Here is a 461,373-nt window from a genome sequence, read left to right on the forward strand (position 1 = left end):
AACCAAGAGTTATTAAGAGCAAACAACCCAGATGTATTTAATAGAACTGCAGGTTCTTCATTTGAAGGAGATTTATTTAGTGTTACAAATGGAGATCTTCCATTACTTACTCAAAACTCTTGGGATTTAGATGAAAAAACAACTTCTGTTTATGGGCAGTTAGATTTTAAATCTAAATTTGCTGGTGTTCCAGTTTCTGGAAATGTTGGGGTAAGAGCTGTAAATTGGCAAGTAGAAGGGCGTGCATTTTCTACAATTACACTAACTGATCCATCTGATACTATAGGTCCAGAAAATTTTGCAGGAGTACCAACAACTTCATCTTCATCTAGATGGGATGTTTTACCTTCTTTAAATTTAAACTTTGCATTGAAAGATAATTTTAATTTACGTTTCTCGGCTGTAAACACAGTTTCTAGACCAGATTACTTAGATTTAAGACCAACAAATACACTTAGTTATATTAATCCAGACTCTCCAGATGCAGGTTCTCAAAACGGAACAGCTACATTGTCTAACACTAACTTAAAACCATTTAGTAGCTGGCAATTTGATGCTACAGGTGAGTGGTATAATAAAGCTGGTGGAGCTTTTGTATTAAGTGGTTTTTATAAATTGATAAACGATTTTATAATAGATGAAACAACGTTTGGTTCTCAATTATCTGACTTTGGTGATGTTAATTTTGATGCTAGCCCATCAGGACTTGATGGTCAGTTATTTGATGCAACAACTCCAGTGAATTTTACAGGAGTACAATTGTATGGGTTTGAGGCAGGTTTTAGACAGCCATTAAGCTTTATTGGAGATGCATTTAGAAACTTTGGAGTACAAGCAAATTATACTTATGTAGATAGTAAATTTGATGAAGAAATAAACGATATTGATAATAGTTTCCCTGGTTCATCTAAACATAACTTAAACTCTGTTTTATATTATGATGGTAGCGTTTTTGGTGTTCGTGTAGCATATAATACCAGAAGTAGTTTTCTTAGAAACATAGGTGGTGGAAGTGATATTCGTTCAAATGTAACATACACAGATGGTTTTGATAGATTAGATATTCGTGCCAACTATGAGGTAACCAAAAAGTTACAATTATCAGCAAGTGTTCAAAATCTTACTGCGAGTGATAGAAGAGATTATATAAACAATGATCCTTCTTTATTTACACAATTAACTAGACAAGGAGCTGTATATACAGTAGGAGCTAGGTATAAATTATAATTTACCAAAAGTCTACTCTAATTAAAATAATTAGAGTAGACTTTTTAAACTTAAAAATCATAAACATCTAAAAAAACCTACAAGATTTTGAAAAGAAAAAAACACATCACAATTATCTGTTTAATGATGCTTACAGTTGTATCATTTTTATCTTGTCAGGATAAAAAAGAAACAGTTGTTAAAGAGAGTAAAAGTGAAAATATGGATGAGATGTGGGGAGCAAAAGATGTCTCTCTACAAGAATTAAAAGAAGGAAAAGCAAAACTTTTTGACGAAGGTAATTTTGGAATGTTTATTCATTGGGGATTATATTCAAAATTAGCAGGTGTTTGGAATAAAAAAACATATTATGGAATTGGCGAATGGATTATGCATCCCAGAGTAGCAGATATTCCACCAAAAGAATACATGAAAATTGCGGACGATTATAATCCAATAAATTTTGATGCAAAAAAAATAGCACAGTTAGCAAAAGATGCTGGTATGAAATATATCATTATAACCAGTAAACATCACGAAGGTTTTGCAATGTTTGACTCAAAAGTAAGCGATTTTAATATTGTAAACACTCCTTTTGGGAGAGATCCTATGAAAGAATTATCAGCAGCCTGCAAAGAACTTGGTTTAGGTTTTGGCTTTTATTATTCTCATAATCAAGATTGGACATCACCTGGAGCAACTGGAGGACCCAAAAAAGATGCTAATGGACAAGAAGCTAGCTTTAAAGATTATTTCTACAACAAATGTAAACCTCAAGTTAAAGAAATATGCACTAATTATGGCGATTTAGACTTTGTTTGGTTTGATACGCCTGGAAATATGAAAAAAGAATATGTTGTTGAATTGGCAACTATGGTTAGAGAATTACAACCAAATGCTATGATGAGTAGTAGAGTAGGGCATGGAATGGGAGATTACTCTAGTAATGGAGATATGGAAGTGCCTAATAAAAACATAAAAGGACTTTGGGAAACCTGCGATACCAATAACGATTCTTGGTCTTATGCATGGTATGATAATAATTTTAAAAGTCCTAAAGAAATATTGAATCGACTTATTTCAACTGTGGCAAGAGGAGGAACTTATTTGTTTAATGTAGGGCCAAATCAAGATGGTGAAATTCCAGAAATTGGAGTTAAATTCTTAAAAGAAGCAGGAGATTGGATTAAAAAATACCCACAAGTTGTATATAATGCAGGGGCTTCACCTTGGCAACATGCTTTACCTTGGGGTGATGTAACTACAAAAGAAAATTCATTATTTCTTTCTGTTTTAGATTGGCCAGAAGATGGAAAATTGTATTTGCCAGGTCTTACTGCAAAAATTATATCTGCTTCCTTATTAAAAGGAAATAAAACTCAGAATCTAACTTTTACAAAAAAGAAAGATTGGACACTTATAGAACTACCATTTCAACCATCAGATTCGCCAGTTTCTGTTATTGAAGTAAAACTAGATACAGCAACAAAAAATATAAAAGTAGATACAACATTAGGTGTATATCCAAATTACGATGCTCTTTTACGTGCTGAATTTGCAGAAGTAGATAATGCAGAAGAAAAAGAAATAAAATGGATGGAGAAATTTGGGGAGTGGAAACACGTAAAACAAGTGAGTAATTGGAATGATAAAAGTAAAGTAACTTGGAGAGTTAATGTACAAGAAGCAGGCTATTACTACTTAGAATTAAATTATAAAGGTGAAAAACGTTTGGTATGGAAAACCGAAACAGATGAAGGTATAATGATTCAAAACCAGCAAGCAGCTACAGAAAAATATAACTTTTACAATATGGGTATCATAGAGTTTAAAACCTCAGGAAAACATACTGTTACAGTTTCTTTAGTTGAAGGTAGTCCTAAAACATCTAGTTTAAAAGCAGTTTTAATTAAGCCTATTAAATAAAATATTTTATATCAGAATAATTAAAATAATATTAAAAGTTATGATAATAAAAAAACACATAAAAAGAATAATATCTTTTGTAGTATTGTCTTTCTTGCTTATTCAAACTGCAGTTTTCAGTCAAAATGTTACGCATACCTATGCTAGTGGTGATACACAATATTCAATAAAAAGTAATTTTTCTATTACTGTAGATAATTCACATCAATTAGACTTAGCATTAGAAGATGCTGCAGACGCAACTTACTTAACACTTTCTCAAAATGGAAGTGGATATAATGTTACTTTAATAAGTCGTGATTCAGAAATGAGTCATCATATTAATATCATAGGAAGTATAAAAGATACAGAAGGAAATATAGTCACAAGTTATAATAATACATTTACAGTACAACAAGAAACACCTTCTAGCGAAGATAGCACAGCTTCATGGATGTCTGGAAAATGGGGAGTACGTTTTACGGTGCAAGGAGGTTCTAAGTTAGATGCTGTTGTAGCTGCAGGTGCCAATTATAATAATGGTGTAAAACAAATAGCAGATACCTTAAAAACTGTTGGTTATGTAATTTCTAATTTAACAAACAATGCTCACGGATATCATTATACATTAAGAAACCATCCTTATATTGATATTGCAAATGAAATACACCCAGATTTTGTTCCTTCTCTAGAAAATGAACAAATTATTATTGACGCCTTACAAGCTTTTAAAGATAGTGGTAAAAAAGTAATTTTATATATAGCTTCTGATGGGCCCTCTGCAAGTGGAGGTACACCTAATAATGCAGAATATAAAGCTGCTTGGCAAGCATATTATAATGAAAATTTTGATGGACAAGAAGGACCAGCTTGGAGAAATCTTTGTCAAGGATTTGTTGAACGATTTAATGATTTAGGTTTAGTAGATGGTTTTTGGGTAGATCATGCTACTTCACTTCCTGGAGGAGTAACAAATTTTGTAAATATGTTAAAAGCTGTAAATCCAAATTTCGCGATTACAGTAAATTATGGAAAAAGATATTTTCAGAATGAAGACCTTTCTTATAGGTATGTTGGTTCTAATGGAATTGGTATGTCTGCAAATCATAAAGTTGTAAACTTATGGCCAACAGGAGGTGCTTATAATGATTTTACAGCAGGTCATCCTACTCCACTTGCTACAGGTGCAGCTCCTAACTCTTGGGGATATGAAGAATTAACTTTAGAAGAAACTAAAGATGTACCATGGGTATCTTTTGATAATAAAATGATGCTAAGACACTTTTGGACTCCAATGCGTCAAAACTGGACAAGTACAAATTCTATCTACCCTGTTTTATTTGATACTGAACAAGCTTATAGGTTTGTAAGATCCTTAACAGATGCTGGAGGAGCCCATAGCTGGGCTAATACAGTTACTTCTGGGGCAATAACTCAAGAAGAATTTGAAATGTTTAAGACTATTGATGAACGTATGCAACAATCTCAAAAACCAGATTATGAAGCATACGTTAGACCTATAGGAGCATATTTCAACGATGAATATAGATTTACAGGGGCATTTAATACAAATTATTGGAGTCACGATTCAAATTGGTCAAGTGGTCAAGTTCCAACTTCTACAAGCGATGTAATTATTCAAGCAGGAGATTCAGTTCTTGTTGCATTAGATGCAAGTGTAAGAGACGTTTTAATTGAAGAAGGAGGGAGTTTAAGCGTTTCTAATCAGATTGATTTTCAAATTTTAGGTAAAGTTAGAGGTACAATTAATTATCTTGAAGCTATAGAAGCTCCATCAGAACCAGGAATTGTTTCTCAATATCTTTTTGAAAATAATTTAAATGATGAAATTAGCGATAATCATGGAACTTCAGTAGGAAATCCAACTTTTAATAATTCAGTAGTTAAAGAAGGAAATTATTCTTTATTATTAGATGGAATTGATGACCAAATAAATTTAGTAGATCATATTAATGATTTTCCAAAAGAAGGTTCAGCACGTACTATTATGGGCTGGTTCAATACAACATCAAGCACAGGAACTCTATTTACTTATGGAACAGAAGCAACAGGTGAACGTTTTCAAATTATTGGAAATCTTAGTGAATTAAGTGTGGCTGTAAATGGGCATAAATGGGGTAACAGCAGTTTGTCTCTTTCTTCAGATTGGCATCATTTTGCTGTGGTTTTGCCAAGTATGCAGGCACCTCAAACAGATGATTTATTATTATATATAGATGGTCAATTAATTACATCAACTACACTTGCAGGGAATCCTAAAGATTTAATTACAGGCGATACTTTTGCAATTATAGGGGTAGGTTTTAATGGTTATTTAGATGATTTTAGAATTTATAACACAGCTTTAGATGTTTCAGAAATCAACAAAATATTTACAGGTCCAGTATTAGTTTCTTCATTATCTTTTGATGATAATACAATACAAGTTTTTGAGAATAATTCCATACAAATGGAAGTGTCAGTTTTACCTAAAAATGCAGATAACCAGAGTGTAACTTGGTCTGTTTTAGATGGTACAGGTTCAGCAACTATAGATGAAAACGGAATATTAACAGGTGTTAATATTGGTACTATAACAGTTACAGCTACTTCTAATGATGGTACTAACATTTCTACTCAAACAGAAGTAATAGTAAGTGAATTGAATCCTGTTACTTCTATATCAGTTCAAGGAATTGGAGGTATTATGGCTGTAGAACTTGGAGCAGAACTACAAATGGAAGCATTTGTATTACCAGAAAATGCATCTATAAAAGAAGTTATTTGGGAGGTAGAACCAGAAGGAGGAGATGGAACTATAGATTCAAATGGTGTGTTTATTGGTAGCAATGATGGAACTGTTTATATCCATGCTAAAGCAGCAGATAATTCAGGGGTTGAAGGTTTGGTATCTATTACTGTTGTTACCAAGCCACTTGTAAAATCTATTAGTGTATTTGGTTCAAATGGAGTGAATGCTGTGCAATTAGGAAATACGCTTCAAATGCAATCTTCAATTTTACCTGCTGATGCAAATGACCCTAGTATTGTATGGTCTGTTGCTGAAGGTACAGGTTCAGCAACTATAAATGCAACAGGTTTATTAACAGGGCAAACTTTAGGAACAGTTACTGTTACAGCAACTGCTACTGATGGATCTGCAGTTTATGGGCAAAAAGAAATTACAGTGCAAGAAGATGCTGTAAATACGGATGTAACTATCTATACAACTGCAGATGCTTATGTTTGGGATAGATGGCCTACAAATAATTATGGTACAGTTAGATTAATAGTTAGAGATGATCCTTCAGATTTGAATCGTGTTTCATTTGTTAAATTTGATATAAGTAGACTTTCATCCATAAATAATGCAAAGTTTAGAATTACTTTAGAGGGTAGTATTCCTTCATCAACAAGAAATTATGAAGCTTTTTTAGTAACGAATGATAGTTGGACAGAAGATGGTATAACCTGGTCTAATGCTCCAAATAGTGAGGTGTCTTTTGGTGTAACAACTAATAATGGACAAATTATAGAGTGGGATGTTACCAATACAGTACTTTCACAAATGTCAGATGATGATGTTTTATCAATTAAAATTGTTTCAACAGATTCAGAAATTACAAATAATATTTATAGTAAAGAAGTCGCATTAACTGATGCTGATAAACCTCAACTAATTTGTACAAATTCATCTTCTTCTACGTTAGTAGCTTCTATTGCAGTATCAGGTGTAAATGGTACTAGTTCTGTTGATGTAGGAGCAACACTTCAAATGGAGGCTCTGGTTTTACCAAATAGTGCCAATGATTCAAGTGTAACTTGGTCTGTTACAGATAATACAGGTTCAGCAACAATAGATTCTTCAGGATTGATAACTGGTGTAACAACTGGTACAGTAACTGTTAAAGCAATAGCTAACGATGGTTCAGGTGTTTTTGGACAAAAAGAAATTACTGTACAAGATGAAGCTATAAATACTCCTGAAACCATTTATACAATTGCAGATGCTTATGTATGGGACAGGTTTCCTACTTTAAATTATGGTGAGGAAAAATTACTTGTTAGATATGATCCTTCAGATTTGAATCGACATTCATTTATGAAATTTGATTTGAACTCACTTTCGAATGTAAATACGGCTAAGTTTAGATTAACATTATTTACAGACCCAGGAACTACTAGAAATTATGAAGCTTTTTTAGTAACTAATGATAATTGGACAGAAAATGGTATTAATTGGAATAATGCACCAGTAAGTGGAACATCTTTAGGTACAGCTACTAACAATGGTCAGATAATAGAATGGGATGTAACTGATGTGGTACTTTCAGAAATTGATGATAATGGTGTCCTATCAATTATGGTTGTTTCTAAAGATGTGAGTATTACTAATACTATATATAGTAAAGAAGCCGCGTTAATTGATGTTGATAAACCTAGAATAATAACCAATGAAATGACATTATCAACAGACAACAACCATGTTGATGTCAATAATATTGTTGTTTATCCTAATCCTACTACAAGTTATGTTTATATAAACGGATTAGATAATACACAAGCTATTGTGTCTGTATATAACAACGTAGGGCAACTATTGCAACAAGAAACGTACAAATCTAGTATAAATTTGAGTGCATTAAAACCAGGGATTTATTATGTAAAAATTTTAAATCAACAAGAACAAAAAATACATAAGATTATTAAAAAATAATTGATTGAAATTGAAAAAATAATAAACTAAACCATGAAAAATAAAATAATAAAAAACAAGTATTTAACCCAGTTTTTGATACTGACTTTATTGCTTCTTCAGACAGCAATTTTTAGTCAAACTGTTATAGAAACCTATGCAGATGGAGACACTCAAAATTCAATAAAAAATGATTTTTCAATATCAGTTGATGCTTCATATCAATTAGATTTATCATTAGAAAATGCAACAGATGCAACTTATCTTACCCTTTCTCAAAACGGTACTGGCTATGATGTAGTATTACAAAGTCGTGATACAGAAGAAAGCCATCATATTAGTATTGTAGGAAGTATAAAAGATATAGGAGGTAATGAAGTTAAAACATATTCTGAAAAGTTTACAGTACAACAAGCAACCCCTTCAAGTTCAGAAAGTACAGCTTCTTGGATGTCTGGAAAATGGGGAGTAAGATTTGCAATACAAGGAGGTTCTAAACTAGATGCAGCAGTTGCAGCAGGAGCAAACTATTACAATGGAATAAAGCAAATAGCTGATACTTTAAAAACTGTGGGTTACGTAATTTCTAATTTAACCAACAATGCACATGGATATCATTTTACTTTAAGAGATCATCCATACATAGACATTGCCAACGAGATTCATCCAGATTTTGTTCCTTCAATAGAAAACGAACAAATTATTTTAGATGTATTAAAGGCTTTTAAAGACAGTGGTAAAAAAGTGATTTTATACATTGCCTCTGATGGTCCTTCTGCTAGTGGAGGTACACCAAACAATGCAGAATACAAAGCTGCTTGGGAAGCTTATTATAACGAAAATTTTGATGGAGCAGAAGCTGCTGCTTGGAAACATTTAGTTAAAGGATATGTAGAAAGATTTAATGATTTAGGTTTGGTAGATGGTTTTTGGGTAGATCATGCAGTTGCACTTCCTGGAGGTCCAACTGGTTTTGTAAATATGCTAATGGAGGTAAATCCTAATTTTGCAATTACAGTAAATTATGGGAAAAAATATTTTGACAAAACAGTAGCTTCAAATGGTATTGATATGCCTACAAATCATAAAGTTGTAAATTTATGGCCTACAGGTGGTGATTACAATGATTTTACAGCAGGTCACCCAACTCCACTTGCTACAGGAGCAGCTCCAAATTCTTGGGCGTATGAAGAATTGACTTTAGAAGAAACAAAAAATGCACCTTGGGTAGCACTGAATGATAAAAAAATACTAAGACATTTTTGGACCCCTGTTCGTCAAAACTGGACAAGTCCAAACTCAGATAACTTTCCTGTTTTGTTTGATGCTGAACAAGCATATCGTTTTGTAAGAACGTTAACAGATGCAGGTGCAGCTCATAGTTTTGCAAATACAATTAGTTTGGGGTCAATTACGCAACAAGAATTTGAAATGTTTAAGATTATAGACGAGCGTATGCAGCAATCTCAAAAACCAGATTACGAGTCATATACTAGACCCATAGGAGCTTATTTTAAAGAAGAATACAGGTTTGATGGTTCCTTTAATACAAATTACTGGGATAATGCTGCAAATTGGTCAAGTGGTCAATTACCTTCGTCAACATCAGATGTAGTCATAAAAGCAGGAGATTCAATTCTGGTAGCTTCAGACTCAAGTGTTAGAGATCTTTTAATAGAAGAAGGTGCTAGTTTAAATGTTTCAAAAGAAATTAATTTTCAAATTTATGGTAATGTAAGAGGTACAATTAACTATATAGAATCTATAGCTCCAGCTCCAGTACCAGGAATTGTTTCTCAATATCTTTTTGAAAATAATTTGAATGATGAAATTGGAGAAAATCATGGAACTCTAGTTGGCGAACCAACTTTTGTCAATTCTGGTGTAAAGGAAGGAGATTATTCATTGTTATTAGATGGAGATAATGATCAAATCGATTTAATAAATCATATTGAAGATTTCCCAAAAGGAGGAGCTGCACGTACAATTACAGGGTGGTTTAACACTACATCTACAACAGGAAGTATCTTTAATTATGGTACAGAAGCAACAGGTGAACGTTTTGAAATTATAGGAAACCTTAATGAGTTTAGCGTTGCTGTAAGTGGTTTTAAATGGGGGGTAGATAATTTATCACTTTCTTTAGATTGGCATCATTTTGCAGTGGTTTTACCAAGTATATCAGATCCACAATCAGATGATTTATTATTGTATCTAGATGGTGAATTAATTACGGCTGCTAGACTTGCAGGAGCTGTAAGAAGCATTAATACTGGAGATAGCTTTGCTGTTATAGGCGCTGCATACAATGGTACTTTAGATGATTTTAGAATTTACAATACAGCTTTAGATGCTTCAGAAATATATACAGTAATTAATGGACCTATATTGGTTAGTTCCTTGTCTTTTGAAGATGATTTAGTGGTTTATGAGAACAATTCAATTCAAATGGTAGTCTCTGTTTTACCAGAAGATGCAGCTGATAAAAGTGTTTCTTGGTCTGTTACAAATGGTACTGGATCTGCAACTATAGATGATAATGGCGTGTTAACAGGAACTGCTATTGGAACTGTAATAGTTACTGCTACTGCTAAAGACGGTTCAGAAGTTACTTCTCAAACAGAAGTTACCGTTAGTGAAATAACACCTGTTACTTCTATTACGGTTCAAGGAATAGGAGGAATTACAACTGTTGAAGTAGGAAAAGAATTGCAAATGGAAGCATTTATTTTACCAGAAAATGCCTCTATAAAAAATGTGGTTTGGTCATTAGATCCAGTAGGAGGCTTAGGTAATATTGATGAAAATGGTGTGTTTGTAGGAGATAATGATGGAGCTGTTACTATATATGCAACAGCAACAGACAATTCAGGAATTTCAGGAGTGGTCTCTATTCAGGTAGTTACGCATCCGCTTGTACAATCCATTGATGTGTATGGCTTAAATGGAGTTAATGCAATTCAACTAGGAACAACCTTACCAATGAAAGTATCAGTGTTACCTGCAGATGCAGATGATGCTAGTATTACTTGGTCTGTGATTGATGGAACAGGTTCTGCATCCATTACAACTGAAGGATATTTAACAGGAAATGCTTTAGGAACAGTTACAGTAAAAGCAACAGCTGTTGATGGCTCTGCAGTTTACGGTCAATTAGAAATGACTGTTCAAGAAGATGCTATAGATACTGATGTAACCATTTATCTAACAGAAGATGCTTATACATGGGATAGATTTGCTACAAAAAATTATGGTGGAGTAAAATTAATTGTTAGAGATGATCCTGCAGATTTAAATCGTCATTCCTATGTAAAATTCGATTTAAGCTTGCTTTCAGATGTAGAAACAGCTAAATTTAGACTTACTTTAGATGAGGTTACAGAAGATACTAGAAATTTTGAAGCTTTCTTGGTTGATGATAATTGGACAGAGAATACTATTACTTGGAATAATGCCCCTACAAGTGGCGTTTCTTTAGGTGAAGTTTCTAATTCTGGTCAAGTAATTGAGTGGGATATTACAAGTACAGTCCTTTCACAAATGCAAGAAAATGAATTGTTGTCAATTAAAGTTATTTCTAAAGATATGGAAATCACTAATGGTATTTATAGTAAAGAAGTAGCAGTTACAGATACTGATAAACCAAGATTAGTAATTACATCTACTGGTGAAACATTATCTATAAATGATGCCATAAATACTACTAACTTGTCAGTATATCCTAACCCAACAACTGGTAAAGTATATATACAAGGTTTAAAGAATGAAAACACTACAATATACATCTATAATAATTTAGGACAATTGTTACAACATGAAAAATACAATTCAAATTTTAACATGAGTTCGTTTAAAGCTGGAATTTATTTTATGAAAATTTTAAGCGATCACGAACAAAAAACAATTCGTATCATTAAAAAATAGCTTTTATAAAACCTGTATTTTATGATGCAGGTTTTATTTAATATTTTTTTACATAAATTTTTGCAGAACACTTTTTAGTTTCAATATTTAAATTGACAGATAAGTGACAAAATTTATGATTATAGAGTACTGAAAAAATATAGATTTGAATCCTTTTATTAAAATATACATTATGAAAATTATTAAATTAATTACACTCTTTTTCATCACAATGCTAGCTTTTCAAAGTTGCAAGAATAAAAAAGAAACCAAAACAGTGGCAGAAACCACGAAAACCACATCAAAAAAACAACCAAATATCATTTTTATTTTTGCGGATGATTGGGGTTATGGCGATTTAGGAATTCATGGAAGTACATTTTGTGAGACACCAAATTTAGATAAAATGGCTGCTGATGGTATCGATTTTCAAAATTTTTCTGTGGTAAATCCAGTATGTTCACCTAGTAGGGTTGGTATGGTTACAGGGCAATTTCCAGCAAGACAATCTGTACATGGTCATTTTGCTTCTGTAGCATCTCATGCCAAAAGAAAAATGCCAGATTGGTTAGATACCAATGCACCAATGTTACCACGTATGTTAAAAAATGCGGGTTATACAACCGCTCATTTTGGTAAATGGCACCTTACAAATACGCATGTAGAAGACGCGCCTACTCCATTAGAATATGGTTATGATGAGTATGGTGCATTTAATATTGCAGGTAGATTACATCAAATGCAAGTAGACTCAACACTACATAAAACAATAGATTTCGCAAAACGCAATAAAGACAAACTGTTTTTTATAAATGCTTGGATTCATGCAACACATACTCCTCATTATCCCAAAGCAAAGTATATGGACAAATATGCACATTTAGATGATCAAAAACAGGTTTATGCAGCTGTAGTTGCTGAGTACGATGCACGAATAGGCGAACTTTTTACAACCTTAAAAGAATTGGGGATAGATGATAATACCTTAGTATTATTTTCTTCGGATAACGGTCCTGAAATAACAGGTACTAAAAAGAGAACAGAAGATAATTCTACAGGACCAGGTATGGGAGAGTATTATTCAGTTGGTGAAGATGGTGGACTTAAAGGACGCAAACGCTCTTTATTTGCTGGTGGTGTACGTATTCCTTTTATTGTACGTTGGCCGGGTCAAGTTCCTGTAGGAAAAGTAGATAAAACAACTCAATTGTCTGCAGTAGATTTATTACCAACCTTTATGGATTTAGCAGGCGCAGAATATCCTGAAGGTTACAAACCAGATGGTGAAAGTATTGTTGCAGCTATAAAAGGGGAAAAATATAATCGTGAAAAACCTATTTATTGGGATTGGCGTTTTTCTAGTAATCGTCCATATTTTTGGCCAAGTGCAGGAATACAAGATCAAAACTGGAAATTGTTGATTAATAAAAAAATGAATCGCACAGAATTATACGATATCAGCAAAGATTGGGCTGAACAAAATGACGTATCTGTAGATCATCCAGAGAAAGTAAAAGCTTTAATGGAAAAATTAGAATTGTTTCAGAATACTTTACCAGAAAATCCACCAGCAAATACCTTTTCTAAAGAAAGAGAAACTCTTAAAAAATAATTTTTATTCCTAAGTCAGAAACCATAATAACCTAATGAGGGGAAATGACATCAAAAAGAAACCCATGAATATTAAGTTTGTATTAATTGTTTTTTTATCAATTGTTTTATTCGGATGTCAATCCAAAAATAATGAGACAAAAGAAAAACCAGAAAACAAAAATAAAAATCCAAACATCATCTATATTTTGGCAGATGATTTAGGCTATGGTGATGTACAATCCTTTAATTCTGAAGGAAAAATTCCTACTCCTAATCTAAACAAAATGGCCGCCAATGGGGTAAAATTCACAAATGCTTATACATCATCAGCAGTTTGTACACCAACAAGATATAGCATCTTAACAGGTCGTTACAATTGGAGAACAGAATTAAAGAGTTTTGTGGTTAGTGGCTACTCAAAATCGCTCATAAAACAAGAAAGAACTACTGTTGCAGAGATGTTAAAAAACCAAGGATATAGCACAGCATTTATTGGAAAATGGCATTTAGGTTGGGATTGGGAAATCACAAAAGAAGATTCAAAATTTAGTAGAGATAAACTAAACGCAAAACCAGAAGTAGATTTTAGTAAACCTATAAAAAATGGACCTAACAGTCATGGTTTTGATTATACATTTGGTTTTTGTGGATCTCTAGATATGGCCCCTTATGTGTATGTTGAAAATAATAAACCAACCATGGAGCCAACTAAAACTACAGTTTCTGTTGATGAAAAAGGAAAATGGAGAAAAGGGCTTACATCAGACGACTTTAATCATACCAATGTATTACAAGATTTAACAGATAAAGCAATTAGTTATATTGATGAAAATGCAAATGGAAAATCACCTTTCTTTTTGTACTTTCCTTTACCAGCACCTCATACACCAATTTTACCAACAACTGAATTTTTAGGAAAAAGTAACACCAATATGTATGGAGATTTTGTGATGCAAGTTGATGATGTTGTGCGTCAAATTAGAGAAACGCTAAAAAAGCAAGGTATTTCAGAAAATACAATGTTAGTTTTTACAAGTGATAATGGCTGTTCACCAAGAGCAAATTTTGATGAATTAGCCAAAGTAAATCACAATCCAAGTTATACATTTAAAGGAACAAAATCTGATATTTATGAAGGAGGACTGCATGTGCCATTTATAGTAGAATGGCCAAATAAAGCTTTAAAAAATTCGAGCTCAAATAAAGTTATTTCTACCACAGATTTTTTTGCTACAAGTGCTGATATCGTAGGTTATAAAACCAAAGATTCTGAAGGGGAGGATAGTTATAGTATGATGCCATTAATTTCAGGTAAAAATGATATTGATATTCGTGATTATACTGTGCTGCATTCAGTGGATGGTTCTTTTGGAATTAGAAAAGGAGATTGGAAATTAATCACTTGTCAAGGTTCTGGAGGATGGAGTTACCCAAATCCAAGAGATGTAAAAAGGGAAAAATTAAACTTACCAGATATGCAATTATATAATTTAAAAGATGATATAGGAGAAACCAAAAATGTAATTACAAGTTTTTCTGAGATAGCTTCAGAATTAAAAGTAGCACTTAAAAAGATTATTTTGGATGGAAGAAGCACACCTGGATCTATTCAAAAAAATGAAGGTATGAAAGGTTGGAAACAAATTGAAGGAATTATAAATTAAGTTTCATTTTAGATATATTTTCACATTGATTATCATTATAGTTTTTATGGGCTGTAATCAATATAAAAAAGTAACTAATTCAAAAAAACACCAAATATCGTTTTATTTGTCGCTGATGATAGGTTATGGAGGTATTTCATCTTTTGGCAACAACGATATTTAAACATCAAACATCGATTTTTTTCCAGAAGATGGAGTTAAATTCACAGATTTTCATACAAATTAAGTCGTTTGTAGCCCAACAAGAGCAGTTGTAATGATAGGAGAATATCAGCAAATAACTGGAGTTTCTATAGTTATTAACGAAAAAAATCATAGAAATGTAGAGTAGGTTAAGTTTAAATGATATAAGAATAGCAGAAGAATTTAAAAAGTATAATCATAATACAGCTTTGTTTGGTAAATGGTATTTAAGGTACTCAAAATATTACAATCCAACATTACAAGGTTTTGATGAGTTTATTGCTTTTGTTAGCGGAAATATAGATTATCACGCACATGTAGATTTAGAAGATAATCTTGATTGGAGGAAAGTAAAAGAGAAAAAAAACAAAAAAGACAGATAACCATTTTTTTTAAAGTAATTTTTATATGAGGTAGATTTTTTAAACTTCAATGTTTAAATTGAATTTTGAGGTGGATTATAGCTTCCTATATTCACTTATAAAAGTAAAGTAAAAGAAAATTACTATAAAATTTTTTATTTAAATTGTTGATTATAAATATGTTGTTTGGTTTTAGTTTCTTTTGTTTGACTTATTTACTTCCCGATACAAAAATTAGAAAAAATATGGCCTAGAATATCTTTATCTACATCATAATCTCCAGTAATTGCACCTAAATGGCGCAAACATTCTCTAATGTCTATAGAAAATAAATCTGTTGAAATTTCTAAATCAATACCTTGTTGTACTGAAGTTATTGCTATTAAAGCATTATTTAACGCTTCAAAATGACGAGAATTTGTAACAATGGTTTCATTATTACTTAAAGCACCAATATTAACCAAAGAAGTTAATTCATTTTTAAGGGTATCAATTCCTGTTTTGTTTTTTGCTGATAACAAAATTAAATTTTCAATTTCTGATTGTAACTTAGTAGCTTCATCCGAAGAAATTAAATCTGATTTATTGGCAATCACTAAAATCCTTTTATTTTCGAAACGCTTTTTTAAAGTTTCAATTTCAGTTTTAAACGCTGTATTTTCTTCTCTAAATTTCTGTGAGTTTACTAAGAAAATAATGAGTTGTGCATTTTCTGCTTTTTCATAAGCTTTTTTAATACCAATACTTTCTACAACATCTTTTGTTTCTCTAATACCTGCTGTATCTATAAATCGAAAAGCAACACCATCAATAATAATTTCATCTTCTATAGCATCTCTAGTTGTACCAGCAATATCAGAAACTATGGCTTTTTCTTCATTTAAAAGTGCATTTAATAAAGTAGATTTTCCAACATTTGGTTCGCCAATTATGGCTACAGGAATTCCATTTTTCATGGCATTACCAAAAGAAAAACTATCAATTAAACGTTTTAAAACCAAGGTTATTTTTGATACTAATTCTTTAAACCTGGTTCTGTCTGCAAACTCTACATCCTCACCAGAAAAATCAAGTTCTAATTCTATTAAAGCTGCAAAATCTAATAACTGACCTCTTAATTCTTTAAGTTCGTTTGTAATTCCACCTCGCATTTGCTGAATTGCCATTTGATGACTGGCAGCTGAATTCGAAGCAATAACATCTGCAACAGCTTCTGCTTGTGATAAATCCATTTTACCATTTAAAAAAGCGCGCATAGTAAATTCACCATTATCAGCCATTCTACAACCATTTTGTAAAAAAAAATGTATAATTTCTTGCTGAATATAGCTAGAACCATGGCAAGAAATTTCAACTACATTTTCGCCAGTATACGAATTTGGATTTTTAAAAACAGAAACTAAAACTTCATCTAAAACAATATTATTATCAACAATATGTCCTAAATGAATGGTATGAGATTTCTGGTTTTTTAATGTTTTTCCTTTTCTAATAGATTTAAAAAAAGCATCAGCAATTGTTATTGCATTTTCTCCAGAAAGTCTAATTACAGCAATTGCTCCAACTCCTGCAGGTGTTGCTAAAGCAATAATAGTATCGTTTTTAATCATACTGCAAAAATACATAAAGATTTTATCAGAAAATAAAAAGCACTATAATTAACGTAGTGTTTTTTCAAAATCATTCAATAATGTATTATACAGATATAGGTTGACCTTTTTTTAGTTTAATTTATCCCGTTCAAAGATTTTTTTTTAGCCGTTTAGAAGCAAAAAAATGAATTGAACTAGTTATATTCTTAAATCTTAAGTTCAGGTAAATTTACATTATTTTTTCGATAGGATTTGTATTTGATGTTAGGATTTAGATGCACTTCTGCAGGTTTTTTGAGATCTAGGCTAAAATGTGTTCTTAAATTATTATAAATATAGACAGCTTGTTGTGTCATTTTTTGAGCTAATTGAGTGTTTTTAATGTTTTGTTTTAATCCATATTCATATTTCAGCGTTCTGTTAATTCGTTCAGAAACAGTGTTTTAATACGGATCGTATTGTTCTGTCATGCTCATTATAATTCCATTTTTTTCAGCGAATTGAGTGTATTTAGGATTACAGTATTGGAAACCTCTGTCGGAATGATGAATAAGCTTTTGATTGGGGTATTTTCTGTTTTTAATAGCCATAGCGAGTGCGTCGGAGCAAAGTGATGTTCTCATATGGTTATCGAGTTTATAGCCCATAATCTGCTTGGAATAGGCATCTGTAACAATGGCTAAATAATTATGGCCGTATTGTGTTTTAATGTAAGTGATATCGCTTACCCAAAGTTGTTCAGGCCGAGTAGGGAGGTGGTCTTTTACTAGGTTCTTATATTTTTTGTACATATGGTTTGAGTTTGTAGTAGTGATGTAATTTTTAGTTTTAGGAATTAAAAGGTTATTTAGTCTTAGGAAGCGATAGAACTTGTCTCTACCAATCTTAATATCAGCGTTTATAAAGTCTTGCTTTAGTTCTTTGTATAGCTTAATTCCACCGGTTTTCGAGCCTACTTTTTTACGGTAGTCCTTGACCATTTTAATTAGTTTTTGATGTTCTATTTGTTGTTTTTGTTGCGCTTTGATTCTTTTGTAGAAGGCTTGTTTAGATATCCCAAAACATCCATAGAGCCATTTTCTTTTATACGCTGTTTTTTCTTTAGCTCTATCTCTTTTGCTAATGTTTTGGGCAATGACTTTTTTGACATATCGACGCCTGTAATGAGTTCCATATCAGCGATAATGTCTTGTTGGAAGTCTTTTTGAAACTCAAGTTCTTCAATCTTTTCTTTGAGTTTTTTAATTTCATCGTTTTTACTCATACCTGTATTTTGTTGTACTAAGGTACTATATTTTCTAATCCAATAAGAAATAGTTGTTCTAGGAACCTCATATTTTTTGGAAGCAAAGTTTCTGGATACTTGACCGTTTAAGATTTGGTCAACGACGAATAATTTGGTTTCTAAGGTTACTTTTTGGTAGGTTTTTTTTCGCCAGTGTTCATTTTGTGTTTTCATAAGTGACTATAATTAAAGGTTTAATTTTTAGTCAACCTATTTCAGGAAAATTCAAAGACATAATGTTTGCTAACGTTGTTGTATATGGTTTGTTGCGTGTTTCAAGCAACTAATTTAGTAAATAATTATGGACAAAGAAATTCCGGAGGAATTTCCCAAGTGAGCTATAACTAGCAATAAAGTTTATACGGCTTAAGTTAGCATTTTAATAAAAAGGTTAAATTAAGGCCTTAAAAATCAGAAAGAATAAAAGAGAGAATTAAGGTTAGTATATACGGTGAAGCTTTGACTTCGACAACACTGATAATCCTCTCTCTTTTCTACTAAAAAACACGTTCAGTTCTGTGAGACCTAGATCTCGCATAACACCGTATATAATTTATTGCTAGTTCTAGCCTACTTACGAAAATCCTCGCGGATTTTCTATTCGGTTTTTATTTGCTAAATTAGTTGCTTAAACCACGCAACAAACCATATACAAACACGTTGGCAACAATAAAAAACCCGAACAAATAATGAAATTTAGAATATTAATTTTAACATTAGGAATTATCACATTTAATTCTTGTCAATTTAATCAATCAGTAAATACAGACTTAATTACTGGCGCTTATTCAAGAGGAGATGGAATTGGAATTGATGACATTAATATTGAAATCAATGGAAAAATTGAGAAGAGAAATGAATATGTATTTGGGGAAAAAGTAAATCTAATTTTTAACAATATTAATGGATTAACAAAGACAGAAAATAAAACTTTCCCTGGATTATCAATGTATATTGTAAAAAACGAAAAAGATACTGTTCTTTCAAATCCAAACTTGTTGAAAAGTTTAGATAATGGAACTGACCTTTCCCCACTTCAATTACAAGCAAACTTTAGAACTGCTTTGCCTTATCAGAATGAAGAAAAATATAAAGTTTTCGTTAATATTTGGGACAAAAAAGGAGATGGAAAGTTCACTTATGAATTACCCTTTACTATAAAAGAAAATGATTTACTTAATATTGAAAACAAAGGAATTGAATATTCACAAATATACTTGTGGAATGAAACACTTAAACAGCCAGTTTTTGACCAAAATGTGAATACTGAAGATTTATTAATATTAATACTTGATGACATAAGTGGTTTGGAATTAAGCAATGAAAAAGTTTTCCCAATTTTCTCAATTGAACTTATAGATAATAAAGAAAATAAGATAATATCAAATCCGAATTTATTAAGTGATTATGAAAACGAAGGAGTAAATCCAGAAGACTTAAAAAGTCAATTAACTGCAAAATTAACTTTTACGAAAGGAGAAATAAATAATCCTTGTAAATTAATTGTGAAATTAAAGGACAAAAATTCAGCGAAAGAAATTAACATAAGAACTGAATTAAAAATAAATTAAAGTTGCCAACACCGTATATAATTTATTGCTAGTTCTAGCCTACTTACGAAAATCCTCTCGGATTTTCTATCTGTGATTTATTTGCTAACTTTAGTGCTTAAAACACGCAACAAATCATATACAAACACGTTGGCAACCATTAAAACTGAAAATGAAAGAAAAAGAATTATCGAAAAGATTATCAAGCTTTGAGGCTGCTTATTTATCAGGTTTTTTTATGACTAATCAATCAATGGTTACAGCAATGTCACTTTTGTTTGAGAAAATTTATTTACCAAATCAACTCGAAATGGTAATAGAATTATCAAAAAAATATAAAATTGAGACAACTATAGAGAAAGAACTCAAAATGAAGTTTCAAAGAGTTGATGGAGATAAATTAATTGTAGAAAATCCACTTGCTGAATTAACACAAGCTCAACAGAAAACTGCTCAAGATTATCTTTTAATTGCACATCAATTCTGTATGAGAAATCACGAACTTTTTCCAACAATTTTTGAAACTGATTTACTTGAGAACAATGAGGTTTACAATGTTGAATTAGTAGAAAAAGGAAAAAATGGTGCTTTGAATAAATATAAAGTAAAAACAAATCCTTTACACGTGACTACGGATGGAATGCACGAATTGGAAAATAGACTTAAAAGAGGAAGTGTTCCATTAATCGGGCTTGGAGAATTTGATTTATCGACAACAAAAATCAATAATATACCCGACAGCAGTGCTGCTGCATTAATTGCAATGAAATCAATTGAAATGGTATTACCAGCTACAAAAGCTGTCAAACCTGAATTAATATTAGAAGCGAGAGAGAAATTATCAGATCATTTGCCACAATTTTGGTCAGTAATGCTAAAATTTTCTAAAGAGGGAAAAGAAATAATAAAAAACTCAAAATCAAGTGAAGAAGCAAATCTTGAATGTAGAAATTTAGTTGACACAAACATTCGTCCAATATTAATTGACTTGAACGAAAAAATATTAAAAGACAAAAGAAATTGGTTTTATAAAATACTTTCACCAGTAGGTAATTCTTTGAAATTTGTAATAGGTAAACCAAACCTAACAAATATGGATTTACTTACTACATCAATGTCTTTAGCTACCAATGTAGGAGTCGATTATTTAAGTCATAAGAGGAAACTAAATGAATTAAAAGACGAAGCTGGTTTAACATATTTATTAAAATTAGGAAAAAACATAAAATAACGGTTGCCAACACCGTATATAATTTATTGCTTGCTTCTTGCCTACTTGCGAAAGTCCTCGCGGACTTTCTTTGTCCGTAATTATTTACTAAATTAGTTGCTTGAAACACGCAACAAACCATATACAACAACGTTGGCAACAATTTAAAAACGAACTAACAAACTAATAAACATATGGCATTACCATCGACATATACTGGCTCATATTCAACCTTGCCAGAGTTTTTCGGAAAAATAAGAGATGCACAAGCACCTGATAGATTTACAAATCAAATTCTAAAAGATTTAGGGTACAAATCGAACAATCACAGACCTTTCATTCCATTAATGAAAGCTTTAGGTTTTTTATCAGCAGATGGTGGTCCAACTCAAAGATATCAAGAATACAGAAATCACGCTTTATCCGAGAGAATAATGGGAGAAGCTATTAAAGAAGCTTATTCTGACCTTTTTCTCATAAAAGCGAAACCGACTTCAAAAGATAGTGAACTAATTACAGGAAAATTTAAAAGCTATCATAATGTGAGTGATACCGTTGCAAAATTAATGTCAAAAACATTCTTTTCCTTATTAAAAATAGCTGATTTAGATTATAACCCGAAACAATTATCAACTGAAAAAGTAAAGGACAAAATAGAACCAATAAAGCGAGAAACTGCTGAAGTCAAAGAAAAAATCATCAAAGAAACTTCTGGTTTAGGACTACATTACAATATTCAAATACATTTGCCAGCAACAAAGGATATAGAAGTATATAATGCAATTTTCAAATCTTTAAAAGAACATTTAATTGAGTAATCAGAAAGACATAAGAGATTTTCTTTTTCGTGGTTTAATGTTTGAATCAGAGGCTTCTAAATTTCAAGGAGCTGGAATTCAAATTGGAGCAGACTCAAGTTACGCAGAGAAACAACTATTAGGAGAAGCTTTAGCACCATTTGGAATCTCAAGACGGAACAATGCTTTAGAAATGGCAAGATTATATGCTGTAATTAATTGCTTTGAAAATGAAATTAGAGATTTTATTCGAGAAACTCTAACCGAAAATGAAGGTGTTGATTGGTGGAATAAGTTACCTAGAAAAACCAAAGAACACGCAGAAAATAGACAAAAGACAGCTTTAACTGACTCTTGGCTTGAAGGAGAGAAAACAGATTTACTTGGTTTTGTAGATTTTGGAATGTTAGCATCTATAATGATTGAGAAATGGACTTGTTTTAGTAATTTAATTCCATCACAACATTGGTTAAAACAAAGAATGGAGGAATTAGAGAAATCTAGAAATTTTATTGCTCATAACAGAATGTTACTACCTAGTGAATTTCAAAGAATATATATGTATGTAGCTGACTGGAATAGAGTAATCGGATTATAAAAACTGTTGCCAACACCGTATATAATTTATTGCTAGTTCTAGCCTACTTACGAAAATCCTCGCGGATTTTCTATTCGGTTTGTATTTGCTAAATTAGGTGCTTAAACACGCAACAAACCATATACAAACACGTTGTGGGTAATTTAAAAAATGAGAACAAACAAGGAACATTTATTTATAATATTAGCAATATCAGTTCTTTTGATATTAATTATTCTGGACTTTTTAGATTCAGATTTTAATTTCCACGATATTCTTGTAGAATTCCACGGCTTATTTTTTGACCTAATCGTATTCGGAATTATTTTAACCGTTTATGAGAATTTTGACAATAAAAGGAGTTTAATTGAATATTACAATTCTTTACTAATTGATTTACGAGAATGGAATGACGATAAAAATGGAGTGAAAATCTTTAAAATTCTTGAAGAATTAAATAAACTTGGAGCAAAAAAAATAAACATTTCAGAATCATATCTAAATTCAAATTTTGACTTTAGCAAATTGCGCAACCTGAAAGGAAGTTCTTTTAAAATGAGTAATCTAATGAACTCAAAATTTATCGGAAATGATTTACGAGATTCAACTTTCGTTTTGACAAGACTTGATAAAAGTTATTTTGAGAATGTGAATTTTGAAAACTCAAGAATAAGTTCTTGTAATATGGGAAATGCCAAATTCTTAAATGTGAATTTTAAAAATGTAGTTTTTACAAGTTCAATATTTGCTAATACAGAATTTATGAACTGTAACTTTTTAAACGCGGATTTAAATAATATAACTGTTCACGAAGAAAATATTTTAGAAATTTTAAAACAAAACGGGAATACAGGAATTGAATGGGAAAGTTACAAAATTGAAAAAAACGAAATGTCTTTTAATGGAATAAAACAGAACACTCTGAAAAGAAAATAAAAAACTACCCACAACACCGTATAAACTTTATTGCTAGTTATAGCTCACTTGGGAAATTCCTTCGGAATTTCGCCGTTGGTGTTTTATTTAGTAAATTCACTGCTTAACCAACGCAACAAAGCTTATACAACAACGTTGGGTGTAAGCTAAAAAATTCGTTATTTAATTTAAGAAAAGTGAATCTAAAATAAGAAATGGAAGATAAATTTAAACAGTCGATTAAAGAAATGACGACTGATGAATTATTAAATATTGTAGGTTCACCTGAAAAATGGCAACCAATTGCTGTTCAATTTGCGAATAACGAATTAATATTTCGGAATATAGAGCCGAAAAAAATTGAAACTGCTAAATACTTATCAAAAAAAAAGGAAAGAATTAAGAAACAAACGAAAGCAAATCAAGGTTATCATCTTTGCGATTTTATTTCTCAACCTTTTTGGACTTTAGTAGAAATTACCTTTTCGTGGGAATTGGAAAAAGATGGGTTTCCGAAAAAAGCGAGACAACAAAAAAAATTCCGAATTGCACTTGGAATTATAATTTTAATCATTTTTATTTTAACGAATTTAGATTAAAAAAGGAATAAGTAAATTAAAATAAGCAACGAGAACTAAAAAATGGATAAAGAATATTATGCTGAAAAAGGACTAGTTGTAGGAATTGCTTCTATAATATTTGGTTTTTATTTTTTTTCTTCAACTCTTTTTACTTTTAAAAGTTCATTAATTGAACAAACTGGAAAAATTGAAAATTTGGAAACTTATTATAGAAAAGTGGAAAGTTCTAGAGGTTCAAAAAGCATAAAGTCTGAATTGGAATTTAAATTAAACTCTACTCAAAGTATTTATATTTTAATGAAAAATATTGGACAAAGTAGACGTAATTACAGATTTGAGAAATTAAAAAAACAACTGGAGAAATCTAAAATTGCTACTGTTTGGATAAAAAGAAATCAAAAAGATGAATATGAACCTACCGTTTTTCAAATAGCGGATAAAAGTGGAGAAATATTGTATGATTTTGAAGAATCTAAGTCTCATTCAAAATTTGGATTTTTAATAAGCTTAAGTTTAGGAATTTTCGGAATAGGATTATATTTGAAACATAAATTCTGGAAAAAGCCTACACACAACACCGTATAAACTTTATTGCTGGTTTTAGCTCACTTGGGAAATTCCTCCGGAATTTCTCCGTTCGTGTTTTATTTACTAAATTCACTGCTTAAACAACGCAACAAAGCTTATACAACAACGTTGTGCATAATAAAATGAAACTCTTGAAAAAAATAATATTTCTGTTTTTAATTAGCTTTTCGTGTTTTAGTCAAAATGCCGAGAAAGGAAAATTAGAATTTAAGTTTTTAGATAAATGCACGAATAAATTTGTAGAGCCTGAATTTGAAATTGACACAATTCCTGGACTAAAAAATAGTATTTCAATAACATATTATACAAAACGTGGAGATTGGATTTCTCAAGGTTTTTATTCAAATATAATTAAGGAAAATTCTATTGACACAATTATAATTCCGAAAATTCTCTTTTCATTTGGAAATGAACTTCATTCAAAACGCTGGAAATATTTAAATTGTGAGGAACCTAGTAATGGAATTGAAACTGACTTTTATGAAAACGGAAAGAAAAGAATTGTTGGAAAATTTAAAAACGGAAAACCAATTGAAATAAAAGAATATCGAGAAAATGGAACGCTTGTAATTCAGAGTTTTTATGAAAATTTAACTTTGAAATATAATCGTACAAATTACTACGACCATAAAGAAAGGTTAGTAGAATATGAAATTTATAAAAACAAAAGTAAAAGAACGTTAATTAAAACTTTTGACAAAAATGGAAACTTAATTAGAGAAGAAGTAGAAAAATATATTATTGAAAAAAACAAGTGGAATTAAAATTACTATGCACAACACCGTATAAAAAAAATTGCTAAATTAGTGCTTAACCAAAGGCAGTTGCATTTTTATCTGCGAGGAATTTCCTTCGGAAATTCCTCGCAGATAAAACCGCAACTTTCCTTATACAACAACGTTAGCTGTAAGCAAAAATGAACATTTTGAACAAACCAAGAATAGCAATATTTGATGAATGGGTTCCTTTCCAAATGGGACAAGAAATCATAGAACCAAACACAGATGACCCTATAGATTGGATTGAATTTATAAATAAGCCTAATTTTGAATCAAATGGACATCCTACAGCCAAAGAATATCGTTTAAAAGATGAAAGGGCTATCAAAGAAATTCACAGATTAATAAAATATAATACTTGCCCAATTTGCAAATCAAAAATGCAAAATGAAGACCCGAAAGACCAACAGACAATTCTTGTTTGTTTGAAATGTGGTTTTTGGGGAGGTCGAGGAAGCAGATTTGACCGAATTTTACATGAATCTATTCCTTCAAGAGGTGTTTTAGGTTTTTACAAACCATTTAAACCATTAAAAGAAATTGATTCTGAATTTTTAATTACACATTTAAAAAGACACCCAAAAGATTTACCCAAAATCGGACCAAAAAGAGCTGAGAAATTTGTACTTGAGTTATTATCAGAAAGCCTAAATTGTGAAGTAAAACCAGTTGGCGGAATAAAAGATGGAGGTGTCGATGGTTATATTATTAAGAATGACGAAATAGAAACTATTATACAAGTCAAATGGAGGCAAGACATGAATAAAGCAGAAAGTGTCGGAGTTGTAAGAGAAGTTGCAGGAACATTACTTGCAAGAGGAGTTCCGTCTGGTATTCTAATCTCAAACAGAAATCATTTTTCAAAAGACGCTAAATTTGATGCTTCTGAGGTATCTAAACGAAAAATTGAAAAGCTTGGTCAAATGAATCTTACTCTTTTAGATTATCACAACATTATTGACATGTTAGACATTTCTAACACAAGATTGACGGATAAGATGACGTTAGAAGATTGGTATAAACCTGATTCTAATCATGTATTCGATGGAGCAGTAAGAATATCTGAAAATTTTGTAAATATGTTTAAGTAAAATCTAAAATGCCTACAGCTAACACCGTATATAATTTATTGCTAGTTCTAGCCTACTTACGAAAATCCTCGCGGATTTTCTATTCGGTTTTTATTTGCCAAATTAGGTGCTTAAACCACGCAACAAACCATATACAAACACGTTGTAAGTAATGCCCAAAAACACCCGAACTGAATGAAAAACATAGTATTGATTTCTTGTGTCAGTAAAAAATTAGACAAAAAATCAACAGCCGAAAATCTTTATATAAGTTCTCTTTTCAAAAAGAATTTAACTTACGCAAAATCATTAAATCCGAGTGAAATTTATATTTTATCTGCTGAACACGGACTTTTAAAATTAACAGACGAAATTGAACCTTATGACAAAACTTTGAACAATATGCGTTCAAATGAAATTAAGGAATGGTCGAAAAAAGTCATTTATGAATTAAAATCTTTGACTGATTTAGAAAAAGATGAATTTACATTTTTAGCGGGAGAAAAATATCGCAAATTTTTAATTCCAGAATTGAGTAATGTAAAAATTCCAATGAAAGGTTTGAAAATCGGAAAACAATTGCAATGGTTAACAAAACAAAATAATTAATGAGCAAAATTTGTAATGAAATACACGAAATTTTTAACGAATTGAAAGAATATTCTTTTCCCTTTAACGAAAAAGAAATCCCGAAAAATGGAATTTATATTTTGTTTGAGAAAGACGAGAAATTTAATGGTTTAAAAAGAATTGTACGAATTGGAACTCATACAGGAGATAATCAACTTCAATCAAGATTAAAACAACATTTTGTAAAAGAAAATAAAGACAGGAGTATTTTTAGAAAAAATATTGGAAGAGCATTATTAAATGCACAAAATGACAATTTTTTAAAGCATTGGGAATTAGATTTGACGACCAGAGCAAATAAGGAAAAATATTCGGAACAAATAGATTTTGAGAAACAGCAAAGTATTGAGAAAAAGGTATCTGAATACATTCACAATAATTTTTCTTTTGTAGTTTTTGAGGTTTTGGAAAAAGAACAAAGGTTAAGAATTGAATCAAGAATAATTTCTACAGTTTCAAACTGTACGAATTGTAAACCGAGTGAAAATTGGTTAGGATTATCTTCGCCAAAACAGAAAATAAAAGATAGCGGATTGTGGTTAGTAAATGAATTATGGAAACAGTCTTTATCGGAAAACGAATTAACTGAATTAAAACGAATAATATAAAGCACTACTTACAACACCGTATATAATTTATTGCTGGCTTTTTGCTTACTTGCGAAAGTCCTCGCGGACTTTCTTTGTCAGTAATTATTTACTAAATTAGTTGCTTGAAACACGCAACAAACCATATACAACAACGTTAGCAAATATTACCAATTGAACTTAACCAAGAAAACTCACCATAATCCTTGTTTCTGGACAGCTTTTTGGAACTTTGAATATCTAACTCAACAGAGGAAAAAACATTCAACTCCAGAAAGACCAAGAGAAGTAGTTGTAAATGTTTTAAATTTATCTATTAACAAAATTTTAGTTGATAAAACGAAAAACATATTTTATAAGAAACACATTGGACTTGCTGATTTAACTCCAAAAGGAGTTATTGAATACACGAAAAAAAATAATCCAGACCAGCTTGAAAATATTGAAAATTATTACGAAAATGATAAATCTGAATTAGTTCTTGATTTTGAAAATCACTTCACTTTGATGGAAGATTCATATAAAAAACACTTACTTGAATTAATTCTTTCACAATCTATTACAATAGAAACTAAAACTTACATAACTTTTTTTATTTTTTTTCAGCTTATTAGAAATCCATTATCGTTAGAAAGTTTTATAAAAAAATTTAAAAAAGAGAAAATGGAAAAATTTGAATTTTTCATTTACCTTACTGAAATTCTTAAAAATCCTGACCGCTTTAGAAGTCAGATAGTTCCAATTTTTGTTCCTAATTGGAAAATTTATATTATTTCAAATAATATTTTTCCACTTTCTGACAATCCAGTTCTTGTAAGAAACAATCATCTAATGGTAGCAATTGCACCGAATATTATGATAGAATTAGATATGACAGAAAAACCAAAAGAAATTAATGAACCTAAAATTACAAGAAAAATATCAAAATCAAAATACAGAGAATTTATAAACCGAACAATTAGAAATTCATCAAAAGAAATAATTTTTGGAAACTTTGAATTATTAAATGAAATAAGAAATTCAAGAAGATATAAAAATCATTTGAAGGAAATAAAAAACATTTGCTAACACCGTGTAAAAAAAATTGCTAGTTTTAGCATACTTACGAAAATCCTCTCGGATTTTCTTGGTTAGTGTTTTATTTAGTAAATTTATTGCTTAAAACACGCAACTTTCATTACACAAACACGTTGTGCGTCATTTAAGAGCAGAACGGAAACAAGAATTAATAAAGAAAATGAAACCTGATTATCTGAAAATAATTATAGATTCTTTCCCTGAAAATCTAAAATCAGATGTTATAATGGTTTTCAATATTATTCCTTTGGAAAGTAAATATAAATTTGATTTAATAAGTTCTGATTCCTATGACGTAAAAGTTAGCGGAGAATTATTAAAAATCCCAACAAGAATTTATTTTGACCAACCAAAACCGCAAAACGAAAATCAACTGACGGAAATACAGAAAGATATTTTAAATTGCTTTTTTACCAGACATCATAATGGATTTATAAGAGAAAAAAGGTTAAATAAAATATCTGAAAAATTAGAAAAATGGAAAACACCATTCCTTGTTCAATTATTAGGAGAATATATTTATGAATTGTTTCCGATTATTGACGAGAAAGTGAATAACGACACATTGGAATTTTATAAAGAATTTAAAAATGAGAACCCAATATATTGGCAACAAACCGAAAGTCGAATAGCAAGTTATTGGAATGAATATTACAGATATAAATTCCCGAAATTAAAAGACTATTTAGGAATTGAAATTATTAACCGAATAAAAAAAACGAACGCACAACACCGTGTATAATTAATTGCTTTATTGAGCCTACTTGCGAATATTCCTGCGGAATATTCACGGGTTCGTTAAAGTTTGCTAAATTAGTTGCTGAACCACGCAACTAACCATACACAATCACGTTGTGTGTAATTAAAAAAACTCTCGAATTGAAAAAAATAACCGGTATTTTATTGATAATTAGTTCTTTGTTTTCTTGCAAGAATTCGAATATAGAATCAATTAAATTTGAGAAAAAGTTATTATCTAAAATTAAGGAAAATGGAAAGAAATTTATTGAATCAAAAGAAAAAAAATATTTAGATTTTAAGGAATTAACTGAATTTGAGTGGGACTTTTTTAAATATGTTTCAGGAAATGAAAGTGTTCCAGTTCTAAAAGACGAAATCAAATGCGACTTAAATTTAGGTTTTGAAACGAGTGATTTAAATATAAATAAATCAAGGTTTTACTTCTTTAAAAACAATAAGTTTATAAAGGAATTAGAGATAAGTCACAATGACAAAGTTCATTTTCATTTCTCAAATTACTGTTCAGAAAAAGAATATTATGAAAATAAATTTATAGCAACAAACAATTCTGAAAAATTTGAAAACTCAGAAACTATATTACACCCATTTTGCGAATCAAGAATATACAAAAGTGAACAATTAATTGAATATTATGATTATAAATTTCTTGTTTCAAGTCTTGTAACAAAAGACAAAGGAAAAACTTACGAATATAATATTGCCGAAGAAAAACTGACTGACTCTATAGGAATTGGCAAAGTTTTTAATAAAAAAATCAATAATGAAAATGGAGCAATAAAAATATCTTTTGACATTATAACAGATAGAACAAACAAACCGAAAAATTTTATATTCGTGAAAGAAAATAAGATATTAATAAATCCAAATTTCTCTGAGAATTGCTATAAAAATTCTGGAGAAAATGAAATTTTTCATTGTGAATATGAATTTTTGGAAAATGAATTTAAATCAACAGAATTTGAAATAAAAACTACACACAACACCGTGTAAAATTAATTGCTGGTTTTAGCCAACTTACGAAAGTCCTCGCGGACTTTCTATCTGTGATTTATTTACTAACTTTAGTGCTTAAATCACGCAACTAATCTTACACAAACACGTTGTGCATAATACCTGAAAAAGAACAAGAATGCAAAGAAAAAACATTGAAATAAAGAGCGATTTTGAATACTATTCAGATTTGACTTATGGTGAAAAATCAGTTAAAGAGAACCCAATATTACTAGAACAAAAAATCACTCATAAAGATTGGTTAACAAATAAATCAAATGTTGAGCATAGAAATATTGGTGAGAAAATTGACTTAACAGTAGAAAGAAAAAAAAGTTTTTACAAGTATGGTATAAAGTTAACTTGTAAAGAATTCACAAAAGAACCATATTTCCGTTTTGACTCTGATGGCCCTGCACATAGAAATAAACTGAAAGAAATTCCACTTTCTGAGCAAAAAATAACAACACCGCATTTTAATTGTTTTAATAAAGAAGGAATAGCAATTGCGTACAAAACGGATGCTCTTAAGAATGAAGGAAATTCAAAAGCAATTGTAGAAAATATAGAATTTGGATTAAGTCATTTTTTTCAGGAAACAAATATTAATCAAGATAAGGGAAATGAAATTCCTGAAATTGAACTAAAAGTTCCAGAACTTTTTGAGGATAAAACAGAAACCGACCCTTTAAATGGAGTCAATTTTATAAATTAGCCTGATGGAAAAATTATTAGATATATTTAACGCTGTAAAATCTGACTTTTGTGAGTTAACAACTTATAAAGTAAGAAATAATAGCATTGAAATAATTACACCATTTTCAACTTTAAACGATAAATTTGTTTCTGTTTTTGTAAAATATTCACAAAATCAATTAATAATTTCAGATGGAGGTTGGATTGACTTAAATTACTATGAAGTCAATATAAATGAAGAATCTGAAGCAATAATTGATAGAGTTACTTCATACTATCTTCAGAGCTATCAAATAAATACTACTTCTGACAATGCTGGTACATTATACTATTTTAAAATTTGTAAATCTTTAGAAGAAATTTCTTCTGCAGTTTTCGATTTATCAAACTTCATTGTTGGAGTTGTTAATGCTTTAGGTATTACTTATAAAGATGAAAAAGAAGAGAAAGAAAAAGAAACTTTTAGACAAGATGCAAACTCATTTTTAGTTTCAAATTTTAACGATAATGTAAGGTTAAGAAAATCTTTAGATGATTTTACAAATATTAAATTTAATGCAATTATAACCAAAGGTTCTGAATTGAATTTAATTACATATGTAACAGGCTCTACACCATATTATTTTGAAAATGCATTAAGTAAAACTATTGTTAATTATGAAATTTCCGAAAAATCAAAATACAATTCTTTTGTAAAAGAAAGAATTTCAATAATTAATGATTTAGCTAATGGTTATCATCCTGAAAAATCAAGAAGTATATTAAACTTATTAGCAGAAAAAACAACTAAGGAACCAATTAAGTGGACTGAAAAAGAACAATTATTAGAATATATTTAAAAAGTACTATGCACAACACTGTATAAACTTTATTGCTGGTTTTGGCTCACTTGGGAAATTCCTTCGGAATTTCGCCGTTCGTGTTTTATTTAGTAAATTCATTGCTTAAACCACGCAACAAAGCTTATACAACAACGTTGTGCTTCATACTGAAAACGAAACGAATATTAAAAACGGGAAAGCCGAAAACCGAGAAAAGTAGGCACTAAACAAAGAGAATTATGAAAAGAATAACCAACCGATTGACTTTACTCGCAACACTTTTTGCATTGACTTTTGGATTCCAAAGTTGTGAACAAAAACAAAAGGAAGAAACTAAAGAAGTAGAAAAAGAAGTAATTGTTGAATCTGAAAAACCTGAATATTTTCTCTTGCGTCCAGAAGTAGAAAAAGCATACGGATATTCACACGCTGTTAAAATTGGAAATAGCATTAAAATTTCTGGAGCAGTTAGTATGGACAATGAAGGAAATCCAACTGCTGTTGGAGATATAGAACAACAGATGAAAAACTGTTATGCTGATTTAGAAAAAATATTAAAACACTTTGGTTGCACATTTGACGATGTTGTAAAAGAAGACATTTTCACAACTGATATGGCTCAAATGCTAGAAAAATCAGCATATCGTGCTGAAATTTATAAAAATGGATTTCCTACTGGTTCTTGGCTTGAAGTAAAAGGATTAGCATTACCTGAATTTATGGTTGAAATCGAACTTGAAGTACATAAATCGGAATAAAAAGTACGAAAGCACAACACCGTATAAAATTAATTGCTGGTTTTAGCCAATTTACGAAAGTCCTCGCGGACTTTCTATCTGTGATTTATTTACTAACTTTAGTGATTAAACCACGCAACTAATCTTATACATCAACGTTACCCAACATTTACCAAAAATGCTACGACAGATTAACATTCAACTCATTGACAAAATAAAAAAGCCGATAGAAGGCAACCGAATTTTGAGTGGAATAATGAATGTTTTAGTAATTATTCTTTTTCCAATAATTTTGATTGTTGGAATTATAATAATGATGTTTGTTGGAATATTTGCTTTTTTTCAAAGACTATTTTTTAAATCAGAAACTGAATTAGAATTAGAAATTGAATCGTCTAATATTGAGCAATGGAATATTTTTACAAACTTTAACGGAATAAGTATTTATCAAAAATATGTTAGTGAAATCAGATTTGGACCAGCATATCTGAATTTGAAGAGCGAACCGAAAATTGAATTTTTAGAGAATAAGCTGTTTGGAGATTGGTTTTTTACTTATTCTAATGGAATTTTACTTCAACAATGGAATACGACTAAAAAACCAAATACAAATCTGATTTTTATCGGAATTGACAATCGTGAAGTACAAGTTTTGGAAAAAAATATTCCTTCTGTAAATTGGAAAATAGTAGAAACGAAAGATAAAACCTTGGAATTGAATTGTGATACTGGAAAAGAGGTTTTGACTTATAAAATAGAAATAAAAAACGTTGGGTAACACCGTATAAAAATAATGCTTAGTTTAGTGCTTAATCAAGAGTCCGTGCACTTTTGTTACGTCTGATTTTCCTTCGGAAAATCCTCGCACACAAAACCGCACTATTCTTATACATAAACGTTGTATGCAATTTAACCAAACAATGAACGAAAGGACTCAAGAAATAATAAATCGCTTCGAAAAATCTTGGAATGACACTCTTGAGAGATATCAAATGTTGATTAATAATGGTGGATTTGACAAATGGATTCCAATACGTGACTTAATAATCAAAATGAAAGAAAATGGAGATTGGAAACATTTTAGAATTGGAACATCTATGTTTACGCTAATTTTTTCTCGTTCTGTAGATTTTGGATTACGGACTGACCAAAAGCACGTGAAAATAGAAACTCTGAATTTTAATGATTATGAAATTACATTTAGAGATGCGGATAAATTATATCGTGAATACAGAATTTCGGACTTGAATGACATTCGACTGACTAAATTACTAAAAACCTTAAAAGGAACATTAATTGACTGAATCAAATGAAGTGGAAATGGTATAAACCAAAGAGTTCAAAACCTAAATATCAATGTCCTTGTTGTGATTATATTAGTTTACCAGAAAGAGGCAATTATTTAATTTGTCCAATTTGCTTTTGGGAAGATGACGGAATTGACATTAATGAACTTGATGTTAATTCTGGACCAAATCATATAACTTTAAGAGAAGGAAGAGAAAACTTTGTGAAATATGGAGCGTGCGATTTAAAGATGGTTAAAAATGTAATCTCTCAAACAGGCCGAAAAAGTTTTGAATTAATAAAACGAAATCTAAAATAAAAACTGCATACAACAACGTATAAACTTTATTGCTATTTATAGCTCACTTGGGAAATTCCTCCGGAATTTCGCCGTTCGTGTTTTATTTAGTAAATTAACTGCTTAAACAACGCAACAAAGCTTATACAACAGCGTTAGCTCTAATTTAAAAACAAACTATGAAGTTCCTTTTAATACTATTAAGTTTTGTGATTTTCATCTCTGATAGTGGTAAAATATCGGAATTAAAAAATAATCCGATTCCAACGAAAGAAAATGTTCGGAATTTTAAAAGTTGGAAACCATTAAAAGTCTTCAAAAAAAACGGAGAAAACCATTTTGAATGGACTGATGAAAGATGGGACAAAAAAACTGATTTCAAATTTGAGATAGAACCAACAAAAGAAAATAGAACTTACTCCTCTCGTCCAACAAGTTCTCTAAAAGTAAAAAACGGTTGGTTAATTGGCTTTAATAAAGGCGAATGGAGTGGAGCATTATTTTGGTTCAGTGATAACGGAAAAGAAAACTATCTCATAAAAGAAAAAAATGTTCATAACATACTTCAACTTGGCGACCGAATTTATATTACTCAAGGTCTTGCGCATTTAGGTGGAGATTTCGGAACAGTAAGCGAAATAGCATTTAATAAGAAAAAATGGCTTGTGGCTAAAACGGAAAAATTAAGTGGATGTCCTTTTCAATCAATTGTTTTTAATGACAAACTTTTGATTTTAACAACTAAAAATATCGTGGTAGCCAATTCTTATTTAGAACTGACTGAAAAAGTAGAGAACGGATTTTGGTCAAGTTTATATCCAAATTCTGTGATTACAGACAAGAATAATGCTTATTTTGGAATGCGTGGCGGAATTTTAAAAGTTAATCTTGAAAATGGAAATAAAGATTGGTTAACGGAATAAAAACTAGAGCTAACACCGTATATAATTTATTGCTAGTTCTAGCCTACTTACGAAAATCCTCGCGGATTTTCTATTCGGTATGTATTTGCTAAATTAGGTGCTTAAAACACGCAACAAACCATATACAACAACGTTGGCAAACATTAATCAGAACCCGATAAAACAATGACAGAAGGAGAATATTTTGAAGATTTCGAAGAAATAAGTTTGACGGAATTAAAAGAAATCGGTTTAACTAATGTGCCAGAAAATATATCTATTCAAATTTTTGAAAATAATTTTCCTCAATGTTATTTAACGAGAGCTGGAAATCAATTAAGCATCAGAATTGAAGAACATATTTATACCAAATATTGGTTTCATAAATATCACGCTTCTGTTTTTGCAAATGCAATGATAAAAGCAATAAAAAGATTAACAATTGAGGGAATACCATTTTCAGACGAAGAAATTGACGAAGAAGACGAAGTACATATTTTCGTAAGGTGGACACTTAATGAAAATTCTGATATTGAATTTGAGAAATTTATCGAGAATATTAATACAGCTTTTGATATAGTTTTTGAGAGAGCTAATTCAATGCTTGAAAATTCGGATAGTATTTTAATACTTGGAAAAGACACAGGAGAAGGACTTGAACTACTCAAGCGAATTCAATCACATCTTGAAAATTTAGGGTTTTACACATATATTATAAAAGAACAACCAGATATTATTGGAGAAAGTGTAATGCAAAAAGTTTTGCGTTTCGGACTTTCTTCTCGTTATGTGATTATTGAAAATAGTGAACCAACAGGACATTTATACGAATTTCCACATATTACAAAATTTGCGGAATTGACATCAATCGTATTGCAAAGAAAAGGAGAAGGAGCAACTTGGATGTTTGAAGACCTCTATCACAAATTAAATAGTATAAAGAAGTTTGAATACACGAATGAAACTTTAGAGGAACAAATAAATCAAGGAATTGATTGGGCTGATAATTATTTAAAAGAATTTGGAAATTATCAAAAGGAAAATCTACCTTGGATGAAAAAAAAATAACGATTTGCCAACACCGTGTATAATTAATTGCTTGGTTTTAGCCAATTTACGAAAGTCCTCGCGGACTTTCTATTTGTGTTTTATTTGCTAACTTTAGTGCTTAAAACACGCAACTAATCATACACAAACACGTTGGCAACAATAAAAAACCCGAACAAATAATGAAATTTAGAATATTAATTTTAACATTAGGAATTATCACATTTAATTCTTGTCAATTTAATCAATCAGTAAATACAGACTTAATTACTGGCGCTTATTCAAGAGGAGATGGAATTGGAATTGATGACATTAATATTGAAATCAATGGAAAAATTGAGAAGAGAAATGAATATGTATTTGGGGAAAAAGTAAATCTAATTTTTAACAATATTAATGGATTAACAAAGACAGAAAATAAAACTTTCCCTGGATTATCAATGTATATTGTAAAAAACGAAAAAGATACTGTTCTTTCAAATCCAAACTTGTTGAAAAGTTTAGATAATGGAACTGACCTTTCCCCACTTCAATTACAAGCAAACTTTAGAACTGCTTTGCCTTATCAGAATGAAGAAAAATATAAAGTTTTCGTTAATATTTGGGACAAAAAAGGAGATGGAAAGTTCACTTATGAATTACCCTTTACTATAAAAGAAAATGATTTACTTAATATTGAAAACAAAGGAATTGAATATTCACAAATATACTTGTGGAATGAAACACTTAAACAGCCAGTTTTTGACCAAAATGTGAATACTGAAGATTTATTAATATTAATACTTGATGACATAAGTGGTTTGGAATTAAGCAATGAAAAAGTTTTCCCAATTTTCTCAATTGAACTTATAGATAATAAAGAAAATAAGATAATATCAAATCCGAATTTATTAAGTGATTATGAAAACGAAGGAGTAAATCCAGAAGACTTAAAAAGTCAATTAACTGCAAAATTAACTTTTACGAAAGGAGAAATAAATAATCCTTGTAAATTAATTGTGAAATTAAAGGACAAAAATTCAGCGAAAGAAATTAACATAAGAACTGAATTAAAAATAAATTAAAGTTGCCAACACCGTATATAATTTATTGCTAGTTCTAGCCTACTTACGAAAATCCTCTCGGATTTTCTATCTGTGATTTATTTGCTAACTTTAGTGCTTAAAACACGCAACAAATCATATACAAACACGTTGCCACCAATTAGAAAAAAAATCGCATATAAATGAATAATCCTGAAATTTTTGAAGGAACTACAGTAAATGAAAGACTCTATTTATCTGGAAAGATGAATCAGTTTGAAAAAGCTATCAAAAAAGATAACAGGAATATTGCGTATAAAATTTTAAGAGAGCTGAAAGTTGACGAACCTTCAATAATTTTAACAGTTGGTTACACAAAAGAAAATATGAAATATCCAAATGCTTGGGATTTTCCGAATGAAAATTCTAACAAACTGAAAAATGAAAATAATGCAACTTTGGAATATTCAAACCTATATGAAATTGGAATGGGAGCACCAATAAGCGGAATTTGCAAACTCAATAGAAATGGAGAAAATACTGTTCTAATTGGAAATAATTGTGGTGGACCTGGACTATGGAATGAATCTGGACTTAGAATAGCAATTCCAATTTGGGAAAATTCGTTTTTTAAAGGAAAAATTCAGAAAATAGGAATATTTGACTTGGAGAAAAATACTTTAACTAAATATAAAAAGAAATTTAGAGTTTTAAATTTAGAGACATTTAAGAAAAATACAATTAAAGGAATTGACAGTCCAATTCATAGATCTAAAAATGTCGAATTTAACATTGAAAATGAAAAAATTGAGAAAATTATCGAAATAAAAATAACTGGTGGCAACACCGTATAAACTTTATTGCTGGTTTTGGCTCACTTGGGAAATTCCTTCGGAATTTCGCCGTTCGTGTTTTATTTATTAAATTCACTGCTTAAACAACGCAACAAAGCTTATACAACAACGTTATGCTACATTAGACCAATGAGACAAACATTATTACTTTTAATTGGAATTTTAGTTTCCACAACAACTTTTTCGCAGAACAAAGCGACTGAATTATACACTTCTGGAAATTCGAATTTCAAATCGGGAAACTTTCAAGAGGCAATTTTAAATTATACCGAATTAATGGAATTGGTGGACGATAAATCTGTCCGAAAAACTTGTTTTATAAATCGTGGACTTTCNTATTTACATCTAGTGCATCTCAAGAAAAGTTAACTGCAGAAGATTTAACAATGTTAACCTTTACTTTTTTACCTGTTGAAGCAAACACAACTGAGTTAGATTTAGAAATTTCTGATGTAAAGTTTACAAAAGTTGCTGAAGAGGGTCAAGTTATCGAAAAAATTGATACCTTTGAAAATGAGTTTATGGCTTATCCTAATCCTTCTAAAGGAAATGTAAACTTATTATTATTCAGTGAAACTGATACAGAAGCTACTGTAACTTTAACAGATATTACTGGTAAAGTGATTTATAGTAGTAAAACTCAGTTAAATGCTGGTAAAAATGAATTAGATTATAACTTTAAAGTTAAAACAGGAGTTATGTTATTACAAGTAACTTCACCAGAAACTGATTACGGAACATCTAAAATTATTTTTAGATAGTTAATTATAAAATAGTCAATAGTTTGAGTAATTTTTAGGGGTATTAATTAACACTATTGATTCCAAGAGAGCTGATTTATCAGCTCTCTTTTTTTGTTTAAAATTCTTGAAATATAAAAATATGCAATGATTTATGTATTTTCGTTATTCATATATTTATCAACTTGAATTTAGATTACCCAATTACATATATAAAAGGAGTTAGTGTACAAAGAGCAACTTTGTTTTACACAGAATTGGGTATAAAAACTTGCAATGATTTACTTAACTTTTTTCCTTTTCGATATATAGATAAAACTGCTTTTTACGCAATAAAAGACTTACAACCTAACTCCTCTGAAGTACAAATTGTAGGTAAAATTACTAATGTAAAATCTGTAGCACAAAAAAGAGGAAGTAGGTTAGTAGCTACTTTTCAAGATACTTCTGGTACTATGGAGTTGGTTTGGTTTAAAGGTCAAAAATGGATAAAAGATTCCTTAAAAATTGGAGTGCCTTATGTGGTTTATGGTAAGCTGAATCATTATAATGGTAATTTTAGCATTCCACATCCAGAAATGGAATTGGTTGAGGAATACAAGAAAAAGTTGCAAACTAAAATGCAACCTGTATATCCATCCACAGAAAAATTAACCAATTCAGGAGTATCAAATAAATTGATACGAAATTATATTCAGAGTTTATTACAACAATTTTACGATGGAATTCAAGAAAGTTTATCCGTTGAAATTATTATCGATTTTAAGTTGATGCAAAAACGTGATGCACTCTTAAATTTACATTTTCCTAAAAATCAAGAGCATTTAGCTAAAGCACAATATCGTTTAAAATTTGAAGAGTTATTTTTTATTCAATTGCAATTAGTCAGAAAAAAACTAGTGAATAAAACTAAAATAAAAGGTTTTATTTTTGAAAATGTGAGTGACTATTTTAATGGTTTTTATAAAAATAATTTACCTTTTAATTTAACAAATGCACAAAAAAGAGTACTTAAAGAAATTCGAAAAGATGTAGCTTCTGGTGCACATATGAATCGTCTTTTACAAGGTGATGTTGGTTCTGGAAAAACTATTGTAGCTTTATTAACGATGTTGTTGGCTTTAGATAACGGATTTCAGGCTACAATTATGGCACCAACAGAAATATTGGCAAATCAACATTTTATGGCAGTTTCTGAACTGTTAGAAGGAATGGATATTAATGTAGATATTTTAACAGGATCTGTAAAAACTAAGAAACGAAGAGAAATTCACGCTAATTTAGAAGATGGATCTTTACATATTTTAATAGGCACACACGCGTTATTAGAAGATAAAGTAAAATTCAAAAATTTAGGAATTGCTATAATAGATGAGCAGCACAGATTTGGAGTAAAACAAAGAGCAAAACTTTGGTCTAAAAACAATCTGCCTCCACACATTTTAGTAATGACAGCAACTCCAATACCAAGAACATTGGCAATGTCTGTATATGGGGATTTAGATATTTCTGTGATAGATGAATTACCACCAGGAAGAAAAGAAGTAAAGACAGTGCATAGATATGATAGCAACAGATTGTCTGTTTTTAAATTTATGAAAGATGAAATTGCAAAAGGTAGGCAAGTTTATATCGTTTATCCTTTAATTCAAGAATCTGAAGCAATGGATTATAAAGATTTGATGGATGGTTATGAAAGTGTTTCTCGCGAATTTCCATTACCAAAATATCAAATAAGTATTGTGCATGGTAAAATGAAACCCGCAGATAAAGAATATGAAATGCAGCGTTTTGTAAATGGTGAAACACAAATTATGGTTGCCACAACTGTAATAGAAGTTGGTGTAAATGTACCTAATGCAAGTGTAATGATTATTGAGAGTTCAGAACGTTTTGGGTTAAGTCAATTGCACCAATTAAGAGGTAGAGTGGGTAGAGGAGCAGACCAAAGTTACTGTATTTTATTATCGAGTTTTAAACTTTCTGCAGAAGCAAAAACACGTTTAAAAACAATGGTAGAAACTTCTGACGGATTTAAAATTGCTGAAGTAGATTTAAAATTACGTGGACCAGGAAATATAATGGGTACACAACAAAGTGGTGTTTTAAATTTAAAAATTGCTGATGTTGTAAAAGATTCTCAGATTTTAGTTTCTGCTAGAAATACTGCTATTGATGTTTTGCAAAAAGATGCTAATCTTTCTCGTAAAGAAAATGAACCTATTTGCAAAGCTTTTGTTAAAATGTCTAAATCTTCTAAAATTTGGAGTAATATCAGTTAAGTTTGCATTTGTGAAAGAATATGGCACCAAAATATCAATTTTATTAGGATTAATTTTAAGCATTAGCTTTTTTGCTTACGGTATTTATGAACCAAAAAAGGATAAAGAAGTCCCTAGAAAGCTTGTTGTAGAAAAAGTAGAAAAGAAAATTGCTGTTCCTGTTTCTTATTATCCGAAGGAAATTACTGAAAAAGTAAACCATAAATTAGATTCTTTATTAAAACGAATTAACAAAAGGCACGATTTTCACGGATCTGTTTTGGTAGCTAAAAACAAGAAAATAGTTTATAAAAATCAAGTTGGGTATACAGATTTTAGAAAAAAAAATCCTTTAAAAGAAGAGTCTGTATTTCAATTAGCATCTGTAAGCAAACAGTTTACTGCTGCTGCAATAATGCTTTTAAAAGAAAGGGGTAAAATTCAATTAGCAGATACTGTTAATACTTTTTTTCCAAGTTTTCCTTATAAAAATATTACCATACAAAACTTACTAAATCATACATCTGGATTACCAAAATATTTTTGGGTTGCAGAACATGAATGGAAAGAAAATAGACCACCAACAAATACAGAGTTGATGCAATTATTACCCACTTCTAAAGCACAGCGTTTTTTTAAACCTGGTAGAAATTTCGATTATTCTAATACAGGTTATTTTGTTTTAGCATCTATAATAGAAAAAGTTTCTGGAGTTCCTTTTAATGAATTTTTAAAAGAGAATATTTTCGATCCTTTAGAAATGAAAAATACTTATGTGTATAGTTATCAGAATGATACTGTAAGAGAAAATCAATTAATTGGCTATCGTTTGTACAGAGGTTGGCGACATTTAAAAATTGGAAATACGATAAATGATGCCATTGTTGGCGATAAAAATGTGTATTCTACTCCAGAAGATTTATTTAAATGGACGTATGCTTTAAATACTAATCAATTACTTTCTAAAGAATCTTTAGAGTTAATGTATACCAAAGGAGAAACTATTTATGGTAAAAAAATACCTTATGGTTTTGGTTTTAGATTGGATAGAAATAACGATAAAAACATTTATCATTATGGAAAATGGAATGGTTTTAGCACTGCACTTACAAATTATTTAGAAGACGATTTAGTAGTTATTGTTTTAGAACATACGAGTTATAATTCTTTAAAATATCTAAACCGAAAAATTAAGGAGATTGTTTCTAAAAACTTAGAAGTTTAATCAGTTTTCAAAAATTTCTTAAAAAAGAAAAATTCACTCATAATATCAAAACTATTTATGGGATTTCTTCTTTTGAATTCGACAAATTAATCAAATTTTTAGCAGCATTAAAAGGTGTGGTTTTTCCTTCTTCTAAATTTTTTATTTCTTTTTCTAAAGCCAATTTTATTGTAGTGTTATTGTAAAAATTATCTTTTAATTGTTGCTCAATAGTAGCCAAAAGCCAATATTTATTTTGATTTTTTCTTTTGATGTTAAAATGGTTATTCTCTTTTGTAAGAGAAATGTAACTGTTTATCATTTCATCAACCTTATCAATTCCTAAATTATTTAAGGCACTTGCAGTAAGTACTTTGGGTTGCCAATCGTTTTCTTTTAAAGGATATAAATGCAAAGCTCTATTGAATTCAACTTTTGCAATTTTTGCATTTTTTTCATTATCACCATCAGCTTTATTGATTACAATTGCATCTGCCATTTCTATAATTCCACGTTTTATACCTTGCAATTCATCACCTGCACCAGATAATTTTAAAAGCAAAAAGAAATCTACCATAGAATGTACCAAAATCTCAGATTGTCCAACACCTACAGTTTCTATCAAAATGGTATCAAAACCAGCAGCTTCGCATAAAATAATTGTTTCTCTTGTTTTTTGGGCAACTCCACCTAAAGAAGAACCAGAAGCAGAAGGTCTTATAAAAGCATTTTTATCAGTAACTAATTGCTCCATTCTAGTTTTATCACCTAAAATTGCACCTTTATTTACAGAACTACTTGGGTCTACAGCTAAAACAGCAACTTTTTTGCCTTTGTTGGTTAAAAACTTTCCATAAGCTTCAATAAATGTACTTTTTCCAACTCCAGGTACACCTGTAATTCCTATTCTAACAGAATTATTTGCGTAAGGCAAACAGTGTTCAAGAATTTTATTTGCTTTTTTTTGATGTTTTACATTTGTGCTTTCTACCAAAGTAATGGCTCTGCTTAAAAAAGGAATATTGCCTTCTAAAATTTTGGAAACAAATTCATTAACAGAGTTTTGCTTTGCTCTATTCAGTTTTATTTTTTCTGCACTTATAGAATTGGTAGTTTCTGGTTGAGAAACTCCTTTTTTTTCTTTTGTAGAAAACAATTTTTTATCCATTGTAAAAGGTATTATGTAAATTTATAAAAAATAAATGCAAAGAGGTTACGATTTTTAGTGAAGTAAATAAACTTTTTCTAACCATTTACTTTCTGTAAATTTTAAACGATTAAAAAATAAATTTAAGTTTTTTGCAACACAGCTAAAAAAGTATCGTCTATAAGGCAAGAAAGTATTAATGAGTTCAACCAAACAACTACATCAACCTATTATTGATCAATGCAAAGACAATAATGCAAAAGCGCAAATGCAATTGTATAATTTGTATTGTAAAGCAATGTTTATCATATCCTACAGATATGTAAATGATAAATGTGTGGCAGAAGACATTATGCAAGAAGCATTTATAAAGGCGTTTAAAAATATAAATAGTTATAGAAATGAAGTGCCTTTTGGGGCTTGGTTAAAAAGAATTGTAATTAATCAAAGTATTGATTATTTAAAGAAAAAGAAATTAGAATTAGTATCTATAAATGATGAAGTTACCACTAAAGTGGATGAGGAAGATTGGAAGGTTGATTGCAGTATTTCTATAGATGATATCGTAAAAAAAATAAATAATTTAAAGGATAAATATAGATTGGTTTTAACCTTGTATTTGTTAGAAGGTTATGATCATCAAGAAATATCGCAAGTTTTAGATATAACAGAAAATACATCTAGAACTCATTTACTAAGAGGTAAAAAGTTATTGAAAGAGCAGTTAAAAAACACGAATTATGCAGCAGGATATTAGAGAAAAACTAAAAGATTTTAAAGGAGATAATATTGAATTGTCAAAAAAACATAGTAATAAATTTGAAGCTTTATTACAGCAAGAATTACATCAAACAAAACCTAAAAACAAAACTTTTTTATGGCTATCAATAGCAGCTTCAATTTTATTGTTGGTTAGTTTGGGTATTCAGTTTTATCCATCAGAAAATATGGAAGAAGTTCCTACAAAAAATAATACTAAAGAGATAACTTTAGGTAATATATCACCAGAATTTAATACTATAGAAACTTATTATATTAATAGTATTAATCTAGAAATTAGTCAACTAGATTTATCCGAAGAAAATAAAGATATCGTAGATGGCTATTTATTAAAGATTGCAGAACTAACAAAAGAATACAAAACATTAACCAAAGAGCTCAATACAAATGGGGTTAATGACGCAACTATAGATGCACTAGTTCGTAATTTGCAATTACGTTTACAGCTTTTACAACGTTTAAAAAAGCAATTAAAACAACTCAAAAATTTAAATACAACACAAAATGAAACACAGTTTATATAAACATATTATCACCTGTATTGCTATTGGTTTTTTAGGAACCACATTTGCACAAAAGTTTGATAAAAAGTTTACAGAAAATTTTAAAACCAATAAAGATGTAGAAGTTGCTATAAATGCATCGAATACAGATATTAATGTAACAATTTGGAACAAAAATGAAGTACAAGTAGAGGCTTTTATAGAAATTGAAGGAATCTCTAAAGAAGAAGCAGAAAAGTATTTTAAAGACTGGAATTTTGAAGCTTTAGGAAATTCTAAAAAAGTAAAAATTACTTCTAAAGGCAATAATACTTTTAACTTTAAAAACGACTTTGTTTTTTTTGATAATATGAATTTCGATTTTGAAATGCCAGAAGTGGATTTTTCAGGAATGAAAACTATAGTTTTACCTGATATGGATTTTGATTTCGACTTTGATTTAGATCTAGATTTTGATAATATTTTTGATGATTTAGATAAAAATATGGGTAAAGATGGTAAATATGAATTCAGATGGAAAGACGATGATTATGACATAGAAATCAACTCGAAAGAAGAATGGGAAGCTTTTAAGAAAACCAAAGAATATGGAAAACTTAAAAAGAAACTTTCTTTAGACAAAGAGAAAATGCGCAAAGAATTAGCTGAATCTAAAGAAAAAATGAGAGTGGAATTAAAGAAGGTAAAAGAGGAATTTCAAAAAGTTGATAAAGAGGAAATTAAAAAGCAATTAGAAAAAGCAAAAAAAGAGCTTAAAAAAATGAAATTTCATTTTAACTCAGAAGATGAAGATTTAATTATTAATGGTAAGAAAATAAACATTAAAAAAAGATTAGAAATTAAAGTTCCAAAAGAGGCTACTTTTAATTTAAATACACGCCATTGTAAAGTAAAATTACCAAATACAGTTGCCTGTGGTAATATAAAATATGGTTCTTTTGATGCAAATAACTTAAATAAAAGCGAATTAACTATAGATTATTCTCCTGTAAATATTAATAATTTAAACGCTTGTACTTTATTTTTAAACAATGTAACTGATGCTAAAATAGCATCAGTTACAAATACAACTATGAATAATAATTCATCTGGTGTACATGTGGTAAAAGTGAACAATAATGTAAGTTTATCAAACAAATTTGGTGAATTGATGATCGATAGTTTTCATCCTAATTTTGGTGAGTTTTTATTAAACCTAAGTCAATCTAATGCTACAATAATTCTAGGTAATGTGCCAAGTAAGTTTAAATATGAAGTAAATAAAGTAAAATTAGATAATAAACAGGTTACCAAACCAATTACCAAGGTTACAAATAATTTAATAAAAGTTACAGGAGATTATAGTAGTATTGTAATCGAATAATTTAATTTTTATTTACCAAACTTCTAACAATTTCCATTTCGTTATTCTTCTTAAAGTGTCTATATTTGAACTCTATAAATAGTCACTTTTTTAATGGAACTCTACAAAGAAAATCAGCTTAAAGTTTACAATTCGTTATCAAAATCTAAAGAAGATTTTAAATCCATAACAGAAGGTTATGTAGGTATGTATGTTTGTGGGCCAACAGTTTATAGCAACGCACATTTAGGTAATGTAAGAACCTTTATGTTTTTTGATGTTGTGTACAGATATTTATTACATTTAGGTTATAAAGTACGTTATGTACGTAATATTACAGACGCAGGTCATTTAGAAAATGATGCAGATGAAGGCGAAGATAAAATTGCCAGAAAAGCACGTTTAGAGCAAATAGAACCTATGGAAGTTGTACAACGTTACACTGTAGATTTTCATGATGTTTTAAAAAAATACAATTTTTTACCACCAAGTATAGAACCAACTGCCACAGGTCATATTGTTGAGCAGATAGAAATGATAAAAGAAATCATAGAAAAAGGGTTCGCTTATGAGATTAATGGCTCTGTTTATTTTGATGTACATGAGTACAATAAAAATGAAAATTACGGAATTCTTTCTGGTAGAAAAGTTGAAGACTTATTGAATAATACAAGAACTTTAGATGGGCAATCTGATAAGAAAAATCCACAAGATTTTGCACTTTGGAAAAAAGCCGATGAAAAGCATATTATGCGTTGGCCTTCTCCTTGGTCTGATGGTTTTCCTGGTTGGCATTTAGAATGTTCTGTAATGAGTACAAAATATTTAGGCGAAAGTTTTGATATTCATGGAGGGGGAATGGATTTAAAATTCCCACATCATGAATGTGAAATTGCACAATCGCAAACATGTTCTGGTGTAAAACCTGTAAACTATTGGATGCATACAAATATGCTTTCTTTAAACGGACAACGAATGTCTAAATCTACAGGAAATTTTATTTTGCCAAATGAAATTTTAACAGGAGAAAACGATATTTTACCAAAAGCATTTTCTGCTTCTGTAGTTCGTTTCTTTAATATGCAAGCCAATTATAGAAGTATTTTAGATTTTTCTGGTGATGCTTTAGAAGCTTCAGAAAAAGGACATTCTAAATTAATGGAAGCCGTTTCTTATTTAGATAAAATAGAAGCTGGTAAATCATCTACTTTCGATGTTCAGCAATGGAAAAATGATTGTTATGCAGCAATGAATGATGATTTTAATACACCTATTTTAATATCAAATTTATTTGAAGGTGTAAAAGTTATCAATCAAATAAAAGAAAAGAAAGCAATTTTAACTGCGGATGATTTAGCAGAATTTAAAACAACAATTAACGCTTTTGTTTTTGATGTTTTAGGTTTAATGAATGAAGCCAGTCAAGACAATTCTGAAAAAGTAAAAGGAGTAGTAGAGTTGTTAATAAAACTAAGAAAAGAAGCCAGAGAAAATAAAGATTGGGCTTTATCAGACCAAATTAGAGACGAGTTAATTGAATTAGGAATTCAATTAAAAGATGGTAAAGAAGGCACAACTTTTTCAATTAATTAAATTAATTATGAATTATAAATATGTCAGTTCGAGTGATTTCGATTTTTCATCGAAATTGTATCGAGAACTAATTTGTAATTCCTCAATTCTTTAATCGTTGAAAAAAATACTTTCATATCCATTTATATTTCTGGTTCGTTTTTATCAAGCAGCAATATCTCCATACACACCAGCAACTTGTAGGTATTCACCAACTTGTTCGCATTATACTATAGAAGCTTTGCAAAAACACGGTTTATTTTATGGAGGTTGGTTATCTTTGAAGCGAATTTTTAGTTGTCATCCTTGGGGAAGAAGTGGATATGATCCTGTACCCGAAAAAAGAGAAAAGTAATTTTACTTGCATCTTTAATTTTAAATATTGAATTATAGTTTATGAATTTTTTAGCAATAGAGTGGGATCCATCATTAGGTATAAACCTAGGTTTTTTTACTGTTAGATGGTATAGTTTAATGTTTGTTGCCGCTTTTTTATTGGGTTTATACTTAATGAAAAAAATATTTGTAAAAGATGAAATTCCGGCTGAAAAACTAGATACACTTTTTATGTATGTTTTTATATCAATGTTAGTTGGTATGCGTTTAGGTGATGTTTTCTTTTATAGTTGGGATTATTATCAAGATCATTTATTAGAAATATTTTTACCAATGAAAAAAATAAATGGAAGCTGGGAGTTTACTGGTTATACTGGTTTTGCTAGTCATGGAGCTGCTATTGGTATTCCTATTGCGTTATATTTTTATTCTAAAAAACATTTACAAAAACCTTGGCTTTTTATTTTAGATAGATTGGCAATAATGGTGGCTTTAGCTGGTTTTTTTATTAGACTTGGTAATTTCTTTAATTCAGAAATTTACGGTAAAGAAACTGGTTCTGATTTTGGAGTAATTTTTAAAGTAGCAGGAGAAACGACTGCAAGACACCCAACTCAATTATATGAAGCATTTAGTTATTTAGCTTTATTTTTTGTGATGTGGTTTATATACTGGAAAACCGATAAAAAACAAAAATTAGGGTATTTATTTGGCTTATTTATGATTGTTTTATGGTCTTTACGTTTTTTTATAGAATTCTTAAAAGAAGCACAAGTAGATGGACGAGAAGATTGGGTTTTCAATTCTTTAAATACAGGTCAGGTGTTAAGTATTCCTCTTGTTTTAATAGGAGTTTGGTTAATGTTTAGAAAAACAAAAACAGTAAAAGAAACAGTGTAATGGATAAATTAAAAGAAAGATGGGGAATAGAAAGTAACTGGGCTATTTTCTTTATTTTTTGTGCTTTTGCAGTAAATGGTTCTTTTGCAGCTTGGGTAGCTAAGCCAGTTACAGGTTTTTTGGGTTTATCACCAGAAACACTAAATCCATGGTTGTATTGGCCACTTAGAATTTTACTTATTTTTCCTATTTATCAATTAACATTGCCATTAGTAGGTTGGTTATTTGGTCAGTTTAAATTCTTTTGGGCTTTCGAAAAAAAGTTTTTAAGTAGATTAGGTTTAGGCTTTTTATTTAAAGAAAATAGTTAAACATCTATTGTCGTTATTTCTTTTTCTTCATTTTCTTCATCACCTTTTTTAATGATGTAAGTGTAAATCCACATTAATGTAAATGTTGGTATAATATCAGAAAAAGGAAATATTTCTTCAAAAAAACTTATAACACCACCAATTTTACCTTTTGTACCTTTATACATTCTTGTCATTACATAACTAGAAATTGGTGCCCAAGCAAAATCTAAAAAAGGAACAGGAATTATACCAACTGCATCTAAAGCTATGCTATAGATTAATTTTTTATATTTTATATTCATATTTAATATCAATTCAAAATTCTTGCCAAAAAATATTTTTTTGAAATAGAATGCTATAAGTTTGCTAAAAGTAATTAATCAAAATGAATTTTAAAGATTTTACTGATAAAATTGATGAGATAAAGTCAACAAAATTAGGTGGTTTAGAAGCTCAATTTATAATGGCACCTAAACTTCGATTAAAATTTGATAAAGAAAAGATAGCTGCAAGTAATCCTAGAAAAGCTGCAGTTTTGGCATTATTTTATCCAAATGATAAAAACCAAACTACTTTACTATTAACACAAAGAGCAAGTTATAAAGGCACACATTCTGCTCAAATCAGTTTTCCAGGAGGTAAAATTGAAAAAAGAGATGTAAATTTAGAAGAGACTGCTTTAAGAGAAACTTGGGAAGAAGTTGGAGTTCGCTCAACATCCGTAGAAATAATAAGAGAATTAACAGATGTTTACATACCACCAAGTAATTTTTTAGCTACTCCATTTATTGGTTATGTAACTGAAAGACCTAGCTTTATCTTAAATCACGAAGTTGCAAATACCATTGAAATTTTACTTACTGATTTATTAGATGATAGGCATTTAACTTCAGTAAATTTATCTACGTCTTACATGAAAAATATTGATGTACCTTGTTTTAAAATTGATAACCATATTATTTGGGGAGCTACAGGTATGATGCTTTCAGAAATTAAAGAACTCCTAAAATAGCTAATTGTTAAATTGTTTTGTAGTTTTGCTATAAACCAAGTAAAAAAAATATAAATGCCTTTATTTAAAAGGAATCCTTTTGGACATTATTTGTTCATAAAAAAGTTCATTATCCGTCTTTTCGGAATTATATCTCATGGGCGCTACAGAAAGTTTAACAATCTTAATATAGAAGGTTCAGAAATTTTAAGAAACTTACCAGATAAAAATGTTTTGTTTATCTCTAATCATCAAACTTATTTTGCTGATGTTGCAGCTATGTTTCATGTTTTTAATGCCTCTTTAAGTGGTAGAGATGATTCTATTAAAAATATTGGTTACATCTGGAATCCTAAATTAAATATCTATTTTGTGGCTGCTGGCGAAACTATGAAAGCTGGTTTATTGCCAAAAATATTTGCTTATGCTGGTTCTGTTTCTATTGATAGAACTTGGAGAAGTGCTGGTAAAAATGTAAACAGACAAGTTAAAAACTCTGATATTTCTAATATTGGTAAAGCTATAGAAGATGGCTGGGTAATTACTTTTCCTCAAGGAACTACAACTCCTTTTAAGCCAATTAGAAGAGGAACAGCTCACATTATTAAAACTTTTAAACCAGTAGTTGTACCAATTGTTATTGATGGTTTTAGACGTTCTTTTGATAAAAAAGGATTAAGTATAAAAAGGAAAAATGTATTACAATCTATGGTGATAAAAGAACCATTAGAAATTGATTACGAAAACGAAGATGTAGCAGAAATTGTTACTAAAATAGAATATGCTATTGAGCAACATCCTTCATTTTTAAAAGTACTTTCGCCTAAAGATGCTGAAGAATATTTAAAACAAGAAGAAAAACTGAATAAACAACGTACTTTTTGGTAAGTGGTTTTAGTATAAATTAAAGTAGGTAAGTGGCTAGATTTATTATCTAAAAACAAGTGTTTTAAGTTATATTACTTTTTCAGCTAAATATTTCTGTATTTTTTACATTCTTATAATTATTATATTTTTTCTTACAGAATGTATTTCTTCATTTTAAAAGCCGAAATTATATTTGGAGTCTATATCAAAAGTTGCAAAGGTTTCTGTAGAAAATCTAAATATATTTTTTTAGGGCAAAGATTTATATTTGATTTTACTATCTGTAATTCATTTTAAATCAAAAATAATTTAATGTTTTTTACTGTTTTCTAAATTGCATAATAGTTATAAATTTGATAAGTAAATAAAGCAATACCTATAAAGATTAAGTACCAATTAACAGCTTTATAAAATGCAGGGAATTGTTTGTTGTTTCTAAAAAAAGTAATTATGCCTACAATTGGTATTAATGCTAAAACTTGTCCTAATTCTACTCCAAGATTAAAACATAATATCTTTGCTAAAAATTGGTCATTTCCAATATCAAAAGACTGTAATCTTGTTGATAAACCAAAACCGTGTATCAAGCCAAAAAGGCCAACCATTAATAGTAAATTGGGTGCTTTGACTTTTAATTGTTTAAATCCGTGTAAATTCTCAAATCCTTTATAAAATACACTTAAAGCGATAACAGCATCTACAATATGTTCGTTTGCAGTAATACCAGCATAAGTTGCTCCAATTAAAGTTATACAATGACCAATTGTAAAAACAGTTATAAACTTTAAAATATCTTTAAAGCTTTTTAAGTAAAATACTACACCAGCTAAAAAAAGTAAATGATCGTAACCAGTTAGCATGTGTGTTGCACCAACTTGTATGTAAGCCCATAAACCTCCATTACGCAATAATTCTTGGTCTGCACTTGTTACATCGTGAGCAAAACTTATAAAGGGTATAAATAATAGGAGTAATAGTAATACTCTTTTTAAATTAAATTTCATTATTTATCCTTGTTTCTAAAGATTAAAAATAGCACTCCAACAGCAAATATACTTCCTAGAATAAATACCCAAGTAGGTATTTCATTATCATGATGATCATCATGTGCATGTTCGTTATTATTATGTGAGTGACCTATTTCAAAAGTAAGAGTAGCCCATTTAGATTTATGTGTTAATTCATCAGAATTAGTAACATTAATCATACTTATAGTACGCATATAATAAATGCCTTCTTCTTGTAAATTTACAGTAACTATCCCTTTATCATTTGTACGTAATTGTTGTCCATTTGTATGTGTATGCTCTTCGTTATTTTCAGGATTGTTATGTGAATGCATTTCTCCATCATGAGCATGTTTATCATTTTCATTATCATGAGAGTGAGCATTAGCACTTTTTATATTATCAGCAAAAACTAATTGATTAGCTACAGGTTTACCATCTAATAATAATAAAACATCTATACTGTCTCCACTATATTTTTTATAAGGATTAGCTTGAGGAACAAATTCAATTGGGTAGCCTAAAACAGTTTTCCAATCATCTGTTTTTACCTTACCAACTTGATAGATTGCTTTTACGTGTTTTTGATAATTTTCTACAGCATTTTGATTAAGTAAATTATTTTTTGTTCTATAATCAAGCATGTCATAAACACCATCACTTTTTAGGTAAGCATTAAATTTATCTGCGGTTAATTCTATATTTCTAGCTTTGGTAGAGACAGCTGCAACATAAGTACCAGAATTACCAGTTTTAAATTTTAATTGAGTAATGGTACTGTCTTTATCTTGCCAATCATTAGTGTTTATGGCTTTTCTTTCTCCTTGTGAAACTACAGAAGCATCAATAATACGATCTCTTGTAATAATATTTTCGCTGGTTTCAAAAGTTCCATTATATAGACTTAAAGTAGCTTCTTGATTTTCTTGTAAAAAATAGGTACCCATTTTTAAATATAAATCATGACTACAAAAAACGATGAAGGCAGATATAAGTAAAAAATATTTAGAAAAATTAATAATACTGTTTTTGATAGTGATTTTTGTATTTAATTTCATTTTATATTTTTAAAGTTTTTTTTGTTATAATCACCTGTTAGTCTTTCGATTATCAATGAACTATTGATTGGTGATATTCAAAATTTTATCACACTAAATATAAAAGTAATCTTTTTAATTGTACACAAATATAAAATTTTATGAAATTATTAAGAAGTTGATGTTTATTGATCATTAAACAGAACTAATATTAAGCCTAATTTCTTGGATTTAATATACTATTACTAACTTTTTCTTATTGTTTTTTAATTTCATCGTTTTTTATTCTTACCCTTAATTTGTTGTGCTAAGGTTATGTGTTTACTTACAAAATAGGAAATAGCTGTTCTAATAATTTAATGTTTTTTAGAAACTTTTTTGTTTAATAACTGACCATTTAATAATTGATAAACAACTAAAATTTTGGTCTCTAAAGTTGCTTTTTGATAACTTATTCTTCGCTATTTTTCATTTTTAGTCAACCTATTTCAGGAAATTAGTTAGATGATATTTGTTGTTTTGAAATATCATTCTTAACATTTAATTTATTTGTAAATTCTAAAGTTCTTATTGGGAATGGAATATTAATGTTTTCTTTATCAAAAGCTTTTTTAATTTGTATAATAGCATTACTCTTGGCTTTTAATTTTTGTAATGCGTTCTGAGAATCTACCCAAAATCTACATAAAAAATTAATTGAACTATCACCAAATTCTGTGTAGTAGAATTCAACATTTTTACCAATTTCTTTTTGATTAAAATTATCTTGAATGGTTTGTTTTGTTAGCTTTTCTACCAATTCTAAATCAGCACCATATTCTATACCACACTCTATAGCAATTCTCATTTTTGTTGTTAAGGAGTAATTCTTAAACGGATTTTCTAAAATGGTTTTATTGGGTATTACAACAGTATTATTATCAGCTTCTCTAATTACAAAATAATTAAGATTTATGTCTATAACTTCACCTGCATAACCATTGGTTTCTACCCAATTACCAATATTTAGATTGTGTCTAAAAGATAATACAACACCAGAAATTGTGTTAGAAAGTGTGCCTTGTAAAGCTAAACCAACTACAATACCAGAAACACCAGCAGCAGAAACAATGGTTTTTAAAGTACCATCAAATTTTAAAACAGTCATTGCAATGTATAAACCTAATAGAAAAATAACGGCAGATGCCACTCTTGATACTAAATTTCTGACAGATTCTTGCTTAATTCTATTTTTTAAGTTTTTAGAAATAAAGCTATTTATTGCTCTCGAAGCAAAATATGCTATTATTACTACAACAATTGCAATTGCAATATTGGGTATGTTTTTTAAAAATATGTCTTTCCAAGTTTCTAATTTCTCTATTATTTTATCCATGATTGTTGTTAAAATTTGTTATTGTAGTTTTTTCTGATGTTTTAGAATTAACTACTTAACAAAGCTGGTATTATATTCTTCTTTAGTATCTTTTGACCAAGCATTTAACATCCAAGTAGATTTTTCTAATTCTCTAATGTATGCTCCAATTAAATCTAAAGTACCTTCATCTTTGGCTTTTTCAGCTCTATCAATTACTTTACCAAACTGTTCTAAGATAATTCTGTGGTCTTCTATGATTTCTTTAACCATTTCATCATCAGATAACAAAGGTGAAGATTCTTTAATTTTAGAAACCTCTATATAATCTGATAATTTACTTATAGGATGGTATTTTAGGGTTACAATTCTTTCTGCAATTTCATCAATTTTAACTCTTGTATCATTATACATTTCTTCGAATTTATTGTGCAAATCAAAAAAGTTTTTTCCAAGAATATTCCAATGAAAATTTCTTAGTTTTTGATAATACACATGAAAATCAGCTAATAATACATTTAATTCTGATACAACTGGTAATACTTTTTGGTTGTCTATGTTAAGGTAATCCATAATGTTAAGGTTTTTTAATTAATAATGACACAAAGATATTTTTAAAGAGAATTATTTCTTTGCTCAAATAAATGAGATATTAACCTATATACATTTGTTTTTTCTTTTTTAGATTTATTTTCTTAATTCAATCCTATTTCATTAAATTAAGTTAGTATTTTTATGTGTTTTTAGTTAAAGTGTTTTCTGATAACACAATAAGTTGTAACAAAACCAGAATTTTAGCGACAAATAGATACAAACCAAACAACAATTATAAAGATGAAAGAAGATAAACAGTTATTAGTATTAACACATTTAAGTCAGTTATTAGATTTTGTAACTGGTATTGGTGGTTTTATTGTACCATTAGTGTTATGGCTAACCAAGAAGGATGAAATTATAAATATGGATGCTCATGGTAAAGCAATTATTAATTTTAGAATATCTATGTTTATTTACATTTTAATATGTATTCCTTTAATTTTATTATTAGGTTTAGGAGTTTTAGGATTAATAGCTATCGGAATTTTCTATTTAATTTTTCCGATAACAAATGCCATAAAAGCAAGTAATGGAGAAGAACCAAATTATCCGTTTTCGATAAATATTATAAAATAGTGAAGAGAAAAAGTAAAATTAAAAATCGCCTTTTGGGCGATTTTTTTTTTAATTAAATTTTAAATATTTTTAATAACATCTTCATATTCATAAAAGAAGAGTTCAAACTTTTCCATAGTTGCTACATAAAACTCATAGCAATCTCGCCAAGTATTTTTGTTGTAGATACTAAATTTTTTATCAAATGGAACATAAATTCTGTGAATGGTTTTACCACTTTCTAAAAGGTAATCATCATCAAAAATTACTTCTGGTAGTTCAGTTTCTAAAAGTGTTTTTAAAGAAAGTAGTTGGTCGTAATATAAAAGATTTACCAATTCATCAGGATTTTCGATATCCAAACAAACCATTGCCTTTTTTCTATCAGCAACAAATTTAAAAGAAAACCCTTTTATTTTAGTATTGTATAAAAGCCATTTTCTTGGAAAAGATTTTCCAAAACTTGTCCAGAATAATTTACGTATTTGTGCAGCTTCTTCTTTAGAGAACATTTAATAGTTTAAAGTTTAAGGTTTCGAGTTCAGTAATTTTGAATTAAGAACTCACAACTCAGAATTGAATTACCCGTGAATTTTGGCTAAGTTTCCTCTTTCTTTCATTAATTCTGCTTCAAATTTTAATAAAGCATTCCATTTTTCATCAACGATTGCTCTATCTTGATATTCTCTTGCAAAATGTAAAAAAGTAGTATAATGATTGGCTTCTGAAATCATTAGATTTTTATAGAATTTCTGTAATTCTTCATCTTCCATATTTTCAGAAAAAACCTTAAAACGCTCACAACTTCTGGCTTCAATTAAAGCTGCCACTAACAAACGTTGAATTAAAGCATTGGTTCTGTCTTTGGTTTTTGGAAAAAATTTCTGTAAACGAACAGCATAATCGTTTTTCTGTTCACGCCCTAAAACCATTCCTCTTTTTACCATTAATAAATGCACCATTTTAAAATGTTGCATTTCTTCTATAGCAATATTGCTCATTTCTTTAACCAATTCTGTTTCTTCAGAATAATTAATGATAATTGATACTGCATTAGAAGCTGCTTTTTGCTCTAAAAAAGCGTGGTCTGTTAATATTTGTTGCAAATTTACTTTTGCAATTTCTGCCCAAGAAGTTTCTGTTTCGAATTGTAAGCCTAACATTGTTTTAATTTGAAAATACAAAAGTAAAGAATATAAACCCTTTTTTGGTAAAAGACTAACTATCTTTGAACCGAATTTAAATTCAATCAATTTTATTTAATTTTTTAGAGATAAATAGTATGGCAAATAACATTAAAAATCAAGAAGATATTTTAGCAAAATTAAATATTTATAAGTTGAATGAAATGCAGGATGAAGCAATTTCTGTAATTGAAAAAACTACAAATACAATTATTCTTTCGCCTACAGGTACAGGTAAAACTTTAGCTTTTCTTTTGCCTACTTTAAAGTTGATAGATCCTGAAAATAAAGATATTCAAGTTTTAGTTTTAGTGCCTTCTAGAGAATTAGCCATTCAAATTGAGCAAGTAATTAGAGAAATGGGTACAGGTTTTAAAGTAAATGCAGTTTATGGAGGTCGTTCTATGGCTAAAGATAAAATAGAAATAAAACATACACCAAGTATTTTAATTGGTACTCCAGGTAGAATTTCTGATCATTTTGCAAATGATCGTTTTTCTAAAGAAAGTATTAAAACTTTAATTTTAGATGAGTTTGATAAATCTTTAGAAGTTGGTTTTGAATATGAAATGAGAGGTATTATCAATCAATTACCAAATATTAATAAGCGAATTTTAACATCAGCAACACAAGATGCTGAAATTCCTGATTTTGTAAAATTGAATAAGCCAACTATTATAAATTACTTAACAGGTAAAAAATCTAAGAAATTAGATATTAAGATTGTTGCATCAGAGGCAAAAAATAAAAATGAAACACTTTTAAACTTACTAAAACATATAGGTAATAAACCCGGAATTATTTTCTGTAACCTTAAAAGCAGCATTGAGCACGTAAGTGAATTTTTAAGTAAAAATAAAATAGCGCATTCATCCTTTTCTGGAGGAATGGAGCAAAGAGATCGTGAGCGTTCTTTAATAAAGTTTAGAAATGGGTCAAGTCAAATTTTATTAGCTACAGATTTAGCTGCAAGAGGTATAGATATTCCAGAAATGAAATATATTATTCATTATGAATTACCACAAAGGATAGAAGAGTTTACACACAGAAATGGACGAACAGCTAGGGTAGATGCAAAAGGAACTGCCTATGTTTTAAAATGGCAAAAAGAAATTTTACCAGATTTTATAAAAGGTGCTACAAATGCTAATATTTCTGATAAGCAAAAATTAAAACCTGTTTTTTGGGAAACTTTGTTTGTTTCTGGAGGTAGAAAAGACAAAATTTCTAAAGGAGATCTTGCTGGTTTATTCTTTAAAAAAGGAAATTTAAACAAAGATCAATTAGGTATTATTGAATTAAAACAAGACTGTGCTTTTGTTGCTGTACCAGTTTCTGAAACAAAAAGATTGGTAGAGGATTTAAATAATGTTCGTTTAAAAAATAAAAAAGTTAGGGTTTTTACAATCTAATATTTACCTAATAATTTTTTGTAAAGCTATACCAAAATAGGCAAGTGCTTTAATTTCTTTAACACTAGCCAAACGTTCATTGCCAAATATTAAGAGACCTTTTTTGGTAGCTGAAATATGGTATTGTTTATTGCTTTCAAAAAACAAAATTAATTCGTCTGTAAAGAATTCTATTATTTGTTTTTCATTTTTTCCTGATAAATAAAAACGTTTGCTAAAATCTGGATGATTGTCTAAATCAATATCTGTATAGCCAACAAAGTGCAAGATATGCTCAAATAAACCTTCTTTATCTAGAGTAAAATCGGGTATATTCTTTTTAGGATGTATGTGCAACATTGTTGTTTTAACAATTTGTTTTGCAATGAGTTCTCCTTCAGAGAAATGAACATCAAAAATGGTGCATGAGTCATTAGAAAGTACATTAGATACTTTCTGTATTTTACGAGTTTTAAAATAACCAAACGTTGGTAATTCTTCCATTTCTATATCAGAAAAAGGATCATATTGCCAATGCATTTCTTTACTAATATTCTCTATAGACCCTTGTCTTTTTGTAAAAACCTTATTTAAATTATTTATTTGCTTTGGCATAATTTTACGCAAAGCAAAAGGATGATTACTTTTAGATTCTGCATCATCTAAACCAATAACCTCAAAATGGCCTCCTTTTCTGGTAAAACTTTCTGTATAATTACTCATGTTTTCCATCACTGAATCATCAACAAAATCGCACAAAGAAAAATCGATGATGGCTTCTTCAGTTTCCGGAATTTGATTTAGCTTGGTTTTTAGTTTTGTGTAATTTAAAAAGCTAGAAAAATTCTTAACGCTTACGTAATAAATATCATCTTCTTTAAACATTAAAACATTAGGTTTAATAATGTTTTTAAAGAATAGTTTTGCATTTTTATTGATAATAATATGCATTATAAGTGTCGCAAAAATACCTACTAAAATACCAGTAATTAAGCTAGTGGAAATTGTTGTTAGTAAGGTTATTAAAAATATAATTAATTGCTCTTTACCAACTTTAAATACTTTAACAATGTTGTCTGGTGATGCTAATTTGTAACCTGTAAAAACTAAAATTGCAGCTAAAGCAGGTAATGGAATTTTACGTAATTGAGTCGCAAATAATAAAATGAATATTATTAAAAAACTTGCATGAAAAAAGTTTGCAGATCTGTTACTACCTTTATTATTAACGTTTACAGAACTTCTTGCAATTACTGTAACCACATTTAAGCCACCCAAAAAACCACTAATTACAGTTGCAATTCCTAAGGCTCTTATGTCTTTATTTACGTTAGATCGTCTTTTTAAAGAATCTAATTTATCAACAGCTTTTATGCTTAATAAACTTTCTATACTTGCAATTAGAGTAATACTAATTACAGCACTTATAAATTCCATTTTATAAATTTTTCCAAAATCTGGGAAAGCAAAGTTTGATAAAATATCGTTAGGTAAACTAATTAGTAAACTTTTTTCAATAGGATAATCAGCCGTAGAAAAATATTCGAAATAAGCATAAAAGCTAATACTTAAAATTACAATCCACATAGGTGCAGGAATCAGTTTTAAATATCGGTTTCTAATTTTGCCGTAAAAAATCATTATTAACAGACTAATAATACCTACTAAACCTGCATAAAAAATACTTGTACTGTCTGTTTTTATAAAGTTGATAATCCCTTCTGGAATTTTTAAAAGTAACTCTATAATACTTCCTTTAGCAGAAATATTACCAAACATTACATGTATTTGTTTGGCAAAAATACCAATACCAATTGCAGCCAACATTCCTTGTATTGCAGATGATGGAAAGAAATCTCCTAAAGATCCCATTCTTAAAAATCCAAGAATTATCATAATAACTCCAGAAACTACAATTGCAGCCAAAGTATATAGAAAACCTTGCTGCATATCTCCTTCACCTAAAGTAGTAATTGCAGCTAAAATTACAACTACTAAACCATTTCCTGGTCCTGTAATAGTAACATTAGAACCACCAATGATGGCAACAACTGTTCCACCAACAATGGCTGCTATAATTCCTGAAATTGGTGGTGCACCAGAAGCCAAGGCCAAACCTAAACCTAATGGAAGTGCAATTAATGAAACAACAAATCCTGAAAATAAATTTTGGGGTATTTCTGATAAAAATGTTTTAAAAGCACTTTGTTTTTTCATCTATTTTACAATTAAAACATCTGTTGGTAATTCAGATAAAATATATTCAATATCATGAGGAAAAATACGATCTATAATTCCTGATTTTCTTGGTCCATTCATTACCAATAAATCTGCTCTTTTTACTTTAGCATAATGCCCAATAGAATAACCTCTTTTGCCAAAAATACTTTGTGTATTAACAGTAAAATTTTGACATTCAATTTCATTTAAAATTTTATTTACACGTCTGTTTTCTCTAGTCTCTAGTCTTTCTTTAGCAATGTTTGCTCTACGTAAAGATCTGTCGTCATTTACTTTAACATGTAATTCTTCTTGCTTAATTTCTTCGACTATTGTTATTTTTTTACAGTTTAAATAATTAGAAATAAGAAAAGAAGTTTTTATAGTTTCCTCTGTTTTTTTATCTTCTAAACCATTTACAACAATGTGTTTACATGCCTGTCTTACAATAGATGGTTTTATTAATAATAGTACAGAACAAGGTGCTTTTCTTGTAATTTTTCTAGCAATAGAACCTACATAATATTTATATATATTTTCTTTTTGTAATGCACCTAAAATAAGTAAATCTATTTGTTCATTTTTACAAGTTTTTAAAATTACATCTACTGGTTCTCCTTGTTGCCAAATTGCTGTAAATTTGGTTTTTAAAAAATCAGCTTCTTGTAAAATAGCTTGAATGTTTTTCTCTTTTTCTTCGGATTTTTCTCCCACATGTACACCAACTAATTCTGCATTAAACATATTAGCTAATCTTACAGCTTCAAATAAATTGGGTTTTAAGTTGGGTGAAAAAGCAATCCCTATTAGGATTTTATCAAATTTTTGCAAAAAGAATATTTTGTTTTGAAGTTATTGGCACAATATAGCAAACTTTAAAAGAATGAAAAAAACTAAAGATTTTATTTTTAAGATAAATAAACATTCTTAAATTTACTAATTAATCTTAGGCACAAAATATGTTAGAGTTAGCAGGAATAATCATTTTAGGAATATTGGCACAATGGGTTGCTTGGAAGTTTAAAATTCCAGCAATTTTACCTTTAATCTTAATAGGTTTATTAGTTGGGCCAATTGCTGCAGAATATTTAAGTGAAGATGGTTCTAAATGGATAGAACCCATTTGGAATGGCGAAAAAGGATTATTTCCTGGAGAGAGTTTGTATTACTTTGTGTCACTAGCAATCAGTATCATTCTTTTTGAAGGTGGTTTAACTCTTAAAAGAAGTGAAATTAAAAATGTAGGGCCAGTTATTACAAAATTAATCACTTTGGGTTCTGCAATTACTTTCTTTGGGGCAGGTGTAGTTGCGCATTATGTTTTTGGTTTAGGTTGGGATCTTTCTTACCTCTTTGCAGGTTTAATTATAGTTACTGGCCCAACAGTTATTACACCAATTTTACGAAATATTCCATTAAAAAAAGATATATCTACTGTTTTAAAGTGGGAAGGAATTTTAATAGATCCTATAGGCGCTTTAGTTGCAGTATTGGTTTTTGAGTTTATAAGTGTTGGTGGAGGTGGAGGTTTTACCAAAACAGCCTTAATTGAATTTGGTAAAATTTTATTATTTGGTACTACTTTCGGATTCACTTTTGCACATGCTTTAGCTTATTTAATCAACAAAAAAATGGTACCTCATTATTTATTAAATGTGGTTTCTTTATCATCAGTTTTAATGGTTTTTGTTTTATCAGAAATATTTGCGCACGAATCAGGACTTTTAGCTGTTGTTGTTATGGGTATGGTTTTAGGTAATGGTAAATTAAAAAACTTAAAAGAATTACTTTATTTTAAAGAATCTTTAAGTGTTTTATTAATTTCAATTTTATTCATTTTATTGTCAGCTAATATCAACATGAAAGATTTGTTGTTGTTATATACCTGGAAAACTGCTTCTTTATTTGCCATTGTAGTTTTTATTATAAGACCGTTAGCGGTTTTTGCAAGTACATATAAATCCAAATTAAAATTAAATGAAAAATTATTTATAAGTTGGGTTGGACCAAGAGGTATTGTTGCAGCAGGTATTGCTTCTTTATTTGGTAGTAAATTATTAAAACAAGGTGTAGAGGGTGCAGAATATATAACTCCTCTTGTATTTATGATTGTTTTAGGTACTGTACTTTTAAATGCAACTACTGCAAGATTATTTGCTAAAATGGTAGGTGTTTTTCTAAAAAGATCTAATGGTATTTTAATTGTAGGCGCTTCTAAACCAGCAAGATTAATAGCAACATTTTTAACTAAAAAAGGTAAAAGAGTTGTACTTATAGATTCTAATAAAAACTTTATAGAAAAAGCAACAGAAAATGATTTAGAGGCTTTTAATGTAAATATTTATGATGATGAATTGACAGATAATATTGAGTTAAATGATGTAGGTTATTTAATTGCTTTAACTGGTAATGATTCTGTAAATAAGTATGCATTAAATAACTTTTCTAAAGCCTTTGGTGAACATGGTTCTTTTAGACTGGCTTCTTCTACAGAAGCGAATAACGCATCAGAAGAAGAAAAATATGGTTTTGTAACACCTAAAGACGATTATATTAATTTAAGTGAAGCATATAGAGAAAATCCAAATATTACTGAGGTTAAGGTAAATGGAGATACAGAATATAATAATATTCTTAAAATTTTAGAAAACGAAGAAAAGGCTGTTCCATTATTTATACAAAACAAAAAAGGAATTTACTTAATAGCTGAATTCGAAAAAGCGAAACATGAAAAGAAAGATTTAGTAATTTCTTATTTAGGTAAAGATATTGGTGATACTTATAAAACTGAAGAAGAAAAATTAAAAGTCTAATTCAAAAGTTTGACGTAATTTTTCTAGTAAAGGATTTTTCTCTTTTAATTTATTAAATTTTTCTTGACTGGTGTAAGCAAATTTCTTTTGAATGGTTTCGTTTACAACAGCATTTATATTAATACCATAATTGTTGAGTTTCTCTCTTAAATAAGCCAATAATTTTGGTCTACCTTTTAAGAATTCATCTTTCATTAAATTACTAGGTACAGCATAAATAACTTCAAAATTTTCAGATAATTTTGGTATGCCAGAAGCAATAATAGAAGCTAAATTATTTTCGCCTTTTTTACGTAATAATACAGGATATTCTTTCCAATGATTTTGTAAAGTTTCTTCTGTAAAAAGGTCTTTTGGATGATTGTCGTAATTCTCTTCAGCTATAGACTTTTTTACTACTTTTTTCTCATGAATACTTTTTAAAGTAAGTGAAGAAGTACGTCTTTTAACCGATTTTAAAATTGGTTTTACTGATTTCGATTTTATTTCTTCGGATGTTTTTGGTGCAGAAACATCTACTTTATTTACAATAGGTTGTACTGCTTTTTTGGGAGCTGGAGAAAGCGCTTGAAAAAATGTAGCAGGAATTATGTAGTTAGCTGGCTTTTTTTTTTCTCCATCAAAAGTGATAGAGGCAATCTGCATTAAAGTTAATTCCACCAGCAATCGCTGATTTTTACTAGTTCTGTAATTTAAATCACAATCATTGGCTTTGTTAATGGCTTGCATTAAAAAAGGAATACTTGCTTTGGTAGATTGCTCTAAATATTTCTTTTTGGCAGCATCACCAACTTCTAATAAATCTAAAGTTATTTTGTCTTTAGCTACTAATAAATCTCTAAAATGACTCGCCAAACCATTTATAAAATGATGCCCTTCAAAACCTTTTCCTAATATAGAATTAAATGCATTTAATACATCAGGTATTTTGTTGTTTAACAACAAATCTGTCATATTAAAATAGGTATCGTAATCTAAAACATTTAAATTTTCGGTTACAGCTTCACGAGTTAATTCTTTACCAGAAAAACTAACAACTCTATCAAAAATAGACAAAGCATCACGCATTGCACCATCAGCTTTTTGAGCAATAATATGCAAAGCATCATCTTCTGCTGTTATATTTTCTTTTTCGCAAATGGTTTTTAGATAATTTTTAGCATCTAAAACACCAATTCTTTTAAAATCGAATATTTGACAACGAGATAAAATAGTCGGAATTATTTTGTGTTTTTCTGTAGTAGCTAAAATAAAAATAGCATGTGCAGGTGGTTCTTCTAAAGTCTTTAAAAAAGCATTAAATGCAGCTTGAGATAACATGTGTACCTCATCAATAATATAAACTTTGTATTTACCAGTTTGTGGTGGTATACGAACCTGGTCTGTTAAGTTTCTAATATCATCAACAGAATTGTTAGAAGCAGCATCTAACTCAAAAATATTAAAAGCAAAATCTTCATCATCAGAAACTTCTACATCTTGCTGATTTATTTTCTTAGCCAAAATACGAGCACAAGAAGTTTTACCAACACCTCTTGGCCCAGTAAATAACAAAGCTTGTGCTAAATGGTTGTTTTTTATAGCATTCTCTAGCGTGTTTGTTATGGCTTGTTGCCCAACAACATCCTCAAAATTTTGTGGTCTGTATTTACGTGCAGAAACTATAAAGTGCTCCATTAAAACTTTTAATTTATCGCACAAAAATAGGGATAACAACTATTTTTAGCAACTGGGTTTCTTAACAAAATGCTAAAGTTGTAAACAAATTGTACGAAGTTTAATTAAAGTACGACATATAAAGTAATTCGAATTTTTTTATCGGATTAAAAGTTCAGAAATTTGTACCAAGAATTATTTATGTTCTTGGTGCAAATTTTAATTGTAATATTTTGATTGTTATAAATAATCTTAACCAATTTCACTTTACATTAAAAAATAAAAAAAAATATTTATGAAGTTATTAAAGTCAGTATCTATAATTACATTTTCATTATTATTAATATCATGTTTTAGTTTTACTAAAAAAGAGGAAGCTGAATTGTCATCAAAAACTTACATACCAAATGAAAATACAAAAATAGCTTATTTCGCAAGCGGATGTTTTTGGTGTGTAGAAGCTATTTTTGAAAGCGTAAAAGGAGTAGAAGAAGCTGTTTCTGGTTATGCAGGAGGAAATACTAAAAACCCTACATATCGATCAATAGGTACAGGTAGAACAGGTCATGCAGAAACTGTTGCTGTATATTATAATCCTAAAAAAGTAAGTTTTGAAACTTTAGTAACTGTTTTTTTTGGCTCTCATAATCCTACTACTAAAAATGGTCAGCATCCAGATTATGGAAGTCAATATAGATCTATTGCATTTTATCAAACAGAAAAAGAGAAAAAGATTATAGAAAATAAAATTGCTGAATTAAATATAGAAGTTTATGATGGTAATATAGTTACAGAAGTTACCAAGCATACTAAGTTTTACAAAGCAGAAGATTATCACCAAGATTTTGAAAAACGAAACCCTAATCAAAGTTATGTAAAAGCGGTTTCAATTCCAAGGCTTAACAAATTCAAGAATAAGTTTCCTGAATTACTTAAAGTAGTAAAACATTAATCATTGTAAATTATTTTTATTTATTCTTAATAAAGTTTGATGAAATTAACTTTGGATAGTATATTTGCACGCAATTAATATACTATTTTAAGTTAATCTAAATAAAAATGAAAAAAGTAATTTTATCACTCGCTTTAGTTTCAACACTATTATTTTCTTGTAATAACAATGAAAATGAAACAACAATGACAGAGGCACCAGCAACTTATACATTCGAAAGAAATGGAGAGTCTACAGTAGATTTTAATGGGCAAACTACTAGAATTCAGATGGGTAATGAGTTTGTTTCAGCATTGACAGTAACAACAGAAACATCAGCTTCTTTAAATGCTAAATTTGCTCATGCAGAAGGAGATAATGACTTTTCTGATGCAGATTTAAATGCATCTTCTAAAAACTTAAGAAGTAAAACAGCTGCTTCTACAGATTTTTATGCTGCAAATACAACAGATGCTACAGCTATTAAAACTCAATTTGATTCTTGGATTTCAGCTCAGGTAAATGATGTTTTTCCTAATTGGAGTGTAAATGCAAGTACAGGTGTAGCTGGTAAAATTCAAGAAGCAGGTGGTGGTTCTGAAAGATTTGTAACTGCACAAGGTTTAGAGTTAAACCAAATGATAAATAAAAGTTTAATTGGTGGTTTAATGGTAGATCAAATTTTAAATAATTATTTGAGTACTGCAGTTTTAGATGAAGGTACAAATAGAGCAGATAATGATAATGATGTAGTTGCTACTGATAAAGTATATACAAACATGGAGCATAAATGGGATGAAGCTTTTGGTTATTTATATGGTAATGAGGTAGATGTAACTGCGCCAGTTTTAAATATAGATTCTTTTTTAAATAAGTATTTAAGTAGAGTAGAAGGAGATGATGATTTTGCAGGTATTGCTTCTGATATTTATGACGCTTTTAAATTAGGTAGAGCTGCAATTGTAGCTAAAGATTATACAACTAGAGATGCACAAGCAGAAATTTTAAAAGAAAAAATCTCTGAAATTGTTGGTATTAGAGCAGTATATTATTTACAACAAGCTAAAGCTACTTTAGGTACAGATAATGCATCTGCATTTCACGATTTATCAGAAGGTTTAGGTTTTGTTTACAGTTTACAATTTACAAGACAACCAAATTCTGATTTACCTTATTTTACTAAAACAGAAGTAGATGCTTTTGTTGCTACTTTATTAGAAGGTAATGGTTTTTGGGATCTTACAGATGCTACTTTAGATGATATTTCTACAACTATTTCAGCTAAATTTAATTTTACATTAGAACAAGCAGCTAATTAATAATATTAAAATTAAAAGTGGTAAAAGGTAAAAGTTTTTTTACATTTTACTACTTTTGTTTCTTTATTTAGAATAAATAGAAATAAAATGTTCAAAAAAATAACAATTCTTGCCTTTTTAATTACAGTCATTTACGCTTGTAGTTCATCAACAGAAAATGAACCAGAGGTAACAGATAATTTTGATAGAGGTGTAATGTTAACACATATTGCTGATAATATTATTATCCCTTCTTTACAAGATTTTGATACTGAAATGAGTAGTTTAAAAGCTGCTGGAAATGTTTTTGTAACAACTCCTAATCAAACAAATTTAGAAGCTTTAAGAACTTCTTGGTTTACTGCTTATAAAGAATACCAAAATATAGAAATGTATAATATTGGTAAAGCAGAAGAGTTGCAATATAAATTTTACATGAACATTTATCCGCTTACTGTTGCAGATGTAGAGACCAATATTGTGAACGGAAGTTACGATTTAGACAATGTTAACTATCAAGATGCACAAGGTTTCCCTGCTTTAGATTATTTGCTATATGGTATTGCAGATACTGATGCAAATATATTAGCTAAATTTACAACAGATGCAAATGCAGAAGGTTATAAGGATTATGTTACCAATGTTTTAAATCAAATGAGTAGTTTAACAACTCAGGTTTTAAATGATTGGACAACCTCTTATAGAGATGAGTTTGTTGCAAGTACAGGAAACACAGCAACAAGTGCGCTAAATAAATTTTTGAATGATTATATTGAGTTCTATGAAAAAAATATAAGAGCTAATAAATTCGGAATTCCTGCAGGTGTTTTCTCATCAACAACTTTACCAGAAAAAGTAGAAGCTTTTTATAGAAAAGATATTTCTAAAGAATTAGCTTTACAAGCTTTAGACGGGTTTCAAAATTTATTTGTTGGTAATTTTAAAGGAACTTCTATTTCTGGTAAATCTAGTTTTCAACAGTATTTACAAGCTTTAGATAGGCAAGATTTAGTAACTAGTATTACAAATCAATTAAGTACTGCAGAAACACAAATACAAAGTTTAAATGCTAATTTCTTTGAGCAAGTAAATACAGATAATACACAAATGACATTGGCTTACGACGAATTACAAAAACTAGTAGTTTTTCTAAAAGTAGACATGGCTTCTGCATTAAATATTAGCATTATTTTTGTTGATAGTGATGGAGATTAACAACAGAATTTAAATATAAAATTTAACTAAAAGTTATTCTTAATTATAAGAATAACTTTTAGTTTTTTTAGAATGATAAAAAAATTTGAACATTACTTACAAAAGCAAACAAATGCAGCTCCTTTAGCTGTTTTTCGTTTGTTTTTTGGTTTAATGATGTTGGCAAGTATCATAAGGTTTTGGGCAAATGGTTGGATAGAAACCCTCTATTTAGAACCAAAATTTCATTTTTCTTATTATGGTTTTAGTTGGATAAAACCTTTAGGAATTTATACTTATTTAGTATTTGTAATTTGTGGCTTATCAGCAATATTTGTAGCAATTGGTTATAAATATAGAATTGCAATTATTACATTTTTTCTGTCTTTTACATACATTGAATTGATGGACAAAACTACCTATTTAAACCACTATTATTTTATAAGTGTTTTAAGTTTCTTAATGATTTTTTTACCAGCAAACGCATATTTTTCTTTAGATTCCTTAAAAAAGAAAGTAATATATAAGAACATTCCAAAATGGACAATAGATAGCATAAAACTAGTTTTAGGTATTGTCTATTTTTATGCTGGTTTAGCCAAATTAAATTCAGATTGGTTGTTTAGGGCAATGCCTTTAAAAATCTGGTTACCTTCTAAATACGATTTACCTTTAATTGGCAATAGTTTTATGCAACAAGAATGGTTTCATTACACAATGAGTTATGGAGGTTTGTTGTATGATTTATTCATTCCATTTTTATTATTATACAAAAGAACAAGAATGTTAGCCTTTGTTTTGGTGGTGTTTTTTCATGTTTTTACAAGAGTTTTATTCCCAATTGGTATGTTTCCGTTTATAATGATAGTTTCTACCTTGATATTTTTTGATGCTAATTTTCATCAAAAGATAATTGATAAAATAAAATATTTTTTGTCAAAACCGTCATTTAAAGCGAAGTCGAAAACCTCTTTAACCATCAAAAAGAACTATACTTTTTCAAAAACTAAAAAACAATTCATTTATCCTATTTTAGGCTTGTTTTTATTGATTCAAATTACATTTCCTTTTCGAAATATTCTATATCCTGGAGAATTATTTTGGACAGAAGAAGGCTATCGTTTTTCTTGGAGAGTTATGTTAATGGAAAAAGCAGGTTATGCCAATTTTAAAATTGTAGATGCTAAAACAAAAGCTTTCTTTTATATTGATAATTCTGATTTTTTATCACTTTACCAAGAAAAACAAATGAGTTTTCAGCCCGATTTTATTTTGGAGTATGCACACTATTTAGGAGATCATTTTACAAGTCAAGGACATAAAAACGTACAAGTTTTTGTAAATAGTTATGTGGCTTTGAATGGTAGAATGAGTACTGTTTTTATCAATCCAAAAGTAGATTTATATCAGCAAAAAGAAAGTTTTAAACATAAAGATTGGATTGTTCCATTTTCATCAAAAGTAAAAATTAAAGGTATTTAATATGATATTTAAAAACTTAATTACAGCACTAATTTTCTTAACTAGTTTTGTTGCTTTTAGTCAGTTTAAAGTTACAGGTACAGTTGTTAATCAAGATAAAGAAATACTGAATGAAGTACAGGTTTATAATGAAAATGGTGGTTTATTAGCGCAAACAAATACCAATGGTAACTTTAGTTTTTCAACAGAAAAAGAAAGTTTGTCATTACTTTTTTATCTTGATAATTATAGTGTGAAAAACGTAACAATAACTTCTAATCAGTATAAAGATTTAGCTGTTGTTTTAGAAGTTTTATCCCAAGAATTATCAGAAATTCAAATTCAAGCCAACAAAAAGAAAGTGTTTGAATTAAAGCGCTTAAAAGATGTTGTTGGTACTTCTATTTATGCAGGTAAAAAAACTGAGGTTATTTTGGTAAATCAATCTACAGCAAACTTGGCAAGTAACAATGCAAGACAAATTTACAATCAAATTGCTGGGTTAAATATTTTTGAAAATGATGATGCAGGTTTACAGTTAAATATTGGTGGTAGAGGTTTAGACCCCAATAGAACAGCGAATTTTAACACACGTCAAAATGGTTATGATATTAGTGCAGATGTTTTGGGGTATCCAGAAAGTTATTACACACCAGCTTCTGAAGGTTTGCAAGAAATTCAAGTAATTAGAGGTGCAGCTTCTTTGCAGTATGGAACACAATTTGGAGGTTTAATTAATTTTGTAATGAAAAAACCAAATCCAAATAAAGAATTAGAAATTATTACCAGAAATACTGTGGGTAGTTTTGGTTTGTACACCAATTTTACGAGTGTAAGTGGTACTAAAAATAAGTTAAGTTACTATGCGTATTTTAATTATAAGAAGGGAGATGGTTTTAGACCAAATTCTAACTTCGATTCTAAAAATGCATTTTTACACTTAGGGTATAAAATAAATACAAAAAGTAATGTTGCTTTAGAAATTTCTTACTTAGATTATTTAGCACAGCAAGCAGGAGGTTTAACAGATAATATGTTTGCAGAAGATCCTTTTCAGAGCAATAGAACACGTAACTTTTTTAAAGTAGATTGGTTATTATATAATTTAAAATATAATTATGATTTTACTGAAAACACTAAATTTAGTTTTAATTTCTTCGGATTAAATGCGTCTAGAAAAGCGGTTGGTTATAGAATTGCAAGAGTTGCAAACCCAGACGATTTTGGTGCAAGAGAATTAATTATTGGTGATTTTAATAACTTCGGATTTGAAACTCGTTTTGTAAATAATTATACCATTTTTAATAAAAAGGCAACATATTTAATAGGAGCCAAGTATTATAAAGCAGACAATAGTTCTTTTCAAGGACCAGGAACAGATGGTAGTGATGCTAATTTTACATCAGCAATAGATCAATTTCCTAATTATCAATATCAATCAGATTTTGAAAACCCTAATGAAAATGTTGCCATTTTTGGTGAAAATATTTTTTATGTAAACGATAAATTTTCGGTAACTCCAGGTTTTCGTTTCGAGTATATAAACACAGGTAGTAATGGAACAAAAAAGCGAACTAATTTTGATGGTGCAGGAAATCCTATTGGTGCCATAGAAGAATCAGATAATATAACAAAAGAGCGTTCTTTTGGTTTATTTGGTATTGGTTTTAGCTATAAAAAAGCAAAATCTTTAGAGTTTTATGCCAATGTTTCTCAGAATTATAGATCTATCACTTTTTCTGATGTAAATATTGTAAACCCTGCAAATGCAGTAGATGCTGATTTAGAAGATGAAAAAGGTTTTACTTCGGATGTTGGTTTTAGAGGCAATTATAAAAACTTAATTTCTTTTGATGCTAATGTGTTTTCATTATTCTATAATAACAGAATTGGTGATGTTTTTACAACAATACCTCCTGTTAATAATGTTGGTTTGTTAAGAACCAATGTTGGTAAAGCTAGAATTTTAGGTATAGAATCTTTAATTGATTTTAACCTGAAAAAAATATTAAAGATGAATAATAATTATAGTTTTAATGTGTTTTTAAATTCGTCTTTTATTAACTCAAAATACACAGAAGCCAAAGAAAACGGAATTGAAGGTAATAAAGTAGAGTTTGTACCAGATGTTAATATTAAAACAGGTATACGTTTTGGTATTGATAATTTCTTAACAAGCTTGCAATACAGTTATTTATCAGAACAATTTAATGATGCCAATAATACTATAATTTCTGATGAAGCTAATGCAGTTAGAGGTTTAATACCTGCATATAGCATTTTAGATTTTTCTGCATCTTATACCTATAAATTCATGAAAATAGAAACAGGTGTAAATAATCTATTAGATAAAACTTATTTTACAAGAAGAGCAACAGGTTATCCTGGTCCAGGTATAATACCTTCATCACCAAGAAATTATTATGTTACTTTAGAGTTTAAATTTTAATCACCATCATTATCTGTGGGTAATACATTAACAGATAATGTACTAGCTGCATCAACAGAAAAATATTTTACCAAATCAAATAAAGAAGTATACAGAGCATCTACATTAGAATTGTCGTTTATTATAGCAGTATATAAGCTAGTGTTAATAGCATTTATATGTGTATAAACATCGTTAAAACTAGCATCAATTGCAGTAGATATTTCTGATGAATCAGCTATTTCATCAACTAAATCAGCAAAATTAACGCTACTATTAGAGTAGGCATTTTCTACTTCTTCAATAGCACTTTTTATCAATTCTAAAGAACTTTCGCTTCTAAATGCTTCTAAAGATTCTACAGATGAATTGGATGAGTTTTCTAGACCTGCAGGTTTACCAACTTTAGTAACTCTAATTACATCTAAAACATTAATTAATTGATTAAATGCTAAACAACGTGCGTTTTGGGTACAAGAAATACTTGTAGAATTTATAAAATCTTCTTTATACTCGGTTTCCCAAAATTCGATTAATAAATTACTTTGCACTAAAACTTCATTAGAAACACCTTCTAAATAATTTATTCTATTAGGGTTTTCTTGCAATAATTTAAATGCTTCATCACTATCTTGATTGTTGTATAAGAGATATTCTAAGGTTCCTAAACCTTTAGAAGCTGTACTTTTTGTATTAAAATAATCAGAATTAAAAGTAACGTTTTCTAAAATGTTATTTTCTATGGTAGTTGTATTTATAGAAAAATTATAAATGAGAATATCGTAAAAAAGTGTTTTTACAGCAACCAGATTATATGCACTTATTTTAGCATAAGATTTTGCAGTAACTAACCATTGCTCTTTTAAATTATTAAAGTTTTCTTCTGTTTTAGAAGATTTAAATTGTGCTGTTAAATTAACTTGTTCTTCTATTTCTGTTTTAAAATTAATTAAAGCTGGATAGATATTAACATTGTAATATTCTTGATGAAAAGTGTCTATTGTAGATGTGTTTTCATCACTTTTATTACAAGCCAAAACAATTATTGTTGTAATTATTAAAAATATAAAATACTTTTTCATTTATAAAGAATTTAAAAAACTAAGTACTTGTTCGCGTTCTTCTGTACTTAAGTTCATATAATTATTTTTTGAAGTTTCTGCTTCACCTCCATGCCACAAAATAGCTTCTTCTACGTTTCTAGCTCTACCATCATGTAAAAGAAATGTATGATCATTCACAAATTCTATCATACCTAAACCCCAAAGAGGTTGGGTTCTCCATTCATTACCAGATGCTAAAAAATCTGCACTATTATCAGAAAGAGCATCACCCATATCATGTAATAAAAAATCAGAATAAGGACGAATTGTTATATTACTCATTTGTGGTAATAAGTCAAAATTACTTGTTGTAAAATTGTTTATATGGCATTTTACACAAGCTAGTTCGTTAAATAATTCTTTACCTTTTTGCACATTATATGTTTTGAAATCTCTTCTAATAGGAACAGATATACTACTCATATAAACCATCATTCTACTCATTTGAGTATCTGTAACTTCTACAATTTCTCCTGGATTTATACCATTTGTTATAGAGGAACAATCTACACCTTTAGGGCAATTTTCTTCAGGGAAAAGTGTAGTTGTTAAACCCATATCACCATTAAAAGCAGCAGATATTTGTTGTTCTAAAGTAGGTTGATTGGCTTTCCAACCAAATTTACCAATTGTGCTTTTGTTTTCTTTTATATTCCAAACATAGTTTGCTTTACCAGAAATTCCATCACCATTAATGTCATTTATATCTTCATTTTCTATAATACTTTGTTCACTTAAAGCATCAATAAAACCTAAACCTATAACTTGCTGACCAATTCTAGGAGATTGATGTGCACCAGCTAAATTTCCATAATTACCATTTACTAAACTGTAAATAGGTTTTCTTAATTCATAAGATGTTCCATCAGGATAATTACCAGTTATAATTTCGTAACTTACATTGATGTCTGCTTCTTTTAATATTCCATTATTAGAATCATTTTGTAATTGATTACCATAATTTGGAAATGCAATAGGTCCTGTTATTGGATTATTGCCAGAACTTAAACGAATTAAAAAGCCTTCAGAACCATCTCCACTTTCTAAAAGAGGTATTCCTCTACCATCTCTTAAATGACATGCACTACAAGCTCTTGCATTAAATATAGGTCCTAAACCGTCTCTAGATGTTGTTGAAGCAGGAGCAGAAACCCAACTTTGATCGAACATAGCATTACCAACTCCAAAAAAAGAAAGTTCTAAGTCAGACAATTCAGGTATCCCTCTACCAAATGCTTTGTCTGCAGTAAAAGCTTCAATAGATAGATGAGAAACCAAGTTTTCTTCATCTAATTCATAATTAATTTCTATATAATCATCTTCAGTAAACTCATTAGTATTACATGAGATCAAAAGAAAAAGCAATAGATAAAAAAGATTTTTATTCATTATATTTTTTTACATAATTAAACTAAAAAACTGAAGTCTCATTATTGAGACTTCAGTAAAAAAGTATTTTAATTAACTTGGTTATTAGTTAATTGTAATATTTACTCCTAAAGCATTTGCTGCATCAGATATTGCTATACCTTGTGCTTTTAAAGCAGAAGATAATTGACCTGCAGGTCCATTAGAACCTAAAGTTTCTTCGCTAATAATTTCATCAAAATTTTTACCTAAACTTAATAAAGTAGCAAGTTTAGTAAGTGTATCTGTGGCTTTTGTTTCTAAATCACTAGAAATTTCTGTGTTTTCTACTTTTACAATATCAATTAAAGAAGTTCCTGAAATTGTAGTACCACTTTCTGAAGTATAGCTACCAACTATAATATTATTTATTCCATTTACATTTGCCCACATGTCTTGATTTGTGTTATCAGAAAAACAAGAATGCTCATTTTCTTGACCTTCATCAATTGCAGGATCAATTCTCTCTAAAGCTACTTCACCATTAGAAATAAAACCAATACCATTTAAAATGTTTACTAATGCTTCATTTTCATCTAAAGCTTCAAAAGTAGTTCTGTAAGACCCACCAACAGCCCAAGTAGTTTTTAAATCATTTAAATCATTAACTAATAAATCTGTAACAATTTTTAAGTATGTTGCTCTTCTATCTGCAAAATCTGCTGTTGAATAATCAGTATATGATCTATCTCCAGAAACAGAATAATTATCTGTTGTGTGGTTAATAGGATCGTAGTTTAAATCTTGTCCCCAAAGTAAAAATTCAATTGCATGCCATCCAGTAGAAATATTGTCATCTTTTCCTTCTTCATTTTTTGAGATAATATTTGCTTCAGTTAGTTCAAACGAAGTATCACCAATTAAACCATTTTGCTCTACACCTCCTGTAGTATTAAATACATAGTCGATATAAGATTCATCTAATGGCCAAGCATTAATTTGTCCTTCTGTACCTAACAAATCTTCATTGTCAATTGGTCCATTTGCTTCTCTATAAGCTTCAGTTTGTCCATAGAAATCTCTAGCATATAACCATGCATCTTGTGCTTCTTCTAAAGTAGTTTCACTAGGATCAGCAATAAAAGCATCTATTTTTGTTTGCATAGAAACAGCAGTATTATAAGTGTCTGCATAGTTTTGAGATACTATATCTGCATAAGTTTCTAAAAATTCTGATACTTCTGCTGTATCTGTATCTTCCACATCATTATTATCATTAGAACAGGATATAAATGATAGAGTTAAGATTGATAAAAAAAGTAAACTTGTAATTTTAAATTTCATATTGTTTTTATTTAGACTTATTTTAAATTATGTGCAAATAAAATAATTTTTTACCAACAAAACAATCTTTATTAAGATTAATTATAAATAAAAATTTATTAAATTTTCAAAATGAATTTAAATTGTTAGTATTCAATTATTAGTTGTAAATTTGTACGCAATTATATCTTAATTGCAAAATGATAGCACACGAAAACAAAATTTTAGGAGAAGGTCTTACTTATGATGACGTTCTTTTAGTTCCAGCTTTTTCTCAAGTTCTTCCAAGAGAAGTTAGTATACAAACAAAATTTACTAGAAACATAACTATTAATGTACCAATAGTTTCTGCAGCTATGGATACTGTTACAGAATCTTCATTAGCTATTGCTATGGCTAGAGAAGGTGGTATAGGTGTTTTACATAAAAATATGACGATTGAGCAGCAAGCTCAAGAAGTTAGAAAAGTAAAAAGAGCAGAAAGTGGTATGATTTTAGATCCTGTTACTTTGCCTTTAACAGCTGTTGTTGCAGATGCAAAAAATAATATGCGAGAGCATAGTATTGGTGGTATACCTGTTGTTGATAAAGATGGAAAATTAGAAGGTATTGTAACCAACAGAGATTTACGTTTTGAGCATAATAATAGTAGACCTATTGTAGAGGTTATGACAAGCGAAAATCTAATAACTGCTGCAGTTGGTACTTCTTTAAAAGATGCAGAAAAAATTCTTCAGAATTATAAAATTGAAAAACTTTTAATTGTTGATGAAGATTATATTTTAAAAGGATTAATTACATTTAGAGATATTACTAAAGTTACTCAAAAACCAATTGCAAACAAAGATACTTATGGTAGATTAAGAGTTGCAGCAGCATTAGGTGTAACACAAGACGCTGTAGATAGAGCAGCAGCTTTGGTAAATGCTGGTGTAGATGCTGTAATTATAGATACTGCTCATGGTCATACAGAAGGAGTTGTAAAAGTATTGAGAAGTTTAAAAGAAAAATTTCCAGAATTAGATGTTGTTGTTGGTAATATTGCTACTCCAGAAGCAGCACAATATTTAGTTGCAGCTGGTGCAGATGCTGTAAAAGTAGGTATTGGACCTGGTTCTATTTGTACAACAAGAGTTGTTGCAGGTGTAGGTTTTCCTCAATTTTCTGCAGTATTAGAAGTTGCAAATGCTATAAAAGGTAGTGGTGTTCCTGTAATTGCTGATGGTGGAATTCGTTATACAGGAGATATACCTAAAGCAATTGCTGCTGGTGCAGATACTGTTATGTTAGGTTCTTTATTGGCGGGTACAAAAGAATCTCCAGGAGAAACAATTATTTACGAAGGTAGAAAGTTTAAATCTTATAGAGGTATGGGGTCTGTAGAAGCTATGAAACAAGGTTCTAAAGACAGATACTTTCAAGATGTAGAAGATGATATTAAAAAATTAGTTCCAGAAGGTATTGTAGGTCGTGTGCCATATAAAGGAGAATTGTTTGAAAGTATTCATCAATTTGTTGGTGGTTTACGTGCAGGTATGGGATATTGTGGAGCAAAAGACGTTGAAACTTTAAAAGAAACTGGTCAGTTTATAAGAATTACAGCAAGTGGAATTAATGAAAGTCATCCTCATGATGTAGCTATTACAAAAGAATCGCCAAATTACAGTAGAAGATAAAATTGTTTTAAAAATTGCTTTGAAAACAGAAATTATGGAAGAACAGAATTTTGTAAATTTTAAAAAAGTTAGAGGTTTAGGTGATATGCTTTCTGATACTTTTAAGTTTTTAAGTGTAGAATGGAAACCTTTTTTTGGTACAATAATTAAAATTTCTATAATTCCTGTTTTAATAGCTATTGGTTTTGCCTTATATTTTGTAATGAGTTTTATGCCATTATATGCAGATTTGTTGCAATTTAATCAATATGAAAACGACATTAATTTGAATTTTTCACAATTATTAGTACCTTTTATAGGTTTTATTTTTGCTTATTTAGTGGCTTATGCATTAGTAACAGTAGCTTCTTTATCTTACATAAAATCTTACGTAGAAAATAAAGGGGTTGTTAATTATAAAGAAATACAAAATCTATCTAAAGAAAATTTTTGGTCTTATGTTGGTTTGTTTTTTCTAGTTGGTATAATAGTTGGTTTTGGGTTATTATTTTGTTTTGTACCTGGTATTTATTTAGGTGTTGTTTTATCCTTATCTATATGTTTACTTATTTTTCAAAACAAAGGTGTTTTCGATGCAATTAATGATTCATTTGGTTTTATTAAAGAACACTGGTGGGAAACTTTTGGAATTTTAATTGTTGTACAAATATTAATTGGTGTTGCAGGTTATATTATTAATCTACCAGCTACTTTGTATATGGGAACAGATATGGCAGCTATGATACAAAATCAAGAAGCTACTGAATTGATTAGTATATTTTCAGATCCAGTATATTTAGGTTTTCTTGGCTTTGCATATTTAGCTAAATTTATACTTTATATATTTTCAGTAGTGGTTACCGTTTTTATTTATTTTGATATTAAAGAACAGAAAAATCCATCTTCTGATATGATTAATGAGATTGGGGTTTTGTAGTTCAGCCTAAATTTTTTCTAATATTTTATTTAAATTAAAATTATAGCCTTCTCTTTCAAGGTAATAATTTCCATTTGGTTTTATAATTACAAATCCATTTGAACGAATTTTTTTAAACAAAGTTTTAGTTAAATAAGAATCATTATCATTAAAGTAATCTAAACCAATGTTAATTTCACTTGGATTAACAGCTATAAAAAGTTGTTGAATATTATCTTTTTTATCGACCTTTTTTAAATACTTCTTGTACCTTTTCTTAAAGTAAATTGAATGTTCATTATTAGGACAATCACAACTTAAATTAATAAAATTTAGTATTATAGTTTTGTCTTCATCAATAGATTTTTTAGTAATATTTTCAATATTATTTTTTATTTTATCAAATTCATTTATACTAAACCTACTAGTTTTAATTTTCTTTAAAGCCATTTTAAAAATGACGCTATCATTAGTTTCATCAAATAAAATATTTGAATCATCTTCTGCTAATTTTTTATAATCTTCAAAGCTAATTTCTTTTAAATCATCATTAAAAAATTTTTCTTTCTTAATTACGAAAGGTTTAAAGGTATAAGTTTTATTTATTTTATAACTTTTAATGATTTCATTTTTATGATTGTAGGTGTTTTTTTCTGTTAAAGTAAAACTATTTTCATCATTAAAAACTCCTTTATAACGAATTGACTTTATGTTATTTTTTTTGATAGGTTCATTTATATATGGAACTATTTTAAATGTAAACACACTATCTTTTATGGTATAAATAGAGTTGGATTTAAATTTGGAATAATAGTTTAAATACGTTTCTAAATAATCGATAGAAGCTTCGTAATTATTTTTATTGGATTCAAATAATCCGTAAAAATCATCACTAACACTTATTTTATTTTGTTCCTTAAAAAGTATAGCTTTAACGCTAAAAATATATCCTTTGCTATCTAAATTTTTATGATAATTAGTATTTATAAAATCTTTTGTAGCTGTTTTGTTTTTAGTAAAATAATAGCCATTCTTTTTAAATGAATATTCTTGTGAAAATAGACTAAATGGGAGTAATAGAAATAGGTTTAAGGTCAATAAAAGTTTCATAGCAGTTTTTATAAATTTAATTTTCACATATAAATATAAAAATTAAAAATTACTTTCTTCAGCCATTTTAACTACACCAACAGTCAATATTAAGTTAGCGAATCTTCTTTGTTCTCCTGTTTGAATAATTAAGGTAGTTAAAGGGTCTCTAATTTTATCATAAAAAGCCCAACGTTCCATTTCATCCCAAGAAACATCACCTAAAAGTTTTTTATAAGAATCGTGTATTTCTGCGTTTGCTTCTGCTGGTTTTTGCATAACAATTGCACCTTGTATTGGACAAACCTCTAAAATGCCTTCTAAAACTGTTATCGCATCTAATAAACCAGGTTTAAAGTTAAGATGAACAGTTGTAGAATTTGGTCCATTCATAGCACCTACAGGCAAATTACCATCTGCAATTACTACTTGAGCAAAGTGTCCTGAACGTGCAAGAACTTCCATTATTGTTGGGTGTATTACTGATGTTTTAAGCATAATTTTTTATTAATTTTTATTTTATTATAGTGTTAATTCTTCTAAATCTTCTCTTTTAAAACAGCAATTTCATCACGTAATTTTGCGGCTACAATAAAGTCTAAATTTTTAGCTGCAGCTTCCATTGCCTTGCGTTTCTCTCTTATGCGTTTTTCTATTTCTTCTTTTGGTAAATATTGTAAATCTTGTTCTGCTGCAACCTGTTTGGCATTGTCATAATGATAACTAGAAATAGCAGATTTAGATAAAGTATTATCAATCTTTTTATTAATTTGAGTAGGGGTTATGTTATTTGCAGTATTGTAAGCAATCTGTTTTTCACGTCTACGTTCAGTTTCATCAATGGTTTTTTGCATACTGTTTGTCATTTTATCTGCATATAGAATAGCTAAACCATTTACGTTTCTTGCAGCTCTACCTACAGTTTGAGTTATAGATCTGTGACTTCTTAAAAAACCTTCTTTATCTGCATCTAAAATGGCAACTAAAGAAACTTCTGGTAAATCTAAACCTTCTCTTAATAGGTTTACACCAATTAAAACATCAAACAAACCTTTACGCAAATCTTGCATAATTTCTACACGTTCTAAGGTATCTACATCAGAATGTATGTATCTACAACGTATATCAACTCTTGTTAAATATTTGGTCAATTCCTCAGCCATTCTTTTGGTTAAAGTAGTTACTAATGTACGTTCATCTTTTTCTACTCTTACCTGAATTTCTTCAATCAAATCATCAATTTGATTAATACTTGGTCTTATTTCAATTATAGGATCTAATAAACCAGTTGGTCTAATTACTTGCTCTACAAAAACTCCTTCTGTTTTTTCTAATTCGTAATCTGCAGGAGTTGCTGAAACAAAAATTGTTTGATTTTGTAAAATCTCGAATTCGTCAAATTTTAAAGGACGATTATCCATTGCAGCTGGCAATCGAAAACCATATTCAACTAAGTTCTCTTTTCTACTTCTATCACCTCCATACATTGCATGAGTTTGTGGCACAGTTACATGGCTTTCATCAATCACCATTAAATAATCATCAGGGAAATAATCTAACAAACAGAAAGGTCTTGTTCCTGGTTCTCTACCATCTAAATATCTTGAATAGTTCTCAATACCAGAACAATAACCTAGCTCACGAATCATTTCTAAATCGAATTCGGTTCTTTCTTTTAAACGTTTGGCTTCTAAATGTTTCCCTATTTCTTTAAAATAATCTACCTGTTTCATCATATCATCTTGAATTTGATGAATGGCATTTTGTAAAACATCTGGAGAGGTTACAAACAAGTTTGCAGGATAAATATTCAGCTCATCAAAGTTTTCTAAAATTGTCTGACTCTCTAAATCAAAAGATTCGATTTCTTCAATTTCATCACCAAAAAAATGAACTCTATACCCATTATCACCATAAGAAGGATAAATAGTTACAACATCACCCTTAACTTTAAATGTTCCGCTTTTTATTTCTATTTCTGTTCTCGAGTATAAACTTTGTACTAATTGATGTAAAAATTTAGTTCTAGAAATTTGCTGATCTCTATGAATTGGAATTACGTTTTTCTTGAATTCTACAGGATTTCCAATACCATATAAACAAGAAACTGAAGCCACAACCAAAACATCTCTTCTACCAGAAAGTAGGGAAGAGGTTGTGCTTAAACGCAATCTTTCTATATCATCATTTATAGATAAATCTTTTTCTATATAAGTTCCAGTAACAGGAATGTATGCTTCTGGTTGATAATAATCGTAATATGAAACAAAATATTCTACAGCATTTTCTGGAAAAAACTGTTTGAACTCTGAGTATAATTGAGCTGCTAAAGTTTTATTATGTGCCAAAACCAATGTTGGTTTTTTCACTTCCTTTACAACATTTGCAACAGAAAAAGTTTTACCTGAGCCAGTTACACCTAATAAAGTTTGATATTTTTCTCCTGCTAAAATACCTGCAGAAAGTTCTTTAATAGCATTAGGCTGATCTCCTGTTGGTGAAAAATCGGATACAAGTTTAAATTCCATCTTGTAAAAATACACAACCTAATCAAAAATTCTATTAATTCGAATGAATTTTACGACTGAAAATAAGTGAAATTTGCATTAAATCTTTCGATTTTACGAAAGATAATTATTTTGGCAATTGTAAATAGTTCTCGATATTTTTTTTCTAAATCTAAATCACTAGAACTGGTATTATTTAATTTTGATTATTTTTATAGTATGGATTTATTTTCTTCGGATAAAATCACTAATATTTTGCCTTTTGATGGCGTTACAAATTATCATGGAATTGTATTAAGCAAGCAACAATCTGATTTTTACTATCAGGAGTTATTCAATAAAATAAATTGGAAAAATGATGAAGCTATAATTTTTGGTAAAAAGATAATCACTAAAAGAAAAGTGGCTTGGTATGGGGCATCAGAATATTCTTATACGTATTCTAAAGTTACAAAAACAGCAAATCTCTGGATTCCAGAATTGTTAGCACTTAAAGAAATTGTAGAGCAAGAATCTAATGAAACCTATAACTCTTGTTTGTTAAATTTATATCATTCAGGTGGTGAAGGCATGGCTTATCATTCAGATGGTGAAAAAATGATGAAAAAAAATGGCGCAATTGCCTCTTTATCTTTGGGGGCTGAACGTAAATTTTCTTTTAAACATAAAGAAAACAAACAAAGAATAGATATTGTTTTAGAAAGAGGTAGTTTGTTAGTAATGAAAGAAGGGACTCAAACCCATTGGTTACACAGATTACCACCTACTAAAAAAGTACATTCGCCCAGAATTAATTTAACGTTTAGAACTATAGAATTGTAGGTTAGTTATCAATCTTTTTAATGAAATCTTCTCTATAATTTAAACCAATTGGTATCCATTTATCATCTATAATAATTCTATTTCTTTGCACAGAATAAATGTGTTTTAAACCAACTATAAAAGATTTATGTACTCTTAAAAAATTTGTTTTCCCTAATCTTTCTTCAAAACTTTTTAGGCTACTTAAGGTTAAAATTGGTTTTTCTTTATTAGTGTAAATTTTTATATAATCTTTTAAAGATTCTATATATTTTATTTCTGATAAGTTAATTTTTATGTTCTCGTATTCTGATTTTACAAAAATAAAATCACATGCTTCTTTTTGTGCTTCTATAGGTGCAGGTTTATTTTTTGATAATAGTAAATTATTGGCTCTTGTAGCAGCTTTTAAAAATCGATGAAAAGGAATTGGCTTTACTAAATAATCAATAGCATTTAGGTTAAAACCCTCTACAGCATAATGAGAATAGGCTGTTGTAAAAATAAACATAGGTTTTGGTTCTAAAGTTTTAATAAAATCTATACCAGAAAAATCTGGCATTTCTATATCAGTAAAAATAAGATCTACTTGTTCTTTTTGTAGTGCAGACATTGCTTCTATACCACTAGAACAAGAAGCCACTAATTCTAAAAAATCGATTTTAGAGATAAAATCTTCTAATAACTCTAATGCCAAAGGCTCATCATCTATAATAATACATTTCATCTATTTTTTTAGTTTAATGGTTAAATTGACTTCAAACGTTTTTTTTTCATTATTTATCTCTAAAGTATGTTGTTTAGGATATAATAAATTTAGCCTATTTTTAATGTTTTCTAAGCCAATTCCAGAATTTTTATCACTAACTTTTGTAATATAGCAAGCATTAAAAACATAAAGGTGCAACTCATCATTTTCAACATTTATTTTAATTCTAATATTGGTATCACCTTTGTAATTTGTACCATATTTAAAAGCATTTTCTATAAATGAAATCAATAAAAGTGGCTCTATTTTGTAATTTAAATCTCCGTGAACATTAACACGAACTCCACTAGAATCTTTTAACCTTAATAGATGTAAAGAAATATAATTTTTAATGTATTCTACTTCTTTTGTTAATGAAATATATTCTTGATTAGTTTCGTAAATCATATATCTCATTAATTCTGAAAGTGTAACAATTGCAATAGTAGTGTCTTCAGATTTTTTATTTGCAAGAGAATAAATACTATTTAAAGTATTGAATAAAAAATGCGGATTTAACTGCGCCTTTAAAAAAGATAATTCAGAATTTACTTTTTGCGATGCAACTAAGGCTCTCTCTTTTTCTGCTTTATACCATTCAGAAACTAATTTTATTGATGTACTTAAACCAAAAAATAAAATAACCATAATTGGTGGTCTAAATTCAAATCTAGGACCATTTTCTTTACGATTAAGAATTCTATCTTCAAAAGTTTCATTTGGTGGTTGAAAATCTTTAGAAATTAAAATTAAAGGCTCTAAAACATACATAAAAAATAAAAAGAAAACTACAAACGTAATTAAGTACAACCCAATTTTTTTATTCAGTAATAATTTTGGTACTAAAAAAGAGTAGTTAACATAAAAAACAGTAATTAATACACCATTTAAAATGTAAAACATTTTAGGTATTGCATTAAACCTATAAAAAAATTGTATGGCAGTTATTAAGATAAAAAACAGCCATAGTAATATATGTATAATTACTGTGGTAAAGGATTTTTGTTTAATAAAGTTCAATTTAATGTGAGTTTAATTTGCAAATTTATGTAAGATTGGTCTTAAAAACTTACAAATGGTTGTTGTTTTTATCATAAAAAAGTGCAGAACAATTAATTTTTATTAATTTTTCTGCACTTTAAATTTATATAATAAGTTGTGTAAGATTAATCATCTTCATTTTCTAATTCGTAAGGTTTAAACTCCCAAACATCATCAAAATAATAACTACCACTTCTTCCCATTAATACGTATGCACTTGATCCAAAAGAAAAAGCAGAAGCATCTTGTCTTGCTGTCCCTTCAAAATCAGGAATTTCATCCCAAGTATCTGTAGAAGGATCGTAAGAATAGGTAGTAGAAGTTACTGCTCCATAAACTCCTGTACTTACATAACCTAAACCATCCAAAGAAAAAGCAACAGCAGAACTTACTAAGATTTCGTAATCATCATCATCATCATCATCGTCATCTAAATCAGTTAATCTTGTCCAGTTTGTACCATCAAACGAATAAAAATCTTCTTCGTAAGTACCATTATGAATACCTAAACCTAAATAAGCAACATCGTTTATGGTAAATACAGAAGCATTTTGGCGCTTTTCTCCACCAAAACCAACAGACTGTTCCCAAGTATCTGTATCAACATCATATTTCCAAAAATCTTTTTGCTCACTACCATCATAACCAGTACCAATGTAACCAGTATTACCAATTGCAAAACCAATAGCACCATATCTTGCTGTACCACCAAAATCTGCTTTTTGTTCCCAAGTATCTGTTGTAGAATCGTAAGCCCAAAAGTCTTTTAATTCATCATTACCATCATAACCAGTTCCTATATATCCTTTAGTACCAATAGAAAAACCTACAGCACCACTTCTTGCAGTTCCAGGAAAAGAGGCTCTTTGTATCCAATAATCTCCTTCAGAATTATACTCCCAAGTATCAGATAAGTAATCATCACCATCATAACCTGTAACTAGGTATCCTTTATCACCAATTGTAAAGCTTACTGCGTTTGCTCTAGAATCACCATCAAAAGTAGAACTTTCTACCCAGTTTCCATATTCATCATCATCCTCATCATCACTACACCCTATAAAAAGTGTAGAGGTAAGAAGAATTGCTAACATAAAAAGAAAACTTCTTTTTTGTGTAAATTTTGTTTTTTTCATTCGTTTTAGTTTATTCATTTCAGTATTTAATGGCAAAATTAGAAGCAAATATTTGTGGGTAACTATGAAATAGACAAACAAGCTTATTTTATAGATGAACATGTAAAACAAGTGTTAATTTTCTTAAAAGCTGTTAATTATAGGGTTAAGAGGTGTTTTTTAGTAGTAAATCTATAAAATAAGGTAGTTTATATATTTTATGATTTTTTGTGATAATACCTCTAATACTTTTGCTCTAAAAAGTAAAATGAGGTATTTAATTATTGGCTTTTTAAGTATTGTATATCTAACATCTTGTACAGCAGATGGTGCAACTTATGAAGTAGGGAGTGATTTTATTGAGAATGATATACAGATTAGAGTTATAGACACTTTTACTGTAAAAACAGGAACCTTTAAACTAGACTCTTTAATAACTTCTGGTACAGGAAGAATTTTATTGGGTAGTATTAAAGATGATGATTTTGGTAATACAACTGCCAAGTCTTATCTAGAGTTAGTAGCTTCTGCTTACTCTATAAGTAATGATGCTATTTACGATTCTATTGGTATGATTTTAAATTACGATACTTATTATTATGGAGATACAACTAAATTACAAACATATAATTTACATAGAATAACAGAAACCTTTGAGCCAGAAGATAGTGATGATTTTTACAATAGCTCTTTTTTAGATTACGATTCTCAATCATTAGGTGAAATTTCTTTTATACCAAAACCAAATAAAGAAACAGATTCTCTTTTTATTAAAATGGATGATGTTTTAGGTGAAGAAATTTTTGATAAAATTGTTGATAATGATATTAATAATTCTGATGATTTTTTGCAATATTTTAAAGGTTTAGCAATTGTGCCAGATGCAAGTTTAGACAGTCATATGCTTGGTTTTGGTTCTTACCCATCAACATCAACAGAAGAAAATTCTAGTATGCGTCTTTATTATACAATTAAAGATGATGATAGTGAAGATAATAACTATTACGTAGATTTTTTAATATCTAGTTCAACGCAACAATTTAATCAAATAGAAACAGATTATTCGACTTCTGTTGTTGGAGATTTTGCAGATGTAGAAGAAATTAGGTCTAGTGAAGATACCAATTATGCAACTTATATTCAATCTGGTACAGGACTATGTACAAGAATAGAAATACCATCAATAAAAAAACTTTTAGAGTTTTCTAATGAAGCTACTACTTTAAGTGCAACACTTACTTTTTCACCTTTAAATGGTAGTTATAGTAGTGAGAACCCTTTGCCAGAATCTTTATTAGTTTATGTAGTAGATCATAAAAATAGATTTGTTAAACAACTTGTAGATATAAATGAAACTTCAGTTTACGCTTATTTAAACGATAATCAAGATGAATTTAGTCAAAACGTTTCTTATTCTGTTGATTTAAGTGGTTATGTAGAAGAAATCTTATTAACCGAAAGCGATTTAAATTATGCACTAATGGTTTTGTATGAAACTTACGATCAAAATGTGAGTAATTTAATAATAGAAGATAATCCTGCAACAGACAATCAGGTAAAATTAACCGTAAAATATTTAAACTATTAAGATGCAAAAAAATATATTATTAATAGTATTTATAGTTGCTACACAATCAATTTTTGGGCAGAATAATGCAAATACACCTTATTCTTTATTTGGTTTAGGTGTAGAAAATAAAACAGCAACAGGTGGTTTAACAGGTTTAGGTAATACAGGTATAGCACAATCTACACCTTATGAAATAAATATTTTTAATCCTGCTAGTTTAGGTAATTTACTATCAAAATCATTTTTGTACGAATTTGGTTTAAATGGTACATACTCAACCTTAGAAACAGATAACATTAGTGAAACCAGCAATAATGGAAATATTTCTCACATTGCTATTGCTTTTCCTGTACGTAAAAATTTAGGATTAAGTATAGGTCTTTTACCATATACTAAAACAGGTTATAATATTGATATTGAAAGCCCAATAGAAGGGACTTTGGATACTTTTACAACAAGAATAACAGGCTCTGGAGGGTTAAATAAATTTTTTATAGCAGCTGGTTTTCAGCCTGTAAAAAATTTATCAATAGGTGTGGATTTCTCATTCTTATTTGGTTCTATAGAACAAGAAAGTCAAGTATTTACAGATTCATTTGTTTCAATTTTAGATCAAAATTATTACAATGGGGTAAAATTGAAAACAGGTTTTCAGTACAAATTACCTAATATAAAAAATATAGAAACAACGATTGGTGGTACATTTGAGTTGCCAACATCTTTATCTGGTAAACAAACAAGAACTTCTTATAAAACAACAAGTGCTGGTACAGAAATAAGTATTGAAGATGAGGTTGAAAATGATTTAGATAATTTTGAGTTACCAAAAAGTTTTGGTTTAGGTTTAACTTCAAAATTTAATAACACCATTACAACTAGTTTAGATTATAGAAAATTAATGTGGAATGATACAAACCAACAGTCTAATAGCGAACGTTATACAGATGAATCTATTTATGCATTTGGAGTAGAGTTTTTGCCAAATAAAAACAAATACAATTATTGGTCTAACGTAAAGTATAGATTTGGTTTAAACTACAATACTGGGTTTTTGAAAATATCGAATCAACAAATAGATAGTTATTTTATTTCTGCTGGTTTAGGTTTACCAATGAAAAAGAATAGTTTAAATAATTTTAATATTTCTTATTCTTATGGTAAAGAAGGTACTTTAAATAACGGTTTAATTCAGGAGAATTTTCATAAAATAACACTTAATTTAAACTTTGTTGGTAGTTGGTTTAGCCAAAAAAGAATAGATTAAATACACAAGAAAACAATCTTTAAAGCCATAAATTATAATCTTATATTTACTTTTGTTGAAAATATTTTTCTTTGGATAATAAAAATCAACAATCAACAAATCTTAATAAATTCATTAGTTCTACAGGGATTTGTTCACGTAGAGAAGCCGAAAAATTAATTGTAGAAGGTAGAGTAACTATTAATGGTAAACCTACACAATTAGGAAATCGTGTTTTAAAAAATGATGTAGTTAAGGTTGATGGTAGACTTTTAAAACCAAAACCAAAAACACTTTACATAGCCTTAAATAAGCCAATAGGTATTGTTTCTACAACAGATTCTAGAGAAAGAGATAATATTGTAAAACACATTAATCATCCAGAAAGATTATTTCCAATAGGACGTTTAGATAAACCTTCTGAAGGATTAATATTTTTAACCAATGATGGTGATATTGTAAATAAAATTTTAAGAGCAGGTAACAACCACGAAAAAGAATATATTGTTTCTGTTGATAAAAGGATTGACGATGATTTTATCAGAAAAATGAGCAATGGAATTCCGATTTTAGGTACAATTACTAAAAAGTGTAAAGTAGAAAAAGTATCAGAAAAGGTTTTTAAAATTATTCTTGTTCAAGGTTTAAACAGACAGATTAGAAGAATGTGCGAGTATTTAGGGTACGAAGTTACCAAACTAAAACGCACAAGAATTATGAGTGTAGAATTGGGTAATCTAAAACAAGGTGATTGGCGAGAACTTACTGAAGATGAGTTAAAAGAGATAAATAGAATGATTGCTTCATCATCTAAAACAGAAGAAGCTTCAGTAGTAAAAGAAAAACCAAAAACAGCAAAACCCAAAAGAAAATCTGCACCAGCTAAAAACGATTTTAATAAAAAAAGTGCTTCTTTTAGAAAATCATCACCTAAAAATAAAAAGAGGAATGTTGGTTCTTCATCAAAAAAGAAAAGAAGATTTTAAAATAGTAGTCAATTAAAGCAAAGACAAAAGGTTTAAGAATCTTTTAATTTTTCAATTCTTAAATAGTATTATCTTTGCGCCCAATGAAATTCGATTTAAAACTTACTGACCCCAAAAGCAAAGCTAGAGCAGGTTCAATTACAACAGATCATGGAGTTATAGAAACTCCTATTTTTATGCCTGTAGGTACTGTGGGTACTGTAAAAGGCGTACATCAAACAGAACTTAAAACAGAGGTAAATCCAGATATTATTTTGGGAAATACCTATCATTTATATTTAAGACCAGGTTTAGAGATTCTAGAAAAAGCTGGTGGTTTACACAAGTTTATGAATTGGGATAGAAATATTCTTACAGATTCTGGTGGTTACCAAGTATATTCTTTATCAGGTAGAAGAAAAATTAACGAACAAGGGGTGAAATTTAAAAGTCATATAGATGGTTCTATGCACTTTTTTACGCCAGAAAATGTTATGGAAACGCAACGTACAATTGGGGCAGATATTATTATGGCTTTTGATGAATGTACACCTTATCCTTGTGATTATAATTATGCAAAACGTTCTATGCACATGACACATAGATGGTTGGATAGATGTATAAACCACTTAGAAAAATTACCATACAAATACGGTTTTGAGCAAACCTTTATGCCAATTGTTCAAGGTAGTACTTACAAAGATTTACGAAGACAATCTGCTGAATATATAGCCAATTCTAACCAAAAAGCAAATGCAATTGGCGGACTTTCTGTAGGTGAACCAGCAGAAGAAATGTATGCTATGACAGAGGTTGTAACCGAAATTTTACCAGAAGATAAACCTCGTTATTTAATGGGTGTTGGTACACCAATAAATATTCTAGAAAATATTGCTTTGGGCATAGATATGTTCGATTGTGTAATGCCAACTAGAAATGCCAGAAATGGAATGTTGTTTACAGCTCATGGTACTATAAACATTAAAAATAAAAAGTGGGAAGATGATTTTTCTCCAATTGATGAAATGGGTATTACAGGTGTAGATACTTATTACACTAAAGCATATTTACGTCATTTATTTGCGGCAAAAGAAATGTTGGGTAAACAAATTGCATCGATTCACAATTTAGGATTTTACGTGTGGTTAACTCGTGAAGCAAGAAAACATATTTTGGCAGGTGATTTTAGAGAGTGGAAAGATATGATGGTTAAACAAATGGATAAAAGATTATAGATAATAGTTTATGGTTGTTAGTTTTTAGTAAAAAGTACAAACTATCAATCACAAACCAATAACAAAAATAATTTTGAAAATAATTGATTGGTACATATTAAAACGATTTTTGGTAACTTTTTTCTTTACCTTATTAATCTTAATTCCTATTGCCATAGCTATAGATATTTCTGAAAAAATTGATAATTTTCTTGAACATGCAGATTTAAGTTTTTATCAAATTGTAGATGAGTATTATAAAAATTTTACCATATACTATACAAATACTTTTATGCCATTGGCATTATTTATAGCCGTTATTTTATTTACTTCTAAACTGTCTAACAATACAGAAGTTATTGCAATTAATAATGCTAAAATTTCATTTACTCGTTTTTTATATCCTTACTTTATTGGTGCAACATTAATTACAATTTTATCATTATTAATGAATCATTTTGTGGTTCCTAACAGTAGTTCTACAAGAAAAAAGTTTGAAAAAGAATACATACAAGGTAATAGGCAAAAACATGAGTTTAAATATATAAACGATTTTAGTCTACAACTTACAGATAGTACTTATATTTTTATCAGAAATTTTAATACCGAAAATAATAGAGGCTATGATTTTTCTTCAGAATTATATGATGGTATAGAACTAAAAACCAAACTAGTTGCAGATAATATAAAATATTCTGAAAAAGACTCTAGTTTTAGATTACAGAACTGGCGATTAAGAAAATTATACTTAGAAAAAGATAGTATTTTTTCTGGTGATAAAATTGATACTGTTTTTAACTTTACACCTAAAGATTTAATATATAAATCTGCATTATCTCAAGAAATGCCATCAGATGAATTGTATAGATTTATAAAAGTTTCAGAAAAAAGAGGTGTAAAAAATCTTAATGCATATTTAGTAGAATTCTATAAAAGAACCAGTTTACCAATAGCCTCTTATATTTTAACAATTATTGCAGTAGCACTTTCTTACAGAAAAAGAAGAGGAGGTACAGGTGTAAATTTAGCTATAGGTTTTGGTATGATGTTTTTCTATGTTTTTCTACTTAAAGTATCAGAAGTTTTAGGAGGAGTTGCAGGTGTTAATCCGCTTTTATATGTTTGGATGCCAAATATCTTTTTTGGCTGTATTGCCCTATATTTATACATAAATGCAAGAAAGTAGGTTAAAAAATTATTTACTCTTACACTTAATTGTTTTTATTTGGGGGTTTACAGCAATTCTTGGAGCCCTAATTACTATTGATGCTATTCCGTTAGTTTTTTTTAGAATGTTATTAGCAGTGTTATTTATTGCACTTTATTTTCTGATAAAAAAGAAATCTTTTAAGGTTGATAAAAAAGGGGTAACTAAATTTCTTTTTACAGGGATTATTATTGCTACACATTGGATTTTTTTCTTTAAAGCCATAAAAGTATCTAATGTTTCTGTTGCACTAGTAACAATGAGTACAGCCGCTTTTTTTACATCATTAATAGAACCCATTTTTTTTAAAAGAAGAATAAAAACCTTAGAAATTGTTTTAGGGCTATTAGTTATTCTTGGGCTTTACATCATTTTTAATTTCGAAAGTCAATATAAATTAGGTATAATTTATGCACTAATAGCTTCTTTCTTAGGATCTTTATTTTCTGTTTTAAATGGTTTGTTTATCAAAAAATATGATGCAAACAGAATATCTTTTTACCAACTTTTATTTGGTACTTTATTCGTAACAATATATTTAATAATTAATAACAGTTTTTCTTTAGCTTTTTTTAATTTACCAGTTTCAGATTGGATTTATCTTTTTATTTTAAGTAGTGTTTGTACAGCCTATGCATTTATAATTTCTGTTCAAGTAATGAAATATTTATCTCCTTATACAGTTATTATAACCAATAATTTAGAGCCTATTTATGCTATTGTTTTAGCCTTATTTATTTTTGGTGATAAAGAAAAAATGAATCCTGAGTTTTATCTAGGAGCCACAATTGTTTTAGGTGTTGTTTTGTTAAACGGAATTATTAAGAATAAATCTGCAATTAAACAGAAAGCAAAATTAAGATTAAAGCCAAAAAAGTAAAATGAATTTGTTATAAAAGTAAATTTTATAGTATGTTTGTTAATCCAAATAACTTAATCAAAGTAATTACAAAATGGAATATTTAGATTTTGAAATGCCAATAAAAGAACTTGAAGATCAACTTCAGAAATGTCAAATTATTGGTGAAGAAAGCGATGTAGATGTTACAGCTACTTGTAAAAAAATAGAAAAAAAATTAGCTACAGCTAAAAAAGATATTTATAAAAATTTAACTCCTTGGCAAAGAGTTCAACTATCTAGACATCCAAGCAGACCTTACACATTAGATTATATCGAAGCAATTTGTGGAGATACTTTTATGGAGCTGCATGGAGATAGAAATGTAAAAGATGATAAAGCCATGATTGGTGGTCTAGGTAAAATAGGCGATCAATCGTTTATGTTTATTGGTCAGCAAAAAGGTTATAATACCAAAACACGCCAGTATAGAAACTTTGGTATGGCTAATCCAGAAGGTTATAGAAAGGCTTTGCGTTTAATGAAAATGGCAGAGAAGTTTGGTATTCCTGTGGTTACATTGTTAGATACTCCTGGTGCTTACCCAGGTTTAGAAGCAGAAGAACGTGGACAAGGTGAGGCTATTGCCAGAAATATTTTAGAAATGACACGTTTAAAAACACCAATTATTACTATTGTTATTGGTGAAGGTGCTTCTGGTGGTGCAGTTGGTATTGGAGTAGGAGATAGAGTTTACATGATGGAAAATACTTGGTATACAGTTATTTCTCCAGAATCTTGTTCTTCTATTTTATGGCGTAGTTGGGAGTATAAAGAACAAGCTGCAGCTGCTTTAAAATTAACAGGTACTGATATGAAAAAGTTAAAGTTAATTGATGGTATAATTAAAGAACCTGTTGGTGGTGCACATGCAGATAGAGCTGGTGCTTTTGCTAAGGTAAAAGAGCAAATAGTTGTTGCTTTTGATGAATTAAAAGATTTATCTGATACTGATTTGGTAATACAAAGAATGGATAAATATGCAGATATGGGTGTATATAAAGAGTAAAGTATTCTAGATTTAATCATAAAAAAAGCGAAATTCTTGTTAGAATTTCGCTTTTTTTATGATTTATTATCTAATCTAAACTCATTTATCGTTCAACTAAAGAAAATTACTTTTCAACTACGATTGTAAATTTTAATCAAAAGAAAAGAAGAACTTTGTTGTAAGAATACTTAGAATTAGTACAAATTAATTCATTAACCCTTAAATCTTTAATTATGTATAAGAGCACTTTACAACAAATCTTTCTTTTCTTAATATCATCTGCATTAATCTATAAAACAGGTAAGTATATGGTTAAATTAAATGATATTACTTCCTTTTTAGATTTTGGTGTAATTGCTGTATTCTTTTTTTCGTTTATCTTATTTATGAATTACTTTGTAAGATTATCAAACAAAATTTTTAGAGGGTTTAGCTTTTAAACTAAATTTCTAGATACCTAAAGAAGTAAATAATGATTTTAAATTCGGATCAGAAGGTCTTGGTGCATTAGCATCAACAATATTACCTTGTGGATCTATTAAGATAAATCTTGGAATACCGTTAATTTGATAATCTTGTTGAAAAGCATAATCTTGTCCTGACCATAATTGAACTCCAGACATATTTCTCTTTTTAACAAAATCGCGCCATTTTTTTTCTGCAGCTTCCCAAGAACCACCACTTCTTCTAGATTCATCAGTAGAAATACTTACAAAAACAATATTTTTATTGTGATATTCTTTTTCTAAAGCTTGTAAGTAAGGAATTTGTTGAATACAAGGTCCACACCAAGTTGCCCAAACATCTATATAAACATATTTACCTTTAAAAGAACTTAAAGATTTAGTACCTCCTTTTATATCTACATAATTTTCGAATTTTGGGGATGGTTTTCCTTTACCCATCAATTGATTTTGAGCGTAAGCATTATCAAAATAAGTAACAATTTGTTGATTTTGTTGCTTCATAGAAGTGTATAAAGTACTATCAATATTATTATAAGATTCTAAAATACTATCAAAATCAGCTTTTATTTTATCTACTTTTTTCCTGTATGCTTTTTGTTCTAATTCTAAAATTAACTGCGGATTTCCCATTTTTTGACTTCTTTCTATCTGAGCCAAAATAAAGTTACTATTAGATGCGCCTTCTCCAGAAAATTTTAGACTTTCTAAAAAAGTATTAGCATTTGTATTTAAAGAAATATTATATCCGTTTTTTAAATAAATAGGAGCTCTGTTATTAGAATTGGTAAGTAAAGTATAAATTTCTCCTTTATTGTCTTTTAGTTTTAATGTATCTTTAAAACTACCATCTTTATTAATTTTTATTTCTTTGATAATTCCTTCTCTGTCTGCTATAGAAATAATAGAGTCTTTACTGTTTTCTAATGTTCCAGATATTGTTAGATACTCTTTTGGTTGTTCTTGGCTACAAGCCACCATCATTAATAAACCAAAAAGTATTGTGCTAATTTTTTTCATTTTATAAATTCAAATTTGATGCAAATATAAAACAATAACGAGCATAAGGTTGTTAAAATAATTGATGTATTTCGTTAATATATTTAAGTTTAATGCTTAAATTTTTATTCAAAAAAAAATCCTGATTAAAATAATCAGGATTTTTAGAATTTAATATTCAATTTTATCTTGTTTTTCGCTCCATTTTTGGAATGGTTCTAAAGCAATTTCTCTACTGACTTGCTCAAATTTGATACTTCTTTTTTCGTAAGGTAATGCTATTTCTTTGTAAATAAATTCATCATCAAAACCAATATTTGCAGCATCTTGTTGATTACTTCCATAATAAACTTTATCTGGTCTTGCCCAATAAATTGCACCTAAACACATAGGGCAAGGCTCGCAAGATGTATAAATAATACAACCATCTAACTGAAAAGAACCTACTTTTTTACAAGCATCTCTAATTGCAGTAACTTCTGCGTGTGCAGTTGGGTCGTTTGTAGAGGTTACTTTATTGTTTCCACGCCCAATAATTTCTCCGTCTTTTACTACTATACATCCAAAAGGGCCACCTTCGTTATTGTTCATTCCTTTTAAAGCTGCTTTTACAGCTTCACTCATAAATTCTTCGTGATTATTCATCTTCATTTTCTATTATTATGATTAATTATTTAAGCCAAAAAAAAGCTGCATTATAATGCAGCTTTTAATATTTGGTAAAATTAATATTTTTATTTTAAACTACCAGTCATAGCAGCAGGATTAACCCACTCATCATATTGCTCTGGAGTTACATAACCCAAACGTACAGCTTCTTCTTTTAAAGTTGTTCCATTTGCGTGAGCTGTGTTTGCAATTTCTGCAGCTTTATAGTATCCTATTTTAGTATTTAATGCTGTAACCAACATTAAAGAATTGTTTACTAATTCTGTAATTCTTGAGTGATTTGGTTCTATACCAGCAGCACAATTTACATCAAAAGAAACACAAGCATCACCAATTAATTGAGCAGATTGTAAAACATTTGCAGCCATCATAGGTTTAAAAACGTTTAATTCATAATGTCCTTGAGTACCACCAACAGTAACAGCAACATCATTACCCATAACTTGTGCACAAACCATTGTCATAGCTTCACACTGTGTTGGGTTTACTTTACCTGGCATAATAGAAGAACCTGGCTCGTTTGCAGGTATAATAATTTCTCCAATTCCAGATCTTGGACCAGAAGCCATTAAACGAATATCGTTTGCAATTTTATTTAAAGAAACAGCAACTTGTTTTAAGGCTCCATGTGTTTCTACTAAAGCATCGTGTGCAGCTAAAGCTTCGAATTTATTTTCTGCAGTTACAAAAGGTAATTCTGTAAATTCTGCAATATATTTTGCTACTAAAACATCATAACCAGTAGGTGTATTTAAACCTGTACCAACAGCTGTACCTCCTAAAGCTAATTGTGATAAATGTTCTAATGTATTTTTTAATGCTTTTAAACCAAAGTTTAATTGCGCTACATAACCAGAAAATTCTTGACCTAATGTAAGAGGAGTAGCATCCATTAAATGAGTTCTACCAATTTTTACAACATCATTAAAAGCTTCTGATTTTGCTTTTAAAGTATCTCTAAGTTGCGTAATTCCAGGAATTGTATTTTCTACAATTTTTTTATAAGCAGCAATGTGCATACCTGTTGGAAAAGTATCATTAGATGATTGCGATTTATTTACATCATCATTTGGTTGAATAGTTTTTTCGCCTTCACCAATAACTTTACCAGCAATTTCATGAGCTCTGTTTGCAATAACTTCGTTCACATTCATGTTAGATTGTGTACCAGAACCTGTTTGCCAAATTACTAACGGAAATTGATCATTGTGTTTACCTTCTAAAATTTCATCACAAACTTTTGCAATTAAATCTCTTTTTTCTGCAGCTAAAACACCTAATTCTGTGTTTGTATATGCAGCCGCTTTTTTAAGATAAGCAAAACCATAAACAACCTCTAAAGGCATTGAGGCAGCAGGACCAATTTTAAAGTTATTTCTAGAACGTTCGGTTTGTGCTCCCCAATATTTATCTGCAGGAACATTTACTTTACCCATTGTGTCTTTTTCTACTCTGTATTTTGTCATTTTTAGTGTAATTTATGATACAACAAATTTACAAAAAACTATTAGCACAGAATGTTGATAAATGTCATTTTTAGATTGTAAAAAAAAAAAAAAAATTGATATGAATTTTTAAAAAATAATCTTATTTTTGAAAAATTAAAATTTCAAAGTATACAGATGTTAGATTTTTCAGAATTTTCAGGATTAGTTTTATTTATGTTCATTTTTACAGCTGGTTTTTGGTTGTTAATCTTTTTATTGACATTTGTAGTACCTTACTGGATTGGAGGAACAATTTGGGAGAATATGAAGTTAAAAAGAGAAGCTAAAAAAGCTGCTGAAGGTAAGTAGTTTTATAATTAAAATATATAATTTGAATGCTCGCAATTTGCGAGCATTTTTTTGTGCTAAATTTAAATTGGAAAAAATATTAGTATCTTTTTTTATCAAGATAGATTTTAATACTCTTATTTATTAAAAAAAACAGAGCTTACTTTTTATTAGTAAACTCTGTTTTAAATTTTATGTTGATGAAAATAGTTTATCCTTCAAATTCTTCACCACCCATTTCTTCTTTATAATTATTTCTTTCGTTTTTCTTTTTCTGATTGAACCTGTAAACGAAACTAATACGTATTTGACGTTCTCTCCATTGAAACTCACTGTATTGTTCAAAAACATCAGGAACTGTTGTTGTACTTTGTCTTCTTCGTCCATTAAAAGCATCACTTATGTTTAAGCTTACAGATGCTTTTTCGTTCCATAAATCTTTACTTGCAGCAATATCCATGGTAAAAATTCCATTGCTTGTAGATTGTGCATCTTGTGTTGCTCCTTTATAATTAGAATTAATCTGTAAATCAGTTTTACCAGGTAAAGTTATTTTTTGATTTAATCTGATAAAAAATGCTGTGTTTTCAAAATCGAAATTTTGAGTAACATTTGTATTTGGGTTTAAATAATCTCCTTCTGTAGAAACATTGTATAAATTAAAATCACTATTAATATTCCAAATTTTGAATGGTCTGTAATTTAAAGTAAACTCAAAACCAATTCTTTCTTCTAAAGATAAGTTTATTGGAAACCTTCTAATAACAGGGTCTCCATTATCTGTAAAATCACCAGTATTTTCTTGAATTGTTTCCCAATTGTCATTACTTATATTATAATAGATAGAAGTACTTAAGGTAAATTTTTCCCACCTTTTTAAATAACCTAAATCAATAGCATCTGTAATTACAGGGTTTAAATCTACGTTACCACTATAAATATTACTCTCACTTGATCTACTTGGAAAAGGATTTAAGCTTCTACCTCTAGGTCTTCTAATTCTTCTATTGTAACCTAAAGTCATATTATCACCATCTTCGAATTCTAAACCAATATTAAAAGTTGGGAAAAGGTTGTCATAACTCTTTTTACTACTGCTGTTATCTGTTTCTTGTTCAATTTCTACGGATGTATTTTCGTAACGTAAACCAGCTAATAAAGAAATTTTATTAAATTTTTGTCCGTATTGAAAATAAGCTGCATTTACAAATTCTTTATAACCAAATGAATTGTTTAAACCAGTATCTGCTACTAATGGGCCATCAGGAAAAACTTGTCTTTCAGCTAAATAAAATTTATTATAAATATCTCTGTAATTACCTCTATAACCAGCTTCGTACTGAATAGTTTCTCCTACAGGATGTACATAATCTGCTTGTAAAAGAAAACGATCTTCATCTTGATCTTCAATTACTTGTTCTAAATCGTTTAATAAGTTAGTTTGAGTATCTATTTCTGTAATATTATTTAAAATATCTTCAGTTTCTGTAGAGTATTGTGTGTTAATAGAAAGTTTTTTTCCATTACCATCAAAATTATTTACATAATCTAAAGTGTACTGAATTCTAGTTTCATCTTCAGCTTCGTTTTCAGTTCTAAAAGTAGCTTCATTTATTCCTCCATTAGCATCATATCTGTTAATTTCATTTGAGTTTACATCATCATCATTACCAGAATTATAAATAATGTTACCAATAATACTTGAGTTTTGACTTAAATAGTATTCAGCACCAAAACTTGTAAAAACAGATCTACCTAATCTATCAAAATTTCTTTGTTCAGCAACTCTTGCATTTGGTGCACTATCTAAAAAGTAATCAGTATCACTTAATGCATTACCAGGTGTTTCATTATATCTGAAACCTGTATTTGTAAATAAGTTCCATTTTTCTGTTCTCCAGTTTGCGTTAAAAGCAGTACCTACTCTTGCAGGGTATCCTAAATCTAACTGTAAAGAACCATTAAACCCTGTTAATTTATTTTTTCTTAAAATAATATTTAAGATTCCTGCTGTACCTTCTGCATCATATCTTGCAGATGGAGATGTAATAACTTCTACTTTTTCTATGGCCTCTGCAGGTATTTGTCTTAAAGCATCTGCACCATTTAAACCAACTAAAGCACTTGGTCTACCATCAATTAAAATAGTAACATTCTCATTACCTCTTAAACTTACAGCACCTTCAACATCAACTTGAACAGAAGGTACATTGCCTAAAACATCACTTGCATTTCCTCCACGAATTGATAAATCTTTACCAATGTTAAATACTTTTTTATCTAAACGAATGTCTACAGTTGTTTTTTCTGCAATAATTACTACTTCATCTAAAGAACTTAAATCTTCAGAAAGTTTAATAGTACCTAAATTTAGGTTTTTGATAATTTCTTGTGCAGGGTAATTTTTAGATTTAAAGGAAATATATTCTATACTAATTACGTAAGTTCCTTTTGGTGTTTTAATATTAAAATTACCATCAAGATCTGTAATTCCTCCAGAAACTTTATTGGTTTTCGTGTTTTTTATAACAATTGTGGCATATTCTAAAGGTTGATTAGAGTTGTTGTCAATAACTTTACCAGAAATAGAAATTTCATTTGAAGTTGAACCTTTTTGTGCGAATAAAATTGCTGATGATAATAAAAAGCTAAATAAAATAATTTTTTTAATCAAGACTTGTTGGTTTTTAGTTTTAGACTGCAAAGTTCTATTTAAGTTTAGTTTATATTAGTTAAAAAAAAGTTAAACAAGTTTTTGAAAAAGTTAAGCTTTATAGAACAGTGGTTATAGCTTCTGTTGGTCTACCAATTACAGCCTTGTTTTTATTGATAACTATTGGGCGTTCAATTAACTTCGGATTTTCTATCATAGCTTTTATAATTGCTACATCTGATAATTCTTTGCCTTTATAATTTTCTTTCCAGATTTTCTCGGCTTTACGAACCAATTGAATAGGAGAGATCCCTAATAAATTGATGATTTCTGTTAACTCAGCTTCACTTGGTACAGTTTCTAAATATTTAATAATCTCGAATTCTTTACCTGAGTTTTCTAATAATTGTAATCCTTCTCTAGATTTTCTACATCTTGGATTGTGGTATATTTTTATCATGTTTTTTTAGTTTTTAAAGTTGAAACTGATCAACTTCGTTTGAATTGAAATTTATTTTCAGTTTTAAATACTGAATACTATTTTTTCTGTCCATTCAACATTAAGAATGCTTTTAAAAAGGAATTGATATTGCCATCCATAACAGCATCTACATTACCAGTTTCGTGAGCAGTTCTTACATCTTTAACCAGTTTGTATGGATGCATTACATAATTTCTAATTTGGCTTCCCCATTCATTTTTCATTTTGTTTGCTTCAATATCATCTCTGGCAGCTTGTTGTTTTTGCAATTCAATTTCATACAATTGCGATTTTAACATCTGCATTGCAGTTGCTCTATTGTCGTGTTGCGAACGTGAATTAGAACAAGAAATCTGAATTCCTGATGGTTTATGCGTCAACTGAACTTTTGTTTCTACTTTATTTACATTCTGACCTCCAGCACCACTAGATCTTGCAGTTGTAATTTCTATATCTGCTGGATTTATATCAATTTCAATAGAATCATCAGCAACAGGATATACATATACAGAAGCAAAAGAAGTATGACGTTTTGCATTAGAATCAAAAGGAGAAATACGCACTAATCTATGCACACCATTCTCACCTTTTAGCCAACCAAAAGCATAATCGCCAGTAACTTCTACAGTAACTGTTTTTATTCCTGCAGCATCTCCTGCTTGGTAATTGAGTGTTTTTAATTTAAAACCTTGTTTTTCAGACCACATTGTGTACATTCTAAATAACATTTCTGCCCAATCACAAGATTCTGTTCCACCTGCACCAGCCGTAATTTGTATTACAGCAGATAAAGAATCTCCTTCTTCAGAAAGCATATTTTTAAATTCAATATCTTCTAAAAAAGTACTTACTTTTTCAAATTGTTCAATTACTTCGCTTTCATCAACTTCATCTTCTTTGTAAAATTCATATAAGACATTTACATCTTCATTTAAAATAATGGCTTTATTGTAATCTTCTACCCATTTCTTTTTAAAACGCAATTCTTTCATAACAACTTCTGCAGCTTTTGGGTCGTTCCAAAAATCAGGATTTGCTGTTTTTTCTTCTTCATTGGCTATTTCTATGAGTTTTTTATCAATCTCTAAATAAGATTTTAATTTCTCAATTCTTGTAGCAATATCTTTAAGTTGGTCTTGTGTAATCATAAATTTTGTTTTGCTACGTAATTTCATCAATAAAAATAATGAGTAAAAAAGTAGCTAATTTTTATACAGTGTAGATTGTATAAATTCGAAAAACAAAAATAAATGAAATTTTAAGATTTTAGGTTTTTATAGCTAATACTTATTTTATAGTTTTATAAAAATTAATTTTACAATGAAAAAATCACTACTTCTATTACTTTTTTTATCACTTTATTTTAACGGATTTTCGCAATTTTTTACAGAGAAATCTGGTAAAAACCTCAAAAAGGGAATTACAAAATACGAGGGCTATTTTACTTTTTATTATGATGAAAATCAGGATAAAATCTTTTTACAAATAGATAAGTTAAATCAAGAATTTCTATATGTACGTTCGCTTTCTGAAGGTTTGGGTTCTAATGATATTGGTTTAGATAGAGGTCAATTAGGAGGTGGAGTAGTCGTTCACTTTAAAAAAGCTGGTAATAAAATTTTAATGGTACAACCAAATTTAGATTTTAGAGCCATTACAGATAATAAAGAAGAAAAAAACTCAGTAAGAGAAGCTTTTGCAAAATCAGTTTTACACGGATTCGTAGTAAAAGAAACCAAAAATGATACGTATCTAGTAGATGCTACCTCCTTTTTTATGAGAGATGCACATGGAGTTGCTGCAAGATTGGCAAGAAGTAAAGAAGGGAATTACAGTTTAGATAAAAGTAGAAGTGCTTTTAATTTAAAAAGAACGAAAGCATTTCCTAAAAATATTGAGTTCGATGTTTTGCTAACATTTAAAGGGTCTCCAAAAGGAAGAAATATTAGAAGTGTTGTGCCAGATGCAAGTGCAGTTACTGTAAATCAGCATCATTCTTTTGTAGAATTGCCAGACAATAAATACAAACCAAGAAAATACGATCCACGTTCAGGTTCTTGGCAAATGAGTTATTTAGATTATTCTACACCAGTAAATGAATCGATTACAAAACGTTTTATTTACAGACATCGTTTAGAAAAAAAGAATCCAGAAGCTGCAATATCAGAAGCTGTAGAACCAATTATTTATTATTTAGATAGAGGTACTCCAGAACCTGTAAGATCTGCTTTATTAGATGGAGGTCGTTGGTGGAATCAAGCTTTTGAAGCTGCAGGTTATAAAGATGCTTTTCAGTTTAAAATGTTGCCAGAAGGCGCAGATATGTTAGATGTACGTTATAATGTTGTACAATGGGTGCACAGATCTACAAGAGGTTGGAGTTATGGTTCTAATATTTCTGATCCTAGAACAGGAGAAATTATTAAAGGACATGTAAGTTTGGGAAGTTTACGAATTCGTCAAGATTATTTAATTGCGCAAGCCTTACAAGCACCTTTTAAAAATAATATCGCTGATGATGATTTTGCAATGCAAATGGCAATTGCTAGAATAAGACAATTATCGGCTCACGAAATTGGGCACACTTTAGGCTTTAGTCACAACTTTGCAGCAAGTACAAATGGAAGAACTTCTGTGATGGATTATCCACACCCTAAATTTACTCTAAAAAACGGTAAAATAGATTTTTCTGATGCTTATGATGCTAAAATTGGTGCTTGGGATAAAGTTACTGTAGCCTATTCTTATCAAGATTTTACAAAAGGAACAAATGAAAGTGAAGCGCTAGATAAAATTTTAGTTGATGCTTATGCAAGTGGTTTAAAATATTTATCAGATTCTGATGCTAGACCTCAAGGAAGTGCAAGTGCAACAGCTCATTTATGGGATAATGGAGGTAATATTTACGACGAATTAAACAATCTTTTAAAGGTTAGAAAAACAGCAATTTCAAAATTTTCTACAGATAATATAAAATCGGGTCAGCCTTATTCTGTTTTAGAAGATGTGTTTGTGCCTTTGTACTTTTTACATCGTTTTCAAACTGAAGCAACTACCAAATTAATTGGAGGTTTAGATTATAGTTATGCTGTTAAAGGTGGTAACCAAACTGTTGTAAAAAGAGTTTCTGGAGATGTAGAAAGAAAAGCTTTAGACGCAATTTTAAAAACGATTTCTGTGGATGAAATTGCAATTCCTAAAGAAAAATTAGATTTATTTCCACCAAGAGCAATAGGTTATTACAGATCTAGAGAATCTTTTAAAAGCAAGTTAGGTGTTGCTTTTGATGCTTTTTCTGCAGTAGAAACTGCTTCTGAAATGACATTGGATTTACTTTTAAATCCGCAAAGAATGTCTCGTTTAATTGCACATAAAAGTTTGGATAAAAATCAATTGGGATTAGATGAATTAATAGATGAATTAATTGATGCATCTATCAAAAACACACATAAAGATACTTATCATCAAGAATTGCAAAACGTAATAAATATTAAAGTTTTAGAGCAATTGTTTTATTTAGGTGCTTATAAAAATCAGTACAATCAAGTAAATGCCATTGTTTTATACAAGTTGGATGAAATAAAGTCAATTATAAAAAGTAAAAATGCTTCAGGAATTCAGAAAATTTATGATGCTGCATTATTAAAAATGATAGACGGTTATCTAAAAAATCCGACTTCGTTTAAAAAAATAGCGGCTCCAAAAATTCCTGATGGTTCGCCTATTGGTAGTGAAGGCTATTAATTCTTAAATAACTTTTATAAGAAGAAATAACAAATATTCACTGAGTTTTAATAATATGCTCAGTGAATTTTTGTTTAGCATAATTTATAGCTTCTTATTCTTAATAAATTATTCGATTTTAAATTGATTTCAAAGAATTTTATCCGAAGAGAAAATAAACTTAATTTTTACTCAACCATAACTGTGCTTGTTCTATAAAATAGGAATTCCTGTTTTGGTAATTTTTGATGCTTAGCAAATGTAGAATCAAAATAAATATTTTTTTAAAAAAATAACGCATAATTACATTTTATTCTATAGTTTAGAACAAGCTAAAAAACGAAAACTATGATACATTTGATTTGGTCTATAATAAACGGAATGATTGTTCTTTACTTTCTTTATCTGATTGTTGGATTTATAGCTAAAGGGAAAAAAATATTTAAACCACAATTTAAATTTGTATCAATCTTTATAATGGTAATCGGAATTGTACAAATAATTTCCGCATCTAATTCAGGAAAAAACTCAAACCGAATATCAATAACAGAAAACTATGAGATAAAAAATAACTCGGAAATTAAACAAGTAAAATTGGAAGATAATTGGACTTTTGATATAAATATTCTAGTAAAATATTCTATTGAACAGAATGAATATATACCAATTGAAAGTAACAGTTATTTGACTGGAATTGTGAGCGGTTATATGTGGGAATTTAAGTCAATAGACACAAGCAATTTGAATATGAATGGAAAAGCGGAATTTATTGCTAATGGAATTTTAAAATGGAATCTTTTTGGAATTACTGTTTATAACGAATCAAAAACATTTAGCGGAATTATAGAATGAAAAAAGCCTGTTTACAACACCGTATAAAATTAATTGCTATTTTTAGTTCACTTGTGAAATTCCTTCGGAATTTCGTCGTTCGTGAATAATCTAGTAAATTTGTTGCTTAAAATACGCAACTAATCTTATATAACAACGTTTAGAACAATGGTTATAGACTTAATTTCAGATACAGTAACTAAGCCAACATCAGAGATGTTAGCTGCAATGATGAATGCAAAAGTAGGCGATGATGTTTTTAAAATGGACCCTACAGTAAATGCATTAGAACAAAAAGCTGCAAAAATGTTTGGTATGGAAGATGCTCTTTTTTTTCCTTCAGGAACAATGGCAAACCAAACAGCTATAAAATTACACACACAACCAGGAGATTTAATTATTGCTGATAAATATGCACATATTTATAATTATGAGAGTGGAGGAGCAGCATTTAATTCTGGGGTTACTTGTAAGTTAATAGATGGTAAAAGAGGTATGTTTACAGCAAACCAAATTGAAGAATTTGCAGCTGTAAAACCACAAATATATTTGCCTTTTACCAAAATGATATGTGTAGAAAATACCACAAATAAAGGTGGTGGAGCTTGTTGGGATTTTTCTGAACTAGAAAAAATAAAGCAAGTGGCACAAAAAAATAACTTAGCTTATCATTTAGATGGAGCAAGATTGTTTAATGCAATGGTTGCAAAAAACGAAACTCCAAAACAGTATGGAGCACTTTTTGATACGATTTCTATTTGTTTGTCAAAAGGTTTAGGAGCACCAATTGGTTCTTTGTTGTTAGGTTCAAAAAAAGACATCGCTTACGCTTTAAGACTTCGAAAATTGTTAGGTGGAGGAATGAGACAAGTTGGTTTTTTAGCTGCAGCAGGTATTTATGCTTTGGATAATAATGTAGAAAGGTTGGCAGAAGATCATAAAAAAGCTAAAGAAATTGCGGCTGTTTTAGAAACCTGTAGTTACATTACTAAAATAGAACCTGTAGAAACTAATATTCTTATTTTTTATGTAGATGATAAAATAGGTGCAGATAATTTTATTGATAAAATGGCAGCAAAAAATATTCTTTTAACACCTATGGGCGAAGGAAAAATTAGAATTGTTACACATTTGGATTATACAGATGATATGCACGAAATTTTATTAAAAGAACTAAAAGCTTTTTAAAAATAGAAACGAACTACTGGCGATATTGGTGATGCAAAAATACTTTTGTTTTCATCATACAAAACATCATAACGAATTCCTAAAGCAAATCTTCCTTGGTTGTAGGCAACACCTAAATGTAAGGCTGGGAAATTTGTATTAACAGAATTACCATTAAAAGTAGATTGGTTTGCAAAATAGTAATCAAAATCTGTAGAAAACTGAAATCCAAAATTGGTTTGATACAAACCAATAATGCTAGTACTGTATACGTTTGTAGTAAAATCATTAATTTCACTGTATAGATAACCAAGTCCTGCACCTAAAGCAAAACCGTTTTCAAAATTATAGATTGCACTTGGCGAAATTCCGATAGTTGTTTGGTTACCAAAATTGGCAGTAAAACCACCTCCAAATTTAACATTGTCCCAAAAATCAGATTTTTGTTGTGCAACTATAGATATTGAGAAACCTAAAAATAATAATAAGAATAACTTTTTCATAATACAATTTAATTTATGGCATCTAATCTAGCTAATTCTTTATAATTTTTGTTCAATTTTCGTAAAAGAATTCCGTAAACTAATTTGTAAAATAACCAAAGAAGTACTAAAATAATAATCAATGCAATAACTTGACTAACAATGGTTATAGTTATAATTTGACTCATATCTATAGCTAAATTATTAGGATTCATTGTTTGCATTAATTTTTCTGAGTCAGAAAATAATACAACATTTAAAACAATACTTACTAAAAAAACAGTTGCTAAGTTGTAAAAAACATAGTATTTAACTGTTTTTCTAATTCGTAGTATATTTTTCATTAATTTTCTGGTACTATCAATTAAAGAAATTCTTTGATGATTGTTGTAGAATAAATATAAAAATATAGTAATAATAATATAATGTAAAACTGTAAATATCTTCAGGAAACCTGTTAAATTTAATTCTTCATATACTTTATAAAAACTATCTGGAACCACAAAACTTAAAGCTCCCCAGAATAAAAATTCTAAAATACCAATAATAAAAATCCATTTTACAATAGATGAGGATTTTGAATGAGCAAGTTTATAGATCTCTTTTGCAGAGTGTTTGTTTTGCTCTTCAGGCTGATTTTCCCAAGCCTTTTTATAATTTTCTAATACATCCATAAACTATGGGTTTAGTATATTTTTTAATTTTTCTTTAGCTCTGTTCATCTTTACTCTTGCATTTACAGAGGTAATTCCTAATGTTTCAGATATTTCTTTATAAGGTTTATCTTCTAAGTATAAAAAAATAAGTGCTTTATCAATATCATTTAATCTATGTATGGCTTTATACAAAGCACCTAGTTGTTTTTCTTCTGTGTCATCATAATCTGTAGCTTTAATTTTATATGCAAAATCGCTAATATCTTGTGTTTTTACTGTTCTGGTTGATTTTCTATACAAAGAAATAGCGGTGTTTAAAGCCACTCTATACATCCAAGTACTAAATTTTGCTTCTCCTCTAAACTTCGGATAGTTTTTCCAAAGTTGAATTGTTATTTCTTGAAACAAGTCATTATGTGCATCTCTATTTGTAGTATATACTCTACAAATTTTATGTGCTATATTTTGGTTTGTTTCAAAGTCCGATAAAAATTTAATCTCTAAATCTTTCTGCACTTGTAGTTAGTTGGTTTATTTATTAGTACCAAAATAGCACAAAATGTTACATTATTTTTCAATAAATTTTAATTTAAAATAAAATTCATAAATTTGTTGAATAAAAAGCAAATTAAATTGAACAATATAAAGCAAGATTTTACAATTAAAGACCTTGAAAATATTTCTGGTATAAAAGCACATACCATAAGAATTTGGGAAAAGCGTTACAGTTTATTAGAGCCAAAAAGAACAAATACCAATATTCGTTTTTATTCTCCAGAAAACTTAACAAAGCTTTTAAACATAGTTTTGTTAAATAACAATAATTTTAAAATTTCTAAGATTGCTGCAATGTCTGATGATGACATAACCACTAAATCTAGAGAATTAGCTTTTAATATTGCTATTAATGATGAAGCTATCAATTCTTTAAAGGTTTCTATGTTTCAGTTTGATAAAATTCTCTTTAATAATACCTACAACAAGCTGTTACATAAAAAAACGTTTAGAGAAATCTTTAAAGATATTTTTATCCCTTTTTTAGATCATATTGGTTTATTGTGGCAAACAGAAACACTTTTGCCAGCACATGAGCACTTTATCTCTAATTTAATTGCTCAAAAAATACAGACAAATACAGAAAAATTACAATACAGTATCAGCAATACCAATAAAACGTATGTTTTATTTCTACCAGAAAATGAAATTCACGAGTTAGGTTTACTCTATTTAAATTACGAGTTAGTTCTTAGAGGGCATCATACTATTTATTTAGGACAAAGTTTACCACTAAATAATTTGAACTATTTTTTAGAAAGTGATCGTGAAATTTGCTTTATTTCATCATTTACTATTCAACCTTATGATGATAAAATAGAAGGGTATTTTGATCAAATAGAGGGAGTTATGGAAAATACTAATAACCAGTTTATTGCTGTAGGTAGAAAGGTAGAAAAAGTAAAACATTTAGAATTAATTGATAATATTAAATTGCATAATTCTATATCAGATTTGTTAAAGGTCTTATAATTTCTGCTTCTTTTGTAATTATTGTTTAATAAATAACTATATTTGTTCAACAGGTATTTTAAATGAGTAAAAGTGTTCACATTATTGGTTCAGGTTTTTCAGCACTTGCTGCATCCTGTTATTTAGCTAAACAAGGTTACAAAGTACAAGTTTTAGAAAAAAACGATACTTTAGGTGGTAGAGCAAGACAATATAAAAAAGACGGTTTTACTTTTGACTTAGGCCCATCTTGGTATTGGATGCCAGATGTATTTGAACGATTTTTTGCAGACTTTGGCAAAAAACCATCAGACTATTATACTTTAGATAAACTAAGTCCTGGTTATGAAGTTTATTTTGGTAAAAACGATTCTATAACAATTTCAGATCGTTTAGAAGAAATATATGATTTATTCGAAAAAGAAGAAAAAGGAAGTAGTAAACATTTAAAAAGTTTTTTAGATTCTGCCAAAGCAAATTATGATACTGCAATAAAAGATTTAGTTTATAAACCAGGAGTTTCGCCTTTAGAGCTAGTAAATACAACTACAATTGCTAGAGTAACTCAATTTTTTTCTACGATTAGAAAACAAGTAAGAAAGAATATCAAAAATAAAAAGTTAATTCAAATTTTAGAATTCCCAGTTTTATTTTTAGGAGCAAAACCAAGTAATACTCCAGCATTTTATAATTTTATGAATTATGCCGATTTTGGTTTAGGAACTTGGCATCCAAGAGGAGGAATGTACAAAGTTATAGAAGGAATGGTAACTTTAGCTAAAAGTTTAGGTGTACATTTTGAAGTAAATGCCAATGTAGAAAAGATTTTGGTTGATGATCAAAAAAAGGTAAAAGGTTTATTAGTTAACGGAAAACAGATTGATACAAACTTGGTGTTAAGTGGCGCAGACTACCATCATACAGAAACATTATTAGATAGTAATTTTAAGCAATACTCAGAATCTTATTGGTCTAAAAAAACATTTGCGCCATCATCATTGCTTTTTTATGTAGGTTTTGATAAGAAAATAGAAAGAGCAAGCCATCATACATTATTTTTTGATTCTGATTTTGACGCTCATGCAGAAGAGATTTACGATAATCCTAAATGGCCAACAAATCCTTTATTTTATGCTAATTTTACTTCTATGACAGATACTACATCTGCTCCAGAAGGCAAAGAAGCTGGCTTTTTCTTAATACCTTTAGCCCCAGGAATAGAAGATACAGAAGAATTAAGAGAAAAATATTTTCATAAAATATTAGATAGATTTGAACAATTAACAAACCAAGAGATTAAAAAATACGTATTATTTAGTAGATCCTTTTGTGTAAAAGATTTCGAGAAAGAATACAATTCATATAAAGGTAATGCTTATGGTATGGCAAATACATTATTACAAACTGCATTTTTAAGACCAAAAATTAAAAGTAGTAAAGTAAAAAATTTGTATTTTACAGGACAGTTAACTGTGCCAGGTCCAGGAGTGCCTCCTGCATTAATATCAGGAAAAATAGCAACAGATTTAATCATTAAAAATCAAAAGTAGAATGAAAGAATTATTTGACAACGTTTCTAACAAGTGCAGCAAAATTGTTACCAAAAGTTATAGTACTTCATTTTCATTAGCGGTAAATATGTTATCACCCAAAATTAGGGTAGATATTTATAATATTTATGGTTTTGTACGTTTTGCTGATGAAATTGTAGATACCTTCCATAATTACAATAAAGAAGAATTAATGACGCATTTTGAGCGTGATTATTATATGGCAAAAAAACAAGGTATTAGTTTAAACCCTATTTTAAATTCTTTTCAGCAAACTGTTAAACGTTATAATATTCCTGATGAAATGGTGCAAGCTTTCTTAAAAAGTATGAAAGCAGATCTGCATAAAACACAATATCAAACCAAAGCTGAATACGATGAGTATATTTATGGTTCTGCAGATGTTGTTGGTTTAATGTGCTTAAAAGTTTTTGTTGATGGTAATGAAGAACAGTATGAACAATTAAAAGATGCAGCAATGCGTTTGGGTTCTGCTTTTCAAAAAGTAAATTTCTTAAGAGATTTAAAAGATGATTATGAAGTTTTAAATCGTTCTTATTTTCCAAATGTAGATTTAGGACAATTAAATGCCATTTCTAAACAAATAATTATTGATGAAATTGAGGCCGATTTTGATTACGCTTTTACCAACGGAATTTTAAAATTACCAGTAGAAGCTAAATTCGGAGTTTATATGGCTTTTAGATATTATAGAAGGTTGCTAAAGAAATTAAAAGCAGTACCTTCAGAAAAAATTATGGATACAAGAATTCGTATTTCAGATCCTATGAAAATAAATTTATTGGCTAGGAGTTATGTAAAATATAAATTGAATATTATTTAAAAATGTTTGTTTTAATCACTTTAGCAGTTTTTTTATTGATGGAAGGCATAACTTGGTGTACACACAAATATGTGATGCATGGTTTTGGATGGTTTCTCCACGAAGATCATCATGAACCTGGTTATCCTCACGTATTCGAAAAAAACGATGCTTTTTTTATTGTATTTGCAATACCAAGTATGGCATTATTTTATTTTGGTACGTACACAACACATACGTATTTATTTTTTATTGGTTTAGGAATTTTGTTTTACGGAATTGCTTATTTTTTGGTACATGATGTTTTAATTCATCAACGATTTAAATGGTTTAAAAAAACCAATAGTCGTTATTTAAAAGGATTAAGAAAAGCACATAAAATTCATCATAAAAATATGGGAAAAGAAGACAGCCAATGTTTTGGAATGTTGTTTGTACCATTTAAATATTTTAAAAAACCTAAAGCTTAGTGTTTTTATACCTGCTTTTAAATCTTGGGTCTTTTAGTATCCCTTTTGCATATTCTTTCGAAAAAAATATGCGATTCATAAAACATTGGAAAGCAGTTTTCTTATCATTAACCATAGTAGCAACCATTTTTCTAATTTGGGATGCTATTTTTACTGCAAATGGAGTTTGGGGTTTTAATCCTGATTATCATATTAATTTATTACTTTTTGGAATGCCAATAGAAGAGTGGCTTTTCTTTTTTTGCATTCCTTATGCAAGTATTTTTATTCATTATTCTTTAGCGTATTTTAAACCAGATTTATTAATATCAGAAAAAATTACAAAAGGAATTACACTTTTCTTCTTAGTAATTTTAATCCCTGTAATTTTTAAGAATACAGATAAAGCCTACACATTTGTAAATTATACATTTTTAGAATTTGTTTTGCTGATGGGTTTTTTCTTCGGATTAAAATATTTACAGAGATTTTATATCGCTTTCTTAATAATTTTAGTTCCTTTTTTTATTGTAAACGGAATTCTAACAGGTACAGGTTTAGAAGAGCCTGTAGTTTGGTATAACAATGCAGAAAATTTAGGTATTCGACTTTTAACCATACCAATAGAAGATATTGGTTATGCTTTTACTATGCTTTTTGGTAATGTTTTTCTGATAGAAAAGTTTAAGAAAAAATCTTAAAATAGAAATCTCTTTCAAGTTGAACTTGTTCAGCAATTTAATCAATAGAATTTTTATAATTCAAACCTACAAATTGAATTATAGTAATGTTTACTCACAAAATTAATGATGAAAATTTCTTAATTGTCAGTACTTTTTAATTAAAGTAAACAAAAAATAGTTAGTTATATTTATGTTAATGGTGTTGTAAAATATTTTATAGACCTTTAATACTAATTCCTAAAATTGTAGATTTAGAAAGAGGTTTATATGATAGTTCAGAAGACCATTATAAGGAGTAACACATTATTTTACGTTAATTTTTAAAGATGAAAATCCGAATGAAGTATATCTTTTTTATAAGGCGAATCAAAAAAAAATGTAAAAAAATAGGTTCAATTATTTTAGATGTTTTAGTTTTGGATAATTGGACAAAATAAAATTAAAATAAAAAGATATGAGTACTTTAAAAAGTAAAAAAGCAATAATTACTGGAGGTAGTAGAGGTTTAGGAAAAGCAACTGCTATTGCCTTTGCAAAAGAAGGTATTGATGTAGCAATTACTGGTAGAACAGAAAGTGTTTTAAAAGAAACTGTGACAGAATTAGAAACTTATGGAGTCAAAGCAACTTACGCAGTTTTTGATGTTGGTAATTATGAAGAAGTAAAAACTAATATTAAAACGGTTATTGATACTTTAGGAGGTGTAGATATTTTGGTAAACAATGCAGGTATTGCAGCAATAGGTTCTTTTATGGATATGGAAGTTGACGTTTGGAGCAAAATTATACAAACCAATGTTATGGGTATGTACTATGTTACCAAAGAAGTTTTACCACATTTAATAGAAAAAAACGAAGGTGATATTATTAATGTTTCATCTACAGCAGGGTTAAATGGTAATGCAAATATTTCTGCTTATAGTGCATCTAAATTTGCAGTAATTGGTTTATCAGAATCTTTAATGAAAGAAGTACGTAAACATAATATTAGAGTAAATACATTAACACCAAGTACAATAGAATCTGATTTAACAATCGATTTAGGAATGTTAGAAAAAGGTTCTGACCATGTTTTACAACCTGATGATTTTGCAGAATTAATTTTAGCAGGTTTAAAATTACCAAGAAGAGCAATGTTAAAAGGTGCTTCTTTATGGTCTACCAATCCTTAAAATTTAGATGATACTACAAACTTTGTAATCAATCATAAAATCTATCTGGCCATGATTTAGTATTCCTTTACCAACTGTAAAAGAATAGTCATGGCCTATTGATGGATAAATATATACTAAAGGTAAATTTTAACCATTTCTCTCCAATATCTGGCTTTGTGAGCTTCTTCTTCCCATTCAAATAATTGATGAGAAATTCCTTTTTCATTTAAAATATTAGACAAAGTATAGTTACTTTCTAAAAACGAATCTTCTTTACCAATAGGTAAAATTATATCCATTTTATTTAATTGTTCAATTAAATTTGAATCATCGAGATTTTTTAAATATTGATTTGGCATATTAAAATACACAAAATCATTATGAAAACCGCTTAATAAATCTCTAAAGTATCCTTTAGATTGTGTTAAATCATAACGTCCACTCATACCCACAACTTTGCAAAATAAATGCGGATGACGCATGGCAACATTAACTGCATGATAAGCGCCTAAACTACAACCAGCAGAAATTATATTAGGATTGTTGTTTATTAAATTGGCAAGAGGTAAAACTTCTTCTAACACATATTTTTCATATTGTATGTGTCTGTAAATTCTGTAACCAGGATGAGAAAAACTATTGTAAAAAGATTCTAAATCTACGCTATCTACACAGAATATTTGTAGATCTCCATTATTAATTTTATCTTCTAAAGATTTAATAACTCTCCAGTTTTCGTAATCATAAAAATGACCCATTCTAGGTGGAAAAAAAAGTACTTTAGCACCAGAATCACCAAAAACAAGTAATTCCATTTCTTTTTCTAGATTTGGACTAAACCACTTATGATATTCTCTTTTCATTAAGAAATTTTTGTAGTAAAGATAGTACCTAATCTATATTTCTTCAAGAATTTTTACAGGAAATATTTCTGAGTTTGCTTTTAAAGCATTTACTATCAATTCGTAACCTAAAGCATTAAAATGTAAACCATCTGCTTCGAAAAAGATACTATCTGGGTTTCCATTTTGGTCTAAGAATTTATCATAAATATCTATAAAGTATAAATTATCATCTTTAGTTGTTAAGTTTTTAATAATTGTGTTTGTATAACGAATACTACTTAACAAATGAAAACGAGCAATACTAGGCTTTATTGAAATAACAGAACATTTAATATTACCATATTTAGTTCTAATTTTAGTTATTAAATTTTCTAAATATAAATAAACTTCTTCTGGGTGTCTACCATCACCTAAATCATTATCACCTGCATAAATCACTATTGAATCTATATCGTCTAAATCTTTAAAAACACGATCAAAATACCAAGTACAAGCAGCTAAAGTAGAACCCCCAAAACCTAAATTTATAGGACTGTAATCTTTAAAAATTGTTGTTAAATCATTCCATAAAGTAAATGTTGAACTACCATAAAAAATCATTTTTGGTTTATACTCTAACTTATCTATCTCATTTCCTAAACGCTCAACATCATCATGGTACCAAAACATTTTATGTAGTATTTTTTAAAAATTAGTTTGCAAATATAAAATTTTAAAATTAAAGTGTATTCTTTTAATGAAATATCAATATAGATTATACTTTTGCGCCTGTTTTAATTCTATTGTAAATAGATATAATGTTAAATTTATTACTCATTTCAAAAATATGTAAGGTTATATTTTTATTACGTCTATTAGTCCTTTAGGAGAAATTTATTATAAAATATTAAATTAATTATTTAATGAAATTTATTAGAAATCTATTATTTATTGCAATAGCATTTACACTAACTACTTGCGATAATTTTTTTGAGTATAGTGTTTATGTTGCCAGTGTTAAATCAGAACAAAAGAATACAACAGCTAAAAATTTAGCATTTCTTAAAGATATTACGATTAGTTCTCAAGACTTTAAGTTTGCCTTTGTTACAGATGTACATTATTCTTATAATAATTTAAGAACTGTTATTGAGGATATTAACAAAAATGACGATATTTTATTTGTTGTTTTTGGAGGTGATATTGCAGATCAGGCTTTGTTAAAAGAGTTTGAGATTTTTTATGATATTATGAAAAACTTAAACAAACCTTATTTTACTGTAATAGGGAATCATGATTACAATTCAAACGGAAGTATTATTTATAATGAGATGTTTGGTGATTTCAATTATTCTTTTGTGTTTAATAATAACAAATTTGTGCTTTTTGATGATATTATTTGGGAAAGTGGTAAAGACCCAGATTTTGATTGGTTAGCAGATAATTTGAGTGATAATTTAAACTATAATCAAGTTTTTTCGTTTGCACATATACCAACTTATGTAAGTAGAGATTTAACCCCAGAAATGATAGAAACTTATCAAAGTTTAATGGAAGACAATAATGTTTCTCTTTCATTACATGGTCACACACACAGTTATTTTTATGAAGAAGGAGATGTAGATTATTTAATTGTACCATCATTAAAAGATCCTGTTTATGCAACAGTTCAAATTAAGGATAAAGATTTTAATGTAGAACTTATAGAATTATAATTAGAATGAAAAATAAAAGTATTTACCTATTAGTATTATTGGTATTGTTGTTTTCAAAATCTTATGGTCAAGAAGTTAATTTAGACAAAGAAAAAGCTTGGTATGTACCAGATTATGCAAAAGTTCAATTTGCAGGAAATATTGGTTTTGTTTCTCTTGGTGTTGGTTATCAGTTGTTTAATGAAGTGTTATATTCTGAGTTATTATATGGCTATGTGCCAGAATCTGCTTCTAAAGCAGACAGAATACATTTATTAACGATTAAAAATACGTTTCCTATTTACAGAAAAGAAATTGGAAAAGATTTAATAATTACACCAATTGCAGGTTTTACAACTTCTTATGAAATTGGTACAAATTCATTTACAACATTGCCAGAAATTTATCCAGAAGGGTATTATGTACCTAATGCTTTTCACTTTACGGTTTTTGGAGGTGCTTTATTGCATAAGGATTTTAAAAATAAAAAGATTTTTAGTGGAGTAGATTTTTATGTGGAAGCAAGTACAGTTGAAACCTATTTATGGTATACAATTACATCTAGTGAAGTTAAAGTAAACGATGTTTTTAGTGCAAGTATTGGTTTCAATTTTTATTTTTAAGATTGATAAAATCCAAAAATAAAAAATCCTAGTTTACATAATGTAGACTAGGATTTTTGTTATTGTTGATATTTTAAGAAGATATTATTTTGGGAATTTTTCTCTAATTTTTTCTAAGGATAAATTATGGATACTACCAACATGTGTATGTTGTTTCCCTAAATCTGGTTGGTAAGTTCCAGCTTGAACCTCACCTCCAATTTTTTGATAAGCTTCTCTAAAAGACATGCCTTCAACCACTAAATTATTAATGCTATCAACCGTAAATAAATATTGATATTTTTCATCATTCAAATCAATATCTTTTACAATTACTTGCTGAATTGAATAATTAAAAATATCTAAAATATCTTTTACATCTTCAAAAGCAGCAATGATGTTTTCTTTTAATAATTGAAAATCTCTGTGATAACCAGTTGGTAGATTATTGGTAATCATTACCATTTCTGTGTGTAAAGCTTGTATTTTATTACATTTTCCACGGATTAATTCAAAAACGTCAGGATTTTTCTTGTGTGGCATAATGCTACTACCAGTAGTTAATTCATCAGGAAACGTAATAAAACCAAAATTCTGACTCATATATAAACAAACGTCCATAGCAAAACGAGCCATTGTATTACATAAACCTCCTAAAGCAGTAGCTATAGAACGTTCGCTTTTTCCACGACTCAATTGTGCAGCCACTACATTGTATTTCATAGTTGCAAATTCTAATTCTTTGGTAGTTAATTCTCTATCAATAGGAAAAGAAGAACCATAACCAGCAGCAGAACCTAAAGGGTTTTGGTCGACAACTTTAGAAACGGCATTTAATACATAAACATCATCAATTAGTAATTCAGCATAAGCAGAAAACCACAATCCAAATGATGATGGCATTGCAACTTGTAAATGCGTGTAACCAGGTAATAAAGAATCTTTGTGTGTATTAGCTAAATTTAATAAAGTATCAAAAAGTGATTTTACTTTATCATTGACAACTGCTAAATTTTCTTTGTAATACAACTGTAAAGCCACTAAAACTTGATCATTTCTAGAACGAGCAGTATGTATTTTTTTACCAACTTCGCCTAATTTGTTGGTCAATTCCCATTCAATTTTAGAATGTACATCTTCAAAAGAAGGTTCAATTACGAATGTTCCGTTTTCTATATCTGATGCTAATTCGTTTAAGCCTTTTTTTAAGTCAGATAATTCATCAGCAGTAATAATTCCAATTGATTCTAGCATTATTGCGTGAGCTAGAGAAGCTTGAACATCATATTTTGCAATGTGAATGTCAATTTCTCTATCATTACCAACTGTAAAGTTTTCTATTTGTTTGTCTATTGAAAATCCTTTATCCCAAAGTTTCATATTTTCTATATTTTGTCATTCCTGTGCATGCAGGAATCTATTTTTATTTCTTACTTTTTTATTTTGAGATTCCTGCCTTCGCAGGAATGACAAACTTTATTAAACAATTACTCTATTCAATAATTCAACATAAATTTGTATTCCTTCTTCAATTTCTGCCAAATATATAAATTCGTTTGCAGAATGAGAACGTGTACTATCTCCAGGTCCTAATTTTAAAGATTGACAACTCAACACAGATTGATCAGAAAGGGTAGGAGAACCATAAGTTTCTCTTCCTATTTCAATTCCTGCTTTAACTAAATCGTGATTTATAGAAATTGACGATGAATTTAATCGTAAACTTCTAGGTGTTATAGTTGTGCAAGGAGATTGCTCTTGTAAAATATCTGCAATTTCTTGATTAGAATAGGCATCATTTACACGAACATCAACAACCAAATCTACGTGAGCAGGTACAACATTGTGCTGTTTACCCGCATTTATTTGAGTAACTGTCATTTTTACATCACCTAAAGCATCAGAAGATTTCTCGAATTTAAAATCTTTAAACCACTGTAAAACTTCAATAGTATTATAAATTGAATTGTTATCATTTGGATGTGCAGCATGACTTGGAGTTCCTTTTACAACTGCATCAAAAACCACCAAACCTTTTTCTGCAACTGCTAAATTCATTAAAGTTGGCTCACCAACAATAGCAACATCTATATGCGGAATTATTGGCAACATACTATTTAATCCATCAGGTCCAGAATTTTCTTCTTCTGCAGAGGCTACAATAACCAAATTGTATTTTAAGTTTTCTTGAGCGTAAAAATTGGTAAAAGTTGCCATTAAAGAAACTAAACATCCACCTGCGTCATTAGAACCTAAACCAAATAATTTACCATTTTCTACAAATGCATTTAAAGGGTCGTTTGTGTAGGCTGTGTTAGGTTTAACAGTATCATGATGTGAGTTTAATAATAAGGTTGGTTTGCTTTCATCAAAATATTTGTTGGTTGCCCAAACGTTATTTTTTGTTCTTTTAAACGGAATTTCAAATTCAGTAAACCAAGCTTCAATTAAAGTTGCAGTTTGGTCTTCTTCCGTTGAAAAAGATTGGGTTTCAATTAAATTTTTTAAAAGTGAAATTGCTTTTTCTGTTAATTTTTCAATAGTCATCATTATAATGTAATTGTTGTAAAATTATCGTTTTCTTTTGTTAGCATTGCTGTATTACCAATATGAACTTTTGTAACTCCGTTGTTTAAAGCATCAAAACAATTATCTAGCTTTGGAATCATTCCATCAGAAATAATTCCGTTTTCTAATAACTCTTTATAAGTTTCAGAATTGATGTTTTTTATTACCGAATTTTTATCAGAAAAATCTTGTAAAACACCATTTAATTCAAAGCAATAATAAATTGATGTATCATAAATATCACTCATTCCAACTCCAATTGTACTTGCAATTGTATCAGCATTTGTGTTTAGTAATTGCCCATTTCCATCGTGCGTAATTGCACAAAAAACAGGTGTAAAATCAGCTTGAATTAATTTATCAATAGAATTTGAAGCTACTTTTTTTACATCGCCCACAAAACCAAAATCAATATCTTTTACGGGTCTTTTATCTGATTTTATACTATTGATGTCTGCGCCAGTTAAACCAATCGCATCCACTTGTAAAGCTTGTAATTTAGCCACAATATTTTTGTTGACTAAACCTCCATAAACCATTGTAATTACTTCTAAAGTTTCAGCATCAGTAATGCGTCTACCATTTATCATTTTAGACTCAATACCTAATTTTGATGCAATGTGAGTTGCACGTTTTCCTCCTCCGTGAACTAAAATTTTATGTCCTTCAAGGTTATAAAATAGTTGTAAGAAAGCATTTAAAGAAGTTTCATCTTCTATGATATTTCCTCCTATTTTTATGATTGATAGTTTTTCCATTTTTCAAGTATCTGTCATTGCGAAGAATGAAGCAATCTCTTTATTAATTGACAGATTGCTTCGTATCTCGCAATGATTTTAGTTATTTTCTAATATTTTTTTCAATACCAATTGTGCTGCATAAGTTCTATTATTTGCTTGCTCAATAACCAAAGAACTATCAGAATCTAAAACAGCATCTTCTACTACAACATTTCTTCTAACAGGTAAACAGTGCATAAATTTAGCATCACCAATTTTATCTTTTGTAATGGTCCAATTTTCATTAACTTCTAAAAGTTGACCATAAGTTTCATAAGAACTCCAGTTTTTAGTGTATACAAAATCAGCATCTTTAAAAGCTTCTTCTTGGTTGTGATAAATAGGTGTATCTCTTGTTATTTCTTTGCTTAAATTATATCCTTCTGGATTTGCAATTACAAACTCAACATCCATTTTTTGCATTGCTTGTGTAAAACTATTAGCAACTGCGTGTGGCAACGTTTTAACATGAGGAGCCCAACTTAAAACAACTTTTGGTTTCTTTTTTGTTGCATTTTCAGAAATTGTAATTGAATCTGTTAAACCTTGTAAAGGATGCCCAGTTGCACTTTCCATACTTATAATTGGTACAGAAGCAAATTCTACAAACGAATTTAAAATTTGCTCAGATTCGTCTTTTTCTTTGTCTGTTAAACTTGGGAAAGCTCTTACAGCAATAATATCACAATATTGAGAAACTACAGCTGCAGCTTCTTTAATATGTTCTGCAGTATTACCATTCATAACTGTTCCATCACCAAATTCAATTCCCCAAGCATCACCAGAAACATTCATTACAATTGGATCCATTCCTAAATTTAACGCTGCTTTTTGAGTACTTAAACGCGTACGTAAACTTGAATTAAAAAATAATAAACCTAAAGTTTTGTTTTTACCTAACTCTTTGTTTGCAAGCGGATTTGCTTTGATTTCTTTAGCTTCATCAATCCAAGAATTGATGTTTTCAATGTCGTTAATGGATGTATAATGTTTCATTCTATTCTATTTTCCTGCAAGGTTTCCTATACCTTGTAGGTATTAATTCTTAATTTTATATACTCATAAAGTTTTTTTAACCTTGTAGTATTACTCTATTTTATTTTTGTAAACGGAACTTTATTTTCAAATGCATTTGTAATAAAGTTATCTTCTAAACCGTTTACAATCCATGTTTCTATATTTGCTTTTTTAGTTAAAGAAGCAGCTTCAATTTTAGATTCCATTCCTCCACTTCCATGAGTTGATTTAGAACTAACAACTTCTTTTCTTAAATCCTCAAAATTATCAACCTCTAAAATGGTTTTAGGAGCATTATTCTTGAAAGATTCTTTTGTGTAAATTCCATTTGTATTTGTGGCAATAATCAACAAATCTACATCTAATAAAGTAGCAGTTAAAGCTGCTAGTTTATCATTATCACCAAATTTAATTTCGTCTGTGGCAACAGTATCATTTTCGTTGATAATTGGTATGTAGTTATTGTTAACCAAAACATTTATGGTATTTACAATATTGGTTTTACTTTCTTGCTTTTCAAAATCTGAATAGGAGAGTAGACACTGAGAACTCAATAAACCATATTCTCTAAAAATTTCTTGATAAATTCTTATTAAATGAGGCTGACCAATTGAAGCCAAAGCCTGTTTTACAAAGACTTCTTCTTGTTTACTCTCTAATTTTACAAACTGTTTAGCCACAGCAATTGCGCCAGAACTTACAATAATAAACTCGCAAGAATCTTTCAGTTTTGCAATCTGATTTGCAATATCTTCAATTTTTCCTCTTGATATATTATTGGTTTCTTTAGTAAGCGTATTAGAACCTATTTTTAGTAATATGCGTTTCTTTTTTTGCATCTTATCTTATTTGTCCATTTCCATGAATATACCATTTGTTGGTTACCAAATGTTGTAAGCCAATTGGTCCACGTTGATGTAATTTGTCTGTACTAATTGCCAATTCTCCCCCTAAACCTAATTGACCACCATCAGTAAAACGAGTAGAAGCATTATGATAAACAGCAGCTGTATCTACGTTTTCCATAAAAAGTTTTGCTTCAGTTTCATTTTTGCTGATTATTGCTGCAGAATGTCCACCTGCATATTTATTAATCATAGCAATTGCAGCTTCATTTGATGTAATTTCTCCAATTACAATTTTGTAATCTAAAAATTCTTCATACCAAACTTCGTTGGATGAAATCTGTTCTAATTGATGATTTTTAGCCACAATTTCATCACCTAAAACCTGAATTTTAGCTTCATTTAATTTTGTAATTAATTTTTTGATGAATGTTTCTTTATCAACAAGATTTTCATCAATTAAAACTTTATCAACAGCATTACAAGCAGAAATTTTTGATTTTCCGTTTAAAATAATATCAATCGCAACCTCTAAATTTGCTTCTTTAGAAACGTACACAAAATTGTTTCCACGACCACTAATAATAACAGGACAAGTGGCGTGTTCTTTTACAAAAGCAATTAATCGTTCTCCACCTCTTGGCACAATTAAATCGACTTTTTGAGTTGGTTTTTCTAAAAATGCTTGTGTTTCTGTTCTATTAAATTGCAAATATTCTACCCAATCTGTTGAAGCATTGTGCTTTTTTAGTGCCTGATGCCAAAGTTCTACAATTTTTAAATTAGAATTTAAAGACTCTTTTCCACCTTTTAAAAGAATTTTATTACCCGATTTAAAAGCGATTCCTGCAGCTTCTACAGTAACATCTGGTCTAGATTCATAGATGATTAAAACTGTACCAAAAGATGCAGTTTTATTATAAACTTGCATTCCATTATCATGCTTAAAACTAAAACGCTCCACACCAACAGGATCTGCTTGAGAAGCCAAATGTTTGGCTGCTTTTATCATTTCATCAACCTTTGTATCATCCGCTTTTAAGCGATCGAACATAGAAATGTCATCACCTTTATAAGCTTCTAAATCTTTTTTATTGATGTTGATAATTGCTTCTCTATTTTCATCCAAAAGAGTTGCCATTGTTCGTAAAACTGCGTTTCTAGCTTCTATAGATAGTAAAGTATTCATCTTTTTATATTCTGAGTTTAGTTGAATTTATTCTTCTTCTAAAGCATCAACTAAAGCTTCAAAAAATTGATTGATATGATCTTTTCTAACGGTTAAAGGAGGTAAAATTCTTAACAATTTTTTATTCATTGCACCACCAGTAAAAATATGATAATCGTAAATTAATTTCTTACGTAAATCTCCTACTTCAAAATCAAATTCTAAACCTAACATTAAACCTTTACCTTTTATTTTTTTTATTTGAGGTATTGTTTTTGCCAACTTTAAAAAATAACAAGAAATTTCATTTACATTATCTATTAGTTTTTGTTCTTCAATAACATTTAGAACAGATAAACCAGCAGCACAAGCCAAATGATTACCACCAAAAGTAGTACCTAACATTCCGAATTTAGCTTCAATACTTGGGTGAATTAAAATTCCGCCAATAGGAAAACCATTTCCCATTCCTTTTGCAATAGAAATAATATCTGGAGTTACTTTATAATGTTGAAAAGCAAAGAATTTACCAGATCTTCCATAACCAGACTGAACTTCATCAGCAATAAGCATGGTATTATTTTCTTTACATAAAAGATCTAATTGTTCGTAAAAATCTGCAGTTGCTTCATCTAAACCACCTACACCTTGAATAAATTCTACAATAACAGCACAAACATCACCTTTTTCTAGTTCAATTTTTACAGCATCAATATCATTTAAATCTAAAATAGTAACTTTTTGCTGTGCGTTAATTGGTGCAATAATATTTTTATTATCTGTGGCAGCAACAGCAGCAGAAGTACGACCATGAAAACCATTTTTAAAAGCAATAACTCTACTTTTTTCTGTTTTAAAAGAAGCTAGTTTTAAAGCATTTTCGTTGGCTTCTGCCCCAGAATTACATAAAAATAATTCGTAATCTTTACAACCAGAAAGTGTTTCTAATCTATCTGCTAATTGTGTTTGTAGCGGATTTTGAATTGCATTAGAGTAAAAACCTAATTGATTAACTTGGTTTGTAATTGCTTCTACATATTTTGGATGTGCATGGCCAATAGAAATTACTGCATGACCACCATATAAATCTAAATATTCTGTGTTGTTTTCATCGTAAACATAAACTCCTTTACCAGAAACTGGGGTTACATTATAAAGAGGGTAAACATTAAATAGTGGCATAGTTTTATTTTTTTATTTGGTTAATCTTTTCGAAAGAAGCGTTAATACCTTTAATTAATGAAGAGCTTAAACCTTGGTGTTCCATTTCGTTTAATCCTTCTATTGTACAACCTCCTGGAGTAGTAACTCTATCTATTTCTGCTTCTGGGTGTTTACCAGATTCTTTTAACAAAGTGGCTGCTCCAAAACAGGTTTGCATTGCCAATTCATGTGCTTCATCTGGTTCAAAACCTAATTGAATTGCACCTTGTGTTGTTGCACGAATTAGACGCATCCAAAAAGCAATACCACTTGCACATATAACAGTTGCAGCTTGTAATTGCTCTTCAGGAATTTCTAAAGAAGTACCCAAACTGTTAAATATAGTTTTAGCTATGGTAACTTTTTCTTTTCCTTTTGTATTAGAAGAAATACAAGTCATAGATTGCCCAACAGAAGCTGCTGTATTTGGCATAGAACGAATAATATTTTTATCATTACCAACTATAGCTTCAATTTTATCAATAGAAAAACCAGTGATAACCGATATTATAACGTGATTTTCTTTAATAAGAGGTTTTAGATTTTTTAAAATACCATCAAAATGTCTTGGTTGTACTGCAAATATTAAAACACCAGCATTTTTAACTGCTTTTTCATTATCTGAAGTTAAAACAACTTCAGTATAAGCATTAAAATCGTTTAAAGATTCTAAATTTCGCTTGGTTAAATACAAGGTTTCTACAGTTTTACTTTTTAATAATCCTTTTCCTATAGATTGCCCTAAACTTCCTGCTCCAATAATTGCTACTTTCATAATTTTTTTGATTAACTACAAATTCTTTTTAGATTTTGTAGGTATTGTTTTATTCTTGAATATCTCTACAAGATTCTTAAAACCTTGCAGTAGAAATTTAAAAGTAATTTGCCTTTAAATTTAAACCTAAACTTTCTTCAAAACCATACATTAAATTCATATTCTGAATGGCTTGTCCAGAAGCACCTTTTAATAAATTATCAATAGTACTTGTAATTAATAATTTATTACCATGTTTTTCTAATTGTACTAAACATTTATTTGTGTTTACAACTTGTTTTAAAAATATACTTTGATCAGCCACAAAAGTAAAAGCTGCGTTTTTGTAATATTCTTTATACATTGCTGTTGCTTCATCTAAAGTACCATTAAATTTTGTGTAAGTAGTTGCAAAAATACCTCTAGAAAAATCACCTCTATTTGGCATAAAGTTTATTTCAGAATTAAAATCGGTTTGTAATTGATTTACTGTCTGATTAATTTCACCTAAATGTTGATGATTAAAAGCTTTGTAATGCGAAAAATTATTATCTCTCCACGTAAAATGTGTTGTTGCAGATAATGATGTGCCAGCACCAGTTGCACCAGTTACAGCATTAATATGAACATCATTTTTTAATAAACCATTTGCAGCTAAAGGTAAAATTGCTAATTGTAAAGCAGTAGCAAAACAACCAGGGTTTGCAATGTATTTTGCTGATATAATATCGGCTTTATTTAATTCTGGCAAACCATACACAAAATCTTTTCCTTCGAAATTCTTATCAGCAAGTAATCTAAAATCGTTACTTAAATCTATAATTTTTGTGTTATCAGAAAAAGTGTTTTTTTGTAAAAAAGCAGTTGAATTTCCATGTCCTAAACACAAAAATAAAACATCAACATCAGCATTAATTTCACTTGTAAAACTAATTTCTGTAGAACCAACTAAATCTTGATGAACTTTATATAATTTGTTACCAGCATTAGAAGTACTGTACACAAAATTGATATTTGTTTCAGGATGATTTAATAACAATCGTATCAATTCTCCTGCTGTGTAACCTGCACCACCAATAATTCCCACTTCTAACATAATTATTTATTTACTTGTTGATAAATTTTGTTTTGATTACCTATAATTTTAATAAAACCTTTAGCATCATCTGCTGTCCAAGCTTTATTTTCTTCACCATAAGTACTAAATGCACTAGACATTAAATCGTGGTCAGAAATAATTCCGTCTAATGAAAAATGATAAGGTTTTAAAGAAACCACAACATTACCAGAAACCATTTTTTGAGAACTCTGTAAAAATGCTTCTGTATCTCTCATTACAGGATCTAAATATTGCCCTTCGTGTAAATGCATTCCGTAAAAACTAGATAAATATTCTTTGTGTTGTAATTGCCATTTAGTTAAGGTGTGTTTTTCTAATAAATGATGTGCTTTTACAGTAATTAAAGCAGCAGCAGCTTCAAAACCAACTCTACCTTTTGTACCTACAATAGTATCACCAACATGAATATCTCTACCAATTGCGAATTTTGAAGCAATAGTATTTAAGTTCTCGATGTTTACTTCTGGTGCATTTTCTTGTCCGTTTAAAGCAACAAACTCACCATTTTTAAAAGTTAACGTTACTTTTTCTTCACCTTCTTTTTCTAATTGAGAAGGATAAGCTTCACTAGGTAATGGTAATTCTGATTTTAAAGTTTCAACTCCACCAACACTTGTTCCCCAAAGACCTTTGTTTACAGAATATTTAGATTTTTCCCAATTCATATCAATTCCTTCAGATTTTAGGTAATCGATTTCTTCTTGTCTTGCTAATTTTTGATCTCTAATTGGAGTAATAATTTTAATTCCTGGAGCTAAGGTTTGAAAAATCATATCAAAACGAACTTGGTCATTTCCTGCACCAGTGCTACCATGAGCAATATATTCTGCATCAATACTTTTTGCGTATTCAATAATTTCTATAGCTTGTATAATTCTTTCTGCACTTACTGAAAGTGGGTAAGTGGCATTTTTTAATACGTTTCCAAAAATTAAATACTTAACTACTTTGTTGTAAAAAGTAGCAACTGCATCAATATTTTTATAAGTTGTAACCCCCATTTTATAAGCGTTACTTTCTATGTTTTTAATTTCTTCGGATGTAAAACCACCTGTATTTACGCTAACAGCATGTACATCATATTCTTTTGATAAACTTACAGCACAATAAGAGGTATCTAAACCACCACTATATGCAATTACTAATTTTTTCATTTTTTTTATTTTTTATCTTTTTTTAGAAATAAATTTTGTTTCATCGTTTTTAATCTCTTATAAACGTTTTCTTTTACTTCAATAGGTTCTTCTTTATTGTTGTTTTTTGGGTCAAATAACATTCCTGTACAAAGGCACATTTTTCTACTAGTTCTGGTTAAGATATCGTAATTCTTACAGGTTTGGCAACCATCCCAAAAAGTTTGATCATCTGTTAATTCAGAAAAAGTAACAGGTTTGTAACCCAAATCGCTATTTAGTTTCATAACAGCTAAACCAGTAGTAATACTAAATACTTTAGCATCTGGAAACTTGGTTCTAGAATGTTTAAAAATTACTTTTTTTATTTCTTTTGCAAGCCCAATATTTCTATAATCTGGGTGTACAATTAAACCAGAATTGGCAACAAATTTACCATGACCCCATTGTTCTATATAACAAAATCCGGCAAACATACCTCCATCTAAAGCAATTACTGCATTACCATTATCCATTTTGGTGGCAATATATTCAGGTTTTCTTTTGGCAATACCTGTACCTCTAACTTGAGCAGCATCCTCTATGGTTTTACAGATAATTTCTGCATATACCTTATGTGATTCATTTGCAATTACAATTTCCATTGCATTGTTTTTAATTTAATAAAATGTTATTTGTTTTGTTTTTTTTGATGTAGAATTGGACACACCTAAATTCTGAAAATATTAATTACCCCAAAGGGCGAAAAGGAAAACTGCGACGCATATTGTTTTGGTTATTTTTTAAAATAACTTGTGTTTTAAAATATGGTTGTTTAGAAAGTTTCACGATAAAAAAAATAAAAAATGGTTAGGTACTTATATAGATTTGTCTTTTACTAATACAAAATCTTAGCGACGAATATTGCGAAAGCGCAAACTGGGAGCTATTGTAGTACATGTTTTATTTTCTCTTGAAGTAATCATTGGTGTAAATGTATGTATTTTTTATTTTTCTGAATAGTATAAGAATACTTTTTAGTAATTTTTATTAAAAATTAACCAATTCTTTATTTTCGTTAAGATTTCAATATCCAATTTCTAAAAATATAATTATTCAATAATCATTATATAAGTAAAAGCTTGTTTTGTGTAAGCTATATTTTAGGTTTAAATCAAATTTTGATATTAAAAAATACAATTCGTCCTAAAAAAAATACAGTTGGGTATGGTTTACTTTTAAAAACTACTGTTCAGTTGCATATTTGTACCATAATTAATCAATAAAAAATAACATTATGAAACTTATAGTATCACTTTTAGTAGCAACAGCTTTCTTTATTTCATCAACAATAACAGCTCAAAATAAAAAAATTACTGCAACAGTTGTAAATGTAACATCAGATTCTGGTAAAGTAAGTTTTGCTTTATATAATAAAGTAACTTTTATGAAAGCACCAATTCAAGCTAAAAATGCAAAAATTGTAGACGGTAAAAGCACAATAACTTTTGATAATTTAGATGCAGGTGAATATGCTATTATTTGTTATCATGATAAAAATGAAAATGATTCAATGGATTTTCATCCAAATGGAATGCCAAAAGAAGATTATGGTGCTTCTAATAATGTGATGAATTTTGGACCACCTAATTACGAGAATGCAAAGTTTGTGGTTACTGATAAAGATGTATCTTTAGATATCAAATTTTAATCAACTTAATTACCCTATTAAACTTAGAAAATGACAAAATCTGACCCAACATTTTTTACAAAGCTTAAAAAAGATATTATTGCTTGCTTAAAGTTAACTGTAATAATGGCTGTAATATTTGTAGTTGCAAATCAGCAATTTACTTTAAAAGGAATGGCGTTAGTATTTTTAATCTCTGCTATGTATTCTTTTACTTTAGGGTTAGGTAATGGGTTAATTAATGAGTTTTTAAACACAAAATGGGATTGGGTTAAAGAAACAAACGAAAGAGTTTGGGCAGGTATAATTACCACTACAATTTACACTGTTATAGCAGTTTTAATTATACATTATGTACAATATATTGTAATTTTTAATAATTCTTTCGAAGATTTTTTTAGTGGTTATTTAATTTGGGTGCATTTATTTGCAATTATTTTTTCTTTAGGAGTTGCAGCGTTTTTTCATGCAAGAGGTTTTATGATCAATTGGAAATCTGCAATGACCCAAGAAACCACAAAACAAGAAATAGTAGCAAAAACAGAAACTGCAAAATTTGAATCATTAAAAAGTCAGTTAGACCCGCATTTTTTGTTTAATAGTTTAAATGTATTAACCAGTTTAATTGGCGAAAACCCAAACCAAGCAGAAAAATTTACGACAAAATTATCTAAGGTATATAGATATGTTTTAGAGCAAAGAAATAAAGATTTAGTACCAATTTTAGAAGAATTGACTTTTGCTAAAACCTATATGCAACTTTTAGGAATGCGTTTTGAAGATGCTGTAGAATTTAATATACCAGATACTGTTAGTAACAAAGATTTAAAAGTTGTGCCACTTTCTTTGCAATTATTATTAGAAAATGCAGTAAAACACAATGTGGTGTCATCCTCTAAACCACTAACTATTAATATTTATGAGGAGAATAATTATTTAATAATAGAAAACAACATCAATCCTAAAGAAGCAATAGGTAAAAGCACAAAAGTGGGGCTGCAAAATATTGCTGATAGATATGGATTAATCACTCAAAGAGGAGTGAAAATAGAAAATAATAACAAAACTTTTAAGGTGAGTTTACCTCTCTTATATAAAATGAACGACATTATGTACACAGACGATTTAGAAAATAACAAATATGTAAAAGCAGTAGAAAGAGTAGAAAAACTGAAAGAATTTTATCAGAATTTAGCATCATACTGTATTGTAATTCCTTTTTTAATATTTATCAATTTAAGATTCTCTCCAGGGTTTCACTGGTTTTGGTTCCCGATTTTCGGGTGGGGAATGGGCTTAGCTTTCCACTTTTTAGAAGTAAATAATTACAATATTTTCTTAGGTAGTAATTGGGAAGATAAAAAGATAAAAGAGTTAATGGATAAAGAAAATAAACATAAAGAATACAGATAATGGAAAGGGAATTTACAGAGGAACAGAAATATATTTTAGCTCGTAAAAGAGTAGAAAAAATTAGCAAGTTTTATAAGCATTTAGCTGTTTATGTTGTAGTAAATACCTTTTTAAGTGTCATTTTTATTACTGGGGATATGAATGATGGAGATTCTTTTACACAAGCTGTTTTTTATAACAACAATTATAAAATATGGTTGTTTTGGGGAATTGGTATTGCTTTTCAAGCATTAAATACATTTGGTGTAAGTTTCTTTTTTAACAAAGATTGGGAAAAAAGAAAGATTAAAAAATACATGGAAGAACAAAATTATAGAAGATAAAAATGGAAACAGAATTTAGCAATCAGCAACGTTATTATAAAGCTCAAAAAAAAGTGAAAGAAATAAAAGGGTTTTACACGCATTTAACCGTTTATTGTACAATTATTCCAGTAATTATTTTTGTTAATTTAAAATTTGTACCGCATTTTCATTGGTTTTGGTTTTCAGTTTTAGGTTGGGGTTTAGGTTTGTTTTTTCATTGGTTAGGCGTTTTTGGTTTTAAGTTATTAGGCTTAGGTAACAACTGGGAAGAAAGAAAAATAAAAGAATTTATGAACGAGAATCAGTAAGATGAACCAACAAGAGCAAGTAAATTATCAGCTAAAATTAATAGCACAGAAAAGAATAAAAGATATTAAAGGGTTTTATACGCACTTTTCTGCCACCTTTTTAGTATTGCCTTTTCTAGTGTTTATCAACCTAAAAACGTTTCCACAATTTGAATGGTATTGGTATGCAATTTTAGCTTGGTGTTTGGGTTTAGTGGTCCATTATATAAGTGTTTTTGCTTTTTCTAAACTAAGTTTTAAAAAGGATTGGGAAGACAAAAAGTTAAAAGAAATTATTGCAAATAGCGTACATAAAAAAGAAATAGAAGAAGATAATACTTATATAAATGAGAAGTATTATTTAAAAGCAAAAAAACAAACAGAAGAAATTAAAGGGTTTTATATGCACTTAATTGTAACTCTTTTTACTTTGCCAATTATAGTTTTTGTAAACTTAAAATTTGTACCTCAATTTCACTTTTTTTGGTTTGCAGTTGGTGGAATGTGTATTGCTATATTTTTGCATTGGTTAGGTGTTTTTGGATTTAATTTTTTAGGATTAGGCAAAAATTGGGAAGAAAGAAAAACAAAAGAAATTATAAAGAATTTTAAATAAAAATGGAAAGAGATTTTACACAAGAACAGAATTATATTAGAGCTAAAAAAAGGGTAAAAGACATTAAAGCATTTTACATTCATTTAGTAGTGTATATAATTGTAAACCTATTTATAAGTGGTGTAATTATCTTCGGATTAATGACAAGTGGTTATTCTTTTATAGAAGCAATTACAAATTTCGGAGTCTATTCTACTTGGCTTTTTTGGGGAATTGGAATGTTTTTTCATTGGATGGGGGTTTTTGGTTTTAAATCTTTAGGTTTTAGTAAAGATTGGGAAGAAAAGAAGATAAAAGAACTGATGGATAAAGACGATAAAAGAAGAAATAAGTTTTAATTATGGATAATTCACAAAAAATAAAACTACAAAAAGCAAAACAGAAAGTAGAAGCTATTAAGAATTTTTACAAACATGTAATAACCTATGTACTAGTCAATTTATTTTTAACGTTTGTTTGGTCTTTTAAATTTAAAATTTTTGGTGATTTAATATTTAGCAATCAATACAATTCAGAAGGATTTAAACACATTCCTTTTTGGTTAGTAGGTGGAATTTTCTTACTTTTTGATGCCTTAAGAACATTCGGTTTTTTTACTTTTTTTGATAAAAACTGGGAAGAAAGAAAAATTAAAGAATTTATGGAATAGTTTACAAGTAAAATTTCTAAAAACCTTAAAATTTTCAACAAAAACCAACAACTTAAAACGAATTATAATTTTATGAACGTATTAATAATTGAAGATGAAAAGCCAGCAGCAAGAAGGCTAAACAGAATGTTATCAGAATTAGATATCGAAGTTCAGCAAATGTTGCATTCTGTAGAAGAATCTTTAAATTGGTTGCAAAACAATAAACATCCAGATTTAATATTTTTAGATATTCAATTATCAGACGGATTATCTTTCGAAATTTTCGAAGAAATTGAAGTAAAATCAGCCATTATTTTTACCACAGCTTATGATGAATATGCACTTAAAGCATTTAAGCTAAATAGCATCGATTATCTTTTAAAACCAATAGATGATGATGAGTTAACATCCGCAGTAAATCAATTTAAAGAACAACAGCCAAAGCAATCAGATGTTCAAGTAAATTTAGATGATATTCGAAAATTATTGATAAATCCTGTAGATCGTAAATTCAAAAAACGATTGTCTATAAAAGTGGGGCAACACATAAAAATTATTCATATAGACGAAATTGAATGTTTTTATAGCGAAAACAAATCTACCTATATTCATACCAAAGAAAACAGAAATTTTTTGTTAGATAATTCTTTAGAAAACTGGCAAGAACAATTAGACCCAGAACATTTTTTTAGAGTTAACAGAACGTTTATTGTGCACATTAATGCTATAAAAGATATTATTGCTTACTCAAATTCTCGTTTAAAATTGGTTTTGCATTCGTATAAAGACTCAGAAATTATTGTAAGTAGAGAGCGTGTTAAAGATTTTAAAAATTGGATTGACTAACGTAATCGGATTTTAAATTTCTTATTTTAATACAACTCACTTAGATAAATTAACAATTCACTATATTTCTTTTTTTATTAAAAGTGATAAATTTCATTTTTGATGAAAATTAGAAATTATGAAGAAAATCTATAAATCATTTTTACAAGCATTTATAATTACAACTTTAATTCATTCAATAGCAATTATAATTTTATTGGTAATTAATACGTTTAATTATAATTTGTTATTAGAGATTATAAGCTTAACAATACCGATATTATTTACCCCTTGTTTTTTATCATTTTATTTTTATGATGTAAATCAAAAATTCACAAAATTATTGTTAAAGGTTTTTTTGTATAATTTTGTTATCATTTTCTTCTTTACTTATTGCTTTTTTAAATTCATTATAATACGTGAGAGCCATAGTGTATTAAGTTATGAAAACTTTACATCTGCATTCATTTCATCTTTAATCTGTATGTTTTTTGCGTTTTTTCATAAAATTAAAGAAACTAAAACTGAATTTCTATCTAGGGAGGTGAAATTTTCTTATTTACAGTTATTTTTAATATCATTTTCTGGAGTCTTATTATATATATTAATTATTGCATTTGAGAAATTTTCATTTAGTGAATCTGTTCAAATCATTTATAATTTTTTACCTGTAGGTTTCATTTTTTCATTAATTAATATTCATTTTTTTAATTACGTTTATCAACAGTTTCATTTTTCAAAAAGAAAGGTTTATGTTGCAATTTATTATATGGTATCAATATCTATATTGGTATTTTGGATTATTATTTCAGTAAATAATTTCAGAATTGTAAAAAGTGGATTCAATATAACTTTTGATGGAGTATTTTTAATTTCAAGTATATTATTGTATGCACCTTTTTTTATTTATGTTTTAATAGTAACTCACTTGTATTTTATTCAACTTTTAAATAAACAAGAGAAAACTTTCTTAACCCAACAATCTCTGGAATCTCAATTAAACTATCAACAATTAAAAAATCAAATCAGTCCGCATTTTTTGTTCAATAATATTAATGTTTTAACCAGTTTAATTGAAGAGAATCCTAAAAAAGCAGTTTTATTTTCTGAGAATTTATCACATATTTATCGTTATTTTTTAGAACAAGAAAAGCAAGATGTAGTTTTGGTAAAAAATGAAATTGAATTCGCTAAGAGTTATCTAGAATTATTAAAAGATAGATTTGAAAGTGGTTTAAATTTTATAATTTCTGTTGATGAAAAAAGCAAAGAAAAATATATTGTGTCTACTATTTTACAGCAAGTTTTAGAGAATGTTGTAAAACATAATGAAATTAGTAGCAATACGATTGTTAGCGTAAAAATTTCATCCGAAGAAAATTATTTAGTGATAAAGAATAATAAGAATTTAAAACAAAATACAACTTCAGAATCTAAAAAAGGAATAGAGAATATTAAACAAAGAATTGCTTTTTTTACGGATAAAAAAGTAATTATAGAAGACACTGCAACCCATTATATCATTAAATTACCAACTTTAGAAACTGTTTAATGAAAGTATTAATTATAGAAGATGAGTTACCATCAGCAAGAAGATTAGAGCGTTTGTTGTACGATTTTGAAATAGAAGTTCTAGATAAATTGACTTCTGTAAAATCAACTATTTTATGGTTTCAGAAAAACCAACAACCCGATTTAATTTTTTTAGATGTTCAACTTTCAGACGGATTATGTTTTGATATTTTTGATCGAGTAAAAATAACATCAAAAATAATTTTTACAACCGCATTTAGTAATTACAGTATTAAAGCATTTGATTATAACAGCATTTCGTATTTGCTAAAACCCATTAATAAAAACAAACTTACTAATGCTATTCATAAAACAAAAGAAGTGTATCAAAAAGAAACTCATTTAAAAGAATTTAAAAAATTAGTTAGCAATTATAAAGCTGTTCATTACAAAGAATCTTTTACGGTAAAAATTGGCAAAAAAATTAAAATATTTAAATCTGATGATATAAGTTGTTTTTACAGTTTTGATAATGCAACTTTTTTAAACTCTAATGAAAATAATTATGTTATAAATCAATCTTTAACACGTTTAGAGCAAGATTTGAATCCAGCACATTTTTTTAGAGTTAATAGAACGTTTATAGTGCACATTAATGCTGTAAAAGATATTATTACTTATTATAATAGTCGTTTAAAATTGATTTTACATGCTTACAAAGACTCAGAAATAATTGTAAGTAGAGAAAGGGTTAAAGATTTTAAAAATTGGATTGATTATTAATTAGTCTATATTATTGACTATTTCAGACATTTTATTAACTTTTATTATCAATTATTATTTTTTTATTAAATTGAATTATTATTAATACAATTAATTGAATAAATTAATTTATATTTGGACAGCCAAACTGGTAAACCAATCTGGCTGTCCAAATATTTTAAGATGCATCCAAGAGTAATTTTTGTTATCGGAGTTTCAGGAGTGGGTAAAAGTACCATTGGTAAACTTTTATCAGAAGAACTAAAAATTTCTTTTTTTGATGGTGATGATTTTCACCCTGAAAGCAACGTTAAAAAAATGTCTAACGAAATTCCTTTACAAGATGAAGATCGATTTAGTTGGCTTCAAAATTTAAATGAATTAGCAAAAACACAAATTGATGATAATAAAGATTGTGTTATTGTTTGTTCTGCATTAAAACAATCTTATAGAAACATATTAGAAAATACAATAGAAGAAAACTCTAAATGGGTTTTTCTTAAAGGTACTTTTAAATTAATTAAAGAAAGGCTAGATAATAGAAAAGGGCATTTTATGGGGTCTAAGCTTTTAGAATCTCAGTTTAATACTTTAGAAGAACCAAAGAATGCACTGCATATAGATGTAAAATCAACACAAAAAGATATTGTGAAAAGCATAAAAGAAAATTTAGAAAACAAGTCAGAATTTGGTCTTTTTGGCTTAGGAGTAATGGGCAAAAGCTTAAGTAGAAATTTAGCGAATAACGGTTTTAAAATGTCATTGTTTAATAGACATGTAGATGGTTTAGAAGTAGATATTGCTATGAATTTTAAAAATCAGTTTTCAGAATTATCAGAAGCACAAGCTTTTGATGATTTAGGTGCTTTTGTAAATTCCTTGCAAAAACCAAGAAAGATCATGTTAATGGTAAATGCTGGTAAAACTACAGATTACGTTATTAACGATTTGTTACCCTATTTATCTAAAGGAGATATTTTAATTGATGGAGGAAACTCGAACTACAAAAAAACTTTAGAACGTTTCGATTATTTAAAATCCAAAGAAATCGAATTTATAGGAACTGGAGTTTCTGGTGGAGAAGAAGGAGCCTTAAAAGGACCTTCTATTATGCCTGGAGGTAGCAAAGATTCTTATGATAAAATAAAAGATTATTTAGAAGCCATAGCTGCCAAAGATAAAAACGGAAACGCTTGTTGTACATATATTGGTAGAGAAGGTAGTGGTCATTTTGTGAAAATGGTGCATAATGGTATTGAATATGTAGAAATGCAATTATTGGCAGAAGCATATATATTATTGAAAAATCTAGGTAAAAATCCTGATGAAATAGCTGCTATTTTAGAATCATGGAAAATTACGACAAACAGTTATTTATTAGAAATTACTGTTGATATTCTAAGAAAAAAAGAAGGTGATGATTGGTTAATTCATAAAATTATGGATAAAGCTGGTAATAAAGGTACTGGAAACTGGACAACTATTGCAACTGCAGAATTGGGTATACCAAGTTCTATGATAACTACATCTTTATTCGCTAGATATGCTTCCTTTTTTAAGGATGAAAGAGTAACAACCAGCAAAAGTTTTGATACTAATAATTTTGATGTGCTAGCTTTAAATGAAGATGATATTCATAAAGCATATCAATTTGCAAGAATGGTAAATCATTACCAAGGTTTTAAGTTAATAAATGAAGCTTCTAAAAAACATTCTTGGAATTTGAATTTAAGCGAACTTGCTAGAATTTGGACAAATGGTTGCATTATTAGATCTGATTTAATGGAAGATTTAGTAGAAGAATTTAAAACTACAGATAACTTATTATTAAGTAAAAAAATAGTTGAAGAATTAAATGTTTTAAAACCTAATATTAAAAAAGTAGTTGCAGAAAGTATTTTAAAAGAACAACCAGTTCCTGCATTAACAGACGCAATTAGTTTTTTAAATAGCTTTTCTAAAGCAGCTTCTACAGCAAATATTATACAAGCACAAAGAGATTATTTTGGAGCCCATACTTATCAAAGAAATGATGATACTTCTGGGAAATTCTATCACACAAACTGGCAAGAATAAGTAAAATTTAAAGATATACATGGAAAATACAAAACAGAAAAAAACTCTTTTTAAAAGAATACTTGCCTTAATTTTAAGTTTTGGACCAGGTATTTTTGCAATCGGTTATACAATTGGTACAGGTAGTGTAACATCTATGATTAAAGCAGGTAGTGCATATGGCATGCAATTGACTTGGGTGCTTTTATTAAGTTGTTTATTTTCTGGAATTCTAATGTTTGTTTATGGTAATTATACATTAATTACTGGAGAAACAGCATTATATAGCTTTAAAAAATATTTAAAAGGAGGTAAATTTCTTGCTATTTTAATTATTATCGGAGTTTCTGTTGGTCAATGGGGTTCACTTATGGGGATATTAACAATTTCTTCTAATATGCTATATGAGATTTTTGCAATAAATTTCGAAAGCCTAAAAGCCTATGAATATGAAACCGTTTTAATTATTTCTATTATCATAGTTAGTGTATTTTATGCAGTTATGTTGGTAGGTAAATATACTTTTTTCGAAAAGATACTGGTCATATTTGTGTCTTTTATGGGGCTATCTTTTATAATTTCTTTATTTTTTGTTTATCCTCATCCATCAGACGTTTTAGAAGGATTAATACCTAATATACCAGATTCTAAAGACCCAATGGTTTCAGGAAAAATGATGGTTGCAGCATTTGTAGGTACTACTATGGCTGCAGCAACTTTTTTATCTAGACCTTTATTTGTTAAAGGAAAAAATTGGAGCCTAAAAGATTTAGGAAAACAACGTAAAGATGCAATTACAGCAGCAATTTTAGTTTTTATAATTAGTGGTGCAATTATGGCAGTTGCTAGTGGAGCTTTATATCATCAAGGTAATCCTGTAAATAATGTCTTAGATATGGCAAAGCCTTTAGAGCCAATTGCAGGAAGTTTTGCAGTTGCTATTTTCTTTTTTGGTACACTGAGTGCTGGTTTGTCATCAATTTTTCCGTGTTTATTAATAGCACCTCTTTTAATAGCAGATTACCAATCAGGAACTTTAGATACTAACTCAAAACAATTTAGAATAATAACAGCAATTGCTTCTTTAGTAGCGTTAATTGGTCCTGCATTTTTTGGAGGTAAACCAATTTTAGTTCAAATTTTATCGCAAGTTTTTAATGTATTTATACTACCAGTAGTTGTTTTAGGTATTATTCTTTTAGTAAATAATAAAAAATTAATGAAAGGGTATAAAACAAGTTTAGGTATTAATATAGGTTTATTTGCGGCTTTATTTTTCTCTTGTATTATATCTTATACAGGAGTAGTAGGTCTTATAACAAAATACTTTTAGAGTATTTTATAAAATAATATAATTAGTAGTATTTAAAAAATATAAAACAATAACAAATGAATAATAAGTTAAAAAATAAAAATGTATTAATTACTGCAGGTGCTCAAGGGATAGGAGAATCAATTACAAAACATTTTATAGATAGTGGGGCTAATGTGTCAATTCATTACTTTTCTAGTGATGCAACAGCTAATGAGTTAAAAGAATATGCAAAATCTAAAGGACAGAAAGCAGTTGTAATAAATGGTGACTTAACCAAAGAAGAAGATGCTAATATTTTAGTTGATAAAACTGTAGAAGCTCTAGGAGGTTTAGATATTTTAATAAATAATGCTGGCTCTTTAGTAGCTAGAAGATTGTTAGGTGAAATGGAAACTAACTTCTGGCATAAAGTAATGGATATCAATTTAACTTCTATGATGTTTGTAACACGAGCTGCAGCACCTCATTTGGCTAAAAATGAATGTAGTAGTATTGTAAATTTAGCATCATTAGCAGGTCGTAAAGGTGGGCATCCAGGTTCTTTAGTATATGCAACAAGTAAAGGTGCAATTTTAACATTTACAAGAGCATTATCTACAGAATTAGGTGCACAAGGTATAAAAGTAAATGCTGTTGCTCCTGGTCTTATTTTAGGTACCTCATTTCATAATACGCATACTACAAAAGAATCTGCAGCAGAAACAATTTCAGGTATTCCAATTCAAAAACCTGGTAATGCAGCAGATGTAGCAAGGGCTGTTTTGTTTTTAGCATCAGAATATGATGGTTTTATTGCAGGTGCAACACTAGACATTAATGGTGGTGTTTATAATATGTAAAAGTTCTAATTTTTAAAAATATTTAAAATGAAAAAAAGTTCAATAAAAATAGTTTTAGCATTTGTAATACTGTCTGTTATTGCAATAAGTTGTAAAAAATCAACTAAAAAAGAAGAAGCTCCAAAACCTGTTTATGCAAGTGATGTAATTCCTTTTTTTAACGATTGGAGTTTAATTTTGGGTGATGGATCTAATGTTGGGCAAGCTATAAACTTCGAAAACAAAGATTACTTTTATACAACAAAAGATGAAAAAGATACTTGGGTAGTTTTTAAATCACCAAATGCAGGTGATACTCATGGTACTTCTAACAATACAAGAACAGAATTAGCACAATCAAAAAAATGGTACCCAATGACGGATGCTAAACTAACTGCTAATTTAAAGGTAATGAGTGTTTCTAAAACAGGAGATGCAACAGTTGCAGCATCATATGCTGTAGTTGTTGGGCAAATTCATAGTGCAGATAAGCATGAGAATGAACCTTTAAAAATTTTTTATAAGAAATTTCCTGGTCATACAAAGGGTTCTGTTTTTTGGCATTATGAAATTAATACTTTAGGAGATGATAATTCTAAAAGATGGGATTATTCTTCTGCTGTTTGGGGTAACGATTTTTCTACAGTGGGCCCAGATGCAAATACATATCCAGAAGAACCAACAGAAGGTATTGAATTAGGTGAAGAGTTTAGTTATTCAGTAGATATAAAAGAAGGAATAATGACATTAGTTTTTACAAGCGAAGGTCATGAAACGAAAACATTTACTAAAAACTTAATAAAAACAGATTACGCTTCAAAAGCAGACATTTCTAAACAAACAAAAGATATGTTTTTCCCTGTAGGTCAAGATGGAGTAGAAAGAGCAAATGCTTATGCAGATGAAGGTTGTTTTTTTAAATTAGGTTGTTATAATCAAACAAATGGAAAATCACCAGAAGTAAATAAGAATTGGTGCTCAGGTGCAGATACTTATGATGGCGATCTTAAAAAACAGTATGAAACTGGTAACTATGCAGAGGTTTGGTTTAATAAAGCTAAAATCTATGTAAGTCCTAATTCAATTTCTAATCAAGAATATTTTACTAAAAATGATTAACTAATATCTTCTTAGAATCTCAATTTTACTTATTTTTATGGAAATTTTAGATAATGAGTCAAAAAGAGGAATTCTTTGAATATATAAATTCAGGATACTCCACTAAAGGAGATTTTATAGAGCTGGGAGCAGCAATGCTTGGTGAAGAAACTGTAACAAATGCAATTGTAAAAGTTCCTTTAAAAACCTTAAATAGACACGGATTAATTGCTGGTGCTACAGGTACAGGTAAAACAAAAACATTACAAGTTTTAGCCGAAAATTTATCAGATAAAGGGATTCCTGTTTTGTTAATGGACATTAAAGGAGATCTTTCTGGTTTGGCAAAAGCAAGTCCTGGTCATGCAAAGATTGATGAACGTCATCAAAAAATAGGTTTTCCTTTCGAGGCTAAAAAATTTCCAATAGAAGTACTAACAATTTCTGAACAAGATGGTACCAGATTACGTGCTACAATGTCAGAATTTGGTCCAATTCTTTTATCAAGAATTTTAGATTTAACAGAAACACAAAGCGGAATTGTTGCCATCATTTTTAAATATTGTGATGATAATAAACTTCCGCTTTTAGATATAAAAGACTTTAAAAAGGTTTTACAATTTGTAACAAACGAAGGTAAAGAAGAAATTAAAGCAGAATATGGGCGAATTTCTACAGCTTCTACAGGTGCAATTCTTCGTAAAATTATAGAAATAGAACAACAAGGAGGAGATCTATTTTTTGGCGAAAAATCTTTTGATGTAGAAGACTTAACTAGAGTAAACGAAGATGGAAAAGGGATTATTTCTGTTTTACGTTTAACAGATATTCAAGATAAACCAAAGCTGTTTTCAACATTTATGTTGCAATTATTGGCAGAGGTTTACGAAACTTTTCCAGAGCAAGGAGATTCTGGTACTCCAGAACTTATCATATTTATAGACGAAGCACATTTGGTTTTTGATGAAGCATCAAAAGCACTTTTAAATCAAATAGAAAGTATTGTAAAACTAATTCGTTCTAAAGGAATTGGTTTGTATTTTGTTACTCAAAATCCTAAAGATGTACCAGAAGATATTTTAGCTCAATTGGGTTTAAAAATTCAACACGCTTTAAGAGCATTTACTGCAAAAGATAGAAAAGCCATTAAATTGGCGGCTGAAAATTACCCAGATTCTGAGTATTATGACACAAAAGAAGTTTTAACGCAATTAGGAATTGGAGAAGCATTTGTATCCGTTTTAAACGAAAAAGGAATTCCAACACCTTTAGCAAGAACTATGTTACGTGCACCAATGAGCAGAATGGATATTTTATCAGATAAAGAACTTAAAAATGTGATAAATAATTCTCGACTTTTCTATAAATACAATGAGAATTTAGACAGAGAAAGTGCTTACGAATTATTAAACACAAAAATAGATAAGATAAATAAAGCAGAAGAAAAAGCTATTAAAGATGAAGCAGACCAAAAGGAGAGAGAAAGAATAGCGAAAGAAAAAGAAAAGCAATCTAGAGTTTCTACTAGAAGAAGAAGCACAAGACAAGACCCTTTAGTAAAAGTATTAACAAGTGCCACATTTATAAGAGCCGTTTTTGGAATTTTAAAAAAAGTAATTAAATAACAAAATTAAAAAACGCACGTTTTATATTTTATAAAAAACAAACCAAATGATAAAAAAGAGTTTCTTACCATTAATTATAGTATCATTATTTATAATAAGTTGTAGTAATAATAATAAGTTTAAAATAGAAAAAGGTAAAGTAGGTTTAGTAGACCAAACCACTACTGTTAAAGACTTAAAAGAAATTTTTAAAAAAGATTCTATTGTTAGAAATTTAAGTGAAGGTGCTTTAGGAGACAACTATTTTCAAGATGATGATGAGTATTTAATTTACGAAAAAGGAGGTAAACATTTACTAACAATTATACCACAAGAGCAGTTAGATTCTACATCAACCATAAAAAGTATCGAAATTCATGATCCGCGTTTTAAAACAAACGAAGGTATTAATCTAAAATCTACTTTTTCAGAAATAAATTCAACAAATATTTTAAGACCAGAATCTACATTACAATCAGTAACTTTATTTTTAGATGAGTTAAATGTAACGATTGCAATAGATAAACAAGAATTAGGTTTAAGAAATTTTAGACCTCAAAAAGTGTCTTTAGAGCAAATACCAGATTTGGCTAAAATGAAATCTTTTGTAGTTTGGTTTAATTAGGGCATATTTTTCACCTTTTTTAAGAAAGGTAAAAAACCGCGCTTTTCATTATATCTTTTTTTCGTACCTCAAAAAAGGATGCCATTTCAATCGCTTATGCAAAACCAATCTTTATGAATAAAAAATATACAATTCAAAAAGTGCCATTTGTTGTACCAACAACAGATGGCAAATTAATTGAAGAGCATTTTGGAAACGCAACAGATAAAAATTCTAATGTTAGTATTGCACACATGATTGCGCCTCCTAATTGGAAAGAACCTTTTCAAACTCCAAAATTTGACGAATATACTTACATCATTAAAGGTAAAAAACAATTTATTATTGATGATGATATTGTTGTTTTAGAAGCTGGTCAATCTATAAAAATAGAAAAAAACACTAGAGTACAATATTCAAATCCTTTTGATTTAGAATGCGAATATTTGGCCATTTGTTTACCTGCTTTTTCTATTGATTTAGTAAATAGGGAAGAGGAATAATTTTCTTTAAATTGTATTTGCATTAATTTTAAAATTGATAGCAATAAAATTTAGTATTAAATACTTATAAATTTGCTGTATGAATGATGAAAATGTAATTCCACCAAAAACCATAAGGCAAGTTTTTGTTTTATTATTAATAATTTTATTTGCTTTTCTAATTTTTAGAGAGCTTATTCCTTATTTATCAGGAGTTTTAGGAGCTATAACCATCTACGTTATTCTTAGAAGATGGATGGTTTATTTAGTTAAAAAAAAATGGAATCCGCATTTCGCCGCAATTTTTTTAATGATTTTTTCGTTTATCTGTATTCTACTACCAGTTGCTGGAATCGTTTTTATGTTAGGTAATAAAGTTGGAGAAGCAGTAGATAATTCAGAAAAAATTGCAAAGGTTGTTCAAACTCAAATGAACACCATTAAAGATAAATATAATTATGATTTAAGCTCAAGAATAAACACAAAAGAAATTTCTACATGGATTTCTGATAACTGGGAAACTTTTGCTGGTGGTACTTTCGACATTTTTATAGCTATTGGTTTAATGTATTTTATTTTGTACTATATGTTAACGAACAGAAAAGAATTACGTGTTTCTTTATATGAATATATACCTATTAGTGAGAAAAACTTAAAAATTATTGGTTCAGAATCTCAAGCTATGGTACGTTCTAATGCTATTGGTATTCCTTTAGTAGCTATTGCACAGGGTATTATTGCTCTTATAGGTTTTTTAATATTCGGAATTAAAGATCCTTTTTTCTGGTTTATAATTGTAACAGTGGGTTCTATGATTCCCTTTATAGGTACTTTAGTTGGTATTTTGCCAGTTTTTATCTTAACAATGTCTACAGGCAATAGTTTTGCAGCTTGGGGAATTTTAGTTTATGGTTTAGTAGTAGTAGGTTCTACAGATAATATTATCAGACTTTTTGTGTTAAAAAAATTAGATAATGTTCACCCACTAATTACACTAATAGGTGTTATTGTTGGTGTACCTTTATTCGGTTTTATTGGCCTTATTTTCGGGCCACTTTTAATAAGTTTATTTTTAGTTGTAGTTAGAATTTACAAAAAAGAATTTGGTGCTTTAATAGAATCTAAGAAAATACTTTAAAACTTCATAGATACTTTAAAATTTAAAACTCTACCAGTCATATAATTAGGGATTCCATATTGTGTTTTAGAATACACATCTCTAACCCAGGTATTGGTAATTGCATTCTGAATATCGAACATATTAAAAAGCTCTAAACCAGCTGTTAGTTCTTTAAATTTAGATAACCAACCAGTAGTATATTGTTTATTGGCATCAGCAAAAACATAAGAAACACCTAAATCTGCACGTCTATAGTCTCTTAAACGACTTTGAAAATCGTAAGGATCTGAGTATGCAGGAGATCCACCAGGAACTCCAGAATTATAAACTAAATTTAAATAAGCTTTTAAATCTGGTAGATTAGGTACATAATCTTGAAACAGAATTCCGAATTTAATTCGCTGATCAGAAGGTCTTGCAATATTACCTTGGTTATTAATATTTTCTTCTGTTTTTAAATAACCCAAACTTACCCAACTTTCACTTCCAGGAACAAACTCGCCATTTAAACGCATATCTAATCCATAAGCATAAGCTGTTGCAGCATTATCTGCTCTATATCTTATTCTTACATTATCTATAGAGTAAGCATTAACATCAGATAAATCTTTGTAATACATTTCAGTAGTTAACTTAAAAGGTCTGTCCCACATTGCAAAACTGTAATCCATACCTGTTACAAAATGTATAGATTTTTGGGCTTTTACATCAACGTTTAAATCACCATTAAAATCTCTTAATTCTCTGTAAGAAGGTGGTTGTGCATATAAACCTCCAGAAATTCTAAATAGCATATCTTTTTCCCAATCAGGTTTTATAGCAAATTGCAATCTTGGACTAATTATTGTTTGATTTTTAGAATCAACACCATTACCAGTAACAGCCCAACTTTGGGCTCTAATTCCTAAATTATAAAACACTTCGTGATCATTCCAGAAAGAACGTTGGTTAAATTGTACAAAACCCGAGAATCTTGTTATAGCAACATTATTGTCTTTTCTGATGGATTGATAAGGAGTAATTTCACCTTCAAAAGCTTCGTAAGGTTGATTGTTTCCTGTATGATGTGGAGGTCTAATAGAAAAGCCTAAAGAATCAATTACTTCCCATTCTCTAATTCTATCTTGTATATCTTCTTTTTGATATTTAACTCCAAAATCCCATTGTTTGTCATTATTTTTTATTGTTCCTCTAACTTGAATATTTGTAATTAAAGCATCTAAATCATTACGTGCGTGATTTAATTGAGAACCAATTCCCTGAGAAAATTCTACTTCTCCAAAATTTTCAGAACCGATATTAGAATCTACTTCACCTAAATTATATTGTGCAGCAATATCAAAATGTTCTTCTTCTTGAGTGTTGTATCTAGAAGCTGTAGTTTTTAAAGTAAAATTATCATTAACTTTATAATCTGCAGACAAAGCACCAAATAGAGTTAAATATTTGTCTTGTTCTTGACCAGAATAAAAAACAACTAATTCTAAAGGATCTGCAACTGTACCAAAACGTGTTCTTCTAGATAAAGGTTGATAATTGTAATCATTTAAAGAAAAATTACCTAGAAAACTTAATTCAAATTTATCAGAAAAATCATAGGTTAAATACGTTTGTACGTCTGTAAATTTGGGTCTAAAATTAGTTTCAATTTGTTTACTATTTACAAATAAACTGTTATCTCTATAACGAACTCCTGTAATTGTACTTAGTTTTTTGTTTAAAAACTGACCTTCGAAAGTAGCACTTCCACCTAATAAACTTGCATCTATTGTAGTTGCAGTTTCTTTTGGTTTTCTGTAAGTAATGTCTAAAACAGAAGACAATTTATCACCATATTTTGCTTGAAAGCCACCAGCAGAAAAATTAATATTCTGCACCATATTTGTGTTGATAAAACTTAAACCTTCTTGTTGGCCAGATCTAATTAAAAAAGGTCTGTAAACTTCAATACCATTAACGTAAACTAGATTTTCATCAAAATTACCACCTCTAACATTGTATTGCGTACTTAATTCATTATTGTTATTTACACCTGCAAACGTCATTAAAGTATTTTCTACACCAGCATTTGGTCCAATCGTGTTTTTAACAGTTTTTATATCTATAGATTCAATGCCTGATGCTTCTTTTCTAATATCTTTTACAACTATTTCGTTTAATTTTTCTGTTTTTAAAATTAGAGTAGGTGAGTATCTAATTATATTTCTATTTTTTGCAGTAATAAATTTTGTGATTGTTCTATAAGAAACGTGACTGTAAATAATTGTTATTTCTTTATCTAAAGGAATTCTAATAGAATAATTACCATTTATATCTGTTGATGTTCCTGTATTATTAAATTTTATTGATACATTTTCTATAGGTTCTTTTTTACTGTTTTTAATAGTACCTTTTAAAATAGTAGTTTTTTGAGCAATTAAAAAACTTGGGATAAAGAGTAGAAATAAGAATGTTTTTTTCACAAAAATTAGTTTATTTGTTTCTTAAAGAACGTTGCAGATAACTCATTCGTATTTCCAACATTGTCTGATACTACAAGTTTAAAGATATGTTTGCTACCTACCAATTTTTTATCACTAAAATTATAGGTTAAAATTCTTTTTTTATGATTGTATTGCATTAAAACCCATTCACCATCAATAGTAGCCCTCCAGTTTTTAATACCAGAACCAATATCGCTAATTTTCACTTTTATTGTCTTAGAGTTACTTATCCATTGTTGGTCTTTAAAATATAGCAATTTAATTTTGGGTTTTATAGAATCTATTGCTAAGGTATAATTGCCTAAAATTTTAGTTGTTGTATAAAACGTACTATCTTTTTTTCTGGTATAATTATATCTTGGATATTTAGGATACTCTAAATTGGCAATATACATTTGCTGTTTTTCTTTTTTAGAATATTTAGAGACGTTAAAAGTAAGCGTAAAACTTTTATTTAGTGGTACAGTTGGGTTATGAATTTTGGCAATGTTTTTATCAACCTTAAAATCTAAGTACAAATCGTTATAAAAAGTGTTTTTAGGAAATGCAATAGTAACATCATCTTTACTAAATTTATGAAAGTTTTTAGCTACAACTTTATAATTCGTAGTGTCAGCTTTAGAACTAAAAATAGCATTACTCTCTTTACCAGAAACAGGAATTTTTATAGAACTTTTATTGCCTGCAAAATCTTTAGCAATAATTTCTATAGTATAATTAAAACCTTTTTGTATGTTTATTTTACCATTATTAATCAACTTTTCATAGGTTGATAATTTATTAGCAGTTTCTTTATGAGTTTTTTGATAACGTCTTTTGTATTTTTTATAATGCTCGTAATCAATATGTAAATTTAAGTATTTGCTTTCTGCAAAAGAAAAAGTTTCTACATCATGATAATAAAAACGTTTGCCATTTACGAACATTTCTAAACTGAAAATTCCGTTTTTATTAGGCACACCATTAAAACGATCAAAAACGCTTACACCAAAACTTATATAACCACTTGCTGTAATTTTATCAGCAATATAATTTCCATTTCCAATACTTTTTATGGGAATTTGAAAACTCTTTTTTTGTTGATTAATTCTAGCGTCTGTACTTAAAGTATATCCTTTTAAAGACTGGAAGGTAGGTGTTTTAGTATCTTGTACTTTTATACCAAACAACAAAGGGTTTATAATTTTTTCTGATGCTGTATCTCTAATTTCGAAATGTAAATGCGGTCCACCAGAACCACCTGTATCACCAGAATAAGCTAAAAGATCCCCTTTTTGTAAAGGAAATTTATCTTCTTTAAAAAAAAGGTTTCCTGTATTATAATCTTCTTTTTTGTATTGTACACTTTTAACGTAAGCTTCTATTTCATCATTAAATTTACTTAAATGCCCATAAACGGTTGTAAATCCATTTGGGTGAGTTACATAAATAGCTTTGCCATAACCAAATTGTTGTACTTTAATTCTAGATACATAACCATCTGCTGCTGCAAAAACTTTTAAACCTTCTTTACCTTGGGTTTTAATATCTAAACCTGCGTGAAAATGGTTGCTTCTTAATTCACCAAAAGAACCAGAAAGAAAAATAGGTATATCTAAAGGATTTCTAAAATAATCTGTTGGATATTTCTTTTGAGAAAATGTAATTAAATTAAACACTAAAAATGAGAATAATGTGAATTGTTTCAAAAGGCAAAATTTTACGTAAAAATAATAAAAAACATTCTTTTGGTAATTTGTTTAGCTTCAATGTATTAGTAAAAAAGTAATAAAATGTTGTAAAATTTAAAACAGAATGTTAACTTTGTAAGAATAGTTTATTCTAATAAGTGAAATGAGTAATACATTAGAAGCAATTGAATTACTAGAAAAAACGTTGAAAAACTTACTTTCTAATTACGAGTTTTTAAAACAAGAAAATGAAATATTGCTTCAAAATAATACACAATTACAACATCAGCTAATAGAATTAAAGCAAGTTTATATTAATCAAACCAAAGAATTCGATTTGCTTAAAATTGCAAAAACTATTGAAGGCAGTAGTACAAATACAAAAGATACAAAACTGAAAATAAATTCATTGATTAGAGAAATTGATAAATGTATAATTCAGTTACAAGAATAAAGTTCTTTTTATTGTGAGTCATAAACTAAAGATTAATATTGTAATTGCTGGTAGAACTTATCCTTTAAGTGTAAATAACATTAAAGAAGAAGAGGGTATGCGTAAAGCTGCTAACGCAATTAATAAGTTAATTTCTATGTATGAGCAAAATTATGCAGTTAGCGATAAACAAGATGTTTTAGCAATGTCTGCATTACAATTTGCATCAAAATTAGAAATGCTATCTTTGCAAAAGACCGATAATAAAGAGGAAGAAATACAAAAGCTAAATGAACTTACCAATTTGGTAAATACTCATTTAGAATAAGTTCTTTAAAATACATTAACAACACACTGCCTACGTTAGTAATTGTTTATTAAACTCAACACTATTCTATTATGAAGGATGAGTCTTAACTACTATAGCATGCCATAGTTGCTGAATTTATTTCAGTACCAAGTTGGATCCTTGAACAGTTAGTTAGTCCTATAAATGTCATTTTGGAGTTTAAAAACCTAATCTAATGTAGGCTTTTTTTATATATAAATTTTAAATTATGGATGGAATGGTACTACCCACTATTATGGGAGTTTTAGTAGGGATAGCAGTAGGCTTTTTAATTTTTAAGGCCTTAGAAAAATCAAGAGGAAAGAAAATTCTTGATGGTACAAGAAAAGAAGCTGCAACAATTTTAAAAGAAGCTAAAATTGATGCAGAATCAGTAAAAAAAGATAAAATTTTACAAGCAAAAGAAAAATTTATTGAGTTAAAATCTGAGCATGAAAAAGTAATCTTAACAAGAGAGAAAAAGATTTCTGATGTAGAAAAGAGAATTAGAGATAGAGAATCTAAAGTAGCATCAGAGGTAGATAAAAATAAGCGTTTAAATCAATCTTTAGAAAGTAAAGAAAAAGATTATAATTTTAAATTAGATTTCTTAGAAAAGAAAGAAGGTGATTTAGAAAAAATGCATAAACGTCATGTAGACATGCTAGAGCAAATTTCTGGTTTATCTGCAGAAGAAGCTAAAAAAGAATTGGTTGCATCGTTAAAAGATGAAGCTAAAACAGAAGCAATGGCTTTTGTACAAACTTCTATAGAAGAAGCAAAATTAACAGCAGAACAAGAAGCAAGAAAAGTTGTTTTAGGTACTATACAAAGAGTAGGTGTAGAGCAAGCTGTAGAAAATTGTGTATCTGTTTTTAACTTAGAGTCTGATGATGTTAAAGGTAGAATTATTGGTAGAGAAGGACGTAATATTAGAGCTTTAGAGTCTGCAACTGGTGTAGAAATTATTGTTGATGATACGCCTGAAGCAATTATTTTATCTTGTTTTGATCCTGTACGTAGAGAAATTGCACGTTTGGCAATGCACAAATTGGTAACAGATGGTAGAATACACCCAGCAAGAATTGAAGAAGTTGTAAAGAAAACAGAAAAGCAAATTAACCAAGAAATTATAGAAGTTGGTAAAAGAACTGTAATAGATTTAGGTATTCACGGTTTGCATCCAGAGCTTATTAAAGCTGTAGGTAGAATGAAATATCGTTCTTCTTATGGGCAGAACTTATTACAACACTCACGTGAAGTATCTAATCTTTGTGGAATTATGGCTTCTGAAATGGGTATTAATGCTAAGTTGGCTAAAAGAGCAGGTTTATTGCATGATATTGGTAAAGTACCAGATGCAGAAAGCGAATTACCTCACGCATTATTAGGTATGCAATGGGCTGAGAAATATGGTGAAAAAGGTGAAGTTTGTAATGCTATTGGTGCTCACCATGATGAAATAGAAATGAAGAGTTTATTGTCGCCAATTGTACAAGTTTGTGATGCAATTTCTGGGGCAAGGCCAGGTGCTAGACGTCAGGTATTAGATTCTTATATACAACGTTTAAAAGACTTAGAAGCAATAGCTTTTGGTTTTAATGGTGTGCAAAAAGCGTATGCTATTCAAGCTGGTCGTGAATTAAGAGTTATGGTAGAAAGCACCAAAGTAAATGATGCTAAAGCCTCTGAATTATCTTTTAGTATTTCGCAAAAAATACAGAATGATATGACTTATCCAGGTCAAGTAAAAGTTACTGTAATTAGAGAAACTAGAGCTGTAAATGTAGCTAAATAATTTTTTTATTTACATTATTAATATAAAACCTTGAGTATATACTCAAGGTTTTTTTGTGTTTTTAGATTAATTATATGTTATAAAAAGAATAGATATTTCTTTTTGGCTAATAATAAATTATGACAATAATAAAGTTTTACAACCAATTCGTTAACTTTTAAAAAACATTGATTTCACTTTTAAATTCTTCTTTTGTAGTTATTACTTATATAACATTGGTGAAATTTCTTTATTGTTGATATATAGGTAAATAAATTATTACAGGAAAAAGATATAATTATTTATGAGGCTGAAATTAGTGGCTAAAATAATAATTTATATGACCGTAATTTTATTGCAGTCTTATTTTTAATTTTATAAAATGATGAAAAAAAATAGAGTTTTAAGTATCTTCTTTTTATTTATAGTTCAGTTTTTAATAGCTCAAAAGATTGAAATTAAACCATATTTACAAGATGCAGAACCAACATCAATCAAAATTATGTGGCAAACAGATTTTGGTGAAGAATCTATTGTTTACTGGGGTTTAACAGAAAATAAATTAAAAAATAAAACTATTGGTACTGCTTTCGATATAAATTTTACTGATAAAAGAGTACATGAAGTTACTATTACTGGTTTAAAAAGATTTACAACTTATTATTATAAAGTTCAAACTGGCAAAGCTGTATCAAAAATTTATCAATTTAAAACTCCACCATTTGCAGGTGAATCTAAAAAAATAAATTTAGTTGCAATGAGTGATATGCAATACGATTCGCAGTATCCAACTAAATTTACAGAGATTGTAGAAGAAGGAGTATTGGCTTATTTTGATAAAAATTATAAAGGCGATATTTCAGACAATTTAGCAATGGTTGTAATTCCTGGAGATTTGGTGGTTACTGGTTCTGTTTTTAGTCAATGGCAAGAACATTTCTTTAAACAATCAGAAAAATTATTTTCTAATGTACCAGTTTATCCAGTGCCAGGAAATCATGAAAGAAATTCAGACTTTTATTTTAAATATTTCAGTTTGCCAAAAAACGGAAGCCCAGAATATGCAGAACATTGGTGGTTTAAAGATTACGCAAATACAAGAATTATTGGTTTAGATTCAAATAATGGTTATAGAGATATTAAAGAACAACTAGAATGGTTAAAAGAATTGCTAGATAAAACTGCCAAAAATGATAAAATTGATTTTGTTTTTGCACAATTGCATCATCCTCATAAATCTGAACTATGGATTCCTGGAGAAGAAGATTTTTCTGGTAAAGTAGTAAAGTTATTAGAAACATTTAGCAAGGTATCTAACAAGCCAAGTTTGCATTTTTTTGGTCATACACATGGTTATTCTAGAGGGCAATCTAAAGAACACAAACATCTTTGGGTAAATGTAGCTTCTGCTGGTGGTGCCATTGACAATTGGGGAGAGTTTGAAGGTAGAGATTATGATGAGTTTACAGTTACTCAAGATGAATATGGTTTTGTTTTAGCAACTATAGATACAGATAAAGAAAACCCTTCTTTTACTTTAAAAAGAATAAGTAGAGGAAATAATGTAAAATTTAGAGATAATGAATTAAGAGATAGCATAACTGTTTTTAAGAAAACAATTCAGCCTAAAACTCCAATTTTGGTAGATTTAGATTTAAAAAATCATCCAATTCATAAAATGTTTATTAAAGCCAATGATTTTAAAAGTGATAAAAAAGATGCTTTTCATGCAGCTTCTAATTGGCAAGTATCAACAACAGCAGATTTTTCTAAAATTATTTACAATTCTTGGAAACAACATGAAAACTGGTATTATAAAGAAAACAGACAAAAAAATGATGATTTAACAGATGAGATTATTGATAGAAAATTAAGTAACGAAACTATATATTATGTAAGAGTTCGTTATAGAGATCAGTTTTTAAATTGGAGTGATTGGTCTGTTGTAAAATATTTTAAAACAGTTAAGTAACTTAATAGTTAAAAGGATGATTTTAAAACATTTTTCAGGTTATAATAGAATCATTTTTTTAGAAAGACCTTTGTTTTAAAGGTCTTTTTTCATTTTCTAGGATGATAAGTTTCTACAACTTCTCTTAAATAACTTCTATCTAAATGCACATAGACTTCTGTAGTTGTAATACTTTCATGACCTAACATTTGCTGAATTGCTCTTAAATCTGCACCGTTTTTAAGTAAATGAGTCGCAAAAGAATGGCGTAAAGTATGTGGACTAATTTTTTTATTTAAATTGATTTCTACAGCTAGGTTTTTTAAAATTGTAAAAATCATTTGTCTGGTTAAGCCATTTCCTCTTCTATTTAAAAACAAAGTATCTTCAAAACCTTTTTTAGGATTTAAATGACTTCTAATATCGTTTATATAAAAAGAAATATATTTTTGTGCATTATAATGTATGGGTATAAAACGTTCTTTATTTCCTTTACCAGTAACTTTTATAAAACCCTCTTCAAAAAATAAATCAGAAATTTTTAAGGTGATAAGTTCGCTTACTCGTAAACCACAACTGTACATTGTTTCTATAATTGTTCTATTTCTTTCTCCTTGAGGATGACTTAAATCTATTGCAGAAATTAGTTGGTTTATTTCATCTTCGGATAAAGTATCTGGTAATTTTCTACCAATTTTAGGAGCTTCAATTAAATCAGTTGGGTTTGTTTTTCTATAATCTTCAAAAATTAAATAATCAAAAAAACTACGTAAACCAGAAATAATTCTTGCCTGACTTCTAGGATTTACTTTTTTAGCAACTTCATAAATAAATTGTTGTACAAGGCTTTGATCTATAGAAATAGGAGAGGAGTCAATTTCATTATCTTTTAAAAATAATGTCAATTTTTCTAAATCTCTAGTATAACTATCAATTGTATTTTGAGATAAACCTCTCTCAATTTTTAAGAATAATTGATAATCTCTAATTGCGTTTTGCCATTTCATTTGCTAAAAATAAAGTTTATATTTACAACTTAAAGTGTTTTTATGAAACTTATAATTATAAACGGACCAAACTTAAACCTTTTAGGAAAACGTGAACCAGAAATTTACGGATCTGAAACTTTCGAAGATTTTTTTAGAGACTTGCAATTAAAGTTTACAAACGTAGAATTGTCTTATTTTCAATCTAATATAGAAGGTGAACTAATTGATAAATTACATGAAGTTGGTTTCGATTACGATGGAATTATTTTAAACGCTGCAGCTTATACACATACCTCTGTTGCAATAGGAGATGCTGTAAAAGCAATAAATGCTCCTGTTATAGAATTACATATTTCTAATACACACGCTCGCGAAGAATTTAGACATAAAAGTTTTATTGCATCTGCTGCAAAAGGTGTTTTGTTTGGTTTTGGTTTAAAAGGCTATGAATTAGCGATACAAAGTTTTATTTAATGCTAATTTTTTTACTATAATTCTAAAATCATTTTAATGTCGGAACGTTCGTAATGTGAGTTTTCTTCTACAGGAATTTCTTTAAAACCCATTTTTTTGTACAAATTAATTGCAGGTACTAAACTTCTATGTGAATATAATGTAATGCTTTTCCAGTTTTGCTTTTTTGCAAAATCTATAGAAAACTCCATTAGTTTTAAACCAATTTTTAAACCTTGAAATTGAGGATTAACTGCCATTTTACTCAATTCATAAAAAGATTTTTGGTTGATGATTGAAACAACACCCACAATTTCATTATTGTATTTTGCAAAAAAGATAAATCCTCCAGGATCTATAACGTATTTTTTAGGATTGCTTAAAACCTTTTCATCATAAGGTTCTACATAAAAATATTTCTTTAGCCATTCTACATTTAAATCATAAAAATGAGTGGCATATTTTTCTTCAAAAGGAATAATTTCTAACTTATAATTCATCTAAAAAACTTTTTATTTTTTATAAAATGATGTTAAAAATAAATATCGAACTAAAAGTAAAACTAATAAAGGAATTACAGCTAATGGAAATAATTGAATTTTTAAAACCCATAAAAATGGAATTAAAAGCAATAAACCTAACAATATTTTAAAGTAAGTATGTATCCATTTAGGCTGATTTTTTTTGAATAATAGAAAAGCAATAATTAAATTAGGAGCAAAGGCCCATAAAAAATTAAAGTTATTAGGTGTTGTAGAATGATCTGTAAAAAACCATAAAAACAGAATTAATACTCCAACAATTCCTGATATAAAAAGTAAGGTGAAATCTAATAATCTAGTTCTTTTATAATTTTTAAAATCTTTGTAAGTAATAAAAAGACCAATAAAAGCAATAATACTAAAAATTACAAATGGATTTAATATGGAAACTTTTTGTTCTATTTCTTCGTAATCTAATAATATAATTTCTTTTTTAACTAGTTTTTTTGGTTGGTTATCAATAAATAAAGAACTGTTTTTAAATATTTTATATACATAATCAGGTAAATACATATATTCTTCTGATGTTGCTTTTTTATCTAATTTACTACCTAAAGCTAAATTAATTCCGAAATTACCCCACGTGTTCCAGTAAATTTCTTTGTTCATCAATTGTCTAAAGGATAGGTTTTTTTCAATTTTATCATCATTAAAAGCAACTCGATCTCCTAAAACAGAAGTTGTAATATCTCTTAATTTAGAAGCACAATTATTATAAAAAGGGTCATAATAATAATTTGCATTTTTAGGTAATGCGTTATTTTCTAAATATTTGAAAAAGGCTTGTTTTTCTTGTTGCGTTAAATTTAAAACTTGTTGTTTTACCCAACGTTTATCTCTTTTATAACTCGCTAAGAAATACTTAAAATCGTATCGAGCCAATTTATACAATAATTTACCTTTTGTAAAGTTTGCATAAAAATTAGGTTGATTAAAATCGAACATTCCATAATTATAAATTAAATCTAGTTGTAAAACAGGATCTTTAATTCGAATAGCAGAATGCCCAAAAGCTTCATATAATTCTGTTCCTGGCCCAGCAGTTATTATACTTACTTCAGAATATACAGAAAGGTTAACTTGCGCATTTATAGGTTTTATCAGCAATAAAAAAAAGAGTAATAGTGAGTGTTTTTTTTTCATCAGTTTTAATTTCTAAAGAAACTATAATCGAAAGTAATAGAGAAAATATTAGAAAATAATGCATTACCAACACTACCAATATTGGTTAAAGCATAATCTACTTGAATGCCTTTATAGTTAAAACCAACTCCAAAATTTGGCTGTACAGAAAGTGATTTACCATCGTTAAACTCTGTAATGTATTGAAAATTACCTACACCTAAACGTAAATAAACCAACTTGTCGTAATCTAATTGAAAACCAACAGCAGGATCTATACTACCCATTTTTGATGAAAAAATATCATTAGATTGTTCAAAACGAATGTTTAAATCTACTTCAGAAAGTAAGTTTAAATAACGACCAACTCTCCATTCTTTGGCAACACCAACTTGTATTTTAGGTTTAGTAACTTCAGTAGTTTCTGGTAATTCTTGATTTTGACCAGGAATTGCATTTTTAATTTTATCAAATTCGTCTTCATTAATAGCCCAACTATTAAAAGTTGTGGTAATATCTCTGGCCATTAAACCAAATTTCCAAGAATTTCTTTCGAATTGCAAACCTGCATCAAATCCAAAACCCCAAGAACTAGCAAATTCACCAATAATTCTACGAACAATTTTAGCATTTACTCCAAATTTTACATCCTTAAAAATTAAATTTCTAGCATAAGCAATATTAAATGCATAATCTGCTGCAGAAAAAAGGCTAATTCTATTAAAATCAATATTACCTTCACTATCAATTAATTGTGTAGTGTTCAAAATATCATCAACACCAAAACGAATTACAGAAATTCCCAAAGCACTTTCGTAATCTATTGGCATTGCAAAAGCTGCGTGATTGTAATTAGCAATGCCTGCAAAATAAGAAGCGTGCATTAATGAACCTTGATAATCTTCTATACCCACCAAACCAGCAGGGTTCCAGTAAGTTGCGTTTACATTATTTGTGGTTGCAACAACAGCTTTACTCATTCCTAGAGCAGCAGCATCAACCCCAATATTTAAAAATTCATTGGAGTAGTTTCTAAATACTTGTGCATTTAAAAACAGTGGAAAAATAATTAAAATAAGTAAAAATTTATATTTCAATAGCTTATAATTTATCAATAACAAATATCTTAAATCCTATTAAATTAACTATTGTTTTTGGTAGATATTGTTTATTAAATATCAATCTGTATATTTTCTTTTATAAAACGATAAATTCTGTGCTCTAACCAATTATTTTCATTGGGTTTAAATGATGTCATAAAACCACAATGACCACCATATTTTGTTTCTTCTAAAAAGAAATAATCAGAATTTTCTGCTTCTTTGTAAGGATAACATTCAGTTGATAAAAAAGTGTCGTCTTTAGCGTTAATTAGTAAAGTTGGCTTTTTAATTTTAGGTAAATAAGGTTTTGAGCTTGCTTTTTGCCAATAATCTTCTGGACTATCAAAACCAAAAACAGGCACAGTATATAAATATTCTAAATCTTTAAATTTTGTTGCTTTAAATAACTTGTCCTTATCTAATTTATAATCTGGAAACTTATGAGATTTTTCTAAAATCTTATTTTTCATGGTTTTAAAAAACACTTCCATATATAACTTGTTTTTTAATTTATCTAGCTCTTTTTCAGAACTTTCAATATCAATAGGAACAGAAACTGCAATTCCCCCTTTAATTTTTGCAGATATTCCATCACTTTTTTCTCCTATATATTTAAGTGTTAAATTACCACCCAAACTAAAACCAATAATTATTATATTTTTGTAATTATAGTTTTCTAAAAGATGATTAATTACAAAATCTACATCTTCCGTTTTTCCACTATGATAAGTACTTAATAGTAAATTATCTTCTCCACTACAACCTCTTAAATTAAAACAAACAGTATCTATTTTATTATTATTTAGGTTATTAGTGTTAGATGCAATATATTTTGATTCAGAACTACCTTCTAAACCATGTATTAACAAAACCAAAGTGTTAGAACCTACAACAGAAAAATCTAAATCTATAAAATCGTTATCCCAAGTAACAACTCTTTTTCTAGTATAAATTGCTTTATCCTTCATAAAAAGTGGTCTGTACATTGTGTTAAAATGACCATTTCTAAAAGGAATTGTAGGTAAAAAGTTAGATGATAATATTGGCATATATTTTCTGTAGTCTTACAAATATCTTAAATAAATAACAATTTAGAAAATAGACTAATTATGATTTCTTATTTTAGCTTTTAATTGAAGCTTTTTTAGATGAAAATTATAGAGTATATACCTAATTTATTAACACTAGGTAATCTTTTTTGTGGTACAGTTGCAGCTATTTATGCTGTAGAAGAAGATTTTGTTAACGCTAGTATATTTGTATTAACTGGAATTTTATTTGATTTTTTTGATGGTTTTGCTGCACGTTTATTAAAAGTAACAGGAGAGTTAGGTAAGCAACTAGATTCTTTGGCAGACATGGTTACAAGTGGTGTTGTACCTGGTATTATTATGTTAAAATTAATTCAGAATAATTTGCTTAAAGACTTTAATACTATTGATAATTCGTTTTTTGATGTTTCTTTAATAGGTTTAATATTAACTTTAGGAGCCTGTTATAGGCTTGGTAAATTTAATATTGATACTAGACAAACAGATTCTTTTATTGGTTTACCAACACCAGCAATGTGTTTATTTGTAATATCATTACCTTTAATTCAAGAATATTCTGATATAGAATTTATTAATAATTTAATTCATAATAATTATTTTTTAATTGCTATAACATGGGTTTTAACTTATTTAATGAATGCAGATATACCTCTATTTTCATTAAAATTTAAAGACTATTCTTTAAAAAATAATTGGGTAACCTATTTATTTTTAACATTTTCTTTAGTGTTAATTTTGTTAATAAATTACTTGTCAATACCTATTATTATTACCTTGTACATTCTTTTATCAATAATAAAAAATTTAACCCCCAAAATTTAATATTATGGAGTCAGCAGAAATTCCTAAAAATGAAGTAGATAGATTACAAGCTTTAGAAGATTATAAAATAATAGATACTTTACCAGAAGACGATTATGATGCACTTTCAAAAATTGCATCTAGTATTTGTAATACTCCAATTGCCTTAATTTCTTTAATTGATGAAAAAAGACAGTGGTTTAAATCTCATCATGGAGTAGATGCAACAGAAACACCAAGAGAATTGGCATTTTGTGCACATAGTATTTTAAACCCAGATGAGTTATTTATTGTTAATGATGCTACAAAAGATGAACGTTTTTATGATAATCCTTTAACTACTGAAGATCCGAATGTAATTTTTTATGCTGGGGCACCATTAAAATCGCCAGAAGGTTATCCTTTAGGAACTTTATGTGTAATTGATAATAAGCCTAACAACTTAAATGATTCTCAAAAAGAAGCTTTACAACTTTTAGCAAAACAAGTAATTAGCCTTTTAGAGTTAAGAAAAAAAAATAATGAACTTAAAAAAGCAAGTAATAAAACAGAAAAGTTAAACGAACGCTTAAATGATTTTGCTTATCGTTTAACACATGATTTAAAATCGCCAATAAATGGAGTTAACTTTTTATTAGATGTTTTAAATGAAGATCATGGAAATTTGTTTAAAAATACTGAAGCTGAATCACATATAAGTTTAATTTCTAATAGAATGGTTTATATGGGTACTTTAATAGATGATATTTTAGAATATACTAAAGTTAACACAGAAAATATTGTTTATGAAGATATTAATATTAAAATGTATTTAGATAGTATCATTAAAAATATAGATTTTGAAAACAAAATATATTTAAATTCTGATGCTTTAGATACTTCTATTAAAAGCTCTAAAATTGGTTTTGTACAAGTTTTTCAGAACTTAATATCAAATTCTAGAAAATATTCTGATGAAGAAAAAGTAGAACTAGAAATTGATTTTAAAGAAACTGCAGAGCATTATCATTTTATTTACAGAGATAATGGGCCAGGTATAGCACAAAAATACTGGAGTAAAGTTTTTGAAATGTTCGAAACTTTAAACAACACCAATAGTCAAAATACGGGTATTGGTTTGGCTACAGTAAAATCTATAATTAAAAGACTAGGAGGAGAAATTTTCTTGCAAAATAGAGAAGATGGTAAAAAAGGAGTGTGTTTCTTTTTTCATTTTTCTAAAAAAGAAGTAATTGAACAATAATATTATTTAAAAATAATGTTTAAATCTATAAGAACATTTATTGGAGCTAAAGATTTTGAATCTTCTAGTAACTTCTATAAAGATTTAGGCTTTTTAGAAATAAAATTATCTACTAATTTATCTGTTTTTAAGGTTGATGAAAAGTTAAGTTTTTATTTACAAAAAGCATATGTAAAAGATTGGGTAGATAATTCAATGCTCTTTTTAGAAGTAGAGGATTTAGAGCTTTATTTAGCTGAAATAAAAAATAAAAATCTTACAAAAAAATATCCAAAGGTTAAACTTTCTGAAATTGTTAAAAATGATTGGGGACAAGAATTTTTTTTACACGATCCTTCTGGTATTCTTTGGCATATAGGATGTTTCAATAAATAGAAAAACAAAATGTAAAAGAATTTCTATTGAAATATTTTCTTCTTTTTTAACTCAAAGTCTTTACCTAAATACACTTTACGAACCATTTCATCTGCAGCTAATTCTTCTGGAGTACCTTCTTTTAAGATACTACCATTATACATTAAATAAGTTTTGTCTGTAATAGCTAAAGTTGCTTGCACATCATGATCTGTAATTAAAATACCAATATTTTTGTTTTTTAATTGTGCAACAATACTTTGTATATCTTCTACAGCAATTGGGTCTACACCTGCAAAAGGTTCATCTAACAAAATAAAATTTGGGTCAGAGGCTAAACAACGTGCAATTTCTGTTCTTCTTCTTTCACCACCAGAAAGTAAATCGCCTCTATTCTTACGAACATGACCAATATTAAATTCTTCGATTAAAGATTCTAACTTAATTTTCTGTTCTTTTTTAGATAAACCTGTAAATTGCAATACAGACATAATGTTATCTTCTACAGACAATTTTCTAAAAACAGAAGCTTCTTGTGCTAAATAACCAATACCTTTTTGTGCACGTTGGTACATGGCATCTTTAGTTATTTCTTCATCATTTAAGTAAATATGGCCTTCATTAGGTTTAACCATACCAACAATCATATAAAACGAAGTTGTTTTACCAGCTCCATTTGGTCCTAAAAGTCCAATAATTTCACCTTGCTGAACTTCTAAAGAAATGCCCTTTACAACTTTTCTACTTCCATAAAGTTTTTGAATATTTTCTGCTTTTAAAATCATTTTATCAAAAATATATAATTGTTTGAACTGTTTAATTATGTAAATGTATTTAACTTAATTTAGAAAGTTCTTAAAACACTCTTAAACCATTATTCAGTTAAACTTTTTTCTTCTTCTAGAGCTTCCCAATATTCTACAGCTCTTCTTAAATGTGGAATAACAATTGTACCACCAATTAAATTGGCAATAGACATGGTTTCCATCATCTCTTCTTTGCTAACACCATTTTTCATGGCAGCTTCTAAATGATATTGTACACAATCATCACATCTTAAAACCATAGATGCTACTAAACCTAATAGTTCTTTTGTTTTAACAGGTAAGTGCCCTTCTTTAAAAGCATTAGTGTCTAAATTAAATATTCTTTTGATAACTTTATTATCTGAAGCTAAGATTTTATCGTTCATTTTTGCACGATAATCATTAAATTCTTTAACTTTTGTTGGCATTCTTTTCTTGTTTTTTAATAACTCTTCTTGATACGCTAATTCCTATTTCATATAATATTAAGATAGGAATTGCAACTATAACTTGGCTTGCAACATCTGGTGGTGTAATAATAGCTGCTAAAATTAATACAACAACCAAAGCATGTTTTCTATATTTTTTTAAGAATTCTGGTGTAATTAATCCAATTTTGGTAAGAAAATAGATGAGTACAGGCAATTCAAATAAAATAGAAACCCCTAATAACATATTTGTAACCAAACCAATATGAGATTCTAGGGTAAAACTATTTTCAATAGCGTCTGTAATTTGGTAATTGTATAAAAAATGAATTGATATAGGTGCAATTACATAAAAGCTAAACAGTACACCTATAAAAAATAAAAAGGATGCTATAAAAATAAAACCTCTAGATTTTTTAATTTCTTGATCTGTTAATCCTGGTGCTACAAAACGCCAAATTTCCCATAATAAATAAGGGAAAGAAATGATTAAACCTAAAATTAATGAAGACCAAATAGAATTCATTAATTGCGATGTTACTTTTATACTTTGTAATTTTTTATCAGCAAAACTAACATTACAAAACGCACTATCTATACCAAATAACTGAAATAAATCACAAAATAACTGATAGGTGATAAAATCAGGCTTTATATGTGCTAGTAAAAAATGATCGTAAACTTGCTGAGCAAATGCAAAAAATGTAATTGCCAAAATAAAAATTGCGGCTACACTTCTTACTAAATGCCATCTTAATTCCTCTAAATGTCCTAAAAAAGACATTTCTTTTTGTTGTTCTGCCATTAAAAAATCCCTTCTTTAATTAAATCATGTAAATGTACTACTCCTGCATAATTATTTGAATCATCTACAGCTAAAATTTGAGTAATACTATTATTTTCTAGTGTATCTAAAGCATCTATAGCCATTGCATCTTTATGAATCGTTTTTGGGTCTTTACTCATAATGTCTTTAGCTACAAAATCATCAATTTTTGTAGTTTTACTTAGCATTCTTCTAATATCACCATCAGTAATAATACCTATAACTTTATTTTCTTCTACAACAGCTGTAACTCCCAAACGCTTTTCAGACATTTCTATAATTACTTTTGCAATCGTATCATTTTTAGTGACTTGAGGTAATTCATTATTACTGATTAAATCAGTAACTCTTAAATATAAGCGTTTGCCTAAAGCACCTCCAGGATGATATTTTGCAAAGTCTTTACTTGTAAATCCTTTTAAATCTAATAAGCAAACAGCAAGAGCATCACCCATTACTAATTGAGCAGTTGTACTTGTTGTTGGCGCTAAATTATTTGGGCAAGCTTCTTTTTCGACAAAAGTATTTAAAGTAAAATCTGCATTTTTACCTAAATATGAATCTACATTACCAGTAATTGCAATAATTTTATTTCCATAATTTTTTATCAACGGAATTAAAACTTTTATTTCTGGTGTATTTCCACTTTTGGAAATACATATTACTACATCATCATCTAAAACATTACCTAAATCTCCATGAATGGCATCTGCAGCATGCATAAAAACAGCAGGAGTACCTGTAGAATTAAATGTAGCAACAATTTTTGTTGCAATATTGGCGCTTTTACCAACGCCAGTTATTATAACTCTGCCTTTAAAATTGTGAATATATTTCACAGCATTTTCAAAACTACTATCTATAAAATTCGCTAAGTTAGCAATAGCTTTACTTTCTGCAATAATTGTGTTTTTTGCATTTGCAATTATGGTGGTATTATCTTTCAAGCTTTATGTTTTTATCAGAATAAAAAAAAGTTATATCTTTAGATATACGAAACAGGCAAATTTACTATAAAAATAAGTTTCAACAAACAATATAGTAATTGGTTTGCATTTTCTAAAATGATAATTTAATATTTATATGGATTTACATAGTCCTCTTAAAAAATTCTTTGGTTTTAATAAATTTAAAGGATTACAAGAAGAAGTAATAAAGAGTATTGTTAACAATCACAATACTTTTGTAATAATGCCAACAGGAGGAGGGAAATCTCTTTGTTATCAACTACCAGCTTTAATGGCAGAAGGTACTGCAATAGTAGTTTCGCCTTTAATTGCCTTAATGAAAAATCAGGTAGATGCTATTAGAGGTATTTCTGAACATAATGGAGTTGCACATGTATTAAACTCGTCATTAAATAAAACTGAAGTAGCACAAGTTAAAGACGATATTGCAAACGGAATTACAAAATTGTTATATGTTGCACCAGAATCTTTAATAAAAGAAGAGTATGTTACTTTTTTAAGAACTCAAAAAATATCTTTTGTAGCCATAGATGAAGCACATTGTATTTCTGAATGGGGTCATGATTTTAGACCAGAATATAGAAATTTAAAACACATTATTAAAGCTATTGATAGTGTGCCAGTAATCTGTTTAACAGCTACAGCAACAGAAAAAGTACAAGAAGATATTTTAAAAACGCTTGGTATTACAGATGCAAATCGTTTTAAGGCTTCTTTTAATAGAGCTAATTTATTTTATGAAGTTAGACCTAAAACTAAAGAAGTAGAAAAAGATATTATAAGATTTGTTAAGCAAAGAGAAGGTAAGTCTGGAATTATTTACTGTTTAAGTAGAAAAAAAGTAGAAGAAGTAGCACAGATTTTACAGGTTAATGGTTTAAAAGCTGTGCCTTATCATGCAGGTTTAGATGCAAAAACTAGAGTTAAACATCAAGATATGTTCTTAATGGAAGATTGTGATGTTGTAGTGGCAACTATTGCTTTTGGTATGGGAATAGACAAACCTGATGTGCGTTTTGTAATTCATCATGATATTCCTAAAAGTTTAGAAAGTTATTATCAAGAAACAGGAAGAGCTGGTAGAGATGATGGAGAAGGATATTGTTTGGCTTTTTACGCATATAAAGACATAGAAAAATTAGAAAAATTTATGTCTAGTAAACCAGTTGCAGAACAAGAAATTGGACATGCATTATTACAAGAAGTTGTTGGTTATGCAGAAACTTCTATGAATAGGCGTAAATATTTATTGCATTATTTTGGTGAGGAATTTGATGAAGTAAATGGAGAAGGTGCAGATATGGATGATAATTCTCGAAATCCGAAGAAAAAGCACGAAGCTAAAGAACATGTTGCTATTGTTTTACAGGTTGTAAAAGATACATTACAAAAATACAAAGCTAAAGAAGTTGTAAATACAATTGTAGGTAAAGAAAATGCTTTACTTACTTCTCATAAAACTCACTTACAGCCATTTTTTGGTATTGGTAAAGAAAAAGCACCTTCTTATTGGATGGCTTTAATTCGTCAAATATTGGTGGTTAATTTTATCAAAAAAGAAATTGAACAATATGGAGTTATTAAATTAACTAAACATGGTGAAAAATATTTAGAGAAACCAACCACTTTTATGATGACAGAAGATCATTCTTATCATGAAGGAAATGATAATTCTATTATTACCAATTCAAAATCTTCTGGAGGTGTTTCTGATGATAAGTTAGTGAAGTTACTTAAAGATTTAAGGAAAAGAGTAGCAGTAAAACAAGGAGTACCACCTTTTGCCGTTTTTCAAGACCCGTCTTTAGATGATATGGCTTTAAAATACCCAATTACTTTAGAAGAATTATCGAAAGTACATGGAGTAGGAGAAGGAAAAGCTAGAAAATTTGGTAAAGATTTTGTGAAATTAATTGCTACTTATGTAGATGAAAATGATGTTTTAAGACCAGATGATTTAATTGTAAAAAGTACTGGTGTTAACTCCGGATTAAAGTTGTTTATTATTCAAAATACCGATAAAAAATTACCTTTAGAAGATATAGCTAAATCTAAGGGTTTAGAAATGAGTGATTTGATAAAGGAAATGGAGAGAATTATTTTTTCTGGTACAAAAATAAACATTAATTATGCTTTAGATGATTTGTTAGATGAAGATCAGCAAGAAGAAATTCATGAATATTTTATGGAAGCAGAAACTGATAAAATTCAAGATGCCTTAGACGAGTTTGATGGTGATTATGATGATGATGAATTACGTTTAATGCGTATTAAGTTTATTAATGAAGTAGGTAATTAAAACTGATATTTCATATCAATTGCATATTTAACCAATTCATTACCAGAAGCTAAATCTAATTTTCGAATCATGTTTTTTCTATGAGTATCTACTGTTGTTTTAGCAATAAATAATATTTCAGAAATTTCTTTGGATGTACTACCATTTGCAATTAAACCAAGTATTTCTTTTTCTCTGTTAGATAATATAACTTTATCAGATTTACCAATGGTTACATTGTCTTCAATATAATTATTCATAAAATTGAAGGCTACATTTGGGTCAAAAAAAGTTTTACCTTCTGCAACTGTAGCTATTGCTTTAGACAACATTTTTATTCCTGAGTTTTTTAAGATATAACCAGTTGCACCAGCATCTAACATTTGTTTTATAGCATCTGGTTGATCGAACATTGTCATTGCTAAAACATTAATATGTGGCATGTTTTTTTTAATTATTCTTGTGGCTTGAATACCGTCCATAATTGGCATTCTAATATCTGTAATTACTAGTTTAGGTTGTTTTAAACCAACTAAATTTACTAATTCTTCACCATTATTTACAGCACCAATAATGTCTATATTCTCATCAAACTCAAAAAAAGATTTTACTCCATCAATTAACATTTGATGATCTTCTGCCATTATTATTGTTATCATAGTTTTATTTTTTTTATTAAAAATACAATTTTTAATACGTTTAAAAATACCTACAAGTAATGATTTTATAAAATAGGAATATCTAAAATAATAGAACTTCCTTTTCCTAAAGTAGAATCTACTTTAAAACTACCATTTAAATGTTCTATTCTAGTCTTTATAGAACTGATCCCCATTCCGTTATTTAAATTCACTTTTTTAATATCAAAACCTTTTCCATCATCCTCTATAATTATATTTAGGTTTTTATCATATAAAGAAATATTGATGGTTGCATTTTTAGCATCAGCATGTTTAATTATATTGGTAACCAATTCTTGTATAATTCTAAAAAGTGTAATTTCTAAAGTGTTTTCTAAACGTTTATCTAGACCAAAATGAATAACCTCAATTTGAATTTTATCTGCTGATGAAATCTTTTCAGCCATCATTTGTATAGCTAATAACAAACCTTGATTTGCTATAACACCTGCATTTTTAGCGTGTGCAATTCTACGTACTTTTAAATATGCTTCATCAATTAAATTTTCTGTTTTATTAAAAAGTTCTTTTTGATCTATTTTCTTTTTTTCTCTGTTAATTTTTAAGTTTTCGAAATGTAATTTTAAAGTAGCTAAAACAGAACCTAAATTGTCGTGTAAATCTTCTGCAATTCGTTTGCGTTCTTTTTCTTGACCATCTACCATAGCATTTATGGTAGTAATTTCTTGCTCTTTTAAAAGTGTAAGGTTTTTTATAGTTTCTAGTTCTTTTTCTTTTTCTGCTAGTTTTCTTTTTCTTTTGGAGTTTTTTAGAGATAAAGCTGCAATAATACTTATTAAAATAAGTGAAGAAAGAGTGGCAATTAAAAAGCTTAAATTTTGTTTTCTTTTAGTATCTAGTTCAAAAATTTGTTTCTCTTTTTCTACTGTTTTATTCTTAATTTCTAATGAAGAAATTAGATTGTTTTGATTTTTAAAATTTAAGGAAATACTATTTTGGAACCCTAATTTCATAGCTTTAAATGCCGAATCTTTTTTGTTTAAACCATAATACATTTCGCTTATATATAAATTATAGACAAATTTATTTCTTAAAGGCGTTATTTTACTTTCAAAATTTTTACTTTGATTTAAATAATTAATTGCTTCTAAGAATTGTTTTTTTTCAGCTAACTTTCTGGCCAATTCTTTTAAATTTTCGTACTTGTATTTATTAAAAAAAATATCCTTTTTATTTTCTAATAATTTAAGTTCGTATTTTAAATTGGTTAAAGATAGTTCTGTATTATTATAAGAGAGTATGAGTGCTTTTAGATGATAATATTCAATATTTATACTGTTGTTTTTATCGAAAAGAATAATTAAACTTTCTAATTTTTTAAAACAGTCAAGACTTATTTCAGTTCTTTTATCAATTTTTGATTTAAGATCTGTTTTTAACAAACCTATTTCATTTAAATAAATTTTGTACTCGTAATATTTAAAAAGGTATACCTTGTTATTTTTACTTAATTTAAATAGTTGGTCTAAATATTTTTCTACATTAACATCGTTATTTATAATACCATTTTTGAATATATTTAAAATTAAAATTAAAAACTCTCTTTCTAAAAAATCGGTATTTAATTTTTTAGCAAGTTCTAATCCTTTATATGCATAATCAAAGGCTTTTAATCTATCATTATTGTAAGAAATTTCATTTTCAGAAAGAATTAATAAATCTAATAATAATTCAAGATTTTCTTCCCTATTTTTTATAACAATATTTTTTAAAATATCATCTGCGTTGTGTTTTTCAAAACCATTACACTTTTTAATTTCGAAATAAATTTTAATTTTATCTTTTAAACCTGTATTTTCTATCTTAAAAATTACTTCAGAAGCTTTATTGATTTTTAACTGCTGAATATCTTCAAAAAAAATAGCTAATAGATCTCTATCATTAATACTATTCCTTGTTTTTTGAGTAGTAAAAGAAATATTTAATAATATAAAAAGGTAAAATAAATTAAAATACAAACTTATATTAATTTATTATTTCCAACAATACATAATTTTGGGTTTGCAGATGTTATTGATACAAAGTTTTTAATTTCTTCTTTTATTTGAGCAATATAAGTATCAGCTTCCATCGTTTCTATTTCATATGGCGTTTTAAATGAGGTTGTAAAATTAGGAAGCTCATATTCAGAAACTAGTAAAGGTGATAATTCTGTCTCTTTTGCACTTATTCTTTGACAAATTAAATATTGTCCCTTTGTTAATTTAGTTTTTATAGAATCTGTTCCTTTTTGGGTAGATGTATATATTTTAATGTGTATACAACCTTCTGTTTTATCAACCTCAACAATATCATTAATTTTAATTTTTACGGGGCCTTTATAATTTACAATTGAAAATTCGATTTCGTATTCATCATTTTCAATGTTTGTAAATGATGCATAAACGCAATAAAAGGTGCCTAGTTCAAATGAAGCTAATACTAATTGTTTTTCTGTTGAATCTAATTCAATTGATGTTCTAAAATCCATTTTTTACGTTTTTATTTGGTTAGTTATTTTCCAAATATCAAATATATTTGTAGCAATTGTATACCTATAATTAGGTATATCTAAGTTAGCTAAATATAATCAAAAAATATTAGGTAAAGATTTAAGAAACAGGAATATCTAAAATAATAGAGCTTCCTTTTCCTAAAGTGGAATCTACTTTAAAATTACCATTTAAATGTTCTACCCTCGTTTTTATAGAACTTATACCCATTCCGTTATTTAAATTCACTTTTTTAATATCAAAACCTTTTCCATCATCTTCAATAATTATGTTCAGATTTTTATCATACAAAGAAATATTTATAGTTGCATTTTTTGCATCAGCATGTTTTATTATATTGGTTATCAACTCTTGAATGATTCTAAAAAGTGTAATTTCTAAAATATTTTCTAAACGTTTGTCTAGACCAAAATGTATAACTTCAATTTGAATTTTATCTGCAGATGAAATTTTTTCAGCCATCATTTGTATAGCTAATAACAAACCTTGGTTTGCAATAACACCTGCGTTTTTAGCGTGTGCAATTCTTCGAACTTTTAAATAAGCTTCATCAATTAAATTTTCTGTTTTATTAAAAAGTTCTTTTTGATCAATTTTCTTTTTTTCTCTATTGATTTTTAAGTTTTCGAAATGCAATTTTAAAGTAGCTAAAACAGAACCTAAATTGTCGTGTAAATCTTCTGCAATACGTTTGCGTTCTTTTTCTTGACCATCTACCATAGCATTTATGGTAGTAATTTCTTGCTCTTTTAAAAGTGTAAGGTTTTTTATAGTTTCTAGTTCTTTTTCTTTTTCTGCTAGTTTTCTTTTTCTTTTGGAGTTTGTAAGAGATAAAGTACCAATTATACTTATTAAAATTAGAGAAAGTAGTGTAGCAACTAAAAAACTAAAATTTTGTTTTCTTTTAGTATCTAATTCTAAAATCTGCTTTTCTTTTTCTACTGTTTTGTATTTAATATTTAAATTAGATATTTCAATATTATTTTTTAAATAAGCTAATTCATCTTTTTGTTTTACAGAAGCACTTAATACTTTAAAAGCATTTTTATAATCTTTCTTTTTTTTATAAATATCAGATTTATATAAGTTTAGAAAGTAAATCATTTTTAAACTATCATTTTTATCTATATTTTTTTCAGCTTTTTTTAAATATTGTAAAGCTTTATCATAGTCTAACCTAGATTTATATATGTGTGATAAATGTATATAGCATCTTAAATTTATATGTTTTTGATAAGGATGTTTTATTAATGCTAAAGATTTTTTTATGTTTTTCTCTGCTCTTGTATCACCTTCTATTCTGTAATAAATACCTAAAGTAGAATAATAATAAACCCAGAAAGGATGTTCTAATTGAAAGTTATTTATAAGTTTACTAAAATCATTTAATAGTACTTCTTCTAAATCGTGTACACGACTAATCTTTCTTAGCTCAAAATATAAAGTATTGATATAATAGTGGAATTTATCTTCGTCATCTTCTAGAATTTTTTCAAAAGATTTTAGAAGTTTTAAATGTTCATTATTTGTTTGTTCAACCTGTTTATTGTAAAATAAGAAAAGACTAATTAATGAAAACTTATATGCTTCTTTATTATTTGTTTGCTTTGATAATTCTAATGCTTTATTAAAATAATTGAAAGCTGCAATTGAGTTTGGTTTTTTATAAAGTTCAAAATATCCTTTTCTTAAATTGAAAATTATTCTATAAAAATTGTTATTCGTTTTATTTTTTTTACTTACTGTTTTTTCTTTTGTATCACTATTATATAATAGGTTGGTTAAAGAAATAGCTTCTAACTTTAAATTATAATCATTAAAACCTTCTGCAATTTTGTTTGCTTTATCGTAATTTAAGGATTTTAAATAGAAAAAATATTTTCTTTGATTATACTTATCTTGAGAAAGAGATTTAAAACAAATAAGAAATAAAAAATAAAGAAAATATTTTTTCATAAAAATTAAAGAACAATTGACGTTGAATAAGGACAAAAATTACCACCAGTCATACTTTTAACTTCATTACGTGAGTCCCAAGTTTTAGCAATATTTTCATTTCTTACCATATCTTCATTCATTATTTGACCTTCTCTAAAGTAAAATTCAGAATCAAAAATCCCACTGCTTAAGGGAGTATCTCTATTGTTAACTGTGCTATCTTCATCTTTACCTATGTGCATAGGTCTTAAATATCTAGAAGTATTTATTTTTGATTTTATATTTAGTCCAATAAAATCATTAGAAATATCAACCTCAAATAATTCATTTATCATTTCATATTTCCCTTGAATTTCGATATCTAATTTTGCGCCTATCTGTATTTTATTATCGAAAATTGGTTCGATGATTGCTCTTGTAATTCCTAAATTAATTACTCCTTTATAATTCATTAAAAATAATTTAATACTTTTTATATTGTATTTATAATTTTTTGAATCTTCATGCTCTGATGTTTCTATTAAAGCATAAATACTAAAGTAAGTGCCATATAATTGACTTGAATATATGGCTTGAGCATTTTCTGAGTCTCCAAAATTTACATAATTAATCAGTTTCATTTTATATTATTTTTAAGTTAGTGATTAAATCAAATATCAAAAATATTTGTAGCAATTTTATACCTATAATTAGGTATATCTAAGTTAGCTAAATATAATCAAAAAATATTAGGTAAAGATTTAAGAAACAGGAATATCTAAAATAATAGAGCTTCCTTTTCCTAAAGTAGAATCTACTTTAAAATTACCATTTAAATGTTCTATTCTAGTTTTTATAGAACTAATACCCATTCCATTATTTAAATTCACTTTTTTAATATCAAAACCTTTTCCATCATCTTCAATAATAATATTTAGGTTTTTATCATATAAAGAAATATTAATGGTTGCATTTTTTGCATCAGCATGTTTAATTATATTGGTAACCAATTCTTGTATAATTCTAAAAAGTGTAATTTCTAAAGTGTTTTCTAAACGTTTGTCTAGACCAAAATGTATAACATCTATCTGAATTTTATCTGCTGATGATATTTTTTCAGCCATCATTTGTATAGCTAATAACAAACCTTGATTTGCGATAACACCAGCATTTTTAGCGTGTGCAATTCTTCGAACTTTTAAATAAGCTTCATCAATTAAATTTTCTGTTTTATTAAAAAGTTCTTTTTGATCAATTTTCTTTTTTTCTCTATTGATTTTTAAGTTTTCGAAATGCAATTTTAAAGTAGCTAAAACAGAACCTAAATTGTCGTGTAAATCTTCTGCAATTCGTTTGCGTTCTTTTTCTTGACCATCTACCATAGCATTTATGGTAGTAATTTCTTGCTCTTTTAAAAGTGTTAGGTTTTTTATTGTTTCTAATTCTTTTTCTTGTTCTGCAAGTTTTCGTTTACGTTGCGAGTTTTTATAAGAAAGAATATATATAAAACTACCAGTAATTATAGTTAATAAGGCAATTATTAAAAGATTAAAATTTTGTTTTCTTTTAGATTCTATTTGTAAATTTTCTTTTTCTAATTGTAGAATTTGCTTTTCGTTTTCTAAAGTATTGTACTTTTCTTTAATATCTGATATAGCAATAGATTGATTTAATAAATTAAGGCTATCCTTTAATTTATTATGAATTTTTAAGTAGTAAAAAGCACTATCTTTTTGTTGATTTTCTTCAAAACCTTTAGAGATATATAAGTAGTATTTTAGTTTGCTTTGGTTTGCATATTGTTTATTTTCTTTTGCTTTTTTAAAAAGATTTACAGCTTTTTCAAAATTCTTTTTATCATATTCAATTCTACCAAAATTAAAATAAATCTGACTTAGAATTTCCTTAAAAAAAAAGCTATTTTCTTTTAATAGCAACAATTTACTTTTATTAAAATAATAGAAAGCACTATCACTATTTTTATTACCAGGTAAAGTATAAGTAGCTCCAATTATTTGATTTGCTTTTATTTTTGCAAACTTATTTTGAGTTTTTTCTGCAAAGCTTAAGCAATTTTTAAAATGTTTGGCTTTTGGGTATGCTGTTTTATTAAAATAGGCTTTAGAAATTTCAAATCCGTTGTTTAAATATTCGTACCAAAAATTGTCCCAATTAGAATTTTTTATTGCTTTAAATTCACTTAAATATTTGTCTACTTTATTATAGTTTAACGAGTTGTTTCTTTTAAAAAAATAATATAATATTCTTCTTAAAGATTCATTTATTTGTAGAGTATCTTTCCGTTGTTTTGCAACATTTAAAACTTCTAAATAATTATTGTAGATTATAGAATCGTTGTTTTTGGTAGAATAATTTAGATAATCTGTATAATTAAGTTTTAGATTTAAATCTTTGGTAGTTTTTAAAAATTTATTGTCTAAAATTTTGTTTTTTAAGCCTTTAAGATAAAAATCTGTAATATAATAATTAGCTAAATAAATTGAATCTTTACTATTAATTTTTGATAAAACATCTGAAGCTTTAAGAAAATTATAATAGTTTAAATTGTTATAGACTTGTTTATAATACAGATTGTCATCCTCTTTTTTTTGAGAGAAAGAGTAACCGTTTATGAATAAGATAAATATTAAAAATAAATATTTTTTAACTAGTTCACCTTGAGTTTGCATTCAATTTCTGGAGTTTCTTTATCAAAATCTGTAGCAAGTTCATTTATAAAATTTATATGAAAATCCAAAACAGTTCCTTTTTTAATTACAATATTACCCGAAAAGAAAGTTTTGTAATCTTTGTTTTTTAAAAAATAATCATCAGAGTTTTTATCTATAGGACTATTTTTTAGCTTACTGTTTTTATCATCTATTTTTACATCAAATTCAAACTTTTTCTCGTCTTTAAAATACCTTATTTTTTCTATAATTAATTTAGGATCTTTTGTAGTAAAGTTAACAAGGTTAAATTCAATGTCTTTTAACGTAAACTGGCTAGAAAACATACCATTTCTATTGGCATCAAACTTAATTAATAATGCATGCGGAATTTCGTTATTTGTTTTGTCTGTAATTGTACCAAGATGAACTACTTGATTTTTTTTAGAATGAATACTAGTGTTAAAATATTCAATAAGTTTTTTAGGATCTTCGTCATTACTATTCTGTTTGCTTACAGTACATGAACAAAACAAAAGCGTTAGAAATAGAATTTTTAATAATTTCATTTTTCAGTAATTTAATTTCGCCTAAATTTAAACATTTAGTTTATCAATCAGCATACCTATAGCTAGGTATTTTAGGCTACTAAATAATATTTAAAAAGCTACAAAGTAATTATAGTCAGAATTATCCCTAAAAGAATGGCAATAAACTTTTGTAAGTTAAATTTATGATTTTCGGTACTTTCAAAAAGAATGATGGTAGAAATATGTAAGAATACACCTATTATTAAAGCTGTTATTTCTGTTTGATATTCTGTAAAAAACGGAATTTTATCACCTAATAAAACTCCTAAAGGACTCATTAATCCAAAGAAGAAAAGAAAAGAAAAAACTATTTTTTTAGAATATTTTGTGTTGATTAAAAATGTAGTTAATACAATTGCTATCGGAATTTTATGCACAACAATTGCCCACAATAAATTGTCTCCTGAATGATGTATAGGTAACCCTTCAGAAAAAGCATGTAAACACAAACTAACAAATAATAATGTTGGGAATTCTTTGCTATCAGAATGAATATGGATATGTCCATGTTCTGCACCTTTAGAAAAAGACTCTAAAACAGATTGTAAAATAATACCAATCAAAATAAAAATACCAACTATTTTTACATCAGTATTGTTTTTATACACCTCAGGTAATAGGTGTAAAATGGTAACTGATAATAAATAGGCACCACTAAAAGCTAATAATAATCTAACAACTAATTTACTTGGCTTTTTAATCAATATTAATGAAGAACCAACAAAAACAGATAAAATTAATAAGATGTAATTCACTTGGCAACTAAAATTAACCTATTAGAAGTTTGGCTATTAAAATCATTTAAATGATAATCACCAAAAATATTTGTAATGGTAAAACCTACTTTTTCAAAATAGGTTTTCATTTTATTTACATCTAAATATTTTACTCTTTCAGTGTAAGAATGTTGGGCATCATCAGCAAAAAAAGAAATGTTCTTTAAAATAAAACCATCTTTAATTTCTCTTGTTATATGAAAAGTAATATCATCTACAACCTTAGTTTCTTTAGGTACTAAAGTAGCTTTTACTAAATCTGCATTTAAAAAATCAAAAACAAAATAACCGTTATTTTTAATTCCGTTTTTAATATTTTGTAAAATTAAAAGATCTTCATTATCATCTTCAAAATAACCAAAACTGGTAAACAAATTAAAAACTGAATCATATTTATTATTAAAAGGTTCACGCATATCATGCACCTTAAAATTTAATGATTCATTTTCAAATTCTTTAGCAATTTTTATACTATTGGCAGCCAAATCACCACCAGTAACTTTATATCCTAAAGAATTTAAATAAACAGAATGTCGTCCTTTACCACAAGGTAAATCAAGAATATGAGTCGATTTTGGCAAAGCTAAAAATTCAGTTATATTTTTCATAAATAACTGTGCATCCTTATCATTTCTATTTTTGTATAAAATAAAATAATAAGGTGTGTTAAACCAATCTGTAAACCAATCTTTTTGTTTCATCTTTTTGTTAAGTCTGCAAAAGTAACTAAATCTTACTAGTCATAAAACGAAATGTTAAAATATAAGTATCAAGTTTTTTAATATTGAGTAAGGAGTTGTCTTTCTTATAATCTTTTTTGATAACTTATAACAGCAAATTAATAACTATAGGTATTCTCTAAACTTCCAACTTCAAACCTTAAACATCCCACTTTAAATATTTAACTTTGCAGTATGAATAGAGATTTTAAAATGACAGCAACAACACTTTTTGGTTTAGAAGGTGTTTTGGCAGATGAACTGAAGAAATTAGGAGCGCAAGATGTTAAAGAAGCAGTAAGAAGTGTTTCTTTTAGAGGTGATAAAGGTTTTATGTACAAAGCAAATATTGCTTTAAGAACTGCTGTAAGAATTTTAAAACCCATAAAAACGTGTAAAGTTTATGATGAAGAAGATTTATACGAAGCTATTCAGAAAATAAAATGGGAAAATTATTTAGATGCAGAAGGCACTTTTGCAATTGGTGCAGTTGTAAACTCAAAGAATTTTACAAGTAATTCGCATTATATTTCTTTAAAATCTAAAGATGCAATTGCAGATTATTTTAGACACAAATATCATAAAAGGCCAAATGTAGATTTAAAATATCCAGATGTCAAAGTACACATTCATATTCAAAAAGATTGGTTAACAGTTTCTTTAGATTCTTCTGGAGATTCTTTGCATAAAAGAGGGTATAGAACTGCAACAAACATTGCACCTATAAACGAAGTTTTAGCTGCAGGTATGATTTTGTTATCAGGTTACACAGGCGATGAAAATTTTATAGATCCAATGTGTGGTTCTGGTACAATTTTAATAGAGGCAGCAATGATTGCCAATAATATTCCTGCCAACATCAACAGAAAACTTTTTGCTTTTGAGCATTGGAAAGATTATGACGAAGATTTATATTTTACTATTCAAGATTCATTGTTAAAGAAAATTCGTTCTTCTCATTTTAAAATAATGGGTTTTGATAAAGCACCATCTGCTGTTCAAAAAGCAAAAGCCAATGTAGAAAATGCAAATTTAGATGAGTTTATTGGCGTACATCATGTAAACTTTTTTAACTCAACAAAAGAGGTTTTTGGTAACACAACTATTTTGTTCAATCCACCTTATGGAGAACGTTTAAACATAGACACACACGAGTTTTATAAAAAAATAGGTGATACTCTAAAGCACAATTATCCAGGTTCTACAGCTTGGTTAATTACTTCAGATACAGATGCTTTAAAATCTGTTGGGTTAAGAACATCTAAACGAATTGCCTTAAAAAATGGAGATTTAGATTGTAAGTTTGTAAAGTACGAATTGTACGAAGGTACTCGTAAGTTTAAGCCAAGAAAAAACAATTCAGAAGAAGAAGAGTAAACCAAAGCAAGTTAACAAACCAAAATTTTAGACATTTAGATTTATCGAGAATTTTTTAGAAGCTATTTCCTGCTTTACGCACTCGCTTTTTTATTCTGAAAAAGAATAAAAAGAGCTCAAACAAATGCTACAATCAGGGCTAGACTTGTTTGCTTATTTTTAGATTTTCGAATTATCAGAGTTTAAAAATTACAAATTCTCTTTTTAATTATTTTTTTAAACTTAAAATAAATTCGGAGAGTTGTTTTGGTTTTTCTAACATCGGAAAATGCCCACAATCTTCAATAAAATTAATTTTATTTACATTTAAATATTTTTGAAGCTTTTGTGCAGATAAAACAGGGCTTAAAACGTCATTATTTCCCCAAATAATGTGAATATTATTATGGTATAATTTTAGAATATTAATCCATTTTTCGCTGTAAAGTTTTCTTTCTTTAATGCTATAATCAATAAAACTTATTACTTTACCACCATTATTTTTATTTTGCAATAGCCATAAAATTTTAAAATCTTCATTAGAAATAGCATCATCTTTACCTAAAGATTCTTTATAATATTTTTTAAAGAACTCATAAGAAATCGTAATTTTTATAAACTTATTTGTTATTTCATTCTCAATAATATCTTGAGCAGTTTTATTCTTTGTAGCTTCAATTGTTAAGCTACCATTCAGTAAAAAGATCTCTTCAATTTTTATTTTTAATGCGTAAGATTCTACAATATTTAATAGTTCACAAAAAATAGAAGTACCAAAACCATGAGATAAAACCGAAAAAGTTGTAATGTTTAGATGTTTAATTAATTCTAAAATATTTTGTGCATGATCTAGAATAGAATTGTAATAATTCTTTGGTTTAGAAGATAAACCAAAGCCAATTAAATCTACAATAACTATTCTGTAATGTTTTTCTAAATCAGAAATTATTTTATAAAACTCAAAAGAACTAGATCCAAAACCATGAAAAATTAGAAGTGTATTTTTTTTAATTTCGGTATCTATAAAAGATAATTGTTCGTTACTTAAAATAATAGATTTGTGTTTCGCTTCCCACTCTTTTAAATTAATCATTTCAAAAATTAATTAATAGTTAATATACAGTGTTTTTAAAGAATTGTAATTTCTTAAATCTATTTCTTTCAATATCATAAGCAACCATCTAAGAGGATTATTTTCAATTACCAAACACTTTTTATTTTCAATAATTTCTACATTTTTGGGTTGTGTAGTTGCTAAATTTAGTAGTAGGTCTTTTATGTTTGCAATATCATCTTTTCTCCAAAATATTTTTATTGGTATTTTTGAGTCTTTTAAAGCTTTAACCCATCTGTGCCAATACAAAAAGTTTTCTTCATTAAAACTACATAAAACTAAAGTTTCTTTTTGGCCTTCTATTTCATTAAACTTCTGCCAAATGCGTTCTATTTTTTCATTTTCTTTTTGTTCAAGTAGTTTATTATTAAAGAAATTTTTAGTAGAATAATTTCTAAGTACTTCTTTGTATTTAGAAATTTTGCTATTATCAATTAATTTGCTAATTGTTTTTAGCTTTACAAAGTAATCTTTGTTACTACTATTAGATATTGTTATTCCTGTTATTTTAAAGGGTAGTAGGTTCACATTACTTCTATATAAAATTTCTTTTGCAACTTTATCACCATAATTAGATGCAATGATTTGAAATTCTTTTAAATTTAATTTTTTCCAAATTTTTATGCAAACATCTGCTTGATCTATAATTGAATAGCAATAAGAATTAGGCAGCTCTGTGAGGCCAAAACCAAAATGATCGTGAATAACAACTCTGTAAAATTCTGATAATTGAAGGATGATTTTATGAAAATCGTAAGAAATTAAAGGATAACCACTAATTATAACTACAGTATTTTTATGATTTCCTAAATCAATAACAAAGACATTGTTATTATTTACTTTATAGTAATTTCCTAGTTTTTTGAAATCTTTTAGAAGCATATTTGGGGGAATAAGTTAATAATAGAACTTTTTTACTCTAAAAATCTAGAGTATTTTGCTAAGTTAAGAGTTTATATTTAAACTCTATGTTAATTTTATTGTAATTCTTCAATCTTGCAAATCAAGTCATTAGGCTGTAATTTGTTTTTAGGTTTTGTAATGTAAACAAGTTTTCCTGTTGTTAAACTTTCAAATTCTATATAAATAGAATTGTTTTCTAATTCACAAATTATTTGCCCTTCTTTGATTAAATCTCCAACATTTACAAACCATTTAGAGATTTTAAAACTTTTATTTTGAATATTTGGAACTAAAACATCCGTAGTTAATTCAGTATTATATTTAATTTCAAAAACCTCATTTTTAACTAATCTTCTTGAATCTTTTTTGTTGGATTTTAACCAATTTAATACCTTTTTTAACGAATTCATTTTAAATTTTTTAGAAGTAAATTAATCAATAATAGAAAATTTTTCAGAAACTTTACTCTCTAAATTATCAAAATCATACAAATTCTGGTCTAACAAATGCGAAGGGAAAACATTTTGCAAGGCATTCATCATAATTGCATTTCTGTTAGGGAATTCAGACTCCCAATCTGTAATCATTTGTTTTACTTTTTTACGTTGTAAATTTTCTTGAGAGCCACATAAATTACAAGGTATTATAGGAAAATTTTGATGATTTGAGTATGTTTCTATATCACTTTCTTTACAAAAAGCTAAAGGTCTTAAAACGATTAAATCACCAGCATCATTTTTAAATTTTGGCGGCATTGTTTCCATTTTACCTGCAAAAAAGAAGTTTAAGAAAAAGGTTTCTAAAATATCATTTCTATGATGACCTAAAGCCAATTTATTACAACCTAAATCTTTTGCTGCCTCATATAAAGTTCCTCTTCGTAAACGAGAACATAAGCTACATGTAGTTTTGCCTTCTGGAGTTTTATCCATCACAATTTTATAAGTATTTTTTTCAATAATTTTGTAATCTACTTGTAAATTGGTTAGATAATTAGGTAATACTTCTTCTGGAAAATTGGGTTGTTTTTGATCTAGATTTACTGCGATTATATCAAAAGAAATAGGTGCAACTTTCTGAAAATATAATAACATATCTAACAAAGTATAACTGTCTTTACCACCAGATAAACACACCATTATTTTATCTCCTTCAGCAATCATTGTAAATTGTTGTATAGCTTGTGCTGTAGCTTTCTGTAATTTTTTTGTTGTCTGTTTTATAGATTCCATATTTGTAAAAATAAGGTTTGGTGTATTAAAAAGTATAATTTTGTTTTTAAAGAACTTCTTTTATAGCTTCTAATAGAATATTGCAACCAGCGTCAAGTTCTTCATCAGAAATTGTTAAAGGAGGTGTAATTCTAATTGCCCTTCCTTCAAACAAAAGAAAGAAAAGAATTAAGCCTTTTTCTAAACATTTAAAAATAATTTTAGAAGCTAATTCCGGAGTTTCTACAATTGCAGCCAACATTAAACCTTTACCTCTAATTTCTTTAATGGCAGAATGTTGTAGTTTTTTTCTGATAATATTTTCTTTTCTTTTACTTTCTGATATTAAATTTTTATCTAAAATTTCAGTTACAGCAGCATGTGCAGCAGCTGCAATTACAGGATGCCCAGCAAAAGTAGAAATATGACCTAATTTTGGATTGTCCTTAAGTAAGGTCATATGCTCATAAGAAGCAATAAAAGCACCAGTTGGCATTCCACCACCTAAACCTTTACCAGTTATTATAATATCTGGAATTACGTTATAATTTTCAAATCCCCAAAACTTTCCAGTTCTTCCAATTCCAGTTTGTATTTCATCTAAAATTAATAATGCTCCAACTTCTTTACAACGTTGTTTAACTTTTAATAAATAATCATTTTTTGGTTCTATAAAACCAGCTCCACCTTGAATGGTTTCTAAAATTACGGCTGCAGTTTTTTCTGATATTTTATTTAATTCTATAGAATTATTAAACTCAATAAATTTAATACCAGGTATTAAGGGTCTAAAAGCAGCATTTTGTTTTTCTACTCCAGAAACACTCATTGAACCTTGAGTATTACCATGATAAGAATTTTTTGCTGCAATAATTTCTGCTCTATTCGTAACTCTTTTTGCTAATTTTAAAGCACCTTCTGTAGCTTCTGTACCTGAGTTTGTAATATAAACTGATTGTAATTCATTAGGTAAAGTAGATGCTAAAAGTTTACATAAACCCACTTGTGGTTTTTGAATAAACTCTCCATAAACCATTACATGTGTGTAAGTATCAACCTGATTTTTAATTGCTTCTGATACTTTTGGATGATTATGACCCAAACTATTTGCAGAAACTCCAGCAACAAAATCTAAATATTTTTTATTAGAAGTATCGTAAATATATGATCCATTTGCGTGAGAAATTTCTATTGCAAGTGGGTGAGGAGAGGTTTGTGCTTGATATTTAAAAAAATCTTCTTTCAATTTATTGCTGTTTTAATGCATTTGGAGATTTTCTTTTTTTCTTATCCTTTTTATCTTTTAAAATAGCTTTCGGTTTTTCTTTCGATTTTTTTTCTAAAGGATCTCTTTTAGGTGTGTTTTTATCTATAATAAAGATATCATTTTTAGTTTTGGGTTGCTCTTCTTCTCGCCAAATAAAACCTTTTAATTTTTTTATGTCTTCTGGTAATTTTGATGGCGGATATGTTTTTCCATCAGATTCTTTAAGATATTTAATAGATACAACTTCACCATCTTCAAACATAAAATCAATATTACTAGAAATTTCTTTTGTAATAGTTTCTAAAACTTGAGTTTCTTCATTTCTATTATAATAAACAGATTCTGCATTCCCTTTTACTAATAAAGTTTTTAGCTTACCTTCTAAAAATTTACCATACATATTTCTACCTTTTATTTGGTTAAAAATATCTTCTGCTAAAGAATCTTTAGAAATAATAAAGGCATTGTTAAACACTTTTAAAGAATCTAATTTTTTAGTTTCTAGGTTAGATTGTAAGTAAATACTATCTCCAGTAATTTGATTTTTTTCAGACCAGATTACTGGGCTTCTATACATTTTTGTATAACCAGTTACTTGATTTGTATGAATAGAATCGCATTTGCCTTGTAAATCAGATTTAAAGATTTTTACATTATGATATGTTCTTACAATTCGCTTTTCTGGTTTACCTGTTATTAATAAAGTATCTCCATGTATAAACATAGAATCTTTTTCTATAATTGAAATGGCTACTGCTCTTCTTATAATGTAAAGTGAATCTTTTTTCTCAAATAATTCAGCATAATGTCCTCTAGAAATAAAATTCTGAACAGTGTCTATTACTTGAATATTATTGGTTGCAGAAGCAAAGCCTCTTTTTTTATCATAATACAAACTATCGCCTTCTACAGTTCTTTCTTTTAAAAAGAGTTTTGCATTTTTTGTAAAATGAGAAATATCTGTTTTAGTATTGTAAAAACCTTTTTCTGAATATAATTTATTTTCGTTTTGAGTATTTGTTATAGTTGATGGTCCATATAAATAAGCTACACCAGAATTGGTATAATAATCTAAATGGTTCGATTCTAAATTATGTTCTGGGTTTACAACTGTTACTCTAGTTGTCGCCGTAAATTTTTTGTTTTCTAAATAGTAATTTCCATTTTTACTTTTTAGTGTATTTGTTTCGTCTTTAATAGTACCATAACTTTGGTAATACAACTTCTGATTTATTCTGTCAAACTGTAAAGTATCCGTAGTTAAAGTCATTGTAGGGTCTGTTAACACTACATTTCCCCAAGAAAGTGCTTGTTTAGAATTAGCATCGTAATCAGCATAATCACTAGTTTGTGTAATGGTATCTCCTTGTTTTATAAATACATTACCTATAGCTTTAAAAAAATTCTGTTTTCTGTAGTATAATGCTTGCTGACAAGTTAAATCTATACCTTCGTGATTCATTTCTACATTACCTATAAGTACTGTAGCTCCAGGATATTTTTCTTCGTCAGCTTCTTGAATTTCAGCCTTGTATTGAATTTTTCTTTTTGGTTTTTCTTTTCCATCAATTTTTTCTTGAGAAATAGAAGCTAAAGAAGAAAAGATAAGGTATAAAAAAAATATTTTTTTCAAATGATTTGTTTTGCCACAAAAATAATGAAAAGAATATAGTTGATTACTAAAGAAAAGTAAAAGTTAAATTTTAATAAGTAAGCCTTTTATGAATTCCAATTTTTCATTTTCTTATGATAATAGTCATCTTTTACAGTGTTTAATAGAAATATATTGCAAATTAATTAAACAATTAAATTAAAAAATGAAAAACGTACATTCATTTCACATACCTGTTATGGGAATAGGTTTTACAATAGATTCACCCTTAAAAGTAGCGCAATATGGTATTGACTCTGTAATTTCTTTGGTTGATGATATTTTAGTAGAAAAAATGCGTAAACTTTATAGCCAAAAGTTTCAGATTCCTTATCAAGAAATATCGGATAAAGTTGATGATTTTAGAGCAAAAAGAATTACATCATATTTAAACTTATTACATGAGCAAACTGAGCAAAAATTTAATCAGTTAAAAAATATAACTTCAGAAAAAAGTTCAGCTTTAAGAACTTACATCAATATGTTACCAGAATATTCTGATGTTAAAAAAGATTTTTTAAAACTTACTGAAGAAGGTGTTGATTTTAACAAATTAAAAGAATGGGCTAACAAAAATTTAAAAAAGGGGAGTATTGATGTAAATATCATGACAAAAGTTGATAAAGAAAACTACCTGAACAAAGAAATGTTACCTGTAGAATATAATGATGCTCATGCTGCTTTGCGTGGTTTTGCTGAAAGTAAATTGGCATCGTCTTTAGTACTTTCTGCAGGCATGAACCCTAAATTGTATTCATATATTAGTAAGTTTAATGATTTTTATCCAGATGAAAAAGGATATATTAAAAAGAAAATTATTCTAAAAGTTAGTGATTTTAGATCTGCATTTATACAAGGTAAATTTTTAGCAAAAAAAGGTTTATGGGTATCAGAATACAGAATAGAATCTGGTTTAAATTGTGGTGGTCATGCTTTTGCCACAGATGGTTTTTTAATTGGACCTGTTTTAAATGAGTTTAAAGAGAATAAAAATACTTTAGTTGAACAAACCAAAACTTTATTGTTAGCTTCTTTAAAAGAAGCTAACAAGGTTTTACCAATAACTAATTTGGATTTAAAAATCACTGCACAAGGAGGTGTAGGTAATGAGGAAGAACATTCTTTTTTATTAGAAGAATATAATTTAGATTCTATTGGTTGGGGAAGTCCTTTTTTATTAGTGCCAGAAGCTACAAGTGTAGACAATAAAACAATAGAAAAACTAGCAAATGCTAAAGAAAAGGATTTGTATTTAAGCAATACTTCTCCTTTAGGAGTGCCTTTTAATACACTTAGAGGTAATACTAAAGATATACAGAAACAAGCTCTTATTGATAAAAACAGACCAGGTACATCTTGCCCAAATAAATTTATTCAATTGAATAAAGAGTTTAAAGATTCTGGATTGTGTGTTGCATCAAGAGAATATCAACATTTAAAATTAAAACAATTAGATAGTTTAGATTTAAATGCTGATGAGAAAAAGAAAGAATTTAATAAAATTGTAGAGAAATCTTGTATATGTGTTGGTTTAGGTACTTCTACTTTAATATTAAATAAATTAGATACTAATAAAACAGGAGATGGGGTTTCTGTATGTCCAGGTCCTAATATGGCTTATTTTAATAAAATAATGAGTTTAGGTGGAATTACAGATCATATTTATGGAAGAAAAAATATGGTTTCTAGAATTGATAGACCTAATGTATTTATCAAAGAATTATCTCTTTATACATCTAATTTACAAGAAAAATTGAATGATTTAAAATTATCTTTTGATAAAAAGCAACTTCGTTATTTAGTTAAGTTTAAAAATAATTTAGACAAAGGAATTCAGTATTATAATGAGGTTCTTTTAGAGCGTAAAGAATCTTTTATCAGTCAGAAAGAAGTTTTATATAATGCACTAAAATTTGAAGAATCTAAATTAATTTTAATTGGTGAAGAAATTAATAAATTAAAATAAATTTATAATTTAACGAAACAAAAAAGCATCTTTAAGAAATTAAAGATGCTTTTTTTATTTTATGATTTGATTAAACTATCTGTTAATAGTTTGTTTTCTATCAGGTCCAACAGAAACAATTTTTACTGGTACACCTGTTTCTTTTTCAATAAAAGAAATATAGTCCATTAAGTTCTGTGGTAATTCATCAGCAGAAGTCATTTTAGTTAAATCATCTTCCCAACCTTTAAATTCAGTATAATTTACAGAAACATTTTCTGGTTCTATATTGTATGGTAAATGCGTAATTTCTTCGCCTTTATAGTTGTAAGAAGTACATACTTTTAAAGTATCGAAACCAGAAAGTACATCTCCTTTCATCATCATTAATTGAGTAACTCCATTTACATCTACTGCATATTTTAAAGCTACTAAATCTAACCAACCACATCTTCTTGGTCTACCAGTTGTTGCACCAAATTCATGACCAACTTTAGCCATTGTTGCTCCATCTTCATCAAACAATTCTGTAGGGAAGGGGCCAGAACCAACTCTTGTAGTGTATGCTTTAAAAATACCAAAAACATCGCCAATTCTATTTGGAGCAACACCTAAACCTGTACAAGCACCTGCTGCAGTTGTGTTAGATGATGTTACAAATGGGTAAGTACCAAAATCGATATCTAATAAAGATCCTTGAGCACCTTCTGCTAAGATTGTTTTTTTGTCTTTTATAGCTTGGTTTAAAAAGGCTTCACTATCAATAAATTCTAAAGTTTTTAATTTATCAATTCCTTTACAAAACTCTGCTTCTAATTCTTCTAAATTATATTCTATTTGAACATCAAAGAATTCTAACATTTTAATGTGCTTTTCTGTTAAAGCATCGTATTTTTCTTTCCAGTTTTCTAATTCTAAATCGCCAACACGCATTCCATTTCTACCAGTTTTGTCCATATAAGTTGGGCCAATTCCTTTTAAAGTAGAACCTATTTTTGCTTTACCTTTAGATGTTTCTGAAGCTGCATCTAATAATCTATGCGTAGGTAAAATTAAATGTGCTTTTCTAGAAATTAATAATTTAGAAGTATAATCTATATTATGTTTGTCTAAATTTTCTAGTTCTTTTTTAAAGATAACAGGGTCTATAACTACTCCATTACCTACAACGTTTAAGGCAGTTTTATGAAAAATACCAGAAGGAATTGTGTGTAAAACGTGTTTATAACCATCAAAAATTAAAGTATGCCCAGCATTTGGACCTCCTTGAAAACGAGCAATGATGTCGTAGTTTGTGGTTAAAACATCTACAATTTTACCTTTTCCTTCATCTCCCCATTGCAATCCTAGTAATAAATCTACAGCCATTATATTTTTGTGTAATTATTTAGTTGTGTAATTTTTAATCTTTTATTTGTGTGTTGAAAACTGTTTATTTCTTTTTTGTTCCGTAAAAATAAAGGGAATGATTATGAATATCAATCTCAAAAATTTCTTCGATCGTTTTTTTGATAATTTGAATTCTTGGGTCACAAAACTCTTTAACATCACCTGTGTCAGTAAAAATTACGTGATCATGGTTCTTATCAAAATAACTTTTTTCATAACGAGCCATAGATTGCCCATCAAATTGGTGTTTACGCACCAAACCACAATCTAACAACAAATCTATTGTGTTATATAATGTTGCTCTACTAACTCTATAGTTTTTATTTTTCATTTTGATATATAAAGATTCTATATCAAAATGCTCTTCAGCATCATATATTTCTTGAAGTATAGCATAGCGTTCAGGAGTTTTTCTGTGCTTATGCTCTTGTAAATAGGTGGTAAAAACTTTTTTAACTACGTCTTGATTTTCAAGAGAATTACTCATTATATTAACTTTTACAAAAAAACAAATTTACAGTTATTTCTTAATTAAAATACACTTTTCTAAGAATGATATTTACATTCTATTAACACGTTCTACTTTTTTAACGCCTTCTACTTTTAAAATGCGCTTAATTAAGTTGTTTAATTGCGAACTATTTTTAACGCTTAATGATATTTTTCCATCAAAAATACCTTCATCTCCAGAGATGTTTATTCTCTGTAAATTAACTCCATTACTATTTGTTATAATTCGAGTTACGCTGTTAACAATACCTGAATGATCTACACCACTCATTTGTAAAACTGCTTTAAAATCTTGTTTAGTAGAGTCTATCCATTTTGCTAGCATAATTCTATATGCATAATTAGATTGTAGAGAAATTGCATTTGGACAGTTTTTTTTATGAACCTTTATACCATCATTAATTGTTAAAAAACCAAAAACTTGATCACCAGGAATTGGGCTGCAACATTTAGACAGGGTGTAATCTAATTTTTCTTCTTCTTTACCAAAAACTAACGCATCGTATTTGTTAGTAACTTCGTCTAAATTCTCTTTTATTTCTTCGTGAGTATTTGGAGCTCTTCTTAATTTTGTTTTAAAGAAATTTAAAATTGTACTATTTCTTTGGTTTACAAATGCTTTTAATTGTGTGTTATCTAAAGCACCATTACCAATTCTATAAAACAAATCGAAACTTGTTCTTAATTTAAAATAAACAACTAATTCATTAATGGTTTTATCGTTAAAAGGTATTTTTAAATGACGTAGTTTTCTGGTTAAAATAGCTTTACCTTCTTCTGCAATTCCTTTTTCTTCATCTTTTAATGCAGCTCTAATTTTTGTTTTTGCTCTGGCAGTTATTACAAAATCTAACCATCTTGCATTAGGTTTGTTTGTAGAACTAGTTATTACTTCTATCTGATCTCCACTTTTTAAAATATGGCTTAATGGTACTAATTTTCCATTTACTTTTGCTCCTCTACATTTTAAACCAATATCTGTATGTATAGAAAATGCAAAATCTAAAGCAGAAGCATCTTTTGGTAGGGATTTTAAATCACCTTTAGGTGTAAAAACATAAATTTCTTTTGCATATAAATTTAGTTTAAAATCTTCTACAAAATCAACTGCATTTAAGTTATGGTTTTCTAAAGTTTCTTTTAATTTATTTAGCCAACTTTCTAAACCACTTTCGTTTTTTAGGTTTTGTTTGTATTTAAAATGTGCAGCATAACCTTTTTCTGCAATTTCGTTCATTCTTTCAGAACGAATTTGAACTTCTACCCATTTTGCGTTAGGACCAATAACTGTTATATGTAATGCTTCGTAACCTGTAGTTTTTGGTTGCGAAATCCAATCTCGTAATCGTGCAGGGTTTGGTCTAAAATTATCAGTAACAATAGAATAGATTTTCCAAGCATCGTGTTTTTCATCCTCAGAAATAGGTTTAAATACAATTCTAATTGCATATTTATCAAAAACTTCATCAAAAGTAACATTTTGCTTGTGCATTTTTCTACGGATAGAAAAAATAGATTTAAATCTACCTTTTATTTCATAGGTAAAATTTTCTTTATCTAATCCATTTTCTAATGTTTCAGCAAAACGATTTAAGTAACCTTGTTGTTCTTCTTTACTTTCTTTTATTTTTGTTATTATACTATTGTAAACTTCTGGTTCAGTATATTTTAAGCCTAAATCTTCTAATTCTTGTTTAATATTATATAAACCTAACCTGTGTGCTAAAGGTGCATAGATGTAAATAGTTTCTGATGCAATTTTTACTTGTTTATGAGCTGGCATTGCGTCCATAGTTTGCATATTATGCAATCTGTCTGCAATTTTTATCAAAATAACTCTAACATCATCATGTAATGTTAAGAGCATTTTTCTAAAATTTTCTGCTTGTATAGAAGCGTCTTGTTCTTTATTTAAACGAGAAATTTTTGTGAGTCCGTTTACAATTCTTGCAATTGTTTCTCCAAACAACTGCTCCATATCATTTAAGGTATAATCTGTATCTTCTACAACGTCATGCAATAAAGCTGCTGCAATAGAAGTTGCACCCAAACCAATTTCCATAGCAACAATTTTTGCTACTGCAATTGGATGGAAAATATAAGGTTCTCCTGTTTTTCTTCGCTGACTAGAATGTGCATCTACAGCAATATCAAAGGCTTTTCTTATGAGTTCCTTATCTTCTTTAGATAACACCTCATAAGTACCTTTTAGCAAATCTTTGTAACGATTTGCTATTTCCTTATTTTCTTCTTCTGGTGTTGCATTATACTCCATAAACTCAATTAAAGGCTTAGTTTAAAACTTAAGTGAAGTTAGCAAATTAATTTTAACAGCCAAAGAATTACTTTTCTAAATTTATAATTCTTTGCAACAAAGTTGGATGTGAATAATGCATAAAAACATAAGCAGGATGAGGCGTTAAATTACTCAAACTATTTTTTGATAATTTTTTAAGAGAAGTAATTAAAGGTAAGCCAGCAAAAGTTTCTTTAGCATAATTATCTGCTTGATATTCGAATTTACGCGACATATAATTCATAAATAAACCTGTAATTTCTGATATTGGAGAATATAAAATTCCGAAAGCAATTAAACCAATATGAAAACTAGGAATTGAAACACCTAATGCTTCTGATAAAACAGATGAATTTATAAAAACAGATAAAATAAATAAAGTGAATCCTGTTAGTAGGATAGAAGTGACTAAATTAAAAATGATATGTTTCTTTTTGTAATGTCCAACTTCGTGTGCTAATACAGCTACAATTTCGTCTGTTTCTAAGTCGTTTATTAAAGTATCGAAAAGTGTAATTCTTTTTTGTGCACCAAAACCAGAAAAATAAGCGTTTGCTTTTGTAGATCTTTTAGAACCATCAATTACAAAAATATTGTTAAGTGTAAAACCAACTTTTTCTGCGTATTTTTCTATGGCTGATTTTAATTCTCCATCTTCTAAAGGCGTTTGTTTGTTAAATAAAGGAACAATCAATTTTGCATAAAACATATTCATAAACAAAGAAAAAACGGCTACTAAAATCCAGGCGTAAATCCAGAAATTTTCTCCTGCAAATTGATAAAACCAAATGATGAGTGCTAAAATTCCTCCTCCAATTATTGAAGACATTAACCAACCTTTGATTTTATCTAACCAAAATGTTTTTTTTGTTGATTTGTTAAATCCGAATTTTTCTTCGATTACAAATGTTTTGTAATACGAAAAAGGTGTTGTTAAAATATCTGAACCTAACATTATAATGCCGAAGAAAATTAAAGCAACCAAAATTGGATGATTAGTATAACTTCTTGCAAAATCATCTACTAATTTAAAACCATCAGCAAAAAAGAATACTAAAGTTAAAATTATTGAAAATGATGATGTTAAGTTAGAGAATTTTTCGTTCTCTTTTTTGTAGGCTTGCGATTTTTTATATTCTTCATCATCATAAACATCAGCTAATTTTTCTGGTATTTTATCATCAAAATGTTTAGCATTTAAGGCATCTAAAATTTTATCAATAATAAAACTGATGATAATTATCGAAATAAGTACATAAAATAGAGTAGTGGGTTGCATTAATCTTTTAAATTTTTATGTGCATGCATTGCTGCACCAATAATACCTGCATTGTTTCTAAATTCTGCAACTTTAATTTTAACATCAGTTTCTAGATATTCTTTAAACTGGTCGTATTTTTTACTAATTCCACCTCCTAAAATTATTAAACTTGGTGAATAAACAATTCTAACATAATTTAGTAATTCATCAAAACGTAAAGCCCATTGTTTTAGCGTTAAATCTTCTTTTTTTCTGATAGAATCTGCAGTGTAAAATTCAATGATTTTTCCATTAGTATGTAGCATTTTACCTAATTCTAAATTAGGAATTAAAGTTCCGTTATAAAACAAACCAGAGCCAATACCTGTACCAATTGTAATTACAATTGTAACACCTTTTTGGTCTTTACCAGCTCCTAAACTCACCTCTGCTAACCCTGCTAAATCAGCATCATTACTTACATAAAAAGGGAGTTTAGTAGCTTTTTTAAAAAGTTTATCTACTTTAACATTTAACCATTTTTCGCTTAAATTACCAGAATGAATACATTGCCCATCTACAATTGTGGTAGGAAAACTACAACCTACACCTTTTTTCCAATTAAAATGTTCTACCATTTCTTTAACAACCTTTGCAACAGCCTCTGGAGTAGCAGGTTTTGGTGTGTCTATTCTATGCCTTTCAGAAATTAATTCTCCTGTTTTAGTATCAACAATTGCTGCTTTTATTCCTGATCCTCCAATATCAAATCCTAATATTTTCATTCTTAATATTTTAAATTTATGATTTATTATCCAGCGAATTTGTGAATATTACTTATTGTTTTATCCTTCTAAAATATATTATTTTTTTAAAATTAAAGTAATATAAAAGCTGAATTGTTAGGTTTTATTTAAATTTTCTTTGTCTTTTAGCTTCAAATATAACAATTGCAGCTGCAACAGAAACATTCATAGAATCGATTTTACCTTGCATTGGTATGTTTATATTTTGAGTCGCTTTTTCTCTCCATATTTCTGATAAACCTGTTGCTTCTGTACCCACAACAATTGCAGATCCTTTTGTGTAATTTTCTTTATGATATTCATTAGAATTCTGCAATGTAGCTGCATAAATATCAATTTTATTATTCTTTAAATAACTTATAATTTCTTCGGATGTTGCTGTTGCAATTTGATTTGTAAACAAACAGCCAACACTAGACCTAATTATATTTGAGTTGTATAAATCGCTTTTTGGATCTGCAATAAAAACAGCATCAATATTAGCTGCATCAGCAGTTCTTAACAAAGCACCAATATTGCCTGGTTTTTCTATACTTTCTGCAACTAGAATTAAAGGATTTTCATTTTTGAATTCAATATTATCCAAAGAAAAACTTTTAGATTTAGTAACAGCAATAATACCTTCTGTAGATTCTCTATAGGCTAATTTTTGATAAACTTCTTTTGATATTTTAATTCGATTAATATTTGAATTAAATAGTGTTAAAATTTCTTTTTCTGATATGAGATCTTCATCAAAAAGAATAGTTTCAAAATTATAATTAGACTCAATTGCCAAGCTAATTTCACGTTTGCCTTCAATAATAAATAAACCTTGTTTTTTACGTTCTCTAGATTTCTCTTGAAGTTTTATAAGGTTTTTAATATAAGAATTATGAATGCTAGTAATTTCTTTCATTGTTGCAAATATACCTTTTAACACGATATTAAAATAAATTATGTTTCTTTTATTATTGTAAAATACCTATATGTAGGTATTGTTCTAAAACAAAATAAATTTAATATTTGATGCATAGGAACCAAGTTAAAGTTTACATAATTTTAAAGGAAGGTTGTTATAAAGAAAAAGAAAATTTTAATTTGTTTTGACAAAAGAGGCTCGAATTTTTCGAGTCTTTTTTATTCTTAATTTATAAGAATTTTATAGAATAGTTTTTCTTTTCTTAATAAAATGTGTGAAATAAGATAAATGTTTGATTATTAAATGTAATATATATTAAAAAAGCCCTGATTTTCATCAGAGCTTTTTATCAAATTTAATAAAACTATTATTCAGTTTTGTATTTATTAGAATAGCGTTTCCAAAGTTTTGTTTGATGTGATTCTAAGCTAATATCTCTACCTTGTATATAAGCTTTTGTTAATTGGTTAGTTCTCATATCTAAAGCATCACCTTCAGAAATAAATAATGTTGCGTCTTTACCAACTTCTAAAGTTCCAGTAGTATCATCTATACCTAAAACTTTAGCTGAGTTAGATGTAATTAATTGCAAAGCAACTTCTTTATCTAAACCATGTGCAGAAAAAGTACCTGCATAAAAAGGAAGGTTTCTAGTATTCATACGTTCCATTTGCCCTTCCATACCAATACTAACCACAACACCTTTATCTGTTAAAGTTTTTGCAATAGTATACGTATAATCGTAAGCATCATCTTCTGAATTCGGATTTCTGTGAGGTCTATTCAATACCACAGGAATATTATTATTAACTAACAAATCTGTAACACTTTCAGAACCTTCACCACGAACTATAACAATATTATTAATTCCAGATGCTTTTGCAATTGTTACTGCATCTGTAATTTCTCTTGCTCCACTAACGTGGATAAACAATTTTTGAGAACCATTAAAAAGCCCTTCCATTGCTTGGTATGGTAAATGCATTTTCTCTTTTTTACTAGCTAAATAAGTTTTAGCATCAGTAAAATAATCTTTAATTTTAGTTGTACTTTCAGCATATTTAGGATTAGGTTTTAATGCAGGATCTTCTCCTAACCACCATCTACCACTTGTAAAACTTCCTGGCCAATTCATATGAATTGCATCATCCACTTTAAGAGCAGCATCTTCCCAATTCCAAGCATCTAATTGCACAATAGAAGAAGTACCAGAAATTGTACCACCTCTTGGTGTAATTTGTGCCATTAAAACTCCATTTGGTCTCATAGACTCAACAACTTTACTTTCGGCATTGTAAGCGATTAAACTTCTAATATGTGGATTAGAAATACCAATTTCTCTTTGATCGTCACTTGCTTTTACAGCATCAATTTCTACTAAACCTAAAGTTGAGTTTGCAGCAATAAACCCGGGGTAAACGTGTTTACCTTCTGCTTTTATTACTGTTCCTTGTCTTGCAATTTTCATCATTGCAGAACCTACAAAAGTAATTTTACCATCATTAAAGATAATTAATGAGTTTTCTATTACTTTACCATTACCTAAATGTGCAGTTGCACCTTCTATAGAAATAGCTGTACTTTGTTTATCTGCAGGTGTTTGTTGTGCGTTTATGTTTCCTAATGCTAAGAAAAACAGTAAACTATATATTATTTTTTTCATCATTTCTAGCTTTTATGTTCTTCTAAAGTATCACAGTGAAAATCTCTATCACCTCTTTTCATTGGGGCCTTAGTTTGTCCACCACTTGTTTTTTCTTTTAACATCATCTTAATTAAAGTACTTTTTTCTTCTTTAATCGCTTCACGTTTTTTAGCATCTATAGCTCTATCAAAAAATACTTTTCCGTCGATAATTGTTTTTTCTACTTTAGCGTAAATAGACATTGGGTGATTGTTCCATAAAACTACATCAGCATCTTTACCTACTTTAATACTACCTACTTTATCATCTATATGTAATAATTTTGCAGGATTTATAGTTACTGTTTTCCAAGCTTCTAATTCAGACATTCCACCATATTTAATAGTTTTGGCAGCTTCTTGATTTAAACGTCTAGACATTTCTCTATCATCTGAATTAATAGCAACAGTAACACCAGCATTGTGCATAATTGCAGCATTGTAAGGTATTGCATCATTAACTTCGTATTTGTAAGCCCACCAATCAGAAAAAGTTGAACCACCAACTCCATGTTCTGCCATTTTATCTGCAACTTTATATCCTTCTAAAATATGTGTGAAAGTGTTTATAGTAAAATCGAATTTATCTGCAACTTTCATTAACATATTAATTTCTGATTGTACATAAGAATGACAAGAAATAAAACGTTCTCCGTTTAAAATTTCGGCTAAAGTTTCCATTTCGTCATCTTTTCTATAAGGTTTACCACTTTTCTTTAAAGCATCATATTCTTTTGCTCTTGTAAAATAATCGATAAACATTTGCTCAACACCCATTCTTGTTTGTGGAAAACGAGTACCATTTCTACTTCTAGATTGTTTTACGTTTTCACCCAAAGCAAATTTTATAAACTTAGGCGAATCATCATAAATCATAGACTCAGCATTTTCTCCCCATTTTAGTTTGATGATTGCAGAGCGACCACCAATAGGATTTGCAGAACCGTGTAAAATTTGAGCAGATGTTGTACCTCCAGAAATATTTCTGTAAATGTTAATGTCTGTAGGATCTACAACATCTTCTATAGTAACTTCTGCTGATGAGTTTTGTGCACCTTCATTAATAGCAGATGCTGCAATATGAGAATGCTCATCTACAATACCAGCTGTTAAATGTTTACCTGTACCATCAATAACAGTTGCTTTATTTGATTTTAGGTTTTTACCAATTTTAGATATTTTACCATCAACTAAAAGAACATCTGTGTTTTCTAGAATTCCATCAGCTTCACTAGTCCAAACAGTAGTGTTTTTAATTAAAAGTATTTCTGATTTTGGTTGTGCGAAATTTCCAAAACCAATATTAGGATAACTCACAGGCATTACTGCAACAGCTTCATCAGTTTTCTTTTTCTTGCCACTTTTTTTCTTATCTTCTTTTACTACTTTTTTACTTGCAGACCAAGAAGTTTCATTACCTTTAGTATCGTAAGCAATACCTTGCATTACGTTAGATGGATTTACAATTTTACCCATCATTCTAGTATAACTATTTTTTTCGGTTAAGGTGATAGCAACCCAATCATCTTTAAAAGAAAATTTAGCTTTTACTTTTTCGTCACCCATTTTAACGGTTCCAGTTTGTTTAGCACCTTTACCAGAAATGGTTAAATCGTAATTTTTATCGTTTACAGAAAGCATATAAGTACCTGTAATATCTTTGATATTCATATCATTAATTACATTTTTAGCACCTTGTACCCAGTTTTCGTACATTGTAGTTTTTGCATCAAAAACATCACCAGAAGTAATAATAAAGTTTGCATAACTTCCTGTTTTTAAGTTTCCAATAGAAGAATTACCAATAATACTTGCAGGAATTGTTGTTAATGCAGCTAAGGCTTTTTCTTTATCAAAACCATATTTAATGGCTTTTTGTAAATTTTTATGAAAAGATTTTACTGATTTTAATTTATGCGTTGTTAAAGCAAAATTCACTCCGTTTTTAGCAAGTACACTTAAATTTGATGGCTCTTGATTCCATTTACGCATATCTTGTAAAGAAATTTGTTCTGCCAAAAGCGGATTAGAAACATCATAAGCAACACTAAAATCTATGGGAATAATAAAATTTGCATTAGTAGCTTTGATGTCTGCAACACGTTCGTACTCATCTCCAGAACCAACAATAGTATATTGTACAGAGAATTCATCACCAACTTTATCTGCTCTTATAGCATCTAAATGGTTATCAGTTTCAAAGATTTGTACAAGTTTTTTATTACTATTAAAAGCTTCTAAAGCCAAATCTTTATTTTTCATATTACCTTTTGCATACCAATCTGCATCATTATAAACTTGGCGTAATAAAGCCATTGCACCCATTCTAGAACTTGGGTACATTTGTTTAGATTTTGCACTTTTTTGAAAAGATAAATACTGTGCAGATTTTGTATCTAAAATTCTGTAAGCATTTGTAGAATTAGGGTTTAAAGCTACAAGTAAACCATTTCCACGAACAATACCATCTTGTAAGTGTGTGTTTACAACTCCAAAACCAGCATCAATAAAACCTTTTGCTTTTTTAGCATCGAATTTAAATCCATTAATAGGGTTTGTTTCTGGTCTAATATGGTCGTTCCAATAATAACCTTCTCTTTCAGAAGCATATTGAGAGCCACCAAATCTACCTCTTTCTCTAGTAGGTTTTGTTATTCCAAAATCAGAATAAACATCAATAAACGAAGGGTAAATTGTTTTACCTTTTAAATCTGTGGTTTGTGTGCCATTAGGAATTTTTACAGATTTACCAACACCAACTACTTTACCATCTTTAATTAATAAAGTACCTTTTTTTATAACTTCTGTTGGAGTTACATAAATGGTTGCATTGGTAAATGCATAGGTTGTGTTTTCAGTTGTTTTTACTCCAGCATCCGTAGGAAAATAATCTTGCGCTTGTATGACCGAAAGCGACAAGAAAAAGAGTAAGGATAATAGTTTTTTCATGTGTTTTTAATAATTTGAATTAACTATAAATTTATTGATAAGCATTTTGTAAAATGTTAAAGGATGTTATTTTTAACAAATTTTTAAGAAAATTGATAAATACGAAGGAGTCTAGGTTTTTGAAATTCAGTATTTTAAACAAAGAAATAATACTATAAAAACTGATTAAAAATAGTAGTTAATAATATATAAATGGAATAGAATTTTAAATTATTAGTATCAATATTAAACTTAGAGTTTATTAGAAACTTCAAAATAAGAGATTAATAAATCTACCACATAATTATAAGATGCTACACCTTTGGTTTGTTTATTTGCTTTTAAATAAGCATTGTAGCCTTTTTTTACAAGAGGCTCAAAAGGATTTTTATAGGCTTGCCAAAATAAATAACTATTGTTAAAATCTTTGGCAATACCTTTATTTACTGTTAACCAAAGCTCTTTTGATAAATTACTGTCTCGTTTTCGAATTTCTGAAATACAATACCCAAAAGCCATTCTATAACTGGCGTATTTAAAATAAATATCATCATTATAATTGGCAGCTAAAAAACCTACAAAATTAGCTTCATTTTCTGCAGCAAAACCAATTTGATGCGCCATTTCATGACAAGTAGTGGTTGGGTAACTGGTTTTAGGTATTTTATCATTTACCTGAGCTTCTCCTGTTAACGGATTTAGATAACCAGAAGTTCCATTATAAGTTTGTAATAAACTCATTGAAGAACTCTTTACCGCTGAAAATTGATATTTTAATTGCTGAAAATCTTTTGCTAAATTATCATAACCAGAAATTGCCATTTTATACATTTCCTTTTGATGGTAAGGATTATCAACTTTTAAAGTATCGCTTTTTGTAATTTTAAACTGATAATAATTAAGTTTCTCAATAATATGTTTGGTAACTTTTGTAAGTTGATCTGTAGTATATTTTTGTTGCTGATAATTTAAGTTTTTTGCCAAAGGTTCTCTGTAATAATTTAATCCCCAGAAAAGATAAAAACAGAAATATATTACTGATAAAACAGCCACAAAGTGAACAGTTTTTGGAATAAAATTTTTGAATTTAGATTTTATCAATATAAAAATAAAACGGACGAAAATAAAGAGGGCAAAAGCTATTAATAAGTCGCCCACAGAAAAAGGAATCCAGCCTAAAAGTATTCTGAAAAATGATGAAATGTATGGATAAATTCCATTGGAATAATACCTTTCAATAATAGCAGGATTATTACTTATAATTTGCATTAAAAGCATTTGAATTGGTAGAAATATTGCTAAGAAAATGTGTCTTTTATTCCATTTCATTTGTGTAAAAATAGGGAATCAAAATAGAAGTTGACTGGTTATTAACAAGATAATAACAATTTTGTTTACAATAATTGTCAACAAATTAAAGTTTAATATTTATGGTTAACATCAACCTAAAAAAGTACATTTGTGATAATGGAAAAAACGAACACGATAGCAGGGAAAAAGATTGACAAGTCCAAAATCATTAGCCTTGAAAAAGGTAAAATTCCACCACAAGCAGTAGAATTAGAAGAAGCTGTTTTAGGTGCAATGATGATTGATAAAAAAGGGATTGATGATGTAATTGATGTGCTAAGTGCAGAAGCTTTTTATGAATCTAAACATCAAGAAATATATGCTGCAATATATGAATTGTTTCAAAATTCTGAACCAATTGATATTTTAACAGTTTCTAATTTATTAAGAAAAAATGGTAAACTTGAATTTGTAGGTGGTGATTTTTATCTGATTAAATTAACCCAAAAAGTTGCCTCTTCTGCACATATTGAGTTCCATGCTAGAATTATTTTACAAAAATTTATTCAGCGAAGATTAATTACAATTTCTAGCGAAATTATTGAAAATGCTTATGACGAAGGTTCAGATGTTTTTGAATTATTGGATGAAGCTGAAGCTAAACTTTTTGAAGTTACTCAAGGTAATTTAAAGAAAAGCTCAGAAGATGCAGGTTCACTTGTAAAACAAGCATTACAGAAAATTCAAGAAATTGGTAATCAAGAAGGTATGTCTGGTTTAGCAACTGGTTTTACTAAATTAGATGCTTTAACTTCTGGTTGGCAACCTTCAGATTTAGTAATTATTGCAGCAAGACCAGGTATGGGAAAAACTGCATTTGTAATTTCTATGGCAAAAAATATGGCTATAGATTTTAATCATGGAGTTGCTGTTTTCTCGTTGGAAATGTCTTCTGTTCAGTTGATAACTCGTATGATTTCTTCAGAGACAGGTTTAACTTCAGAAAAATTAAGAAAAGGTAATTTAGAACCTCATGAATGGGAACAATTAAATGTTAAAGTAAAACGTTTATCTGATGCGCCTATTTTTATAGATGATACTCCATCTCTTTCTGTTTTTGATTTACGTGCAAAAGCAAGACGTTTAGTATCGCAACACAATGTTAGAATTTTAGTGATTGATTATTTACAATTAATGACAGCAGGAGGAAAAGCAGGAGGAAATCGTGAGCAAGAAATTTCGATGATTTCTAGAAACTTAAAAGCCTTGGCAAAAGAATTATCTGTGCCAGTAATTGCATTATCGCAGTTATCTAGGGCAGTAGAAACTCGTGGAGGATCTAAAAGACCACTTTTATCAGATTTACGTGAATCTGGAGCCATTGAACAAGATGCTGATATTGTAAGTTTCATTTTTAGACCAGAATATTATGGAATGACAGAATGGGATGATGATGAACACACACCTTGTGAAGGTCAAGGAGAATTTATTGTAGCAAAACACAGAAATGGTGGTTTAGATAATATACGTTTAAAATTTACTGGTCATTTAGCAAAATTCTCAGATTTAGAAGAAGGGTTTAGTTCAGAATTTCAATCGTCTATGAACAATCCTTTTGATGATGATAACACTATAAACCAAAGAATTGAGCCAAAAGATGCTTTTGGTGATGATGGAGATGATGTGCCTTTCTAGTTGTTAATCTACATTAATAAAAAATTTATTAATTGTAAAAAAATAATAAATTTATTTAAGAAATTTTAATAAAAACTATTTTTTGATTAAAGATGTTTTAGAAATTACTTGGCTTGTATTTTACCCGTAAATACATCCATAATTTCTATTACTTTAGTGGCTTCTTTTACGGTACATGGATTTTCTCCTTCACCTAAAAAATGGTTTACAGTTTTATGAATCATTGGTTCTTGAATGTTTACAGGATTCGAAAAATTGAATTCACTTTCAGAATCATCTGTTTTTAAGTAAACATTTTCGCCATAAAAAGAAAACGTAATAACACCTTTTTCTCCGTAAATTTTACATTCGTCTTTTGTGTTTTTCTCTGATGCGTTAAAATTCCAGATTCCTCTAAAATGAATTCCGTTTTTAAATTCGATAATTCCGTTAACAATTTCATTTACACCATTTTTTTCTGATGATGTTGCAAAACCTTTTGCATTTTTAACATCACCAAAATAATGATACATCAAATCTAATTGATGAGGAGCAATATCATAAAAATAACCACCACCTGAAATTTCGGGTTTTAATCTCCAATCACTACTAGTATTTATAACTTTGTTGCTTTTAGATTGTAGAATTTGGATATCAGCAAATAAAATTTTTCCAATACTATTTGTATCTATCAATTCTTTAACTTTTTTAAAATTAGGCAATTCTCTTCTGTAATGAGCAACAACCACTTTATCATTAGGGTTTAAAATTTTATTTAAAATTAAAGCTTCATTATAATTTATAGTGATGGGTTTTTCTAAATACACCAACATTTTTGCGTCTAAACATTTCTTTATAATTTCTAAATGAGTGGATGGTGGTGTAGCAATATAAACTGCATTAATTTTAGTGTTTGCTAATAAGTCATCTACAGAATTATACCAAAATTCAACTTGATGTCTTTCTGCAAAATCTTTTGATTTTTCTGCATTTCTACGCATAACAGCTACTAAATTAGAGTTGTTAACTTTTTGAAAAGCAGGTCCGCTTTTTAGTTCTGCAACATCTCCACAACCAATAATACCCCAGTTTATTTTATCCATTTATAACAGTAAAAGATTAAAAATTAAGTAGTCATTAACAAAATCTAAGATAAAGACTTTATATGTTTGTAAGATAAAAATATCTATCCATAAAATATAAATTTTATAAGGATATCATTACATTTGGAATATGAAGAAGCTTTTTACTATACTATTTTTCTTAATCATCACAAACCCTATTTGGGCATCTTTTATTTATGTGCCTATGAATCATGATAATCAGAAAAATCATTTAAAAGCTTATGGAATTGTTTATTTTGGTTTAGAAGCAGGTTTAAAGTCGAAATGGTTATTAAATTATGATGGAGGTGCATTTTTGATAGAAAATAATAAAGCCATAGAAAATGAATGTAAAATTAGAGGAGTTTCTTATCAAATTATTTCTGATGCGAAAGCACAATTAATTTTACAAGAAATTTCTTCACCATCATCAAACCAAGAAGCAGTTACTTTAGAAAAAGCACCTAAAATTGCAGTGTACTCACCTTTGGATAAAATGCCTTGGGATGATGCTGTAACAATGGTGTTAACCTATGCAGAAATTCCTTTTGATGTTATTTATGATAAAGATGTTTTGGCAGATAAGTTATTGATTTATGAGTGGCTTCATTTACATCATGAAGATTTTACAGGGCAATATGGTAAATTTTATGGTTCTTTTAGAGTTGCACCTTGGTATGTAAAAGGGAAACAAAATGCAGAAAAATTAGCCAAAGAATTAGGTTACAATAAAGTATCCGAAGAAAAATTAGCAGTTGCAAAAAAAATTAGAGATTATGTAGTTGGTGGTGGTTTTATGTTTGCAATGTGTTCTGCAACAGATAGTTTTGATATTGCCTTGGCTGCAGAAGGTGTAGATATTGCAGAAGCTATGTTTGATGGTGATGCTACAACACCTAATTATCAATCTAAAATAAATTACAATAAAACTTTTGCTTTTACCAATTTCGAATTAGAAAGAAGTCCAACTAAATACGAGTTTTCTTCTATAGATATGACACGTAAACGCAGAATACCAAAAACTTCAGATTATTTTTCTTTGATAGAATTCTCTGCAAAATGGGATCCTGTACCAACAATGTTAACACAAAATCATACAATATTGGTAAAAGGTTTTATGGGGCAAACCACTTCTTTTGATAGAAATACTGTAAAATCGAATGTTTTGGTTTTAGGTGAAAATAAAACAAATAGAGAGGCAAGATACATTCATGGTACAAAAGGAAAAGGAATGTTTACCTTTTATGGAGGTCATGATCCAGAAGATTATACGCATAGAGTAGGAGATCCAAAAACGGAATTAGATTTGCATCCAACATCACCTGGTTATCGTTTAATTTTAAACAATGTATTATTTCCTGCAGCTAAAAAGAAGAAGCAAAAAACTTAAGCCAACTTTTATATGCAACTAGGAAAAAGATTTAAACAGCTTCTTTTTTATTCAACTCTTTAATGTAATAAGAAGGTTTTAAACCTGTTTTTTTATGAAAAGCATTAGAAAAAGACTCTGCATTTTTAAAACCAACTTCATTTGCAATTGCTTTAATCGTATATTTTTTTATGGTTGAATCTCTTTGTAAGATGTCTAGAGTATGATTAATTCTCAACTCATTTAAATAAGCAGAAAAGCTTTTACCTTTATAATGATTAATTATTTTTGATAGATAATTAGAATTAGTTCCTAAACCTTTAGCTAAAGAATTTAAGGTAATCGAAATATTTGTAAACTCTTTTTTGGTTTCAAAAATCTTTAATTGTTTTAAAGTTTTGGTAACAACTTCTTCTGGAACAGCTATTTTTTTAATTTTAATAATTTTATCTGCTGTATTTTCTTTTTTAATGGATAGTTCTTTTTGTAATTGGTAAAAACGTTTTTTTAAGCCTTTTCTTTTTTGATATTGATAAACCATTAAAATTATAGCTAATAAAGCAATACTTGTTAAAATAATTTTAATAATGTTAGAAGTATGAGCTTCTGCTTCAAGTTTTTTAATAGCCGCTTCTTTTTCAGCTATTAATATGGGGTTATCGTATTCTTCTGTAAATGTTTTAGCAAGATTTTTACTTCTAATATGCAGAATGCTATCAACTTTTATTAATTTTTCTATGTATTTTAATTGATTTTTTAAGTCGTTTTTATTCTTATAATAATTTATTAAAAAATTGTAACTGTTTTTTTGAGATGATAGTGTAATATTTGTTTTTTGATATAAAGAATCTATTTTTAGATTGTATAACAAAGTATTTTCTGGCTGATTTAATTTTGAGTAAGATTTAGCTATAAAATTATAAATGGAAGATAAGTTTGGGTAATCTTCATTGTCTATAAATAAAGGTGCGACTTTTTTATAACTGTTAATAGCAGATTTATAATTCTTTTGTTTATAACTTATATGTCCTTGTGTACGATATGAGTATCCAATAATTATAGAATTATTAATTTTTGCCCCAAATTCTTGAACCTTTTTATTGAAGTAAAGAGCAGAGTCATACTGCTTTGTTTTAATGTAAAGTGTAGATAAATTCTCTAGTAAAGAAAAATAGTTATCATCATCAATTTTTTGTTTGTTTTGGTTGTAATAATTGTAAGATTTTAAAAAAAGTTTTTTAGCTGCCGATAATTCTTTATTTTTTATTTTTAAAACTCCAATTCTTTGTTTAATAATAAATTTAAGACTATCGTTTTTATTGGAATATTTTAGAGCTAAAAGATAATTTTTTAAAGATTTATTGTTTTTTCTAGCTACAATATAATACCAACCTTTATTCATATATGCATATGCAGGAAACATTTTTGTAGGTTTCTTTTCTGTTTTTAAGATTAAATCATCTAAATAATTAAAATAAATTGAATCATTTTTAAAAAACTCACCTAAATAGTAGTATCCATCTATACTATTTATAGTGTCTTTTTCCTTTTTCGCTTTGTTTAAATAAATATCTGCATATGTTTTTGCTTTTATAGAATCTACAAATTTATATTCATAATATTTATCAGATAAAAAATTAAAACTAGAGTCTATTAACGTGTTTTTAGTTTGCGCATTTAGACCATTTAACAAAAAATATATAAAAATAAATTGCAGATAAAGATATTTCTTATTCATATAAGATTTATGAACTCCAAAATTAAAGAATAATTTCTTAAATCACTCGATTTTCATAAATATCGTGTGTATATATTAGTGTTTTCTAGAGACGAACTCTACTTTCGTGCTATCATAAAATGTTGACATTTTATGTAAACAATGGGAAAGTTAAGTGAAAAAGAATATTCCTCAACTAGATAATTATAATTATCATTATTTAATTTAGATTTTTATGCAGAGTATCAAATTCTTTTTTAAATATTGTATTATTTTTTAATTAAAAAAAGCCGAAAAGCTATTAAAGTAGGCAAATGTTTAAAACCTATTTGATTTATAAATCAAATAGGTTTTAAATTTAAAAAACGATTCTATTTTATTTAAAAAACAGAGGCTTTACTTAAAATTTGTTTCATTAAAATAACAAGATTTACATTTATAATATCTATTTCATAAATTTTAAATAAATATTAAATTTAATCCTCTACTAATTCAATCACTTTTGTATTTTTGTCGTTAAATTAAAAGAATACAATGCCTACAACACAACAATTACAAGATTTTACACAACAAGTACGTAGAGATATATTAAGAATGGTTCATAAAGTAAGTTCTGGTCATCCAGGAGGTTCTTTGGGCTGTGCAGAGTTTTTTACTTGTTTGTATCAAGAAGTAATGGATTATTCTACAGATTTTACAATGGATGGAAAAAACGAAGATTTGTTTTTTCTTTCTAATGGTCATATTTCTCCAGTTTATTATAGTGTATTGGCACATAGTGGCTTTTTTCCTGTAGAAGAATTAAATACGTTTAGATTAATTGATTCTCGTTTACAAGGGCACCCAACAACGCATGAAGGTTTAGAAGGTATTAGAATTGCTTCTGGTTCTTTAGGACAAGGAATGTCTGTTGCTTTAGGTGCTGCAGAAGCAAAAAAGTTAAATGGAGATGATAAATTAATTTATTCTTTACATGGAGATGGCGAGTTGCAAGAAGGGCAAAACTGGGAAGCAATTATGTATGCATCTGCAAAAAAAGTAGATAATTTAATTGCAACTATCGATTTAAATGGAAAACAAATTGATGGTGCTACAGATGATGTTTTACCTATGGGAAGCATTAAAGCAAAATTCGAAGCTTTTGGCTGGGATGTAATTGAAGTAAAAGATGGTAATGATATTGATGCAATTTTAGCTGGTTTAGCTGAAGCAAAATCATTAACAGGAAAAGGAAAACCAGTTTGTATCTTATTAGAAACAATGATGGGTAATGGAGTAGATTTTATGATGCACACTCATGCTTGGCATGGTAAAGCACCAAGTGATGAGCAATTAGAAAATGCTTTGGCTCAAAATCCTGCAACTTTAGGCGATTATTAAAAAATCGTTTTTTTAAATATTTAAAAAGCTTTTCAAATTATTTGAGAAGCTTTTTTTGTGATTTCATTTAGAAACGAAATGTAATATTAAACTTATATTTACGACTTTCTTAATAAAATATAATAAATGAAAATAGGTATTGTTTGTTATCCAACCTTTGGAGGAAGTGGAGTAGTAGCAACAGAATTAGGAATGGCTTTGGCAGATAAAGGTCATGAAGTTCATTTTATAACTTATAATCAGCCAGTTCGTTTAGATTATTTATCACATAAATTACATTTTCATAGGGTTGTAGTAGAAGAATACCCTTTATTTGAATACCAACCTTATGAGTTGGCATTATCAACTAAAATGGTAGAGGTTGTAAAAAAGTATGATTTAGAAGTGTTGCATGTACATTATGCAATACCTCATGCTTACGCAGCTTATATGGCTAAACAAATGCTTAAAGAAAAAGGTGTTTATGTTAAAGTTGTAACTACTTTACATGGTACAGATATAACTTTGGTGGGTAGTCATCCTATTTATAAAGCTGCAGTTGAGTTTAGCATAAATAATTCTGATGTTGTTACAGCAGTATCAAATAACTTAAAAGAAACTACCAACGAACTTTTTAATATTAATAAAAAAATTCAAGTTGTTTATAATTTTATTGATGTAGAAAAATATAGTAAAGCAGAAGAAGATGAATGTCAAAGAGGAGCTTTAGCAACATCTAATGAAAGAATTTTAACACACATTAGTAATTTTAGACCAGTAAAAAGGGTAGAAGATGTAATTAAGGTTTTTTATGAGGTTCAAAAAGAAATCCCTGCTAAATTATTAATGATTGGTGAAGGGCCAGAAAGAAAAAAAGCGGAACTCTTAACTAAAAAACTTGGCATAAAAAACAAAGTATTCTTTTTAGGGAATAGTACAGAAATCGATAAAATTTTATGTTATTCAGATGTCTTTTTATTACCCTCTGAAACCGAAAGTTTTGGTTTAGCAGCTTTAGAAGCAATGGCTGCAAAAAATGCAGTTATTTCTACTAATACAGGAGGTTTACCAGAAGTAAATTTACATGGAGAGACTGGTTTTTTAAGCAATTTAGGTGATATAGAAGATATGGCTAAAAATGCCATTTCTATATTAAAAGATGATGATGTGTTAGAATGTTTTAAGTTAAACGCAAGAGAATTTACCAAACGTTTTTCTTTGCAAAACATATTACCAGTTTATGAAGACATTTATAAGTCTTGTTATAAAAGTGAAGTTCAATAAAACATAAAAAAAACTCAAAATCTTAGATTTTGAGTTTTTTTTTATTTAAAAAATAAATGGTTTCCTTATTTTCCAAAAAGACCACCAATCATTCCACCAATTCCACTACCAGAACTATTTTTACTGCCACCTAAAAGCATACCAGCAACATCATCTACAACACTTCCATCACCATCAGAATCTAAAATTTGTTCTAAGAAATTTTGTTCGCTTTTAGTATCATTACCACCTAACATTCCTCCTAAAAGACTTGTTAAGCCACCAGAATTAGATAAATCTTTAGATTGTTTTTCTTTACCTAAATAACCCATTACTAATGGTGCTGCAATTTTTAAAATATTACTAACAGAACTTGCATCCAATCCAGATTTTTGACCAATTACTTGTTCTACACCACTTTGTTTAGCACCTAGAATATGACCTAAAATCCCTGCACCATCTTTTTTTACTGTTTCATCAACTCCACCATCAAATAAACCACTAAGGTTATTTAAAATACTACCATCATGTTTATTGTTTAATGCATTCATTAAACCTGCAGCACCTTCTGGAGTAGCTGCATTTCTTTCCATTCCTTTCATCAACAGAGGTAAAGCCATAGTTAAAACACTACTTGTTTTGCTAGAATCGTTACCTGTAGAACCAGCTACACCTGATACTATTTGTTTACCTAAATCGCTATTTAATAAATCTAATATTCCTGACATTTTATGTTTTTAATAATTAATATATAAGTTCACTAAAAATATGACACAATATAACAATAAAGTCACTTTAATTTTAAATATTTTTTTATCTTTCAGCTTATTTTTTAAATTTTAAACAACTTAATGAAGAAACTCGCTTTACATTGGAAAATTTTAATAGGAATGGTACTAGGAATCATTTTTGGTTTTATTATGAATACTGTTGATGGAGGTAAAGATTTTGTAACAGATTGGATTAAACCATTTGGAACAATTTTTATCAATCTTTTAAAATTAATTGCAGTACCACTTATTTTAGCTTCTTTAATTAAAGGAATATCTGACTTAAAAGATATTTCTAAAATTAAAACAATGGGATTTAGAACCATTTCAATTTATATATTTACAACTTTAGTTGCAGTTATTATTGGTTTAGGTATTGTAAATACTGTTAAACCAGGTAATGGAATGCCTGTAGATACCATAGAAAAAATTAAAGCAAAGTATGAAACTTCTAGCGATGTTTCTGATAAGTTAGCAAAAGCTTCTGTTCAAAAAGATTCTGGACCTTTACAAGCTTTAGTAGATATTTTTCCGAGTAATATTTTTAAAGCTTTTACAGAAGCAAGTATGTTGCAAATTATCTTTTTTGCCTTATTTGTAGGGATTAGTTTACTCTTAATACCAGAAGAAAAAGCAAAACCATTAACAAGCTTCTTTGATTCTTTAAATGAAGTGGTAATGAAAATGGTAGACTTAATTATGCTTTTTGCACCATATGCTGTTTTTGCTTTACTAGCAAATGTTATTATTGCTTTCGATGATACAGAAATTTTAGTAAAATTATTAGCTTATGCATTGTGTGTGGTTGGAGGTTTAGCAATAATGATAGGTTTCTATGTTTTATTAGTTTATGTGTATACCAAAAAATCGCCAGCTTGGTTTTTAAAACAAATAAGTCCTGCTCAATTACTTGCCTTTTCTACAAGTTCAAGTGCTGCAACTTTACCAGTAACTATGGAACGTGTAGAAGAACATTTAGGTGTAGATAAAGAAGTTTCTGGCTTTGTTTTACCTGTAGGAGCAACCGTAAATATGGATGGAACTAGTTTGTATCAAGGTATTGCAGCTGTATTTATTATGCAGGTTTTATGGCCAGAAGGTTTAACGTTAACCAATCAATTGGTAATTATAGGAACTTCAGTTTTAGCTTCTATTGGTAGTGCTGCTGTGCCAAGTGCTGGTATTGTAATGTTGGTTATTGTTTTAGAAACGATTGGTTTTCCTGCAGAATTACTACCAATTGGTATTGCATTAATTTTTGCAGTAGATAGACCTTTAGACATGTGTAGAACAACTGTAAATGTTACTGGAGATGCAACTGTAGCAATGATTGTAGCAAAATCTCTAGATAAATTACACGATCCTAAACCTAAAAATTGGGATGATAATTACGAAGCTGTAAAGTAAAATGTCTTTAAAAATAGAAAAACCTGTAGTTTCTTCAGAATGGTTATTTAATCATTTAGAAGATAAAAACTTAATTGTTTTAGATGCAACTTTACCAAAAGTAACTGCTCTAAAAAAAGAGGTTATTCAAGAAAAATATCAAATTAAAAATGCTGTTTTTTTTGATATTAAAAAGGTGTTTTCTGATGTAAATGCTCCTTTTCCGAATACAGTTTTATCAGCTAAAGAATTTGAACATAAAGCTCAAAACTTAGGTATTTATAAAGATAGCTGTATTGTTGTTTATGACGATTTAGGCATTTATTCATCACCAAGAGTTTGGTGGTTGTTTCAATTGATGGGCTTTACAAACATTGCTGTTTTAGATGGTGGTTTTCCAGATTGGGTATCAAAAGAATATGCTATAGAAAAACCAAAAGAAAAGCAGCGAGATAAAGGTGATTTTACAGCCAATTTTAAACCTGAAAAATTAAAATATACCAATGATGTTTTAGAAGCCATCAACAATAAAAATCAATTGATTGCTGATGCAAGATCTAAAGGACGATTTTATGCAACTGCTCCAGAACCAAGAGAAGATGTAAAAGGTGGGCATATACCAAATTCAGTGAGTTTGCCTTTTAATGATATATTAACTGGTGGAAAACTAAAATCTGAAAAGGAATTAAAATTAATTTTTAAAAAAATAAACTCAGAAAATAAAGAGTTAATATTTTCTTGTGGAACAGGAATAACAGCTTCAGTTTTGGCTTTAGGTGCAGAAATTGCAGGTTATAAAAATTGTGCTGTTTATGATGGTTCTTGGACAGAATGGGGTTCTACAAATAATTTACCAATAGAAAAATAATGGAAAAATTAGATTGGACAAAAAAGGAATTTGAAGCTTATGTGCTTTTGTATGCTGCACATTGTAATTTTTTTGAGTCAGAAGAAGAAGAAAAGTATATTTTATCTAGAGTAGATAAAATTACATATCATAAAATTCATACAGAAGTAGTTGTAGATTCTGATGAACAAAACTTAAACAAAATTCAGCAATATTTATCAGAAAATAAATTTAGTCAAAACGAAAAAGACGATTTAATTAGAGATATTAAAAATGTGTTTTTTGCTGATGGTTCAGTAGATGTAATTGAAAAAAAGGTTTTTAGTATTTTAAAGAAAATTATTGAATAATATTTTAATTTTCTTTTTTTTGGTTTCTTAATATACCTCAATGAAATAAAGAGAAAATATTGCATAAAAAAGCCTCATAATTGCATGAGGCTTTTTTAATAAATTTAATAATTCTTATTTTAATCTTTCTAATAAAAGTTCAGCAACTAATTCTGAAGAAGCTGGGTTTTGACCTGTAATCAACAATCCATCTTCAACAGCATAAGAAGTCCAATCTGCTTTTTTAGAGTAAATTCCACCATTTTCTTTTAACATATCTTCTACTAAAAACGGAACTACAGTTGTTAATTGTACAGCTTCTTCTTCTGTATTTGTAAAACCGGTTACTTTTTTACCATCAACTAAATAAGTTCCATCAGTTTTTTTGGTGTTTTTAAAAATTGCAGGAGCATGACAAACAGCAGCAACAGGTTTATTGTTGTTGTAAAAGCTTTCTATTAAGCTAATTGAATTTTTATCTTCAGCTAAATCCCATAAAGGACCATGACCTCCAGGATAAAAAATAGCATCAAAATCTTCTTGATTTATGGTTTCTAATTTTAAGGTTTTAGATAAAATTTCTTTTGTTTCTGCATCATTATTAAATCTTACAGTTGCAGGTGTTTGAAAATCTGCTTCATTACTTTTAGGATCAATAGGAGGCTGACCACCTTTAGGAGATGCAATTGTAATTGCTATACCTTTATCTTTTAATAAATAATAGGGTGCAGCAAATTCTTCTATCCAAAATCCTGTTTTTTCTCCTGTTGTACCTAATTTATGGTGACTTGTTAGTACAAATAATACGTTTTTCATTTTAGTGTTTTTTTCTGTGTTATTATTTAAGTTATTATCTACAGATTTATTTTCTTTTATACTTTTTGCACAAGCAGACAATAAAACTATAGCTGTAATAATTATTGATATTTTTTTCATTTGTGAATGTAGTTTTGTTTTTATGACAACAAAATTATTAACAAACGAAACACTAAAAATTGATGTATGGTAATAAATTAATTTTGCGCTATTTCTTTTCTAATTCTACTTAAACTTTCTGTAGTAATTCCTAAATATGAAGCTATATGAAAGTTTTTTACATTCTGTTCTATATTAGGATAAGTAGTTATAAATGAAAGGTATCTTTCTTTGGCAGATTGAGATAAACTAGCCAAAATTCTTTTTTGAAAACTAGTAAAAGCTCTTTCCATTTTTTTTCTGAAAAAAGTTTCTAATTGAGGAATCTCTTTGTAAAGAATCTCCATATTTTCTTTTGATATTTTATATAGCGTAGCATTTTGGATGGTTTCTATATACATTATTGCTTTTGAAGATGTAAAAAAAGCAGTGTAATCACTAATCCACCAATCATTTATGGCAAATTGCAAAGTATGTTCTTTACCAGAATTATCTATATAATAGGTTCTTAAACATCCATCAAAAACATAATATTGATTAAAAACTGTATCACCAGCTTTTAGAATTGTAGTTCCTTTTTTTAAGGTAAGTTTCTCTAGCTTATTTTCAATACATATTTTTTCATCCTTAGAAAAAGAAACATTTTTATAAATTTGTGATAGTATAGATGTATCAAGGTTCATATAATTAGAGTGTAATTAAAACTAGAAGGTAATATATAAAAATAAAAAAAAGCCTCATAAAAATGAGACTTTTAAATATTGTTTAAAGAATAAATTATTCTTTTACTTCTGGTTCTTTAACACCTAATTTAGCCATAACTAATTTAGTGATATCATACTTTTCATCTACATAAGCAAATTCATTACCTGCTACTGTTAAAATATGAGTATAGCCATTTTCTTTTACGACTACTTTAATTGCGTCGCTTAATTTTTTATACAATGGTCTCATTAACTCGTTTTGTTTTAACTGCATTAATTTTTTACCATTTGCTTGATATTGATTAAGATTTTGCTCTAGTTCAGTTAATTCTTTAATGATTGTTTTTTTCATTAAATCACCCATTTCTTTCTCTTTTTCTTTATAATCAGCAACTTTATCTTGATATTCTTTCATTTTAATTGAAAAAGAAGAATCTAATCTTACTCCATATTCTTGCGTTTTTTTAATAACAATTTTTGCCTCTGGCATTATATTTATAATATAATCGCTATTTATGGTACCAGTTTTAGTTTGCGCAATAGATAATGTACTAATAAAAGCAATAAAAAGAATTGTAATTTTTAATTTCATGATTTTAATTTTGTGAGTAACAAAGATATAAAAGCGAATGATTTATGAAAGTGAGTTGTTCATAAAAAAAGTTAAAAATTTAACTTTCTGAAACAGTGGTGTCTTCTATGGTTTTAATAATAGTGTTGATGTCCGTTTTATAATCAAACCTTAAAGTTTTTTCATCTTTTTTAAACCAAGTTATTTGTCTTTTTGCAAATCGTCTTGTATTTTTTTTGATTTCAGAAATTGCAAATTCTTTGGTAAACTCATCATCAAAATAAGAAAATAATTCTCTGTAACCAACAGTTTGCAAGGCATTTAGGTTTTTATGTTTATGTAATGCTTTTGCTTCTTCTAATAAACCATTTTTAATCATTAGATCTACTCTTTGGTTAATTCTGCTATAAATAATTTCTCTATCTGCAGTTAAACCTACTTTAATACTATTAAAATTTCTAGGTACTTTTGGCTTATTTTTAAAAGTAGAGTAGGGTGTATTTGTACCAATACAAATTTCTAAAGCTCTCATTATTCTATGAGGATTATCGATTGCAATGGTGTTGTAAGTTTCTATGTCTAATTTCTTTAGTTTTTCTTGTAGATACTCAATTCCTTTTTCTTCTAGTTCTTTGGTTAAATCTATTCTGATTTGTTTATCCACTTCAGGAAAATAATCTAACCCTTTTAAAACAGCATCTACATATAAACCACTACCACCAACCATAATCTGTACATGGTTCTCTGAAAATAAATCATTTAACTTGGCTAAAGCATCTCTTTCAAATTGCCCAACATTATAGTCGTCAAAAATACTTCTGTCTTGTATAAAGTGATGATTTGCTGCTGCTAGTTCTTCTGGTTCTGGTACAGCAGTTCCTATGGTCATTTCTTTATAAAACTGTCTAGAATCGCAAGAAATAATATCACTTTTAAAATGATTTGCCAATTGTATACTTAAAGCAGTTTTACCAATTGCTGTAGGTCCAACAATTGTAATTAAGGTGTTTTTGTGTTGTGTCATTCGTTTAAAATACTACCACAATGATAACAAAAAGTGGCATTTTCTTTATGATTATCTTTTAAACAATTTGGGCAAGATTGCGTATTTGTATGATGTTCGTTAGCCGTTTTTGTCATTTCAGAACTTACAATTCCTGTTGGTATTGCAATAATAGAATATCCTAAAATCATAATTACACTTGCAATTAATTGTCCTAAAGCTGTTTGTGGAGCAATATCTCCAAAACCAACAGTAGTTAATGTTACAATAGCCCAATAAATACTTTTCGGAATATTTGTAAAACCATTTTCAGCACCTTCTATCATATACATTACTGTTCCTAAAATGATACAAACGATTAAAACAAAAAATAAAAAAACAGCAATTTTAGCTCTACTCGCTTTTAATGCTAAAAGCAATTTGTTAGATGCACCTATATATCTGGCTAATTTTAAAATTCTAAAAACTCTAAGCAAACGCAAAGCTCTTAAAGCTACTAAACCTTGCGAGCCTACAAAAATAAATGATAGGTAAATTGGTATAGTTGATAAAAAATCTATAATTCCATAAAAACTAAAAACATATTTAAGTGGTTTTTTTATAGAAATAATTCTTAAAATATACTCAATACTAAATAAAATGGTAATAATCCATTCACCAATATATAAAGCATCATGGTATTTTGCATCAAAACTTACAACACTTTCTAGCATTACTAGTAATATACTAGCAATAATGGCAATCAATAAAATAACATCAAATAACTTTCCTTCTGGGGTATCTGCTTCATAAATTATTTCATGAAGGCGAAATTTCCAAGAAGTTTTTTTAGTAGAATTCTTCAAATTTTGTTTAAATTTCTATTACAATACTACAAATATTTAGTGGATTTATAATTTTTTTTACCTCATTTTCTCTTTGTTTATAAGGAATTTGATTTTTTTTTGAAAAAAAACAAACTTTTTTAAAACCGTACTTATAATTACCTCGTAAGTATATGTGAGATTCAATTAAAATAACTTAAAAAACTCACACAATGAAAAAAACAAAAATTTTAGCTGCAACTGTTTTCGCAGCAATTATCGGTTTAATTACAATTGCAGCAGATCATATTGATGCTCCTGCAGTAAGTGGAACATCAGCAGACATTACAGACTTCTATGCTTTTCAAGGAGAAGACACAAACAATTTAGTATTTGTAGCAAACGTACAAGGATTATTAAGTCCGGATGCAACTACTGCAGCTTCTTTTAGTGAAAATGTTATGGTAGAATTTAATATTGATACCAATGATGACAAAATAGAAGATTTGGTTATACAAGCAATACCAAGAGATGGTAAAATGTATTTCTTTGGTCCTTATGCACCAACAACAACAGGACTAAATAGTATGATTAATGAATTGGCTACAAAATCTGAAGTAGCAATTTCATCTTCTTCTGCAATTGTTGCTAATCAAAATGGAATGAAATTTTTTGCTGGACCAAGAGATGATCCTTTCTTTATGGATTTTGCACAATATGGAGAAATTATAGGTGGTAATGCATCTGGTTTTAACAGTCCTGGTTCAGATACTTTTGCGGGTACAAATGTAATGTCTATAGTTGTAGAAGTGCCAAAAAGTGAAATTGGTGGTTCTGGTACAATTAATACTTGGGTAGAGGCAAAATCAAAACAATAATAAACTAACTAACAATTTAAAATATAGAATTATGAAAATTTTTAAAATAAAATATATAGCAATAGCAGTTGCATCACTTCTTATGGTAAGCTGTAATAATGATGATAACATGATAGAAGAAACTTCAATTGATTTTTCTGGAACTTTTGTTCAAGAAGATCAAATGGGTAGACCAGCAGTAAATACAGTTTTTGTTTCTTCTGATAGTAAAGATGCTTTTAATACTACAATACCTTCTCAACAAGGAGCAATGTTTCAGTCAATGTTTCAGGCTAATTTAACAGGTTTAAGCCCTGCTTATGCAAATGATGGTGATGCAAATGCATTAGGTTTAGACGCTGCTACTTTTACAGGTTTATTAGCTACAGACGTTTTAAATGTGTCTTTAGATGGTACTACAACTTTTTATGATGGTACTAACGTTTTAACAGGTAGAGCTTTAGCAGATGATGTGATTACTGTTGAATTATTATTGATTTTTGGTGGAGAAGATTTTTCTGAAAACCCTAGTTTATCTAATGATAATGTAGATGCAAATGATAAAGAATTTTCAGATTCTTTCCCTTATTTAGCTTCACCTTGGTAGATTAATAATCTAAAATTTACCTAAAAGAATTCCCCCAAAATTCGGTAATATTTAAAATCAACCCCTAAAAAAATACTGGCGTATTTTACTACGCCAGTTATTTATAAAACAACTTTAAACTACAAATCATGAAATACATCCAACTTATTTTAGTATTTGTAACTTTTTCTATAACAATCAGTTGCAATAAAGAACAAACCAAACAAATAACAAATCCATACGAATATCAAGCGTATTTAGAATTAAATAAAAACAGTGCTTTAGAAAGTGTAAATAAAGAATTAAATTTTTGGGCAAACAAGTTAGAAAAATCACCTAATCAATATCCATATCATTCAAAAATAGCTAGTGCAAATTCTCAAATTTTTAAATTAACAGGTAATATTACTCAATTAAAAAAAGCCGAAGAAAATTTATTAGTAGCAAACAAAAAAACTAATTTTAATAACGCTGGTTATTTAAGAAGTTTAGCAAGAAATTACATTTCTCAACATCGTTTTCAAGAAGCTTTAGAGTTGTTGTTAAAAGCAGAAAAAAATGGAGAAAACTTAAAGCAGACCCATTTTATGTTGGTTGATGTTTATTTAGAATTGGGTAGTTACAAAGAAGTTACAGCATATTTATCCAAAGTAAAAAACTTTAATAATTTCGATTATTTAATAAGGTTATCTAAATACAATGATCATTTAGGTAATTTAGATAATGCCATTAAATATTTAGAAAGCGCTTTAAAGATTGCAGAGACTACTAAAAATAAAACTTTAATTCAGTGGAATTACACAAATCTTGCAGATTATTATGGTCATGCAGGTAGAATTAAAGATTCTTATAATGCTTATATAAATGCTTTAAAAATTAACCCAAATAATAGTTATGCGAAAAAAGGGATTGCATGGATTGTGTATTCTTATGAGAGAAATCCAGAAGAAGCTTTAAGAATTTTAAATGCTATTCAAAAAGAAAATACTTCTCCAGATTACTTTTTATTAAAGCTAGAAATTGCAGATTTTATGGGTAATGTTGCAGAAAAAGAAGAACAAACAAAAAAATATTTAGAGGCAGTTTCTAACGAAAAATATGGCGCAATGTATGCTAAATACAACGTTATTTTATTTGCAGATAGTAACAATAAAAAGAAAGAAGCCATAGAAATTGCCAAAAAAGAAGTTATGGAAAGACCTACAGCACAATCTTACGATTTATTGGCTTGGTCTTATTATAAAAATGGTGAAACTAAAAAAGCATTACAGATTTCAGAAAAACATGTAATTGGTAAAACTTATGAGCCAGAAGCTTTGTTGCACACTGCTTTTATTTTAAAACATAATGGTAAAATACTAGAAGCTAAAGAGATAAAAAACGAGTTATTAGAAAGTGTTTATGAGTTAGGTCCTTTAACAGAAATTGAGGTAAAAAACATTTAAATTCGCGAAAATTTTATAAAAAAATGAAAAATAGATTCATATTATTCGTGGTTTTTATCTTCAGTTTGCAAACTATTGGACAAACTTTAAAAGGAAAAATAATAAATCCGTTTAATGAGCCTTTAGAAAATGTTTATGTGGTAAACGAAGCATCTAATACACATACACATACCAACGAAAATGGAAATTTTACGTTAGACAAAACACAGATTAATAGTAGCATTCAAGTAAGTATTCTTGGGTACGAAAAAATGACAATTAAAGTGATGCCAGAGCATTTAAAAAATGGAATAACAATCACTTTAAAAACCAAAATTTTTCAATTAGAAGAATTGGTTTTGCGTAAAGAAATAAATGCTTTACAAACTATTGCAAGAGTAGATTTACAGCTAAACCCTGTAAATAATTCGCAAGAAATATTAAGAAAAGTACCAGGTTTATTTATTGGGCAACATGCAGGTGGAGGAAAAGCAGAACAGATTTTTTTAAGAGGTTTTGATATAGATCATGGAACAGATATTACACTTTCTGTAGATGGTATGCCTATAAATATGGTTTCGCATGCACATGGTCAAGGTTATTCTGATTTGCATTTTGTAATTCCAGAAACCATTAAAAATATCGATTTTGGTAAAGGACCTTATTATGCAAATCAAGGTGATTTTAACACAGCTGGTTATGTAAATTTTGCTACAAAAACAGCCATCAACAAAAATATGGTTTCTGTGGGTTATGGAGATTTTAACTCATTAAGAACTGTTGCAATGTTCAATTTATTAGAAAATGTAAAAAATGATGATGCTTATGTAGCTTTAGAATATATTGAGTTTGATGGGCCTTTTGAATCGCCACAAAACTTTAACAGACTAAATTTATTTGCAAAATACAACACGTATTTAAACGGAAAAGATAAGCTGACTTTAACAGCATCTCATTTTACAAGTGCTTGGGATGCTTCTGGGCAAATACCAGAAAGAGAAGTTGCAAATGGTAACATTACACGTTTTGGTACTATTGATGATACTGAAGGTGGTTTTACTTCTAGATCTAATATAAATGTACAGTTGCAAAAAACTTTAAATGATAACTCTATTTTTAAAGCCAATGCATTTTATTCAAATTATAATTTTGAGTTGTATTCTAACTTTACTTTTTTCTTGGAAGATCCTATAAATGGAGATCAGATAAAACAATTTGAGGATAGAAATATTTATGGGATGAATGCTAAAATCATTACCGAAAAAAAATATGGAAATGTAGAGGCAAAATTTACCAAAGGTTTAGGTTTACGTTTTGATGATATTAAAGACAATGAATTATCACATACCAAAAATAGAAGTGAATTATTAAATAGAATTCAGTTTGGAGATGTACAACAAACTAATGCTTATGCCTTTTTTAATTCAGAATTTGAAATTGGTAAATTTAAAATATCACCAGCATTAAGGTTCGATTATTTTAAGTTTTTATACAATGATAATTTAAGTACAACTTACGAAACATTGAGTAAAACTAAGGCAATTGTAAATCCGAAGTTAAATTTTTTATACACTCAAAACGATAATTTACAATGGTTTTTAAAATCAGGAATTGGATTTCATTCTAATGATGCAAGAGTAGTTTTACAGCAAAATGCTGATAAAGTTTTACCAAGAGCTTATGGTGTAGATTTTGGTAATGTATGGAAACCTTCTAAAAATTTGGTTCTAAATACTGCTTTGTGGTATTTATTTTCTGAAGAAGAATTTGTGTACGTAGGTGATGCTGGTATTGTAGAACCATCAGGAAAATCTGAACGTTTTGGAGTAGATTTAGGAATAAGATATCAGTTAACTAATAATATTTATTTTGATACAGATGCAACTTATACAAAAGCAAAAAGCTTAGAAAACATAGTTGGAGAAGATTACATTCCTCTAGCACCGAATTTTACGATGTCTGGAGGAATATCTTTTTCGAATCTTGGTAATTTTTCAGGAGGTTTAAGATATAGATATTTAGGAGATAGAGCTGCAAACGAAGACAATAGTATAATTGCAGAAGGTTATTTTGTGAGCGATTTAAATGTTAATTACAAAGTAAATGATGTAACCTTTGGTGTTGCTATAGAAAACCTTTTTGATGTAGCTTGGAATGAAACACAATTTGCAACAGAAAGTAGGTTACAAAATGAGGCAAATTCTGTAGAAGAAATACATTTTACACCTGGTACACCATTTTTTGCAAAAGCAACAATTACATATCAATTTTAGTATAAATAACTCAAGAATTGAAAAGTTATCAAAATAAAAATAGTGAAATATTATAATAAAGTTAACCTGTTGTTTGGTTAGTTTAGTTGGATGGAAGTGCCTGTTACTTCATTGTAATGGGCATTTTTTTAAATTATAAAAATTTAAATTAAGTTTGGTTAGTTTGATTTTAGATGAAATGCCTATTACAATTTGTAATAGGCATTTTTAATTTATAAATCTATTTTTTATAAAGGCAAACTTTCTTTTATCAATTCCATATTTATTGCAGCACCAGCAATTGTGCCAGAAGATGTTGCTAAAGAAACTGCTCTAAAAGGAGATGTAATATCACCAGCTGCATAAACATCTTCAATATTTGTTTTCTGAAAAAAATCAACTTCAAAATGTCCAGAATCATTAGTTTTACATCCTATTTCTGTTGGTATTTTACAATGCTGATCAAAAGGGACTCTAGAAAATATTGCATCGATTTTAGTTTTAGCACCATCTTTAAAAGAAATTTTTTCTATGTTACCATTTAAATGCATTAATTCTTCAATCTCTTTTTCAACAATTGTAATTTTTAATTTTGATATAATTTCGATTTGTTTTTCTGTTAATTCTGATTTTCCATTGGTAAATAATGTTAAATTCTTAGACCAATTTTGGATAAGTGTACAAAGTTCAAATGCAGTTTTACCATTGGCGATAATTCCTAAATCTTTGTTAGCTACTTCATAACCATGGCAATAAGGGCAGTGTAGAATACTTATTCCCCAGCAATCTGAAAAGCCTTTAATATTTGGCATAATATCTTTAACACCAGTAGAAAAAAGGACTTTTTTTGCCTTAATTTTTTCTTTTAGTTTGGTTTCTATTTCAAATCCGTCAGAAATTTTAGTAGTAGAAATTACCAAATCATTTAAAAATTGTACTGTATCATATTCTAAAACCTGACTTTTTGCTTTTTGAAATATTTCTATCGGTTTTACGCCATCTTGAGTAATAAAATTATGTGAGTAAGGTGTTTGTCTGTTACAAGGTTTTCCACTATCAATAATTAATACATTTCTTAAAGACCTACCTAAAGCCATTGCAGCTGATAAACCAGCATAACTACCCCCAATGATTACAACATCAAATACTTTTCTTTTTTCCATATTTATTTTCAATTTATTTGATTCTAATTTTAAGGAACAAATATATCTAAAAATTATTTAACGCAACTAAGTTGCGTTAAAGATTTGTGATGTATCAGATCATAAAATCTATAGTCAAAATATTAAAAAATATAAACTGAATCTTTTGATATATAGATTTTAAGAAATAATAATTGATTTACTTGTGTTATAAAATCATTTTAAAAATGAAGCTATAATCAACAATAAAAAAAGTGAAAAGGGTTTTAAGACGAAACTGCACCTAATGTGTACAATTGCTCTAAAGTAGGAGAGAGGCTACCACCTGCTGGCTCTAAAGTAATACCAAATGCTTCAGATTCGTTTGCATTAGTAATGGTAAAGATTTTATTATTATCCGCAGTAAAACTGTCTAAAGTACCTAAACTTGTTGGTGTTAATGGACTTAGTTTTAAAGACCAAACTTGGTAAACTTTTCCTTTTGGTGGTTCTGGTAAACCTTTAGCATCTAAATAAATAGAGTTTGTTTTTTTATCCCAGTATACTTTAGCATAAGAAGTAGGCGAAACTGTTTGCCCAGCTAATGGTACAGAAATTATGTCTTTGTCTCTAAATACTTCAATTAATTTTTCTGCAGCAGCTAAATTAGTAGATGCACTATCAATTTGTGCTTCTAATACTTCTTTTTCTGATGCAACTTGTTGTTTTAATTGATTGTTTTTAGAAAGTGTAAAAATTAAAATACTACCAATTAATAGAGATGCAGCCCAACCTGAATATTGTAACCAATTTGTTTTTGGCTTAGTAATAGGTATTACCTTAGGTTGTTCAACTTTTAATTGATTTTTAATACTATCAAATGAATAAGCACTATCCTTTTTAGAAAAAGCAGTTAATTTAACAATCGCATTTTCTATGGATTGTACTTCTGCTAAAACTTCAGGATATTTTTGCATAGCTTTGTATACTTCCTGATTTTCTTTTTCAGAAAGGGAACCTGCAACATAAAGTTCCAAAATTCCAGATGCTATGTAGTCTTTACTATCCATTTTTATTCTCCTAACATTGTACGTAATTCGCCAATGCAAGTTCTATTTCTTGTTTTTATGGTACCAAGAGGCATCTCTAATTCTTCTGATGCTTCTTTTTGTGTAAAACCTTTAAAGTATATCAACTCAATTACAGCTTTACATTTTTCACCTAATTTTGTTACAAATTCTTTTAAACCAATTGTATTTGTAGATTTATCTAAGTTACTACTGGTTTCTAATATATCTACGAAAAAATCTGCATTAAGGTTTTGTTTAGATTGTTTAAATTTTTTAGAACGGGTATAATCTATAGCTGCATTTCTTGCTATGTTTAATAACCAAGTAAAAAAACGGCCTTTTTTAGAAGAATAAGTATCAGCTTTATTCCAGGCTTTTATAAAAACATCTTGAGTAATTTCTTGAGTAACATCATCATTTTTAACAATATTATTTACAACTCCAGAAATACTATCACAATACATATTGTATAGTTTTTCATAGGCCTTTACGTCCTTTTGTTGAAACTGTAAGATTAATTGTTCTTGACTCATATAATTATAAGTAGCTAAAATACTATAAAAATAGAAATAGCCTTAGTATATTAATAAAAATAAAATTATTTTTTTTCTAGAATGATGTAAGAGTTCTCCGCAATTACTATTTGATTAAAAAATTCTTTTAATGCAAAATATTCATTAGAGCTAAAAGAACTTCTACTGATGTTAATGCGAGTATAAATAGTTATAATATTTTCTTTTTTAACTATTTTTAAAACAAACATACCACCTTTATTTGGCAAAGAAATTGCAACTTCTTTAGGTAGTTGAGTAATTTTGTAAGTTTCAGGAATCTTTAAACTCAATGCAAAATTATTTTTACTTGCATAACCAAAATCAACAGGATAATATCTATCTTTTAAAGTAAATGGATTCTCTTTCATTCTTTCAAAAAAGAAAGGGTTTATCCTCGTTTTTCTGCTTAAATCTTCATCCATCATAATACTTACAGTGTAAATTTCTTGTAATGGTTTATCTAATTCGTCTAGAAAACTAGCTTTATAATCATCTACTTCTACATCTGGGTTGTCGTCTTCAAATTCTTCTAAATAATCTTCTTCTGTTAAAGAACTTAATTTTTCTCTTTGTTTTTTTGCTGAATATCCTTGCTTTCTAATTAAAAGATTACCTGAAAATTCACCATCTTCACTCAAAGTTAATTTAGCAGTTACATTTTTATAAGATTTGTATTTAGGTTTTAAGGTTACCCAACTGCTTTCTTTTTTATAATTGATAACTCTTGCTTCTCCATTTAAAGTTCTTACAGGAACCTCACCAAAAGGTAAAAATTGATCAGTTGCATCTAAAAAATATTCTTTTTCATTTATGGTTGCTTTAACAATTACATAATTGTAATCAAAAATTACAGGGTAAAGTTTTGTAGGAATTCCGTTTTCTCTCGTTGATAAAATTACTAAATCTGCTTGAATTTCTGCAGCACTTAAAGCGTTGTATAAAGACATATTAATTTCGCCTGCACTACCAATTTTATTATCAAAAGCTTTTTTTACTTTTTCATCTTCATTATTCCAGTATTTCTCATTCCAAGTATAATGATTTTGTATAAATTTATAAATACCTTTTGCTTTATCTAAATTATTATTCATAGATAAAATTTCTTCTGGAATTCTCTTTTTAAAAAAACTTTTTTTAGAAGTTTGATTGTTTAAAAATATTTTCTTTAATTTTTTGTCAGCCTCTTTCCAAGTGGTTGTGTATTTTTCTATAACTCCTCTTGGGCTAGTGTAAGATTCTAAATCAAATGATAAGCGAGATACGTAGTTTTTTTTGCTTAACATATAATCTTCTTCTTTAAAAGCAGGTATGTTGTTAATACCATAAGAATAAACTCTACAAGCACCAGGACCTAAACCTTCTATATCTACACAATTTTTTTTGATAGAAGAATCGTTTTTATCTAGTTCTAAAAAACCGATAATTCTAATGTTATATTTATAGTTTCCAAGAATTGCAGCATCAAATTCGCTTTTTATTTTTGGAATATCAGATTGAAAATTCCAATCAGAAATACCAAAATAAGGAGAAATAATACTGTAAGAATATTCAATAACAGAACCTTCTTTTATGTTTGGTAAAGTAAAACGATGTGTAGTCCAATTTTCGGTTTCATTTACCTTAAAAATTTTATCTTTAGCTAAATATGTTCTTTTTAAAGAACCAATTTCAGAGCTATTGTATGTAATTGCCTTTATATCTGAAACTTTTTTTTCTTTGTAGAGTTCTAAAGTAATGTTAGCCAAATCAAAAGCAGATTTATCTAATATTTTTATTCTATAATAATAATCTGTTCTTGTTTTGTAATCGTTTTTTGGATCTAAATAAACATTGGCATGTTCATATAAAACTACAGCTGCTGCAGTAGAATCTTTATCATAAACCTTCATTTGTAATTCACCTATGGTTGTTTGTCCCATTTTAGATGATTTTTCTGCTTGAGCATTTACTATTATTGTAGCAAGTAATAATAGAATTAGAGGTAGTTTTTTCATTTTTTTATTGCCTGATAATTTTCTGAACTTTATTTTTATCTAAGTAATTTTTAACAATAGTTTTAGCAATTTCTTTATAATCGATATTTGTAAGTACAGATTTTAAAATATCGACATTATTCTCTTGATAAGCTAAATTTGTATAGCCATAACAACAAATTGTATTATCTTCAATAAGAATAACAGCATTTTCTTCTAGCTCTCTACCTTTTTCAATAATTAAAAAATTATCATTATTAAAGTTATCTTGGGTAAGCTTAAACTTCTTTTTAAAATTAAATTTTGGAGATATAGACTCTAAAGCGATGTAGTATTTTAAACGTGTAAATAATTCGTTACCAGTTTTATTGTAAGAAACAGAAGTGGCCCTTTCTTGAATTTTTACAGCACGTCTCGTAGTTTTTAGAAAAAGTTTATTTATTTCTGATTTTATATTTTTTCCTCTACCAATAAAAATTACTTTTCCATTAGTATCATGAATGAAATAAATACCTAAAACTCTTGGAATTTCTTCTATTAAAGTTTTTAATTTTTCTTTCTCAACTCTTTTATCAAAATATTTAATAGAGTTTTGAATAATTTCTTTCTTAGTATCTTTTTCTAATAATAATTTAAATAATTGAATTGTAGCTAAAGCATCTCCATTTGCTCTGTGTCTGTCAGCAATTGGTATTCCTAAAGACCTAGTTAATTTACCTAAACTATAAGAAGGTTGGTCTTTAATTAATTCTTGACTTAATTCTACTGTACATAAAGTGTTTCTTTGATAGTCGAAACTTAAACGTTGAAATTCAGTTTTTAAAATTCGGTAATCAAAAGCAGAATTATGAGCAACCAAAATACAATCTTTTGTAATTTCTACGATTCTTTTAGCTACTTCAAAAAATTTCGGAGCGTTTTTCAACATTTTACTGTTGATGCCTGTAAGTTTTACTACAAATTGTTGTATTTCTCTTTCTGGGTTTACTAAAGATATAAATTGGTCTACAACTTCGTGACCATCAAATTTATAAATTGCAATTTCAGTTATGCCTTCTTCATTAAATTTACCACCTGTGGTTTCAATATCTAAAATAGCGTACAAATTCTTTTTCTTTAATTTTTTTTAAATTTACTGATTATAATTACGATGACCAAATATTGAGCTACCAACTCTTATCATCGTGCTTCCATTTTCGATTGCTAGTTTATAATCTCCACTCATTCCCATAGAAAGAATTTCTAAACTTGAGTGTTTGGTTTTTAGTTGATTAAATAAGTTTTTGAGTGATAAAAATTCTTCTTTTAATTGATTTTTGTTATCAGTAAAAGTAGCCATACCCATTAAACCAACAATGTTAATATTTTCTAGTGCTTCTGTTTCCTTTGCTGATAAAATTGTTTCGATTTCATTAAATGATAAACCGAATTTACTGTCTTCTTTGGCAATTTTAGCTTGTAATAAACAATTTATTACTCTATCGTGTTTTTTTGCTTCTTTGTTAATTACATTTAGCGTCTTTAATTTATCAACTCCGTGAATTAAATCAACAAAATGAGCCATATACTTTACCTTATTACTTTGTAAGTGGCCAATCATATGCCATTTAATGTCTTTTGGTAAAGCATCATATTTATCAACCATTTCTTGAATTTTATTTTCTCCAAAAATACGCTGACCAGTGTTATAAGCCTCTTGTAAATCTTCTATAGGTTTTGTTTTAGAAACAGCAACTAGAGTTACATTTTCTGGTAAAGTTGCTTTTATATTCTTTAAATTTTCTTTTATCATTTAAAACTTTAAAATTAATCTCGATACAATTTTATATTATCATTTAAATAATGATTTGACACAAAAATTGTATCGAGAATTTTTATAATTATCTTAATAATTCAATGATTTGTTTGGCTAATTCTATACCAATTCTGTCTTGTGCTTCTTTAGTTGCTGCACCAATATGTGGTGTTAAAGAAATTTCTGTGTTCATTAAAAGTTGTACTGCAGGTGTAGGTTCTGTTTCAAAAACATCTAAACCAGCAAATTGTACCTTGCCACTTTCTATAGCTTTTACCAAATCTACTTCGTTTAAAATTCCACCTCTTGCAGCATTTACAATACCAACCCCATCTTTCATTTTATCGAATTCTGTTTCAGTAATTAAGTAATCTTCTTGTGCAGGTACATGTAATGTAATAAAATCGGCTTCTTTTAGTAATTCATTTTTATCAATAGTATCAATCTGAAAACTAATTTTTTGTCCGTTAAAAAAATCTAAGGTAATTGGTGCGCTTTCTACTAATTCATCAGTAGCAATGATATTCATACCTAAACCTAATCCAATTTTTGCTACTTCTTGACCAATTCTACCAAAACCTATAATACCTAAAGTTTTGCCTCTCAATTCAATACCTTGAGCATAAGCCTTTTTTAATTCTTTAAAACGAGTATCGCCTTCTAAAGGCATTTCTCTGTTAGATGAATGTAAGAAACGAACCATACCAAATAAGTGTGAAAAAACTAATTCTGCAACAGAACTAGAAGATGCAGCTGGTGTGTTTATAACATGTAAACCATTGTCTATAGCATATTCTACATCAATATTATCCATACCAACACCACCTCTTCCAATTAATTTTAAAGAAGGGCAAGCTTCTATTAATTCTTGACGAACTTGTGTTGCACTTCTAACTAAAATTGCATCTATATTATTATCGTTTATATAATTTTCTAACTGACTTTGAGCTACTTTTGTTGTTATTACTTCAAAACCTCCTTTTTCTAAAGCGTCTATTCCGCTTTTAGAAATTCCATCATTTGCTAATATTTTCATTTGCCCATCCCAACCTTCCCAAAGGGAAGGAGTTTTATTTATTGTTTTTTATTATTATGTTTTAATCAAGAGCTTCTTTTGTTTTGTAATACTTAAGAAATTCTTTCTAATTCTTGCATTACATCCACCAAAGCTTGTACACTATAAAGAGGTAACGCATTATACATACTTGCTCTGTAACCCCCTACACTTCTATGTCCATTAATTCCGTTAATACCAGCTTCTGCACAAAGTTTATCGAAAGTTTCTTTCTGGCTTTCATCAACTAAATTAAAAGTAGCATTCATTGTACTACGATCTTCTTTTGCTACAATTCCTTTAAACAAAGGGTTTCTATCTATTTCAGAATATAATAAAGCCGCCTTTTTGTTGTTTACTTCTTCTATAAATTTAATTCCACCTAAACCTTTTAACCATTCTAATGTTAGCATAGAAACGTATACAGCAAAAACAGAAGGTGTATTAAACATTGAGTCTTTGTCTATATGAATTTGGTAGTTTAACATAGAAGGAATTTCTCTTTCTACTTTACCTAATATATCTTCTTTAATAATTACTAAAGTTGTACCAGCAGGACCCATATTTTTTTGAGCACCAGCATAAATTAAATCGAACTTTTCAAAATCTAATTGACGAGAAAAAATATCTGAACTCATATCGCAAACCAAAGGAACATTCGTTTCTGGAAACTCGTGTATTTGAGTACCAGCTACAGTATTGTTACTTGTACAGTGAAAATAATCTGCATCTTCTGGAATGTTAAACCCTTTAGGAATGTATGAGAATTTTTTATCTTTAGATGATGCTACTTCTACAACCTCACCAAATAATTTTGCTTCTTTTATAGATTTGTCAGACCATGCACCTGTGTTTAAATAGGCAGCTTTTTTATTTAATAAGTTGTAAGCAACCATTAAAAATTCAGTACTTGCTCCTCCTTGTAAAAACAAAGCTTTGTAACCTTTGTTTTCTAAGCCTAATAATTCTAAAGCTAAAGAACGCGCTTTTTCCATTACAGCAACAAAAGGTTTACTTCTATGAGATATTTCTATTAATGATAAATTATCATCATTAAAATTTAGTATAGCTTCTGATGCTTTTTGTAATACTTCTTGTGGTAAAATACAAGGTCCTGCACTAAAATTATGTTTTTTCATACTCTTATGTTCAATATTATATATTCAATTTTCAAAGTTGAAGATCTTACAACTTTGTATTTATCATTGTTAAATGGTAGCTAAAAAATCTAAAGTATTCACTCTATCTGCATAATCTGTTAACTGCGGATGTTGAGTTTGCCCAAAACCAACTTCATTTTCGATAAAGTTTTTGGCAACAATACACTGAATTTTTTCTCTATCTTGATGTAATTTTATTTTAAGATCGATTTCATTGTCATAATATTCATAAAAAATGGTAGCAATAGGTGAGGCGTAACTCTCATCTTCTTTTATCATTAAAAAACCATTTTCTAACAAATCAAATTCACTCATTAAATAAACAGCTTTGTTGTAGTCGTAATTATTAGCATACTTTGCATTATTGATAATTTCTTTTTTTGCATACATTCCGTTAAAAAATGTTTCAAAATTGTAATCTTTAGGGACAAATAGTTTAGAAACACTTCTGCAACCAAGACCAAAATATTGAAAAACATCATTAGATAAGTTTGTAAAATCCTCAATTGTTTCATCACCTGTAATAACAGCTACAGAATTTCTGCTTTTTCTGATGATATTAGGCTTGTTTTTAAAATAAAATTCAAAATAACGAGCAGTATTGTTGCTACCTGTTGCAATTACAGCATCGAAATTGGATAATTTTTCTTCTGTAAATGTAATTTTACCTTTTAAAGTTTCATCTACATATTCTAAATACTTAGCTAAGAATGGTAATAAATGTTTGTCATTAGAAGATTGTTTTACTAACACAGAATGCCCAGAAATTAACACAGATAAAAAATCGTGAAAACCAACTAAGGGAATATTTCCTGCCATTATTATGGCTACTTTTTTAGGTTGAATTTTATCTAAATTTGTGCTTTTAGAAAAATCAATTAAATTGTTTTTTGTTAAGCTTTTAGACCAACTATTTAAACTGAATAAAATATTATCTTTAGTAAACCAAGAGTTTTTTTCTTGTGCTAATTTAATTTGATGTAAAAATCCATCAAAAAAGATTTCATTATATTCAATATTATCTTGTTTTTCTATTTTATCAACAGAAAATTGACTTAAAAAGTGGCCTAATTTTGCAAATGCAGTAATTCTATTTTGAATACTATTCATTTATTTTGGTTGTCTATAATTTTGGCTTTATTTTTGCAAAAGCAAAGGTACAAAAACAGAAAAGAAAATTATGGCAATTATAATAACAGATGAATGCATAAATTGTGGGGCTTGCGAACCAGAATGTCCTAATACAGCAATTTACGAAGGTGCAGACGATTGGAAATATTCTGATGGTACAGATTTAAGTGGTGATGTTGTTTTGCCAGGAGGAAAAGCAGCAAATGCAGACGAGGATCAAGAACCAGTTTCAGATGAAATTTACTACATTGTTCCAGATAAATGCACAGAGTGTAAAGGTTTTCATGATGAGCCACAATGTGCAGCAGTATGTCCTGTAGATTGTTGTGTGCCAGATGAAGATGTTGTAGAAACTGAAGAGTTTTTATTAGAAAAACAAGCTTTTATGCACAATGACTAAATAAAAATTTATTTTTATAATAAAAAAACCTCGATGAAATTCGAGGTTTTTTTTTTGATTAATCGTTTTATTATGAATTACTTGAAATAATATATTAAAATTAGCACACACTTTATATTTTCTAAAAATAGAGTATTCATTATAAATTAATGTAAAATCGGTTGAATGATTTTTTATGATATTTTAAGTTGTTTTATAATAGTAAATATAAAATTAAAAGCCTGAACATAAAATATTCAGGCTTTTTTTGGGGAGACTATTTAAATGCTTATAAGCGAAAGTTAATTCTTGTAAAATAATATGCTCCATCAGATCCCATTTGAACAGAATCTGCTAAACCACCTTGATCTGTCCAACCATCAAACTGAGAAGTAGGGTAGATGTTAAAAAGGTTATTTGCACCTAATGTAATGTTCACTTTATCAGAAATTTTGTATCCTAAACTTAAATCTGTTGTAATTAAAGACTCATAAGTATCTGTTGCAACTGCATACAAAGCATCTGCTTCTGCTTGTGTAGTTGGTGGAGCATCTACCCATTGAAAATCTTGTAATTGAACTTCGCTAAATTTAGTTAAAGTAACATTTGCATTGAATTTGTTTTTAGAATATCCTAAGTTTAAACCAAACTTATAATCTGGTGCAGCAGCTTCTAAATACGCTTGAGAAAATCCGCTAAAAAAAGTATAAGGATTTAAATCTCCATTATGAATTTCTTTAATTTCTAAATCGTTTAAATTACCAATTAAACCAATATTTATATTGTGGTCGTTACCAAACGTAGTTTTGTAATTTAAGACAATATCAACTCCACTAGTTTTAGTATCTACTCCATTTGCAAAAAATTGTGCAGCATCTACATTTAAAGGGCCTAATATAGTTTGATCTGTAAAGTTATCTGTTAAAATAATTCTATCATCAACAGCAATAGAGTAAGCATCTATTGTTGCTGTAAAACCGTTTTTCTTATAGGTAAAACCAATACTAGTATTAATTGCTTTTTCTTCTTGTAAGTCTCCAATACCAAATGCCCTTGTAACTGTACTATTATTTGCTGATAATAAAGAAGGAACAGAAGTACCTGCTACAATATTTGTGAATTTTAAGTTGTAATAAATTTGAGCTAAAGATGGTGCTCTAAAACCACTAGAAACAGAACCTCTAAAAGAAAGGTTGTCATTTACTTTGTATCTTGTTGCAAGTTTGTAGTTAAATGTGCTACCAAAATCACTATAATTCTCATAACGTAAAGCAGCACTTAATAAAAAAGCTTCACTTAGGTTTATTTCTGTATCAAAATACACACCTAAATTTGTTCTACTTCTGTCTACTTCATTATCTGGACTATAACCAGGAAAACCTTGTGAACCACCAGATAAAACATCGCCATTAGAATCTGTAGCTACAGTTTGTATAGCTGGGTTTGTTAAAAGGACCCCATTATCATCATATAAACCATAAGAAGATTCTTCACCTGCAAAAATTTGAAAGTTTTCTGTTCTGTATTCTAAACCAAATGCAAAGTTTATACCATCAGCATAATCTTCAAAATATTTACTAAAATCTACTCCTGTTGTATTTTGAGATAAACTGTGTCCACCAGCATCAAAATCTGTAGGAGAAGCATCACCTAAAGATGCATTATTAGAATCTTTAATAAAATAATGAAACTTATTCATACCAAAAGTATTATTAAAATCAACTTCCCAACCATTATCTAAAGTATGTTTTAAACCTCCAGAGATTGAATTATCTACAATGATTGATGTAATTCTAGGTGTAAATCCATCAGGATAAATACTTGGTACAGATCTATTATCACCATCATCAAAACTACTTCTAGAAAAAGCATAAGCGTCTGTATCTCTATAATTTCTACCACCAAACACATAAACTTCAGTTTTATCAGAAACAGGAATAATAGAGTTAACCATAAAATTAAAACCATCTAAACCTGCACTACCATAACCTTGACGCCAAGAAAAACCAGGTCTTAAAGTTTTATTTTTAGTTAAAAACTCTGTTGTAAAGTTTACAAAACCACCTAAATCATTAATTTTTGCACCATAGTTTAAATCAATTTTAACGGTTTCACCATCAAAACTTTTGTCTTTACCATCTAATCTGTTTTTTCCTTCTATATTATAAAGTTCTGGTTCCCAGCCATCTTGTGTGTCAAATATTTCTTGTGCATAATCACCACCTACAGCAGTACTGTAAGCTCCATATGTAATACCTGCAGAAATACCATCAGTATTATCATTTAAAACAATATTAATAACCCCAGCAATGGCATCAGAACCATATTGTGCAGAAGCACCATCTCTTAAAACTTCTATTCTTTTAATTGAAGCTGCAGGTATTGCATTTAAATCTGTACCAGAATTACCACGACCTCTTGTACCAAAAATATTAACTAAAGAAGATTGATGTCTTCTTTTACCATTAATTAAAACTAAAGTTTGATCTGGACCTAAACCTCTTAATGAAGCTGGTACAATATGGTCTGCACCATCAGAACCAGATTGTTTTGTAGCATTAAAAGAAGGAGCAGCAAATTGTAAAATATCATTTACTTCTACTTTACCATTTTTTGTTGCTAATTCTTGAACGTCAATAATGTCTACAGGTACAGGAGTATCTACTGCAGTTCTTTTAGAATTTCTAGAGCCAACAACTACAACTTCATCTAAAGCATTGTCTTCACTCATAACAATAGATAAAAAAGTATTGCTATTCACCTTGATGTTTTTAGTTTCAAACCCCATAGATGATACTACAAATGTTGCAGGTAAACTTTTTACTGTAATAGAGAATTCTCCATTATCATCTGTAACAACACCATTAGACGTGCCTTTTTCTATAATATTTATAAAAGGTAAACTAGCACCAGAAATGTCTGTAACCTTTCCTTTAATATTCTGTGCTAAGAATGATAAAGGAATCATAAATAAGAAAATAGTAAATAATTTTAATGTTTGATTTTGTTTCATAAAAATTAACTTTAATTAGAAAATGAATTGTTTTAAACTAAATTTTAAATAAAACTTAGCCTTTCTTATTTTTAATAAGACTTGTAGATTAAAATTATACTCTTTAAAATTTAATTTTTTTTACAAAAAAGTGAAAATCGATGAATTTTATGTAATAGATTGTTTGGTAACTGCATTGTAAATTGCTTTTTGTTTGAATTTTATTACATATAATGTAATTTACAGAGCTTCGTTTTTATCAAATTCATTTATCAGTTTTTTTTCTAATACTCATTGTTTTATGAAAGTTCGTTTATATTTGCACTCGCAAAATTATTATTAAATGAAAGCTGGAATTGTAGGATTACCAAACGTAGGAAAATCAACTTTATTTAACTGTTTATCTAATGCAAAAGCGCAAAGTGCAAACTTTCCTTTTTGTACAATTGAACCAAATTTAGGTGTTGTGAATGTACCTGATACACGTTTAGAAAAGTTAGAAGAATTGGTAAATCCAGAAAGAGTATTGCCTGCAACTGTAGAAATAGTTGATATTGCTGGTTTGGTAAAAGGAGCTAGTAAAGGAGAAGGTTTAGGAAATCAGTTTTTAGCAAATATTAGAGAAACTGACGCTATCTTACACGTTTTGCGTTGTTTTGATAATGATAATATTATTCATGTTGATAATTCTGTAGATCCTGTAAGAGATAAAGAAACGATTGATATCGAATTGCAATTAAAAGATTTAGAAACGGTTCAAAAACGTTTAGAAAGGGTTAAAAGAACTGCAAAAACAGGAAATAAAGAAGCACAAGCTGAATTAGTTGTTCTCTTAAAAATTGAAGAAACTTTATTACAAGGTGTTTCTGTAAGAGCTTTAGATTTTAACGAAAAAGAGATTGAGTTTGTACAATCTTTGCAGTTTATTACAGCAAAACCTGTTTTATACGTTTGTAATGTTGATGAAAATTCAGCAGTTTCTGGTAATGATTATGTAGATAAAGTAAAAGAAGTTGTAAAAGATGAAAATGCCGAGGTTATTGTTTTAGCAGTGGGTACAGAAGCAGATATTACAGAATTAGAAGATTATGAAGAGCGCCAAATGTTTTTAGAAGATATTGGTTTAGAAGAAGCTGGTGTTTCTAGATTAGTACGTTCTGCTTATAAATTATTAAACTTACAAACTTATTTTACAGCAGGTGTAAAAGAAGTAAGAGCATGGACAATTCCTATAGGTTCTACTGCACCACAAGCTGCAGGAGTAATACATACAGATTTTGAAAAAGGTTTTATTAGAGCAGAAACTATTGCTTACGAAGATTATGTAACTTTTGGTAGCGAAGCTAAAGTAAAAGAAGCTGGTAAAATGAGAGTAGAAGGTAAGGAGTATATTGTTAAAGATGGAGATGTAATGCACTTTAGATTTAATGTGTAGGCTACTTTAACTGAAACTAATTTTTTTAAACTTTTAAATATTTCCATTCAACTATTAATAAATACCATTCGTATAATAAAAAATAATGCCTTTTAGATTAATATTATTTTTGAGTAACCTTAAAAATAAATATTATGTTTTCTCAAATCTTAAATTTAGTTTCTTTAAAAGAATTTACTTCTTTATTTATAGATTATACACTTTTAACTGTTGCTTTTTTTGCATTTTTTGTATTAATGAATAACATAATTAAAGCGATAAAAATTAACGAAAGTCAAAGAGCTTTAGTAAAAGTAAAAATATAGTTAACTTCATTTTTAATAGTTTTTTTTCTATCTTGATTAAATAACTTGTAGTTTACCAAAAACTAGAGTTAACGAGATTTTAGATGTCTCTTGACATTTTAATAGTAGTTTATTGAGTAAACTTTTGTTGAGTTTATGTGCAGAACCAGAGTTTCTATAAAGTTTAACTTTTCAACAAACCTATAAATATTCCCATTCGTCTATAAAAGATTACCATTGGTATAATAAATAATATTGCCTTTTAGATAAATATTACTTTTGAGTAACCTTAAAAATAAACATTATGTTTTCTCAAATCTTAAACTTAGTTTCTTTAAAAGCATTTACTTCTTTATTTATAGATTATGCACTTTTAACTGTTGCTTGTTTTGCGTTTTTTGTCTTAATGAATAATATAATTAAAGCATTAAAAATAAATGAAAGCCAAAGAGCTTTAGCAAAAGTGAAAATATAATTACCTTAAAAAAGATTAATTTTACAAAACAAAAATTATAAAATTAATAACTTGTCTTAAACTTTTGTTCTACAGAAGTTGTTGAGGCTCATAAAATTTTTATGAACTTCCAGAATAACATCTAATTCTAATTGATTTACAATTATTAATAGTTTTATACAGATTTAAATTGAAAATCGGGTATAAAAAGATATTTCTCGAATAAACTACCAATACTTTTTTAACAAATTATTTGATCATAAAGATTTAAAATTAAGAGTAATAAGGTTTTAAAATTAATCATAACCTTGTCTTTATAGAATTTGTTAATTACCTTTAATTCTTTGCCATAATTCAGATACTAATTTTTTAGCATCACTCTTATTTTTTGGTACTTCTTTAAAAAATGGAGTTCCATTTTCATCAACAATAATCTCATATTTAAAAACAAAATTGTTTGCATTTGGTTTTATACTTAATGTGCCAAATCTTAAATCGTTAAAATATAAAACGCCATTTTTCTTGTTGATGGTATACCAACCTTTAGAAATAGCTATCATTCGTTTTACTTTTTTATGATGAATTAAATCTCCTAATAAATGATGATTTTTAGGATAGCTAGAAAAATGAATTGGGTTTTTATCAAAAAATGATGAATTACCAATTAAAAAAGCATTTTTGGTATCAATATTTGCAGTCCATAAAATAGTGTTTAATGGAGTTGGTTTTGTTTTTATATCAGAATAGGTTATGTTTTGTAATGCAAGTTCTTTGGTAAACTTTTGATAAGATATTCCTTTTAAAATCAATGTAATTATCAAATAAGAACTGCTAATAATTAATCCTGAATTATTATATAACCTTCTTTTTTTAGATGATCTTTTTTGACACATAACTAAAATCAAAAAAACTAAAAACGGAAGTGTGTATAAAGGATCTACAACAAAAACATTTTTAAAAGCCAATCGAATATCAAAAGGCCAAAAAAGTTGTGTTCCCCAAGTGGTTTGTGCATCTAAAATGGGATGCGTTATAAAAGCCCAAAAGAATAGCCAAGACCAATTTTTAAAGGATTTATATTTTTCGTACTTGTTAACTATAAGAGAAAAAATAGGAGCAAAGAGTATAGAAAATAGGATAGAGTGTGTAAAACCTCTGTGCATTTCTAAGGCAGTTACTTTATCAGTAAAAAAAGAAGAAAGCACATCTAAATCAGGAATTGTACCAGCAATAGCACCATATAGCATAGCCTTATTACCAATTTTTCTTCCTAAAACGGCTTCTCCAACTGCTGCACCTAATACAATTTGCGTTAACGAATCCAATTTATTTTAATTTTATTAATTAATAACTTTTCTTAAACTTTTTTTCTACAGAAAAATTAATCAAATTCATAAAGTTTTCGTGTACACCTAAAGTAACATCTAATTGCAACTGATTTATCAGAATTAATATTTGTTCAGATTTAAATTGTAAATCGGGTATAGAAATATATTTTTCGAATAAACTACCAATACTTTTATAATACAATTGTTCAAAACCATTTAAGTTTTCTGGTTTCTGGTCTACATATTCATAAGATTGAATATTAAAAGCCTCTAAAACATCACCTACATAATTGTTATGTAGTATTTGTTTGGGGTTTACAATATTCATTTCTTTTATACTTGGTGTTAAAAACGCGTATAAAATTGCTTTGGCAGCAAAATCAACAGGTATTATATTTAATCCACTTTTTTTATCAACCCAAATCCTAAAATTATCTTTTGCTTTTTTTGCATATTTATCTAAAAATATGGCCCAAGAATAAAAAACATCATATTTAGGAGTTTCGAAAAAAGGTTTATCAATTAAACGTCCACAAATTATACTTGGTCTTAAAATCTGAGCATCAATATTTTTTAGATTACAGGTTTCTCTTACAAAACGTTCGCTTTCATATTTTGATTTTTCATAAGGATTTCTAAAATTAGTAACCTTATAATCTGCAATAGTATCATTTACTTTATCATCTTGAATTCCGAAAGAATATGCTGTGCTGATGTATAAAAATCGATTTACAAAATTAGGAATTACCTCTAAAAGGTGTTTAGTAACTAAATAGTTTTGAGTATGTACAGTCTCTTTAGAATCGTTGGTGTTTAACAAATTTGTAGAGCCTGCACAATGTATAACTGTGGTAAAATTATATTGATGTAAAGTTTCTTTTTTTAGGGTTGATAAATCACTAGAAATAACTGTAATTCTCTCTAAACATTCTTCTAAAGAAAATTGATTTAAAAAATCAGGACGAGATTCATCTTGTAAAATATCTAGCAAACGTTGTGTTGCAGTTTTGTTTGTATCTCTAATAACAACAAAAAGATGGTTTACTTTTTTTTCTACAATTGCTTTGTGCAACCATTCAAAAATAATATGACTACCAACAATTCCTGTTCCTCCAGTTAATAAACAATTCATATACATCTTTACATTGAAATAATAGCGGACGAATTTACTTTATAAAAAAACAAAAACCCCAGAAAGTCTGAGGTTTTATTTAATTTAAGTATAATTTTATTTTTTTATAAAATCTTTTGGTATGGAAAAAGAATCTCTAAAACCGTTCACAAATTTTATATTAGTAATTTTAGCACTACCAATTTTCTTTGTTAATCCTTTCTCTAATCCCCATTCTAAAAACTCCCAATTTGTAGCAAAAGGGATACCATCTATTTGTTTGTAGTCTAAATATTTTATAGCATGAGGATCTGCTTCTGCTTCTGCTTTAGTTTTACCAGCAGTAACAATATAAGCAACATGATCTAACATATTATTGTCTTTATTAGCATAAATTATATACCAATCATCAGGTGCATCACCTGTATTAGCCTCAAAAGATAATTTTGCAGTATTAAAGGTATTATTTGCTTCAGGAGTTTTAAAATTATCATCCCATTTTGTTCCATTATCACTTAATTTATAAGGATATAAGAAAAAATAACTCCAAGTATAGGCATGAAAACGAACTCCTGGGTTGTCTTTTAAACTAGGAGACACAAATATATCTTGTTTATCCACATAAATAAAATCTCCGTTTTTGTAAGCAATTTTAGCTAAATCAGAAGTAGTTGAAATAGTAATATTTGCATCAAAAATTTCATTACCACCAAATTCTATTAAAGCATCAAATTGTATTGCTTCTTGTTTTAAGAAATCTTTTTTGTTGTGTGCAATTTCAATTTTTTCAGCAAATGTTTTCTCTGTTTTAATTATTTCAGTTTTTTCTGATGTTTCAGTTGTTGCTGAGTTTTTTTTACAGCTAATTATAAATAATAAACTAGCGAATACTGTAATGATTATTTTTTTCATTTTTTTATTTGTTTAGTTGAATGATACAATCTTTGTGTAATCGATTTATAATTATGTTCCTTACAAAATAGTTGTTAATTTTTATAAAAAGGTAATTTTACAATAGTTGCTGGTATTGCTTTTTTACGAACTTTAATATTTATCTCTGTTCCAGATTTAGCAAATTGAGTAGGTACATACCCTAAACCAATTCCTTTACTTAAGCTAGGGCTCATTGTACCAGAAGTCACATTACCAATAACTTTTCCTTCACCATCTACAATATCATAACCTTGTCTTGGAATTCCTCTATCATTTAACTCAAAAGCAACCAAACGTTTTGTAGGTTTTTGTTCTTTTTGTTTGGCTAAGAAATCTGCATTTACAAAATCTTTGGTAAACTTTGTAATCCAGCTTAAACCAGCTTCAATTGGAGATGTTGTATCATCAATATCATTTCCATACAAACAATACCCCATTTCTAAACGTAAAGTATCTCTAGCAGCTAAGCCAATTGGTTTTATGTCAAAATCTGCACCCGCTTCAAAAACTTTTTTCCAGATCTGTTCAACTTCATTGTTTTTACAGTAAATTTCAAATCCACCAGAACCTGTATAACCAGTTGCAGAAATAATAACGTGCTCAATTCCAGCAAAATCACCAACTTTAAATTTATAAAAAGGAATTGCTGCTAAATCTAAAGAAGATAAAGATTGCATAGCTTCAACTGCTTTTGGACCTTGAATGGCTAATAATGAATATTCTTCTGATAAATCTCTTAATTCTGCACCAAACTCTTCATTATATTTACTAATCCAGTTCCAATCTTTTTCAATATTAGAAGCATTTACAACTAATAAATAGGTGTTTTCTTTAATTCTGTAACAAATTAAATCGTCTACAATTCCGTTTTCTGTGTTTGGGAAACAGCTATATTGTGCATCTCCAATAGTTAATTTAGAAGCATCATTAGAAGTAACTTTCTGAATTAGTGCCAAAGCATTATCACCATAAACTAGAAATTCACCCATATGACTAACATCAAAAACACCAACTCCATTTCTAACTGTAAGATGTTCTGCTGTAACACCTTCGTAAGAAACTGGCATGTTATAACCAGCAAAAGGTACCATTTTTGCGCCTAAATTTTCGTGAACTTTATGTAATGCAATATTTTTCATTTATAGATTTCTTTATTAAAAGGCTAAATTATTGAAAAATTCAGAATAAACAATTACTAATAATTTGTTAATATTTTCTATCAAAAATAAATAGTATTACTTTTGAAATTATAATTAATAAACCTGTTTAAATGAAGATATATAAATTCTTTTACCTTTTATTATTTGCGTTATTTTTTAATAATATTTCATTAATTGCACAAAATGATAAGTTTACAAAACAGGATACACTTAGAGGATCTATAACTCCAGAACGTGTTTGGTGGAATTTAAAATACTATCATTTAGACATTCAAGTTTTTCCTAAAACAAAATTTATTAAAGGTAAAAATACCGTAAAATATACGGTTTTAAAGCCTTATAATACTTTACAAATTGATTTACAAGCACCTTTAAAAATCACAAAAGTTGTACAAAACAATAAACAGTTAAAAGTAGTTTCAGAAGGTAATGCGCATCATATTCATTTACTTGAAGAACAAAAAAAAGGTAGCGTTAATTCTATTGATATTTATTATGAAGGTAAACCACAAGAAGCAAAAAATGCACCTTGGGATGGTGGTTTTTCATGGAAAAAAGATAAAAACGGAAATGATTTTATAGCAACATCTTGTCAAGGTTTAGGTGCAAGTGTTTGGTGGCCTAACAAAGACCATATGTATGATGAGGTTGAAAATATGGATATAAGTGTACGAGTTCCATCAAACTTAATGAATATTTCTAATGGAGAGTTAGTAGAAACTGAAATTCATAAAGACAATACAACCACTTATCATTGGTCTGTTAAAAATCCTATTAATAATTATGGAGTTAATTTAAATATAGGCGATTATGTACATTTTAGTGAAGAATTTAAAGGTGAAGGTGGTCAATTAAATATGAATTATTATGTGCTTTCTTATAATTTAGACAAAGCCAAAAAGCAGTTTAAACAAGCACCAAAAATGATGAAAGCTTTTGAGCATTGGTTTGGTAAATATCCTTTTTATGAAGATGGTTTTAAATTGGTAGAAGTACCTTATTTAGGTATGGAGCACCAAAGTTCTGTAACTTATGGTAATAAATTTAAAAACGGTTATTTAGGTAGAGATTTATCAGGTACAGGTTGGGGTTTAAAGTTCGATTTTATTATAATTCACGAATCTGGTCATGAGTGGTTTGCCAACAATATTACCTATAAAGATGCTGCAGATATGTGGATTCATGAAAGTTTTACAGCTTATTCAGAAAGTTTATATTTAAACTATTATTTTGGTAAAAAAGCGGCTTCAGAATATGTAATAGGTACTAGAAAAAGTATTAAAAACGATAAACCAATAATTGGTGTTTATGGTGTAAATAATACAGGATCTGGAGATATGTATTATAAAGGTGCTAACATGTTGCATACAATTCGCTATTTAATAGATAATGATAAAAAATGGCGAACAATTTTACGAGGTATTAATAAAAAGTTTTGGCATAAAACAGTAACAACACAACAGATAGAAAATTACTTATCTAATAAAACTAAAATAGATTTGTCTAAAGTTTTCGATCAATATTTAAGAGATATTCGCATTCCAGAATTTACTTATAGTATTAAAAATAATGAGTTAAAATACAAATGGACCAATGTTGTATCTGGTTTTAATATGCCTGTTAAAATCTATATTAACGGAGTTGCTAAAGATTTAAAACCAACTACAGACTGGAAAATTAAAAAAGTAAAAACGTCTAACATTCAATTAAAAATTGATGAAAATTATTTTGTAGTTGCCAAACAAACAGAATAATTTTAAGTCTTTAAAAATTATAAGAAAACAATGAGTAAAGAGCAACCAAACAATCCATTACATGGTATAAAATTAGCCACAATTTTAGAAGAATTATATTTAGAATATGGTTGGGAAGAATTGGGTTATACCTTGAATATCAACGCTTTTAAGAATAATCCAACTTATAAATCATCCTTAAAATTTTTAAGAACTACACCTTGGGCTAGAGAAAAAGTAGAAAATTTTTACTTAAAAAATATGATTGATTAATTTTTTTAGAAGCTATTTCCAGCTTTACACTATATCTTTTTATGCTGAATTTATTTCAGCATCTGTTTATTTATAAACACTATTTTTATTTTCTCTAGCAAATACTGAATCTAGTTAAGCATAAAAAGGATGTCGTTTCAATCTGGGCTAGACTTGTTTGCAAACGAACTTGCTTAAAAAAAGCACTATTTATTTTCTTCTTTAAGTAATTTTTGAACCTGTTTAATAGTTAGTGTACTTCCATCATGAGACCAACCAGGAGCTGCAAAAGCGTACATAAATTTATGATACCAATTTTTAGACTTTTTCATATCTAACCAAATGTCTTTGTATTCGTGTGTTAAAATCACTAACGGATTGTAAGAATTAGGTGGTTTTGTAACTCCATATTTTATATCAATAGATTCATCTAGTTCTTTCCAAGTACCAAACATTTTATCAAAAACATTTAAAAATCCACCATGATTTTTATCCATATATTCAATGTTTTGTGCATGATGCACTTGATGCATGGTATGTGTATTCATAAATTTTTCTATAAAACCTAACTTCGGAATAAAAACACTATGCAATTGAAATTGCCATAAAGCTTCAATACCTAAACAAACCACTACCATTTCTGGTGGAAAACCAATGGCAGGAATCCACATATAAAAAAAAGGTTTGTAAAAAATAGTAAACCAACCATTTCTAACAGCAGTTCCTAAATTAAAATTATCAGAAGAATGATGTACAATGTGTGCAGCCCATAAAAAACGAACATTATGGTTTTGTCTATGAAACCAGTAATAACTAAAATCGTCTAAAAGCTGACAAATTACCCAAATATACCAGGCATAACCAAAAGAAGCATACCCCATAATATTGGTTCTAACACCATCTACTAAAGGATTAAAAAGTTCGTAAACAAAATTAAAAAGAACAATGGCAGCAATGGTTTTAGTAAGTGGAGCTATAATTGTAGAACCAATACCCATAGTTAAACTTGCTGCTAGATCTTTCCATTTATAAAGGTCTTTGTTTTTCTTTTTCTTGTGATGTTTACTGTAAGTAAGTTCTACTAAAATTAGAGCTAAAAAACAAGGAACACCATATATTAAAGGGTTTGTGAAATCCATAAAAGGGTATACTTTTTTTTATAAATATAAGTCAATTATAAGATTGTAACCTATGTTTTTTTTAATTTTTTAGAAGTTAATTTAGGCTCTTAATATTCAATTTTTTGAACCTAATTATTTTAAATGAATTGTTTAATTTGGGCGAGATTTAGTTGTTCACTATTTTGTTGTTTTTTGTTAATTGGGAGTTTTAAAACATATTAATTATCTGTTTTTTCCTCTTCTAAATACATAATAATTGGGTATCGTTCCTTATATGAGAGTTTATAGAATTTTATATTTCTCTTAATCTCTTTATTGGTAAAGGGTAAATAGGTACTTAAATGTAGAAAGGTTTTGTTCTCTTTTATATCATTTGAAACTTGACATATATAAACAAGGCCATTTATTTCATTATGAGCAGAAAAGTTAAAGCTTAAACTGTCTTTATAGTAATTGATTCTTGATATTGGAGGAATATTTTTACTTATTAAAAATTTATAAATAGAATCATTAACTAAATCATATTTTTTAAGAGGAAATTTAATTGTCCAAGTTTTGGTGCGACTTTTTTTAAAACGATCAAAGCCAATATATATACTTGTATCTTTTTTAGATTTTGTTAAACGATTAATTTGTCCTTCAACTGGTTTATATCCCAGTTTTTGAATTTTTTTATATTTTAAATTTAATTCTTGTATATCAAATAAGAATTGATTTTTTGTCGATTTGCAAGAGTTGAGAAGTAAAAATAAAACTATTAAATTCAGTATTCTTTTTAATAAAATCATAGTTCTAAAATTTAATTCGATATAATCTCCAAAACCAGTTCTTTAGTTAAAGGTCTACCATTAGCCATTTTTTTGATGTTTTCAAATGTAAAAACAAAATCACAGCCTGTTTTGTATTCAGAACAACCATAAGCGGTTTTACCTTTTAAAATAGTCCCTTTTTTGCATTTTGGACAAATTATTTTGTCTGAAGATTTCTTGACTGCGTTCGAAGGGACAGTTTTGACTTTAGGTTCTAATTTTAAGTTGAAATCATCATCAAAACGAATTAAACCTTCAATAGAACCTGTATCATTTTTAAAACCTTTTAAATTGGTTGTACAACCTTTATCCAATAATCTAATAATTTGATTTTCAGAAACTTTTTTATCGTAAATTTTAAAAGGTATTTTAAAATTACAATTATTTTTATATTCAGAACAACCATAAGCAGAAGAGCCTTTTAAAAGTTGTCCTGTTTTACATTTTGGGCAAGTTTTACCAGCAACCTGTTTTTTAGTTTTTGTTTTGGGTTTCGTTGAGTTCTCTACTGTACTCGAAATGACATTATTGGAAGAAATTCGTTTTTTCGAAGTATTAGAACGTACTTCATAAACCAATTGATCTACCATTTTTTTCATATTATTTATGAAAGTTCCTGCATTGAATTCTCCACGTTCAATTTCTTTTAAACGTTTTTCCCATCTACCAGTTAATTCAGCAGATTTTAGCAGTTCGTTATCAATAATATTGATTAAATCAATACCTGTTTGCGTTGGTAAAACCAGTTTTTTCTTACGCTCTATATATTTTCTTCTAAATAAAGTTTCAATAATACTTGCTCTAGTTGATGGTCTTCCAATTCCGTTTTCTTTCATCAACTCTCGCATTTCATCATCATCTACTTGTTTACCTGCAGTTTCCATAGCTCTTAGTAAACTGGCTTCTGTATAGTTTCTTGGTGGTTTTGTTTCTTTTTCTAAAAACGAAGGCTCATGAGTTCCTTTTTCTCCTTTAACAAAAGAGGGTAGAGTTGCTGCTGCATTTATCTCTTTTTTAATTGAAGATTCTTTCTTCTCAAAAACAATACGCCAACCTTTATTGATGATTTCTTTTCCTGTAGTTTTAAAAGGGACTTCTGCAGCTTTACCAATTACGGAAGTGTTAGAAACATCAGAATCTGGATAAAAAACTGCAATAAATCTGCGAGTAATAATATCGTAAACTTGTTGTTGATTGTATTGTAAATTCCCTTGAATTCCTGTAGGAATAATTGCGTGGTGATCTGTGACTTTTTTATCATCGAAAACACGCTTTGTTTTCTTTATTTTTTTGCCTAATAGTGGTTGTGTTAATTCACTAAAATTTGTCAATTTCGATAAAATTCCGTGAATTTTAGGATATAAATCATTAGGTAAAAAAGTGGTGTCTACTCTTGGGTAAGTAACTACTTTCATTTCGTATAATTTCTGAACAATTTTTAAAGTTTCATCCGCAGAAAATCCGAATTTATTGTTGCAATATACCTGTAACCCTGTTAAATCAAAAAGTTTAGGAGCGTATTCTTTACCTTTCTTTTTGGTAACAGAAACAATTTCAAAATCAGATTGTGCAACTTTATCAGCTAAAACTTGTCCATCTTCCTTTTTTAAAAAACGACCATCTTCGTAATTAAAAAGTGTATTTCTGTACGTAGTTTGTAATTCCCAATAAGGTTGTGGCTTGAAATTCTGTATTTCAAAATAACGATTCACTAACATTGCTAGAGTAGGAGTTTGCACTCTACCAACAGACAAAACTTGTTTGTAACCACCAAATTTTACAGTGTACAAGCGTGTTGCATTTAAACCTAAAAGCCAATCTCCAATAGCTCTAGAATAACCTGCATAATATAAATTATCGTACTTTTCTGAGGATTCTAAATTGTTGAATCCGTCTTTAATAGCTTCTTCAGTTAACGATGAAATCCATAAACGTTGTACTTTTCCTTTGTAATTACATTGATTTATTACCCATCTTTGAATGAGTTCTCCTTCAGTTCCTGCATCCCCACAATTTATAATTACATCTGCTTTTTCGAATAAAGATTTTACAATATTAAATTGTTTTTTAATTCCAGAATCGCCTGTAACTTTGGTATCAAAATGTTCAGGTAACATTGGTAGGTTATTTAAATCCCAACTTTTCCAATGAGGTTTGTAATCTTTAGGCTCTAAAAGTGTGCATAAATGGCCAAAAGTATAAGTTACTGCATAACCATTTCCTTCGTAAAAACCATCACGTTTTGTGTTGGCTCCTAGAATGTTAGCTATTTCTCTTGCTACACTTGGTTTCTCTGCAATACAGACTTTCATTAATTATTTTTAGGTTTTCGAAAGTAATAAATTATTTGAGAAGTTTTATAAAACCTTTTTTTACTTATTAGCTTTTTTTTAAGTTTTTAAAGATTAAAATGAAATAGAGAAAAGAATAGTATCAAGAGAAAGTGTGTTTATCTTTGCAGAAATTTATAATATGTCAAAAACGTTTTCTGATTTAGGAATTCATCAACAAATACAAAAAAGTTTAACTGATTTAAAAATAGCTGTACCTACAGATATTCAAGAAAAAGTAATTCCTGTAATTTTAAATAAAAAAGATGATGTTGTTGCTTTAGCAAAAACAGGAACAGGTAAAACAGCCGCTTTTGGTTTACCTTTATTACAATTGATTGATACAGAAAACACTAATATTCAGGCAGTAATTTTAGCACCAACTAGAGAATTAGGGCAACAAATTCATAACAATTTAGAATCTTTTGCATCTTACATTCCAGAAATATCAATTGCAGTTGTTTGTGGAGGAATACCTATAAAACCTCAAATTGAAAGATTAAAAGAACCAACACATATTGTAGTTGCAACTCCAGGAAGATTGGCAGATTTGGTGAAACGTGAAGCCATCAACATCAAAAATATTTCTTATTTTATTTTAGATGAAGCTGATGAAATGGTTAGTGCTTTAAAAGAAGGATTAGATAGTATTATAAAAGAAATTCCTAAAAAAAGAAGAACTTTATTATTTACAGCAACAATGTCTGGTGCAATTAGGCAACTGGTTAACAACTATATGGCTAAAGATGTTATTCAGATTGAAGCTAATATGAAAACTGTTGGTCATCAAGGAATTGAACATAAATACGTAGTTGTAGAACCAATTGAAAAATTAGAAGTTTTATTACATTTTTTAAACTCTAAAGAAGGAAAAAGAGGAATTATTTTTTGTAAAACAAAAGCCGCTGTTAACAAATTAGCCAAAAACTTAGCAATTAATAAATTTTCATCTGGTGCTATTCATGGAAGTTTAACCCAAGGAATTCGTGACAGAATTATGGGGCAATTTCGTGAAGGACATATAAATATTTTAATAGCTACAGATTTAGCAGCAAGAGGAATTGATGTAAAAGAAGTTGAATATGTTGTAAATTATCATTTGCCAGATACTTATGATGCTTATGTGCATAGAAGTGGACGAACTGCAAGAGCAGGAGCTAAGGGGCTTTCTTTAAGTGTTATACAAAAAGAAGAGTTAGAAGAAATTCCAGAATTTGAAGAAGATTTAGGTATTAAATTTCAAGAATACAAAAAAGCAGATGCACAAAGTATTGAAGAAAACAATGGTTTGTTGTGGGCAAAAAAGATCTTTAAAACAAAACCTAATAAAACAGTTTCAGAAGATTTTAAACGAAAAGTTAGGACTGTTTTTCATCACCTAACAAAAGAAGAATTAGTAGAAAAAGTCTTGGCAGATTATTTAGCTAGAACTACAACTAAAGTTTCTAAAGAGGAAAATTCAAAAAAGAAAAAGAGAAAATAATATTTTTGATTTTAAAATGAGCGAGCATAAAGAAAATCCTGAAATTACATCTTGTATTAAAACAATACAAAGTTTGTTAGATGATACAAATCAGTTATTTGAAATTCCTGAAGAACAAAGAATAGCACTTTTTAAAGTTGCAGGCGAATTGTCTAGACCAAACCGTGATGAATTTCAACGAAGAAGAAAAGATGCCAAAAAAGCTGCAAAACGTAAGCAAATAGAAAGTGATAAACATGCAAGAAAATCTACAGGAATTCGTTCTGCTAGAGAAGCTACATTATTTGTTGCGCCAAAATTATTAGCTGCAGCAGCAATTTCAGAAGATACTCCAGAATTAGAATCGCCAAGAAACTGTTATGTATGTAAAGCTGTTTTTACCAAATTACATCATTTTTATGATACAATGTGTACTGAATGTGGAGATTTGAATTATGCAAAACGTTTTCAAACTACAGATTTAAAAGGGCAAGTTGCTGTTATTACAGGTTCTCGTTTAAAAATAGGTTATCATATTACTTTAATGTCTTTAAGATCTGGTGCAACTGTTATTGCAACAACTCGTTTTCCTGCAGATTCTGCAATTCGTTTTGCAAAAGAAGAAGATTATAGCGATTGGAGTCATCGTTTGCACATTCATGGTTTAGATTTAAGACATATACCAAGTGTAGAAATTTTCTGTAATTATATAGAACAGAAATATGATAGATTAGATATTCTTATCAATAATGCAGCACAAACTGTAAGAAGACCATCAGGATTTTATTTTCATTTGATGGAAAATGAGAAAAAACCGATTACAGAACTTCCAAAATTGGCGCAAAAATTATTAGAAAATCATCAAGAGTGTTTGCAAGAAATATCAGATTTAAGTATTTCATCAACAAAAACAAATAAAAATAACGTTTTACCTGTAACTTGGCATGGACCAGAACCTGGAATTGGTTTAAGAAACTCTGCTGAATTATCTCAAATTCCTTATAGTTTTGATAACTCTTTACAAACATCAGAAGTTTTTCCTGAAGGAAAATTAGATGCAGATTTACAACAAGTAGATTTAAGAAAAACCAATAGTTGGCGATTAAAATTAGGTGAAATTGAAACTACAGAAATGGTAGAAGTTCAATTGGTAAATGCTGTTGCACCTTTTGTATTGTGCAATCGTTTATCTAATTTAATGATGAAAGAAAATACGGGTAAAAAACACATTATTAATGTTTCTGCAATGGAAGGGAAGTTTCATCGATTTAAAAAAGTAGACAGACATCCACATACAAATATGGCAAAAGCGGCTTTAAATATGTTAACACATACATCTTCTGCAACTTTTGCCAAAAAAGGTATTTATATGAATGCTGTAGATACTGGTTGGGTTACAGATGAAGATCCTGCAGAATTGTCTAAAAAGAAACAAGAAGTACACGATTTTCAGCCACCTTTAGATATTGTAGATGGTGCAGCAAGAGTTATGGATCCTTTAATTGATGGTATAAATACTGGTAAACATTGGTCTGGAAAATTCTTGAAAGACTATTTTCCTATTGATTGGTAATTTTTTTTGAAGCTATTTCCTGCTTTCCATTTTATCTTTTTGCTAAAAAAAGCAAAAAGGATGTCATTACAATCAGGGCTAAACTTGTTAGCAAAGTTTATTGCACTAAAGCTAATTGAATTCTTTTTCTAGCAACATTAACTTTTAAAATTTTTACAATAATTTGTTGTTGTAAATTAACAATTGCATTGAATTTTTTTTGTTTTTAGACTTAAGAAAATGTGTTTTATTTCAATTTTGAAAGCTTTTGTTTAACATCATCCCAAGAAACTTTTTTCTTTTTATTTAATTTGTTAACCTCTTGTTGAATTTCATTTTTTTGAAAATCACTTAAGTCATCCCAAGAATCTGTTTTTTCTTTTTTAGTCATAATTTAAAGATATTAAATTTTTATTTTACCAAAGCTAATTGAATACGTTTTCTAACTACATCAACTTCTAAAACTTTTACAGTAATTTGTTGTTGTAAAGCTACTATTGTATTTACATCTTTTACAAAAGTATCTGATAAATTAGAAACGTGTATTAAGCCACTTTCTTTGATACCAACATCAACAAAACAACCAAAATTAGTGATGTTATTTACAATTCCTGGTAAGATTTGACCAATTTTTAAATCAGAAATGGTTTTAATAGTTGCATCAAAAGAAAATACTTTTGCTGTTGCTCTTGGGTCTAAACCTGGTTTTTCTAACTCACTGATAATATCTTTTAAAGTAGGTAAACCAATGTTTTTAGTGATGTATTTTTTTAAATCAATTTGTTTTAAAATTTCTTTATTACCAATAATTTCAGACACATTTCGTTTTGCATCTTTGGCAATTTTATCAACTAAATTATAACTTTCTGGATGTACAGCTGAATCATCTAAAGGATTTTTTCCATTTTTAATTCTTAAAAAACCAGCAGCTTGCTCAAAAGCTTTTCCTCCTAAACGTGGTACTTTTTTAATTTCATTTCTAGATTTAAAAGAACCATTTTCGTTTCTGTATTTTACAATATTTTCTGCCAATTTTGGCCCAATTCCAGAAACATAACTTAATAGAGATTCACTTGCAGTATTTATGTTTACGCCAACTGTATTTACACAACTTTCTACAGTTGAATCTAAAGATTTTTTCAATTTTGTTTGATCTACATCATGCTGATATTGGCCAACTCCAATCGATTTTGCATCAATTTTAACCAATTCAGCTAAAGGATCTTGCAAACGTCTACCAATTGAAACTGAACCACGTACAGTAACATCGTAATTTGGGAATTCGTCTCTAGCAATTTTAGAAGCAGAATAAATTGAAGCACCAGCTTCACTAACTACAAAAACATCTACAGGATTTTTAAACTGAATCTTTTTAACCAACTGTTCAGTTTCTCTAGAAGCGGTTCCATTACCAATAGCAATGGCTTCAATTTTATGAGCATCTACTAAAAAGCTAATTTTCTTAATGGCTTCAATCTTTTGATTTTGAGGTTCGTGAGGAAAAATTGTTTCATTGTGTTCTAAATCACCTTGTGCATTTAAACACACAACTTTACAACCAGATCTAAAACCAGGATCTATTGCCAACACTCTTTTTTCACCTAAAGGAGCTCCTAAAAGTAACTGTTTTAAGTTTTTAGCAAATACTAAAATGGCGTTTTCATCTGCTTTTTCTTTTGCATTTGATAAAGCTTCATTGGATAAAGAAGGAAACAACAAACGTTTAAAAGCGTCTTTTATAGCCAATTCAATTTGTGCTGCACATTCATTTTGAGTTCGAATAATTCTATTTTCAATTCTTTGTAATAATCGTTCTGAATCAATTTCTATTTTAATTCTGATAAAACCTTCGTTTTCAGCTCTTAAAATTGCCAATAATCTATGAGAAGGAATTCGATTTAAAGATTCACTCCAATCAAAATAATCTTTAAATTTTTGTGCTTTCTCATCTTCTTTTTTAGCTTTAATTACTTTAGATGAAATAGTAGCAAAACGTTCTAATTCTCTTCTGATGTTGTTTCTGATATCTGTTCTTTCGTTAATCCATTCTGCAATTATAAAACGTGCGCCTTCTAAGGCTTCTTCTAAAGTATCAACATCATTTTTAATATATTTTGAAGCTGTATATTCTAAATCATTTACACGTTGACTCATTATCATTTTAGCTAAAGGTTCTAAACCTTGTAAACGTGCATTTTCTGCTTTGGTTTTTCGCTTTTTCTTAAAAGGTAAGTACAAATCTTCTAGCTCAATTAAATCTCTAGAATTATTTACTTTTTGGGTAAGTTCTTGTGTTAAAACATTTTGCTCATCTAAGGCTTTTAAAATCGCTTTTTTACGTTTTTCTAAAGCTTCAAAACTTTCTTTAAATTTTACAATTTCTCCAATTTGAACTTCATCTAAATTACCAGTCATTTCCTTTCTATATCTTGATATAAAAGGAATTGTAGCATCTTCATTTAAAAGAGAAATTGTGTTTTCTACAGATTTAGAAGTTAGTTGCGTTTGCTGAATTATATATTGGAGTAATTGCATTATTTATTTAAAACTTATCGTAAAAAAAATCCTCATAAAAATTAATTTATGAGGTTGTAAATATAGTTTTAAAATTGAATTATTAAGAAATTACTTTCTCAAAAGCTAATCTTTTTGCGTTGTAACTGGTGTAAATAATTCCACAATATTTGTAGCCCAATTTTTTGATTAAAGACTGCATTCCCAAATTATCTTCATGAGTATCAATCTTTAAACTTTTTATTTTTTTGTCTTTTAATTGTTTATGAAATTCATCAAAAAGAAAAGTTGCCAAACCTAATTTTCTGTATTCTTTTTTAATGGCCATTCTATGAATTACGCCATAAACTTCATCTTCAGAAATTAGCCAATTTCCATCAATAACTTCTTTGTAAGTTGGTTCTTTTCTTAAAGTAAACATAGAAGTTGCTATAATTTGATTTTCATCATTTACAACCACATAACTTTCTCCTTTTAAAATATCATTCTCAACTTGAACTGCATTTGGGTATCCATTTTGCCATTGATCAATATTTAGAGATGCTAAAAGTTCTTTTGCATCATTAATTATTGTTGCAATTTGTGGAACATCCTCAAGTTTAGAAAGTCTAATTTTCATCAATAAAAAAGTTTTTAAGATTTAAATCTAACAATTATATCATTTTAAAATCCAACAATAATTCTCCGTTAACAGAACATTGTAAATGATCTCCTTTAAAAATTTCTCCTTTACCAAGAGCTGGAGTTCCAGTAAATATTAAATCACCAGGTTGTAAAGTCATATATTCAGAAATAAATACAATAATATCAGCAAAATCATTAATCATATATGCTGTATTACTTTTTTGTTTTTCTTCTCCGTTAATTTTTAGGTCGAAATTAATATCACCCAAATCATAATTAGCAACTGGTTTAAAACTAGAAATTGGTGCAGCACCATCAAAACCTTTTGCAAATTCCCAAGGATGTTTTGTTTCTCTGGCATTTTTAAGAATGTCAGTTGCAGTGTAATCTATACCTACAGCAATTTCAGAAATGTAAGAATTAGCTTCTTCTTTGCTGATGTTTTTACCTTCTTTACCAATTTTTACAACTAATTCTACTTCGTATATTAATTCATTGGTAATTTTACTTGGGTATTCAACATCGCAGTTTACTGCTAAACTAGATTCTGGTTTTGAAAAAATGAATTTCTTACCTTTCTTTTTTTCTTCAATATCCTTTAAATCAGTTACGTAATTACTACCTATTCCTAAAATTTTCATTTGTGTTTTTTGTTTTCTATTGTTTAGTAAAAATAAAAAAATATCCACTAAAAAAAAGAATTCTCTAGTGGATTTATATAAAAATATTATCTAATTTTAAGCAGTAACCTCTGCTTTAGTTGTCTTTTTTTTTGATGAAAATTCAACAACTTCTTGGTTGTTTAAAATATCTTCTATGGTTTGCCTTTTTCTAATTAAATAATCTTTGCCATTAACAACCATAACTTCTGCTGGTAAATAACGAGAATTGTAATTAGATGCCATAGAAAAACAGTAAGCCCCTGCATTATGGAAACATAAAATATCTTCTTCAGATATTTCTGCAATTCTTCTGTTAGATGCAAATGTATCTGTTTCACAAATATAACCTACAACAGAGTAGTATCTGTCTCTTCCTTCAGGATTAGAAATGTTTGTTATGTGATGGTAAGAATCATACATCATTGGTCTTACTAAGTGATTAAAACCAGAATCTACATGTGCAAAAACAGTAGAAGTAGTTTGTTTTACCACATTTACTTTTGCTAAAAAAGAACCTGCTTCAGAAACTAAGAATTTACCAGGCTCAAACATTAAAGTAATGTCTTTACCATATTCTGTACAAAATTCGTTGAATCTTTCTGATAATTGAACACCTAATTGCTCAATATCTGTAGAAATATCACCTTCTTTATAAGGGACTTTAAATCCGCTTCCAAAATCGATAAAATCAATGTTTTCAAATTGACGAGCAACATCAAACAAAATATCAGAGGCACGTAAAAAAGTGTCAATATCTAAAATATCAGAACCAGTGTGCATGTGAATTCCGTTAATATTCATTCCTGTGTTTTCTACAACACGTTTAATATGAGGTACTTGGTGAATTGAAATTCCGAATTTAGAATCGATATGACCTACAGAAATTTTAGAATTTCCACCAGCCATAATGTGTGGATTGATACGCACACAAACAGGTATTTCTGGATGTTTTTGGCCAAATTGTTCTAAAATAGAAAGATTATCAATATTAATTTGAACACCTAATTTTGCAACTTCCTCAATTTCTTTTAAAGAAACGCCATTTGGTGTAAAAATAATATCATGAGGCTCAATACCAGTTGTTAAACACAATTGCACCTCTTGATAAGAAACAGTGTCTAAACCAGATCCTAAATTTTTAAAGAATTTTAAAATATTTATATTTGAAAGTGCTTTAACAGCATAATTCAATTTCAAATTTTTAACACTACTAAAAGCGTTTGTTAATCTATTGTATTGCGATTCTATTTTATCTGTATCGTAAACATATAAAGGACTTCCGTATTTATTTGCTAACGCTAAAAGTTGTGTGTTTTCCACTTTATTTTAATTTGATTTACGCATCAAAAGTAATTAAAATGTTGAGTATTTAATGATTTGTTTAAAAATATAACATATTGTTTTTTTTTGTGATTATTAGTAGTTTTTGGTAGTTTGATTTTTCCTATTATTGAAGAGTAATAAGCTAAAAGGTAGAAGCTAAAAAAACGTTGAAATCCTGTTAATAACTAATTGATTTTGCTATTTTATTTAAATGATGATAATGCTATATTGTCAAATACATCAAACCTAATCATAGTAACGATTTTATGAGTCAAGAAACAAAATATACAGAAGATAATATCAGGTCTTTAGACTGGAAAGAACACATTAGAATGCGTCCAGGAATGTATATTGGTAAATTAGGTGATGGTTCTTCTGCAGACGATGGAATTTACATTCTAGTTAAAGAAGTTCTTGATAATTCTATTGATGAATATGTGATGGGTGCAGGGAAAACCATCGAAATTTCTATACAAGGTAGCAAAGTTACAGTGCGTGATTATGGACGTGGAATTCCTTTAGGAAAGGTGGTTGATGTAGTTTCTAAAATGAATACTGGAGGTAAATATGATTCTAAAGCCTTTAAAAAATCTGTAGGTTTAAATGGTGTAGGTACAAAAGCAGTCAATGCATTATCATCCTTTTTTAGAGTAGAATCTTCACGTGAAGGAAAATCAGCATCCGCAGAATTTAGCCAAGGAAATTTAGAAAACGAAGAATTTTTAGAAGAAAGTTCTCGTAGAAAAGGTACCAAAGTTTCTTTTATTCCTGATGAAAGTATTTTTAAAAACTACAAGTTCAGAAATGAATATGTAGCAAAAATGCTTAAAAACTATGTGTATTTAAATCCTGGTTTAACCATTATTTTTAACGGAGAAAAGTTCTTTTCTAAAAATGGATTAAAAGATTTATTAGAGGATAATAACAATACAGAAGACATGTTGTATCCTATTATCCATTTAAAAGGTGATGATATTGAAGTTGCTATTACGCATAGTAAAACTCAGTATTCAGAAGAATATTATTCTTTTGTAAATGGCCAACATACAACACAAGGAGGTACACATCAATCTGCTTTTAGAGAAGCGATTGTTAAAACCATTCGTGATTTTTTTGGTAAGAATTTTGAAGCTTCTGATGTTCGTAAATCAGTAATTGCAGCAATTGCAATTAAGGTTATGGAACCTGTTTTTGAGAGTCAGACAAAAACAAAATTGGGGTCTACAGAAATGGGAGGTGAGTTGCCAACTGTAAGAACGTATATAAACGATTTTGTAAAAACCAAATTAGATAACTTTTTACACAGAAATACAGAAATTGCAGACAAACTTCAAAGGAAAATTTTACAAGCCGAAAAAGAACGAAAAGAACTTTCTGGAATTCGAAAATTAGCAAGAGATAGAGCAAAAAAAGCGAGTTTACATAACAAGAAATTACGTGATTGTAGAATCCATTTAGGTGATATTAAAAAGGAAAATTATTTAGAAACTACTTTGTTTATTACAGAGGGAGACTCTGCTTCTGGTTCTATTACAAAATCTAGAAATGTAAATACACAAGCCGTTTTTAGTTTAAAAGGGAAACCTTTAAATTCTTACGGACTGAGTAAAAAAATAGTGTATGAAAATGAAGAGTTTAACCTTTTACAAGCGGCTTTAAATATAGAAGATGGTTTAGAAGATTTAAGATATAATAATATTGTAATTGCAACTGATGCTGATGTTGATGGTATGCACATTCGCTTGTTATTAATCACATTTTTCTTACAGTTTTTTCCAGAGTTGATTAAAGAAGGGCATTTGTATATTTTAGAAACACCTTTATTTAGAGTTAGAAACAAGAAACAAACGTTTTATTGTTATTCTGATGAAGAAAAAAGAGATGCAATTGCAAAATTAAGAGGAAAACCAGAAATAACTCGATTTAAAGGTTTGGGTGAGATTTCGCCAAATGAATTTGTTCATTTTATTGGTGATGATATTCGTTTAGATCCTGTAATGTTAGATAAAGAAATGTCTATTGAACAAATGCTACAGTTTTATATGGGTAAAAATACACCTGATAGACAGAAGTTTATCATCCAAAATTTAAAGGTTGAATTGGATTACATAGAAGAAGAAATATGAAAAATATAAAATTAGTATTTACTATTTTTTCAATCATTTTTGTGATTATTTTAATTTATTGGTTGACGCAAATTAACTATCAAGATTTTTCATATAATGAAAATTCATCAGCATATTTAGGAGTTTTATCATCATCTATGATGGCTTTTGCTTTAAAGATGATAAAAGGAGGAATTAAAGAAAAGAAAGAGTAGATTTCAGATGAGTGAAGAAATAAACGATAACGAACACGAAGAAGAATTAACCAACGAAGGCGAACAATTAGATTCACCTCAAGAAGAAACCATTACCAAAGTTACAGGAATGTACAAAGAATGGTTTTTAGATTATGCTTCTTATGTAATTTTAGAAAGAGCAGTACCATCTTTAGAAGATGGGTTAAAACCTGTGCAACGTAGAATTATGCATTCTATGAAAGATTTAGATGATGGGCGTTACAATAAAGTAGCCAATATTGTTGGGCATACAATGCAATATCATCCTCATGGAGATGCTTCTATTGCTGATGCTATGGTTCAAATTGGTCAGAAAGAATTACTGATTGATATGCAAGGAAACTGGGGTAACATCTTAACAGGAGATAGAGCTGCAGCATCTAGATATATTGAGGCACGTTTGTCTAAATTTGCTTTAGAAGTCGTTTTTAATCCGAAGACAACAGAATGGAAATTGTCTTACGATGGTCGTAGAAAAGAACCTATAGATTTACCAGTAAAATTCCCATTATTGCTAGCTCAAGGAGCAGAAGGAATTGCAGTAGGTTTATCAACCAAAATATTACCACACAATTTTAATGAATTAATTGATGCTTCTATAAAATACTTAAAAGGTAGAAGTTTTAAAATTGTACCCGATTTTTTAACAGGTGGAATTGCCGATTTTTCGAATTATAACGATGGAAAAAGAGGAGGGAAAGTACGTGTTCGTGCCAAAATTTCTCAATTAGATAAAAAAACGTTGGTGATTAATGAAATTCCGTTTTCTACAACAACATCTTCTTTAATTGATAGTATTTTAAAAGCGAATGATAAAGGTAAAATCAAGATAAAAAAGATTGAAGATAATACTGCAGCAGAAGTAGAAATTTTGGTGCATTTACCTCCAAACGTATCACCAGATAAATCTATTGATGCTTTATATGCGTTTACAAATTGCGAAACATCAATATCTCCTTTAGCGTGTACAATAGAAGATAACAAACCTGTTTTTGTAGGAGTTTCTGAAATGCTAAAACACTCAACAGATTTAACAGTAGATTTATTAAAAAGAGAATTAGAAATTCAGTTAAATGAACTAGAAGAACAATGGCATTTTTCATCTTTAGAAAGAATATTTATTGAAAACAGAATTTATAGAGATATTGAAGAAGAAGAAACTTGGGAAGGTGTAATTGAAGCTATTGATAAAGGTTTACAACCACATATTACTCATTTAAAAAGAGCAGTAACAGAAGAAGATATTGTTCGTTTAACAGAAATTAGAATTAAGAAAATATCAAAATTTGATATTGACAAGGCCAAACAACATATAGAAAGTTTAGAAGATAAAATTGCAGTTGTTAAAGATCATTTAGCAAACCTAATTGAGTTTGCCATTGATTATTTTAAACGTTTAAAAGAAACCTATGGAAAAGGAAAAGAGCGTAAAACAGAAATCAGAATTTTTGATGATATAGTTGCATCAAAAGTAGCCATGAAAAACGCTAAATTGTACGTAAACAGAGAAGAAGGTTTTATTGGTACTTCTTTAAAAAGAGACGAATTTGTAGCTGATTGTTCTGATATTGATGATATTATCGTTTTTAGAAGAGATGGTAAAATGATGGTTACCAAAATTGATTCTAAAACCTTTGTAGGTAAAGATATTATACACATTGCTGTCTTTAAAAAGAAAGATAAACGAACTGTGTACAATTTTATGTATAAAGATGGTGCAAGAGGGCCAAGTTATATGAAACGTTTTGCAGTTACTGCTGTAACTCGTGATAAAGAATACGATTTAACCAATGGTAGTAAAGGATCTAAAGTTTTATATTTTACAGCAAATCCTAATGGAGAAGCAGAAGTGGTTACTATAAATTTAAGAGCTGTTGGTAGCATTAAAAAACTAAAATGGGATATTGATTTTGCTGATTTATCAGTAAAAGGAAGAAGTGTTCGTGGTAATACAATTACTAAATTTGCTATTAAAAGTATCGATTTTAAATCAGCAGGAGTATCAACTTTAAAACCTCGTAAAATTTGGTTTGATGAAACTGTACAACGTTTAAATGTTGATGAAAGAGGAGATTTGTTGGGTGAATTTAGAGCAGAAGATAAATTGCTAATTGTATCACAAAGTGGAAAAGCCAAAGCTGTTAAACCTGACTTAGCAATGCATTTTGAAGATGATATGATCGTTTTAGAAAAATGGAAACCTAATAAACCAATATCTGCAATTTATTTTGATGGAGAAAAAGCAAAATATTACGTAAAGCGCTTTTTGATAGAAACTCCTGAAAAAGAAGAACTTTTTATCTCTGAACACCCTAAATCTAAATTAGAAATTGTTGCTACAGATTATAGACCAATTGCAGAAGTACAATATTCTAAAAGAAGTTTAGAAAATGAAGAAGTTAATTTCGAAGAATTTATTGCTGTAAAAGGCATTAAAGCATTAGGAAATCAATTAACAACTGAGCGAATTAAAAATGTGAATTTGTTAGAATCGTTACCTTTTGTAGAACCAAATGAAGAAATTATTGAGGATGTTAATGATGAAGGTGAAGAAATTGTAGAAAATAAATTACCAATTGATGTGCCTGTTGTAGAAAAACCTGCAACTTTAGATACTGATGATAAAGAAGAAAAAAGGAAAGCGCTTTTAAAGAAAGCAATTCAAAAGAAAAAAGATAATTCTGATGATGAAAATCAACAGAGTTTGTTTTAAAAAAAATAAACTATGAAAAAAATTGGTTTAATAGGAGGTATAACTCCAGAATCTACTATTTTATATTACAGAATTTTAAATGAATTAAATTCGAAAGCTTTAGGTAAACCACATTCTGCAGATGTTATAATCAATTCTTTTGATTTTGGTGAAATTGCAAACCTTCAGAAAAACAATAGGTGGGATTTGTTAGATGAAAAAATGGCTGATACTGGTAAAAACCTAGAAAAAGCAGGTGCAACTTGTATTTTAATTTGTGCAAATACAATGCATTTATGTATAGAGGCAGTTCAAAAATCTGTTAATATTCCAGTTATTCATATTGCAGAAGCAACATCAAAAAAAATTATAGAAAAAAAGTTAAAAAAAGTGATTTTGTTAGGTACAAAATACACAATGGAAAAAGATTTTTTTATTGATATTTTAACTTCATTTGGTATAGAAGCTATTATACCTGGTTTAGAAGATAGAAATTTAATTCATGGTGTTATTTATAATGAATTAGCTGATGGTGTAATAAAACAAACGTCTAAAGATAATTATCTAAAAATTATAAATAAATTACTAGAAAATGGAGCAGATGGTGTTATTTTAGGTTGCACAGAAATTCCGTTATTAATAAAGCAAGAAGATGTTTCTGTACCTGTTTTTGATACCACAAAAATTCATGCTACAGCTGCATTTAATTTTTCTAATAAATTAAAACAACAGCAACAAGAGCAACAACAGCAATAGTTTTATTATATTTGATTGGTTTTTTATCCATAGATTTTTTAGAAAATTAGTCGAAATTGTTAAGGAAATTTAAAATATTTATTTATTTATGCTTTATATCTGGTTTGGGTTTTGCTCAAACTGATATTTTATACTTTAAAGATTCTGATAATAGTTTAAATTCTAAAACCATTGTAGAAAAAGAATTTAAACCTATTGAAAAACTAATTTTAGAACCACATTCAGATGCATCTTTTTGGTTTAAAATTCCTAAGTCAGATGTAAAAGAAACCTATATTTTTAAAGTTAAGACCAATAGAGTTAAATTTTCTAAGGCATTTCAAAATTTCAAAGAAATAAAACCTTTAGAAAAAGAAAGGTTTTTAGCTTTTGAGTTTTTAAGAACAAATGATTTATATATTAAAGTTAATTCAGATTTTGTTTCTTATTTTCCTTTTGAATTAAATAAAGAATTGGATTCAGATTTTAGAGAAAAACTGATCATTAATTTAAATGGATTTTTTTATGGATTCATTTTTTTAATTATAATTTACTCGCTATTTTATTACTCTTTCTTTAAAGATAAAACATTTTTTTATTATGGTTTTTTTTTAATGAGCATTACTTTAATGTTTCTTTTATTAGATGGGACACTCGTTTTATTTGGTTTAAATTCTAGTCAAATAAATATTTTAATTCTATTAAATTATATTTTAATTTCATTTTATTCTTCAAAATTTGTTAATTATTTTCTAAATTTAAAAGAAGTATATCCTAAACTAAAATATTATACTTATTCTTTAGGTTGTCTAGTAATTTTATCTGTTCTGATTTTCTATTTTTATAATAACCATAATATATTTATTGTATTAAATGTATTGGTTTTTTTATTGTTATTAACCTACTGGCTTACTGCACTTGTATTGATTAATAAAAATAATTTTACAAAGTTATTTGTTTTCGGTTTTGCTATTTTATTGTTTTCTGGTTTAGATTCTTTTGTTTTTCGAAATTTAGGTATTTCTATATTTTATACAGATGGTTTCAATATAAAACTTGGTGGTCTTATTCAAATTATAATATTTGGATTTGCTATTTTGTCTAGAGAAAAATTATTAAGGAAGAAAAATAATTATATGAAAAAAGAGATTAGAAATTTCTCTAAAATATTAAAAGATAAAAAAGCAAAAGGCAATAAACATTTAAATAAAGAAAAATTAGCATCTTTAAGTATAAGAGAAAGAGAAATATTCGATTTAATATTACAAGGTAAATCGAACAAAGAAATTGCTACAATAGCGAATGTTTCTATTAATACTGTAAAATTTCATATTAAAAACATCTATGATAAATTACATATAAAAAATAGAAAAGAAGCTTTAAATTTATCTGTAAAATAGAATTTTAAATACTACAAAACGACTACTACCCTTATACTACCCCTTTACTACCCTTTATTATATATGTAAATTGTGAATATTGTCTTAATTTAGCTATAGTTATAAATTAGGTCATTATTCCCCGACTTTTATAAATAGAAAAACTCCAGAATTTATCTGGAGTTTTTTTTATTTATATTATTTCATTTTCTCAAAAAATGTCATTTTGTACTTTAGTAATAAATCAGGATTAGTGATTTTTATGACATCTTTTAAAACTAAATCTGGTCTTGTTGGTGCTAACTCATAATATATAACTCCCCCTGTTTTTCCTTTTTTAGTTGATGGTGTAAAAATATTTCCCTTTTTAAAAGCATTAAATTTTGAGTATAATTCATTACTGTTTAATAATTGGTCTTTTGATGAAAAGTAGCCTGGAGCAATCCAAAAATCTGCACCTGCACCTTTATCAAAAACACTCTCAAAACTTAAAGACAAACTTCCTTTTCCTTTTGTGTTTTGCCATAAATAATTACAATTGGCATCTTTTAAATATTGAGCAACAAAACTATCACCAGCTGGTAAATTCCAAATATCTTTGCTCATTATAGCACCCGATAAAATTGTAGGTTTTTTAGTCGATTTTAAAGCGATTTGTTTTGCAGCATTATAATTGGCTTCTATCACTTTAAAAATACTATCAGCCTGTTGTTCTTTATCAAACAAAACACCAAAAAACTTAATCCATTCAGCTCTTCCTAAAGGAGTTTCTTCTAACCAATCTCCATTATAAATAACATTTATTCCGGCTTTTTTTATGGTTGTTAAAGATTTATCAGCAGAAAAAACACTATAACCAACCACTAATTCAGGCTTTAAATCCAATAAAATCTCTGTATTTAACGAACTTTCTTTACCAATTTCTTTTATTTTTCCAGCATCAATTAAGTTTCTTGTTTTTTCTGATGAAACATATTTAGAATATGGAAAACCAACAATAGCGGTTTCTTCGTTTAACAATTCAACCATTGGTATATGTGTTGTAGATGTCACAACAATTTTTTCAATAGGAGTAAAGAGTGTATTTGCAATCTCCTCTTTTTTGGATTTTTTATTCTGAATGGTATATTCAAAAATTTCCTCAGAATTTTGATAAGCAGATTTTATAATTAACTTTTTAACTCCATTTTTATCAACAATATCAAAACCCTTTGCATATTTGATGTTACTTTCTATTTGATTATTTTCATCAACCTTAACAACTTCTTTTTTGCAAGAGCTAAAAACGAATAACCAAATACTAAAAATTAAAATTTTCTTCATTAAGAATATATTTGATTTTCCTGTTCTTGAACTCTTATAAATGTAGTTCTTTTTGTTAATTCCTTTAATCTGCTAGCTCCAACATAGGTACAAGTAGATCTTATTCCGCCTAAAATATCAATAACTGTGTTTTCAACATCACCTTTAAAAGGTACTTCTACTGTTTTACCTTCAGAAGCTCTATAATTAGCAACGCCTCCAGAATGTTTATTCATGGCAGTTTCTGAGCTCATTCCGTAAAAAGCTCTAAATTTTTCACCATTTTTTTCAATTAATTCTCCACCACTTTCTGTGTGCCCAGCAAACATACCTCCCAACATTACAAAATCTGCACTACCACCAAAAGCTTTGGCAATATCACCAGGAATTTTACAACCTCCATCAGAAATAATTTGTCCTCCCATTCCATGAGCAGCATCTGCACATTCTATAATAGCAGATAATTGTGGATAACCAACTCCGGTTTTTACACGAGTTGTGCAAACAGAACCAGGCCCAATACCAACTTTTACAATATCTGCACCAGATAAAAGTAATTCTTCTACCATTTCTCCTGTAACAACGTTACCAGCAATAATTATTTTATTCGGATGATTTTTACGCATTTTTTGAACAAAATTGACAAAATGTTCAGAATATCCGTTTGCAACATCAATACAGATAAAGTTTATTTGAGGAAATTCATTTAAAATAGTTTTTACTTTTTCAGAATCGTCTTTTCCAGTTCCTGTACTTACAGCGATATTTTTTAAAACTTCTTCGGATGAATTTGTGGCAAAATCACGCCATTCGTCTAAAGAATAATGTTTGTGTACAGCTGTAAATAATTTGTGTTTTGCCAATTCTTTTGCCATTTCAAAAGTACCAACAGTATCCATATTTGCAGCCATTATTGGTATGCCTTTCCAAACGATATTACTATGTAAAAACTTAAATTCTCTTTCTAAAGTAACCTGAGATCTCGATTTTAATGTAGATCGTTTAGGGCGAATCATAACATCTTTAAATCCCAATTTTAAATCATTTTCAATTCTCATAAATCTAAATATTATTAAAGTTTAAAGATATTAAATTTCAAAACGATTTTATTAGATTCTTGATAAGAATACTTATACATTTGCAAAAGATTCTGGTTTTGATGTAAGAATAGTCTTACATTAAATTAAAAGGGAATCTGGTTTAAAGCCAGAACTGTACCCGCAACTGTAAGTTTATGCTGAACTTGTTTCAGTACTTTTTTTAAAGGATGTTGTTAATTCTTATGCCACTGACATTTTAAGTTGGGAAGGTCTAATAACATTAAAACGAGTCAGGAGACCTGCCTTAATCATAATTTTAATTTAATCTTCGGGATAAAGATTTGATAAAAATATGAAGTTAAAACAGGTATTGTTTATTGTTTTGTGGTTTTTTGTTGCTTGTAATTTACACGCTCAAAAAGATTCAGTTGCTGTAAAATTAGATGCTTTTTCACTATCAATTTTAAAAGTGAAAGATTTTTCTAAGGGATATAGTCGTATTTTAATTTCTGATAGTTTAGTGACTAAAAACATTAAATCGTTAACAGATGTTTTACGATTTAACTCATTTATTTATTTTAAAGAGAATGGGTTGGGCATGGTTTCTTCACCATCTTTTAGAGGCACAAACGCTTCGCAAACAGCTGTTATTTGGAACGGAATTAACATTAATTCTCAATTAAATGGCCAAGCAGATTTTAATATAGTTTCTGCAAATTCTTACAATAATATAAGTGTAAGAAGTGGAGGTGGAAGTGTTTTGTATGGAAGTGGTGCAATTGGAGGTACAGTTCATTTAAACAATACTATTTCTTTTAAAAATATAACTAAAAATAATCTTCTTTTAAAATATGGGAGTTTTAATACGCAACATTTAAGCTTCGATTTTGTAAAATCTGATAAAAAAAATCACTTAAATATTGGTTTGGGGTATAATGCTTCTGATAACGATTTCAAATATTTAAATTCTAATTTAAAGAATGACAATGGTGCTTTTAACAATTACAATTTTGATGTTAATTATGGATATAAAATTGATGCTAAAAATCAACTAAAGTTTTACGGTTCTTCTTTCTTTTCTAAAAGAGATTTGTCTAGAACTTTAAATGCTCCTTCCAACGATTCTTATAAAGATATAAGTTTAAAAAACTTGTTAGAATGGAATCGTTTTTTATCAGCAAAAGAGAATATTACAACTAGAGTTGCATATCTTTTTGATGAGTTTAAATATTATGATAACAAAGAAAATTCAGATAACTTTTCTATTGGAAGTACCAAAAGAAAAATTACACAAGTAGATTATAATAATTCTCTTACTAGAAAAGTAAAAATTAATGGAATTCTTGGTTTTGAATCTACGAAAGCAGAAGGTACAAGCTTTTTAACGCATCAAAGAAATATTTTTTCGGCAGTTTTTTCTTTAAATCATCAAATTACAAATAGTTTAAGTTATGGTGTGCAGTTTAGAAAAGAATTTCAAAAAGATTTTGAAGCTCCATTTTTATATTCTTTAGGAATTGAACAGAAAATCAGTAAAAATTATACTTTATCTTTTAATACTTCTAAAAATTTTAGAACACCAACTTTTAATGATTTGTATTGGAATCCTGGAGGAAATCCTGATTTAAAATCAGAAAATTCTTATCAATTTGAAATTGGAAATGCCATTAAATTTAAGAAATTTCAATTTCAGTTAAACGGATTTTATATCAAATCTAAAGATTTAATTCAATGGACACCAAATGATTCAGGTATTTGGAGTCCTATAAATATAAATCAAACAAAAAATATTGGTTTAGAGTTTTCTACAAACTATAAAAGATCTTTCAAAAATCATTCTTTTTCAATAAATGCTAATTATTCTTATACAATTGCAAAAGATTTAGATACAAATAATCAGTTAATTTATGTTCCAAAAAATAGAGCAAATTTTTTAGCAAATTATAATTACAAAAACTTTAAGATCTATTATCAAACTTTAATAAACGATAAAGTGACTTTTTTGATTGATACAATTCCTGCTTATTCAGTTTCTAATGTTGGGGTAAATTATCAATTATTAAAAATAAAAAATAAACCAAATATTGGTTTTAAAATCAATAATATTTACAATTCTTATTATCAAAATACTTTAAGCAGGCCAATGCCTGGAGTCAATTTTCAATTAACAACAAATTTAAATTTTTAAAATGATGAATATCAAAAAAGCAATTTTATTAACAGTATTATTAGGTGTATTATTTTCTTCCTGTAATAATAATAATGATGATGGTGAAGATTTACCTAAAGGAGATTATGAAAATGGAATTTTAATTGCCAACGAAGGCGCTTTTTCTGGAGGAACAGGAACAGTTAGTTTTATTTCTGATGACTATTTAACAGAAGAATCTGGTATTTACAGTGCTGTAAATGGAGAAAATATTGGAACAATTTTACAATCTATAGGTTTTAATGGAGATGATGCTTATTTAGTAGCAAATGTTGGTAATAAAATTTCTATAGCAGATAGATATACTATGGAAAAAATTACAGAGATTTCTCAAGGTTTAAGTAACCCAAGATACATTGCTTTTGCAAATGGCAAAGGATATGTTACAAATTGGGGAGAAGGAGGTGATGCTACAGACGATTATATTGCTGTTGTAGATTTAGCTTCTAACACCATTTCTACAACAATTTCTGTGGCAGAAGGTCCTGAACAAGTTATTGCAGATGGTAATACTATTTACGTTTCTCATAAAGGTGGTTGGGGTTCTGGTAATACAATTTCTGTAATTGATACAACTTCAGATACAGTAACATCTACAATTACTGTTGGTAATGTGCCAGATGAAATGATTATTGATAATAGTGGAAATCTAGTAGTTTCTTGCGAAGGAAGTGCTTGGAGTACTCCAGAACTTTTGGGGAGTTTGGTTACTATAAACACAAGTACAAATACTGTTAGTTCTACTATAGATTTTGCTTCAGGTTTTCACCCAGGAAACTTCGTTTTTAGTAACTCGAATATTTATCTTTCTACTTCTTCTGATGTTTATCAAATGAGTGAAAGTGCGTCAGTAATTCCTACTTCTTCAATTATTTCTACTACAGTTTACGGTATGTCTGTAAATGATGGTAAAATTTATATAACTGATGCTAAAGATTATGTTTCAAATGGAACATTAAAAATATTTGATGCTTCTTCTTTTGTTGAATTGAATGAGTTTACAGTTGGTTTAGTACCAGATAAAGTTTATTTCAATTAATAAATAATTCCCTCGAATTTTATGAGGCTTAGGTTTCATAATAACTATCCTTCTTTTAATTAAGAAGGATATTTTTTTGATTATAAGAGTTTTTTTACTTCACTTTTTATAAAACTAATTGCAGTTTCAGTTGGTGGTAAGGTTTTAGAATAATCTATTAATACATTTTCTCTAAAATTATTTGCAGAATTTGATGTTTCTGCTGCTTGTTGTAATTTATTAATTATGGCTCTTTTTGTAGCAATAATTGCTGTCCAAGCTTCATCAGAAATATAAATTTGTTGTACTAAATTATGCTCAAATTCCTGATCTATATTGGCAATTAATAACTGTAAATAATCAGAAGTGTTTTCTGATATGGGTTTAATTCTTACCAACATTTTTACAGGATTAATGCGTTCACAAAACAGCAACATTCTTTCGTAAGCTTGCAATTTAATAGGTAAAGATTCTTTCTTTTTCTCTGCCATTATTGCTAATTTTTTTTCGGTATTTTGTTGTTTTAAAAAACCGTTAAACATATAATATGCAACAAAACCTGTAACTGCAGCAGGTAAAATATAAGCAATACTTTCTAAGATTTTATCTTCCATTATTTATATAAAATTTAAGAGGTACAAATATAAAATTCCTAAAAAGACAGCAAAGGCAAAACTTAATAAAGTACCAATTAATATGTATTCTGTAAGTTTTCTGTCTTCAGATGATGTTAAATCTCCAAATCTAAAAACAGATTTTGCTGCTAATAAAAAACCAATGCCTTCCCAATGATTTGTAATTACAAAAGTAAAAACAAATAAGCGCTCTAAAATACCTATATATCTACCAGCTTTGGCAAGTGAATCATCGTTTTCTTTTTTCTTTTCAGGATTCCATTGTGTAATTATTATTTTTATGATAATGGCTGACACAAAAACAACCATCAATATAAAAATTAATAGTAATAACGTTTTTTTGGTGATGATATTTTCTGTGGATAATTTAAAATCTTCGTAAAAAGAAGCAGCAATTATCAACATTAAAATGTGTAAAACCTGATCTATAAAAAACCAAATTCGCTTCGTTTTTTTCTTCTGAAGATATAATTTTAGTAGATCTATACTGTAATGAGTTGTAATTATAAACAGAAAACCTAACCAGTATTTTTGTATATCAAAAAAAAGAATGATTAATAAAGATAAAGCGTGTACACTTATATGAAAATATAAACGTAAAGATTTTACTTTCTTTTTTTCTTTATCTGTTACCCATTTTTCTGGCTGAAAAACAAAATCACCCAAAATATGAGCCAATAAGAATTTTAAAAAGAGTAACATTAATTCGTTGTTTTTTTATTGATTAAATCTCTGTACAACTGCTCTAATTGCATAATTTCATCTAAACCAGCTCTTTTTCTACGTTCGCTAGCGCTACTTTCTGATATGTTTAATTCTTTTGCAATTATTTTTTGAGTTACTGTTGGCTTGTTTAAGTACATTTCTACAAAAGTAGCTGAGTTTATGGTCCAATTATCCATTGTTAATAAAGCTAAAGATAAAGATGTGTTTAAGATGTTATCAAAGTCAGACCAAGGTGTTTTAAAAGCTAAATTTTGTTTTTTTAGAATGTTGTCAAAAGCAAATCCGCTGTTTATAAAAGCTTCTCCATTACCTTCTGTAATGTTTTTAAAAGCTTCGCTTTTGGCTCCAATTCCAATTGCAATTCTAACATCCAAATTTTTAACTTTCTTTAAAGTTGTTTTTAATTTTATAGCAAATAATAACGCTTCTTCTATCGAATTAATTTCAATTTGAAAACTATCTCCTCTATATATTTCCCAAGTTTTAGGTGATGTTCCAACAGTATTAAATGCATTTTTTAAGATAGGTAACCACAGCTGTGTAGCTACATTTCTAGAGTTTATAATATCGCCTGTTAAAATGCTTGTCATTGTAAATTTTTAGTAAAAATACTTTTTTTATCGTCAATTTCAAAATTATTCGGGTTTTAAGACGAATTTTAATAAATTCGGGTTTTAAGACGAATTCTTGTTAATTCGGGTTTTAGAACGAATATTTGTGAAATAATTTGTGAATAAAAACTAACAAGGTTACTTTATAAAAACGAATAGTTTGGCTAATTTCACGTTTTTAAATTCTTTCAAAATTTACTATTGAATACCTATTTAAATACTTTAAACGAAGCACAAAAACAGGCTGTCTTGCAAAAAGATGGTCCAATGATAATTATAGCAGGTGCAGGTTCTGGAAAAACACGTGTTTTAACTTATAGAATTGCACATTTAATGCAATCTGGAGTAGATTCTTTTAATATTTTATCGCTAACTTTTACCAATAAAGCAGCTCGTGAAATGAAAGAAAGAATTGCAGGAGTTGTAGGCCAAAGTGAAGCCAAAAACCTTTGGATGGGAACTTTTCACTCGGTTTTTGCTAGAATTTTACGATCAGAAGCAGACAAGTTAGGTTTTCCTAGCAATTTTACAATTTACGATACTCAAGATTCAGTACGTTTAATAACTGCAATTATTAAAGAAATGAACTTGGATAAAGAACGCTACAAAGCCAAGCAAATTTTAGGACGAATTTCATCATTCAAAAATAGTTTAATAACAGTTAGAGCGTACTTTAATAATTCTGATTTGCAGGAAGCAGATATGCATGCAAGCAGACCAAAAGTTGGTGATATTTATAAAGAATATGTAGACAGATGTTTTAAATCTGGTGCTATGGATTTTGATGATTTATTGTTAAGAACTAATGAATTACTGGCACGTTTTCCTGATGTTTTGGCAAAATATCAAGACAGATTCAGATATATTATGGTTGATGAGTATCAAGATACAAATCATTCACAATACATTATTGTAAGAGCATTGGCAGATAAATTTGGTAATATATGTGTAGTTGGTGATGATTCTCAGAGTATTTATAGTTTTAGGGGAGCAAATATTCAGAATATTTTAAATTTTCAAAAAGATTATCCTGATGTAAAAACTTTTAAATTAGAACAAAATTATAGATCAACAAAAAATATTGTAAACGCAGCAAATTCTGTAATAGCAAGAAATAAAACTAAATTAGATAAAGAAGTTTGGACCTCTAATGATCCAGGAGATTCTATAAACGTAATGCGAACTATTTCTGATGGAGAAGAAGGGCGTTTTGTAGCACAATCCATTTGGGAAAACCAGATGAATCATCAATTAACATCAGATAATTTTTGTGTTTTATACAGAACAAACTCTCAATCTAGAGCTATTGAAGATGCATTAAGAAAGAAAAATATTGATTATAAAATTTATGGTGGAATTTCATTTTATCAAAGAAAAGAGATTAAAGATATTTTATCCTATTTAAGAATTCTAATTAATCCAAATGATGAAGAAGCACTAAAAAGAATTATCAATTATCCTGCAAGAGGAATTGGTGCTACAACTATAGATAGGCTTACTATAGCTGCAAATCACTATAAAAAATCAATTTTCGAAATCATAAAATATATCGATAAAATTGATATCAAAATAAATTCTAGCACCAAGAATAAGTTGCAGAATTTTATGAATATGATTTTAAGGTTTCAAATAGAATCGCAAACAAAAAATGCTTTTGAAATTGCAGAAACTGTTGTAAAAGAAACCAGATTAATTAAAGATTTAGAAAAAGATGGTACACCAGAAGCTGTAAGTAAAGTAGAAAACGTTCAAGAACTTTTAAACGGAATTAAAGATTTTATTACAGATAAAATAGAAGAAGGTGCAGATGCTTCATTAACTACATTTTTAGAAGATGTTGCCTTGGCTACAGATTTCGATGCCAAAAAAGACGAAGAAAAACCAAGCGTTTCTTTAATGACCATTCATCAATCTAAAGGTTTAGAGTATTTATATGTATACATTGTTGGTTTAGAAGAAAATTTATTTCCTTCTGCAATGAGTATGAATACCAGAAGTGAGCTAGAAGAGGAGCGTAGATTATTTTATGTAGCCTTAACAAGAGCAGAAAAAGTTGCCTATTTAAGTTATGCCCAAACACGTTACAGATGGGGTAAATTGGTAGATGCAGAACCAAGTCGTTTTTTAGAAGAAATAGACGACCAATATTTACATTATATTACTCCAAAAGTACCAGAACCAAGTATAAATCGTTTTGTTGATAAAAGTATTTTTGATGATGCACCAAAAGGAATTCGTTTTCAAAAACCAATTCAGCGTAAAAAAATGGAACGTGATTTGGCAAAAAAGAAAGAAGTAATAATTCCTAAAAACTTAAAAAAAGTATCTCAAGCTAGACCAAAAACCAATTTATTTGATACTGAAGTTTCAGTGGGTAATATTGTAGAGCATAATAGATTTGGTGCAGGAGAAGTTATTGCATTAGAAGGTAAGGGACCAAATAAAAAAGCAGAAATTAAGTTTAGTACAGTAGGTAAAAAGAAATTATTGCTACAATTTGCTAAATTAAAAGTGATTGGATAAAAAATCCAATTAGAAAACAAAAATAAAGTGTTATTTTGCAACGTTAAATAACTACAAATTATAAATTGTCAGTTCAAGTGTATCGAATTTACTTCGGATAAACCAAGAACACACTTCACAAAAATAAATAAATGACATTCGATTTAGAATATAATTCAGAAAGAACATTAATGATAATTCCAGAATATGGTAGACATATTCAGAAATTAGTAAATCATTGTATAGCTTTAGAAACCAAAGAAGAAAGAGATAAAATGGCAAAAGCCATTGTAGATGTTATGGGTAATTTACAACCACATTTACGAGACGTTCCAGATTTTAAACATAAATTATGGGATCAATTATATATAATGTCTGAATTTAAGTTAGATGTAGAGTCTCCTTATCCTCAGCCATCAAAAGAAGAATTACAAGAAAAACCAGAAGGTTTAGCTTACCCAAAATCAGCATCAAGATATCGTTATTATGGTAACAATATACAAACAATGATAGATGTTGCTTTAAGTTGGGAAGAAGGAGAGAAAAAGGAAGCTTTGGTCTTTACCATTGCAAATCATATGAAAAAATGTTATTTAAACTGGAATAAAGATACAGTAGATGATGCTGTTATTTTTAAACATTTATATGATTTATCTGATGGTAAAATAGATTTAAGAAACACAGAAGAAGAATTAACAGAGAGTAAAAATCTATTGAAAAAAAGAAATTCTCAAGGGCAAAATCACTCTAAGAGTAATCATAAGAAACAACACCACAATCATAAAAACAGAAAAAGATATTAAGCAATGGCATCGTTTAAAATTGAAGGTGGTCATAAATTAAATGGAACCATCACTCCACAAGGAGCTAAAAATGAAGTTTTACAGATACTTTGTGCAGTTCTATTAACTCCAGAAAAAGTTACTGTTCATAATGTTCCAGATATTATAGATGTTAACAAACTAATTTTTATTTTAGGAGAATTAGGCGTTAAAGTAGAAAAATTAAGTAGTAATTCTTACGCTTTTCAAGCGGATGAAATAAAATTAGAGTATTTAGAATCTCCAGAATTTAAAAGAGATGGTAGTTCTTTACGTGGTTCTATTATGCTTGTAGGGCCAATGCTAGCACGTTTTGGTAAAGGATATATTCCAAAACCTGGTGGAGATAAAATTGGACGTAGAAGATTAGATACACATTTTGAGGGTTTTACCAATTTAGGAGCTATCTTTAGATATAATAAAGAAGAATCTTTTTACGGAGTCGAAGCAGAAAAATTAGTAGGTACAGATATGTTATTAGACGAAGCTTCTGTAACTGGTACTGCAAATATTTTAATGGCGGCTGTTTTAGCAAACGGAACAACAACAATTTATAATGCAGCTTGTGAACCTTACATTCAACAATTATGTAAAATGTTGAATTCTATGGGCGCAAATATTACAGGTGTTGGTTCTAATTTATTAACCATAACAGGTGTAGATTCTTTAGGAGGATGTGAGCATAGAGTGTTACCAGATATGATTGAAATTGGTTCTTGGATTGGTGTTGCAGTTATGACCCGTTCAGAATTAACAATAAAGAATGTTAGTTGGGAAAATTTAGGCCAAATACCAAATATTTTTGCTAAATTAGGCATAGAATTTGAAAAAATAGAAGATGATATTTTTATTCCAGAACAAGAATCTTACGAAATTCAGAACTATATAGATGGCTCTGTTTTAACAGTTTCAGATGCTCCTTGGCCTGGTTTTACTCCAGATTTATTGAGTATTGTTTTGGTTATTGCAACTCAAGCAAAAGGTACAGTTTTAATTCATCAAAAAATGTTTGAAAGTCGTTTGTTCTTTGTTGATAAATTAATTGATATGGGGGCAAAAGTTATTCTTTGCGATCCTCATAGAGCAACAGTTATTGGTCAGAATTTTGAAAGTACTTTAAAAGCAACAACGATGACCTCTCCAGATATTAGAGCAGGTATCTCATTATTAATTGCTGCCTTATCTGCAAAAGGAACATCAATAATTCATAATATCGAACAAATTGATAGAGGTTATGAAAATATAGAAGCTCGTTTAAAATCAATAGGAGCTAAAATTGAAAGAATTTAAAAATTGAAATAAAAACTTTAATTGCTAGAAAAAGTTTCAAAAAAAATGAAAGTGAAAAAGTTTTATTATTAACATAATTAAACTTTAAAAAAAATGATTAGAAACTTATGGAAAGAAGAATGGAAAGACATTCAATTTGATGAAAAGATTTCGACGAAGAAGAAGTTTAAAATTTCTAATTATGGACGAATCATTAAATCTAGTAATGGAAAGGAAATTCTTAAAAGACAAACTTATATTAATGGATACGAAACTATTTCTGTAATACAAGTAGTGAACAAAAAATCTACAAGTAGGTATGTTCATAAACTTGTAGCACAACATTTTTTACCTAAAGAAAATGATGAACAAATTTATGTAATTCATTTAGATTATGATAAAACAAATAATGTTTTAGAAAATTTAAAATGGGCTACAAAAAGAGAAAAAGAATTGCATCAATTTAATCATCCAGATTGGGATGATATTGTTAAAAAACGAGGTAAAAAAATTGGTAAATTAACTGAAGGAAAGGTTAAAATTATTAAAAGACAACTTAAAAATAATAGAACAAGAATTACTATGATAGCCAAACGTTTTGGTGTTTCAGATATGCAAATTCATAGAATTAAGACTGGTGAAAATTGGTCTCATATTAAAATTTAATATTAAATAGTGTCATTATGACACTATTTTTTTGTTGGCAACATTTTTGACAATAAATTGTGTACAATTTAACGATTACAAAGAAATGAGTAAGAAAGAAAATATAAAAGAAGAAGAAATCATCAACGAGCAAGAATCTGTTCAAGTGGAAGAAAATCAAGAGGTTGAAGTTGAAGAAACTAAAGAAGAACCAACTGCTGAGCAGTTAGTTCAAGCAGAAAAAGATAAGTTTTTACGTCTTTTTGCTGAATTTGAAAACTATAAAAAGAGAACAACTAGAGAAAGAATAGAATTATTTAAAACTGCAGGACAAGAATTAATGACATCTTTACTGCCAGTTGTAGATGATTTTGAACGTGCTTTGACACATATAGAAGAAGATAAAGAAGCTGAAGAGTTAAGAAAAGGTGTGTTATTAATCTATAATAAATTCTACAATACTTTAGAGCAAAAAGGTTTATCTAGAATAGAAACCAAAGCTGGTGATACTTTTGATGCAGAAATTCACGAAGCAATTACGCAAATTCCTGCTCCGTCAGAAGATTTAAAAGGAAAAATAATTGATTGTGTAGAAAAAGGATACAAGTTGGGTGATAAAGTAATTCGTTACCCAAAAGTAGTAATAGGACAGTAATTAGTATTCAGTACACAGTAAGCAGTAGCCAGTAAATTACTGACTGCTCACTGAAAACTGCAAACTGCAAACTAAAAATAATGGCAAAACAAGATTTTTACGAAATATTAGGCATTTCTAAATCTGCTACAAAAGCAGAAATTAAGAAAGCTTACAGAAAAATGGCAATAAAATATCATCCAGATAAAAATCCTGGAGATACTACAGCAGAAGAAAACTTTAAAAAAGCTGCAGAAGCTTACGAAATTTTGAGCGACGAAAATAAAAAGGCAAGATATGATCAATATGGTCATGCAGCTTTTGATGGTCCTCAAGGTGGAGGAGGCTTTGGAGGTGGTGGCATGAATATGGATGACATATTCAGTCAATTTGGAGACATCTTTGGAGGTGGTGGCTTTGGTGGTTTTGGTGGTGGTGGAGGCCATAGGCAAGCCAGAGTTAAAGGTAGCAATATGCGTATTCGTGTTAAGCTTACTTTAGAAGAAATTGCAAAAGGAGTTGAGAAAAAAGTAAAAGTTCGTAGAAAAGTACAAGCAAGTGGTGTAAAATATAAAACATGTACAACTTGTAATGGTTCTGGTCAAGTAATGAGAGTTACCAATACTATTTTAGGTAGAATGCAAACTGCAACTACATGTAGTACTTGTTCTGGAGCAGGAGAAATTATTAGCTCTAAACCAAATGGAGCAGATGCACAAGGTATGGTTGTTAAAGAAGAAACTGTGCCAATTAATATTCCTGCAGGTGTAACAGAAGGTGTACAATTAAAAGTGGGAGGTAAAGGAAATGATGCTCCTGGTAAAAACTCAATTTCTGGAGATTTATTAGTTTTAATAGAAGAAGTACCACACGAAACTTTAAAAAGAGAAGGAACTAATATACATTATGATTTGTATGTAAACTTTTCAGAAGCTGTTTTAGGTACTAGTAAAGAAGTAGAAACAGTTACAGGTAAAGTGAAAATTAAAATTGAACCAGGTACACAATCAGGGAAAATTTTAAGATTAAAAGGTAAAGGTTTACCAAGTATAGAACGTTATGGAACTGGAGATTTCTTAATTCATACAAATGTTTGGACACCTCAAGAATTAAATAAAGAACAGAAACAGTTTTTTGAAAAAATGTTAGATGATGATAATTTTTCTCCAAACCCAAATAAATCTGATAAGTCCTTTTTTGAGAAAGTAAAAGACATGTTTTCTTAAAAAAGTATTAAAAATGAAAAAAAATAGTATAAATTTTATTAAAAATGTTTTTTTATAATACTTTTTAATATATATTTGTATTGTTGTTGTGTATTCAACAACACTTTTTCTTTTTCATAGCAATTTTTCCCACTCAAATTTTATTTGAGTGGGTTTTTTTAATTTTTTAAAATTAAAAAAAAATAAATTTGAAAAATATTTAGCAGACTTATCTTATCGTCCTGAATTTATTTCAGGGAGGAAAGTCCGGACACCAAAGAGTAATTATAGCGGATAACATCCGTCCAACGTAAGTTGAGGACAAGTGCAACAGAAAGCAAGTACAGTTAGGCTGTAGTGAAACCAGGTAAACTCTATGAGGTGCAATGTCATGTAAATTAGAGCTTGAGAGCTACTCGCTCGATTCTAAAGGGTAGGCAGATAGATTCTAAGAGTAATTTTAGAACTAGATAAATGATAAGAACCTTTATTTTTTAAAGGAACAGAATTCGGCTTATTAGTCTGCTTTATATTTTTTTCATTAAATCTCATAATTCCTTTAATTTTGTTGAATTATATCTACTTTTTTAAAAAATAGTTTTTTTTTATTCATTAATTAAGGCAATCTATTATTTATCTTTCAAATTCAATTTTATTGCAGTAATTTTGCTTTAGTAGACGAATTAGATTTATGTAGTTTAGCTTCATTTTGTAATGTTTATCATATTTAAATGTTAGTTTTATTAATAATCAAAAAGTTTACAAAAAATAACCAAAAAGAATTCTATATTATTTATGAGCATTTACAACGATTACTTAAAGGAGATTGAAGAAAGAAAACAACTAGCCCTTCACCCTAAACCTATTGATGGTGCTGAATTGCTAAGCGCAATTATTACGCAGATTAAAGATTTAAATAACGAACATAGAGAAGATTCTCTTAATTTCTTTATTTATAATGTTTTACCAGGAACCACGAGTGCTGCAGTTGTAAAAGCAAAATTCTTAAAAGAAATTATTTTAGAAGAAGAAGTTGTTAAAGAAATTACACCATCTTTTGCATTTGAGCAATTATCGCACATGAAAGGTGGCCCTTCTGTAGAAGTTTTATTAGATATTGCCTTAGGTAATGATGAAACAAAATCTAAACAAGCTGCAGATGTTTTAAAAACACAAGTTTTTTTATATGATGCAGATACTACTCGTTTAGAAGAAGCATTTAATAATGGTAGTAAAATTGCTAGAGAACTTATAGAAAGTTATGCAAATGCAGAGTTTTTTACTAAACTACCAGAAATTGATGAAGAAATAGAAGTAGTAACATATATTGCTGGTGTTGGTGATATTTCTACAGATTTACTTTCTCCTGGAGGTGATGCACACTCAAGATCAGATCGTGAATTACATGGACAATGTTTATTTGAGCATAATAAAGATATGCAAAATGAATTATTAGCTTTACAAGAAAAACATCCTAATAAACGTGTAATGTTAATTGCAGAAAAAGGAACAATGGGTGTTGGTTCTTCTAGAATGTCTGGTGTAAATAATGTTGCTTTATGGACAGGTGTAAAATCTAGCCCTTATGTACCATTCATTAATATAGCTCCTGTAATTGCTGGGACTAATGGTATATCTCCAATTTTCTTAACAACAGTTGGTGTAACAGGTGGTATTGGTGTAGATTTACAAAACTGGGTAAAACAGAAAGATGCAGAAGGTAATACAATTGTAGATGAAGATGGTGAACCAGTTTTAAAACAAATGTATTCTGTAGAAACAGGTACTGTTTTAACAATTAATACAAAAGAAAAGAAATTATATAGTGGTAATGTTGAACTAAAAGATATTTCTACAGCATTAACTCCACAAAAACAAGAATTCATTAAAGCAGGAGGTTCTTATGCAGTAGTTTTTGGTAAAAAATTACAAACATTTGCAGCTAAAGTTTTAGGAATCGAAGCTCCACAAGTATATGCAACTTCAAAAGAAATTTCTATTGAAGGGCAAGGATTAACTGCTGTTGAAAAGATTTTCAATAAAAATGCAGTAGGTACAACTCCAGGAAAAGTTTTACATGCAGGTTCTGATGTTCGTGTAGAAGTTAATATTGTAGGTTCTCAAGATACTACTGGGTTAATGACTTCTCAAGAATTAGAAATGATGGCTGCAACAACTATTTCTCCAATTGTAGATGGTGCATATCAATCAGGTTGTCATACAGCATCTGTTTGGGATGATAAATCTAAAGCAAATATTCCTAGATTAATGAGCTTTATGAACGATTTTGGTTTAATTACTGGTCGTGATCCTAAAGGAAAATATTTTCCGATGACAGATGTTATTCATAAAGTTTTAAATGATATTACAGTAGGAGATTGGGACATCATCATTGGTGGAGACTCTCATACACGTATGTCTAAAGGTGTTGCTTTTGGTGCAGATTCAGGTACAGTAGCATTAGCTTTAGCAACTGGTGAGGCTACAATGCCAATTCCACAATCTGTTAAAGTTACATTTAAAGGAGCTATGAAATCTTATATGGATTTTAGAGATGTTGTGCATGCTACTCAACAGCAAATGTTAAAGCAATTTGGTGGAGAAAATGTTTTTCAAGGAAGAATTATAGAAGTTCATATTGGAACGCTTACTTCAGATGAAGCATTTACATTTACAGATTGGACAGCAGAAATGAAAGCTAAGGCATCTATTTGTATTTCTGAGGATGATACTTTAATTGAATCTTTAGAGATTGCAAAAGGTAGAATCCAGATTATGATTGATAAAGGAATGGATAATACTAAACAAGTTTTACAAGGTTTAGTAGATAAAGCAAACACAAGAATTACCGAGCTTAAAACAGGTATTAAACCAGCTTTAAGACCAGATGCTAATGCAAATTATTATGCAGAAGTTGTTATTGATTTAGATGAAATTGCTGAACCAATGATTGCTGATCCAGATGTAAATAACGAAGATGTTTCTAAACGTTATACACATGATAATATTAGACCATTATCTTATTATGGTGGAACTAAAAAAGTAGATTTAGGATTTGTAGGATCTTGTATGGTTCATAAAGGTGATATGAAAATATTAGCTCAGATGTTAAAAAACATTGAAGCACAACAAGGTAAAGTAGAGTTTAAAGCTCCTTTAGTAGTTGCACCACCAACATATAATATTGTTGATGAATTAAAAGCAGAAGGAGATTGGGATGTTTTAAAGAAATATTCAGGTTTTGAGTTCGATGATAGTGCACCAAAAGGTCTAGCACGTACTAAATATGAAAATATGTTATATTTAGAACGCCCAGGTTGTAATTTATGTATGGGTAATCAAGAAAAAGCAGAACCAGGAGATACAGTTATGGCAACATCAACTCGTTTATTTCAAGGTAGAGTTGTAAAAGATTCTGGTGAGAAAAAAGGAGAGTCTTTATTGTCATCTACTCCTGTTGTAGTTTTATCAACAGTTTTAGGTAGAACTCCAACAATGGAAGAATATGAAGCTGCTGTAGATGGAATTGTACTTACTAAATTTAAGCCTTCTGAGAAACAATTAGTAAACTAATAAGTTGCTAAACTTAAATATTCTAAAGCCTAAATCTATGATTTAGGCTTTTTTTTGTATAAAACTATCCTATATCATAATCATTCTATTTTATAACTATCTTTTTTATAAAAACTCAATATTTTGTATATTAGATTTTTAACAAACAAAAAGAAGAAAATCTATGGCATTTGATATTGATATGATTAAGCAGGTCTATGAAAGCATGACAGAAAAAGTAGATGCTGCACGTAAAATTACAGGAAAACCATTAACCTTGTCAGAAAAAATATTATACTCTCATTTATGGGAAGGTAAACCCACTAGTGCATTTACTAGAGGTAAAGATTATGTAGATTTTGCTCCAGATAGAATTGCTTGTCAAGATGCAACTGCACAGATGGCATTGTTACAATTTATGCAGGCTGGTAAGGCAAAAGTTGCTGTACCAACAACTGTACATTGTGATCACTTAATTCAAGCTAAAGAAGGAGCAGCAAAAGATTTAAAACACGCAAATAGCACAAGTAGTGAAGTTTTTAACTTTTTAGAATCAGTTTCTAATAAATACGGAATTGGTTTCTGGAAACCAGGTGCAGGTATTATTCATCAAGTTGTATTAGAAAACTATGCATTTCCTGGAGGAATGATGATTGGTACAGATTCGCATACTGTTAACGCTGGTGGTTTAGGAATGGTTGCAATTGGTGTTGGTGGTGCAGATGCTGTTGATGTTATGGCAGGTATGGCTTGGGAATTAAAATTCCCAAAGTTAATTGGTGTAAAATTAACGGGTAAACTTTCTGGATGGACATCTCCTAAAGATGTAATTCTTAAAGTTGCAGAAATTTTAACTGTTAAAGGGGGTACAGGAGCTATTGTAGAATATTTTGGACCAGGAGCAACATCAATGTCTTGTACAGGTAAAGGTACAATTTGTAATATGGGCGCAGAAATTGGTGCAACTACATCAACCTTTGGTTATGATGATTCTATGGAGCGTTATTTACGTGCAACAGATAGAGAAGATGTGGCTGATGCTGCAAATAAAGTAAAAGAATATTTAACTGCGGATACAGAAGTTTATGAAAATCCTGAAGAATATTTTGATCAAGTTATCGAAATTGATTTATCAAAATTAGGGCCATTATTGAACGGACCTTTTACACCAGATTTATCTACAACTGTGGGTTCTGCTATGACAGAAAAAGCAAATTCTAATGATTGGCCTTTAACTGTTGAATGGGGTTTAATTGGTTCTTGTACAAATTCATCTTACGAAGATTTATCAAGAGCATCGTCTATAGCACAACAAGCCATTGATAAAGGTTTAAAAACTAAAGCAGAATTTGGTATTAATCCAGGTTCAGAAAAGGTAAGATATACTGCAGAAAGAGATGGTATTCTTGATATTTTCGAAAATTTAGATGCAAAAATATTTACAAATGCTTGTGGACCTTGTATTGGTCAATGGGCAAGGTATTCAGATCCTAAAAATGCACCTAAAAACAGTATAGTACATTCATTTAATAGAAACTTTGCTAAAAGAGCTGATGGTAATCCAAATACACACGCTTTTGTTGCATCACCAGAAATTACAGCAGCAATAGCTATTGCAGGTCGTTTAGATTTTAATCCGTTAACAGATAAATTAATAAATGAAGATGGAGAAGAAGTTATGTTTGATGAACCAACTGGATGGGAATTACCACCAAAAGGTTTTGAGGTAAAAGAAAATGGTTATTTAGCTCCAGATAAAGATGGAAGTGGAGTAGTAGTTTCTGTAAAAGAAGATTCTGAAAGATTACAGTTATTAACGCCATTTACACCTTTAGGAGATTCTATTACAGGTGCCAAATTGTTAATAAAAGCATTTGGTAAATGTACAACAGATCATATTTCTATGGCTGGGCCTTGGTTACGCTTTAGAGGGCATCTAGACAATATTGCAAACAATACTTTAATTGGTGCTATTAATGCATACAATAAGAAAACAAATTTTGTAAAAAATCAATTAACAGGTGAGTATGATGCTGTACCTGCTGTACAAAGAGAATATAAAAAAGCCGGAATTAAAACAATAGTTGTTGGAGATCATAATTATGGAGAGGGGTCTTCTAGAGAACATGCAGCTATGCAACCAAGACATTTAGGTGTTGCTGCTGTAATTGTAAAATCTTTTGCAAGAATTCATGAAACAAACCTAAAAAAACAAGGAATGTTAGGCTTAACTTTTAATAATGAAGCTGATTACGATTTAATTTTAGAGGATGATACATTTAACTTTATAGACTTAAATGAGTTTGCACCAGACAAACAATTAACTTTAGAAATTGTTCATACTGATGGAACTACTGATATTATTAAATTGAATCATACTTATAACAAAGCTCAAATTGATTGGTATAATGAAGGTTCTGCTTTAAATTTGATTAAAAAGCAAAATGCTTAATTTTTATTAAAAATGAGATAAATTTAAAACTCTTGAAGAAATTCAAGAGTTTTTTTGTAAGTAATTGTATTGTTTTAAGACTTTTTTAACAATCATCCAAAAAAGTTTTAAAAATGAATAATCTTTGGTTTTTTGATAATGTAAATTTATTTAATCTTCTTTGTCCTCACAAATTTAAAGAATATAAAGCCTGTCATACTTTTGACATTTATAAAAAAAGTGATTATGTTTATTTTGAAGAAGATGTAGCAAATAAAATATACCTTATAGAAAAAGGTAAAATTAAATTAGGCTATTATACAGAAGATGGGAATGAAGTTGTAAAGGCAATTCTAACAAAAGGTGAATTATTTGGAGAGAAAGCCATTTTAGGTGAAGAAATAAGAAATGAATTTGCACAGTCTGTTGATAATTCAACTTCAATATGTCCAATTGGGATTGAGACAATGCACGATTTAATGCGTGATAATAAAACCTTTAGTTTAAAAATTTATAAGTTTTTAGGCTTGCGTTTTAAGAAATTAGAAAGAAGATTACAATTGATTTTATTTAAAGATACCAGAACACGTTTTTTAGAATTTATGAAAGAACTATGTGAAGAATATGGTTACGATTGTGAAAAATCTGGAGATAAAGTTATTCAACATCCATATACACAAAAAGATATTGCATCATTAATTGGCACTTCTAGATCTAATTTAAATGTATTAATGAATGAGTTAAAAGAAGAAAGCATTATCAATTTTAATAGAAAAGAAATAAGATTAATTCAAAAAATTGCATAAATGTTCGTTGGCTAACATTTAAAGATAATTCATCGCTATAATTTTGTTATCAAATAATATTAAATAACAATAAGATGAAAAAAATTTTAAAATTAGCATATTTATGTGCAGCGTTTGTTTTGTTTGCTTCGTGCGAAAATAATGAGGAAGTTTCAACAACAGGAGAGTTAGTTATAGATTTAACAGGATTAGAAGAATTAGGTTCTGATTTTGTATACGAAGGTTGGTTGATAGTAGATGGTAACCCTGTAAGTACAGGAACATTTACAAGTGTAATTTTTCCTCAAACTTATACTGTAAATAATAGTGATTTAAATTCAGCAAGTACTTTTGTGCTTTCTATAGAACCAGCTATAGATTCAGATCCAGCACCAGCAGCAACTAAATTATTAGCTGGCGATTTTTCTGGTAATTCTGCAAATGTAACTTCAACAGGAATTGTAGCCGATTTTTCTACTTCTTGGGGAAAATATATCTTGGCAACTCCAACAGACGATGATGATTCTAATGAAGCAAGTGGTGTTTGGTTTTTAGATAATTCTTCAGGTAGTGCAGAAGTTGGTTTAGGTTTACCTACTTTAACTGACGGTTGGAAGTATGAAGGTTGGGTTGTTTTAAACGGAACACCAGTAAGTACAGGAACTTTTACAGACCCTGCAACTGCAGACGATAATGCTTCAACTTCTCCATACAAAGGTTTAACTAGTGATGGACCAGCTTTTCCTGGTGAAGATTATGTTATGGGTTCTGCTGCAGGAGTAGATTTTCCTACGGATTTAAAAGATGCTACAATTGTAATTTCTGTAGAACCTTATCCAGATAATAGTGCTGCACCTTTTACCTTAAAACCTTTAGCACACGTGATTCCTGTTGATGCAATGAATCATTCTGTTTTAACTATGGGAACAGGTCCTTTAGTAGAATTAACAGGTACTGTTTCAAGATAAATCTAATAATTAATCAATTATAAAGAGGAAGCTATTATGCTTCCTTTTTTTATGCTTAAAAAGATCTTTTAGTTTTTAAGGCGATCAATCCTAAAATAGGACCAATTGCTAAAACCATAAAAATATAATTTGAATTTGTTATCGTTTTTAAACAATCAATAGTAAGAATACTAATGATTGTTATAGAATAACCAATACAATTTACAATTGTTAAAGCTGTTCCTTTGTCTTTAACAGGTGCATTTTGAGCAACTAAAGTTGAAAATAAAGGTGAATCTGCAATAACAACCATTCCCCAAAAAATTAAAAAAGTAATAAATAGATATTTATTTGAAATTTGAAAAGCAAAAGGAGAAATCAAACAACAAATACAGGAAAGAAAAAGAAAATTATAAGCTGTTTTTTGGACTCCTATTTTTTCTGATATATAACCTCCAAAAACACAAGAAAATCCACCAAAAGCTATAATTATAAAAGATAATATTGGAATATTAAAATTTATTTCTGGATGTAAATCTTTATAAATACTTAATAAAATAGGTACAAAAGCCCAAAAAGTATACAATTCCCACATATGACCAAAATAACCAAATGCTGCTTTCTTAAAATTCACATTTTTAAAAACAGTATAACAAACTGATAAATTTAAAGTTTTACTAGCCTTTCTATAAGGGCCATTTTTAACAAATAACAGCATAATTAATCCTCCAAAAATTGCCAATACAGAAGTAGAAATTAAAACACTTTTCCAAGAATAATCAACTAAAACATCTTTTAATAAATGTGGTAAAGCAGTACCTATAACTAAAGCTCCAACTAAATACCCAAGAGATTTACCTAAACCTTTTTTGTAATAATCTGTAGCTATTTTCATACCAACAGGATATATTCCTGCCAAGAAAAAACCTGTAAGAAAACGTAAGCTCATTAAACTAAATAAAGTTTGATGACTAAAAATACAAGTAAGGTTAAAAACAGAACCTAAAATAGCACTTATAAAAAATACTTTAGATGGTGAAAAACGATCTGCAATTGTAAATAAAGCAAAGACTAAAGTACCACCAATAAAGCCAAACTGAACAGCAGATGTTAAATAGCCTAATGCGTTTTCTTGTAAATTAAAGGTTTCTACAAGGCTATTCATTACTCCATTGCCTGCAAACCATAAAGATGTGCAGCAAAACTGAGAAATTACAATAACAAATAAAATGTGTTTTGATATTTTCATTATACTCTTTATTTTAAGAGTTCTAATGTACTAAGATGTAAATCTTCTTTATCAAATGAGTAAATAGGATCCCTTTCATATACAGATATTTTTTTTATACTTTGCACACTAAAAAAAAGTGTTCCAGATTCATCATCATCTTTATATAATTGAAATTTATCATCATCATTAAAATATCTTATTTCACTTACTTTAAAAACATCATTTCTATTTTTGGTTTCTAAATTATCTAAGATCGATTTATTAATTTTCCCATATAAATAGTTAAGAGTTGTATCTTTTTTCATAATGGTTTCAAGTTCTATATAAACCCAAGTTGTTTCTTTTTTTGTTGGTGTTGTTCTTTTTATTAATTCACCACAAGAGTTTAAAAATAATAATATAGAAAAGAATATAAAATAAGTTTTTTTGTTATTCATTGTTATATTAGTTTGACAACTAATATAACTTAAAATCAAATATGGACTCCTAAAAATTTTTAGAATTTAAAAGGATTTACATCTTCACTCTAGTAAATAAATAATAGATTATCCCTAAATTAGAAATGTCTATTCATTTTTCTTTGTGCTTTTTCATACAATACCAAATTCAAGCAATATTTATTTGTTATTGAATAATTTATAATTAGCTGATTTTTTTTATTAATCGCAAAAAATAAAATAAAACTTAAAGAGTAAAAGAGAATACTTAAGTAAATTATATTACTAATATTTAATTTTAAAACTATTTTAACTTAGTTCATTTATGAATATTAATTCTTTAAGATATTAAATCAAATATCAATTGTATATTTGATTTAATGAAAAAAGTGAAAATTATAGAATGTCCAAGAGATGCAATGCAAGGAATAAAATCGCATTTTATTTCTACAGATAAAAAGGCATTGTATATTAATTCTTTATTAAAGGTTGGTTTTGATACTATAGATTTTGGCAGTTTTGTATCACCAAAGGCAATTCCGCAAATGCGAGATACAGCTGCAGTTTTATCTAAATTAGATTTATCGAAAACAAGTAGTAAATTATTAGCCATAATTGCTAATGTTAGAGGTGCAAATGATGCTTCTAAATTCGAAGAAATCGATTATTTAGGATACCCTTTTTCAATTTCAGAAAACTTTCAGATGCGTAATACGCACAAAACAATTGCAGAATCTATAGATACTTTAAGTGAAATTTTAAATATTGCTGATAAATCAAATAAAGAAGTTGTAGCTTACTTATCTATGGGTTTTGGCAATCCTTATGGAGATCCATGGAATGTAGAAATAGTAGGAGAGTGGACTGAAAAACTTTCTAAAATGGGAGTAAAAATTTTATCACTTTCAGATACTATTGGTAGCTCTTCACCAGAAGTTATAGACTATTTATTTTCTAACTTAATAAAAAAATATCCTGAAATAGAATTTGGTGCACACTTGCATACAACTCCAGATAAATGGTTTGAAAAAGTAAATGCAGCTTACAAAGCTGGTTGTTTACGTTTTGATGGAGCTATTAAAGGTTATGGAGGTTGCCCAATGGCTAAAGATGAATTAACAGGTAATATGCCAACTGAAAAATTATTAAGTTATTTTACAGCAGAAAAAGCTAATACAAATATAAAACCAATGAGTTTTGAAAGTGCATATAATAAAGCCTTAGAGGTTTTTAAGCACTAATTATATAATTAGAATTTTAATAATTTTCTATAAAAAAAAGCCTTACTTAATAAGTAAGGCTTTTATAATTTTTATAAGATTCTATCTTTCTCTACGTCTACGACCAAAACCACCAGATTTTCTATCGCCAGAATTTTTAGATCTATCAGAAGAACGTCTGTCAGATCTTTTTCTACCTCCATCATCACTACTTCCTCTAGATGAATTTTCAGAACTTCTACGTCTACCAAAACCACCATCTTTTTTACCAAAAGGTTTTTTACCACCTCTTCTTCCTCCTCCAGAACGTTCTTTTTTCGTAATTTCTACGTTTACTGAGCGTCCGTCAAAATCTGGTTGATTACTTGAAAAAGCTTCTAATGTTTTGTCTTCGAAATTTTTATCAATCTCAAAGAAAGAAAAAGTATCTAAAATATCAATGGCACCAATTTCAATTTTGTCTCCAATTTCTTGATCATTAATTAATCCGATCAATTTTGCAGGATTTAAGCTGTCTTTTCTACCAATATTGATAAAAAATCGAGTCATATTATCTGCAGTTTCTCTTCTTCTAGAATTATCTCTACCTAAATCATTTAAATCTTTAGCATTTTCATAGTAAGCTAACATTGTGTTAAACTCTAAAGAAACAAATTTTTGAATTAATTCTTCTCTGTTTAAATCTTCTAATTTTTCGTAAATGCTTGGTAAAAATTCATTGATTTCAGATTCGTTAACTTCAGTTTTCTGAACCTTATCAATTAAATTCATTAATTGATTTTGTACAATTTCTTTACCTGTAGGTACTTTACCCTCTACAAATTTCTTTTTAATGATTCTTTCAATAACACGTAGTTTACCTTTTTCTTTTCCGTTAACTAATACTATTGAAATTCCTTTGTTACCAGCTCTACCTGTTCTACCACTTCTGTGTGTATAGTTTTCTATCTGATCTGGTAATTTATGATTGATAACGTGTGTTAATTCAGTAACATCTAAACCACGAGCTGCAACATCTGTAGCTACTAAAATTTGAATTGTTTTTTTACGGAATTTACCCATTACAGAATCTCTCTGTGCTTGAGATAAATCTCCATGTAAAGAATCTGCGTTGTAACCGTCTTTTATTAAATTATCTGCAACTTCTTGTGTTTCTCTACGAGTTCTACAAAAGATAATTGCATAAATATCAGGATTTAAATCTGCTATTCTTTTTAAAGCTGGGTAACGTGTTCTTTCTGTAACAGCATAATATTCGTGCTCTACATTTTCTGAACCTGAATTTTTTTCACCAGAAGTAACTTCTACAGGTTTAGTCATGTAGTTTCTTGCAATAGCTTCTACTTCTCTAGGAAAAGTTGCAGAAAACAGTAAAGTTTGTTTTGTTTCTGGAGTTGCTTCTAAAACTTTATCAAGTTCTTCTTTAAAACCCATATTTAACATTTCATCAGCTTCATCTAATACAAGCCATTGAACGTTTCCTAATTTTAAAGCTCTTCTGTTAATTAAATCTACAGTTCTACCTGGAGTACCTACTACAATCTGAGATCCTCTTTTTAAAGAACGAATCTGTTCTTCCATACTAGAACCACCATATACTGTAGTAACTTTTACGTTTTTTTGATATTTAGAAAAGTCTTTAATATTATTACCAATTTGAACTGCTAATTCTCTTGTTGGTGATAAAATAATAGCTTGAACATTGCTGTTGTTTTCATCTATAAGCTCTAAAATGGGTAAACTAAAGGCTGCAGTTTTACCTGTACCAGTTTGTGCAAAAGCTTTTAAATCTTCTGTAGAAGAAATTATTTGAGGTATTGCTTTTTCTTGAATAACAGTTGGTTTTTCGTAACCTAAATCTGTTAATGCTCTATTTATAGGCTCTTTTAGGCCTAATTCTAAAAATGTTGACATGTCTGTGTTTTTGTAGATTCACAGAACGCCCACCTGCAAATCAAATTATAAATTTTCGACTTGATTTTTTATTGAGTTAAATTATACTCAAAATTAAAATCGTGCAAAGATACTGTAATTTAAATAGATAACTAGCTTTTAAGTTAAAAATTAGTTATTGCTTAATTCTTCTAAATAAGGATTTAAGTTTTTAGATGCAATAGAACCATAACCATTAATAACTTTACCTTGTTTATTTATAAGTACAGAACGTGGCATTTTACTTGTTAAAAAACGATGAGCATCACTACTATCATCTAAATAAAATTGTTTTTTAATATCTAAATTTTTAATTCTTTGTCCGTTTTTACCATCAATCATTATTTGTAAAAATTGTATGTTTGGGTAATTTTTAGTTAAATAAGTCATTCTAGATTCTACGTAAGAATAAGAAACATACTCTGGACTCCAAAAGAATAATAAAGTATTTTTACCTTTAACTACATCAAAAACTCGCAGTTTAAAATCAGAATAATTATTAAAGCTAAAATTAGGTAAACGTGTATCTGCAGTTATAAATTTAGTGTCGTTAACCAATTTTTTCATTAAAGAATTATCTTCTTCATTTGTAGTTAAGTTAAAGAACGTATCAAATGCTTTTGTATTAATATCACAACTAGATTTATTGTAAAAATGACTAATAATAGTTTGTCTTAAAAAAGCATTTTTAGATTTGGTTGTAGAAATTTCTTTATCAATTGTATTTAATAAATCTACTGTAAATTCAGAAGAATATTTATTTTTCATAGGTGCATGACCTAAAGCGTATGTTTTATTGTATAGAAAATTCCTTACATATTGAGAGTAAGGAGGGTAGTACATTAAAGAATCCTTATCTATAGTAATATTTTTTCTGTAATCGTAAAAAGTGTTGTTTAAAGTAGGGAAATTACCATCCGAAGAATATTTAGCATTAATAATAGGGTACCTTTCTATTTTTAAATATATAGGAAAAGTCAATGCTGTTTTTAAAGTTTGTTTAAAACCTAAGGTTTCATCTGGGTGTTTGTCTATATAATCTTGGTAAGTGTTTAGCTTTAATTTTATTAATGAATCTGTTTTTTGTTTAAAATGAACAGGCAAAAGTTTATTGTATTGGTAAAATTGTTTTTTGTCGTTTTCACCTTCTAAAAAACAATCTATTAAAATATTATTTCTTTCTGCTCCTTTACCTGCAAAAACTAAAGATTCATCAAAGTCCCAAGTATTTAAACGTATCATAACACTATCTGCTACTTCTAAATAAATATGTTGATTTTCATTACCATGGTTAAAATAATATAAACCTTCATTTGCATTTTTTATCTCTCCTAAAAATTTATTTTTAGAATCTAATAAAAAAGTGTCTATCACTTTATCCATTGAATATAAAACAATATAGTTAGTTTTCGGATTTATAATTTTACCTCCAAAATATGTAATCGTATTTTTATCTATAGTATTACAACTAATTAGGGCAAGTAAAAATGAAATTTGAACTAAGAGGATTATTTTTTTTGTCATAAAATTTTCTAGCAAATTAAGCACAACAAATTTAATCATACATAAGTGTTGTGTCTGTTAATACGTTGTTAAAAATAAGTGCAATACTTTAATATAGAATAATTCTATTTTTTTCAGAAAAGGGTAATAAAACTAAGTACTTAAGAGAAATCAATTTATTACTTTTGCAGAAATTTAAATTACAATTATGTTATCAGTTTCTAACTTATCAGTACAATTTGGAAAACGTATTTTGTTTGATGAAGTAAATACTAAATTTCAAACAGGTAACTGTTATGGAATTATAGGAGCAAATGGTGCAGGAAAATCAACTTTTTTAAAGATTCTTTCTGGTAAACAAGATGCTACATCAGGTCAAGTACATTTAGAGCCAGGCAAAAGAATGTCTGTATTATCTCAAAATCATAATGAGTTTGATGATTTCCCTGTACTAGAATCAGTTGTAATGGGTAACAAAGAATTGTTTGAAATTAAAAAACAAATAGATGCTTTATATGCTGATTATACTGATGAAAATGCAGAAAAAATTGGTGAACTTCAAATAGTTTTTGAAGAAATGAATGGTTGGAATGCAGATTCTGATGCAGCAGCAATGTTATCTAACTTAGGCATAACTGAAGATTTACATTATACTTTAATGAAAGATTTAGATGGTAAACAAAAAGTACGTGTGTTAATTGCACAAGCACTTTTTGGTAATCCTGATGTGCTAATTATGGATGAGCCTACCAATGATTTAGATTTCGAAACAATTAATTGGTTAGAAAACTTTTTAGCAAATTATGACAATTGTGTAATTGTGGTTTCGCATGACAGACACTTTTTAGATGCAGTTTGTACACATATTTCTGATATTGATTTTGGTAAAATAAACCATTATTCTGGTAATTATACTTTTTGGTACGAATCTAGTCAGTTAGCAGCTAAACAAAGAGCGCAACAAAACAAAAAAGCAGAAGATAAAAAGAAAGAATTAGAAGAATTTATTAGAAGATTTTCTGCAAATGTTGCAAAATCTAAACAAGCAACTTCTCGTAAAAAAATGATTGAGAAGTTAAATGTAGAAGATATAAAGCCATCAAGTAGACGTTACCCAGCTATTATTTTTGAAAGAGATAGAGAAGCAGGAGACCAAATTTTAAATGTAGAAGGTTTAAGTAAAGAATTTGAAGGTGAAAAATTATTTGATAATGTTCACATCAATTTAAATAAAGGAGATAAAGTTGCTGTAATTTCTAGGAACTCTAGAGCTGTTACTGCTTTTTATCAAATTATTAGTGGTAATTCTGAACAAGATGGAGGTAAATTTTCTTGGGGAGTTACCACAACACAATCTTATTTACCATTAGATAACTCATCATTTTTTCAGAATGGAGAGTTAAATTTAGTAGATTGGTTAAGACAATATGCACAAACAGAAGAAGAGCGTGAAGAAGTTTTTTTAAGAGGATTTTTAGGTAAAATGATTTTTTCTGGTGAAGAAGCTTTAAAGAAAAGTAACGTTTTATCTGGTGGAGAAAAAGTACGTTGTATGTTATCTAGAATGATGATGAAAAGAGCTAACATTTTACTGTTAGATGAACCAACAAACCACTTAGATTTAGAATCAATTCAGGCATTAAACAACTCTTTAATTAACTTTAAAGGTACAGTTTTATTATCTACTCACGATCATGAATTTGCACAAACAGTTGCTAACAGAATTATAGAATTAACACCAAAAGGTGTTATTGATAGATACACTACTTTTGATGAATATTTATCTGATAAAAAAATTAAAGAATTACGTGATTCTATGTATGCTTAAAATATATTTGAGGCATTAATTTTATAAATTATAATAAAAAACCTAATCTAAATTAATACTTTAGATTAGGTTTTTTAATTTGCTGTAAATTAGATTTTTAAAATCAAATATTATGAGTTTATATTAATGAAATCTCATTATATTTAACTTATTTTATTTTTTCTGTAAAGGACTAATAATTTTAACATCAGAAAAAGAAATTGCACCTCTTACAACACCATCAATAGTTTTCTTTAAAGCTTCTATCAATTGCATTTTTAATTGCGATTTATGATAAATTAAACTTACTTCTCTTGCAGGTGGAGGAGATGTAAATTCACGTAAATGTTTCTTGTCTTTATCATTTAAATCTAAAGTATGTAAATATGGTAACAAAGTCATCCCTAAACCTTCTTTAGATAGTTTTATTAGTGTATCAAAACTTCCACTTTCTAACTGAAAACCTTTTTTATTATCAATTTTATGAGTTCTACATAAATTTATAACACTGTCTTTAAAACAATGACCATCTTCTAATAATAAAATATCTTCCATTTCTAATTCATTAGAAGAAATGTTTTTGTTGTTAAATAATCGATGATTTTCTGGCACCAAACCAACAAAAGGCTCATAGTACAAAGGTCTTTCTTTAATAGCTTCGTTTTCTAAAGGTGTTGCAGCAATTGCAGCATCTATATGGCCATCAGTTAATTTTCTAGTAATTTCTTCTGTAGTTAATTCTTCTATAATCAACTTTACTTTAGGGTATTTTTTTGTAAAGTTATTTAAAAACATTGGTAATAGAGTAGGCATAATTGTAGGTATAATTCCTAATCTAAATTCGCCACCTATATAACCTTTTTGTTGATGTACAATATCTAAAATTCTATTGCTCTCATCTACAATAACTTTTGCTTGTTCTACAATTTTTTTACCAACTTCTGTTAATTCAATTGGTTTTTTAGATCTGTTAAAAATTTGTACTGATAATTCGTCTTCTAGCTTTTGAATTTGCATACTCAAAGTTGGCTGAGTTACAAAACTATGTTCTGCAGCAACCGTAAAATTTTGATATTCTGCTACAGATAAAACATATTTTAGTTGGGTAATTGTCATGTAATAAAATTTTTTGATAAAGATATTAAATCAATCAATTATAACTATTATTTATAATCATAAATTTCACATAAATTTGAATTATCAAAAATAAAACAAATAAAATGACCAAAACAATATTAGGATTAGACAAAAAAGAAACAGCAAATTTAGTTACAGAATTAAATGGTTTGTTAGCGAATTTTCAAATTTATTACCAGAATTTAAGAGGTTTACATTGGAATATTAAAGGGAAAAACTTTTTTGAATTACACGTAAAATTTGAAGAGTTTTATACAGATTCTCAAATTAAGATAGATGAAATTGCAGAACGTATTTTAACATTACAAGGTAAACCTTTGCATACTTTTACAGATTATATAGATAATTCTTCTGTGCCAGTTGGTAAAGACATTTCTAATGATGTAGATGGAGTAGAGTTAGTTGTAAATTCATTATCAGAGTTATTAAAAATAGAAAGAACTATTTTAGAGGCTGCAGATGAAGCTAATGATGAAGGTACAAATTCTATGATGAGCGATTTTATTGCAGAACAAGAAAAAACAATTTGGATGTTAAATTCTTGGTTAGGTAAATAATTTTGGTTGTTGTAAAACAACAAATAATTTTACATTTTAAAAAGCTTGTTTAAGTTTCTATTTATTAGAAATTTAAGCAAGTTTTTTTTTATATCTGAAAAGAATAACCAATTTCAAAACCTAAAATATTATAACCTGCATTTGGTTGATTAAAATCTAAATTAGAAACGTGGCCAAACAAATTTGTACCTATATATAAATAAGAATTGGCAAAAGTTTGGTAAGAAAAACCGAAAGAAAAATTTTCGATAAATGTAAAGCCCTTTGCAATACGTTCTGTTCTAGTATCAATGTAATTAAAACCTAAACTTAAAGTAGCTTGTAAAGCTAATTTATTTAAAAGTTGTCTTTTTGCAGCAAAACCAAATTCAACCCCATATAAATTCATTTCTTTTTGTTGCGTAAATTCTTCTCTTTTTTCAAGATAATTTCCTACATCTGGTGTAACATATTGCTCGTTAATTAATTGATGTTTTATATATTGAATTTGAGGTTGCACAATCAATTCAATATCAAATTTTCTCCACTTTGTTAATTTGTAAAAAGCCTGTAGTTTATAGGTATTTGTAGAATAATCATAATCAGGATCATCATTTAAAAAATTCTCGTTTGTTGCAGAGTTAAATAAAAAACCAATTTTGTGAGGTTTTAGTTTAGATTTCTTTTTTATTTCCTGAGAAACAATAGAAAAACTTATAAAAAATAACAAAACGATTAAGATATTTTTCATCTTTTAAACAAACATTTTTGCAACAGTTTCAGCTTTTCTACTCTCTTTATAATCATAAAAACCTTCACCAGATTTTACACCTAATTTACCAGCATTCACCATATTAACTAAGAGTGGGCAAGGAGCATATTTAGGATTTTTAAAACCATCATACATTACATTTAAAATTGACAAACAAACATCTAAACCAATAAAATCTGCTAATTGTAAAGGTCCCATTGGGTGTGCCATTCCTAGCTTCATAACAGTATCAATCTCAGCAACACCAGCAACTCCATTATATAAAGTTTCTATAGATTCGTTAATCATTGGCATTAAAATTCGGTTCGCTACAAAACCAGGATAATCATTAACTTCAACAGGAATTTTACTTATTTTTTTAGTTAATTCTACAATAGCATTCATCACTTTATCATTAGTATTGTAACCTCTAATAATCTCAACCAATTTCATAATTGGTACAGGATTCATAAAATGCATACCAATAACTTTTTCTGGTCTTTTTGTAACAGCAGCAATTTGAGTAATAGAAATAGAAGATGTATTTGTGGCTAAAATGGTGTTTGTATCACAAACTTCATCTAATTCTTTAAAAATTTTAGTCTTTAAAGCTGCATTTTCAGTGGCAGCTTCAACAACTAAATCCATATTTTTAACACCATCTTTAATGGTAGTAAACGTTGTAATGTTCTTTAAAGTGGCAGTTTTATCAGCTTCAGAAATTTTTTCTTTAGCCAACATTCTATCTAAATTTTTAGTAATTGTTGCTACTCCTTTTTGCAAAGCAGTTTCAGATATATCTATTAAATGTACGTTATAATTAAATTGAGCAAAAGTATGAGCAATTCCATTACCCATTGTTCCAGCACCAATTACAGCTATGTTTTTCATCAAAAAAATAAATTTTAAATTAATGTTTTGGGCGTTTTAACGGGCTTTCATTACTCGCTTTTTTGTTAAAAAACAAAAAGAGCTCAAACAAACCATTCAATCCCTAACGCACATTTTTGCCAACAAAATACAAAACTAAATATCAGCTTGTGTTTTAAAACAATCAATTACCCATTGTGCAATTCGTAAAGCTTCTGTACCATTTGCTAAAGTTACAATAGGAGTTGTATCGTTTATAATAGCATCTGCAAAAGTTTCTAATTCGTCTAAAATTGCATTATTATTGGTAACTTCTGGGTTTTCGAAATAGATTTGTTTTTCTACACCTTCATCATTTTTTAACACCATTGCAAATTCATCTAAATTTTCTGGAGCATCTTGTATTCTTACAATTTCTGACTCTTTACTTAAAAAGTTTACAGAAATATAGGCATCCTTCTGAAAAAATCTGGTTTTACGCATATTTTTCATAGAAATTCTGCTCGCTGTTAAATTAGCAACACAACCATTTTCAAATTCTATTCTTGCATTTGCAATATCAGGAGTTTCAGAAATTACAGAAATTCCGCTTGCGTGTACATTTTTTACTTTAGAGTTTACACAAGAAAGAATAATATCTATATCATGAATCATTAAATCTAGAACCACAGGTACATCTGTTCCTCTTGGATTAAATTCTGCTAGTCTATGTGTTTCAATAAACATTGGGTTGCTTATTTTGTCTTTTACAGCTGTAAAAGCTGGGTTAAAACGTTCTACATGACCTACTTGCCCTTTTACATGATATTGACTTGCTAATGTTCTAATAGCTTCTGCTTCTAAAACAGTTTTTGCAATTGGTTTTTCAATAAAAATATGACGTCCTTTTTCAATTGCTTTTTTTGCACAATCAAAATGTGATAATGTTGGTGTAACAATATCTACAACTTCTACAGCATCAATTAATTCATCAACAGAATTAAAAGAAGTATAACCAAAATCTTTAACTACTTTTTTTGCATTTTCTTCAGAAGGATCATAAAACCCAACTAAATCGTATTTTAAAGATTGTTTTAATAATTTTAGATGAATTTTCCCTAAATGACCTGCTCCTAAAACCCCAACTTTAAGCATATGTATATTTATTTTTGCCTTTATATTTTGTTAGAAACAAACTTTATTAAAAGATTAGTTTGCTATTTTTCTGATAAAGACGTTAGTTTTTAATTAATGATTTTTTTAAAAAATCAGCTACAAACAAAGATACAATTTTATAAGAGTTTAATTTAATTTATTACTATTTTTAGACTCTTGAAACTGAACCAAAATTGAGAGATACAGCAAAACACCAAGGTCTTCGAAACCAATTAGCTAACGTTTTACAAGCAAAAGGCATTACAGATAAAAATGTATTAAATGCAGTACGTAAAATTCCACGACATTTATTTATAGACTCTAGTTTTGAGTCTCACGCTTATCAAGACAAGGCTTTTCCTATTGCTGCAGATCAAACAATTTCTCAGCCTTACACTGTAGCTTTTCAATCTCAAACTTTAAAGGTTAATAGAGGCGATAAAGTTTTAGAAATTGGTACAGGTTCAGGATATCAAACTGCAGTTTTGTTAGAGTTAAAAGCAGAAGTGTATTCAATAGAAAGGCAACACGAATTATTTAAAAAAACCTCTTTGTTTTTACCAAAATTAGGTTACAAACCAAAGAAATTTATTTTTGGTGATGGTTATAAAGGTTTACCAGAAAAAGCACCTTTCGATAAAATTATTGTAACTGCTGGTGCTCCTTTTGTGCCAAAACCTTTACTATCACAACTAAAAGTAGGAGGTATGCTATTGATTCCTGTTGGTGATAAAACTCAAATTATGACTTTGTTTATCAGAAAATCTCCCAAAGAATTCGAAAAACACGAATTAGGTGATTTTGCTTTTGTACCAATGTTAGAAGAGAGAAATTAATTGCTTTTTATTATTTTTCCTATAGAGCCTTTTTGAGAAGGAATTAGTTTGTAAATAGAATTTGGTTGTAAGTTTTTTATAGATTTATGAGACACAAAAATTATAGCTGTGTTACTTTCTTGGTTAATTTTATTAATTAAAGCTATAATTATTGCTGTACTTTTATCATCTAAATTTATTAAAGGTTCGTCTAAAATTAATAAAGGTGGATGTTTAATCATTGCTCTTGCAATTAAAACTAATCTTTGATTTACATTAGATAAATTTTGAAAAAGTTCTTTTGATTCACTTTCTAAATCGAGTAATTTTAGCCATTCAATTGCTAATTTTTCTTTGAGAATAGAAGGAGTTTTATATAAACCAATACTATCAAAAAAGCCAGAAATTACCATCTCTTTTACAGTAGTATTTCTCTTAAATAATTCTAACATTGAAGGGTTAAAATACCCAATTTTCTCTTTTATTTCCCAAATACTTTCTCCAGAACCCTTTTTTTTGCCAAATAAATAAACTTCTTGCCCAAAAGCTTTTATATTATTGCCGTAAATCATTGATAAAATGGTGCTTTTTCCAGAACCATTAGGACCTATTAATTGCCAAAATTCGTTTTTAGTTATGGTCCAATTAATATTATTTAAAATGTGATTTTCATCATAAGAAACATTTACATTTTGTAGAGAAATTAATTGATTGGGTATGTTTTTATAAAATGTTATTGGCTTAGGTATATTAAAATTAAAAGTGAAAACATCGTCTGTAAAGCTATAATTATCAATAGGAATTATAGTGTTAATATTATCGTTTTCAATTTCAAAATAATGAGTAATTACTGGTAGTATTTCTTCTTTTCTACTAATAATCTGTATTAAAGTTATTTCTTTAGATAAGTTTATAAGTTTTTCTTTTAATTCTTTAACGGAATTTCTGTCTAAACTTTCAAAAGGACTTTCTAAAATTAGAAAATCAGGATTTTGCTGTAATAAGTATTTGAGTAGCGCTTTTTTTTGTTCTCCACTAGAAAAAGTACGGATTGATCTTTTTTCTTTTTTTGTTAAATTATGAGAACTATGTTTTGCCTCATTTTCTATGAATTTGGTTAAAATAGCATTAGAGAATAGAAGTCCTTTTTTGTTATTTAAATTGGTTATTGGATGATTGTCTTTTAATATGTTTTCAATTATTTTACTTTCTCTAGTAAGGTTCTCCTTTTCAAGGATATAATGGAAGTTTTCCATACTTATTAAAATTTATTTAGCCCTTTGCCAATATTTAGTTTTTCCGAAAAGAGAAACTCCAAGATAACCACGAATCTTTAATTTATCTGGTTTTACTAATTTTATATAACATTTATAAATTTTACCATTTCTAGGGTCTAAAATTTCTCCTCCAGACCATTCTTCTTCATTTTTTTCTAAACCAGTTAAAATTTCTAAACCTAAAATAGGTTTATTTTTATTAGCTCCTTCACATTTTTCGCAAATTGCTTTTTGTCTGTTTGGATCAGTAATTTTTAAAATTTTAGCATAAGCTTTGCCATTTTTCTCATACATTTCAATTACAGAATCAACTTTGCCTGTATCATCATTAATAGTATTCCATTTACCAAAAATAGTTTGTGAATTAACTGATAAAGAAATGAATAAAATAATTAAAGTTGAAAGTAATTTTGTCATAATGTATTTGTAATTAAGTGTTTAATTAATTTTATTTTAGTTTCTATCCCAATAAACAGTTTTGCCAAAAATAGGAATACCTGCATAACCTCTTACTTTTAGCTTTTTTGAATTTATGAACTTAATATAAACATTAAAATAATTTCCAGTTCTAGGATCTAATCCATAACCACCAACCCATTTATTGCCTTTTTTGGTTAATTTATATAAGATGTGCATTCCTAAAGCAGGTTTGTCTTTTAAACTTCCTTTACATTCTGTACAAAGTCCGTTTTTTAATTCAGGATCTGTTATATCTATTATTTTAGCAAACAATTCTCCATTTTTTTCATAGATTTCAACTACAGAATCTATTTCTCCTGTTTTTTCATCTCTAGAATTCCATGTACCAAGAACTTCTTGTGCATTCATTGTAATTGTTATAAAAAAGACTAAGATAAAAAATAATCCTTTTTTCATTTTAATCATACTTAGCATCAAAATTATTATCCCATTTACCTTGAACTCTTAAAATCTGTTCAATAATATCTCTAACACAACCTTCACCACCTTTTTTATCAGAAATATATTTAGCAACTCCTTGTATTTCTTGGGCTGCATCATTAGGTGCACAAGGTAAACCAACTAATTTCATAACAGGATAATCAGGAACATCATCCCCCATATATAAAACATTTTCTGGCTGTAAATTATATTTTTCAACCAACTCATTATATTGTTGTATTTTGTTATGAGCACCCAAATAAATATCTTTAATTCCTAAATTTGCTAAACGAGTTCTTACGCCTTCGTTTTTTCCGCCAGAAATAATACAAACGTTAAAGCCTTTATCTACAGCCGTTTTTAAGGCATAACCATCTTTAATATTCATATGTCTAACCAATTCTCCATCAGGCATTATGGTTACCATTCCGTTTGTGAGTACACCATCTACATCAAAAATTAAAGTAGTGATTTTTGGTAATAATTGTTTGTAACTAATTTCCATTTTGGATTGATTCTGTTAAGATTGTATATATTTTTTGTTGATCTTTATTTAGCAAAGCTAAATGATTTTTTATTGTTTTTTGATCTTTTCTTACTGCTGGACCAGTTTGTGCTTTTTCTGGTGATAATACTTTAATTTTTGTCGCAGTTTCTTGTATTAAAGGCATTAAAATTTCGAAAGGCACATTATAATTATTACAAATATCATTCCCAATTTTAAATAAGTGATTGGTAAAGTTATTTACAAAAACAGCAGCAACATGTAATATTTTTCGTTGTTCAGAATTAATAGAGTAGGTTTTATCACTTATTAAATTTGCTAAATTTTCTAGTAATTTATAATCTTGCTCATTTTCTGCTTCCAAGCAAAATGGGACTTCAGAAAAATTGACTTTTTTGTTTTTAGAAAAAGTTTGTAGCATATAAAAAACACCTTTTTGGGTGCTGTTTTTCAATTCTTGAATACTACAAGCGCCAGAAGTATGAACTATAAGAGTGTTATTTATTTTTGATGAAACTTCAGCAATAGCATCATCTGAAACCGCAATAATAGTAATGTCTGCTTTCGGAATATCTTGTAACTTTCTAGAAGATATTTGAGTAACCTGAATTTTATCAATATTAGAAAATACATTATATAAATGAAAGCCTACATTTCCTGTTCCAACAACTAAAACTGATACCATAAAACGAAGATATTGATTTTATAAATAAAACTTAGATTTGGTTTTCATAAATTAGCGATGACAAATTTTATATATGAAAAATTCTAAAAAATTAGGTATAAATACAACTTGTGTTCACGTTGGTGAAGTTATAGATGAACAATTTAAAGGAGCAGTGTCTCCTATATATATGGCAACTTCGTATGCTTTTGATAATGTTGATGTAAAACGTTACCCTCGTTATTATAATACTCCAAATCAAGAAATGCTTTGTAAAAAAATTGCAGCTTTAGAAAATACAGAAGACGCATTGATTTTTAGTTCTGGTATGGCAGCAATTTCATCTGCAATGTTAGCTTTTTTAAAAAGAGGAGATCATGTTGTAATTCAGCAAGTTATTTATGGAGGAACTTATAATTTTATTGTATCAGAATTTGATAAATACGGAATTGAATATTCTTTTACTGAATCTGATAAAGTTGAAGATTTTATCACTTTAGTAAAAGAAAATACCAAAATTTTATATATCGAAACTCCATCAAATCCGTTATTAGGAATCACTGATATGCAAGCCATTGCTGATGTTGCTAAAGAACATAATATCTTAACAATGATTGATAATACGTTTGCTTCTCCTATTAATCAAAATCCATTTAATTTCGGAATTGACATTATTATACATTCTGCAACAAAATATATGGGAGGTCATTCTGATATTTCTGCTGGAGCTATTGCAGCATCTAAAAAACATATTGAGCAAATCTGGAAAACCGCCATTAATTTAGGAGGAAATTTAAGCGAGCAAACAGTTTGGTTGTTAGAAAGAAGTTTAAAAACATTAAACTTAAGAGTAAAAGCACAAACCGAAAATGCTAAAATTATGGCAGATTATTTAGAAGCTAATTCTAATATAGATGCTGTTTATTATCCTGGTTTAAAAAGTAATCCTGGTTTTGAAATTGCGGCAAAACAAATGAAAGGTTTTGGAGCAATGTTGTCTTTTGAGTTATCAGCAAATATAGATCCAATGGAGTTTCAACGAAATTTACAGTTAATAAAATCTTCTATGAGTTTGGCAGGTTTAGAGAGTACAACAGTAAGTCCGGCTCAAACTACACACGCTTTATTAACGGAAGAACAACGTTTGGAACGAGGAATAAAAGATGGATTAATTCGTTTTTCTGTGGGTATTGAAGAAACAGAAGATTTAATTGCTGATATAGAACAAGCCATAAAAAAAGCGAAGATTTAAATATCTTCGCTTTTCGTAGTTTAACAAATTATACACTTTTAAAATGGCCAGATAATTGGCACTAATAATAAGGTTGTAATTATAAATAATATTAAAAGAGGAAAGCCTACTTTTAAATAATCCATAAATTTATAATCACCAGAACTCATAACCATTGCATTTGTGGTTGTACCTATAGGAGTTAAAAACGCTGTAGATGCACTAATTGCAACTGTTATTAATAATGGTTCTGGAGAAATATTTAAAGTTCCTGCAGCTAAAATTACAATTGGCGTCATTAAAACAGCTGTTGCAGAATTATTTATAAACTGACTAAATGTTGTAGTTAATAAGAAAATTCCACCTAATAATAGAGTAGGGTTTCCTTCTCCTAAAAAGCTAATTAAAGAATTAGAAATCATTTCTGCAGTACCTGTTTTCTGAATTGCAACACCCATAGGTATCATTGCAGCAATCATGACTACACTTGTAAAACTGATACTTTTGTAGGCTTTTGTAAATGGTACACAACCAGAAAATAAAACAATACCTGCAGAAATTAATGCTGCAATAGAACCAGGTACAGCTTTAATTACTAAAAGTACAATCATTAAAATTAAAGCACCTAAAGCAATAAAAGATTTTGGTGTAAGTTCATCCACATCTTTTAGCATTTCTTCTGGGCTACCAACAACTACAATATTTTTGTGTTGATCTTTTAATTGTTCAATATTTTCCCAAGGACCTCTAATAATAAAACTATCTCCAGAATTTACTCTCATTTCTTCTTCTAAATAAGGTTCTCTATTTCTAGATGTTGCTAGTAATTGAATGTCATATCTTTTAAAATATTCTTTTAATTTCATTTTTCTACCCACTAAAAAAGATTTTGGAGAAACTAAAACTTCTGCCATACCAACTTCTTGACTAATTAAGTTGTTACGTAATTCGCTTTTAGCAGATTCTTTGGTTAATAATCCTAAATTAAATTCAATCATTAACTTATTAATATCTTCAGTATTACCTTTAACAGTAATAATGTCATGGTATCTTAACTCAGTTTCATTTTCAGGAAACTCTATATATGGTTGCGTACCTTTTAATCTATTTGGATGTCTTCTTTTTAAACGAATTACATTAATATGGTATTTATTTTCTAAATCCCAATCACTTAATTTAGTGTCTATTAAAGTTGATATTGAACGAATTCTTAATCTGTAATAATCGTTATCAATTTGATAAGCTTCAATCCATTCGTGTAAAGTTGAATCTATATTAATAGGTTTATTATTTGTTTTATTAGTTGGTAATAATTTAAAACCAAAGTATCTAAAATAAATTAGTGCAATAATTAATAACGGTAAACCAATTAGAGCAAATTCAAAGAAAGAAAAACCTTCAAAACCAGCTTCTATTAAAGCATTATTAGCAATAATATTTGGAGGTGTACCTGTTAAAGTTAATAAACCACCTGTATTAGAACCAAAAGCAACAGGTATTAATATTTTAGAAGGCATTGTACCAATACTCCAAGCAGAAGAAATTGTAGCAGGTAATAAAGTAGCAACTGTACCTGTATTACTAACAAATCCAGATAACACACCAGAACCTAAAGTTATAATTACAAGTAATTTAGGTACACTTTTACCAGCCAACTCAATCAGTTTTTTACCAGCTAAAGCAGTCCAACCAGTTTGCGACAAACCTTCTCCAATAATAAAAAGAGCAGCAATCATAATTACAGTAGGATTGCTAAAACCGCTAAGAGTTTCACTTAAATTTAAGATTCCACACAAAAACAAACTTAGCATAGAAACTAAGGCTACTACATCTGGAGAGTATTTACCCCAAACAAATAAACCAATGGTAATAACAAGAATAATCAGCATTAAAGTCATAATTTATTTTTTATTTTGATATTGTAAAATTACCATCAATATACATCCGTTTTTATGACAGTTATCATACAATCAAAAATCATTTAATTTTTATGAAATCAATAAAAAAGACATTCGATTTTTAAGATTTTAAAAAGAGAAAACGTAATAGAAATTTAGTAAAACAAATAAAACGCTTTAAAAAGATTATTTTTGTTTAATAGTGATAAATTATAATAGAAAAATATTTTTTGTTTGATGTACATTTGTCATTTTTAAAACAATTAGTAATGAAATTAGATATTTTAGCCTTTGGTGCTCATCCTGATGATGTAGAGTTAGGAAGTGGTGCTACAATTGCCAAAGAAATTTCTTTGGGTAAAAAAGTAGGAATTGTAGACTTAACAAGAGGTGAACTAGGTACAAGAGGTTCTGCAGAATTAAGAGATTTAGAAGCAAAAAAAGCAGCTGAAATTTTAGGAGTAACTGTTAGAGAAAATTTGGGTTTTGCTGATGGTTTCTTTATAAATGATAAGAAACATCAATTAGAGATTATAAAAATGATTCGCAAATATCAACCAGAAATTGTGTTATGTAATGCAATTGATGATAGACATATAGATCATTCTAAAGGAAGTCAATTAGTTTCTGATGCTTGTTTTTTAAGTGGATTAATAAAAATTGAAACAGAAGTAGAAGGAAAGCTTCAAGAAAAATGGAGACCTAAACAGGTATATCATTATATACAATGGAAAAATATTGAGCCAGATTTTGTAATTGATGTATCAGGTTTCATGGAAATTAAAGAAAAAGCAGTTTTAGCGTATGCTTCTCAGTTCTTTGATCCAACAAGTAATGAGCTAGAAACACCTATAACAAGTAAGAATTTTACAGAAAGTATAAACTACAGAGCAAAAGATCTTGGAAGAATAATTGGTGTTGATTTTGCAGAAGGTTATACATCAGAACGTTACGTGGCTGTAGAAAATTTAAGTAAATTAATTTAATTTTTTTCTTTTCAGAATTCAAAAATTAATTATATTTGCACCCGCAAGTTACATGGTGGTTGTAGCTCAGTTGGTTAGAGCGTCGGTTTGTGGTACCGAAAGTCGCCGGTTCGAATCCGGTCTTCCACCCAAAAGTATTAAATTAAAAAGCCTATCTTAACAGATAGGCTTTTTTTAGGGGTAAAGTGGATTTAATTGATTCTTTTTCATTTAATCAAATATCGAAGGTTTAACTTTAAAAATACTGCTAGGGAACAATATGTTTTTTGTTAAACTCTAAATAATACGATGGGCTCGTTAATTAGAATTCTTAACAGAATCTTCAATATTTGATAGTTTTTGAACAATGTCTTTAGATAATTCTTGAAACTGTTTCATAACTATGTTTTTTATATGTTGCTCAATAGGGGATTGAACTTTTAGGGGTACATAATTATTTTTATATTTTGCATTACCTTTAAATAACCATAATGGGTCTATACCTTCTATGTTATCTATAATTGCAAGCAAAATAGTTTCATTAGGTTTTTTTGTATAATTAACTACTGCACTTATCAATTGTTGTGAAACTCCTATGAGTTCCGAAAACTGTCTTTGATTTAATCCAGTATCATTAAAAACCTTTATTACTCTATCAGAACGTTGTTTATCTTCATCTTTCATAATAACACTACAAATGTAGTGTATTTTTACCACAAACAATGTGAAATAGGTAAAAAAATAATAATTTATTTTACTCTTATGTATAATATATTGATAACGAGTATTTTGCAAATATTATTTAAAACAAAAAAAAGCTTACAGTAAGTAAGCTTTTTTTGGGGGTAAGGGGATTTACCTTAATATAAAACCAAATATCAAAGATGTCATCTTATAAATACTGCCTAGGGAACAATATAAATTAGATTTGTAAGTTTTATAACTACGATGGGCTCGTTAATTAGAATTCTTTACAGAATCTTCAATATTTGATAGTTTTTGAATGATATCTTTAGAAAGGTCTTCAAACTCTTTTCTAACTATAGCTTTAATGTGAAGCTCAATAGGGGATTCAGCTTCAGGAGGAGCATAGCTTTTTTTATTACCTCCAGTGCCAGTTAATAACCACATTGGATCTATATCATTTATTTTATCAATAATAGCGAGTAAAATAGCCTCATTAGGCTTCTTTGTATAATTGATTACTGCACTTACCAATTGTTGCGAAACTCCTATGAGTTCAGCAAATTGCCTTTGGTTTAATCCAGAATCATTAAATACTGAAATTACTCTATCAGAACGTTTTTTATCTTCAATTTTCATAGCGTGAGGGACTAACACTACAAATGTAGTAAATATTCACTACAAACAATGATTATTTTAAAAAAAAGTTTTATTTATTTTTCAAAGCAGCAATAATTTCGCTCTTTTTCCTTACTGATACTGGGATGTTAGAAGAATCATTTAATATTAAATAACCTCCATCAGACTTAATAAATTCCTTAATAAAACTCTTATTTACTAAATGACTCTGATGAACTCGTAAGAAATTTACCTCTTTTAAGATGTCTGAGTAATACTTTAAGGTTTTAGATACAAGTATTTTGGTATTATCTTGTAAGTAGAAGGTTGTGTAGTTATTATCAGACTTACATCTTACTATATTTTCAATATCAACAATAATAATCTTTTCTGATGTGTGTAGTGAAAGTCTTTTTGGTTTTTCAGTAGGTTGTGTAACTAACTGTTTTAAAACGCTTAATTGCTCTTTTTTAGGTTTTATTTGTTCTTTAGCTTTAGTGATTGCATTTGTTAATTCATTAATAGAGTAGGGTTTAAGAATATAATCGATAGCAGCAAACTTAAAAGCTTTAATGGCATATTCATCGCTTGCAGTAACAAATATAACCTTAGTATTTAAGTTAGGTACAATTTCTAAAATATCAAAACCAGTACCATCTCCTAACATAATGTCTAGAAAAAGTAAATCTGGTTCTAGTGATTGTAACTGTTTAGAAGCCTCAACAACACTAGAAGCTGTGCCTATGATTTCTATTTCTGGATGATTCCTTTCTATATCATTAGATAACATCTCTAAAGCTTCAGGAATATCATCTACCACAAATGATGTAAGCTTTTTCATAATTGGAGTATTTGGTTTTAATAGTCTGTTTTTAAAGGGATTCTAAAATTGACTTCTGTCCCTTTAATCTCTTTATTTTCTTTAATCTCAGTTATCTTTAGATTACTTTTAGTGCTAATTATATATAATCGCTCTTTGGAAACCTTTAAAGCGACTGATTTGTGATGTGAGTGTTGTTTTTGCTTCTTTGATTGGTTAATTCCTATTCCATTGTCCATAATACGACAAAGTAAAAAATGATGTTTTACTTCAAAATTAATGATTATTTCACCTTGTTTGTTTTTCTGGAAAGCGTGTTCTATTGAATTCTCTACAAATGGTTGTATTAACATTGTAGGGATTAGTATTTCTTCTGAATCTATGTTATTTAGATGTGTGTTAATTGAATAGCTAAATGATTTAGAACTCATTCTTTGCTCAAGTTCAATATAATTCTTTAAAAGGTCTATTTCTTCTTGTAAAGTAATCTCTTCTTTTCTAGAATTGTTTAATATACCTCTTAATAAGACAGAGAATTTAGAAATGTTATTATTCAATTCATCTATTTTACTAGCATTTCCTAAAGCTTTTATTCCATTTAGTACATTAAAAATAAAATGAGGATTCATTTGCAATTGTAGAGCTTTTTGCTCTAAAGTAAGTAAACGATTTTTTAATTTTAGTTGATCTACCTTTTCTTTATTTTTTTTATTGATGTTTTTAATATAGAAATGGAGTAAAGTGTAAGATGTTACTAAAAATGTAATGATAACAGCAAAAACAAACCAAGCTTGTTTATAAAAAGGAGCATCAATAGTAAAAGAAAAGGATTTAAAATCGCTTTCTAGAGTGTTAATCTTTGATTGTACTTTAAAATTGTACTTACCTGCATTTAAATTAGGGAAATTGACAGTGTTATTAGTTGACCAAGAAGAAAGTTTACCATTTAATTGATATCTATATTGTATTTTTTTAGGATTAGATAAATCAATAGTTTTAAATGATATTGCAATGTTATTTTCTGAATTTGAGAGTTTTAAGTTATTTACCACAAATAAGGATTCTTGATTTTTGTGGTTTATTTGTAGGTTTTCAAAATGTATTAGAGGTCTATGAGTTGTTGTTGTTGTTGTTAGATTGTTTTGAATCACATATACTCCTTTATTTGATGCTATATATTTAGCACCTTTTTCATCTTTGAAAACGGAATTAATTTGATTTGTTTCTAATGAATTGTACTTATTTATTTTTTGTTTAAAGCTGAAAGAAGGAAGTGAAAAAACTTCAATTCCGTTTGTTTTTGAAGTTACCCAAAGCTCATTTTTTAATTTTTTTACAGATGAAATATTGCTTATAGTTTCAATAATATCTGATATAGAATCTTGTTTAATTATTAATAATTTATTTTTTGCTGTAGCTGCTATTACTGTGTTTTGGAAAATCTCTATTGAATTTGTTTTTTCTTTATTAAATAAATTTATATTATTAAAATTGAGTATGTTATCAACTTTAATTAAACCTTTACTTGATGATAAAAAATAAGAATTATTAATATAAATAATATCATTTATAATTGAAAAATCTATTGTAGAATTAATTTTAACTGGTGTTAAATTATTATTTTTTAAACTATAAATTCCTTCTATAGTACCTACAAAAACATCATTTTCATGAACCAATGTTTTTAGTACTTTTTTAGAAGAGTATGTTTTTTCTGAAGATTTATTTTTAATAAATAATCCATTTTCTAAACCAGAATAGATAACATCATTTTTACCAATAAAAAGATTGGTTGTTTTTAATTTATGGATTTGAATAAAATCATCCCCATCAAATTTTACCAAACCTTTTTCTGTGGCAATCCATAAATAACCAATTTTATCTTGTTTAATATCATAAACAATATTGCTTGGCAATCCATCTTTGATGGTTATATTTTGAATTTCATTTTGAGCAACAAGGTTTATCGCTAAAAAAATGAGAATTAAAAAAATGTTTTTTTTAAGAATAGACATAAAACAAACTTACTAAATTAAATTTTTTGAATTCAGATAAATACAACCATAATTAAAGTTAGTTCATCTTAAAATTCTAGATGATTCTTTCAGAAAATATATTGATTAAAACGTCATCATACAATAATTTGCACAATGACGTTTCCTAAAAACTACTTTCCCTTTTCAATTATTTCATTGCATACAAACGTTTGTTATTTGTATCTGGTGTAATGTGTTGTAATTCTCCATAAGGTTTAATTAAAGGCTTTAATACTACCAAACCAGTTGTTTTTCCTTTAATAATTAATGTGCTGTTTTTCATAGAGTAAGACCATCTAAATTTATCAATAGGAATATTTAATTGTTCAACTTCAAAATAAATTACTTCTTGTTGCTCAATAAAATCCATAATTTCTTCTTGATTTTCAAAAGTTGGTACTTCTTCATCAGAATTATGATAGTCTAGTTCAAACTTTAAAGGAATATTAAAATGTGTTGCGTATGCTTCTCCAATAAATCTTTCTTCATCATTACTTAAGGCCTCTAACCAGTTAATATCTTTTTCTTCAGGATATTTTCTAGCAATTTCTTTTGATAGATCTACTTTACCTGGTGAATTAGCTGTTGGATAAAAAACGTAATGTGGTTTTGCTAAATAATGTTTACTAAAATCTCCATTAAAAATTGAATAATAAGGTGAAGCTACCACATTTGGTAATTCGTCTGCAAAAAAGGCATCTTTAAAAACTTTCATTAATGCTGCATTTTCACCTAAACCATTTGCATGAAAAATAATTTTAGAATTTGCATTTACACTTTCTTGTAAAATTGGTAATGTGCCTTTTGTAATATGCATTCTTAAAGATTCTGCAGTCACTTTTTCACCTTTAATCACTGTTTCTAAAGACATTCCTTTAAAAGGATTGCTCTTGTTTACAATATGGATTTCTCCATAAGGTTTTTCGTTTTTGTTATTATTTAACCAGTTAATAATCTCTTCTATAGAATATTGATCTTCTATAATTTGATAGTTTTTTTCTTTAAAAAAAGATCTTGCATTGTTGTAATAGGTTTCATCTCCTTTATCATAACCAGTAATAAAAACCAAAGGATTTCTGGTAACTACTTCTTCTTTTACAGTATAATCTATAGTGTTTTCTGCAATTAATGTTGATGTTTCATTTTTTACTACAGATGATGTTTTATCACAATTTACAAAAAGACTTGATGTTAAAATAAAGGCTGTTGCGAATACTGATGTTTTAAATATTGAGTTCATAATTTCTATGTTTTAGTGTTAATACACAGTAAAAGTAGTGGAGAAGTTTACTTAAATTTTGGCTGTTTTAGAATTCGTGATTGGTGAACTAGAATTCGTAATTATTTGAATTTAACTTTTATAAAAATTGTATTAAAACATAATTTCTTAAATTTAAAACCTAATCAAACAAAACCATTATGAAATGCTTAATTAACCTATTCATTCTCTTTTTAACTTTTACCCTTTTTTCTCAAAACAATGAAGTTTATTTCACATTAAAACCAACCTTAACTCCAGATGGAAGTGCCGTTATTTATAGTTATCAAGGAGATTTATGGAAAGTTTCTTCTAATGGAGGAGATGCTTTTAGATTAACAGCAATGGATGGAACAGAAACAGATCCAAGTGTTTCTCCTGATGGAAAATGGTTGGCTTTTTCTAGTAATCAATATGGGAATTATGATGTTTATACTATGCCTTTAAATGGAGGGGAAATTAAACAGCTTACTTTTCATCAAAGTAATGATAAAGTTACTTCTTGGAATTGGGATAGTAAAACCATTAATTTTACTTCTAACAGATTTAATAGAATTACCAATTTCACGATTTCTATTGATGGTGAAACTCCAAAAAGAACTTTTCCTCATTATTTTAATACCATTCACAATGTAGTACAACACCCAAAAACTCATGATATTTATTTTAACGAATCTTGGGAAAGTTCAAACTTTGCAAATAGAAAAAGGTATAAAGGTGATTATAACCCAGATATAAAATCTTATAATATTAAAACCAAAAAATTCACCAAACATACTTCTTACAGAGGTAAAGATTTTGGAGTTACAATAGATAAAAAAGGAACTATTTATTTTAAATCTGATGAATATAAAGGCGAATACAATCTTTACCAATTAGAAAACGGAACTAAAAAAAGGCTTACAAATTTCTCTACATCTATTATGTGGCCCAAAGTTAGCGCAAATGGAAGTAAAATTGTTTTTAGAAAAGATTATCAAATTTATGTGTATGATGTTGCAAAAAAAACTTTTAAAAAACTAAATATCAACATCAATAAAAATTCTACAGTTGCTAAAAATCAATCTTATAATGTTAAGGGGAATATCACTTATTTTGATGTTTCTTCAGATGGAAAAAAGATGGCTTTTGTATCTAGAGGAAAATTATTTGTTTCTGATGTAAAAGGGAAATTTATAAAAGAAATTGATACTAAAAAAGAGGAAGCAGTTCAAGAAGTAAAATGGTTAAAAGACAATAAAACGCTTCTATACTCAAGGTCTTATAATGGGTATTACAATTGGTTTTCTGTTGATGTTACAAATACATCAAGCAAAAAACAAATCACAAAAAATAAGATGAATAACAGGCAAATTACTTTTAATAGTGATTTAACAAAAGGTGTTTATTTATCAGGTAGAAATGAAATTCATATTATAGATTTAAAGACTTTTAAAAGTGAATTGGTTGTAAAAGATGAACTTTGGGGATTCTATAACTCAAATCCTTATTTTTCTCCAGATGATAAATACATCATTTATAATGCCTACAGAGATTTTGAAGCAGATATTTTAGTGTACAATATTACATCAAAAAAGACAATAAATTTAACAAATACAAAGGTTTCAGAATCAGAACCAGCTTGGTCTTCAGACGGAAAATATATTTATTTTACATCAGAAAGAACTTCTCCGAATTTTCCTAGTGGAGGAAATGGAGAATCTAAAGTGTATCAAATGGCTTTAGATAAGTTCGATAAACCTTTTAAAATGAATAAGGTAAATGAACTTTTTGCAAAAAAGGATACTGCAAAAAAGGATAAAAAGAAACCAGAAATTAAGGTTGATATAAATTCGAATGGGTTAATGGATCGTTTAACAAGGATTAGCCCAAGATTTGGAAATCAAAGAAATATTTCAATAATTAATTCTGGTGATAAAACTGATATACTTTACATTTCTAATCACGATGAAGGGACTAGTAAATTATGGAAAACAACGATTGCGCCTTTTGAGAATAATAAAACTGTAAAATTGGGTGATACACGTATTTTTGGTTATCAATATGTATCAGTAAAAAAGAATCACTATATTTTGGCAAGTGGTAAAATTCATACTTTAAACTTAACTACCAATAAATTAAAAGCAATTGCTATAGATACTAAGTTTAATAAATCTTTATCTGATGAGTTTGAGCAAATGTATTTTGAAGCTTGGGCAGGAATGGAAGAAAATTTTTATGATGAGAATTTTCACGGTCAAAACTGGCAAAAATTAAGAGATAGCTATGCAAAATATTTACCCTTTGTTTCTGAAAGAGCAGATTTAAGATTAATTTTTAATGATATGTTAGGCGAATTAAATACATCGCATTTTGGTTTTAATTCTTATGGAGCTGAAGAAAAAATATATTATGGAACTAGAACTTTAGCTACAGGTATTGTCTTTAATAATGATAATCCTTATAAAGTAGATAGAATTGTTGCAGAAAGCCCAGTTGATGTAAAAAATAAAGGAATAAATAAAGGTGATGTTTTAATTGCTGTAAATGGAGTAGAAGTTGATGTAAAGAAAAACAGAGAGTCTTATTTTACAAACCCAGAAAATAAAGATGAAATTCAATTAACATTTTCTAGAAATAAAACTAATTTTGATGTTTACATTCACACCACTAGCTACCTTAGTGTAAGAAACTTAATTTATGATGAATGGCAAGATGAAAATCAAGAGTATGTAGATCAAAAAACAAATAATGAAATTGCTTATGTGCATATGAAAAATATGACTGGTGGAGAACTGACAAAATTTTACCACGATTTAATGAGTGATGAAGCGTATAAAAAAGGATTGATTTTAGATTTAAGATACAATACTGGAGGAAATGTACACGATGCAGTTTTAAACTTTTTACAACAAAAACAATACTTAAACTGGAAATATAGAGAAGGTAAATTAACAAGTCAGTCTAATTTTAGTTATGGAAATAAACCAATTGTTTTGCTGATCAATGAGCAATCTCTTTCTGATGCAGAAATGACAGCTGCTGGTTTTAAAGAATTAGGTTTGGGTACAATTGTAGGTACAGAAACGTATAGATGGATTATTTTTACTTCAGGAAAATCTTTAGTAGATGGCTCATCTTACAGATTACCTTCTTGGGGTTGTTACACTTTAGATGGTAAAGATTTAGAATTAAATGGTGTTGCACCTGATGTTTATATAGGTAAAGATTTTAAAGATAGATTAGATAAAAATACACCTCAATTAGATAAAGCCATTGAGATTATTATGCAAAAAATAAAGTAAAATTATAATTACAGGTATTCATTTTCAGACCTCACATGTTTTAAAAACCTGTGAGGTCTTTTTGTACATCTAAAAACTCAACTTTTCTGCCAAATAAGGAGCAGTATAAGAGGATTTGTTTTTTGCTAAATCTTCTGGAGTTCCTTGAAAAATAAGGTTTCCACCATTTTTACCACCATCTAAACCTAAATCTATAATGTAATCTGCGCATTTAATAAGTTCGATATTGTGTTCAATTACAACTACAGAATGCCCACGTTCAATTAAAGCATTAAAAGAGGCTAATAATTTTTTAATATCGTGAAAATGTAAGCCAGTGGTTGGTTCATCAAAAATGAATAAAGCTTTGTCTTTGGTATTACCTTTTACTAAAAATGAAGCCAATTTAATTCTCTGAGCTTCACCACCAGAAAGTGTAGAAGAGGATTGACCTAAAGTAACATAACCTAAACCAACATCTTGCAAAGGTTTTAGCTTATTGGCAATTTTAGGTACTAAATTTTCTGAGAAAAAAGCGACAGCATCATCAATAGTTAAATTTAAAATATCATCTATAGATTTGTTATCAAACTTAACTTCTAAAACCTCTTTTTTAAAACGTTTTCCATTGCAAACATCGCATTCTAAATGCACATCTGCCATAAATTGCATTTCTATGGTAACTTCACCTTCGCCTTTACAAACTTCACAACGTCCACCTTCTACATTAAAAGAGAAATGTTTGGGTTTGTAATTTCTGATGTTTGATAATTTTTGATTCGAAAATAAAGCTCTAATATCGTCATAAGCCTTAATATAAGTAACAGGATTTGAACGTGAAGAACGCCCAATAGGATTTTGATCAATAAATTCTACGTGTTTTAGTATATCAAAACTGCCTTTAATTTCAGTATGTTGCCCAATTTTATCTCCAAAACCAGAAATCTGTTTTTGCATTGATGGATATAGAATTTTCTTTACCAATGTACTTTTTCCAGATCCAGAAACTCCTGTAATAACAGACAAACAATTTAAAGGAATAGTAACGTCTATATTTTGTAAATTATGTTCTCTTGCACCAATAATTTGAATGTTATTTTTTGATGTTCTTCGTTTATTAGGAACCTCAATTTTCAACTCTTCATTTAAATATTTTGCAGTTAACGAATCCGATTTTAAAATTTCTTTAAATGTACCTTCTGCAACTACATTACCACCAAAGGTTCCTGCTTCTGGGCCAATATCTATAATATAATCAGCCTCTTTCATAATATCTTCATCATGTTCTACCACAACAACTGTATTTCCTAAATCTCGTAGGTTTTTTAAAACTCCAATTAATCTCTCTGTGTCTTTTGGATGCAAACCAATACTTGGTTCATCTAAAATATACATAGAACCTACCAAAGAACTACCTAGAGAAGTTGCCAAATTTATACGTTGACTCTCACCACCAGAAAGTGTATTCGAAGTTCTGTTGATGGTTAAATACGAAAGACCAACATCTGTTAAAAACTGTAATCGATTATTTATTTCTGTTAATAATCGTTTTCCTATTTTCTCTTGATATTTGTCTAGTTTTAAGTTTTTGAAAAACACAGCTAATTCATCTAATGGCAATGAAACCAAATCTGAAATAGTTTTTTCATTGATTTTTACATAATCTGCTTCTTTTCGTAAACGCTTACCATTACAAGTAGTACATTTTGTTTTACCACGATAACGTGATAACATTACTCTATTCTGAATTTTATAGCTTTTTTCTTCTAAAACTGAAAAGAAATGATGAATTCCATTAAAAGATTTGTTACCATTCCAAACTAACTCTTTTTGTTTTTCTGATAATTCAAACCAAGGTTTATGAATAGGAATATCAAACTGATATGCCACTGAAATCAATTCTTCTTTGTAGTGAATATAAGAAGGCGTTCTAAAAGGAAAAATGGCATCTTCAAAAATAGATAAACCCGTATTTGGTATTACTAGATCTTCATCAATACCAATTACATTTCCATAACCTTCGCAAGTTGGGCAAGCTCCATAAGGATTGTTAAAACTAAATAAATGCGTATTTGGTTCTAAAAAAGACATTCCATCTAAATCGAACTTATTGCTAAATTCAGAAACTTTGTTGTCTGTTAAGTTTTCTATAAAACAGATTCCTTTACCTTCAAAAAAAGCAGTTTGTATAGCATCTGCTAATCTGTTGTAAAAATCTTCATCATTTTTTGTTACAATTCTATCAACAACTAAAAAAATAGCTTCTTTTTTATAATCCTCTTGAGGAAAATCTGATATTCGATACACAGAATCATTCCATTTTAATCTGGCATAACCTTGTTGTTCTAAAACCTGCAAAACCGTTTTTAAATCGCGGTTTTCATCAATAGTAATAGGAGCAAGGAGTAATAATTTTGTGAGTTCTTCAAATTCTTTTACAAAATTGACAACATCAGAAACTGTGTCTTTTTTTACTTCTTTACCAGAAATAGGAGAGTAGGTTTTACCAATTCTGGCATATAATAATTTTATATAATCGTAAATTTCTGTAGATGTACCTACTGTAGATCTTGGATTTGTAGAATTTACTTTTTGCTCAATAGCAATTGCAGGTGCAATACCTTTTATATAATCTACTTTTGGTTTGTGCAGTTTGCCTAAAAATTGACGTGCGTAAGAAGATAAACTTTCTACATAACGTCTTTGGCCTTCTGCATACAATGTATCAAAAGCCAATGAAGATTTACCAGAACCAGATAAACCCGTAATTACAACTAGTTTATTTCTTGGTATAACAACATCAATATTTTTTAAATTATGGAGTTTAGCTCCTTTTATGATTATGTTTTCTTTCGGATTTACAGTAGAAATATCAGTATTCATTCAATATAAATATAAGGTATAAAAATACCATAATTTTAAAGGACATAAAAAAAAGATTAATGCCAAATTTGTTAAAAAGTTTGATGGATTAAAAATAAAAGTTATATTTGAAGACTTAATATTCACAAAATTAGACGCATATAGTTAAAAACTACTTTTAAAATTATTAGTTAGAATAATAAAATTGAAGAACAACTTGTTCATCAAAAAAGTAGTTATGATGCAAAAAAAAACAATTTCAGATAGTACTTTAGTAAGTGATTATATTAGAGGAAATGAATCAGCTTTAGGTGTTTTAATCAAAAGACATCAACAAAGGCTTTTTAGCTTTATTTATAGTAAGGTTAAGGATAAAGACATTACAGAAGATGTTTTTCAAGATACTTTTATTAAAGTAATAAGAACCTTAAAAAAAGGTAATTATAACGAAGAAGGTAAGTTTTTACCTTGGGTTATGCGTATTGCGCATAATTTAGTGATTGATTATTTTAGAAAATCAAACAGAATGCCTGCTTTTAATACTACAGATGAATTTGATATTTTTTCTGTTTTAGGTGATGGGAATCTAAATGCAGAAAAACAAATTATACAAGAACAGATTTATGCTGATGTTAGAGAGCTCGTAAATGAGTTACCAGACGAACAAAAAGAAGTTTTGGTAATGCGAATGTATAAAGACATGAGTTTTAAAGAAATAAGTGAAAATACAGGAGTGAGCATTAACACAGCATTAGGTAGAATGCGTTATGCGCTTATAAATATGCGTAAATTAATAGAAAAAAATAAAATTATTTTAGTAAACTAACAATAAAGAGAATTTTGTGTCGTTACTTATTTATAACCAAGTTATTAAATAGTATATATGATGCAACTTTACTCAAGAAAGTCGTCTGAAATTCAGATGCAACCTAAACAAGAAACAGTTCAATTTTTGATTAATTTTTCCAAATCGCTAACTATTGTAAAAACCAAATCAAAAGGCTTCATTGAATTGAATTTGAATTAAGAGTGGAAAAAGCTTCAACTAATGTTGAGGCTTTTTTTAATGCCTAAATTTTATATCAACTAAAATTTACATTATATCAGCAAAAAAATACTTCTATTTTCAACGAAATTTGTGATATGGAAAATATATTAGTAGCAGGTGCCAATGGTACCACAGGAAAAAAAATAGTAAATTTATTAGAATCATCACAGTATTTTAATCCAGTTGCTATGGTTCGTAAAGAGGAACAAAAAAAGCAATTTATAGAAAGAAATATACAAACAGTATTGGCAGATTTAGAAGGCGATGTTTCTCATACAGTTAAAAATATTGATAAAGTTATTTTTGCTGCAGGTTCTGGAGGTAAAAAAGTTAAAGAAGTTGATGAAAATGGGGCTAAGAAATTAATAAAAGAATCTGAGAAAGAGAATGTTAAAAAGTTTGTAATGTTAAGTTCTATGGGTGCAGATAACCCAAAAGGTACAGATGATTTACAAGAGTATTTAGAAGCGAAGCATAATGCTGATGAGTTTTTAAAGAAAAGTAATTTAACCTATTCAATTGTTAGGCCAGGTTCTTTAACAAATGATAAAGGTTCTGGAAAAATTGAATTAAAACATAAACTAAACAAGCAAGGAGAAATTAGTAGAGACGATGTTGCACAAACTTTAGTGAGAGTTTTACACGATACTGCAGAAGTAGACGATACTTTCGAAATTATTAAAGGAAATACTTTAATTGGTAAAGCTATACCTCATTAATAGCCCCTTTAATTCCCAAAAGGGGAAAATACTCTTCTTTTTACACAAAACAACCTTAAAATTCCAATGGAAATTTTAAGGTTGTTTTGTGTAAAATAATCTGTGTTTTGTTTATAAATAACATTTTTCTCTGTGAATCTCTGTGTAATTATTTCCACAAAAATCTGTGTAAATCTGTGAAGTCCGTGTCAAAATATTTAGAGAAATTAGTGTAATATATGTTTATTTTTTTGCTTTATAGTAATCGTCTAAAACTGTTTTTCTACCAATTGTTTTTGTAATAATGTCTTTATCTAAATTCCAACCACGAGCAGGAGAATACTCACGACCATACCAAATAATTTGCAAATGTAAATCGTTCCATAACTCTCTTGGAAACAAACGTTTTGCATCTTTTTCAGTTTGATTTACATTTTTTCCGTTTGTTAAATTCCATCTGTACATTAATCTGTGAATATGTGTATCAACAGGAAAAGCAGGTACACCAAAAGCCTGACTCATAACTACACTTGCTGTTTTGTGCCCTACAGCTGGTAATTCTTCCAAACCTTCAAAAGATTCAGGAACTTCTCCATTATATTTTTCAATCAATATTTTTGATAAACCATAAATTCCTTTGGATTTCATTGGTGATAATCCACAAGGACGAATAATTTCCTTAATTTCATCCACAGACATTTTAATCATATCAAAAGGATTATCAGCTTTAGCGAACAACAAAGGCGTTATTTTATTTACTCTAACATCTGTACATTGTGCAGATAACAAAACAGCAACCAAAAGTGTATAAGGATCTTTATGATCTAAAGGAATTGGTATTTCTGGATAAAATTCTTGAAGTGTATCAATTACAAATTGAACTTTTTCTTGTTTGGTCATTTTTTTGAGTTACAAAGTATAATAGTACCAAAGGTACAAAGTAATAATTGAAACCTTATTTTTAAGACTTTAAAATACTTTGTTACTTTGTATCTTTGGGACTTAAATAAAAACAAAATGACATCATTAAAAATAGGAGATAAAGCTCCACAATTTGAAGCAAAAGATAATGCAGGTAACACAATTAAATTATCAGATTATTCAGGTAAAAAATTAGTATTATTCTTTTATCCAAAGGCAAGTACACCTGGTTGTACAAACGAAGCTTGTGATTTAAGAGACAATTATCAAACTTTTTTAGCTAAAGGTTATGATGTTTTAGGTGTAAGTGCAGATTCTGCAAAAAGACAGCAAAATTTTATCAATAAAAATGAATTACCTTTTCCTTTATTAGCAGACGAAGATAAAGCTGTTATAGAAGCTTTTAATGTTTGGGGACCAAAGAAATTTATGGGTAGAGAATATGATGGTATTCATAGAACTACTTTTATTATTGATGAAAATGGAGTTATTGAAGATGTAATTACTAAAGTAAAAACTAAAGCTCATACAGAACAAATTTTGAGTTAGAACGTAAATAATAGTTTTTTTTCATTAAAAAATACCTAGAAGTAGGTATTGTTTATAATTATTTATTTGTTAATATTTGAAGTTAAATTTCAATTTATACAAATTTATTAACTATAAACTATTAATAATGAAAATAAAATTACTTTTTATTATAGTATTCTTGTTTTTGAGTAATCATCTTATTTCTCAAAATGTTTTAATTACAGATACAAATTTTGAACAATCCTTAATAGATTTAGGATGGGATACTGATGGATTAAATGGTTCTCTATTAGAGAGTGATGCTGTTCTTATAGACAGTTTAGATATTCAAGACCCATTAAACAATACCAAATTACCAAATGTTACCGCTAAAATTAAAAGTTTAGAAGGTATAGAGGCTATGGTTAATTTGGTTTCTTTAGAAGCAGGAGTTAATGAACTTTCTTCAGTAGATTTATCAAAAAATGAACTTTTAAGTAATTTGTTTTTAAACGATAATTTATTAACAAGTATTGATGTTTCTAAGAATTTAGCATTAAAACGATTTGGGTTTATGAGAAATCAAATTACTGAAATAGATGTATCTATGTTGGTTAATTTGGTAGATTTATTTGTATTTGAAAATCTAATAACAAGTTTAGATATTACAAATAACAAAGAATTAGAATGGCTGTATGCAATTAATAATCAGTTATCAACAATAAATTTATCGAATAACACAAAACTAAAAAGAATAGACATCTATAATAATTTACTAACAACTATAGATGTTTCTATGTTAGTAGATTTAGAAGATTTAAGGGTAGCTAATAATCAATTATCGCATTTAGATATTTCTAATAACAGTAAATTATTTGCGTTTAATGCAAATAGTAATGATTTAGAAGTGTTAAATGTTAAGAATGGTAATAATTCTAATTTCACCTATTTTGATGCTACCAATAATACAGATTTAACTTGTATTCAGGTTGATGATGTTGCTTTTTCTAATACAAATTGGACAAGTAAAGATTCACAATCTATTTTTAATACAGATTGTGCTATCCCTGCAACTGTAAATTTTACTGATTATAATATGAAAACTGCTTTAGTTGCAGATAATACTATAAATACAAATGGAGATACAGAAATTCAGGTTACAGAAGCAGAAGCTGTAACTGGCAATATAACTTTAGAGTCTTTAAATATTGATAGTTTAACTGGTATAGAGGCTTTTAAAAATGTATCAGCTTTAATTGTTAGAAATAATAACTTAACTTCTGTGGATTTATCTAACAATACTAAACTGAACTTTTTAAGTATAGATAACAATCAACTAACAGCCTTAGATATTTCATCTTTAATAAGTTTAGAAACGCTGTATGCAGGTATAAATCAAATATCTGAAATAGATGTAACTAATAATTTAGCATTAAAAAAGTTATGGTTAAATATAAATAACATCAGTACTTTAGATATTTCTAAAAATACCAATTTAGAAGAATTAGAATTAGATTGGAACTATAATTTAGCTGCCATAGACCTATCTAATAATTTAAATTTATATAGAATCCATTTATGGAAAACTGCAATTTCTACTTTAGATGTAACTCATTTAGACAATTTAGAAAGGTTGTATGTTTCTGAAACTAATTTATCAACCATAGATATTTCTAAAAATTTAAAATTATACGATTTTAGATCAAATGGTAACCCAACAATACCAACTTATGACTTTTCTAATAATACTGAATTAACTAGAATCGATTTAACCAATTGTAATGTAGACAATGTAGATGTTTCTAAAAACATAAAACTAACACAACTTTTATTAGGTCAAAATAACCTAACAACTGTAGATATTTCTAAAAACACCTTATTAGAAGAATTGTATTTAAATAATAATAAATTAGATACTATAGATGTTTCTACACACCCAAATTTACATGCTTTTACTTGTAATGATAATTTATTAACAGCTCTAAATATTAAAAATGGGAACAATATAAACTTTACTAATTTTGATGCTACAAACAATCCTGATTTAACTTGTATTCAGGTTGATGATGTTGATTTTTCTAATACAAACTGGACTAATATAGATGAACAATCTTTTTTTACTACAGATTGTTCTTCTCCTTATGTAGCAATTCCAGATACCAATTTTGAACAAAATTTAATAGATTTAGGCTGGGATACTAATGGACTAAATGGAAATATCCTTTTATCTGAAGCACAGGCAATTGATAGCTTAAAATTATCAAAAACTGTAGACGCTATAGATAAAATAACAAATTTAACAGGTATTGAAGCAATGTCTAATTTAGTGTCTATTGAGGCTGCTTATAATGAAATTACTTCTGTAGATTTATCTCAAAATACATCACTTACCAATTTGTTTTTAAATGATAACCAATTAACTACAATAGATGTTTCTAATAATACTGCTTTAGTACGTTTTGGAATTATGCGAAATCAGTTTACAGCTGTAGATGTTTCAATGCTATTAAATTTAAAAGATTTATTTGTACATGAAAATCAGTTAACGAGTTTAGATTTATCAAATAACACAGAGTTAAATTGGTTATATGCTTCAGATAATCAGTTGTCTAGTATTGATTTGTCAACAAATACAAAATTAGTAAGAATAGATATTTACAATAATTTATTACCAAGTATAGATGTAAGTTTGTTGCCAGATTTAAGCGATTTTAGAACTGCAAATAATAAATTAACAGATTTAGATGTTTCTAATAATATCAATTTACTTTCCTTTAGTTGTAATGATAATCTACTAACATCATTAAATGTAAAAAATGGTAATAATAGCAATTCAACATATTTTGATGCTTCAAATAATCCAAATTTAACTTGTATTCAGGTTGATGATGTTGCCTATTCAACAACAAACTGGACTCAAAAAGACGCTCAAACCATTTTTAAAACAGATTGTAATGAGGCAGTAGTTTACATACCAGATGTTAATATGAAAGCAGCTTTATTGGCTGATACTTTTATAAATACAAATGGAGATAATGAAATTCAAGTATCTGAAGCAGAAGCAATACATCAAGATATTGATAAAGGAGAAAGTTTAAATATATCTGACTTAACAGGAATTGAAGCTTTTATAAATATTACAGGTCTAGATGTTAGTAATAATAATTTAACAACTGTAGATTTATCAAAAAACACAAAACTTACTTGGTTAAGTATAGACGAAAATAGTTTAACAAATCTAGATTTATCTAATAATACAGTATTACAGACTATAAATATAAGTAACAATAATTTATCAAGTTTAGATGTTTCTATGCTTACTAACTTAGAAAATTTATTTGCTTATGATAATAAAATTGCTTCTATTGATGTATCAAAAAATATTAATTTAAAGAAAATTTGGTTAAATATAAACGAGTTAACAGTTATAGATTTAGCCACAAATACTAATTTAGAAGAATTACAATTAGACTGGAATTTTAATTTATCAGCAATAGATTTTTCAAATAATTTAGAATTAAATAGAATCCATTTGTGGCAAACTGCAATAACAACAATAGATGTTAGTATGTTGCCAAAACTACAAAGATTATATGTTTCTGATACTCAAATAACAACTTTAGACATTACCAATAATCCTAAATTATATGATATTAGATTAGGAGAAACAGATATAACAAGTTTAGATGTTTCTAAAAATGTTTTATTAGAAAGAATAGATGTCTTTAAAACAAAAATTACGTCTTTAGATATTTCTAAAAATACAAGTTTAACAAGCTTGTTGATGAACGAAAACGAATTTACAAGTATCAATTTATCTAAAAACGTACTTTTAACTGAATTAGTTGCCAACGACAATAAAATTGTAAATATTGATATAAATAAAAATACAAATTTAGAAACCTTAATTATCAATAATAACCTTTTAGAAAGAGCTGTTTTAAGAAACGGAAATAACACAGCAATTACAAATTTTGATATTACAGGAAACGAAAATTTAACGTGTATTTCTGTTGATAATGTTACTTATGCTAATGATAATTGGTTAAATAAAGATACAACAGCAACTTATAGCACAGATTGTGATTCTGTTTGGGAAGTGTATACAGAAGACACTAATTTAGAAAGCTCATTAAATTCCATTGCTGGTTTAGATGATGATGGAGATGGAGTTATTACTTATGAAGAAGCACAATCATTTACTGGTGATTTAGATTTAAGTGGACAAAATATTACTGATGCTACAGGTTTAGAAGCATTTTCTAACGCTGCTAGTATAAATATTTCTGGGAATAGTATTACAGATATTAGTAGTTTATTAACTAGCCCAACAGTTGTAGTTAGTTCTAGAATTACAGGAGAAAAAAGAACATTTTCTAGAAATTCTAACGGAATTAAAAAATTAAATGTTGCTAATAATTTAATAGAAGAAATAGACATTACAGAAATTACAAGTATCACAGAGCTTATTGTTTCTAATAATAGATTAACTTATTTAAATCTTAATAATAATTCAAATTCTAGCATTATTACTTTGGATGCAACAGGGAATCCTAATTTAAGTTGTATTCAAGTTGATGATATATTGGATGCAGAAGGAAATACAAACTGGAAAAAAGACAGCACAGCTAGTTATAATACTTATTGTCCTAAAACAGTTTTATCAACAGAAAACTTTTTAAAAGAAAATATTGCTATCTACCCAAATCCAGCAAGTACAAATTTTGAAGTTTCATTAACTAATGGTTTAACCTTAAAATCTATTGAAATTTATAATTTAGTAGGTAAAAGTATCATAAAAACAAAGAGTAATCTAGTTGATATTAATACTTTATCAAAAGGGATATACTTTGTGAAAATAAATACAGATCAAGGTTTTATTAATACTAAATTGATAAAAGAATAAGTAATTGTAAAGCACAAAAAAAGAGGAAAACATTACGTTTTCCTCTTTTTTTTATGATATAAATTTAATCTTTTATAACTGAATAGATAATCCAACAATAATTTGATTTACTCTTGTATCGTATTCTACGTTTCCTAAATTACCTACAAAAGAAGATTCTACATCAGAGAAACCTCTTTCCCAACGAACATCAATACCTAATTTACCAAATTCAATTCCACCACCAAATTGTAAACCAACAGTAAATCCATCAGCATCTACATTTTTAATGTCTTCAATTCCAAAATCAGAATCTAAAATATATTGAAAAGAAGGACCAATAAAAACATTACCAATTCCAAAAATCTTTTTTCCTAACAAAACAGGAATATCAATTTTTTGAAAAGTGTGTGTAGTAGTTTTCCCAGCTTGTGTGTAATAAACTTCATTTTCTAAGTTGGTATACACCAATTCTGGTCTAATATAAAAACCAACAATAGGTAATTTGGCACGTAACCAAATACCTGCATGATAACCAGTTTTGCTTTTAGCTCCGTTAAAAACATCTGTACTAGTTTCTTTAATAGAGTTTGAGTTGTAGTTTACACCACCTTTAACACCAAATTGAATTTGAGCGTTAGAAGTTTGGCTTAATCCGAAAGCCAATAACATGAATACGATTACTTTTTTCATAATTTTTAATTTTAGTTTATATAAAGACGCTTTTAAAAACAAAAACGTTATTATTTTCTAGAAATTACTTTTTTAACAGCTTTAATTACAGCAGCTGCATCTAAACCATATTTTGCCATTAATTGATCTGGAGTACCAGATTCACCAAAAGTATCATCAGTTGCAACAAATTCTTGTGGAGTAGGGGTGTTTAATGCTAAAGTTCTAGCAACACTTTCTCCTAAACCTCCTAATTTGTTATGTTCTTCTGCTGTAACTATACAACCAGTTTTTGCAACAGATTTTAAGATAATTTCTTCGTCTAAAGGTTTTATAGTGTGTATGTTAATTACATCTACAGAAATACCTTCAGCTTCTAATTGTTCTGCAGCTTGTAAAGATTCCCAAACTAAATGACCAGTTGCAACAATAGTTACATCTGTACCTTCTGTTAACTGAATTCCTTTACCAATTACAAACTCACCTTCTGGCATAAAAATTGGCACTTTTGGTCTACCAAAACGTAAATAAACAGGTCCATCAAAATCTGCAATTGCAATAGTAGCAGCTTTTGTTTGGTTATAATCACAAGGATTAATAACTGTCATTCCAGGTAACATTTTCATTAAACCAATATCTTCTAAAATTTGGTGTGTTGCTCCATCTTCACCTAAAGTTACACCTGCGTGAGAAGCACAAATTTTTACATTCTTATTTGAATAAGCAATAGATTGACGAATTTGATCGTACACACGACCTGTAGAAAAGTTTGCAAAAGTACCTGTAAAAGGAATTTTACCTCCAATAGTCATCCCTGCAGCAATACCCATCATATTTGCTTCTGCAATACCAATTTGAAAAAACCTTTCTGGGTTTTCTTTAATAAAGTCAGCCATTTTTAAAGAACCCACTAAATCAGCACATAAAGCAACTACGTTTGGGTTTGTTCTACCTAATTCTGTTAAACCATCACCAAAACCAGAACGTGTATCTTTTTTTTCTGTGTACGTATATTTTTTCATTGTAATAATTGTATTGTAAAATTTTGCGTAAAAATAAACTTTTATTTTTCTTTAGAGAAGAAAATAGACTTTAGAATAAAGACTTTTAAAAATATTTTTTAATGAAAATTAATAATCTATCATTAAAACGAGATATTAATTTACAATTTCATAAATTCTTGGTAAAGTTTATGAATTGGTAAGCCAACTACATTAAAATAACTGCCTTCCATTTTATCAATAGCAATAAAACCAATCCATTCTTGAATGCCATAAGCACCAGCTTTATCAAAAGGTTTGTAATTTTTAATGTAATAATTAATTTCTTCGTCAGAAAGTTCTTTAAAAGAAACCGTAGTTACATCATTTATAATCTTTTGAAAATGAATGTTTTTTATACTGATAGAAGTAATTACTTGGTGTTTTTTACCAGATAATTTTCTAAGCATTTTAAATGCATCTGCTGCATTTTTTGGTTTACCAAGAGCTTCATTATTTAGCCAAACAATGGTATCAGAAGTAATTAATACATCTTTTTCTGATAAATTTGTAAATGCTTTTGCTTTTAAATCAGCTAAATAATCAGTAATTTCTGTTCCTTTTAGATTATCAGGATAAATTTCATCTACTTTTTTTACATCAATTGTAAAATCGATGTCTAAATCTTTAAAGAATTGCTGTCTTCTTGGTGAGCCAGAAGCAAGAATTATATTGTAGTTTTTTAATTTTTCTTTAAGCATTAAAGCTTTTCTTTATTCTTGATAAATCTCGTTTGTTATCTCTATCTTTAATAACATTTCGTTTATCATGTGTTTGTTTTCCTTTGGCTAAAGCAATTTCTAATTTTGCAAAACCTCTATCGTTGATAAACAATTTTAAAGGAACAATTGTGTTTCCTTTGGCTTCAACATCTTTTTTTAAGCTTCGTAATTCGCGCTTATTTAAGAGTAATCTGCGTTCGCTTTTTGGGTTATGATTAAAATGATGGCCATACATATATTCTTGTATGTACATATTTATGATAAACAATTCTCCTCTATCATTAAATTCGCAAAAACTCTCTGTAATTCTTGCCTGACTTAATCTTATCGATTTTATTTCTGTACCTGTTAATTGAATTCCAGCTACATATTTATCAAGAATTTCGAATTCGAAACGCGCTTTTTTATTTTGTATGTTTATTTTTTTCTGCACTATTACAGTTAAATTTTAAATTTATACAAAGATACATTTTTACTTTGGTCAAAGAAATGTAATTTTGATGTCTATTTATAGACCAAATGAAACAAAACTTAATGAAATATTGTATTCTTTTTATATTGATAATTACAGTTTCTTGTAAACCCACTGAAAAAAAATTAACAGCGCAAGAAATTATTGATAAAACCATTTTATATTCAGGTGCAGATTTAGTAGCAAATTCTGAAATTAATTTCATTTTTAGAGATAAAGAATATAATGCCATTAGAAATAACGGAAAATTTAGTTTATCAAGAAAATTTGATATGATTACTGATGAATTGAACAATGATGGTTTTATTAGAACTATTGATGGTAATATTGCAGAAATAGATTCAGCAACAATAAGAGTACAAAGTAATGCTGTAAATTCGGTGCATTATTTTTCGGTTTTGCCTTTTGGTTTAAATGATAAAGCTGTTCATAAAAAAATGTTAGCATCATCAACCATAAAAAATAAAGACTATTATAAAATAGAAATTACTTTTTCTGAAAATGGAGGAGGAGAAGACTTTGAAGATGTTTTTATTTATTGGATTGGAAAAGATGATTTTTTGGTAGATTATTTGGCATATTCGTATCACACAAATGGAGGTGGAAAACGTTTTAGGGTTTTAAAAGAACAATGTACCAAAAATGGAGTTCGTTTTGTAGATTACCACAATTACAAACCTTTAGACAATAAAATTACTTTAATTAATATTGATAAAGCTTTCGAAAACAATCAATTAAAAAAGGTTTCAGAAATTGTTTTAAAAGATATTGAAGTTAAGCTTTTTGAGTAAAAAGGATATTAAGCAATTTTTTAGAAGCTATTTCCTGCTTTTCGCACTCGCTTTTTTTAGTTGTGTTCTCGATACAAATTTGCAGAAAAAGCAAATTTACTCGAATCTACAACTAAAAAAGAGCTCAGACAAATGCTTCAATCAGGGCTAAACTTGTTTGCAACCCTAGTTTGTTTTAATTTACTTTTATAATTTGTTTGGTTTTTTCATTACCTTTTACAGTAACTTTATAAAGACTTCCATTATCATTATCATCCATGTTTTGATAAACTTCTTCACCTAAAATTTTATTAGCAAAACTAGGAGTTGTATTGCTGTGCCCAACAACTAAAACAGTTTTTCCATGAGTTTCTACCTGAAAAATAGAATCAAACAAAAAACTAGGATCGTAATATTTTATGTCTAATTCTTTTGTTTTTGCAGTTGGAGTAGCAGTTTCTACAGTTCTAAAATATTTAGTAGAATATACTGCATCTAGTTTAATATCAGCAAAATAATTAGACCATTTTTGAGCTCTTTTTTCGCCTTCAAAATTTAAATGCGGATTTGCATTCATCATATTTGTTCTATCTTTTTCTGAATGACGAATTAAATAATAAGTTGTGGTATCATTAGAAGAACAAGATGTTAAAAAGCTTATTGCAACTACAAAAAGCAAGAAATAATTTTTCATTAAGTTTAGTTTTAAAACGAATATAGTTAAAAAAGAAAAAGCGGTGTTTTTTAAAACACCACTTTTTCTGAACTCCCCTTAATTTATAATCATTTTTGATAGGATTAAAGCAATCTCAATTTTAATAATTTTACTTTAAACTTAATTGTATAATTAATGTTCTACCAAATCAGATTGATTTCTAAATACCAACTCATCATCAAAAGCATCTAATAAAATAATACTATCTGTAGTAACTTTACCCGATAAAATTTCTTTAGAAAGCTTATTTAAAACTTCTTTCTGAATTACTCTTTTTACAGGTCTTGCACCAAATTCTGGTTGATAACCTTTTTTAGCTAAATATGCAATTGCTTCATCAGTAGCATCTAAGGTAATTTCTTGTTTGCCAATCATTTTCTTTAAATGTTCTATTTGTAATTTTACAATTTCAAATATATCAGATTGATTTAAAGGTGTAAACATAATTACATCATCAATTCTGTTTAAAAATTCTGGTCTTACAGATTGTTTTAATAAGCCTAGAACTTCAATTTTAGCTAATTCTGTTACAGCTTCTAAATCCGCTTTTGGATCTGCAAACTTCTCCTGAATTATATGGCTTCCCATATTAGAAGTCATTATAATAATAGTGTTTTTAAAATCTGCAATTCTACCTTTATTGTCTGTTAACCTACCTTCATCTAAAACTTGTAACAAAATATTAAATGTGTCTGGATGCGCTTTTTCTATTTCATCTAAAAGCACCACAGAATAAGGTCTTCTTCTTACAGCTTCTGTTAATTGTCCTCCTTCATCATAACCAACGTATCCTGGAGGCGCTCCAACTAATCTGCTTACAGAATGGCGTTCTTGATATTCACTCATATCAATTCTTGTCATTGCATTTTCATCATCAAACAAGTATTCTGCTAACGCTTTTGCCAATTCTGTTTTACCAACACCTGTTGTTCCTAAAAATAAGAAACTACCTATTGGTTTATTTGGGTTTTGTAAACCAGCTCTAGATCTTCTTACAGCATCAGAAACTGCTACTATTGCTTCTTCTTGTCCAACAACTCTTTTATGTAATTGATTTTCTAAAAACAATAATTTTTCACGTTCAGATTGTATCATTTTTGTAACAGGTATTCCTGTCCATTTTGCTACAACTTCTGCAATATCATCTAATGTAACTTCTTCTTTAATTAAAGATTTTTCAGACTGATTTTCTTGTAAGTTATTCTGCAAAAATTCTAAATCTTCTTGTGCTTTTTTAATTTTTCCATAACGCAATTCTGCAACTAAACCATAATTACCTTCACGTTCTGCTTTTTCAGCTTCAATTTTAAAGTTCTCAATATTAATTTTTGCATTCTGAATGTTATCTACAACTTCTTTTTCAGATTTCCATTTTGCATTAATTTCATTACGTTCTTCTTTAATATTTGCCAAATCAGAACGTAAAGATTTTAACTTTACTTCATCTTTTTCACGTTTAATAGCTTCAATTTCAATCTCTAATTGCATTATTTTACGATCTAAAACGTCCAATTCTTCTGGTTTAGAGTTGATTTCCATTCGTAATTTAGAAGCAGCTTCGTCCATTAAATCAATAGCTTTATCTGGTAAAAAACGGTTGGTAATATATCTTTGCGATAATTCTACAGCCCCAATGATTGCTTCGTCTTTAATACGCACTTTATGATGCGTTTCATACTTTTCTTTAATACCTCTTAAAATAGAAATTGCACTTTCTGTATCTGGTTCATCAACTAAAACCTTTTGAAAACGACGTTCAAGAGCTTTATCTTTTTCAAAATATTTTTGATATTCATCTAGTGTAGTGGCTCCAATTGCACGTAATTCTCCACGAGCCAAAGCAGGTTTTAAAATATTTGCTGCATCCATTGCACCTTGTCCACCTCCAGCACCAACTAAAGTATGAATTTCATCAATAAATAAAACAATATCACCATCAGAAGTAGTCACTTCTTTGATAACTGCTTTTAAACGTTCTTCAAATTCTCCCTTATATTTTGCACCTGCAATTAAAGCACCCATATCTAAAGAAAAAATTAATTTGTCTTTTAGATTTTCAGGTACATCACCATCTACAATTCTGTGTGCTAAACCTTCTGCAATTGCGGTTTTACCTGTTCCTGGCTCACCTACTAAAATCGGATTATTTTTGGTTCTACGTGATAAAATCTGTAATAATCTACGTATTTCTTCATCTCTACCAATAACAGGATCTAATTTTCCGTTTTTTGCTAAATCGTTTAGGTTTTTAGCAAACTTATTTAATGAATTGTAAGTTTCTTCTTGAGATTGAGAGGTTACTCTTTCTCCTTTCCTTAATTCTTCTATAGCCGCCTTTAAATGTTTTTCTGTAACTCCTTGGTCTTTTAAAACTTGAGCAATATTAGATTTTGATTTAAAAATTGCTAAAATTAAATGCTCAATAGAAACATAATCATCTTTCATGTTTTTAGCAATGATAGATGCTTCGTTTAAACTTTTTCCTGCTTCTCTAGAAAGCATTAATTCTGCTCCAGAAACTTTAGGTAAACTTTCTAATTGTTTGTCTAAAATTTGAGTAACAACATCAATATTTATGTTTAATTTTTTCAATAAAAAAGGTAAAACATTTTCATCAACTTGAGTTAAAGCTTTAAAAATGTGTTCGTTTTCTATTTGATTATGACCATAAGTTTGCGCTAGTTGTTGCGCCATTTGTATGGTTTCTTGCGATTTTGTTGTATAATTATTAAAATTCATCTTTTTTCTTTTTAATTAATGTTTTTAAACATTAATGTTATTTTCTTTTTTCAATTGATAATTAACAATTTTAATACCATTGGTTATTTGCATATAATATAAGTCAAAATGTCTGTAAAAACCTAGTAAATACTGACTTTTTGACTGATTAAAGTTTACTATCTTTGTTTAAAATTAGAAAACTATATGGGCATATTCAATAAATTATTTAGTGGAAAAGAAGGTAACGAACCTAAAAAAGAAAAAACAACTTTTTTAAATTGGCTTCCATTAACTTCATTGGAGCAACTAGAGGACATAAAAAAACAATCTGAAACTGAGTCTATACTTATATTTAAGCATTCAACTAGATGTGGTATTAGTAGTATGGTTATTAAACAATTTGAAAAACTATTCACAGAAGATCATAAAAATCTTAAAGTCTATTATTTAGATTTATTAAATTATAGAAATATTTCTGATGAAGTAGGCTATCAATTTCAAGTAATGCATCAATCTCCTCAACTTTTAGTGATTAAAAACGGAGTTTCTGTACACAATGCTTCACATTATGATATTACTTTAATAGATTTATCAAGATTTATCTAACATAAACTTGCATTAAACCTTATTTAAGTCTTATTTTTGTTTTTTTAAATTTTTATACGTTTGGCAGAAATAAATACTTCAAATAAGGTTGTAGGTAAAGAATTATATGGATATCAAAAAGATGCACTTCGTGAAATCTTTGATAGATTTGAGAACGCGCCTAAAGATTATCATTTATTATACCAGTTACCAACTGGTGGTGGAAAAACAGTTATATTTTCTGAAATTGTAAGACGTTATATCGCAAATTTTAAAAAGAAAGTTTTGGTTTTAACTCACAGAATTGAGTTAAGTAAGCAAACTTCTAAAATGCTAAAAGAGTTTGGTGTTAGTAATAAAATAATAAACTCTACTGCAAAATTAGATGATCAACACGATTTTGATTGTTTTGTAGCAATGGTAGAAACGCTAAAAAATCGTCTAAATGATGATAAACTAGATATTTCTGATATTGGTTTAGTAATTGTGGATGAAGCGCATTACAATTCTTTTACAAAAATTTTCAAGTTTTTCGATCAATCTTTTATTCTTGGTGTTACTGCAACTCCTTTAAGCTCAAACATTAAATTACCAATGTATGAGAACTATCAAGAGTTGTTTGTGGGTGAATCTATTCAAGATTTAATTGATAATAATTACTTAGCAAAAGCAAATATGTACTCTTATAATGTTGGGTTAACCTCATTAGAAGTTGGTGCAAATGGAGATTATACTGTAAAATCTTCTGAAGATTTGTATACAAACACAGATATGCTTACTAAGTTAGTTTCTGCTTACGAAGAAACAGCAAAAGGTAAAAAAACATTAATTTTTAACAACGGTATTAATACATCAATTCAGGTTTTTCATGCATTTAAAAAAGCTGGTTATCCAATTGCTCATTTAGATAATACCAACACTAAAAAAGAAAGAGAATTAATTTTAAGATGGTTTCATAAAACACCAAATGCCATCATTACTTCTGTAAGTATTTTAACAACTGGTTTTGATGAGCCTAGTATTGAGGCAATTATCTTAAATAGAGCAACCAAATCATTAACGCTTTATTATCAGATGATTGGGCGTGGTTCTCGTATTTTTAAGAATAAAAGTACTTTTGATGTTGTTGATTTAGGTAACAACTTTTACAGATTTGGACCTTGGGGAGCTGATTTAGATTGGCAAAAAATGTTTAGAGCTCCAGATTATTATTTAAATGCCATTCTTTCTGATGAAGAAATAGAAAGCACATTTAGATACGAATTGCCTGCAGATGTTAAAAAAGAATTTGCAAAATCTACAGATACCTATTTCGATATGAAAAAAGTATACATAGATACTATTCGTTCAGGAGAATCTTCTAAAAGAGTATTAGAAAAATCGATTGTACACCATGCTAAAATGTGTATCGAAAATAGCGAAGATGTTTTTGATGCTTTAATTTTAGCAAAAATGCTAGGAGAGGAGATAGACGATAGAATTAACAGATATGCAAAGTGTATTTCTAAAAGTACACACAACTTTGTAACTTGGTTAAAAGATGATTATAGGAAGAAATTAAACTCATATTTAAGAGAAAACTTCGATGAAGATTATGAGAAAATTTTTGGTCATCCACCAATAGACGAATAAAATATTTTTTATCAAAACGCTGATCAGTCAGCGTTTTTTTTGCTTTAATTTTATTTTAGATAAGATTTTTAACGAGATTATACTTAAAATTAAGCTTTATAAGGTTTTGAAATCCTTATGTTTAAAGGGAAAAAATAAAAATGAATTATTTTTTTACTTTTTTTTTGATTTTGTTTTTTGTATTCAAAAATAATTTACATTTACTGCACTTATGTTTAAGTAAAATGTTTAGTTTTTCTTATTTCGGAAGTAGCTCTTTATTGGAGAATGAAGGCTACATTGCATTTTGGAAATGCAACGAAAAAATAAAGGTTTCTCCATTTTCGTTTCTTCAAGAATTGCAGCTTTTCTCTAAGTTGCATGTTGTTTACTTGCAAATATTACAGTGATAATTTCCTTTTTCTAGGGTTATAATTTCTATTCTAAAACTTTTTTTATTTTAGTCTGGACAGGTTTATCATACAATTAATTTAAAAATACAAGTGAATACAAAATACATCGATTTAATCGAACAAACATTCGATTTTCCTCAAGAAGAATTTAAAACAGAAAATAACAAATTGTTTTGGCACGGAATTAATTTAATGGAATTGGCTATAAAATATGGTGCTCCGTTAAAATTTACATACTTGCCAAAAATATCAGAAAACATCAACAAAGCAAAAGGTTGGTTTAAAGAAAGTATGGAAAAACATAATTATAAAGGTCAATACTTTTACAGTTATTGTACAAAAAGTTCTCACTTTAAACACATTTTAAATGAAGCTTTAAAAAATGATATTCATATAGAAACATCATCTGCTTTTGATATTGATATTGTTAATAACCTTAAAAAAGAAGGTAAAATAAAAGACAATACGTATGTAATTTGCAACGGATTTAAACGTGATCAATACATTAAAAATATTGGTGGTTTAATTAATTCTGGACATCAAAATGTAATTCCGATTATAGATAATTACGAAGAATTAAATCTTTTATTAGATGAAACGGAAAAAAAACTAAATGTTGGTATCAGAATCGCATCAGAAGAAGAACCAAAATTCGAATTCTACACTTCTCGTTTAGGAATTGGATACAAAAATATTGTGTCTTTTTACGAGCGTGAAATTGCTAATAATAAGCAAGTTGATTTAAAAATGTTACATTTTTTTATCAATACGGGTATTAAAGACAACGCGTATTATTGGAACGAGTTGATGAAATGTTTAAACGTTTACATCAACCTAAAAAAAGTGTGTCCGAGTTTAGATAGTTTAAATATTGGCGGTGGTTTTCCTATAAAAAACTCTTTAGCTTTTGATTATGATTATGCTTACATGATTGATGAAATTATCAATCAAATAAAACAAGCATGTGATGAAGCAGAGGTAGAAGTGCCTCACATTTTTACAGAATTTGGAAGTTTTACTGTTGGCGAATCTGGAGCGGCAATTTATGAAGTTTTATATCAGAAAAAACAAAATGATAGAGAACGCTGGAATATGATAAACTCTTCATTTATAACAACTTTACCAGACTCTTGGGCAATTAATAAACGTTTTATAATGTTGCCAATTAATAAATGGAATAAACAATATGAACGTGTTTTATTAGGTGGTTTAACTTGTGATAGTGATGATTATTACAATTCAGAACAACACATAAATGGTATTTATTTACCGGTTTATGAAAAAGAAAACCCATTGTTTATCGGCTTTTTTAATACCGGAGCATATCAAGAATCTGTTGGTGGTTTTGGTGGATTACAACACTGTTTAATTCCGCATCCAAAACATTTAATTATTGATAGAGATGAAGAAGGAAACTTGATCACTAAAATATTTAAAGAACAACAAAAAAGTAGCGAATTGCTTTCTATTTTAGGTTATGGAGAGTTATCAGAAAGTAAAATTGAATCAGAAAAATTAATAAAAGAAGAAGTTATTTAAGCTTCAAAAAATAGCATGAATACAAATAAAACATACGCAGGAATTTCAGAAAAATATGGAAACCTGTCAACATCAAAAATAGTTATAATTCCTGTTCCTTATGATGGAACAAGTACTTGGCAAAAAGGAGCAGATAAAGGGCCACAAGCTTTTTTAGAAGCGTCTGAAAATATGGAACTGTACGATATAGAAACAGATTCTGAAGTGTATAAAGAAGGTGTTTATTTAGCGGATGCTATTACAGAGAATGCGTCACCAGAAACAATGGTAGATGCAGTGCATGATATCACTAAAAAATACATTAACAGAAATAAATTTGTAACTGTTTTTGGTGGAGAACACTCAATTTCTATTGGTACAATTAGAGCTTTTAACGAGTGTTTTAACAATTTAACGGTTTTACATATTGATGCGCATGCAGATTTAAGAAAAGAATACGAAGGTTCTAAATGCAACCACGCTTGTGCAGTTTACGAAGCGAATTCTACAACTAATTTAGTGCAAGTTGGAATTAGAAGTATGGATATTTCTGAAAAAAGAGAAATGAATTTGGATAAAGTTTTCTTTGCACATGATATGGCTGTAAATGAAGATTGGATGGAAGATGTTATTGACCAATTAACAGAAAATGTTTTTATCACGTTTGATTTAGATGCCTTAGATCCATCGATTATGCCATCAACAGGAACACCAGAACCTGGCGGATTATTTTACTATGAAACATTAGAGTTTTTAAAACAAGTTTTTGAGCAAAAAAATGTGGTTGGTTTTGATATGGTAGAATTATGTCCAAACGGAAATGAGAAATCATCAGACTTTTTAGCGGCTAAATTATTTTACAAAATGTTGAGCTATAAGTTTGCTGCTAACGATGATTCTTATGACAATGGAGAAGATGAAAATGATTCAAATCCGTTTAATAAATTATCAAAATTTAAAAATGATGACGACGATTTTTAAGTTTCTATAATGATAAAAAATATAGAAAATATCGAATTGCAGTTTTTAACTTTAGATGATTATAAAGCGTTAAAAGCTGCAATGATTCAGGCATATTCTAGCATGCCAGATTCTTATTGGAAAGAAAATCAGATTAAAACACTAATCGAAAAATTTCCTGAAGGACAAGTTGTTATCAAAATAAATGGAGAATTAGCAGGTTGTGCATTGTCTATCAAATTAGATTACGATAGTTTCGATGATCAGCATACCTACAAAGATATTACAGACAATTATACGTTTGATACGCATGACGAAAATGGTGATGTTTTATACGGAATTGATGTTTTTATAAAATCAGAATACAGAGGTTTACGCTTGGGTAGAAGGTTGTATGATTACAGAAAAGAGTTGGCAGAAAAGCAGAACTTAAGAGGAATTGCATTTGGAGGAAGAATACCAAATTATCATAAATATGCAGCAACTTTATCACCAAAAGAATATATAGAAAGTGTAAAGCGTAAAGAAATTAACGATCCGGTTTTAAACTTTCAAATTTCGAATGATTTTCATCCTTCAAAAATTTTAAAAGGATATTTAGAAGGTGATGAAAATTCTGGTGAGTTTGCCGTTTTATTAGAGTGGGACAATATTTATTACGAGAAAAAATCTAAAAAAGCAGCGACAAAGAAAAAAGTAGTTCGTTTAGGATTGATTCAGTGGCAAATGCGTTTGTATAAAGATTTGGAAGAATTAATGCAACAAGCAGAATATTTTGTAGATGCAGTTTCTGCGTATCGTTCTGATTTTGCTTTGTTTCCAGAGTTTTTTAATGCGCCTTTAATGGCAGATAATAATCACTTACCAGAATCGGAAGCAATTAGAGAATTGGCTAAATATACACCTGTAATTGTTCAGAAGTTTTCTGAATTAGCAATTACATACAACATCAATATTATTACGGGTAGTATGCCAGAAATAAAAGAGGAGTTGTTGTATAATGTAGGTTATATCTGTAAAAGAGATGGTAGTACAGAACGTTATGAGAAATTGCATGTAACTCCAGATGAAGCTAAAGTTTGGGGAATGCAAGGTGGAAATCAACTAAAAACATTTGATACCGATTGTGGTAAAATAGGAGTTTTAATTTGTTATGATTCTGAGTTTCCAGAATTAAGTAGAATTTTGGCAGAAGAAGGAATGGATATTTTATTTATCCCGTTTTTAACGGATACGCAAAATGGATATTCTAGAGTAAGACATTGTGCACAAGCAAGAGCCATAGAAAACGAGTGTTATGTTGCCATTGCAGGTAGTGTAGGGAATTTACCAAAAGTAAATAATATGGACATTCAGTTTGCACAATCGATGGTGTTTACACCGTGTGATTTTTCATTTCCTGCAAACGGAATAAAAGCAGAAGCTACCACAAATACAGAAATGATTTTAATTGCTGATGTAGATTTAGATCTCTTAAAAGATTTAAATCAATTTGGTAGTGTACGTAATTTAAAAGATAGAAGAAAAGACATCTTCGAGGTTAAAAAACTTCAAAAAAATAATTAATAAATAGAATAACGATAAAATCTCTAAATAAATAAAAAAACATCTCGATACAAAATTTCTGAAATAGAAATTTTACTCGATGTGACAGTAAATAAATAATCACTTAAAGAAAGGACTGTCAGTTCGAGTGATTTTTCTTTTTCGAAAAATCGTATCGATAACATTTAGAAATTTTATCAAACAAAATAAAAAAATGAAAAAACCGATTACAAATTTTATAGAAAAATACTTTTTACACTTCAATGCAGCTGCTTTAGTAGATGCAGCAAAAGGGTATGAAGACCAATTAAATAAAGGATCTAAAATGTTAGTTTCTTTAGCAGGAGCAATGAGTACAGCAGAATTAGGTAAGATTTTTGCAGAAATGATTCGTAAAGATAAAGTGCAAATTGTTTCTTGTACTGGCGCAAATTTAGAAGAAGATATTATGAATTTAGTAGCACATTCTCATTACAAACGTGTGCCTAATTATAGAGATTTAACGCCACAAGATGAGTGGGATTTATTAGAAAAAGGATTAAACCGAGTTACAGACACTTGCATACCAGAAGAAGAAGCCTTTAGAAGAATACAAGAACATATTGTAAAAATATGGAAAGATGCAGAAGCGAATGGAGAACGTTATTTGCCACATGAATACATGTACAAGTTGTTGTTGTCTGGTGTTTTAGAACAGTATTATGAAATTGATCTCAAAGATTCTTGGATGTATGCAGCCGCAGAAAAAAACTTGCCAATTGTAGTTCCTGGTTGGGAAGATTCAACAATGGGAAACATTTTTGCTTCTTATGTTTTAAAAGGCGAACTAAAAGCAAGTACCATGAAATCTGGAATTGAATACATGACATTTTTAGCAGATTGGTATACTAATAATTCTGAAAACGGAATTGGATTTTTTCAAATAGGAGGAGGAATTGCAGGAGATTTTCCTATTTGTGTTGTACCAATGTTGTATCAAGATATGGAAAGAACAGACACACCTTTTTGGAGTTATTTCTGTCAGATTTCAGATTCTACAACAAGTTATGGTTCTTATTCTGGAGCTGTACCAAATGAAAAAATTACTTGGGGTAAATTAGATATAGATACACCTAAATTTATCATAGAAAGTGATGCAACCATTGTAGCTCCGTTAATTTTTGCATATTTATTAGAAATGTAAACCTGTATATGTTTTATTGAAATTTAATTTTAAATATTGCTAATAAAACTTATTGAAAATTTATTAAAATGAAGAGAGTAATTGTAGAGTACGCAAAATTAACAAAAGACATTTTAGATTTATTAATAGAAAAATATCCTGATGGATATGATTATGATGATATTATTTCTTTTAAAAATGCAAAAGGAGAAACCATTAAGGCTGTAGAAGTGAAAACTGAGGATACTGACTATTTAGTTAAAATTAGTACCAAGTTAGAAGAAGCAATGGAAGAATATGCAGATGATGAAGATTTCTTTGAAGATAATGATGATTTTGATGTAAATATTTCTGATGAAGATTAAATAGAATGAATTGAAATAAAAAAAGCTCTGAGTTTTCAGAGCTTTATTTTTTATAAAATTGATAAACTATTTAGCGGGTAATATTTTACCTACACATTCACCAAAACCAATACGCACTTTATCATTTTTACAATGTGCACGCATAATTACAGTATCATTATCATTAATAAATTTACGTTCTGTTCCGTCTTTTAATTTTATAGGATTTTCTCCCTTCCAAGTTAATTCTAACATAGAACCAAAACTATCTTTAGTTGGTCCAGAAATTGTTCCAGAACCCATCATATCTCCAGCTTCTACTGGGCATCCATTTACTGTATGGTGTGCTAACTGTTGTGCCATTGTCCAGTACATATATTTAAAATTAGAGTTAGAAACAACAGTTTCTTCTCCGTTTTCTGGTTGAATACCAACTTGTAAATGAATATCGTAACTCCCTTTACCTTCTTGTTTTAAATAAGAAAGTGGTTCGTGTGCTTGTTTTGGGTTATCAACTCTAAAAGGTTCTAGAGCATCTAAGGTAACAATCCAAGGAGAAATAGTTGAAGCAAAACTTTTTCCTAAAAATGGTCCTAAAGGCACATATTCCCAGGCTTGTATATCTCTTGCAGACCAATCATTAAATTGCACCAAACCAAAAATATATTCTTCCGCTTCTTCAATCGGAATTCTATCACCCATAACATTGGCATCAGTGGTAATAAAAGCCATTTCTAGTTCAAAATCTATTAATTTACTTGGTCCAAAACTAGGAGTATTGCTACCTTCTGCAGGTTTTGTTTGTCCATAAGGTCTTTTTATTGGTGTACCAGAAGGAATTATAGAAGAACTTCTACCATGATAACCAATAGGTATGTGTAACCAATTTGGTAGTAAAGCATTTTCTGGATCTCTAAATAAAGAACCAACATTTGTTGCGTGTTCTTTACTAGCGTAAAAATCGGTATAATCGCCTACAGCAACTGGCAAAAGCATTTCTACTTCGTCCATTCTAAAAATAATTTTGTCTTTATGATCTGGATTATCTCTTAAACTTCCGTTTGTTACATCAAAAACTTCTGCAATTCTATTACGCACTAATCTCCATGTTTTACGGCCATCAGCAATAAAATCATTTAAATTATCTTGTAAAAAAATATCGTCTGTAAGCGGAATTCCATCAAAATAACCTAATTGATGAAAGGCTCCTAAATCTATTGCAAAATCGCCAATTCTACTTCCAATTGTAATAATATCATCTCTGGTTATAAAAACACCAAAAGGGATATTTTGAATCGGAAAATCTGAATTCTCTTTTACTTTTAACCAAGATTTTCTTTTAGGATTATTTGCGGTTATAATCATTGTAAGGATTTTATTTTTATCAAACCTACATAATTTTTTATCATTTTAAAACAAATATTGAATGAAAAATATAATTTTAAGAATAGTTTAATGAGTATTCTTTAATTATTAATAAGTTGTTAAAAACATCGAATAAATAGCTTCAAAAACAATTCGATTTTAATTATTTTTGTAGAATTAATTAATATAAGCAACAATGCAAATAGACAATCAAATTTTTGACCTTATTCAGGAAGAAAAAGAAAGACAATTAAATGGTTTGGAGTTAATAGCTTCAGAAAACTTTGTGAGCGATCAAGTAATGTTGGCACAGGGCTCTATTTTAACGAACAAATATGCTGAAGGATATCCTGGAAAAAGATATTATGGAGGTTGTGAAATTGTAGATATTGTTGAACAAATTGCCATAGATAGAGCTAAAGAATTATTTGGTGCTGAGTATGTGAATGTACAGCCACACTCTGGTTCTCAGGCAAATACTGCTGTTTTTGCAGCCTGTTTAAAACCTGGTGATAAAATTTTAGGTTTCGATTTATCTCATGGAGGGCATTTAACACACGGTTCTCCAGTAAATTTTTCTGGTAAATTATATGAAACTTCTTTTTATGGAGTTGAAAAAGAAACTGGTGTTTTAAATTATGATAAAATTCAAGAAACTGCAACTGCTGAATTACCAAATTTAATTATTGCTGGTGCTTCTGCGTATTCTAGAGATATTGATTTTGCTCGTTTTAGAGAAATTGCAGATTCAGTTGGCGCAATTTTAATGGCAGATATTTCTCATCCTGCAGGTTTAATTGCCAAAGGAATATTAAATGATCCTTTACCTCATTGTCATATTGTTACTACAACAACTCACAAAACTTTAAGAGGCCCAAGAGGAGGAATGATTATGATTGGTAAAGATTTCGAAAATCCGTTTGGAGAAACTTTAAAATCTGGGAAGCCTAAAAAAATGTCTACTTTAATAAATTCTGCTGTTTTTCCTGGAAATCAAGGTGGACCTTTAGAGCACGTTATTGCTGCTAAAGCAATTGCTTTTGGAGAGGCTTTAACAGATGAGTTTTTAGAATATCAAATTCAAGTAAAAGAAAATGCAGCTGCAATGGCTAAAGAATTTGTAGCTAAAGGATATAATTTAATTTCTGGTGGTACAGACAATCATTGTATGTTAATAGATTTACGTAACAAAGATATTTCTGGTAAAGATGCAGAAATTGCTTTAGGTAAAGCAGATATTACAGTAAACAAAAATATGGTTCCTTTTGATGATAAAAGTCCGTTTGTAACTTCTGGAATTAGAGTAGGTACTGCAGCAATTACAACTCGTGGTTTAAAAACTGAAGATATGAAAGCTGTTGTTGATTTTATTGATGAAGCAATACAGAATGCTGAAAATGAAGAGGCTTTACACGAAATAGGAGAACGTGTTGCTGATATGATGAGTGCTCGTAGATTATTTGTGATGTAAACTCATTTTTCTTTAAAAAAAAACACCACTTCATTTTAAGTGGTGTTTTTTTTATCTAAAACTTTTTTAAATTATAGCTAGAATAATAAAACCTATTATAGAGGTTGTAAATGTAGCCAACAATATAGGACCAATATTTTTATTCAATATTTTCGTGTATTTATCTACACCTGCAACTGCTGCTGCAGAAATAATGTTAAATAAGCAAATTGCATTACCTAAAGAAGCGCCATTTAATTGCATTGCTAATATTAATTCTGTAGATAAATTCAAGTTTTCTGCTGAATTATATTGAACGGATCCAAAAATAATGTTAGAAACTGTAGTACTACCTGTTATAAAAGTACCCATTAGCCCAATAAATGGACTAATTAAAGGATAGGCATTTCCTGTTTTTGCAAATAACATAGACATAGTGTCTATCATAGAAAGCATTGTTGTTCCGCTTGACAACATTAGTTGAGTTATACCAAGTGATGGAAATAAAATAAAAAAAATACTTAACGTTTTTTTCAGTGCAGGCTTAAATTTCATTTTATGATTTTTACCTAAAAGAGCTGCACAAAATGAAGCAATTACAAACGGAAAAAGTGGAGACCTAAAAGGTTGGAATGATGCATTTACATCAGAATTAAACATATTATTAAATGATAATTTAAAAGATATTAGCGGTTCAATAGCGGTTATTATTTTGGGTACTAAGAGTAGTACAACTAATACTCCATAAGGTATCCAAGGTTTCCAATCTAATTTTTTGTTTGTGAAAAAGAAAAAAAAGGAGAAAGCACCCATAAATGTTGCAGCGATAACACCTGTTAGTTCTCGAAGAAAAAATGATAAAAGAACAAAAGGTATGGCAATGCTAAAGTATAATTTCCAACTATAAGCAGAAATTTCTGGATGTTCTTTAACAACAAAACGTTGAATAAAATATAATAATATGGCTCCAGAAATTATCATAAAACAGGATGCATAAAGGTAAATTAATTTAACTTGTAATATTCCTATTTCTAAAGAACCTTGAAAACCTGCTATAACAGGAGTACCAATTGCACCTGTAATAGCAAACAAACCATCAATAAGTAAAACAACAACAATTGATAAAATTGGTGAATAACCTAAAGAAATTAATAAAAGAGGAACAATTGCTCCTGGAGTACCAAAACCTGCAACGCTTTCAAAAAAGGCAGTTAAGAAAAAAGCTAAAAAATAAAATTGAAAACTAGAATTATAGTGTGCTTTTTTAAGAGAATTTTTTATTTTTTCAATAAAACCTACTTGTTCCATATTAGAATGTAGTAACAATGCACCAAAAACAATCATTAAAATTGAAATCGTGTTGATAAAAGCAGATATTAAAGCCGCAGGAAAAGCAATTAACTTACTATCCCATATAAAAAATAATATTGTTGTTATAATAAAACCAGAATAAATTCCGGCTTTTACACCTTTTAATAAACTTACCAAAAGCAATACCAATATTGGTGTTAAAGATAGAATTGAATAAAAAATATTCATAAAATTGATCGTTTAAAAAGTGTAAATTTTAATGTTACTTAGAAATAATATTTATCTAATTTCAAAATAGAGATTTAGAACAATCAAAAGTAATATTACTTAAATTTAAGTATTATGATAATTGTCAATTTATAAATGATAGTTTAAAAACATATTTGAATTCGAAATAGAAAATCACTTTTATAAACCACTTTATTTGACAGACATTATTAAATAATAAATATTCTTAAGAGTTGACACTATTACAGGTTCTTTTTTTTAAATTTGACGAAAAACAATATGGACGCTTATTTTATTGCAACAGTTTTAGTTTTTCTTTCTGCCATTTTTGGTTATGTAAACGTTCGTTTACTAAAAATGCCAAACACAATTGGTTTAATGATAATGACAATTGTTTTTACTTTAATTGTTTTATTGATAAGTTATTTTGATCCTACTTTGTTAAATTTAGAAAAATCAATTATTTCTAGTATTGATTTTAAATCTGTTTTATTAGATGAAATGTTAAGTTTCTTGTTGTTTGCAGGTGCTTTGCATACCAATTTTGAGCAATTAAAAATTCAACGTTGGCCAATTTTACTATTTTCTACATTAGGTGTCTTAACATCAACATTTTTAGTGGGTATTGTTATGTTCTTTATCCTTAATGTTTTAAGTTTCGATGTTAATTTTATTTATTGTTTGTTATTTGGAGCTCTAATTTCTCCCACAGATCCTATTGCTGTTTTAGGGATTTTAAAACAAGTTGGTGCACCAAAAAAATTGGAAACTAAAATTGTTGGTGAATCTTTATTTAATGATGGAGTAGGAGTTGTGGTTTTCTTAACCATTTTTCAGATTGCAAAATCGGGTATAGATAATACATCTTTTGTAGATGTTGCACAATTATTTGGGCAAGAAGTAATTGGTGGAATTGTGTTAGGTGGTTTGTTAGGATTGGTTTCTTATCGTTTAATAAAGTCTATAGACGATTATGATATAGAAGTAATTATAACTTTAGCTGCAGTTATGGGAGGTACAGTAATTGCACATAAATTACATTTATCTGCACCTTTAGCAATGGTAACTGCTGGTTTAATTGTTGGTAATGATACTGTAAGAGCAAGTTCTATGTCTGAAGTAACAGAGAAATATGTAGATAAATTTTGGGAATTATTAGACATTTTGTTAAATGCAATTTTATTCGTTTTAATTGGTATGGAAATGCTAGTTTTAGTTTTTGAAGGTAAATATATTATTGCAGGTTTAATAGCAGTACCAATTGTTTTAATTTGTAGATATATCTCTTTATTTCTGCCAATTAACATCTTTAAAAAGAAGTTAGATTTTGTGCCAAAAACTAATTTAATTATGACTTGGGGAGGTTTACGTGGTGGAATTTCTATTGCGTTAGCCTTAGGTTTATCAACAGAAATGCATAGAGATTTATTTTTAGTAATTACTTATATAGTGGTTGTGTTTTCTATAATTGTACAAGGTTTAACTGTAGGTAAATTGATAAATAGATTTAAATTAAAATCATAAAAAAAGTATCAAAGTGTAATACTTTGATACTTATATTTTTTAGGTTGATTTTTTAATTACCAACTCTTAATTTCTTCAGCAATTTCGTCTTTGGTTTTTCCATATTTCTCTTGGATTTCCCCAATTAATTTGTCTTTTTTTCCTTCGGCTTCTGTAGATTCATCATTGGTAATTTGTCCGAATTTATCTTTAAATTCACCTTTAATTTGTTTCCATTTACCTTCTTTTGTGTCTGTGTTCATAATGTGTGTTTTTTAATTATTATTAATTTAATTTATGAGAATGATACGTTTTTTAGCTGTTCTGAATTTTATCAGCAACTTTTTTATCAGATTTATCTGTAGCACTATGTACTTGATTCTCTAATAACTCTTTATCTTCTCCTTGTAGCCTTTTTTTGCTACTATCTTTATCTTTATAGCCATCTTTTACAGTCCCTTTTAATGGATGTAAATGAGGCTCGTGTTTGTCTTCTGCCATTTTAGTAATTATTGGGTTCCTATTTCGATTCCTTATTTCATAAGTTTTGCCAAAATTCTTTTTTGTAAAGTGTCATGACCTTCTTTAATTTCATCAATTTTATCAATGTCTTTACCAATCAAAACCTCTTTATCTTTATCACCATTAGTACCTTTTAAAATTTTAGTTTCTTGGGTTTGAATGGTTTGTTCACCTGCTATATTTTCAGTGACTCCTTCAGTTTCGACGTCTTTATATAACTTAGTTTCTGTATCTTTATTTGTATTCATAATGTATATTTAATTGTTACACTACAAAAGTAAAGTAGAAATAAAGTTGGGCTTAACTCGTATAAAGTTAATCTTAACTCAAAAGCAAATAGTTAGTCGTTGTTTGCTCTTTCAATAATTTTTTCGGGAAGTGATTTTTTGGCTTTTGCGCCCATTTTCTTGAGCTTTTCTACAGAAGTAATTAAGTTTCCTTTACCATCAAACAATTTATTCATGGCATTAGAATATTCTTTTTTGCTATCATCAATACGTTTACCAATACCAATTAAATCAGTTAATAAACCATTAAATTTATCGTATAAAGCACCAGCTTGTCTTGCAATTTCCATTGCATTTCTTTGTTGCTTTTCGTTATTCCACATAGAATCTATGGTTCTTAATGTGGCTAATAAAGTAGAAGGAGTTACAATAACAATGTTTTTCTCAAAAGCTTTGTTGTACAAATGATTATCAGCATTTAGAGCTACTGCAAAAGCAGGTTCTATAGGAATGAATAACAATACAAAGTCTGGTGATTCTATTTGATATAAATCTTCATATTTTTTTTCTGATAATTGCTCAATATGTCTTTTTAAAGAATTGATGTGTTCTTTTAAAAATTGTGTCTTTAATGTTTCATCATCTTCATTTATAAATTGCTCATAAGCAGTTAATGAAACTTTAGAATCTACAATCATTTTTTTGTTATCTGGCAAATGAATTACAACATCTGGCAACACTCTTTTGCCTTCTTCAGTAGTAAAGCTTTGCTGCACAAAATACTCTCTATCTTTCTCTAAACCAGATTTTTCTAAAACACGTTCTAAAACTAATTCACCCCAATTACCTTGCATTTTAGAATCACCTTTTAAAGCTTTGGTTAAGTTTAAAGTGTCTTTACTCATTTGTTGATTTAACTCTTTTAAACCTAAAATTTGCTGACGTAAAGCTGCATGATAATCGATACTTTCTTTATGAGTTTTATCAACTTTATCTTCAAAAACCTTTATTTTTTCTTGCAAAGGATTTAAAATTACTTTTAAATTTTCTTTGTTTTGTTCTGTAAATTTATTTGACTTTTCTTCTAAAATTTTATTGGCTAAAACCTCAAAATCACTGGTAAATTTTTTCTGAAGATTTTCTACTTCTGCTTTGTGTTCTTCTAATTTTAACTGTAAGTTTTTAATTTCAGAATCTTGACGTGTATTTAATTGCAGTAAATTTTCTTTTTCTTGCTGACTACTTTTTATCTCTTTTTGTAATTCAATAAAATTGTTTTCGGCAAGATCTTTAGACTGTTGTAATAAAGCAACACGTTCTTGTAAAGTAGACTTTTCTTTCTCTACAATTGTGTTCTCTTTTTCTAAATTTAATTTGGTAAGTAATTTACCAATAAAAAAACCTATTACACTAAAAACCAGTGCTATTAAAAAGTAAGCAATCAAATCTGTCATTGTATCAAATTAAGTGCTTAAATTTATCACTTTTAAAACAGACAATGAAAGGATTTGCAAGATTTATATTATTTACAATTTTAGGTTGGAAGTTTGAAGGAGAGTTCAACAAAACCATCAAAAAATATGTAGTTATTGCTGCTCCACATACAAGTTGGGTAGATTTTCCGATTGCAATCTTAACCAGAATGAGTTCTGGTATCATGATTAATTTTATTGGTAAAGCTTCACTTTTTAAAGGTCCTTTTGGTTTTATTTTTAAAGCTTTGGGTGGCACACCTGTAGATAGAAGTAAGAATAATAAATTTGTAGATGTTATAGTCGATATTTTTAATTCTAAAGAAGAATTTAGATTAGGCATCTCTCCTGAAGGTACTCGTAAAAAAGTTACTACTTGGAAAACTGGTTTCTATTATATTGCAAAAGGTGCAAATGTACCTATAATAATGGCTACTTTAGATTTTGAAAATAAAAAGATTAAAATCTCTGAACCTTTTTATACAACTGATAATAAAGAAGAAGATATTGCCTGTTTAAGGGGGTTTTTCTTAAATGTAAAGGGGAAAAACCCTGAGTTATCATAAAGCATTTTTACACAAGTACAAGAAGTATTAAATTGCCCTATATTTCTTTATGAATAAATAAAATCTAGGGATTTTTTATTGATTAAAAGACGTAGAAAATAGTTATCATTGTTACGAATTGAAAACTATGTCTCCAAAATTTTATTTTGGAGACTTTTTTTTGATAATTATTTAATCTACTTATTGTTCTTTTAAAAGTATAGGCAAATTTTCTTCATCTATTTATATTTTTCTGATACTTTTTGTGCAATACCTATAATTACTTCTGTTGCTTTTATCATAGATTCTACAGGTACATATTCAAAACGACCGTGAAAATTATGACCACCAGCAAAAATATTTGGGCAAGGCAAACCTTTATAAGAAAGCTGAGAACCATCTGTTCCTCCACGAATTGGCTTTATTAAAGGAGTAATACCAAGATCTTTCATTACTTCTTCTGCAATATCTACAATATGCATTACAGGTGTAATTTTCTCTTTCATATTAAAATATTGATTTTTAATAACAACAGAAATTAAATCTTGTTGTAAGCGTTCGTTAAAATGGTCTGCAATTTTTTGCATCAATTTTTTTCTTTTTTCAAACAAATCAAAATCGTGATCTCTAATAATATACTCTAAAACAGTTTGTTCTACATCACCACTAATATCATGTAAATGGAAAAAACCTTCATAATCTTCTGTTTGTTCTGGTACTTCTTTGGTTGGTAAAGCAGTAATATAATCGTTTGCAATTAAGATTGAATTGATCATTTTTCCTTTTGCATAACCAGGATGTACTATTTTACCAGAAATAGTGACTATTGCAGAAGCTGCATTAAAATTTTCATATTCTAATTCACCAATTTGACTACCATCCATAGTGTACGCCCATTCTGCACCAAATTTATCCACATTAAATAAATGTGCTCCTTTACCAACTTCTTCATCTGGTGTAAAACAAATTCTAATTTTTCCGTGTTTAATTTCTGGATGGTTTACTAAATATTCCATTGCAGTAACAATTTCTGTAACTCCTGCTTTATCATCTGCGCCTAAAAGTGTTGTACCATCAGTAGTAATAATGGTCTGACCTTTGTATTGCAACAAATCATCAAAATAATCTGGAGACAAAACAATGTTTTCTTTTTCATTTAAAATGATTGCATTGCCTTGATAATTTTCAATAATTTGAGGTTTTACATTTGATCCTGTAAAATCTGGACTGGTATCTATATGTGCAATAAAACCAATAGTTGGCACTTTATGGGTGATATTACTGGGCAAAGTTGCCATTATGTAACAATTTTCATCTAATTCAACATCTTGTAAACCAATTTGCTGAAGTTCAGTTACTAACTTTTTAGCTAAAACCCATTGTTTTTCTGTGCTTGGAAAAGCAGGATTATTAGGGGCTGATTCAGTATCTATGGTTACATAACTTATAAAACGTTCTGTAATTTGTTCTTTATTAATCATAATCTAGATGATATTTTCAATTTAATTTTTTAGTTTGATGTTCTCTATCAACGAAAAAGCTTCACAAAAACGATTATTTACCAAAGAATCTCCATAAATTTCGGTTTTAGCTAAAACAAAATTTGATTCGTTTACTTTTATAAAAGTATTACAAACTTGATAGTTAAACTTTCCTTTTTTGCCTTTAAAAACCATATATAATGATGGTTTTTCTAAAAGTAAAATCTGTTTTGATTTTGTTTTAATAAGACCTTTAGCCAAGTTTTCTTGTTCTTGTTGTAATAAAAAAGTATCATCAAAATTTATTTTATTTTGGATGAAAGTTACATCTAAAAGTACAGTTTCAGTAAGTTGTTTTGTAGTATCTGCTGTAAAAATAGAAGATTGCACTTCATCTTGATATAAATTTGTTTTCCAATTTTTAGGAATATCTAAAGAAAACAGATCTTTTACATCATTTACAGTTTCTAAATTATTAAAAGCTAAAGTTTCGCAATTAAAATCTTTGCTAATTTCTGATTTCTTTTGGCAAGAAAAAAGTAGGAGAGAAGCTAGAAAAAGGGTTTTTATTATGAGTTTCACTGATATAAAAATGGTTTTATTTAATTTTTCATTATTTTATCTAAATCTTGGATTAAAAAATCATTTTCTTTTGAATAAATTAAAACTCTATCTTTTGGTTTTGTTCCAGTCTTATCTGTCCAATAATTAGTAGTCATTGCAAATTTATCTTTTGATAATTTTATAATTTTAAAAAGTTTATAGTTATTTTGAATATTTTCTATTCTCCATTTTAAAGAAAGTTGTTTTTTATTGTAAACCTCAACTACTAAAAAAAGTTCTTTTGTTTCGAAAATAAAAACAACATTGGATATCTTTTGTATATCATAAACATTATCTAAAGTAGTAATTAACTTTTCTTCGTTTTCTTTTTTATTAATAAAGTAAAATTTATTATTTTTCCAATAATAAGTAATACCATATTTATTTTTGTTTTCTGGTCTATAGATTTTTGTATTTATGATTTCATTAACTAATTTAGAATCAGAATTTAATACACTTTTTTTCACACTAGTCATTTCTACTGAGTTCATAAACCAGTTACAATAAAAATCATCAAATTTAATTTTTCTTTGTGTTTTTCTGATTTTTTCTCTGTTTTTAATAGCATATTCTAGTATTTTTAAGGTGTCTAGGATATTGAAACTGCTACCAACTTGTCTAACAACAATTCCATCTATAATTAATAAGTTTTTATTGTATATATCATCAATGTTATTGAAATTTGATATTCCTCTATCAAAACTTAGAAAATATGTAGGCTTAACGTTTCCAACATAAAAATGATTAAAATCTAAAAGAATTGGCTCTTTATAGTTAAGAGTTTGCGCTAATCGTTCAGCTAAAATTCCTATTATTTCAATTTTATTTACTTCTTCGTATTTGTAACCCGTTTTAATTATAGTTTTTATGTTTCCTGTTTCCTTAACAACATAAAAATCTCTATGACCAAAAATATTTATAGAAAACAAAAATATAAATGTAGAGAAAAGAAGTTTTTTTTTATTCATAAATATCAAAAGCTTATTCTAATATTAACTTTCCAATTTTCTCATTACCACTTAACCAAGCTGTGTTTTTATCTACAAACTGAATGGCATAATAACTCTCTTTAGAAACATCTTTCCAGGTTTTACCAGCATCATTAGAAAAAGAAACCCCAGTTTTGCCTACTGCAAAAATCTCTTTACCATTTGTGTTTGGTACATATTGCACACAACTTTTATAGTTTGGGTTTTGGTTGTCTGCAATTAGTGTCCAAGTTTTTCCACCATCTGTTGTTATGGCTTTGTTTGCTTTGTTTTCTAGTGGTTTAGAATAATCACCTCCAATAATAATTCCGTTGTTTTTATCAGCAAAATCAATAGAATAAATTCCTTGAGGCCCATTACCTTGAATAATTGGTGTGTTATAAACCTGCCAAGTTTTTCCAAAATCTGTAGATTTTAAAACTCTTGCTTTTGCACCTCCAGAAGCAATCCAAACTGTGCTACCCATTGTTTTTATGTTGGTGTTACTTGCTGCAAAAAATGCTTCTCCATTTTCAAATTTAGGAGATGCATCACAAGACAATTTTTGCCAAGTTTTACCAGCATCCGAAGTTAAAAGAATTGAAGCACAATCTTCTGTAGGATCTCCAACTGCAATTCCGTGTAAATTATCATCAAAAAAAGTTAAAGCATCATAAAATACTTTTTCGTGTTCTTCTTTATAAACTATGGTAGATTTTCCTTGCGAAATTTTATACAATAAAGCAGGATTACCAATAGAAAGGGCAAAATAATCATTGCCATTAAAGGCAACACTTCTAAAATTCGGAATTATAGAATCTTTGTATTTGATGTTTAAAGCATTTAAAGAAACACCTTTATCCGTTTTAAAACCAACATTTCCTTTAGAACCAGCATAATAAACTTTTTCTGAATCTAGAACTTTTATAGCTCTTATGCTTGTGCTGTCAATCTTAAAATTTTGTATTTGAATGGTATCAATGTTTCTAGGGATATATTCTTTAGTACAAGAGTTTATTAAAAGGAAAGCAAAAAATAATAGTGTTATTCTTTTCATTTTTGATATTTTTAACGAAAATAAACAAATCATTTTGAGTTAATGAAAAAAGCATTGGTAATTTCGGGTGGTGGAAGCAAAGGAGCTTTTGCAGGTGGTGTAGCCCAGTATTTAATGAAAAAAGAAAATAGAGATTATGATTTGTTTTTAGGTACTTCTACTGGTAGTTTAATGGTTTCTCATTTGTCTTTAGGTATGTTAGATGAGTTAAAAGAACTGTATACCAACGTAAATCAAGAAACAATTTTTAGTAATAATCCTTTTACCATAAAAAAAGTAGCAGGAGAAAAAGTAGTGAATATAAATCACTTTAATACTTTAATAAATTTTATAAGAGGTAGAAAAACATTTGGTGAGAGTAAGAATTTACGCAATTTAATTAAGCGAAAAATTACTAAAGAAATGTATCATCAAATTCAGAATAATGAAAAAGAGGTTGTAGTTACAGTGTCTAACTTAACTGCAAACCAAATAGAATATAAATCTAGTAAAGATTGTACTTACGAAGATTTTTGTGATTGGATTTGGGGTTCTTGCAACTATGTACCTTTTATGAGTTTGTTAGAAAAAAACAATCAACAATATGCAGATGGTGGTTTTGGTTCTTTAGTTCCAATTAGAGAAGCTATTTTAAGAGGAGCAACAGAAATTGATGCTATAATTCTAGAAACAGAAGTTACTCAGTTTAATAAAATACCTTCTAAAAATCCGTTTGCACTACTTTTTGATGTTTTTGATTTTATGTTAACTCATGTAGAAAGGCATAATATTACCATTGGTAAATTAGCTGCAAGTAATAAAAATGTAAAATTGAACTTATATTATACACCAACAGTTTTAACCACAAATTCTTTAGTTTTTGATGAAAAACTAATGCGAAAATGGTGGAAATCTGGTTTTAAATACGCAAAATCGAAACGTGAAGAATTAATGAGCGAGTTTAGACCTGATGTTTTAACAGATAAAGAAATTGAAGAAGGTATAGATGATGTTAATAATTTAAACATTAAATCCTAACTTTTATTTTATTCAAATAAGAGTTCAAAATACTTTATTTTATATCAACAAACATATAATCTGAAGCAGGAATTGCTAATTTTGAATCGTAAATCTCGTTAAAAATCAATGTTTTACTTGTTTTTACTGATGATTTAAGTCCTGTAGAAATATAAGTTAATGTTCTGTCTAATAAAGGATCTGAACGTTCACCTAAAACACCTAAATTACCATAATCTTCTTCTAAAAATATACCAGGAAAATTTGCAGTATTTGGTATAATTCCTTCAGGATAATTTATACCCTCTTTATTACTAATTTCTAAAACCAAAGGTTGCATAGCATAAGTATGATTAGGATTTAAATTATCGCCAGTTCTTTGTAAATTATCAGAATCGTAAATAGTTATAGAACCTTGTTGCTTACCTCTTGTAGTTTCACCAATTAAATTTACCTGAATATGAGAACTTAATGCATTTATAACCAATTCTGATGCAGAAGCTGAACCATAAGAAACTATAAAATAAATTCTTTCTAATCCTAAACTATTAATGGTTTCCTCTAAAATTATAGAACCATCAGTATCTACATTTCGTATTTGATCTGTAAAATTATTTACAAAAGTTTCAGAAGGCCAAGCAGCTGTTACTTTATCGTTCCAAATTTCTTGCGAGTATAATTCTCCTGTAAATTGCCCAGTAATCATACTACCTAAATAGGTTGCTGTACTTACAGAGCCACCAGGGTTGTATCTTAAATCTACAATTAAATCGTTTATCTTTTCTGCTTTAAAATTGGCAAAAGCTGTATTTAATTGACTATCGTAATTTCTAGCAAATTGATTGTACATTAAATAACCAATTTTTTGAGAACCTTCTGTAATTACTTTTGATGTAGCAATCGGATTTTCTTGCAATTCAGTTTTATCTAAAGAAATAGATGTTCCATTTTCAATTGGGTTTCCATCATTAAAATCTGCTAAACCAATTGTATAATTTGTAGTACTGCTAAATAATAATTCTAAGTAATTATTAATTGTTATTTGACTACCATCTACAGTATTAAAAATCATACCTCTTGTAATGTTCTCGCTTTCAGCGGATGAATTTGGTACTACATAACGTACATAACCATAAACATTATTGCTTCCGTTTTTATAAGTTACCAAGCCAAATTCCATTCCGTTACTTAAATTTAACCCTTGAAAAGAATTTTCTAAAGCAATATAATCATCAACAATAATAGAAAAACGATCATCAGGTCTGTTTAATAAACTTTCAAAAACGGCTTCTGGTGAATCATATTCTCCAAAATAAGTATATAAATCATCATAATTATAAAAACGATCATCAGCCAAATCTGGCACATCTTTTTGCCACAAATAATAAAGATTTAAACCCTGCCAAATAAAAAAGTTAAGATCATCATTGGTAGTTGTATTTGTTTCTAAAGGGCTGTTTTTATCACAAGAAATAAAAAATATAGTGATTGCTAAAAGGCTAATTTTTAAGAATTGCTTCATTTATTAGTTTGTATTTGGTAAATTTTGTTCAATAAAAACGCCATTATCAGTAGTTCTTTGTGGGTTTATGCTATTAAACAAATATTCATAATTATTAGGATTACAGTTGTTATTAGAAATCGGAGTTCCTGTAGAAATGTAATTTAAAACGCTATTTAAAATTGGGTCAGAAACTTCACCTAAAATACCTAAATCTAATACATCTTCATTATCACAAAGATCTAAATTTGGTAAAAATCCGTTTTCATAAGTTTCGTCGTTATTATTTAAAAAACTTAACACTACTGGTTGTAAAGCTACTGTATGTGTTTCATTTTTTAAGCCAAAATCGTAATCTTCAGAATTGTATAAAGTAATTGAACCTGTGTTATTCCCTGCAGTTTGATTACCAATAATATGTACATTAATATGCGCTTTTAAGCTATTAATTAATAATTCTGTAGCAGAAGAACCTGTAAAATTTTCTCCGTTTAAAATGATATAGACGTCTGTTAAGTTTAAACTATTTATGGTTGATGTTTGGCTAATTTCTGATGGAAACTTAGTTAATAAAGAATCTGGTTCATTTTCTAAAAACCAAGATTGCGCCTTTGTATTCCATTCCTCTTTAATTAAAACTTCATCTGAAAACTGACCAGTAATCATGCTTGCAATTTTAGAAATATTTTTTGCGAACCCATCACTACCAGAACTATATCTTAAGTCTAAAATTAATTCGTTAACTGATTGATTTTTAAAATTTAAGAAACTATTATTTAAATCATTAATATAATTATTAGAAAAATCATTATTGTACATTAAATAACCAATATTATCAGCATTTACAGGTATCACTTTTTCTAAAAAAGTAGCAGGATATGTATAATCTAGTTTTTCTAAAAGTACTGTTTTTGTATTTGGTGTAATTGTAGTTCCATCAAAATCTGCCATATTTAAAGTAAAACTATCAAAGCCAACTAAAAGTAAACTTTCATAATTAGTTCTAGTTAGTTGTACACCATTAACCGCATAAAAATATTCGCCTCTTATTAAGTTTTTTGTTGATGCATCAGAATTTGGTAAAACATGAGTTACATAACCCAAGACATTTGTTGTACTATTTGGGTCTGCTATAATTCCGAATTCTAAACCATTGGTAAAAGAAGTTCTTAATTCTGGTTCTGTGATGGTATTATAATCTTCAACTAAAGTTGATTTTGCATCCTCTGGAATTAATAAACTAGAAAATAAAGAATTATAATCTGTAAAAGAACTTAAATAAGTATTCAGCTCTTGATCAGAACTAAATCTTCTGTCAGATAAATCTTCAATTTGATCTTGATACAGATAATATGCATTTAAACCTTTCCAAACGAAATCGTGAACTACCAATTCTTGAGGAATCTCATATTCTTTAGTACAACTTACAATTGTTGCCATTAGTATCGAAAAATAAATAGCTTTTAAATAAAACCTCATAAAATAATATATAGATATTGTAGTAATTTTAACGCAATTTAAACTTTTTTAGTATTATTTTGAAATAAGATGTAACAAAATAAATTGTTGTTCGTCGTAATTATGTAAACCTGATATAAGAGATGAAAAAATATCAGAAAATTAACCAAAACCAATGAACCAATCAGACTTTTTAAAAGTTGTTTTACCCTTTAAAGACAAAGTTTTTAGACTAGCTAAAAGACTTTTAGTTTCTACAGAAGAAGCTGAAGACGCTACACAAGAGCTTTACTTTAAATTATGGCGAAACAGAAAGAAAATTGCTGATTATAAAAATGTAGAAGCATTTGCAATGACAATGACAAAAAATTATTGTTATGATCGATTAAAATCTAAACAAGCAAGTAATTTAACATTAGTACACAGTAATTATAAGGAGAAAGAAACGTCTTTAGATAAGAAAATGGAATATCAAGACAGTGTAAACCAAGTACACAAATTGATAGAAAATTTACCTGAACAACAAAAAATAATTATTCAATTAAGAGATGTTGAACAGTATGATTTTGAAGAAATCTGTAAAATGGTGGATATGAAACCGACTGCAGTAAGAGTTGCATTATCTAGAGCAAGAAAAACAATAAGACAAGAATTAATTAAAAAACACAACTATGGAGTTAGCTAACATAGAAAAATTAGTAGAAAAATACGAAAACGCAGAAACCACTCTACAAGAAGAGGCAATCCTAAAAGACTATTTTACAAAAGAGGATGTTGCACCACACTTACAAGAGTACAGTTATATGTTTAACTATTTTACTACTGTAAAAGATGAAACCTACACAAAAACCATAAAGTTAGAACCTAAAAAATCTAAGAAGATAAACTTTAAATGGTTATCTGTAGCAGCATCAGTAATGCTTTTATTTAGCGTATTTATTGGTAAACAACAATATGATGAATACCAAGATAGAAAAAAAGCAGAAAAAATTTACGCACAAGTAAATGAAGGCTTACAATTGCTATCTAACAACTTAAAGAAAGGAGAACAAGCAGTAGCACAATTGTACAAACAAGAAGACAAAGCCAATAAAGCTTTAAAATAAAAACCAAGTAAAAATTAGTAAAACCAAGTAAACACAGAAATTATGAAAAAAATAATATTATTAATGGCATTTATTGTAGCACCAATGGTTGCAAGTGCACAATCACTTTTTGATAGTTTAGAAGATATGGATGGTGTAGATATGGTAGTAGTTACCAAAGATGCTTTTCAATTATTAAAAAAGTTCCAGCCTAAAGATGTCAAATCAGATGACAATGAAGTAATACAAGCCTTTGAAATGGTTGGTGATTTAAAAGAATTTAAAATGTTTTCTACTAAAGATTTAGATATAGCTTCTAAAATGGAAAGTATGGTAAATACATCAATTAAAACTAAGAAATTAACTCAGTTAATGAGAATTAAAGAAGATGGTTCTAGAGTTAAAATTTATGTAAAAGCCACAAGCAATAAAGATTATGTTAGCGAAGTTTTAATGTTTGTAAAAGGCATAGATAAACATACCAAAGGTGTATCAGAAGCTATGGTGTTATCTTTAACAGGTAACATAGACATTAACAAAATGTCTGAATATACAGACAAGCTTGTTAAAGAAAATAAGTAATTAACTTTAAAAAGTCGGGTTTAATTTCTTAAACCTGACTTTTAAATAAAATATTAAAAATGAAAAAATTAACCCAAATTTGTGCTTTAGTATTTTTAGTGCTTTTTGCTAGTTCTTGTAAAAATGAAAAATCTTTACAAAGTTATTTAGTAGATACAAGTGGTAAAGAAGGTTTTTATACAGGAGATTTACCTGTAAGCTCTGTTTTATCTGCTAAAGCTGATGTTTCTGATGATGTAAAAGAAACCATAAAAAGTATTAAGAAAATAAACATTGCTTTTTTACCAAAAACTGAAGATAACACAGTTACTTACGAAACTGAAAAAGCCAAACTTAAAAATATCTTTAAAGATAATGACGAATACAAAAGTCTAATGGTTATGAAAGCCCAAGGGATGAATGTAAAAGTTTATTACTCTGGAGATACAGATGCAATTGATGAAGTAGTAGCCTTTGGTTATGGAGATAAAAATGGAGTAGGAGTTGCAAGATTGCTGGGCGAAAACATGAACCCTGCAAAAGTAATTGAAATGATGAATAGCGTAAAAATGGATAGTGGAAATCTAGAAAGTTTTAGTGCTATTTTTAAAGGAAAATAAGAACAAATCAGTTCACTTTAAAAATTGGAAATATAAAGTTTTAGCAACTTTGTACTTCCAATTTTTGTTTTTAGCAACTTTTCAAGACCAAACACTCAACATCAATTCATTAATACAACTTTACAAATTATCAAAACTTTTTTAACTGCTCATTAACAGCTACTATAATCATATTTAGTATTTTTGATACTTGAAGAATATGATATTTATGAAGTTTCAGAGAATAGTTGCTTTTTGTTTTTTATTAATTAGTTACACCAATTTTGCACAAAGTGCAGTTTATAGAGCAGAAAGAGAAAAAATCCATGATTTAGTACATACAAAATTAAAAGTCGATTTTAATTTTTCTGATAAAACTATGAATGGTGAAGCATGGATTACAGCAAAACCACATTTTTATGCTTCAGATAAAATTTCTTTGGATGCAAAATCTATGATAATTCATAGTATTAAACTTAATAATAGTAAGTTAGATTACAATTATGATGATTACGATTTAATTATTGATTTACCAAAAACGTATCAGAAAAACGAAGAATTTACACTTTATATAAAATATACTGCAAGACCAGAAAAAGTAAAAGATCAAGGAAGTCAAGCAATTACAGATGCAAAAGGATTGTATTTTATAAATGCTGATGGTGTAGATAAAAATAAACCTACTCAAATCTGGACACAAGGTGAAACTGAAGCAAATTCAGCTTGGTTTCCTACAATTGATAGTCCTAATCAGAAAACATCACAAGAAATTTATATTACAGTTCCTAATCAATATCAAACACTTTCTAATGGAGAATTAGTCAGTCAAACAAAATCAGGGAACAACAGAACAGATTATTGGAAATTCGATCAAAAACACGCTCCATATTTGTTTTTTATGGGAATTGGTGAATTTGAAATCATTAAAGATTTTTATAAAAATATTCCTGTAAACTATTATGTAGAAAAAGAATATGCAGCTTATGCCAAAGATATTTTTGGTTTAACTCCAGAAATGATTGGTTTTTTTGCTGATAAATTAGGGGTTGAATATCCTTTTAACAAATATAGCCAAATTGTAGTGAGAGACTATGTTTCTGGTGCAATGGAAAACACAACTGCTGTTGTTCACGGAGAACAAGCTTACCAACAACCAGGACAATTAATTGATAATAATGTGCAAGAAAACACAATTGCGCACGAAATTTTTCATCATTGGTTTGGAGATCTAGTAACTTCAGAAAGCTGGTCTAATTTAACTTTAAATGAATCTTTCGCTAATTATGGAGAGTATTTATGGAGAGAATATAAATATGGAAAAGTTGCTGCAGAAATGCATTACTATGAGCAAGTAGAAGCTTATAAAATTGGGCAAAATGAAAGCAAAAGTTTAGTCCGTTTTCAGTACGATGACAAAGAAGATATGTTCGATTTAGTTAGCTATAACAAAGGTGGAGCTATTTTACACATGTTGCGTAATTATTTAGGTGATGATGCTTTTTTTAAAGGTTTAAACAAATATTTAACTACTTATAAATACAAAACTGCAGAAGTACATCAACTAAGGTTAATATTCGAAGAATTAACAGGTAGAGACTTAAACTGGTTTTTTAATCAATGGTATTTTGGCGCAAATCATCCAAATATTGAGGTTTCTTACGATTACAACACCTTAAGAAAAACGGTTACTGTAAACATTATACAATTACAAGCAGAAACCTTTAAATTTCCTTTTGCTATTGATGTTTTTGAAGGAACTAAAAGAACAAGACACCATGTTTTTGTAGAAGCAAAAGATGCTTCTTTTTCATTTCCTTATACAAAACAACCAGATTTAATTCAAGTAAATGCAGATAATATTTTAGTGAGTAACATCAACGAAAATAAAGTATTGAGCGATTATATTTTTCAATTAAAAAATGCAGATAATTTTGCGCACAGAAGAGCTGCTTTGTTAGAAGTAGTTAAAAAGCAAGTAGAAAAAGATGCATTTAATGCTGTTGTTGGTGCTTTAGATGATGAATCTTATAAAATCAGAATTTTAGCATTGCAGAATATTGATTTAATCAATAAATTTTCTAAAAAAGATGCCATCAGAAAAATTATGCAAATCGCAAATAACGATGCTAAAACTTTAGTACAAGCAGAAGCTATAAATACTTTGGGTAAACTAACAGATCCTGAATTAAAATCAATTTTCGAAAAAGGTTTAGAAAGTAAATCGTACTCAGTTTTGGGTAAAGCTTTGGTTTCTATGTATTATGTAGATAAAGATTTGGCTATAAAAAAATCGAAAGCATTGCCAGATGAAGTTCGTAAGATTTTAGCAACACCATTAACGCAAATTTTTATTGAAGAAAAAGACGAATCTGAATTACCATTTATTGCTAAATCTGTAGTTTCTGGAATGTTTTTGGCCAATGATGATACTGTAAAAGTAATTTATCAAAAAGCATTTAAACAGATTTCTGAAAGTAACAATACTGTTGCTATTCAAAATCTTGTAGAAGATATGGTTGTAAAAGGAAATCAATTTAAAGGTTTCAATTTTGATAAAGTAATGATTAACTATATGCGAACTATGGTTGAAGATCAGAAAAAAGCAGACAAACCAAACAGGTTAAGAAACATAGAAGTTATTAAAACAGCAATGGCTAAATTGTTATAGTTTTTAATTGAAATGCACTTTTAAGGTTGTTTTATTTGATTTAAATTTGTCGAATATGATACATACTTTAAAGGATTTAAAAGCTGATAAATTAAAAGGTTTAAAAAAGTTAAAATTAGCAGAAGGTTTAACTGAGTTTCCAAAAGAAATTTATGATTTAGCTGATTCTTTAGAAATTTTAGATTTATCTGATAATAATTTATCTGAGTTACCAAAAGATATTATTATTCTAAAAAAACTAAAAATTGTTTTCTTTGAGAATAATAAGTTTACTGAGTTTCCTAGTGTTTTAGCTCAATTGCCTTTATTAAGCATGATTGGTTTTAAATCCAATCAAATTCATACAGTTCCAGAAAACGCTTTTCCGCCTTTATTAAGATGGTTGATTTTAACCAACAATAGAATTAAAAAACTACCTAAAAGTATGGGTGATTGTCAGTTTTTACAGAAATTTCCTGTGGCTGGTAATTTAATTGAAGAACTGCCTAAAGAAATGGCAAATTGTAAAAACCTAGAATTGCTGAGAATATCGTCGAATAAATTAACTTCAATTCCTGATTGGTTGTTTCAATTACCAAAATTATCTTGGGTGGCTTTTGGTGGAAATCCGATGACCAATTCTATAGAAGTTGAATCTACAATAAAATCTTATGCTTGGCATGATTTTAAAATCAAAGAATTATTAGGTCAAGGAGCTTCTGGAATGATTTCTAAAGCCAATTGGATTTCTGAAAACAAAGAAGTTGCAGTTAAAGTTTTTAAAGGAAGTGTTACCAGTGATGGTTTGCCAGAAGACGAAATGAAAGCGTCTATTGCTGCAGGAAATCATAAAAATTTAATTCCGATTTTAGGAAAAATTAAAGAACATCCAGAAGATAAAAATGGTTTATTAATGGATTTAATTTCTTCGGATTTTATCAATTTAGGAAATCCGCCCAATTTAGAAACTTGTACTAGAGATGTTTTTATTGATAAAAATTTCTCACTAAAAGAAGTTATTAAAATAGCTAAAAGTATGGCTTCTGTGTCTTTGCATTTACACAATATAGGAATTAATCATGGAGATTTGTATGCGCATAATATTTTAATCAACCAGAAATCAGAAATTCTCTTTGGTGATTTTGGAGCTGCAACTTTTTATAATAGAAATTCTCAAATTTCAAAAAAAATTGAAAGGGTAGAAGTAAGGGCTTTTGGTTGCTTGTTAGAAGATTTATTAAATTTAGTTGATAAATCAGAAATTGATCAAAATTTATATCCTAAATTAAAAAACTTAACAGAACTTTGTTTACAACCTGAAGTTGATAAACGCCCAATTTTTTCTGATATTTTAGAAAAATTAATAAACTAATCTATTTTGTAAGTGCTTTGTTTTCAGTATTAATACAGTTTAAATGTTAAAGGTTTAATTTAAGATATAATGAGCTATATAATAATTATTGCTATTCTTCTTGTTGTTTTATTTATAAGTTTAAAACCTAAGAAAAAAGTAAAAATAATTCCATTAGAAAACCTTGAAGTCCCTGAACATTGGCATCCAATTTTATTAGAAAATATTTTATTTTATAAAAAACTTACTCAAACTGAGCAACAACTTTTTAGAGCTAAAATGGTTCGTTTTCTAGAAACAACTACTATTGAGGCTATCCATTTCGAATTAGAAGAATTTGACACTTTATTAATTGCTGCAAGTGCTATAATTCCTGTTTTTAGATTCCCAAATTGGAATTATAATAATCTATCTACAGTATTAATTTATCCAGATTATTTTAATGAAGATTTACAGTTTAATAGTAAAAATAAAGGTAGAAATATTGCAGGTTTGGTAGGTACAGGAAGATTCGAAAACCATATGATTTTATCAAGAAAGGCCTTGCATTTGGGTTTTAGCAATAAAACAGATAAAGGTAATACTGCAATTCACGAATTTATTCATCTTTTAGACAAGTCTGATGGTGTTGTTGACGGAATTCCTAATGCGTTGTTAGATAAGCAATATACAATTCCGTATTTACAATTAGTCCATAAAAAAATGGAAGAAATTAATAATGATAAATCTGATATCAGAAATTATGGAGGCACTTCTGAAATTGAATTTTTAGCAGTTGCAGGAGAATACTTTTTTGAAAGACCAAAATTGCTAAAAAGAAAACATCCAGCATTGTATGAAATGCTGGATGCTTGTTTTATCAAGTCTTAAGGTGAGTTGTTTTACTTTAATTATTGCGCAACAAATTGATTGGTAATATTTTCTATATCTTGAATTGTAACTTTTTTGGCAGTTTTCTTTATTTTTTTTATAAACTCTTTTACTTCTGCTGGACTTGCAGGACCGCCTAAATTTTGACCATTCGTATCAAAAGAATTTGTAATTACTTTTAAATCTGCATCTAAAATTACCCAAAAAGGTAAACCTGCTTTATCTCCTTCATATTTTTTTAATAAATCTAAAGAACCTGGGTTTTCCAAATTTTCTTTTCCTTTAGCTTCCTTTACGACAATAGGCACAGTAATGTAGTTATCTTCAAAAAACTGTTTTGTTTTCTCAGATTTCATGTCTTTGGTCATTTTATGACACCATCCACACCAAGAAGCTTCAAATTTAATAAAAATGGATTTTCCGTCCTTTTTTGCTATTTCTTGTGCGTTTTTTATTAGCATATCTGTACTTTCTTGCGCTGAAACTTGGCAATTAAGAGTTAAAAAAGCCGATATAAATAGTAATATAATTTTATTTTTCATAATTTTTTTTGTTTTATCTCAAATATAAAAATTTATAATGCTTTTTTGTATAAAATTAGTATTAAAACTGAAAATTAAGTTTTTAGCAATTGCTTGCGAATATTTTTTTGAAAGACTTAAATTGCTAAAAAGAAACACCTAGAATTGTGTGAGATTTTGGAAAGTTGTTTTTTGAGGTAACTCAAAATCCACATAATAAAACAACAAAGAAATATTTATCAATAAATATTAATATTTTTATACTATCTACTAATTTCTTTAGCCCAATTTCCTCTGAAAATTATTTTTTGGTCGTGAATTTTAAAAGTAAACTTTCCATATCTAACAGATACTCCTGCAGATGCATTTACAACCCAGCTATTGTCTGGAATAAAAAAGGAATTTTCTGAAGTAATTACTTTATCATCTAATCGATTTTTGATTGGAACCGAAACTTGTTGACCAACATCCCAACCTAAATGGGTATTATAACTAACAATTAAATCGCTAATCAATTTAAAATTTTCGTTAGTTACAATTTTGGTTTTTATAGTCGCGTTTTTACTTTCGTTTAAATCTTTTCCTGGTGTAACTTCAATCTCTAATGTAGGTAATTCAATAGCTGTCTTAGAAGCTAAAATAACAATAGATTCATTTTTAATCACTTTATTTTCAGAATTGTAAAACTCAAATGCAAGTTCTAAAGCTTCTATGCCTTCTGGGTTTATAGTTAACTCATCCTCAAAATAACCCTCTTTTGCTATGTTTTTAGAATAAATAATTTCATCACTCAATTTTACCACTACTTTTTTTACATCCTTATTATTGTAAAGAGCTATAGGTATAGTTGTATTTGTATGAATTGTTTTGTTTTTCGGACTTATAATCAATCCTTGCATATACTCTTTCATTGCAAACCAAACAGGTCTTGGAGCACCATATTTGTCGTTTACATCTTTATATCCCCAGAAACCAAACCATTCTTCTGGTTGCTCTTTATTGTGTTTGCTTTTTTCACCACCTTTCCACCAACCATCAGCATAATAAAATGGGCACATTCCTAAAGCTCCAGCATCCATCAATTCTCTGTAATTAGCCACAAATCCTTCACTTTGTTCTTTTAAAGTTCGTGAACCAAAACTACCAAAACCACCTTTTGGAGATACTGAATGTCCGAATTCAGTAATGATAAAAGGTTTGTCTAAACCATTCAAAGTATTTAAACCTTCAATATAATCGCTAAAACCTATAGTTGCTGTTTGGCCTTCATTGTAGCCATAACAGTTGTAAGCATATACATCAAACATAGATTGATCCATCCAATCACTAATCATCGCATTTGCAGAAAGGGTTACAGGTACATTTGGGTGATCCTTGTGAATCATATCTACCATCATTTGCATTAAATCTTTAAAAGCTTTGGCAGAAACTTTATGAATGTGATCTGTTTGTGGTTCATTAATAACCAAATACGTTATAATGCAATCATATTTTGGTGCATATTTTAAGATGTTTTCAAGTTGAGTTTTACAATGATTTATAAATTTAGGATCACTATAATCTTCTTCAGGATTCACTTCTAAACCCATAATTAACTTTAAACCAGATTCTTGTACCAGCTTTAATTGCGCTTCAGAAAACTGACTCCAAGTTCTTATGGTATTATAACCGCCTTTTTTAATGTTTTCAAGATCAAATTTCATTAACTCTAAATGATCTTTCTTTTCATCTTCATAAGGATGTTGTCCTGGTCGTGCACCTATTTCATAACCAATGGCTTTAATAAAAAACTTTTCTCCATTAAGATAATACCAATTATCTTTTAGTTCAATATTGGTTTTAGTTGCTACTATTTCAGTTTTTTCTGGTTGAGAACATCCTATAATCAATAGAAAAAGGCAAAGAATGGATACTAAAGCTAAATTTGGTTTCATTTTTGTTTATTTTGATTGCACTAAACACTATTGAGAAATGCCGCGTTTTGATTCGTTATATTAAAAGTAAACGAAGTTCGGTTTTTTTGTTCAAAAATCAATAGTAAAAAGAGGCAATTTTTATTTCTGATTATTCACAAATAAAAAAAGGTGCTTCGTAAATTGAACTTTTAACTGTTGTTGATGAGTATTTTTTTTTTGAAATAACTTAATTATTAACAGGAGAACATTTTGAATTGCATGAGATGTTGGAAGTTTGTTTTGTGAAATGATTTATTAATAAAGCAATAGTTTTTTATTCATTTGCAATCTCAATTGCTTTCTCTAAAATTTCATCAAGACCTTGCCTTAATCCGTCTATTGTTGGTTTTATTTCAATATCAATTTTAACACCTTTTCTTTGCGATTCAGTTCCATCTGGATACATTATGCCATAACCTGAAAATCTTGTTGTATAACCACCTAAATATGTAATAGGCATATTAACTCCATCTGCACCAGCAGTTTGATTTCCAATTGTAACAATGTTGTCTGCTGTCTGAAAAGCCATAGCCGTAAATTCTGATAAGCTCAAAGAATTGTCATTTACAAGAAGAATAAATTTTCCTTTAAAAACTTTTCGACTACTACCTGTTTTTGCACTTTTATCAAAAAAAAATCTTCCTGGATAAGAAATATCAGGATTGTATTTCAAAGCAAAAACTTTGTTTTCGGTATTAAAATATCGAGTAAACATTTTATACCTAAGTTCTGGATATCCTCTAAGGTCAATAATGATTGATTTTTTTTTATTGAACGTTTCAAATATTTCTTCAAATTCTTTAGGTTTAAATTTGGAAGCCATATTTATATAACCAATAGATTCAGTAATTGATTTTGATTTTAAACTGCGTATATTTTTAAAATATCCAAAATCATTAAATTTATAAAGTCTTGTATAAATATTTCGAATTTCACCATCTCTTATTATAGTTAAGTGCATAGAGTCCAATGTATCCTTGAAAATTGTACTGTAAGTCCGATTTATTTTAAAGTTAAGATTAGAGCCTGAAACATATTTCAATGTATTTTTCAATTCTGTTTTAATACTCTTGTTATTAATTTTTACAATGATATCACCTCTTTTTAAATCATTAATTTTTGCAAGAGAGTCATTCAAGATTTTAGAGACTACTGCTTGGTTTTCTACATTAGATATAATTACTGGAAGTAATTTATATTTTGATGTATCATTAAAACTTATCCTAGCGTGCGAATCGTCTAACTTTGCGACAAGTTCCCTAAGTACTGCCTGATATTCAACCTTATTTTTAACAATTAAAATTTTATCAATCATTTCACTTAATACCAAATCCCAATCTTGGCTAGTTAGATATTTATATGGATAAAAATATTCTATTATGTTCCAGTATTTAAAAAGTCCTAATAATCGGTATTCAACTTTTGGGAATTCAAAATCTTTGTAAGCGGGTTCGTTAATTATTTTTATATTTCCAATTGGTTCTGTGGTTGCATAAAAATTTTCTCTTTGATTTCTGTTCTTCTCAATAAATTTTAGTTTTAATGAAAGTTCATTGCTGAAAAGCGTTGTGTTTTGTGTCCAAGACAAATCAAAATTTTTGTCAAAATAGATTTCTTTAGTATTACATTTTTTACAATTTTTAATCTTACCTAAACTTTCAATCCAAGTAATATAAACTTGAGAAAGTGAGTTTCTATCTGTCGCTTTTAAAACTTCAGGAAGATGCTCTATAAGTTCTTTGTCCCAATCAAAATTTCCTTTTGCAACTTCTGGATGATAATATTTTAGAAATCCATAAATTTTTCCAAATGAAGCTAGTTTTTCAGTTTCTGTAAGCTCAATTTGAGCACTTATTGAATTCCCATAAACAGATAAAAATAATAATAGAAGTATTTTATTTCTCATATAAGTTTTAGATTTTATAGAATATAAATCAACATATATTTAATTGTAGAAAGCGTTAAATATTCTATAATTGGGAAAATTTTAAAAGATTAAGGTTGGCTTTGCGATATTTTGCAAACTCTTATTGATATTCCAAGTTTTAATTCGTCACATCAGAGCTAACTAAGTTCGAAGTTTTTATTTAAAAAATCAACAGGAAAAACATCTTATTTTAGGTGAATTTATTCACAAAAAAAAAGGTTCGTTTAAAAACCAAATACAATTTTAATTATCATTTACAAATCAGATAGTATCTTTGCACTTCACAATTTTATATGTCTTTAAATACACTTTTAATAACTCCACCATTTACGCAGTTAAATACTGCATATCCTGCAACCGCTTATATTAAAGGTTTTTTAGATTCTAAAAGTGTAAAAGCAACTCAAATGGATTTAAGTATTAAGTTGTTTACTGCGGTTTTTACCAAAGAATTTATAGACGCAATATTTAAACAAGCTGATTTATTAGGTAATAAAGAATTGCCTTTGGTGTATAATCAAAGAGAAGATTATATCAATAAAGTAGACACTGTAATGCAGTATTTGCGAGTTCAAGAAGTTACAGCTGCGTATCAAATAGTACATAAAGATTTTTTACCTCATGGACATAGACGCATAAAATTAGACAAAGATTTATCAACAGAATTTGGAAAATTAGGCATTTTAGACAAAGCCAAACACATTGCTACTTTGTTTGTAGAAGAATTAGGCGATTTTATAAATACTAATATCGATGAATTTTTCTCATTTACAAGATATGCAGAGCAATTGGGTAGAGCAGCTTCTAGTTTTAATCAAATTGAGGAGTATTTACAATATGAAACTACGCTGATAGAAGATGAAATGTTGTATTTATTAGAAGAGCAAATTAAACAAGATAATTACGATTTAGTTTGTTTTACCATTCCTTTTCCAGGTAATTTATTTTCGGCTTTAAGATGTGCGCAATTTCTAAAGGAAAACTATCCAAATATAAAAATTGCATTTGGTGGTGGTTATTGCAACACAGAATTAAGACGATTATCAGATCCAAGAATTTTTAATTATATCGATTTTATCACTTTAGATGATGGAGAAGGTCCTTTGTTAAAAATTACTGAATTTTTAGACCTAAAAATAGGTGAGGAGAAACTAGAAAGAACTTTTATCTGTAAAAATAACGAGGTTGTTTATGTTGATAAGCAGCCAAATACTATTTTTCATCATAAAAATTTACCTGCGCCAAGTTATGTAGGTTTACCAACAGCAAAATATTTGTCTTTTTTAGATGTAATGAATCCTATGCACAGAATGTGGTCTGATGGAAAATGGAATAAACTCACCATTTCTCACGGTTGTTATTGGAAACAATGTTCTTTTTGCGATGTTACTTTAGATTATATTGGCAATTACCAAAACACGACAGCAGATGATTTGGTAAATAAAATTGAGAAAATTATTGCTGAAACTGGTGTAACTGGTTTTCATTTTGTGGATGAAGCTGCTCCTCCAAAAATGCTAAAAGCATTAGCAAATGCTTTAATTGATCGTAAAATTTATATTACTTGGTGGACAAACATCCGTTTTGAAAAAACATTTACCGCAGAATTATGCGCTTTATTATCAAAATCGGGTTGTATTGCTGTTACTGGTGGTTTAGAAGTGGCTTCAGACAGATTGTTGGCAAAGATGAAAAAAGGTGTTGATATTGCTCAAGTTGCTAGAGTTACCAAAGCTTTTTCTGATCAAAATATTATGGTGCATGCGTATTTAATGTTTGGTTTCCCCACTGAAACAGCACAAGAAACCATAGATTCTTTAGAGGTTGTGCGTCAGCTATTTCAGAATAATTGTATTCAGTCTGCTTTTTGGCATCAATTTGCTTGCACAAGTCATAGTCCTGTTGGTAAAAATCCAGATGAATTTGAAATTATAATTACTGGTCCAAAATTTGAAGGTTTTGCAGAAAACGATTTATTTCACGAAGATCCAAAAGGAGCAGAACATCATTTATATAGTCAAGGTTTAAATGTTGCTTTAAATAATTACTTGAATTACAAAGGTTTTGAGATTCCTTTAGATGATTATTTTGATTTTAAAGTACCAAGTAAAACTGTAAAAAATGGTTTAATAACGGGTTTTTTAAATTGATATTATCTTACAAAATAAACTCCTCAAAAATTGCATTCATCTCTTTTTCAGGATCATTACACATTCCTGGATGTGTTTTAGAGCTCTGAATAATAGTACTTCTGCAAGCTGCAAGCCATCTAAAACGATCAGAAATTTCAAACTCAGCTATTTTTCCTCCTGTAGATTTTCCATCGCAAATTAATTTCCAGGATTTTAGATAGTTATTTAAAAAATCAATTTCTAAATCTGGTGCCAAAGCCTTTAATTTATCAGGATTAATATGATATTTAATGTCTAAAAATTTCTTTCTTTTAGAGAAAAGAATAACGCCGATATTAAAGAATTCTTCACGCTCAACTTTAGGTACAATTCTAATAATGGCATATTCAAAAGTAACTTTATCTTGCATCTTCAGCTTCTTTTACCAATTTCTCAATCATTGTAAGTTTTGCACATAGAAACTGAATGTAAGCAGCTCTCATTTCGTTTGTAGTTAAAGTTTCGCCTTCGTTAATCAACCAATCTTCAGGGATATTATAAACAATTTCTGTTATTACATCATTATTAATTAATTGCTGAATTTCTGTAGAAGCTTCTTGTAATTTTGTGGCTTTAGGTAATAAAACGTGATCTTTAATTAAAGGAAAAGTTCTAGTTAAATGATTTTCCCAAGTTTCCCAATTATGATGAAAATAGAAACTCGCTCCATTATCAATAATCCAAAGTTCTTTGTTCCAATTTAAAAGATTGGTGTTTTTTGCAGTTCTGTCAATATTACTAATTAAACTATCTAAAATCACAACTTTAGAGGCCGTAAATTCATCTGCAATAGAAACCAAAGGATCATAAGTAATAGCGCTAGATAAAAAATGTAAACCTAAATTAAGGCCAACACTAAATTTTAATAAATCTTGAATTTCTTCATCAGGTTCAGTTTTACTAAAAGAATCATCTAAATTCATAAAAACTAATTCAGGAACATTTAAACCAATTGCTCTTGCCAATTCGCCACCAATAAATTCTGAAATTAATGCCTTTTTTCCTTGTCCTGCACCTCTAAATTTTAAAACATATAAAAATCCGTCATCTGCTTTTACAATAGCAGGCAAAGAACCACCTTCTCTTAAAGGTTGTAAATACTGCATCACACTTACAGTTCTAATATCAATTGTTTTCATAAAACTAAGATATGTTATTTATGATATTCATCAAATGTTCCATCAGAATAAAAAACAACAATTCTTTGAATCTTCTTTTCATCATTTTTAGATGGATTTGAAAATAAAGTTGGAGTAGAAGTAACCTCTTTATTTGTTGCTTTTTTAGGAAAAGAACCTTCGCCTTTTAACAACCAATCTATTTCTACATCACTAAATTGAGAAGTAATTTTTAGGATAAAATCTAAACTCGGTTTGTTTCTGCCTGATAAAATATGAGAAATACTAGAACGTTGAACACCAATTTTATCAGCAAATAAAGACGCTGTTAATTGATGGTAATCCATTATTTTTTTAATACGAGTTGTAAATTCTAAACTGTTTAGCATTGTAAATAGTTTGTTTATTACAAATGTAAATCAATATAAAATAGCATCCAATTATTTAATGCTTATTCTTTTAACTTACAGTATTTTACTTAAACTTATACTTTAATTAAGGTTTATATATAGTTAATAAATAGTATTTTATTAATGTTTTAAAATTAAGTATTGAATGTTTTTATATTTTGTGATAGCTTGAAATTCTTATTTTAATATCTAGTTTACAAAGGTAACAAATACCCTGTGTTTTCTGATTTACAATTGTAACATTAAAGTAATTTACATTTGTAAATATAGAATTGTATACTAATTTACAATAGATTAAATTTGCCTTTCTAAATAGAACTCTGTGAATATTTTATCACCCGAAATTTTAAAGGCTATATTTAATGAACAAAAAGAAACCGCTCTTTTTGGCAAATGGATTACTTTTAAAGACATTGAAAAATTATTAAAAAAACATCTTGCTGTTTTTAAAATTCATGAACTAGGAACTTCTGAGCAAGAAAGGTCAATTTATACCTTACAAATTGGTACTGGTAAAAAGAAGATTTTACTTTGGTCGCAAATGCATGGAAACGAAAGTACAGGTACAAAAGCACTTTTTGATTTGTTTAATTATTTCTCTAATACTTCTGATGAAATTTTAGAAACCATATTAAAGGAATGTACGTTGTTATTTATTCCGATGTTAAATCCTGATGGTGCACAAGCATACACCAGAGTAAATGCCAATGAAATAGATTTAAACAGAGATGCTGTTGATCGAGTTGCAAAAGAAAGCTTGTTGTTAAGAAACACTTTAGAGCAATTTAATCCGCAATTTTGTTTCAATTTACACGACCAAAGAACCATTTTTGGTGTAGAAGGCACTAAAAACCCAGCAACAATATCTTTTTTAGCTCCATCAGAAGAAGTAACAAGAGCAATTACAGAAGGCAGAAAGGAAACTATGAATGTTATAGTAGCAATGAATTTTATGTTACAACAGATGATTCCTAATTTTGTGGGTAGATATACAGATGAGTTTTACCCAACAGCAACTGGTGATAACTTTCAAAAGCTAGGTTACAATACAATTTTAATTGAATCTGGTCATTACCCAGAAGATTATCCTAGAGAAATTTCTAGAGAATATACTTTTTATTCAATTTTACAAGGAATTTATCACATCGCAATTTCAAAAGATTTTTCTAGTTATTTACCTTATTTTGAAATTCCAAATAATGCTAAAATATTCTATGATGTAATTCATAAATATCCTGATAATGAGCAGAATAAAGCCTATCAATACACAGATAAAATTGTAGATACTAAGTTAGTATCTGAACTAAATGCTGTAGAGGAAAAGGATCTAAATGGTAAATTCGGACATAGCGAAATCGTTTTCGGAGTTAATATAGTTTAAGTATTTATCAAAATAGTACTTGTTTAGTTAAATTAAATTCATAAATTTGCTTTATAAATTGAATTATATATAAAAATGAAAAAATTTATCTTAGACGAAATTGATCATCAAATTTTAGATATTTTAATAGAGAATGCAAGAACGCCTTTTACAGACATTGCAAAGCAATTATTAGTATCTGCAGGTACAATTCACGTACGTGTTAAAAAAATGGAAGATGAAGGTATTATTCAAGGTTCTACCTTAACATTAAACTATGAGAAAATGGGCTATTCTTTTATTGCTCATGTTGGTGTTTATTTAGAAAAAACGTCTATGACTCAGAGTGTTATTGAGAACTTAAGAAAAATACCAAACGTAACTGTTGCTTATGTAACTGCTGGCAAATACAATATCTTTTGTAAAGTAAGAGCTAAAGGTACTAATGATGCAAAAGACATTATTTATCAAATTGATGATGTTCCTGGTGTAAACAGAACAGAAACAATGATTGCTTTAGAAGAAAGTATCAATGATAAAAAACGTATGATGCACGCAATTTTTGCTGAATTATAACGAAATTGCACATCAATATAATAATCCTTATCACTAAAAATGATAAGGATTTTTTTATGGAATAAAGTTATTTATATTTGTTAGAGTTGCCAAAAACAGATTTAATGTCTTTAAATATTAATTATTCTTTAAATTCAAGCTTAAATAATGCTACATTATTGCATTTATACAAAAGTTTACTAAAACCTCGTTTAATAGAAGAAAAGATGCTTATTCTTTTACGTCAAGGTAAAATAACGAAATGGTTTTCTGGTATAGGTCAAGAAGCAATTTCTGTTGGTGTAACTTTAACTTTAGAAAAAGACGAATATATTTTACCAATGCACAGAAATTTAGGCGTTTTTACAACTAGAGGCATCCCTTTATATCGATTATTTTCTCAATGGCAAGGAAAAGCAAAGGGATTTACAAAAGGTAGAGATAGAAGTTTTCATTTTGGTACGCAAGAATACAATATTGTTGGAATGATTTCTCATTTAGGTCCGCAATTGGGAGTTGCAGACGGAATTGCATTGGCCAACAAATTAAAAGATAACAATAAAATCTGTGCTGTTTTTACAGGTGAAGGTGGTGCAAGTGAAGGAGATTTTCATGAAGCTTTAAATGTAGCTTCAGTTTGGAGTTTACCTGTTTTATTTTGTGTAGAGAATAATGGCTATGGTTTATCTACACCTAATTCAGAGCAATTTAATTGTAATAATATTGCAGATAAAGGCATTGGTTATGGAATGGAAAGCCATATTATAGATGGTAATAATATACTAGAAGTTTATACTAAAGTGGATGAACTTGCGAAAAGTATTCGTAAAAATCCGAGACCTATTTTAATTGAATTTAAAACTTTTAGAATTCGAGGTCATGAAGAAGCAAGTGGAACAAAATATGTTCCTGAAGATTTGTTAGAGTTTTGGAGAGCCAGAGACCCAATTGATAATTTTGAAAGCTATTTATTGAATAAAGGGGTTTTAACCAGCTCTTTAATTGATCAATATAAAAAAGAAATTACTGCAGAAATTAATGAACATTTGCAAATTGCTTTTAATGAAGAAAAAATTATTCCAGATTTAAAAACAGAGCTTAAAGATGTTTTTAAACATTTTAATTATCAACATTTAAAACCTTCATCAAGCAAAAAAAATATTCGTTTTGTTGATGCGATTTCTGATGGATTAAAATTAGCCATGGAAAAACATAATGATTTGGTAATTATGGGACAAGATATTGCTGAATATGGTGGTGTTTTTAAAATTACTGATGGTTTTGTAGGTAAATTTGGTAAAAAACGCGTTAGAAATACGCCAATTTGCGAGTCTGCTATTGTAAGTACTGCTTATGGTTTATCTATAAATGGAGTAAAATCAATTGTTGAAATGCAGTTTGCTGATTTTGTTTCTTCAGGATTTAATCCGATTGTAAATTTATTGGCAAAATCTCATTATAGGTGGTCTCAAAAAGCAGATATAGTTGTTAGAATGCCTTGTGGAGCAGGAGTAGGAGCTGGACCTTTTCATAGTCAAACTAATGAGGCTTGGTTTACAAAAACTCCTGGATTAAAGGTCGTTTATCCTGCTTTTCCTCAAGATGCAAAAGGATTACTAATTAGTGCAATTCAAGATCCAAATCCTGTTTTGTTTTTTGAGCACAAATCATTGTACAGGTCTGTTTATCAAGATGTTTCTGATGGTTTTTTTACTACAGAAATAGGGAAAGCAAATCTTATTAAAACAGGAAATCATCTAACAGTTATTAGTTATGGAGCTGCTATTCATTGGGTTTTAGAAGCCTTGGAAAGTTTATCAGAAATTTCTGCAGATGTTATAGATTTAAGAACTTTACAACCTTTAGATGTTGAAACTATTTATACATCCGTTAAAAAAACGGGAAAAGCAATAATTATACAAGAAGATTCTCTTTTTGGTGGAATTGCAAGTGAAATATCAGCATTAATTAATGAGAATTGTTTTGAGTTCTTAGATGCACCTATTCAACGTGTAGCAAGTTTAGATACACCAATTCCTTTTCAAACTGATTTAGAACAACAATATTTATCAAAAAATAAATTGAGAGAAAGAATACAATCTTTACATCAATATTAATTTAAATACACATGAAAAATAAACAAATTATATTTAAGAAACGTCCTGTAGGTGTGCCAGATACAGATACTTGGCAATTAGAAAGCAATGAAATTCCTGAATTACAAGAAGGTGAAATTTTGATTCAACAGCATTATATTTCATTAGATCCTGCAATGCGTGGTTGGATGAACGATTCTAAATCTTACATTCCACCTATTGCTCTAGATGATGTTATGAGAGCTGGTTCTATTGGTACAATTATCAAAAATAATGGAAACCCAAAATTTAATATAGGTGATGTAGTTTCTGGTTGGGGTGGTGTACAGCAATATGTAATTTCTAATAGTGATAATTGGTATAAAGTTGATACAAATTTAGCGCCAATGCCTGTTTATATTGGTACATTAGGTATGCCTGGAATGACAGCTTATTTCGGAATCACTGAAGTTGGTAAAATTAAAGAAGGAGATATAGTTTTAGTTTCTGGAGCTGCAGGTGCTGTTGGTAGTATTGTTGGTCAAATAGCTAAAATTAAAGGTTGTACTGTTATTGGTATTGCTGGTGGAAAAGAAAAATGCGATTACATTGTAAATGAATTGGGTTTTGATGATGCTATAGATTATAAATCAGAAAATATATATTCTGCATTAAAGAAAAAATGCCCAAAAGGAATTGATGTTTATTTTGATAATGTTGGTGGTATTATATTAGATGCAGCTTTAAGTAAATTAAGAATGCATGCTAGAGTTGTAATTTGTGGGGCAATTTCTCAATACAATAACAAATCTAAAATAAATGGACCAAGCAATTACCTATCTCTTTTAGTTACAAGGTCTACTATGCAAGGAATGGTAGTTATGGATTATGCTGCTAAATTTGGTGAAGCTGCCCAACAAATGGGAACTTGGATGCAAGAAGGTAAATTAAAATCTAAAGAAGATATTTATGTTGGTATTGAAAATTTTCAAGAAACTTATAACAGATTATTTTCTGGGGATAAAAAAGGAAAATTAATTTTAAAAGTAATAGAAGAATAGTGGAACATTTTTTTCAATGTCCTCATTGTTGGGAAGAAATTTCAATGTTATTAGATAGCAGTGTTCAACAACAAACCTACATAGAAGATTGTGAGGTTTGTTGCAATCCTATAGAAATAACACCAAGTTTTGATAATGGAGAATTGATTGGTTTTTATGCACAATCTATTGAACAGTAAAAAACAACCTGCAAGGTTTTGAATTCCTTGTAGGTTTCTTTATAATAACGGATTTCTCCAATTAAACTTATCAAACAAAGCCAACCAATCTTCTGGAAAGTTAGCTTTTAGACTTAGTTTTTCTGATGTAAAAGGATGTATAAGCTCTAATTTACCTGCATGTAAAAACAAGTTTTGCCAGCCAAAGTTTTCAGCATACATTACATCGTGATTTTTATCACCATATTTTGCATCACCAATTAAAGGATGACTAATTTTATTCATATGCACTCTTAATTGATGCATTCTTCCTGTTTTAGGTGATAATTGAACCAAACTGTAACGTGAAGAATCATAAGGTTTTACAGGGATATCTAAAGTGATATTTGCTAAAGTTTTCAATTCAGTTAAGGCATCTTTGTGCACATTAGCATCTCTACCTTTTACAGGCGAATCTATGGTTTTTACATCAGGAGAAAAACCACGTACTATTCCAAAATAAGTTTTTTGAATCTCGCTATTCGTAAACAATTCTTGAAATTTAGAAACATATTCTTTCTCTTTTGCTAACAGAATAATTCCTGATGTTTTACGATCTAATCTATGAATAGGATATACTTTTAAACCTATTTCATTTTTTATAATTTGTAACAAAGAATCTTCATCTGCAACATTTCTAGAATGATAGGCATGATGTACTAAAACATTATTAGGTTTACTTACGCAAAGTAAATAATCGTCTTCAAAAATAATTTCTAAACTCATTTTTCGATTTAAGGGGATAAAAATACTATATTTTAGAGTTAAATTTTTAAGATTATTTTAATTGATTTTCAATTCTTTTTTAGTAAATTTAAAACACTATATATCAATATTTTATGAATTTTAAATTTCAATATTTATTTTTAGTTATTCCTGTACTGTTTTTTACAGCTTGTAAAAGTACAGTTACAGTGCCAGAACTTGAGGCTTTACAAAAAATGGTTGCTAACAATCATTTTGAGTTTACTGCTGGTTCTGCAAACCCAATGCCAATGGCTAATGTTAGAGGTTTAGAAAAGTTATTGCCTGTAGGTAGTAATATGTCTAACATAAATTTAATTGGGAATGCTAATTATTTTAGAGTGAAAAACGATTCTATTTTTTTTGAATTACCTTATTATGGAGTAAGACAAATTGGTAGTACTTATGGCTCTGATGTTGGCTTAAAATTTGAAGGCAATCCTGAAAAAGGAACAACTACCTATAATAAAAAGAAAAAAAGGTATTCTATAAAGTACATTGTAAAAACAAAAGATGAAAGCCTAAATATTAATTTAATCTTGTTTGTAAATAACAAAGCTACTTTATCAATTAACAGCAGTCATAGAAGTAATATTAATTATAATGGTACTTGGCAAGAATCTATAAATTCTAAATAGTATTTACTTTAATGCTTTTTCTCTTCGAAAACTCTAAATACTGAATTAATGCTAAAGAAATTGTACCACATACAAGAAAACCTAAAAATAGAGGTAAAGCAGAAGTACTGATATAACTACCAATAAATGTAGCAATAGGTACAGCCATAATTGTAGAAACAAATCCATTTAAAGCAGCTCCAATTCCTGCAATATGCCCAATATTATTCATGGCTAATGCTCTAGTGTTACCAAACAAAAATCCCAAAGCAAAAAATTGAAACCAGAAAAAGACAATTAAAATAGAAACACTTGGGTTAGGCTCTCCATAAAATAAAACCGTATAAATTAAAGGAATGATAGTAAAAATGATAGCAAACATTTTTACCAATTTCAGCATTCCGAATTTTACAACCAAAGTTCCATTTAAAAAAGTAGAAAATCCAATACCAAAAGCTAAACCTGCAAAAATAAAAGGAAACTCTTCTTTTAAGTTGTATTGATTTTCAAATATTTGTTGGCTAGCACTTAAATATACCATAAAAGAACCTGTTATAAATCCAGAGAAAATAGTAAAAATTACAGCGTTTTTATCTTTTAGAAACGCTTTGCTGCCTTCTATAAATAGAGTGAATTTAAACTTCTTTTTATTTTCTGGTTTTAAGGTTTCTGGTTGTCTTTTCCAGAACCAAATCATAAAAAAAGTACCCAATACTAACTGACTGTAGAAAATTGCTTTCCAGCCATAAGCGTCTAATAATATTTTACCAATGGCAGGTGCAATTACAGGTACAAGAATAAATAAGGCTACAACAAAAGACATTACTTTAGCCATATAATTACCACTAAAACGATCTCTAACCATAGCAATACTTATAGTTCTTGGTGCAGAAAGCCCCATACCTTGTAAAATTCTTCCAAAAATCATCATTTCTAAACTTGTAGAAAAAATGCAAATTAAACTGGCTAAAGCAAATATGATAAAACCTACATAAATAACGGGTTTTCTACCAAAACTATCTGACAATGGCCCAGAAATTAGTTGGCCAACTCCTAAGCCTAAAAAAATCATTGTAATTAACAATTGATTATTATGCTGATCTACAACATTTAAAGAAGTACTAATACTTTCAATTGCTGGCAATAATGCATCTATAGACAAGGCAACTAAAGACATTAGTGATGCCATTATAATAATAAACTCTAACTCAGATTTTTGCTTAATTGCCATAGCCTGCAAAAGTAGTCTATATAACTTGCATCCAATATTTATAAGTCTTAAAGAAATGTAAAAAAGGATTTGCTAGAAGTGATAATAAAATTGAATAATCTTAACATTAAAAAACTTTAAGACTTACTCTGTCTTTAAAATTTTGTGTAAGCTGGTTGTAATTTTAATTTTTAATTCGTGTGTTTTACTATTCTGTACCAATTTGATTGATTAAAGTATCATTACCAACACCTTTTGGGTTTTCTCCCCATTTATTTGATCCATTGTAACTATCCATACAATTAAAAATAAGCAATACAAAACGCCCTATATATGGTATAATAACTAGTAAATACCACCAGCCACTTCTGTTTGTATCGTGTAAACGCCTTACTGATACAGCAATTGTTGGTATTAATGTAACCAAAAAGTAAAGTCCTAGTATAATTAATCCTATATCACTAGGTTCTTCATTACTATCAAATCCGCCAGAAGAAAATATTATTATTAGTGAAAGTAATACAATGATTAGTATTTGAAAAAGAAAGAACATCCAATATTCTTTTCGTCTTGCTCTGCCTTTAAAATCTGCATATTGTTGTAATACTTTTAAATACCAATTCATAGTTTGTTTTTTATTCTTTTCCTATTTCATTTATCATTAATTCTTGCTGATCGTGCTTTGGATTTGCTCCCCATTTATTAACATCATATTCACCATCTGTGCAAAAAAGAATTAAATTGTAAATTGGTATTAACATATACCAACCGCTTTTACCAACATCATGCATTCTTCTGGCACTTACAGCCAAGGTAGGGACTAATGTGGCTAAACTATAAATAGTCTCTAAATAGCCATCTTCATTTAAAAAACCATAAGTTGTTCCAAAAACATTATCTAAAACCTTCATTAAAATAGAAATGATTGCATTAATTAAAACAAACATCCAATATTCTTTTCGTCTTGCTCTGCCTTTAAAATCTGAGTATTGTTGCAATACTTTTAAATACCAATTCATAGTTTTTTTTTAAAAATTTAATAATTTAGAACAAACCTCTCGATTTTAATTCTAAATATTTGTTGATACTTGCACCTGTTAAATCTTGTGGTTTCGTCAATACAGACTGTATTCCGTACTTTTTTAATTCGTTTACAATACGTTTCTTTTCGTACATAAACTTCTCTGCTATAATACTGTCATAAACACCTTGAATATCATCTGATTCTGAATCAATCAAAGCATCTAATTCTGTGTTTTTAAAGAACACCACTAATACCAAATGATTTTTAGCCAAAGCTCTTAAATAGGGGAGTTGTCTGTTTAACCCATCAATGGTTTCGAAGTTGGTGAAAAGAATTAATAAACTTCTGTGTGTTATTTTTCTTTTTACTACGGAATATAAAGTACTAAAATCAGGTTCTTCGAAATTGGTTTTAATATTGTGTAAGGCTTCAGAAATTAAACTCATTTGCGAGTTTCTTCTTTCTGCAACTACCCAATCTTCTAGCTTTGTCGCAAAAGATAACATACCTGCTTTATCTTGTTTTCTAAGGATGACATTGCTGATGGCTAAAGTTGCATTCACAGCATAATCTAACAGACTTAATCCATCAAAAGTCATTTGCATAGCTCTACCTTTATCAATAATGGCATAGACAGATTGCGATCTTTCCTCTACAAATTGATTCACCATTAATTGGTTTCTTTTTGCAGTGGCTTTCCAGTTTAAGGTTCTAATATCATCACCAGAAACATATTCCTTAATTTGTTCAAACTCTAAAGAATGCCCTATTCTTCTAACTTTTTTAGATCCATAAGAAGTGGTAGAGCTGTTAAAGTTTTTAATATCAAACTCTTTTAGTCTTAAGAAAGATGGGTAACATTTAAGTTCTTTTTCATTTGCTAAAACATATTTTTTAGTAGCCAATTGTAAACCTGAATTTGTAAATACATTGATATGTCCAAAAAGATAAACCCCTCTTTCTTTTGGTGTTAATTTATAATGAATGGTTTGGTCTGTTTTCTTTTGGATGATTTGCTCAAAAATAAAATCTCTTTTCTGAAATTGATAAGGCAATTCTTCTATAAGCGACAAATGTGCCACAAAAGGATAATTGTTTTTAATAATTAAAGAAACCTTATTTTCATCACCATTAGATAATCTTTCTGGTAAATTTCGATGGACTTCAATCCCATTTTTAGTTTGATATAAAATAAGAATATCAATAAAAGTTAAGACAATTAAGATGAAAAACAACACTTTAGCGATTTCGAAAAAGATAGGTGCAAAGAAACCAACCACAAATAAGGTAGCAATACTACCTAAAGCATAGTAGAATCGATTGTTTAAAAAGAGTGTGTTGAATAGGTTTTTCACAAATGATGTAATGGTTTATGTTTTACTTTTTTTAGTCTTTGTAATGGATGAAGTAAGTTTGTGGTTAATGATAAGATTGCTTCAGTCGTACCTTCTTCGCAAGGACTATATTTATCTTGGTATTTCTACTGCCTCTATGATTTGTTCTATAATTTGTTTACTAGTTAAACCTTCCATTTCTCTTTCTGGAGTAACAATTACTCTGTGTTGTAAAACAGGAATGGTTGCTCTTTTAATATCTTCTGGTGTAACAAAATCACGACCTTCTATGGCTGCAAATGCTTTAGATGCAGCTAAAATAGCAATACTTGCTCTTGGTGAAGCTCCTAAATATAAAAATGAATTGGTTCTTGTATTTACCACAATGTTTGCGATGTATTTTAACAAGTTTTCTTCTATTTTTATTTGATTTACTAAACTTCTGTATTCTAATATTTTATCGCCCTCAATAATTGTCTCTATTTTGCCAACCTTGGTCGTATTCTCTAAAGCTTGCTCTCTCATTATGATTTCTAATTCCTCTTCTGCATTTGGGTATTCTATAATCACTTTAAATAGAAAACGATCTAATTGCGCTTCTGGTAACCTGTAAGTACCTTCTTGTTCTATAGGGTTTTGAGTTGCTAACACTATAAATGGCTCTTGCATTGTGTATGTGGTTCCATCCATAGTTACTTGCTTTTCTTCCATAACTTCAAACATTGCTGCTTGTGTTTTGGCAGGTGCTCTGTTTATCTCATCAATTAAAATCATATTAGAGAATATAGGTCCTTTTTTAAACTCAAATTCTGAACTTTTTACATTAAAAACAGAAGTCCCTAATATATCCGAAGGCATTAAATCTGGTGTAAACTGAATTCTACTAAAGCCTATATTTAGGGTTTTAGACAACAACTTTGCTGTAATGGTTTTGGCAACTCCTGGTACACCTTCTATTAAAACGTGTCCGTTTGCTAATAACGAAACTACCAGCAAATCCATCATTTCTTTTTGGCCTACAATTACCTTTTGCAATTGCTTTTTTATTTGAAAAACACTTTCTTGTAATTCAGACAAATCGATTCTACTCTCAAAAGCAAGGTTGTTTGGTGTCTCTATATGTTCTGGTTGTTGTAATGGTTCATTTGGTGTTTCCATAAACTTATTTTTTAAAGAATTTTACAATCATTTTATGTAGCACAAGTAACTCTTCTTGAGTGCATTCTGACTTCTTATTTAAAGTGATGATTGTGTTGATTAAGTATTTTGTATTTCTGATATCATTATCTGACTTCGCTGCTAAATCTCTAATAAAATCTTTGTTTAAATTGGTAGTATTTAACAAGTATTTTGTGCGTACTTTTTCTAAGAAATAAGCAATCTTTTTATCGACTAAATTCTTATGATTTTGCTCTTTTAAGTACAAACTTGCAATGGTTTGTGTAAAGGCAACTGTGGTATTTTGTAAAGGGTGTATTACAGGAATGGCACGTTGTTTTCTTCTAAAATTAAAAAGCATAAATAATAAAACGCCTGCCAAGGTTATGCATAAAAACCAAGTTAAAGTGCTATGCTGTAAAAAGAATTTAAATACGGATTCTTGATCTTCATTTCTATCATTAGCGTATTTACTCCATTTTATTTGAGGGTCCCAAAAAACAGTATTAGAAGGCAAATAGGAGAGTAGGTGCTCTGCATAAACTTCTTTCCCCTTTAATAGGTTGTAATTAGTAAACACAATAGGATTACTGTGTACATAAATAGCACCTTTACCATGATAAATCTTTAAAAAGTTAGGCACTAATTCTCCATCTATTTTGGCATTTCCTAAAACAATGCTTTTGTTTTCGTTATAGGTTACAAAATAGTGTCTTTGTATATTTCTATCAAAAGTAAAAGTTTCGTCTTTAAAGCTTTTATCAACTAGAGAGAATTCCCCTTTTAAGGCTTTTAAATCTACATTATCATATACATGTTTGTCTAGATTATTTGTGGTGATGTCTAATTGTTCTAATAAATTATCACTAAAATAATTTAAAGATAAAAAGGCATTATTACCATCATAAACAAAAGATAATAAATCTTTTATACCTTCTTCTGGTAATTTATTGGCAGTATTCTTAATACAAATATAGTTGCCAAAATCAGCTTTTGTGGTATCGTAATTTAAAAATAGGTAATCGTAAAAGTTCTCTTTTAATTGTACAATTTCTTGATTAGGGAAAAGATCATCAACTTCATTGTAAATGATATAGGTACCAAAAGGACTTTTTTCCTTTTCTCTATAGTTTTCTACCCAATTGGTTTTATTACAACTTGTAAGTAGTACTAAAGTTGCTATGATAAGCAATGGTATTTTTAATGTTTTCCTTATCAGCATCAAACTATAGATTTTAAAAAAGATTGATACTTGTTTTGGGCTATTTGAAAGCTATTTTCATCCACAGGGAATTCGCCATACCATACGTAAGAATATACATAAGAAAGGTAAGAGAATTCAGTTCTGGTTTGTGTATTTTCTATTTCAAAAAGATATTCTGAATTGGTTTTATCTTTATGATAATCAATAATTTTATTGTTTGATAGGCTTTTTAACGTAGATAAGTAATAATATCTTATGGCTAGTCTAAAATCTTTGTTGGTAATGGCTTGTTGCAATAGGGCTTCTAAATTGAGTTCGTGAATGTCTTCATCTTCATAAATTAATTTACCCGAAGAAGTTTTGGCCTTGTTCGTAGGTTTCCAAAAACGCGCGTCGAAACCTAATACGGATTTTAAAATCACAAATATTACAAATCCTCCTAAAAGAAAAGGAAAAATAGACGACATAAAAAAACTAAAGAGACCTAAAAATGCACTATTGGAATTACTGTCTGTTTCTGACTCTGGCTCTTCCTTTTTAGTTTCTTCTTCTTCTTTGTACTCAAAATCATCGCCTTTATACTTTTCTTTAAGATCTGTATTAAAGTCTCTTTCTGTACTTATTTGGGTATTTTTAAGGTATATAATGCTGTCTTTTTGAAACGCTGTAGAATCTAATGTAACCTGAAGTATACTGTCACCTTGAAAATAAACGGAATCTACAGCCGAATTTCCTTGTGCTTGTAACAAAAATGTACACCAAAAAAGGAGGGAAGCTAATAGTGTTTTCATTTACCTTAAACTGTGTTTACGTGCCACTTTAAAAGGCAAAATCAAATAATAATAACTAATGCTCACCAAACTAAACCCTATGATTAAGAAACAAAATACGGTTGGCATTTTGTTGGAATAACGAGTTACATAACCTTCTAAAAATGCAGCAATTATAGTAAACGGAATAGTACTTATAAAAATGTAAAAGGCATCTCTAATTCCTTTTTTAAAAGACTCAAAACGTTTTAAAGTGCCTGGAAATAATATACTTGCGCCAATAATATAACCTGCTGCTGCTTCTATGATAATTCCAAAGATTTCATAAGTTCCGTGAATCCAAATTCCTTTTAAACTATCGAATAAACTGTTGTATTGATAGAAGAAAGCCTGAAAAACTGCCACCATAATTGCATTCTTTACCACGTAAAAAGCAGTACCAATTCCTAAGAATATGCCTGATAAAAACATGTATAAACCCACTCTTTGGTTATTGTCGTAAATGCCAATAAATGTACCCCAATTGCTACCACCTTTGTAAATAGCCATTGCATCTCCGCTTTCTATATTTTCTATAGTAATATCTACATAATTGTTACCAAGAATTTGTCTTGCAAAAGTTTCATCATTAAAAGTAGAAAGTAAACCCACAAAAAAGCAGACAAAAAAGACGATAAATGAAAGGTAAAAGTATTTTCTGTATTGATAGCAGAGTAGTGGTACCTTGTCTAAAAAGAAGTAAATAAACGGATTTTGATTTGTTCTTTTAGAATCGTATACGTGATCGAAACTAGATTTTGCTAGCTTGTTTAAGTATACAGTAACCTTACTTTTAGGGTAATAGGTTTGTGCATATACCAAATCGTTCATGATTTTTATATGCAAGTTGGCAATGTCATCAGGACTTTTTTTATCTTTATTTTGAAATCCTTGTTCAAATTCAAGCCATTTTTCTTTATTTTGCTTTATAAAAGCCACCTCTCTCATTAGAGCGAATTTAATCATTGCATGAAAACACTCCAAATAAAAACAGCACAAAATGTAAATATAAAATTTACAGCAGCGAATGTATTTCAACGTCTTTTGGCTTTTTCTGTAGATAACGTTATTAAGTTTGCGTACTTTTATTTTGCAGCTAAACTATTTGATTTTAACCTTATAGACGATACTTTTAATGGTGATGGTTGGACTATAAAAGCGATGGAAGTGCTTTTTTTATTGCCGATAACATTTTATACTTTGTATTCTGAAATTTTATTGGATGGGCAAACCCTAGGCAAACGTTTGTTAAAGATTAAAGTAATTAATATTGATGGTTTTAAACCCAGTATTACAGATTATATAATTCGTTGGTTTTTACGTATTGTTGACTTTAATCTATTTATTTTATTGTTTATCTATGCAGCTTCTTTAGGTTTAGGAGACCAAGCAGGCTTATTACTTACGTTGTTCATTTTCGGTAAACTGGTTGGTTTTCTTTTAATTCTATTTACCAATAATAGTCAACGTTTTGGAGATATTATTGCCAATACTATTGTAATTTATTTAAAGGATGATGTACAATTCTCGCAAACCATACTTGAAAATATTAAAGAGGATTATGTACCAACATATGCTAGTGTTATTAAACTTTCTGATAATGATGCACGTATTATTAAAGAAACATACAAAACTGCGATTAAAACTAGTGATTATAAAACCCTAATTAAATTGCGTTCCAAAATTTTAGAAGTAACCGATATTAAATCTGTACACAAAAGTGATATGGAATTTATTGATGCTATTTTAAAGGATTATAATTACTACACACAAAACATGTAACAGCATTTTATATCTATATTTTGTAAATAGGTAGGTTGTAAAATATTCTATTTTACATAATATAAATTATAGGACGAGTGTGTTTACTTTTTTATATTATTGTTTTTCAACCATTTTATAAACATTTATATAAATACTGTAGCTTGATACTATCATTTCTAACGAAACTCTGAAGATTATATTCTAAATCACTTCAAATTGTGTAACATAATCATTATCAATATTTTTAAAGCTATTTGTACAATATATATGGTCTATCGTTTCTTTTAGCTCATCAAAACCATAGTTAAATTGTGCATGTGTAACATATAAAAAAACGTTGCTTGCTCCTTGAGATTTTAATTCTTGAGCTAAAAGTTTAAAGGTTCTTCCTCCATCTGCCAAATCATCAACAATTAAACATTCTTTGCCTTTTACATTTCCTTGAATACTGATGACAGGTACACCATTTACCCGCACTTTATTAGAAGGAACTAAGTCTGCATTTAGTTTCTCTGCAATCTCATGTGTTGTTTTATATGCGCCTGCATCTGGACTTACTAATACAGGGTTTCCAATAGTTTTATATGCTTTTTCTACATATTTAAAATGAGCTACTTGATAAGAGTTATCAATTAAAGCCAAAGAAATAGCACTGTGTGGATGCAATAGAGACACTTTATCAAATTTCATTGTATTGATAAATTTTGAGATTACTTTTAAATCAAAAGATGCTCCTTTATTGAACCTTCTATCAGAACGCTGCCCAATTAAACAGTAGATGGTTAATGTAGCTATTGCTGTTTTATTTGTTGTGTTTTCAGCATCCCAAGCTTCTTTAATAACCGCTATTTTAAATAAATCTTCGTAGCTATTACCTCTAATTTTAATGTCTAAATTTCCGCTTTCAAGTATTTTAGCAGTTACCTGACCATCTTTAAATGTCTCAATTTGATAGTTCATCGTTTTATATATTTAAAGGGTTTTATTAATTTGATTTCTTATTTCTTCTAAGCTTGTTTGATTCTTGAATAGACCGTTTTCATAAATTACTTGTAAAGCTCCTTCCTTTTCTTGTGCTGGTGTTACTTGATCTATTAAAACATATTCATTGTTTTCAACCACTACTTTTACCAATCCTTTTGCAGATTTTTTTATGCCATCATCTGTAATTGGGTCTTTAAAAATTTCTCTTCGTTCACCTTTCACAACAACAGCAGTTGCTTTCATTGCAAAGCCAAAAGTATCTCTAGTATTAAATTGATAGGTAAATGACCCAATTCCTAAAACAACATTTGTAGTTGCAAATCCTTTATCAGAAAGACGTTTACAAATTTCTTCTGCTCTTTCTGTAGTAATACTATCTCCATAAATAGCACCTATATGTGTATCTAAAACTTTAAAACCTTGCGCATTTATAGTTCCTCCAAAAATATCCCAAAGTAACTCTACAACTCCTTTATCTTTAGGCGACTCTGCTCCTAGTGTTTTTATTTCTCCACAAATTATGTCTACAGGGTCTCCACTATCTGGTCTTATCACTAGTTTTCCATCTCTAGCTAATATTTCTTCTTTTAATTGAGGTAAGTAATCTGTTAATACTTTCCATAAATCCCAAGTGTCACTTACTACAGAAAATATTCCTGTTGGATAAGTTTCCATTAATTGTCTAAATGTTCCTATTTCATCATCTTTGGTTCCTGCACACATTACAGAATGTTCAGTAGCATTTACAGAACCAATAACAAAACCTTTTGCACGGTAATAGTTGCGTAAACTACTAATTATGGGTAAGCTATCAGAGCCTAAAAAAACGGCTGCATGTCCCATTCCAGATGAAACTGCACTTTGCAAACCTCCCATACCTCTCATAGAAAAATCATGTCCTTGAAAATCTATAAAAGCAATGTTTTCTTTATCTGTTTTTAAAGCCCAATTTTTAAAAATCCTTTTATACCTCAGTGCTATAGAAGCAGATGTCATTGGTTGCCAAAGCATCGTAGATAGAATCGTTTCTAAGAAATTAGTAATCCAATAAAAGGCTGCATCTGTATTTACAACAGTTAGCATAGGTACACGAACTGGTATTTCTACGCCTTCTGGTAACGATTTTGCTTTGATAGGTAGGTATTGTAAATCGTGTAATTTTTCATAATGCGTTACATCGTAATCAGTACCTAAATACAAAGACAATTCTTCTTTTATTTCATTACAAACGCTCTCTTTTGGTTTAGAGAAAAAATGATCATTAAAATAATCATGCAACCATTTAAAAACATATTGCTGCCCAAAAGAAACTACTTTATCACATCCTTTTGGAGCGTATTTGTTACTTCTTGGTGTCCAATTAGAATATACTTCTTCGGTCCCTTTTGGATATTGTTGGTGGTGTCCTGTTTTGTATCCGTCTGTTAATAATAGTGCGTTCATAATAATTGTGTTTGCGTAATTATGACACAAACATACATTAGAACTTGATATCTACCAAATTTAATTTGCGTTATTTTTACACTAACTAATTATTGTGTTGATTTGTAGGTGTTTATATTTCAAAAATAATTCCTTCCTCTTTAAGTTGAAAGTATCTTTTTTGATTAAATTGGAATAAGTTAGCAGGTCTACCAGAACCTTTAGATACTTTTTCTTCAAGTTCATCTAATACATTTAACCCAACAATTTTCTTACGAAAGTTACGTCTATCCACAGCTCTTCCTAAAAGTGTTGCGTATAGTTTTTCTAGATCAGAAAACGGAAACTTTTTATCAAGCAATTCAAAACCAATAGGTTCATAAGTTATTTTTCCTTGCAATCTTTTAATAGCGGCTTCTAAAATGTCTTTGTGGTCAAAAGAAAGTGCTGGAAGTTCGTTTATAGAAAACCATTGTACTTGTGCTGCATCTGTGGAAGCAAATATTTTAAAAGCATTGGGTCTTACCAATCCAAAATAGGCTATAGATACGACCCTGCCTCTTGGGTCTCTATTGGGTGTACCAAATGTGTAGAGTTGTTCTAGATAGTTTATTTGAATACCTGTTTCTTCAAATAATTCTCTTTCTACTGCTTCTTCTAAAGATTCTTCATTTTTAACAAAACCACCAGGTATTGCCCATTGCCCTTTAAAGGGAGCATACTTTCTTTTTATTAATAAAACAGAAATTTTTCCTTCTTCATACCCAAATACAACTGCGTCTACCGAAAGTTTAATTGATTGCTTGCTCATTATGTGTAGTTTGTACACAAATATATAAAATAAAACCATTACCAAATCAGTCCATTCTACATTCATCTCACTTCAATTCTTAAGAGTATTTTTTATAAGATTAAATTGACAATATGGGTTTTATTTAACTGACCAAATAAAAACCTTTCTAGGGACTTCCTTTGAGTTTGCTTCGGGTCTTCTCCCTAAAACTTCCATTTTTAAAAAATACACCCCTATCTCACCCGAACAAAACCCGAACAAGACTCGAACAAAACCCCTTAAAATCTAGAAAAGTGGGTCATTCAGAGTCAGAGAGTGTCATTTAGTGTCAGAAAGGTTCACAAATGGTCAATTGGTGGCAACATTTGTTTAGATTTTTTATGCCAACTTTATGTGTTCTTGATACTATTTTTCGTGCCTTAAAATCATTAGAACTGACAATGAGTATAGGATTAGTATTTTATTATGTAAGTAGCTTTTTTTAATGTAAACTATGAGTTCTCGATACAATTTTTCGTACCTCAAAATCACTCGAACTGACAGTCTGATTTGGGTCTAGTTAATGAGGAGATTCCTGCCTTCGCAGGAATGACAGTAATCGTTTTGTTCGCAATGACGTTTGGTTTGAATAATAAGATAAGTTAACAACTTAATTCTAAATTACAATCTTACTCAATGTAACTTTGAGCGCTTTCGTGTGGTCACTTCTAACACCAAACCAATCTTGGTTCTTGGATCATGAATCTTGAATCCAAAACATTGAACATTAAATAAAAAATCTTGAATATTAAATCTATAGTAAAGAAAAGAAAAAAGTGTGGGGAGAGCAGGATTCGAACCTGCGAAGACGTAGTCAACGGAGTTACAGTCCGTCCTCGTTGGCCGCTTGAGTATCTCCCCTAGTTATTTACTGTTTTAAATAAAATAACAATTACATATAAAATGTAATTGTTATTTGAGCCAATGGAGGGACTCGAACCCACGACCTGCTGATTACAAATCAGCTGCTCTAGCCAGCTGAGCTACATCGGCTTTTGTTGTATATAACTACCTTTTCTATTAAAGGTGCGCGAATATACTAAGTTTTCAAATAAATCCTAATAATTATTTTATTTTTTTTCAATTGTATGCTAGAACATACTATAAAATCATTCCGAGACTTTTTTAAACTTATTATTACAAGTAGATCAAATGAAATATACTCTTTTAATTGAAACCCAGAAATTGTTTAGTTTTTCGAAATTAAAAACTACTACTCTATTTCTATAAGTCTTCCTCGTGTTAACCTCTAAAAAGCGCATTTTTAGATAATAATAACTTGCACTTCCTGAGTAAACCTTGAATCTATACTGAGCAAAATCTACTAAATAGCCAAATTTTGTGTTTGCATGGGGTATCTTGGTTTAGCGATGTTATTATAGTTTATAAACGACCAGTTTGTTTAAATACATGTTAGTAAGTGAAATGTATATTGTAAGTAATTAAAAACGTTATCGACAACATCAAGACTATTAAACTAATAAACAACCAATATTTTATGAAAAAACCAGTAATTATTGCAAAACTAAGTGAGTTAATTAATAAAGAACCTAAGCACGCACTTATAAATGGCTTAGATTTAGTAATCGTTAAATTTGATGATGCAATTTCTGTACTTTACGGAAGATGCTTGCATAGAGGAGCCTTAATGTCTGATGGTTATGTAGATGGAGATAATCTTATTTGTGGTGTTCATGGTTGGGATTATCGTGTAGATTCTGGTGTTTCTGAATACAATAATAAAGAAGTACTTCATAAATTTTCTACTAAAATTGAAGGAGATAATTTATTTGTTGATGAGTTTGAAATTGATTCCTATTTAACAAATTACCCACAACCATTTAATCGTGATCAGTATTTAGGAGCTTATGCAGATACACATCCAGAAGAAACAGAACCTTATACAGGTTATATAAAAGAGTTAGCTCAAAACGGATTAAAAAATATTGGGCATCATGGTTTTTCTGCTTCTATGGGTGTTGACAGAACTACGCTTCCACAATGGAATGATATTCAGTTTTTGCCAGCACAATTAGCATCTAGACCATTATTAGATCATGAAGCTGTTTCCACTAAAATTACAATTGGACCAAAAGCAAAAAAACCATTAGAATTAGATATACCTTTGTTTGTGAGTGATATGAGTTTTGGAGCTCTATCTAGAGAAGCAAAAATAGCTTTATCTAAAGGTGCACAATTAGCAGGTACAGGAATCTGTTCTGGTGAAGGTGGTATGTTGCCAGAAGAACAAGCAAATAATTCTAAATACTTTTATGAATTAGCTTCTGCACAATTTGGGTTTACTTGGGATAAATTAGATAATGTACAAGCGTTCCATTTTAAAGCAGGTCAAGGAGCAAAAACAGGTACTGGAGGACATTTACCAGGTAATAAAGTAAGTAAAGAAATTGCTGATGTTAGAGGTTTAAAAGAAGGAGAAACAGCGATTTCACCTGCAGCTAACCCTAATTTTCATACTGTTGAAGATTTTAAAATATTTGCAGATAAAGTACGTAAACATACAGGAGGAATTCCTATTGGTTTTAAATTAGCAGCTAGTCATATAGAAAAAGACATTCAGTTTGCTTTAGATGTGGGTGTAGATTATATTATTCTAGATGGTCGTGGTGGAGGAACAGGCTCTGCTCCTACTATTTTAAGAGATCATATTAATGTACCAACCATTCCTGCATTAGCTAGAGCAAGAAAATATTTAGACAAAGTTGGTGCTACAGAGGTTACTTTAATAATTACTGGTGGTTTGCGTGTTGCCGAAGATTTTGCAAAAGCAATGATGTTGGGCGCTGATGCTATAGCAGTATCAAACTCTGCATTACAAGCTATTGGTTGTTTAGGTATGCGTGCTTGTGGAAGTAATAACTGCCCTGTAGGAATTGCTACTCAAAAAGAATCATTGCGTAGTAGAATTATGATAGATTCTTCTGCCAAACAACTGCAAAATTATTTTGAAGCAACAAACGATTTAATTAGAGTGGTTGCACGTTCTTGTGGTTATGATGATATTACTAAGTTTAATCATGATGATCTTTCTACATATAATAGAGAGATGAATCTTTTATCTGGTATTAATTATGCAGGTATATAAATACTTGCTTATAATAGGCTTTGGTTTATCTTCTCTAATAACAGTTTCTCAAGAAACAGAACATAATGAAAGTGAGCAAAGTTTTATTGTTGGTTTTGGACCAACACTCGAATTAAGCCATAGTTTGGCAGGTATAAATGGCCGATTTTATTACGGAGTTAATGAATCTTTTTGTTTTGGTCCTGAAATTTCATATTTCCCTTATCAAAATACTGATAAGGGATACGAAAAATCGATTATTGATTTAAATATTAATGCACACTATATATTTGAGTTAAATGAAAGTTTAGGTGTTTACCCTTTATCAGGAATTAATTATACCATAGAAAATGAAAGGTTTGTTGAAGAAAACGACGAACATAAAAAAGAAAATGGTTTTGGTATTAATTATGGTGTTGGAATCCATTATAAATTAAAAGATCTGTTTATTTTTTCTGAGTTTAAAGGAATAGCTGGTAATCTAAATGATGAATTTATTACCATTGGTTTTATTTACAATTTTTATAATAAAAACTAGATTTTTAAAATATTAACTTCAATTAATACGTATGGACAATTGGTATTTACCTATGACAATATTACCTGGTATAGGTTTATTAATTCTATCAACATCAAACTTAATGATTACCTTGAGTAATGAGGTAGCTTCTTTAATTAAAGAACAAGAAATGCCAGAATCTATTATTTCTAGAAAATTAGTACAGTTAAAAACATTAAATAGAGCAATGGTATTCTTTTATATAGCTGTAGCCTTTTTAGCAATAACAGGGGTGCTTGCTGGTTTACAAATAGCTTCTATAAAAAAGAGTCTTGTTTACATAGCTGTTATAGGTATTATAATGATGCTTTCAGGAATTTTTTCTTTAATAAAATATTCATACAAAGCAGTAAGTATTAGGCAAGATCAATTTACAAAAAAAATTACGAAGTAAACGCTATAAAGTTATGGAAGTGCTTGGAAAAGAAACTTCTAAAACTTAGCAATACCTAAAGAAAGTTAATCAATTAGAGAGAAGAAAAAGCAAGTAGATTAAAAATAAGAATAATCATTAAGAAACAACTTTAAAACAATTAAACACTAATACAAATTAAAATGAAACATAATTTAAAAGAAGGAATTGCAGCACAAGAATATGATGTTGTATCATTTTTTGATGGAAAACCACAAAAAGGAAATGCATCAATAACAGCAAGTTTTGAAAATGGTACTTTTTACTTTGCGTCTGAAGTAAATAAATCAAAATTTGAAAAATCTCCTGCAAAATTCGCTCCACAATATGGAGGATATTGTGCTATTGCAATGTCTGAAGGTGCTGAAGCAAACCCAAATCCTAAATCATGGGAAGTTAGAGATGGTAAACTTTACTTTTTTACAAGAATGTTTTTTGGAATTATTGATGCAAAAAGACAATGGGTTAAAAAACCTGAAGAATTAAGAGATTTAGCTGATGCTGCTTGGGCTAAAATGAATGCTTAATTAAGTTTAAAATTGCATTTAATAACCCTTTAAAGCAATATTCTGATTTTAGTCTTTAATTTAAAACAGAGATAAACATCATTTTTCTTTTGTTTATCATCTTATTTGAATCGTTTACTATTATATAATCCAACTCATAAATGGGCAGTTAATACACAGTTAGCCAATAAATAACTTAATTTATGAGTTGGATTTAAATAGTTTAGGAAGATTTTTAAATAGTTATTATTTTAAAATTCTAAACCTAAACTTCTACTAATGTTCTAAAAACCAAGTAAACATTTACAATTCTAAAGAGGTGATTTTTTCAAACAGATCTAAAATCATTGACTGTTTGTTAGTTGGAGCAACCTCTTTAAAATAACGTAGAAAATCTTGAGAAGTTGTGTTTTTAGTTAATTTCTGTAAGAGGACCTTTATAATAAACAGAAAAAGGTATATCTCTAGGATCAAAGGCTTCATAAATAAATTCATATTCATTTTCTGATTTATTTATAATTAATATTCCATTTTTGTTTACCTCATATACACTTTCACCTGGCTGAATTTCATCATTTACAAATTGAGCATTATTTATAAAATACACAGATACATCCTCTCCAGCTTTATATTTTCCTGAAATAGAATCATTTTTCGTTAAAATATCTGAAACTTCTAAAAACCAATTTCCTCCATTAAAAACATTGTTATTATTACTATCTTTTATGGTAATACCTTTAGGATACAATGCTATAGAGTATTCATTATTACTGCCAGTTTTCTCTATAAGTCCATTACTTATTTGATACGTTAAACCATCAAATTCAATTTTATTGGAATCATTATTTTGTTCTATAATATCGTTATTATTAGAGGAGCAACTAAATAATATAATAGCTATAAATAAAACAAATAATCTATTTCGTGATAATGTAAACTTTTTCATAGTTATTTCTTTTTTAATTAAGTTTAATATTTTTATACTGTTAAGTTTTATAAAATGTTGTTTGGGTATTTTAAATTCATTTTTTAATAAGTGCCTAAATTTTTTTCAATATTTTAGGGCTGATGGCATTTTACTTAAAATAGTAGTTGTGTTACCCATTCAGAAATTAAACGATCTATATTCAAATAAATAAAAGTGACTCCTATAGTGTCATAAATTCCATGAATTAATACAAGTAGCAATAAATTATTTCTGTTTTTATTGAAGAGTAAAGAAATTGCAAATGACCATAGAAACACAGATACAACTCCTATTAACCCTTGATATGCATGAGATATTCCAAAATAAAGTGAAGTTATAAAAGATGAGAATATCCATGCTTTATTGTTATTTCCTAATAACCTAGCTATTCCTTTCATATAGTATCCACGAAATAATAATTCTTCGCCAAAAGCGGCAAACACCCATACAATCAATAATAAAATACTATATCCCAAGAAGTCACCTCTTATGTCATTTATAGATGAAAGGTCGTAATTACCAAACCAATTTATTAGTATTGGGTCTATTAAAAAAGTGAATATTGAGAAAAGAATACTAGCAAATAGTACACTCTTTAAAATAGTTTTTTTAGTGATTTTCTGTCCTATTCCAAATTTTGACCAATCAAATTTACTTCCTTTTAAAAGTAGAAAAACAATACCAAGAGGGAAGAAAAAAGTGAAATTTCGGTCAATAAACCCAAATAATGGCGAAATAAGCATTATTAGAATTACTGTATATGGTTTGTTTAAAAAATTGTATACAATTGTTTTCATTTTTGTTGTTTTTATTTTAATTCTAAAGAGGTAACTTTCTCAAACAAATCCGTAATTAAATATTGTTTATCTTTTGGTGTAACCGCTCTAAAATAGCTCAGTAAATCTTGAGAAGTTGTATATCTTTTTGTTTTAGTTTTTAGTTTTCCATTTTCTGTATTCCAATCTTCTAGAAAACGCTTTAAAGCTTTGTTTACTTGCTCCTCTCCTATTTCTTTTTGCAGTTGATACATGGCAATGGCTCCTTTAGCATAATAGACAAAATCTTGATTTTCTACCAATGCCAATGATTGCTCAGAAGTTGCTCTAACTCGTTCTGTATCATACTCTTCTTTTTGTAGTTCTAAGAACTGTTGCACTTTTTTAGCACCATATTTTTCTTTAAGAACCATTATAGCTGCATACTGTGACAAGGTTTCTAAAACAAAATATTGTCCTTTTACATTAGCTGCTTCTACTTGCATACCAAACCATTGATGTGCAATTTCATGAGCGGTTACATAAAATGCCATATCTACATCTTTTTTATCATCTATATCTAAAATAAAACCTATGGATTCTGAAAAAGGAATGGTTCCTGGAAAGGATTGTGCCATTTTTTGATAACGTGGAAACTCCATAATACGCAATTGATTGTATTGATAAGGACTAAAATTTTGACTATAATACGCTAATGAAGTCTTCATAGAATTCATCATTCTATCAATATTATAAGTATGTGCTTTGTGATAATAAATTTCTAAATCTACTGGTTTTTTTATACCATCTAAACTAGATATCCACTGGTCTTTTTTAATCTCATAAGTTGCAGAAACTATAGCATAAAAGTTAATGATTGGTTTCTCTGTTTTATAATGAAAATAGTTCCGATTATTTTCAGTCCATTTTTTTAATAATTTACCAGGAACTAAAGCTGTTTGTTCTCCAGAAGTAGCCATAACCATTTCAAATCGAATACCATCAGAATCACTACCATTTCTAGCATTTACCAATTCTTTATTGTCTTTTTGTATTGCTCTATCAGTACGAATTGGTAAATCAAATTCCTTACGTTCTTCAAGATCTCTAAGCTCATATTTTTTATTATAACCTATTGTTGGTAAGTCAGAGTTGTTAAAAAATGTTCCGTTTTTATTGATTTTTACATTAGAATTACCCAAATCAAAGCCTTTTGTAGTAAAACTTTGCTTAAAGTACATTTTAACAGAATCTCCGGGTTTTAAAGCTTTGTTTAATGTAAAGATTGAATAATCAAATTTTTTATATGAATTATCAATTGCATATTTATGATCAAAAGAAATACTATCTAATTTTACATTTTCTTCAATTAACTTCTGAATGTGAATGTTTTGTATAGCTGTTGTATTTGTGTTTTTCAGCATATAATAACCTTCTACAGTATAATTTCTTTCTGCTGGATACAATTCTAATTGTAAGTTAACATCTACGATTTTTGGTTGTGGTATGTATTCAAAATGTTTGAGTTCTTTTTCATAAGCAACTCTAAAAGCAGTAGCTTCAGAATTTGTCCAATATTCATTTAAAATATTAGTATTGTAAAAGATATAGCTTCCAACACTCAAAAAAAGAATTAGCAACAAACTTGTAAATTTTAAAAGAGGCTTACTTGCTCTATATTTAATAGCTTTAATTCGTTTTATCAAATTGGTTTCAGTACCTCTTACATGCACCAAAGACCCAATAACCAAAAGTAGCATCCCAAATAAAAACCAATACCATTTGATAAAAAGATAACGTTTCATAAAATGCCCATATCCATTCATATCTGAGTACGTTCCTAAAGAATTTCCACCAAAAACAAATAAATCATGATCAAAACCAATGGTACCTAAAGTTATGTTGATAATGAAAAATACCAGCACCAACATTATGCCCACAAACTTATGATTTACAACGGATTGAATAAAAAACGCGATAAAAGTATATAAAGCTAAAAACGGTAATATTTCAAGAAAGAAACCATAAAAATATACTTGAAATTCGTATTTATAATAGCCACTTACTGTTTGAAATATAATACCAGAACCTATCAAACAAAGCATTAATACTATATAAATGAAGTTCAATCCTATAAATTTACCAAGCAACTTTGTAAAACTAGACATGGGAGAGGCATCATAGATAAGATCTAACTTTGCTCCTCTTTCTTTCCAAATTAATTCACCTGAATAGAATACTAAAATCACGATAAAGAAAAATATAGAAGTTTCTTGCAATTCTTCAACAATAAAATAGGTTGCAGGATAACTATCTACGCCATACACTGTACCTAGGTTTACTGAGTTAATTAATATAATTAGCATTCCACAAATTACAATTCCCCAAAAGGATGCTTGTTTGCAAATGCTGATAAAGTAAAACCAAGAAAACTCTTTTAGTTGTGTAAATTTAGATAATAAACCATATTGTTTTACTGCTTTTGGTATGATAATATTACCAATATTATTGGCTTTGTTGATAGTTGTTATCCTTTTTTGTTTTCTTTTTGCACGTTTTTCTTTAACCACATTAAAATTGAATTTTTTGTAACCATAGATCAAGGCTAGAATCCCTAAACCAACCCAAAATAATTTGTTGAAGAACAATGCTCCAAAAAACGGAATACTCTGTGTGCTTTTTTCTAAAGGAGTCCACGTATTTGTAACAAAAGATGTGGTTGTTAATGAAAATGGATCTAGAATGGCTTGCCAAAAATCATTTGTAATGGCTTTTGTTAGCATAAAAATAACAAACATAAATATCCCTTGTGTGTAAACAACTACTAGGTTTCTACTTAAAGCACCTGTTACAAAAAACAAAGATGCTCCAAAAAATAAGGTAGGTAATGTAATCTGAAGAAACGTCTTTATATACACAAAAGCATTAAAAGCTAAAAGTTTATCTGGATTGTGCCAAGGCATAAATTCACCTATAATCATCCCAAATAAAACACCTAAAAAGATGAAAAAAAGAATGGTAAAAGAACCTAAAAAACGTCCTAATAAATAATCTTTCTTTTTGATTGGAGTTGAAAATAGTAATGATTCTATTTCATACTCAAAATCTCTCAGTACAGAAACGCCCATAATCATTGACGCTAAAATCATAGAAAACCCAGTGATGGCTCCCATTGTTTTTGCAATGACAATTGGTGAGTTTTTTTTCAATATACCAAAATCAGTTCCTTGAAAAATAAAATCGACACCAACTAAAGAAAATAAGAATAAAAACAGGAAGAAAACATAAGTATCAGGACGTTTGATACGATATTGTATTTCGAATTTAAAAATTTGATACCACATAATTAATTCCTTTTTAAGTTTGTGTTTTTAAATAATTCAGAGAAATAAACATCCTCTAATTCTGCATTTATAAGAGAAAACCCATCACCTGGATGCACATCACTTAAAACATGAATGGTTGGTTTTCCTAAAAATAGTTTTTCACTGATAACTTTATAATTTTGTTTATAAATGTTTAATTCTGATTTCTCAATTGTTTTTTTATAAACCCTGTCTTTTAAACTTTCTAGTATCTGAATCGGATTTCCTTTTAAGCAAACTTGTCCTTTATTAATGATAGCCATATTTGTACAAAGTTCTTTTACATCATCCACAATATGTGTAGATAAAATAACCACAGTATGCTCTCCTAATTCGCTTAAAACATTATAAAAACGGTTTCTTTCTAAAGGGTCTAATCCTGCAGTGGGTTCATCTACAATTAAAAGTTTAGGGTTGCTTAATAAAGCTTGAGCAATTCCAAAACGTTGTTTCATACCTCCAGAAAAACCTTTTAAGTTTTGCTTTCTTACTTCGTATAAATTGGTTTTTTGCAACAAAGCTTTTACCAAATCATTACGCTCCCCTTTATTAGAAATTCCTTTTAAAACTGCAAAATGATTCAACAATACTTCTGCTGATATTTTAGGATACAAACCAAATTGTTGTGGCAAATACCCTAAGGTTTTACGTAATTCATTCTTTTGTTTTAATACATCTATATCACCCAAAAAAACAGATCCTGAATCTGCATCTTGTAATGTTGCAATAGTTCTCATTAGTGTAGATTTTCCTGCTCCATTTGGACCTAACAGTCCAAACATACCTGTTGGTATTTCTAATGAGATGTTTTGTAATGCCTGAATGCCATTTGAATAAGTCTTGGATAGATTGTCTATTATAAGTTCCATAATGCTTGGTTTTTTGATTTATTAGGGCAAACATAGCTGTGTTTTAAGCCTTTAAAAAATAGTTGGGATACAAGTAGGTTTTTGAGTGATATATGTATTAAAATCTGTTATATAGGGCATTAATAGTATCTTTTAGATTGTTTACCCCTAATCAAAGACTGTTTGTCAACTAATTTGTTTGATGTCGTTTATTTAATTAATATTGACCTATGAAGTTGAAAATATCAGAACAGAAGAAGAAATTAATCCTAAAAACTTATAGAATACTACTTGTTTTAATAGGAGTGATTATTGTAATATTTAATGACTTTTTTGGAAAAAAAGAAGGTTTTGTAGAGTTTATTGTCTTGTATTTTATTGTAGTTATAATTACAGTTTTTTATTGGATTTTTAAACAAATAAAATCTATTATAAAATTAAAAAGTGAAAAGGAGAAAACAGAATTAATGCATTTAAAAAGTCAGGTAAATCCTCATTTCTTTTTTAATATGCTCAATAATTTATATGGTTTAGTGGCTAAAGATGCTAAAAAAGCTCAAGAACTCATTTTAAAACTCTCTGATATGATGCGTTATAGCATATATGAAGGTGATAATGAAACTGTATTGCTGTCTCAAGAAATATCCTATTTAGAAAACTATATTGAGCTTCATAAAATGCGCTATCATAAAAATATTGATGTTCAATTTAAGGTTGATGTAGATAATAATGAAATAGAAATAATGCCTTTGCTTTTTATTATTCTGTTAGAAAATGCTTTTAAACATGGTGTAGAAAATTTAAGAGATCATGCTTTTGTACATATCAATTTAATTGAAAAAAATAAGAAGGTAAATTTCGAAATTGTAAATAATTTTGACATTTCAGAAGAAAATGAAGAAAAAGGAATAGGATTGCACAATTTAAAAAGAAGATTAGAACTTGTTTATCCTAAAAAGCATATATTATCTACATCAAAAAAAGACAATATTTATAAGGCCCAATTAAATATTACATTATGATAAAATATCTAATTATTGATGATGAACATATGGCTCACGATATTATAAAAGGATATTGTGAAATGCTACCTAATTTAGAATTTAAAGGAGATTGCTATGATGCAATTGAAGCCATTAATTTTTTAAATACTGAAAAAATAGACCTTATATTTTTAGACTTAAACATGCCTAAATTAAAAGGTTTTGAATTTTTAAAAACACTATCTAATCCGCCTAAAGTGATTGTAACAACTGCTTATAGTGAGTTTGCAATACAAGGTTTTGAACTTAATGTGTTAGATTATTTATTAAAACCCTTTAGTTTTCAACGTTTTTTAAGTGCGATAAATAAAATAAAAACTACTGAAAATAAACAGCAAGCTATAGAAAGTAATGACATTAGTAAATCCACTGAAAAACATATTTTTCTAAAACAAAACAATAGCTATATTCAAGTAGAATTAGCTTCAATTTTATTTATTGAGGCTTCTGGGAATTATACCAAAGTATTTACAGAAACAAATACTATTTCTATTCGAGAAAAAATATCTGATACTTTAGCTTTGCTTTCAAAAAATGACTTTATGCAAGTGCATAAATCATTTGCAGTGGCAAAAAAACATATTAGTAGTATTGAGGGCAATCGTATTTATATTCAAGATTTTGTTGTGCCTATTGGTAAAATGTATAAGACTAATGTTAATGGGTTATTTAACTAGTTTATTCTTGGTATGTTATTCTTGTAGTTTCTAAAGCTCCTTTAAAAAGTAACCAAATAGCCAAACCAAGTTCTCCTAAAGCCATGGGTATTATTAATACCATTTCTATATGTAAAACAATTTCTGCTGTAGGATTCGTTAATTTTAAAACATGTACCAAAATATAGGATAGCCCTGCTAATAATGTGATATAGCTTAGTATTTTAGGAATACTTTTGTATTGTTTCATTAGCTTACCTATCATTAGTATATGTACACCAAAAATAATCAATCCTACATTCCAGATGCTTAGAAATTGATGATAGTTTGAGTTAATACTACTGTTTGTCAATTCATTTACTTGTGCATTTTGTATTAAAAATATAATTGAAAACCCAAATATTAACGTATAAATTAATCGTATTGAGCTAGCCCATAGTGCTATTTTTTTATTGATTTTTTTAAAATACCTATACAAGCTGTATGAAACTACAATATCTAAAAAAAGGATTATATATAACCCAAAGAGCATTTGTATATATAATTCGTGATTATTTCTAATATGAACTTTTAAGGATATTTCTTGGTTATTTTGATATAAGGCTGTAAGAGCATATCCTATAGAAAAAGCTGCAATAATAGCGATGATAATTATTGATAGTCCAGTTAAAATTGCAGTACTTTTTTTGTTCATTTTAAATTATTAATATCTGCTTGTTGTAGTTTAATATACTTCTGCCTAAAAAGTTATTGAATAGAACTCTATCTCAAAAATGATAAAAACAACGTATTCGTATATGTAGACTGAAATAATATACTTTTAGTAAGTTTTATTATGAATTACATTCTACAGATAATTGTTGAGTTTCTGCCTTTTGTACAATCGGAATGTATTGCCCATTATAAATCTTAATGCATGTTAGATTCGGGTTTCTATCAATTCTTAAATCTATTAATTTGTTATTATTACTAACATCAAAACTAGTAAGTGCATTACTTGAAATGTATAAATGGGTTAAATTGGTATTATTCTCTAAATTTAAGGTTGCTAATTTATTGCCTGAAATTAGTAAGGTTTCTATAGAAATATTGGTTGTAAAATCTGCAGATTCTAATTGATTAGAATTTAGTAATACATGTTCTAAATTTGTAGCACCATCTGTATTAATAGTAACCAAATCGTTATGACTAATGTGTAAAACTTCTAAGGATTGGTTATGGATACTAAACTCTGTTAAGTAGTTCCAAGACAAATCTAAATCTTTTAGATTGGTTGCATTAGATAGCCCTGTAATTAAGTTATTATCCTCAAATCTATTTGCTTGTAGGTCTGCAAAAATAAGATTGGTGTTTTTACTTAAATCTATGTTTTTTAACTTATTACCAAGCAAATAAATGGTATCTAATTGGGTGTTAAAGCTTAGATCTACAGTTTCTATTTCTTGATTGGCTGTCGATAAATAAGTAATATTTGTAAAGCCCTCTAGGCCTGTTAAATCACTAATATCACCAAAATTAGCAGTAAGATTTAAATCTAAACGTGTTACTTTTTCTGCATCAGATTTTAGTATTTGATGATTTATTATACCATCAGAATCTATACCTTGTTCTATTAGTTCTATTTCAAAATATTGATCTGGAATATGAATGTAGGCTTCATCTGTTTCGCATAATTCGTAGTAATTATTATTACAAGCAGTTAATGAAAGCAATGTTAAAAGTAAAAATGTGTAGCGTGTTTTTTGTAAAATGGTTTTCATGATATTTTTTAGTATGTATTGATAGACTTTTTTTAATTGAAATTGTTACAAATCATTAAAAGTTCTTTTTAATCATTGCCATAAAAGAGTTAAAATCTTATAGACCAAAAAGAAATTAAAAAACATTTGTTTATCAATTATTTGACAAATGTATATCAGTATAAACTATAAATAGTTCTATATTATAAATCCGAACCTTTTTACTGTTATTTTATATCTCTTCTAGATTTACTATGAATACCACACTAATAAGCTACGTATAAAAAGTAAAGAGGCAACCCTTTTTATGGGTTACCTCCTACTTTATATACTTAGGTTTTCTTACGCCCTTGTACACTTTTTATTGCTTATTTACTTCTTACCCAACAGCGCTTATTCTCATTGCGTTGGTACTTGATAATTCATATAATTCTGTATTAATTTGTTGATAAAATAAAATTCCGGTAGCCATAATTACTCCTACTGTATTGGGTAATGGGCTTGTAAAACCTAAATCTACGGTTAATGTTGTAGCTGCACCTACTTGCCCTACAACCGATAATGCATCGCTATAAGTAATACCGTTCACTTTGTTTTCTGTGGGTGCTACAGGTTCGTATTTTTTTAAGCCAGCACTATAAGTATAGTTGCTTAATACAGTACTTACCAAAATAAGTTTAAAGTGTGTTGCCCCTTCTGGAGGTCTTAAAAAGTTAGATGCATTAAAGTCTGGCACTACCCAAGTGGCAATGCTTCGATTAACATCTAAGGTAGGTGCTGCATATTCTGGGTAAAATACAGTGCTTAATGGCACTTTACTATTGAACTCAAAACCTTCTAAAACTTCTTTGTTGTCTAAAATTTCAAATTCTCTACGACCACGTAAACCAGAACCTAGCGAATTAACACGTTTCATAATTCCGGTAATTCTACCAGTTATGGTACTGTCTTTAATGTTTTTAATAATAGAACCAAATCCTTGTCTGAGTGCTTTGCCAACTGTGGCAGAAGCCCCGAATTCTGACATGTTTTCTCTAGTTCTTTTGTAATTGGGGTCTGTGTTTATTCTGTTTTTGTCTACACCCTCTGTGGTTTTTACAATGCTATTGCCTCCACTCTCGTAGAATGTTAGTCCACCTAAGGACCCTTTTAACTTGATAAAGCCTTTTTGCTTTGCCATAATTTTAATGTATTATGACTGCTATTCATTTTTTTTAATTCTAATTTCTAGAAATCATAGCAATCTGATTAATATAACAAATTTGTAGGTATTACAAATTCTTTGAATCATTAGCCTAATGGTACAGGATATCCGTTGTTACGTTAACGTAATTGTTTGAGTGTAAGAAATGTATAGCAATATAAAGTGGAACAATTATAATGGTTTTTATTTGATATATACAAATTTAATTTAACTTTTTTAATGATATTGATATTTTATGTAGGGTAATATTATGTTTTTAGTATTATTTTAAGATTTATGTTGTGCTATTAGTATTTTTTGTATTCTGAGTTTAGATTAAAAGATTTTAATTTTATTATTTAAAAATATAATTAGAAATTTATTTTATAATTGTGGATTGATTTTGATTATAATGAGAATTTTTAAATTGGTTTCTTGTGAGGTTTTTCTTTGGTTATTTTTTATTGATATTTTGTGCTTTTTTGAGGTTTATTTTGAGGTGACTTACTATGACGTTCCTATTACGCTGCTATGACGTTCCTATGACGTTGCTATTGTAGTGGTATTTTTTACTTCTTCTCTACTTTTTTCGATTGACCCTTCGACTTCACTCGGGATAAATTCCAAAAGAACAAAAAAATCTAGACTTGCTATAATTTCATTGAATTCTACAAGAAATTATAGTATGTAAATTGTTAGAGTTAATTAGTTTTGAATAGTATTTACTCTATGAATATTCTGTTTGTTTTTTAAAAGCATAAAAAAAGTCCTACCGAAGCAGGACTAAAGATTTTCATCTACGGCATATAGCCTTATTGTGATAAGATTAAAGATTAGAAATTTTAATCTAGAGTAAATGTAATAAGATTTTATTTATTATCCATAAAATTTTATTAAATTTATTGCTCTTATTACAAAAATTGCAAAAAAAACATATGAAAAAAATACTTGGATTAGATCTAGGAACTAACTCTATTGGTTGGGCATTAATTGAAAATAATGTCATATTAGGAATGGGAAGTAGAATATTTCCAGAAGGTGTTGTTAACTTAGGAGAAGGTGAAGGAAGAGAAACCTCAAAAAATGCTAGTAGAACAGAAGCTAGAGGAGTTAGAAGACAAATTTTTAGGAGAAGATTACGTAAACGTTATTTACTAAAGGAATTAGCAAAACATAGCTTATGCCCTATTGCCCCTTCTTTAATAAAAGATTGGAATGGTACAGACATTTTTAAAAATGAACTCATTAAAGAATGGTTTCAATTAAACCCTTATCAATTAAGAGCAAAAGCAATACAGGAAGAAATTTCTTTAATAGAGCTAGGTAGAATCTTTTATCACATGATTCAAAGACGTGGTTTTTTAAGTAATAGTAGAAGTGCTGGTGCAGATGTAAAAGAAACGAGTACCATTTTTAAAGGAGATGCAAAAATTGGTAAAATAGGTATTAGTGATACTTTAAAAAGTATTGAAAAAAATAAAACATTAGGCTCTTTTTTACATACTATACAACCCAAAGAAAATGAACCTTTTTCTGGCGAGTTAGAGCGTATTAGAAATAGATATACTACAAGGCAAATGTATATTGATGAATTTGAAACTATTTGGGAGTTTCAAAAACAATTTCATAGTGAGTTAAATTCTAATCTAAAAACAATACTTGGTGGAAGAAAAAAGGATAACTACAAGGAAGATGGTGTTTTATTTCATCAAAGACCTTTGCGTTCTCAAAAGCATTTGGTTGGTTATTGCTCTTTTGAGCCTAAAAAAACTAAATGTAAATTAAGCGCTATACCTTTTGAATTGTTTAGAATTTATCAATGGGTAAATACGCTTACTTATGATGTTAACGGAGTAAAACAAAAGATTACTCTAGAAGAAAGAAAAAAAATTATTGATTTATTACTTTCTAAAGAAAAACTAAACTTTAAAGAAATTAGAAAAAAACTTAATAAGTTAGACGGAAGTTATCAATTTAATTATAAAGATGATGATAAAATTGTTGGCTCTCATACTATTAGTAATTTATCTAATAAAAAATTCTTTGGGAGTAAATGGTTTAATTTTTCTGAAAAAGAACAAGAAAACATTTGGCATGTGCTTTCTTTCTTTGATGATAGAGATAAGTTAAAAGAATACGCTATTAAAAATTGGGGTTTTGATAAAGAACGTGCTGTTAAAATATCTAAATTTAATTTAAAAGAAGGTTATTCTAACCTTAGTAGAAAAGCTATTTTAAATATTTTACCTTTTTTAGAAAAGGGATTTATGTACGATATTGCCGTTGGTTTAGCTGGTGTTAAAAATGCTTTATCAGTAAATTGGGAAGAATATAAACAGTTTGTATTAGATAATGTACCAGAAATAGTACGATCTAATTTAAAAGGAGGTTATATAGAACCTCTTAAAAATATGCTTAAGAATGAATTTAATTGTACTGATAAACAATTAGAAAAACTATATCATCATAGTAGTGCCATTGAAATTGCAAAAATTTTAGACAAGCTACCCGTAAATTTACAAGCAGATAGAGAAATACAAAAAATTAAAAACCCTGTTGTAATTACTGCATTATTCGAAATTAGAAAATTGGTAAATGAAGTTATAGATACCTATGGTAAACCTAATGAAATAAAAGTTGAATTAGCTAGAGATTTAAAAACATCTAAAGCTAACCGTTTAGAAACTCGAAAAAGACAAAAAGATTTAGAAAAACAAAATGATAGGGTAAAAATTGAGTTAGAAAAATTAAATCAGCGAAGCACTCATGTTAATATTTTAAAATATAAACTGTGGGAAGAATGTAACCATACTTGTCCTTTTACAGGTAAAGTAATTACCATAAGTCAACTTTTTACAGGAGAAGTACAAATAGAGCATATTTTTCCTTGGAGCAGGTCTTTAAATGATAGTTTTAACAACAAAACACTTTGTTTTACAGATGAAAATAGAGCTAAAGGTAATAAGACACCTTATGAGTTTTATAGCGAACAAGGAGACCAAAAATGGGAAGCTATAAAACTACAAGCACTCAGTTGTTTTAAAACAAAAGGCAACTACCCTAACTCTTATCGTAAATTTAAACATTTTGTAAAGAAAAAGCACGACGAAGATTTTATAAGCAGGCAGTTAAATGATACTAGATATATTAGTAAAGAAGCAAAAAACTATCTTTCTAAAATATGTGCTAACGTATTGGTAGCCCCTGGGCAAATGACAGCAACCTTAAGACACCATTGGGGACTAAATAGTATACTTAACTTAGAAGATGATACAAAAACTAGAGACGATCACAGGCATCATGCAGTAGATGCATTAGTTATGGCGTGTTCTACCAGAAGTCATTTACAAGAATTAAGTAAAAGAAATAGGTATAACAAAAATTACGATTTAAAAGACTTTCCATATCCTTGGCAAAACTTTAGACAAGATGCAGAAAACGCTGTAGCACAAATTTTAGTATCTCATAAAAAGAATAAAAGCCTATTAACTGTTAGAACTCATAACACTAAGAAAAACGGTATTATACATAAAAATATGGGTGTTGCTGCAAGAGGGCAATTACATAAAGAATCTGTTTATGGCTTAAGAAAAGCACCTAATTCTAATAAAGCATTTCATATAAGAAAACCTTTAGAAAGTTTAACAACAGAAAAGCATTTAGAAAAAATAGTAGATAAAAGTATTAAAGAGTTAATTTATATAAAAGTACATCAATTAGGTGGTTTTATAAATGGTAAAATACCAAAAGAAACTTTTTTTATAATTGATGAAAAAGGAGAAAAACAACCTCAAATATTTTTACCAAATAGAAATGGTAATCCTGTACCTATTAAAAAAGTAAGGATAAAAGAAAACATAGGTGGTGCAGAAAATTTAAAAGAAAACACTAACCAATATGTAAATCCAAGAAATAATCATCATATCTTAATTTATAAGAACCGAAAAAATCAATTAAAAGAAGAAGTGGTTACTTTTTGGACAGCTGTAGAGCGTAAAAGACAAGGACAAGCTGTTTATCAATTGCCGAAAGATGGTAAAGAGATTGTTACCACATTACAAATTAATGATATGTTTTTATTGGGACTTTCTAAAGATGAATTTGAATTTAACAATATTGATTACTGCTTATTAAAAAAACACTTATATAGGGTGCAAAAATTAACATCTGGTGATTATTTTTTTAGAAAACATACTTCTTCAAAAGTAACAGATAAAGAATATATCCAAGTAAGAGGTTTTGGAAAAGGAAAAACAGGTTGGTTTAATTTTAATCCTTGTAAAGTAAAAGTTAACAATATTGGAAAAATAGAAAAACTATAATTATTTGTCATTTTAACGGAATAGGAATTACATAAAAAAAATGTTTTTAATTAAAAGAATAATAAAAATTCACATTATAATGATAGATGGTTCATTTATTGGAATAACAAATCAAAGTTCTTTGACATAAAATTTATAATCTTAAACTATTTTACTACAATATAAAACTGACAATTAAATTTAATATAGTATTTTCAGCTGTGGTTTGATTAAAGATTAGAAAAAACGATATTTCTTTTATTATTCTAAGGCAATGATTAACTGTTGTGGTTTGATTAAAGATTAGAAAAAACGATATTACGATGGCAAAATTTACAGTTACCCAATTAGTTGTGGTTTGATTAAAGATTAGAAAAAACGATATTTCTGAGATTGCGTGTACTTGTCCGATAATTGTTGTTGTTTGATTAAAGATTAGAAAAAACGATATTTTATCAATTAGTATTAACACCTAGTTAAAGGTTGTGGTTTGATTAAAGATTAGAAAAAACGATATTCTGTTGTATGCACCTTGTGTTGTTTGTGAAGTTGTGGTTTGATTAAAGATTAGAAAAAACGATATTCGCACACAAAAACGCTTCAATTCTTATAAGTTGTGGTTTGATTAAAGATTAGAAAAAACGATATTTTAATTGTTTAAGCTCATTATGGTAGCTTTGTTGTGGTTTGATTAAAGATTAGAAAAAACGATATTGTTCTATAATTAAAACAGAACTAGACAAGCGTTGTGGTTTGATTAAAGATTAGAAAAAACGATATTTTAGACACCACAATAGTAAAATGCCTTGTTGTTGTGGTTTGATTAAAGATTAGAAAAAACGATATTTCTGAGATTGCGTGTACTTGTCCGATAATTGTTGTTGTTTGATTAAAGATTAGAAAAAACGATATTTTATCAATTAGTATTAACACCTAGTTAAAGGTTGTGGTTTGATTAAAGATTAGAAAAAACGATATTCTGTTGTATGCACCTTGTGTTGTTTGTGAAGTTGTGGTTTGATTAAAGATTAGAAAAAACGATATTCGCACACAAAAACGCTTCAATTCTTATAAGTTGTGGTTTGATTAAAGATTAGAAAAAACGATATTTTAATTGTTTAAGCTCATTATGGTAGCTTTGTTGTGGTTTGATTAAAGATTAGAAAAAACGATATTGTTCTATAATTAAAACAGAACTAGACAAGCGTTGTGGTTTGATTAAAGATTAGAAAAAACGATATTTTAGACACCACAATAGTAAAATGCCTTGTTGTTGTGGTTTGATTAAAGATTAGAAAAAACGATATTTTAGGTTACGACACTCCTTTTCAATCTAATGTTGTGGTTTGATTAAAGATTAGAAAAAACGATATTAGCTATTAATATTGGTGCATACCACCACTGTTGTGGTTTGATTAAAGATTAGAAAAAACGATATTAGTCAGACTGAAATTAATGCGGAGTTACCTGTTGTGGTTTGATTAAAGATTAGAAAAAACGATATTGTTCTTGTAAGGCAATATTGTAATCGTTTTGTTGTGGTTTGATTAAAGATTAGAAAAAACGATATTAAAAAGAGATAGAAAATGAACAACGATAATGTTGTGGTTTGATTAAAGATTAGAAAAAACGATATTATCTTTGCGTGTAAACTTTCCACCCCAATGGTTGTGGTTTGATTAAAGATTAGAAAAAACGATATTGTAGTGCAATTGGGTAGAGCCATTACTTTTGTTGTGGTTTGATTAAAGATTAGAAAAAACGATATTTTTTAATCTTAAAGGATTGCAAGGAGTTCCGTTGTGGTTTGATTAAAGATTAGAAAAAACGATATTGCAAAAGTTTTTACAGAATTTTTTACACTTGTTGTGGTTTGATTAAAGATTAGAAAAAACGATATTACCTTCTACTTTTTCTTTTTCAGCATCTGAGTTGTGGTTTGATTAAAGATTAGAAAAAACGATATTAACCTTTGGGAAATAAAAGAAACAGAACCGTTGTGGTTTGATTAAAGATTAGAAAAAACGATATTTCTTCTAAAATATTGATACAACTATCTTCGGTTGTGGTTTGATTAAAGATTAGAAAAAACGATATTTTAATTCCACAGGAATTAATGAAGTAGACAGTTGTGGTTTGATTAAAGATTAGAAAAAACGATATTAGTTGTTGTGTTAACTTCTAATTATCATGGTTTTAAAGTGTAGTATCGTATATAAAAAATGCTTCTTATAAAGATCTAATTGCTTTGTTTGGGGCATTTTTTGTTTTCTATGTATGTGACAATTTTAATTTATATGGGCAATATTTTATTTTTATTGTTAGACTGGTTCTCGATACAATTTCAATAAAAGAATTGAAATCACTCGAACTGACATTGTGTAAATTTTTTTAAAATAATTCTAATTGCATTGGTGGTGGTTCTTTGAGCTCTTCTACTCTACCCCAAAAGTTCATGATATTGCCATATTGTTTGTCTGTTATTCTTAAAATACTAACTTTTCCGTAAGGTGGTAATAAAGCTTTTATTCTTTTTTCGTGAACGTCTGCACTTTCGCTACTTGCACAATGCCTCATATAAACAGAATATTGCATCATTGTAAAGCCATCTTTTAAGAGATTTTTTCTAAATTGTTGTGCATTTCTTCGGTCTTTTTTAGTGTCTGTTGGTAAATCAAAAAATACAAATAACCACATAATTCTATACGCATTTAAATCCATAATTTAGGATATAGAATTTTTCTAGTTTTACCCATAAAACATTTTTGTAAAGAACTGGTTGTTCTACTTAATGCCACCATTAAAGGACTTTTTTTATCATCGAAATAGACAGTTTGAGTTAACACATTTAATAGTTCTAATTTTATGGGAGTAATTAAATCTTGTTCGTCGTATTTTTTTATAATTTCTAGAACTTTAGCATCTATTAGAGGTCTGTAGGGTTCCATAATATCATCTGCCAAACAAAAAGCATTGTATTTGTTATGGTGGTGAATACCTAGTGTATTAAGTAGTCCACTACCTGATAATGCCCTTGCCACTGCTGCTCTTAAAACAATGTAGCCATAGTTTAAAAAGAGGTTTGGATATGTGCCTTTTCTTTCTCTAGTAAAATTAAAATCAAAATATTTTTCCAATAATAGGCTGCTGCTACAGCTTCTCTATTGTCGCTATCACCACTTAATACTTTTGTTTTATAATGGTTTAATGGGGTGTTTGTTTTGCCTTGTTTGTTTAATAGTATTGCTTGATTGTCTATTTTATGTTTTATTATTTGTTGCCATAATTGTTTTTTTAATGGCTCTGATGCATTTATTTGGTGGTTGAATATTTCGTGTTGTATGTGATGGCTTTCTAAGTTTAGAAGCATACTTTGTGGCATGTGTTTGTTGTCGCATAAAATTACACTAACATTATTTGTAGACAATTTGGATAAAGCCGGAATTGAAATATAGGTTTCTTGATTTTCTATAACTATAAAGCCAATATCTTCTATTGGAATTGTGGTTTCTCTATCTGTAGATTTTATTTTTAATTGTTCGTATTGTGTAGTTAATGCACACTTTTTTTCGAAGAAAAGGGTTCTTTTTATCATCTTTTTCTTTAAATATAAGCATTTTAGATGATTTACTAAGTGTTTATTGGTTGGTGGTTCGTTTTTAAAGCCATAAAAAAAATTGGTACTATTACTCTAAAAAGTAACCATACCAATTTTAAAATGAATTATAAAAAGAGAGCTTACTCTGTAGCTTCTTGTCCTTGGTTTCATTTATAACCAAGAAATTAATTATTAATATTATTAGTGGCTGTTATTTTTTAAACTTTAAATTTTTAACTCTACCAGAATCTAATTCAAAACTTGTAATTAGCTCCTCTTTTCGTTGAAATCTTATGATTCCTAGTTCTGTAACAAATTGGTCTAAACCACTAATTGTGCATTCTATAGTTGCTTGTGTATCATTTATAGTAACCAATAAAATTTCGTTTTCTATTTTAAAATTATAATTTACATCTAATTCTTTGCTATAATAACTACCTGTGTAATCTTTTAGGTTGACTCCTGAAATAACTATCTCTTTTTTTCTTGGTGCAATGGTTTTAGAACCACCTTGTAAAACTGTAAGAGTTTCTGTAAAATTATCTTTTATATTAGAAAACGTAAAACTTATCGTTTCGTTTTTAGGTATTTGGTAGGTATTGCCACTTACTTTTACAATATTATAAGTTGATTTATTCCAATTTTGAAAGACACTTAAAGAGTCATTTTTGATTGCTAAACGCACTACAATACCTGGTTGTATTTCATAATCACCTACTAATTGGCTGAGTTTAAACTCCTCTTTTGGAACATCAACCTTAACTTTTTTAGCTTTTTGTGAGACATCTTCAATTAGTTTGTCTTTTAGCAATACATCTGCCACTTGATTTGCCATACTTGATGGATTGGCATCACCCCTATTTGCAAATATTGCAATGGATAATTTTTGTTCTGGAAAACGTAATAGTTCTGCTCTAAAGCCAACAAAAGCTCCTCCATGTCTAATTGTTTTTAATCCTTTGTATGTATTTATCATTAAACCAGCAGCATAGTTAATCTCTTTACCATTGTTTAATATGCCTTGTTGTGTCATTACATTCCAAAACGCTTTGCTTAATACATTTGATTCATAAAAGGCATCATCCCATTTTTTGATATCATTTATGCTCGTAAAGATTCCACCATCACCAATCATATCTAAGGTAGTCATGCTAATTTTATAGTTCTCATTATTATCTGGCATGTATCCAGAGGCTCTGTTTTTTACTATTTGTGTATGGTCATTATGAAAATGTGTATTGTTCATTTTAAGAGGCTCAAAGATTTCTTTCTTTGCAAATTGCGCCATGTTAATTCCTGCTACCTTATTTACAATTTGACCAAGAAGCCAATATCCTGAATTGCTATATAAAAACTCTTCACCAGGTACAAAGTTTAAATCCGTTTGATTTATTAGCCATTTCATAATATGGGTATCTTTATAAAAATCATCATCTCCCAAACCTTTTAAGTAACTAATTTGCAAGTAATCTCTAATACCACTAGTATGATTTAATAAATGTTTAATTGTAATCTTTTCTGCATATTCTGGAAAATCTGGGAATATACTTTTTAAATTATCATCTAGACTTAGTTTGTTTTTTTCTGCAAGTAATACAATACAAGCAGCCGTAAATTGTTTAGAAGTTGAACCAATTCTAAATACAGAAGTAGCCGCATTTGGTATATTATATTCCATATTTGCTAGCCCATAGCCTTTGGCATAAATTAGTTGTCCGTCTTTTATAATCCCTAATGCACAACCTGGAACATCTTTTTTATTATATGCCGTAAAAATGCTGTCTATGGCTGAGCTTTCTTTAATTTGTGCAAACGAATAAACTGAAGTAAGAAGAAATACTAGTACAAAATAATTTTTCATAGTTGTGTTTTTTATAATTGTTGCTTTTGGTTTTGTAACTGCTTTATTTTGAGTTTATGCAACTAAGTTAGCAAATAAAAACCGAATAGAAAATCTGTGATACTTTTTGTAAGTAGTTAAAAAACAATCATTAAAACCTATACATTATTTTTCTTTTGCTATTTTTTTATCTGCTGTTGGTTTCGCAAAAAAGTGAATACATATTTATGGATATAGAGATTTTACTAAGATTATAATAGGTAGGTTTACTCTAGAAATATATTCTATGAAGTGTTGTGTTGGGTTTATTTCATTTTTGATGTAAATATATTCTTAATGGTATCTAACTCTTTTTTGTACTTTAAATCTGTTCTAGATGCAAAGTATAAGGTGTTTTCCGTTTTTACTTTTCCTTCCCAAACTAATTGTATTTTATTTGTTAAAATTTGTTCTTGGCATAAAAAATCTGGAACTAAAGCCAATCCGTTTCCATTGTTTAAACATCTAATAATAGAAGTAATATTTGGTAAAATATAGTTGGGTTTAAAAGCAGGCTTCTTATTAAAATTCTCGAACCAAAAGCGTCTAAAATGTTCCATTTCGTTTGATGAACTGTACCAAACATTTTGAAGTAGTTCTGCTTCTAACTCATTTAAACTTTTTGATTTAATGTGTTTTTGTATTTTACTACAATTCGTTTTAGCACCTGCAATTAAAACGATTCTTTCTTTTGAAAACGGAACATATTGTACCAATGATTTTTTTGCTTGTTGTTTTTTAGGAGTTATAACTAAATCTAAAATGCCATTGTTTAGGTCTTTAATTAAATCTGTATGTGCACCAAATCTTGCAACAAGGTCAAAGTCTAAATTAGGGATTTCTGGTTCTATTATTAACTGAAACATTTCTGAACACATACCAATGTTTAACGATGGATTTTTTTCTTGGGTTGTTCTTTTAAAATGCTGTTCTGCAATTTCAAGTTTTTTTAAAGATTCTATAATATATTCATATAAAAATTTTCCATCTTCTGTTGGAATCATTTTTCTTGAAGTACGTTCAAAAAGTTTTTTGCCAACATATGCTTCTAAAGCATTTAAGTGTACACTAACTCCTGGTTGTGAAGCGTATAAAGCAATAGAAGCTTTTGTTAATGTTCCGTTTTCATATATTTCTTTAAACGTTCTGTACCATTCTAAATTTACCATACCTATTATATTATTAATACAAAGGTATAATATGTATTATTTTTACAATAATAAATGTTGTTCTAATTTTGTGCTAAATAAAATAAGAAACAAATGAAAAATATATTTATCATTAATGGAAGTCATCCATTTGCACATTCTGGAGGAAGATTTAACGAAACACTTTTTAATAAAACTATTTCATATTTTAATACGCATGAACAATTTAAAGTGAAATTTACACAAGTGGGTGATAATTATAATGCAAAAGAAGAAGTTGAAAAATTTAAATGGGCAGATTTAGTTATTTATCATACACCAATTTGGTGGTTTCAAATTCCTTTCAGATTTAAAAAATATATAGATGAAGTTTTTACAGAAGGGCATCAAAATGGAATTTATGCAAATGATGGAAGAAGTAGAAAAAATCCAAACATTAATTATGGAACTGGTGGTTTAATGCACGGAAAAAAGTATATACTTACAACAAGTTGGAATGCACCTAAAACTGCATTTACTTTAAAGAATGAATTTTTTGATCAAAAAAATGTGGATGAAGGCGTAATGTTTGGGTTTCATAGAATGAATGCTTTTACAGGTATGGAATTGTTAGCTACACATCATTTTCATGATATGGAAAAAAATGCAGATGTGCCTGTTGAATTGAATAATTACAGTACTTTTTTAAATGATTTAATAATTAGTTTATAATTCTCTGGTTTCATTTTAAAAAAAATAGAGCTCCATAGTTTTGTGTTTATTTTTCTTACATGTATGTTTAAGTATTTGATTAGCAAATAAAACTTAAAAGAAATCTGTGATACTTTTTGTAAGTAGTTTAAAAACAACCATTAATGCCTATACATTATTGTGTTTTTGTTATTTATTGGTCTTATAATAAAGTGAATACATAATTACTGACAAAGATATTTTGCTAAAATTATAGAAAGTAGGTAAAATCTAGCAATATATTCTATGAAGTGTTGTGTTGAGTTTATGTGCTAATGTTTATTCTTTAAAAATATAATTCAATAATGGATCATCTCCGTTTATGATATCAAAAAGTTTAAGTTTAATAGGTTTATCAGGAATAATCCCTTTGGTAAGTTCTAAATCAGGAACATTAACAGATTCCCTTTCTGTACCTATTTGCAAACCAAGCTTTGTGTATTTTAAAGTTGCTGCTCCCCTACCTGGATGTGTACTGTATGTGCCTCCTGATTCTTCTCCTATTATTGTGGCTAACTCATTATATTTTACAACTGCTAACATTTGGGCTGTTGCAGATGCACAACGCCCATCTGTTAACATATATGTTTTAAGATCACTAATATTATTGATTGATTTAGGTTGTATTGTTATTGGTCTATTTCGTCTTTTATTCAAATCATTATCTTCATAAAAGTTAATTTCTTTATCAGCTATATATGATAGAATATGATTTGTGCATTCTGGGTTTCCACCTCTATTTCCTCTTAAATCAAAAGCCACTTTAAGTATGTTTTGATCTTTTATCTGTTTCATATAAGTATCTACCTTCTCTTTAAAAAAATCAATATTTTCTCTACCTCTAGGAAAATAGCTAAAATTCTTAATCTTGATTATTGCAGTTTTATGTTCTTTATTAATCTCTATACCTAATCTAGGTTTATTGATTATTTCTACTTTGTATTTAGGAGCAGGCTCATCAATATAAAATGATGTTGTAATGATTTCTAAAGAATTGTAAGGTTTAAATTTTATTTTGTATTCAGAATCAAAACCAAAAAAGCTATGATAATAATATAAAAAATTCACATTCAAATCTCCTCTATAAAAGCTTTGATTATAAGCATCAGCAGAAATTGTTGATTTTAAAGTTTTAATAATTTCACTTGATGAGATTCCGTTAATTTCTAATATTTCAGAACCTGGATTCATTTCAATATTTGCAACACAATTGTTGGTTGCATACATTTTTTCGTTTTCAAACCATACAATTAATGGTAACCAATATTTATATGGTGTTCTGAAAAAGCGAGTATCTACTATACGTGTATGTAAACAGCCTAAACTTGCAACTATTGGTGATGTTATTTGAAAAAAATCGGTAACAGTCATAGCATCTTTTAATTTATCTCGTTGACTTTTTACAAGCTTTTCATATGAATCTTTACCAATAAATTCAAACTGTGAGGGATGTTCTTTTAGTGTTTCTATTAATTGATTAAAATCTTGGATTAACTTTTCCTTTTCAATTTTAATATTATATTTTGTTAATATGGAATCTTTTATGCTTATGCTTTGAGTTTGTGCCAACAAGCTAAAAGAAATAAAAAATATAGTTAAAAGGAAATACTTCATAGTATGGAATATTAAGTGAACAACAAATATAACTAAATAATTAGTTTAAACTAATTATTTAGTTATATTGAAAAAAGCTGTTTATTTATTAATAATTATCCAATAGTTCTCATTTGCCAATACACTAATTAAGACAGTTTTTTTTCTATGCAATATCAATATAATAGAAACTTAACAGTAAGCTACCTTAATAAAATCCTCTAAAAACCACACAAAAAAACAGCATAAAAAAATTGGTATCATTACTTTTAAAAGTAACCATACCAATTTTTAAGAGAATTATAAAAAGAGAGCTTATTCTGTAGCTTCTTGTTTTAATTCCTCAAACTTATTTAACAACTCCGTATATCTTTTTTCAGCTTCTTGTCCTGGTTTTTGGTCAGCACTACTAATCATATATAACAAATAAGATACTTGAGCCACAAACATTTGTTGTGGATACACTACACTATCATTTTTAAGTTGTTTTAGTACTTTTTTAGCTTTATCAGACTTGTCTTTTTCTAATTTTGCCTGTAGCTTGTTTGCTTTGGATAATAAAACCGTTACTTTTTGTTGTAAAGCAATCTGATTTACTAAATCAGTTTTGGTCAAGCCACTTGCAGCAACTCTTGGATCCATTTTAATTTCGAAATCCTGTTCAAAAGATTGCCCATCTACCTTTAATTTAGCAGTATATTTACCTGGTGCTACTAAAGGACCTCTTTTATAACTTCTTCTTTTGTTGCTAGACCAAGCCCCTTTACTACGTAAATCCCAATTAAAACGATTAATCCCTGTTTTGGTTTCTAGCTTAGTATCTACATATCTGAATACCTGACTTAGGTTCATGTCTTCTATCTCGTCTACGTTATTTATTAGTTTTTTATCACTAATAATACTTGCTACACTATTTTTATTAGCATCTAGAATTTCTAATTCAATGGGTGCTTTGTTTCCTTTTGGCAAATAATAATCGATAATTACACTAGTTCTTGGATATTGTGCTACACCTTTTGTACGCCCTACTTTCGGATAACGATAACGAATAATATCGTCTGGTTTAAACAATACAGGTGCATTGGCTAACGTATTTATATTTGTGTCTCTTAAGGCAGTAATATTGTCTAGAATCCAGAAAGCACGCCCCATAGTACTTAAAATTAAATCTCCACGAAATATCTTGATATCCGTAATTGGGGTTACTGGTAAATTCTGCTGAAAAGATTGCCAGCTTTTCCCATCGTTAAAAGAAATAAACATTCCGTATTCTGTACCTGCATACAATAAACCTGGACGAACTGGATCTTCTCTTACTACTCTAGTATAGTAATCGTTAGGTATACCATTGTCTGAAGTTGAAATTAATTCCCAAGAAGCCCCATAATTAGATGTTTTATAAATAAACGGTCTAGCATCACCTAACAAATGTCTTTCTACAGCAATATAAGCCTTAGCAGGATCAAATTGTGAAGGTGCTACAGATTCTACTCTTCCACCCTTTGGCATCTTTTTAGGCGTTACATTTTTCCAAGTTTTACCACCATCTTGAGTTACAGAAATTACCCCATCATTAGAACCTGTCCAAATCAACCCTTCTTTTAGTTTCGATTCTCGGATGGAATACAAAGTACTGTAATACTCTTCTCCTGTGATGTCTCTCGTAATTGGACCTCCAGAAATCACTTGTTTGTCGGCTTCAAAAGCTGTTAAGTCTGGTGAAATGGTTTCCCAAATTTCGCCATCGTTAACGGTTTTGTGTAAATACTGCGAACCATGATACACCACATCAGGATTATGAGGTGATACATGAATGGGGGCTACACGTTGAAAACGGTATTTTAAATCCTTTGGATTATGACCGTAGATATTGGATGCCCCAACATAATAACTTTTTTCTGTACCTGTTGTTTTGTCGAATACAAAAAAGCGACCTTTACAATTGGCATATACAATATTGGCATTGCCCGGTTTTGGTACAGCAGGTCCAGTTTCACAACCCCCAGTATTCATAATCCAACCAGCACCTGGGTATTGAATGGCACTTGGTGGAAAACTAGGTACAGAAACAGTGCTGCTATTGTCTTGTTGACCAGCATATAACCAATATGGATATTGGTCGTCTACTTCTACTTGATACAATTCTGCTGTAGGTTGGTTAAATTGGGTAGACCAAGTTTTCCCTCCATTATGTGAAATATTGGCACCTCCATCATTCGCTTGAATTAAAAGTTCTGGATTATCTGGATTCAACCAAATGTCATGATTATCTCCATGTGGTACACTCATACGATCCCAAGATTTTCCACCATCTGTTGATTTTAACAACGGATTGGCATTGGAATATACAATGTCTGGATTGGTAGGATCTAACTCTACATTAACATAGTAAAAAGGACGGTTTAGCAAGCCTTTATTACTAGATACCTGCACAAAAGATTTCCCTTGATTCACAGATTTATACAGACCACCTTCTTTACCAGGTGCTTCTATTATGGCATATAAAATACTAGAATCTACAGGAGATACTGCCAAATCTATTTTGCCAATTAATCCTTTAGGTAATCCGTTTTCTAGTTTTTCCCAATCTTTACCACCGTTAATAGATTTGTAAATTCCGCCTTCATCTTGAGTTCCTCCAGAAATAATGGTCCAAGGTTTGCGTTCTGCTTTCCAAGCTGCAGCATATACAATATCAGGATTATTAGGTAATAATTCTAAATCAGCAAAACCTACTTGATCAGAAATGAATAAAACCTTATCCCAAGTTTCTCCACCATCTGTAGTTTTGTAAATACCACGTTCGCTGTTCGCTTTAAAGGCATTACCAATGGCAGCTACCCAAACTGTATTGTGGTTTCTTGGGTCTATTTCTACAGCTCCAATTTGACCAGTTTCTTTTAAGCCTAAATGTTCCCAAGTTTTGGCGCCATCAATAGATTTGTATACCCCTTTACCTGAAATCACATTACTTCTTAACCCGTCTGAACCAGTACCTGCATAAATGACATTGGGGTCATTAACTGCAACTTCTATAGCTCCAATAGATGGCGTAGCAAAATAACCATCAGATACATTTTGCCAAGAAACTCCATAATCTTCAGTTTTCCAAACTCCACCACCAGAAGCACCTAAATAAAAGGTGCCTGGTATTTGGGGAGTACCAGTTACTGTGGTAACTCTACCTCCCCTTTCTGGCCCTACAGTTCTGTATTGAAAAGCATCGAAATCTTGAGCTTTGATTCCGAATGTCATCAATACAAAAAGAAGACTAATTTTTATTGTTTTAAATTTCATACTATCTGTTATTTATCTTCTTTTATGAGTTCGTACCCTTGGTTGATTCCTTTTTCTATAGCAGGTACCCCACGTTCCATCCACATTGGTTTTTGAGCTCCTTTTAAATAATAATCGAAGAATTGCGCCAAACGAATGTTAAAGTCGATTCTATTTTGCATTTTTAAAGGCCAGTGTGGTTCGCCATTATAGTTTAATAACCAAGAAGGTTTGCCTAAACGTCTTAAGCTTACAAAAAATTCAATTCCTTGATACCATGGCACGTGTCCGTCTGCATCATTGTGCATGATTAATAATGGCGTTTTAATTTTATCGATATTAAAAATCGGAGAGTTTTCTACATAACGTTGTGGATATTCCCAAGGTGTACCACCTATTCTACTTTGTGTATGCTCGTACTGAAACTGTCTGCTTAAACCTGTCCACCATCGTATACCTCCATAAGCACTAATCATATTTGGTACTGGAGCACCTGATTCTGCAGCTTTAAAAATGTTGGTTTTGGTAACTAAATAGGCAATTTGATAACCACCCCAACTGTGTCCTTGTACACCAATATTGTCTTTGTCTACAAAACCTTTGTCAATTAAAGAAGTAATTCCAGGAATTACACAATTTAAGGCACTCTCACCAGGATAACCATCTCTATAGGTAATGTCTGGATTAAAAATTAAATATCCACGACTCGCATAGAAAGGATAATTGATGGTAGATCTACCATAAGATGGTGCACGATGTCTGTAAATACCGTCTGAATTTTTCTCATAGAAATTCACAATCATTGGGTATTTCTTATTCGGATCGAAGTTTTCTGGTTTTACTAACATTCCTTTTAAAGGTTTTCCATCTAAAGAAGTCCATTCTACCATTTCTATAGTACCCCAATTGTAGTCTTTTTGTTGTGGATTGGCGTCTGTAATTTGTTTTGGTGCTTTTAGGTTTACGTCTGTTACATAATAATTTGGGAATTCTGTAAAGTTTTGACGTGTGTAAAGTAATCTATTTTTCTTATCCTTTTGTGCTAATTTATAGCTACCATAAGTATGCTCACTTTCTACCAATTGAGTCAATTTCTTTTTCTTTGGATTGTAGATTGCTATTCCGCCTAACTTAGTTTCCTCGTTAAACGTTCTAAGAAACCAGTTGTTGGTATTTGATATTGCTTTTTCTTCGTTATCTAATTTTACATAACGATAGTTGGTGTTTTTTGTTCTACCCTTGGTTAATTTTTCTGATGCTCCAGAATCAGGATCAAAGGCCCAAATGTCATAACGATCGTAAATCAATAATTTCTCATCATTTTCTGTCCAGCCCATAGAACGATATCCTCTAGGGTCGTCTGGGTAGTCATGTGTTTCGTTGTAAAATTGCTTGCCTTTAGTTAATGCTTTGTAATTTAAAGTTTTTAAGTTGTAGGTAAACCAGGTAGTATCTTTTCTAGAATAACCATACAAGTAGTTCCCTTTTGGACTTAGGGAATTACCTCCATAAATCTTTTTGCCAATGGTTGCAGTTGCTCCTGTTGATAAATCTACTCGCATCATATCCATAGCACGTTGTCCAGTCCATTGACTCTCTAACATATAAGGCGTATTGTTTCCAATAATTGCATACTCTGAATTTCCTTCGTCTGCATAACGTACTACATCATACTCTGTATTTGCAATTTGTACCATTTTATTACTGGTAAAATCATACAAAGATAAAAAGGCTTTCTTCTGATCTCTTTTTACTTGCATTTCTTGTACTGTGTATAGTCTTGGCTCATTGTACGTCCATACTTCTACATTTACAATTTCTTCTTTAAGTAGTGTAGTATCTTGTACAATAGGCGGTTTTCTTAAACCAAAAAACAGTCGCTCTTCGTTTTTAGAAAACGTTAACCTTTGGTCTGGAGAAACTAATAATTTTGCTGCATTCTTTTCTGAAGCTACTAATTCTTTGGCAGTAGTTTGTCCTTTTTTCCATCCTAATAATATTGGTTTTTTAATTAAGCTTTTTGTAGAGTCTGCATCTACTACAAAACCAATTTTATCACCCGAATCTGAAATTTCAATTTGCGGATATTTGGTTTTTTCGTGACTTTGATAGATTAAATTAGAAGTTTTGTTCTTAACATTGTATTGATAAACCCCACTTTTTAAAACCTCTTTTATACCTGTAGTTGCGTATGTAATGATTTGTCCTTCTTTAGAAATTGCGTGTTTTGTAACAAATTTAAGGGTATCTTCTACACCACTTTCCAAGTTACGCACCACAATATGGTAACCATTTTTACTAGAAACCTTTTTGATTTTCTTCTTTTTGGTCTTGGTCTTTGTTTTGCTTTTTGTTTTGTCTTCTGGCTTATCTGTTTTTGTTTTTTTAGTTTTTGCTTCACCTAATTCATAAGCTACAATGCCAGACCATTTCTCAGGGATTTTATAAGATTTTACGTTTGGTATTTTATCTACCTTTTCTTTATTGATATTATAGATGATTAAGGTATCAGTTGGATAATCTTTCTTTTTTACCTTTTTACGTTTTAATTCAGTAATGCTGTCTTTGTAAGCATTTACAGAAAATAAAACAAATTTAGAATCGTAAGTAAAATCTCCCCCTTTTGTGCGAGGGTATTCCATGATTTGGTTTCCCTTTGTGCTTTTTAAGTATAAGGTTTGGTCTTTTTCATCTTGACCTAATCCGTATAAAATATAATCTCCAGAATTGGAAATATTTGCATTTTTAATTTGGTTCCATAATGCTTTGTCTTCATGTTGCATTATTTTTTTTTGCGCTTGGAGGGAAATTGCGACGCAAAACAATAGAATTGTTGACAAGATTTTCATAAAGGTGTTTGTTTTAATTTGAATTTATATGTGTAGTGTTGTTGTACTACCTTACTACTGAATTTAAAAAAGTGAATGCCTTTTATAACATTCACTTTATTTTGTTTACTGTATTAGTTATTAATTAATCCTTGCCCTTCTATCCAAGGAGCACCAGCTGCTTTTAATCCTTTTTCGATATTAATTAGGTTCTTTTCTGATACCACTTTTAACTGCGATTTAACTTTAACCAGTTGCGATTTTACACGTTCTAATAATTGTTTATGCGTACCTGTTGGCCCATAAGTATTACCAAAAGCTCGCCAAGATAAACCATTACCATCATTAGCAGTAGGATTTGATTTTTCTCCTACTTCACCTTTTACTGGGCTACCATTTAATTCTTTTTGAATAGCTAATAATTGTAACCTGGTATCGTTAATGTCTTTTAATAAAGCATCATTAGGAGCTGTTGTTTTGTTTGCGGCTCTTTTCATTGCTGCAATGGTTTTTATTTGACGATTCATTAAGATGTTTGTCGCCATTAAATCTTGTTGAAAAGCAAATACTTCTTTTCTAAAGTCATTCACCTCTTTGTAAGACTTTCTTGGTAATGCACCATCATACATTGGTACTACGTTAAACGTTTTAGGCTCTTGTAAAATAGTAGTTACACCATCTACACGTTTTACTAAAGTAGCTGTATATGTACCTGGAGTTACCATAATATTGCTTCTGCCTCCAATTCCGTCTCCACTAGCGTTTAAACTTTCTCCTCTTTTATTCGGATAATTCAATTTCCAGTTTACACGGTTAAAACCTTTTTGGTTAGTCCCTTTTACTGTGTTTACAATGTTTCCTTCTGCGTCTTTGATTATTAATAAAACTAAGGGTCCATCTTGATTATTTTCCTTTTCAAGGGCCTCCCAACCAGGAAAGTCTGTATTTGTTTTTTCTCTCTTTTTACGAATGTCTTTTAAAGATTTGATTTTATCTGACATATAGTACGTAAACTTAGCCCCATATGGTGCATTAGGTGCTTTATATTCAGCATCTCCTTGACCAGCTACTCTACTTGCTTCTTTGTACCAATAAGCATCCTTTATAGGAAACAAAGTAGCTTCTTTAGCCAACATTTCTTTTTTGAATAATCTTAATGGTGTAATATCATCTAGTATAAAAAATCCTCTACCAAAAGAAGCCCCAACCAAGTCATTTTCTCTTCTTTGAATAGTAATATCTCTAAACGAAATAGTTGGCACTCCTCCTTTTAATTTTAGCCAGTTGGTACCTCCATTATAGGTAAAATAGATTCCGTATTCTGTAGCAGCAAATAATAAATCTTCATTGACATGGTCTTGAACAAGTCTCCATACTAATAAACGCTCAGGAAGATCTCCGTTGATTAATTTCCAGCTTTTACCTTTGTTGGAGCTTTTTAAAATATATGGTTTATAATCTCCATATTTATGATTGTCTACAGCAGCATATACTACGTTTTTATCAAATAAATCTGCACGAACATCATTTACAAAAGGTACATGATCTACTCCCTTTATACTATTGATTTTAAACTTGTTCCAAGTAGTACCACCATTTTCGGTAGCCTGTATAATTCCGTCGTCTGTACCTGCATATACTAATCCCTCTTGTTTAGGAGATTCTGCCAATGAAGTAATGGTATTATAATCTGACATGGCTTTAGTATCCCAAGCATTATCCCAACTTTGTTGTTTGCCATAATATGGGATAGCCATTCTTTCTATTTTCTCGGTTAAATCGCTAGAAATTGGTGACCAATCATCACCTCTGTTTTCAGATTTCCATACACGATAAGATGCAAAGTATAATCTCTTTGGATTATGTGGACTTACTAAAATCGGAGCATCCCAATTGAACCTTTCAAACGGATCACCTTCTAAGGCTTGCGGTTGAATGTAAACAGTTTCTTTAGTAGTTTGGTCAATTCGCCATAATGCTCCCTTTTGAAACTCACCATAAGTAATGTTTGGATTACCAGGTTCTATTGCAGATTGATGACCATCTGCCCCTAGAGTTTTCCACCAATCAGAATTGGCAATTCCATCTGAATATATTGACTGTGAAGGACCTCCATGAGATCCATTATCTTGCGTACCTCCATAGATTTTGTAAAAAGGTTTACTATCGTCTACTGCCAATTTAAAATATTGTGTAACAGGTAAGTTTCTGATAAACTTCCAGCTGTTGGTTAAATCGAAACTTTCATATAACCCACCATCTGTACCAAATAACACATAATTTGGGTCTGAAGCTTTAAATGCCATTGCATGACTATCTACGTGCTTGTTACGTTCGTTCATTCTGTGAAAGGTTTTACCATGATCATCAGAAATTAACACATAGTTATTCATTAAAAATAGTTTTCCTTCATGATGAGGAGAAGCATATAACTCTTGATAATAATGAGGACCTGTACCCCCAGAAACTGTATTAGATTGTTTTTGCCAAGATGCACCTCTATTAGCAGACATGTACAAACCACCTTTAGTTCTGTCTGTTTCTAAAACTGCATAAATAACATCAGGATTAAAAGGAGAAATTGCTAAACCAATTTTACCTAAGTTAGAACCCGGAATTCCTTTGGATAATTTTTGCCAAGTTAACCCACCATCTATACTTTTATGAATACCAGAACCTTTACCACCACCTAAATAACCAGCAACAGTTCTGTGTCTTTGCCAAGTAGCTGCATATAAAACATCAGGATTTCTTGGATCTATAACTAAATCTGTTGCGCCTACCCATTCTGTATCTCCTAAAGTTTGTGTCCATGTTTTTCCTCCATCCGTAGATTTAAAGATTCCTCTCTCACCTCCTTTAGACCATAAAGGTCCTTGAGAAACCACCCAAATTATATTAGAATCTTTTGGGTGAACTATAATTTTAGAGATGTGGTCTGAGGTTTTTAAGCCCATATTTTTCCAAGAAGCCCCATCATCATGACTTACGTAGACTCCGTCTCCAAAAGCTACATGACGTCCCCCCACATTTTCTCCTGTACCTACCCAAATGGTATGTGTATTGTTAGGATCTATAGTAATTGCCCCAATAGAATAGGATTTTTGTTTATCGAAAATAGGTTTCCATGTAGTACCAGAGTTCGTTGTTTTCCAAACACCTCCAGAACCAACAGCCACATACCAAATATTCTCATTGTTGGGATGAATTGCTATGTCTGCAATTCTACCAGAGGTAAATGCAGGTCCTATATTTCTAAGTTTTAAACCTTGAAAGGTTTGTTCTGTTAATTGTTGCGCATGTAAAGGCATTGTTATTGCAAATAGCAATAGGCAAAACATGCATAGTTTAGTTATTGTTTTCATTATTAGTTTGTGTTTACGTAATAGTTGTTTTTATTATTGATTATGCTGAACACTTATTGAAAGTGTTCGGATAAATTTATTCTCATTATTAGGTATAATGTTAAACAGCTTAATAATATATTTATATTATTAAATTGATATTCAATAAATTATATAGATTAAGAAACTTTGAGGTTATTTCAATTGAAATGACTACAATTATAGTTTTAATATATTTTTTACAGACTTTTCTTTTTAAATATTGTCTTAAATTATTGATTGAGTCAACATTATTTTAATCTAAAAATAAGAACGATTTCTATTGTAAAAAATCTGTATTATGTTTTGATTGGTTACAGTGTAAATGGATAGAAATGAGTGAAGTAAATTTCCTTGCATACGTTGGTAGTTTTGAATGAATTAATTGCATCTAATTTAAGGAGTTTTTAACAAATACACAGTGTAAACACGGTTGTGCTCAGAATTTTAACGCATTTTAAAGAATACTTTAACATAATAAGAAGAGTATGTGTTATTTTATTAAAACCCCTGTACAATCTGTAAGTATATAATTGAAATGATTAACATCGTCTCTGTTTAATTTTAATGTGCCTGTGATAGTTACAAGATCATCGGTTTTAAAGTTTTTAGGATTAGTATAGTGAATTTCTACAGCAGTTTCTGGGCCAGATTGACCACAAAAATAGCAAGAAGCCATTGGCCCTTTAGAAAGTATGAATGTATTATCTTCTTGAATTATGTCTAAAAAATATCCTTTTATAGTTACTTGTTTTCCTTCTAATGCTTTTACTGCTCCTAGAAATGTTGGGTACATGAAGTAATCATCAAATTCAGCAAAGTATTTGTCTGTAAAAGTAACTTTCGATAATAGTTTCCAAGAGATTTCTTGTTGACTATAACTTATAAATGCAGAGCACAAAAAAAGGAAAAGGATGCTTTTATTTCTCATTGCTTAAAATTGTTGAAATATTCATTTTTAAGAGAGGGATTAAAGTTAACACAACAGCAATTAATACCATTATTAGCATTAATTCTGCTATTTTTAATACTTCTTGTAAAGGTAAATCTTGTAAGATATTTTGTTGCAAACTAATGGATTGACTATTCATAAACACTTTTATCCTTAATTTAATTATTATAAAGCCAATGGCAAAAGCCGAGCATACAATAGTTAGTGCTTCATAAACTATTATTTTTATCAGCTGAAATCTAGTAGCACCATAAGTTCTTAAGATTGCCAAATCAAAAGCACGCTCTTTCATCATTTTATATAAACTCATAAAGATACTTAACGACGCAATAATTAGAATTAGATAACCAATAATTGTAATTGTTTTGAAGCCTACACTAGTATAATCATATAATTTATGGAGTTCATATTTGGGTAATACAGCTTGTAAATTGGTACTCTCGTTTATCTTTCTAGGAAAATTTAATAAAGCACGTTTACTTTTTAGACTAACTAATAAAGATGTTACTTCTTTATCACTTTTTGTAGGATGTTGATGTGATGTTTCTTCATCTTCATGTTCATCATGCTCATGCTCATCATGATGATGTACTTCCCATATACATTCTAAAGTTGTAATTATTAAACGATCTATTACTTTTTGACTCGGTTTTAGAATTCCTACTACTGTAAATTCCTCTGTATGTACTTCAATATCGTTATCTATTAAACCATGAGCACTTAAAAAAGTATCACCAATTTTTAAATTAAGTTGTTGAGCTGCAGTGGCACCTAAAACTGCCTCCATTGATTTTTTTACGAATTGTCCCTGTTCTAATTGTGCCTTGTATAAGTCTGGATAGTTTTTGGTACTGCCAACAATTCTGAATCCTTTGTAATTATCGCCATAAGAAATTGGAATTGCCCATTTTACTAAAGGATTCTTACTAATTTTTTGTGCTTCTTGATAAGGAATATTACCAGTAGGACTGTCTAAATGCAAGACAGAAGCTAATACCAATTGTAGTGGACTGCCTTTTGCACCAATAACCAAATCGATGTTATCTAGGTTGTTTTCTATTTGATTTTTAAAAGAAAGGGCTATTTGTTTGATGCCCAATAATAGTGTAATACTTAAAGATAATGTAATAACACTTAAAACACTATATAGTGGTTTTGCTTTAATATTTTTAAGAGTGATGCTAAAAATATTCATAAGCTAATGGTATTTTGGAAGTAGCTTTTTACTCTAGCATCATGAGTAATTACAATTAAATGTGCTTTGGTTTGTTGTGCTTGTTTTAGTAATAATTCAATCACTTTTTTACAGTTTACATCATCTAAACTCGAGGTAGGTTCATCTGCTAAAATTACTTTGGGATGGTGAATGGCAGCCAACGCAATTCCCAGACGTTGTAACTGCCCTTCACTCAACACATGAATCTTCTTATTTTTATATGCTGATAAATCGAGTTGTTCTAAAAGATTCTCTATAACTGCATTTGGTATCTTTTTTTTGCTAAACAAAATTCTTGCTTTTAGGTTTTCGGCAACCGTTAAAGACTGAATCGCGTGTTTTTTCTGAAAAACGAGTCCGATATTTTTACCTCTAAAAGCATCTAGTTGTTTATTATTTAAATTATTAATCACTCTGTTATCTATTGTAACAGTGCCACTTAAAGGTTTTAATAAACCCGCTAAAATGTGTAAAAACGTGGTTTTACCCACCCCCGACTTTCCTAAAATGAGTAGGTTTTCTTGTGCTGATAACTGTATATCAGGGAATCTGAAAACGGAATCATTTTTATTGTATTGAAAAGTTAGGTTGTTTGTTTTTATCATTTATTATTTTACGACTAATTTTTACTGTTTATGCAGGCAAAGGCCATTGATCTTGTGTAGGAAATAATTTTGTTTTCCATATTTCTATTTCTTGGTCTGTTAGTACACACTCTTGTAAAGCATCAATCATATTCTCTTTGTTTACATGTTGCCCAATAAAAACCAATTCCGTTTTACGATCACCAAAAGTAGCATCCCAATCAGATTCAATCATTTCTTTATTATCAGCAAAAGCTGCATAATTTATTCTTTCAGCAAAAGGCATTGATGCCCACCAAACTCCTGCAGAATCTGCTTTACAAGAACCTCCAGCTGAGCTCCAAAGTAAGGCTTGATTAGATCTAGAAGCCAACCAAAATAAACCTTTACTTCTAATAATGTTTTGCGGAAAAGATTGATTTAAATAATTTAAAAAGCGATCTGGGTGAAAAGGTGTTTTACTTCTGAATACAAAAGAACTAATGCCATATTCTTCTGTTTCTGGAATGTGTTCATTTTCTAATTCTTTGATCCAACCAGCAGAAGCTTCAGCTTTATCATAATCAAACAACCCAGTGTTTATTACATTTTCTAAATCTACTTTAGAATGGTTGGTGCAAATAATTTTAGCCTCAGGATTTAACTTTTGAATGATTGCTTTTAGTTCCTCTATATCATTATTATAAACTAAATCCGTTTTATTTAATAATATAACATTGGCAAACTCAATTTGATCCGTTAGTAAATTTACAATGGTTCTATTATCGTCTTCTATATCAGTTAGTTCTCTAGTAGCTAAATAATCTGAACTCGAAAAATCCTTTAAAAAATTAAAAGCATCAACCACAGTAATCATGTTATCTATATAACTAAATCTGCTTAAATCGATTTTACCATCTTCACTCTCAAAAGTAAAGGTTTGAGCTACAGGAATTGGTTCGCTAATACCTGTACTTTCTATTAATAAATAATCGAATTTGTTTTGTTTAGCTAATTTTTCTACCTCTATCATTAAATCTTCACGAAGTGTACAACATATACAACCATTAGACATTTCTACTAATTTTTCTTCGGTTCTAGACAGTGTATTTTCGTTTTCTATAAATTGAGCATCAATATTTACCTCGCTCATATCATTAACGATAACAGCTACTTTTAAGCCCTCTTTATTGTGCAAAACGTGATTTAATAAGGTGGTTTTACCAGCTCCTAAAAAGCCACTTAAAACAGTTACAGGTAGTTTTTTCATTAGTAAAGCAGTTAAATATTAAACTTCTATAAGATTTAACCTATTCATTTTTTCGATGAGATCTCCAGTAATTGCTACTACAGCAGGTTTTGGAATGTTATCGGCATCAAAAGGCCAAGTACTGGTTGGTTTACTTAAATCTTTTGTTTCTTCACCTGGATGTTGTACACTTAAAAACAGTGTTTTACCATCTGGTGAAAACCAAGGACCTGTTAGTTCTGCATCTTTAGGAGCAGATACTACACGTATTACTTTACCTGCATCTTTACCCAATCTCGGTATTACAAATAAGCTATTGTTTTTAAATGACAAATAGGGTTTGTCTGGTCTATTCATAGAGCTCCCAGAAATGTCTGTGGTAATCCAAAGATTACCTGCCATATCAAAAGCTAAGTTATCAGGACAAGAAAAACCATTCTCTTCTCCACCTGCAATGTATGTAGAAACTTTAAAGGTTAATGCATCAAAATTATCATTAGTTTCTTCTATTTTTAGAATAGAACCATGGAGATCTCCTTTTGGTTTGTTGTTGGTTAAAGTGATAAAAATATGCCCTGTAATTGGATCAATCTCTATATCTTCTGGTCTGTTTAAAGGTGTTGCTCCTATTAACTTAGCTGCTTCTCTTGCTCTTATTAAAACTTCAGTTTGATTTTTAAATTTTGCTTTTAATACTGGCTGATTTTCCCAATCTAAAGCCAACCATTTTCCGTTAATGGTATCTGCAACATATAAAGTACCTTCTTTTAAAGAACTTGGTTTTGAAGATATAAACTTGTACAAATGTTCATCATTATGATCATCACCAGTATAAGCTACTACTCTTTTATCCTTTAGTTCGTATAGCGTACAACATTCATGTGCAAATCTACCTAATGCAATATGTTTTTGAGCTTTACCATCTTTTGGATTGATTTCTACTACCCAACCATAATGCTCAGGAGGATAATTGTAAAATTTTTCCCAACCATAACCACTATTTCTATGGCTTTCTACATTGTTTTTATCATATTCTGTTTCGCCTAGAAAACCATCATAGTTTTCTTCACAAGTAATAAAGGTTTTCCACGGAGTAATTCCTCCAGAACAATTTGCCAATGTTCCTTTTACACTGGTTTTTCCTTTAATTGGTGCATCCCAATTTAAGGCAATATCTGTTTGTGCAGTGATTCTTCTGTTATGAGGGTCGTTTTGAACTACTTGCCAAACTCCGTTTTTTTCTTTAATTCTTACAATGCTTCCACCAACATTGTACATTTCTTTATCTACTTGGGCTTTGGTTTTTTCTTGTTGATAATTAAAATCAGAAACAAAAAACGGGTTGATATATTCATGATTTACCCACAATAATCCGTCTTTAGGATCATCATTATTAAAAGGAATAAAACATGTGTAATCATTATTAAATCCGAAGGTATCTGTATCGCTTATGGTATCTCCCCATTTGATAATGGTGTGATAATTTAATCCATTTGCCAACACTAAATCATCTTTATCAGAAGCAGGAATTCCTTTTAAAACAAAGTCTTTAAGTGCTTGTAATCTTTCTTTAGAAATTTTGTTAAAATCTTTTGTAGGTGTTGCAGTATTACCACAACTCATTAAAAATTGAGGTAATACTAACGATGCTATACTCGCTTTACCCATAAATGAAATAAACTGTCTTCTATTATAATCCATTTTAATTTGTACTTAAAATTTATATTGATGTTGATTTATCCTTTTTGATTGCTTATTATTTTTAAGAATTCATTTCTTTTTTCTGTATCAGCAAAACAACCATCATATTCTATAGTTGTTGTAAAACTATCTTTATCTTTTATACCTCTAGATGACACACAAAGGTGTTTTGCAGTAATCATTACAATAACATCTTTAGTGTTTAAGACTTCTTGTAGATCTTTTAAAATTTGTAAGGATAAACGTTCTTGTACTTGTGGACGATGAGCGTAATAATCTACCAAACGATTAATTTTAGACAAGCCAATTACTTTATCTTTTGGAATGTATGCGATATTAGCGTGACCAACAATTGGTAAAAAATGATGCTCGCAAGAAGAATCTATAGTTATATTCTGTTCTACAAGCATTTTTTTATAATTGTATTTATTTTCAAAAACCGAAAGTTTAGGTTTATTGGCAGGGTTTAACCCATAAAACAACTCTTTAACATACATTTTAGCAAAACGATATGGAGTACCAGATAAACTGTCATCAGTTAAATCTAAACCTATTTCTTCCATAATCATTTTAAAATGATGCTGAATGTTTTTAATTTTTTCATCATCAGATTTATCAAAAGCATCTGCACGCAAAGGTGTTTTTATACTTGTTGAAAAATGTGCATCTCCTTCTATAATAATTTGTTCTTTATTTTTCATTAGTACAACATTTATCTGTGTTACATTGGCAATATTTTCTATTGTATAAGTGTAATGCTATTAATGATATTGTAGGTAAATAGATAAAACTTTCACTTAAAGGAAACATACTTAATTTTTCGTTTATAATAATTACAAAAAGTATTGACCAACTTAGCCATAGTGCAGGTTTAATCCAATTTTTAGTAGTAGTTTTTGTAGATCTAAATACAGCTATAAAAGAAATTACTAAGAAAAAATAGTCGATGAACTTCCACCAAACAGGAGCTTCATTGCAACAATCGAATAAACTACTTTGTGCAAAGAAAATAAAAGGTGTTGCCACGCAATGAATTAGACAAAGTGTACTGGATATAGCACCAACACTATCTGCTTTTTGATTTGAGTATATCATTTAAAACTTATTAATACAACTGAGTTGCAAATCTAATAATAATATTTGTTAACACAACTAAGTTGCAGTATATTTGTTTTATGGGAATCATCAGAAAAACAAAATCGGTAAAAGTATTAATGAACGAGTTTAAAAACAGTAGTTCAGCTATTTCTGCCAAGCAATTAATAAATCAATTAAGCAGTCAGTTTAATAAAACTACGATTTACAGGGTTTTAGATAAGTTGGAAGACGATGGTGTTCTGCATTCCTTTTTAGGGAAAGAAGGTATTAAATGGTATGCAAAATGTAATGGGTGTTCTACTACTGAACATAAAGATTTACACCCACATTTTCAATGCTTAGACTGTGGTAAAGTAGATTGTATACCTACTACTGTTACCTTGCCTAAAATACCAAATAGACAAATTAAAGTTACTCAATTATTAATTCAAGGTAAATGTGAATCTTGTGTTGATTCTATTTAAAGTAAGTGTACTTAAATTTTAAAATTAATTTAATTGCTAAATATTATAACAAGTAAAAAACAAAGTATTAATAAAAAATTATGAATATTTATTAATTAACAATTCACCAACTTTATCTGATTAGCTTTTAAAAAGAATTTTTTTTAATAAACTCTAAGAACTTAGGTTTGTATTGTTCAGAAACCGTAATTCGTTGTTTATTTATAATAATTTGACTACGTTCAATTACCTCAATATTTTTTAAAGAAACAATAAAAGAACGATGTACACGCATAAATTGAGAGCTTGGCAACTCTTGTTCTAAAGTCTTTAAACTCATTAATGTTAATATTGATTTTGGGTTGTCTTTTAACCAAATTTTTATGTAATCTTTTAAGCCTTCAAAATATAAAACATCAGCTAATTTAATACGCAGTTGCTTGTATTCTGATTTTACAAAAAGAAATTCTTTTTCTTCGGATATAACAGGTTGCTTTTTACCTTTTATCAACTCAAACCAAGTATTAGCTTTGTTGGCAGCCGCTAAAAATTCAGCGTAATCAAAAGGCTTTAACAAATAATCTAAAGCCTCTACTTTAAAACCCTCTAAAGCATATTGATCAAAAGCTGTTGTAAAAATTACTCTTGTTTCTTTGGGTAACATTTTAGAAAATTCAATACCAGTTAAATCTGGCATTTGTATGTCTAAAAACAATAAATCTACAGGTTCTTGTTTAATAAATTGTAAGGCCTCTATAGCACTACTACACTTCTTTTTAAGTAATAAAAAAGGTGTTTTTTCAACATAACTTTCAACTAGATTCAAAGCCATAGGTTCATCATCTACAACAACACAAGATATTTTTAGATTACTCATTCTTTAAATAGTTTCAATTTCTAAATTTACTACAAAACGATTAGAAATTACTTCTGTCTGAAAAATATATTTATCAGGATATAACAATTGCAAACGTTTTTCTAAATTTTGAAGACCTATACCAGAACCACTTTTATCACCCGATTTTTTAGGGAAGTTAGTATTTTCTATTGTAAATAAAACAGTATTACTAGTACAAGTCATATTCATATTTATGTTGCTAGGTTTACTCGCAGCAACACCATGTTTAAAAGCATTTTCTATTAAAGAAATAAATAATAAAGGTGCTATTTTAATACCTGTTTCTGTTGTTGGAAAATTGTAATCGATAGTAGTTTTATCAGATACTCGCAATTTCATTAACTCAATATACTTTTTCATAAAATCTATTTCTTTGGTTAATGAAATGGTTTCCTCATTAGTTTCATACAGCATATATCTCATTAATTTACTTAAACTATGAATCGATTTTTTAGCTTGTTCTGGAGAAAGATCTACCATTGCATAAATATTATTCAAAGAATTAAAAAAGAAATGCGGTTGTAACTGATAATGCAAATGTTGTAACTCTGATTGCAATTTAAAATTAATAGCCTCCTTACGTTCTGCTTCTGTTTTTACCCAACGTTTGGTAGTTTTAACTGCAATAGAAAATAACAAAGGTGCCATATAAGAAACCATTTGAATGTAAATAAACATTTTAAAAGGTGGTGCTGAATTACCATTACTATTAGAAGGTCTCCTTTTGGTTAACTCCTGAAAAAAGGTATCTTCTATACTTTCTTTTAAATAAATAAAGCTACTGATAAATATGATGTTAATTAACACAAACCAAAGCGTTTTTTTTGTGAATAGATATTTATCAATAAATAAAAAATAATTGAGATAAAATAAGATTGCCGAAAATACTAATGGAATCCAGAAATGAATAATTACTCTATCTAATTCTTGTTCTTGCCCATAAGACAACAAATAAGGCATACTAAAAAGCACAAACCAAACCAATATGTGCGAGACTAATGTGATGTTTTTATTTTTAATCATAATGTTTTATTCTAATGCTTTATTAAAATGATGTCTTATGTTTTAATGAGAATTCATCAGTTCATCTAATTTTATTCTCGATATAAATTTTACTGATTTCAACTGTAAACTCTACTTAAATAGACAAAATTTTAATCCATAGTATAAATATAAAACAAATCCTTTTTTATGGTATAAAGAATAGATGTTTTAAATGATTTACTATATCAATAAGGTTATTTTATAGATGGTAAATGGAAGTGTTTTTTAATGCATTACAAATTATAAAACAACTAATAATCTATTAACTTAAAATATTATCTTTTTTAAAAAAGATCAGAATTTAGTTAAGATTATTTTTATTATTATGTTGCCAAACTTTTAATTCACTAGTAAATTTTTCTAATTCTGGCAGATAACTTTGATAAATACATAAATAGAAATAAGCCACTTTATTTTTATAATCTTTGCTGTTTACAAAATAATCAACAGCTTCATTGTTAATTTTATATTTAACGTATTCTTTAAACCAAGGATAATTATCGCTCCAGAATAATAAATTTCTACTTACATTAGTTTCCACAATTTGTGTAGATGCTTTAATGTTAAGGCTTGCTCTATCATAAATACGTATTATATTTATAGCACTACTATCTTCTAAATTGAGGTTTTTTAATTGTTGAATACCTGTCTTATCAAATTCATAAAAAATAAATCCTGTAGCCAAATTTTCTAATCCTTGGCCTATATCTTTTGCTGTTGCAGAATCATTTAAAACTTTTCTATATAGGTATTCAATATCCTTATATTCAGAAATTAACTCATTTGCTGTTTTTATATTGTTTTTAATATCTGTATCAATTCTAGTATAAATATTCTTTATATTTTTATCTATCTTTTGTTTTTCATTGTAGTTATTTGCTTGAATAGCCAAGAGAACTCCAATAGTTACCAAAATTATTTCGCCTAAAGCATAAAGAAGATATTTGCTAAATTTATTTTTCTGACAACATATTCTGTCTTATTTTTCTGAATATTTTTATCATAGTTTTTTTAGTATTGAAATACTAGGAATAAGCTAAAAATCTAAAGTTATGTTTTAATTACTCTTTATTATATTTTTTGTGTGCTATTTTCTTTTGTTCTAAAATAGTATAAAATTTTCGTGGTGATATTTTTAAATCTTTGGTTATTTCACTTACTTTTTTCTTTCCTTTTTTATACAGTTTTAAATTCTCATTTACTTTTTTATTAAAGTAATGTTTTTCGAGTTTTTCTACTACCTGTAATTCAGTCAAATTAGAGTCATTCGCATATTTTTCAATTTCAGTTTTAATGTTTGTTAAAATACTCATAAGTTTTATTTTAAAAGTTTTGCTTTAATAAATACCAACTAGTGTTAGGTAACGTTTTCATTTATCTTTTCATTCAATTTATTATTTTCTGCAAGTACTTTTTCTTGTTGCTTACCTCTTATAAAAAATGAAATACCTCCAAAGGTAAGTATAGCTCCAAAAAGTAAAGAAATGAATAATAATACTAAAATCCCTGCTACAGTAAGAAAAACTCCATAGTTTATATTCTTCTTAGGGTTTAATGATCCGTTTTGTGATCTTGAATTTCCTGCAGCATCAAGTTTTAGTTTTAGTACTCTTTCTGCCTCTTTTTCATCCTTTAAAAAGTTAATACAATTATTTTCAAATTCAGGTTTGTTATTTGTTAAAGAGCAAACTAGCCCTGTTTTAAAATCTACGTGTCTATTTTTACAAATTTTACAAAACTCAAGACATTCTTTTAATTCCATATTCATTTTTTTTATTCAATATATTATTTTTCTTTTCAATTTTTAGGTACTAAATAAATTAATTCACCTTATTATTAATAATAAAGACATCTGATTTATGTACGTTTTATAGTCTTATTAAGTTACTAAATTAACAAATAAAACACAGATTATAAACATATCAAAATTTTAGGAAGTAAGCTTAAACCAATTAAGTATAGAGGGTATTTAGTATTTTAATGTAATTACATATTTTTAGATTCAATTATTTGTTGAATTAAATCTTTTAAATTTGTGTCTTTAAAATCTGCTTGTAAGTAATAAGGGTTATAAATTTCTTCTTTTCTTTTTATATATGCAGTGTTAAGCCCTGCCTTTTTTGCTCCAAATAAATCCCAGTCGTGAGTAGCAATCATCATAATATTTTCTGTTTTTAAACCTTCTTGTTCTGCAGAAGATTGGTAAATATCTTTAAATGGTTTGTATTTTTTAACGCTATCTACAGAGTAAAAGGAGTCAAATTTGTCAATAATTCCAGAATTTGTTAATTGTTCTTTCATCATTTCTAAAGATGAATTTGAAACTGCAATAACTCGAATATTATTCTCTCTAAGAATATTTATAGCAGGTAAAACATCTTTATAAGCAGGTAATTTTTTAAATTCTCCTAATATCTCTGCTTTTGTTTTTGCATTTAAAATTTTATTATTCTCAAAGAAAAGGTTTTCTAAAGCTGCATCAGCTAATACACTAAAATTTCTATATTCTCCCATTACTCCCATAATACTAGAACTGTAAAGTAATTTTGTAAACCAATATTTTAAAACATATTTGTCATTAAAATGTTTGTCGAACTGTGTTTTTAGTAAACTTAGGTTCAATAAGGTTTCATTCATATCAAAAAAAACTGCTTTTATCATCTCTACTTTTTGTTTAAGAATGTGTTTATTTTACATTTCTTTTAGCTTGTTTTTTTACTACTTCTAAGTAAAATTATGCTAAAACCAATTAAGGTTAAAACATAACCGAAAATCAATCTAAAAGATATTGGTATTATATGCCATAAAATAAGATTGGCGATTAAAATAAAAACAATCCCTATTTTTTCTTTTTTTAAATAATTTAAGCTTAAAATTAATAAACCAAGGTTAAATATTTTAGAACTAGGCCCAATTGTCATAAATGTTTTCCAAATAGATGGTACTTGAGATATATGCTTTGTAAAATCGTTACGCATTTCATTATTAGGAAAACTCCACCAAATAAAATCTAAAACACACATACCTATAATACAAACAATACCAATTAACGTTAAAGGAATACCAAACAGACTAAATATTTTTTTAGGAAAAGAAACAACTTGAGGAATTAATAAAACCACACCCACTAACAAAAACCAATGTGCAAAATCAATAGGTTCTTGTGCATACACATAATCATTGCCTTTAGACAAAATTATTTGACCTATGAGAAAGAAAATTAATCCTATCAAAAAAGATATTCTGTAAATCATTCTATATTTATTTTATTATTTCTACTAAATCCTAAGTTTAAAAAAATATTTTTTACGATTAGAATAACCCATTTAACAAAAAAATCCGAATGGAAAATATTAGCAAACCAGTACTATATTATATTTGTTTTTGTCAAAAATTATTTTTTCATTAATGCTAATTTTATTCCAAGAGCTACAAAGATTCCGCCAGTTATTTTGTCTAACCACATTTTTATTTTATAATTTTTTCTAATCTGTTCAGATAGTTTTGAGGCAAATATTGCTAAAATTAAACACCAAATTGTTCCTGTAAGTAAAAATGTAACTCCAAGGATTAAAAATGGAAGTGAACTTTCTACATAATTTGGGGCAATAAATTGTGGTAAAAATGCTAGAAAAAACAATGCTACTTTCGGATTTAGAATATTAGTTAGAATCCCAGATAAGTAGATTTTTCTATAATTCACAACTTCACTTTCATTAGTCAATTCAAATTTTTCATCTGCTTTTTTAAATATTGTTTTGAGTCCTAGAAATATCAAATAAGCTGCTCCCAAATATTTCACTATTTCAAAAGCTGTTGCAGATTTAGCAAGTATGATTGATAATCCTAAAGTTGCAAAAATGATATGAAAAATTGCTCCAGTTGATATTCCCAAAGCAGATAAAATTCCAGCCTTTTTTCCTTGAGCAATACTTCTTCCAAGAATATACATTGTATCAGCTCCTGGTGTTAAATTCATTATCAATCCAGCTATTAAAAAAGCTTCAAAGTTTATTATTCCGAACATAATTATATTAGTTTGTTTTATTATTACCAACTAGTGTTTATAGTTAACTATCTAAATTAATAACTATCCTCTACTCTTCCAGTTCAAGAATTTATCAAAAAAACTATCTAGAACTAATTTCATTTTCAATCTATTTCACTAAATTTTAATTTTACCCTAAATATAAAAGAAATCCACAGGTAAAACAGTTCAAAAAGAAAAATAAAGTTCATAATTTAAAATATATAAGGCAGATCTAAGTACCATAATTTCTAATTATAACTTAGCTAAACATATATATTATTTTAATATGTAGTTGTAATGCGTTTTTTATTTTCATCTAGTTTTGTAACACATCATTTTTTTCATTGTCCAAGTTATAGATAAAACAATAATTAGGAAGTTTAATTTATTAAAAAAACAAAAACAATGAGAAAATTAGAAGGTAAAGTAGCTGTTATAACAGGTGGTGCTAGTGGTATTGGTTTAGCCACAGCTCAAGAATTTATTAATAACGGAGCGAAAGTGGTAATTTTTAGTAGAGGTCAAGAAGCTTTAGATGCAGCTGTAAAACAATTAGGTTCTAATAGTTATGCTGTAAAAGGTGATGTTACTAATCATTCTGATTTAGAGCGTTTATTTTCTGAAACTAAATCTAAATTTGGAGGGGTTGATACTTTATTTATCAATGTTGGTAAAGGAAAATTAGCATCAGTAGCAGATACAGACGAAGCCTTTTTTGATGATATGATGGATGTAAACTTTAAAGGAGCTTATTTTACATTACAAAAAGGAATTAAAAATTTAAATGACAATGCTTCTGTTGTGATAACGACTTCATATTTAAACGAAGTTGGTTTTGGTGGCAGTAGTTTATTAAGTGCAAGTAAAGCTGCTTTAAGATCTTTAGTACGTGTTGCCTCTGCTGAACTTGCAGATAGAGGTATACGTGTTAATGCAGTAAGTCCAGGTCCTATTGGTACACCTTTTTGGGGTAAAATAGGTTTGCCAGATGATGTACTTACTAGAGCTGCTGAATCTATTACAGCACAAACTGCATTAAAACGTTTTGGAAATCCTAAAGAAGTAGCAAAAGCAGTATTGTTTTTAGCTTCAGACGATTCTTCATATATTATAGGTGAAGAGATTGCAGTACAAGGTGGTATCAACGCAATATAATTGTAATTAAAAGCCTTGTTTTATGACTTATAAAACAAGGCTTTTAAATTTAAAAACTATGACTGATTTTTTTTCAAATAACTATACAGATTTAGAGGATACAAAACTGGTGCAATTATCAATTGATGGAAACAAAAAGGCTCTACAAACTTTAATTATTCGTCACCAACTTTTTGTGTACAATTTAGCATTAAAAATGGTTGGTAATGTAGAAGATGCAGAAGACTTAACACAAGAAGTTTTTATAAAAATAATTACAGCATTATCTAAATTTGAAGGTAAGAGTAAATTCAGAACATGGCTATATCGTATTACAGTAAACCATTTTTTAAATAACAAAAAGAAAAAATCAAAAATAAAAACAGTAAATTTTGAAACTTATTTTAATTCTATAGACGCTATTCCTACTATTGATTTAAATGATCAAGAAGAAAAAGAATTTAAAGATACAATTGAAGAAATAAGAATTAATTGCACCACAGGCATGTTACTTTGTTTATCTAAAGAACAACGTATCATATATATATTAGGCGAAATGTTTGATATAGATCATAATCTTGGAGCAGAAATTTTAGGAATTACACCAGGTAATTTTAGAATAAAGTTAATGCGAACTCGTAAAGAGTTGTATAATTGGATGAATAAAAAATGTGGATTGGTTAACACTAATAATCCATGTAGATGTTCTAAAAAAACAAGAGGTTATATAAGCGAAGGAAAAGTAAACCCTGATAACTTGAAATTTAATACCAGGTATACTTCTAAAATAAGTGGGTTATCAAAAAAGAAAGCTTTAAAATTTACGAATACTGTAGATGAATTAAATAAGAAAGTATTTCAAAGTCATCCTGCACAAACACCAAAGCAATCTTCAAAAATTATTAATGAAATATTAAATAACAATTTAATAAAATCAATTTTAGACCTATAAAAAGAATGTCTGAAATATTAAAAATTTAAGTGCTATTCGTTAGTTAATAGAATACAAACCAATACAATATTTACAGATTATTGTAGTAAGTTTTTTATTCAAAAATTATTTCCTTTTCCGTTTTGGGAATTAAAACAATATGAAAGGGCTGACTATAAGCTAAAGTTGAAAAGTCAACTTCTTCAGTATTAACAATTATATTTTCAGAATTTTCTATCATTTCATTAATTTCTACTGTCCACCCAGTTCCTTTAAGTTCTAATATTATTGCAACTATGTAGTGAGTATCAAAATTAATTTCGTCAGTATTAAATTCATTACTAACATTTTCTATTGTATTCATTTTAGCAACTAAATTGTTCCAATCTTCGTTGTTTTTTATAATCGTTTTAGTTTTAATTATATTTTCAAATCCGCTTCCAGTTAAAGTTCCTTTTCCAATTTCTGTAAATTCAATTGAAATAGGAAATATTTCAGTTTCAGTTTCAGAGTTTGTACAGCTTATTATAATAATAAGTAAAAAAAGAATTCGTTTCATTTAAATTTTGATTATAATTTACGATCACGTTTATCGTCTATATTCTACTCCATTAAAAAATTTAGTTCATTACAAGTTTTACTCGGAATAAATTCAGTCAACTCATAATCAGCTAAATTATTTATTTTAAAGGGGTCTTTATCTATAATTTTTTCCAATTCCAATTTGTTTTTAACTTTGGATAATATTATACCTCCAGTTCTTGGAATTTTCCGTCCAGAAACGAGAAAGTTGCCCAATTCATATTGGGCATTCAGAAATTCAATATGGTCGTTTATGTGTTCGTCAACTTTATCCAATTCAGTTTTATAAGTCAGATTTATTATGAACATTTTTTCTCTTTAATTGCTTTATTTGGCAACTAAGTTAGTAAACATTTACAAATCCTAGAAAATTACGTAAGAGTTTTAGTATGTAAAAAGAACAAAGAAATTAATTATGCACAATTTTATATCTCGTTTTCTTTTTTCCAATCGTTTTTTAGATACGCTAAAGCATCTTCCAAAGCTTTTCTTGAAGATTTTGGGTTGTAACCTAATTCTTTTCTAGATTTACTAATATCATAATCTTGTTTTAAGCCATAAAACATATCTACATAATGTCTCATTAATAAAGGTTCTTTCCCTGTAATTTTACTACTAAACTCCATTAATCCAGCAACAGAGTACAATAGATATTTTGGTGCTTTTTTAGGTGTTTTTAGTTTTAGTTCAGGGTATAATTCTGATGCTATTTTTACTGTTTCTTGTACTGTAGTATGTTCTTCGTTAGATAAAATATAACGTTCTCCATTTCTACCTTTTTGCATTGCTTGATAAGCACCAAAAGCAACATCTTTTACATCAACCCAATTTAAAGTCATGTTTGTATCTACAGGAATTTCTCCATTTAAAGCTTGATATACTAAATTATTACTGTAACTTAATTTATGAGCCTCACTTCCAATCATAGCAGAAGGCAAAATTAAAACAGTTCTAATACCATATTTTTCACCCAATTCTAAAGCTAATTTATCTGAATCGTTTTTAGAATTATAATACCAATTTCTTCGATCTTTATTATAACCATTATCAACATTTGCAGGTAATTTTGTAAAATCTAAAGAAGCAACAGAACTTACATAAACAATGTTTTTTACACCACATTCTTTTGCCATATCAAACACATTTTGAGTTCCTTGCATATTGTTGTCATAAATTTCCTCTTTCGGATTTTTTGCCCACATACTAAAGTTTGCAGCCACTGCATATAAGTTTGTAATGCCTTCAAATGCTTTTTTAAGTGATTCTCTATCCATAAGATCTGCCTGTACAACTTCGCAATCTAAACCTTCAAAAGGTTTTGTGTTTTTTAAGTTTCTTACAGTAGTTCTTACGTTTTGATTGTTGGAAAGTAATAATCGAACTAAGTTGTTTCCTAAATGTCCTGTTCCTCCTGTTACTAATGAAATTTCTTTGCTCATAATTATTAAATATTTGTTTGAGCAAATTTCGATAGATTTTAAAAAGTTAGAAATAACATTTGTTAGAAAGCGATTTGTTTTCTAATTCGACTTAAAGATTGAGGTTCCATTCCTAAAAAAGAAGCGATATTATCAATAGATACATTCAAAGCTAAATTTGGATACTGATTCAAAAACTTTTGATAACGTTCTTTAGCTGATAAAATTTGAAAGTCTTTAACACGTTCTAATTTACAATTTAAATGTTCATTGGTTACTTCTTTTACAAATATTGCCCAAAATTTTGTTTCCTTTTGTAAAATATCAAAATCAGGTTTGGATATTTTTAGAATTCTAGACGCTGTGATCGTTTCATAATAATCTAATGAAGGTGTTTCTGTCATAAAACTATCTAAAGAAGTAAAAAAATCTTGTTCTGTTACAAGATGCTGTACAATAATCTTTCCATCAATATTTTGATATCCTTTTACAATTCCAGTATCTAAGAAATAAATATATCGCTCCACTTTTCCTGCTTCTAAAAGATTAGTTTGAGCTGGTATTTCTTCAGAAACACAATGTTTTTTGATTAAATCAATATCATTTTGAGTTAAATTAACTCTAGATTGTATATAATTAATTAGATTTTCCATTTTGTTTATCGTCTAAGAATAGTATCAGAATTAGAGTTTTATTACACTTTATACAAATATACTTACTTCGAATTTAGCACAAAAACCACTGTTATTTTATATATTGTTACTTACTGGCTTTTCTTATTACATTTTCGGCTTGTACTACATGTCTTTCATTATGAGCAATAATAAACCTAAAAGTGTCTCCTAATTTTAATTTTATAAGTTTTGATATACTAATTGCTGTTTTCGTTTTGGCAAAGTTTATATTTTTAGATTTTTCAATTAATTCAAGAAATTCTTTTTGTTGACGAATAAATCTATCAATAACACTTTTATTTAAACTGCTACCTAAAGGATTTTTATCTTTAAATGTCTTCATTTTATTCAATTTCTTTTTTGGAAGCATTGTTTTGACAAAGTAGTTTCCAATTATTCCGCTTTTAAACGTTTCACTTGGTTTTGAATGGCTTGTTTCAATATTTTTTCTTATTTCAGGATTATAAAAATCTCCATATAGATTTAGATGTTCAATACATTCCAAAACACTCCAGTTCTCAGAATTTTCTCTATAGTTTAATTCTTTTTCAGATAGTTCTCTAAATTTCTCAACCTTATTGATGTTAATTCTTGTTTTTTCAATTAACTCTGCTATCAATTCTATTGTTTTAAACTTCATAATTATATTTTCCTACAAAAGTCAAGTCTTTTTAAACCATAAACATTGATTGTAATCAAGATTTTTTAATCCTAGATAAAGTTTCTGGTGTCATTCTTAAATAGTCAGCAATATATTTGTTAGGAATTTCTTGAAATAGTTGAGGGCTTCTTTTAAATACTCGTTTATACCTTTCAATTGGTGACGAAGTTAAAATATCTTTTTCTCTTTCTAATTGTTGTAAAATTAATTGTTCCAATATTTTAGTCCAAACATTTTGAAATTCAGGATTAGAATTAATTAAATCTTTAAATCTTTTTTTTGTAATGACTTTTAAATTCGTTTTTTTTATTGCTTGAATGTAAAAATCAGATGGTTTTTCAGATATAAAACTGTCAAGAGAAACTATAAAATTATTTTGGTAACCAAATCGAATAGTACGTTCTTCATACTCTCCAATTAAATAGATTCTTAAACTTCCGTTTATGATAAAATAGAGGTTAGTATCAATACTTCCTTTTACTTTTAAATACTCATTTCTACTTATTTCTATTTCTTTCTCCCACAGATTATTAGTTTCAATAGCTTCAATTAATAATTGTGTTTCTTTCATTTTAGTTGGATGTACTTTTTCGTTTGTAGGTAACGTATTTTAAGCACTAAAGTTAGCAAATAAATTACAGTTAGAAAGTCTTAGAGAAGTTTAGTATTAGGCTAAAACTAGCGATAAATTATTTATGGCTTAAGTTCGTTTTTTATTTTCCAATCATTATGTTGTACTCTTTTGGTATTTCTATTCCATTGAATCCATTTGTGAGTCCAAAAAGTATAACCAAAGTCAAAATTATCCCAATAATCAAAATTCCATATGATTGTTTGACTGTGTCAATTCCAAATATTTTACTTTTCATTTTTTTCGAATGAACTGCAGATATATGTCCAAAAAACGAAATAATAGCAAGTCCATAATATGGAATAAAAAATAAATTTAAAGGAAATGTATTTAGTCCTGCAACTCCGAAATAAATGTTAGTATCTAATTTTAAAATCAATCTGCCAGATAAAACCGCACCTAAATGTATTATCAGAAAAACAGAAAGATAAAGACCAGTCCAAATTTGTAACCTTTCGAAAAAGTTAGATTCCTTCTTCCTTTTTTTAAAGAATAATCTTATTCCTGAAATAATTTGAATTCCAACTGCGACTAGTAATATAGTTTCTACAATTATATTTCTATAAACAACTCTTAAATCGTTCATTAGTTTAACATGTGCATTTACTCCATAAAGGCTGTAAATATGATTAAACAAGTGTAAGCCAACAAATAATGAAATCGTAATTCCAGAGAAATAGTGTAATCTTTTTAGGTTCATTTTTCAGTTTTTATAAATGACTATAATTAATTACTTCATTTTTTGTCAATCTATTTCAGGAAAATTCAGGTATTAAATTTTTGCTAACGTTTAGTTTAAGAAACTTAATACAAATTATAAGCGATACGTTTCTGTTTGTTACTAAGCCAAATATAATATTTTGATTTTATCTTTTTTGTTGAAAATACCAAATTTTATTTTTGGCTACTTTGTAAATATGCACAGACCTATAGCAAAGCCTAAACCGCCTTATGTTTTTTATACATTCTTAGGAGCTATCTTTTTTATTTATAATTTTTCATTAATAGCTTTTCTCCAAAAGTAAATCCCAAAAATACAGGTCACAATTGCAAACATAATTCCGTTTTCTCCCAGCCAATGTTCCGTTTCTTCATTTTTAATTGTTAATTCAGGTAATATTTTTTGAATATACACATTGCTTACTGCATGAAAAATTACTGCTGGCCACAGGCTTTTAGATTTGAATGTATAATATGTCATAATAAATGACATTGACACAATAACAACATAAAATGTCGCTAATTCTAAAATTACATTTTGTCCATAATATACAATTAATGGCCAATGCCAAGATGCCCATATTATTCCACTAAAGACTGAAACTCCAGTAAAGGAAAGAACCTTTTTTAACTCATAAATAAAGAAACCTCTCCATCCAATTTCTTCTCCTAAAGTCGTTGCAGATGCTCTTACAACTTCAATAGTACCTATTAATAATACAGCTATAATTACTGAAGATGTTGTATTTAAAGTACCAATTCCAACCAATCCAAGTTCTTTAACCCAGTCAGAAATCACTTCCTTATTAGCTAAACTTCCAAACCCAAAAATCCAGATTAACAGATAAGTTACTAAGCCATATAAAGCAGGAATAAAATAAGATAATCGAATATATTTCCAATTTCCCCAATTCCAATTTAGAGAAGAAATAGACCTTTTTTTTATTTTTAATGTAATTATTGTTGCTATCGCTGGACACCACATTAAACCTCCAATATATATTCGTGAAGGATATAAATTAACTATTGCATAATGAAATAGAGAACTTATAATTGTAACAATAGCGAGGAAAATAAAGATTGTATTCCAAGCTTCTTTTCGTTCTGTTAATTTTTTTTGCATTTGAACTTTCTGATTGGTTTGTTAATTGAAGACGAAAAGTTCGTGTTTTTGTTACATTGCAGCAAACGTGTTTATAGATGGTTTGTTGCGTGAATTAAGCTCTAAAATGTAAATAAAACACAGATAAAAAGTCCGCGAAGACATTCGTAAATTATCTGAAACCAAGCAATTAATTATACATGGTGTTACCAAACGTATTTGTTGATATTACTAGCTTCGAAATCATTCCTATTGATTAATATATTTTAACCCTTCGTATAAAGCTACCAATGGTACAGAGCGATGGTTTTCTTTTTCAAAATATTCTATTTCGATATTTAGAGGTTTATCCGATTTCTTTATTATTAAAGTATAGAAAGAGTCGTGTCTTTCTTTATTTCTTTCGTAATTAGCCTCTCCTTGATTGGCAGTAGCTATATAAAGTTTTTTATCTAATGATATTGAGGAAATAGAATCAACTTTGTTTTTCATCATCTCCTCATTCCACCAAATACTTGGGTCTATTGAAATGTAAGCATTGAATACGCTATTTTTATCCATATAGGAATTTAGTGTAAGTAGGCCTCCTAAAGAGTGCCCAATAAGAGTTCTAAACGGTTCTGTCTTATACTTTTTATCAATATAAGGGACTAGTTCTTTCTCAATGAAATTCAAAAAATTCCTTCCACCTCCCATATTATTCGGTCGTTTGGTCTTAATTTTTGTAACTGTAAAATCTCGTTCTCTGTCAACATTCTCTATGGCTATAATAATACTTTCAGGCATTAAATTGTTTCGATTATTATTAGAACTCATAAAATGTACTATTCCAGATGCTGTTTTAAAATGAGTATATCCATCTAATAATATGATAACTGGATATTTTTTATCAACTTCAGATGATTTATTGTATGAATCAGGAAAACTTATTAAACAGGTTCTTTCTTCATCTAAAATATTAGATTTAATAACAAACTTACTTCCTACTATAATATTTGTTTCATTCTGTCCAAATATGGTTTGTACTCCTGAAAGAAGAATATATAAAATTACAAATGTCAAATTTTTCATAGTTTGCTTTATATGTTTGGTAACGATTTGTGTAAGAATAGTAAGGAATTAAAATACATATACTTTTCGGTTTAGCACTTAGCGAAATTTATAATTTCTCTTTTAAAAAGAGATACGCAAAAAATTGTAAATTTTGCGGACTTTGTAAAACACACTAAACCTTGGATTAAACATCAAACCCCATATTAATTATAGCCATTGTTAGCATTAGTTATTTTTTCCGTCTTTTTGGTCAATATAAAAAACAACACTGTCAAATACAAAAACATAAAATACCAAAACACTGAAGGGTATATAAATAACGATTGATATATGTCACCATATTCAATATTATTATTGTTTAAGTATTCACTAAATATTTCAATTCTATATTGCATTAAAAAATACTGTGATACTTTTGATATTATCCCTAAACCTAGAATTATAAGAATATATTTTCTTAATTTTTTGTAGTCTGGTAAATATTTTTCTGTCGATTTTTGTTTCAATATTCTTATTGAAGCAATTATTAAAAAAATAGAACAGGAAACATAAACTATCGGTTTTAAATACTCTAAGAGTTTAGGTCGTATATTTATTGTTATTCCTCCAACGATTAATAATTCTCCAAACAATTCAATAAATTGGTTAATAGAAAATATACAAATCATTCCAAAAATTACCCAAATCAGATAGAAATGTCCTTTGTTATATATCACTTTCTTAGTTTTTTTTCTTGTTAATGCCAACGTGTTTGTAGATGGTTTGTTGCGTGGTTTAAGTACCTAATTTGGTAAATAATTACTGACAAAGAAAATCCGAGAGGATTTTCGTAAGTAAGCTTTTTGCTAGCAATAAATTATATATGTTGTTGTGCATAGTTATTTATTTACTTCCAACATTTCATTTATTTTTGGTCTCCAATAATTAATTCTTTCCTGTCTTGACATATTTCTATCATACATACTATCGTCAATTTTCAATAATTCAGCATAAATTTTATCTCCAATTTTTTCTAAATCTGAATATGATTTATTCTCTTGATATTTAATTTTGTTGATTTCACGATTAAATTTTCGAGCAAAACTTTCATACAAGTCAAATCTTAATTTTTGGATTTTCATTAATTCCTTAAAATTTGTAGTGTCTTTTATCCAAGATTTATTTTGGTCAAACAAAGCTCTTACTTCTGCATCTTTCAAGTTTGTAGATTTTAAATAAAATCCGTGGAACCAAGATTCGTTTAATTCAGAATTCATATCTGCTTTTTCTTTAAAGTCAGAAGGTTTTATTTCCACATTTTCAGACCAAAATATTACGTGTTTTTTCAGAAAATAGTAATTAATTTCAACTCTATAATTCCAGTAAATAATTCCAATTATAAAAATTGAAACGAGGCTTATTATAATTTTACGGGTTTTCGTCATAATCATGCACAACGTGTTTGTAGATGGTTTGTTGCGTGTTTCAAGCAACTAATTTAGTAAATAATTACAGACAAAGAAAATCCGCAAGGATTTTCGTAAGTAAGCAAAAAGCCAGCAATAAATTATATATGGTGTTGGTAAAAGTTTTTTAAAATAAATAATATCCAAAACTAAGTTGAATCAATGTATTATATCCTTTAACAATATTATATCCACTACGCTTTCTATTTACAGATGGTTTTATACCTTGATAAAAGTTTAATTCCAAGAGAAAGTCCTTAATTTTCTTTCCTATACCTAAATTTATTCCTATGTCAAAAGAATGTGGCTCAGTATAATTAAATGTATTGTCTTCATATTTTAAGAGAAATCCAATTTGGGGTCCAGCAATAATATATGTGTTTTGAAAGAATTTTAAGTTTAGAGGAATATTTAAATAATCCATTTTATGATAACTATGTTCAAAATCTTTTGTGGTACGATTTCCTTGTTGAGAAAATAATAATTTAGGTCTAAATGTAATATTCGAGTTTATACTAAATTCATAAAATGCTCCAAAATGATAACTTATTTCATTTGTAAAATTAAATTTTCCTAATATTTCATCTGAAGATGAAGAGTTGTTAATTCCAACTAAAATTCCAGCTTTTTTTTGAGAAAATAATGAATAGGATAATAATATTATTATGATTATAATTTTTCTTTTCATATGTTAATTTTTACCAACTACTGGCTATACCCACTTTTTCTAAATTAATAACAATCCTCTCTCCTTTCAGTTCAAGAATTTTACAAAAGATAAATCTAGCGCTTAGTTTAAATTTTAGTTTTATTTCTTTTGACAGCTTACCTACGTTTCTCGTATAAGATTTGTTGCGTTTTAGTTATGCTAAAAGTAAGCAAAATATTAGACAACTTTGTGCCTACGTGTTTTTCCGAAGGAAAAATAAAGTAGCAATAAATTTTATACAGTGTTGTACACAGTTTTTAATTCTCCTTTTTTAATTAATTCAATCAGTTCGCATTTTTCTTTTGATTCAGTATGTTTAATGGAATCATTTCTAATTGTTAGAAAATTATAAGGAATATACTTTTTAGTAGAATCTGTTTTAATTTCAAAACTACTTTCTCCATAACTACTAATAGTAATTTTATCTGAACTTTTATAGAACCAATTTATTTGCGTTAATTCTCCATTTTTATCTTTTAAATACACTCGATAATTAGACTTGTCCAATTCCAATTTTGTAGGATAAAAAGCAATTCCATTTTTGTTAAATACAATTTGTTCACGTCTATGTACTTTTTCAAAGTTTTGTCCGAAATCAATATTATCTATGATTATAACTTTTCCACTAAAATCAGATGGTAAAATTAAATCTACTTTTTGCTTGTCAGAATAGTATAATGAGATTGAAGATGCTAGATTATAACCAGAATAAAACAGAATTAAAGGAATTAAAATCCAAAGTAATTTCTGTTTAATTTTTAGTTTTCCAAACAGAATTATAATCGCACCAATAATATAAATCGGAAATCCAACTATAAACCCAAAAAGAACAAAAAATGGAATAAAAAATCCAAGAATCATTAATACTATTCCAATTTTGTCAATTTTGCTCATTTATCAAATTCTGTTCTGATTTTTCTCAAATTACACCTAACGTGTTTGTACAAGGTTAGTTGCGTGGTTTAAGCACTAAATTTACTAAATAATTACTGACAAAGAAAATCCGCAAGGATTTTCGTAAGTAAGCTAAAAACAAGCAATTAATTTTGTACGGTGTTGGGCTTAGTTAATTCCTTCTTTATTCAATCTTTTTACTTTCTCTCGTTGCTGTTCTAAAGTTTCAACGCCAAATTCAATACGTTCGTCATCAGAGACTTTTGTTGTGTCAATTTCCCCTAATCTCCAAGGTTTATCAATTCCATGTTTCTGATATTGTGTTCCGTAAATTTGAGGTTTGCCAATACTTAATAAATACCTATCTGTAATTGCAGCAAACAACCATTTGTTTCTGGTCGAATCCAATTCGATAGACTTTTTTATGAAATTAAGTGCTTTTAAATAGTCAGTTGAATCTCTTCCATGCTGAAAAATCAATGCAGCATTGTAAAAGTCGTTCGAGGTTTTGAGTTTTTTTTTACTTTCTAAAACTTTTACTTTTTCTCTTCTTAAACTATCCTTTACATAAATCAACTTAGGATCTAATTCAGAGTTCTTTCTTTCATTTTGATCAGCATCAGTCAATTCAATTAATTCAACATTATCTATAGCAATCTCTTTTTTCCTTTTATTACAAGAAACTAGAATTAGAAATGCTAATATTAATATGTAATTTGTCTTTTTCATAATTAAGCACAACTACTGGTTATACTCACTTTTTCTAAATTAATAACAATCCTATCCCCTTTCAGTTCAAGAATTTTACAAAAGATAAATCTAGCGCTTAGTTTAAATTTTAGTTTTATTTCTTTTGACAGCTTACCTACGTTGTTTTGCAAAGAAGCAACAAGTTTTAGTTTAGCTAATTATAGTAATTTTTTATACACGGTGTTGCCCACAGTATTTTATTCTGTTTTTATATATTTTTCAATTTCAATTTCATTTTTTAAGTCAATTACTTTATTAGAAATCCAATCAACTAAAATTAGGTCAAACTCTTTTCCAATTGCTTTTAACCCGTTTTCGATTTTTGTTGTTGGTAAATTCTCCCAATTGTTAGAGTCAATCCAAATATGTTTTAATTCTCCATTTGAAGGTTCAAGAAATATTGCACTTTCAAATTCTCCATATGCAATGGTTTTCGGATTTTCGATTTCTGTAGGTTTTCCTCCACCACAATAAAGAAGTTTTTCATATTTAGATAATCCAATAGATTCAAATAATTTAGTGATTTTCTCAATTGAAATTCTCATTTTTTCAGTTTTAAATGGGATTTCTTCAATTTCTGTAATTTCAGTGAATCCTTTTCCGCTAAAATGCTCTTCTCCGTGTTTTTTAATCCGTTTATTATCGGCAAGAATAAATTCCATATTTTCTTTTGGAACAAGTTCAACTGTTAAATAATTATCTTCCCAAAAAAGCATTGTTGTTTTTTTGTCGTAATTATATTGTTCAACATCTTTTTTAGTTTTATTCCCTTTTTTTAAAGCATAAAAAACTCTCAGAGCAATAACTAAAAAAACAAATAAAGTCAGTGTCATTGTTCGGTTTTTTTATATCGTGGGTAACGTTGTTGTGTATGGTTAGTTGCGTGTTTAAGCAACTAATTTAGCAAATAAATCACAGATAGAATATTCCGCAGGAATGTTCGTAAGTCGGCAGTGACCAAGCAATTAATTATACACGTTGTTGCCATTTCGTTGTTTTTTTTCAAAATATCGTTGTGGTCAGTTAATTTACTCTTTCCATCTTTAACGACATAGTTTGGTCAAATAATAAAAAATAAATTTCTTCCTCTCTAGTTTCAATTACAATTTTTAAAATCGAAGATGGATTTTTATAATCAATAATTATCTGATTTTCCTTGTTTAATTTCCAATAACTATCAATTATAATTTGTGACACATTATCAGCATTAGTTTTTTTGAGCGTAAATATTTCATTGTTATCAAAACTAAATTCAGAATCCTTGAATAGTGTTAGATATTTCTCAATCCGAGAGTCTGATGATTCCGCATTGAATTCCGCTTTAGTGCATATCCAATTTCCAACAATATCTTGCAGTTCTTTTTTTTGACTAAAAGACGTGATTGATGATAATAGAAAAATTATAATAATTGCTTGTTTCATATTTGTTCAATATAGCTTTTGCCTTTTCTTTGTTTTAAATTCAGATTCAGATTCCGCAAACTTGCTAAAATTCAGTTTGATTAATAATTTTCAATGTTATCTTCTATTATTTACATAAAGAGTTAGTCCGTAATAGAAAAGTCCCATAAAAATAATAGTAAAGATTATTGAAACGGATTCACGATTTGTATTGGCAATTATCAGTTCAGTTGCAATATTAGAAGCAAAAAAACTTAATACAATTCTAACAAAGGTTATTTTTAAATATCTCATTAATGAGTTTTCAGATTTTGAGTGCGTTCCGCAATGAATGGCAACTATTGGCTATACCCACTTTTTCTAAATTAATAACAATCCTCTCCCTTTCAGTTCAAGAATGTTGCAAAAAATAAATCTAGCACTTAGTTTAAATTTTAGTTTTATTTCTTTTGACAGCTTACCTACGTAGTTGTATAAAATTAGTAGTCTGTTTTAAGCACTAAAGTTAGCAAATAAAACACAGATAGAAAGTCCGAGAGGACTTTCGTAAACAAGCAGGAACTAGCAATAAATTTTATACAGTGTTATACTTATTTTTTAATAATAATAAATTACGATTCCATCTTTTAAATCAGACGCTTTTTTAAATCCTTTCTGAAAGGCTTTTAGATGATGATTTATAAAATCTTTATTCTTAATCATTTCTGACCTATACACATCATTTTCAATCATTTCTTCTCTATTATAAATACTCATTAAATCATTAATGTCTATATTTTTAATTACATTATATATTCTTACAGTTTTTTCAAATTTTATAAATGTTTTATTCAATTCTAAAAGTATTTTTTCATTAGTAAAATCTAATTTTTGTAATAAATATTTAGTTATGTCCCACCCTTTACTCATTGGAAAAATAGTTTCATCTTCTTCATAAGTTTTCTCATTTATGCTGTCAAATTCATTATCAAGAAATTCTTCAAAATCGTCTTTATTCATTGTCATAAGTTTTTCAATCTTTTTATCAGACAATCTATAAAGTTCACAAACTATTCCCAAGCTATATTTTATTATGAGTGTGATTAATTACGTACAACTTTGTTGTGTTATAGAGAGTTACGTTTAAGCTAAAAATAAGCATTTTTTTATACACAGTGTTGGCAAATTGTTATTTATTATTTAATCAATTCCTAAATCGTTCGTAATTGAGTGTTCTAATTTTATTTCACTAATTGGAATTCCTAAATTTCTGTTTATTATTCCGATTATAATTCGTTCAACCTCGTATTTGTTTGTGATTTTTTTTATATCAATCAATTTTTCCTGATTCAAAGCGATTATCCAATCAATTAATTCACGTATTGTTCCGCTTGAAACTGGTGTTGTTCGTTTTATGGTTTTAATTCCAAATATTTTGACGTGAGAACCTAATTTTGGATTGAAATCAAGTGCAACTAATTCAGGTAATTCAAGTCCGATTTCTGTTTTCAATAAGTACCAATTTTCTTTCAATTCTGTTTGAGAGAGTAATTCCGTTATTTTTGTATCGGGTTTAATTTCTTTATCGGTCAGTTTTAAATTCCGAACTGCTTTTCTGATTCGGTAAAACACGATTTGTGTCAGACATTTGTCATTCAGATTTGTAATGATTTTGCTGTAAACAGAATCTACAAAATTTTGAACGGTATATATTTTTTCCGCTTCAGAATCCTCAATTCGAATTCCAAATTTGTCCTCAACTGATATCAATAATTCTACTGAATCTAATCCCATTAGCGGTTCGTTTTAAATGTTTGCCAACGTTGTTGTATATGGTTTGTTGCATGTTTCAAGCAACTAATTTAGTAAATATTTACGGACAAAGAAAGTCCGCGAGGACTTTCGCAAGTAGGCAAGAAGCCAGCAATAAATTATATACTGTGTTAGCAATAGTTTTTATTTTTCGTAAAATTCTTTTAAGGTAATATTTTTCCCTTTACTTAGTCTTTTTAATTCTTTTAAAATATAATATCTATGCATAAAACCACATAGTACAACAAATTTTTTACCTACATTTTGTTCAGCAATTTTCATTATGTTTTTTGCCATAGTTTGATTTCGTAAATCCCAAAAATCAGCCCAAAGTTGATATCCATCTCTATAACTTATTTTTTCTCCATTTGGCTTTATTAAAAATTTATTGGCGAATTCATCTCTATTATTCGTGATTTTTGGAATCATTTTATATTGATAGAATTGACGATATTTACATAAACTATCAGCTCTAACGTTATTCCAAGCTTCTGGACTTTTTGAGGCGATTGATATTAATGGTTCTAAAGCTTCTTGGTAAGTTTTAAAAATTTTAACTTCTGATGCAGTTAAGAGGTCAGCTTTATATAAACTGTCAACTAATCTTAATGTTAACCCATCAGTTGGTCGCATTCCGTTATCGATTCTATATTGATTTCTATTTTCAAATTCGTATGGTCTTAATTCTGTCTCAGGGTACTTCTTAATGTATTTAGAAGAAGCCATTCCTTCATTTTCAGTGGGTGTTTTTATAAATTTAAAAGCTTCATTAAAAGCTGAAGAGTCTTGTTCATGTAATATAAAATCGGGTTTTACATTTTCTAAAATCGTAAAAAGAATTTCTGAATTGAAATTAGGCACGGGTTTATGCTGAGCTCCAATAACAATAATCTCAGTTGTATTTTCTGTTTTTTCTTTTGTTTTACATGAAAAGAATGCTAATGATATTATTAATGCTAATGTGACTTTTTTCATTTTTTTAATTATTGCCAAACGTTGTTGTATATGGTTTGTTGCGTGTTTTAAGCCACTAATTTAGTAAATAATTACGGACAAAGAAAGTCCGCGAGGACTTTCGCAAGTAGACAGGAAGCCAGCAATAAATTATATACGGCTTAAGTTAGCATTTTAATAAAAAGGTTAAATTAAGGCCTTAAAAATCAGAAAGAATAAAAGAGAGAATTAAGGTTAGTATATACGGTGAAGCTTTGACTTCGACAACACTGATAATCCTGATAATTATAGCTTGTTGAATTGGAAATAAATCGACTAAAGGAGATTTATTCTACTTCAACAATGCCAGAAAACTATTGCCTAAATTTAATGAAGAATTTATTTGTTTTTTAACTCAGTTCTTTGTTGGCAACAGTTTTTTATTTCAGGATTTTTTCAATTGATTCTCTATCCACTTTTAATGATTTTAGAATGTATTGAGCATATTCCTTATTCGTTTTTTTCATTTTGTCAAATAACTCCATTAAGTCAGTCGCAAATAATCTCTCGTTTACAGTCATTCCTTCAATTCCGACAACTTTTGATGTTCCTTTCATTACTCTTCTTTGTAAGTCAAACCATTCAAGTTGATTTTTTATACGCTTAAGAATATCAGCATCGTTGTCATTATGGATATCTCTTAAATTGTAATTTGGATTTCTTGGGTCAGTAGACTTTTGAAATTCATTTATTTTGAGATTAAATAGCGCTTGTCCAAATCTTAATTCTGGGTCATATTCTAAATAGCTAGAAATCAAATCAATTATTTCTTTATGCTCTTTCTTCATTTCTTATTTTCTATTATTGCTCTTTTACAATATTCAAATGTTTTGATTACTGCATTTCCAATTTCTTCAAAATCCGTTGTGTCCATAATAGAAATCTCGGGTGCTTTTTCATAATCCCAATAAGGTGTAGAAACGTATGTTTTGTTTTCCGTTTCAATTACCACAACAACATATTCCCAATCCTCCTCTCGAACCTTTTTGTGGTTATTTGAGGATTCCCATTTTATTCCGTCATATTCTCGGTTATAAAGTCCGGAATGAACAACTTTTCCAATTTCTGAAGAATTTGAGGATTTTAAAATTCCAGAATATTTTAAGTCACTTCTTCTGAAAACATCAATTTGTTCAGTTGATTTTGAAACATAAATATCTGTAGCTTTTATTTCCAAGGTTGTTTTTTAAATTGTTGCCAACGTTTATGTATAAGAATAGTTGCGGGTTTGTATGCGAGGATTTTCCGAAGGAAAATCAGACGTTACAAACACGCAACGACCTTTGATTAAGCACTAAGCCGTAATTATTTTTATACGGTGTTGTGTGTAGTGCTTTTTTACTACCATATTTTCCAAAATGGTTTTTTACTCTTATCCTCAATATTATCTTTTTCTGGTTTATGGTACTTTTCGATAATCTCAAATACTCGACCATAATTGTAATCAATATTATCAACTGTTTTTTTCCAATTGATGTTTAGAATTTCAATTCGAGTGTCAATCGAACCATTCCATTTAGTTTTAAATCCATTATCAGTTAAAACACTAATAATTTTTTCGGCAACTTCTTTTGCAAGTTCATCATCACGATTATAACTGTCAAAACCTATAAAAAGCATCTTTTCTTCCGCAATTGCTCTTTCTAAATCCTGTGTATGATAATAACAATATCCTTTAGCACTAATTCCGATTTCTTTAAGTTCGGCAATAATTTCAGAACAATCTTCTTCTCCGTCACTTTTCGTATAACCAGCTCTGTGAAGAGAAACGATTTTATTTTTATTCAGTTCGTCAAAGGATTTTACCAATCTATCAAAATCGGTTGGTTTTTCCCATTTTAGACTTTCAGCTTGATGTTTTTTTAATCTGATGTCGATTTCTTGTTTTAACCATTTTTCATCGAAATCACTTTCGTCATAAAACATTTCACTTATACTTTCAAGTAAATCATCTCCATTTTCAAACCCAAAAAGTATATCCTTTTCAAGTTGTTCAATTGCTTCGTCTTTGATTTCTTGGTTCATATTTTATCGTAGTTCGTTGGTTTTTTGCATTACACACAACGTTGTTGTATAAGATTAGTTGCGTGTTTTAAGCACTAAAGTTAGCAAATAAATCACAGATAGAAAGTCCGCGAGGACTTTCGTAAATAGACAAAACGCCAGCAATAAATTATATACGGTGTTAGCTACTGTTTTATTTTCAGGTATTTTGAAAAAAAATCTACAAACCAATTCAAATCATTCAAAAGGTATTGCTCATTTTCATCATCAAATCCTAAAATTATATGTTTTTGGTCATTCAAGTCAATCAAATTTAAGGTTCCTTCATAAAAGTCTTCTTTTATTTCTGTTATTTCAGGTTTTAATTCCTTCACATTTTCAGAGTTAAAAGTTATTTCCAAATTTTCATCTTTAATTTTTATTGAATTATTCACCAGAGTTTTTGTGCTTGAGTTATTTCCCCATTTTGAACCCATTCTAGTAAAATTGAAAATTGCAGTTCCAAACAAAAATATAAGAGTAGCTATAATTTTTCCTCTTCCAATTTCAAATTCAATAATATTCCCACCAAACAAAATTAATAGAGTAATTCCTGTTACAAGTGGAAAAATAATTAAACCAAAAAAGTTGACTAAGTCCAGTTTAGGTTTTCCAATTACGATTCTTCCATTTTGTTCAAAATGTTTAATTTTCAATCTTTTCAGTTTCAATTGTAGTACGTTATTCTTTTCCATCTTAAATTGTAGCTAACGTGGATGTATAAGCTTTGTTGCGTTGTTTTGGCAATGAATTTACTAAATAAAACACGAACGACGAAATTTCGAAGGAATTTCCCAAGTGAGCCCAAAATAGCAATAAAGTTTATACTGTGTTGGGTTTAGTTACTGTAATAAGCTATTACTTTATTTCTTTCAGGGTTTTTTGTTGATATTTTCAGTTTAATTAAATCACCAATTTGCCTTCTTCCAACTCTTTTTCCAATTGTTTTTTCACCTTTAAATATTTCGTTTTGAAATTTATATTCAAAAGTTAGTTTCTGATAGTAGTAACCACTTCCAGCGTGAACCATTTTTGTTTCAACTATTTTGGCTTTTACAAATTTTGTTTCACTAAAAATAAATTTATATTCTTCAGAATTCCAATAGTAGAAAGATGTTCCAAAAATAAAAACAATTCCAAATGTTATTAAGATAGGTTTTAAAAAATCAAATTTTTCTCTTTCCTTTTTTTTCTCATACTCAACTTTCCACTTATTAAAATTCTTCTTTTCTTCTTCCTTTTTTAATTCGCTATATTTTTCAATAGATTTTTTTGTGACTTTATAATCTAATTCATTTATATAATTATCAATAAATTTATTGAGTACTTCGAATTTTTGAATATTAATTCCAGTTCTTTCTTGAGATTTTTCATTAAATTTTATAAAATTTAAATGGTAATTATTCTCAATTTTATAAATATGTAGAGTAGAAGTTTCTTTGCTTATTGATAATTCAAATTTTGAAGTTAAATCAAAACTATTTTTTTTCTCTAATATTTTTGAAATAACATCTGAATTATATTCATAAACTTTATCTTCTTTGTATGAATAATATTGTAAATTCATTCTGATTCCTTTTCTTTTTAGCTCTTTTTTACTTGGATTTGTTAATTAAACCCAACGTGTTTGTATATGGTTTGTTGCGTGATTAAGCACCTAATTTAGCAAATAAAAAACGAATAGAAAATTCGCGAGAATTTTCGTAAGTAGGTTAGAACTAGCAATAAATTATATACTTTGTTGTGTGCAGTTTTTATAGTCCGTTTATATTTTTCCATTCCGATAATTTTTTCGGATGTTCGTTGTCGTTAGGGAAATGCTTTTTAGCAAAATCAAACTGCTTAAATGTTAGCAAAACCATTTCTCCATCATTATCACACTTTATTGGATAAAATCTGTTTTCGCTGTTCTGATTTTTCAATTCCGAATTAAGCATTTT

At 28.5% G+C, this 461,373-nt stretch carries 414 protein-coding genes, 3 tRNA genes, 1 other RNA gene, 2 pseudogenes, 1 CRISPR repeat array and 1 riboswitch (2 of these 422 running past the window's edge); of the genes and pseudogenes, 189 read left to right on the forward strand and 231 right to left on the reverse strand.

Annotated features, from left to right (window positions below; genetic code table 11):
• From ACJJVK_RS12215 to ACJJVK_RS12245, 7 genes are all read left to right on the forward strand, one after another.
• A protein-coding gene (locus tag ACJJVK_RS12215; RefSeq protein WP_405566291.1) for a TonB-dependent receptor crosses the window boundary here: on the forward strand, nucleotides 1-1,227 show its end. The gene continues 1,806 nt to the left of window position 1, outside the view; only the last 1,227 of its 3,033 coding nucleotides appear in the window; its start codon lies beyond the left edge, outside the window; its stop codon occupies nucleotides 1,225-1,227.
• A gap of 87 nt (nucleotides 1,228-1,314) precedes the next feature.
• Nucleotides 1,315-3,132 carry an alpha-L-fucosidase gene (locus ACJJVK_RS12220; protein ID WP_405566292.1) on the forward strand — a complete coding sequence of 606 codons (1,818 nt, stop codon included), beginning with the start codon at nucleotides 1,315-1,317 and terminating at the stop codon, nucleotides 3,130-3,132.
• A gap of 40 nt (nucleotides 3,133-3,172) precedes the next feature.
• The gene (locus ACJJVK_RS12225) at nucleotides 3,173-7,828 is read left to right on the forward strand and encodes a DNRLRE domain-containing protein (RefSeq protein WP_405566293.1); all 4,656 of its coding nucleotides are present in this window, start codon (nucleotides 3,173-3,175) and stop codon (nucleotides 7,826-7,828) included.
• A 33-nt stretch (nucleotides 7,829-7,861) separates the two neighbouring features.
• A complete protein-coding gene (locus ACJJVK_RS12230) occupies nucleotides 7,862-11,731 on the forward strand; it encodes an Ig-like domain-containing protein (protein WP_405566294.1) in 3,870 nt (1,289 codons plus the stop codon).
• A gap of 172 nt (nucleotides 11,732-11,903) precedes the next feature.
• A complete protein-coding gene (locus ACJJVK_RS12235) occupies nucleotides 11,904-13,322 on the forward strand; it encodes a sulfatase-like hydrolase/transferase (protein WP_405566296.1) in 1,419 nt (472 codons plus the stop codon).
• Between the two features lie 64 nt (nucleotides 13,323-13,386).
• Nucleotides 13,387-14,967, forward strand: coding sequence for an arylsulfatase (locus tag ACJJVK_RS12240; RefSeq protein ID WP_405566298.1), 1,581 nt, complete (start codon nucleotides 13,387-13,389; stop codon nucleotides 14,965-14,967).
• A gap of 392 nt (nucleotides 14,968-15,359) precedes the next feature.
• Complete coding sequence (locus ACJJVK_RS12245; protein WP_405566300.1) at nucleotides 15,360-15,533, forward strand: hypothetical protein; 174 nt, start codon at nucleotides 15,360-15,362, stop codon at nucleotides 15,531-15,533.
• 194 nt (nucleotides 15,534-15,727) lie between these two features.
• Here the strand turns inward: ACJJVK_RS12245 and mnmE are convergent, their stop codons facing one another.
• From mnmE to ACJJVK_RS12265, 4 genes and pseudogenes are all read right to left on the reverse strand, one after another.
• Complete coding sequence (gene mnmE / locus ACJJVK_RS12250; RefSeq protein WP_405566301.1) at nucleotides 15,728-17,122, reverse strand: tRNA uridine-5-carboxymethylaminomethyl(34) synthesis GTPase MnmE; 1,395 nt, start codon at nucleotides 17,120-17,122, stop codon at nucleotides 15,728-15,730.
• Nucleotides 17,123-17,310: 188 nt separating this feature from the next.
• Nucleotides 17,311-17,535 (reverse strand): annotated as a pseudogene (locus tag ACJJVK_RS12255) (integrase core domain-containing protein); the annotation flags it as partial.
• Nucleotides 17,536-17,547: 12 nt separating this feature from the next.
• Nucleotides 17,548-18,159 carry an IS3 family transposase gene (locus ACJJVK_RS12260; protein ID WP_405568370.1) on the reverse strand — a complete coding sequence of 204 codons (612 nt, stop codon included), beginning with the start codon at nucleotides 18,157-18,159 and terminating at the stop codon, nucleotides 17,548-17,550.
• Nucleotides 18,105-18,563, reverse strand: coding sequence for a transposase (locus ACJJVK_RS12265; RefSeq protein ID WP_405566303.1), 459 nt, complete (start codon nucleotides 18,561-18,563; stop codon nucleotides 18,105-18,107). Before ACJJVK_RS12265 ends, ACJJVK_RS12260 begins: the two co-directional genes overlap by 55 nt.
• A gap of 515 nt (nucleotides 18,564-19,078) precedes the next feature.
• Between ACJJVK_RS12265 and ACJJVK_RS12270 the strand changes: the two genes are divergently transcribed.
• From ACJJVK_RS12270 to ACJJVK_RS12400, 27 genes are all read left to right on the forward strand, one after another.
• Entirely contained in the window at nucleotides 19,079-19,960 is an 882-nt protein-coding gene (locus tag ACJJVK_RS12270; protein ID WP_405566305.1) for a hypothetical protein, read from the forward strand.
• 151 nt (nucleotides 19,961-20,111) lie between these two features.
• Nucleotides 20,112-21,170, forward strand: a complete 1,059-nt coding sequence (locus ACJJVK_RS12275) for a hypothetical protein (RefSeq protein WP_405566306.1) — start codon at nucleotides 20,112-20,114, stop codon at nucleotides 21,168-21,170.
• A gap of 173 nt (nucleotides 21,171-21,343) precedes the next feature.
• Entirely contained in the window at nucleotides 21,344-21,967 is a 624-nt protein-coding gene (locus ACJJVK_RS12280) for a DUF5343 domain-containing protein (RefSeq protein ID WP_405566308.1), read from the forward strand.
• Entirely contained in the window at nucleotides 21,960-22,544 is a 585-nt protein-coding gene (locus ACJJVK_RS12285) for a Swt1 family HEPN domain-containing protein (RefSeq protein WP_405566309.1), read from the forward strand. Before ACJJVK_RS12280 ends, ACJJVK_RS12285 begins: the two co-directional genes overlap by 8 nt.
• 150 nt (nucleotides 22,545-22,694) lie before the next feature.
• Nucleotides 22,695-23,459, forward strand: a complete 765-nt coding sequence (locus ACJJVK_RS12290; protein WP_405566310.1) for a pentapeptide repeat-containing protein — start codon at nucleotides 22,695-22,697, stop codon at nucleotides 23,457-23,459.
• A gap of 194 nt (nucleotides 23,460-23,653) precedes the next feature.
• Nucleotides 23,654-24,037, forward strand: coding sequence for a hypothetical protein (locus ACJJVK_RS12295; RefSeq protein ID WP_405566311.1), 384 nt, complete (start codon nucleotides 23,654-23,656; stop codon nucleotides 24,035-24,037).
• A gap of 42 nt (nucleotides 24,038-24,079) precedes the next feature.
• Nucleotides 24,080-24,604, forward strand: coding sequence for a hypothetical protein (locus ACJJVK_RS12300; RefSeq protein ID WP_405566312.1), 525 nt, complete (start codon nucleotides 24,080-24,082; stop codon nucleotides 24,602-24,604).
• A 125-nt stretch (nucleotides 24,605-24,729) separates the two neighbouring features.
• Entirely contained in the window at nucleotides 24,730-25,371 is a 642-nt protein-coding gene (locus ACJJVK_RS12305; protein WP_405566314.1) for a hypothetical protein, read from the forward strand.
• A gap of 152 nt (nucleotides 25,372-25,523) precedes the next feature.
• Nucleotides 25,524-26,477, forward strand: coding sequence for a restriction endonuclease (locus ACJJVK_RS12310; RefSeq protein ID WP_405566316.1), 954 nt, complete (start codon nucleotides 25,524-25,526; stop codon nucleotides 26,475-26,477).
• Between the two features lie 174 nt (nucleotides 26,478-26,651).
• Nucleotides 26,652-27,065: a DUF6884 domain-containing protein gene (locus tag ACJJVK_RS12315; RefSeq protein WP_168817522.1), complete on the forward strand. Its 414-nt coding sequence runs from the start codon at nucleotides 26,652-26,654 to the stop codon at nucleotides 27,063-27,065.
• The gene (locus ACJJVK_RS12320) at nucleotides 27,065-27,694 is read left to right on the forward strand and encodes a hypothetical protein (RefSeq protein ID WP_405566318.1); all 630 of its coding nucleotides are present in this window, start codon (nucleotides 27,065-27,067) and stop codon (nucleotides 27,692-27,694) included. The genes ACJJVK_RS12315 and ACJJVK_RS12320 overlap by 1 nt, the downstream gene beginning before the upstream one ends.
• 153 nt (nucleotides 27,695-27,847) lie before the next feature.
• A complete protein-coding gene (locus ACJJVK_RS12325) occupies nucleotides 27,848-28,741 on the forward strand; it encodes a DUF4238 domain-containing protein (protein ID WP_405566320.1) in 894 nt (297 codons plus the stop codon).
• Between the two features lie 124 nt (nucleotides 28,742-28,865).
• Nucleotides 28,866-29,492, forward strand: coding sequence for a hypothetical protein (locus ACJJVK_RS12330; RefSeq protein WP_179377352.1), 627 nt, complete (start codon nucleotides 28,866-28,868; stop codon nucleotides 29,490-29,492).
• A 137-nt stretch (nucleotides 29,493-29,629) separates the two neighbouring features.
• Entirely contained in the window at nucleotides 29,630-30,502 is an 873-nt protein-coding gene (locus tag ACJJVK_RS12335) for a hypothetical protein (RefSeq protein ID WP_405566322.1), read from the forward strand.
• Nucleotides 30,503-30,641: 139 nt separating this feature from the next.
• Nucleotides 30,642-31,217 carry a hypothetical protein gene (locus tag ACJJVK_RS12340; protein ID WP_405566323.1) on the forward strand — a complete coding sequence of 192 codons (576 nt, stop codon included), beginning with the start codon at nucleotides 30,642-30,644 and terminating at the stop codon, nucleotides 31,215-31,217.
• Nucleotides 31,218-31,221: 4 nt separating this feature from the next.
• Nucleotides 31,222-32,037 carry a hypothetical protein gene (locus tag ACJJVK_RS12345; RefSeq protein WP_405566325.1) on the forward strand — a complete coding sequence of 272 codons (816 nt, stop codon included), beginning with the start codon at nucleotides 31,222-31,224 and terminating at the stop codon, nucleotides 32,035-32,037.
• A gap of 221 nt (nucleotides 32,038-32,258) precedes the next feature.
• Complete coding sequence (locus tag ACJJVK_RS12350) at nucleotides 32,259-32,777, forward strand: RidA family protein (RefSeq protein WP_405566327.1); 519 nt, start codon at nucleotides 32,259-32,261, stop codon at nucleotides 32,775-32,777.
• Between the two features lie 157 nt (nucleotides 32,778-32,934).
• Entirely contained in the window at nucleotides 32,935-33,534 is a 600-nt protein-coding gene (locus tag ACJJVK_RS12355; RefSeq protein ID WP_405566329.1) for a hypothetical protein, read from the forward strand.
• Between the two features lie 142 nt (nucleotides 33,535-33,676).
• Nucleotides 33,677-34,060, forward strand: a complete 384-nt coding sequence (locus tag ACJJVK_RS12360; RefSeq protein WP_405566331.1) for a hypothetical protein — start codon at nucleotides 33,677-33,679, stop codon at nucleotides 34,058-34,060.
• 5 nt (nucleotides 34,061-34,065) lie between these two features.
• Nucleotides 34,066-34,362: a CPCC family cysteine-rich protein gene (locus tag ACJJVK_RS12365; protein ID WP_405566333.1), complete on the forward strand. Its 297-nt coding sequence runs from the start codon at nucleotides 34,066-34,068 to the stop codon at nucleotides 34,360-34,362.
• 158 nt (nucleotides 34,363-34,520) lie between these two features.
• Nucleotides 34,521-35,264 carry a hypothetical protein gene (locus ACJJVK_RS12370; protein ID WP_405566334.1) on the forward strand — a complete coding sequence of 248 codons (744 nt, stop codon included), beginning with the start codon at nucleotides 34,521-34,523 and terminating at the stop codon, nucleotides 35,262-35,264.
• A 165-nt stretch (nucleotides 35,265-35,429) separates the two neighbouring features.
• The gene (locus ACJJVK_RS12375; RefSeq protein ID WP_405566335.1) at nucleotides 35,430-36,311 is read left to right on the forward strand and encodes a hypothetical protein; all 882 of its coding nucleotides are present in this window, start codon (nucleotides 35,430-35,432) and stop codon (nucleotides 36,309-36,311) included.
• Between the two features lie 161 nt (nucleotides 36,312-36,472).
• Complete coding sequence (locus tag ACJJVK_RS12380; protein ID WP_405566305.1) at nucleotides 36,473-37,354, forward strand: hypothetical protein; 882 nt, start codon at nucleotides 36,473-36,475, stop codon at nucleotides 37,352-37,354.
• 161 nt (nucleotides 37,355-37,515) lie between these two features.
• On the forward strand, nucleotides 37,516-38,166 hold the full coding sequence (locus ACJJVK_RS12385) for a hypothetical protein (protein ID WP_405566337.1): 651 nt from the start codon (nucleotides 37,516-37,518) through the stop codon (nucleotides 38,164-38,166).
• A 311-nt stretch (nucleotides 38,167-38,477) separates the two neighbouring features.
• Nucleotides 38,478-38,927, forward strand: coding sequence for a T9SS type A sorting domain-containing protein (locus tag ACJJVK_RS12390; RefSeq protein ID WP_405566339.1), 450 nt, complete (start codon nucleotides 38,478-38,480; stop codon nucleotides 38,925-38,927).
• Between the two features lie 164 nt (nucleotides 38,928-39,091).
• A complete protein-coding gene (recG, locus tag ACJJVK_RS12395) occupies nucleotides 39,092-41,188 on the forward strand; it encodes an ATP-dependent DNA helicase RecG (protein WP_405566341.1) in 2,097 nt (698 codons plus the stop codon).
• Between the two features lie 10 nt (nucleotides 41,189-41,198).
• On the forward strand, nucleotides 41,199-42,392 hold the full coding sequence (locus ACJJVK_RS12400; protein ID WP_405566343.1) for a serine hydrolase domain-containing protein: 1,194 nt from the start codon (nucleotides 41,199-41,201) through the stop codon (nucleotides 42,390-42,392).
• A gap of 55 nt (nucleotides 42,393-42,447) precedes the next feature.
• Here the strand turns inward: ACJJVK_RS12400 and meaB are convergent, their stop codons facing one another.
• A complete protein-coding gene (gene meaB / locus ACJJVK_RS12405; RefSeq protein ID WP_405566344.1) occupies nucleotides 42,448-43,539 on the reverse strand; it encodes a methylmalonyl Co-A mutase-associated GTPase MeaB in 1,092 nt (363 codons plus the stop codon).
• A gap of 178 nt (nucleotides 43,540-43,717) precedes the next feature.
• On the opposite strand from meaB, the gene ACJJVK_RS12410 reads away from it, so the two are divergent.
• The 7 genes from ACJJVK_RS12410 to ACJJVK_RS12440 all read left to right on the forward strand — a co-directional run bounded on the left by ACJJVK_RS12410 (nucleotide 43,718) and on the right by ACJJVK_RS12440 (nucleotide 49,262).
• On the forward strand, nucleotides 43,718-44,275 hold the full coding sequence (locus ACJJVK_RS12410) for an RNA polymerase sigma factor (RefSeq protein ID WP_405566346.1): 558 nt from the start codon (nucleotides 43,718-43,720) through the stop codon (nucleotides 44,273-44,275).
• Nucleotides 44,259-44,822 carry a hypothetical protein gene (locus tag ACJJVK_RS12415; RefSeq protein WP_405566347.1) on the forward strand — a complete coding sequence of 188 codons (564 nt, stop codon included), beginning with the start codon at nucleotides 44,259-44,261 and terminating at the stop codon, nucleotides 44,820-44,822. Before ACJJVK_RS12410 ends, ACJJVK_RS12415 begins: the two co-directional genes overlap by 17 nt.
• On the forward strand, nucleotides 44,803-46,164 hold the full coding sequence (locus ACJJVK_RS12420) for a hypothetical protein (RefSeq protein WP_405566349.1): 1,362 nt from the start codon (nucleotides 44,803-44,805) through the stop codon (nucleotides 46,162-46,164). The genes ACJJVK_RS12415 and ACJJVK_RS12420 overlap by 20 nt, the downstream gene beginning before the upstream one ends.
• A 93-nt stretch (nucleotides 46,165-46,257) precedes the next feature.
• Nucleotides 46,258-47,736, forward strand: a complete 1,479-nt coding sequence (cysS, locus tag ACJJVK_RS12425; protein WP_405566350.1) for a cysteine--tRNA ligase — start codon at nucleotides 46,258-46,260, stop codon at nucleotides 47,734-47,736.
• Between the two features lie 97 nt (nucleotides 47,737-47,833).
• A complete protein-coding gene (gene yidD / locus ACJJVK_RS12430) occupies nucleotides 47,834-48,070 on the forward strand; it encodes a membrane protein insertion efficiency factor YidD (RefSeq protein WP_405566352.1) in 237 nt (78 codons plus the stop codon).
• Between the two features lie 41 nt (nucleotides 48,071-48,111).
• A complete protein-coding gene (lgt, locus tag ACJJVK_RS12435; RefSeq protein ID WP_405566354.1) occupies nucleotides 48,112-48,951 on the forward strand; it encodes a prolipoprotein diacylglyceryl transferase in 840 nt (279 codons plus the stop codon).
• Nucleotides 48,951-49,262: a DUF6787 family protein gene (locus ACJJVK_RS12440; RefSeq protein WP_405566355.1), complete on the forward strand. Its 312-nt coding sequence runs from the start codon at nucleotides 48,951-48,953 to the stop codon at nucleotides 49,260-49,262. Before lgt ends, ACJJVK_RS12440 begins: the two co-directional genes overlap by 1 nt.
• On the opposite strand, the gene ACJJVK_RS12445 is transcribed toward ACJJVK_RS12440, so the two are convergent.
• The gene (locus ACJJVK_RS12445) at nucleotides 49,259-49,546 is read right to left on the reverse strand and encodes a hypothetical protein (protein ID WP_405566357.1); all 288 of its coding nucleotides are present in this window, start codon (nucleotides 49,544-49,546) and stop codon (nucleotides 49,259-49,261) included. The genes ACJJVK_RS12440 and ACJJVK_RS12445 overlap by 4 nt on opposite strands.
• Nucleotides 49,547-49,629: 83 nt before the next feature.
• Here ACJJVK_RS12445 and ACJJVK_RS12450 point away from each other — a divergent pair, with 83 nt between their 5' ends.
• Nucleotides 49,630-50,256, forward strand: a complete 627-nt coding sequence (locus ACJJVK_RS12450) for an NUDIX hydrolase (RefSeq protein ID WP_405566359.1) — start codon at nucleotides 49,630-49,632, stop codon at nucleotides 50,254-50,256.
• A gap of 54 nt (nucleotides 50,257-50,310) precedes the next feature.
• Nucleotides 50,311-51,123, forward strand: coding sequence for a lysophospholipid acyltransferase family protein (locus ACJJVK_RS12455; RefSeq protein WP_405566360.1), 813 nt, complete (start codon nucleotides 50,311-50,313; stop codon nucleotides 51,121-51,123).
• Between the two features lie 308 nt (nucleotides 51,124-51,431).
• Here the strand turns inward: ACJJVK_RS12455 and ACJJVK_RS12460 are convergent, their stop codons facing one another.
• The 4 genes from ACJJVK_RS12460 to ACJJVK_RS12475 all read right to left on the reverse strand — a co-directional run bounded on the left by ACJJVK_RS12460 (nucleotide 51,432) and on the right by ACJJVK_RS12475 (nucleotide 55,073).
• Nucleotides 51,432-52,106: a HupE/UreJ family protein gene (locus ACJJVK_RS12460; protein WP_405566362.1), complete on the reverse strand. Its 675-nt coding sequence runs from the start codon at nucleotides 52,104-52,106 to the stop codon at nucleotides 51,432-51,434.
• Entirely contained in the window at nucleotides 52,106-53,167 is a 1,062-nt protein-coding gene (locus tag ACJJVK_RS12465; protein ID WP_405566364.1) for a DUF4198 domain-containing protein, read from the reverse strand. The genes ACJJVK_RS12460 and ACJJVK_RS12465 overlap by 1 nt, the downstream gene beginning before the upstream one ends.
• A gap of 475 nt (nucleotides 53,168-53,642) precedes the next feature.
• Nucleotides 53,643-54,521: a mechanosensitive ion channel family protein gene (locus ACJJVK_RS12470; RefSeq protein WP_215995669.1), complete on the reverse strand. Its 879-nt coding sequence runs from the start codon at nucleotides 54,519-54,521 to the stop codon at nucleotides 53,643-53,645.
• Between the two features lie 51 nt (nucleotides 54,522-54,572).
• A complete protein-coding gene (locus ACJJVK_RS12475) occupies nucleotides 54,573-55,073 on the reverse strand; it encodes a Dps family protein (RefSeq protein ID WP_215995668.1) in 501 nt (166 codons plus the stop codon).
• 261 nt (nucleotides 55,074-55,334) lie between these two features.
• Here ACJJVK_RS12475 and ACJJVK_RS12480 point away from each other — a divergent pair, with 261 nt between their 5' ends.
• The gene (locus tag ACJJVK_RS12480; protein WP_068364250.1) at nucleotides 55,335-55,673 is read left to right on the forward strand and encodes a DUF4870 domain-containing protein; all 339 of its coding nucleotides are present in this window, start codon (nucleotides 55,335-55,337) and stop codon (nucleotides 55,671-55,673) included.
• Nucleotides 55,674-55,732: 59 nt separating this feature from the next.
• Here the strand turns inward: ACJJVK_RS12480 and ACJJVK_RS12485 are convergent, their stop codons facing one another.
• On the reverse strand, nucleotides 55,733-56,164 hold the full coding sequence (locus tag ACJJVK_RS12485; protein WP_215995667.1) for a DUF4268 domain-containing protein: 432 nt from the start codon (nucleotides 56,162-56,164) through the stop codon (nucleotides 55,733-55,735).
• 69 nt (nucleotides 56,165-56,233) lie between these two features.
• Nucleotides 56,234-56,815 carry a tRNA-(ms[2]io[6]A)-hydroxylase gene (locus ACJJVK_RS12490; RefSeq protein WP_215995666.1) on the reverse strand — a complete coding sequence of 194 codons (582 nt, stop codon included), beginning with the start codon at nucleotides 56,813-56,815 and terminating at the stop codon, nucleotides 56,234-56,236.
• 119 nt (nucleotides 56,816-56,934) lie between these two features.
• On the opposite strand from ACJJVK_RS12490, the gene ACJJVK_RS12495 reads away from it, so the two are divergent.
• Nucleotides 56,935-58,248: a DEAD/DEAH box helicase gene (locus ACJJVK_RS12495; protein WP_215995665.1), complete on the forward strand. Its 1,314-nt coding sequence runs from the start codon at nucleotides 56,935-56,937 to the stop codon at nucleotides 58,246-58,248.
• A gap of 3 nt (nucleotides 58,249-58,251) precedes the next feature.
• On the opposite strand, the gene ACJJVK_RS12500 is transcribed toward ACJJVK_RS12495, so the two are convergent.
• Nucleotides 58,252-60,444 (reverse strand): SulP family inorganic anion transporter, encoded by a 2,193-nt coding sequence (locus ACJJVK_RS12500; RefSeq protein ID WP_405566367.1) that lies wholly within the window; start codon nucleotides 60,442-60,444, stop codon nucleotides 58,252-58,254.
• Nucleotides 60,445-61,278 carry a universal stress protein gene (locus ACJJVK_RS12505; protein ID WP_405566369.1) on the reverse strand — a complete coding sequence of 278 codons (834 nt, stop codon included), beginning with the start codon at nucleotides 61,276-61,278 and terminating at the stop codon, nucleotides 60,445-60,447.
• 128 nt (nucleotides 61,279-61,406) lie between these two features.
• On the opposite strand from ACJJVK_RS12505, the gene ACJJVK_RS12510 reads away from it, so the two are divergent.
• Nucleotides 61,407-63,260, forward strand: coding sequence for a cation:proton antiporter (locus ACJJVK_RS12510; protein ID WP_405566371.1), 1,854 nt, complete (start codon nucleotides 61,407-61,409; stop codon nucleotides 63,258-63,260).
• Here ACJJVK_RS12510 and dnaX read toward each other — a convergent pair.
• Nucleotides 63,249-64,937 (reverse strand): DNA polymerase III subunit gamma/tau, encoded by a 1,689-nt coding sequence (dnaX, locus tag ACJJVK_RS12515; RefSeq protein WP_215995662.1) that lies wholly within the window; start codon nucleotides 64,935-64,937, stop codon nucleotides 63,249-63,251. The genes ACJJVK_RS12510 and dnaX overlap by 12 nt on opposite strands.
• A gap of 274 nt (nucleotides 64,938-65,211) precedes the next feature.
• Here dnaX and msrA point away from each other — a divergent pair, with 274 nt between their 5' ends.
• From msrA to ACJJVK_RS12540, 5 genes are all read left to right on the forward strand, one after another.
• Nucleotides 65,212-65,868 (forward strand): peptide-methionine (S)-S-oxide reductase MsrA, encoded by a 657-nt coding sequence (msrA, locus tag ACJJVK_RS12520; protein ID WP_405566372.1) that lies wholly within the window; start codon nucleotides 65,212-65,214, stop codon nucleotides 65,866-65,868.
• A gap of 107 nt (nucleotides 65,869-65,975) precedes the next feature.
• Nucleotides 65,976-67,166 carry a DUF4856 domain-containing protein gene (locus ACJJVK_RS12525; protein ID WP_405566374.1) on the forward strand — a complete coding sequence of 397 codons (1,191 nt, stop codon included), beginning with the start codon at nucleotides 65,976-65,978 and terminating at the stop codon, nucleotides 67,164-67,166.
• Between the two features lie 87 nt (nucleotides 67,167-67,253).
• Entirely contained in the window at nucleotides 67,254-68,360 is a 1,107-nt protein-coding gene (locus ACJJVK_RS12530) for an imelysin family protein (RefSeq protein ID WP_405566376.1), read from the forward strand.
• 72 nt (nucleotides 68,361-68,432) lie between these two features.
• On the forward strand, nucleotides 68,433-69,821 hold the full coding sequence (locus ACJJVK_RS12535; protein WP_405566377.1) for an HTTM domain-containing protein: 1,389 nt from the start codon (nucleotides 68,433-68,435) through the stop codon (nucleotides 69,819-69,821).
• A 1-nt stretch (nucleotide 69,822) separates the two neighbouring features.
• Nucleotides 69,823-72,249, forward strand: a complete 2,427-nt coding sequence (locus tag ACJJVK_RS12540; protein WP_405566379.1) for a TonB-dependent receptor family protein — start codon at nucleotides 69,823-69,825, stop codon at nucleotides 72,247-72,249.
• On the opposite strand, the gene ACJJVK_RS12545 is transcribed toward ACJJVK_RS12540, so the two are convergent.
• From ACJJVK_RS12545 to ACJJVK_RS12555, 3 genes are all read right to left on the reverse strand, one after another.
• Nucleotides 72,246-73,310, reverse strand: a complete 1,065-nt coding sequence (locus ACJJVK_RS12545; protein ID WP_405566381.1) for an imelysin family protein — start codon at nucleotides 73,308-73,310, stop codon at nucleotides 72,246-72,248. The two genes, ACJJVK_RS12540 and ACJJVK_RS12545, sit on opposite strands and share 4 nt — an antisense overlap.
• Nucleotides 73,311-74,720, reverse strand: coding sequence for a di-heme oxidoredictase family protein (locus ACJJVK_RS12550; RefSeq protein WP_405566383.1), 1,410 nt, complete (start codon nucleotides 74,718-74,720; stop codon nucleotides 73,311-73,313).
• An 84-nt stretch (nucleotides 74,721-74,804) separates the two neighbouring features.
• Entirely contained in the window at nucleotides 74,805-76,022 is a 1,218-nt protein-coding gene (locus ACJJVK_RS12555; RefSeq protein ID WP_405566385.1) for an imelysin family protein, read from the reverse strand.
• A 179-nt stretch (nucleotides 76,023-76,201) separates the two neighbouring features.
• Between ACJJVK_RS12555 and guaB the strand changes: the two genes are divergently transcribed.
• Together guaB and ACJJVK_RS12565 are read left to right on the forward strand one after the other, a co-directional pair.
• Nucleotides 76,202-77,677 carry an IMP dehydrogenase gene (guaB, locus tag ACJJVK_RS12560; protein WP_405566387.1) on the forward strand — a complete coding sequence of 492 codons (1,476 nt, stop codon included), beginning with the start codon at nucleotides 76,202-76,204 and terminating at the stop codon, nucleotides 77,675-77,677.
• Between the two features lie 19 nt (nucleotides 77,678-77,696).
• Complete coding sequence (locus ACJJVK_RS12565; protein WP_405566389.1) at nucleotides 77,697-78,593, forward strand: hypothetical protein; 897 nt, start codon at nucleotides 77,697-77,699, stop codon at nucleotides 78,591-78,593.
• A 6-nt stretch (nucleotides 78,594-78,599) separates the two neighbouring features.
• On the opposite strand, the gene ACJJVK_RS12570 is transcribed toward ACJJVK_RS12565, so the two are convergent.
• The 3 genes from ACJJVK_RS12570 to uvrB are packed head-to-tail and all read right to left on the reverse strand — an operon-like array spanning nucleotide 78,600 to nucleotide 82,189.
• Nucleotides 78,600-79,682 (reverse strand): hypothetical protein, encoded by a 1,083-nt coding sequence (locus ACJJVK_RS12570; protein WP_405566391.1) that lies wholly within the window; start codon nucleotides 79,680-79,682, stop codon nucleotides 78,600-78,602.
• A 42-nt stretch (nucleotides 79,683-79,724) separates the two neighbouring features.
• Nucleotides 79,725-80,159 carry an RbsD/FucU domain-containing protein gene (locus ACJJVK_RS12575; RefSeq protein ID WP_405566393.1) on the reverse strand — a complete coding sequence of 145 codons (435 nt, stop codon included), beginning with the start codon at nucleotides 80,157-80,159 and terminating at the stop codon, nucleotides 79,725-79,727.
• A gap of 41 nt (nucleotides 80,160-80,200) precedes the next feature.
• A complete protein-coding gene (uvrB, locus tag ACJJVK_RS12580) occupies nucleotides 80,201-82,189 on the reverse strand; it encodes an excinuclease ABC subunit UvrB (RefSeq protein ID WP_405566395.1) in 1,989 nt (662 codons plus the stop codon).
• A 198-nt stretch (nucleotides 82,190-82,387) separates the two neighbouring features.
• On the opposite strand from uvrB, the gene ACJJVK_RS12585 reads away from it, so the two are divergent.
• Nucleotides 82,388-82,990: an alpha-ketoglutarate-dependent dioxygenase AlkB family protein gene (locus ACJJVK_RS12585; protein ID WP_405568373.1), complete on the forward strand. Its 603-nt coding sequence runs from the start codon at nucleotides 82,388-82,390 to the stop codon at nucleotides 82,988-82,990.
• 1 nt (nucleotide 82,991) lies between these two features.
• Here the strand turns inward: ACJJVK_RS12585 and ACJJVK_RS12590 are convergent, their stop codons facing one another.
• The 3 genes from ACJJVK_RS12590 to ACJJVK_RS12600 all read right to left on the reverse strand — a co-directional run bounded on the left by ACJJVK_RS12590 (nucleotide 82,992) and on the right by ACJJVK_RS12600 (nucleotide 85,894).
• Nucleotides 82,992-83,696, reverse strand: a complete 705-nt coding sequence (locus tag ACJJVK_RS12590; protein WP_405566396.1) for a LytR/AlgR family response regulator transcription factor — start codon at nucleotides 83,694-83,696, stop codon at nucleotides 82,992-82,994.
• Nucleotides 83,697-84,620 (reverse strand): sensor histidine kinase, encoded by a 924-nt coding sequence (locus ACJJVK_RS12595; RefSeq protein WP_405566398.1) that lies wholly within the window; start codon nucleotides 84,618-84,620, stop codon nucleotides 83,697-83,699.
• Nucleotides 84,621-84,883: 263 nt separating this feature from the next.
• The gene (locus ACJJVK_RS12600) at nucleotides 84,884-85,894 is read right to left on the reverse strand and encodes a kelch repeat-containing protein (protein ID WP_215995645.1); all 1,011 of its coding nucleotides are present in this window, start codon (nucleotides 85,892-85,894) and stop codon (nucleotides 84,884-84,886) included.
• 247 nt (nucleotides 85,895-86,141) lie between these two features.
• Here ACJJVK_RS12600 and ACJJVK_RS12605 point away from each other — a divergent pair, with 247 nt between their 5' ends.
• The 7 genes from ACJJVK_RS12605 to ACJJVK_RS12635 all read left to right on the forward strand — a co-directional run bounded on the left by ACJJVK_RS12605 (nucleotide 86,142) and on the right by ACJJVK_RS12635 (nucleotide 93,979).
• Nucleotides 86,142-87,461: a DUF4270 family protein gene (locus ACJJVK_RS12605; protein WP_405566400.1), complete on the forward strand. Its 1,320-nt coding sequence runs from the start codon at nucleotides 86,142-86,144 to the stop codon at nucleotides 87,459-87,461.
• Between the two features lies 1 nt (nucleotide 87,462).
• Nucleotides 87,463-88,707, forward strand: coding sequence for a hypothetical protein (locus ACJJVK_RS12610; protein WP_405566401.1), 1,245 nt, complete (start codon nucleotides 87,463-87,465; stop codon nucleotides 88,705-88,707).
• Between the two features lie 71 nt (nucleotides 88,708-88,778).
• Nucleotides 88,779-89,672, forward strand: a complete 894-nt coding sequence (rluF, locus tag ACJJVK_RS12615; protein ID WP_405566402.1) for a 23S rRNA pseudouridine(2604) synthase RluF — start codon at nucleotides 88,779-88,781, stop codon at nucleotides 89,670-89,672.
• Between the two features lie 83 nt (nucleotides 89,673-89,755).
• Nucleotides 89,756-90,886, forward strand: a complete 1,131-nt coding sequence (tgt, locus tag ACJJVK_RS12620) for a tRNA guanosine(34) transglycosylase Tgt (protein ID WP_215995641.1) — start codon at nucleotides 89,756-89,758, stop codon at nucleotides 90,884-90,886.
• Between the two features lie 73 nt (nucleotides 90,887-90,959).
• A complete protein-coding gene (locus tag ACJJVK_RS12625) occupies nucleotides 90,960-92,051 on the forward strand; it encodes an LptF/LptG family permease (RefSeq protein WP_215995640.1) in 1,092 nt (363 codons plus the stop codon).
• The gene (locus ACJJVK_RS12630; RefSeq protein ID WP_405566404.1) at nucleotides 92,038-92,952 is read left to right on the forward strand and encodes a DMT family transporter; all 915 of its coding nucleotides are present in this window, start codon (nucleotides 92,038-92,040) and stop codon (nucleotides 92,950-92,952) included. Before ACJJVK_RS12625 ends, ACJJVK_RS12630 begins: the two co-directional genes overlap by 14 nt.
• Before the next feature lie 73 nt (nucleotides 92,953-93,025).
• A complete protein-coding gene (locus ACJJVK_RS12635) occupies nucleotides 93,026-93,979 on the forward strand; it encodes an acetyl-CoA carboxylase carboxyltransferase subunit alpha (protein ID WP_405566405.1) in 954 nt (317 codons plus the stop codon).
• Between the two features lie 431 nt (nucleotides 93,980-94,410).
• Here the strand turns inward: ACJJVK_RS12635 and ACJJVK_RS12640 are convergent, their stop codons facing one another.
• From ACJJVK_RS12640 to fumC, 3 genes are all read right to left on the reverse strand, one after another.
• Nucleotides 94,411-95,445, reverse strand: coding sequence for a redoxin family protein (locus tag ACJJVK_RS12640; protein WP_405566406.1), 1,035 nt, complete (start codon nucleotides 95,443-95,445; stop codon nucleotides 94,411-94,413).
• A gap of 150 nt (nucleotides 95,446-95,595) precedes the next feature.
• Nucleotides 95,596-96,069 carry a nucleoside deaminase gene (locus ACJJVK_RS12645; protein WP_215995695.1) on the reverse strand — a complete coding sequence of 158 codons (474 nt, stop codon included), beginning with the start codon at nucleotides 96,067-96,069 and terminating at the stop codon, nucleotides 95,596-95,598.
• Nucleotides 96,070-96,158: 89 nt separating this feature from the next.
• Entirely contained in the window at nucleotides 96,159-97,559 is a 1,401-nt protein-coding gene (gene fumC, locus ACJJVK_RS12650) for a class II fumarate hydratase (RefSeq protein WP_405566408.1), read from the reverse strand.
• Between the two features lie 156 nt (nucleotides 97,560-97,715).
• Between fumC and ACJJVK_RS12655 the strand changes: the two genes are divergently transcribed.
• Nucleotides 97,716-97,889: a hypothetical protein gene (locus ACJJVK_RS12655; RefSeq protein WP_169835736.1), complete on the forward strand. Its 174-nt coding sequence runs from the start codon at nucleotides 97,716-97,718 to the stop codon at nucleotides 97,887-97,889.
• A 190-nt stretch (nucleotides 97,890-98,079) separates the two neighbouring features.
• Here the strand turns inward: ACJJVK_RS12655 and ACJJVK_RS12660 are convergent, their stop codons facing one another.
• The 3 genes from ACJJVK_RS12660 to prfB form a co-directional block, all read right to left on the reverse strand.
• Entirely contained in the window at nucleotides 98,080-100,542 is a 2,463-nt protein-coding gene (locus tag ACJJVK_RS12660) for an outer membrane beta-barrel protein (protein WP_405566410.1), read from the reverse strand.
• A 97-nt stretch (nucleotides 100,543-100,639) separates the two neighbouring features.
• Nucleotides 100,640-100,981 carry an arsenate reductase (glutaredoxin) gene (arsC, locus tag ACJJVK_RS12665; protein WP_405566412.1) on the reverse strand — a complete coding sequence of 114 codons (342 nt, stop codon included), beginning with the start codon at nucleotides 100,979-100,981 and terminating at the stop codon, nucleotides 100,640-100,642.
• 77 nt (nucleotides 100,982-101,058) lie between these two features.
• Nucleotides 101,059-102,150 (reverse strand): peptide chain release factor 2, encoded by a 1,092-nt coding sequence (prfB, locus tag ACJJVK_RS12670; RefSeq protein WP_405566414.1) that lies wholly within the window; start codon nucleotides 102,148-102,150, stop codon nucleotides 101,059-101,061.
• Between the two features lie 172 nt (nucleotides 102,151-102,322).
• Between prfB and ACJJVK_RS12675 the strand changes: the two genes are divergently transcribed.
• The 3 genes from ACJJVK_RS12675 (at nucleotide 102,323) to ACJJVK_RS12685 (ending at nucleotide 106,744) form a co-directional block, all read left to right on the forward strand.
• The gene (locus ACJJVK_RS12675) at nucleotides 102,323-104,746 is read left to right on the forward strand and encodes a zinc-dependent metalloprotease (protein WP_405566416.1); all 2,424 of its coding nucleotides are present in this window, start codon (nucleotides 102,323-102,325) and stop codon (nucleotides 104,744-104,746) included.
• Between the two features lie 327 nt (nucleotides 104,747-105,073).
• Nucleotides 105,074-105,577: a hypothetical protein gene (locus ACJJVK_RS12680; protein ID WP_405566418.1), complete on the forward strand. Its 504-nt coding sequence runs from the start codon at nucleotides 105,074-105,076 to the stop codon at nucleotides 105,575-105,577.
• 147 nt (nucleotides 105,578-105,724) lie between these two features.
• Nucleotides 105,725-106,744 (forward strand): threonine aldolase family protein, encoded by a 1,020-nt coding sequence (locus tag ACJJVK_RS12685; protein ID WP_405566420.1) that lies wholly within the window; start codon nucleotides 105,725-105,727, stop codon nucleotides 106,742-106,744.
• Here the strand turns inward: ACJJVK_RS12685 and ACJJVK_RS12690 are convergent.
• Genes ACJJVK_RS12690 through ACJJVK_RS12700 form a run of 3 tightly spaced genes read right to left on the reverse strand, consistent with a single transcriptional unit; the run spans nucleotide 106,741 to nucleotide 108,377 of the window.
• The gene (locus tag ACJJVK_RS12690) at nucleotides 106,741-107,226 is read right to left on the reverse strand and encodes a hypothetical protein (protein ID WP_405566422.1); all 486 of its coding nucleotides are present in this window, start codon (nucleotides 107,224-107,226) and stop codon (nucleotides 106,741-106,743) included. The genes ACJJVK_RS12685 and ACJJVK_RS12690 overlap by 4 nt on opposite strands.
• Nucleotides 107,227-107,234: 8 nt before the next feature.
• The gene (locus tag ACJJVK_RS12695) at nucleotides 107,235-107,879 is read right to left on the reverse strand and encodes a hypothetical protein (protein ID WP_405566423.1); all 645 of its coding nucleotides are present in this window, start codon (nucleotides 107,877-107,879) and stop codon (nucleotides 107,235-107,237) included.
• A 3-nt stretch (nucleotides 107,880-107,882) separates the two neighbouring features.
• Complete coding sequence (locus ACJJVK_RS12700; protein WP_405566424.1) at nucleotides 107,883-108,377, reverse strand: RNA polymerase sigma factor; 495 nt, start codon at nucleotides 108,375-108,377, stop codon at nucleotides 107,883-107,885.
• 117 nt (nucleotides 108,378-108,494) lie between these two features.
• Here ACJJVK_RS12700 and ACJJVK_RS12705 point away from each other — a divergent pair, with 117 nt between their 5' ends.
• The 6 genes from ACJJVK_RS12705 (at nucleotide 108,495) to ACJJVK_RS12730 (ending at nucleotide 114,043) form a co-directional block, all read left to right on the forward strand.
• On the forward strand, nucleotides 108,495-109,388 hold the full coding sequence (locus ACJJVK_RS12705) for a MerR family transcriptional regulator (RefSeq protein WP_405566426.1): 894 nt from the start codon (nucleotides 108,495-108,497) through the stop codon (nucleotides 109,386-109,388).
• Nucleotides 109,389-109,450: 62 nt separating this feature from the next.
• Complete coding sequence (locus ACJJVK_RS12710; protein ID WP_405566428.1) at nucleotides 109,451-110,917, forward strand: phytoene desaturase family protein; 1,467 nt, start codon at nucleotides 109,451-109,453, stop codon at nucleotides 110,915-110,917.
• A gap of 1 nt (nucleotide 110,918) precedes the next feature.
• On the forward strand, nucleotides 110,919-111,761 hold the full coding sequence (locus ACJJVK_RS12715; RefSeq protein ID WP_215995624.1) for a phytoene/squalene synthase family protein: 843 nt from the start codon (nucleotides 110,919-110,921) through the stop codon (nucleotides 111,759-111,761).
• 2 nt (nucleotides 111,762-111,763) lie between these two features.
• Nucleotides 111,764-112,210 (forward strand): beta-carotene hydroxylase, encoded by a 447-nt coding sequence (locus tag ACJJVK_RS12720; RefSeq protein ID WP_405566430.1) that lies wholly within the window; start codon nucleotides 111,764-111,766, stop codon nucleotides 112,208-112,210.
• Nucleotides 112,210-112,890 carry a lycopene cyclase domain-containing protein gene (locus tag ACJJVK_RS12725; RefSeq protein WP_405566432.1) on the forward strand — a complete coding sequence of 227 codons (681 nt, stop codon included), beginning with the start codon at nucleotides 112,210-112,212 and terminating at the stop codon, nucleotides 112,888-112,890. The genes ACJJVK_RS12720 and ACJJVK_RS12725 overlap by 1 nt, the downstream gene beginning before the upstream one ends.
• A 436-nt stretch (nucleotides 112,891-113,326) precedes the next feature.
• Nucleotides 113,327-114,043: a 3-ketoacyl-ACP reductase gene (locus ACJJVK_RS12730; RefSeq protein ID WP_405566434.1), complete on the forward strand. Its 717-nt coding sequence runs from the start codon at nucleotides 113,327-113,329 to the stop codon at nucleotides 114,041-114,043.
• A 116-nt stretch (nucleotides 114,044-114,159) separates the two neighbouring features.
• Here the strand turns inward: ACJJVK_RS12730 and ACJJVK_RS12735 are convergent, their stop codons facing one another.
• Both ACJJVK_RS12735 and ACJJVK_RS12740 read right to left on the reverse strand, forming a co-directional pair.
• Entirely contained in the window at nucleotides 114,160-114,888 is a 729-nt protein-coding gene (locus tag ACJJVK_RS12735) for an esterase family protein (protein ID WP_405566436.1), read from the reverse strand.
• 33 nt (nucleotides 114,889-114,921) lie between these two features.
• Complete coding sequence (locus ACJJVK_RS12740) at nucleotides 114,922-115,539, reverse strand: GDSL-type esterase/lipase family protein (protein ID WP_405566438.1); 618 nt, start codon at nucleotides 115,537-115,539, stop codon at nucleotides 114,922-114,924.
• Between the two features lie 233 nt (nucleotides 115,540-115,772).
• Here ACJJVK_RS12740 and ACJJVK_RS12745 point away from each other — a divergent pair, with 233 nt between their 5' ends.
• Together ACJJVK_RS12745 and ACJJVK_RS12750 are read left to right on the forward strand one after the other, a co-directional pair.
• Nucleotides 115,773-116,564, forward strand: a complete 792-nt coding sequence (locus tag ACJJVK_RS12745; RefSeq protein WP_405566439.1) for a metallophosphoesterase family protein — start codon at nucleotides 115,773-115,775, stop codon at nucleotides 116,562-116,564.
• A gap of 5 nt (nucleotides 116,565-116,569) precedes the next feature.
• Nucleotides 116,570-117,166 carry a hypothetical protein gene (locus ACJJVK_RS12750; protein ID WP_405566440.1) on the forward strand — a complete coding sequence of 199 codons (597 nt, stop codon included), beginning with the start codon at nucleotides 116,570-116,572 and terminating at the stop codon, nucleotides 117,164-117,166.
• Nucleotides 117,167-117,250: 84 nt separating this feature from the next.
• Here the strand turns inward: ACJJVK_RS12750 and argH are convergent, their stop codons facing one another.
• The 11 genes from argH to ACJJVK_RS12805 form a co-directional block, all read right to left on the reverse strand.
• Complete coding sequence (gene argH / locus ACJJVK_RS12755; RefSeq protein ID WP_405566441.1) at nucleotides 117,251-118,525, reverse strand: argininosuccinate lyase; 1,275 nt, start codon at nucleotides 118,523-118,525, stop codon at nucleotides 117,251-117,253.
• 99 nt (nucleotides 118,526-118,624) lie between these two features.
• The gene (locus ACJJVK_RS12760) at nucleotides 118,625-119,692 is read right to left on the reverse strand and encodes a M20 family metallo-hydrolase (RefSeq protein WP_405568374.1); all 1,068 of its coding nucleotides are present in this window, start codon (nucleotides 119,690-119,692) and stop codon (nucleotides 118,625-118,627) included.
• A gap of 2 nt (nucleotides 119,693-119,694) precedes the next feature.
• On the reverse strand, nucleotides 119,695-120,471 hold the full coding sequence (argB, locus tag ACJJVK_RS12765) for an acetylglutamate kinase (protein ID WP_405566442.1): 777 nt from the start codon (nucleotides 120,469-120,471) through the stop codon (nucleotides 119,695-119,697).
• A 78-nt stretch (nucleotides 120,472-120,549) separates the two neighbouring features.
• Entirely contained in the window at nucleotides 120,550-121,488 is a 939-nt protein-coding gene (locus ACJJVK_RS12770; RefSeq protein ID WP_405566444.1) for an N-acetylornithine carbamoyltransferase, read from the reverse strand.
• Nucleotides 121,489-121,583: 95 nt separating this feature from the next.
• A complete protein-coding gene (proB, locus tag ACJJVK_RS12775) occupies nucleotides 121,584-122,348 on the reverse strand; it encodes a glutamate 5-kinase (RefSeq protein ID WP_405566445.1) in 765 nt (254 codons plus the stop codon).
• A 1-nt stretch (nucleotide 122,349) separates the two neighbouring features.
• Nucleotides 122,350-123,543: a glutamate-5-semialdehyde dehydrogenase gene (locus tag ACJJVK_RS12780; protein ID WP_405566446.1), complete on the reverse strand. Its 1,194-nt coding sequence runs from the start codon at nucleotides 123,541-123,543 to the stop codon at nucleotides 122,350-122,352.
• Between the two features lie 27 nt (nucleotides 123,544-123,570).
• The gene (locus ACJJVK_RS12785) at nucleotides 123,571-124,704 is read right to left on the reverse strand and encodes an aspartate aminotransferase family protein (RefSeq protein ID WP_405566447.1); all 1,134 of its coding nucleotides are present in this window, start codon (nucleotides 124,702-124,704) and stop codon (nucleotides 123,571-123,573) included.
• 4 nt (nucleotides 124,705-124,708) lie between these two features.
• On the reverse strand, nucleotides 124,709-125,500 hold the full coding sequence (gene proC, locus ACJJVK_RS12790) for a pyrroline-5-carboxylate reductase (protein WP_405566448.1): 792 nt from the start codon (nucleotides 125,498-125,500) through the stop codon (nucleotides 124,709-124,711).
• A gap of 97 nt (nucleotides 125,501-125,597) precedes the next feature.
• Nucleotides 125,598-126,575 carry an N-acetyl-gamma-glutamyl-phosphate reductase gene (argC, locus tag ACJJVK_RS12795; RefSeq protein ID WP_405566449.1) on the reverse strand — a complete coding sequence of 326 codons (978 nt, stop codon included), beginning with the start codon at nucleotides 126,573-126,575 and terminating at the stop codon, nucleotides 125,598-125,600.
• Between the two features lie 2 nt (nucleotides 126,576-126,577).
• A complete protein-coding gene (locus tag ACJJVK_RS12800; protein WP_215995610.1) occupies nucleotides 126,578-127,753 on the reverse strand; it encodes an argininosuccinate synthase in 1,176 nt (391 codons plus the stop codon).
• Between the two features lie 5 nt (nucleotides 127,754-127,758).
• Complete coding sequence (locus ACJJVK_RS12805) at nucleotides 127,759-128,376, reverse strand: GNAT family N-acetyltransferase (protein WP_215995609.1); 618 nt, start codon at nucleotides 128,374-128,376, stop codon at nucleotides 127,759-127,761.
• A gap of 632 nt (nucleotides 128,377-129,008) precedes the next feature.
• Between ACJJVK_RS12805 and ACJJVK_RS12810 the strand changes: the two genes are divergently transcribed.
• From ACJJVK_RS12810 to ACJJVK_RS12895, 18 genes are all read left to right on the forward strand, one after another.
• Nucleotides 129,009-129,422, forward strand: coding sequence for a DUF2141 domain-containing protein (locus ACJJVK_RS12810; protein ID WP_405566451.1), 414 nt, complete (start codon nucleotides 129,009-129,011; stop codon nucleotides 129,420-129,422).
• Nucleotides 129,423-129,452: 30 nt separating this feature from the next.
• Entirely contained in the window at nucleotides 129,453-130,814 is a 1,362-nt protein-coding gene (locus ACJJVK_RS12815) for a 2TM domain-containing protein (RefSeq protein WP_215995607.1), read from the forward strand.
• Complete coding sequence (locus ACJJVK_RS12820) at nucleotides 130,814-131,137, forward strand: 2TM domain-containing protein (RefSeq protein WP_405566453.1); 324 nt, start codon at nucleotides 130,814-130,816, stop codon at nucleotides 131,135-131,137. The genes ACJJVK_RS12815 and ACJJVK_RS12820 overlap by 1 nt, the downstream gene beginning before the upstream one ends.
• Before the next feature lie 2 nt (nucleotides 131,138-131,139).
• Nucleotides 131,140-131,427: a 2TM domain-containing protein gene (locus tag ACJJVK_RS12825; protein WP_215995605.1), complete on the forward strand. Its 288-nt coding sequence runs from the start codon at nucleotides 131,140-131,142 to the stop codon at nucleotides 131,425-131,427.
• A 1-nt stretch (nucleotide 131,428) separates the two neighbouring features.
• Nucleotides 131,429-132,022, forward strand: coding sequence for a 2TM domain-containing protein (locus tag ACJJVK_RS12830; RefSeq protein WP_405566455.1), 594 nt, complete (start codon nucleotides 131,429-131,431; stop codon nucleotides 132,020-132,022).
• Between the two features lie 2 nt (nucleotides 132,023-132,024).
• Nucleotides 132,025-132,360 (forward strand): 2TM domain-containing protein, encoded by a 336-nt coding sequence (locus ACJJVK_RS12835; RefSeq protein ID WP_405566457.1) that lies wholly within the window; start codon nucleotides 132,025-132,027, stop codon nucleotides 132,358-132,360.
• Nucleotides 132,361-132,362: 2 nt separating this feature from the next.
• Nucleotides 132,363-132,671 carry a 2TM domain-containing protein gene (locus ACJJVK_RS12840; RefSeq protein ID WP_215995602.1) on the forward strand — a complete coding sequence of 103 codons (309 nt, stop codon included), beginning with the start codon at nucleotides 132,363-132,365 and terminating at the stop codon, nucleotides 132,669-132,671.
• A gap of 72 nt (nucleotides 132,672-132,743) precedes the next feature.
• Nucleotides 132,744-133,499, forward strand: coding sequence for a LytR/AlgR family response regulator transcription factor (locus ACJJVK_RS12845; RefSeq protein WP_405566459.1), 756 nt, complete (start codon nucleotides 132,744-132,746; stop codon nucleotides 133,497-133,499).
• A gap of 748 nt (nucleotides 133,500-134,247) precedes the next feature.
• Nucleotides 134,248-135,030, forward strand: a complete 783-nt coding sequence (locus tag ACJJVK_RS12850; RefSeq protein WP_405566461.1) for a sensor histidine kinase — start codon at nucleotides 134,248-134,250, stop codon at nucleotides 135,028-135,030.
• A complete protein-coding gene (locus tag ACJJVK_RS12855; protein WP_405566463.1) occupies nucleotides 135,030-135,773 on the forward strand; it encodes a LytR/AlgR family response regulator transcription factor in 744 nt (247 codons plus the stop codon). The genes ACJJVK_RS12850 and ACJJVK_RS12855 overlap by 1 nt, the downstream gene beginning before the upstream one ends.
• A gap of 162 nt (nucleotides 135,774-135,935) precedes the next feature.
• Nucleotides 135,936-137,828, forward strand: a complete 1,893-nt coding sequence (gndA, locus tag ACJJVK_RS12860) for an NADP-dependent phosphogluconate dehydrogenase (RefSeq protein WP_405566465.1) — start codon at nucleotides 135,936-135,938, stop codon at nucleotides 137,826-137,828.
• A 19-nt stretch (nucleotides 137,829-137,847) separates the two neighbouring features.
• Nucleotides 137,848-139,140: an Nramp family divalent metal transporter gene (locus tag ACJJVK_RS12865; protein WP_405566467.1), complete on the forward strand. Its 1,293-nt coding sequence runs from the start codon at nucleotides 137,848-137,850 to the stop codon at nucleotides 139,138-139,140.
• 56 nt (nucleotides 139,141-139,196) lie between these two features.
• On the forward strand, nucleotides 139,197-139,961 hold the full coding sequence (locus ACJJVK_RS12870; RefSeq protein ID WP_405566469.1) for an SDR family NAD(P)-dependent oxidoreductase: 765 nt from the start codon (nucleotides 139,197-139,199) through the stop codon (nucleotides 139,959-139,961).
• Nucleotides 139,962-139,988: 27 nt separating this feature from the next.
• Nucleotides 139,989-141,059, forward strand: a complete 1,071-nt coding sequence (locus ACJJVK_RS12875; RefSeq protein WP_405566470.1) for a polysaccharide lyase family 7 protein — start codon at nucleotides 139,989-139,991, stop codon at nucleotides 141,057-141,059.
• Nucleotides 141,060-141,112: 53 nt separating this feature from the next.
• Nucleotides 141,113-142,663, forward strand: a complete 1,551-nt coding sequence (locus ACJJVK_RS12880; RefSeq protein ID WP_405566471.1) for a helicase HerA-like domain-containing protein — start codon at nucleotides 141,113-141,115, stop codon at nucleotides 142,661-142,663.
• Nucleotides 142,664-142,709: 46 nt separating this feature from the next.
• On the forward strand, nucleotides 142,710-143,267 hold the full coding sequence (locus ACJJVK_RS12885) for a hypothetical protein (RefSeq protein WP_405566473.1): 558 nt from the start codon (nucleotides 142,710-142,712) through the stop codon (nucleotides 143,265-143,267).
• A 113-nt stretch (nucleotides 143,268-143,380) separates the two neighbouring features.
• Entirely contained in the window at nucleotides 143,381-143,749 is a 369-nt protein-coding gene (locus ACJJVK_RS12890; protein ID WP_215995592.1) for a cupin domain-containing protein, read from the forward strand.
• Between the two features lie 79 nt (nucleotides 143,750-143,828).
• On the forward strand, nucleotides 143,829-144,866 hold the full coding sequence (locus tag ACJJVK_RS12895; RefSeq protein ID WP_405566475.1) for an AI-2E family transporter: 1,038 nt from the start codon (nucleotides 143,829-143,831) through the stop codon (nucleotides 144,864-144,866).
• Here ACJJVK_RS12895 and ACJJVK_RS12900 read toward each other — a convergent pair.
• Both ACJJVK_RS12900 and ACJJVK_RS12905 read right to left on the reverse strand, forming a co-directional pair.
• Nucleotides 144,863-147,310: a TonB-dependent receptor gene (locus tag ACJJVK_RS12900; protein WP_405566477.1), complete on the reverse strand. Its 2,448-nt coding sequence runs from the start codon at nucleotides 147,308-147,310 to the stop codon at nucleotides 144,863-144,865. The two genes, ACJJVK_RS12895 and ACJJVK_RS12900, sit on opposite strands and share 4 nt — an antisense overlap.
• Before the next feature lie 5 nt (nucleotides 147,311-147,315).
• Nucleotides 147,316-149,019 (reverse strand): M23 family metallopeptidase, encoded by a 1,704-nt coding sequence (locus tag ACJJVK_RS12905; RefSeq protein ID WP_405566479.1) that lies wholly within the window; start codon nucleotides 149,017-149,019, stop codon nucleotides 147,316-147,318.
• A 145-nt stretch (nucleotides 149,020-149,164) separates the two neighbouring features.
• Here ACJJVK_RS12905 and ACJJVK_RS12910 point away from each other — a divergent pair, with 145 nt between their 5' ends.
• From ACJJVK_RS12910 to ACJJVK_RS12925, 4 genes are all read left to right on the forward strand, one after another.
• Nucleotides 149,165-149,455 carry a hypothetical protein gene (locus tag ACJJVK_RS12910; protein ID WP_405566480.1) on the forward strand — a complete coding sequence of 97 codons (291 nt, stop codon included), beginning with the start codon at nucleotides 149,165-149,167 and terminating at the stop codon, nucleotides 149,453-149,455.
• 13 nt (nucleotides 149,456-149,468) lie between these two features.
• The gene (locus ACJJVK_RS12915; protein WP_215995587.1) at nucleotides 149,469-149,762 is read left to right on the forward strand and encodes a cell division protein ZapA; all 294 of its coding nucleotides are present in this window, start codon (nucleotides 149,469-149,471) and stop codon (nucleotides 149,760-149,762) included.
• A gap of 229 nt (nucleotides 149,763-149,991) precedes the next feature.
• Entirely contained in the window at nucleotides 149,992-151,560 is a 1,569-nt protein-coding gene (rny, locus tag ACJJVK_RS12920) for a ribonuclease Y (RefSeq protein ID WP_215995586.1), read from the forward strand.
• Between the two features lie 361 nt (nucleotides 151,561-151,921).
• On the forward strand, nucleotides 151,922-153,511 hold the full coding sequence (locus tag ACJJVK_RS12925; protein WP_405566482.1) for a fibronectin type III domain-containing protein: 1,590 nt from the start codon (nucleotides 151,922-151,924) through the stop codon (nucleotides 153,509-153,511).
• Nucleotides 153,512-153,600: 89 nt separating this feature from the next.
• On the opposite strand, the gene xerD is transcribed toward ACJJVK_RS12925, so the two are convergent.
• The gene (xerD, locus tag ACJJVK_RS12930) at nucleotides 153,601-154,497 is read right to left on the reverse strand and encodes a site-specific tyrosine recombinase XerD (RefSeq protein WP_405566484.1); all 897 of its coding nucleotides are present in this window, start codon (nucleotides 154,495-154,497) and stop codon (nucleotides 153,601-153,603) included.
• A gap of 42 nt (nucleotides 154,498-154,539) precedes the next feature.
• On the opposite strand from xerD, the gene aroQ reads away from it, so the two are divergent.
• The gene (gene aroQ / locus ACJJVK_RS12935; protein ID WP_405566486.1) at nucleotides 154,540-154,953 is read left to right on the forward strand and encodes a type II 3-dehydroquinate dehydratase; all 414 of its coding nucleotides are present in this window, start codon (nucleotides 154,540-154,542) and stop codon (nucleotides 154,951-154,953) included.
• A gap of 14 nt (nucleotides 154,954-154,967) precedes the next feature.
• On the opposite strand, the gene ACJJVK_RS12940 is transcribed toward aroQ, so the two are convergent.
• The 4 genes from ACJJVK_RS12940 to ACJJVK_RS12955 all read right to left on the reverse strand — a co-directional run bounded on the left by ACJJVK_RS12940 (nucleotide 154,968) and on the right by ACJJVK_RS12955 (nucleotide 158,748).
• Entirely contained in the window at nucleotides 154,968-155,432 is a 465-nt protein-coding gene (locus ACJJVK_RS12940) for a GNAT family N-acetyltransferase (protein ID WP_405566488.1), read from the reverse strand.
• A gap of 12 nt (nucleotides 155,433-155,444) precedes the next feature.
• Nucleotides 155,445-156,617, reverse strand: coding sequence for a DUF4105 domain-containing protein (locus tag ACJJVK_RS12945; RefSeq protein WP_405566489.1), 1,173 nt, complete (start codon nucleotides 156,615-156,617; stop codon nucleotides 155,445-155,447).
• Nucleotides 156,618-156,622: 5 nt separating this feature from the next.
• Nucleotides 156,623-157,693, reverse strand: a complete 1,071-nt coding sequence (locus tag ACJJVK_RS12950; protein ID WP_405566491.1) for a PorV/PorQ family protein — start codon at nucleotides 157,691-157,693, stop codon at nucleotides 156,623-156,625.
• Nucleotides 157,694-157,767: 74 nt separating this feature from the next.
• Nucleotides 157,768-158,748, reverse strand: coding sequence for a YheT family hydrolase (locus ACJJVK_RS12955; RefSeq protein ID WP_405566493.1), 981 nt, complete (start codon nucleotides 158,746-158,748; stop codon nucleotides 157,768-157,770).
• A gap of 99 nt (nucleotides 158,749-158,847) precedes the next feature.
• Between ACJJVK_RS12955 and ACJJVK_RS12960 the strand changes: the two genes are divergently transcribed.
• Genes ACJJVK_RS12960 through ACJJVK_RS12970 form a run of 3 tightly spaced genes read left to right on the forward strand, consistent with a single transcriptional unit; the run spans nucleotide 158,848 to nucleotide 161,170 of the window.
• A complete protein-coding gene (locus tag ACJJVK_RS12960; RefSeq protein ID WP_215995578.1) occupies nucleotides 158,848-159,573 on the forward strand; it encodes a phosphatidylcholine/phosphatidylserine synthase in 726 nt (241 codons plus the stop codon).
• A 4-nt stretch (nucleotides 159,574-159,577) separates the two neighbouring features.
• Nucleotides 159,578-160,795 (forward strand): ATP-binding protein, encoded by a 1,218-nt coding sequence (locus ACJJVK_RS12965; protein ID WP_405566495.1) that lies wholly within the window; start codon nucleotides 159,578-159,580, stop codon nucleotides 160,793-160,795.
• 15 nt (nucleotides 160,796-160,810) lie between these two features.
• Nucleotides 160,811-161,170, forward strand: coding sequence for a glyoxalase (locus tag ACJJVK_RS12970; protein WP_405566497.1), 360 nt, complete (start codon nucleotides 160,811-160,813; stop codon nucleotides 161,168-161,170).
• Nucleotides 161,171-161,193: 23 nt separating this feature from the next.
• On the opposite strand, the gene lptB is transcribed toward ACJJVK_RS12970, so the two are convergent.
• From lptB to ACJJVK_RS12990, 4 genes are all read right to left on the reverse strand, one after another.
• Entirely contained in the window at nucleotides 161,194-161,934 is a 741-nt protein-coding gene (gene lptB / locus ACJJVK_RS12975; RefSeq protein ID WP_215995575.1) for an LPS export ABC transporter ATP-binding protein, read from the reverse strand.
• Nucleotides 161,935-162,023: 89 nt separating this feature from the next.
• Nucleotides 162,024-162,383 (reverse strand): carboxymuconolactone decarboxylase family protein, encoded by a 360-nt coding sequence (locus tag ACJJVK_RS12980; protein WP_068360321.1) that lies wholly within the window; start codon nucleotides 162,381-162,383, stop codon nucleotides 162,024-162,026.
• Entirely contained in the window at nucleotides 162,367-163,188 is an 822-nt protein-coding gene (tatC, locus tag ACJJVK_RS12985; RefSeq protein WP_215995574.1) for a twin-arginine translocase subunit TatC, read from the reverse strand. Before tatC ends, ACJJVK_RS12980 begins: the two co-directional genes overlap by 17 nt.
• Entirely contained in the window at nucleotides 163,188-164,156 is a 969-nt protein-coding gene (locus tag ACJJVK_RS12990; protein ID WP_405566499.1) for an SIS domain-containing protein, read from the reverse strand. The genes tatC and ACJJVK_RS12990 overlap by 1 nt, the downstream gene beginning before the upstream one ends.
• A gap of 136 nt (nucleotides 164,157-164,292) precedes the next feature.
• Here ACJJVK_RS12990 and ACJJVK_RS12995 point away from each other — a divergent pair, with 136 nt between their 5' ends.
• A complete protein-coding gene (locus tag ACJJVK_RS12995; protein ID WP_215995572.1) occupies nucleotides 164,293-166,476 on the forward strand; it encodes an ATP-dependent DNA helicase RecQ in 2,184 nt (727 codons plus the stop codon).
• On the opposite strand, the gene ACJJVK_RS13000 is transcribed toward ACJJVK_RS12995, so the two are convergent.
• From ACJJVK_RS13000 to ACJJVK_RS13040, 9 genes are all read right to left on the reverse strand, one after another.
• Nucleotides 166,473-167,114, reverse strand: coding sequence for a response regulator (locus ACJJVK_RS13000; RefSeq protein WP_405566500.1), 642 nt, complete (start codon nucleotides 167,112-167,114; stop codon nucleotides 166,473-166,475). The two genes, ACJJVK_RS12995 and ACJJVK_RS13000, sit on opposite strands and share 4 nt — an antisense overlap.
• 65 nt (nucleotides 167,115-167,179) lie before the next feature.
• Nucleotides 167,180-169,114, reverse strand: a complete 1,935-nt coding sequence (locus tag ACJJVK_RS13005) for a sensor histidine kinase (protein WP_405566501.1) — start codon at nucleotides 169,112-169,114, stop codon at nucleotides 167,180-167,182.
• 2 nt (nucleotides 169,115-169,116) lie between these two features.
• Nucleotides 169,117-169,626 carry a hypothetical protein gene (locus ACJJVK_RS13010; protein WP_405566503.1) on the reverse strand — a complete coding sequence of 170 codons (510 nt, stop codon included), beginning with the start codon at nucleotides 169,624-169,626 and terminating at the stop codon, nucleotides 169,117-169,119.
• Nucleotides 169,627-169,747: 121 nt separating this feature from the next.
• Nucleotides 169,748-171,604, reverse strand: a complete 1,857-nt coding sequence (locus ACJJVK_RS13015) for an ATP-binding protein (RefSeq protein WP_405566504.1) — start codon at nucleotides 171,602-171,604, stop codon at nucleotides 169,748-169,750.
• A 5-nt stretch (nucleotides 171,605-171,609) separates the two neighbouring features.
• Complete coding sequence (locus ACJJVK_RS13020; protein WP_405566505.1) at nucleotides 171,610-172,206, reverse strand: hypothetical protein; 597 nt, start codon at nucleotides 172,204-172,206, stop codon at nucleotides 171,610-171,612.
• 120 nt (nucleotides 172,207-172,326) lie between these two features.
• Nucleotides 172,327-174,255, reverse strand: coding sequence for a sensor histidine kinase (locus ACJJVK_RS13025; protein WP_405566506.1), 1,929 nt, complete (start codon nucleotides 174,253-174,255; stop codon nucleotides 172,327-172,329).
• Entirely contained in the window at nucleotides 174,234-174,803 is a 570-nt protein-coding gene (locus ACJJVK_RS13030; protein ID WP_405566508.1) for a hypothetical protein, read from the reverse strand. Before ACJJVK_RS13030 ends, ACJJVK_RS13025 begins: the two co-directional genes overlap by 22 nt.
• Nucleotides 174,804-174,901: 98 nt before the next feature.
• Nucleotides 174,902-175,579 carry a ZIP family metal transporter gene (locus tag ACJJVK_RS13035; RefSeq protein WP_405566509.1) on the reverse strand — a complete coding sequence of 226 codons (678 nt, stop codon included), beginning with the start codon at nucleotides 175,577-175,579 and terminating at the stop codon, nucleotides 174,902-174,904.
• Nucleotides 175,576-176,301 carry a class I SAM-dependent methyltransferase gene (locus ACJJVK_RS13040; protein ID WP_405566511.1) on the reverse strand — a complete coding sequence of 242 codons (726 nt, stop codon included), beginning with the start codon at nucleotides 176,299-176,301 and terminating at the stop codon, nucleotides 175,576-175,578. The genes ACJJVK_RS13035 and ACJJVK_RS13040 overlap by 4 nt, the downstream gene beginning before the upstream one ends.
• 213 nt (nucleotides 176,302-176,514) lie before the next feature.
• Here ACJJVK_RS13040 and ACJJVK_RS13045 point away from each other — a divergent pair, with 213 nt between their 5' ends.
• Complete coding sequence (locus tag ACJJVK_RS13045; RefSeq protein ID WP_405566513.1) at nucleotides 176,515-177,696, forward strand: class I SAM-dependent RNA methyltransferase; 1,182 nt, start codon at nucleotides 176,515-176,517, stop codon at nucleotides 177,694-177,696.
• A gap of 208 nt (nucleotides 177,697-177,904) precedes the next feature.
• Here the strand turns inward: ACJJVK_RS13045 and ACJJVK_RS13050 are convergent, their stop codons facing one another.
• The 6 genes from ACJJVK_RS13050 to ACJJVK_RS13075 form a co-directional block, all read right to left on the reverse strand.
• The gene (locus ACJJVK_RS13050; RefSeq protein ID WP_405566515.1) at nucleotides 177,905-178,768 is read right to left on the reverse strand and encodes an alpha/beta fold hydrolase; all 864 of its coding nucleotides are present in this window, start codon (nucleotides 178,766-178,768) and stop codon (nucleotides 177,905-177,907) included.
• Between the two features lie 12 nt (nucleotides 178,769-178,780).
• Complete coding sequence (locus ACJJVK_RS13055) at nucleotides 178,781-179,671, reverse strand: alpha/beta hydrolase (protein ID WP_405566517.1); 891 nt, start codon at nucleotides 179,669-179,671, stop codon at nucleotides 178,781-178,783.
• A gap of 95 nt (nucleotides 179,672-179,766) precedes the next feature.
• Nucleotides 179,767-180,102: a biotin/lipoyl-containing protein gene (locus ACJJVK_RS13060; protein ID WP_405566519.1), complete on the reverse strand. Its 336-nt coding sequence runs from the start codon at nucleotides 180,100-180,102 to the stop codon at nucleotides 179,767-179,769.
• Between the two features lie 21 nt (nucleotides 180,103-180,123).
• The gene (gene ttcA / locus ACJJVK_RS13065) at nucleotides 180,124-180,924 is read right to left on the reverse strand and encodes a tRNA 2-thiocytidine(32) synthetase TtcA (protein WP_215995560.1); all 801 of its coding nucleotides are present in this window, start codon (nucleotides 180,922-180,924) and stop codon (nucleotides 180,124-180,126) included.
• A gap of 46 nt (nucleotides 180,925-180,970) precedes the next feature.
• On the reverse strand, nucleotides 180,971-182,149 hold the full coding sequence (locus ACJJVK_RS13070; RefSeq protein WP_405566520.1) for an aspartate aminotransferase family protein: 1,179 nt from the start codon (nucleotides 182,147-182,149) through the stop codon (nucleotides 180,971-180,973).
• A 1-nt stretch (nucleotide 182,150) separates the two neighbouring features.
• Nucleotides 182,151-183,803, reverse strand: a complete 1,653-nt coding sequence (locus ACJJVK_RS13075; RefSeq protein ID WP_405566522.1) for an OstA-like protein — start codon at nucleotides 183,801-183,803, stop codon at nucleotides 182,151-182,153.
• A gap of 184 nt (nucleotides 183,804-183,987) precedes the next feature.
• On the opposite strand from ACJJVK_RS13075, the gene ACJJVK_RS13080 reads away from it, so the two are divergent.
• On the forward strand, nucleotides 183,988-185,787 hold the full coding sequence (locus tag ACJJVK_RS13080; protein ID WP_405566524.1) for a hypothetical protein: 1,800 nt from the start codon (nucleotides 183,988-183,990) through the stop codon (nucleotides 185,785-185,787).
• A 75-nt stretch (nucleotides 185,788-185,862) separates the two neighbouring features.
• Here ACJJVK_RS13080 and ACJJVK_RS13085 read toward each other — a convergent pair whose 3' ends face one another.
• The 9 genes from ACJJVK_RS13085 to ACJJVK_RS13125 all read right to left on the reverse strand — a co-directional run bounded on the left by ACJJVK_RS13085 (nucleotide 185,863) and on the right by ACJJVK_RS13125 (nucleotide 198,848).
• Nucleotides 185,863-187,134 carry an adenylosuccinate synthase gene (locus ACJJVK_RS13085; protein WP_405566525.1) on the reverse strand — a complete coding sequence of 424 codons (1,272 nt, stop codon included), beginning with the start codon at nucleotides 187,132-187,134 and terminating at the stop codon, nucleotides 185,863-185,865.
• A gap of 64 nt (nucleotides 187,135-187,198) precedes the next feature.
• Entirely contained in the window at nucleotides 187,199-187,642 is a 444-nt protein-coding gene (locus ACJJVK_RS13090; RefSeq protein ID WP_215995555.1) for a Fur family transcriptional regulator, read from the reverse strand.
• A gap of 72 nt (nucleotides 187,643-187,714) precedes the next feature.
• Nucleotides 187,715-189,940: a RelA/SpoT family protein gene (locus tag ACJJVK_RS13095; protein WP_405566527.1), complete on the reverse strand. Its 2,226-nt coding sequence runs from the start codon at nucleotides 189,938-189,940 to the stop codon at nucleotides 187,715-187,717.
• A gap of 67 nt (nucleotides 189,941-190,007) precedes the next feature.
• Nucleotides 190,008-191,240: a M48 family metallopeptidase gene (locus ACJJVK_RS13100; RefSeq protein WP_405566529.1), complete on the reverse strand. Its 1,233-nt coding sequence runs from the start codon at nucleotides 191,238-191,240 to the stop codon at nucleotides 190,008-190,010.
• Complete coding sequence (ppgK, locus tag ACJJVK_RS13105) at nucleotides 191,240-191,986, reverse strand: polyphosphate--glucose phosphotransferase (protein WP_215995552.1); 747 nt, start codon at nucleotides 191,984-191,986, stop codon at nucleotides 191,240-191,242. Before ppgK ends, ACJJVK_RS13100 begins: the two co-directional genes overlap by 1 nt.
• Before the next feature lie 124 nt (nucleotides 191,987-192,110).
• Entirely contained in the window at nucleotides 192,111-192,905 is a 795-nt protein-coding gene (locus ACJJVK_RS13110; RefSeq protein WP_405566531.1) for a TrmH family RNA methyltransferase, read from the reverse strand.
• A 370-nt stretch (nucleotides 192,906-193,275) separates the two neighbouring features.
• Complete coding sequence (locus tag ACJJVK_RS13115) at nucleotides 193,276-194,571, reverse strand: amidohydrolase family protein (protein ID WP_405566533.1); 1,296 nt, start codon at nucleotides 194,569-194,571, stop codon at nucleotides 193,276-193,278.
• Nucleotides 194,572-194,576: 5 nt separating this feature from the next.
• The gene (locus tag ACJJVK_RS13120; protein WP_405566535.1) at nucleotides 194,577-197,540 is read right to left on the reverse strand and encodes an amidohydrolase family protein; all 2,964 of its coding nucleotides are present in this window, start codon (nucleotides 197,538-197,540) and stop codon (nucleotides 194,577-194,579) included.
• Nucleotides 197,541-197,771: 231 nt separating this feature from the next.
• On the reverse strand, nucleotides 197,772-198,848 hold the full coding sequence (locus ACJJVK_RS13125) for a DUF3810 domain-containing protein (protein ID WP_405566537.1): 1,077 nt from the start codon (nucleotides 198,846-198,848) through the stop codon (nucleotides 197,772-197,774).
• Between the two features lie 138 nt (nucleotides 198,849-198,986).
• Between ACJJVK_RS13125 and dnaB the strand changes: the two genes are divergently transcribed.
• Nucleotides 198,987-200,504 (forward strand): replicative DNA helicase, encoded by a 1,518-nt coding sequence (dnaB, locus tag ACJJVK_RS13130; RefSeq protein WP_215995548.1) that lies wholly within the window; start codon nucleotides 198,987-198,989, stop codon nucleotides 200,502-200,504.
• A 104-nt stretch (nucleotides 200,505-200,608) separates the two neighbouring features.
• Here the strand turns inward: dnaB and ACJJVK_RS13135 are convergent, their stop codons facing one another.
• A complete protein-coding gene (locus tag ACJJVK_RS13135) occupies nucleotides 200,609-201,586 on the reverse strand; it encodes a Gfo/Idh/MocA family protein (protein ID WP_405566539.1) in 978 nt (325 codons plus the stop codon).
• A gap of 205 nt (nucleotides 201,587-201,791) precedes the next feature.
• Between ACJJVK_RS13135 and ACJJVK_RS13140 the strand changes: the two genes are divergently transcribed.
• A complete protein-coding gene (locus tag ACJJVK_RS13140) occupies nucleotides 201,792-202,976 on the forward strand; it encodes an asparagine synthetase B (RefSeq protein WP_405568377.1) in 1,185 nt (394 codons plus the stop codon).
• 31 nt (nucleotides 202,977-203,007) lie between these two features.
• Here ACJJVK_RS13140 and ACJJVK_RS13145 read toward each other — a convergent pair whose 3' ends face one another.
• Nucleotides 203,008-204,693 carry a helix-turn-helix domain-containing protein gene (locus ACJJVK_RS13145; RefSeq protein ID WP_405566541.1) on the reverse strand — a complete coding sequence of 562 codons (1,686 nt, stop codon included), beginning with the start codon at nucleotides 204,691-204,693 and terminating at the stop codon, nucleotides 203,008-203,010.
• Between the two features lie 513 nt (nucleotides 204,694-205,206).
• On the opposite strand from ACJJVK_RS13145, the gene ACJJVK_RS13150 reads away from it, so the two are divergent.
• Nucleotides 205,207-206,052, forward strand: coding sequence for a transketolase (locus ACJJVK_RS13150; protein WP_405566543.1), 846 nt, complete (start codon nucleotides 205,207-205,209; stop codon nucleotides 206,050-206,052).
• Nucleotides 206,053-206,178: 126 nt separating this feature from the next.
• Nucleotides 206,179-207,315 (forward strand): N-acetyl-alpha-D-glucosaminyl L-malate synthase BshA, encoded by a 1,137-nt coding sequence (bshA, locus tag ACJJVK_RS13155; protein ID WP_405566545.1) that lies wholly within the window; start codon nucleotides 206,179-206,181, stop codon nucleotides 207,313-207,315.
• Between the two features lie 65 nt (nucleotides 207,316-207,380).
• Here the strand turns inward: bshA and ACJJVK_RS13160 are convergent, their stop codons facing one another.
• A complete protein-coding gene (locus ACJJVK_RS13160; RefSeq protein WP_405566548.1) occupies nucleotides 207,381-208,022 on the reverse strand; it encodes a DUF937 domain-containing protein in 642 nt (213 codons plus the stop codon).
• Between the two features lie 123 nt (nucleotides 208,023-208,145).
• Here ACJJVK_RS13160 and ACJJVK_RS13165 point away from each other — a divergent pair, with 123 nt between their 5' ends.
• Genes ACJJVK_RS13165 through ACJJVK_RS13175 form a run of 3 tightly spaced genes read left to right on the forward strand, consistent with a single transcriptional unit; the run spans nucleotide 208,146 to nucleotide 210,647 of the window.
• Nucleotides 208,146-209,471: a dicarboxylate/amino acid:cation symporter gene (locus tag ACJJVK_RS13165; protein WP_405566551.1), complete on the forward strand. Its 1,326-nt coding sequence runs from the start codon at nucleotides 208,146-208,148 to the stop codon at nucleotides 209,469-209,471.
• 1 nt (nucleotide 209,472) lies between these two features.
• Nucleotides 209,473-210,318, forward strand: a complete 846-nt coding sequence (locus tag ACJJVK_RS13170) for a sulfurtransferase (RefSeq protein WP_405566554.1) — start codon at nucleotides 209,473-209,475, stop codon at nucleotides 210,316-210,318.
• Nucleotides 210,318-210,647, forward strand: coding sequence for a hypothetical protein (locus ACJJVK_RS13175; RefSeq protein ID WP_215995539.1), 330 nt, complete (start codon nucleotides 210,318-210,320; stop codon nucleotides 210,645-210,647). The genes ACJJVK_RS13170 and ACJJVK_RS13175 overlap by 1 nt, the downstream gene beginning before the upstream one ends.
• A 114-nt stretch (nucleotides 210,648-210,761) precedes the next feature.
• Here ACJJVK_RS13175 and ACJJVK_RS13180 read toward each other — a convergent pair whose 3' ends face one another.
• From ACJJVK_RS13180 to ACJJVK_RS13200, 5 genes are all read right to left on the reverse strand, one after another.
• Complete coding sequence (locus tag ACJJVK_RS13180; protein ID WP_405566557.1) at nucleotides 210,762-211,562, reverse strand: type 1 glutamine amidotransferase domain-containing protein; 801 nt, start codon at nucleotides 211,560-211,562, stop codon at nucleotides 210,762-210,764.
• Between the two features lie 77 nt (nucleotides 211,563-211,639).
• On the reverse strand, nucleotides 211,640-212,224 hold the full coding sequence (locus tag ACJJVK_RS13185) for a Crp/Fnr family transcriptional regulator (protein WP_405566560.1): 585 nt from the start codon (nucleotides 212,222-212,224) through the stop codon (nucleotides 211,640-211,642).
• A 94-nt stretch (nucleotides 212,225-212,318) separates the two neighbouring features.
• The gene (locus ACJJVK_RS13190) at nucleotides 212,319-212,837 is read right to left on the reverse strand and encodes an OmpH family outer membrane protein (protein ID WP_215995536.1); all 519 of its coding nucleotides are present in this window, start codon (nucleotides 212,835-212,837) and stop codon (nucleotides 212,319-212,321) included.
• A gap of 79 nt (nucleotides 212,838-212,916) precedes the next feature.
• The gene (gene miaA / locus ACJJVK_RS13195) at nucleotides 212,917-213,840 is read right to left on the reverse strand and encodes a tRNA (adenosine(37)-N6)-dimethylallyltransferase MiaA (protein ID WP_405566564.1); all 924 of its coding nucleotides are present in this window, start codon (nucleotides 213,838-213,840) and stop codon (nucleotides 212,917-212,919) included.
• The gene (locus ACJJVK_RS13200) at nucleotides 213,837-214,664 is read right to left on the reverse strand and encodes an ion transporter (RefSeq protein ID WP_215995534.1); all 828 of its coding nucleotides are present in this window, start codon (nucleotides 214,662-214,664) and stop codon (nucleotides 213,837-213,839) included. The genes miaA and ACJJVK_RS13200 overlap by 4 nt, the downstream gene beginning before the upstream one ends.
• A gap of 191 nt (nucleotides 214,665-214,855) precedes the next feature.
• Between ACJJVK_RS13200 and ACJJVK_RS13205 the strand changes: the two genes are divergently transcribed.
• From ACJJVK_RS13205 to ACJJVK_RS13220, 4 genes are all read left to right on the forward strand, one after another.
• Complete coding sequence (locus ACJJVK_RS13205) at nucleotides 214,856-215,500, forward strand: DUF4331 family protein (RefSeq protein WP_405566567.1); 645 nt, start codon at nucleotides 214,856-214,858, stop codon at nucleotides 215,498-215,500.
• A gap of 31 nt (nucleotides 215,501-215,531) precedes the next feature.
• Complete coding sequence (locus ACJJVK_RS13210) at nucleotides 215,532-216,086, forward strand: DUF4331 family protein (RefSeq protein ID WP_405566570.1); 555 nt, start codon at nucleotides 215,532-215,534, stop codon at nucleotides 216,084-216,086.
• A gap of 128 nt (nucleotides 216,087-216,214) precedes the next feature.
• Nucleotides 216,215-217,510 (forward strand): tetratricopeptide repeat protein, encoded by a 1,296-nt coding sequence (locus ACJJVK_RS13215; RefSeq protein ID WP_405566573.1) that lies wholly within the window; start codon nucleotides 216,215-216,217, stop codon nucleotides 217,508-217,510.
• A 23-nt stretch (nucleotides 217,511-217,533) separates the two neighbouring features.
• Nucleotides 217,534-219,762: a TonB-dependent receptor gene (locus tag ACJJVK_RS13220; RefSeq protein ID WP_405566576.1), complete on the forward strand. Its 2,229-nt coding sequence runs from the start codon at nucleotides 217,534-217,536 to the stop codon at nucleotides 219,760-219,762.
• A gap of 227 nt (nucleotides 219,763-219,989) precedes the next feature.
• Here ACJJVK_RS13220 and ACJJVK_RS13225 read toward each other — a convergent pair whose 3' ends face one another.
• The 9 genes from ACJJVK_RS13225 to ACJJVK_RS13265 form a co-directional block, all read right to left on the reverse strand.
• A complete protein-coding gene (locus ACJJVK_RS13225) occupies nucleotides 219,990-220,904 on the reverse strand; it encodes an NAD(P)/FAD-dependent oxidoreductase (RefSeq protein ID WP_405566579.1) in 915 nt (304 codons plus the stop codon).
• 245 nt (nucleotides 220,905-221,149) lie between these two features.
• The gene (locus tag ACJJVK_RS13230) at nucleotides 221,150-221,932 is read right to left on the reverse strand and encodes an anti-sigma factor domain-containing protein (RefSeq protein WP_405566582.1); all 783 of its coding nucleotides are present in this window, start codon (nucleotides 221,930-221,932) and stop codon (nucleotides 221,150-221,152) included.
• Nucleotides 221,933-221,934: 2 nt separating this feature from the next.
• The gene (locus tag ACJJVK_RS13235) at nucleotides 221,935-222,465 is read right to left on the reverse strand and encodes an RNA polymerase sigma factor (protein WP_405566585.1); all 531 of its coding nucleotides are present in this window, start codon (nucleotides 222,463-222,465) and stop codon (nucleotides 221,935-221,937) included.
• 65 nt (nucleotides 222,466-222,530) lie between these two features.
• Nucleotides 222,531-224,480, reverse strand: coding sequence for a hypothetical protein (locus tag ACJJVK_RS13240; RefSeq protein ID WP_405566588.1), 1,950 nt, complete (start codon nucleotides 224,478-224,480; stop codon nucleotides 222,531-222,533).
• 4 nt (nucleotides 224,481-224,484) lie between these two features.
• On the reverse strand, nucleotides 224,485-225,564 hold the full coding sequence (locus ACJJVK_RS13245) for an exonuclease domain-containing protein (protein WP_215995525.1): 1,080 nt from the start codon (nucleotides 225,562-225,564) through the stop codon (nucleotides 224,485-224,487).
• A gap of 27 nt (nucleotides 225,565-225,591) precedes the next feature.
• The gene (locus ACJJVK_RS13250; RefSeq protein WP_405566591.1) at nucleotides 225,592-226,251 is read right to left on the reverse strand and encodes a YggS family pyridoxal phosphate-dependent enzyme; all 660 of its coding nucleotides are present in this window, start codon (nucleotides 226,249-226,251) and stop codon (nucleotides 225,592-225,594) included.
• A gap of 88 nt (nucleotides 226,252-226,339) precedes the next feature.
• Nucleotides 226,340-227,290, reverse strand: a complete 951-nt coding sequence (locus ACJJVK_RS13255; RefSeq protein WP_405566594.1) for a D-2-hydroxyacid dehydrogenase — start codon at nucleotides 227,288-227,290, stop codon at nucleotides 226,340-226,342.
• Nucleotides 227,291-227,382: 92 nt separating this feature from the next.
• Complete coding sequence (gene serC, locus ACJJVK_RS13260; RefSeq protein ID WP_405566597.1) at nucleotides 227,383-228,447, reverse strand: 3-phosphoserine/phosphohydroxythreonine transaminase; 1,065 nt, start codon at nucleotides 228,445-228,447, stop codon at nucleotides 227,383-227,385.
• 69 nt (nucleotides 228,448-228,516) lie between these two features.
• Complete coding sequence (locus tag ACJJVK_RS13265) at nucleotides 228,517-229,578, reverse strand: acyl-CoA reductase (protein ID WP_405566600.1); 1,062 nt, start codon at nucleotides 229,576-229,578, stop codon at nucleotides 228,517-228,519.
• 70 nt (nucleotides 229,579-229,648) lie between these two features.
• On the opposite strand from ACJJVK_RS13265, the gene ACJJVK_RS13270 reads away from it, so the two are divergent.
• Nucleotides 229,649-229,999 (forward strand): 4Fe-4S dicluster domain-containing protein, encoded by a 351-nt coding sequence (locus tag ACJJVK_RS13270; protein WP_405566603.1) that lies wholly within the window; start codon nucleotides 229,649-229,651, stop codon nucleotides 229,997-229,999.
• A 268-nt stretch (nucleotides 230,000-230,267) separates the two neighbouring features.
• Here the strand turns inward: ACJJVK_RS13270 and ACJJVK_RS13275 are convergent, their stop codons facing one another.
• Nucleotides 230,268-232,991: a TonB-dependent receptor gene (locus tag ACJJVK_RS13275; RefSeq protein WP_405566606.1), complete on the reverse strand. Its 2,724-nt coding sequence runs from the start codon at nucleotides 232,989-232,991 to the stop codon at nucleotides 230,268-230,270.
• Nucleotides 232,992-233,313: 322 nt separating this feature from the next.
• Here ACJJVK_RS13275 and ychF point away from each other — a divergent pair, with 322 nt between their 5' ends.
• The 3 genes from ychF (at nucleotide 233,314) to ACJJVK_RS13290 (ending at nucleotide 235,164) form a co-directional block, all read left to right on the forward strand.
• Nucleotides 233,314-234,405 (forward strand): redox-regulated ATPase YchF, encoded by a 1,092-nt coding sequence (gene ychF / locus ACJJVK_RS13280; protein WP_405566609.1) that lies wholly within the window; start codon nucleotides 233,314-233,316, stop codon nucleotides 234,403-234,405.
• 134 nt (nucleotides 234,406-234,539) lie between these two features.
• Complete coding sequence (locus ACJJVK_RS13285; RefSeq protein ID WP_405566612.1) at nucleotides 234,540-234,710, forward strand: hypothetical protein; 171 nt, start codon at nucleotides 234,540-234,542, stop codon at nucleotides 234,708-234,710.
• A 283-nt stretch (nucleotides 234,711-234,993) separates the two neighbouring features.
• Nucleotides 234,994-235,164 carry a hypothetical protein gene (locus ACJJVK_RS13290; RefSeq protein ID WP_405566615.1) on the forward strand — a complete coding sequence of 57 codons (171 nt, stop codon included), beginning with the start codon at nucleotides 234,994-234,996 and terminating at the stop codon, nucleotides 235,162-235,164.
• Between the two features lie 305 nt (nucleotides 235,165-235,469).
• Here the strand turns inward: ACJJVK_RS13290 and ACJJVK_RS13295 are convergent, their stop codons facing one another.
• From ACJJVK_RS13295 to gcvT, 4 genes are all read right to left on the reverse strand, one after another.
• Nucleotides 235,470-236,468 carry a metal-dependent hydrolase gene (locus tag ACJJVK_RS13295; protein WP_405566618.1) on the reverse strand — a complete coding sequence of 333 codons (999 nt, stop codon included), beginning with the start codon at nucleotides 236,466-236,468 and terminating at the stop codon, nucleotides 235,470-235,472.
• A gap of 19 nt (nucleotides 236,469-236,487) precedes the next feature.
• The gene (locus ACJJVK_RS13300) at nucleotides 236,488-237,603 is read right to left on the reverse strand and encodes an SDR family oxidoreductase (RefSeq protein ID WP_405566621.1); all 1,116 of its coding nucleotides are present in this window, start codon (nucleotides 237,601-237,603) and stop codon (nucleotides 236,488-236,490) included.
• A gap of 96 nt (nucleotides 237,604-237,699) precedes the next feature.
• Nucleotides 237,700-238,494: a hypothetical protein gene (locus tag ACJJVK_RS13305; protein ID WP_405566623.1), complete on the reverse strand. Its 795-nt coding sequence runs from the start codon at nucleotides 238,492-238,494 to the stop codon at nucleotides 237,700-237,702.
• 74 nt (nucleotides 238,495-238,568) lie between these two features.
• The gene (gcvT, locus tag ACJJVK_RS13310) at nucleotides 238,569-239,654 is read right to left on the reverse strand and encodes a glycine cleavage system aminomethyltransferase GcvT (RefSeq protein ID WP_405566626.1); all 1,086 of its coding nucleotides are present in this window, start codon (nucleotides 239,652-239,654) and stop codon (nucleotides 238,569-238,571) included.
• Nucleotides 239,655-239,785: 131 nt separating this feature from the next.
• Between gcvT and ACJJVK_RS13315 the strand changes: the two genes are divergently transcribed.
• Both ACJJVK_RS13315 and ACJJVK_RS13320 read left to right on the forward strand, forming a co-directional pair.
• Nucleotides 239,786-241,429: a M1 family metallopeptidase gene (locus ACJJVK_RS13315; RefSeq protein ID WP_405566629.1), complete on the forward strand. Its 1,644-nt coding sequence runs from the start codon at nucleotides 239,786-239,788 to the stop codon at nucleotides 241,427-241,429.
• Between the two features lie 30 nt (nucleotides 241,430-241,459).
• Nucleotides 241,460-241,681: a VF530 family DNA-binding protein gene (locus ACJJVK_RS13320; protein ID WP_405566632.1), complete on the forward strand. Its 222-nt coding sequence runs from the start codon at nucleotides 241,460-241,462 to the stop codon at nucleotides 241,679-241,681.
• A 185-nt stretch (nucleotides 241,682-241,866) separates the two neighbouring features.
• Here the strand turns inward: ACJJVK_RS13320 and ACJJVK_RS13325 are convergent, their stop codons facing one another.
• The 3 genes from ACJJVK_RS13325 to ACJJVK_RS13335 all read right to left on the reverse strand — a co-directional run bounded on the left by ACJJVK_RS13325 (nucleotide 241,867) and on the right by ACJJVK_RS13335 (nucleotide 245,902).
• A complete protein-coding gene (locus ACJJVK_RS13325) occupies nucleotides 241,867-242,799 on the reverse strand; it encodes a sterol desaturase family protein (protein ID WP_405566635.1) in 933 nt (310 codons plus the stop codon).
• A 200-nt stretch (nucleotides 242,800-242,999) separates the two neighbouring features.
• On the reverse strand, nucleotides 243,000-243,569 hold the full coding sequence (locus ACJJVK_RS13330) for a hypothetical protein (RefSeq protein WP_405566638.1): 570 nt from the start codon (nucleotides 243,567-243,569) through the stop codon (nucleotides 243,000-243,002).
• An 11-nt stretch (nucleotides 243,570-243,580) separates the two neighbouring features.
• The gene (locus ACJJVK_RS13335; protein ID WP_405566641.1) at nucleotides 243,581-245,902 is read right to left on the reverse strand and encodes a DNA topoisomerase 3; all 2,322 of its coding nucleotides are present in this window, start codon (nucleotides 245,900-245,902) and stop codon (nucleotides 243,581-243,583) included.
• 160 nt (nucleotides 245,903-246,062) lie between these two features.
• On the opposite strand from ACJJVK_RS13335, the gene ACJJVK_RS13340 reads away from it, so the two are divergent.
• Both ACJJVK_RS13340 and ACJJVK_RS13345 read left to right on the forward strand, forming a co-directional pair.
• Nucleotides 246,063-247,403 carry a DEAD/DEAH box helicase gene (locus ACJJVK_RS13340; RefSeq protein ID WP_405566644.1) on the forward strand — a complete coding sequence of 447 codons (1,341 nt, stop codon included), beginning with the start codon at nucleotides 246,063-246,065 and terminating at the stop codon, nucleotides 247,401-247,403.
• 16 nt (nucleotides 247,404-247,419) lie between these two features.
• On the forward strand, nucleotides 247,420-248,955 hold the full coding sequence (locus ACJJVK_RS13345) for an SDR family NAD(P)-dependent oxidoreductase (protein ID WP_405566647.1): 1,536 nt from the start codon (nucleotides 247,420-247,422) through the stop codon (nucleotides 248,953-248,955).
• Nucleotides 248,956-249,181: 226 nt separating this feature from the next.
• Here the strand turns inward: ACJJVK_RS13345 and ACJJVK_RS13350 are convergent, their stop codons facing one another.
• The 5 genes from ACJJVK_RS13350 to lysA all read right to left on the reverse strand — a co-directional run bounded on the left by ACJJVK_RS13350 (nucleotide 249,182) and on the right by lysA (nucleotide 254,054).
• On the reverse strand, nucleotides 249,182-249,325 hold the full coding sequence (locus ACJJVK_RS13350) for a hypothetical protein (RefSeq protein ID WP_405566650.1): 144 nt from the start codon (nucleotides 249,323-249,325) through the stop codon (nucleotides 249,182-249,184).
• 20 nt (nucleotides 249,326-249,345) lie between these two features.
• Entirely contained in the window at nucleotides 249,346-251,469 is a 2,124-nt protein-coding gene (locus tag ACJJVK_RS13355) for a Tex family protein (protein WP_405566654.1), read from the reverse strand.
• A gap of 82 nt (nucleotides 251,470-251,551) precedes the next feature.
• The gene (locus tag ACJJVK_RS13360) at nucleotides 251,552-252,067 is read right to left on the reverse strand and encodes a GNAT family N-acetyltransferase (protein WP_405566657.1); all 516 of its coding nucleotides are present in this window, start codon (nucleotides 252,065-252,067) and stop codon (nucleotides 251,552-251,554) included.
• Between the two features lie 34 nt (nucleotides 252,068-252,101).
• The gene (locus ACJJVK_RS13365) at nucleotides 252,102-252,713 is read right to left on the reverse strand and encodes a fumarylacetoacetate hydrolase family protein (protein ID WP_405566659.1); all 612 of its coding nucleotides are present in this window, start codon (nucleotides 252,711-252,713) and stop codon (nucleotides 252,102-252,104) included.
• A 96-nt stretch (nucleotides 252,714-252,809) separates the two neighbouring features.
• Nucleotides 252,810-254,054, reverse strand: a complete 1,245-nt coding sequence (gene lysA, locus ACJJVK_RS13370) for a diaminopimelate decarboxylase (RefSeq protein WP_405566662.1) — start codon at nucleotides 254,052-254,054, stop codon at nucleotides 252,810-252,812.
• A gap of 269 nt (nucleotides 254,055-254,323) precedes the next feature.
• Here lysA and ACJJVK_RS13375 point away from each other — a divergent pair, with 269 nt between their 5' ends.
• Genes ACJJVK_RS13375 through ACJJVK_RS13395 form a run of 5 tightly spaced genes read left to right on the forward strand, consistent with a single transcriptional unit; the run spans nucleotide 254,324 to nucleotide 261,225 of the window.
• A complete protein-coding gene (locus tag ACJJVK_RS13375) occupies nucleotides 254,324-256,183 on the forward strand; it encodes a DNA topoisomerase IV subunit B (RefSeq protein WP_405566665.1) in 1,860 nt (619 codons plus the stop codon).
• Nucleotides 256,180-256,377, forward strand: coding sequence for a hypothetical protein (locus ACJJVK_RS13380; RefSeq protein WP_405566668.1), 198 nt, complete (start codon nucleotides 256,180-256,182; stop codon nucleotides 256,375-256,377). The genes ACJJVK_RS13375 and ACJJVK_RS13380 overlap by 4 nt, the downstream gene beginning before the upstream one ends.
• 7 nt (nucleotides 256,378-256,384) lie before the next feature.
• Nucleotides 256,385-259,111 carry a DNA gyrase/topoisomerase IV subunit A gene (locus ACJJVK_RS13385; RefSeq protein ID WP_405566671.1) on the forward strand — a complete coding sequence of 909 codons (2,727 nt, stop codon included), beginning with the start codon at nucleotides 256,385-256,387 and terminating at the stop codon, nucleotides 259,109-259,111.
• Nucleotides 259,112-259,123: 12 nt separating this feature from the next.
• The gene (locus tag ACJJVK_RS13390; protein WP_405566673.1) at nucleotides 259,124-259,846 is read left to right on the forward strand and encodes an aspartate/glutamate racemase family protein; all 723 of its coding nucleotides are present in this window, start codon (nucleotides 259,124-259,126) and stop codon (nucleotides 259,844-259,846) included.
• Between the two features lie 56 nt (nucleotides 259,847-259,902).
• The gene (locus tag ACJJVK_RS13395; protein WP_405566675.1) at nucleotides 259,903-261,225 is read left to right on the forward strand and encodes a 7TM diverse intracellular signaling domain-containing protein; all 1,323 of its coding nucleotides are present in this window, start codon (nucleotides 259,903-259,905) and stop codon (nucleotides 261,223-261,225) included.
• A 177-nt stretch (nucleotides 261,226-261,402) separates the two neighbouring features.
• Here the strand turns inward: ACJJVK_RS13395 and ACJJVK_RS13400 are convergent, their stop codons facing one another.
• Nucleotides 261,403-262,527 carry an ABC transporter substrate-binding protein gene (locus ACJJVK_RS13400; protein ID WP_405566678.1) on the reverse strand — a complete coding sequence of 375 codons (1,125 nt, stop codon included), beginning with the start codon at nucleotides 262,525-262,527 and terminating at the stop codon, nucleotides 261,403-261,405.
• Nucleotides 262,527-263,564, reverse strand: a complete 1,038-nt coding sequence (gene guaC, locus ACJJVK_RS13405) for a GMP reductase (RefSeq protein ID WP_215995493.1) — start codon at nucleotides 263,562-263,564, stop codon at nucleotides 262,527-262,529. Before guaC ends, ACJJVK_RS13400 begins: the two co-directional genes overlap by 1 nt.
• Nucleotides 263,565-263,640: 76 nt before the next feature.
• A riboswitch (cobalamin riboswitch) is annotated at nucleotides 263,641-263,868 on the forward strand.
• Nucleotides 263,869-263,898: 30 nt separating this feature from the next.
• Between guaC and ACJJVK_RS13410 the strand changes: the two genes are divergently transcribed.
• Together ACJJVK_RS13410 and ACJJVK_RS13415 are read left to right on the forward strand one after the other, a co-directional pair.
• Entirely contained in the window at nucleotides 263,899-265,734 is a 1,836-nt protein-coding gene (locus tag ACJJVK_RS13410; RefSeq protein ID WP_405566681.1) for a TonB-dependent receptor plug domain-containing protein, read from the forward strand.
• A gap of 1 nt (nucleotide 265,735) precedes the next feature.
• Complete coding sequence (locus ACJJVK_RS13415; RefSeq protein WP_405566683.1) at nucleotides 265,736-266,794, forward strand: YncE family protein; 1,059 nt, start codon at nucleotides 265,736-265,738, stop codon at nucleotides 266,792-266,794.
• Between the two features lie 80 nt (nucleotides 266,795-266,874).
• Here the strand turns inward: ACJJVK_RS13415 and ACJJVK_RS13420 are convergent, their stop codons facing one another.
• The 3 genes from ACJJVK_RS13420 to ACJJVK_RS13430 are packed head-to-tail and all read right to left on the reverse strand — an operon-like array spanning nucleotide 266,875 to nucleotide 268,724.
• The gene (locus ACJJVK_RS13420) at nucleotides 266,875-267,387 is read right to left on the reverse strand and encodes a hypothetical protein (protein WP_405566686.1); all 513 of its coding nucleotides are present in this window, start codon (nucleotides 267,385-267,387) and stop codon (nucleotides 266,875-266,877) included.
• A 3-nt stretch (nucleotides 267,388-267,390) separates the two neighbouring features.
• Nucleotides 267,391-268,110: a DUF3307 domain-containing protein gene (locus ACJJVK_RS13425; protein ID WP_405566688.1), complete on the reverse strand. Its 720-nt coding sequence runs from the start codon at nucleotides 268,108-268,110 to the stop codon at nucleotides 267,391-267,393.
• Complete coding sequence (locus ACJJVK_RS13430; RefSeq protein ID WP_405566690.1) at nucleotides 268,110-268,724, reverse strand: transcriptional regulator; 615 nt, start codon at nucleotides 268,722-268,724, stop codon at nucleotides 268,110-268,112. The genes ACJJVK_RS13425 and ACJJVK_RS13430 overlap by 1 nt, the downstream gene beginning before the upstream one ends.
• A gap of 222 nt (nucleotides 268,725-268,946) precedes the next feature.
• On the opposite strand from ACJJVK_RS13430, the gene ACJJVK_RS13435 reads away from it, so the two are divergent.
• The 11 genes from ACJJVK_RS13435 (at nucleotide 268,947) to ACJJVK_RS13485 (ending at nucleotide 283,557) form a co-directional block, all read left to right on the forward strand.
• Nucleotides 268,947-271,268 (forward strand): ATP-dependent helicase, encoded by a 2,322-nt coding sequence (locus ACJJVK_RS13435; protein ID WP_405566693.1) that lies wholly within the window; start codon nucleotides 268,947-268,949, stop codon nucleotides 271,266-271,268.
• A 131-nt stretch (nucleotides 271,269-271,399) separates the two neighbouring features.
• Nucleotides 271,400-272,050 (forward strand): DUF4290 domain-containing protein, encoded by a 651-nt coding sequence (locus ACJJVK_RS13440; RefSeq protein ID WP_215995486.1) that lies wholly within the window; start codon nucleotides 271,400-271,402, stop codon nucleotides 272,048-272,050.
• A 3-nt stretch (nucleotides 272,051-272,053) separates the two neighbouring features.
• Entirely contained in the window at nucleotides 272,054-273,358 is a 1,305-nt protein-coding gene (gene murA / locus ACJJVK_RS13445) for a UDP-N-acetylglucosamine 1-carboxyvinyltransferase (RefSeq protein ID WP_405566696.1), read from the forward strand.
• 93 nt (nucleotides 273,359-273,451) lie between these two features.
• Nucleotides 273,452-274,003: an HNH endonuclease gene (locus ACJJVK_RS13450; protein WP_215995484.1), complete on the forward strand. Its 552-nt coding sequence runs from the start codon at nucleotides 273,452-273,454 to the stop codon at nucleotides 274,001-274,003.
• Nucleotides 274,004-274,088: 85 nt separating this feature from the next.
• A complete protein-coding gene (locus ACJJVK_RS13455; RefSeq protein WP_405566699.1) occupies nucleotides 274,089-274,637 on the forward strand; it encodes a nucleotide exchange factor GrpE in 549 nt (182 codons plus the stop codon).
• An 80-nt stretch (nucleotides 274,638-274,717) separates the two neighbouring features.
• Nucleotides 274,718-275,842 (forward strand): molecular chaperone DnaJ, encoded by a 1,125-nt coding sequence (dnaJ, locus tag ACJJVK_RS13460; RefSeq protein WP_405566702.1) that lies wholly within the window; start codon nucleotides 274,718-274,720, stop codon nucleotides 275,840-275,842.
• 199 nt (nucleotides 275,843-276,041) lie between these two features.
• Nucleotides 276,042-276,354, forward strand: an RNA gene (gene rnpB, locus ACJJVK_RS13465) — RNase P RNA component class A.
• Nucleotides 276,355-276,616: 262 nt separating this feature from the next.
• Nucleotides 276,617-279,394 carry a bifunctional aconitate hydratase 2/2-methylisocitrate dehydratase gene (locus ACJJVK_RS13470; RefSeq protein WP_405566706.1) on the forward strand — a complete coding sequence of 926 codons (2,778 nt, stop codon included), beginning with the start codon at nucleotides 276,617-276,619 and terminating at the stop codon, nucleotides 279,392-279,394.
• A 163-nt stretch (nucleotides 279,395-279,557) separates the two neighbouring features.
• Entirely contained in the window at nucleotides 279,558-281,825 is a 2,268-nt protein-coding gene (locus tag ACJJVK_RS13475) for an aconitate hydratase (protein WP_405566708.1), read from the forward strand.
• A 113-nt stretch (nucleotides 281,826-281,938) separates the two neighbouring features.
• The gene (locus ACJJVK_RS13480) at nucleotides 281,939-282,610 is read left to right on the forward strand and encodes a Crp/Fnr family transcriptional regulator (protein ID WP_215995479.1); all 672 of its coding nucleotides are present in this window, start codon (nucleotides 281,939-281,941) and stop codon (nucleotides 282,608-282,610) included.
• A gap of 74 nt (nucleotides 282,611-282,684) precedes the next feature.
• Complete coding sequence (locus ACJJVK_RS13485) at nucleotides 282,685-283,557, forward strand: anti-sigma factor (RefSeq protein ID WP_405566711.1); 873 nt, start codon at nucleotides 282,685-282,687, stop codon at nucleotides 283,555-283,557.
• A gap of 55 nt (nucleotides 283,558-283,612) precedes the next feature.
• Here ACJJVK_RS13485 and ACJJVK_RS13490 read toward each other — a convergent pair whose 3' ends face one another.
• Nucleotides 283,613-284,785 carry a nitrate/nitrite transporter gene (locus ACJJVK_RS13490; RefSeq protein ID WP_405566714.1) on the reverse strand — a complete coding sequence of 391 codons (1,173 nt, stop codon included), beginning with the start codon at nucleotides 284,783-284,785 and terminating at the stop codon, nucleotides 283,613-283,615.
• A gap of 8 nt (nucleotides 284,786-284,793) precedes the next feature.
• The gene (locus tag ACJJVK_RS13495) at nucleotides 284,794-285,204 is read right to left on the reverse strand and encodes a hypothetical protein (protein ID WP_405566717.1); all 411 of its coding nucleotides are present in this window, start codon (nucleotides 285,202-285,204) and stop codon (nucleotides 284,794-284,796) included.
• A gap of 380 nt (nucleotides 285,205-285,584) precedes the next feature.
• On the opposite strand from ACJJVK_RS13495, the gene ACJJVK_RS13500 reads away from it, so the two are divergent.
• On the forward strand, nucleotides 285,585-286,445 hold the full coding sequence (locus ACJJVK_RS13500) for a hydroxymethylglutaryl-CoA lyase (RefSeq protein ID WP_405566719.1): 861 nt from the start codon (nucleotides 285,585-285,587) through the stop codon (nucleotides 286,443-286,445).
• A gap of 81 nt (nucleotides 286,446-286,526) precedes the next feature.
• Here ACJJVK_RS13500 and ACJJVK_RS13505 read toward each other — a convergent pair whose 3' ends face one another.
• Together ACJJVK_RS13505 and ACJJVK_RS13510 are read right to left on the reverse strand one after the other, a co-directional pair.
• On the reverse strand, nucleotides 286,527-288,338 hold the full coding sequence (locus tag ACJJVK_RS13505) for a DEAD/DEAH box helicase (protein ID WP_215995474.1): 1,812 nt from the start codon (nucleotides 288,336-288,338) through the stop codon (nucleotides 286,527-286,529).
• 150 nt (nucleotides 288,339-288,488) lie between these two features.
• Nucleotides 288,489-289,880, reverse strand: a complete 1,392-nt coding sequence (locus ACJJVK_RS13510; protein ID WP_405566722.1) for a TlpA family protein disulfide reductase — start codon at nucleotides 289,878-289,880, stop codon at nucleotides 288,489-288,491.
• 187 nt (nucleotides 289,881-290,067) lie between these two features.
• On the opposite strand from ACJJVK_RS13510, the gene ACJJVK_RS13515 reads away from it, so the two are divergent.
• Nucleotides 290,068-291,687: an ABC-F family ATP-binding cassette domain-containing protein gene (locus ACJJVK_RS13515; protein WP_215995472.1), complete on the forward strand. Its 1,620-nt coding sequence runs from the start codon at nucleotides 290,068-290,070 to the stop codon at nucleotides 291,685-291,687.
• Between the two features lie 153 nt (nucleotides 291,688-291,840).
• On the opposite strand, the gene ACJJVK_RS13520 is transcribed toward ACJJVK_RS13515, so the two are convergent.
• Nucleotides 291,841-292,782: a hydrogen peroxide-inducible genes activator gene (locus ACJJVK_RS13520; RefSeq protein ID WP_215995471.1), complete on the reverse strand. Its 942-nt coding sequence runs from the start codon at nucleotides 292,780-292,782 to the stop codon at nucleotides 291,841-291,843.
• 104 nt (nucleotides 292,783-292,886) lie between these two features.
• Here ACJJVK_RS13520 and ACJJVK_RS13525 point away from each other — a divergent pair, with 104 nt between their 5' ends.
• Nucleotides 292,887-293,360 (forward strand): Dps family protein, encoded by a 474-nt coding sequence (locus tag ACJJVK_RS13525; protein ID WP_215995470.1) that lies wholly within the window; start codon nucleotides 292,887-292,889, stop codon nucleotides 293,358-293,360.
• An 88-nt stretch (nucleotides 293,361-293,448) separates the two neighbouring features.
• Here ACJJVK_RS13525 and ACJJVK_RS13530 read toward each other — a convergent pair whose 3' ends face one another.
• The 3 genes from ACJJVK_RS13530 to ACJJVK_RS13540 form a co-directional block, all read right to left on the reverse strand.
• Nucleotides 293,449-294,090 (reverse strand): acyloxyacyl hydrolase, encoded by a 642-nt coding sequence (locus tag ACJJVK_RS13530; RefSeq protein WP_405566726.1) that lies wholly within the window; start codon nucleotides 294,088-294,090, stop codon nucleotides 293,449-293,451.
• A gap of 3 nt (nucleotides 294,091-294,093) precedes the next feature.
• A complete protein-coding gene (locus ACJJVK_RS13535) occupies nucleotides 294,094-294,981 on the reverse strand; it encodes a 3-hydroxybutyryl-CoA dehydrogenase (RefSeq protein WP_405566729.1) in 888 nt (295 codons plus the stop codon).
• A gap of 135 nt (nucleotides 294,982-295,116) precedes the next feature.
• Nucleotides 295,117-296,094 (reverse strand): Gfo/Idh/MocA family protein, encoded by a 978-nt coding sequence (locus ACJJVK_RS13540; protein ID WP_405566731.1) that lies wholly within the window; start codon nucleotides 296,092-296,094, stop codon nucleotides 295,117-295,119.
• A 194-nt stretch (nucleotides 296,095-296,288) separates the two neighbouring features.
• On the opposite strand from ACJJVK_RS13540, the gene ACJJVK_RS13545 reads away from it, so the two are divergent.
• Nucleotides 296,289-296,930 (forward strand): protein-L-isoaspartate(D-aspartate) O-methyltransferase, encoded by a 642-nt coding sequence (locus ACJJVK_RS13545; RefSeq protein WP_405566733.1) that lies wholly within the window; start codon nucleotides 296,289-296,291, stop codon nucleotides 296,928-296,930.
• Here ACJJVK_RS13545 and ACJJVK_RS13550 read toward each other — a convergent pair.
• From ACJJVK_RS13550 to ACJJVK_RS13570, 5 genes are read right to left on the reverse strand one after another with little or no spacing between them, the layout of a single operon-like run.
• Nucleotides 296,927-298,165 (reverse strand): ATP-binding cassette domain-containing protein, encoded by a 1,239-nt coding sequence (locus tag ACJJVK_RS13550; RefSeq protein ID WP_405566735.1) that lies wholly within the window; start codon nucleotides 298,163-298,165, stop codon nucleotides 296,927-296,929. The two genes, ACJJVK_RS13545 and ACJJVK_RS13550, sit on opposite strands and share 4 nt — an antisense overlap.
• Nucleotides 298,166-298,177: 12 nt before the next feature.
• Nucleotides 298,178-298,603 (reverse strand): DUF2147 domain-containing protein, encoded by a 426-nt coding sequence (locus ACJJVK_RS13555; RefSeq protein ID WP_405566738.1) that lies wholly within the window; start codon nucleotides 298,601-298,603, stop codon nucleotides 298,178-298,180.
• Nucleotides 298,604-298,639: 36 nt separating this feature from the next.
• Entirely contained in the window at nucleotides 298,640-299,062 is a 423-nt protein-coding gene (locus ACJJVK_RS13560; RefSeq protein ID WP_215995464.1) for a DUF2147 domain-containing protein, read from the reverse strand.
• Nucleotide 299,063: 1 nt separating this feature from the next.
• Nucleotides 299,064-299,591 carry an HAD family hydrolase gene (locus tag ACJJVK_RS13565; RefSeq protein ID WP_215995463.1) on the reverse strand — a complete coding sequence of 176 codons (528 nt, stop codon included), beginning with the start codon at nucleotides 299,589-299,591 and terminating at the stop codon, nucleotides 299,064-299,066.
• Nucleotides 299,581-300,276 (reverse strand): Rossmann-like and DUF2520 domain-containing protein, encoded by a 696-nt coding sequence (locus tag ACJJVK_RS13570; RefSeq protein WP_405566741.1) that lies wholly within the window; start codon nucleotides 300,274-300,276, stop codon nucleotides 299,581-299,583. Before ACJJVK_RS13570 ends, ACJJVK_RS13565 begins: the two co-directional genes overlap by 11 nt.
• Nucleotides 300,277-300,349: 73 nt before the next feature.
• Between ACJJVK_RS13570 and ACJJVK_RS13575 the strand changes: the two genes are divergently transcribed.
• Nucleotides 300,350-301,507 (forward strand): trans-sulfuration enzyme family protein, encoded by a 1,158-nt coding sequence (locus ACJJVK_RS13575; RefSeq protein WP_405566744.1) that lies wholly within the window; start codon nucleotides 300,350-300,352, stop codon nucleotides 301,505-301,507.
• Nucleotides 301,508-301,545: 38 nt separating this feature from the next.
• Here ACJJVK_RS13575 and ACJJVK_RS13580 read toward each other — a convergent pair whose 3' ends face one another.
• Nucleotides 301,546-303,375, reverse strand: a complete 1,830-nt coding sequence (locus ACJJVK_RS13580) for an SLC13 family permease (RefSeq protein WP_252726867.1) — start codon at nucleotides 303,373-303,375, stop codon at nucleotides 301,546-301,548.
• Nucleotides 303,376-303,653: 278 nt separating this feature from the next.
• Between ACJJVK_RS13580 and bshB1 the strand changes: the two genes are divergently transcribed.
• Together bshB1 and ACJJVK_RS13590 are read left to right on the forward strand one after the other, a co-directional pair.
• A complete protein-coding gene (gene bshB1 / locus ACJJVK_RS13585; RefSeq protein ID WP_405566748.1) occupies nucleotides 303,654-304,370 on the forward strand; it encodes a bacillithiol biosynthesis deacetylase BshB1 in 717 nt (238 codons plus the stop codon).
• Nucleotides 304,371-304,424: 54 nt separating this feature from the next.
• Nucleotides 304,425-304,500, forward strand: a tRNA-His gene (locus tag ACJJVK_RS13590).
• Nucleotides 304,501-304,667: 167 nt separating this feature from the next.
• On the opposite strand, the gene ACJJVK_RS13595 is transcribed toward ACJJVK_RS13590, so the two are convergent.
• From ACJJVK_RS13595 to ACJJVK_RS13615, 5 genes are all read right to left on the reverse strand, one after another.
• Nucleotides 304,668-305,033, reverse strand: a complete 366-nt coding sequence (locus tag ACJJVK_RS13595) for a helix-turn-helix transcriptional regulator (protein WP_215995458.1) — start codon at nucleotides 305,031-305,033, stop codon at nucleotides 304,668-304,670.
• Between the two features lie 273 nt (nucleotides 305,034-305,306).
• A complete protein-coding gene (locus ACJJVK_RS13600; protein WP_215995457.1) occupies nucleotides 305,307-305,690 on the reverse strand; it encodes a helix-turn-helix domain-containing protein in 384 nt (127 codons plus the stop codon).
• A gap of 52 nt (nucleotides 305,691-305,742) precedes the next feature.
• Complete coding sequence (locus ACJJVK_RS13605) at nucleotides 305,743-306,492, reverse strand: LytR/AlgR family response regulator transcription factor (RefSeq protein WP_405566751.1); 750 nt, start codon at nucleotides 306,490-306,492, stop codon at nucleotides 305,743-305,745.
• A gap of 17 nt (nucleotides 306,493-306,509) precedes the next feature.
• On the reverse strand, nucleotides 306,510-308,486 hold the full coding sequence (locus ACJJVK_RS13610; protein ID WP_405566754.1) for a histidine kinase: 1,977 nt from the start codon (nucleotides 308,484-308,486) through the stop codon (nucleotides 306,510-306,512).
• Nucleotides 308,487-308,655: 169 nt separating this feature from the next.
• Nucleotides 308,656-309,747, reverse strand: a complete 1,092-nt coding sequence (locus ACJJVK_RS13615) for a hypothetical protein (RefSeq protein ID WP_405566757.1) — start codon at nucleotides 309,745-309,747, stop codon at nucleotides 308,656-308,658.
• Nucleotides 309,748-309,926: 179 nt separating this feature from the next.
• Between ACJJVK_RS13615 and ACJJVK_RS13620 the strand changes: the two genes are divergently transcribed.
• The gene (locus ACJJVK_RS13620; protein WP_405566760.1) at nucleotides 309,927-313,049 is read left to right on the forward strand and encodes a S41 family peptidase; all 3,123 of its coding nucleotides are present in this window, start codon (nucleotides 309,927-309,929) and stop codon (nucleotides 313,047-313,049) included.
• Between the two features lie 69 nt (nucleotides 313,050-313,118).
• On the opposite strand, the gene uvrA is transcribed toward ACJJVK_RS13620, so the two are convergent.
• The gene (gene uvrA, locus ACJJVK_RS13625; RefSeq protein WP_405566761.1) at nucleotides 313,119-315,911 is read right to left on the reverse strand and encodes an excinuclease ABC subunit UvrA; all 2,793 of its coding nucleotides are present in this window, start codon (nucleotides 315,909-315,911) and stop codon (nucleotides 313,119-313,121) included.
• 220 nt (nucleotides 315,912-316,131) lie between these two features.
• Here uvrA and ACJJVK_RS13630 point away from each other — a divergent pair, with 220 nt between their 5' ends.
• Together ACJJVK_RS13630 and ACJJVK_RS13635 are read left to right on the forward strand one after the other, a co-directional pair.
• Nucleotides 316,132-316,716: an RNA polymerase sigma factor gene (locus tag ACJJVK_RS13630; protein ID WP_215995688.1), complete on the forward strand. Its 585-nt coding sequence runs from the start codon at nucleotides 316,132-316,134 to the stop codon at nucleotides 316,714-316,716.
• A 317-nt stretch (nucleotides 316,717-317,033) separates the two neighbouring features.
• Nucleotides 317,034-317,657, forward strand: coding sequence for an SDR family oxidoreductase (locus ACJJVK_RS13635; protein ID WP_405566764.1), 624 nt, complete (start codon nucleotides 317,034-317,036; stop codon nucleotides 317,655-317,657).
• Between the two features lie 222 nt (nucleotides 317,658-317,879).
• Here the strand turns inward: ACJJVK_RS13635 and nth are convergent, their stop codons facing one another.
• Nucleotides 317,880-318,536: an endonuclease III gene (nth, locus tag ACJJVK_RS13640; RefSeq protein WP_215995450.1), complete on the reverse strand. Its 657-nt coding sequence runs from the start codon at nucleotides 318,534-318,536 to the stop codon at nucleotides 317,880-317,882.
• Between the two features lie 117 nt (nucleotides 318,537-318,653).
• Here nth and bcp point away from each other — a divergent pair, with 117 nt between their 5' ends.
• On the forward strand, nucleotides 318,654-319,106 hold the full coding sequence (gene bcp, locus ACJJVK_RS13645; protein WP_405566768.1) for a thioredoxin-dependent thiol peroxidase: 453 nt from the start codon (nucleotides 318,654-318,656) through the stop codon (nucleotides 319,104-319,106).
• 127 nt (nucleotides 319,107-319,233) lie between these two features.
• Nucleotides 319,234-323,973 carry a T9SS type A sorting domain-containing protein gene (locus ACJJVK_RS13650; RefSeq protein ID WP_405566771.1) on the forward strand — a complete coding sequence of 1,580 codons (4,740 nt, stop codon included), beginning with the start codon at nucleotides 319,234-319,236 and terminating at the stop codon, nucleotides 323,971-323,973.
• A gap of 72 nt (nucleotides 323,974-324,045) precedes the next feature.
• Here the strand turns inward: ACJJVK_RS13650 and ACJJVK_RS13655 are convergent, their stop codons facing one another.
• The 4 genes from ACJJVK_RS13655 to smpB all read right to left on the reverse strand — a co-directional run bounded on the left by ACJJVK_RS13655 (nucleotide 324,046) and on the right by smpB (nucleotide 326,819).
• On the reverse strand, nucleotides 324,046-324,645 hold the full coding sequence (locus tag ACJJVK_RS13655) for a porin family protein (RefSeq protein ID WP_405566774.1): 600 nt from the start codon (nucleotides 324,643-324,645) through the stop codon (nucleotides 324,046-324,048).
• Nucleotides 324,646-324,695: 50 nt separating this feature from the next.
• Nucleotides 324,696-325,646, reverse strand: a complete 951-nt coding sequence (locus tag ACJJVK_RS13660; protein ID WP_215995446.1) for a transketolase family protein — start codon at nucleotides 325,644-325,646, stop codon at nucleotides 324,696-324,698.
• Between the two features lie 140 nt (nucleotides 325,647-325,786).
• On the reverse strand, nucleotides 325,787-326,365 hold the full coding sequence (locus tag ACJJVK_RS13665) for a Maf-like protein (RefSeq protein ID WP_405566778.1): 579 nt from the start codon (nucleotides 326,363-326,365) through the stop codon (nucleotides 325,787-325,789).
• Nucleotides 326,358-326,819 (reverse strand): SsrA-binding protein SmpB, encoded by a 462-nt coding sequence (smpB, locus tag ACJJVK_RS13670; RefSeq protein ID WP_215995444.1) that lies wholly within the window; start codon nucleotides 326,817-326,819, stop codon nucleotides 326,358-326,360. The genes ACJJVK_RS13665 and smpB overlap by 8 nt, the downstream gene beginning before the upstream one ends.
• Nucleotides 326,820-326,920: 101 nt before the next feature.
• Here smpB and ACJJVK_RS13675 point away from each other — a divergent pair, with 101 nt between their 5' ends.
• Entirely contained in the window at nucleotides 326,921-327,649 is a 729-nt protein-coding gene (locus tag ACJJVK_RS13675) for a DUF6503 family protein (protein WP_405566781.1), read from the forward strand.
• A 175-nt stretch (nucleotides 327,650-327,824) separates the two neighbouring features.
• On the opposite strand, the gene ACJJVK_RS13680 is transcribed toward ACJJVK_RS13675, so the two are convergent.
• Nucleotides 327,825-328,322, reverse strand: a complete 498-nt coding sequence (locus ACJJVK_RS13680) for a SixA phosphatase family protein (RefSeq protein ID WP_405566783.1) — start codon at nucleotides 328,320-328,322, stop codon at nucleotides 327,825-327,827.
• Nucleotides 328,323-328,475: 153 nt separating this feature from the next.
• Nucleotides 328,476-331,082, reverse strand: coding sequence for an ATP-dependent chaperone ClpB (gene clpB, locus ACJJVK_RS13685; protein ID WP_405566786.1), 2,607 nt, complete (start codon nucleotides 331,080-331,082; stop codon nucleotides 328,476-328,478).
• Between the two features lie 186 nt (nucleotides 331,083-331,268).
• Here clpB and ytxJ point away from each other — a divergent pair, with 186 nt between their 5' ends.
• From ytxJ to ACJJVK_RS13720, 7 genes are all read left to right on the forward strand, one after another.
• The gene (ytxJ, locus tag ACJJVK_RS13690; protein ID WP_405566789.1) at nucleotides 331,269-331,670 is read left to right on the forward strand and encodes a bacillithiol system redox-active protein YtxJ; all 402 of its coding nucleotides are present in this window, start codon (nucleotides 331,269-331,271) and stop codon (nucleotides 331,668-331,670) included.
• Between the two features lie 60 nt (nucleotides 331,671-331,730).
• Nucleotides 331,731-333,281 carry a DEAD/DEAH box helicase gene (locus ACJJVK_RS13695; RefSeq protein WP_405566813.1) on the forward strand — a complete coding sequence of 517 codons (1,551 nt, stop codon included), beginning with the start codon at nucleotides 331,731-331,733 and terminating at the stop codon, nucleotides 333,279-333,281.
• A gap of 482 nt (nucleotides 333,282-333,763) precedes the next feature.
• Entirely contained in the window at nucleotides 333,764-335,212 is a 1,449-nt protein-coding gene (locus ACJJVK_RS13700) for an arginine decarboxylase (protein ID WP_405566816.1), read from the forward strand.
• Nucleotides 335,213-335,227: 15 nt separating this feature from the next.
• Nucleotides 335,228-336,172, forward strand: coding sequence for an agmatinase (gene speB, locus ACJJVK_RS13705; protein ID WP_405566819.1), 945 nt, complete (start codon nucleotides 335,228-335,230; stop codon nucleotides 336,170-336,172).
• Between the two features lie 9 nt (nucleotides 336,173-336,181).
• A complete protein-coding gene (locus ACJJVK_RS13710; RefSeq protein WP_405566822.1) occupies nucleotides 336,182-337,717 on the forward strand; it encodes a GNAT family N-acetyltransferase in 1,536 nt (511 codons plus the stop codon).
• A gap of 193 nt (nucleotides 337,718-337,910) precedes the next feature.
• Entirely contained in the window at nucleotides 337,911-338,879 is a 969-nt protein-coding gene (locus ACJJVK_RS13715) for a deoxyhypusine synthase family protein (RefSeq protein WP_405566825.1), read from the forward strand.
• A 68-nt stretch (nucleotides 338,880-338,947) separates the two neighbouring features.
• The gene (locus tag ACJJVK_RS13720) at nucleotides 338,948-339,223 is read left to right on the forward strand and encodes a hypothetical protein (protein ID WP_405566827.1); all 276 of its coding nucleotides are present in this window, start codon (nucleotides 338,948-338,950) and stop codon (nucleotides 339,221-339,223) included.
• Between the two features lie 66 nt (nucleotides 339,224-339,289).
• Here the strand turns inward: ACJJVK_RS13720 and fahA are convergent, their stop codons facing one another.
• Nucleotides 339,290-340,567 (reverse strand): fumarylacetoacetase, encoded by a 1,278-nt coding sequence (gene fahA, locus ACJJVK_RS13725; protein WP_405566830.1) that lies wholly within the window; start codon nucleotides 340,565-340,567, stop codon nucleotides 339,290-339,292.
• 196 nt (nucleotides 340,568-340,763) lie between these two features.
• On the opposite strand from fahA, the gene glyA reads away from it, so the two are divergent.
• Nucleotides 340,764-342,038 (forward strand): serine hydroxymethyltransferase, encoded by a 1,275-nt coding sequence (gene glyA / locus ACJJVK_RS13730; protein ID WP_215995433.1) that lies wholly within the window; start codon nucleotides 340,764-340,766, stop codon nucleotides 342,036-342,038.
• Nucleotides 342,039-342,104: 66 nt separating this feature from the next.
• Here the strand turns inward: glyA and ACJJVK_RS13735 are convergent, their stop codons facing one another.
• Nucleotides 342,105-343,556 carry an L-lactate permease gene (locus ACJJVK_RS13735; protein WP_405566833.1) on the reverse strand — a complete coding sequence of 484 codons (1,452 nt, stop codon included), beginning with the start codon at nucleotides 343,554-343,556 and terminating at the stop codon, nucleotides 342,105-342,107.
• Nucleotides 343,557-343,835: 279 nt separating this feature from the next.
• Here ACJJVK_RS13735 and ACJJVK_RS13740 point away from each other — a divergent pair, with 279 nt between their 5' ends.
• The gene (locus ACJJVK_RS13740) at nucleotides 343,836-345,080 is read left to right on the forward strand and encodes a cation:proton antiporter (protein ID WP_405568379.1); all 1,245 of its coding nucleotides are present in this window, start codon (nucleotides 343,836-343,838) and stop codon (nucleotides 345,078-345,080) included.
• Between the two features lie 56 nt (nucleotides 345,081-345,136).
• On the opposite strand, the gene ACJJVK_RS13745 is transcribed toward ACJJVK_RS13740, so the two are convergent.
• The 4 genes from ACJJVK_RS13745 to rmuC form a co-directional block, all read right to left on the reverse strand.
• Nucleotides 345,137-345,322: a CsbD family protein gene (locus tag ACJJVK_RS13745; protein ID WP_405566836.1), complete on the reverse strand. Its 186-nt coding sequence runs from the start codon at nucleotides 345,320-345,322 to the stop codon at nucleotides 345,137-345,139.
• 52 nt (nucleotides 345,323-345,374) lie between these two features.
• Entirely contained in the window at nucleotides 345,375-345,560 is a 186-nt protein-coding gene (locus ACJJVK_RS13750; protein ID WP_405566839.1) for a hypothetical protein, read from the reverse strand.
• A gap of 32 nt (nucleotides 345,561-345,592) precedes the next feature.
• Nucleotides 345,593-345,829 carry a hypothetical protein gene (locus tag ACJJVK_RS13755; RefSeq protein WP_405566842.1) on the reverse strand — a complete coding sequence of 79 codons (237 nt, stop codon included), beginning with the start codon at nucleotides 345,827-345,829 and terminating at the stop codon, nucleotides 345,593-345,595.
• Nucleotides 345,830-345,921: 92 nt separating this feature from the next.
• Nucleotides 345,922-347,262, reverse strand: coding sequence for a DNA recombination protein RmuC (rmuC, locus tag ACJJVK_RS13760; protein ID WP_405566845.1), 1,341 nt, complete (start codon nucleotides 347,260-347,262; stop codon nucleotides 345,922-345,924).
• Nucleotides 347,263-347,306: 44 nt separating this feature from the next.
• Between rmuC and ACJJVK_RS13765 the strand changes: the two genes are divergently transcribed.
• Nucleotides 347,307-347,846, forward strand: coding sequence for a 1-acyl-sn-glycerol-3-phosphate acyltransferase (locus ACJJVK_RS13765; protein ID WP_405566848.1), 540 nt, complete (start codon nucleotides 347,307-347,309; stop codon nucleotides 347,844-347,846).
• A gap of 218 nt (nucleotides 347,847-348,064) precedes the next feature.
• On the opposite strand, the gene pepT is transcribed toward ACJJVK_RS13765, so the two are convergent.
• From pepT to ACJJVK_RS13785, 4 genes are read right to left on the reverse strand one after another with little or no spacing between them, the layout of a single operon-like run.
• Nucleotides 348,065-349,306 carry a peptidase T gene (gene pepT, locus ACJJVK_RS13770; protein WP_405566851.1) on the reverse strand — a complete coding sequence of 414 codons (1,242 nt, stop codon included), beginning with the start codon at nucleotides 349,304-349,306 and terminating at the stop codon, nucleotides 348,065-348,067.
• A gap of 21 nt (nucleotides 349,307-349,327) precedes the next feature.
• Nucleotides 349,328-349,888: a hypothetical protein gene (locus ACJJVK_RS13775; RefSeq protein WP_405566854.1), complete on the reverse strand. Its 561-nt coding sequence runs from the start codon at nucleotides 349,886-349,888 to the stop codon at nucleotides 349,328-349,330.
• A gap of 20 nt (nucleotides 349,889-349,908) precedes the next feature.
• On the reverse strand, nucleotides 349,909-350,877 hold the full coding sequence (locus ACJJVK_RS13780; protein WP_405566855.1) for a hypothetical protein: 969 nt from the start codon (nucleotides 350,875-350,877) through the stop codon (nucleotides 349,909-349,911).
• 13 nt (nucleotides 350,878-350,890) lie between these two features.
• Nucleotides 350,891-351,934, reverse strand: coding sequence for an oxidoreductase (locus tag ACJJVK_RS13785; protein ID WP_405566856.1), 1,044 nt, complete (start codon nucleotides 351,932-351,934; stop codon nucleotides 350,891-350,893).
• Nucleotides 351,935-351,976: 42 nt separating this feature from the next.
• Between ACJJVK_RS13785 and ACJJVK_RS13790 the strand changes: the two genes are divergently transcribed.
• Nucleotides 351,977-352,951 (forward strand): patatin family protein, encoded by a 975-nt coding sequence (locus ACJJVK_RS13790; protein ID WP_215995421.1) that lies wholly within the window; start codon nucleotides 351,977-351,979, stop codon nucleotides 352,949-352,951.
• A gap of 34 nt (nucleotides 352,952-352,985) precedes the next feature.
• Here the strand turns inward: ACJJVK_RS13790 and ACJJVK_RS13795 are convergent, their stop codons facing one another.
• Together ACJJVK_RS13795 and ACJJVK_RS13800 are read right to left on the reverse strand one after the other, a co-directional pair.
• The gene (locus tag ACJJVK_RS13795) at nucleotides 352,986-354,452 is read right to left on the reverse strand and encodes a S41 family peptidase (protein WP_405566860.1); all 1,467 of its coding nucleotides are present in this window, start codon (nucleotides 354,450-354,452) and stop codon (nucleotides 352,986-352,988) included.
• 3 nt (nucleotides 354,453-354,455) lie between these two features.
• A complete protein-coding gene (locus ACJJVK_RS13800; protein WP_405566863.1) occupies nucleotides 354,456-355,871 on the reverse strand; it encodes a S41 family peptidase in 1,416 nt (471 codons plus the stop codon).
• 193 nt (nucleotides 355,872-356,064) lie between these two features.
• Between ACJJVK_RS13800 and ACJJVK_RS13805 the strand changes: the two genes are divergently transcribed.
• From ACJJVK_RS13805 to ACJJVK_RS13835, 7 genes are all read left to right on the forward strand, one after another.
• Nucleotides 356,065-356,574, forward strand: a complete 510-nt coding sequence (locus ACJJVK_RS13805) for an RNA polymerase sigma factor (RefSeq protein ID WP_068359945.1) — start codon at nucleotides 356,065-356,067, stop codon at nucleotides 356,572-356,574.
• Complete coding sequence (locus ACJJVK_RS13810; protein WP_405566866.1) at nucleotides 356,561-356,995, forward strand: hypothetical protein; 435 nt, start codon at nucleotides 356,561-356,563, stop codon at nucleotides 356,993-356,995. The genes ACJJVK_RS13805 and ACJJVK_RS13810 overlap by 14 nt, the downstream gene beginning before the upstream one ends.
• Before the next feature lie 42 nt (nucleotides 356,996-357,037).
• On the forward strand, nucleotides 357,038-357,556 hold the full coding sequence (locus ACJJVK_RS13815; RefSeq protein WP_405566869.1) for a DUF4252 domain-containing protein: 519 nt from the start codon (nucleotides 357,038-357,040) through the stop codon (nucleotides 357,554-357,556).
• Nucleotides 357,557-357,615: 59 nt separating this feature from the next.
• Nucleotides 357,616-358,155, forward strand: coding sequence for a DUF4252 domain-containing protein (locus ACJJVK_RS13820; RefSeq protein ID WP_405566872.1), 540 nt, complete (start codon nucleotides 357,616-357,618; stop codon nucleotides 358,153-358,155).
• A 208-nt stretch (nucleotides 358,156-358,363) separates the two neighbouring features.
• Entirely contained in the window at nucleotides 358,364-360,802 is a 2,439-nt protein-coding gene (locus ACJJVK_RS13825; RefSeq protein ID WP_405566875.1) for a M1 family aminopeptidase, read from the forward strand.
• A 55-nt stretch (nucleotides 360,803-360,857) separates the two neighbouring features.
• Nucleotides 360,858-362,153, forward strand: coding sequence for a leucine-rich repeat-containing protein kinase family protein (locus ACJJVK_RS13830; RefSeq protein WP_405566877.1), 1,296 nt, complete (start codon nucleotides 360,858-360,860; stop codon nucleotides 362,151-362,153).
• Nucleotides 362,154-362,222: 69 nt separating this feature from the next.
• Complete coding sequence (locus ACJJVK_RS13835; protein WP_405566880.1) at nucleotides 362,223-363,002, forward strand: zinc-dependent peptidase; 780 nt, start codon at nucleotides 362,223-362,225, stop codon at nucleotides 363,000-363,002.
• Nucleotides 363,003-363,022: 20 nt separating this feature from the next.
• Here the strand turns inward: ACJJVK_RS13835 and ACJJVK_RS13840 are convergent, their stop codons facing one another.
• From ACJJVK_RS13840 to ACJJVK_RS13850, 3 genes are all read right to left on the reverse strand, one after another.
• The gene (locus ACJJVK_RS13840; protein ID WP_405566882.1) at nucleotides 363,023-363,544 is read right to left on the reverse strand and encodes a thioredoxin family protein; all 522 of its coding nucleotides are present in this window, start codon (nucleotides 363,542-363,544) and stop codon (nucleotides 363,023-363,025) included.
• A gap of 242 nt (nucleotides 363,545-363,786) precedes the next feature.
• On the reverse strand, nucleotides 363,787-365,457 hold the full coding sequence (locus tag ACJJVK_RS13845; RefSeq protein WP_405566884.1) for a glycoside hydrolase family 2 TIM barrel-domain containing protein: 1,671 nt from the start codon (nucleotides 365,455-365,457) through the stop codon (nucleotides 363,787-363,789).
• 295 nt (nucleotides 365,458-365,752) lie between these two features.
• Entirely contained in the window at nucleotides 365,753-367,384 is a 1,632-nt protein-coding gene (locus tag ACJJVK_RS13850) for a S41 family peptidase (RefSeq protein ID WP_405566887.1), read from the reverse strand.
• A 314-nt stretch (nucleotides 367,385-367,698) separates the two neighbouring features.
• Between ACJJVK_RS13850 and ACJJVK_RS13855 the strand changes: the two genes are divergently transcribed.
• A complete protein-coding gene (locus ACJJVK_RS13855) occupies nucleotides 367,699-369,555 on the forward strand; it encodes a B12-binding domain-containing radical SAM protein (RefSeq protein WP_405566889.1) in 1,857 nt (618 codons plus the stop codon).
• A gap of 7 nt (nucleotides 369,556-369,562) precedes the next feature.
• On the opposite strand, the gene ACJJVK_RS13860 is transcribed toward ACJJVK_RS13855, so the two are convergent.
• The 3 genes from ACJJVK_RS13860 to ACJJVK_RS13870 are packed head-to-tail and all read right to left on the reverse strand — an operon-like array spanning nucleotide 369,563 to nucleotide 371,083.
• Entirely contained in the window at nucleotides 369,563-369,946 is a 384-nt protein-coding gene (locus ACJJVK_RS13860) for a DUF3037 domain-containing protein (RefSeq protein ID WP_405566892.1), read from the reverse strand.
• Nucleotides 369,936-370,715 (reverse strand): HipA family kinase, encoded by a 780-nt coding sequence (locus tag ACJJVK_RS13865; RefSeq protein ID WP_405566894.1) that lies wholly within the window; start codon nucleotides 370,713-370,715, stop codon nucleotides 369,936-369,938. Before ACJJVK_RS13865 ends, ACJJVK_RS13860 begins: the two co-directional genes overlap by 11 nt.
• 14 nt (nucleotides 370,716-370,729) lie before the next feature.
• The gene (locus ACJJVK_RS13870; RefSeq protein WP_215995405.1) at nucleotides 370,730-371,083 is read right to left on the reverse strand and encodes a helix-turn-helix domain-containing protein; all 354 of its coding nucleotides are present in this window, start codon (nucleotides 371,081-371,083) and stop codon (nucleotides 370,730-370,732) included.
• Nucleotides 371,084-371,426: 343 nt separating this feature from the next.
• On the opposite strand from ACJJVK_RS13870, the gene ACJJVK_RS13875 reads away from it, so the two are divergent.
• The 5 genes from ACJJVK_RS13875 (at nucleotide 371,427) to ACJJVK_RS13895 (ending at nucleotide 376,334) form a co-directional block, all read left to right on the forward strand.
• A complete protein-coding gene (locus ACJJVK_RS13875; RefSeq protein WP_405566897.1) occupies nucleotides 371,427-372,485 on the forward strand; it encodes a M14 family zinc carboxypeptidase in 1,059 nt (352 codons plus the stop codon).
• Between the two features lie 75 nt (nucleotides 372,486-372,560).
• Nucleotides 372,561-373,040 (forward strand): Lrp/AsnC family transcriptional regulator, encoded by a 480-nt coding sequence (locus ACJJVK_RS13880; RefSeq protein ID WP_068359914.1) that lies wholly within the window; start codon nucleotides 372,561-372,563, stop codon nucleotides 373,038-373,040.
• Nucleotides 373,041-373,144: 104 nt separating this feature from the next.
• A complete protein-coding gene (locus ACJJVK_RS13885) occupies nucleotides 373,145-375,136 on the forward strand; it encodes a thiamine pyrophosphate-dependent enzyme (protein WP_405566901.1) in 1,992 nt (663 codons plus the stop codon).
• 11 nt (nucleotides 375,137-375,147) lie between these two features.
• Nucleotides 375,148-376,155: an NADP-dependent oxidoreductase gene (locus ACJJVK_RS13890; protein ID WP_405566904.1), complete on the forward strand. Its 1,008-nt coding sequence runs from the start codon at nucleotides 375,148-375,150 to the stop codon at nucleotides 376,153-376,155.
• The gene (locus ACJJVK_RS13895; protein ID WP_405568381.1) at nucleotides 376,152-376,334 is read left to right on the forward strand and encodes a CPXCG motif-containing cysteine-rich protein; all 183 of its coding nucleotides are present in this window, start codon (nucleotides 376,152-376,154) and stop codon (nucleotides 376,332-376,334) included. Before ACJJVK_RS13890 ends, ACJJVK_RS13895 begins: the two co-directional genes overlap by 4 nt.
• Nucleotides 376,335-376,373: 39 nt before the next feature.
• Here the strand turns inward: ACJJVK_RS13895 and ACJJVK_RS13900 are convergent, their stop codons facing one another.
• The gene (locus ACJJVK_RS13900; RefSeq protein ID WP_405566906.1) at nucleotides 376,374-377,078 is read right to left on the reverse strand and encodes a pseudouridine synthase; all 705 of its coding nucleotides are present in this window, start codon (nucleotides 377,076-377,078) and stop codon (nucleotides 376,374-376,376) included.
• Nucleotides 377,079-377,191: 113 nt separating this feature from the next.
• Between ACJJVK_RS13900 and ACJJVK_RS13905 the strand changes: the two genes are divergently transcribed.
• Nucleotides 377,192-377,734, forward strand: coding sequence for a DUF4251 domain-containing protein (locus ACJJVK_RS13905; protein WP_405566907.1), 543 nt, complete (start codon nucleotides 377,192-377,194; stop codon nucleotides 377,732-377,734).
• On the opposite strand, the gene ACJJVK_RS13910 is transcribed toward ACJJVK_RS13905, so the two are convergent.
• The 8 genes from ACJJVK_RS13910 to ACJJVK_RS13945 form a co-directional block, all read right to left on the reverse strand.
• Nucleotides 377,727-378,944, reverse strand: a complete 1,218-nt coding sequence (locus ACJJVK_RS13910) for a multidrug effflux MFS transporter (protein WP_405566910.1) — start codon at nucleotides 378,942-378,944, stop codon at nucleotides 377,727-377,729. The two genes, ACJJVK_RS13905 and ACJJVK_RS13910, sit on opposite strands and share 8 nt — an antisense overlap.
• 187 nt (nucleotides 378,945-379,131) lie before the next feature.
• Nucleotides 379,132-379,548, reverse strand: a complete 417-nt coding sequence (locus ACJJVK_RS13915; protein WP_405566912.1) for a DUF805 domain-containing protein — start codon at nucleotides 379,546-379,548, stop codon at nucleotides 379,132-379,134.
• Between the two features lie 10 nt (nucleotides 379,549-379,558).
• Complete coding sequence (locus tag ACJJVK_RS13920) at nucleotides 379,559-379,942, reverse strand: DUF805 domain-containing protein (protein WP_215995397.1); 384 nt, start codon at nucleotides 379,940-379,942, stop codon at nucleotides 379,559-379,561.
• A gap of 25 nt (nucleotides 379,943-379,967) precedes the next feature.
• The gene (locus ACJJVK_RS13925; RefSeq protein WP_405566916.1) at nucleotides 379,968-381,302 is read right to left on the reverse strand and encodes a DUF58 domain-containing protein; all 1,335 of its coding nucleotides are present in this window, start codon (nucleotides 381,300-381,302) and stop codon (nucleotides 379,968-379,970) included.
• A 111-nt stretch (nucleotides 381,303-381,413) separates the two neighbouring features.
• Nucleotides 381,414-382,439: an AAA family ATPase gene (locus tag ACJJVK_RS13930; RefSeq protein ID WP_405566919.1), complete on the reverse strand. Its 1,026-nt coding sequence runs from the start codon at nucleotides 382,437-382,439 to the stop codon at nucleotides 381,414-381,416.
• 4 nt (nucleotides 382,440-382,443) lie between these two features.
• Nucleotides 382,444-383,661 carry a hypothetical protein gene (locus tag ACJJVK_RS13935; RefSeq protein ID WP_405566921.1) on the reverse strand — a complete coding sequence of 406 codons (1,218 nt, stop codon included), beginning with the start codon at nucleotides 383,659-383,661 and terminating at the stop codon, nucleotides 382,444-382,446.
• On the reverse strand, nucleotides 383,661-384,434 hold the full coding sequence (locus ACJJVK_RS13940) for a hypothetical protein (RefSeq protein WP_405566924.1): 774 nt from the start codon (nucleotides 384,432-384,434) through the stop codon (nucleotides 383,661-383,663). The genes ACJJVK_RS13935 and ACJJVK_RS13940 overlap by 1 nt, the downstream gene beginning before the upstream one ends.
• Nucleotides 384,435-385,400, reverse strand: coding sequence for a stage II sporulation protein M (locus tag ACJJVK_RS13945; RefSeq protein ID WP_405568383.1), 966 nt, complete (start codon nucleotides 385,398-385,400; stop codon nucleotides 384,435-384,437).
• 21 nt (nucleotides 385,401-385,421) lie between these two features.
• On the opposite strand from ACJJVK_RS13945, the gene ACJJVK_RS13950 reads away from it, so the two are divergent.
• Nucleotides 385,422-386,234, forward strand: a complete 813-nt coding sequence (locus tag ACJJVK_RS13950) for an RDD family protein (protein WP_405566926.1) — start codon at nucleotides 385,422-385,424, stop codon at nucleotides 386,232-386,234.
• Nucleotides 386,235-386,417: 183 nt separating this feature from the next.
• Here ACJJVK_RS13950 and ACJJVK_RS13955 read toward each other — a convergent pair whose 3' ends face one another.
• The 5 genes from ACJJVK_RS13955 to ACJJVK_RS13975 form a co-directional block, all read right to left on the reverse strand.
• Nucleotides 386,418-387,176 (reverse strand): phosphoribosyltransferase family protein, encoded by a 759-nt coding sequence (locus tag ACJJVK_RS13955; protein ID WP_405566929.1) that lies wholly within the window; start codon nucleotides 387,174-387,176, stop codon nucleotides 386,418-386,420.
• Nucleotides 387,177-387,188: 12 nt separating this feature from the next.
• Nucleotides 387,189-388,643 (reverse strand): nicotinate phosphoribosyltransferase, encoded by a 1,455-nt coding sequence (locus ACJJVK_RS13960; protein ID WP_405566932.1) that lies wholly within the window; start codon nucleotides 388,641-388,643, stop codon nucleotides 387,189-387,191.
• 112 nt (nucleotides 388,644-388,755) lie between these two features.
• Nucleotides 388,756-389,433 carry an NUDIX hydrolase gene (locus ACJJVK_RS13965; RefSeq protein ID WP_405566935.1) on the reverse strand — a complete coding sequence of 226 codons (678 nt, stop codon included), beginning with the start codon at nucleotides 389,431-389,433 and terminating at the stop codon, nucleotides 388,756-388,758.
• A gap of 800 nt (nucleotides 389,434-390,233) precedes the next feature.
• Nucleotides 390,234-390,315: transfer RNA gene (locus tag ACJJVK_RS13970), tRNA-Tyr, on the reverse strand.
• Between the two features lie 58 nt (nucleotides 390,316-390,373).
• Nucleotides 390,374-390,447, reverse strand: a tRNA-Thr gene (locus tag ACJJVK_RS13975).
• A gap of 505 nt (nucleotides 390,448-390,952) precedes the next feature.
• On the opposite strand from ACJJVK_RS13975, the gene ACJJVK_RS13980 reads away from it, so the two are divergent.
• The 4 genes from ACJJVK_RS13980 (at nucleotide 390,953) to ACJJVK_RS13995 (ending at nucleotide 394,037) form a co-directional block, all read left to right on the forward strand.
• Complete coding sequence (locus ACJJVK_RS13980) at nucleotides 390,953-392,560, forward strand: glutamate synthase-related protein (protein ID WP_405566938.1); 1,608 nt, start codon at nucleotides 390,953-390,955, stop codon at nucleotides 392,558-392,560.
• Nucleotides 392,547-393,077: an outer membrane beta-barrel protein gene (locus ACJJVK_RS13985; RefSeq protein ID WP_405566941.1), complete on the forward strand. Its 531-nt coding sequence runs from the start codon at nucleotides 392,547-392,549 to the stop codon at nucleotides 393,075-393,077. Before ACJJVK_RS13980 ends, ACJJVK_RS13985 begins: the two co-directional genes overlap by 14 nt.
• Nucleotides 393,078-393,108: 31 nt before the next feature.
• Entirely contained in the window at nucleotides 393,109-393,492 is a 384-nt protein-coding gene (locus ACJJVK_RS13990) for a hypothetical protein (protein WP_405566944.1), read from the forward strand.
• Between the two features lie 161 nt (nucleotides 393,493-393,653).
• Nucleotides 393,654-394,037, forward strand: a complete 384-nt coding sequence (locus tag ACJJVK_RS13995) for a YHS domain-containing (seleno)protein (protein ID WP_405566945.1) — start codon at nucleotides 393,654-393,656, stop codon at nucleotides 394,035-394,037.
• 391 nt (nucleotides 394,038-394,428) lie between these two features.
• On the opposite strand, the gene ACJJVK_RS14000 is transcribed toward ACJJVK_RS13995, so the two are convergent.
• The 4 genes from ACJJVK_RS14000 to ACJJVK_RS14015 form a co-directional block, all read right to left on the reverse strand.
• Nucleotides 394,429-394,962, reverse strand: a complete 534-nt coding sequence (locus ACJJVK_RS14000; RefSeq protein WP_405566947.1) for a hypothetical protein — start codon at nucleotides 394,960-394,962, stop codon at nucleotides 394,429-394,431.
• A 134-nt stretch (nucleotides 394,963-395,096) separates the two neighbouring features.
• Nucleotides 395,097-395,780: a CPBP family intramembrane glutamic endopeptidase gene (locus ACJJVK_RS14005; RefSeq protein WP_405566950.1), complete on the reverse strand. Its 684-nt coding sequence runs from the start codon at nucleotides 395,778-395,780 to the stop codon at nucleotides 395,097-395,099.
• Between the two features lie 11 nt (nucleotides 395,781-395,791).
• The gene (locus ACJJVK_RS14010; RefSeq protein ID WP_405566953.1) at nucleotides 395,792-399,082 is read right to left on the reverse strand and encodes a M1 family aminopeptidase; all 3,291 of its coding nucleotides are present in this window, start codon (nucleotides 399,080-399,082) and stop codon (nucleotides 395,792-395,794) included.
• Between the two features lie 2 nt (nucleotides 399,083-399,084).
• Complete coding sequence (locus ACJJVK_RS14015) at nucleotides 399,085-399,972, reverse strand: ABC transporter ATP-binding protein (RefSeq protein ID WP_405566955.1); 888 nt, start codon at nucleotides 399,970-399,972, stop codon at nucleotides 399,085-399,087.
• A 209-nt stretch (nucleotides 399,973-400,181) separates the two neighbouring features.
• Between ACJJVK_RS14015 and ACJJVK_RS14020 the strand changes: the two genes are divergently transcribed.
• Both ACJJVK_RS14020 and ACJJVK_RS14025 read left to right on the forward strand, forming a co-directional pair.
• Nucleotides 400,182-400,973: a sensor histidine kinase gene (locus ACJJVK_RS14020; RefSeq protein WP_405566957.1), complete on the forward strand. Its 792-nt coding sequence runs from the start codon at nucleotides 400,182-400,184 to the stop codon at nucleotides 400,971-400,973.
• Nucleotides 400,970-401,671 (forward strand): LytR/AlgR family response regulator transcription factor, encoded by a 702-nt coding sequence (locus ACJJVK_RS14025; protein ID WP_405566960.1) that lies wholly within the window; start codon nucleotides 400,970-400,972, stop codon nucleotides 401,669-401,671. The genes ACJJVK_RS14020 and ACJJVK_RS14025 overlap by 4 nt, the downstream gene beginning before the upstream one ends.
• A 1-nt stretch (nucleotide 401,672) precedes the next feature.
• Here the strand turns inward: ACJJVK_RS14025 and ACJJVK_RS14030 are convergent, their stop codons facing one another.
• The 3 genes from ACJJVK_RS14030 to ACJJVK_RS14040 form a co-directional block, all read right to left on the reverse strand.
• Nucleotides 401,673-402,344 carry a DUF4386 domain-containing protein gene (locus ACJJVK_RS14030; RefSeq protein ID WP_405566963.1) on the reverse strand — a complete coding sequence of 224 codons (672 nt, stop codon included), beginning with the start codon at nucleotides 402,342-402,344 and terminating at the stop codon, nucleotides 401,673-401,675.
• A gap of 139 nt (nucleotides 402,345-402,483) precedes the next feature.
• The gene (locus ACJJVK_RS14035; protein ID WP_405566966.1) at nucleotides 402,484-403,410 is read right to left on the reverse strand and encodes a hypothetical protein; all 927 of its coding nucleotides are present in this window, start codon (nucleotides 403,408-403,410) and stop codon (nucleotides 402,484-402,486) included.
• 358 nt (nucleotides 403,411-403,768) lie between these two features.
• A complete protein-coding gene (locus ACJJVK_RS14040) occupies nucleotides 403,769-404,569 on the reverse strand; it encodes a hypothetical protein (protein ID WP_405566969.1) in 801 nt (266 codons plus the stop codon).
• 938 nt (nucleotides 404,570-405,507) lie between these two features.
• Between ACJJVK_RS14040 and cas9 the strand changes: the two genes are divergently transcribed.
• Nucleotides 405,508-408,894, forward strand: a complete 3,387-nt coding sequence (gene cas9, locus ACJJVK_RS14045) for a type II CRISPR RNA-guided endonuclease Cas9 (RefSeq protein ID WP_405566971.1) — start codon at nucleotides 405,508-405,510, stop codon at nucleotides 408,892-408,894.
• Between the two features lie 197 nt (nucleotides 408,895-409,091).
• Nucleotides 409,092-411,037: direct repeats of the CRISPR family, unit length 36 nt; unit sequence GTTGTGGTTTGATTAAAGATTAGAAAAAACGATATT.
• A 227-nt stretch (nucleotides 411,038-411,264) separates the two neighbouring features.
• On the opposite strand, the gene cas2 is transcribed toward cas9, so the two are convergent.
• From cas2 to ACJJVK_RS14065, 4 genes and pseudogenes are all read right to left on the reverse strand, one after another.
• On the reverse strand, nucleotides 411,265-411,594 hold the full coding sequence (gene cas2 / locus ACJJVK_RS14050; RefSeq protein WP_405566974.1) for a CRISPR-associated endonuclease Cas2: 330 nt from the start codon (nucleotides 411,592-411,594) through the stop codon (nucleotides 411,265-411,267).
• A pseudogene (cas1, locus tag ACJJVK_RS14055) lies at nucleotides 411,585-412,468 on the reverse strand (type II CRISPR-associated endonuclease Cas1). Before cas1 ends, cas2 begins: the two are co-directional and overlap by 10 nt.
• Nucleotides 412,469-412,682: 214 nt before the next feature.
• A complete protein-coding gene (locus ACJJVK_RS14060; protein ID WP_405566977.1) occupies nucleotides 412,683-414,332 on the reverse strand; it encodes a serine hydrolase domain-containing protein in 1,650 nt (549 codons plus the stop codon).
• A 284-nt stretch (nucleotides 414,333-414,616) separates the two neighbouring features.
• Entirely contained in the window at nucleotides 414,617-415,519 is a 903-nt protein-coding gene (locus ACJJVK_RS14065; protein WP_405566980.1) for a LysR family transcriptional regulator, read from the reverse strand.
• Between the two features lie 93 nt (nucleotides 415,520-415,612).
• Here ACJJVK_RS14065 and ACJJVK_RS14070 point away from each other — a divergent pair, with 93 nt between their 5' ends.
• Complete coding sequence (locus ACJJVK_RS14070) at nucleotides 415,613-416,209, forward strand: NAD(P)H-dependent oxidoreductase (RefSeq protein ID WP_405566983.1); 597 nt, start codon at nucleotides 415,613-415,615, stop codon at nucleotides 416,207-416,209.
• Nucleotides 416,210-416,506: 297 nt separating this feature from the next.
• On the opposite strand, the gene ACJJVK_RS14075 is transcribed toward ACJJVK_RS14070, so the two are convergent.
• The 11 genes from ACJJVK_RS14075 to ACJJVK_RS14125 all read right to left on the reverse strand — a co-directional run bounded on the left by ACJJVK_RS14075 (nucleotide 416,507) and on the right by ACJJVK_RS14125 (nucleotide 434,083).
• Nucleotides 416,507-417,841, reverse strand: a complete 1,335-nt coding sequence (locus ACJJVK_RS14075; RefSeq protein ID WP_405566985.1) for a S41 family peptidase — start codon at nucleotides 417,839-417,841, stop codon at nucleotides 416,507-416,509.
• A gap of 294 nt (nucleotides 417,842-418,135) precedes the next feature.
• The gene (locus ACJJVK_RS14080) at nucleotides 418,136-421,117 is read right to left on the reverse strand and encodes a WD40/YVTN/BNR-like repeat-containing protein (RefSeq protein ID WP_405566988.1); all 2,982 of its coding nucleotides are present in this window, start codon (nucleotides 421,115-421,117) and stop codon (nucleotides 418,136-418,138) included.
• A gap of 8 nt (nucleotides 421,118-421,125) precedes the next feature.
• Nucleotides 421,126-423,879 (reverse strand): alpha/beta hydrolase family protein, encoded by a 2,754-nt coding sequence (locus tag ACJJVK_RS14085; protein WP_405566991.1) that lies wholly within the window; start codon nucleotides 423,877-423,879, stop codon nucleotides 421,126-421,128.
• 179 nt (nucleotides 423,880-424,058) lie between these two features.
• Nucleotides 424,059-427,235 (reverse strand): WD40/YVTN/BNR-like repeat-containing protein, encoded by a 3,177-nt coding sequence (locus ACJJVK_RS14090; RefSeq protein WP_405566993.1) that lies wholly within the window; start codon nucleotides 427,233-427,235, stop codon nucleotides 424,059-424,061.
• Nucleotides 427,236-427,800: 565 nt separating this feature from the next.
• Nucleotides 427,801-428,238 carry a hypothetical protein gene (locus ACJJVK_RS14095; RefSeq protein WP_405566996.1) on the reverse strand — a complete coding sequence of 146 codons (438 nt, stop codon included), beginning with the start codon at nucleotides 428,236-428,238 and terminating at the stop codon, nucleotides 427,801-427,803.
• Nucleotides 428,228-429,454 (reverse strand): ABC transporter permease, encoded by a 1,227-nt coding sequence (locus ACJJVK_RS14100; protein WP_405566997.1) that lies wholly within the window; start codon nucleotides 429,452-429,454, stop codon nucleotides 428,228-428,230. The genes ACJJVK_RS14095 and ACJJVK_RS14100 overlap by 11 nt, the downstream gene beginning before the upstream one ends.
• Nucleotides 429,451-430,080, reverse strand: a complete 630-nt coding sequence (locus ACJJVK_RS14105) for an ABC transporter ATP-binding protein (RefSeq protein ID WP_405567000.1) — start codon at nucleotides 430,078-430,080, stop codon at nucleotides 429,451-429,453. Before ACJJVK_RS14105 ends, ACJJVK_RS14100 begins: the two co-directional genes overlap by 4 nt.
• Before the next feature lie 28 nt (nucleotides 430,081-430,108).
• Nucleotides 430,109-431,308 (reverse strand): GTP-binding protein, encoded by a 1,200-nt coding sequence (locus tag ACJJVK_RS14110; RefSeq protein WP_405567002.1) that lies wholly within the window; start codon nucleotides 431,306-431,308, stop codon nucleotides 430,109-430,111.
• 18 nt (nucleotides 431,309-431,326) lie between these two features.
• The gene (locus tag ACJJVK_RS14115; RefSeq protein ID WP_405567005.1) at nucleotides 431,327-432,988 is read right to left on the reverse strand and encodes a PhoX family protein; all 1,662 of its coding nucleotides are present in this window, start codon (nucleotides 432,986-432,988) and stop codon (nucleotides 431,327-431,329) included.
• A gap of 35 nt (nucleotides 432,989-433,023) precedes the next feature.
• Nucleotides 433,024-433,689 (reverse strand): GTP cyclohydrolase I FolE, encoded by a 666-nt coding sequence (gene folE / locus ACJJVK_RS14120; protein WP_405567006.1) that lies wholly within the window; start codon nucleotides 433,687-433,689, stop codon nucleotides 433,024-433,026.
• Nucleotides 433,679-434,083, reverse strand: a complete 405-nt coding sequence (locus ACJJVK_RS14125) for a MerC domain-containing protein (protein ID WP_405567009.1) — start codon at nucleotides 434,081-434,083, stop codon at nucleotides 433,679-433,681. The genes folE and ACJJVK_RS14125 overlap by 11 nt, the downstream gene beginning before the upstream one ends.
• A 62-nt stretch (nucleotides 434,084-434,145) precedes the next feature.
• Here ACJJVK_RS14125 and ACJJVK_RS14130 point away from each other — a divergent pair, with 62 nt between their 5' ends.
• Nucleotides 434,146-434,550, forward strand: coding sequence for a Fur family transcriptional regulator (locus ACJJVK_RS14130; RefSeq protein WP_405567011.1), 405 nt, complete (start codon nucleotides 434,146-434,148; stop codon nucleotides 434,548-434,550).
• A gap of 127 nt (nucleotides 434,551-434,677) precedes the next feature.
• Here the strand turns inward: ACJJVK_RS14130 and ACJJVK_RS14135 are convergent, their stop codons facing one another.
• From ACJJVK_RS14135 to ACJJVK_RS14170, 8 genes are all read right to left on the reverse strand, one after another.
• Entirely contained in the window at nucleotides 434,678-435,406 is a 729-nt protein-coding gene (locus ACJJVK_RS14135; RefSeq protein ID WP_405567014.1) for a LytR/AlgR family response regulator transcription factor, read from the reverse strand.
• 3 nt (nucleotides 435,407-435,409) lie between these two features.
• The gene (locus ACJJVK_RS14140; protein ID WP_405567017.1) at nucleotides 435,410-436,450 is read right to left on the reverse strand and encodes a sensor histidine kinase; all 1,041 of its coding nucleotides are present in this window, start codon (nucleotides 436,448-436,450) and stop codon (nucleotides 435,410-435,412) included.
• A 322-nt stretch (nucleotides 436,451-436,772) separates the two neighbouring features.
• Entirely contained in the window at nucleotides 436,773-437,363 is a 591-nt protein-coding gene (locus ACJJVK_RS14145) for a hypothetical protein (RefSeq protein ID WP_405567019.1), read from the reverse strand.
• Nucleotides 437,364-437,532: 169 nt separating this feature from the next.
• Entirely contained in the window at nucleotides 437,533-437,784 is a 252-nt protein-coding gene (locus tag ACJJVK_RS14150; protein ID WP_405567022.1) for a hypothetical protein, read from the reverse strand.
• A gap of 44 nt (nucleotides 437,785-437,828) precedes the next feature.
• Complete coding sequence (locus tag ACJJVK_RS14155; protein ID WP_405567025.1) at nucleotides 437,829-438,233, reverse strand: hypothetical protein; 405 nt, start codon at nucleotides 438,231-438,233, stop codon at nucleotides 437,829-437,831.
• A 224-nt stretch (nucleotides 438,234-438,457) separates the two neighbouring features.
• Entirely contained in the window at nucleotides 438,458-439,132 is a 675-nt protein-coding gene (locus ACJJVK_RS14160; protein ID WP_405567028.1) for a haloacid dehalogenase type II, read from the reverse strand.
• 41 nt (nucleotides 439,133-439,173) lie between these two features.
• Nucleotides 439,174-439,725: a hypothetical protein gene (locus tag ACJJVK_RS14165; RefSeq protein WP_405567031.1), complete on the reverse strand. Its 552-nt coding sequence runs from the start codon at nucleotides 439,723-439,725 to the stop codon at nucleotides 439,174-439,176.
• A 140-nt stretch (nucleotides 439,726-439,865) separates the two neighbouring features.
• Complete coding sequence (locus tag ACJJVK_RS14170) at nucleotides 439,866-440,498, reverse strand: LysE family translocator (RefSeq protein ID WP_405567033.1); 633 nt, start codon at nucleotides 440,496-440,498, stop codon at nucleotides 439,866-439,868.
• 408 nt (nucleotides 440,499-440,906) lie between these two features.
• Here ACJJVK_RS14170 and ACJJVK_RS14175 point away from each other — a divergent pair, with 408 nt between their 5' ends.
• Together ACJJVK_RS14175 and ACJJVK_RS14180 are read left to right on the forward strand one after the other, a co-directional pair.
• Nucleotides 440,907-441,656 (forward strand): SDR family oxidoreductase, encoded by a 750-nt coding sequence (locus ACJJVK_RS14175; protein WP_405567035.1) that lies wholly within the window; start codon nucleotides 440,907-440,909, stop codon nucleotides 441,654-441,656.
• Nucleotides 441,657-441,714: 58 nt separating this feature from the next.
• A complete protein-coding gene (locus ACJJVK_RS14180; RefSeq protein ID WP_405567038.1) occupies nucleotides 441,715-442,587 on the forward strand; it encodes an RNA polymerase sigma factor in 873 nt (290 codons plus the stop codon).
• Nucleotides 442,588-442,681: 94 nt separating this feature from the next.
• Here the strand turns inward: ACJJVK_RS14180 and ACJJVK_RS14185 are convergent, their stop codons facing one another.
• From ACJJVK_RS14185 to ACJJVK_RS14310, 26 genes are all read right to left on the reverse strand, one after another.
• Complete coding sequence (locus ACJJVK_RS14185; protein WP_405567041.1) at nucleotides 442,682-443,125, reverse strand: hypothetical protein; 444 nt, start codon at nucleotides 443,123-443,125, stop codon at nucleotides 442,682-442,684.
• Between the two features lie 44 nt (nucleotides 443,126-443,169).
• Nucleotides 443,170-443,457, reverse strand: a complete 288-nt coding sequence (locus ACJJVK_RS14190; protein ID WP_405567043.1) for a YciI family protein — start codon at nucleotides 443,455-443,457, stop codon at nucleotides 443,170-443,172.
• Between the two features lie 116 nt (nucleotides 443,458-443,573).
• Nucleotides 443,574-444,587: an NAD-dependent epimerase/dehydratase family protein gene (locus ACJJVK_RS14195; protein WP_405567046.1), complete on the reverse strand. Its 1,014-nt coding sequence runs from the start codon at nucleotides 444,585-444,587 to the stop codon at nucleotides 443,574-443,576.
• A 62-nt stretch (nucleotides 444,588-444,649) separates the two neighbouring features.
• Nucleotides 444,650-445,219: a Crp/Fnr family transcriptional regulator gene (locus ACJJVK_RS14200; protein ID WP_405567049.1), complete on the reverse strand. Its 570-nt coding sequence runs from the start codon at nucleotides 445,217-445,219 to the stop codon at nucleotides 444,650-444,652.
• Nucleotides 445,220-445,325: 106 nt separating this feature from the next.
• A complete protein-coding gene (locus ACJJVK_RS14205) occupies nucleotides 445,326-445,880 on the reverse strand; it encodes a DinB family protein (protein ID WP_405567052.1) in 555 nt (184 codons plus the stop codon).
• 55 nt (nucleotides 445,881-445,935) lie between these two features.
• The gene (locus ACJJVK_RS14210) at nucleotides 445,936-446,472 is read right to left on the reverse strand and encodes a Crp/Fnr family transcriptional regulator (RefSeq protein WP_405567054.1); all 537 of its coding nucleotides are present in this window, start codon (nucleotides 446,470-446,472) and stop codon (nucleotides 445,936-445,938) included.
• Between the two features lie 142 nt (nucleotides 446,473-446,614).
• Nucleotides 446,615-447,232, reverse strand: a complete 618-nt coding sequence (locus ACJJVK_RS14215; protein ID WP_405567057.1) for a hypothetical protein — start codon at nucleotides 447,230-447,232, stop codon at nucleotides 446,615-446,617.
• Between the two features lie 288 nt (nucleotides 447,233-447,520).
• Complete coding sequence (locus ACJJVK_RS14220) at nucleotides 447,521-448,375, reverse strand: CPBP family intramembrane glutamic endopeptidase (RefSeq protein ID WP_405567060.1); 855 nt, start codon at nucleotides 448,373-448,375, stop codon at nucleotides 447,521-447,523.
• A 228-nt stretch (nucleotides 448,376-448,603) separates the two neighbouring features.
• Complete coding sequence (locus tag ACJJVK_RS14225; RefSeq protein WP_405567062.1) at nucleotides 448,604-449,425, reverse strand: alpha/beta hydrolase; 822 nt, start codon at nucleotides 449,423-449,425, stop codon at nucleotides 448,604-448,606.
• Nucleotides 449,426-449,610: 185 nt separating this feature from the next.
• The gene (locus ACJJVK_RS14230; RefSeq protein ID WP_405567064.1) at nucleotides 449,611-450,153 is read right to left on the reverse strand and encodes a hypothetical protein; all 543 of its coding nucleotides are present in this window, start codon (nucleotides 450,151-450,153) and stop codon (nucleotides 449,611-449,613) included.
• A 132-nt stretch (nucleotides 450,154-450,285) separates the two neighbouring features.
• Nucleotides 450,286-450,831 carry a hypothetical protein gene (locus tag ACJJVK_RS14235; protein WP_405567067.1) on the reverse strand — a complete coding sequence of 182 codons (546 nt, stop codon included), beginning with the start codon at nucleotides 450,829-450,831 and terminating at the stop codon, nucleotides 450,286-450,288.
• Between the two features lie 148 nt (nucleotides 450,832-450,979).
• The gene (locus tag ACJJVK_RS14240) at nucleotides 450,980-451,540 is read right to left on the reverse strand and encodes an outer membrane beta-barrel protein (RefSeq protein ID WP_405567070.1); all 561 of its coding nucleotides are present in this window, start codon (nucleotides 451,538-451,540) and stop codon (nucleotides 450,980-450,982) included.
• 255 nt (nucleotides 451,541-451,795) lie between these two features.
• Nucleotides 451,796-452,455: a hypothetical protein gene (locus tag ACJJVK_RS14245; RefSeq protein ID WP_405567073.1), complete on the reverse strand. Its 660-nt coding sequence runs from the start codon at nucleotides 452,453-452,455 to the stop codon at nucleotides 451,796-451,798.
• A 168-nt stretch (nucleotides 452,456-452,623) separates the two neighbouring features.
• Nucleotides 452,624-453,184: a DUF6624 domain-containing protein gene (locus tag ACJJVK_RS14250; RefSeq protein ID WP_405567076.1), complete on the reverse strand. Its 561-nt coding sequence runs from the start codon at nucleotides 453,182-453,184 to the stop codon at nucleotides 452,624-452,626.
• A gap of 218 nt (nucleotides 453,185-453,402) precedes the next feature.
• A complete protein-coding gene (locus ACJJVK_RS14255; RefSeq protein ID WP_405567079.1) occupies nucleotides 453,403-454,038 on the reverse strand; it encodes a hypothetical protein in 636 nt (211 codons plus the stop codon).
• Nucleotides 454,039-454,228: 190 nt separating this feature from the next.
• A complete protein-coding gene (locus ACJJVK_RS14260; RefSeq protein ID WP_405567082.1) occupies nucleotides 454,229-454,627 on the reverse strand; it encodes a hypothetical protein in 399 nt (132 codons plus the stop codon).
• Nucleotides 454,628-454,723: 96 nt separating this feature from the next.
• Entirely contained in the window at nucleotides 454,724-454,900 is a 177-nt protein-coding gene (locus ACJJVK_RS14265) for a hypothetical protein (RefSeq protein ID WP_405567085.1), read from the reverse strand.
• A 303-nt stretch (nucleotides 454,901-455,203) separates the two neighbouring features.
• Complete coding sequence (locus tag ACJJVK_RS14270) at nucleotides 455,204-455,665, reverse strand: DUF1877 family protein (protein WP_405567088.1); 462 nt, start codon at nucleotides 455,663-455,665, stop codon at nucleotides 455,204-455,206.
• A 120-nt stretch (nucleotides 455,666-455,785) separates the two neighbouring features.
• The gene (locus tag ACJJVK_RS14275; RefSeq protein WP_405567091.1) at nucleotides 455,786-456,379 is read right to left on the reverse strand and encodes a phosphopantetheine-binding protein; all 594 of its coding nucleotides are present in this window, start codon (nucleotides 456,377-456,379) and stop codon (nucleotides 455,786-455,788) included.
• 162 nt (nucleotides 456,380-456,541) lie between these two features.
• Complete coding sequence (locus tag ACJJVK_RS14280; RefSeq protein ID WP_405567094.1) at nucleotides 456,542-457,372, reverse strand: hypothetical protein; 831 nt, start codon at nucleotides 457,370-457,372, stop codon at nucleotides 456,542-456,544.
• Between the two features lie 398 nt (nucleotides 457,373-457,770).
• The gene (locus tag ACJJVK_RS14285) at nucleotides 457,771-458,178 is read right to left on the reverse strand and encodes a hypothetical protein (RefSeq protein ID WP_405567097.1); all 408 of its coding nucleotides are present in this window, start codon (nucleotides 458,176-458,178) and stop codon (nucleotides 457,771-457,773) included.
• Nucleotides 458,175-458,567, reverse strand: coding sequence for a hypothetical protein (locus tag ACJJVK_RS14290; RefSeq protein ID WP_405567100.1), 393 nt, complete (start codon nucleotides 458,565-458,567; stop codon nucleotides 458,175-458,177). The genes ACJJVK_RS14285 and ACJJVK_RS14290 overlap by 4 nt, the downstream gene beginning before the upstream one ends.
• Before the next feature lie 164 nt (nucleotides 458,568-458,731).
• The gene (locus ACJJVK_RS14295) at nucleotides 458,732-459,415 is read right to left on the reverse strand and encodes a DUF6891 domain-containing protein (protein WP_405567103.1); all 684 of its coding nucleotides are present in this window, start codon (nucleotides 459,413-459,415) and stop codon (nucleotides 458,732-458,734) included.
• A 164-nt stretch (nucleotides 459,416-459,579) separates the two neighbouring features.
• Entirely contained in the window at nucleotides 459,580-460,104 is a 525-nt protein-coding gene (locus tag ACJJVK_RS14300; protein WP_405567106.1) for a hypothetical protein, read from the reverse strand.
• A 167-nt stretch (nucleotides 460,105-460,271) separates the two neighbouring features.
• Nucleotides 460,272-461,000: a hypothetical protein gene (locus ACJJVK_RS14305; protein ID WP_405567109.1), complete on the reverse strand. Its 729-nt coding sequence runs from the start codon at nucleotides 460,998-461,000 to the stop codon at nucleotides 460,272-460,274.
• A gap of 187 nt (nucleotides 461,001-461,187) precedes the next feature.
• Nucleotides 461,188-461,373 carry the final stretch of a hypothetical protein gene (locus ACJJVK_RS14310; protein ID WP_405567112.1) on the reverse strand. 210 nt of this gene lie beyond the right edge of the window, so only the last 186 of its 396 coding nucleotides appear in the window; its start codon lies beyond the right edge, outside the window; the stop codon is at nucleotides 461,188-461,190.

The organism is Polaribacter sp. Asnod6-C07 (assembly GCF_045063625.1).
Lineage (GTDB): Bacteria > Bacteroidota > Bacteroidia > Flavobacteriales > Flavobacteriaceae > Polaribacter > Polaribacter vadi_A.

Bases quoted from the DNA above. Each gene is read 5' to 3' on its own strand.
- ACJJVK_RS12225 (WP_405566293.1), top strand. From the start codon at position 3,173: ATGATAATAAAAAAACACATAAAAAGAATAATATCTTTTGTAGTATTG.
- ACJJVK_RS12230 (WP_405566294.1), top strand. From the start codon at position 7,862: ATGAAAAATAAAATAATAAAAAACAAGTATTTAACCCAGTTTTTGATA.
- ACJJVK_RS12235 (WP_405566296.1), top strand. From the start codon at position 11,904: ATGAAAATTATTAAATTAATTACACTCTTTTTCATCACAATGCTAGCT.
- ACJJVK_RS12240 (WP_405566298.1), top strand. From the start codon at position 13,387: ATGAATATTAAGTTTGTATTAATTGTTTTTTTATCAATTGTTTTATTC.
- mnmE (WP_405566301.1), bottom strand. From the start codon at position 17,122: ATGATTAAAAACGATACTATTATTGCTTTAGCAACACCTGCAGGAGTT.
- ACJJVK_RS12265 (WP_405566303.1), bottom strand. From the start codon at position 18,563: ATGAAAACACAAAATGAACACTGGCGAAAAAAAACCTACCAAAAAGTA.
- ACJJVK_RS12270 (WP_405566305.1), top strand. From the start codon at position 19,079: ATGAAATTTAGAATATTAATTTTAACATTAGGAATTATCACATTTAAT.
- ACJJVK_RS12275 (WP_405566306.1), top strand. From the start codon at position 20,112: ATGAAAGAAAAAGAATTATCGAAAAGATTATCAAGCTTTGAGGCTGCT.
- ACJJVK_RS12280 (WP_405566308.1), top strand. From the start codon at position 21,344: ATGGCATTACCATCGACATATACTGGCTCATATTCAACCTTGCCAGAG.
- ACJJVK_RS12290 (WP_405566310.1), top strand. From the start codon at position 22,695: ATGAGAACAAACAAGGAACATTTATTTATAATATTAGCAATATCAGTT.
- ACJJVK_RS12295 (WP_405566311.1), top strand. From the start codon at position 23,654: ATGGAAGATAAATTTAAACAGTCGATTAAAGAAATGACGACTGATGAA.
- ACJJVK_RS12300 (WP_405566312.1), top strand. From the start codon at position 24,080: ATGGATAAAGAATATTATGCTGAAAAAGGACTAGTTGTAGGAATTGCT.
- ACJJVK_RS12305 (WP_405566314.1), top strand. From the start codon at position 24,730: ATGAAACTCTTGAAAAAAATAATATTTCTGTTTTTAATTAGCTTTTCG.
- ACJJVK_RS12310 (WP_405566316.1), top strand. From the start codon at position 25,524: ATGAACATTTTGAACAAACCAAGAATAGCAATATTTGATGAATGGGTT.
- ACJJVK_RS12315 (WP_168817522.1), top strand. From the start codon at position 26,652: ATGAAAAACATAGTATTGATTTCTTGTGTCAGTAAAAAATTAGACAAA.
- ACJJVK_RS12320 (WP_405566318.1), top strand. From the start codon at position 27,065: ATGAGCAAAATTTGTAATGAAATACACGAAATTTTTAACGAATTGAAA.
- ACJJVK_RS12340 (WP_405566323.1), top strand. From the start codon at position 30,642: ATGCAAAGAAAAAACATTGAAATAAAGAGCGATTTTGAATACTATTCA.
- ACJJVK_RS12345 (WP_405566325.1), top strand. From the start codon at position 31,222: ATGGAAAAATTATTAGATATATTTAACGCTGTAAAATCTGACTTTTGT.
- ACJJVK_RS12350 (WP_405566327.1), top strand. From the start codon at position 32,259: ATGAAAAGAATAACCAACCGATTGACTTTACTCGCAACACTTTTTGCA.
- ACJJVK_RS12355 (WP_405566329.1), top strand. From the start codon at position 32,935: ATGCTACGACAGATTAACATTCAACTCATTGACAAAATAAAAAAGCCG.
- ACJJVK_RS12360 (WP_405566331.1), top strand. From the start codon at position 33,677: ATGAACGAAAGGACTCAAGAAATAATAAATCGCTTCGAAAAATCTTGG.
- ACJJVK_RS12365 (WP_405566333.1), top strand. From the start codon at position 34,066: ATGAAGTGGAAATGGTATAAACCAAAGAGTTCAAAACCTAAATATCAA.
- ACJJVK_RS12370 (WP_405566334.1), top strand. From the start codon at position 34,521: ATGAAGTTCCTTTTAATACTATTAAGTTTTGTGATTTTCATCTCTGAT.
- ACJJVK_RS12375 (WP_405566335.1), top strand. From the start codon at position 35,430: ATGACAGAAGGAGAATATTTTGAAGATTTCGAAGAAATAAGTTTGACG.
- ACJJVK_RS12380 (WP_405566305.1), top strand. From the start codon at position 36,473: ATGAAATTTAGAATATTAATTTTAACATTAGGAATTATCACATTTAAT.
- ACJJVK_RS12385 (WP_405566337.1), top strand. From the start codon at position 37,516: ATGAATAATCCTGAAATTTTTGAAGGAACTACAGTAAATGAAAGACTC.
- meaB (WP_405566344.1), bottom strand. From the start codon at position 43,539: ATGGATAAAAAATTGTTTTCTACAAAAGAAAAAAAAGGAGTTTCTCAA.
- ACJJVK_RS12410 (WP_405566346.1), top strand. From the start codon at position 43,718: ATGAGTTCAACCAAACAACTACATCAACCTATTATTGATCAATGCAAA.
- ACJJVK_RS12415 (WP_405566347.1), top strand. From the start codon at position 44,259: ATGCAGCAGGATATTAGAGAAAAACTAAAAGATTTTAAAGGAGATAAT.
- ACJJVK_RS12420 (WP_405566349.1), top strand. From the start codon at position 44,803: ATGAAACACAGTTTATATAAACATATTATCACCTGTATTGCTATTGGT.
- cysS (WP_405566350.1), top strand. From the start codon at position 46,258: ATGGAACTCTACAAAGAAAATCAGCTTAAAGTTTACAATTCGTTATCA.
- lgt (WP_405566354.1), top strand. From the start codon at position 48,112: ATGAATTTTTTAGCAATAGAGTGGGATCCATCATTAGGTATAAACCTA.
- ACJJVK_RS12440 (WP_405566355.1), top strand. From the start codon at position 48,951: ATGGATAAATTAAAAGAAAGATGGGGAATAGAAAGTAACTGGGCTATT.
- ACJJVK_RS12445 (WP_405566357.1), bottom strand. From the start codon at position 49,546: ATGAATATAAAATATAAAAAATTAATCTATAGCATAGCTTTAGATGCA.
- ACJJVK_RS12450 (WP_405566359.1), top strand. From the start codon at position 49,630: ATGAATTTTAAAGATTTTACTGATAAAATTGATGAGATAAAGTCAACA.
- ACJJVK_RS12455 (WP_405566360.1), top strand. From the start codon at position 50,311: ATGCCTTTATTTAAAAGGAATCCTTTTGGACATTATTTGTTCATAAAA.
- ACJJVK_RS12460 (WP_405566362.1), bottom strand. From the start codon at position 52,106: ATGAAATTTAATTTAAAAAGAGTATTACTATTACTCCTATTATTTATA.
- ACJJVK_RS12465 (WP_405566364.1), bottom strand. From the start codon at position 53,167: ATGAAATTAAATACAAAAATCACTATCAAAAACAGTATTATTAATTTT.
- ACJJVK_RS12470 (WP_215995669.1), bottom strand. From the start codon at position 54,521: ATGGATAAAATAATAGAGAAATTAGAAACTTGGAAAGACATATTTTTA.
- ACJJVK_RS12475 (WP_215995668.1), bottom strand. From the start codon at position 55,073: ATGGATTACCTTAACATAGACAACCAAAAAGTATTACCAGTTGTATCA.
- ACJJVK_RS12480 (WP_068364250.1), top strand. From the start codon at position 55,335: ATGAAAGAAGATAAACAGTTATTAGTATTAACACATTTAAGTCAGTTA.
- ACJJVK_RS12485 (WP_215995667.1), bottom strand. From the start codon at position 56,164: ATGTTCTCTAAAGAAGAAGCTGCACAAATACGTAAATTATTCTGGACA.
- ACJJVK_RS12490 (WP_215995666.1), bottom strand. From the start codon at position 56,815: ATGTTAGGCTTACAATTCGAAACAGAAACTTCTTGGGCAGAAATTGCA.
- ACJJVK_RS12495 (WP_215995665.1), top strand. From the start codon at position 56,935: ATGGCAAATAACATTAAAAATCAAGAAGATATTTTAGCAAAATTAAAT.
- ACJJVK_RS12500 (WP_405566367.1), bottom strand. From the start codon at position 60,444: ATGAAAAAACAAAGTGCTTTTAAAACATTTTTATCAGAAATACCCCAA.
- ACJJVK_RS12510 (WP_405566371.1), top strand. From the start codon at position 61,407: ATGTTAGAGTTAGCAGGAATAATCATTTTAGGAATATTGGCACAATGG.
- dnaX (WP_215995662.1), bottom strand. From the start codon at position 64,937: ATGGAGCACTTTATAGTTTCTGCACGTAAATACAGACCACAAAATTTT.
- msrA (WP_405566372.1), top strand. From the start codon at position 65,212: ATGAAGTTATTAAAGTCAGTATCTATAATTACATTTTCATTATTATTA.
- ACJJVK_RS12525 (WP_405566374.1), top strand. From the start codon at position 65,976: ATGAAAAAAGTAATTTTATCACTCGCTTTAGTTTCAACACTATTATTT.
- ACJJVK_RS12530 (WP_405566376.1), top strand. From the start codon at position 67,254: ATGTTCAAAAAAATAACAATTCTTGCCTTTTTAATTACAGTCATTTAC.
- ACJJVK_RS12535 (WP_405566377.1), top strand. From the start codon at position 68,433: ATGATAAAAAAATTTGAACATTACTTACAAAAGCAAACAAATGCAGCT.
- ACJJVK_RS12540 (WP_405566379.1), top strand. From the start codon at position 69,823: ATGATATTTAAAAACTTAATTACAGCACTAATTTTCTTAACTAGTTTT.
- ACJJVK_RS12545 (WP_405566381.1), bottom strand. From the start codon at position 73,310: ATGAAAAAGTATTTTATATTTTTAATAATTACAACAATAATTGTTTTG.
- ACJJVK_RS12550 (WP_405566383.1), bottom strand. From the start codon at position 74,720: ATGAATAAAAATCTTTTTTATCTATTGCTTTTTCTTTTGATCTCATGT.
- ACJJVK_RS12555 (WP_405566385.1), bottom strand. From the start codon at position 76,022: ATGAAATTTAAAATTACAAGTTTACTTTTTTTATCAATCTTAACTCTA.
- guaB (WP_405566387.1), top strand. From the start codon at position 76,202: ATGATAGCACACGAAAACAAAATTTTAGGAGAAGGTCTTACTTATGAT.
- ACJJVK_RS12570 (WP_405566391.1), bottom strand. From the start codon at position 79,682: ATGAAACTTTTATTGACCTTAAACCTATTTCTATTACTCCCATTTAGT.
- ACJJVK_RS12575 (WP_405566393.1), bottom strand. From the start codon at position 80,159: ATGCTTAAAACATCAGTAATACACCCAACAATAATGGAAGTTCTTGCA.
- uvrB (WP_405566395.1), bottom strand. From the start codon at position 82,189: ATGGAATTTAAACTTGTATCCGATTTTTCACCAACAGGAGATCAGCCT.
- ACJJVK_RS12585 (WP_405568373.1), top strand. From the start codon at position 82,388: ATGGATTTATTTTCTTCGGATAAAATCACTAATATTTTGCCTTTTGAT.
- ACJJVK_RS12590 (WP_405566396.1), bottom strand. From the start codon at position 83,696: ATGAAATGTATTATTATAGATGATGAGCCTTTGGCATTAGAGTTATTA.
- ACJJVK_RS12595 (WP_405566398.1), bottom strand. From the start codon at position 84,620: ATGTTTTACATTTTAAATGGTGTATTAATTACTGTTTTTTATGTTAAC.
- ACJJVK_RS12600 (WP_215995645.1), bottom strand. From the start codon at position 85,894: ATGAAAAAAACAAAATTTACACAAAAAAGAAGTTTTCTTTTTATGTTA.
- ACJJVK_RS12605 (WP_405566400.1), top strand. From the start codon at position 86,142: ATGAGGTATTTAATTATTGGCTTTTTAAGTATTGTATATCTAACATCT.
- ACJJVK_RS12610 (WP_405566401.1), top strand. From the start codon at position 87,463: ATGCAAAAAAATATATTATTAATAGTATTTATAGTTGCTACACAATCA.
- tgt (WP_215995641.1), top strand. From the start codon at position 89,756: ATGAAATTCGATTTAAAACTTACTGACCCCAAAAGCAAAGCTAGAGCA.
- ACJJVK_RS12630 (WP_405566404.1), top strand. From the start codon at position 92,038: ATGCAAGAAAGTAGGTTAAAAAATTATTTACTCTTACACTTAATTGTT.
- ACJJVK_RS12635 (WP_405566405.1), top strand. From the start codon at position 93,026: ATGGAATATTTAGATTTTGAAATGCCAATAAAAGAACTTGAAGATCAA.
- ACJJVK_RS12640 (WP_405566406.1), bottom strand. From the start codon at position 95,445: ATGAAAAAAATTAGCACAATACTTTTTGGTTTATTAATGATGGTGGCT.
- ACJJVK_RS12645 (WP_215995695.1), bottom strand. From the start codon at position 96,069: ATGAATAATCACGAAGAATTTATGAGTGAAGCTGTAAAAGCAGCTTTA.
- fumC (WP_405566408.1), bottom strand. From the start codon at position 97,559: ATGACAAAATACAGAGTAGAAAAAGACACAATGGGTAAAGTAAATGTT.
- ACJJVK_RS12655 (WP_169835736.1), top strand. From the start codon at position 97,716: ATGTTAGATTTTTCAGAATTTTCAGGATTAGTTTTATTTATGTTCATT.
- arsC (WP_405566412.1), bottom strand. From the start codon at position 100,981: ATGATAAAAATATACCACAATCCAAGATGTAGAAAATCTAGAGAAGGA.
- prfB (WP_405566414.1), bottom strand. From the start codon at position 102,150: ATGATTACACAAGACCAACTTAAAGATATTGCTACAAGAATTGAGAAA.
- ACJJVK_RS12675 (WP_405566416.1), top strand. From the start codon at position 102,323: ATGAAAAAATCACTACTTCTATTACTTTTTTTATCACTTTATTTTAAC.
- ACJJVK_RS12680 (WP_405566418.1), top strand. From the start codon at position 105,074: ATGATACATTTGATTTGGTCTATAATAAACGGAATGATTGTTCTTTAC.
- ACJJVK_RS12685 (WP_405566420.1), top strand. From the start codon at position 105,725: ATGGTTATAGACTTAATTTCAGATACAGTAACTAAGCCAACATCAGAG.
- ACJJVK_RS12690 (WP_405566422.1), bottom strand. From the start codon at position 107,226: ATGAAAAAGTTATTCTTATTATTATTTTTAGGTTTCTCAATATCTATA.
- ACJJVK_RS12695 (WP_405566423.1), bottom strand. From the start codon at position 107,879: ATGGATGTATTAGAAAATTATAAAAAGGCTTGGGAAAATCAGCCTGAA.
- ACJJVK_RS12710 (WP_405566428.1), top strand. From the start codon at position 109,451: ATGAGTAAAAGTGTTCACATTATTGGTTCAGGTTTTTCAGCACTTGCT.
- ACJJVK_RS12715 (WP_215995624.1), top strand. From the start codon at position 110,919: ATGAAAGAATTATTTGACAACGTTTCTAACAAGTGCAGCAAAATTGTT.
- ACJJVK_RS12720 (WP_405566430.1), top strand. From the start codon at position 111,764: ATGTTTGTTTTAATCACTTTAGCAGTTTTTTTATTGATGGAAGGCATA.
- ACJJVK_RS12730 (WP_405566434.1), top strand. From the start codon at position 113,327: ATGAGTACTTTAAAAAGTAAAAAAGCAATAATTACTGGAGGTAGTAGA.
- ACJJVK_RS12735 (WP_405566436.1), bottom strand. From the start codon at position 114,888: ATGAAAAGAGAATATCATAAGTGGTTTAGTCCAAATCTAGAAAAAGAA.
- ACJJVK_RS12740 (WP_405566438.1), bottom strand. From the start codon at position 115,539: ATGTTTTGGTACCATGATGATGTTGAGCGTTTAGGAAATGAGATAGAT.
- ACJJVK_RS12745 (WP_405566439.1), top strand. From the start codon at position 115,773: ATGAAATTTATTAGAAATCTATTATTTATTGCAATAGCATTTACACTA.
- ACJJVK_RS12750 (WP_405566440.1), top strand. From the start codon at position 116,570: ATGAAAAATAAAAGTATTTACCTATTAGTATTATTGGTATTGTTGTTT.
- argH (WP_405566441.1), bottom strand. From the start codon at position 118,525: ATGAAACTTTGGGATAAAGGATTTTCAATAGACAAACAAATAGAAAAC.
- ACJJVK_RS12760 (WP_405568374.1), bottom strand. From the start codon at position 119,692: ATGACTATTGAAAAATTAACAGAAAAAGCAATTTCACTTTTAAAAAAT.
- argB (WP_405566442.1), bottom strand. From the start codon at position 120,471: ATGGAAAAACTATCAATCATAAAAATAGGAGGAAATATCATAGAAGAT.
- ACJJVK_RS12770 (WP_405566444.1), bottom strand. From the start codon at position 121,488: ATGAAACATTATACATCCATTAACGACATTGAAAACATCAATTCTTGG.
- proB (WP_405566445.1), bottom strand. From the start codon at position 122,348: ATGCAAAAAAAGAAACGCATATTACTAAAAATAGGTTCTAATACGCTT.
- ACJJVK_RS12780 (WP_405566446.1), bottom strand. From the start codon at position 123,543: ATGAATACTTTACTATCTATAGAAGCTAGAAACGCAGTTTTACGAACA.
- ACJJVK_RS12785 (WP_405566447.1), bottom strand. From the start codon at position 124,704: ATGCCACTATTTAATGTTTACCCTCTTTATAATGTAACCCCAGTTTCT.
- proC (WP_405566448.1), bottom strand. From the start codon at position 125,500: ATGAAAGTAGCAATTATTGGAGCAGGAAGTTTAGGGCAATCTATAGGA.
- argC (WP_405566449.1), bottom strand. From the start codon at position 126,575: ATGTTAGAAGTGGGAATTATTGGTGGTGCAGGTTACACAGCAGGAGAA.
- ACJJVK_RS12800 (WP_215995610.1), bottom strand. From the start codon at position 127,753: ATGAAAAAATTAGTAATTGCATATAGTGGTGGTTTAGATACCTCTTAT.
- ACJJVK_RS12805 (WP_215995609.1), bottom strand. From the start codon at position 128,376: ATGGAAATTGTAATTGCAAATGAATCACATAAGGTATATGCAGAAATT.
- ACJJVK_RS12810 (WP_405566451.1), top strand. From the start codon at position 129,009: ATGAAACTTATAGTATCACTTTTAGTAGCAACAGCTTTCTTTATTTCA.
- ACJJVK_RS12815 (WP_215995607.1), top strand. From the start codon at position 129,453: ATGACAAAATCTGACCCAACATTTTTTACAAAGCTTAAAAAAGATATT.
- ACJJVK_RS12820 (WP_405566453.1), top strand. From the start codon at position 130,814: ATGGAAAGGGAATTTACAGAGGAACAGAAATATATTTTAGCTCGTAAA.
- ACJJVK_RS12825 (WP_215995605.1), top strand. From the start codon at position 131,140: ATGGAAACAGAATTTAGCAATCAGCAACGTTATTATAAAGCTCAAAAA.
- ACJJVK_RS12830 (WP_405566455.1), top strand. From the start codon at position 131,429: ATGAACCAACAAGAGCAAGTAAATTATCAGCTAAAATTAATAGCACAG.
- ACJJVK_RS12835 (WP_405566457.1), top strand. From the start codon at position 132,025: ATGGAAAGAGATTTTACACAAGAACAGAATTATATTAGAGCTAAAAAA.
- ACJJVK_RS12840 (WP_215995602.1), top strand. From the start codon at position 132,363: ATGGATAATTCACAAAAAATAAAACTACAAAAAGCAAAACAGAAAGTA.
- ACJJVK_RS12845 (WP_405566459.1), top strand. From the start codon at position 132,744: ATGAACGTATTAATAATTGAAGATGAAAAGCCAGCAGCAAGAAGGCTA.
- ACJJVK_RS12850 (WP_405566461.1), top strand. From the start codon at position 134,248: ATGGTATCAATATCTATATTGGTATTTTGGATTATTATTTCAGTAAAT.
- ACJJVK_RS12855 (WP_405566463.1), top strand. From the start codon at position 135,030: ATGAAAGTATTAATTATAGAAGATGAGTTACCATCAGCAAGAAGATTA.
- gndA (WP_405566465.1), top strand. From the start codon at position 135,936: ATGCATCCAAGAGTAATTTTTGTTATCGGAGTTTCAGGAGTGGGTAAA.
- ACJJVK_RS12865 (WP_405566467.1), top strand. From the start codon at position 137,848: ATGGAAAATACAAAACAGAAAAAAACTCTTTTTAAAAGAATACTTGCC.
- ACJJVK_RS12870 (WP_405566469.1), top strand. From the start codon at position 139,197: ATGAATAATAAGTTAAAAAATAAAAATGTATTAATTACTGCAGGTGCT.
- ACJJVK_RS12875 (WP_405566470.1), top strand. From the start codon at position 139,989: ATGAAAAAAAGTTCAATAAAAATAGTTTTAGCATTTGTAATACTGTCT.
- ACJJVK_RS12880 (WP_405566471.1), top strand. From the start codon at position 141,113: ATGAGTCAAAAAGAGGAATTCTTTGAATATATAAATTCAGGATACTCC.
- ACJJVK_RS12885 (WP_405566473.1), top strand. From the start codon at position 142,710: ATGATAAAAAAGAGTTTCTTACCATTAATTATAGTATCATTATTTATA.
- ACJJVK_RS12890 (WP_215995592.1), top strand. From the start codon at position 143,381: ATGAATAAAAAATATACAATTCAAAAAGTGCCATTTGTTGTACCAACA.
- ACJJVK_RS12895 (WP_405566475.1), top strand. From the start codon at position 143,829: ATGAATGATGAAAATGTAATTCCACCAAAAACCATAAGGCAAGTTTTT.
- ACJJVK_RS12910 (WP_405566480.1), top strand. From the start codon at position 149,165: ATGAGTAATACATTAGAAGCAATTGAATTACTAGAAAAAACGTTGAAA.
- rny (WP_215995586.1), top strand. From the start codon at position 149,992: ATGGATGGAATGGTACTACCCACTATTATGGGAGTTTTAGTAGGGATA.
- ACJJVK_RS12925 (WP_405566482.1), top strand. From the start codon at position 151,922: ATGATGAAAAAAAATAGAGTTTTAAGTATCTTCTTTTTATTTATAGTT.
- xerD (WP_405566484.1), bottom strand. From the start codon at position 154,497: ATGAAATGGCAAAACGCAATTAGAGATTATCAATTATTCTTAAAAATT.
- aroQ (WP_405566486.1), top strand. From the start codon at position 154,540: ATGAAACTTATAATTATAAACGGACCAAACTTAAACCTTTTAGGAAAA.
- ACJJVK_RS12940 (WP_405566488.1), bottom strand. From the start codon at position 155,432: ATGAATTATAAGTTAGAAATTATTCCTTTTGAAGAAAAATATGCCACT.
- ACJJVK_RS12945 (WP_405566489.1), bottom strand. From the start codon at position 156,617: ATGAAAAAAAAACACTCACTATTACTCTTTTTTTTATTGCTGATAAAA.
- ACJJVK_RS12955 (WP_405566493.1), bottom strand. From the start codon at position 158,748: ATGCCAATATTATCATCTAACTTTTTACCTACAATTCCTTTTAGAAAT.
- ACJJVK_RS12960 (WP_215995578.1), top strand. From the start codon at position 158,848: ATGAAAATTATAGAGTATATACCTAATTTATTAACACTAGGTAATCTT.
- ACJJVK_RS12965 (WP_405566495.1), top strand. From the start codon at position 159,578: ATGGAGTCAGCAGAAATTCCTAAAAATGAAGTAGATAGATTACAAGCT.
- ACJJVK_RS12970 (WP_405566497.1), top strand. From the start codon at position 160,811: ATGTTTAAATCTATAAGAACATTTATTGGAGCTAAAGATTTTGAATCT.
- lptB (WP_215995575.1), bottom strand. From the start codon at position 161,934: ATGATTTTAAAAGCAGAAAATATTCAAAAACTTTATGGAAGTAGAAAA.
- ACJJVK_RS12980 (WP_068360321.1), bottom strand. From the start codon at position 162,383: ATGCCAACAAAAGTTAAAGAATTTAATGATTATCGTGCAAAAATGAAC.
- tatC (WP_215995574.1), bottom strand. From the start codon at position 163,188: ATGGCAGAACAACAAAAAGAAATGTCTTTTTTAGGACATTTAGAGGAA.
- ACJJVK_RS12995 (WP_215995572.1), top strand. From the start codon at position 164,293: ATGGATTTACATAGTCCTCTTAAAAAATTCTTTGGTTTTAATAAATTT.
- ACJJVK_RS13000 (WP_405566500.1), bottom strand. From the start codon at position 167,114: ATGATAACAATAATAATGGCAGAAGATCATCAAATGTTAATTGATGGA.
- ACJJVK_RS13010 (WP_405566503.1), bottom strand. From the start codon at position 169,626: ATGGATTTTAGAACATCAATTGAATTAGATTCAACAGAAAAACAATTA.
- ACJJVK_RS13015 (WP_405566504.1), bottom strand. From the start codon at position 171,604: ATGAAAAAATATTTTCTTTATTTTTTATTTCTTATTTGTTTTAAATCT.
- ACJJVK_RS13020 (WP_405566505.1), bottom strand. From the start codon at position 172,206: ATGAAACTGATTAATTATGTAAATTTTGGAGACTCAGAAAATGCTCAA.
- ACJJVK_RS13025 (WP_405566506.1), bottom strand. From the start codon at position 174,255: ATGCAAACTCAAGGTGAACTAGTTAAAAAATATTTATTTTTAATATTT.
- ACJJVK_RS13030 (WP_405566508.1), bottom strand. From the start codon at position 174,803: ATGAAATTATTAAAAATTCTATTTCTAACGCTTTTGTTTTGTTCATGT.
- ACJJVK_RS13040 (WP_405566511.1), bottom strand. From the start codon at position 176,301: ATGAAACAAAAAGATTGGTTTACAGATTGGTTTAACACACCTTATTAT.
- ACJJVK_RS13045 (WP_405566513.1), top strand. From the start codon at position 176,515: ATGAATAGAGATTTTAAAATGACAGCAACAACACTTTTTGGTTTAGAA.
- ACJJVK_RS13050 (WP_405566515.1), bottom strand. From the start codon at position 178,768: ATGATTAATTTAAAAGAGTGGGAAGCGAAACACAAATCTATTATTTTA.
- ACJJVK_RS13055 (WP_405566517.1), bottom strand. From the start codon at position 179,671: ATGCTTCTAAAAGATTTCAAAAAACTAGGAAATTACTATAAAGTAAAT.
- ACJJVK_RS13060 (WP_405566519.1), bottom strand. From the start codon at position 180,102: ATGAATTCGTTAAAAAAGGTATTAAATTGGTTAAAATCCAACAAAAAA.
- ttcA (WP_215995560.1), bottom strand. From the start codon at position 180,924: ATGGAATCTATAAAACAGACAACAAAAAAATTACAGAAAGCTACAGCA.
- ACJJVK_RS13080 (WP_405566524.1), top strand. From the start codon at position 183,988: ATGAAAAACGTACATTCATTTCACATACCTGTTATGGGAATAGGTTTT.
- ACJJVK_RS13085 (WP_405566525.1), bottom strand. From the start codon at position 187,134: ATGGCTGTAGATTTATTACTAGGATTGCAATGGGGAGATGAAGGAAAA.
- ACJJVK_RS13090 (WP_215995555.1), bottom strand. From the start codon at position 187,642: ATGAGTAATTCTCTTGAAAATCAAGACGTAGTTAAAAAAGTTTTTACC.
- ACJJVK_RS13095 (WP_405566527.1), bottom strand. From the start codon at position 189,940: ATGGAGTATAATGCAACACCAGAAGAAGAAAATAAGGAAATAGCAAAT.
- ACJJVK_RS13100 (WP_405566529.1), bottom strand. From the start codon at position 191,240: ATGCAACCCACTACTCTATTTTATGTACTTATTTCGATAATTATCATC.
- ppgK (WP_215995552.1), bottom strand. From the start codon at position 191,986: ATGAAAATATTAGGATTTGATATTGGAGGATCAGGAATAAAAGCAGCA.
- ACJJVK_RS13110 (WP_405566531.1), bottom strand. From the start codon at position 192,905: ATGAAAGAAATTACTAGCATTCATAATTCTTATATTAAAAACCTTATA.
- ACJJVK_RS13115 (WP_405566533.1), bottom strand. From the start codon at position 194,571: ATGAAAAAAATAATATATAGTTTACTGTTTTTCTTAGCATTAGGAAAC.
- ACJJVK_RS13120 (WP_405566535.1), bottom strand. From the start codon at position 197,540: ATGAAAAAACTATTATCCTTACTCTTTTTCTTGTCGCTTTCGGTCATA.
- ACJJVK_RS13125 (WP_405566537.1), bottom strand. From the start codon at position 198,848: ATGAAATGGAATAAAAGACACATTTTCTTAGCAATATTTCTACCAATT.
- dnaB (WP_215995548.1), top strand. From the start codon at position 198,987: ATGGAAAAAACGAACACGATAGCAGGGAAAAAGATTGACAAGTCCAAA.
- ACJJVK_RS13135 (WP_405566539.1), bottom strand. From the start codon at position 201,586: ATGGATAAAATAAACTGGGGTATTATTGGTTGTGGAGATGTTGCAGAA.
- ACJJVK_RS13140 (WP_405568377.1), top strand. From the start codon at position 201,792: ATGAATCATGATAATCAGAAAAATCATTTAAAAGCTTATGGAATTGTT.
- ACJJVK_RS13145 (WP_405566541.1), bottom strand. From the start codon at position 204,693: ATGAATAAGAAATATCTTTATCTGCAATTTATTTTTATATATTTTTTG.
- ACJJVK_RS13150 (WP_405566543.1), top strand. From the start codon at position 205,207: ATGCCTACAACACAACAATTACAAGATTTTACACAACAAGTACGTAGA.
- bshA (WP_405566545.1), top strand. From the start codon at position 206,179: ATGAAAATAGGTATTGTTTGTTATCCAACCTTTGGAGGAAGTGGAGTA.
- ACJJVK_RS13160 (WP_405566548.1), bottom strand. From the start codon at position 208,022: ATGTCAGGAATATTAGATTTATTAAATAGCGATTTAGGTAAACAAATA.
- ACJJVK_RS13165 (WP_405566551.1), top strand. From the start codon at position 208,146: ATGAAGAAACTCGCTTTACATTGGAAAATTTTAATAGGAATGGTACTA.
- ACJJVK_RS13170 (WP_405566554.1), top strand. From the start codon at position 209,473: ATGTCTTTAAAAATAGAAAAACCTGTAGTTTCTTCAGAATGGTTATTT.
- ACJJVK_RS13175 (WP_215995539.1), top strand. From the start codon at position 210,318: ATGGAAAAATTAGATTGGACAAAAAAGGAATTTGAAGCTTATGTGCTT.
- ACJJVK_RS13180 (WP_405566557.1), bottom strand. From the start codon at position 211,562: ATGAAAAAAATATCAATAATTATTACAGCTATAGTTTTATTGTCTGCT.
- ACJJVK_RS13185 (WP_405566560.1), bottom strand. From the start codon at position 212,224: ATGAACCTTGATACATCTATACTATCACAAATTTATAAAAATGTTTCT.
- ACJJVK_RS13190 (WP_215995536.1), bottom strand. From the start codon at position 212,837: ATGAAATTAAAAATTACAATTCTTTTTATTGCTTTTATTAGTACATTA.
- miaA (WP_405566564.1), bottom strand. From the start codon at position 213,840: ATGACACAACACAAAAACACCTTAATTACAATTGTTGGACCTACAGCA.
- ACJJVK_RS13205 (WP_405566567.1), top strand. From the start codon at position 214,856: ATGAAAAAAACAAAAATTTTAGCTGCAACTGTTTTCGCAGCAATTATC.
- ACJJVK_RS13210 (WP_405566570.1), top strand. From the start codon at position 215,532: ATGAAAATTTTTAAAATAAAATATATAGCAATAGCAGTTGCATCACTT.
- ACJJVK_RS13215 (WP_405566573.1), top strand. From the start codon at position 216,215: ATGAAATACATCCAACTTATTTTAGTATTTGTAACTTTTTCTATAACA.
- ACJJVK_RS13220 (WP_405566576.1), top strand. From the start codon at position 217,534: ATGAAAAATAGATTCATATTATTCGTGGTTTTTATCTTCAGTTTGCAA.
- ACJJVK_RS13225 (WP_405566579.1), bottom strand. From the start codon at position 220,904: ATGGAAAAAAGAAAAGTATTTGATGTTGTAATCATTGGGGGTAGTTAT.
- ACJJVK_RS13230 (WP_405566582.1), bottom strand. From the start codon at position 221,932: ATGGATAGTAAAGACTACATAGCATCTGGAATTTTGGAACTTTATGTT.
- ACJJVK_RS13235 (WP_405566585.1), bottom strand. From the start codon at position 222,465: ATGAGTCAAGAACAATTAATCTTACAGTTTCAACAAAAGGACGTAAAG.
- ACJJVK_RS13240 (WP_405566588.1), bottom strand. From the start codon at position 224,480: ATGAAAAAACTACCTCTAATTCTATTATTACTTGCTACAATAATAGTA.
- ACJJVK_RS13250 (WP_405566591.1), bottom strand. From the start codon at position 226,251: ATGATAAAAGAAAATTTAAAGAATATAAAAGCAACTTTACCAGAAAAT.
- ACJJVK_RS13255 (WP_405566594.1), bottom strand. From the start codon at position 227,290: ATGAAAATATTAGCAAATGATGGAATTTCTAAAAGCGGAATAGACGCT.
- serC (WP_405566597.1), bottom strand. From the start codon at position 228,447: ATGAAAAAACATAATTTTAGTGCAGGACCTTGTATTTTACCACAAGAA.
- ACJJVK_RS13265 (WP_405566600.1), bottom strand. From the start codon at position 229,578: ATGAATAGTATTCAAAATAGAATTACTGCATTTGCAAAATTAGGCCAC.
- ACJJVK_RS13270 (WP_405566603.1), top strand. From the start codon at position 229,649: ATGGCAATTATAATAACAGATGAATGCATAAATTGTGGGGCTTGCGAA.
- ACJJVK_RS13275 (WP_405566606.1), bottom strand. From the start codon at position 232,991: ATGAAACAAAATCAAACATTAAAATTATTTACTATTTTCTTATTTATG.
- ychF (WP_405566609.1), top strand. From the start codon at position 233,314: ATGAAAGCTGGAATTGTAGGATTACCAAACGTAGGAAAATCAACTTTA.
- ACJJVK_RS13285 (WP_405566612.1), top strand. From the start codon at position 234,540: ATGTTTTCTCAAATCTTAAATTTAGTTTCTTTAAAAGAATTTACTTCT.
- ACJJVK_RS13290 (WP_405566615.1), top strand. From the start codon at position 234,994: ATGTTTTCTCAAATCTTAAACTTAGTTTCTTTAAAAGCATTTACTTCT.
- ACJJVK_RS13300 (WP_405566621.1), bottom strand. From the start codon at position 237,603: ATGAATTGTTTATTAACTGGAGGAACAGGAATTGTTGGTAGTCATATT.
- ACJJVK_RS13305 (WP_405566623.1), bottom strand. From the start codon at position 238,494: ATGAAAAAAATAATCATTACAGTATTCGCTAGTTTATTATTTATAATT.
- gcvT (WP_405566626.1), bottom strand. From the start codon at position 239,654: ATGAAAAATATTGCATTACATAAAGTTCACGAAAATTTAGGCGCAAAA.
- ACJJVK_RS13315 (WP_405566629.1), top strand. From the start codon at position 239,786: ATGAAGATATATAAATTCTTTTACCTTTTATTATTTGCGTTATTTTTT.
- ACJJVK_RS13320 (WP_405566632.1), top strand. From the start codon at position 241,460: ATGAGTAAAGAGCAACCAAACAATCCATTACATGGTATAAAATTAGCC.
- ACJJVK_RS13325 (WP_405566635.1), bottom strand. From the start codon at position 242,799: ATGGATTTCACAAACCCTTTAATATATGGTGTTCCTTGTTTTTTAGCT.
- ACJJVK_RS13330 (WP_405566638.1), bottom strand. From the start codon at position 243,569: ATGATTTTATTAAAAAGAATACTGAATTTAATAGTTTTATTTTTACTT.
- ACJJVK_RS13335 (WP_405566641.1), bottom strand. From the start codon at position 245,902: ATGAAAGTCTGTATTGCAGAGAAACCAAGTGTAGCAAGAGAAATAGCT.
- ACJJVK_RS13340 (WP_405566644.1), top strand. From the start codon at position 246,063: ATGTCAAAAACGTTTTCTGATTTAGGAATTCATCAACAAATACAAAAA.
- ACJJVK_RS13345 (WP_405566647.1), top strand. From the start codon at position 247,420: ATGAGCGAGCATAAAGAAAATCCTGAAATTACATCTTGTATTAAAACA.
- ACJJVK_RS13350 (WP_405566650.1), bottom strand. From the start codon at position 249,325: ATGACTAAAAAAGAAAAAACAGATTCTTGGGATGACTTAAGTGATTTT.
- ACJJVK_RS13355 (WP_405566654.1), bottom strand. From the start codon at position 251,469: ATGCAATTACTCCAATATATAATTCAGCAAACGCAACTAACTTCTAAA.
- ACJJVK_RS13360 (WP_405566657.1), bottom strand. From the start codon at position 252,067: ATGAAAATTAGACTTTCTAAACTTGAGGATGTTCCACAAATTGCAACA.
- ACJJVK_RS13365 (WP_405566659.1), bottom strand. From the start codon at position 252,713: ATGAAAATTTTAGGAATAGGTAGTAATTACGTAACTGATTTAAAGGAT.
- ACJJVK_RS13375 (WP_405566665.1), top strand. From the start codon at position 254,324: ATGAGTCAAGAAACAAAATATACAGAAGATAATATCAGGTCTTTAGAC.
- ACJJVK_RS13380 (WP_405566668.1), top strand. From the start codon at position 256,180: ATGAAAAATATAAAATTAGTATTTACTATTTTTTCAATCATTTTTGTG.
- ACJJVK_RS13385 (WP_405566671.1), top strand. From the start codon at position 256,385: ATGAGTGAAGAAATAAACGATAACGAACACGAAGAAGAATTAACCAAC.
- ACJJVK_RS13390 (WP_405566673.1), top strand. From the start codon at position 259,124: ATGAAAAAAATTGGTTTAATAGGAGGTATAACTCCAGAATCTACTATT.
- ACJJVK_RS13400 (WP_405566678.1), bottom strand. From the start codon at position 262,527: ATGAAGAAAATTTTAATTTTTAGTATTTGGTTATTCGTTTTTAGCTCT.
- guaC (WP_215995493.1), bottom strand. From the start codon at position 263,564: ATGAGAATTGAAAATGATTTAAAATTGGGATTTAAAGATGTTATGATT.
- ACJJVK_RS13410 (WP_405566681.1), top strand. From the start codon at position 263,899: ATGAAGTTAAAACAGGTATTGTTTATTGTTTTGTGGTTTTTTGTTGCT.
- ACJJVK_RS13415 (WP_405566683.1), top strand. From the start codon at position 265,736: ATGATGAATATCAAAAAAGCAATTTTATTAACAGTATTATTAGGTGTA.
- ACJJVK_RS13420 (WP_405566686.1), bottom strand. From the start codon at position 267,387: ATGGAAGATAAAATCTTAGAAAGTATTGCTTATATTTTACCTGCTGCA.
- ACJJVK_RS13425 (WP_405566688.1), bottom strand. From the start codon at position 268,110: ATGTTACTCTTTTTAAAATTCTTATTGGCTCATATTTTGGGTGATTTT.
- ACJJVK_RS13430 (WP_405566690.1), bottom strand. From the start codon at position 268,724: ATGACAAGCATTTTAACAGGCGATATTATAAACTCTAGAAATGTAGCT.
- ACJJVK_RS13440 (WP_215995486.1), top strand. From the start codon at position 271,400: ATGACATTCGATTTAGAATATAATTCAGAAAGAACATTAATGATAATT.
- murA (WP_405566696.1), top strand. From the start codon at position 272,054: ATGGCATCGTTTAAAATTGAAGGTGGTCATAAATTAAATGGAACCATC.
- ACJJVK_RS13450 (WP_215995484.1), top strand. From the start codon at position 273,452: ATGATTAGAAACTTATGGAAAGAAGAATGGAAAGACATTCAATTTGAT.
- ACJJVK_RS13455 (WP_405566699.1), top strand. From the start codon at position 274,089: ATGAGTAAGAAAGAAAATATAAAAGAAGAAGAAATCATCAACGAGCAA.
- dnaJ (WP_405566702.1), top strand. From the start codon at position 274,718: ATGGCAAAACAAGATTTTTACGAAATATTAGGCATTTCTAAATCTGCT.
- ACJJVK_RS13470 (WP_405566706.1), top strand. From the start codon at position 276,617: ATGAGCATTTACAACGATTACTTAAAGGAGATTGAAGAAAGAAAACAA.
- ACJJVK_RS13475 (WP_405566708.1), top strand. From the start codon at position 279,558: ATGGCATTTGATATTGATATGATTAAGCAGGTCTATGAAAGCATGACA.
- ACJJVK_RS13480 (WP_215995479.1), top strand. From the start codon at position 281,939: ATGAATAATCTTTGGTTTTTTGATAATGTAAATTTATTTAATCTTCTT.
- ACJJVK_RS13485 (WP_405566711.1), top strand. From the start codon at position 282,685: ATGAAAAAAATTTTAAAATTAGCATATTTATGTGCAGCGTTTGTTTTG.
- ACJJVK_RS13490 (WP_405566714.1), bottom strand. From the start codon at position 284,785: ATGAAAATATCAAAACACATTTTATTTGTTATTGTAATTTCTCAGTTT.
- ACJJVK_RS13495 (WP_405566717.1), bottom strand. From the start codon at position 285,204: ATGAATAACAAAAAAACTTATTTTATATTCTTTTCTATATTATTATTT.
- ACJJVK_RS13500 (WP_405566719.1), top strand. From the start codon at position 285,585: ATGAAAAAAGTGAAAATTATAGAATGTCCAAGAGATGCAATGCAAGGA.
- ACJJVK_RS13505 (WP_215995474.1), bottom strand. From the start codon at position 288,338: ATGTCAACATTTTTAGAATTAGGCCTAAAAGAGCCTATAAATAGAGCA.
- ACJJVK_RS13510 (WP_405566722.1), bottom strand. From the start codon at position 289,880: ATGACAAAAAAAATAATCCTCTTAGTTCAAATTTCATTTTTACTTGCC.
- ACJJVK_RS13515 (WP_215995472.1), top strand. From the start codon at position 290,068: ATGTTATCAGTTTCTAACTTATCAGTACAATTTGGAAAACGTATTTTG.
- ACJJVK_RS13520 (WP_215995471.1), bottom strand. From the start codon at position 292,782: ATGACAATTACCCAACTAAAATATGTTTTATCTGTAGCAGAATATCAA.
- ACJJVK_RS13525 (WP_215995470.1), top strand. From the start codon at position 292,887: ATGACCAAAACAATATTAGGATTAGACAAAAAAGAAACAGCAAATTTA.
- ACJJVK_RS13530 (WP_405566726.1), bottom strand. From the start codon at position 294,090: ATGAAAAATATCTTAATCGTTTTGTTATTTTTTATAAGTTTTTCTATT.
- ACJJVK_RS13535 (WP_405566729.1), bottom strand. From the start codon at position 294,981: ATGAAAAACATAGCTGTAATTGGTGCTGGAACAATGGGTAATGGAATT.
- ACJJVK_RS13540 (WP_405566731.1), bottom strand. From the start codon at position 296,094: ATGCTTAAAGTTGGGGTTTTAGGAGCAGGTCATTTAGGGAAAATTCAT.
- ACJJVK_RS13550 (WP_405566735.1), bottom strand. From the start codon at position 298,165: ATGGAAAACTTCCATTATATCCTTGAAAAGGAGAACCTTACTAGAGAA.
- ACJJVK_RS13555 (WP_405566738.1), bottom strand. From the start codon at position 298,603: ATGACAAAATTACTTTCAACTTTAATTATTTTATTCATTTCTTTATCA.
- ACJJVK_RS13560 (WP_215995464.1), bottom strand. From the start codon at position 299,062: ATGAAAAAAGGATTATTTTTTATCTTAGTCTTTTTTATAACAATTACA.
- ACJJVK_RS13565 (WP_215995463.1), bottom strand. From the start codon at position 299,591: ATGGAAATTAGTTACAAACAATTATTACCAAAAATCACTACTTTAATT.
- ACJJVK_RS13570 (WP_405566741.1), bottom strand. From the start codon at position 300,276: ATGGTATCAGTTTTAGTTGTTGGAACAGGAAATGTAGGCTTTCATTTA.
- ACJJVK_RS13575 (WP_405566744.1), top strand. From the start codon at position 300,350: ATGAAAAATTCTAAAAAATTAGGTATAAATACAACTTGTGTTCACGTT.
- ACJJVK_RS13580 (WP_252726867.1), bottom strand. From the start codon at position 303,375: ATGCTGATTATTCTTGTTATTACCATTGGTTTATTTGTTTGGGGTAAA.
- bshB1 (WP_405566748.1), top strand. From the start codon at position 303,654: ATGAAATTAGATATTTTAGCCTTTGGTGCTCATCCTGATGATGTAGAG.
- ACJJVK_RS13595 (WP_215995458.1), bottom strand. From the start codon at position 305,033: ATGAAAGATGAAGATAAACAACGTTCTGATAGAGTAATAAAGGTTTTT.
- ACJJVK_RS13605 (WP_405566751.1), bottom strand. From the start codon at position 306,492: ATGAAAAAGCTTACATCATTTGTGGTAGATGATATTCCTGAAGCTTTA.
- ACJJVK_RS13610 (WP_405566754.1), bottom strand. From the start codon at position 308,486: ATGTCTATTCTTAAAAAAAACATTTTTTTAATTCTCATTTTTTTAGCG.
- ACJJVK_RS13615 (WP_405566757.1), bottom strand. From the start codon at position 309,747: ATGAACTCAATATTTAAAACATCAGTATTCGCAACAGCCTTTATTTTA.
- ACJJVK_RS13620 (WP_405566760.1), top strand. From the start codon at position 309,927: ATGAAATGCTTAATTAACCTATTCATTCTCTTTTTAACTTTTACCCTT.
- uvrA (WP_405566761.1), bottom strand. From the start codon at position 315,911: ATGAATACTGATATTTCTACTGTAAATCCGAAAGAAAACATAATCATA.
- ACJJVK_RS13630 (WP_215995688.1), top strand. From the start codon at position 316,132: ATGCAAAAAAAAACAATTTCAGATAGTACTTTAGTAAGTGATTATATT.
- ACJJVK_RS13635 (WP_405566764.1), top strand. From the start codon at position 317,034: ATGGAAAATATATTAGTAGCAGGTGCCAATGGTACCACAGGAAAAAAA.
- nth (WP_215995450.1), bottom strand. From the start codon at position 318,536: ATGACCAAACAAGAAAAAGTTCAATTTGTAATTGATACACTTCAAGAA.
- bcp (WP_405566768.1), top strand. From the start codon at position 318,654: ATGACATCATTAAAAATAGGAGATAAAGCTCCACAATTTGAAGCAAAA.
- ACJJVK_RS13650 (WP_405566771.1), top strand. From the start codon at position 319,234: ATGAAAATAAAATTACTTTTTATTATAGTATTCTTGTTTTTGAGTAAT.
- ACJJVK_RS13655 (WP_405566774.1), bottom strand. From the start codon at position 324,645: ATGAAAAAAGTAATCGTATTCATGTTATTGGCTTTCGGATTAAGCCAA.
- ACJJVK_RS13660 (WP_215995446.1), bottom strand. From the start codon at position 325,646: ATGAAAAAATATACGTACACAGAAAAAAAAGATACACGTTCTGGTTTT.
- ACJJVK_RS13665 (WP_405566778.1), bottom strand. From the start codon at position 326,365: ATGCTTAAAGAAAAATTAAAAAACTACAATATAATTCTTGCTTCTGGC.
- ACJJVK_RS13675 (WP_405566781.1), top strand. From the start codon at position 326,921: ATGAAATATTGTATTCTTTTTATATTGATAATTACAGTTTCTTGTAAA.
- ACJJVK_RS13680 (WP_405566783.1), bottom strand. From the start codon at position 328,322: ATGAAAAATTATTTCTTGCTTTTTGTAGTTGCAATAAGCTTTTTAACA.
- clpB (WP_405566786.1), bottom strand. From the start codon at position 331,082: ATGAATTTTAATAATTATACAACAAAATCGCAAGAAACCATACAAATG.
- ytxJ (WP_405566789.1), top strand. From the start codon at position 331,269: ATGGGCATATTCAATAAATTATTTAGTGGAAAAGAAGGTAACGAACCT.
- speB (WP_405566819.1), top strand. From the start codon at position 335,228: ATGAATACAAATAAAACATACGCAGGAATTTCAGAAAAATATGGAAAC.
- ACJJVK_RS13710 (WP_405566822.1), top strand. From the start codon at position 336,182: ATGATAAAAAATATAGAAAATATCGAATTGCAGTTTTTAACTTTAGAT.
- ACJJVK_RS13715 (WP_405566825.1), top strand. From the start codon at position 337,911: ATGAAAAAACCGATTACAAATTTTATAGAAAAATACTTTTTACACTTC.
- ACJJVK_RS13720 (WP_405566827.1), top strand. From the start codon at position 338,948: ATGAAGAGAGTAATTGTAGAGTACGCAAAATTAACAAAAGACATTTTA.
- fahA (WP_405566830.1), bottom strand. From the start codon at position 340,567: ATGATTATAACCGCAAATAATCCTAAAAGAAAATCTTGGTTAAAAGTA.
- glyA (WP_215995433.1), top strand. From the start codon at position 340,764: ATGCAAATAGACAATCAAATTTTTGACCTTATTCAGGAAGAAAAAGAA.
- ACJJVK_RS13735 (WP_405566833.1), bottom strand. From the start codon at position 343,556: ATGAATATTTTTTATTCAATTCTATCTTTAACACCAATATTGGTATTG.
- ACJJVK_RS13740 (WP_405568379.1), top strand. From the start codon at position 343,836: ATGGACGCTTATTTTATTGCAACAGTTTTAGTTTTTCTTTCTGCCATT.
- ACJJVK_RS13745 (WP_405566836.1), bottom strand. From the start codon at position 345,322: ATGAACACAGACACAAAAGAAGGTAAATGGAAACAAATTAAAGGTGAA.
- ACJJVK_RS13750 (WP_405566839.1), bottom strand. From the start codon at position 345,560: ATGGCAGAAGACAAACACGAGCCTCATTTACATCCATTAAAAGGGACT.
- ACJJVK_RS13755 (WP_405566842.1), bottom strand. From the start codon at position 345,829: ATGAATACAAATAAAGATACAGAAACTAAGTTATATAAAGACGTCGAA.
- rmuC (WP_405566845.1), bottom strand. From the start codon at position 347,262: ATGACAGATTTGATTGCTTACTTTTTAATAGCACTGGTTTTTAGTGTA.
- ACJJVK_RS13765 (WP_405566848.1), top strand. From the start codon at position 347,307: ATGAAAGGATTTGCAAGATTTATATTATTTACAATTTTAGGTTGGAAG.
- pepT (WP_405566851.1), bottom strand. From the start codon at position 349,306: ATGATTAATAAAGAACAAATTACAGAACGTTTTATAAGTTATGTAACC.
- ACJJVK_RS13780 (WP_405566855.1), bottom strand. From the start codon at position 350,877: ATGAATAAAAAAAAACTTCTTTTCTCTACATTTATATTTTTGTTTTCT.
- ACJJVK_RS13785 (WP_405566856.1), bottom strand. From the start codon at position 351,934: ATGAAAAGAATAACACTATTATTTTTTGCTTTCCTTTTAATAAACTCT.
- ACJJVK_RS13790 (WP_215995421.1), top strand. From the start codon at position 351,977: ATGAAAAAAGCATTGGTAATTTCGGGTGGTGGAAGCAAAGGAGCTTTT.
- ACJJVK_RS13795 (WP_405566860.1), bottom strand. From the start codon at position 354,452: ATGAAGCAATTCTTAAAAATTAGCCTTTTAGCAATCACTATATTTTTT.
- ACJJVK_RS13800 (WP_405566863.1), bottom strand. From the start codon at position 355,871: ATGGCAACAATTGTAAGTTGTACTAAAGAATATGAGATTCCTCAAGAA.
- ACJJVK_RS13805 (WP_068359945.1), top strand. From the start codon at position 356,065: ATGAACCAATCAGACTTTTTAAAAGTTGTTTTACCCTTTAAAGACAAA.
- ACJJVK_RS13810 (WP_405566866.1), top strand. From the start codon at position 356,561: ATGGAGTTAGCTAACATAGAAAAATTAGTAGAAAAATACGAAAACGCA.
- ACJJVK_RS13815 (WP_405566869.1), top strand. From the start codon at position 357,038: ATGAAAAAAATAATATTATTAATGGCATTTATTGTAGCACCAATGGTT.
- ACJJVK_RS13820 (WP_405566872.1), top strand. From the start codon at position 357,616: ATGAAAAAATTAACCCAAATTTGTGCTTTAGTATTTTTAGTGCTTTTT.
- ACJJVK_RS13825 (WP_405566875.1), top strand. From the start codon at position 358,364: ATGAAGTTTCAGAGAATAGTTGCTTTTTGTTTTTTATTAATTAGTTAC.
- ACJJVK_RS13830 (WP_405566877.1), top strand. From the start codon at position 360,858: ATGATACATACTTTAAAGGATTTAAAAGCTGATAAATTAAAAGGTTTA.
- ACJJVK_RS13835 (WP_405566880.1), top strand. From the start codon at position 362,223: ATGAGCTATATAATAATTATTGCTATTCTTCTTGTTGTTTTATTTATA.
- ACJJVK_RS13840 (WP_405566882.1), bottom strand. From the start codon at position 363,544: ATGAAAAATAAAATTATATTACTATTTATATCGGCTTTTTTAACTCTT.
- ACJJVK_RS13845 (WP_405566884.1), bottom strand. From the start codon at position 365,457: ATGAAACCAAATTTAGCTTTAGTATCCATTCTTTGCCTTTTTCTATTG.
- ACJJVK_RS13850 (WP_405566887.1), bottom strand. From the start codon at position 367,384: ATGAGAAATAAAATACTTCTATTATTATTTTTATCTGTTTATGGGAAT.
- ACJJVK_RS13855 (WP_405566889.1), top strand. From the start codon at position 367,699: ATGTCTTTAAATACACTTTTAATAACTCCACCATTTACGCAGTTAAAT.
- ACJJVK_RS13860 (WP_405566892.1), bottom strand. From the start codon at position 369,946: ATGCAAGATAAAGTTACTTTTGAATATGCCATTATTAGAATTGTACCT.
- ACJJVK_RS13865 (WP_405566894.1), bottom strand. From the start codon at position 370,715: ATGAAAACAATTGATATTAGAACTGTAAGTGTGATGCAGTATTTACAA.
- ACJJVK_RS13870 (WP_215995405.1), bottom strand. From the start codon at position 371,083: ATGCTAAACAGTTTAGAATTTACAACTCGTATTAAAAAAATAATGGAT.
- ACJJVK_RS13880 (WP_068359914.1), top strand. From the start codon at position 372,561: ATGAAAAAATTTATCTTAGACGAAATTGATCATCAAATTTTAGATATT.
- ACJJVK_RS13885 (WP_405566901.1), top strand. From the start codon at position 373,145: ATGTCTTTAAATATTAATTATTCTTTAAATTCAAGCTTAAATAATGCT.
- ACJJVK_RS13890 (WP_405566904.1), top strand. From the start codon at position 375,148: ATGAAAAATAAACAAATTATATTTAAGAAACGTCCTGTAGGTGTGCCA.
- ACJJVK_RS13900 (WP_405566906.1), bottom strand. From the start codon at position 377,078: ATGAGTTTAGAAATTATTTTTGAAGACGATTATTTACTTTGCGTAAGT.
- ACJJVK_RS13905 (WP_405566907.1), top strand. From the start codon at position 377,192: ATGAATTTTAAATTTCAATATTTATTTTTAGTTATTCCTGTACTGTTT.
- ACJJVK_RS13910 (WP_405566910.1), bottom strand. From the start codon at position 378,944: ATGGCAATTAAGCAAAAATCTGAGTTAGAGTTTATTATTATAATGGCA.
- ACJJVK_RS13915 (WP_405566912.1), bottom strand. From the start codon at position 379,548: ATGAATTGGTATTTAAAAGTATTACAACAATATGCAGATTTTAAAGGC.
- ACJJVK_RS13920 (WP_215995397.1), bottom strand. From the start codon at position 379,942: ATGAATTGGTATTTAAAAGTATTGCAACAATACTCAGATTTTAAAGGC.
- ACJJVK_RS13930 (WP_405566919.1), bottom strand. From the start codon at position 382,439: ATGGAAACACCAAATGAACCATTACAACAACCAGAACATATAGAGACA.
- ACJJVK_RS13935 (WP_405566921.1), bottom strand. From the start codon at position 383,661: ATGCTGATAAGGAAAACATTAAAAATACCATTGCTTATCATAGCAACT.
- ACJJVK_RS13940 (WP_405566924.1), bottom strand. From the start codon at position 384,434: ATGAAAACACTATTAGCTTCCCTCCTTTTTTGGTGTACATTTTTGTTA.
- ACJJVK_RS13945 (WP_405568383.1), bottom strand. From the start codon at position 385,400: ATGAGAGAGGTGGCTTTTATAAAGCAAAATAAAGAAAAATGGCTTGAA.
- ACJJVK_RS13950 (WP_405566926.1), top strand. From the start codon at position 385,422: ATGAAAACACTCCAAATAAAAACAGCACAAAATGTAAATATAAAATTT.
- ACJJVK_RS13955 (WP_405566929.1), bottom strand. From the start codon at position 387,176: ATGAACTATCAAATTGAGACATTTAAAGATGGTCAGGTAACTGCTAAA.
- ACJJVK_RS13960 (WP_405566932.1), bottom strand. From the start codon at position 388,643: ATGAACGCACTATTATTAACAGACGGATACAAAACAGGACACCACCAA.
- ACJJVK_RS13965 (WP_405566935.1), bottom strand. From the start codon at position 389,433: ATGAGCAAGCAATCAATTAAACTTTCGGTAGACGCAGTTGTATTTGGG.
- ACJJVK_RS13980 (WP_405566938.1), top strand. From the start codon at position 390,953: ATGAAAAAACCAGTAATTATTGCAAAACTAAGTGAGTTAATTAATAAA.
- ACJJVK_RS13985 (WP_405566941.1), top strand. From the start codon at position 392,547: ATGCAGGTATATAAATACTTGCTTATAATAGGCTTTGGTTTATCTTCT.
- ACJJVK_RS13990 (WP_405566944.1), top strand. From the start codon at position 393,109: ATGGACAATTGGTATTTACCTATGACAATATTACCTGGTATAGGTTTA.
- ACJJVK_RS13995 (WP_405566945.1), top strand. From the start codon at position 393,654: ATGAAACATAATTTAAAAGAAGGAATTGCAGCACAAGAATATGATGTT.
- ACJJVK_RS14000 (WP_405566947.1), bottom strand. From the start codon at position 394,962: ATGAAAAAGTTTACATTATCACGAAATAGATTATTTGTTTTATTTATA.
- ACJJVK_RS14005 (WP_405566950.1), bottom strand. From the start codon at position 395,780: ATGAAAACAATTGTATACAATTTTTTAAACAAACCATATACAGTAATT.
- ACJJVK_RS14010 (WP_405566953.1), bottom strand. From the start codon at position 399,082: ATGTGGTATCAAATTTTTAAATTCGAAATACAATATCGTATCAAACGT.
- ACJJVK_RS14015 (WP_405566955.1), bottom strand. From the start codon at position 399,972: ATGGAACTTATAATAGACAATCTATCCAAGACTTATTCAAATGGCATT.
- ACJJVK_RS14020 (WP_405566957.1), top strand. From the start codon at position 400,182: ATGAAGTTGAAAATATCAGAACAGAAGAAGAAATTAATCCTAAAAACT.
- ACJJVK_RS14025 (WP_405566960.1), top strand. From the start codon at position 400,970: ATGATAAAATATCTAATTATTGATGATGAACATATGGCTCACGATATT.
- ACJJVK_RS14030 (WP_405566963.1), bottom strand. From the start codon at position 402,344: ATGAACAAAAAAAGTACTGCAATTTTAACTGGACTATCAATAATTATC.
- ACJJVK_RS14035 (WP_405566966.1), bottom strand. From the start codon at position 403,410: ATGAAAACCATTTTACAAAAAACACGCTACACATTTTTACTTTTAACA.
- ACJJVK_RS14040 (WP_405566969.1), bottom strand. From the start codon at position 404,569: ATGGCAAAGCAAAAAGGCTTTATCAAGTTAAAAGGGTCCTTAGGTGGA.
- cas9 (WP_405566971.1), top strand. From the start codon at position 405,508: ATGAAAAAAATACTTGGATTAGATCTAGGAACTAACTCTATTGGTTGG.
- cas2 (WP_405566974.1), bottom strand. From the start codon at position 411,594: ATGGATTTAAATGCGTATAGAATTATGTGGTTATTTGTATTTTTTGAT.
- ACJJVK_RS14060 (WP_405566977.1), bottom strand. From the start codon at position 414,332: ATGAAAAATTATTTTGTACTAGTATTTCTTCTTACTTCAGTTTATTCG.
- ACJJVK_RS14065 (WP_405566980.1), bottom strand. From the start codon at position 415,519: ATGGTAAATTTAGAATGGTACAGAACGTTTAAAGAAATATATGAAAAC.
- ACJJVK_RS14070 (WP_405566983.1), top strand. From the start codon at position 415,613: ATGAAAAATATATTTATCATTAATGGAAGTCATCCATTTGCACATTCT.
- ACJJVK_RS14075 (WP_405566985.1), bottom strand. From the start codon at position 417,841: ATGAAGTATTTCCTTTTAACTATATTTTTTATTTCTTTTAGCTTGTTG.
- ACJJVK_RS14080 (WP_405566988.1), bottom strand. From the start codon at position 421,117: ATGAAATTTAAAACAATAAAAATTAGTCTTCTTTTTGTATTGATGACA.
- ACJJVK_RS14085 (WP_405566991.1), bottom strand. From the start codon at position 423,879: ATGCAACATGAAGACAAAGCATTATGGAACCAAATTAAAAATGCAAAT.
- ACJJVK_RS14090 (WP_405566993.1), bottom strand. From the start codon at position 427,235: ATGCCTTTACATGCGCAACAATTAACAGAACAAACCTTTCAAGGTTTA.
- ACJJVK_RS14095 (WP_405566996.1), bottom strand. From the start codon at position 428,238: ATGAGAAATAAAAGCATCCTTTTCCTTTTTTTGTGCTCTGCATTTATA.
- ACJJVK_RS14100 (WP_405566997.1), bottom strand. From the start codon at position 429,454: ATGAATATTTTTAGCATCACTCTTAAAAATATTAAAGCAAAACCACTA.
- ACJJVK_RS14105 (WP_405567000.1), bottom strand. From the start codon at position 430,080: ATGATAAAAACAAACAACCTAACTTTTCAATACAATAAAAATGATTCC.
- ACJJVK_RS14110 (WP_405567002.1), bottom strand. From the start codon at position 431,308: ATGAAAAAACTACCTGTAACTGTTTTAAGTGGCTTTTTAGGAGCTGGT.
- ACJJVK_RS14115 (WP_405567005.1), bottom strand. From the start codon at position 432,988: ATGGATTATAATAGAAGACAGTTTATTTCATTTATGGGTAAAGCGAGT.
- folE (WP_405567006.1), bottom strand. From the start codon at position 433,689: ATGAAAAATAAAGAACAAATTATTATAGAAGGAGATGCACATTTTTCA.
- ACJJVK_RS14125 (WP_405567009.1), bottom strand. From the start codon at position 434,083: ATGATATACTCAAATCAAAAAGCAGATAGTGTTGGTGCTATATCCAGT.
- ACJJVK_RS14135 (WP_405567014.1), bottom strand. From the start codon at position 435,406: ATGAGTAATCTAAAAATATCTTGTGTTGTTGTAGATGATGAACCTATG.
- ACJJVK_RS14140 (WP_405567017.1), bottom strand. From the start codon at position 436,450: ATGATTAAAAATAAAAACATCACATTAGTCTCGCACATATTGGTTTGG.
- ACJJVK_RS14150 (WP_405567022.1), bottom strand. From the start codon at position 437,784: ATGAGTATTTTAACAAACATTAAAACTGAAATTGAAAAATATGCGAAT.
- ACJJVK_RS14155 (WP_405567025.1), bottom strand. From the start codon at position 438,233: ATGGAATTAAAAGAATGTCTTGAGTTTTGTAAAATTTGTAAAAATAGA.
- ACJJVK_RS14160 (WP_405567028.1), bottom strand. From the start codon at position 439,132: ATGATAAAAGCAGTTTTTTTTGATATGAATGAAACCTTATTGAACCTA.
- ACJJVK_RS14165 (WP_405567031.1), bottom strand. From the start codon at position 439,725: ATGATTTACAGAATATCTTTTTTGATAGGATTAATTTTCTTTCTCATA.
- ACJJVK_RS14170 (WP_405567033.1), bottom strand. From the start codon at position 440,498: ATGTTCGGAATAATAAACTTTGAAGCTTTTTTAATAGCTGGATTGATA.
- ACJJVK_RS14175 (WP_405567035.1), top strand. From the start codon at position 440,907: ATGAGAAAATTAGAAGGTAAAGTAGCTGTTATAACAGGTGGTGCTAGT.
- ACJJVK_RS14180 (WP_405567038.1), top strand. From the start codon at position 441,715: ATGACTGATTTTTTTTCAAATAACTATACAGATTTAGAGGATACAAAA.
- ACJJVK_RS14185 (WP_405567041.1), bottom strand. From the start codon at position 443,125: ATGAAACGAATTCTTTTTTTACTTATTATTATAATAAGCTGTACAAAC.
- ACJJVK_RS14190 (WP_405567043.1), bottom strand. From the start codon at position 443,457: ATGTTCATAATAAATCTGACTTATAAAACTGAATTGGATAAAGTTGAC.
- ACJJVK_RS14195 (WP_405567046.1), bottom strand. From the start codon at position 444,587: ATGAGCAAAGAAATTTCATTAGTAACAGGAGGAACAGGACATTTAGGA.
- ACJJVK_RS14200 (WP_405567049.1), bottom strand. From the start codon at position 445,219: ATGGAAAATCTAATTAATTATATACAATCTAGAGTTAATTTAACTCAA.
- ACJJVK_RS14205 (WP_405567052.1), bottom strand. From the start codon at position 445,880: ATGAAGTTTAAAACAATAGAATTGATAGCAGAGTTAATTGAAAAAACA.
- ACJJVK_RS14210 (WP_405567054.1), bottom strand. From the start codon at position 446,472: ATGAAAGAAACACAATTATTAATTGAAGCTATTGAAACTAATAATCTG.
- ACJJVK_RS14215 (WP_405567057.1), bottom strand. From the start codon at position 447,232: ATGAACCTAAAAAGATTACACTATTTCTCTGGAATTACGATTTCATTA.
- ACJJVK_RS14220 (WP_405567060.1), bottom strand. From the start codon at position 448,375: ATGCAAAAAAAATTAACAGAACGAAAAGAAGCTTGGAATACAATCTTT.
- ACJJVK_RS14225 (WP_405567062.1), bottom strand. From the start codon at position 449,425: ATGAAAAATTTGACATTTGTAATTTTATATATTCTTCTTTCAGGAGTA.
- ACJJVK_RS14235 (WP_405567067.1), bottom strand. From the start codon at position 450,831: ATGACGAAAACCCGTAAAATTATAATAAGCCTCGTTTCAATTTTTATA.
- ACJJVK_RS14240 (WP_405567070.1), bottom strand. From the start codon at position 451,540: ATGAAAAGAAAAATTATAATCATAATAATATTATTATCCTATTCATTA.
- ACJJVK_RS14245 (WP_405567073.1), bottom strand. From the start codon at position 452,455: ATGAGCAAAATTGACAAAATTGGAATAGTATTAATGATTCTTGGATTT.
- ACJJVK_RS14250 (WP_405567076.1), bottom strand. From the start codon at position 453,184: ATGAAAAAGACAAATTACATATTAATATTAGCATTTCTAATTCTAGTT.
- ACJJVK_RS14255 (WP_405567079.1), bottom strand. From the start codon at position 454,038: ATGACACTGACTTTATTTGTTTTTTTAGTTATTGCTCTGAGAGTTTTT.
- ACJJVK_RS14260 (WP_405567082.1), bottom strand. From the start codon at position 454,627: ATGAAACAAGCAATTATTATAATTTTTCTATTATCATCAATCACGTCT.
- ACJJVK_RS14265 (WP_405567085.1), bottom strand. From the start codon at position 454,900: ATGAGATATTTAAAAATAACCTTTGTTAGAATTGTATTAAGTTTTTTT.
- ACJJVK_RS14275 (WP_405567091.1), bottom strand. From the start codon at position 456,379: ATGGGATTAGATTCAGTAGAATTATTGATATCAGTTGAGGACAAATTT.
- ACJJVK_RS14280 (WP_405567094.1), bottom strand. From the start codon at position 457,372: ATGAAAAAAGTCACATTAGCATTAATAATATCATTAGCATTCTTTTCA.
- ACJJVK_RS14285 (WP_405567097.1), bottom strand. From the start codon at position 458,178: ATGAAGAAAGAGCATAAAGAAATAATTGATTTGATTTCTAGCTATTTA.
- ACJJVK_RS14295 (WP_405567103.1), bottom strand. From the start codon at position 459,415: ATGAACCAAGAAATCAAAGACGAAGCAATTGAACAACTTGAAAAGGAT.
- ACJJVK_RS14305 (WP_405567109.1), bottom strand. From the start codon at position 461,000: ATGAATTTACAATATTATTCATACAAAGAAGATAAAGTTTATGAATAT.